At 41.4% G+C, this 350,516-nt stretch carries 354 protein-coding genes, 2 tRNA genes, 1 other RNA gene and 7 other annotated features (1 of these 364 only partly in view); of the genes, 55 read left to right on the top strand and 302 right to left on the bottom strand.

What is annotated here, in order from left to right:
• Together CSV63_RS16485 and CSV63_RS08135 are read right to left on the bottom strand one after the other, a co-directional pair.
• A partial coding sequence (locus CSV63_RS16485) for a hypothetical protein (RefSeq protein WP_158233935.1) occupies nt 1–345 on the bottom strand: 345 nt, incomplete at its 3' end.
• A gap of 410 nt (nt 346–755) precedes the next feature.
• Nucleotides 756–1,754: an EAL domain-containing protein gene (locus CSV63_RS08135; RefSeq protein ID WP_099695384.1), complete on the bottom strand. Its 999-nt coding sequence runs from the start codon at nt 1,752–1,754 to the stop codon at nt 756–758.
• 223 nt (nt 1,755–1,977) lie between these two features.
• Between CSV63_RS08135 and CSV63_RS08130 the strand changes: the two genes are divergently transcribed.
• Both CSV63_RS08130 and CSV63_RS08125 read left to right on the top strand, forming a co-directional pair.
• On the top strand, nt 1,978–2,391 hold the full coding sequence (locus CSV63_RS08130) for a DUF948 domain-containing protein (protein WP_233191996.1): 414 nt from the start codon (nt 1,978–1,980) through the stop codon (nt 2,389–2,391).
• A 5-nt stretch (nt 2,392–2,396) separates the two neighbouring features.
• Nucleotides 2,397–2,834 (top strand): DUF948 domain-containing protein, encoded by a 438-nt coding sequence (locus CSV63_RS08125; protein WP_099695382.1) that lies wholly within the window; start codon nt 2,397–2,399, stop codon nt 2,832–2,834.
• A gap of 153 nt (nt 2,835–2,987) precedes the next feature.
• Here the strand turns inward: CSV63_RS08125 and CSV63_RS08120 are convergent, their stop codons facing one another.
• From CSV63_RS08120 to yhfH, 4 genes are all read right to left on the bottom strand, one after another.
• The gene (locus CSV63_RS08120; RefSeq protein WP_099695381.1) at nt 2,988–3,200 is read right to left on the bottom strand and encodes a DUF5652 family protein; all 213 of its coding nucleotides are present in this window, start codon (nt 3,198–3,200) and stop codon (nt 2,988–2,990) included.
• Between the two features lie 347 nt (nt 3,201–3,547).
• Nucleotides 3,548–4,042: a DUF948 domain-containing protein gene (locus CSV63_RS08115; RefSeq protein WP_099695380.1), complete on the bottom strand. Its 495-nt coding sequence runs from the start codon at nt 4,040–4,042 to the stop codon at nt 3,548–3,550.
• A 19-nt stretch (nt 4,043–4,061) separates the two neighbouring features.
• Nucleotides 4,062–4,484 carry a DUF948 domain-containing protein gene (locus tag CSV63_RS08110; RefSeq protein WP_158233933.1) on the bottom strand — a complete coding sequence of 141 codons (423 nt, stop codon included), beginning with the start codon at nt 4,482–4,484 and terminating at the stop codon, nt 4,062–4,064.
• Between the two features lie 200 nt (nt 4,485–4,684).
• Complete coding sequence (gene yhfH, locus CSV63_RS08105; RefSeq protein WP_099636683.1) at nt 4,685–4,816, bottom strand: protein YhfH; 132 nt, start codon at nt 4,814–4,816, stop codon at nt 4,685–4,687.
• A gap of 833 nt (nt 4,817–5,649) precedes the next feature.
• Here yhfH and ilvA point away from each other — a divergent pair.
• Together ilvA and CSV63_RS08095 are read left to right on the top strand one after the other, a co-directional pair.
• A complete protein-coding gene (gene ilvA / locus CSV63_RS08100; protein WP_369823810.1) occupies nt 5,650–6,903 on the top strand; it encodes a threonine ammonia-lyase IlvA in 1,254 nt (417 codons plus the stop codon).
• A gap of 294 nt (nt 6,904–7,197) precedes the next feature.
• The gene (locus tag CSV63_RS08095; protein WP_158233932.1) at nt 7,198–7,740 is read left to right on the top strand and encodes a GDYXXLXY domain-containing protein; all 543 of its coding nucleotides are present in this window, start codon (nt 7,198–7,200) and stop codon (nt 7,738–7,740) included.
• 47 nt (nt 7,741–7,787) lie between these two features.
• Here CSV63_RS08095 and CSV63_RS08090 read toward each other — a convergent pair whose 3' ends face one another.
• The 13 genes from CSV63_RS08090 to CSV63_RS08035 all read right to left on the bottom strand — a co-directional run bounded on the left by CSV63_RS08090 (nt 7,788) and on the right by CSV63_RS08035 (nt 23,486).
• Nucleotides 7,788–9,206, bottom strand: coding sequence for an NAD-dependent succinate-semialdehyde dehydrogenase (locus CSV63_RS08090; RefSeq protein WP_099695376.1), 1,419 nt, complete (start codon nt 9,204–9,206; stop codon nt 7,788–7,790).
• A gap of 14 nt (nt 9,207–9,220) precedes the next feature.
• Nucleotides 9,221–9,988 (bottom strand): tRNA threonylcarbamoyladenosine dehydratase, encoded by a 768-nt coding sequence (locus CSV63_RS08085; protein ID WP_099695375.1) that lies wholly within the window; start codon nt 9,986–9,988, stop codon nt 9,221–9,223.
• A 133-nt stretch (nt 9,989–10,121) separates the two neighbouring features.
• Nucleotides 10,122–10,302, bottom strand: a non-coding RNA gene (ssrS, locus tag CSV63_RS08080) — 6S RNA.
• A 75-nt stretch (nt 10,303–10,377) separates the two neighbouring features.
• Entirely contained in the window at nt 10,378–12,147 is a 1,770-nt protein-coding gene (aspS, locus tag CSV63_RS08075; protein ID WP_099695374.1) for an aspartate--tRNA ligase, read from the bottom strand.
• A gap of 577 nt (nt 12,148–12,724) precedes the next feature.
• Complete coding sequence (hisS, locus tag CSV63_RS08070; RefSeq protein WP_099695373.1) at nt 12,725–13,987, bottom strand: histidine--tRNA ligase; 1,263 nt, start codon at nt 13,985–13,987, stop codon at nt 12,725–12,727.
• Between the two features lie 74 nt (nt 13,988–14,061).
• Nucleotides 14,062–14,280, bottom strand: a binding site (T-box leader).
• 237 nt (nt 14,281–14,517) lie between these two features.
• The gene (gene dtd, locus CSV63_RS08065; protein WP_099695372.1) at nt 14,518–14,958 is read right to left on the bottom strand and encodes a D-aminoacyl-tRNA deacylase; all 441 of its coding nucleotides are present in this window, start codon (nt 14,956–14,958) and stop codon (nt 14,518–14,520) included.
• 15 nt (nt 14,959–14,973) lie between these two features.
• Nucleotides 14,974–17,172, bottom strand: a complete 2,199-nt coding sequence (locus tag CSV63_RS08060) for a RelA/SpoT family protein (RefSeq protein WP_099695371.1) — start codon at nt 17,170–17,172, stop codon at nt 14,974–14,976.
• A 148-nt stretch (nt 17,173–17,320) separates the two neighbouring features.
• Entirely contained in the window at nt 17,321–17,833 is a 513-nt protein-coding gene (locus CSV63_RS08055; protein WP_099695370.1) for an adenine phosphoribosyltransferase, read from the bottom strand.
• Nucleotides 17,824–19,746: a single-stranded-DNA-specific exonuclease RecJ gene (gene recJ / locus CSV63_RS08050; protein WP_369823813.1), complete on the bottom strand. Its 1,923-nt coding sequence runs from the start codon at nt 19,744–19,746 to the stop codon at nt 17,824–17,826. The genes CSV63_RS08055 and recJ overlap by 10 nt, the downstream gene beginning before the upstream one ends.
• A complete protein-coding gene (locus CSV63_RS17000) occupies nt 19,683–20,168 on the bottom strand; it encodes a single-stranded-DNA-specific exonuclease RecJ family protein (protein WP_369823809.1) in 486 nt (161 codons plus the stop codon). Before CSV63_RS17000 ends, recJ begins: the two co-directional genes overlap by 64 nt.
• 179 nt (nt 20,169–20,347) lie before the next feature.
• A complete protein-coding gene (locus CSV63_RS08045; protein WP_099695369.1) occupies nt 20,348–20,704 on the bottom strand; it encodes a LapA family protein in 357 nt (118 codons plus the stop codon).
• Between the two features lie 72 nt (nt 20,705–20,776).
• The gene (secDF, locus tag CSV63_RS08040) at nt 20,777–23,044 is read right to left on the bottom strand and encodes a protein translocase subunit SecDF (RefSeq protein ID WP_099695368.1); all 2,268 of its coding nucleotides are present in this window, start codon (nt 23,042–23,044) and stop codon (nt 20,777–20,779) included.
• A gap of 130 nt (nt 23,045–23,174) precedes the next feature.
• Nucleotides 23,175–23,486 (bottom strand): post-transcriptional regulator, encoded by a 312-nt coding sequence (locus tag CSV63_RS08035; protein ID WP_158233931.1) that lies wholly within the window; start codon nt 23,484–23,486, stop codon nt 23,175–23,177.
• 131 nt (nt 23,487–23,617) lie between these two features.
• On the opposite strand from CSV63_RS08035, the gene CSV63_RS08030 reads away from it, so the two are divergent.
• A complete protein-coding gene (locus CSV63_RS08030) occupies nt 23,618–25,135 on the top strand; it encodes a putative polysaccharide biosynthesis protein (RefSeq protein ID WP_099695366.1) in 1,518 nt (505 codons plus the stop codon).
• Here the strand turns inward: CSV63_RS08030 and CSV63_RS08025 are convergent.
• From CSV63_RS08025 to CSV63_RS07995, 7 genes are all read right to left on the bottom strand, one after another.
• A complete protein-coding gene (locus CSV63_RS08025) occupies nt 25,132–25,767 on the bottom strand; it encodes a DUF421 domain-containing protein (RefSeq protein WP_099695365.1) in 636 nt (211 codons plus the stop codon). The genes CSV63_RS08030 and CSV63_RS08025 overlap by 4 nt on opposite strands.
• A 108-nt stretch (nt 25,768–25,875) precedes the next feature.
• A complete protein-coding gene (gene yajC / locus CSV63_RS08020; protein ID WP_099630010.1) occupies nt 25,876–26,139 on the bottom strand; it encodes a preprotein translocase subunit YajC in 264 nt (87 codons plus the stop codon).
• 50 nt (nt 26,140–26,189) lie between these two features.
• Complete coding sequence (gene tgt, locus CSV63_RS08015) at nt 26,190–27,329, bottom strand: tRNA guanosine(34) transglycosylase Tgt (RefSeq protein ID WP_099674591.1); 1,140 nt, start codon at nt 27,327–27,329, stop codon at nt 26,190–26,192.
• On the bottom strand, nt 27,330–28,382 hold the full coding sequence (gene queA / locus CSV63_RS08010; RefSeq protein WP_099695364.1) for a tRNA preQ1(34) S-adenosylmethionine ribosyltransferase-isomerase QueA: 1,053 nt from the start codon (nt 28,380–28,382) through the stop codon (nt 27,330–27,332).
• 18 nt (nt 28,383–28,400) lie between these two features.
• Entirely contained in the window at nt 28,401–29,399 is a 999-nt protein-coding gene (gene ruvB / locus CSV63_RS08005) for a Holliday junction branch migration DNA helicase RuvB (RefSeq protein WP_099695363.1), read from the bottom strand.
• Between the two features lie 19 nt (nt 29,400–29,418).
• A complete protein-coding gene (gene ruvA, locus CSV63_RS08000) occupies nt 29,419–30,024 on the bottom strand; it encodes a Holliday junction branch migration protein RuvA (RefSeq protein ID WP_099629830.1) in 606 nt (201 codons plus the stop codon).
• A gap of 690 nt (nt 30,025–30,714) precedes the next feature.
• A complete protein-coding gene (locus tag CSV63_RS07995; RefSeq protein ID WP_099695362.1) occupies nt 30,715–31,281 on the bottom strand; it encodes an NADPH-dependent FMN reductase in 567 nt (188 codons plus the stop codon).
• Nucleotides 31,282–31,437: 156 nt separating this feature from the next.
• On the opposite strand from CSV63_RS07995, the gene CSV63_RS07990 reads away from it, so the two are divergent.
• The 4 genes from CSV63_RS07990 (at nt 31,438) to CSV63_RS07975 (ending at nt 35,627) form a co-directional block, all read left to right on the top strand.
• Nucleotides 31,438–32,061, top strand: a complete 624-nt coding sequence (locus tag CSV63_RS07990; protein ID WP_099695361.1) for a hypothetical protein — start codon at nt 31,438–31,440, stop codon at nt 32,059–32,061.
• A gap of 682 nt (nt 32,062–32,743) precedes the next feature.
• Nucleotides 32,744–32,947 (top strand): twin-arginine translocase TatA/TatE family subunit, encoded by a 204-nt coding sequence (gene tatA / locus CSV63_RS07985; RefSeq protein WP_199203627.1) that lies wholly within the window; start codon nt 32,744–32,746, stop codon nt 32,945–32,947.
• Nucleotides 32,948–33,021: 74 nt separating this feature from the next.
• On the top strand, nt 33,022–33,861 hold the full coding sequence (locus tag CSV63_RS07980) for a gluconate 2-dehydrogenase subunit 3 family protein (protein ID WP_099695359.1): 840 nt from the start codon (nt 33,022–33,024) through the stop codon (nt 33,859–33,861).
• Nucleotides 33,862–33,878: 17 nt separating this feature from the next.
• Entirely contained in the window at nt 33,879–35,627 is a 1,749-nt protein-coding gene (locus tag CSV63_RS07975) for a GMC family oxidoreductase (protein ID WP_099695358.1), read from the top strand.
• 80 nt (nt 35,628–35,707) lie between these two features.
• On the opposite strand, the gene isdG is transcribed toward CSV63_RS07975, so the two are convergent.
• The 35 genes from isdG to CSV63_RS07800 form a co-directional block, all read right to left on the bottom strand.
• Entirely contained in the window at nt 35,708–36,028 is a 321-nt protein-coding gene (gene isdG, locus CSV63_RS07970; RefSeq protein WP_099695357.1) for a heme oxygenase, read from the bottom strand.
• A gap of 146 nt (nt 36,029–36,174) precedes the next feature.
• Nucleotides 36,175–36,900, bottom strand: coding sequence for a YebC/PmpR family DNA-binding transcriptional regulator (locus CSV63_RS07965; protein WP_099695356.1), 726 nt, complete (start codon nt 36,898–36,900; stop codon nt 36,175–36,177).
• Nucleotides 36,901–36,912: 12 nt separating this feature from the next.
• Nucleotides 36,913–37,782, bottom strand: a complete 870-nt coding sequence (locus tag CSV63_RS07960; RefSeq protein ID WP_099695355.1) for a phosphotransferase — start codon at nt 37,780–37,782, stop codon at nt 36,913–36,915.
• Between the two features lie 6 nt (nt 37,783–37,788).
• Entirely contained in the window at nt 37,789–38,868 is a 1,080-nt protein-coding gene (locus tag CSV63_RS07955; protein ID WP_158233930.1) for a LysM peptidoglycan-binding domain-containing protein, read from the bottom strand.
• A 412-nt stretch (nt 38,869–39,280) separates the two neighbouring features.
• Nucleotides 39,281–40,165 (bottom strand): prephenate dehydratase, encoded by an 885-nt coding sequence (gene pheA / locus CSV63_RS07950; protein WP_099695406.1) that lies wholly within the window; start codon nt 40,163–40,165, stop codon nt 39,281–39,283.
• Nucleotides 40,166–40,196: 31 nt separating this feature from the next.
• Nucleotides 40,197–40,652, bottom strand: a complete 456-nt coding sequence (locus CSV63_RS07945; RefSeq protein WP_029053700.1) for an ACT domain-containing protein — start codon at nt 40,650–40,652, stop codon at nt 40,197–40,199.
• 31 nt (nt 40,653–40,683) lie between these two features.
• Nucleotides 40,684–41,976: a GTPase ObgE gene (gene obgE, locus CSV63_RS07940; RefSeq protein WP_099695353.1), complete on the bottom strand. Its 1,293-nt coding sequence runs from the start codon at nt 41,974–41,976 to the stop codon at nt 40,684–40,686.
• A gap of 3 nt (nt 41,977–41,979) precedes the next feature.
• Nucleotides 41,980–42,513: a Spo0B domain-containing protein gene (locus CSV63_RS07935; protein WP_099695352.1), complete on the bottom strand. Its 534-nt coding sequence runs from the start codon at nt 42,511–42,513 to the stop codon at nt 41,980–41,982.
• A gap of 329 nt (nt 42,514–42,842) precedes the next feature.
• Nucleotides 42,843–43,136 (bottom strand): 50S ribosomal protein L27, encoded by a 294-nt coding sequence (gene rpmA / locus CSV63_RS07930; RefSeq protein ID WP_083031825.1) that lies wholly within the window; start codon nt 43,134–43,136, stop codon nt 42,843–42,845.
• Nucleotides 43,137–43,148: 12 nt separating this feature from the next.
• Entirely contained in the window at nt 43,149–43,475 is a 327-nt protein-coding gene (locus tag CSV63_RS07925; protein WP_099695351.1) for a ribosomal-processing cysteine protease Prp, read from the bottom strand.
• Nucleotides 43,476–43,481: 6 nt separating this feature from the next.
• Nucleotides 43,482–43,790 (bottom strand): 50S ribosomal protein L21, encoded by a 309-nt coding sequence (gene rplU, locus CSV63_RS07920; RefSeq protein ID WP_085131022.1) that lies wholly within the window; start codon nt 43,788–43,790, stop codon nt 43,482–43,484.
• 13 nt (nt 43,791–43,803) lie between these two features.
• Nucleotides 43,804–43,880 (bottom strand) — a sequence feature (ribosomal protein L21 leader region).
• Nucleotides 43,881–43,950: 70 nt separating this feature from the next.
• Nucleotides 43,951–44,568, bottom strand: a complete 618-nt coding sequence (locus tag CSV63_RS07915; protein ID WP_099695350.1) for a metalloprotease — start codon at nt 44,566–44,568, stop codon at nt 43,951–43,953.
• On the bottom strand, nt 44,565–45,107 hold the full coding sequence (locus CSV63_RS07910; RefSeq protein WP_099629819.1) for a peptidoglycan DD-metalloendopeptidase family protein: 543 nt from the start codon (nt 45,105–45,107) through the stop codon (nt 44,565–44,567). The genes CSV63_RS07915 and CSV63_RS07910 overlap by 4 nt, the downstream gene beginning before the upstream one ends.
• Nucleotides 45,108–45,206: 99 nt before the next feature.
• Nucleotides 45,207–46,007 (bottom strand): septum site-determining protein MinD, encoded by an 801-nt coding sequence (gene minD, locus CSV63_RS07905; protein ID WP_099695349.1) that lies wholly within the window; start codon nt 46,005–46,007, stop codon nt 45,207–45,209.
• 1 nt (nt 46,008) lies between these two features.
• Nucleotides 46,009–46,680 carry a septum site-determining protein MinC gene (minC, locus tag CSV63_RS07900; protein ID WP_099695348.1) on the bottom strand — a complete coding sequence of 224 codons (672 nt, stop codon included), beginning with the start codon at nt 46,678–46,680 and terminating at the stop codon, nt 46,009–46,011.
• Between the two features lie 19 nt (nt 46,681–46,699).
• The gene (gene mreD / locus CSV63_RS07895) at nt 46,700–47,221 is read right to left on the bottom strand and encodes a rod shape-determining protein MreD (protein ID WP_099695347.1); all 522 of its coding nucleotides are present in this window, start codon (nt 47,219–47,221) and stop codon (nt 46,700–46,702) included.
• On the bottom strand, nt 47,218–48,111 hold the full coding sequence (mreC, locus tag CSV63_RS07890; protein WP_099695346.1) for a rod shape-determining protein MreC: 894 nt from the start codon (nt 48,109–48,111) through the stop codon (nt 47,218–47,220). Before mreC ends, mreD begins: the two co-directional genes overlap by 4 nt.
• 24 nt (nt 48,112–48,135) lie before the next feature.
• Nucleotides 48,136–49,149, bottom strand: a complete 1,014-nt coding sequence (locus tag CSV63_RS07885; protein WP_099695345.1) for a rod shape-determining protein — start codon at nt 49,147–49,149, stop codon at nt 48,136–48,138.
• A 169-nt stretch (nt 49,150–49,318) separates the two neighbouring features.
• The gene (gene radC, locus CSV63_RS07880; protein ID WP_099695344.1) at nt 49,319–50,017 is read right to left on the bottom strand and encodes a RadC family protein; all 699 of its coding nucleotides are present in this window, start codon (nt 50,015–50,017) and stop codon (nt 49,319–49,321) included.
• On the bottom strand, nt 50,017–50,613 hold the full coding sequence (locus CSV63_RS07875) for a Maf family protein (RefSeq protein ID WP_099674572.1): 597 nt from the start codon (nt 50,611–50,613) through the stop codon (nt 50,017–50,019). The genes radC and CSV63_RS07875 overlap by 1 nt, the downstream gene beginning before the upstream one ends.
• Before the next feature lie 85 nt (nt 50,614–50,698).
• A complete protein-coding gene (locus tag CSV63_RS07870; RefSeq protein ID WP_099695343.1) occupies nt 50,699–51,325 on the bottom strand; it encodes a hypothetical protein in 627 nt (208 codons plus the stop codon).
• Nucleotides 51,326–51,416: 91 nt separating this feature from the next.
• A complete protein-coding gene (locus CSV63_RS07865) occupies nt 51,417–52,172 on the bottom strand; it encodes a prepilin peptidase (protein WP_099695342.1) in 756 nt (251 codons plus the stop codon).
• Nucleotides 52,173–52,183: 11 nt separating this feature from the next.
• Nucleotides 52,184–52,870 carry a pilus assembly protein PilO gene (locus tag CSV63_RS07860; RefSeq protein ID WP_099695341.1) on the bottom strand — a complete coding sequence of 229 codons (687 nt, stop codon included), beginning with the start codon at nt 52,868–52,870 and terminating at the stop codon, nt 52,184–52,186.
• Entirely contained in the window at nt 52,863–53,558 is a 696-nt protein-coding gene (locus CSV63_RS07855) for a PilN domain-containing protein (RefSeq protein WP_099695340.1), read from the bottom strand. Before CSV63_RS07855 ends, CSV63_RS07860 begins: the two co-directional genes overlap by 8 nt.
• A gap of 1 nt (nt 53,559) precedes the next feature.
• A complete protein-coding gene (pilM, locus tag CSV63_RS07850) occupies nt 53,560–54,552 on the bottom strand; it encodes a type IV pilus biogenesis protein PilM (protein WP_099695339.1) in 993 nt (330 codons plus the stop codon).
• 192 nt (nt 54,553–54,744) lie between these two features.
• Nucleotides 54,745–55,185, bottom strand: coding sequence for a type II secretion system protein (locus CSV63_RS07845; protein ID WP_099695338.1), 441 nt, complete (start codon nt 55,183–55,185; stop codon nt 54,745–54,747).
• 94 nt (nt 55,186–55,279) lie between these two features.
• Nucleotides 55,280–55,750 (bottom strand): type II secretion system protein, encoded by a 471-nt coding sequence (locus CSV63_RS07840; RefSeq protein WP_099695337.1) that lies wholly within the window; start codon nt 55,748–55,750, stop codon nt 55,280–55,282.
• 118 nt (nt 55,751–55,868) lie between these two features.
• Nucleotides 55,869–57,080 (bottom strand): type II secretion system F family protein, encoded by a 1,212-nt coding sequence (locus CSV63_RS07835; RefSeq protein WP_099695336.1) that lies wholly within the window; start codon nt 57,078–57,080, stop codon nt 55,869–55,871.
• A 2-nt stretch (nt 57,081–57,082) separates the two neighbouring features.
• Nucleotides 57,083–58,120: a type IV pilus twitching motility protein PilT gene (locus CSV63_RS07830; RefSeq protein WP_099695335.1), complete on the bottom strand. Its 1,038-nt coding sequence runs from the start codon at nt 58,118–58,120 to the stop codon at nt 57,083–57,085.
• Nucleotides 58,121–58,131: 11 nt separating this feature from the next.
• The gene (locus tag CSV63_RS07825; protein ID WP_099695334.1) at nt 58,132–59,796 is read right to left on the bottom strand and encodes a GspE/PulE family protein; all 1,665 of its coding nucleotides are present in this window, start codon (nt 59,794–59,796) and stop codon (nt 58,132–58,134) included.
• Nucleotides 59,797–59,811: 15 nt separating this feature from the next.
• Nucleotides 59,812–61,281 (bottom strand): VanW family protein, encoded by a 1,470-nt coding sequence (locus CSV63_RS07820; RefSeq protein WP_099695333.1) that lies wholly within the window; start codon nt 61,279–61,281, stop codon nt 59,812–59,814.
• Between the two features lie 20 nt (nt 61,282–61,301).
• Nucleotides 61,302–62,804 (bottom strand): pilus assembly PilX N-terminal domain-containing protein, encoded by a 1,503-nt coding sequence (locus tag CSV63_RS07815; RefSeq protein ID WP_099695332.1) that lies wholly within the window; start codon nt 62,802–62,804, stop codon nt 61,302–61,304.
• Nucleotides 62,805–62,821: 17 nt separating this feature from the next.
• Nucleotides 62,822–63,301 carry a hypothetical protein gene (locus CSV63_RS07810; protein ID WP_099695331.1) on the bottom strand — a complete coding sequence of 160 codons (480 nt, stop codon included), beginning with the start codon at nt 63,299–63,301 and terminating at the stop codon, nt 62,822–62,824.
• On the bottom strand, nt 63,298–63,738 hold the full coding sequence (locus tag CSV63_RS07805; protein WP_099695330.1) for a type II secretion system protein: 441 nt from the start codon (nt 63,736–63,738) through the stop codon (nt 63,298–63,300). Before CSV63_RS07805 ends, CSV63_RS07810 begins: the two co-directional genes overlap by 4 nt.
• 98 nt (nt 63,739–63,836) lie before the next feature.
• Entirely contained in the window at nt 63,837–65,048 is a 1,212-nt protein-coding gene (locus tag CSV63_RS07800) for a bifunctional folylpolyglutamate synthase/dihydrofolate synthase (protein ID WP_099695329.1), read from the bottom strand.
• Between the two features lie 59 nt (nt 65,049–65,107).
• Between CSV63_RS07800 and CSV63_RS07795 the strand changes: the two genes are divergently transcribed.
• The 3 genes from CSV63_RS07795 to CSV63_RS07785 are packed head-to-tail and all read left to right on the top strand — an operon-like array spanning nt 65,108 to nt 67,673.
• Complete coding sequence (locus tag CSV63_RS07795; RefSeq protein ID WP_099695328.1) at nt 65,108–65,974, top strand: ATP-grasp domain-containing protein; 867 nt, start codon at nt 65,108–65,110, stop codon at nt 65,972–65,974.
• On the top strand, nt 65,971–66,759 hold the full coding sequence (locus CSV63_RS07790; RefSeq protein WP_099695327.1) for an ATP-grasp domain-containing protein: 789 nt from the start codon (nt 65,971–65,973) through the stop codon (nt 66,757–66,759). The genes CSV63_RS07795 and CSV63_RS07790 overlap by 4 nt, the downstream gene beginning before the upstream one ends.
• A complete protein-coding gene (locus CSV63_RS07785; RefSeq protein ID WP_099695326.1) occupies nt 66,756–67,673 on the top strand; it encodes an MBL fold metallo-hydrolase in 918 nt (305 codons plus the stop codon). The genes CSV63_RS07790 and CSV63_RS07785 overlap by 4 nt, the downstream gene beginning before the upstream one ends.
• A gap of 74 nt (nt 67,674–67,747) precedes the next feature.
• Here CSV63_RS07785 and CSV63_RS16480 read toward each other — a convergent pair whose 3' ends face one another.
• Nucleotides 67,748–67,915 carry a hypothetical protein gene (locus tag CSV63_RS16480; protein WP_158233929.1) on the bottom strand — a complete coding sequence of 56 codons (168 nt, stop codon included), beginning with the start codon at nt 67,913–67,915 and terminating at the stop codon, nt 67,748–67,750.
• Between the two features lie 3 nt (nt 67,916–67,918).
• Complete coding sequence (locus tag CSV63_RS17055; RefSeq protein WP_099629796.1) at nt 67,919–68,125, bottom strand: DUF6980 family protein; 207 nt, start codon at nt 68,123–68,125, stop codon at nt 67,919–67,921.
• Between the two features lie 158 nt (nt 68,126–68,283).
• Between CSV63_RS17055 and CSV63_RS07775 the strand changes: the two genes are divergently transcribed.
• Nucleotides 68,284–68,868, top strand: coding sequence for a helix-turn-helix domain-containing protein (locus CSV63_RS07775; protein WP_099695325.1), 585 nt, complete (start codon nt 68,284–68,286; stop codon nt 68,866–68,868).
• Nucleotides 68,869–68,888: 20 nt separating this feature from the next.
• Here the strand turns inward: CSV63_RS07775 and CSV63_RS07770 are convergent, their stop codons facing one another.
• From CSV63_RS07770 to CSV63_RS07640, 26 genes are all read right to left on the bottom strand, one after another.
• A complete protein-coding gene (locus CSV63_RS07770) occupies nt 68,889–69,503 on the bottom strand; it encodes a dienelactone hydrolase family protein (protein ID WP_099695324.1) in 615 nt (204 codons plus the stop codon).
• 135 nt (nt 69,504–69,638) lie between these two features.
• Nucleotides 69,639–69,950 carry a hypothetical protein gene (locus CSV63_RS07765; RefSeq protein WP_099695323.1) on the bottom strand — a complete coding sequence of 104 codons (312 nt, stop codon included), beginning with the start codon at nt 69,948–69,950 and terminating at the stop codon, nt 69,639–69,641.
• Nucleotides 69,951–70,224: 274 nt separating this feature from the next.
• Entirely contained in the window at nt 70,225–70,770 is a 546-nt protein-coding gene (locus tag CSV63_RS07760) for a hypothetical protein (RefSeq protein WP_143565388.1), read from the bottom strand.
• Nucleotides 70,771–70,841: 71 nt separating this feature from the next.
• Nucleotides 70,842–71,873 (bottom strand): S66 family peptidase, encoded by a 1,032-nt coding sequence (locus tag CSV63_RS07755; protein WP_099695321.1) that lies wholly within the window; start codon nt 71,871–71,873, stop codon nt 70,842–70,844.
• Nucleotides 71,874–71,886: 13 nt separating this feature from the next.
• Entirely contained in the window at nt 71,887–72,141 is a 255-nt protein-coding gene (locus CSV63_RS07750; protein WP_099695320.1) for a hypothetical protein, read from the bottom strand.
• Nucleotides 72,142–72,161: 20 nt separating this feature from the next.
• Entirely contained in the window at nt 72,162–72,647 is a 486-nt protein-coding gene (locus CSV63_RS07745) for a GNAT family N-acetyltransferase (protein WP_099695319.1), read from the bottom strand.
• Nucleotides 72,648–72,884: 237 nt separating this feature from the next.
• The gene (locus CSV63_RS07740) at nt 72,885–75,530 is read right to left on the bottom strand and encodes a valine--tRNA ligase (protein ID WP_099695318.1); all 2,646 of its coding nucleotides are present in this window, start codon (nt 75,528–75,530) and stop codon (nt 72,885–72,887) included.
• A 54-nt stretch (nt 75,531–75,584) separates the two neighbouring features.
• Nucleotides 75,585–75,802 (bottom strand) — a binding site (T-box leader).
• Between the two features lie 227 nt (nt 75,803–76,029).
• The gene (locus CSV63_RS07730; protein WP_099695316.1) at nt 76,030–76,653 is read right to left on the bottom strand and encodes a hypothetical protein; all 624 of its coding nucleotides are present in this window, start codon (nt 76,651–76,653) and stop codon (nt 76,030–76,032) included.
• 363 nt (nt 76,654–77,016) lie between these two features.
• Nucleotides 77,017–78,312, bottom strand: a complete 1,296-nt coding sequence (gene hemL, locus CSV63_RS07725; RefSeq protein ID WP_099695315.1) for a glutamate-1-semialdehyde 2,1-aminomutase — start codon at nt 78,310–78,312, stop codon at nt 77,017–77,019.
• A 1-nt stretch (nt 78,313) separates the two neighbouring features.
• Entirely contained in the window at nt 78,314–79,294 is a 981-nt protein-coding gene (hemB, locus tag CSV63_RS07720) for a porphobilinogen synthase (RefSeq protein ID WP_099695314.1), read from the bottom strand.
• Nucleotides 79,275–80,057, bottom strand: coding sequence for a uroporphyrinogen-III synthase (locus CSV63_RS07715; RefSeq protein ID WP_099695313.1), 783 nt, complete (start codon nt 80,055–80,057; stop codon nt 79,275–79,277). The genes hemB and CSV63_RS07715 overlap by 20 nt, the downstream gene beginning before the upstream one ends.
• Nucleotides 80,050–80,979: a hydroxymethylbilane synthase gene (gene hemC / locus CSV63_RS07710; protein WP_099695312.1), complete on the bottom strand. Its 930-nt coding sequence runs from the start codon at nt 80,977–80,979 to the stop codon at nt 80,050–80,052. Before hemC ends, CSV63_RS07715 begins: the two co-directional genes overlap by 8 nt.
• 15 nt (nt 80,980–80,994) lie before the next feature.
• Nucleotides 80,995–81,825, bottom strand: coding sequence for a cytochrome c biogenesis protein CcsA (gene ccsA / locus CSV63_RS07705; protein WP_099695311.1), 831 nt, complete (start codon nt 81,823–81,825; stop codon nt 80,995–80,997).
• A gap of 221 nt (nt 81,826–82,046) precedes the next feature.
• Entirely contained in the window at nt 82,047–83,423 is a 1,377-nt protein-coding gene (gene hemA / locus CSV63_RS07700; RefSeq protein WP_099695310.1) for a glutamyl-tRNA reductase, read from the bottom strand.
• Between the two features lie 129 nt (nt 83,424–83,552).
• Nucleotides 83,553–84,134, bottom strand: coding sequence for a ribosome biogenesis GTP-binding protein YihA/YsxC (gene yihA / locus CSV63_RS07695; protein ID WP_099629782.1), 582 nt, complete (start codon nt 84,132–84,134; stop codon nt 83,553–83,555).
• Nucleotides 84,131–86,452, bottom strand: coding sequence for an endopeptidase La (lon, locus tag CSV63_RS07690; protein ID WP_099695309.1), 2,322 nt, complete (start codon nt 86,450–86,452; stop codon nt 84,131–84,133). The genes yihA and lon overlap by 4 nt, the downstream gene beginning before the upstream one ends.
• A gap of 136 nt (nt 86,453–86,588) precedes the next feature.
• Nucleotides 86,589–87,857, bottom strand: coding sequence for an ATP-dependent protease ATP-binding subunit ClpX (gene clpX, locus CSV63_RS07685; RefSeq protein WP_099695308.1), 1,269 nt, complete (start codon nt 87,855–87,857; stop codon nt 86,589–86,591).
• A gap of 210 nt (nt 87,858–88,067) precedes the next feature.
• Nucleotides 88,068–89,354, bottom strand: a complete 1,287-nt coding sequence (gene tig, locus CSV63_RS07680; RefSeq protein WP_099695307.1) for a trigger factor — start codon at nt 89,352–89,354, stop codon at nt 88,068–88,070.
• 244 nt (nt 89,355–89,598) lie between these two features.
• Nucleotides 89,599–90,564 (bottom strand): tetratricopeptide repeat protein, encoded by a 966-nt coding sequence (locus tag CSV63_RS07675; protein WP_099695306.1) that lies wholly within the window; start codon nt 90,562–90,564, stop codon nt 89,599–89,601.
• 78 nt (nt 90,565–90,642) lie between these two features.
• Entirely contained in the window at nt 90,643–91,569 is a 927-nt protein-coding gene (locus CSV63_RS07670) for a diacylglycerol/lipid kinase family protein (protein ID WP_099695305.1), read from the bottom strand.
• 69 nt (nt 91,570–91,638) lie between these two features.
• The gene (locus CSV63_RS07665; RefSeq protein WP_099695304.1) at nt 91,639–92,268 is read right to left on the bottom strand and encodes an SIMPL domain-containing protein; all 630 of its coding nucleotides are present in this window, start codon (nt 92,266–92,268) and stop codon (nt 91,639–91,641) included.
• 404 nt (nt 92,269–92,672) lie between these two features.
• Nucleotides 92,673–93,227: a helix-turn-helix domain-containing protein gene (locus CSV63_RS07660; RefSeq protein ID WP_099695405.1), complete on the bottom strand. Its 555-nt coding sequence runs from the start codon at nt 93,225–93,227 to the stop codon at nt 92,673–92,675.
• A gap of 123 nt (nt 93,228–93,350) precedes the next feature.
• Nucleotides 93,351–94,673, bottom strand: coding sequence for a TRAP transporter large permease (locus CSV63_RS07655; RefSeq protein WP_099695303.1), 1,323 nt, complete (start codon nt 94,671–94,673; stop codon nt 93,351–93,353).
• Nucleotides 94,657–95,166, bottom strand: a complete 510-nt coding sequence (locus CSV63_RS07650; protein WP_099695302.1) for a TRAP transporter small permease subunit — start codon at nt 95,164–95,166, stop codon at nt 94,657–94,659. The genes CSV63_RS07655 and CSV63_RS07650 overlap by 17 nt, the downstream gene beginning before the upstream one ends.
• 11 nt (nt 95,167–95,177) lie before the next feature.
• Nucleotides 95,178–96,263, bottom strand: coding sequence for a TRAP transporter substrate-binding protein DctP (gene dctP / locus CSV63_RS07645; RefSeq protein ID WP_099695301.1), 1,086 nt, complete (start codon nt 96,261–96,263; stop codon nt 95,178–95,180).
• Between the two features lie 273 nt (nt 96,264–96,536).
• Nucleotides 96,537–97,163, bottom strand: coding sequence for an HD domain-containing protein (locus tag CSV63_RS07640; protein ID WP_099695300.1), 627 nt, complete (start codon nt 97,161–97,163; stop codon nt 96,537–96,539).
• Between the two features lie 625 nt (nt 97,164–97,788).
• On the opposite strand from CSV63_RS07640, the gene CSV63_RS07635 reads away from it, so the two are divergent.
• Nucleotides 97,789–98,424: a DUF1232 domain-containing protein gene (locus CSV63_RS07635; RefSeq protein WP_099695299.1), complete on the top strand. Its 636-nt coding sequence runs from the start codon at nt 97,789–97,791 to the stop codon at nt 98,422–98,424.
• Between the two features lie 23 nt (nt 98,425–98,447).
• Nucleotides 98,448–99,524, top strand: a complete 1,077-nt coding sequence (locus CSV63_RS07630) for an LCP family protein (RefSeq protein ID WP_099695298.1) — start codon at nt 98,448–98,450, stop codon at nt 99,522–99,524.
• Between the two features lie 347 nt (nt 99,525–99,871).
• On the opposite strand, the gene CSV63_RS07625 is transcribed toward CSV63_RS07630, so the two are convergent.
• The 6 genes from CSV63_RS07625 to CSV63_RS07600 form a co-directional block, all read right to left on the bottom strand.
• Nucleotides 99,872–102,328 carry a penicillin acylase family protein gene (locus CSV63_RS07625; RefSeq protein WP_099695297.1) on the bottom strand — a complete coding sequence of 819 codons (2,457 nt, stop codon included), beginning with the start codon at nt 102,326–102,328 and terminating at the stop codon, nt 99,872–99,874.
• Between the two features lie 829 nt (nt 102,329–103,157).
• Nucleotides 103,158–103,231, bottom strand: a tRNA-Arg gene (locus CSV63_RS07620).
• Nucleotides 103,232–103,292: 61 nt separating this feature from the next.
• Nucleotides 103,293–103,691 (bottom strand): SET domain-containing protein, encoded by a 399-nt coding sequence (locus CSV63_RS07615; RefSeq protein ID WP_099695296.1) that lies wholly within the window; start codon nt 103,689–103,691, stop codon nt 103,293–103,295.
• A 116-nt stretch (nt 103,692–103,807) separates the two neighbouring features.
• On the bottom strand, nt 103,808–104,464 hold the full coding sequence (locus tag CSV63_RS07610; RefSeq protein ID WP_233191985.1) for a DUF3885 domain-containing protein: 657 nt from the start codon (nt 104,462–104,464) through the stop codon (nt 103,808–103,810).
• Nucleotides 104,465–104,489: 25 nt separating this feature from the next.
• Nucleotides 104,490–106,247, bottom strand: a complete 1,758-nt coding sequence (locus CSV63_RS07605; RefSeq protein ID WP_099695294.1) for a choline/carnitine O-acyltransferase — start codon at nt 106,245–106,247, stop codon at nt 104,490–104,492.
• A gap of 206 nt (nt 106,248–106,453) precedes the next feature.
• A complete protein-coding gene (locus CSV63_RS07600) occupies nt 106,454–107,212 on the bottom strand; it encodes a TerC family protein (RefSeq protein ID WP_099695293.1) in 759 nt (252 codons plus the stop codon).
• A gap of 392 nt (nt 107,213–107,604) precedes the next feature.
• On the opposite strand from CSV63_RS07600, the gene CSV63_RS07595 reads away from it, so the two are divergent.
• Complete coding sequence (locus CSV63_RS07595; RefSeq protein ID WP_099695292.1) at nt 107,605–108,459, top strand: Rv1352/Rv1906c domain-containing protein; 855 nt, start codon at nt 107,605–107,607, stop codon at nt 108,457–108,459.
• Between the two features lie 196 nt (nt 108,460–108,655).
• Here the strand turns inward: CSV63_RS07595 and CSV63_RS07590 are convergent, their stop codons facing one another.
• The 14 genes from CSV63_RS07590 to CSV63_RS07525 form a co-directional block, all read right to left on the bottom strand.
• Nucleotides 108,656–110,608 carry a hypothetical protein gene (locus tag CSV63_RS07590; RefSeq protein WP_099695291.1) on the bottom strand — a complete coding sequence of 651 codons (1,953 nt, stop codon included), beginning with the start codon at nt 110,606–110,608 and terminating at the stop codon, nt 108,656–108,658.
• Between the two features lie 283 nt (nt 110,609–110,891).
• Nucleotides 110,892–111,122 carry a helix-turn-helix domain-containing protein gene (locus CSV63_RS07585; protein WP_099695290.1) on the bottom strand — a complete coding sequence of 77 codons (231 nt, stop codon included), beginning with the start codon at nt 111,120–111,122 and terminating at the stop codon, nt 110,892–110,894.
• A 15-nt stretch (nt 111,123–111,137) separates the two neighbouring features.
• Nucleotides 111,138–111,629: a DUF2975 domain-containing protein gene (locus CSV63_RS07580; protein ID WP_099674523.1), complete on the bottom strand. Its 492-nt coding sequence runs from the start codon at nt 111,627–111,629 to the stop codon at nt 111,138–111,140.
• A 340-nt stretch (nt 111,630–111,969) separates the two neighbouring features.
• Complete coding sequence (locus CSV63_RS07575; RefSeq protein WP_099695289.1) at nt 111,970–112,368, bottom strand: VOC family protein; 399 nt, start codon at nt 112,366–112,368, stop codon at nt 111,970–111,972.
• Between the two features lie 70 nt (nt 112,369–112,438).
• Nucleotides 112,439–112,936 (bottom strand): SRPBCC family protein, encoded by a 498-nt coding sequence (locus CSV63_RS07570; protein WP_099695288.1) that lies wholly within the window; start codon nt 112,934–112,936, stop codon nt 112,439–112,441.
• 73 nt (nt 112,937–113,009) lie between these two features.
• Nucleotides 113,010–113,438: a VOC family protein gene (locus CSV63_RS07565; protein ID WP_099695287.1), complete on the bottom strand. Its 429-nt coding sequence runs from the start codon at nt 113,436–113,438 to the stop codon at nt 113,010–113,012.
• A 97-nt stretch (nt 113,439–113,535) separates the two neighbouring features.
• Nucleotides 113,536–113,931: a VOC family protein gene (locus CSV63_RS07560; RefSeq protein ID WP_099695286.1), complete on the bottom strand. Its 396-nt coding sequence runs from the start codon at nt 113,929–113,931 to the stop codon at nt 113,536–113,538.
• 443 nt (nt 113,932–114,374) lie between these two features.
• Nucleotides 114,375–115,919 carry an acyl-CoA carboxylase subunit beta gene (locus CSV63_RS07555; protein ID WP_099695285.1) on the bottom strand — a complete coding sequence of 515 codons (1,545 nt, stop codon included), beginning with the start codon at nt 115,917–115,919 and terminating at the stop codon, nt 114,375–114,377.
• 26 nt (nt 115,920–115,945) lie between these two features.
• A complete protein-coding gene (locus CSV63_RS07550; protein WP_099695284.1) occupies nt 115,946–116,728 on the bottom strand; it encodes an enoyl-CoA hydratase in 783 nt (260 codons plus the stop codon).
• Between the two features lie 13 nt (nt 116,729–116,741).
• A complete protein-coding gene (locus tag CSV63_RS07545; RefSeq protein ID WP_099695283.1) occupies nt 116,742–117,647 on the bottom strand; it encodes a hydroxymethylglutaryl-CoA lyase in 906 nt (301 codons plus the stop codon).
• 23 nt (nt 117,648–117,670) lie between these two features.
• Nucleotides 117,671–117,883, bottom strand: coding sequence for an acetyl-CoA carboxylase biotin carboxyl carrier protein subunit (locus tag CSV63_RS07540; RefSeq protein ID WP_099695282.1), 213 nt, complete (start codon nt 117,881–117,883; stop codon nt 117,671–117,673).
• A gap of 18 nt (nt 117,884–117,901) precedes the next feature.
• A complete protein-coding gene (locus tag CSV63_RS07535; protein ID WP_099695281.1) occupies nt 117,902–119,269 on the bottom strand; it encodes an acetyl-CoA carboxylase biotin carboxylase subunit in 1,368 nt (455 codons plus the stop codon).
• Nucleotides 119,270–119,367: 98 nt separating this feature from the next.
• A complete protein-coding gene (locus CSV63_RS07530; RefSeq protein WP_099695280.1) occupies nt 119,368–121,335 on the bottom strand; it encodes an acetate--CoA ligase in 1,968 nt (655 codons plus the stop codon).
• 40 nt (nt 121,336–121,375) lie between these two features.
• The gene (locus tag CSV63_RS07525) at nt 121,376–122,515 is read right to left on the bottom strand and encodes an acyl-CoA dehydrogenase (protein ID WP_099695279.1); all 1,140 of its coding nucleotides are present in this window, start codon (nt 122,513–122,515) and stop codon (nt 121,376–121,378) included.
• A 272-nt stretch (nt 122,516–122,787) separates the two neighbouring features.
• On the opposite strand from CSV63_RS07525, the gene CSV63_RS07520 reads away from it, so the two are divergent.
• The 5 genes from CSV63_RS07520 to CSV63_RS07500 all read left to right on the top strand — a co-directional run bounded on the left by CSV63_RS07520 (nt 122,788) and on the right by CSV63_RS07500 (nt 128,147).
• Nucleotides 122,788–124,596, top strand: a complete 1,809-nt coding sequence (locus CSV63_RS07520) for a helix-turn-helix domain-containing protein (RefSeq protein ID WP_099695278.1) — start codon at nt 122,788–122,790, stop codon at nt 124,594–124,596.
• A gap of 721 nt (nt 124,597–125,317) precedes the next feature.
• The gene (locus CSV63_RS07515; protein WP_099695277.1) at nt 125,318–125,512 is read left to right on the top strand and encodes a hypothetical protein; all 195 of its coding nucleotides are present in this window, start codon (nt 125,318–125,320) and stop codon (nt 125,510–125,512) included.
• A 222-nt stretch (nt 125,513–125,734) separates the two neighbouring features.
• Nucleotides 125,735–127,072, top strand: a complete 1,338-nt coding sequence (locus CSV63_RS07510; RefSeq protein ID WP_099695276.1) for an FtsK/SpoIIIE domain-containing protein — start codon at nt 125,735–125,737, stop codon at nt 127,070–127,072.
• Complete coding sequence (locus CSV63_RS07505; RefSeq protein WP_099695275.1) at nt 127,023–127,616, top strand: replication-relaxation family protein; 594 nt, start codon at nt 127,023–127,025, stop codon at nt 127,614–127,616. Before CSV63_RS07510 ends, CSV63_RS07505 begins: the two co-directional genes overlap by 50 nt.
• A gap of 15 nt (nt 127,617–127,631) precedes the next feature.
• Complete coding sequence (locus CSV63_RS07500) at nt 127,632–128,147, top strand: hypothetical protein (RefSeq protein WP_099695274.1); 516 nt, start codon at nt 127,632–127,634, stop codon at nt 128,145–128,147.
• Nucleotides 128,148–128,378: 231 nt separating this feature from the next.
• Here the strand turns inward: CSV63_RS07500 and CSV63_RS07495 are convergent, their stop codons facing one another.
• The 55 genes from CSV63_RS07495 to CSV63_RS07225 form a co-directional block, all read right to left on the bottom strand.
• Nucleotides 128,379–129,089, bottom strand: coding sequence for a M15 family metallopeptidase (locus CSV63_RS07495; RefSeq protein ID WP_099695273.1), 711 nt, complete (start codon nt 129,087–129,089; stop codon nt 128,379–128,381).
• Between the two features lies 1 nt (nt 129,090).
• Entirely contained in the window at nt 129,091–129,477 is a 387-nt protein-coding gene (locus CSV63_RS07490) for a phage holin family protein (protein WP_099695404.1), read from the bottom strand.
• A gap of 66 nt (nt 129,478–129,543) precedes the next feature.
• Nucleotides 129,544–129,762, bottom strand: coding sequence for a hypothetical protein (locus CSV63_RS07485; protein ID WP_099695272.1), 219 nt, complete (start codon nt 129,760–129,762; stop codon nt 129,544–129,546).
• Between the two features lie 107 nt (nt 129,763–129,869).
• Nucleotides 129,870–130,022, bottom strand: coding sequence for a hypothetical protein (locus CSV63_RS16475; protein WP_158233928.1), 153 nt, complete (start codon nt 130,020–130,022; stop codon nt 129,870–129,872).
• A 60-nt stretch (nt 130,023–130,082) separates the two neighbouring features.
• Nucleotides 130,083–130,898: a hypothetical protein gene (locus tag CSV63_RS07480; protein WP_099695271.1), complete on the bottom strand. Its 816-nt coding sequence runs from the start codon at nt 130,896–130,898 to the stop codon at nt 130,083–130,085.
• A 167-nt stretch (nt 130,899–131,065) separates the two neighbouring features.
• The gene (locus tag CSV63_RS07475) at nt 131,066–131,311 is read right to left on the bottom strand and encodes a hypothetical protein (RefSeq protein ID WP_099695270.1); all 246 of its coding nucleotides are present in this window, start codon (nt 131,309–131,311) and stop codon (nt 131,066–131,068) included.
• Nucleotides 131,312–132,481 (bottom strand): GLUG motif-containing protein, encoded by a 1,170-nt coding sequence (locus CSV63_RS07470; RefSeq protein ID WP_099695269.1) that lies wholly within the window; start codon nt 132,479–132,481, stop codon nt 131,312–131,314. It lies immediately after the preceding gene.
• Nucleotides 132,481–134,025 (bottom strand): phage tail protein, encoded by a 1,545-nt coding sequence (locus CSV63_RS07465; RefSeq protein WP_099695268.1) that lies wholly within the window; start codon nt 134,023–134,025, stop codon nt 132,481–132,483. Before CSV63_RS07465 ends, CSV63_RS07470 begins: the two co-directional genes overlap by 1 nt.
• 15 nt (nt 134,026–134,040) lie before the next feature.
• A complete protein-coding gene (locus CSV63_RS07460; RefSeq protein WP_099695267.1) occupies nt 134,041–134,412 on the bottom strand; it encodes a phage tail fiber protein in 372 nt (123 codons plus the stop codon).
• On the bottom strand, nt 134,413–134,802 hold the full coding sequence (locus CSV63_RS07455) for a distal tail protein Dit (RefSeq protein ID WP_099695266.1): 390 nt from the start codon (nt 134,800–134,802) through the stop codon (nt 134,413–134,415).
• Nucleotides 134,802–139,772: a phage tail tape measure protein gene (locus tag CSV63_RS07450; RefSeq protein WP_099695265.1), complete on the bottom strand. Its 4,971-nt coding sequence runs from the start codon at nt 139,770–139,772 to the stop codon at nt 134,802–134,804. Before CSV63_RS07450 ends, CSV63_RS07455 begins: the two co-directional genes overlap by 1 nt.
• A 185-nt stretch (nt 139,773–139,957) precedes the next feature.
• Nucleotides 139,958–140,434: a hypothetical protein gene (locus CSV63_RS07445; RefSeq protein ID WP_099695264.1), complete on the bottom strand. Its 477-nt coding sequence runs from the start codon at nt 140,432–140,434 to the stop codon at nt 139,958–139,960.
• Between the two features lie 73 nt (nt 140,435–140,507).
• Complete coding sequence (locus tag CSV63_RS07440; protein WP_099695263.1) at nt 140,508–141,092, bottom strand: phage tail protein; 585 nt, start codon at nt 141,090–141,092, stop codon at nt 140,508–140,510.
• Nucleotides 141,093–141,512, bottom strand: a complete 420-nt coding sequence (locus CSV63_RS07435) for a hypothetical protein (RefSeq protein WP_233191983.1) — start codon at nt 141,510–141,512, stop codon at nt 141,093–141,095.
• The gene (locus CSV63_RS07430; RefSeq protein WP_099695262.1) at nt 141,499–141,891 is read right to left on the bottom strand and encodes a hypothetical protein; all 393 of its coding nucleotides are present in this window, start codon (nt 141,889–141,891) and stop codon (nt 141,499–141,501) included. Before CSV63_RS07430 ends, CSV63_RS07435 begins: the two co-directional genes overlap by 14 nt.
• Complete coding sequence (locus CSV63_RS07425) at nt 141,888–142,223, bottom strand: head-tail adaptor protein (protein ID WP_099695261.1); 336 nt, start codon at nt 142,221–142,223, stop codon at nt 141,888–141,890. The genes CSV63_RS07430 and CSV63_RS07425 overlap by 4 nt, the downstream gene beginning before the upstream one ends.
• Complete coding sequence (locus tag CSV63_RS07420; protein WP_099695260.1) at nt 142,195–142,503, bottom strand: hypothetical protein; 309 nt, start codon at nt 142,501–142,503, stop codon at nt 142,195–142,197. Before CSV63_RS07420 ends, CSV63_RS07425 begins: the two co-directional genes overlap by 29 nt.
• Complete coding sequence (locus tag CSV63_RS07415; protein WP_099695259.1) at nt 142,500–142,685, bottom strand: hypothetical protein; 186 nt, start codon at nt 142,683–142,685, stop codon at nt 142,500–142,502. The genes CSV63_RS07420 and CSV63_RS07415 overlap by 4 nt, the downstream gene beginning before the upstream one ends.
• 15 nt (nt 142,686–142,700) lie before the next feature.
• Nucleotides 142,701–143,879 carry a phage major capsid protein gene (locus CSV63_RS07410; protein WP_099695258.1) on the bottom strand — a complete coding sequence of 393 codons (1,179 nt, stop codon included), beginning with the start codon at nt 143,877–143,879 and terminating at the stop codon, nt 142,701–142,703.
• 42 nt (nt 143,880–143,921) lie between these two features.
• On the bottom strand, nt 143,922–144,644 hold the full coding sequence (locus CSV63_RS07405) for a head maturation protease, ClpP-related (protein WP_099695257.1): 723 nt from the start codon (nt 144,642–144,644) through the stop codon (nt 143,922–143,924).
• Complete coding sequence (locus tag CSV63_RS07400; protein ID WP_199203626.1) at nt 144,641–145,816, bottom strand: phage portal protein; 1,176 nt, start codon at nt 145,814–145,816, stop codon at nt 144,641–144,643. The genes CSV63_RS07405 and CSV63_RS07400 overlap by 4 nt, the downstream gene beginning before the upstream one ends.
• An 11-nt stretch (nt 145,817–145,827) precedes the next feature.
• Nucleotides 145,828–147,468: a terminase large subunit domain-containing protein gene (locus CSV63_RS07395; RefSeq protein WP_099695256.1), complete on the bottom strand. Its 1,641-nt coding sequence runs from the start codon at nt 147,466–147,468 to the stop codon at nt 145,828–145,830.
• Entirely contained in the window at nt 147,455–147,769 is a 315-nt protein-coding gene (locus CSV63_RS07390; RefSeq protein ID WP_085430094.1) for a P27 family phage terminase small subunit, read from the bottom strand. The genes CSV63_RS07395 and CSV63_RS07390 overlap by 14 nt, the downstream gene beginning before the upstream one ends.
• A gap of 134 nt (nt 147,770–147,903) precedes the next feature.
• Entirely contained in the window at nt 147,904–148,074 is a 171-nt protein-coding gene (locus CSV63_RS16470; protein WP_158233927.1) for a hypothetical protein, read from the bottom strand.
• Between the two features lie 150 nt (nt 148,075–148,224).
• On the bottom strand, nt 148,225–148,545 hold the full coding sequence (locus CSV63_RS07385; RefSeq protein WP_233191982.1) for an HNH endonuclease: 321 nt from the start codon (nt 148,543–148,545) through the stop codon (nt 148,225–148,227).
• Nucleotides 148,546–148,793: 248 nt separating this feature from the next.
• Nucleotides 148,794–149,144 (bottom strand): hypothetical protein, encoded by a 351-nt coding sequence (locus tag CSV63_RS07380; RefSeq protein WP_099695255.1) that lies wholly within the window; start codon nt 149,142–149,144, stop codon nt 148,794–148,796.
• A gap of 67 nt (nt 149,145–149,211) precedes the next feature.
• A complete protein-coding gene (locus tag CSV63_RS07375; protein WP_099695254.1) occupies nt 149,212–149,691 on the bottom strand; it encodes a hypothetical protein in 480 nt (159 codons plus the stop codon).
• A gap of 212 nt (nt 149,692–149,903) precedes the next feature.
• On the bottom strand, nt 149,904–150,299 hold the full coding sequence (locus CSV63_RS07370; protein WP_099695253.1) for a sigma factor-like helix-turn-helix DNA-binding protein: 396 nt from the start codon (nt 150,297–150,299) through the stop codon (nt 149,904–149,906).
• A 22-nt stretch (nt 150,300–150,321) separates the two neighbouring features.
• Nucleotides 150,322–150,861 carry an ERCC4 domain-containing protein gene (locus CSV63_RS07365; protein ID WP_099695252.1) on the bottom strand — a complete coding sequence of 180 codons (540 nt, stop codon included), beginning with the start codon at nt 150,859–150,861 and terminating at the stop codon, nt 150,322–150,324.
• Complete coding sequence (locus CSV63_RS07360; protein ID WP_099695251.1) at nt 150,858–151,223, bottom strand: YopX family protein; 366 nt, start codon at nt 151,221–151,223, stop codon at nt 150,858–150,860. The genes CSV63_RS07365 and CSV63_RS07360 overlap by 4 nt, the downstream gene beginning before the upstream one ends.
• 108 nt (nt 151,224–151,331) lie before the next feature.
• A complete protein-coding gene (locus CSV63_RS07355; protein ID WP_099695250.1) occupies nt 151,332–151,763 on the bottom strand; it encodes a hypothetical protein in 432 nt (143 codons plus the stop codon).
• 556 nt (nt 151,764–152,319) lie between these two features.
• The gene (locus CSV63_RS07345) at nt 152,320–154,644 is read right to left on the bottom strand and encodes a phage/plasmid primase, P4 family (RefSeq protein ID WP_099695248.1); all 2,325 of its coding nucleotides are present in this window, start codon (nt 154,642–154,644) and stop codon (nt 152,320–152,322) included.
• Entirely contained in the window at nt 154,628–155,023 is a 396-nt protein-coding gene (locus CSV63_RS07340; protein ID WP_099695247.1) for a zinc-finger-containing protein, read from the bottom strand. The genes CSV63_RS07345 and CSV63_RS07340 overlap by 17 nt, the downstream gene beginning before the upstream one ends.
• Before the next feature lie 28 nt (nt 155,024–155,051).
• Entirely contained in the window at nt 155,052–155,357 is a 306-nt protein-coding gene (locus CSV63_RS07335; RefSeq protein WP_483315655.1) for a MazG-like family protein, read from the bottom strand.
• A gap of 201 nt (nt 155,358–155,558) precedes the next feature.
• On the bottom strand, nt 155,559–155,846 hold the full coding sequence (locus CSV63_RS07325) for a hypothetical protein (RefSeq protein ID WP_099695245.1): 288 nt from the start codon (nt 155,844–155,846) through the stop codon (nt 155,559–155,561).
• A gap of 4 nt (nt 155,847–155,850) precedes the next feature.
• Complete coding sequence (locus tag CSV63_RS07320; RefSeq protein WP_158233926.1) at nt 155,851–156,633, bottom strand: FAD-dependent thymidylate synthase; 783 nt, start codon at nt 156,631–156,633, stop codon at nt 155,851–155,853.
• Between the two features lie 163 nt (nt 156,634–156,796).
• Nucleotides 156,797–156,997 carry a hypothetical protein gene (locus tag CSV63_RS07315; protein ID WP_099695243.1) on the bottom strand — a complete coding sequence of 67 codons (201 nt, stop codon included), beginning with the start codon at nt 156,995–156,997 and terminating at the stop codon, nt 156,797–156,799.
• Entirely contained in the window at nt 156,987–157,256 is a 270-nt protein-coding gene (locus CSV63_RS07310; RefSeq protein WP_099695242.1) for a hypothetical protein, read from the bottom strand. Before CSV63_RS07310 ends, CSV63_RS07315 begins: the two co-directional genes overlap by 11 nt.
• Nucleotides 157,253–157,447, bottom strand: a complete 195-nt coding sequence (locus CSV63_RS07305) for a hypothetical protein (RefSeq protein WP_099695241.1) — start codon at nt 157,445–157,447, stop codon at nt 157,253–157,255. Before CSV63_RS07305 ends, CSV63_RS07310 begins: the two co-directional genes overlap by 4 nt.
• A 161-nt stretch (nt 157,448–157,608) precedes the next feature.
• Nucleotides 157,609–158,091 carry a DUF669 domain-containing protein gene (locus CSV63_RS07300; protein WP_099695240.1) on the bottom strand — a complete coding sequence of 161 codons (483 nt, stop codon included), beginning with the start codon at nt 158,089–158,091 and terminating at the stop codon, nt 157,609–157,611.
• Between the two features lie 2 nt (nt 158,092–158,093).
• Nucleotides 158,094–159,032, bottom strand: coding sequence for an AAA family ATPase (locus tag CSV63_RS07295; RefSeq protein WP_099695239.1), 939 nt, complete (start codon nt 159,030–159,032; stop codon nt 158,094–158,096).
• A gap of 18 nt (nt 159,033–159,050) precedes the next feature.
• The gene (locus CSV63_RS07290; protein ID WP_199203625.1) at nt 159,051–159,422 is read right to left on the bottom strand and encodes an organic solvent tolerance protein OstA; all 372 of its coding nucleotides are present in this window, start codon (nt 159,420–159,422) and stop codon (nt 159,051–159,053) included.
• A 14-nt stretch (nt 159,423–159,436) separates the two neighbouring features.
• Complete coding sequence (locus tag CSV63_RS07285; protein WP_158233925.1) at nt 159,437–159,916, bottom strand: siphovirus Gp157 family protein; 480 nt, start codon at nt 159,914–159,916, stop codon at nt 159,437–159,439.
• Nucleotides 159,888–160,157, bottom strand: coding sequence for a hypothetical protein (locus CSV63_RS07280; protein WP_099695237.1), 270 nt, complete (start codon nt 160,155–160,157; stop codon nt 159,888–159,890). The genes CSV63_RS07285 and CSV63_RS07280 overlap by 29 nt, the downstream gene beginning before the upstream one ends.
• A gap of 48 nt (nt 160,158–160,205) precedes the next feature.
• The gene (locus CSV63_RS07275) at nt 160,206–160,565 is read right to left on the bottom strand and encodes a helix-turn-helix domain-containing protein (RefSeq protein WP_099695236.1); all 360 of its coding nucleotides are present in this window, start codon (nt 160,563–160,565) and stop codon (nt 160,206–160,208) included.
• A gap of 15 nt (nt 160,566–160,580) precedes the next feature.
• Entirely contained in the window at nt 160,581–160,916 is a 336-nt protein-coding gene (locus tag CSV63_RS16735) for a MerR family transcriptional regulator (RefSeq protein ID WP_233191980.1), read from the bottom strand.
• A gap of 15 nt (nt 160,917–160,931) precedes the next feature.
• The gene (locus CSV63_RS07265) at nt 160,932–161,222 is read right to left on the bottom strand and encodes a hypothetical protein (RefSeq protein WP_099695235.1); all 291 of its coding nucleotides are present in this window, start codon (nt 161,220–161,222) and stop codon (nt 160,932–160,934) included.
• On the bottom strand, nt 161,219–161,404 hold the full coding sequence (locus tag CSV63_RS07260; protein ID WP_099695234.1) for a hypothetical protein: 186 nt from the start codon (nt 161,402–161,404) through the stop codon (nt 161,219–161,221). Before CSV63_RS07260 ends, CSV63_RS07265 begins: the two co-directional genes overlap by 4 nt.
• Nucleotides 161,405–161,722 carry a YopX family protein gene (locus tag CSV63_RS07255; RefSeq protein ID WP_099695233.1) on the bottom strand — a complete coding sequence of 106 codons (318 nt, stop codon included), beginning with the start codon at nt 161,720–161,722 and terminating at the stop codon, nt 161,405–161,407.
• Complete coding sequence (locus CSV63_RS07250; protein WP_099695232.1) at nt 161,723–161,929, bottom strand: hypothetical protein; 207 nt, start codon at nt 161,927–161,929, stop codon at nt 161,723–161,725.
• A 4-nt stretch (nt 161,930–161,933) separates the two neighbouring features.
• The gene (locus CSV63_RS07245) at nt 161,934–162,155 is read right to left on the bottom strand and encodes a hypothetical protein (protein WP_099695231.1); all 222 of its coding nucleotides are present in this window, start codon (nt 162,153–162,155) and stop codon (nt 161,934–161,936) included.
• Complete coding sequence (locus CSV63_RS07240; RefSeq protein ID WP_099695230.1) at nt 162,152–162,904, bottom strand: hypothetical protein; 753 nt, start codon at nt 162,902–162,904, stop codon at nt 162,152–162,154. Before CSV63_RS07240 ends, CSV63_RS07245 begins: the two co-directional genes overlap by 4 nt.
• A gap of 114 nt (nt 162,905–163,018) precedes the next feature.
• On the bottom strand, nt 163,019–163,354 hold the full coding sequence (locus CSV63_RS07235) for a hypothetical protein (protein WP_099695229.1): 336 nt from the start codon (nt 163,352–163,354) through the stop codon (nt 163,019–163,021).
• On the bottom strand, nt 163,351–163,680 hold the full coding sequence (locus CSV63_RS07230) for a DUF771 domain-containing protein (protein ID WP_099695228.1): 330 nt from the start codon (nt 163,678–163,680) through the stop codon (nt 163,351–163,353). Before CSV63_RS07230 ends, CSV63_RS07235 begins: the two co-directional genes overlap by 4 nt.
• Before the next feature lie 77 nt (nt 163,681–163,757).
• Nucleotides 163,758–164,003 carry a helix-turn-helix transcriptional regulator gene (locus CSV63_RS07225; protein ID WP_099695227.1) on the bottom strand — a complete coding sequence of 82 codons (246 nt, stop codon included), beginning with the start codon at nt 164,001–164,003 and terminating at the stop codon, nt 163,758–163,760.
• A gap of 144 nt (nt 164,004–164,147) precedes the next feature.
• On the opposite strand from CSV63_RS07225, the gene CSV63_RS07220 reads away from it, so the two are divergent.
• The 3 genes from CSV63_RS07220 (at nt 164,148) to CSV63_RS07210 (ending at nt 166,183) form a co-directional block, all read left to right on the top strand.
• On the top strand, nt 164,148–164,552 hold the full coding sequence (locus tag CSV63_RS07220; RefSeq protein ID WP_099695226.1) for a helix-turn-helix transcriptional regulator: 405 nt from the start codon (nt 164,148–164,150) through the stop codon (nt 164,550–164,552).
• A gap of 126 nt (nt 164,553–164,678) precedes the next feature.
• Nucleotides 164,679–164,903 (top strand): helix-turn-helix transcriptional regulator, encoded by a 225-nt coding sequence (locus CSV63_RS07215; protein WP_099695225.1) that lies wholly within the window; start codon nt 164,679–164,681, stop codon nt 164,901–164,903.
• A 167-nt stretch (nt 164,904–165,070) separates the two neighbouring features.
• Nucleotides 165,071–166,183: a site-specific integrase gene (locus CSV63_RS07210; RefSeq protein WP_099695224.1), complete on the top strand. Its 1,113-nt coding sequence runs from the start codon at nt 165,071–165,073 to the stop codon at nt 166,181–166,183.
• Between the two features lie 148 nt (nt 166,184–166,331).
• Here the strand turns inward: CSV63_RS07210 and CSV63_RS07205 are convergent.
• The 23 genes from CSV63_RS07205 to zapA all read right to left on the bottom strand — a co-directional run bounded on the left by CSV63_RS07205 (nt 166,332) and on the right by zapA (nt 188,152).
• Nucleotides 166,332–166,405: transfer RNA gene (locus CSV63_RS07205), tRNA-Arg, on the bottom strand.
• A 73-nt stretch (nt 166,406–166,478) separates the two neighbouring features.
• Complete coding sequence (locus CSV63_RS07200; protein WP_099695223.1) at nt 166,479–166,970, bottom strand: metallophosphoesterase; 492 nt, start codon at nt 166,968–166,970, stop codon at nt 166,479–166,481.
• Nucleotides 166,967–167,581 carry an XTP/dITP diphosphatase gene (locus CSV63_RS07195; RefSeq protein ID WP_099695222.1) on the bottom strand — a complete coding sequence of 205 codons (615 nt, stop codon included), beginning with the start codon at nt 167,579–167,581 and terminating at the stop codon, nt 166,967–166,969. The genes CSV63_RS07200 and CSV63_RS07195 overlap by 4 nt, the downstream gene beginning before the upstream one ends.
• A complete protein-coding gene (rph, locus tag CSV63_RS07190; protein ID WP_099695221.1) occupies nt 167,578–168,336 on the bottom strand; it encodes a ribonuclease PH in 759 nt (252 codons plus the stop codon). Before rph ends, CSV63_RS07195 begins: the two co-directional genes overlap by 4 nt.
• Before the next feature lie 127 nt (nt 168,337–168,463).
• The gene (gene racE / locus CSV63_RS07185; protein ID WP_099695220.1) at nt 168,464–169,252 is read right to left on the bottom strand and encodes a glutamate racemase; all 789 of its coding nucleotides are present in this window, start codon (nt 169,250–169,252) and stop codon (nt 168,464–168,466) included.
• Between the two features lie 9 nt (nt 169,253–169,261).
• Nucleotides 169,262–169,672, bottom strand: a complete 411-nt coding sequence (locus CSV63_RS07180) for a MarR family winged helix-turn-helix transcriptional regulator (protein ID WP_099695398.1) — start codon at nt 169,670–169,672, stop codon at nt 169,262–169,264.
• Nucleotides 169,673–169,860: 188 nt separating this feature from the next.
• Nucleotides 169,861–170,073: a helix-turn-helix domain-containing protein gene (locus CSV63_RS07175; protein WP_099695397.1), complete on the bottom strand. Its 213-nt coding sequence runs from the start codon at nt 170,071–170,073 to the stop codon at nt 169,861–169,863.
• A gap of 75 nt (nt 170,074–170,148) precedes the next feature.
• Complete coding sequence (locus tag CSV63_RS07170) at nt 170,149–170,598, bottom strand: acyl-CoA thioesterase (protein ID WP_099695219.1); 450 nt, start codon at nt 170,596–170,598, stop codon at nt 170,149–170,151.
• Between the two features lie 582 nt (nt 170,599–171,180).
• On the bottom strand, nt 171,181–171,966 hold the full coding sequence (sdhB, locus tag CSV63_RS07165; protein ID WP_099695218.1) for a succinate dehydrogenase iron-sulfur subunit: 786 nt from the start codon (nt 171,964–171,966) through the stop codon (nt 171,181–171,183).
• 5 nt (nt 171,967–171,971) lie between these two features.
• The gene (gene sdhA, locus CSV63_RS07160) at nt 171,972–173,726 is read right to left on the bottom strand and encodes a succinate dehydrogenase flavoprotein subunit (protein ID WP_099695217.1); all 1,755 of its coding nucleotides are present in this window, start codon (nt 173,724–173,726) and stop codon (nt 171,972–171,974) included.
• Between the two features lie 49 nt (nt 173,727–173,775).
• On the bottom strand, nt 173,776–174,384 hold the full coding sequence (locus tag CSV63_RS07155; RefSeq protein WP_099695216.1) for a succinate dehydrogenase cytochrome b558 subunit: 609 nt from the start codon (nt 174,382–174,384) through the stop codon (nt 173,776–173,778).
• 421 nt (nt 174,385–174,805) lie between these two features.
• Nucleotides 174,806–176,605: an excinuclease ABC subunit UvrC gene (gene uvrC, locus CSV63_RS07150; RefSeq protein ID WP_099695215.1), complete on the bottom strand. Its 1,800-nt coding sequence runs from the start codon at nt 176,603–176,605 to the stop codon at nt 174,806–174,808.
• Between the two features lie 51 nt (nt 176,606–176,656).
• Nucleotides 176,657–176,971 (bottom strand): thioredoxin, encoded by a 315-nt coding sequence (gene trxA, locus CSV63_RS07145; RefSeq protein WP_099629723.1) that lies wholly within the window; start codon nt 176,969–176,971, stop codon nt 176,657–176,659.
• An 85-nt stretch (nt 176,972–177,056) separates the two neighbouring features.
• Entirely contained in the window at nt 177,057–178,031 is a 975-nt protein-coding gene (locus CSV63_RS07140) for an electron transfer flavoprotein subunit alpha/FixB family protein (protein WP_099695214.1), read from the bottom strand.
• A gap of 36 nt (nt 178,032–178,067) precedes the next feature.
• A complete protein-coding gene (locus CSV63_RS07135) occupies nt 178,068–178,841 on the bottom strand; it encodes an electron transfer flavoprotein subunit beta/FixA family protein (RefSeq protein ID WP_099695213.1) in 774 nt (257 codons plus the stop codon).
• 23 nt (nt 178,842–178,864) lie between these two features.
• Nucleotides 178,865–179,638, bottom strand: a complete 774-nt coding sequence (locus CSV63_RS07130; RefSeq protein WP_099695212.1) for an enoyl-CoA hydratase — start codon at nt 179,636–179,638, stop codon at nt 178,865–178,867.
• 26 nt (nt 179,639–179,664) lie between these two features.
• Nucleotides 179,665–180,249 (bottom strand): fatty acid metabolism transcriptional regulator FadR, encoded by a 585-nt coding sequence (locus CSV63_RS07125; protein WP_099695211.1) that lies wholly within the window; start codon nt 180,247–180,249, stop codon nt 179,665–179,667.
• Between the two features lie 89 nt (nt 180,250–180,338).
• On the bottom strand, nt 180,339–182,042 hold the full coding sequence (locus CSV63_RS07120; RefSeq protein WP_099695210.1) for a long-chain-fatty-acid--CoA ligase: 1,704 nt from the start codon (nt 182,040–182,042) through the stop codon (nt 180,339–180,341).
• Nucleotides 182,043–182,698: 656 nt separating this feature from the next.
• A complete protein-coding gene (locus tag CSV63_RS07115) occupies nt 182,699–183,112 on the bottom strand; it encodes a DUF350 domain-containing protein (RefSeq protein ID WP_099695209.1) in 414 nt (137 codons plus the stop codon).
• Between the two features lie 63 nt (nt 183,113–183,175).
• Nucleotides 183,176–185,533: an endonuclease MutS2 gene (locus CSV63_RS07110; RefSeq protein WP_099695208.1), complete on the bottom strand. Its 2,358-nt coding sequence runs from the start codon at nt 185,531–185,533 to the stop codon at nt 183,176–183,178.
• Between the two features lie 16 nt (nt 185,534–185,549).
• Nucleotides 185,550–187,256 (bottom strand): DNA polymerase/3'-5' exonuclease PolX, encoded by a 1,707-nt coding sequence (polX, locus tag CSV63_RS07105; protein WP_099695207.1) that lies wholly within the window; start codon nt 187,254–187,256, stop codon nt 185,550–185,552.
• A gap of 85 nt (nt 187,257–187,341) precedes the next feature.
• Nucleotides 187,342–187,881 carry a CvpA family protein gene (locus tag CSV63_RS07100; protein WP_099695206.1) on the bottom strand — a complete coding sequence of 180 codons (540 nt, stop codon included), beginning with the start codon at nt 187,879–187,881 and terminating at the stop codon, nt 187,342–187,344.
• A gap of 10 nt (nt 187,882–187,891) precedes the next feature.
• On the bottom strand, nt 187,892–188,152 hold the full coding sequence (gene zapA, locus CSV63_RS07095; RefSeq protein ID WP_099695205.1) for a cell division protein ZapA: 261 nt from the start codon (nt 188,150–188,152) through the stop codon (nt 187,892–187,894).
• A gap of 173 nt (nt 188,153–188,325) precedes the next feature.
• Between zapA and rnhC the strand changes: the two genes are divergently transcribed.
• Nucleotides 188,326–189,246 carry a ribonuclease HIII gene (gene rnhC, locus CSV63_RS07090; RefSeq protein WP_099695204.1) on the top strand — a complete coding sequence of 307 codons (921 nt, stop codon included), beginning with the start codon at nt 188,326–188,328 and terminating at the stop codon, nt 189,244–189,246.
• A 63-nt stretch (nt 189,247–189,309) separates the two neighbouring features.
• Here rnhC and pheT read toward each other — a convergent pair whose 3' ends face one another.
• From pheT to CSV63_RS07075, 3 genes are all read right to left on the bottom strand, one after another.
• Nucleotides 189,310–191,721 carry a phenylalanine--tRNA ligase subunit beta gene (pheT, locus tag CSV63_RS07085; protein ID WP_099695203.1) on the bottom strand — a complete coding sequence of 804 codons (2,412 nt, stop codon included), beginning with the start codon at nt 191,719–191,721 and terminating at the stop codon, nt 189,310–189,312.
• A gap of 12 nt (nt 191,722–191,733) precedes the next feature.
• Entirely contained in the window at nt 191,734–192,771 is a 1,038-nt protein-coding gene (gene pheS / locus CSV63_RS07080) for a phenylalanine--tRNA ligase subunit alpha (protein WP_099695202.1), read from the bottom strand.
• A 75-nt stretch (nt 192,772–192,846) separates the two neighbouring features.
• Nucleotides 192,847–193,082: a binding site (T-box leader), on the bottom strand.
• A gap of 53 nt (nt 193,083–193,135) precedes the next feature.
• Nucleotides 193,136–193,906, bottom strand: a complete 771-nt coding sequence (locus CSV63_RS07075) for a TrmH family RNA methyltransferase (protein ID WP_099695201.1) — start codon at nt 193,904–193,906, stop codon at nt 193,136–193,138.
• Nucleotides 193,907–193,989: 83 nt separating this feature from the next.
• Between CSV63_RS07075 and sspI the strand changes: the two genes are divergently transcribed.
• The gene (gene sspI, locus CSV63_RS07070; protein WP_099695200.1) at nt 193,990–194,205 is read left to right on the top strand and encodes a small acid-soluble spore protein SspI; all 216 of its coding nucleotides are present in this window, start codon (nt 193,990–193,992) and stop codon (nt 194,203–194,205) included.
• Between the two features lie 186 nt (nt 194,206–194,391).
• Here the strand turns inward: sspI and CSV63_RS07065 are convergent, their stop codons facing one another.
• From CSV63_RS07065 to CSV63_RS07045, 5 genes are all read right to left on the bottom strand, one after another.
• Nucleotides 194,392–196,014, bottom strand: a complete 1,623-nt coding sequence (locus CSV63_RS07065) for a long-chain fatty acid--CoA ligase (protein WP_099695199.1) — start codon at nt 196,012–196,014, stop codon at nt 194,392–194,394.
• A gap of 223 nt (nt 196,015–196,237) precedes the next feature.
• Nucleotides 196,238–196,696 carry a small multi-drug export protein gene (locus tag CSV63_RS07060; protein WP_099695198.1) on the bottom strand — a complete coding sequence of 153 codons (459 nt, stop codon included), beginning with the start codon at nt 196,694–196,696 and terminating at the stop codon, nt 196,238–196,240.
• Between the two features lie 105 nt (nt 196,697–196,801).
• Complete coding sequence (gene argF / locus CSV63_RS07055) at nt 196,802–197,767, bottom strand: ornithine carbamoyltransferase (RefSeq protein ID WP_233191978.1); 966 nt, start codon at nt 197,765–197,767, stop codon at nt 196,802–196,804.
• Nucleotides 197,768–197,913: 146 nt separating this feature from the next.
• A complete protein-coding gene (locus CSV63_RS07050; RefSeq protein ID WP_099695196.1) occupies nt 197,914–198,999 on the bottom strand; it encodes a M42 family metallopeptidase in 1,086 nt (361 codons plus the stop codon).
• Nucleotides 199,000–199,047: 48 nt separating this feature from the next.
• A complete protein-coding gene (locus tag CSV63_RS07045) occupies nt 199,048–200,040 on the bottom strand; it encodes a diaminopimelate dehydrogenase (RefSeq protein WP_199203624.1) in 993 nt (330 codons plus the stop codon).
• A 150-nt stretch (nt 200,041–200,190) separates the two neighbouring features.
• Between CSV63_RS07045 and CSV63_RS07040 the strand changes: the two genes are divergently transcribed.
• Nucleotides 200,191–201,360 (top strand): MFS transporter, encoded by a 1,170-nt coding sequence (locus CSV63_RS07040; RefSeq protein WP_099695195.1) that lies wholly within the window; start codon nt 200,191–200,193, stop codon nt 201,358–201,360.
• A gap of 673 nt (nt 201,361–202,033) precedes the next feature.
• On the opposite strand, the gene recQ is transcribed toward CSV63_RS07040, so the two are convergent.
• The 3 genes from recQ to pssA all read right to left on the bottom strand — a co-directional run bounded on the left by recQ (nt 202,034) and on the right by pssA (nt 204,894).
• Entirely contained in the window at nt 202,034–203,806 is a 1,773-nt protein-coding gene (gene recQ / locus CSV63_RS07035) for a DNA helicase RecQ (protein ID WP_099695395.1), read from the bottom strand.
• A gap of 27 nt (nt 203,807–203,833) precedes the next feature.
• Nucleotides 203,834–204,253 (bottom strand): hemerythrin domain-containing protein, encoded by a 420-nt coding sequence (locus CSV63_RS07030; protein ID WP_099695194.1) that lies wholly within the window; start codon nt 204,251–204,253, stop codon nt 203,834–203,836.
• Between the two features lie 107 nt (nt 204,254–204,360).
• Entirely contained in the window at nt 204,361–204,894 is a 534-nt protein-coding gene (pssA, locus tag CSV63_RS07025) for a CDP-diacylglycerol--serine O-phosphatidyltransferase (RefSeq protein WP_099695193.1), read from the bottom strand.
• A gap of 56 nt (nt 204,895–204,950) precedes the next feature.
• Between pssA and asd the strand changes: the two genes are divergently transcribed.
• Together asd and CSV63_RS07015 are read left to right on the top strand one after the other, a co-directional pair.
• Nucleotides 204,951–205,730: an archaetidylserine decarboxylase gene (gene asd, locus CSV63_RS07020; RefSeq protein WP_099695192.1), complete on the top strand. Its 780-nt coding sequence runs from the start codon at nt 204,951–204,953 to the stop codon at nt 205,728–205,730.
• Nucleotides 205,731–205,747: 17 nt separating this feature from the next.
• Nucleotides 205,748–206,236: a DedA family protein gene (locus CSV63_RS07015; protein WP_099695191.1), complete on the top strand. Its 489-nt coding sequence runs from the start codon at nt 205,748–205,750 to the stop codon at nt 206,234–206,236.
• Between the two features lie 127 nt (nt 206,237–206,363).
• Here the strand turns inward: CSV63_RS07015 and cydC are convergent, their stop codons facing one another.
• The 5 genes from cydC to CSV63_RS06990 form a co-directional block, all read right to left on the bottom strand.
• Entirely contained in the window at nt 206,364–208,091 is a 1,728-nt protein-coding gene (gene cydC / locus CSV63_RS07010; protein ID WP_099695190.1) for a thiol reductant ABC exporter subunit CydC, read from the bottom strand.
• The gene (gene cydD, locus CSV63_RS07005) at nt 208,088–209,809 is read right to left on the bottom strand and encodes a thiol reductant ABC exporter subunit CydD (RefSeq protein WP_099695189.1); all 1,722 of its coding nucleotides are present in this window, start codon (nt 209,807–209,809) and stop codon (nt 208,088–208,090) included. The genes cydC and cydD overlap by 4 nt, the downstream gene beginning before the upstream one ends.
• Entirely contained in the window at nt 209,809–210,825 is a 1,017-nt protein-coding gene (gene cydB, locus CSV63_RS07000; RefSeq protein WP_099695188.1) for a cytochrome d ubiquinol oxidase subunit II, read from the bottom strand. The genes cydD and cydB overlap by 1 nt, the downstream gene beginning before the upstream one ends.
• On the bottom strand, nt 210,812–212,215 hold the full coding sequence (locus CSV63_RS06995; RefSeq protein ID WP_099695394.1) for a cytochrome ubiquinol oxidase subunit I: 1,404 nt from the start codon (nt 212,213–212,215) through the stop codon (nt 210,812–210,814). Before CSV63_RS06995 ends, cydB begins: the two co-directional genes overlap by 14 nt.
• 502 nt (nt 212,216–212,717) lie before the next feature.
• Complete coding sequence (locus CSV63_RS06990; protein ID WP_099695187.1) at nt 212,718–213,212, bottom strand: hypothetical protein; 495 nt, start codon at nt 213,210–213,212, stop codon at nt 212,718–212,720.
• 335 nt (nt 213,213–213,547) lie between these two features.
• Between CSV63_RS06990 and CSV63_RS06985 the strand changes: the two genes are divergently transcribed.
• The gene (locus tag CSV63_RS06985) at nt 213,548–214,972 is read left to right on the top strand and encodes a catalase (RefSeq protein ID WP_233191995.1); all 1,425 of its coding nucleotides are present in this window, start codon (nt 213,548–213,550) and stop codon (nt 214,970–214,972) included.
• A gap of 50 nt (nt 214,973–215,022) precedes the next feature.
• Here the strand turns inward: CSV63_RS06985 and CSV63_RS06980 are convergent, their stop codons facing one another.
• Both CSV63_RS06980 and CSV63_RS06975 read right to left on the bottom strand, forming a co-directional pair.
• Complete coding sequence (locus tag CSV63_RS06980; protein WP_099695185.1) at nt 215,023–215,838, bottom strand: DUF368 domain-containing protein; 816 nt, start codon at nt 215,836–215,838, stop codon at nt 215,023–215,025.
• A gap of 193 nt (nt 215,839–216,031) precedes the next feature.
• Nucleotides 216,032–217,408, bottom strand: a complete 1,377-nt coding sequence (locus tag CSV63_RS06975) for a polysaccharide deacetylase family protein (RefSeq protein ID WP_099695184.1) — start codon at nt 217,406–217,408, stop codon at nt 216,032–216,034.
• Nucleotides 217,409–217,810: 402 nt separating this feature from the next.
• Between CSV63_RS06975 and trhO the strand changes: the two genes are divergently transcribed.
• A complete protein-coding gene (gene trhO, locus CSV63_RS06970) occupies nt 217,811–218,785 on the top strand; it encodes an oxygen-dependent tRNA uridine(34) hydroxylase TrhO (protein WP_199203623.1) in 975 nt (324 codons plus the stop codon).
• Between the two features lie 92 nt (nt 218,786–218,877).
• On the opposite strand, the gene pstB (CSV63_RS06965) is transcribed toward trhO, so the two are convergent.
• The 6 genes from pstB (CSV63_RS06965) to CSV63_RS06940 all read right to left on the bottom strand — a co-directional run bounded on the left by pstB (CSV63_RS06965) (nt 218,878) and on the right by CSV63_RS06940 (nt 224,207).
• Nucleotides 218,878–219,660: a phosphate ABC transporter ATP-binding protein PstB gene (pstB, locus tag CSV63_RS06965; RefSeq protein WP_369823811.1), complete on the bottom strand. Its 783-nt coding sequence runs from the start codon at nt 219,658–219,660 to the stop codon at nt 218,878–218,880.
• Nucleotides 219,661–219,665: 5 nt separating this feature from the next.
• Nucleotides 219,666–220,466: a phosphate ABC transporter ATP-binding protein PstB gene (pstB, locus tag CSV63_RS06960; RefSeq protein ID WP_099695393.1), complete on the bottom strand. Its 801-nt coding sequence runs from the start codon at nt 220,464–220,466 to the stop codon at nt 219,666–219,668.
• Between the two features lie 42 nt (nt 220,467–220,508).
• Nucleotides 220,509–221,393: a phosphate ABC transporter permease PstA gene (pstA, locus tag CSV63_RS06955; RefSeq protein WP_099695181.1), complete on the bottom strand. Its 885-nt coding sequence runs from the start codon at nt 221,391–221,393 to the stop codon at nt 220,509–220,511.
• Complete coding sequence (gene pstC, locus CSV63_RS06950; RefSeq protein ID WP_099695180.1) at nt 221,393–222,322, bottom strand: phosphate ABC transporter permease subunit PstC; 930 nt, start codon at nt 222,320–222,322, stop codon at nt 221,393–221,395. Before pstC ends, pstA begins: the two co-directional genes overlap by 1 nt.
• A gap of 43 nt (nt 222,323–222,365) precedes the next feature.
• Entirely contained in the window at nt 222,366–223,262 is an 897-nt protein-coding gene (locus CSV63_RS06945) for a phosphate ABC transporter substrate-binding protein PstS family protein (protein ID WP_099695179.1), read from the bottom strand.
• Between the two features lie 240 nt (nt 223,263–223,502).
• On the bottom strand, nt 223,503–224,207 hold the full coding sequence (locus CSV63_RS06940) for a response regulator transcription factor (RefSeq protein ID WP_099695178.1): 705 nt from the start codon (nt 224,205–224,207) through the stop codon (nt 223,503–223,505).
• A 279-nt stretch (nt 224,208–224,486) separates the two neighbouring features.
• Between CSV63_RS06940 and CSV63_RS06935 the strand changes: the two genes are divergently transcribed.
• A complete protein-coding gene (locus CSV63_RS06935) occupies nt 224,487–225,515 on the top strand; it encodes an NADP-dependent oxidoreductase (RefSeq protein WP_233191977.1) in 1,029 nt (342 codons plus the stop codon).
• Between the two features lie 118 nt (nt 225,516–225,633).
• Here CSV63_RS06935 and CSV63_RS06930 read toward each other — a convergent pair whose 3' ends face one another.
• Nucleotides 225,634–226,617 carry an NAD(P)/FAD-dependent oxidoreductase gene (locus tag CSV63_RS06930; protein ID WP_099695177.1) on the bottom strand — a complete coding sequence of 328 codons (984 nt, stop codon included), beginning with the start codon at nt 226,615–226,617 and terminating at the stop codon, nt 225,634–225,636.
• A 110-nt stretch (nt 226,618–226,727) separates the two neighbouring features.
• Complete coding sequence (locus CSV63_RS06925; protein WP_099695176.1) at nt 226,728–227,015, bottom strand: DUF6509 family protein; 288 nt, start codon at nt 227,013–227,015, stop codon at nt 226,728–226,730.
• Between the two features lie 169 nt (nt 227,016–227,184).
• On the opposite strand from CSV63_RS06925, the gene CSV63_RS06920 reads away from it, so the two are divergent.
• On the top strand, nt 227,185–228,876 hold the full coding sequence (locus CSV63_RS06920) for a M3 family oligoendopeptidase (RefSeq protein WP_099695175.1): 1,692 nt from the start codon (nt 227,185–227,187) through the stop codon (nt 228,874–228,876).
• 181 nt (nt 228,877–229,057) lie between these two features.
• Here CSV63_RS06920 and CSV63_RS06915 read toward each other — a convergent pair whose 3' ends face one another.
• From CSV63_RS06915 to CSV63_RS06900, 4 genes are all read right to left on the bottom strand, one after another.
• Nucleotides 229,058–230,683 carry a formate--tetrahydrofolate ligase gene (locus tag CSV63_RS06915; protein WP_233191991.1) on the bottom strand — a complete coding sequence of 542 codons (1,626 nt, stop codon included), beginning with the start codon at nt 230,681–230,683 and terminating at the stop codon, nt 229,058–229,060.
• Nucleotides 230,684–230,771: 88 nt separating this feature from the next.
• Nucleotides 230,772–231,755, bottom strand: coding sequence for a zinc-binding dehydrogenase (locus CSV63_RS06910; protein WP_099695173.1), 984 nt, complete (start codon nt 231,753–231,755; stop codon nt 230,772–230,774).
• A 228-nt stretch (nt 231,756–231,983) separates the two neighbouring features.
• On the bottom strand, nt 231,984–232,472 hold the full coding sequence (locus CSV63_RS06905; protein WP_051210452.1) for a helix-turn-helix domain-containing protein: 489 nt from the start codon (nt 232,470–232,472) through the stop codon (nt 231,984–231,986).
• Nucleotides 232,473–232,594: 122 nt separating this feature from the next.
• Nucleotides 232,595–233,080 (bottom strand): dUTP diphosphatase, encoded by a 486-nt coding sequence (locus CSV63_RS06900; protein ID WP_099695172.1) that lies wholly within the window; start codon nt 233,078–233,080, stop codon nt 232,595–232,597.
• Between the two features lie 93 nt (nt 233,081–233,173).
• On the opposite strand from CSV63_RS06900, the gene CSV63_RS06895 reads away from it, so the two are divergent.
• Nucleotides 233,174–233,554: a sigma-w pathway protein ysdB gene (locus tag CSV63_RS06895; RefSeq protein WP_099695171.1), complete on the top strand. Its 381-nt coding sequence runs from the start codon at nt 233,174–233,176 to the stop codon at nt 233,552–233,554.
• A 42-nt stretch (nt 233,555–233,596) separates the two neighbouring features.
• On the opposite strand, the gene CSV63_RS06890 is transcribed toward CSV63_RS06895, so the two are convergent.
• The 20 genes from CSV63_RS06890 to citZ form a co-directional block, all read right to left on the bottom strand.
• A complete protein-coding gene (locus tag CSV63_RS06890; RefSeq protein WP_099695170.1) occupies nt 233,597–233,887 on the bottom strand; it encodes a DUF1294 domain-containing protein in 291 nt (96 codons plus the stop codon).
• A gap of 79 nt (nt 233,888–233,966) precedes the next feature.
• Nucleotides 233,967–234,326: a 50S ribosomal protein L20 gene (gene rplT / locus CSV63_RS06885; RefSeq protein WP_085131190.1), complete on the bottom strand. Its 360-nt coding sequence runs from the start codon at nt 234,324–234,326 to the stop codon at nt 233,967–233,969.
• A gap of 42 nt (nt 234,327–234,368) precedes the next feature.
• Nucleotides 234,369–234,569 (bottom strand): 50S ribosomal protein L35, encoded by a 201-nt coding sequence (rpmI, locus tag CSV63_RS06880; protein ID WP_099629674.1) that lies wholly within the window; start codon nt 234,567–234,569, stop codon nt 234,369–234,371.
• Between the two features lie 26 nt (nt 234,570–234,595).
• Nucleotides 234,596–235,102 (bottom strand): translation initiation factor IF-3, encoded by a 507-nt coding sequence (infC, locus tag CSV63_RS06875; protein ID WP_143565386.1) that lies wholly within the window; start codon nt 235,100–235,102, stop codon nt 234,596–234,598.
• Between the two features lie 101 nt (nt 235,103–235,203).
• Nucleotides 235,204–235,350 (bottom strand) — a sequence feature (ribosomal protein L20 leader region).
• Between the two features lie 429 nt (nt 235,351–235,779).
• A complete protein-coding gene (thrS, locus tag CSV63_RS06870) occupies nt 235,780–237,714 on the bottom strand; it encodes a threonine--tRNA ligase (protein WP_099695168.1) in 1,935 nt (644 codons plus the stop codon).
• A gap of 46 nt (nt 237,715–237,760) precedes the next feature.
• Nucleotides 237,761–237,991, bottom strand: a binding site (T-box leader).
• Between the two features lie 103 nt (nt 237,992–238,094).
• The gene (gene dnaI / locus CSV63_RS06865; RefSeq protein ID WP_099629671.1) at nt 238,095–239,036 is read right to left on the bottom strand and encodes a primosomal protein DnaI; all 942 of its coding nucleotides are present in this window, start codon (nt 239,034–239,036) and stop codon (nt 238,095–238,097) included.
• Nucleotide 239,037: 1 nt separating this feature from the next.
• A complete protein-coding gene (locus CSV63_RS06860) occupies nt 239,038–240,399 on the bottom strand; it encodes a replication initiation and membrane attachment family protein (RefSeq protein ID WP_099695167.1) in 1,362 nt (453 codons plus the stop codon).
• A gap of 32 nt (nt 240,400–240,431) precedes the next feature.
• The gene (nrdR, locus tag CSV63_RS06855) at nt 240,432–240,899 is read right to left on the bottom strand and encodes a transcriptional regulator NrdR (protein ID WP_099695166.1); all 468 of its coding nucleotides are present in this window, start codon (nt 240,897–240,899) and stop codon (nt 240,432–240,434) included.
• 116 nt (nt 240,900–241,015) lie between these two features.
• Nucleotides 241,016–242,038, bottom strand: a complete 1,023-nt coding sequence (locus tag CSV63_RS06850) for a glyceraldehyde-3-phosphate dehydrogenase (protein ID WP_099695165.1) — start codon at nt 242,036–242,038, stop codon at nt 241,016–241,018.
• Between the two features lie 122 nt (nt 242,039–242,160).
• Nucleotides 242,161–242,760 carry a dephospho-CoA kinase gene (gene coaE, locus CSV63_RS06845; protein ID WP_099695164.1) on the bottom strand — a complete coding sequence of 200 codons (600 nt, stop codon included), beginning with the start codon at nt 242,758–242,760 and terminating at the stop codon, nt 242,161–242,163.
• A 12-nt stretch (nt 242,761–242,772) separates the two neighbouring features.
• Complete coding sequence (gene mutM, locus CSV63_RS06840) at nt 242,773–243,645, bottom strand: bifunctional DNA-formamidopyrimidine glycosylase/DNA-(apurinic or apyrimidinic site) lyase (RefSeq protein WP_099695163.1); 873 nt, start codon at nt 243,643–243,645, stop codon at nt 242,773–242,775.
• Between the two features lie 9 nt (nt 243,646–243,654).
• A complete protein-coding gene (gene polA, locus CSV63_RS06835) occupies nt 243,655–246,279 on the bottom strand; it encodes a DNA polymerase I (RefSeq protein ID WP_099695162.1) in 2,625 nt (874 codons plus the stop codon).
• 97 nt (nt 246,280–246,376) lie between these two features.
• Nucleotides 246,377–247,396, bottom strand: coding sequence for a protease modulator HflC (gene hflC / locus CSV63_RS06830; protein WP_099695161.1), 1,020 nt, complete (start codon nt 247,394–247,396; stop codon nt 246,377–246,379).
• On the bottom strand, nt 247,393–248,370 hold the full coding sequence (hflK, locus tag CSV63_RS06825) for an FtsH protease activity modulator HflK (RefSeq protein ID WP_099695160.1): 978 nt from the start codon (nt 248,368–248,370) through the stop codon (nt 247,393–247,395). Before hflK ends, hflC begins: the two co-directional genes overlap by 4 nt.
• A gap of 69 nt (nt 248,371–248,439) precedes the next feature.
• Entirely contained in the window at nt 248,440–249,855 is a 1,416-nt protein-coding gene (pnpS, locus tag CSV63_RS06820; RefSeq protein ID WP_099695159.1) for a two-component system histidine kinase PnpS, read from the bottom strand.
• Nucleotides 249,856–250,557 carry a response regulator transcription factor gene (locus CSV63_RS06815; protein WP_099695158.1) on the bottom strand — a complete coding sequence of 234 codons (702 nt, stop codon included), beginning with the start codon at nt 250,555–250,557 and terminating at the stop codon, nt 249,856–249,858.
• Nucleotides 250,547–251,032, bottom strand: a complete 486-nt coding sequence (locus CSV63_RS06810) for a MaoC/PaaZ C-terminal domain-containing protein (RefSeq protein WP_099695157.1) — start codon at nt 251,030–251,032, stop codon at nt 250,547–250,549. Before CSV63_RS06810 ends, CSV63_RS06815 begins: the two co-directional genes overlap by 11 nt.
• A 151-nt stretch (nt 251,033–251,183) precedes the next feature.
• Entirely contained in the window at nt 251,184–252,122 is a 939-nt protein-coding gene (gene mdh / locus CSV63_RS06805; RefSeq protein ID WP_099695156.1) for a malate dehydrogenase, read from the bottom strand.
• Nucleotides 252,123–252,191: 69 nt separating this feature from the next.
• On the bottom strand, nt 252,192–253,460 hold the full coding sequence (icd, locus tag CSV63_RS06800) for an NADP-dependent isocitrate dehydrogenase (RefSeq protein WP_099695155.1): 1,269 nt from the start codon (nt 253,458–253,460) through the stop codon (nt 252,192–252,194).
• Between the two features lie 71 nt (nt 253,461–253,531).
• Nucleotides 253,532–254,647 carry a citrate synthase gene (citZ, locus tag CSV63_RS06795; protein ID WP_099629657.1) on the bottom strand — a complete coding sequence of 372 codons (1,116 nt, stop codon included), beginning with the start codon at nt 254,645–254,647 and terminating at the stop codon, nt 253,532–253,534.
• A 182-nt stretch (nt 254,648–254,829) separates the two neighbouring features.
• Between citZ and CSV63_RS06790 the strand changes: the two genes are divergently transcribed.
• Nucleotides 254,830–255,795, top strand: coding sequence for an AI-2E family transporter (locus CSV63_RS06790; RefSeq protein ID WP_099695154.1), 966 nt, complete (start codon nt 254,830–254,832; stop codon nt 255,793–255,795).
• On the opposite strand, the gene CSV63_RS06785 is transcribed toward CSV63_RS06790, so the two are convergent.
• The 8 genes from CSV63_RS06785 to CSV63_RS06750 all read right to left on the bottom strand — a co-directional run bounded on the left by CSV63_RS06785 (nt 255,788) and on the right by CSV63_RS06750 (nt 265,782).
• Nucleotides 255,788–256,171, bottom strand: coding sequence for an FxsA family protein (locus CSV63_RS06785; RefSeq protein ID WP_099695153.1), 384 nt, complete (start codon nt 256,169–256,171; stop codon nt 255,788–255,790). The genes CSV63_RS06790 and CSV63_RS06785 overlap by 8 nt on opposite strands.
• 54 nt (nt 256,172–256,225) lie before the next feature.
• Nucleotides 256,226–257,986 (bottom strand): pyruvate kinase, encoded by a 1,761-nt coding sequence (gene pyk / locus CSV63_RS06780; RefSeq protein WP_099695152.1) that lies wholly within the window; start codon nt 257,984–257,986, stop codon nt 256,226–256,228.
• A gap of 38 nt (nt 257,987–258,024) precedes the next feature.
• On the bottom strand, nt 258,025–258,984 hold the full coding sequence (gene pfkA, locus CSV63_RS06775; protein WP_099695151.1) for a 6-phosphofructokinase: 960 nt from the start codon (nt 258,982–258,984) through the stop codon (nt 258,025–258,027).
• 63 nt (nt 258,985–259,047) lie between these two features.
• Nucleotides 259,048–260,001, bottom strand: coding sequence for an acetyl-CoA carboxylase carboxyl transferase subunit alpha (accA, locus tag CSV63_RS06770; protein ID WP_099695150.1), 954 nt, complete (start codon nt 259,999–260,001; stop codon nt 259,048–259,050).
• Entirely contained in the window at nt 259,998–260,870 is an 873-nt protein-coding gene (gene accD, locus CSV63_RS06765; protein WP_099695149.1) for an acetyl-CoA carboxylase, carboxyltransferase subunit beta, read from the bottom strand. The genes accA and accD overlap by 4 nt, the downstream gene beginning before the upstream one ends.
• Complete coding sequence (locus CSV63_RS06760) at nt 260,867–261,529, bottom strand: FadR/GntR family transcriptional regulator (RefSeq protein ID WP_099695148.1); 663 nt, start codon at nt 261,527–261,529, stop codon at nt 260,867–260,869. The genes accD and CSV63_RS06760 overlap by 4 nt, the downstream gene beginning before the upstream one ends.
• Before the next feature lie 223 nt (nt 261,530–261,752).
• Nucleotides 261,753–264,821: a DNA polymerase III subunit alpha gene (locus tag CSV63_RS06755; RefSeq protein WP_099695147.1), complete on the bottom strand. Its 3,069-nt coding sequence runs from the start codon at nt 264,819–264,821 to the stop codon at nt 261,753–261,755.
• A gap of 19 nt (nt 264,822–264,840) precedes the next feature.
• Nucleotides 264,841–265,782, bottom strand: a complete 942-nt coding sequence (locus tag CSV63_RS06750; protein ID WP_099695146.1) for a DHH family phosphoesterase — start codon at nt 265,780–265,782, stop codon at nt 264,841–264,843.
• Nucleotides 265,783–265,901: 119 nt separating this feature from the next.
• Between CSV63_RS06750 and CSV63_RS06745 the strand changes: the two genes are divergently transcribed.
• On the top strand, nt 265,902–266,231 hold the full coding sequence (locus CSV63_RS06745) for a YtpI family protein (protein WP_099695145.1): 330 nt from the start codon (nt 265,902–265,904) through the stop codon (nt 266,229–266,231).
• Between the two features lie 11 nt (nt 266,232–266,242).
• Here CSV63_RS06745 and CSV63_RS06740 read toward each other — a convergent pair whose 3' ends face one another.
• Both CSV63_RS06740 and CSV63_RS06735 read right to left on the bottom strand, forming a co-directional pair.
• Nucleotides 266,243–267,550: a DRTGG domain-containing protein gene (locus CSV63_RS06740; RefSeq protein ID WP_099695144.1), complete on the bottom strand. Its 1,308-nt coding sequence runs from the start codon at nt 267,548–267,550 to the stop codon at nt 266,243–266,245.
• Between the two features lie 126 nt (nt 267,551–267,676).
• Nucleotides 267,677–268,354 (bottom strand): metal-dependent hydrolase, encoded by a 678-nt coding sequence (locus tag CSV63_RS06735; protein ID WP_099695143.1) that lies wholly within the window; start codon nt 268,352–268,354, stop codon nt 267,677–267,679.
• 107 nt (nt 268,355–268,461) lie between these two features.
• Between CSV63_RS06735 and CSV63_RS06730 the strand changes: the two genes are divergently transcribed.
• The gene (locus CSV63_RS06730; protein WP_099695391.1) at nt 268,462–269,559 is read left to right on the top strand and encodes a M24 family metallopeptidase; all 1,098 of its coding nucleotides are present in this window, start codon (nt 268,462–268,464) and stop codon (nt 269,557–269,559) included.
• Nucleotides 269,560–269,651: 92 nt separating this feature from the next.
• On the opposite strand, the gene ald is transcribed toward CSV63_RS06730, so the two are convergent.
• Nucleotides 269,652–270,773 carry an alanine dehydrogenase gene (ald, locus tag CSV63_RS06725; protein WP_099695142.1) on the bottom strand — a complete coding sequence of 374 codons (1,122 nt, stop codon included), beginning with the start codon at nt 270,771–270,773 and terminating at the stop codon, nt 269,652–269,654.
• Nucleotides 270,774–271,015: 242 nt separating this feature from the next.
• Here ald and CSV63_RS06720 point away from each other — a divergent pair, with 242 nt between their 5' ends.
• Complete coding sequence (locus tag CSV63_RS06720) at nt 271,016–271,471, top strand: universal stress protein (RefSeq protein WP_099629644.1); 456 nt, start codon at nt 271,016–271,018, stop codon at nt 271,469–271,471.
• A 266-nt stretch (nt 271,472–271,737) separates the two neighbouring features.
• Here CSV63_RS06720 and CSV63_RS06715 read toward each other — a convergent pair whose 3' ends face one another.
• From CSV63_RS06715 to sppA, 5 genes are all read right to left on the bottom strand, one after another.
• Complete coding sequence (locus CSV63_RS06715) at nt 271,738–272,964, bottom strand: acetate kinase (protein ID WP_099695141.1); 1,227 nt, start codon at nt 272,962–272,964, stop codon at nt 271,738–271,740.
• A 150-nt stretch (nt 272,965–273,114) separates the two neighbouring features.
• Nucleotides 273,115–274,029, bottom strand: a complete 915-nt coding sequence (locus CSV63_RS06710; protein ID WP_099695140.1) for a class I SAM-dependent methyltransferase — start codon at nt 274,027–274,029, stop codon at nt 273,115–273,117.
• 52 nt (nt 274,030–274,081) lie between these two features.
• Nucleotides 274,082–274,585, bottom strand: coding sequence for a thiol peroxidase (gene tpx / locus CSV63_RS06705; protein WP_099695139.1), 504 nt, complete (start codon nt 274,583–274,585; stop codon nt 274,082–274,084).
• Nucleotides 274,586–274,613: 28 nt separating this feature from the next.
• Nucleotides 274,614–275,159 (bottom strand): RDD family protein, encoded by a 546-nt coding sequence (locus CSV63_RS06700; RefSeq protein WP_233191976.1) that lies wholly within the window; start codon nt 275,157–275,159, stop codon nt 274,614–274,616.
• Nucleotides 275,160–275,176: 17 nt separating this feature from the next.
• Complete coding sequence (sppA, locus tag CSV63_RS06695; RefSeq protein WP_099695138.1) at nt 275,177–276,181, bottom strand: signal peptide peptidase SppA; 1,005 nt, start codon at nt 276,179–276,181, stop codon at nt 275,177–275,179.
• A gap of 104 nt (nt 276,182–276,285) precedes the next feature.
• On the opposite strand from sppA, the gene CSV63_RS06690 reads away from it, so the two are divergent.
• On the top strand, nt 276,286–277,086 hold the full coding sequence (locus CSV63_RS06690) for an NAD kinase (RefSeq protein WP_099695137.1): 801 nt from the start codon (nt 276,286–276,288) through the stop codon (nt 277,084–277,086).
• Between the two features lie 75 nt (nt 277,087–277,161).
• Here CSV63_RS06690 and mbcS read toward each other — a convergent pair whose 3' ends face one another.
• The 6 genes from mbcS to CSV63_RS06660 form a co-directional block, all read right to left on the bottom strand.
• The gene (gene mbcS / locus CSV63_RS06685; RefSeq protein ID WP_099695136.1) at nt 277,162–278,739 is read right to left on the bottom strand and encodes an acyl-CoA synthetase MbcS; all 1,578 of its coding nucleotides are present in this window, start codon (nt 278,737–278,739) and stop codon (nt 277,162–277,164) included.
• Nucleotides 278,740–279,191: 452 nt separating this feature from the next.
• A complete protein-coding gene (locus tag CSV63_RS06680) occupies nt 279,192–279,404 on the bottom strand; it encodes an alpha/beta-type small acid-soluble spore protein (protein WP_099695135.1) in 213 nt (70 codons plus the stop codon).
• 77 nt (nt 279,405–279,481) lie between these two features.
• Nucleotides 279,482–280,684 (bottom strand): tRNA uracil 4-sulfurtransferase ThiI, encoded by a 1,203-nt coding sequence (gene thiI, locus CSV63_RS06675; RefSeq protein WP_099695134.1) that lies wholly within the window; start codon nt 280,682–280,684, stop codon nt 279,482–279,484.
• Complete coding sequence (locus CSV63_RS06670; RefSeq protein WP_099695133.1) at nt 280,681–281,814, bottom strand: cysteine desulfurase family protein; 1,134 nt, start codon at nt 281,812–281,814, stop codon at nt 280,681–280,683. Before CSV63_RS06670 ends, thiI begins: the two co-directional genes overlap by 4 nt.
• A gap of 73 nt (nt 281,815–281,887) precedes the next feature.
• On the bottom strand, nt 281,888–283,579 hold the full coding sequence (gene ezrA / locus CSV63_RS06665; RefSeq protein ID WP_099695132.1) for a septation ring formation regulator EzrA: 1,692 nt from the start codon (nt 283,577–283,579) through the stop codon (nt 281,888–281,890).
• Nucleotides 283,580–283,784: 205 nt separating this feature from the next.
• A complete protein-coding gene (locus tag CSV63_RS06660) occupies nt 283,785–285,734 on the bottom strand; it encodes a flagellar assembly protein A (protein WP_158233924.1) in 1,950 nt (649 codons plus the stop codon).
• 180 nt (nt 285,735–285,914) lie between these two features.
• On the opposite strand from CSV63_RS06660, the gene CSV63_RS06655 reads away from it, so the two are divergent.
• Complete coding sequence (locus tag CSV63_RS06655; protein WP_099695130.1) at nt 285,915–286,721, top strand: S1C family serine protease; 807 nt, start codon at nt 285,915–285,917, stop codon at nt 286,719–286,721.
• A 95-nt stretch (nt 286,722–286,816) separates the two neighbouring features.
• On the opposite strand, the gene CSV63_RS06650 is transcribed toward CSV63_RS06655, so the two are convergent.
• Nucleotides 286,817–287,134 (bottom strand): YflT domain-containing protein, encoded by a 318-nt coding sequence (locus CSV63_RS06650; protein ID WP_099695129.1) that lies wholly within the window; start codon nt 287,132–287,134, stop codon nt 286,817–286,819.
• 215 nt (nt 287,135–287,349) lie between these two features.
• Between CSV63_RS06650 and CSV63_RS06645 the strand changes: the two genes are divergently transcribed.
• Nucleotides 287,350–287,730 carry a carboxymuconolactone decarboxylase family protein gene (locus CSV63_RS06645; protein ID WP_199173094.1) on the top strand — a complete coding sequence of 127 codons (381 nt, stop codon included), beginning with the start codon at nt 287,350–287,352 and terminating at the stop codon, nt 287,728–287,730.
• A gap of 45 nt (nt 287,731–287,775) precedes the next feature.
• Here the strand turns inward: CSV63_RS06645 and CSV63_RS06640 are convergent, their stop codons facing one another.
• Both CSV63_RS06640 and megL read right to left on the bottom strand, forming a co-directional pair.
• Nucleotides 287,776–288,924: a baeRF3 domain-containing protein gene (locus tag CSV63_RS06640; RefSeq protein ID WP_099695128.1), complete on the bottom strand. Its 1,149-nt coding sequence runs from the start codon at nt 288,922–288,924 to the stop codon at nt 287,776–287,778.
• Between the two features lie 422 nt (nt 288,925–289,346).
• The gene (gene megL, locus CSV63_RS06635) at nt 289,347–290,537 is read right to left on the bottom strand and encodes a methionine gamma-lyase (protein WP_099695127.1); all 1,191 of its coding nucleotides are present in this window, start codon (nt 290,535–290,537) and stop codon (nt 289,347–289,349) included.
• A gap of 368 nt (nt 290,538–290,905) precedes the next feature.
• On the opposite strand from megL, the gene rpsD reads away from it, so the two are divergent.
• A complete protein-coding gene (rpsD, locus tag CSV63_RS06630) occupies nt 290,906–291,508 on the top strand; it encodes a 30S ribosomal protein S4 (RefSeq protein ID WP_099695126.1) in 603 nt (200 codons plus the stop codon).
• 205 nt (nt 291,509–291,713) lie between these two features.
• On the opposite strand, the gene CSV63_RS06625 is transcribed toward rpsD, so the two are convergent.
• Both CSV63_RS06625 and CSV63_RS06620 read right to left on the bottom strand, forming a co-directional pair.
• Nucleotides 291,714–292,085, bottom strand: a complete 372-nt coding sequence (locus CSV63_RS06625; RefSeq protein ID WP_099695125.1) for a hypothetical protein — start codon at nt 292,083–292,085, stop codon at nt 291,714–291,716.
• A 370-nt stretch (nt 292,086–292,455) separates the two neighbouring features.
• Entirely contained in the window at nt 292,456–292,665 is a 210-nt protein-coding gene (locus CSV63_RS06620; protein ID WP_099695124.1) for a hypothetical protein, read from the bottom strand.
• A 167-nt stretch (nt 292,666–292,832) separates the two neighbouring features.
• Between CSV63_RS06620 and CSV63_RS06615 the strand changes: the two genes are divergently transcribed.
• Entirely contained in the window at nt 292,833–293,693 is an 861-nt protein-coding gene (locus CSV63_RS06615; RefSeq protein ID WP_099695123.1) for a manganese catalase family protein, read from the top strand.
• A gap of 49 nt (nt 293,694–293,742) precedes the next feature.
• Here CSV63_RS06615 and CSV63_RS06610 read toward each other — a convergent pair whose 3' ends face one another.
• The 5 genes from CSV63_RS06610 to CSV63_RS06595 form a co-directional block, all read right to left on the bottom strand.
• Nucleotides 293,743–293,907 carry a DUF3954 domain-containing protein gene (locus CSV63_RS06610; protein ID WP_099695122.1) on the bottom strand — a complete coding sequence of 55 codons (165 nt, stop codon included), beginning with the start codon at nt 293,905–293,907 and terminating at the stop codon, nt 293,743–293,745.
• Between the two features lie 78 nt (nt 293,908–293,985).
• A complete protein-coding gene (locus CSV63_RS06605; RefSeq protein WP_099695121.1) occupies nt 293,986–294,684 on the bottom strand; it encodes a DUF421 domain-containing protein in 699 nt (232 codons plus the stop codon).
• 286 nt (nt 294,685–294,970) lie between these two features.
• Entirely contained in the window at nt 294,971–295,147 is a 177-nt protein-coding gene (locus tag CSV63_RS16465; protein WP_158233923.1) for a hypothetical protein, read from the bottom strand.
• A gap of 165 nt (nt 295,148–295,312) precedes the next feature.
• Nucleotides 295,313–295,984 carry a hypothetical protein gene (locus tag CSV63_RS06600; RefSeq protein ID WP_099695120.1) on the bottom strand — a complete coding sequence of 224 codons (672 nt, stop codon included), beginning with the start codon at nt 295,982–295,984 and terminating at the stop codon, nt 295,313–295,315.
• Between the two features lie 419 nt (nt 295,985–296,403).
• On the bottom strand, nt 296,404–296,607 hold the full coding sequence (locus CSV63_RS06595) for a hypothetical protein (RefSeq protein ID WP_099695119.1): 204 nt from the start codon (nt 296,605–296,607) through the stop codon (nt 296,404–296,406).
• Between the two features lie 202 nt (nt 296,608–296,809).
• Between CSV63_RS06595 and CSV63_RS06590 the strand changes: the two genes are divergently transcribed.
• Nucleotides 296,810–297,100, top strand: a complete 291-nt coding sequence (locus CSV63_RS06590) for a hypothetical protein (RefSeq protein WP_099695118.1) — start codon at nt 296,810–296,812, stop codon at nt 297,098–297,100.
• A 262-nt stretch (nt 297,101–297,362) separates the two neighbouring features.
• Here the strand turns inward: CSV63_RS06590 and tyrS are convergent, their stop codons facing one another.
• Nucleotides 297,363–298,628, bottom strand: coding sequence for a tyrosine--tRNA ligase (gene tyrS, locus CSV63_RS06585; protein WP_099695117.1), 1,266 nt, complete (start codon nt 298,626–298,628; stop codon nt 297,363–297,365).
• Between the two features lie 369 nt (nt 298,629–298,997).
• Here tyrS and CSV63_RS06580 point away from each other — a divergent pair, with 369 nt between their 5' ends.
• The 4 genes from CSV63_RS06580 to CSV63_RS06565 all read left to right on the top strand — a co-directional run bounded on the left by CSV63_RS06580 (nt 298,998) and on the right by CSV63_RS06565 (nt 304,671).
• Nucleotides 298,998–301,958, top strand: a complete 2,961-nt coding sequence (locus tag CSV63_RS06580) for a transglycosylase domain-containing protein (protein WP_099695116.1) — start codon at nt 298,998–299,000, stop codon at nt 301,956–301,958.
• 269 nt (nt 301,959–302,227) lie between these two features.
• Nucleotides 302,228–302,860 (top strand): GNAT family N-acetyltransferase, encoded by a 633-nt coding sequence (locus tag CSV63_RS06575; protein ID WP_099695115.1) that lies wholly within the window; start codon nt 302,228–302,230, stop codon nt 302,858–302,860.
• Between the two features lie 15 nt (nt 302,861–302,875).
• Nucleotides 302,876–303,520 (top strand): acetoin utilization AcuB family protein, encoded by a 645-nt coding sequence (locus CSV63_RS06570; RefSeq protein WP_099695114.1) that lies wholly within the window; start codon nt 302,876–302,878, stop codon nt 303,518–303,520.
• Complete coding sequence (locus CSV63_RS06565) at nt 303,517–304,671, top strand: acetoin utilization protein AcuC (protein WP_099695113.1); 1,155 nt, start codon at nt 303,517–303,519, stop codon at nt 304,669–304,671. The genes CSV63_RS06570 and CSV63_RS06565 overlap by 4 nt, the downstream gene beginning before the upstream one ends.
• Before the next feature lie 112 nt (nt 304,672–304,783).
• On the opposite strand, the gene ccpA is transcribed toward CSV63_RS06565, so the two are convergent.
• Nucleotides 304,784–305,785, bottom strand: coding sequence for a catabolite control protein A (gene ccpA / locus CSV63_RS06560; protein ID WP_099695112.1), 1,002 nt, complete (start codon nt 305,783–305,785; stop codon nt 304,784–304,786).
• Nucleotides 305,786–305,919: 134 nt separating this feature from the next.
• Nucleotides 305,920–307,002, bottom strand: a complete 1,083-nt coding sequence (locus CSV63_RS06555) for a bifunctional 3-deoxy-7-phosphoheptulonate synthase/chorismate mutase (RefSeq protein ID WP_099695111.1) — start codon at nt 307,000–307,002, stop codon at nt 305,920–305,922.
• A gap of 166 nt (nt 307,003–307,168) precedes the next feature.
• Between CSV63_RS06555 and CSV63_RS06550 the strand changes: the two genes are divergently transcribed.
• Nucleotides 307,169–309,304, top strand: a complete 2,136-nt coding sequence (locus CSV63_RS06550) for a cell division protein FtsA (protein ID WP_369823802.1) — start codon at nt 307,169–307,171, stop codon at nt 309,302–309,304.
• A gap of 106 nt (nt 309,305–309,410) precedes the next feature.
• Here CSV63_RS06550 and CSV63_RS06545 read toward each other — a convergent pair whose 3' ends face one another.
• The 9 genes from CSV63_RS06545 to CSV63_RS06505 all read right to left on the bottom strand — a co-directional run bounded on the left by CSV63_RS06545 (nt 309,411) and on the right by CSV63_RS06505 (nt 319,171).
• Entirely contained in the window at nt 309,411–310,187 is a 777-nt protein-coding gene (locus CSV63_RS06545) for a YtxH domain-containing protein (protein WP_099695110.1), read from the bottom strand.
• A 56-nt stretch (nt 310,188–310,243) separates the two neighbouring features.
• Nucleotides 310,244–310,696: a DUF948 domain-containing protein gene (locus tag CSV63_RS06540; protein WP_099695109.1), complete on the bottom strand. Its 453-nt coding sequence runs from the start codon at nt 310,694–310,696 to the stop codon at nt 310,244–310,246.
• Nucleotides 310,697–310,857: 161 nt separating this feature from the next.
• Nucleotides 310,858–312,171: a UDP-N-acetylmuramate--L-alanine ligase gene (gene murC, locus CSV63_RS06535; RefSeq protein WP_099695108.1), complete on the bottom strand. Its 1,314-nt coding sequence runs from the start codon at nt 312,169–312,171 to the stop codon at nt 310,858–310,860.
• Nucleotides 312,172–312,301: 130 nt separating this feature from the next.
• Nucleotides 312,302–315,301 carry a DNA translocase FtsK gene (locus CSV63_RS06530; protein WP_233191975.1) on the bottom strand — a complete coding sequence of 1,000 codons (3,000 nt, stop codon included), beginning with the start codon at nt 315,299–315,301 and terminating at the stop codon, nt 312,302–312,304.
• A 198-nt stretch (nt 315,302–315,499) separates the two neighbouring features.
• Nucleotides 315,500–316,111 carry a YtpR family tRNA-binding protein gene (gene ytpR, locus CSV63_RS06525; RefSeq protein ID WP_099695106.1) on the bottom strand — a complete coding sequence of 204 codons (612 nt, stop codon included), beginning with the start codon at nt 316,109–316,111 and terminating at the stop codon, nt 315,500–315,502.
• Nucleotides 316,108–316,923: a DUF1444 domain-containing protein gene (locus tag CSV63_RS06520; RefSeq protein WP_099695105.1), complete on the bottom strand. Its 816-nt coding sequence runs from the start codon at nt 316,921–316,923 to the stop codon at nt 316,108–316,110. The genes ytpR and CSV63_RS06520 overlap by 4 nt, the downstream gene beginning before the upstream one ends.
• Nucleotides 316,924–316,956: 33 nt before the next feature.
• A complete protein-coding gene (locus CSV63_RS06515) occupies nt 316,957–317,475 on the bottom strand; it encodes a hypothetical protein (RefSeq protein WP_099695104.1) in 519 nt (172 codons plus the stop codon).
• 78 nt (nt 317,476–317,553) lie between these two features.
• On the bottom strand, nt 317,554–318,069 hold the full coding sequence (locus CSV63_RS06510) for a DUF84 family protein (RefSeq protein ID WP_099695103.1): 516 nt from the start codon (nt 318,067–318,069) through the stop codon (nt 317,554–317,556).
• Nucleotides 318,070–318,097: 28 nt separating this feature from the next.
• On the bottom strand, nt 318,098–319,171 hold the full coding sequence (locus CSV63_RS06505; protein ID WP_099695102.1) for a M42 family metallopeptidase: 1,074 nt from the start codon (nt 319,169–319,171) through the stop codon (nt 318,098–318,100).
• Between the two features lie 202 nt (nt 319,172–319,373).
• On the opposite strand from CSV63_RS06505, the gene CSV63_RS06500 reads away from it, so the two are divergent.
• Nucleotides 319,374–319,688 (top strand): peptidase M4, encoded by a 315-nt coding sequence (locus CSV63_RS06500; RefSeq protein WP_029052835.1) that lies wholly within the window; start codon nt 319,374–319,376, stop codon nt 319,686–319,688.
• A 489-nt stretch (nt 319,689–320,177) separates the two neighbouring features.
• On the opposite strand, the gene CSV63_RS06495 is transcribed toward CSV63_RS06500, so the two are convergent.
• The 4 genes from CSV63_RS06495 to dat form a co-directional block, all read right to left on the bottom strand.
• Complete coding sequence (locus tag CSV63_RS06495) at nt 320,178–321,023, bottom strand: YtnP family quorum-quenching lactonase (RefSeq protein WP_099695101.1); 846 nt, start codon at nt 321,021–321,023, stop codon at nt 320,178–320,180.
• 116 nt (nt 321,024–321,139) lie between these two features.
• Nucleotides 321,140–321,790, bottom strand: coding sequence for a tRNA (guanosine(46)-N7)-methyltransferase TrmB (gene trmB, locus CSV63_RS06490; protein ID WP_099695100.1), 651 nt, complete (start codon nt 321,788–321,790; stop codon nt 321,140–321,142).
• 36 nt (nt 321,791–321,826) lie between these two features.
• Nucleotides 321,827–322,798, bottom strand: coding sequence for a nuclease-related domain-containing protein (locus CSV63_RS06485; protein ID WP_099695099.1), 972 nt, complete (start codon nt 322,796–322,798; stop codon nt 321,827–321,829).
• Nucleotides 322,782–323,666 (bottom strand): D-amino-acid transaminase, encoded by an 885-nt coding sequence (gene dat / locus CSV63_RS06480; protein ID WP_099695098.1) that lies wholly within the window; start codon nt 323,664–323,666, stop codon nt 322,782–322,784. The genes CSV63_RS06485 and dat overlap by 17 nt, the downstream gene beginning before the upstream one ends.
• A 377-nt stretch (nt 323,667–324,043) precedes the next feature.
• Here dat and CSV63_RS06475 point away from each other — a divergent pair, with 377 nt between their 5' ends.
• Nucleotides 324,044–324,265 (top strand): DeoR family transcriptional regulator, encoded by a 222-nt coding sequence (locus CSV63_RS06475; protein ID WP_099629597.1) that lies wholly within the window; start codon nt 324,044–324,046, stop codon nt 324,263–324,265.
• Nucleotides 324,266–324,316: 51 nt separating this feature from the next.
• On the opposite strand, the gene CSV63_RS06470 is transcribed toward CSV63_RS06475, so the two are convergent.
• Nucleotides 324,317–325,048, bottom strand: a complete 732-nt coding sequence (locus CSV63_RS06470; protein ID WP_099695097.1) for a pseudouridine synthase — start codon at nt 325,046–325,048, stop codon at nt 324,317–324,319.
• A 3-nt stretch (nt 325,049–325,051) separates the two neighbouring features.
• Nucleotides 325,052–326,668, bottom strand: coding sequence for a putative polysaccharide biosynthesis protein (locus CSV63_RS06465; protein WP_099695096.1), 1,617 nt, complete (start codon nt 326,666–326,668; stop codon nt 325,052–325,054).
• A gap of 150 nt (nt 326,669–326,818) precedes the next feature.
• Here CSV63_RS06465 and CSV63_RS06460 point away from each other — a divergent pair, with 150 nt between their 5' ends.
• A complete protein-coding gene (locus CSV63_RS06460) occupies nt 326,819–328,084 on the top strand; it encodes a BaiN/RdsA family NAD(P)/FAD-dependent oxidoreductase (RefSeq protein WP_099695095.1) in 1,266 nt (421 codons plus the stop codon).
• A 458-nt stretch (nt 328,085–328,542) separates the two neighbouring features.
• Here the strand turns inward: CSV63_RS06460 and leuS are convergent, their stop codons facing one another.
• On the bottom strand, nt 328,543–330,957 hold the full coding sequence (gene leuS, locus CSV63_RS06450) for a leucine--tRNA ligase (RefSeq protein WP_099695093.1): 2,415 nt from the start codon (nt 330,955–330,957) through the stop codon (nt 328,543–328,545).
• A 79-nt stretch (nt 330,958–331,036) separates the two neighbouring features.
• Nucleotides 331,037–331,254 (bottom strand) — a binding site (T-box leader).
• A 146-nt stretch (nt 331,255–331,400) separates the two neighbouring features.
• Between leuS and mnmL the strand changes: the two genes are divergently transcribed.
• Nucleotides 331,401–332,354, top strand: a complete 954-nt coding sequence (mnmL, locus tag CSV63_RS06445; protein ID WP_099695092.1) for a tRNA modification radical SAM protein MnmL/YtqA — start codon at nt 331,401–331,403, stop codon at nt 332,352–332,354.
• 1 nt (nt 332,355) lies between these two features.
• Nucleotides 332,356–332,964, top strand: coding sequence for a tRNA 5-(aminomethyl)-2-thiouridylate-methyltransferase MnmM (gene mnmM / locus CSV63_RS06440; RefSeq protein ID WP_099695091.1), 609 nt, complete (start codon nt 332,356–332,358; stop codon nt 332,962–332,964).
• A 31-nt stretch (nt 332,965–332,995) separates the two neighbouring features.
• Here the strand turns inward: mnmM and CSV63_RS06435 are convergent, their stop codons facing one another.
• The 6 genes from CSV63_RS06435 to CSV63_RS06415 form a co-directional block, all read right to left on the bottom strand.
• On the bottom strand, nt 332,996–333,721 hold the full coding sequence (locus CSV63_RS06435; RefSeq protein ID WP_099695090.1) for an SDR family NAD(P)-dependent oxidoreductase: 726 nt from the start codon (nt 333,719–333,721) through the stop codon (nt 332,996–332,998).
• Nucleotides 333,722–333,738: 17 nt separating this feature from the next.
• The gene (locus CSV63_RS16460; protein ID WP_158233922.1) at nt 333,739–333,882 is read right to left on the bottom strand and encodes a hypothetical protein; all 144 of its coding nucleotides are present in this window, start codon (nt 333,880–333,882) and stop codon (nt 333,739–333,741) included.
• Between the two features lie 109 nt (nt 333,883–333,991).
• A complete protein-coding gene (locus tag CSV63_RS06430) occupies nt 333,992–334,657 on the bottom strand; it encodes a 3'-5' exonuclease (RefSeq protein ID WP_099695089.1) in 666 nt (221 codons plus the stop codon).
• A gap of 68 nt (nt 334,658–334,725) precedes the next feature.
• The gene (locus tag CSV63_RS06425; protein WP_099695088.1) at nt 334,726–336,654 is read right to left on the bottom strand and encodes a DUF294 nucleotidyltransferase-like domain-containing protein; all 1,929 of its coding nucleotides are present in this window, start codon (nt 336,652–336,654) and stop codon (nt 334,726–334,728) included.
• Nucleotides 336,655–336,883: 229 nt separating this feature from the next.
• The gene (locus CSV63_RS06420) at nt 336,884–338,431 is read right to left on the bottom strand and encodes a solute symporter family protein (protein ID WP_099695087.1); all 1,548 of its coding nucleotides are present in this window, start codon (nt 338,429–338,431) and stop codon (nt 336,884–336,886) included.
• A gap of 13 nt (nt 338,432–338,444) precedes the next feature.
• The gene (locus CSV63_RS06415; protein ID WP_099695086.1) at nt 338,445–338,771 is read right to left on the bottom strand and encodes a DUF485 domain-containing protein; all 327 of its coding nucleotides are present in this window, start codon (nt 338,769–338,771) and stop codon (nt 338,445–338,447) included.
• A gap of 445 nt (nt 338,772–339,216) precedes the next feature.
• Between CSV63_RS06415 and CSV63_RS06410 the strand changes: the two genes are divergently transcribed.
• On the top strand, nt 339,217–339,882 hold the full coding sequence (locus tag CSV63_RS06410) for a GntR family transcriptional regulator (RefSeq protein WP_099695388.1): 666 nt from the start codon (nt 339,217–339,219) through the stop codon (nt 339,880–339,882).
• Between the two features lie 50 nt (nt 339,883–339,932).
• Here the strand turns inward: CSV63_RS06410 and brnQ are convergent, their stop codons facing one another.
• The 8 genes from brnQ to cysK form a co-directional block, all read right to left on the bottom strand.
• Nucleotides 339,933–341,312 (bottom strand): branched-chain amino acid transport system II carrier protein, encoded by a 1,380-nt coding sequence (gene brnQ, locus CSV63_RS06405; RefSeq protein WP_099695085.1) that lies wholly within the window; start codon nt 341,310–341,312, stop codon nt 339,933–339,935.
• 300 nt (nt 341,313–341,612) lie between these two features.
• Nucleotides 341,613–344,687, bottom strand: coding sequence for an SbcC/MukB-like Walker B domain-containing protein (locus CSV63_RS06400; RefSeq protein ID WP_099695084.1), 3,075 nt, complete (start codon nt 344,685–344,687; stop codon nt 341,613–341,615).
• Nucleotides 344,684–345,838 carry an exonuclease SbcCD subunit D gene (locus CSV63_RS06395; RefSeq protein ID WP_099695083.1) on the bottom strand — a complete coding sequence of 385 codons (1,155 nt, stop codon included), beginning with the start codon at nt 345,836–345,838 and terminating at the stop codon, nt 344,684–344,686. The genes CSV63_RS06400 and CSV63_RS06395 overlap by 4 nt, the downstream gene beginning before the upstream one ends.
• A gap of 105 nt (nt 345,839–345,943) precedes the next feature.
• On the bottom strand, nt 345,944–346,663 hold the full coding sequence (locus tag CSV63_RS06390; RefSeq protein WP_099695082.1) for an NAD-dependent deacylase: 720 nt from the start codon (nt 346,661–346,663) through the stop codon (nt 345,944–345,946).
• Between the two features lie 126 nt (nt 346,664–346,789).
• A complete protein-coding gene (locus CSV63_RS06385; protein WP_099695081.1) occupies nt 346,790–347,794 on the bottom strand; it encodes an aliphatic sulfonate ABC transporter substrate-binding protein in 1,005 nt (334 codons plus the stop codon).
• A 27-nt stretch (nt 347,795–347,821) separates the two neighbouring features.
• Nucleotides 347,822–348,577, bottom strand: coding sequence for an ABC transporter permease (locus CSV63_RS06380; protein WP_099631493.1), 756 nt, complete (start codon nt 348,575–348,577; stop codon nt 347,822–347,824).
• A complete protein-coding gene (locus CSV63_RS06375) occupies nt 348,510–349,352 on the bottom strand; it encodes an ABC transporter ATP-binding protein (RefSeq protein ID WP_099695080.1) in 843 nt (280 codons plus the stop codon). Before CSV63_RS06375 ends, CSV63_RS06380 begins: the two co-directional genes overlap by 68 nt.
• A 245-nt stretch (nt 349,353–349,597) precedes the next feature.
• A protein-coding gene (gene cysK / locus CSV63_RS06370) for a cysteine synthase A (protein WP_099695079.1) crosses the window boundary here: on the bottom strand, nt 349,598–350,516 show its 3' portion. Its footprint extends 8 nt past the window's final position; only the last 919 of its 927 coding nucleotides appear in the window; the start codon falls outside the window, past its right edge; its stop codon occupies nt 349,598–349,600.

Here is a 350,516-nt window from a genome sequence, read left to right as displayed (position 1 = left end):
TACACCACACGCTACCCGCTCTATCTGCAGCTCCACCCGCTCATACTTCCACCACAACCGCTCTACACACGCTAACCGCCCTATCACTGGCCGCATGCGCTCATACTCCCGCCATGGGCGCTCTATAGCATGCGCTAGCCGCTCTATCAACGGCTGCACCCGATCATACTCCTGCCACGACCGCTCTATACCACACGCTAGCCGCTCTATCTGCAGCTCCACCCGCTCATACTTCCACCACAACCGCTCTACACACGCTAACCGCCCTATCACTGGCCGCATACGCTCATACTTCCGCCATGGGCGCTCTATAGCATGCGCTAGCCGCTCTATCAACGGCTGCACTCGCTCATACTCCCGCCACGACCGCTCTATACAACACGCTAGCCGCTCTATCTGCAGCTCCACCCGCTCATACTTCCACCACAACCGCTCTACACACGCTAACCGCCCTATCACTGGCCGCATGCGCTCATACTCCCGCCATGGGCGCTCTATAGCACTATCCGCTCTATCAACGGCTGCACCCAATCATACTCCTGCCACGACCGCTCTATACAACACGCTACCCGCTCTATCTGCAGCACCACCCGCTCATACTCCCGCCACGACCGCTCTATCACTAGCCCCACCCGCTCATACCCCCACCAACCAAAAAAGGCTACCAAAAAAAATCAGGATAGCCGTAATTGACATTTATTTTCACTTCAAACTAAACTCAGCGTAAACGAATTGTTCTCGACAACTCGCCTGCTCTAGATGGTAATTTCAACTTGCGGAACGGCTGATGGTTTACCAAATAAATAGCCTTGGAATAATTGATACCCTTTCGCTTTCAACCATTCAAAATCTTCTACCGTTTCGATCCCCTCTGCTAACGGAATCGAATCCACCGCCAGCGCTTTTTCAAGAAACTCCGCTGCTATAAGTTGCTTATCGGAATCAGTCGCGACACCTTGTACATACTTCATATCGAGCTTCATATAGTTCGGACGAAGGAAAGAGAGCACCTCAACCGTGTTATAGCCTTCTCCCACATCATCGAGCGCATACTCGAATCCTCTTGAGTGATAGTACTCCAAAATGGTTTTTAAATGGTCCATGTCTTCCACTTTTTCCGACTCCACTACTTCAAAAATCAGACGGTGTGGGTCAATTTCTAGATCGTTCGCTAAATTAATCGTCGATCGCAAGCAAAACTCCGGCGAATAGATGGATGTTGGAATGAAATTAATAAATGCTTTTTGCGTAATATGTTTTGCATAGCGAACTGCCGTCAGACGACATACTCTATCAAGAGCATATAATCTACCGCGTTCTTTAGCCGCGGTGAAAATTTCATTCGGATAAATCACTCTACCGTCTTTATGATAGAAGCGCGCGAGTAATTCATACGCATAAATTTCGAAGTCTGGTGTAACAATAGGCTGATAATGGCTCGTCAATTGTTGATCTGAAATGACTTGATCAATCCATTGCATTTCGACTACTTGCATGACTTCAGAGAGCGGCCGCCAGTCGGTTTGGTCGAGACGAAAACGAATAGAATCCATTTCTACTGCATGATCGACACAAAAGTCGTATAATTCTTTTATCCCTTGTTCTTTTACATGAAATGTTTGATCTTCCTGGTTCACTAGCATAAGGACTCGCTTCAAATGATCTTCTATTGAATCGAACAATGCTGTTTGCTTACACTTATCAAATGAAACTTCATACACAATATCCTGAATCACGCAACCTTTACAAGGCATTCATTTCACCCCTTTAGTGTTTGTTTTGAAGAGTATATCATATTTCAGGTGTTGTACTCCCATTTAGGTATAGAAATATAGTTTTTCTAGTTAATTAGCATACCAGTGTTTAGATTACTTTCATTTGTGGAATGACAAGGATATAGAACGTTTATCCGTTTCGACGGAAGTTAGGCGTTCAAGTTAGAAACGCACTTATTATGTGGAGGTGACTAGATTGAAGGTGCTCTTGTATATTAGTGCCGTAGTCGCCGTTGCGGCTTTAGTAGTTATCGCAATTGCTATTATTAAAACAGCCAAAGCGGTCAAAGAAGCAATGACAGATGTAAAAGAAACGATGAAACGTGTGGAACTGAAAGTGGGCGGTATTACGGATAAAGCCGATCAGCTCATGACTCAGACGAACCACATTGCGGATGATGCGAACGCAAAACTGCAATCAGTTGAAGGATTGGCAGCTTCAGCGAAAGAACTTCGCGAATCTACCCAGTATGTGCAGAACTCCATCGCTAAAATGGCGGATCAAGTATCAGCGCCCCCTGGCAAGTATGCCAAGTTGATGGAGCAAACGACCGCATTATCTGAAGCAGCGTCAAAAATGTACTATAAGATGAAACAGAATAACAGAGAGGGGTGAATTTGATGGATTGGGTACTAGGTATAGGCGTACTGCTTATCGGCATCGCGCTACTTATTGTCTCTATCGTGTTAATTAAACCACTTGGGAAATTGACCGAAGTATTGGAAAGTGTCAAGAAGACGACCGATACCCTGCCGTCAACGGTAGAGGAAGTGACGGGTCAGACCCAGCAAATTCTTCATACGACGAATGATACGATCAGTAATGTAAACAAGCAAATTTATGAAGTGACGCCGGTCTTTCAGATTGTTGGAGATGTCGGAGAAGCTTCACGTGAAGTGACGAATGCCGCACTCGATACGACGATTCGGTTTAAGGATCGTGTGGGGAATGCGAGTGAATTTGTCCGCGAGAAAGAGTATAAAGGGTTGTATGGAGTAGCTACGTTGGTGTTTTATTTGATGCAGCAACGTAAAGAGCTAAAAAAGATGCGCCCGTAAGTGGAAGACTTGTTCCGTCCACTCATATAAAACAGACCACTAATTCGCATATGAATTAGTGGTCTTTTATATGCCTATGCATCCATGTTTAAACGTAAATAAAGTAGGTATCGCTATAAAGCCAATTCTCAAATTTTATCTAGTAGATATAGCTTATCTATTTACTTTCTTCTCTTTCCTCAAGAAAATAAGATAAATAAGTTCTAAAAGTCCGATTGTATTGACGATCAGAAGAACAACAAACCAGGCTAACTGTTTATTACGAGCAGAATGCCAAAGGGCTATGCCTTTCCAAATAATTGACCAAATAATGATTACATAAAAAATCGGATTATTATAATGTAAAATCTGGGAAACAGTATCCATCCTTCCACCTCCCTTTTTTAATAAAACAGTGCGATTACTGAATGAGCATCAATACTTTATGCCAAAATCGTACCTATACACCCACCACTTACATCTGTCGGCTTGTTTATAACCTTTTTTCCATTTAAAATTCTGCACGTTACTGTATAAGCATAGTTCTACTAGTCATACGTTCACTACTTGTAAATAGTTTCATTTTGCGAAGGTCGCGAATTTAATCACCTATGCGGTGATGTTCTTATATCATTCTAGTAATTACTGTACAACAGATCTACGTAACCTCCCCCGAACTAAAAAAGACTGAAGAGCAATCCCAATCGGGCTTGACCTTCAGTCTTTGTCAGTACTTAGTAGGACGCATTTTTCGGTGCTGGTAACTTTTTTTGTGGGTCCGCCTGCTCTGCACGATCCTTCGCCGCACTCACAGATTGTTTACGCTTCTTAAAGATATAATAACCTAACATAGCGGAACCGTAGAGACCACCTAGTTTCTTGTTTTGCTCTGATATGTCTGTGTGATCTCCTTTTTGTTGAACAGACGAAGACACGTCCACTAATGAAGACGTTAGTTGGTGTGTAGATTCTCCAAGGTCACCGATTACTTGGAATAATGGAGTCAGATTCTCAATTTTTGTATTGATGTCTGCTAGTGAATCATTGCTGTTTTTAATTAGGTTTCCTGTTTCATCCAAGATACCGTCAAGTTGTTTCGGAAGCGCTCCTACTGTCTGATCGACGTCCTGTAGAATATTTCCAACTTGTTGTAATACTTTAGCGAAATAGATAGCTAAAATGACGAAGGCGATACCGATCAGTATGACGCCAATTCCAACGAGATCCATTCTCAACCCTCATTTCCTTTTACGTATTTTTTACACTCTTCTTGCCGCGTTGCCATGATTCGTAAACTTGGGCACCAAACTCTCCATATTGGATGGCTTGGACAAACTTTTCTGTCCCCGGAAGAGAACCGTCCTCTGCAAACTGCCTCGTCCGCTTGTTTACTTCTTCACTCAAGTACTGGCTTGATCGTCCAATATTTTCGATAGTAGAAAATAAAGGCGTCGTTGCAGCAAGTTTCACTTGAACATCTGTCGCCAGTTGTTCTGTTTCATTTAAGGTTCCATACAACTGCTCAATGCTTTTATCGAGCTCTGCCTCTACCCTTTTTACTGTTCCCATAACGGTTAGCAATAAGTTCGAAGACTTCGTCAGTAACAATGAAAGGTAAATGGCGACAATCAATACGGAGATTGCGATCAATAATAAACCAATGTACGCCATACACACATCCTCCTCTCCAACATACTTAATACATCTTATCATTCTATACCACTCTCAGTTTTTCTAAAACATTAATCATCTAAAGTTCTTTGATGTGAGAGGAGAAAATGGTTTTTTGCATAGCAAGGAAAGAGTACATGCTATTCATGCACAAACAAAAAAATTCTATGCCCCCATATGAGGAAGCATAGAATTTTTTATTAATGCTCATGTCGTCCGACACAACGCTCACATTCGTACATTACAGACTCTTGCTTTTCCTTGAACTGGTTCCCACATTCCGTGCAAACCTTTTCCACCATTTGTCTTTTCTGCTCTGTGTTCTTTTTCATTGTTCATTCCTCCATTCGTTTTTTGTAAACCTCTGTACTGATACAGTAACTTTTATTAATACTAATATATAACAGCATAGTCAGAATTGTCACTCTTTTCAGACGAGAAGCGTTATTTTGCGATAGAATCCAAAAGAGCGCGACGAATGAAGGAAATACAAAAAAAACGAAAGTAATAGAGGCTGGAACGTAACTTAAAAAAACAGTCTGTTTCCCTACACTACACTCTTGATTACTAACGAATTAAACGTTAGAAATACGTTTCAGTGAATTAAAAAAGGTATGAAGATGTCTTCTCCTTCATACCTTTTGAGGGTTTGTCCTAGCCTCCGTTTGCTTCTTTACATCATCACTCCATACACTATTACAGCCGCGATGATGACAAGAGTTATAACAAACACCGTCCATTGCATATTGTCTGGTTTTTCTGGTCTGCTATCCCATTTCTGCATGAATACACGCTTCCTTTCTGGCTTGTTAGTTCCTTATTCATTAGTTTTCCCTCCTGTTTGTAAATTAAACACTATATAGTTGTGTACGGTCTGAATAGAATCTGAATAAAGAATGAAAAAGTATTTTTTATGCTGTTGCAGGATATGAAAGTATTTCCTTTCTATATAAATAGAACAAAAATTGATCGATCCAAGTGATTGAAAGTCCTTTACAATCAAGTAATCGCTTACATTTCTAGATTCTTCTAAATAAAGTCACTATTCTTAAAATAAACGTAGAATCTAGCACTTTCATATGTTCATTCAGTTTTTTTCATGTTATTATGAGTAAACGTTGACTCAATAACGGAGGTTAAATGATAAGTTATGAAGGTGAAAAAAATGGAAACTCCAAGTATTCAAGTAGAAGATATCTTAATCGCTAATCAGCTACTGAAAGACGTCGTAGCTCATACGCCTTTACAGAAAAATGATCGTCTATCGGAAAAGTATGATTGTCATGTGTATATTAAACGGGAAGATTTGCAACATGTCCGTTCCTTTAAATTACGCGGTGCTTATTATAAGATGAAACGCATCGAAACAGAAGCACGTAAAAAAGGAATTGTCTGTGCGAGTGCAGGAAACCATGCACAAGGCGTAGCGTTTGCATGTGCAAAACTTGATATTGACGGCAAGATCTTCATGCCGCAAACTACTCCTAAACAAAAGATCAATATGGTGAAAATGTTCGGACGCGATCGCATTGAAATTATTTTAGTCGGAGATACCTTCGATGATTGTTTCGAAAGTGCGGTCGAATTGATGGAAAAAGAACAGCGTATTTTCATTCATCCATTCAATGACAAGGATATCATTGCAGGCCAAGGATCAGTAGCTGTTGAGATCATGAATGATATTGAAGAGCCAATTGATTACGTATTTGCAAGTATCGGTGGCGGTGGACTGATGTCAGGAATTAGCACGTACATCAAAAACTTGTCTCCGCATACGAAGATGATCGGTGCAGAGCCAGCAGGTGCAGCAAGCATGAAGGCTTCTATCGACGCACAAAAGATCGTACCTTTAGCAACGATTGATAAATTCGTCGATGGTGCAGCTGTCAAATGCGTAGGCAATCTGAATTACGACATTTGCAATACCTACCTTGAAAATATCGTCAGTGTCCCTGAAGGTAAAGTATGTACGGCAATTTTGGATCTATACAATGAACACGCGATCATCGCAGAGCCAGCAGGTGCTCTTCCCATTGCAGCACTCGATTTCTATAAAAATGAAATCAAAGGCAAGTGCGTCGTCTGTGTGATCAGCGGTGGAAATAACGATATCGGTAGAATGCAGGAAATTAAAGAGAAATCGATGATTTACGAAGGGTTGCTGTACTATTTTCTCGTTGATTTTCCACAACGCGCAGGTGCACTTCGCCAGTTTCTTGATGGTGTACTGGGACCGGATGATGATATTACCATGTTCGAGTATACGAAGAAGAATAATAAAGAAAGCGGTCCAGGACTTGTCGGAATTGAAATTAAACACAAAGAAGACTACAACGGCCTGATTGCCCGCATGGAAAAGAACGGTTTCCCTTACAAAGAAGTGAACAAAGATAGTACGTTATTTGGATTGTTGATTTAATAAAAAAACTGCCACAAAAGTCCATACGACTTGTTGTGGCAGTTTTTGTGTTAGAAAATAGTGAATAGAATAGGCGAGTTTAACTTGGACTACATATCTTACTAAAAAGCTATCAAAATCACACACCACTCCCCCTTACCCATTTCACTCCTATATATACATAACGATTGTGAAAGGTTTTCGAAATAAAAATACTGGGTAATTGATTACTAAAACACACATAATTTGCACATGCTATCTGTACATAAGAAGAACTCTTTTTATGAAAACTGCAGAATAGGCGGTGACTCCGAAATGGGACCCAAACATAGTAAATTCAGTATATCCATACTCTTCATAGTTCCCCTGCTACTATTAGCTAGTCTCACGATTCCTTACTTCACAACGATTCAAGACGGTACGGATATCTACCTTCAATCAGAAACCATTACCGAGCAAGATGCTAATGAAAATTATGTCTTGCTTCGCTACGACATCGAAAAAGTACCAAAGGAGCGCATGACTCCTAGCTTAGTGACCGCATTAAAAAAACCAGATGAACTCGGTCAGACTCGAGTATTTGGCGTATTGGAACAAAAAGACGGTGTCGCTGAATTGGTTTCATTAAGCGATAAGAAACCTGCTAAAGGTGTCTATTTAATGGGCTGGCTGGCGCAGACGACCGATCGAGAGTATCGCCAGAACGATCATTATATTGTGAATTTCGGTCTAGACCGCGTCTATATCCCCGATTTCGGCCATCGGGTTGCGGCAGAGAGTGTACAAAATCGCACGATGACAGCGCATTTCAAAGTACTTGACGGCAATAGCATTTTACGCGAATTCCAAACCAATTAAAAGAAGCAAAAAGGAAGAGTACCGTTCTCCCTTTTTGCTTCTTTTTATTATAAACCTAGTGAGATATATTTAACTTCTAAATATTCATCCATACCTTGATGTCCACCTTCACGTCCAAGACCACTTTGTTTAAAGCCGCCAAACGGTGCTTGTGGCGCAGATGGCAAGCCGTCATTCAGACCCACAATGCCATACTCCAACGCTTCACACAGCTGAATTCCCCGTGTAATATTTTCTGTAAAGACATATGCTGCAAGTCCAAAAACTGTATCATTCGCGCGTTCGATGACTTCCTCTTCTGTCTCAAACGTTGCAATCGGCAAGACTGGACCGAATGTTTCTTCTTCCATACACAGCATATCGTCAGTTACATCTTTCAAAACAGTCGGTTGGTAAAATAGACCTTTGATATGTTCACCACCGGTAACGACTGTTGCCCCTTTGGATTTCGCGTCTTTCACATGTTCGTCCACTTTATCGATCGCATCCTGGTCAATTAACGGACCTATTACGACACCTTCTTCTTTACCGTCGCCGACTTTCAATTTCTCCGCTTCTTCTGCAATGCGCTTTGTAAATTCCTCTGCGATCGAAGAATGAACATAAATACGGTTCGCACAGACGCAAGTTTGTCCCGCATTGCGGAATTTCGCCGCCATGACACCGGCTACTGCTTTATCAAGATCCGCATCTGCCATAATCATTGCAGGTGCTTGTCCACCAAGTTCCAATGAAATCTTCTTCATCGTATCGGCTGCACCTTTCATCAACGCCTTACCGATTTCAGTAGATCCTGTAAACGTCAGCTTGCGCACACGGCCGTCTTCCTGCCATGCTTCCGCAATTTCACTCGCACTGCCCGTTACGATGTTCAGCACACCGTCCGGAATACCTGCTTCTTGTGCTAGCTCTATTAAACGAATCGCAGTTAGCGGGGTTTGAGAAGCCGGTTTCATTACGACTGTACAGCCAGCTGCAAGAGCAGGCCCCACTTTACGCGCAATCATGGCGGCAGGAAAGTTCCATGGTGTGATCGATGCAATGACACCGACTGGTTGCTTTTGTACGAATAAACGCTTATTGGATTGCGTAGCGGGAATCGTCTCACCGTAGATCCGCTTACCTTCTTCTGCAAACCAGCTGATGAATCCGTTTGAATAACGTACTTCGCCAAGCGCTTCTGCTAAAGGCTTGCCTTGCTCAGTCGTCATCATTTCGGCTATACTTTGTTCATGTTTTTCAATCAACGCATGCCATTTCATTAAATACGCACTGCGCTCATACGCAGACAACGCTGCCCAGTCTGAAAAAGCCGCAGCAGCTGCATCTACAGCTTGCATCGCTTCCGCTTTTCCGCCTTTAGGTACGGCACCAATTGTCTCACCAGTTGAAGGATTCACTACTTCGATTTGCGGTAGATCCGCACCAATTCGCTTTCCGTTAATGATCATTTCGGTCGTTTCCATCGTTAACCTCTCCTTTATTTAGCATCATTGACACGTTCAACGGGAATATCCGCCACTATATCATTTAATACCCAACTAGCGAGAATTAAACCCGCCACTGATGGACAAAATGCGTTGGAAGCTGGAGGCATTTGTGCTTTTCGGATCGATGCATTGGCATTTCCCACCGTTTCAAGGACGTCTTCGCGCACAACAATCGGGCTTTCATCGGAGAAGACGACAGGTACGCCTTTAGGAATACCTAGCTTGCGCAAACGAAGACGTATTACTTTCGCTAATGGATCCGTATGGGTTTTTGAAATATCAGCAATGCGGAAACGCGTTGGATCAGTTTTATTGGCAGCACCCATGCTCGAAATCACTTTAATTCCGCGCTCGACACATTGCTGGATCAAATGAATCTTATAGCTGATCGTATCCGATGCGTCGATTACATAATCCGGCTCGTACGAGAAAAATTCTTCAGACGTTTCTTCTGTGTAGAACATATGTAGATCGATGACTTCACACTCCGCGTTGATATCCGCAATCCGTTCTTTCATAACAGCGGATTTCGAACGCCCTACCGTCGATAAATAAGCGACCAGTTGGCGATTTATATTGGTGACATCAATCGTATCTTTATCGACCAGAATAATACGTCCAACTCCAGTCCGCGCGCATGCTTCTGCTGCGAATGAACCTACTCCACCGACGCCTAAAATCGCAACGGTCTTTCCTTTCATTCTCTCTACGCCTTCTTTACCTATCGATAATTCATTTCTTGAAAATTGATGTAACATCTAGATCGCATCCTTTATCATAATTTGTATTCACTTTATACTAAAACAGTCACCTGCTCTTGCGCAACTACCTACATTTTAGACAATAAAAAACCTTCTCGCTTATGCAAGAAGGTGAATAGTTGGTAGAAAGTGAAATCCCGACTGTGCCGTCTTTGAATATCGCTTTGAACCCGCTAATAGCAGGTGGGTGTCCTGTATAACTCTTTTGAGGTCCCGATTAAAGGCATGTCATCCAAGCTATAACGTTGAACTCCCGACGATAAGATGTTGGGTCAAAACTAATTTACAAATGACGAACACTTCAGGATTTCTACTAACTTCATCTTATCACACGCTTTTTTATAATTCAATCAATTTGAACAAAGTCTTTAAAAATAGTTATTTACTCACTTTTTTACGGGTTCAGCGACCACTTTAATCCCAAGTTCTTTCAACTGCGCATCATCCACCGTACTTGGTGCTTCTGTCAATAGATCACTCGCACTAGCCGTTTTAGGGAATGCAATCGTGTCACGTAAGTTTGTAGATCCAGCAAGCAACATCACGATACGATCTAGACCGAACGCAATTCCGCCGTGTGGAGGTGTGCCGTATTCAAACGCATCCAACAAGAAGCCAAATTGCTCGCGCGCTTGCTCATCCGTAAAGCCAAGTGCTTTAAACATCGCTTCTTGCACATCACGTTGATAAATACGCAATGACCCGCCACCTAGCTCGTATCCGTTCAACACTAAGTCATAGGCTTGTGCCTTCACAGTTTCGGGGCTAGTTTTCAATTCTTCTACGTCAGCCGGCATGGTGAATGGGTGGTGCGCTGCGTAGTAACGGCCATCTTCCTCGTCGTATTCAAATAACGGCCAATCCGTTACCCATAGGAAATTATACTGAGACTGATCAATTAAATCTAGTTCTTTTCCAAGTTTCAAACGTAATGCGCCGAGTGAATCCGCTACAACAGATTTTTTATCTGCTCCGAATAAGAATAAATCTCCAGGTTTTCCGTCGCCAGCTGCTTTAAGTGCTTCACCGATTTCTCCGTCGAAGAATTTCGCAATCGGACCATTAAAGCCGTCTTCCGTCACTTTCAGCCACGCCATTCCTTTCGCGCCATACACTTTTGCAAACTCGCCAAGTGCATCAATGTCTTTACGTGAATACTTATCCGCTGCACCTTTAACGTTGATCAACTTCACCTGTCCGCCCGTTTCCACTGCACCAGCGAAGACTTTAAATGAAGAGTCTTTGACGATTTCCGATACATCCGTCAATTCCATTCCGAAACGAGTGTCCGGCTTATCTGAACCGAAACGTCCCATTGCTTCATCATATGGAATACGTGTAAACGGAGTTTCAACATCCACTTGTTTAACATCTTTCATTACTTTCTTGATTAAGCGTTCGTTAAGTTCCAAAATTTCTTCGATTGACATAAAACTCATTTCCATATCGATTTGCGTGAATTCTGGTTGACGGTCAGCACGTAAATCTTCATCACGGAAACAACGAGCGATTTGGTAGTAACGGTCGAAGCCGGATACCATCAATAACTGCTTAAACAACTGGGGTGACTGTGGCAAAGCGTAGAATTCACCTTCGTGAACACGGCTTGGCACTAAATAGTCACGTGCGCCTTCAGGAGTCGATTTCGTTAGAATCGGTGTTTCTACTTCCATGAATCCTTCGTCATCCAAGAAGTTACGTACAGTTTTCGTAATGTCTGAACGCATTTTAAACACTTTTGCAAGCTCAGGACGACGCAAGTCTAAGTAGCGATACTTCAGGCGTGTTTCTTCGCCTACATCCGTTTCGTCTTCGATTGTAAATGGCGGGTTTTTCGCTTCGTTGATGACTTTCACTTCTACCACTTGTACTTCGATTGCACCCGTTGCGATGTTTTTGTTCTTCGTACGCTCTTCGCGTTCGATGACGAGACCTGTTACTTCGATGACGTATTCGTTACGCAATGTTTCAGCGATTTCGAGAGCTTCTTTTGAGATGTCCGGATTGAAGACTGTCTGGACGATGCCTGCACGGTCGCGGACGTCGATGAAGATGAGTCCACCAAGGTCACGGCGCTTCTGCACCCAGCCTTTAAGCGTGACTTCTTCTCCGATTTGTAGTTCTGATAAGTTTCCACAATAATGTGTGCGTTGCATAGTGACTACACTACCCTTCTGATGTATGAGTTTTGTTTTTGTTAGTAAAATGGAAAGAGCACACTGGTGTCGCGCTCGGGATTTACGCTTCAGAGGGGACGCGTTCCGGAGGGCCCGCGTTGAGCCAACTAGGTCGCAAGTGCAAAGATATGCTCCTAACGCTTCGCTTTTACTCGCAAAAGCCGTTCTTCGTGACGGCTCTCGCTCCCTTTAGTTGTCTCACCTGTCGGGCTGATCCTCCCGGAGTCGCCCCTCTTACGCTCCAATCCTAAGTGGAGACTATGATTAGTTAGTGACTCCATTGAAATTCATAAGTGACTCAGCTTGTTGCTTCTTAAATCTTTTAAATTCAAATGCAAGAACAGAAACAAATTACGTCCCACTTATAAAGTAGGGATTGGAGTGCAGAGCGGCGACTCCCGCGGGAATAGCAATTACTTCTGCGATTATAAGCGAAGCGTTATGAGCATGAGCCTTGAGACCCCGCAGGAACGAAGTGACGAGGAGGCTCAAGCCATGCCCGCAGGAAAGCGTCCGCCCGGAACGGAAATCCCCATGCCCTATCCTAATTCAATCTTTACTTCTTCAATTCATCGATCAGTTCTTCAACCGGAACTTTCTTCTGCTCGCGGTCTGCCATGTTTTTCAGCTGGACGATGTTTTCGTTCACTTCGTCTTCGCCGATGACGATGACGTGGTTCGCTTTCAAGCGGTCAGCGGACTTCATTTGGGCCTTCATCTTGCGGTCCATGTAGTCCATCTCGCTGCGTAAGCCGTTCTCGCGTAGCTTGCCGAGAATCTCGAAGCCTTTTTCTCGTGCTGCGTCGCCTAGAGTGACGATGTAGACATCGAGTGAAGGTTCGTCTGTAAAGGACTTTTCTTCCGCTTCCAATGCTAGTAAAAGCCGTTCGATGCTGAGAGCGAAGCCGATACCTGGTGCTGCCGGGCCGCCGATTTCTTCAGCAAGTCCATTGTAACGTCCGCCTCCACAAAGTGTGGTGATCGCGCCGAAGCCTTTAGACGTACTCATGATTTCGAATGCGGTGTGGTTATAGTAATCCAGTCCTCGCACAAGATTCGGATCGTATTCGTACTCGATACCTGCAATGTCCAAGTAGTTCTTTACTTTTTCAAAGTACGCGCTTGACTCTTCATTGAGATAATCAGCAAGTGAAGGTGCTGTTTTCATCAATGGGTGTTCTCTATCTACTTTACAATCCAGAATTCGCAATGGATTCATCTCAAGACGGTTTTGGCAGTCCGAACAGAATTCCTCAATATTCGGGCTGAAGTGTGCAATCAACGCTTCGCGGTGTGCGTCGCGTGATTCTTTGTCACCAAGTGAATTCAATACGAGTTTAATATCTGAAAGACCCGTTTGCTTATAAATGTTCATTGCCAACTCGATTACTTCTGCATCGATCGCTGGATCATCACTGCCGATTGCCTCTACGCCGAACTGGACGAATTGACGGTAACGGCCGGCTTGTTGACGCTCATAGCGGAACATCGGCCCCGTGTAGTATAGCTTCACTGGCTGATCTGCGTAGCCAAACATTTTGTGTTCAACGAATGAACGCACGACAGGCGCTGTACCTTCTGGGCGCAATGTCATCGAGCGATCTCCTCGATCGGTGAATGTGTACATTTCTTTTTGCACGATATCTGTCGTGTCGCCGACTGTGCGCTGGAATAATTCCGTTTGTTCGAAAATGGGTGTGCGGATTTCCTTGTAATTGTAGACATCGCAAATTGAACGAGCAATCTTTTCAATGCGCTGCCACTTCCAGGAAACGTCAGGAAGAATATCCTGTGTACCGCGGGGAACTTTAAAATTCATTAATAAAACTCCTTTCGATGATCTGATAATGGGTGAACATTCCGAGAACACAAAAAAGCTCCCATCCCTAATAAAACAGGGACGAGAGCTTGTAGCTTCCGCGGTTCCACCCAAATTGACACACAAGTGCCCACTCGAATCCGGATAACGGCCGGTTCCGTCCACGCCTACTAATTTCAGCATGAATCCTCCGTGGTGTTGTTCGCTTTACGGTTCTGTCAGGGAATTTCAGCCAAGTTCCCCGTTCTCTTTCCAGCCTGTAGTAAAGGTACTTTCCACATCATTGGTGTATGAATTAATTCGATTACTATCTATGTTAGTCGTAACCGCTACTACTGTCAACTTCTTTGACGAATTATAAGCATTGGTTGGAACTGGAAAATGCTCATACAAAACGTGTATCCGCTCTATTGATATCCATAAGCGCTCTATGAAACGTCACGGACGCTCTATCGAACCTGTTATCCGCTCATATATCCGCGTCCAGTGCTCTATCAAACCCCACAACCGCTCATACACTCTACTATCACTTACCTAGACTCAATCATCAGCGTCACAGGCCCGTCATTCGTTAACTGCACGTCCATCATGGCACCAAACTGTCCTGTTTCAACGTGAAGTCCAAGTTCGCGCAACTGTTCATTGAAGTATTCCCACAAAGGTTCTGCTACATCAGTTTTCGCTGCCTCAATAAAGCTTGGACGACGCCCTTTTTGAACATTGCCATACAACGTAAACTGGGAAACAGACAGAATCGCGCCATCTACTTCTGTGATGGAACGATTCAACTTCCCTTCGTCGTCTTCATAAATACGCAAGCCGGCGATTTTATTGGCAAGATAGTTGGCGTCTTGTTCGGTATCGTCATGCGTAATGCCGACGAGCAACACATAGCCAGTTGAAATGGAGCCTGTAATGTCTCCGCCAACTGTTACGGAAGCGTCTTTCGCACGCTGTAATAAAACTCGCATGTTTACACCTCCTATTTAGTTCATGACCCGTTCTACGGAATAAACGTCTTTGATTTGTTTGATTTTATCAACGGTGCGTTGCAAATGCGCGATGTTTTGGATCTTAATCGACATATGGATATGCGCGATGTCATCCTTATCCGCTTTGCCACTCACTGCGATAATCGGCGTATTCATATCGGCAACGACCATCATCACTTCGTTGAGCAAACCTTGTCGATCGAATGCGGAGATTTCAATATCCACTTGGAATTCTTTGCGAACTTGATCGTCTGGCAATGCCCATTGGACCTCGATAATACGTTCCTGCTGTCCTATTTCAGACAATACGTTCGGACAATCGGTACGATGCACGGAAACGCCACGGCCACGTGTAATGAAACCGACAATTTCATCGCCTGGTACCGGGTTACAGCACTTCGAAATACGGATCAGCATATTGTCGATGTCTTTGACGATTACGCCTGATTCCGTCTGTTTCTCTGGTTTTGGCGTTTGAATGTCCGAAACGATTTTATCAATCGTCTCTTTTTGCACGCGTTCCTTGCGCATTCGCTCGGCTAGGCGATTGACTACTTGTTGCGCAGTAATGCCACCGGATCCGACTGCAGCATACAGGTCTTCTTCAGAAGTAAAACTGAATTTATCAATGGTACGCTGCATATTTTCTTTACTCAACGCTTCTTTGATATCATACTCTTCATCTTTCAGTTCCTTCTGAATCATTTCGCTACCTTTGTCGATGTTCTCGTCACGTAATTGCTTCTTAAAATATTGGCGAATTTTATTTTTCGCTTGCGATGTATGGGCCAATTTTAACCAGTCACGACTTGGACCAAACGACTGTTTAGAAGTCAGAATCTCAACAATATCACCTGTCGATAATGATGAATCGAGCGGTACGATTTTACCATTCACTTTCGCCCCGGTCGTCCGGTTTCCAATTTCGGAGTGCACGCGATAGGCAAAGTCAATCGGTACTGACCCTTGGGGCAATTCGACGACATCCCCGTCCGGTGTAAATACATACACCATGTCCGAGAATAAATCGAACTTCAATGACTCCATAAATTCTTGAGCATTGGACGATTCATTTTGAATTTCTAGAATTTCACGGAACCACGTCAATTTCGAATCAATATCACTCGAAAGTTTTGCCACTTGTTTGCCTTCTTTATACGCCCAGTGCGCTGCCACACCAAATTCTGAAATCCTATGCATCTCTTCCGTCCGAATTTGTACTTCGAGTGGATCTCCCGCGGGTCCCACAACCGTCGTATGGATGGATTGATACAAATTTTGCTTTGGCATGGCGATATAGTCCTTGAATCTTCCCGGCATTGGCTTCCATAGTGTATGGATGATTCCAAGCGCAGCGTAGCAGTCCTTAATGCTTTTCACGACAATACGTACCGCCAGTAGATCATAAATTTCATTGAACTCTTTTTTCTGGATAACCATCTTTTGATAAATAGAATACAAATGCTTCGGTCTTCCATGAATTTCTGCGGCGATCCCCATTTCATCTAGTTCGACGCGCATCTGATTCATGACGTCTTTCAAATACTTTTCGCGTTCCGTCCGCTTTTGCTTCATCAGATTCACAATACGATAATATTGTTGCGGATTGGAATAGCGCAATGCAATATCTTCGAGTTCCCATTTGATCGTGGAAATTCCGAGGCGATGTGCGAGTGGTGAGAAGATCTCCAATGTTTCTTCCGACACACGACGTTGTTTCGCTGCCGGAACATGCCTCAATGTCCGCATATTATGCAGACGGTCAGCAAGTTTAATCAAAATGACACGGATATCCTGTGCCATCGCGATAAACATTTTGCGATGATTTTCCGCTTGTTTTTCTTCATTGGACTTAAATTTTAACTTATCGAGCTTCGTTACACCGTCAACGAGCATCGCGACTTCATCACCGAATTCACGAATAATGTCTTCGCGGCTTATTTCCGTATCTTCTACCACATCATGCAAGAAGCCAGCCGCGACCGTTTCCGGATCCATTTGAAGACCCGCTAAAATTCCCGCGACTTGAATCGGATGGTTGATATACGGTTCACCTGAAGTCCTAAACTGTCCTTCATGTGACTTTTCAGCCATTGCATATGCCCGTCTAATGAAATTGACGTGTTCTTCGTTCATATATTTGGCGACCAGGTCGTATATATCTTGTTCTGTCAGGTCTTGATTTTTCGCCATTGACTTACCCCTTTCAACCTATTCCGTAAATATTTAGACAATATTTTTTGTAGTATATGTATAGTATCACCTATATGTAAAGCGAATCAATCCTAGTGCCTATTTTTATATAGCAAGAATCCTTCGCATTAAGCGAAGGATTCCTCTATCAGTACGTAATTAATGCCTTGATGTTTTCATTCGTCAACTTTTCCCGACCGTTCAAGTACGATAGTTCGATCAAGAATGCACAGCCGGCTACTACACCGCCAAGTTTCTCAATCAACTCGACTGTCGCACCGACCGTACCGCCAGTTGCAAGTAAATCGTCGACAATGAGTACACGTTGACCTGGTTTGATAGCATCTTTGTGAATCGTTAACTCATCTTGTCCATACTCTAAGTCATAAAAGACGGAGATGGTTTCGCGTGGTAATTTGCCAGGCTTACGAACCGGTGCAAAACCGATTTCAAGCGCATAGGCTACAGGACAGCCGATGATGAAACCCCGTGCTTCCGGTCCCACGATGATATCTACGTCCAATCCTTTCGCATACTCGACAATTTGGTCTGTCGCATACTTATATGCTTCTCCGTTATCCATGATCGTCGTGATGTCCTTAAAGCTCACACCCGGTTTCGGATAATCGTCTACAGTCGTTACAAACTTTTTTAAGTCCACAATTTTTCCTCCTCAACAGCTTCCGTCTCACGTAAAGAGTCGAATACGTTCTTTAAGTCCTGATACGGAGCATAAAGCAACAACTCTTCCAGTTTGATCTGCTGTTGGCGTTTTTTATAAGATGGCGCTTCTGCCAAATCACGTTTGCCAGCAGAAGTAAGCATCGTCACCTTACCATTCTCTAGTGTAACAAATTCTAGTTCATAAAACACTTTTGTCATAAACTTTATCACATCTTTTTTCCAACCTTTATGTTTGGAAAGCATATCGATTTGATTGTATATATCAAATGTCTCACGTTTCTTCAAAAAGCTGTAATACCAACCAAATTGTTGGCGATCTGGCATTTTTTCAAAGTACATGGAATCATGCACATGCAGATGAAGATACACTCGGTCGGCAAGCGTTGCGGCCATCACTTGCTTCAACTGTTCCTCTGCCTGAGGCATATCGAGCAATACGACAGCAGAAGCTGGATGAAGGGTATCGCGTCCAACTAAAGCAATCGAAATATCTTTTAAAAACGGAGTAAAATATTGGATGGCTTCTTCACTGAACGCGATAAATTGGGCTTGGTCCGGAATCATCGGTAACCATCTAGCAGGCTCTCGTATTCCGCGGTAATCGAATAACTGCCACTCGTCACACTTCACATCTTCGACAAGTAACTGTGCTTTCTTATTACCGTTCCATTCATTAATCTGTAAATCACCTGTTAAACTCAGCTTACTTTGCGGTGCCATTTCGTCAGCCAATGCCCCCGCACCGAAATATATTGCATCTAGCCGTTCATTGTGATCACCCATTTCAAGCTTTAAATGATCTTTCGCTGAACCGATTTTACGAACAGAGATCGTGTCAAGCTGTTCCAATAAGAAAACAGGTTTCGGGAATCCCATTCCGAACGGCCGGATTTTCTCCAGCGCTTCGATAGAGGCAATATCAATTTCATCCAATGCGAGCGGTACATCGATGGATAAAATAGGTTGCAAATCCTCTTTCGTCAATACTTTTTTCGCCTGCTCGTTCAAATTCGAACGCAATAGTTCGACGTCCTCTATTTTCAATGACATCCCAGCAGCCATCGCGTGACCTCCGAAGTGTGGCAAAACCGATGCATTCTTCGATAGTTCCTTATACAAATCAAAGCCCTCAATACTGCGAGCAGAACCTTTCGCCATTCCCGTTTCACGATCGAGCGACAAAATGATCGAAGGACGGTAGTATTTCTCCGTTAGTCTCGATGACACGATGCCGACGACACCTGGATTCCAGCCTTCACCTTCAATGATTAGCACGTGAGGCACATGATCGCCATAACGGACTTCCACTTGCTCTTGCGCTTCCTTTGCGATTTGTTTCACTAATTGTTGCCGTTCTTTATTCAAATCATTCAATTCTTCCGCAATTCCCAGTGCTTGCTGCTCATCTTCCGCCTTTAATAACTCAACCGCTGGATCAGCATCACCAAGTCTTCCCGGTGCATTTAGGCGGGGACCAATCGTAAAACCGATCGTTTCTTCCGATAAAGCATTCTGCTCATGACCGCTCACTTGCATCAACGCCTTAATACCAGGACGTTGTGTTCGGCGTAATCTGCGGATTCCTTCTTTCACCATATACCGATTTTCATCTTCTAACGGTACCAAGTCCGCGATCGTACCGATAGCTACGAATTCCAACAAGTCTAGCGGTGGCTCTCCAAGTAAGGCAGAAGCTAGTTTGAACGCCACACCTACACCAGCGAGTTCGCCGAATGGATACTTGCCTTCCGGATGACGCGGGTGAATAACCGCATCCGCATCAGGTAGGACGTCGCCCATTTCATGGTGGTCCGTCACGATAATCGTCATTCCAAGCGACTTTGCGAAGGCAACTTGCTCAATGCCTGAGATGCCGTTGTCGACTGTAATGAGGACTTCTGTGCCTTCTGTATGAGTTGTGCAAAGAAGTCGCTGTTCGGTCCGTAACCGTGTTCAAAACGGTTCGGGATGGCAAAGTTCACCTTTGCACCGAGACGTTCGAGCGCTGTCAAGAGCACCGTGACACTTGTTACGCCATCGCAGTCATAATCTCCATATATTGTAAGTTGCTGTTGTGTGTCGATTGCATATTGAATGCGATCGACGGCTTTTTGCATGTCATGTAATAAAAAAGGATCATGCAAGTTGGATTCATCCATATATAGGTACGCGTTTGCTTGTTCGCTTGTAGCAATTCCGCGTGCGACAAGTATTTTCGTTAGCATGGTAGAAAGTTTCAAGTCCTTTGCTAGCTGGTTGACAAGTTCTTCATCTGGCCGATCGATTTGCCATCTTTTTTTTGATTGTATCAATGCTTTCACATCCTCTGTTCTTATTATAGCTAATGTGGGGGGAGACTAAAAGGAAACGGGATGGAAAGAGTGGGATGGCATCGGGAGACTGCATACCAATGAGCGAAACGTAGAAATGAACGCAAAAAACCACCGCAACAAGTCGCTACATACGACTCACTGCAGTGGTCCACTTGCTACTAAACTTCTCTCGGTGGAACAATCGATGCCTCAACTAACGGTGGCTCCGTCAAGGCATCGATTCGCTCCTCCATCTCTTGCATCTGTCTTTGCTGCGCAGTCAATTCCCTCTCCTTCAATTGCAACTGCTTCTCCAATTCCTTCACACGTCGTCCACTTCGATAGGACTTATAAATAGCAAAGAACCCACTAATAATCGCACCAAGCAACGCTGACCCAAGAATAATTAATACAAGCGGAATCATCTCTGTACCAAAGAAATAATTAACCGGAACAGATTCTACATTAAAAACTGCAAATAATGCGATCAACACAGCAAATAACAAACCGACTAAAACCGTCCACTGAAATTTCATAGTGATCGTTCCTCCATTCAAAAAAGCAGGATATACCGAAGTATACCCTGCCTTGAATATGGTTCAAACGTATTACACAACCGGTTCGTCTGAGCCCCATTGTTTTTTCTCTTTTTCTACTTTTAATCCGCCACTCTTCAAAATTTGCTTTTTCTTTAAATCGAACCAAAGTTGCGCAGAGATGAAGATGGAAGAATACGTACCTGCAAGCAAACCGATCAATAATGCGATGGAGAACGGTCGAATCGATTCTGCACCGAGCGCCATTAATGCCACTACAACGAAGATTACTGTCAGAACGGTGTTAACCGAACGGCCAAGCGTCTGCCGCAATGATTTATTGACAATCGTTGCTAATTCTTTTTCTTCGCTAATATGTTTCGAACGGTTCAAGTTCTCACGTATTCTGTCAAAGGTGACGATCGTATCGTTAATGGAGTAACCGACAATCGTCAGTACCGCCGCAATGAATGTGATGTCTACTTCGAGCCGCAAAATACTAAAGACGGCAATCATGAAGAACGCGTCATGTAGTAAACCAATAATCGCTGCCAGACCCATGCGCCATTCAAAACGTAACGCTACATAGATGATAATCCCAATAGCCGCAAATCCAAGTGCATAAATCGCATTACGCACGAGCTCTTTACCTACCTTATTGGAAACTGTTGAAACGTTCGGCTCTGAACCAAATGTTTCAGATAACTCTTTTTTGATCTTATTGACTTCTTCTTGCGTGAAGTCTTCTTTATATCGTGCAACCGCAATGTTCTTTGCATCGCCTGAAATGACGACGTCAGACGTTGGGTGGCCGATGTCTTCAAGAAGATTCGTTACTTCCGTCTCATCTAGCTGTTGTTCAGCAAGTATTTCCACACGTGTACCACCAGCAAAGTCAATCCCCAAGTTGAGCTTGAAGACGCCAAGCATAATCGCACCGACAATCAATAGGATAATAGAGAGTGTATAGAAACGTTTTCTTGAATGAACGAAATCGAAACGGTCGAATTTGGTTGTGAGATCAAGTGTTTCATAGCCTTCATCTGCTGAATGAACATGTTTTTTGTTCAATCCGAACCAGCCAACTTTATTGTCAAGGTATCCACTGTGAACGAGTAGTCCGAGCAATAGACGAGATCCCCAAACGGCTGTCAGGAAACTGACCAAGATACTGATAATGAGCATCGTTGCGAACCCTTTAACCGAGCTTGTCCCGAAAATGAACAATACGACTGCCGCAAGAATTGTCGTGACGTTTGCATCGAGTATTGCGGCGAACGAAGATCTCGCTCCAGCTGTAAAGGACGTTTTAACTGATCGTCCGACACGTAACTCTTCTTTGATCCGCTCATAGGTTATAATATTGGCATCGACTGCCATACCGACCCCAAGCATTAATGCTGCGATACCAGGGAGCGTCAACACCCCATTGATCAATGTAAACACTAGCAAAATTAAGAAGATATAAACAGACAACGTGACAACTGCCACAATCCCTGGCAAACGGTAATAGAGTACCATAAAGATAAAGATTAAGCTGATCCCGACAATTCCAGCAAATATCGTTTTATCCAACGCTTGTTCACCGAACTGTGCACCGACAGAAGTCGAGTAAATTTCCTCTAAATGAACGGGTAATGCACCTGCGTTCAAAATACCAGCCAAGTTTTTCGTCTCTTCAATAGTGAAGTTTCCTGAAATTTCGACATTTGAAGAGTTGATTGTGCTAGCAACATACGGAGCCGAAATAAATGCGGGGTCCGGTTTTGCAGCTTCTTCAGCAAAGGAGTTTTCACCTTCAATGAAGTCCATCCAAATAACTAGCACGTTGTTTGGCTTCATGGCTGCAATTTCAGATGTTACTTCTCCAAATTTATTTGGATCTTTCATTTCTAATGTAACAACAGGATTGTTATTTTCATCGAAATTGGCTTTTGCTTTACCTGCTTTCAAATCATTACCGTCTAGCATCAATTCGTCATCCGCATTACGGAAGGAAAGATTGGCTTGAGTGGATAATAATTCGCGGGCAGTTTTCTGATCTTCTACCCCTGCAAGCTGTACTCGGATTCGGTTGTTTGATTCGATTTGAATGCTTGGTTCATTTACACCGAGCACGTCAATACGATTCGTCAATGCACGAGCGGTATCGGCAACCGTCGACTCCGTAATCTTTTGTCCTTCTTTCAATGGTTCCACTTGGTAAAGAACCTCGAAACCACCCTGCAAGTCAAGACCTAGCTTGACATCTTTTAAAATCGGACTCGTCGTGGAAAATATCGTTGATGCCAAAATGACGATAAGCAGCAAAAACGCGACGATCCTTCCTCTGTTTTTCATATTTCCTTTTCCCCCTCATATACTAGAGCGGCATAGCACCTGTTATGTACTTTCTTCTCTCATTGTACAACATACCAATTATGAAACAGTAGGTTGTCCGTGTCAAATACTTCATGATAAGAATTGCAAATCAATCCATTTTTTTGGGCGAAAATAACACAGACCATTCTTCTTTACTCAATTCCAACACGTCTTCACTGTTTCGTTGAGCTTCTGTTTGCGTATGGGTCATGAACTGTGCCGCAGTAATTGCCAAAACATCTGCAATCATTTCATACGAACGCATCGCAGAAATTTCTTTTTTCCGCCACTTCTTTTCCACTAAATATTTCAGTAAATCTTCTTCCGTAATCTCCGAGTAGCCATAAAACGTCAATTCTTGCTTTTTGCTTTCTAGTGCAGGGAGCAACTGTCTGTACAAATCTGTCCACTGTTGTTCCAATGCCACTTCCCCCCTCGTGAATAGTTCCGGAATAAACTTCATTATATCACATACACTTAACTATATTTGGGTTTTGCACAAGCATTCATAGTAAATCCGAAAACGTGGCAAATCAGAAGGAGTGGTGTAGGGTGTCATCATTTATTCGGGGGACGATCTTTTTGATGGCGGCCGTGTTTTTATCAAAATTACTCGGCTTCGTCTATCGAATTCAATTTATGCGGGTTGCAGGAGAAGAAACCGTCGGGATCTATATGACCGCATACCCGGCGTTCATCTTTTTCCTATCCTTAGTACAGCTTGGTGTACCTATTGCGATTGCGAAAGTCATAGCGGAAATAAAAGCGCAAGGTGGTACGGTACAGTTACGACAAGTTATGAGAACCGCCACATTTATCACCATTTTATCCGGTGCAGTCTTCATTCCCGCAAGTATTCTGTTTATTCCTTTCCTAGCTGGGACTTTACTCGGTAACAGCGCGACTGCCACTGCGTTGTATGTAGCCCTCGCCATCGTACCTATCGCTTCACTTGGTGGGTTAATCAGAGGATATTTCCAAGGGATTTCCCGTATTGAAGAAACTGCCTGGGCACAAGTCATCGAACAAATCTTCCGGATTTTATTGATCACATGGATGCTTCCGTACATTCTAGCTCCTGAAGATCCGATGATGAATGCAGCATATGCTATGGCGGTGACATTCCTCGCTGAAGTCGTATCGGTACTTTATCTTCTGTACAAATACCGTCAGCAGCAAAAGAAAGAACCGAAGCCACAAAAAAAACAACCGCGCTATCCGATGGAGCCCATTCTTGAAGTGGCACTTCCGTCGTCAGGCAGTCGTCTATTCGGGACGTTCACATGGTTCCTCGAGCCTATCATCTTTTTACGCGCCCTCTCTATGGCAGGCGTCGGAACAGTAGCCGCAACATCCTTGTATGGAGTCATTTCCGGGGTACTTATTCCGCTTTTATTGTTTCCCGCATTCATTCCGTATGCATTATCTGTCGTGCTCGTTCCAGCGGTCAGTGGCGCAGCCGCATCTAGCAACGTCAAAAAGTTGCAAGAACGTATTCATTTAGCATTGCGTTTATCCGCCTTAACGGGCGCATTTGCGGCTACTGTTTTCTATATGCACGGGCAAGCACTTGCTGAAAAACTGTTTCACATTGTAGATGGCGGCAGCTATATGACATTGCTTGCACCGATCTTCTTCTTTTATTATATTCAAAGTCCACTCTACTCGATTTTACAAGCGACGGGCGATGCGAAAGCTGGCATGATGAACTCGGTCTACGGAGGGATTGCAAAACTTGCGGTGATGTTCATCTTGGCGTCTCAACCAGGACTTCAAGAAACTGGCGCAGTTCTCGCAATCGGTTTCGGTGTACTTGTTACATCTTTCCTGCACATTGCCACACTCCGTCAAAACAAATCGACTGCCACTGGATTTTCGATGTTCGCGATGACCTATATCGTATTCTTGCTAACCGTCATCATCCGCCCGATTTTCATACCTATCGGTTCGCATCATTTATTTATCGAATGCGCCATTACGTCCGGCATACTGTTCGCTTTATTATTACTAACAAGACAAATCAAAACACAAGACTTTGTCATGCTACGGAATTTAGTTAAACGCTATTAATCAAGTTTCAATTGTACTCTTATTTGACCTTGTTCATATGAGCAATAGAAAACCCTACTCAAATCGGTGACGTTTTTTGCATGCAACTCTTGCAACAACCATTCTTCTGTCTTGCCGATCAACTCCAGATGATCGGGCTGAATTTCACCGTCGAGCACCAGTCCGACAATCGGCAAGTCCCCATCTTTTGTGAATACAGATAAATTCCCAGAAGATTCGAGATACGCAAACGTTACATTGTGAATCGACCCGACTTGATTTTCGCGTAATTGTTGAAACAAGTCATCGAGATTATAACGCTGTTTACGCATCTCTTCTTCTTGGATTACCCCATGCCGAATAATTAGCGAAGGATCTCCATCAACTAGATCTCGAAACTTTTTACTTTTTAAAGAAATCATAGACGAAATATATTGAATGATCAGCAATAGAAGTATAGGCAGGATCCCTTTGATAATGGGTTTATCGGGAGATTCTACAATCATCGCAGCTACTTCCGCCATAATTATGAAGACGACGATATCTATTACACCCAATTCACCGACTTCTCGTTTCCCCATTATACGCAATATTACAAGAAGAAAAATATATAAAAATACCGTACGCAATCCGATGATGAGTAACTCATGCACAGCCTATCTGCCTCCTTCACACTTAGTGTGCCGGCAGATCTTTTTTCTATACGTACACAAATAAAAAAGCGGCAATCTAAGGATATACCACTAGATAACCGCTTTTACTTATGATGCTGTTACAACTCTGCCTACTGCTTGCTTATCAAAACGCAAAACTGTAGTGTCAGATACACGCAAGAAAACAGACGTCTCATCTACTGCATCCACAGTTCCGTGAATACCACCGATTGTTACTACTTCGTCTCCACGCTTTAAACTAGTTTGCATCTCTTTCGCTGCCTTTTGTCTCTTTTGTGCAGGACGAATGAGTAAAAACCACATAATAGCTACCATGATTACTAGTGTAAAAATACCACCGTATTGCTCCATCATTCTATATTTTCCCCCTTCCTGATGCATCATTTTTTATTATACAAGATTTAAAAGTTTTTTGCATTCGGTTTGTTAAAGCCGTATTGCTCAAAAAACTCTTCACGGAAATCGCCGAGGCGATCTTCACGTATAGCCTGGCGTACTTGCTCCATTAAATTCAGCAAGAAGTGCAGGTTATGGTAGGACGTTAAACGTATGCCAAATGTTTCACCAGCGCGGATTAAATGACGAATATATGCCCGACTATAGTTTTTACACGCATAACAATCACAGTTCGGATCAAGCGGACCAAAATCTCTTTCGTACTTCGCATTTTTGACAACTACGCGACCTTCGCTTGTCATCAACGTACCGTTACGTGCAATACGCGTCGGCAAGACACAGTCAAACATATCGATTCCACGCATTGCACCGTCGATCAACGAGTCTGGTGATCCAACACCCATCAAATACCGAGGCTTATCTTGCGGAAGAAGAGGTGTCGTGAAATCCAGCACATTATTCATAATATCTTTTGGCTCTCCGACAGACAATCCACCGATTGCATAGCCTGGAAAATCCATGGATACTAGATCACGCGCACTTTGCTTACGTAGGTCTTCAAATTCTCCACCTTGTACGATACCGAATAATCCTTGATCATGAGGACGTCCGTGTGCTTCTAGGCAACGCTCTGCCCACCGTGACGTACGCTCGACACTTGCTTTCATATACTCATGCGTCGCGGGGAATGGAGGACATTCGTCAAACGCCATCATAATATCGGCTCCAAGATCATTTTGGATTTCCATCGCTTTTTCCGGACTTAAAAACAACTTATCTCCATTGATATGATTACGGAAATGAACGCCTTCTTCTTTAATATCACGGAATTTACTAAGTGAAAACACTTGGAAGCCACCGGAATCCGTCAAAATCGGACGATCCCAGTTCATGAACTTATGTAGTCCACCCGCTTCTTTGACGATTTCATTACCTGGACGTAGCCATAAATGATACGTGTTACTTAAAATAATGCCTGCACCCATTGCCTTCAATTCTTCCGGAGCCATCGTTTTGACCGTAGCTTGTGTTCCGACCGGCATAAAAGCAGGTGTTTCAAATGAACCGTGTGGCGTATGAACAATTCCAAGTCGCGCACCCGTTTGTTTACATGTTTTGATATGTTCGTACGTAATAGCTGCCAATTAACCTCGTTCCTTTCTTGTAGCAGGACGGATGAACATCGCGTCCCCAAAACTGAAAAAGCGATACTGCTCTTTCACTGCTTCTTCATATGCATTCATCACATGATCACGTCCGGCAAATGCCGACAACAGCATCAATAACGTAGATTTAGGTAAGTGGAAATTCGTCACCAACCCGTCAATCGCTTTAAACTCATACCCGGGATAAATAAAAATGGAAGTCCAGCCGCTTGCTGCGACTACTTCTCCATTGTTCTCTGAAGCAATTGTCTCAAGCGTCCGAGTAGACGTCGTACCCACCGCCACTACGCTGCCACCACTAGCTTTTGTCTTTCGAACCAGTGCTGCCGTTTCTTCCGTCATCACATAATATTCCGCATGCATCGTATGGTCTTCAATGGAATCTACACTAACGGGACGGAATGTACCCAGTCCGACGTGCAATGTAATGAAAGCGATTTGAACGCCTTTATCACGCAATGCATCCAAGATTTCATTCGTGAAATGCAAGCCTGCTGTTGGTGCTGCTGCAGAGCCGCGCTCTTTTGCGAAAACCGTTTGATAACGCGTCTGATCTTCCAGCGTCTCGGTAATATAAGGCGGCAACGGCATCTGTCCGAGCTGATCGAGCAACTCATAGAAAATACCGTCATAACTAAATTTAAACTCGCGCCCACCTTGTTCACCAAGTGCTGTACATTCCGCTTGCAACAAGCCGTCACCAAACGTCACGATCGTACCCACTTTTATACGTTTGGAAGGTTTGACCAACGTTTCCCAGCGGTCATCCCCTGTTTCTTTTAACAATAACACTTCAATCGTCGCACCGGTTTCTTCTTTTGTACCGATCAAGCGCGCCGGCAATACTTTTGTATCATTCAACACTAGCAAGTCTCCTGATTCTAGTTCATCCACTACATCACGGAAATGCTTATGTGTCACGCTACCGTCTTCACGTCCCATGACAAGTAAACGGCTCGCTGTGCGATCCAAAAGCGGGGTTTGGGCTATTAACTGTTCCGGTAAATCAAAATCAAAGTCTTCTACTTCCATCATGCTAACTCCTATCTGTCATTCAGGAAGCGGATAGCCGAAATGCTCGTAAGCCTTTTCCGTCGCCATCCGCCCCCTTGATGTACGTTGAATAAATCCCATTTGTAATAAATACGGCTCATAGACGTCTTCGATCGTTACGGACTCCTCGCCAATACTCGCTGCGAGCGTATCAATACCGACAGGACCGCCACGGAACCGTTCGATCATGCTATGGAGCAACTGATGATCGATTTGATCGAGTCCATGATGATCTACTTGAAGCATATTAAGTGCTTCCTGCGCAATGGAAAGCGTAATGATTCCGTTACCGCGGACTTGTGCGTAATCGCGCACTCTTCGCAGTAGACGATTCGCAATACGTGGCGTTCCACGAGAGCGTTTCGCTAGTTCTACAGCTGCTTGCGGATCGATGTCCACGTCAAACAAACTGGCACTACGAATCACGATCTCGGTCAATGATTCCACTTCATAATACTCTAGTCTAAGCGGTACACCGAAGCGGTCACGTAACGGTGCAGACAATGCCCCAGCACGCGTCGTCGCGCCAATTAATGTAAACGGCGGCAAATCCAGTCGCACAGAACGCGCTGTTGGACCTTTTCCAACCATGATGTCGAGACAGAAATCTTCCATCGCTGGATACAACACTTCTTCAATGGCGCGGTTCAGCCGATGGATTTCATCGATAAACAACACGTCACCCGGCTCCAATGAAGATACCACTGCCGCCAAGTCACCCGGACGTTCAATTGCAGGGCCACTCGTCATGCGGACATTGACACCCATTTCATTGCCGATGACCGTAGCGAGCGTTGTCTTTCCAAGCCCAGGAGGACCATACAGCAACACATGATCCAAACATTCTTCCCGTTTTTTTGCCGCTTCGATAAAGATGGATAAGTTATCTTTCGCCTGCTGCTGACCGATATATTGTTGCAATAATTGCGGGCGTAATGATTGTTCAAAACTTTCATCAAAATCCGTCGCTTCATTCGTCAGTATGCGTTCATCCATTGGAACCACCTCCATCGTATTAGCCTTGTTTCAATAATAATTTTAACGCCAGTCGCATATAGCCTTCCGTATCGAGTTCTTCTTTCTCGAGTTTCGGCTTCACTTTCTTCAGTTCACGATCAGAATAACCAAGTGCAGTCAACGCAAGCATCGCTTCATCGAGCTCATCACTTTCCGCAAGCGTTAGCAACGTGTCTTCTGAATCCGGCAAATCAATTTCCGTAAATAAATCATGCAGTTTGCCTTTTAAATCCAAAATCATCTGACGCGCTGTCTTCTTACCAACACCCGGAAACTGCACAAGGAATGCTTCATCTTCACGTTCAATTGCACTCACTACTTGAGAAGGCAAGCCGTTCGCAAGAATTGCGAGCGCGCCTTTAGGACCGATTCCCGAGACGGTAATCAGTTTACGGAACAGTTCACGCTGTTCCAGCGTCTTGAAGCCGATCAATAACTGCGTATCTTCACGCACATGCAAATACGTGAACACTTGCTGCACCTCGTCGGTTATGTGGAACGCAAATGGATTCGGTGTCATCACTTGCCAACCGATTCCCGATTGCTCCAGCACAACATATTCAGGTGTCACGCGTGTTACATGGCCTTTTATGTAATCGTACAAATTATTCTCCCCCTAAAGTATACCTGTTATTATAGCATACGAACGGGTTTTCTACTTGTTCAACCTCTAGAAATTTGCATAAATAAAATAGGTATGTATTTTAACTAATTTACGGTTAACAACGAATACTTTGGAGTGGTAAGGGAATTTGTGTGGGTGATGGGATGGAAGCTCCAGTTGGCGGACGCTTTCCCGAGGGCGTGGCTTGAGCTTCCTCGTGCGCTTCGCTTCTGCGGGATCTCAAGGCGCACGCTGATCCTCCGGGAAGAGCCGTCACGAAGAACGGCTTTTGCGAGTAAAAGCGAAGCGTTAGGAGCACATCTTTGCACTCGCCGCCAACTTCCGCTTCCATCCTACGTTGATTGTGGAGGTAGCTATATCACTTACTGGAGCTGATGTGTGAGCTGATGTGTGAACTGTTGTTGCTTTATGAATTATCTAAGTTCAAGTACACTAGTTCAATACCAATTACAACCCTAACTTCAATAGGCAACAAAAGTATCATCCGTACGCATTCCAAGGGATTGTCGCGGGCCTCCTAGGAAAGCGTCTCCTCCGAAGCACCAATCCCCTCCCCCAACACCTCTGCCAGCCTTTTGTTTTCTTATCACATACTATTTCACATAAAAAAGAGCTGTCACCAGTCGTCATGTAAAATACTGACGACTTGGACAACTCCATTCACCCTACTCATGCGTGAGCGATTGCTTGTTGTTTCTTATGGAATGCGATGAAATTCTGTACGACAGTATCGAGGAATGCGATCGTGGCTTCATCCGTGATATTTCCTTCTTCATCCATTTTTGTATGAACAGCACCGATATATACTTCATTACCTGGCAATAAGTTTGGCGCTAGTGCTGGGTTAGAAAGAATTTCGCGTAAGTGGATCTGCGCTCTCACTGAACCGAAAACTCCCATTGATGACCCGACAATAAAGCCTGTTTTACCGTGTAACGTAAAGTCGCCGCCACGTGACAACCAATCTAACGCGTTTTTCATTGCGCCTGGAATGGAGAAGTTATATTCCGGTGTCGCGAACATCACTGCGTCTGAATCTTTCACGTCATCTTTAAATGTTTGGACGGCTACAGTTGGTTCGTTTTCAATATCAACCGAGAACATTTCTAAGTCGTTGATGAGAACCGGTGTAATTTCCAATTCCTCTTTATAACGTTTGGCCATGAAATTCACTAACTTTAAATTGTATGAAGTGGAACTTGTGCTTCCGATTACCGCTTTTACTTTAATTGTCATGATGAAAAACTCCCTTATATTTAATGTCTATAGGCATTATCATAGCGCTTGTTTATTTTTATTTCTAATGATTTGCTTAGCTGTTGAAACCTTGATCACCATGTAAACGTATACATATAAAGAAGTGCCACGTCTCATCTTAAAGGAGAAAGCTCTATGCGCAAAACTATTTACGTAAGCTTTGCTCTGTCGCTGCTACTAGTCGGCTGCAATTCAGAAACAGAAAAACCTACTAAAGAAGTGAAACCGTCCGGTGAAAAGGCGATTGAAGAAATAGCCGAAGTTCCTACATCGTTGCCAGAACGCGAACCGACGAAGGATGTTGTACTATCTGTCGAAGGTGAAGACTCCACTATCACCATGAACCTCGTCGAAGGTAGCCGTGCCCTGTATTCGTTGTACATCGATCCCGAACGGTATACATTTGAGAACGGTGAGAATGAGGATAAACTCACCCCGATTGCCAAGACGCCTACTGATTATCCTGAGGTATATATGACATTTCTATACATCGAAAATCAAAATCCAGAAAGTGTAAAGGAAGAAATGAAACAGCAATACAAGATGTCGCTTGAAGAACAGACTATTTCCACACCGGTACACGCCCTTTCATTGCACGGGACTACAGGACAAAAATCCGATAGCGAAGTCGTGACGATCTATATAATGGAAGTAGAAAGAGGCACATTGCTTATTAAAGAAAACTATTTCCTTGAAGCACAAGAAGGCCATGGTGCACGATTCGAACAGATGTTGAAGACATTGGAAGTGCGTAACTAGCAAAAAGTAGGTAAAAGTATCTCTTCACCCCTTTAATTGATTAGTATACGCGCAAGCCACTACCTAAAAAGTTTTCATTCACCGTGGAATAAAGTCTTTTTAGGTAGTGTAGTTGACAGCAAAATGAATTATCTTGGATATATACTATTCATCAATCCAGACAACTTCGCAAACCGCTAAGACCTAATAGATCCAAATCCTCTGTCGCATAGACTATTCCCCTCTTTGAATTAGCTACGTTTTCTTCTTTTCTGTGTCCTAACGCCATTCTATATTTGTATTGAATCTAGTAAAAGCTTCAATTAAATGAAAGCAGTACTATTTTCTACGGCATCTATTCACCAACTACGCCACTTATCACTTTCCCACTATTTGGTTTTTTCATTAATATTTTTGTAACTTTCAATTAGGCAAGATGAGACATTAGCCAACTTCAAAGCCGCCGTTACTTCTACCTCCATTAGTATTTCAAGGTATTCCTAGTGAATTACTTAGGCAAACTATTTTATGTATTCATGCAATGAAGACGTGTAAAAAGCTTCGTAGAATTACTTTGCATTTTTTGTCGAATAACACTATCATATATGAGGGCCAGAATTCCATTTAAGAATTTAGCAAACTAGCTAGAGCTCTACCAATACATACTAAATATGTAAAACGACTATTAAAGGGAGGGAGTTTGATGAGTTTGGCGTCCATCGGTGTACCAGGATTAATAATTATATTAGTCATTATCTTAATTTTATTCGGACCGCGAAAATTGCCGGAAATTGGATCCGCTGTCGGGAAAACGTTGGCAGAATTTAAAAAGGCAACAAATGACATTTTAGAAGAAGACGACAAAGACAAGAAAACTGAATCAGAAAAGTCTGAGTCAATAAAGTAAGAAGACGGTGCGATTACACTTGCCTCGGCAAATGTCGCCACATTTCATGACAAATGTGAAGGAGGAACTAAACTATGACGAATAATAAAAATTCCAATCAAGATACTCAAGATTTAAGTCGAAGAAAGTTTTTGAAGAGTGGCGGTCTTGTCGCTGGTGGACTTTTAGGTGGCTCTCTCTTTGGTGGCTTGCTAACGAATCAGTTCCAAAAAGGAACGAAGGATGAAAAGACACCACAAGCAGACAAACCAGTCTCGTTTGATGCACGTACGTTTTTCAGTCGAAATGAAGACTTTGCGTTGCTATCTGCTGCAACTGAAAGAATTTATCCAGAGAATAAAAATGGAATGGGTGCAATTGAACTAGGAGTGCCGTACTTCATTGACCGACAATGTGCGAGCAATTGGGGAAGAAATGCGGATGATTATATGCACGGTCCTTTCCCAACGGTCATAAAAACTGACGGATACAAAGAAGAAAAACGACCAAATAACGAAGTCATCACATCTTCTTCCGTCGTGAAAGTACCTGCTGGAACGGCTAACTATCAAACTAAGATGACAAGAGGCACATTTTTCCTTGAAGGGCTTACCGCAATGGAGAAAACTTCACAAGATAAATTTGGTGACCGATTCGTTAATCTTGAACCTGAACAGCAAGATGAAATTTTAAAAATGTTTGAAAAAGGTGAAGTGAAGTTCAGTGGTGTAGATTCCTCAGACTTCTTTAACCTGTTACGTCAAACAACTATCGAAGGCGTCTATGCAGATCCTGTTTACGGTGGAAATCGTAATATGGAGGCTTGGAGAATGAAAGAATACCCTGGGCCAATCATGAGCTTTTTAGATAAAATCGAAGAAGAAGAGTTTATTGTAATGGAGCCTTCAAGTTTACGTAATTACCAAGGGCTTTAATTGAGGAGGACGCATAAATGGCTAAAAAATTAGAAAAAGTAGACGTTGTAGTCGTTGGTAGTGGTTGGGCTGGCGGTGTCGTTTCAGCTGAACTTTCCAAAGCAGGCTATCAAGTCGTAATGTTGGAACGTGGTAAAGATCAAACACGTTCAGATTTTATAGGTGTTAAAGATGAACTACGTTATTCAAATAGATATGAAATGATTGAAAAATTAACAGGCGATACGATTACATCTCGTGTTTCGATAGGTGATGCTGCATTACCTGTACGCTTGCAAAAAGACATGAATACGGGGACGGACCTCGGAGGCGGAAGTATGCACTGGGCAGGTTCCGTATACCGCTGGCGTTCTTATGACTTCGAAATTCGTTCAAAAACCATTGAACGTTATGGAGAAGATAAAATTCCAGAAGGGATGCAAATCCGTGACTGGGGAATTACGTATGACGAACTAGAGCCGTATTATGCTAAATGGGAACAAACGGCAGGGATTTCAGGAGAACCAGATCCACTTGGCGACAAGAGATCAAATGAGTATCCAAACCCACCCATGTTAGCTTCACCTGCAATTAAACTATTTAAAGAATCGGCAAAAGAACTCGGCCTACACCCTTATCAAATGGCTTCTGGAAACATGTCGCAAACTTATACGAATCCTGACGGTGAAACATTGAACCAATGTATGTTCTGTTCATTCTGTACGATGTACGGTTGTGACTTCGGTTCAAAATCGGATCCTCTTGCAACTGTTATCCCGACTGCTCGTAAAACAGGTAACTGTGAAATCAGAACCAATTCACTTGTCCGAAGAGTTATACATAAAGATGGTAAAGCGACGGGCGTTTTATACACGGATACAAGAACTGGTCAAGAATTCGAACAACCAGCTGATGTTGTCGTTCTTGCGGCATTCACATTCTCAAACAACCGCTTACTGATGTTATCAGATATCGGTGAAATCTATAACCCTGAGACTAGAAAAGGAACGATTGGCCGTAACTTTACGGGTCAATTCAACAGTACTTTCCTAGGGGCTACAGGATTCTTTAACGACAAAAAATTCAACTACTACATGGGTGCTGGTGGATTAGGTGGCGCTTTAAGTGATTATGACGCTGACCTATTTGACCACACTAATTTAGACTTCATTCATGGTGGCGGAATCGAACTTCGGCAATACGGAGATGCGGCAATTAAGAACAACTTTGTTCCTAAAGGTACACCAACATGGGGTGAAGAATTTAAAGAGAAATCACTCTTCTATGCTTTCCGCACATTAACGGTGTGGTACTCGGCAGCAGTTATGCCTTGGTGGCACAACTATATGGACTTAGACCCTACTTATAAAGATGAGTTCGGAGATCCTTTACTACGTATTACAAACAAACTAACAGATCAAGATAAGAACATCGCGAAATTCGGTATTGAAAAATGTGCTGAAATCGTTGAAGCAATGGGTGCGGATATTATTGATAAGGACGAATTACCAGACCAATTTGACCACACTTACTTCGGTATGCACTATATTGGCGGCGTAGCTATGGGTGAAGATCCAGAAACGTCTGCGGTAAATAACTACTTGCAAATGTGGGAAATGGAAAACTTATTCGTCGTTGGCGGATCTGCTCTACCTCACTTTGGTAGTCATCACCCTACACCAACAATCGGTGCGCTTGCATACCGTGCAGCTGAAGGTATTGATAAATACTTAAAAGAAAACGGCGGTCTCTTAACGCAACCAAAAGCATCTAGCGTCAAAGCATAATAGGTTTAACATCCCCCCCTCACTTCGCAGTATGAAAGTGAGGGGTTATTTTTTCTGAATCTCTTACATTCGTCTCGCGGTCATACCGCCACGATTGGATTACGTACTACCCTTACATCATAAAATGACACTTTATTGCTAATAACGTAGCCTGGCTGTCCATCGCGATGAGAATGTGCTTCCTTGAATGCATCGCTTTTCGTCCAAGCCTCAAAAGCTTCTTTCGATTCCCAACGGGTGCTAATTGTCACTTCGTCATAGTCTGGTAAATGATCAGTGAACAATACTTCCAGTCCTAAAAACCCTTCCATTTGCTCCACTTTTCCTACTTTATCAAAACGGTTAACCAATTCATCCCCACGGTCTTTTATAATCTTATTAGTGTTTGTTACGATAATCATATTTATTTCCCCCTTTTATTCTACTAAAGATAATACATTCTCCAGTAGCTAACCTAAATGATAATGAATCTCATTATCATTGTCAACTACTAAAAAGCCAGTTAACAACTTTACTTGCTTGAAAGTTGTTAACTGGCTAGTATTCATTACTCATCCGACGCATTAGAATAAACGTTTTGAACGTCGTCGTCATCTTCTAACGCATCGATCATCTGCATAAACTGTTCTTGCTGCTCTTCACTCAAATCCGCATAAACGGACGGAACCATATCTACTTCTGCTGAAATAAATACCAAATCTTCCGCTTCGAGCGCTTCTTTTACATTCAGGAATTCAGAGGGTTCCGTCAGAATTTCAAATCCGTCTTCTGTCGAAATAACATCTTCAGCCCCTGCCTCCAAAGCCGCCAGCATGACTGCGTCCTCGTCCGTTTCTTGCGTACGTTCGATGAACAGACGGCCTTTGCGTTCAAATAAATAGTTGACGGAGCCAGTTTCCCCTAAACTACCGCCATTTTTATTGAACGCCACGCGCATATTGGGTCCCGTACGATTGCGGTTTTCTGTCAAGGTATAGACGAGGACCGCAACACCACCTGGTCCGTACCCTTCATAGATTACTTCTTCATAGTTTTCATCCGCACCTGAACCTGTTGCTTTATCAATTGCCCGCTGAATCACATCATTCGGGACATTCGCACTCTTTGATTTATCGATTGCTAGACGTAAAGCTGGATTCGTGTCTGGATCATCTCCGCCAGACTTTGCTGCCACGTAAATTTCACGCGACATCTTCTGAAAGATCTTTCCTCGTTTTGCATCCTGTGCGCCTTTTCTATTTTGGATATTCTTCCACTTGGAATGGCCTGCCATGGATCAAACCTCCTACTTCATCATTCGCTCTATATCATACCATAATCTCGGCCAATGTGAGAGCGCGGTATCTGTGAAATGCAGAAGTTTGCTAGCCATCCGTTGCTGTTGCGCTAATGGCAACGACAACAGATGTAACCATTCGCGAAGTACTTCATTCGGATACAATAGCTTCGCAAGAGACTGGTTTGATAAAGTTTGCAGCGCCGGATGCTCCCCCATCAAAAAAGTCGGATTGTAGGAAATCTGTGGCAACACACGATGCATCCACAACACACGTTCATCCTCTTCCGTTCCAAGACACGCTAAATCAAAATCGATAAAGCGGATATTTCCGTTCGCGTCACGCAAAATATTATGATGTACGACATCACCATGTAGCAGCGTCAAGGAATGTACAGGAGGCGGTTCTTTCTTGGCTATCAGCAACGCATCCTGTCCGTACTTTAACAACTGGTCAATCGTTGTGGAAGCAAGAAACGCTCCACACATTCCCCGTAACTCTTCAAACCGCGCAAGACGGACTTCCCACTTTTCAATCATATGATAATGCGGTAGACAAGAAATCGATTGCCAATCAATCGTATATTTCGTATCATGTAACGCTTGCAGTGCACGGAACGAATCAATGCGATCTATTCTGCGCTTAAAGTTGACCGCTTTCGCATTTTCCAGCCACGGCTGCATGATCAACAGTGGATCCGATTTATCGACAATCGGCAAGATATACGGAAAATGTTGTGCACTAAGTAATTGATGAACTTGGCGAACTTTTACAGCTTGAGCAAGTGATGCATACTTTTTTACAGAATATATCGCTCCGCCTGATTCCATTTTCCAGACATTCTTTTTGATTTTGGTAAATCGTTGATTGTCTGCCATACGCGGTTACTGGTTTCGGTGCCAGTCCTCCTGTATTGGCATCGGTTGATATGGAGGTGTATTACATCCACAATCACCCTGATTACCTGGAGGTTGTTGCCACATCGGAGGCATCGGCATTGGCAATGGCATCATATGCGGATACGGCATCCACTGCATCGCCGGTATACATTCCGGTTGTGTCGACCATTGAGGTTGAACCGGCCAATTTGGTGAGCAATGTGGCTGATTTGACGGACACCATGATGGCGGTACATCTGCTTTAGGCGGCATCGTCGGTTGTTGCGGCATTGGCATCGGTGCAGGCTGTTGAGGCATTGGCTGCATCTCAGGCGACTTCGGTTGTGGCATTGGTTGAGGCATCGGTTTCATGTGTAATGAACTCGATTCGATCAATTGCCAGCCATCCGGCATAGGTGCGGGCACTGGTTTATGGTGATGAGGTGATTCTTCACACCACTCGGGTGACTCTTTTGGCGGCATCGGTTTGATTGGCGCCTGTATTGGCGGTGGCATCGGCTGCATCGGCTGTTGAGGCATATGTGGATGGCAGTCCGCATCAAAAATTGGCATCCATCCGCAAATCGGGAATACTGCTTGCCACATCGGTGGAGCCGGCATACTTGGCGGCATTGGCATTGGCATCGGCATCTGTGGCGCCGCCGGTGGAGTCTGTTGTTGCGGCATCGGCGGTGGTGGCGGTGCCGGCTGTTGTTGCATTGGCGGTACTTGCGGCAAAGGCTTCTGCTGCATCGGTGGCATCTGTGGCGCTTGTGGGAGCGGCGGCACGTGATGCTTCGGTGGTTTCGTTTGTGGAGGTGCCGGCTTTGAAGGCTTCTCCTGGTGTGGCGGTTTCATCGGTTTTTCATGATGTGGTTTCTCGTGTGGCTTCTCCTGCGGTTTCGTATGATCACCTTTATGATGAGGCTTTTTCTTATCCATTGGCAAGAATATTTTCATGCCGGGAACGATATAGTCAGGATTCGCCAGGTGCGCATTCACCCGTTTCAGTTCCTCGAACGGTATACCGTATTGTCTTGCGATCTTCCATAATGTATCACCCTTGACGACAATATGAACTTCCACTAACAATTCCCCCTTCCATCAATCCATCGTATGAACGGACGCCTACTTTCGTGACAATATGTGTAGGCCTCCTCTCTTGTTATGTATATTCATCAGGGACTTGTTTATTCCAAATAAAAAACCATCCTCCGTAATAGAGGATGGTTGCGAATTAAGTCCGTTCTGCTAGTAAGACAGGAAGATAGTGCATGGGATTTCCGCTCCAGCTGGGAGACGCTTCAATCCTACGTTTATAGTGAATGGACAGATATCTCTTATTTACAATAATGTATGAATTAGTAAAACCCTTAAACGTAGTTAAGTTTAAGGGCAATTCTAGTTCTATTTCAAGTGTAGTTAACCAATACTAGTCATCGTGCAATGAAAATGTTGATAGGTATTATTTACTCACATTGCATCGATCTATCTTATCTCAAGAAACAAACTCTCCAGATTCATAGACATAATACGTACCTAAAGAACGCGCTGTGCAGCCGAGTGCAGCCAGCTCTTCCATCGCACCTTTCATCATCGGATGCTCTTCTGATTCATTAATATCAATAATAAAGAAATAATGCCCGAGACCTGTCTTTAATGGTCGTGACTCGATCTTGCTCAAGTTCAACCGACGCCACGAGAACACTGACAGAATCTGATGTAGCATCCCTGGACGGTCGTCTTCAGGCAACTTTACCATCAATGTCGTCTTGGATGAAGAAGCATGCTTCGAATGCTCCATCTTCTCCTTACGCAACGACAACACGACGAAACGGGTATGGTTGAAGTGGAAGTCATGAATATTCTCTTCTGCTATATGTAAACCGTACGTTTCTGCCGCCAAACGGTTGCCAATTGCCGCAACACGCAGTTCTGGCTGTTCAGAAATAGATTTTGCTGCCGCTGCAGTAGACGTCGTTTGAATCAACGGAATCCTGCGGTAACGATATTGCAAAAACTTATGACATTGTGCCAACGCATGCGGATGAGACTGAATCGAATCCAATTGATCCAAATGATCCATTTGCGATTTATTCACTAACATATGCTGTTCAATCGGCATGGAAATTTCGGCTGTAATAAACAACTCTTCACTATTGAATAAATAATCGATCGTCAACGGTACGGAACCTTCGAGTGCATTCTCCAATGGAACGACTGCATACGCGACATGTCCTTCTGTCACTGCCTCTATACAATCTGGAATCGTCGGACGTGGTGTTAAGCCTTCCATGCCGAATAAATCGGACGCTGCAATATGGGTGAAGGATGCTTCTGGTCCCAAAAACGCAACGGAAGGTACATACTTCTTTTCGGTCATCATTCTTTCATCTCCCCACTGATTTAAGAGGTCAGAAAACCCCTGAACTAATTAAGTCAACGGAATCAATAAATCGAGGTGCTTTGAGTCGCTGTAAAAATGCTTCTACTTTAATTTCCATTTCCGTCACATCCAACGATAACGTAATATTGGCGCGCCCCTGGACAGGAATCGTCTGGTGGATCGTCAATACATTACATTTCGCCTCTGAGACGACTTCCAAAAGCACAGCTAAAGAACCCTTTAAATCTTCCAGTTGAATAAAAATCGTCAAAATCCGGTCCCGTGCAATCGATTCGAACGGGAACACGGCATCACGATATTTATAAAAAGCACTTCGTGACAAACCGACCCGTTTAGTTGCTTCTTGGATCGTTGTCACTTCGCCCCTTGCCATCATTCGTTTAGCTTCGAGCATTTTCTGCATCGACTCGGTCAATACATCTTCGCGCACTAAATAAAACTGGCCTTCCCCGATTTGTTCCATTTCGCTCCCCCCAAAACGAGCCATTTCGACCTTATTCCAAGAACTCGAATTCGTAATTCATGATGCGTACGATATCACCGTTTTTCGCACCACGTTCACGCAATGCTTCGTCGATTCCCATACCACGCATCTGACGAGAGAACTTGCGAACTGATTGATCGAAGTTGAAGTCGGTCATCTGGAACAAGCGCTCCAACGTATAACCAGACAACATAAACGCTCCATCATCGTCACGCGAAATAATGAAATCAGGTCCAGTTGATTCGTGTTTATACAATACGGAATTGCTTGTTTCCTCATCCGCATCTGTCAACATAGGGAATTCCGGTGTGGTTTCAAGTAGGTCTAAAATGGCATACAGCAATGGATCTAAACCTGTTCTTGTCAATGCGGAAATCGGGAACACTTGGATCTCTTCATCACCGAGTGCCTCTTTGAATGCCTCTAGATTTTCTTGTGCATCTGGCATATCCATTTTATTCGCCACAATGATCTGTGGACGTTCAGTCAATCGCATATTGTACTGTTCCAGTTCTTTATTGATCGTCTGATAGTCTTCGAACGGATCACGGCCTTCAAGTCCCGACATATCGATAACGTGTACGATAACACGTGTACGTTCGATGTGACGTAAGAACTGATGCCCAAGACCAACTCCTTCATACGCCCCCTCAATCAACCCTGGTAAATCCGCCATGACGAATGTACGCTGATCATCGGTTTCAATCATTCCGAGATTAGGAACTAGCGTGGTAAAGTGATAATCCGCGATTTTCGGCTTCGCTGATGAAACGACCGATAGTAACGTCGATTTCCCAACACTTGGGAATCCCACAAGACCCACGTCAGCGAGAACTTTTAATTCAAGGATGATATCCCTACTAACACCCGGTTCACCTTTTTCAGAAAGCTCTGGCGCTGTGTTCTGTGGCGTAACGAAACGGCTGTTTCCGCGTCCTCCACGCCCACCGCGCGCGATGACTGCTTGCTGGCCATGTTCAACCAAATCTGCAATAATCGTTTCGGTTTCCGCATCTTTGACGACTGTGCCAGGCGGAACTTTAACGATCATATGCTTACCGCTACGACCGTGCATATTTTTACTTTGACCGTGTTCTCCACGATCTGCTTTAAAGTGACGCTGATAACGGAAATCCATTAACGTACGCAGCCCTTCATCCACAACAAAGATGACGTCTGCGCCTTTCCCGCCATCCCCACCAGATGGTCCACCATTGGCTATATATTTTTCACGACGGAACGAAACCATACCATCGCCACCGTCGCCACCTTTTACAAATACTTTCACGTGATCCACAAACATAATTTATAATCCTCCTAATTGTCCACTGATGGTAAACGTCCATTGATTCGGTTCACCTAGGACTTCGACCGTAAGCTGTGATGAATGTTCTGGGATGTCTAGTTGCTTTGCGTACAGCTCGGTAAATGTCAGTTGCATACTCCAAGTTGCAGTTTCTGTCGTGACTTCAATCGTCACAGGACAATCTGCATAGCGCTGGATATGTGCTTCCACAGCCAGCACGACTTGTTCCAAGTAGTCGACCAACAAGTGGTCTATTTCACTTGAAGCAATTTTTTCCGTAATATCACAATACAGCTGTACCTGTAGAACAGGATATCGCCATCCAAGTGTCGTGATCCACTCCTCTGTAAGAGGCATGTCTAATCTCTGTAGCAATGCTTGTCGCTGCATGTCCGCTGTTTTCTCAAGTATACAGTTTCGCGCATCTGTATATTTCCCCATATCAATATTCATGAGGATCAACTGCAGATCATTCATGTGATCGTGTCGACTATGTCTCACTGCCTGCGACACATTTAGCTCATTCTTCCCCATATTTTCACCACCAGCTGTTTTCGTACTTCTTAGTATAGCATTTTCGCGCGCAAATCACTAAAAAAACCTTTATTGAGGGACAAATTGCGTGAAATGTATGTCCAATCATCATGTTAAATTGGTCAAGCGCTCATTTTTCCCCCGTAAGCGATCAATAAATCCTGTAGCCGCTCATAAACACGATCATGCGATCAAACATACTTGCTATCCGCTCTATCAACCAGGCTAAGCGCTCATACTTTCCTGCCATCCGCTCATACCGATAATCTTGACATAAGAAAAAGGACTGCAACAAGTGCAGTCCTTTTTCACATCGTCATGCTATCCAATTAAGCTTCTTGCGTTGCTGCTGGGTAGACACTGACTTTCTTTTTGTCGCGGCCAAGACGTTCAAAACGAACGACGCCATCGATTTTTGCGAATAGAGTATCATCTCCACCGCGTCCAACGTTTTCACCTGGGTGAATTTTAGTTCCACGCTGGCGATAAAGGATTGATCCACCGGAAACGATTTGTCCATCTGCGCGCTTAGCACCAAGACGTTTCGAATGTGAATCACGACCGTTCTTAGTAGAACCTACACCTTTTTTCGATGCGAAAAACTGAAGATCTAAACGTAACATAGCTGCCACCTCCTACTTTTCAAAGGATAATTTTATATAATCTGCATAGTCTAATTCAATCGTTTGTAAAGAAATAATCATTGCTTGCAGGAGTAGTTGAACTTGCGCATCTTGTTCCGTTTCCGGAAACGCCACACGTAAGTATCCACCATCCGCACCTTGATCCACATCGGGTTCAATCGAAGTCAACTGCATAATAGCATTTACCGCACCAAATGATACGGCAGAAGCACCAGCACAAACTAGATCTTGTCCGTGTTCAGCAAAGTTTGCATGACCATCCATCTCAAAAACTGAGATGCGCCCAGAAGGCTCTTTTATAATTCTGACATGTATCATGCCGAATTATAGATTGATTCCGTCAATAACGATTTTCGTGTATGGCTGACGGTGTCCTTGTTTTTTGCGATAGTTTTTCTTCGCCTTATATTTGAAAACAACAATTTTCTTTGCGCGGCCTTGCTTGACAACCTTACCTGTAACAGTTGCGCCTTCTACGAATGGAGCACCGACTTTAACGTCATCTCCGCCCACCATTAGCACCTTGTCAAAAGTTACCACTTCATCAGCTTCACCAGCAATCTTCTCGATGAAGATCTCTTGGCCTGCTTCAACTTTGATTTGTTTTCCACCAGTTTCAATAATTGCGTACATACTTGCACCTCCTCTAATTATACAGACTCGCCTTGACAGGTGATTCAACCTACGAATACTTGAACCTGTTTAGTGCGGTTGTAGCACGGGTGCTACAATCAATAACAGTAAAATATTATCACATAGAAAAGAGCAGGTCAAGCATTATTCCTAGAATCTTTTAAAAGAAGGAAGTTTCTCTTTTCGTGAGCTGTTCAAAGACTCTCTCATACCTTCTAAAACGATAGGAAATAATGTTTTGCACTGCTAAAAAAGAGGTGATCAGTACGAGTGGCAAACTATCGGGCAAGTACGCAATGAAAAATGCACAAAGCGATGCGGACATGACGATAGAGTACAGTAGGAAATTTGAGCGAGTGGTGTATTTCGTTGCTTCCGTCTCTAGCAAAATAGACACTACTTGTCCACCATCAAGTGGCAGAATGGGTAATAAGTTTACGCTTAGCAAGATCATCTGAATTCGTAAAAACTGTGTATCACCCGGGAAGGTCAAACACATGCCAAGTACTAATAAAACGGCTGTCGCGACAGGTCCACCTAGCGCCACGATCAGCCGTTGCCGTTTAGTTGCCAACTGCCGATTAACAAATTGCAATTCCCCTCCATACGGTAAGATGGTACAACTCCTAATTTTCATTCCGACGTGTCGTGCGGCCAAAACGTGTCCAAGTTCATGAAAAAGTAAAGAGAATAAGAGCATCGCATACAATGACACACCACCGACAATCATGAAAAATAAAAAGATCGGCAACAATACCGGATGAATACGATACTTCATTGCTGGCCGCCTGACATATACGTTGCCAGCACGGTAGGCTCCAGCGGTATCCCATTACGTTTAACGCGAATATATACCGCTTCCTCAGCCATTACCGCAATCTCATCTCCAAGCCTCACAGCTGTGTATGGAAGCGTTGAGAACGAGCCTACAAACCCATACGTTACTTCATCGCCGTTATCGTACTGAACAGTCACCGTCTTTCCTGACTGCCTCGTATAGCCTGTAAAGACGACTAGTCCGCTTCCCTGTGAAGTAATCGACATAGGTTGCGTATACGAGATAATAGCTCCGTCTTGATAGGGTTGGAACGATTCGTACGTCTTTAATGGATTAAATGCCGAATTCCCTGATACCGTGATGACTTCATCTTCTGATATCAAGGAAGAAACCCACTTCTTCATCACCACAAAATCTTTCCCTGTCGTCACATATTGTGTAATAGGTATATTGATTAGCTGACGTTCTTCCAGTTTTGATAAACCCACAACGGACACCAACAGCACAATGGCCATGATCCATTTTGTTTTCCACTTCATCACGTCCCCTCCCTTACCTGCAGTGTATGAAAAGAAGGAGAAATAAATGACGAATGAAAAAACTCAGCACCGTAAAAGGCACTGAGCTTTGAGTTTATATTATTTACTGAACATATTCTTGATTTTGCCGAAGAATCCTGCTTTGCTTTTCTCCATCGTCATCAATGGCACAGACTCACCTAAGATGCGTCGTGCAATATTGCGATAACCGATTGCGGCTGGGTTTGTCGGGTCCATCACGACAGGTTCGCCTTTATTTGAAGCAGAAATAACGTTTTGATCATCCATTACGATACCTAATAAATCAATCGATAAATGCGTCGTGATTTCATTGACATCCAACGTTTCGCCGCTTTCCATCATACCACTTCTAATGCGGTTGATAATCAATTTCGGCGGCTCAAGTTCTTCTTCTGCTTCAAGCAGTCCAATAATACGGTCTGCGTCACGTACAGCAGAAATCTCTGGCGTCGTCACGACAATTGCGCGGTCCGCACCAGAAATCGCATTTTTGAATCCTTGCTCAATTCCTGCCGGGCAGTCAATTAACACATAATCATAATCCTGTTTTAATTCTAAAATGAGCTTCTTCATTTGTTCCGGATTCACGGCACTCTTATCGGTAGTCTGTGCTGCTGGCAGCAAGAACAATCGATCCTCGAAGCGCTTATCTTTCACAAGGGCCTGATGTACTTTACAACGCTCTTCTACCACATCGACCAAATCATAAATGATCCGGTTTTCCAGGCCAAGAATTACGTCCAAGTTACGCAGACCGATATCTGTATCGATTAAACACACTTTTTTCCCTTGTAACGCAAGAGCGGTACCAAGATTGGCTGACGTTGTAGTCTTTCCAACGCCACCTTTACCAGAAGTAATGACAATTGCTTCTCCCAAATTATATACCTCCCTTAAATGTAGCAAGGTCCGGACGTAAATATCGGAGCTCCTGAAGACGGTCTATCGCAATCTGCCCATTCTTTTGAAGATACGCACATTCCATTTCAGGTTGCTCAGAAAGAATCGTCAATTCATCGGTCATGATTTCGATTTTATCCGCAATTTTCAGATGCGTCGCCTCCAACCAAGATGCAGCAATGACTGCGTCTTTATTGCCTTGTGCTCCCGCATGTGCAATGCCTTTGACACGACCCAGTACATAAATACTGCCGCCCGCAATGACTTGCGCACTCTGATTCACATCACCGATAACGACCAAATCGCCATCAGCCTTTACGACCTGACCCGATCGAACGATTCCTATATAGGTTTCGGACTGCTTCTCGATCAACTTTCTTTCACACTCTTTTAACGAAATGACGTCACTATGTACCTTCGAAACTCGTAAATGAGGGGAAGTATGAATGACCGATTGAATCTTGTTCATGTCTTTCTCGTCACAATAACGATGCCCCAGATGCAACTGTACTTCAGACACACCTTCAAGTACGCTGCTCTGCACTTTTTCTTTCAACTCACTTAGCAATTCGGTAAATGAGCAATGGTCATCCAATCGTAATACTAAGCCGTCTTTTGTTCCTTTTATCGTTATCAACTGTGATTTCGTCACCTACATCACCTCACAATACTTAAAAACCTGCTTGTTTTTGCAAAAATCTTTTCTCTGTAATCTGTTTGAACATATAGCCGAACATCACAATAAATAATGAATTCGCAATCATTGTCGGAACGAGTCGACTCGTAAAGAATTCGCCGAAATCAATGGACGTTAACGCAATCACACTAGCAAAAAAGTACGACAACAATTCCAGTAACACAATCATTACTACTGATAATACCATAACCGTCACGGTATGACGCTCAATTTGTCGAATTACTAACGCCGCAACATAACAAATCAGTGGATACATGAATGTGTATAATCCAATAATATCAATATGATACATATCATACAACAGTCCAAGGACAAATCCGTAAATAATCGCTCGCTTGCTAGTATAATACGTGGCAATGAAAATTAAATAGACAATTAGGAACCTAGGGACCGTGACATATAAATTACCGTTCATCTCAATCGGTGAAAACAGACTGAAAATAGGTTCTAGGAAAAATAATAAGATGGCAATTAAAGGAATGATGAAACGGATCATGACTCATCGTCTCCTTTAGTCGTTGCGGAGTTACCCCCGTCAGTCCCATCGACAACTGTCATGGAACGCTTTGCGATCATCACATGATCTAGTTGCGAGAAAGTTGCTGCCGGTTTTATATAGGCCAGTTTCGTCAGTCCGTAGTCGTCCGTGGAAACTTCGGTTACTTCCCCTATCAAAATGCCTTTAGGGAAGATTCCTCCAAGCCCTGAAGATATGACTTGCATTCCTTTTTTTACATTGAAACTCGAATCTAGCCTCTTCATGATCAATTGTCCCGAAGTCCGATCGTATCCTTCGATTAAACCAAACATTTCTTCTTGGCCAACTACCATAGCCGCCACACGGAAATCGCTATTTTCCGTTGAAATCAATTCGACTGTTGACGTGAATGGAGTCGACAAAATGACTTTACCAATCAGACCTTGCGCCGTCATGACCGCCATATTGACGTCCACTCCAGCTGTCGTCCCTTTGTCGATGATGATCTTCTCTTCCCATTGATCGGGATTGCGTGAGATCACCGTGGCTTGTATCGGCTCAAATGCGCGCAGATCTTCTTGCTTATCAATGATTCCACGTAACTTCACATTATTTGCTTTAACATCCACCAACTCCGCTTGCATAGCGGCATACGTTTCCAGACGCTTTTTTAATCGTTTGTTTTCTTCGTATGTATTAAGCATCGTATCAATATTTTCAATCAGTCCCGTCACAAAGTGGGCTGGTTTCGTAACGAGCGACTGCCCGAAACCTACGACATCCTTCACTGCTTGTTCCGGTACATTTGCATGATTTCGGTCGCGAAGTGAAAATGCAATTAATGCCACAAGGACGATTACTCCTACTAATAAAATGATTAATCGTTTATTGGAAAAAAAACGCGGCATTGCCTACATCTCCTCCAATTAATATTATGATTGAATTTTTTTAATGAGTTCTAAATTATCCAACGCTTTACCTGTTCCAATGACTACGCAGTCTAACGTATCTTCTGCTACAAATGCAGGCATTTTTGTTTCTTCAGAAATGGCTTTATCGAGATTACGAAGTAATGAACCGCCACCTGTTAAGACAATTCCACGTTCCATGACGTCTGACGCCAATTCAGGTGGTGTCTGTTCAAGCGTCTTTCTCATACCTTCAATAATTAAATCCATTGGCTCACGAAGTGCTTTTGTGATTTCTTGCGAATTAATTTCCATCGTTTTCGGTAAACCTGTCAATAAATCACGACCGTGGATGTCCATTTTCTCCGTCTTATCTAAATCAAACGCCGAACCAATTTGCATTTTAATATTTTCAGCTGTACGTTCACCGATCATCAATTTATATTCTTTACGGATATACGTTATGATAGCGGAATCCATAGAATCTCCACCTACACGGATCGAAGTACTCGTCACGATGCCGCCTAGAGAAATGATGGCCACTTCCGTCGTACCTCCGCCTATATCGACGACCATACTGCCCGTTGGTTCCCATACGGGCAAATCCGCACCGATTGCAGCCGCAAAAGGTTCTTCGATCGTATACGCTTCTTTCGCACCCGCTTGACGTGCAGCATCGGTCACTGCGCGTTGCTCAACAGATGTAATACCATATGGCACACAAACCATAACGGTAGGTTTCGTCCATGAATTCCCTGCTGATTTTAGCGCTTCTTTTAAATAATGACGAATCATGGCAGTTGTTGTTTCAAAATCTGCAATGACCCCTTCTCGCATCGGGCGAATTGCCACGACTGAACTCGGTGTACGTCCGATCATGGCATGGGCTTCACTGCCTACAGCAACGATCTCACCGGTCGTCGTATTTTTCGCTACGACAGAAGGTTCCCTTAGCACAATACCTTTATCCTTAATGAAAACTAGAGTATTGGCTGTTCCCAAGTCAATCCCTACGTTTCTTGATCTGAAACCAAACAAGTCAATTCTCCCTTTCTATAAAACCATCATCGGTATTCTTAAAAGCATACACCACATTATAACGGAAAGGTAACTTAATTTACAGTGTCACCCGGCCAGTTTGCAAAAAACATCGAAAAAGAGACTGATTTCCCAGTCTCTCCACTTTCGCGCGACAATTTTCACGCTTTTAGATGTACCCTTTGTCTTTTAAACTAATGAATTTCTGATCGCCGATAATGATATGATCGAGCACATCCACACCCATGATCTGACCCGCTTCCATCAGTCGTTTCGTCACTTCGATGTCTTCCCTTGAAGGTGTCGTGTCGCCACTCGGATGATTATGCGAAATAATCATCGATGCGGCCGACCGTTTAAAAGCTTCACGGAACACTTCACGCGGATGTACTATGGAAGAATTTAAACTGCCAATGAAAATCGTCTGCTTATGTAACACTTCATTTTTTACATTCAAAAATAACACCACGAAATGTTCCTGGTTCAACGATGACATATCCGTCATTAAATAATTCGCGGCATCTTCTGGTGAACGAATCTTATAGCGTTCGTGCGGGGCTGCCCGATATAATCGCTTGCCGAGTTCTGCTGCGGCTAACAACTGCACAGCCTTCGCTTCACCAATTCCTTTAATCTTCGTCATCTCATCCACTGTCAACTCTTTCAAATCTTGCAAACGATCAATCGTCGACAAGACGCGGTTGGCAAGTACCAAAACAGACTCTGAGCGTGAGCCAGAGCGCAACAGAATTGCCATCAGCTCTTGGTTGGATAAACTGTCCGCCCCTTCCCGTATCAAACGCTCCCGGGGCCTATCCGCGATATGTACATCACGGATCATCATTTGCGGGGCTAGATCAAGTGGCATTACGCACCACCTTCTAAAGTCAGCAACCCTTCTTGACGCATACGGTTGACTAGATCACTGATCGGCAACCCGACGATGTTTTGATAATCGCCTACCATATTTTCCACAAACAGCATCCCTTGCGTTTGGATGCCGTACGCACCTGCTTTATCTGAAGCATCTCCTGATTTCACATAGGCACGAACGAGTTCTTCATCCAGTTTCCTAAATTTCACTTGAGACAAACCAGCAAACTGTATCGTCTTCCCCTTCGCAAGGATCGTCACACCTGTAATCACTTCATGTAACTCTCCAGACAGCTCCATTAAGAAATCAATGGCTTGCGCGTCATCTTCTGGCTTTGGGAACACTTTGCCGTCTTTCACTACAATCGTATCTGCCGCAATGATAATTTCTTCCTCTGATTCAACTACCGCAAGCGCCTTTTGCTCAGACAGACGAACCGCATATTCATATGGCTCTTCTGGTGTAAACGGCAAATTCTCGTCTACATCGCTCGGTCTCACGATAAAATCAATTCCTGCAAGCTGTAATAGTTCTTTACGTCTCGGTGAAGAAGATGCCAGCACGATAGGTTTTACACTACTAAATTTCATTGGAACAACCCCCTTTTTCCTAGTGTACGCTATTTCACGCGATTTGAAAAAAGGGCAAAATTCAATTCTTCCCCCGTATATGGGATCAAAATTGAATTTTGAAGCATGGGTCTTGATTCGAATAATGCGCCAACAGATGTACTCTCGCGACAGAGGAATCCTTTGTAAATGCAGTAATGGCGGTCACTTTCTTCGCAAAGTCTCCACCTTTTTTCGCATCTTTTGCACCCTTAGACAATTCAATTTTCGATAAATCCTCAGCAAACAACGCTTTTTTCACCTCGCCGGCATCTGCAGACTTGCAAGTGCCCGGTGCGACTGTAATTCTCTTCTTGAATGCATCTTCGCCTTCCTTCAAAATGACATCACTCTCTTTTAGCCAAACCGCACCCCAGACATAGAACTGTCCCCCCGCTGGCACGATAGCCGTACTTGCAAGACTCGGATTGTCCGCCACAAAATCCGTCGCTGCCTCTTGACTGGAAAACACACCATGCTGCTTAACGAACATAGTATCTCCACCCTCAGCTGCTCCTTCCTGCTCGTCTGTCTTCGGTCCAGTCGTCGCTACCGTCTCATTCGCCTTATCCTTTTTCTCTCCCGTAGTCGATATCGTCAGCCCGATCACTAGTACTGCGATCAAGCCGATCGCTATCCCTTGCACTAACGCCCGAATCACAATGTTCTTTGAATACGTCCTGCGGAAATTCATTCCATCACTCCACTAGTTTTCTTCCACCTTATCAAAATGAACGTAAAAAAAGACGAGACTGTTGTCGTCTCGTCCATAAACATTTACCGATTCAGTTCAACAAACCTGTATACCAACTGACAAGCTGCGCACCATAGAAATACGCAATGAGTGCAGCGACCGCAATCGAAGGACCGAATGGCACAGGTGTTTTACGTCCTTGCTTCGTCTTTTTCAAGAAGATCATGCCAACAATCGCGCCTATCAATGAAGCGAGAAACAGCGTAATTAACGTCTGCATCGTCCCGAGCACCAAACCAATCACGAAAAACAACTTAATATCGCCACCGCCCATACCGCCGTTCGACACGATAGCAATCAACAGCAACAAACCGAACCCCACCGCAGCACCGAGCAAGCTATCCCACCAAGGCGTCAGCGGACTGACGAAGCGCAAGATGAAAATCGCGATACCAAACGGCAACAAGATTTTATTCGGAATCAACATATATTTTAGATCGGATACCGTTAAAATAACCAACATGGAGATAAATAACCATGCCACAACAAGTTCCCATTGAAATCCGAAGTGTACATACGCACAGACGAACAGTACACCCGTGATCAGCTCCATCACGGGATAGAGAGCACTGATCTTCTCCTTACATCCGCGGCACTTCCCACGCAAGAACACATAAGAGAAAACCGGCACGAGATCCACTGCGGTCAAATTACGATCACACGTCGTACAGCGAGATGGTGGTGACACGATGGATTCCTTTACCGGCAAGCGTATGCCGACTACGTTAAAAAAAGAGCCAAATGTAATGCCATAAAGGAAGATAAAACTACTATAGAGCCATTCCATGGATTGCCTCCTTACTCTGCTCTCTCAGTACCTGTCATTTTATTGATCGTCGTCGGATCGAATTTCATGGCAGGTGGCGGCGCATCTACTTTCGGCGCCTCATTTTGTAAATTGACAAGATCCGGACGGAAGTACGCATGGAATGAAATCACAACTTTCATTTCACCGATATCCGATTCCTCTTCCGTTTTCTCGGCAGTCGCTTCGAATTGAATCGTCTCTACATTTATTATTCGAATCATTTCTTCAATCTCGTAAATGAACGTATCGACTTGCTTATATGTATCTGCAGCGAGTGTTACTTCCATCAAAACCGTTTCAAGATTTTGTACATTTTCCGGCAGTAGTTCTATGTCGAATACTTCTTTCGAGAAATTAATTTCTTCTATTCGACTATCGGACTTTACTTCCGCGCTCTCCAGACGAATCAGCAATGCATCTTCTAACGGAATGACAGGCACAACTTTTTGAAGTGGTGCGGACGTTACAGTTTCATTTACATCTCGATTCGCTAATTGTTTTTGTAAGGAAAACAATACATCACGTTCTGAAGCAAACAGAGCCGCCGTCTGATCCTTGGTTTCTTTCGCTGGCAAGTAGACGTTCGTCACCGTGTAATAGACAAGTGCAATAAGGAAAATTGACGCCAATACGACCAAACCAATCTCCATCTGACGTTTAGACAAATATTTATTCAACCGTATCGCCTCCTTCCGTATTCGCATCTACAGGAGGTTGTTGTTCAGGGGCAGGTTCCTGTGGTTGATCCGATGTTTCTTCTTGCGGTTCTTGAATCACATCAGGATCCACGTCTGCATCTGCACCTGGCAATGCACGGTCATCAACAAACTGAATAAAATAGGTTGCAAAATATCTAGGCAAGACATTCTTCCGCTCATCGATATCCAGTTTTTCCGTTTCAATTCCTTCGAACGTCGCGTCGATCACTAACGACGAAGCTTTCACTCGGGTTAGATACAGCGCTGGCTCCATCAAGTCATCAAACTGTACTTTCAATGTCACTTCATTAGGGGCAGTGAACGTTAGCTCTTGGAAAAATCCTCGATCTGGCAAGGCTTTTGAAAGATCTTCTATAAGAGGTTGTGTTTTATATTGATACCCTTTCAGGAACTCGACCGTCGCTGCTAATTGTTCTTTTTCCTGACCGAATGCAGACAAACGCATTTGCGACGTTATGCCTTCTTGTTGTTTCTGTATTTCATACGTGGATTGTTGCAACTTCCCCGCTTCATCATCATATTTTTGTGCAATGAAATACAGCACAACCCAACTAAGGAAAGCGACGAAAAGAATCGCAATTGCTATCCAAAGAAAAGTAGCCTTCTCACGGATCTTTTCCGGCAGCAGATTTATATCGACTAACATATTACACCTCTTCCTTCAACGCGAGACCAATAACTCGGTGGAAATCCGCAGTAATTTCGGTTCCATCCACACAACTAATCGGCTCTTTCACTAAGGGAAGTGCTTCGATCGTTAAACGTTCTCGTACCATCTGCAATAATTCTTCTTGTTGTGTATATGTACCATTCCACACGAGATGGGTAATAGTGGAATCATTTTCCGCCAAATTAAAGCGATAGAAGTTCGCTAGCTTCTCGAGTTCCATGACGATCGTATCCGGCTCAACTTGTTGCTCTAGCTCTTCGCCTGTTGCCATGCTAAGCGGTACTTCCAGTTCCATCGAGCGAATGAACAAAGGATAATGAGAATAGAAAATAGACACAGTCAGGCTACGACCCCGCAAATCAGCAAGGAGAATATGTTCCGACCCCTCAAATTGGTGCACATGATGTGCCAGGCGATACAGAGAAAGCGGTGCAATATCCGCCACAACAGGCTCCACTTTTACGGACTTTAGCACTTCCTCATAGGTCTGCATAATACTTTCTTTAGACGCAATCAAAATCGCTTCATTCTGCGATTTATTGGCTGTATACGGAACGACATCAAACACCGGATCATCAAACGGTAAATAAATCGTCGATCCAATCTCGATAAAGAAATGACTTTTCAAATCCTCAAGATCCACCGTTTCAGGATACGGCACACGACGGATAATGACATATGTATCAGGCGCTAAAAACGCCACATCACGATTCGCAAGACTCCAATCTTTCACAACTTCCGTCAGAACTTCCAGTAACATGTCCTCATTGGCGATTCGGCCGTCCGTGATGACATGTTCCGGTAACAATATCTCTTTCGCTGTATCTAGAACGATCGGATTCAAGGACTTTATACGCACGTAACGAATTGCATCATCGTCGAGCGTTAACGAATGCACACGCTTTTTACGGCTGAATGTAGACATAGAAAGTTTGGAAAGTGGGCGTTTTAAATTAGATAAAATCGACATAAATGAACTCCTTCCAGATGAGCAAACGCGGGGTGTTTGGTGATTATTTCCTAGTGAACTAGTTATGGTTAGTATAGCAAATGTGTTGGAAGAAAGGAAGATTGCCAAGGAAAGAAAAGCAGATGAACAATAAAGATTCTAAGCAAAAAGTGTTCTGATCTCTTGCTAAACAAGAGACAGAACACAAAGGAGTTAAGAAGGCAAAGTCTGATTGTTTTCACCACATGTTTTGTTTCCTACATTAAGTTCGTTTCCTGAATTCACAATTTGCTCTGCTGTCGCATCGTAAAAAACTACTTTACTTTTTCCCATCGCGGAGGCGCAAATTCTAGCAGGTGTTACATTAGTGACGAACGAGGAACTATTTAAATATCCGCCGTCTTCCATATAACCTTCCTTAACCAAGTTAGGAATAGATGCTGTCTCCCATGCATATTGAATATTATTTTCAAGAAAATATAATTGTGCTGCATTTAAAGCTATGATTGCTTCACTTTTTACGGCTTTATTGTGACTGTTTTGGACTATCTTACCGATTGCGGGTACTGCGATTGCTGCGATAATTCCGAAAATGACAATTACAGCAAGAAGTTCGACTAGCGTAAGTCCTCTTTGGGATTTTAAAAACTTCATATCACTTATCAGTCCCCCTGATATAATTATAAATTAAAGGCGAAAGGCGATTATAGTAATCGCCTTTCGCCTTTAGCCTGATAACTACGCATTATTATTGTGTTGGTGGTGTTGCTGCCGGTGTTGCAGTAATTGTTTTATCGCCTTCTGCACTACCTTTTAGAGTGTCTGCATTAATTGATTCAACAGTAGCTGCTGTAAATATCACTTTTTTTACACCAGCATATTCTTCTGAGTTACCGCTAATTGATAATTTGTTTTTTTCTACAGCTTTATCAACACTTACTGTATCTAGTAATTTGCCCTTATTATCAAGATAACCGCGCTCAACAAGCTGTTCAATTGTAACTTTTGTTTCTTTCGGTTGTTCAGCATAGTATAGGTTTCCTGCACTCAAAGCATTCAACGCATCCGACTTCACCGCATTATACTTCGTGTTTTCAATAATATTCCCAATAGCCGGCACTGCAATCGCAGCAATAATACCCAAAATAACAATAACCGCCAATAGCTCGACAAGTGTTAGTCCCTTGTCATTCAATTTCTTCTGCATAAACTTTTTCATATAATTTCCTCCTTTTGTTTATCGTACTCTATGAGTATAGTATACCAAAGACACTAGTAAATTAACACTAGTTTAATTGAAAAAAACTTAAAATTATTAATAACTTTTGTTATTTCCATTACAAATTATCTATCTGCTCAAACATGCTAAACATCGGTAACATGATTGCCAAGACTATAGTCCCAACTACTGCAGCTAAAAAAACAATCATTAAAGGCTCTATCAAAGCTTTTAAGCGGTCTGTAGCTGCCTCTACTTCTTTCTCATAAAAATCCGCAACTTTAGCTAACATGGTGTCTAAAGACCCAGTCTCTTCTCCAATGGCAATCATATGAGGAATTAATGGTGGGAATGCCCAGTGATTTAACATAGGTTCCGTCAAAGATCCACCTCGTTCCATTGATACCCTAGACTCACCAATCACTTTTGAAATGACTTCATTCCCTACCACTCTTTCTGTCATAGACAGTGCCTGTAAAATTGGTACAGAGCTCGAAAACATAGAACTTAATGTGCGCGTCATCATTGCGAGGGAAGATTTTTGCGCAATGCTACCGAATATAGGTAATTTCAACAAGATGGTATCCAGAATGTATTTCCCTTTTGGGTTGCTTCTGAACAAGATATATCCAACGACTAGAATTGAAATTATAAGAATCAACAAGTACCAGTAGTTGGCAATCCATTCACTCGCTGCCATAACCGCTCGAGTTAGCCAAGGTAATTGTCCACCTATGCTGTCAAACATATCCACGAACATTGGTACGACGAACCATAGAAGAAAAATAACTACGGCGATTGCTATAATGCCTACTACTACTGGATAGGCCATCGCCGATGTGACTTTTTGTCTTGTACGGTACGCCTTCTCGAAATGCTCCGCTAATTGATCCAATGATTCATCCACCGTACCAGAAACTTCTCCTGCCGCCACCATGTTTAAAATCAACGGCTCAAAAACTTTAGGATGTTTTCCGAATGCTATAGATAACGCTGTGCCAGTGCGTAAATCTTCCTGAACCGCGGTCAAGATCTTTCGAAATGCCGCCTGCTCCACTTGCATAGATAGAATTCTCACCGCATCCACAATCGTAACCCCTGCTTGAAGAAGAGTAGAAAACTGTCGTAAGAACATAATCAATTGATCCCGCTTAACCGGACTACCAATCGTAATATCTTTCGTCAGCATCGTTTCTTTCTGCTCGACAAGACTGACCACACGAATCCCTTGATCTTTAAGCTTAATCGCTGCATCTCGCTTATTCGTAGCGGTCACCGTACCACGGCGAATCGCTTTTGCATCTCGCCCTTCATATGTAAAACGAGCCACTCTTACTCATCCCCTTGCAAAAACGGTAATGCCGCTTCATACGAAATGATTCTCTGTTCCATCAAATTCTTCACTGAGTGATCCATCATATGCATTCCAAGTGCACGGCTTGTCTGAATGACGTTCGGGATCTGGTGAATTTTCTCAGATCGTATCAAGTTCGACACAGCAGGATTATTAATCATAATCTCTGTCGCCGCACGTCTTCCTTGCTTATCCATCGTCTGGAATAAACGCTGAGAAACGACTGCTTTCAAAACACCTGCCAACTGCACGCGAATTTGTGCCTGTTGCCCATGAGGAAATACGTCTATAATTCTATCGATTGTCGAAGCGGCACTCCATGTGTGTAAAGTTGCCAGAACTAAGTGACCGGTTTCCGCAGCAGTGATAGCCGTAGAAATCGTCTCCAAGTCACGCATCTCACCTACTAATATCACATCGGGGTCTTGACGCAACGCAGCACGTAAGCCGTCCGCAAACGATACTGTATCAAAACCGACTTCCCGTTGATCGATAATAGAAGAGCCGTGCTCATGCATATACTCAATTGGATCTTCTAACGTAATAATATGCTTTCGCATCGTTTCATTCATATAACGAATCATTGCCGCAAGTGTTGTGGACTTACCTGAACCAGTGGGCCCTGTAACTAAAATTAATCCTTGTGCAGTGTCAGATAAACTCTTTAACGTTCCTGGCATATTCAACTCATCGATTGTAGGAATCTTTGTAGGAATCGTCCGAAATGCTAACGATATCGCACCGCGTTGTTGGAATGCGTTGACACGGAAACGAGAAACGCCAGCGATTTCATAAGAATAGTCAATCTGTCCAGCTTCTTTAAATGCAGGAATCATTTTTTCTGGAATCGTTTGATACGCAATTTCTTTTGTGTCTTCTTCCGTCATAACGGTTTCACCAAATCGTTTTAAATCACCATGCACTCGGAAAACTGGAGGCACGCCAACAGTTAAATGAATATCAGACGCTTTGATAGTAAAGGCTTCAGTTAATAATTGATCAATTCTTTCAGTCACCGCAAACACTCCTAATCTATCAAGGCCACCCTCAACACTTCTTCAGTAGTTGTAATGCCTTGTTTCACTTTTTCCAAACCATCATCTATCAGAAATATCGTTCCACTTCTCTCTGCGATTTCGCGGAATACAGTAGGCGATGCGCTATTATTGATCGCATTACGCATTTCAGCATTGATGATTAATACTTCATGAATCGCAATCCTTCCACGGTATCCTGTCATATTACATGCCGAGCAACCCGCACCTCGATGAATTGTTTCAATCGTTTTCCCACGTCTAGCGAAAATTTCTTTTTCACGATCAGTAGCTAGCTGTGTAGTACCGCAGTCTCGGCATACACGACGGATCAATCGTTGAGCTACAATGGCATTAAGAGAGGTAGTCAAAAGGAATGGCTCCACACCCATATCAAGTAGCCGTGATATAGATGCAACTGAATCATTCGTGTGGATCGTGCTCAAAACTAAATGTCCTGTCAATGAAGCACGTATCGCAATTTCTACCGTCTCTTTATCCCGAATTTCTCCTACCATGACCACATCTGGATCTTGACGCAATATAGAACGTAACCCTGCTGCAAACGTTAATCCGACATTCGTATTTACTTGAATCTGATTAATTCCTTCCAACTGATACTCCACGGGATCTTCAATCGTAATAATATTTACCTCTTCGCTATTCAACCGATTCAACGCTGCATATAACGTGGATGATTTACCCGAACCAGTGGGTCCAGAAATCAACACAATACCGTTCGGCTTTTCAATTTCTCCAAGAAAACGCTCTAGATTCGTTGAACCGAAACCAAGCTTTGTCATATCATTCAATGAACTACTCAAGTCCAAAATACGCATAACGACTTTTTCACCAAAAACTGTCGGTAAAGTCGATAACCGCAAGTCGATTGGACGGAAATCAATCATGACTTTGATACGCCCATCCTGTGGCATGCGTGATTCCGTAATGTTCAAATTTCCCATGATTTTGATTCGGGCTAGAAGCATAGCCTGCATATGCTTCGGCAAGACCCGTTCAGTCTGCAGTTTCCCATCAATTCTGAAGCGGATAATGACTTGGTGTTCTTGCGGATCAATATGAATATCACTCGACTTCATAGAAACCGCACTAGAAATAATCTGATTCACTAAACGTACAACAGGAGAATCATTATCTACGATATCATCTTGTTGCTCTGTCTGACTCGCAGTTGTTTCAGGTTCTTCAAACAGCAAGTCATCAAATAATTCATCATAATATCTAGTGATCGTTCGTGTAATATCGTCTTTTGATGCGATGGCAGTATCTATATGGAAACCAGTAGACAACCGTAAATCCTCAATCGTGTTATAATCCATCGGGTCCGCCATGGCGACGAATAATTTATCTCCATCTTTTTTCAACGGAACGATCATTTTTTGCTGCGCTAAACTTTTAGGTACAATATTAAACAACTTCGGATCAAACGGATAACGGAATAAGTTGACATGAGGAATGCCTAGCTGGAACTCCAACACTTCGATCAACTGTTGCTCCGTAATGTACCCACGTTGCAGTAACGCATCACCTAGTCGCTCATCGCGAGTCTTTTCTTTCAACGTACTCATTAACTGTTCGTCCGTCAGCAAGCCGGATTCTATCAATAAATCTCCAAGACGCTTTCTAGTTGTCGCCATCTCAATCCCCCTCTATCAATCGATTGGATTCCCATTCTTGTCGACCTTTATAAGATTGCCACCTTTATCGTAATCATAGTTCACATCACCTTTTCCAGTCGGGACATTTGTGTTACTTGAACCAGATCCCGATCCGCTGCTCCCCGTTCCATTACCTGAAGAAGAACTCGTATTGCCTGATCCTGAGCTTCCATCGCTACCTGATCCGCCACCATTTGAAGAAGTCGAACCTTTCCCATCAGATGAAGTAGACGGGTTATCTGTCGAGCCATTACCTGATGTGTTTCCATCGGTATTGCTAGAAGCACTATCCACATTACTTTCAGGAACTTTCTCTACTACCTTTTTTAAACTATGTCGTTCAATAATCGGTCTAGGCGCATAGAAATCAATTGACACATCTTCTATTTCTTCCAATGAACCATTCAATAGAATATTCCGTATAACCGCAACTTCCATGCCTTTCTTGCCTTTATCCACCACTTCAATCGCACCTGCATTTACAAAAGCGCTATAACGGATAACCGTTTTCGGATCATACGTTGTGATTTTCTCCACTTCGGTATCGTAACGATGCACAAACGGTAGACCTTCAATCGACAGTTCCAATTGAGCGCCTGTCCAAGCCGTACGAATCGTAAAGACGGTTTGGTTGGGATTCGTGAACTGGAAATCTAAATCGAGCTTACGATTGATCGCAGCTTCAAATCCTGGTTCAACGCCCGCAGGTAATTCAGAAGAAATATTGCGTTCATCTATTACCCAATTCGTCTGCAATGCGGATTTATATAGGAGAGAAGCCATAATAGTCATCTGTACATCTGTCGCACTAGCAGACACTTTACCATCCAAAAATTCACGGAATGAAAAGGTAGAATTCGGCTGAATATCTAAACCATTCAAATCGTCCATCAATAAACGCAAACCTTTTTCTAGCTCATCCACTTCATATGCGGCAGTAGCAATCACTTGTTTCTGCTCGTACAGCTCGGGTATAAAATTCGCTATATATACTTGTTGTGGCATAATACCGCTTCGTAGCTGAACTTCTAGTTGTGCGGCTATTTTTTCCACATCATCTTCACTAAATGAAAGCGAATGGAAATTTTGTTTCATCACCGTACGAAGCCCTTCTCGAGAGACATTCGCGATTAATGAATTATCTACTCCACTTTTTGCTACGTTTAGTGTTGCATCTGGATCAAAATGTACTATATCTGCTGGTATGTCTATTTGAAGATCTTGTACGATTAGTTGTACTGATAAAGTTTGTTCAAGCTCTAAAAAATCATTTACTAATTTTTCCTTCGCTTCTTTACGATTACGCTTTGAAATGTCAAACGGTCCTGCATATGTGTGTTTGCTAAACTTTTTAAAGTTTGAGAAGAAGCCGTCGCCAGCGTAAGCTTGTTGGGCGAAAATGGCGGAGATGGCTAGTAATAGTGCACTTATGACGAGGCTAATTTTGTATTGTTTTAGTTTCATAGTAAATCTCCTGACTTTGATTAATTATATGTAACTTCGATTTCAGGAGGCTCCCAATTAGGGTTATCTGAAATGCCAGAACTGCCGCTTCCGCTTCCACTTCCACTGCCAACACAGTTATCATATAACGCTTGTGGATTAGTTTTAAATACAGCTTCTTTCATCGGAATTAAGTTTGGGTATTTGCCAATAATACTTTGGGGTTTAGCTTTTTCCTCCACAAAATAAATTTTGCTATTTGAATCCATTGTTTTCAGATCTATATTATTAAAATCAATATTTCCACCGACGCAAACCTTTGAATTGTTTTTAATGGCAAGCGACTTCTCTACAACTAAATTTCCTTTAACAACTAAGTTGGAATTCTGTATAGAGCCTGCTTTCTTCATTGTGAGTTCTTTACCAACTACCATAATTGACTTGCTAGTTAGCACAAATTTCTCTCCAGTGTAGTTACCGCCGACAACTATTTTCATGTTTTTAAATTCGGTATTTTTTCCATCCATAGCTCCTACTGCATAAAGTATGGAATTTGAATAGCCTGAGCTAGCATTCTTAAATTCTATATTTCCAGTTGTATACAAATTTGCTTGATTTGCTCCATTTAAATTTTTCAGTTCAATATTCCCCTCAGCATACATGGTTATGTTATTCATAGTATTCATATTAGGCAGCTCGATGTTTCCTTTTGAATATATTTGTGTATTCTTAAAATCTATTCCGATATTACCATTTCCTTTTGTATAACCGAATGGAAAATACACAATGGAATTTATTGCAGTAAAATGAGTATCAATAGATTTCTGTCCCAAGCATTTTTCATTGTTAGGGTTAGTAGTACATGGTTTAGTTTGCTTATTGTTTTCAATTAAACTTGGAATGTTCACAACGGGAATTGTCAAAGAATCCTCTCCATTAATTGGTGGGTTGGAAGTACTGTCCTCAACTAGTAATGGAAAATCAAATAGTAGCTCAAAATCCAAATTTTTTGCTCGTTTGCTTCCTTTTCCATATTCCCCCAGAACTTTACCTTTGACTAGTAAACCAATATCCCTATCCGCGGAATCTTTTACTCTAGTATAGTTTACAGGTTCTAAAATACTATAATGTAAAGAATCGGTTGTATCTGGCTTCGTTTTTTCAAGATTAGCGAAGTGCAGGTTGAGAAGTTGATCAACCATTTGATTTTGCCGGTTTTTTGCCGCTTGCTTAAGCTCTTCTTGCTTTTTTTCAGGTGTTATATTTTTGTTATTTATCATGACCTTATCGCTTTCATAGGCCAGCTTCATGTTGCTCCAAATTTTACCTCTTTCTGCTTTGAATTTATTAATATACAGCCATTTGTAATAATCTACACCCATTTCAGCAGCAGTATATGCCAGATTGTTGTCATCTACAATACGTTGTTGTTTAGCATTGCTAATCGATCCCCTCATGAAAACAGCACTACCAATCATGATAAATATGATGACAAGCAAGACAATCACTAATGCATAGCCTTTTTCATTTTTAGGTAATTGCACACGACCGCTTCCTTTCTTCAAGGAGCTACCTTATATCTAGATAGTTCCAATGGGATGGATACTTTCAATTTATTGTTTTTTGGATCTACAACCCAAAACTTTGATATTTCTAAATTCTCTTTCTTTGCGTTTATATAGAATCTTTCTTCAGTAGTTTCTGATTTTTTTTGATCTGTATAATACATAAAATTCGTACTAAGAATAGAATCTTCTACAGTTTGAGATGACGTTCGGCAATTTTGAACACTCACTTTTTGAGGCATCACAACAAATTCATAACTTAAACACTTACGATGTAATCGTTGTGCTTCTGTCGCAATATAATTTGCCTCTTGCTGTAGGCGTAATTTTGCCGTCTCCGATGTATTCAGTCGGGTACTGATTGAGAATGTTGTCCAGATGATTACAGATACCAAGGAGACAAGTAGTAGCGTTGCTAATAGTTCAACAACTGACATTCCTTGCTGATTCTTTCTTATTGTCCACTTTACATTCATAGAGCTCCATCCTCCACATAACCAAACGTCTCACTAATTTCCTTGCCATTCTGGTAAATTGAAATTTGTACACGATGAAGTATAATAGATGTTTCGGTGAAAGGCTTCAAGTCCGACTGTACACGGTATTTCACACGGTATTCGTATTTGGGTTCATCCCGACGTGTGTATGTATAAAAAATAAATCCAGGTGACGATACACCATCTTTCTTGAGAACTGAAATCTTTTCATTATTTTCTAACGGCATCGGATTCTCTTTCCAAAAATTCAATTCTTTTTTAGCCAAATGGATCGTTTCGAGTTTAGATTCTGTACGAGTATTAAATAAGTTCATTTGAGAAAAAATCGTCATGAAACTAACGAATACAATACCCAAAATTGTCAAAGCCGCTAGAATTTCGACTAGTGTAAATCCTTTTTCTTTAGTAGTATTCATAACATGACACTCCTCCCGTTTACATTCGTCATATTCTCCTACTAAAACTAAATACCCTGTCGTAAACGTAATAGTCTATAAAACTAACTTTATTAAGCCTATTGTCTCATTAAACTACTTAATAAGTAAAGAGAGCCAACAACTACCTTTGTGTTTTTTTTCGAACATTTTACATCAACTTCTTCAAACGAAATCACACGACTCGCCTCTATCGGGCAAACCGCTTGCAACTCCTTCGCTTTCGCAGCCTGTGCATGCGGAAAATCCACAAACGTAAAACTGTTCGCAAGTGGTGCTAAAATCTCCAATGTAGCTTCATAATCTTTCGTATTCAACATCCCCACAACCCAGTCCACTTTCTTCCCTGGAAACTGCTCTTCAATCGTCCTCACCAACATACGTGCCGCAGCTGGATTATGCGCACCGTCGATATAGACATTCTCAGCAATCTTTTGAAATCTAAAAGGCAAAGCAACATTGGCTACAGCTTCAGCCACATGATCTTGCTTCAACGGCACCCCCGCCAATGATAATGCCTCTAGAGCAACAGCAAGATTAATCGCTTGATGTGGCCCTTTCATATTACGCACCGGAATTTTAAATGTAGACATACCGCAGAAGGTCTCCGTAGTTCCTGGCTTTAATGTGAATTCTTCGCCATACGCGCGTACTAAACTTTTATTCGACTTTGCCTCTGCCAAAACAATCGCTTTCGCCTCTGGTGGCAATTCCCCTACAATGACTGGAATATATGGCTTAATAATGCCGGCTTTATGTGTAGCAATCTTTTCAATTGTATTTCCTAGAAACCCTGTATGATCCAGGGCTATCGACGTGATGACAGACACTAAAGGCGTCACGACATTCGTGCTGTCGTATCTACCACCCATCCCTGTCTCAAGCAAGACGTAGTCCGGTCCTGCATTACGGAACGCTAAAAACGCTGCCACCGTCAGCAATTCAAAGTCCGTCAGCAAACCGCTCAATCCTGCTGCTTCCATTTCCTCAAACACATATTCCAATTCCTCTTGTGCAATCGGCTGTCCGTTGATCCGAATCTGATCATGTATATCCAATATGGCCGGTGAAGAAAACACACCAGTCTCAAATCCATGCGCTCGTAACACCGCTTCCATTACTGCAATCGTCGACCCTTTTCCGTTCGTACCCGCCACATGAATAATCCGTAAGTCTTTCTCGGGGTTCAATACACTCGCCAGTGCCTTTTCTATTGCATCTAATCCAGGTTTAATCTCGTCGTCACTCATTATGTCAAATTGTTTTTTATATTCATTAAGTTTTGGAATCAAAGAAATTCCTCCTGTGCTAAAATTAAGTTATATACAGTATAGCAAAGGTGGCGTGGGGATTGAAAAGTTGTTGGGTTATTTATAATGGTAGTTTAACGAGTGGTAAATTTGTTGATCAAGCGCGGCTTGTACAGGAAGCAGCAGAGCGTGCTGGTGTACGGGCGACAATCTTAAAAAATTATGAAGTACAGATGGATGTGCAAAATCAGATAAAAGAGGCTCCTGATTTCGTTGTCTTTCTCGATAAAGATACATTGCTTGGACAGTATTTAAAAAATGCAGGAATCCCCGTCTTCAATGATCCTGAAGTTATTGAGACATGTGATAATAAAGCCAAACAGTACCTTGAACTCGCGAAGCACGGTGTCGCAATGCCGAAAACGATCATCGCGCCGAAAGTTTATCCTAACTTCACAATTGCGGATAGCGGATATTACGAGAACGTCATTGAAACTCTCGGCTTGCCCATGATCATTAAAGAAGGTCATGGCTCATTTGGTATGAAAGTATATTTGATTGAAACAAAAGAGGCTTTCAATGAAAAAGTCGATGAGTTGCGTGGCGTCGATTATGTCTTTCAAGAGTTCATCGAGACAAGTAGAGGGCGGGACTTACGCGTCAATATAGTGGGCGACCAAATCATTGCAGCCATGTATCGCCACTCAGACACAGATTTCCGAGCGAACATTACGAACGGCGGCATAGCTGAAGTTGTGGAATTGACGTCCGCTCAAGAAACACTAGCTATGGAAGCTGCAAAAGCAGTCGGTGCAGAGTTCGCGGGAGTAGACTTGTTATTCGGTGCGGATGAACAGCCTCTGGTTTGTGAAGTGAACGGCGCAGCGCATATCCGCAACCTCTTAAATGTAACCGGTATTAACGTGGCGGATGCAATGATTGCGTATATATTGGAGAAGATTAAATGAAAGGCGCCATCTACTATAATGTTGAGGAAGCGAAGAGAAATCATGCGTTTATCGCCGATCTATTAAAAGAAGCGAAGGAACTGGATATGAATGTGGAGTTGATAACGGAGTCACCTGCTGAACCACTTGATTTCATTTTATTCCGCGATCGTGATCCTAAATTAGCTTTAGAATTGGAACAAGCAGGTTACCGTGTGTTCAATCGTGCGAGTATACAAAAAATAGCCAATGATAAACTACGCACATTTGAACTAGCTACTCTGCTCGGTATTCCCGCAGTTCCCACATTCAGAGCGGATCAGCTTCCTCCGATGCCTTTTATATTGAAAACTCGCAGAGGTCACGGTGGAAGCGAAGTATTTCTCTGTGAATCTGCACAGCAAACAGAAGACATTCTAAATCAATTCGATCCTACTAAACTAATTGCGCAGCCTTTCATCGAATCTGACGCGACGGACATACGCGTGTTTATGCTCGGCAATGAAGTACTAGGTGCAGTGAAACGGACTGGCGCGAAAGATTCATTCAAGTCCAATTACACATTAGGCGGCACCGTGGAAAAGTATACGTTGAACGACACTGAAATCAAACAAGTTCAAACGATTTCCCGGGCAATTTCTAGCGACTATATCGGCATTGATTTCATACTTCCCATTACAGGCGGCTGGTTACTGAATGAAATCGAAGATCCCGTCGGTGCCCGTTCTCTCTATCAAACACATGAGTTTTCAGTGGCGAAGAAATTATTGGAGTATGTCAAAAATCGGTTGAGTGATGAATCATGAGGAGAAAACGCTATACTAATTTGGATGTCGTAGATACGCGTAAAACACTGCGAGAGATGATTCGGTGGCAGAAAGAACGTAATGAGAAAAAGAAAGATTTACGTATCGTAATCGAGCAAGCGCCAGATAAAGAAATAGAAAAATTCGCTATTAATCGATCGAAAACATCCATTACGTGGATTGGACACTCTACATGTTTGATTCAAATCAACGGGCTCAATATAATTACGGATCCGGTCTGGGCAAAGAGAATGGGCTTTCAGAAACGATTGACCAAACCAGGAGTCGCACTCGTTGAATTGCCAGAGATTGACGTCGTAATTATTTCACACGGACATTATGATCATTTGGACTTTGGCACGATCAAACATCTTAAAGGCAATCCTAGCTATTTTGTTCCAGTTGGTCTACGCAGTAAGTTCCAGATAAGAGGATATAAAAAGGTCATTGAAGCGGAATGGTTTGACTCATTTGTGTTCGAAAACACGAAGTTCACTTTTGTTCCTGCGCAACATTGGACAAAAAGGACCATGACGGACACGAATACTTCCCACTGGGGCGGCTGGATTATCGAAAGTGCTGAGCAATCGATTTATTTCGTTGGGGATACAGGATATTTCCGAGGTTTTCAAGAGATTGCCAAGAAATTCACTGTGGATACAGTGCTTATGCCAATTGGAGCGTACGAGCCGGAATGGTTTATGAGGGAAAGTCACCTAACTCCCGAGGATGCAGTGAAAGGTTTTTTAGACCTAGCTGGAAAAACATTTATTCCGATACATTATGGAACGTATCATTTAGCCGATGATACAGGGCCCGAAGCTGTTGAAAGGCTAAATGCCGAGTGGAGAAAATTGCAGTTGGATGAAAATCGATTAAAGAAGTTGCTTATTGGGGAAACGTTGTGGTTATAACAAAAGGGGCTGTTACAGAAAGTCATTATGATTTTCTGTAACAGCCCCTTTATAAGTAGAGGGATGCACTCCATTTAATCTCTAGCGTTGACTTTAGCTAGGAAAGCCGTCATTAGCCATAATAGGATCGGTATGATACTCCAAAAGAAAAACTTCCAATTACTTGTTACTACTGAAAGAACGAAGAAAAAGACGACTACTAAAACCGCAATAACAACAGCGTATATTTGGAGTTTATTCATATTTTATCCCCTTTCCAATAATGTACTACCACACCATGGACAAAATGAAATCCCGATACTTGAAGTACCTCCATCATGAATTAACAATCCGTAATCTTGGTCTGTTTTATCAAAAAGAATCAATTGATCCGGGCAATCATACGGGTCTTTGTGTACGTCACATGTAAAAGTTGCATGATACGCCATGTCTTCGCAGCAATGCTGTTTCATTCCTACTCACCTTGCTTTCTACTATTTAGATACCACTCTTTTTATAGTATCTAATACATTAACCACGCCGGTATATATAAGTGTAACAAACTCCACGGAACGTTTGTTGATGCCTGTTGGATATTCACCTATGATAATAAAGAGCAGGAGGGAAATCGATGGATACAAGTAAAGTTGGAGAATTAATCTATACATTACGCAAAGAAAAAGGATTCACCCAGAAGCAATTAGCCGATCAAATGAATATTTCGGATCGAACGATTTCAAAGTGGGAGCGCGGTTATGGATGTCCGGATGTAACACTTTTATCCAGTTTATCTAAGCTACTTGATGTAAATATAGAAAATATTTTAGACGGTGAGTTACTGTCTAATGAGTTCATAGGAGGAAATATGAAAAAATCAAAATACTTCGTCTGTCCATCTTGTAATAATATTGTATTGGCAACGGGAAATATTACATTATCTTGCTGCGGCAGGAAGCTCGAAGCGCTAATAGCCAAGAAAGCGAGCGAAGAAGAAAAGCTTACGATTGAAGAAGTCGATAATGAACGTTTTATCTCAAGTGACCACCCGATGACAAAAGATCATTATATTTCCTTTATCGCATTCGCGACTGGCGATCAAGTCCAAATTATCAAACAGTATCCTGAATGGAGTTTTCAAACACGTCTTCCTAAGAGAAAACATGGCACACTGTTATGGTACGATACGCAGTTCGGTTTATATTATCAATATATCTAAACAACAAAGAGCACTTCAATTCATGAAGTGCTTCCCCCTATACAATTATTTCTAAAGAAGTCTATCGTTTGCTTAAAGGTAATATGAGCTAATTCTTCATTGTATGCAAATGCGTAAGGATCACTAAATCCATGCTGCCCATCGTACAGATATACCTCCACATTCGGCTTTTCTAATTTCACAACCATTTCATTCACATTAAATGACTTCTCGGTATTCGGAAAATACAACAATGTCGGACAAGCGGGATTCATTCCTGCATAATCTCGTATGCGTGAACCGTAGTATCCAACCATCCCATCCACGCACTTTTCCTCGCTACAGAGCCAAGCTATTGTTGCTCCCACACTGAATCCAAGTATAAATACTTTTGCATACTGATCCTTCATCTCCACCACTAACTCTTTTACCTTACGCGCGTTGTTTTCGAAACTATCATGTTGCATAAAGTTTTCATAAGCTACCTCTTCTTGCGAATAATCAAAAGGTGTTTCTTGAGTCAACAAATTTGGACAGATCACATCGAAATCTTTCTCAGACAACGAAACACATATGTCGTTCATAAATTGATTGATTCCGTATATTTCATGAAGAACTATGATACAAGTTTCGGAAGTAGATTTCGTTTGACTCATTCTATTTTCTCCTCACGTCATTCATAAAACATATTTACTAGAAGTTACTGACTTAACTATACATATAGCCACTAGCGTAGATACTACTTATTCATCCTACCGAATTCCTCTTGCCTAGATATGTAGCCTCTATCATTACATCTCATCTCTCTTACCATACCTCTCATACGCAAAATATCCACCTAACAAACCAAACGAAGCGCCTAAACTAAAGGCAAATCCTAACGAAATGGGAGAGATCATACTGATTAGCAAACCAAGTATACAACCAATCAACATTCCAAGTGGTATTAGACTGTCCAACAATGTCTGAGCGCCCTTAGATTTTTTCCTAGGCAATGAACCTTGCTTTGTTTTCCGATCCAGTCTCTTTATGACAAATACTACAATCAGTGCCGCTACTATAATAGGAAATACAATACACAGAGTTTCTATAATTGCTTGCATAGCCAAACTCCTTCCTGCTTATACCTATAATTATATTATGTAAACTATCTCGGTTATTGGAAGTGTTGAAAATACTACGATTCCTAATTTCACGAATATCCCCAACACCTTTCTATTTTTCAGTTATCCTTCTAAACATCACTCTTTTGTATCGTACCAACTTAACGCTTTTCGCTCCAATTCCTTCACAAACAGATTTTTCCCTTCTATATAGGATTTTAAGTCGTCAGGAAATACGCTATCTAGTTTCTCATATGCTTCCTCTCTACATTTATTAATCTTCCCAGTAAAAGATCGCATCCAAGACTAGATATTGTCGCTCATTCCGATAAACCGTCGGTATTTTTGTTTTAAACGATAGTGGCGTACTCATCTCATTCGCAGCTAATAATTTGTAATTAAACTCCTGCAAAGCTTTCTGTAATTCAGTCGCTAGTGTTTCCAATTCCTCACTAACAGCTAGCGAAGTAGGTGTATCAAGTATTGAACCATGTCCACCACTTACTTCTTCACCCGTCTCTATCCGAATTGTTCTCCACCTTACATCTTCACCCATTATAGCAACTGATGCTAGACGACTTATATCAAGTATAATACCTTTTATCTCTATCTCACGCATACCATTCTTTTCTTCCACGGTTATATAATCTTCTTTCCGATAACAAAAAAACTCTACAAAGGAAGCATAGCCACTGCCGAAATGATCCCATTCCGCTTCACAGACCACATTGTGAATACGACAGATTCTATAAAATAACCGATGTATATGTGCCAAGACTTCCTGTTCATCATCGCTATCATAAGGAAAAGTATCTCCCACAATTTCTCCTTCGATGAACATTTGTAACTGCCGATCCGTAAATATTATAAACACCCCATTTCTTTATTATTTTACTCCACGCCACTCTCTACAATAGAAAACGTCCTTCGCACACAATCTATTTTCGCCAATGCTCCATATGGTAAAATGCATTTAGGTTCCGTATGACCGAAATTCAAGTTATACAAAATAGGCAAATGCTCCAAATCATACTCTTTCATCACAGTAAGGATTTCCTCTTTATACTCATCAAAGTATTTCTCGTCTTGAGGCTTCGCGAAAATCATCCCATTCACATTCTGTAAAATTCCTTGTGCTGCATAATTTCTTAACCAGTATCGAATTAAACTAGGATCAGGCTTCTCTTCGGATGTTTCAAAGAATAGTATACTATCCTTCCAATATTTGTCTCCTGGCCAAATTACCGTTCCCTTCGTAAATTCTAATACTTCGATACATCCGCCAATCAATCGCCCTTGCACAGTACCTGAACCTTGAAGCAGTTCGTATCCAGTATTCTTATTCATCGTACGCCGCTTATTCTTATTAGACTCGATCCATTCCAACCGCTCGCTTGTCCATCTTTCAGCCGGCTGTATCTCACCAATGATTTCATTAGAAAAAAGAGTTCGATTCACCATCTCGACTGTGTAGGAATCCATTTCAACATTCTCGGCAAAATCGGTTAATATTGCGGGTCCGTAGAATGAAGAAATTCCCGCTTTATGACAAAATAAATGCGATATCGTAACATCAGAGTATCCCATGAAGACTTTTGGATTTTTTCGTATCACGTCAAAATCAATGTATGGAAGTAATCGGATACTGTCCTCCCCACCGATATTCGCAATGATTCCTTTAATATCGGGATCGCTAAATGCCGCCATTAGATCATCAGCACGAGCTTTCGGGTTTTCATAGAGAAAGTCGGCTCCTTTTAAACTGTTTGGCATTGGCACGATAGTTAGTCCAAATAGATCTTCCAATCTCTTTACGCCTTGTTCGTACCGCCACCTAATTTCCGGTTCTCCTGCACCTCCCCACGAAGGGCTCACTGTTGCGACCCGATCACCACGTTGCAATTTCTTTGGTTTAATTAACATGCGCTTCTCCCCTTTACATATTCGTAGCTGTAAAGTACAAATACAAGATAAATACTACTGGAATAAACGTGACCACAAATCCTAAAACCCAAATCCTTTTGCTTACCTGCAAAGCTAAGCCGACTGCCCACACTACGATTAAACCAAGTATGGCAATATTATGAGTAGAATCCTCACCCATACCGCTAATTCCATAGCCCACTATACTGTTAATTAGTACAAATATACCAGTCAAGATATTTACGGCAATGAACAGTATTCTATTCAAGCCCACCCCCCCTTTACTACTTAAAGATTCTTGATCAGTTGAATCGTTTTCAACGTATGACCATCAAAGTTCTCATCATATTCTTTAACTACCTCAAACCCTTTCGCTTCATAAAAATTTCGTCCTACTATATTTTCTTTTTCTACTTCAACCAAAATTTCTCTCATATCTTTCAGAACCTCAATTCCCTTTTGTATCAGAGCCGAACCCATCCCCTTACCTTGTTGATCAGGATAAAGATAAATAGCACGCAGTTCGGATTTGCCATCTTCATCTAGCGTTGAAAAATCAGCAAATCCCATCACTTTATGATCAACCTCTGCGACAAACAATTTAGAGGTCTGTAGACGCGTATTCATCATAGTAGTAGCATAAGCCGCATCCAAAAAGCGGTCTTGAATAGAACGAGGAATAATTCCCTCATATGTAGCATGCCAACTCTCCCTAGCAATATCTTGAACCTTCTCAATATCCTCACTTACCATCTCACGAACTAAAAAACTCATATAGACCTCTCCCAACATTCAAAATATTGTGATTCCGATTATACCATTAGACTGAATGATTACTATAATTAAAATATAAATTCATATTTGAAGCGAAGGACGGGCCCATAAGAATTTGTTAGTTGCTAAGCGTAAACCCTTACCACTCTACACTTCAACTTTACCAATTCCAAACTACAAAAAACCCACTCAACAGCATCACACTGTCAAATGGGCTTTAACTATCTTTACACCACGTTAAATCTCTTTCAGTTCAGCAATACGACGCTCAACTGCCGCATACTTCTCCAAATAATCCTTCTCTTTCGCACGCTCTTCCTCAACAACCGACTCAGGCGCTTTCGCAGTAAATCGTTCATTCGACAACTTGCCCTGAACCCGCTTCACTTCGCCTTGCCACTTGCCAAGCTCTTTTGTCAAACGAGCCAACTCTTCGTCAATATCAATCAATCCTTCAAGTGGCAAGTACAACTCAGCACCCGTCACGACTGCTGACATCGTTTTGCCTGGCGCATTGACCTTCACACCAATTGTTAACGTTTCAGGATTACAGAATCGCACAAGATAGTTACGGTTCTCTTCTAGTACCGCCACTGTCTTCTCGTCTTTCGCTGAAATATACAAATCGACTTTACGACTCATCGGTGTATTCACTTCTGCACGGATATTACGTACAGACTTGATGATATCCATCAACAATTTCATATCCGAAGCACGCGACTTGTCCATCATAGCCGTATCCACTTCAGGCCACTTCGCTACTGTGATCGACTCACCTTCATGGGGAAGGTTCTGCCAGATTTCTTCTGTAATGAAAGGCATCAATGGGTGCAATAAACGCATCGTTTGATCTAGAACATGCGCAAGAACCGAACGTGTCATTTTTTTCGCCGCTTCGTCTTCACCGTATAGCGGTAATTTAGCCATTTCGATATACCAGTCACAGAAATCATCCCAGATGAAGTTATATAGCGCGCGGCCCATTTCACCGAACTCATAACGGTCAGCCAAGCTAGTTACCGATTCAATCGTTTCATTCAAACGAGTTAAAATCCATGCATCTGCAACAGATTTCTCTCCTGATAAATCGATTTCTTCATACTTCATACCATCCATATTCATTAATGCGAAACGGGAAGCATTCCAAATTTTATTGGCAAAGTTCCAGATCGCTTCTACTTTTTCTGTAGAGTAACGTAGGTCTTGTCCTGGTGAAGAACCTGTTGCCAGGAAGAAACGCAATGCGTCTGCGCCATACTGCTCAATTACGTCCATTGGATCTACACCGTTACCGAGAGATTTAGACATTTTTCGCCCGTCTTCCGCGCGTACTAATCCGTGGATCAAGACATCCTTGAATGGACGCTCTTCCGTGAATTCAAGTGCTTGGAAGATCATGCGGGACACCCAAAAGAAGATAATATCATATCCTGTAACAAGGGCATCTGTTGGGTAATACTTTTTAAACGTTTCGCTATCAACATCTGGCCAGCCCATAGTCGAGAACGGCCATAGAGCAGATGAGAACCAAGTATCTAGTACATCATTGTCCTGTGTCCAATTTTCCTCATCGGCTGGTGCTTCTTGACTCACATAGACTTCACCTGTTGTGTTGTGATACCAAGCCGGAATTCGATGGCCCCACCATAGTTGACGGGAAATACACCAGTCGTGGACATTTTCCATCCAACCTAAGTAGGTTTTCTCGAAACGTTCAGGAACAAATGTCACTTTTTCTTCTTCATTTTTCTGCAGATTGATTGCTTGCTCAGCAAGTGGCTGCATATTGACGAACCATTGTGTAGATAAATACGGCTCCACTACTGCGCCACTTCGTTCCGAATGTCCGACGGAGTGCATATGGTCTTCAATTTCAAATAGCACATTCATCTCTTGTAAGTCTTTGACGATTTGCTTACGGCATTCGAAACGATCCATGCCTTCGTACTTGCCTGCTAATTTATTCATCGTGCCATCTTCATTCATGACGAGCACGCGTGGCAAGTTATGACGGTTACCGATCTCAAAGTCATTCGGGTCATGTGCTGGTGTAATTTTCACTGCACCGCTTCCGAAATCCATTTCTACGTAATCATCTGCTACGATCGGAATCTCGCGTCCTACGATTGGCAATTTAACCATCTTGCCGATCAAATGCTGGTAGCGTTCGTCATCCGGGTGAACTGCAACAGCTGTATCACCAAGCATCGTTTCAGGACGTGTTGTCGCTATTTCAATCGAGTCTGTGCCATCTGCCAATGGGTAGCGCATATGATAGAATGCACCTTGCACATCTTTATGAATCACTTCGATATCAGATATCGCGGTCTTCGTTGCAGGGTCCCAGTTGATGATATACTCTCCGCGATAGATCAGCTTTTTCTCATACAACTTAACGAATACTTCACGTACTGCTTTTGACAATCCTTCATCCAACGTAAAGCGCTCTTGTGAGTAATCAAGAGCCAGACCAAGCTTCGCCCATTGTGCACGGATATGACTCGCGTATTCTTCTTTCCATTTCCATGTTTCTTGTATGAAGTTTTCGCGTCCAAGATCATAACGCGTTTTACCATCAGCGCGAAGTTTTTCTTCTACTCTCGCCTGTGTCGCAATACCTGCGTGGTCCATTCCAGGCAACCATAGTGCGTCATACCCTTGCATACGCTTCATGCGGATGAGCATATCTTGTAAAGTCGTATCCCACGCGTGTCCTAAGTGAAGCTTTCCGGTGACGTTCGGCGGTGGAATTACAATTGTATACGGTTCTTTCTCGCTTTTTACATTCGATTCAAAATACTTACCTTCAAGCCACCATTCATAACGTCCTTTTTCCACTGTCTGCGGATCGTATTTGGTTGGCATCGTCAATTCGTCAGTCATTTCATTTCCTCCTTCAAATAAAAAGGGATACAAAAAAAGCCCCACTCATCCCGGTAAAAGGACGAAGGAGCTCGTGGTACCACCTTTATTTATGAACGCAAAAAGCATTACATCTTCATGATTTGGTAACGGTCTTCACCGGTTCCTGCTACTTATATTTCACAGAAACTGCTCATAGGGGACTTCCATATGCGGTTTCCAGGTACGTTCCACCAATCGTACCCTCTCTAAAGAAAACGGTTCACATGTACTTTCCTACTCTTCGCATTTATATTCATATACACATTATTATAAGCGAAACATGTAGAGTCCGTCAACTGAATAGTCGTCTATAAAGAAAGGATGGTGAACGATGCGAAAAGGTTATAATCCTTATCTGTTGCCGCCGTGGCTTCGGAAAACGAGATTTTACTGTAAAGGCTGTATCATCCCGATCACCGTGTTTCAATTGATTCGATTACTACTTATCCCGACCACTGGCGATTTTTTAGTATTTTGCTTACTCGCTGTTTTGTCCTTCTGCTTCTACAAAAACATTATTTGAATGGAAGATCTTTCTCGTTATATCGTCATCCATCTGGGCGATGTATAAGAGAAAGTCTTCCATTTCATTATTTACATGCTCAACCGCACGATCAGCATTTGCAAGAAATTCTAAATGAGATGTCGAGGCAGCAACGAACTGTGGTGCTGCAGGCTCTTCTTCGATTACAATCGGTTCTTGTACAGGCTCTTCCTGTTTCAACTGAACTGTCCACTCAAGTTTCAATCCCCCGTCTTCCTGCGATGAAGATGTAATGTCCTGCACTTCCAGTTGCAAGTCGCCATCGAGTTCTACTGGTAGATCAACATTCAAAGGCACAGCATATTCAAAATACCCTTTATTATTTTCTACTTCCACGTCATGAATAACTAATACGTCTTCAGTTTTCAATTCTACTTGCTTGTCTGCATCAAATACAACGTTTGCCGCGATATGATAGATCCCATGCAAACGGATTGCATCTTCCGTACGTTCTTCCGTAAACCCTGGCGTCACCTTTACCTCAGCCGATTTAGCAAACGCCCCGTACTCAACAGGGAAATAAAAAGACTCTTGCAATGTCCATTGATGCGTCGTCATTTTCGCTTCACTCCTTTTCTTAACTCAGGCTACTATATGAAAAAATAACTGAATTTAGAAGTGAAGTATAATGTGGAATGTGAATGGGAATGAAACGAACGCGACCGCGCTATTGAACCCGAACACCGCGCCATAACATCTGATAACCGCGCGAATCGTCGCCTATACCGCGCCAAAAGGACGACAGACCGCGCAAATACCAAGGTACACCGCGCTATTGAACCCGAACACCGCGCTATTGAGCCCGAACACCGCGCCATAACACCTGATAACCGCGCGAATCGTCGCCTATACCGCGCCATCATCATAAAAAAATAAACATAAAAAAGCGCCAAGCAATTAAATCTGCCTGACGCTTCGAGATTATCGTTTCAACTTCGCAAACACTGTATGGAATGCTGCCACAGTCTTCGCAATATGCTCTTCTGTGTGAGCTGCTGACAAGAACATTCCTTCAAATTGGGAAGGTGGTAAGAAAATACCTTCTTCTGCCATTAGACGGTAATACTCTGCGAACAGTTCCAAATCGGAAGTTTTCGCTTTATCGTAGTTATTGACGCGTTGATCTGTAAAGAAGAACCCGATCATCGAACCTGCACGGTTGACGGTATGCGGAATATTATTAGCTTTCGCCGCTGCGCGGAAACCTTCTTCCAACTGATCGCCCAGCTTGATGAAGTGTTCGTATGTTTTCGGCGTCAATTTCCTTAACGTTTCAATACCTGCCGTCATGGCTAACGGGTTACCAGACAATGTACCTGCCTGATAAATAGTTCCTGCCGGCGCTACATGTTCCATAATCTCGCGAGAACCGCCATACGCACCTACAGGCAGTCCGCCACCGATAACTTTACCAAGACATGTAAGGTCTGGTTTGACGTTGAAGTGACCTTGTGCACATTTATACCCTACACGGAATCCAGTCATGACTTCATCGAAAATTAATAACGAACCGTTTTCTTCTGTTAACTCACGTAAACCTTTAAGGAAGCCACTATCCGGTCCTACAACGCCCATATTGCCTGCAACAGGTTCTACAATAATTGCAGCTAGATCGTCTCCGTACTCTTTAATAGCCAATTTAACACTTTCCAGATCGTTATACGGAACCGTAATCGTGTTTTGTGCAATCGTTTCAGGTACTCCAGGGCTGTCAGGCAAACCTAATGTAGCAACACCCGAACCTGCCTTAATCAGTAAGGAATCCGCATGCCCGTGATAACAACCTTCGAATTTCAGGATCTTGTTGCGCTTCGTATAACCGCGTGCTAAACGAAGTGCACTCATTGTTGCTTCCGTACCAGAAGACACCATACGTACCATCTCGATGGATGGTACACGGTCGATTACAAGCTCTGCCAATTCATTTTCCAGAAGAGTAGGTGCTCCGAAACTAGTACCTGTTTCAGCTACTTTCTGCATGGCAGACACTACGTCAGGATGTGTGTGTCCTAGGATTAGAGGACCCCAAGATAGAACGTAGTCAATATATTCATTGCCATCGATATCCTTAATGATCGCACCTTTACCACATTCCATAAAGATCGGATCCATATTAACTGATTTGAAAGCACGCACTGGTGAGTTGACCCCACCTGGCATTAAATCAACTGCTATTTTGAACGCTTCTTCAGATTTCGTATATGTTTTTTGTCCCATATTACTTCTCCTCCAACCAGCGAGCTGCATCTTTTGCATGATATGTCATGATGATATCTGCACCTGCACGCTTCATACTTGTTAATGTTTCTAACACAATTTTCTTCTCGTCTACCCAGCCGTTTAATGCAGCCGCTTTGACCATTGCGTATTCCCCACTGACGTTATACGCAACGACAGGTAGTAGTACATGATTTTTTACGTCGCGAATGATATCGAGGTAAGACAATGCCGGCTTAACAATTAAGAAATCCGCGCCTTCAAGAATATCAGATTCCGCTTCACGCATTGCTTCCATACGATTTGCCGGGTCCATTTGATACGTTTTACGATCGCCAAATTGTGGTGTGGATTGCGCCGCTTCACGGAATGGACCGTAATAAGCAGACGCATATTTAACTGCATACGACATAATAGGAATGTTTTGGAATCCTGCATCATCTAGCGCTTGACGAATGACCGCTACAAAACCATCCATCATATTCGAAGGTGCAATAATATCCGCTCCTGCTTTTGCTTGACTGACTGCTGTCTTCGCTAGCAGAACGAGACTGGCATCGTTATCTACATCATTTTCGTGAATAACGCCACAGTGACCGTGGTCTGTATACTCGCATAAACAAGTATCCGCTACAACGACCAATTGCGGATGCCGCTCTTTCACTGCACGTGTTGCACGTTGAATGATTCCTTCGTCGTCATATGCTTCAGTACCCGTTGCATCTTTTTCCGAAGGTATACCGAATAAAATAATAGATGAAATACCTAATTCGACGACTTCATCCGTTTCTTTTAATAATAAATCAATAGAAAACTGATCTACTCCTGGCATAGAAGCGATTGGATTACGCACGTTCTCGCCTTCTGTAACAAAGATAGGATAAATGAAATCCGCTGCTTTAATTTCTGTCTCTCTAACCATCGCTCGAACGGTAGGATGTGTACGAAGTCTACGATGACGCTTAAATTCTATTGGACTCATTTGTGAACTCTCCCTTTCGTTTGGCCAGTTCATGGACTAGCTCGACTAATGTATACGTTTTGGGCTTGACGTGAACAGGCGCACCTACTTTTAACAATGCTCGTTCCGTAACATGACCGATCGCGCAAACCGTAAAGCCAAACCATGTTGTTTTCGGGGCAATACGTGAAGAGAACACTTCCACCGCCGACGGACTTGCGAACAGCACGGACACTTGATTTTTGTGAAGTATAAAACGACACAATTTATCTATTTCACTCGTTGCACTTTTGGTTTCATAGACTGTCCATTCTGAAACATGAAACGGCAACTCCTCACGAATCAAACTACCCGCAAGTGTACCTTTCAAAAAGACCACGTGTAATCGTTCCGACTCTTTCGGATTAAACTGTTTGACGAAAACATCTGCACTAAACACGCTTGGAATGAAAGATACGGCAAAGCCGAGTCGATCTAACGCTGCTGCTGTTCGAGTTCCGACTGCAGCCACTTTTCCGTTGAACGTATCTGCTGTTACATTGAACCGCGACATTTTTGCACGGAAAGCAGCAACTGCTGATTGGCTCGTAAAAATGAGCCAATCAGCTTTCATTGCTTGTTGCAACTTTTGCTGATCAGCCTTCTTTTGTACTTCTCCCACTTCAATTAGTGGAATTGAAACCGGAATGCCACCGTACTTTTTCACCAGTTCGGCAGCTTCCGTGGATTTTGGTGTTCCTGTGAAAATAACCGTTTCTCCTGCTAACGGTAAAGCGTTACGCATCCATTTCCGCCTTCACTTTCTCGATTACTTCAGCAGCACCTTGGTCACGTAAAATTTTACTTACTTCTTTACCCACTGCAACAGGATCTTTTCCTTTCACCGTTTCACGGAACACTTGAATTGCATCCGGAGACGCGATGAAACCAGTCATTTCCACTTCATTACCATCAAACTTTGCAAATCCTCCGATTGGTACTTGACAAGAACCATCCATTTCATTAAGGAACGTGCGCTCAGCCTGTAGCTCAATCCATGTGCTCTCATCTGTTAATTTCGCTAGTTCATTTAGTAATTCTGTATCGTCATCACGACATTCAATCGCTAATGCACCTTGTCCTACTGCTGGAATACAATCTTCAAGCGATAGGTGTTCTGTGACGATGCTGTCATCCCAGCCCATACGCTTAAGTCCTGCCGCAGCCAAGAGGATTGCATCGAATTCACCATCATGGAGCTTACGTAGACGTGTATCAATATTTCCACGAATCCACTTAATTTCAATATCTGGGCGCAACATCAATAATTGTGAGCTACGACGAAGACTGGATGTTCCGACAACCGCTCCTACTGGTAAATCCATGAAGCGAACATGGTCGTTTGCGATGTACGCATCACGTGGATCCACACGTTTAGGGATACAGCCGACTGTCAAACCATTTGGAATTACCGCAGGCATGTCTTTCATGCTATGTACGGCAAAATCAATTTCTTTATCAAATAATGCTTGCTGGATTTCTTTTACGAATAACCCTTTACCGCCCACTTTTGATAACATGACGTCTAAGATTTGATCACCTTTCGTCACAATCTCTTTTACTTCAAATTCAAATGGTGCACCTGCTTGCTTCATTTGTTCAATAAACCATTTCGTTTGAGTCAATGCCAGCTTACTTCTACGTGAACCTACAATAATTTTTCTCAAAAAACTCTTCCTTTCTTATATCCATAAATGAAATTGTGACAGCGTGCTGCCCAAAAAGAAATTCACAACCGTTAAAAGAAATGCAAATATCGTCATCCAAGCAAACTCCACTGATTGAAGCTTGCCCTTATAGTTGAAATAAATAACCGAAGAATAGATGAGTAATACTGCAAAGGATCCCATTATTTTCACATCAAATAGGGACCAATTCTCAAGCGCTACATACGCCCATTGAACACCGAATAATAAACTGACGAATAAAATCGGAATGCCGGTATAGATCGACATTTTCATTCCCATCATCGTCTGATGCAAATTCGGTAGACTGGAAAAGCGTTTTCCAAACTTTTTACTTTTTAGTACGTTATATACAATCAAATACAATACCGCAAAAACAAATGCTAACGCGAACACTGCATACGAGAGGATTGCTGACGTAATATGGACAAACAGTACTTCCGAAATAAGCGAATCACCAACAGTGAATGCTGTGTATTTCAAATTGGAAAAGACATGAATCATTAAAAATACAAATCCAATGATATTTGTGAAAAACACCATGAAGTTCACTTTATAAATCAACTGGAACACAATAGATAATGTGACCAGTAACCATACATAAAAATAAATTCCTTCAACTAGCGATAATACTGGAAAGCGCTTCATCTGAATAATGTAAAGAGATAAAATCGCGGTTTGTGTAACCCAAACGGTAACAATAAGCCAAAAGGCAGTACGATGAACAACTTTTGACTTCTTCAAGTAATCAATTAAGTAAAAAACAAGACCGAGGGCATAAAGAACAATCATGACTTCCTGAAGTCTTGCGACGGTTAAATCAACCATATGCTATTCTCTGCCTTTCAAGCGAAAACCTCTCTTTTGCTAGTAAGGAGTGTTCGTCTATATTGTCTCAAATGAGAGGGTGTTACTGCAAATAATTGCATCCATAATAAGCATCTTTCTACTAGTTTGCCGAATAGTTCTGCATGTATTTCCTACTTAACTGCAATAAAAAAGTGGTTCTGTATCATTCTTGTGAAAGACAGATACAGAACCACCTGGGATTAGTGTTGATAATGTAAGTTCGTCACATCCACAGCATCTGATTTTTGATCAGCGCGCTTTTGAAGACGTTCTTTTGCTTGTAATGCCAGCTGTTCCTTTTCTGTTACGACATCTTCAGAAATTCCAAAGATTTGTTCGAAAAGTGCGAGTTTCTCTGCTGCTTTTTTATCAGTAGATAATTCTTTAGCCTGTAAAATAGGTTCTTTTAACAATTGATTAATAATGGATTTTGTATGCTTGTTCAGCACTTTCTTTTCACGTTCGGTTAAATCGGGCATTTTATTTTCGATACTCTGCATTGTTTCGCTCTGAATACGACTTGCTTTCTTGCGTAATGCAGAAATCATTGGCACGACACCAAGCGTTGTTAACCAATCCTTAAAGGCCACTACTTCCTGTTCGATCATCAGACCGATCTCTTCAGCTGCACGCTTACGTTCAGCCAAATTGGCTTCGACAATGCCTTGTAGATCATCGATATCATACAAGAATACATTGCTTAGTTCACCGATTTTCGGATCGAGATCACGTGGCACAGCGATATCCACCATGAATAACGGCTTGCCTTTACGCAGTTTCTCTACAAAGTCCATCAATTCATAATCAATGACATATTCAGTAGCACCAGTAGAGCTGATTAAAACATCTGCTTCGAGTAATAAGCACTGCAACTCTTGCATAGATTTCGCTTCACCATTAAATTTCGCCGCTAGAATTTCTGCCTTAGAGAATGTTCGGTTGATTACAGTAATCTTCCCAACACCGCTTCCTTGCAAGTTCTTAACTGCTAATTCACCCATCGTACCTGCACCAAGAATCGCAATATGCTTATCCTTGAGTGAACCGAAAATCTTTCTTCCAAGTTCTACTGCTGCATAGGAAACTGACACGGCATTTTCACCAATTGCTGTGTCGGTATGTGCTCTCTTTGCTGTCGTAATCGCTTGCTTAAACAATTCGTTGAATACCGTACCGGTTGTACCAATATTTTGCGCAGCGAAAAAACTACTACGAACTTGTCCCAAAATTTGCGTTTCACCAAGTACCATGGAATCGATGCCTGCAGTTACACGTAATAAATGTTCCACTGCACCATCTTCTTCATGAATGATCAAGTGACTCGAAAAGTCCTCCATGGGAATAGAAAACCAATCGGCTAAAAATCTTTTTATATAATATCGTCCTGTATGAATCTGATCCACCACCGCATAGATTTCTGTGCGGTTACAAGTAGAAATAATGATGTTTTCCAAGATGCTCTTTTGCTGTTGCAATGTTTGCATCGCTTGTGGCAAATCAGCCTCGACGAATGATAGCTTCTCTCTAATTTCGACAGGGGCGGTTCGGTGGTTAACACCGACAACGACTGTATACATTAGGTGCTCACACCTTTCAGAATCATTTTCTTATACTCATTATAACATACATAGCGCTTTAGTCGGAATGCAAATTGTGAACATCGTTTGAAGCCATAATGTAACAATTCGATAAAATTAGACCGTTTCTTACATGCGACTCTCAATTTCATGCCATGCTTCATCCATCCCTATACCCTTTTCGGAGGAAAACAGAATGAGCGGCTCGTGTATCTCCATGTTAAACGTTGTACGAACGATTTTCTTATGCTTTTCCCATTTACCTTTAGGTATTTTATCTGCTTTTGTCGCTATGACAATCGTCGGGATATTGTAATGAGAAAGGAAATCATGCATCATGCAGTCATCTTTTGTCGGTGGGTGACGTAAATCAACAATCTGCACTACCGCACGCAATTCTTCTCGTGATGTAATGTACTGTTCGATCATACCGCCCCATTTTTCTTTTTCAGTTTTCGATACTTTGGCATAACCGTACCCCGGTACGTCAACGAAAAATAATTTTTCCTCAATTTTATAGAAATTGAGCGTTTGAGTCTTTCCTGGCTTTGAAGATGTACGCGCCAAACTTTTGCGCCCAATCATTTTATTAATAAAGGAAGATTTCCCTACATTCGAGCGGCCGGCCAACGCAAATTCAGGATAACCTTCTGTTGGATATTGTTCAGGACGAACCGCACTCATAATCATTTCAACGTTATGGACTTTCATTTCTTTTCCTCCAAAGCGATATCGAGTACTTCATGAGCATCCGACACGAGTTTAAATGTTAATTCTTTTCTTACACTATCTGGAATATCATCCAGATCACGTTCATTATCTGACGGGATGATAATTGTTCGCAATCCTGCACGATGCGCACTCAGCGTTTTTTGTTTTAGTCCACCAATTGGTAATACACGTCCACGCAGTGTCACTTCCCCTGTCATACCGACTTCACGGCGAATCGGGCGTTCCGTCAATGCGGATACTAGTGCCGTTACGATAGTTATACCGGCGGAAGGTCCATCTTTTGGCGTGGCGCCTTCAGGAACGTGAATATGAATATCCCATTTTTCATGGAAATCAGGATCTATTTGAAATGTCATGACTTTGGAACGCACATAGGATAAAGCAGTTTGTGCGGATTCCTTCATGACATCCCCAAGTTTACCTGTCAGTAATAATTTACCTTTACCTGGAGATAATGATACTTCAATTTGCAATGTATCTCCACCCACAGATGTATAGGCTAGCCCTGTAGCCATACCTACTTGATTGACTGTTTCTGCCTGTCCAAAGCGGAAACGCTTTTTGCCAAGTAAGGCTTCCAAAGTTTTCGGACTCACTGTTAGGCTTTTTTTATCACCTGCTAGGATTTGACGCGCTGCTTTTCGACAAATGCTGGCAATTTCACGCTCAAGTGAACGGACACCAGCTTCACGTGTATAGTAACGTACGATTTCGAGAACTGCTTCTTCCTGGAAACGAAGTTGGGACTTCTTGAGGCCGTGTTCTTTCATCTGTTTCGGAATCAAATGATTGATCGCAATCGATTGTTTTTCCTGTTCTGTATAACCGGGAATCGATATGACTTCCATACGGTCACGCAATGGACCGGGAATAGCACCCAGATCATTTGAAGTCGCAATGAATAAAACACTCGAAAGGTCATACGGCTCTTCTATATAATGATCACTAAAAGTACTGTTTTGTTCAGGATCCAGTACTTCCAGCATAGCAGACGATGGATCTCCTCGGAAATCATTGGACATTTTATCGATTTCATCGAGTAAGAAGACTGGGTTGACAGTGCCTGCTTTTTTCATACTTTGGATTATACGCCCAGGCATCGCGCCTACATACGTTCGACGATGACCACGGATTTCGGATTCATCACGGACACCACCTAAAGATAGGCGGACAAATTCACGTCCCAGTGACTCTGCAATAGAACGGGCCAATGAAGTTTTCCCCACTCCTGGTGGACCATCTAAGCAAAGTATCGGACCACGCAGAGAATTTGTCAGCTGACGCACCGCGAGATACTCTAAAATTCGCTCTTTAACGTTTTCCAACCCTTCATGATCACGATTCAAAATCTTTTCTGACCGAGACAAATCCAGTTGATCTTCTGTCGCATGAGTCCATGGCAACATAATGAGCCACTCAATATAATTACGAATAATGCCACTTTCAGCTGAAGCGGAAGGAATCTTTTCATAACGTTCTAACTCGCGCTCTGCTGTCTCTCTGACAGATTGCGGCATATTTGCTTCTTCAATTTTCTTTTTTAATTCGGACACTTCAAGACCTTTACCATCTTTATCGCCTAGCTCCGTTTGAATTGCCTTTAATTGTTCGCGCAAGTAAAACTCTTTTTGCGTGCGTTCCATTGCATCTTTCACACGTTCATTAATTTTTTGCTCCAGTTCCATGATTTCCTGTTCATTATACATTCGACTGATTAGCCATTCCAAACGTTCCGGCACATCCAATATTTCAAGCACTTCTTGTTTGGCTGTTAATTTTAAAGGCAAGTTGGATGCGATCATATCTGCCAACCTACCAGGTTCTTGAATGCTTTCAACCGTCTCCAATGTTTCGTCGGAAATTCTTTTGCTGTTCTTCGCATATCGTTTGAACTGTGCAACAAGTGAACGCATTAGCGCTTCTGCTTCTGCGTCTTTTTCTTCACTTTCTTTATAACATGTGACATTGACAACTGGATAAAGGTCAGCTTCTTGGTAACTGCTCCACGCTGCTCTATGTATGCCTTCGATTAATACACGATACGTACCATTTGGTAATTGAGTCATGGATTTAATAGTCGCCAGCGTACCTATTTCATATAAATCATCTATTTCCGGGTTTTCCAAACTCAAATCTTTCTGAGTTGCAAGGAAAATTTGTTTATCACCTGCCAATGCATGTTCAATAGCGAAAACTGAGCGTTCTCGGCCAACATCAATATGTAATAGCATCGTCGGATAAACAATCACTCCGCGAAGTGGCAATAATGGGATGTTCTGTTTTTGAATCGTCGGCATGAATAGCCACCTCCAAATAAGTTATGTATATGTATGTGTAATGTGTAATGCGTAAATAAAATCCTATGTAAGAAAAGGCCGACTGCCGAACGTATAAGATACGCATCGGTGGAGCCGGCCTTTTGCCTTTTCGGCGTTATGCGGTATTTTTTTCGTTATCTGATTCGTATACAGATCCGTCTTCTCGGTGCAAGATCGGAGTAGACTTACCAAGAACAGAGTCCTTCGTAATGATACATTTCTTCACTTCTTCAAGTGAAGGTAGTTCGTACATTACATCTAACATGATATTTTCAATAATCGAACGAAGTCCACGTGCACCCGTTTTCCGAGCAATCGCTTCTTTTGCGATTTCGATTAATGCATCATCTTCAAATTGAAGTTCTACATCATCCAATTCAACCATCTTCTGGTATTGTTTGACAATCGCATTTTTTGGCTCTGTTAGAATTTGATACAATGTATCTGCATCTAATGTATCGAGCGTCGCAATTACCGGCAAACGACCAATGAATTCTGGAATCAAACCGTATGATTGCAGATCCTCAGGAATCAATTTTGCCAATAGGCTTTCTTCTTCATTGAGTTCTTGCTTGGATTCAGAACCAAAGCCGATGACTTTACGTCCGATACGACGTTTAACGATATCTTCAATTCCATCAAATGCTCCACCTACAACGAATAAGATATTCGTTGTGTCGATTTGCAAGAACTCTTGATGAGGATGCTTACGGCCGCCTTGTGGTGGAACGCTCGCAACCGTTCCTTCAAGAATCTTCAGCAAGGCTTGTTGCACACCTTCACCAGATACATCACGAGTAATCGACGCGTTCTCGGATTTACGAGCTACCTTGTCGATTTCATCAATGTAAATAATACCTTTTTCAGCTTTATCGATATCGAAGTCTGCTGCTTGAATTAATTTCAAGAGAATATTCTCTACGTCTTCCCCAACGTAGCCTGCTTCAGTTAATGAAGTCGCATCTGCAATCGCAAATGGCACATCCAAAATACGAGCCAACGTTTGCGCCAATAATGTTTTACCGCTACCAGTTGGGCCGATTAAGACGATGTTCGATTTAGCTAGCTCGACATCATCAATTTTACTGCTTGAATTTACCCGTTTGTAATGATTGTACACTGCTACAGCGAGTGATTTCTTTGCGCGATCTTGCCCAATGATGTAGTCATCGAGAATACCTTGGATTTCTCTTGGTTTCGGAACATCTTTTAGCTCGAAGCCTTCTTCAAGACCTACTTCCTCTTCCACGATTTCCGCACAAAGTTCAACGCATTCATCACAAATATAAACACCTTGACCTGCTACTAATTTGCGGACTTGCTCTTGAGATTTCCCACAAAAAGAACAGCTAAGGTTATCGTTTTCATCATTAAATTTGAACATTATGCTCACCCCTATTCAAGTCAATATACTACAAGATTACCATGACTTAATCAACTATTTAGAACTTAATGACCGATTACAACTAGCCAGATATGTATGGTTATTTGTGTTCTAGCTTGCGGAGTTTCCGGAAGACTATACATGAAGTTCTTTTATTTAAGAAAAACAAGGTACGGACAACCCGTACCTTGTTGCATTCATATAGAAAGATTAGTCGATGATTTTTGCGTTGTCAACAAGTAGTTGTACTGTTTTATTGAAACGAAGATCGTTCTCCAGTACAGATGTGCCACCAAGAGTAGTCTTGATTTGCTCAACGTCCATACCGAATTGCTCAGACATTTTTTCAAGTTCAGCTTGTACTTCTTCTTCTGGCACTTCTACTTCTTCAGCTGCACCGATTGCTTCAAGCGTCAATGAAACGCGTACGCGGCTTAGTGCGTCGTCTTTCATCTGATCGCGAAGTGTTTGCTCGTCTTGGCCAGAGAACTGGAAGTAAAGATCCAAGTTCATGCCTTGCATTTGTAGACGTTGTTCGAAGTCCTGCATCATACGATCCGTTTCTGAATCGATCATCGCTTGTGGAATGTCCATTTCAGCGTTGCTTGCAGCTTGTTCTACTAAATCGTCACGAAGAGCTGTTTCGGAATCATTCTTTTTCAGTTCTTCAGCTTCTTCTTTCAACTTCGTGCGTAACTCTTCAACAGAAGATACACTCTCGTCGATTTCTTTTGCTAACTCATCATCAAGTTCAGGAACTTCTTTAGACTTGATTTCGTTCACTTTCACTTTGAATGTAGCAGGCTTTCCAGCTAATTCAGCAGCATGGTATTCTTCAGGGAAAGTGATTTCAATTTCTTTTTCTTCTCCTGTTTTCATGCCTACTACTTGCTCTTCAAATCCTGGAATAAATGAACCAGAACCTACTACAAGTTCGTAGTTTTCTGACTGTCCACCTTCAAAAGCTTCACCATCAGCGAATCCTTCGAAATCGATTGTAGCTGTATCGCCGTCTTCCACAACGCCATCTTCTTTGACTACCATTTCTGCTAGTGCTTCAGTACGTTGTTGAAGCTGTGCGTCTACCTCTTCGTCTGTTACTTCAACTGCTTGACGAGTTACTTCAAGACCTTTGTATTCTCCAAGCTTCACTTCTGGCTTAAGCGCTACGATTGCAGTGAAAACAACAGGCTCGCCTTTTTCTAGCTTTTCGATGTCGATTTCAGGAGCTGCGATTGGATCTACGTCCGCTTCGTCTACTGCAGCAGAATATGCTCCAGGTAGTACGATATCGATAGCATCGTTGTAAAGTGATTCCTCGCCGTACATTTTGTTGAACATTTTGCGTGGCATTTTTCCTTTACGGAAACCAGGTGCTTGTACTTTCTTTACTACTTTTTTGAACGCTTCATCCAATGCTTCGTTGAAACGATCTACAGAAACTTCAAACGTAAGTTTCCCTTCGCTACCTTCTAATTTTTCCCATTTAACTGTCATATGTATGACCTCCAAATCATTTGCAATACTTTTATTTTTATTTTAATCAATTATACCTTCGCATGATTGTATCTGAATTTTTTCTGTACATCCTAAAAAATCTTCGACACTCTTTGAAGGCTTTACCTGAATCGGCTCAATTTGTTCCGCCTGTAAGAAGCGACAACGTTGCTGAGGACAGGTAAGCAGTTGACAACCATTTTAGTATAACATAGTCTATTCATCTTTCAAGAATTAATCACTGTCAACGTTCCATTTCTTCATCCACCGAACGTATGAACGATAGTAATGAAGAATCCTCTATCTCCTTGCCATACAATAACTGCTTTGCATACGCAACGTACGCGCCCGCCACCTCTTCGGCTGTGTAAGGCCCCCAATGAAACGGGAACAGTAAGACACTGTACTTAAGGATCAGATTGACAACCAGTTCACTAGCTGTCGGATCTTTCTCAAATTGCGCTTTGGCAAGAAACTGCACTTCCTGAACGAATTGATCTTCTTCAGGTGAAACGAGTCTCGATGGATTAGCTTCTGTTTCAAAGTGGTATTTTCGAACAGCTAGTGACTCTTGATAGCCTATTTGTTGCAATAACATCAACGCATAGGTCTTCACAACAGGTAACGCTTCCTCTGTTTCAATTACATCTATTAACACCGGAATATACGGCTGTAATTTCTGATGTTGCAATGAAAGTAAGAATTCCTGTTGCTCCATCGGTCCCATTTGGTGAAATTGCTCGCTTGTAATAGAAGGCTCCTCAATAGAAGGTTCTTCATAACGATCAGCTAATCGACTATTCAATTCTCGCAAATATTGAAACTTCTGCAAGCTATTTTCTGGAATGATTTCTTTCTCCAACAAACCTTGTATCGTCAGCTCTACCTCATCGTATTGCTGTAATTGAATCGAAATCGAAAGATAAAGCTCGAGTAGTTCTATGTAATCGCCAGCTTGGTTTTGCATAGCAAGAAGTGCGAATTCTTTTGCTCGTTCATATTCTTTCATTTCATATAAAGAAATAGCCAAACCATCAAAAACTGTGTAATCTTCAGGATCAATTTCTAATACAGATTCGAAATTTCGTGCCGCTTCTTCATGAAGGTCACGTTCCAATGCTTGTCTACCTTCCCGATGAAGACGTTCGAGTGTTCCAGGAAAGACGACCACATTCCCTTTTTTAATGACTTTTCTGTGCTTTTTTTGCACCGTAATCACCTGCCTGCTTTGTTACTTTCACTATAGCACAGCATTCTAAACCGATTCCACCTTGACGCCATGACGCGTTTACACTATCGATTTATCTGCTATAAACCACTTACGCTGATCGACTTCGCAAATGACAGGCTGATCTGTAGTTGTCCCAATAAATTCCCCATCGGTATGGCAACCTACTACCCGATCCGTCTCCATGATGAATTTGTCATTCTTATACGTCGAAACTCCCTTTAACTTCGTATGACTTCCATTGAATACCGTTAAAAATACGGCAAGAAATTTCAGCACAGAAATAGAATGGATGACTGTCAGCTCAAACTCTCCATCATCATAAATAGAATGAGGAGAAATTTTCATACCGCCACCGTAGTATTTTTGATTACTGACGGTGATCATCCAGACATTCTCAAATATCCGTGTATCCGAGTCTATTTGGACGGTTGCGTTGAATGGTTTGAAGGCTAATAAACTGCGCGCTACGGTCAGTGCATACACTATGCTGCCAAGCTTCCATTTATTTAACGTCTTTTTAATAGTAGATTGACTGACCGCCAATGAAATATCCGCATCTAAGCCAAAACCACAGTTGCTTGCAAAACAACGTTGATCTGTGTTGCTCAATCGAACAGAACCAAAGTCGACAATTCTTCTCTTAACCGGTTCCCTTACGCTATAAGATTCCACTTCCTGCAAACTATTAAATGCAGGAAAAGTCCTTGCAAAATCATTGCCGGAGCCCGCTTTCATAATCCCGACCGTTACATGAGGATAACCTGCAACGCCATTTAGCACTTCATGGATTGTCCCATCCCCACCTATTACGACGAGCAATAACGACACATCCGTTTGTTCAGCAAGTTGCTGTGAAAGTTCTTTCGCATGGTTTCGTCGCTCGGTCAGATGAAATGGATAACTACTATTCTTTCGCAAGTTTGCCCATAACTTGGCTCCCTTACCATCGCCAGCTTGTTCGTTAATGATGAAATGTACATCCATACGGACCGCCTCTTTCGATAGCCTTTTTCATCATAGTAGCAGACTGCCAATTAACTTACTAGACTATTGTCAGACTATTTGATATTTCACTTGCAGGCTTGCACGGATCGTCATCGTACCCGATTCGATTGGTGTTTTGCCCGTATCTGCCATTGCCACTGCGCGGAATGCTACTGGTTGAGATGTATGTTGCTCTTCAATCTTCAATGGGATGGGTCGATTCTGTAGTTTCAATGAAGTCCCAATCGTAATCATTTTTGTCTCTGCGTCTTGCAAGGCCAGCACTAGCGCTCGCTGATAGTGTTTATCTGAATTCGGCATCGTGAATTCGATCGACCCGATTTGATTCGCACCGTTCTTGACCGCAAGATCGACGAATTCTCCTGTTCGTGAAAGTTCGTCACTTGTCATGCGGATAGAATTAATCACTTCATATCCTTGAAAACGTTGTTCTCCATTCACGTAATCATAGACTGGACGAATTTGGAAATCAGTCGTTTGAATGGATGCTTCTGCAACTCCCGCTTTTTGCAACGACTGGATTACTTGATTCATCCGTCTAGCGTTTTCTTGCTGGATCTCTCCTAATTCCGTTCCTCTGGATACTACAGACAATACAACGTGAACCGTACTAGGCGAGACTTTTACTGCCCCTTCACCAAATACAGTAATCATTCGTGTTTCTTGTTCTTTAAACATATAGAACACTCTCCCTTTTACAGTATTATCATTTCTATGCAGCACTCGAACCAATTTATACCCACTTTTTGTTTGCTCACGTACTTAAACGTATAAAAACACTTAATCGCAAACATAAGATAACTGGCTGAGAGGACCTTATGAGTGAACATGTAAAACAATTCTTCCAATCGAAACAAAAAGCTCTCGATCCATTATGACCGATGAGCTTTGAATATCCGTTTCAGTATTAAAATGTGAGGAATCCTTTTTGTACTGCGAATCCACCTAATGTAAACAAGGCGATGACAACGAGTGTAATGATGAATAATCGATTATTTCTGTCCAAGACGTCACCTTTTTCTCTATCGGATAGATTAATATTAGTTACTTCATTCTATCCTATCGAGTTCAGAATAGGCAATCTATTTTTCACTAGATGCAACATCTGCATTTGCACTTACAACAAGCAATGTGACGGGCTGGTTAGTCTCGTTAAACCATATATGCTCCTGCATGGAGTCAATATGGAAAGATTCATTCATATAAAATGTATCTGAGTAATCTTGCAATATCACTTTGAGTTCACCCTCCAGTATATAGACAAATTCTTGCCCCTGGTGTGAATATGGATGTGTATGTGATTCACCCGGCTTCAGTTCAATACGCGCAGGAAAAAATAACGGATTCTCCATATCACCTACTAAATTAGTAAAAGTGAAATTAGGCTGATCGGCAGTCTTTTTGATAGTCTGCTTATTGATCGAAGATTTTTCTACGGACTCTTCAAAGAACAGATTAATATGAACATCTAACGCCTCTGCAATCCTGCGCAATGAAGTAAAAGTAACCGAACTAATCCCACGTTCTACTTGGGACAAAAAGCTGACGGATAACCCACTTTTTTCACTAACATCTTTCAACGTCAATTTATTCATTTTACGAATTCGTTGAATTTCTCTTCCTAGCTCTACATCCATTCCCATCCATCCCTTATTAAAAATTACCCTCCTAGTATTCTAACATCAATACTAAAATAATTCCCTATATAATGAAGAAGACTCCCAATTTCATCAAGAGTCTTCTCCACTATTTATACTCGTCTATTTTGAACTCAATACGGCAGGAAGCCAAGTAGCTAACGTTGGGAACAAAATGAAAATAAGCGTTGCAATAAGTTGGATGATAATAAACGGAAAAGTTGCACGATAAATCTTCTCGATACTTACCTTATCGCCCACCGCACTCTTTAGATAGAAGATCGCAAATCCGAATGGCGGTGTCAAATATGCTAATTGAAGTACCACCATGAAGACAACACCCCACCAAAGGGGATCAAAACCAGCATTTGCGATAATCGGTGAAATTATCGGAGCTGCCAGCATAATCAATGCCATTGTCTCCAGAAACATTCCTAGTAAAATTATGAAAGCCAAAGAGAAAGCTAAGATGCCCCATTTACCTCCAGGGGCCAATTGAGCCATTTCGGAAACAAAACGATTTCCACCTACTCCAGAGAACACAGCGGAAAATGCTGCCGCGCCAATCAATATCCAGCCTACCATCCCCGTCATTTTAGTAGATTCTTTAAGCGCTAGATTGATCTTCACCAAATTTAAACGCTTGGTGAATAGACCAATAAGTAAAGTGCCCAGAACACCAACTGCCGCTCCTTCGGTAGGAGTCGCAATGCCTGTGAAAATTGAACCAAGTACTATCACGATTAAAATCATCGGTAAGATGACAGACTTCGTTGCCAGCAGTTTCTCGCGAGTTGTAGCACGATCCTCTTTTTCTAACGAAGGGGCCGTACTCTTGTTTTTATAAGCACGGAATAAAATATACGCTATAAACAATCCAATTAAAATGAATCCAGCACCTAAGCCTCCAGCAAATAAACTAGATACCGATACACCAGTAATAGCGCCATAGACGACCATGTTTAAACTTGGTGGAATAAGTTGTCCTAGTGTACCTCCTGCCATGATCGATCCTAAACTTAATGATTCATTATATTTATACTTCATCATCTGCGGTAATGCGATTAATCCTAGACCGATTACGCCCGCTGCAACTACCCCCGAAATCGCACCGATAATTGCACCTACTAAAATGGTCGCAATCGCTAGTCCACCGCGCAATGCACCTGACCACTTGTAGACAGCATCATATAATTCGGTGATGATATTGGATTTTTCCAATAAAACGGACATCAGAATGAATAAAGGAATTGCAATAAGTGTGAAATTGTTCATCACACCCCAAACAGCGCTAGTTAATAGACTAGTACTATCAATCCCCCACATCATTAACGCAAATACTACACCAACTGTAGATAATGCAAATGCTATTGGTACTCCTAAAAACAGAAGGAGCATCAATAAAACGAACATCGCAATTGGAGCATACTCAAATAGAAGAATCATCTGCGCTACCTCCAGTTGCGATTTTATAGATTTCGACCCAAGCTTGTAACCAAACTAACAAGCCACTGATTGGAATAAACCACTTGAACCACCATATCTGTGGGTTAAACGAACTCTGATGAGATGAATGCTCCATTATCATTGTCGATTCGATGGCCATAAGAGATCCACGGTAGATCAGGAACGAAGCCACTAAAATGACAAGTAACATTGCAAATATACCAAAGAACTTATTCCAACTAGGAGACAATAAACGCGGAATGATATCCACTGCGATATGGCCTTTCACTCTAAGCACTTCTGCTCCCGCTAGTAATATGGATACCCCATATATGAAAATCGGCACTTCAAAACCCCAATCTGGTGCATCATGCAAAAAGCGTCTCGTGATGATGGTATAGATGACTATTAGCGTTAGTGGAATCATTAGATAGCCTGCTATTCTTCCAGCGATAGACGACATTTTTTCTATTATAGTTGTTAAGAGAATCATGTAGCCACCGCCTATTCTTTATAACCTATTTTTTTTGCTTGTTCGATATAACCAAGTTCAGCTAATAGATCAGCATATTGTTCTACATATTCTTTACTTGCTTCACTTTTTTCTTTATAATCATTCAACATTTCGAATCCTTTTTCACGCATTTCCTCAATATCTTCTTCTGGCAATTGAATGAATTCAATGTCTGGATTGGTCATCCATTCAGTTTTTGCTTTTGAACTTTCTACGCCATATGCAATGGCAGATTGATAGCGCACTTTGTCTCTTGCTACCTGCACAATCGCCTTCAAATCATCAGGCAACTCTTCCCAAGATTTCGGATTCACGATTAGCTCTTTATCGGAACTCGGCCCAACATGTAAAGCAGGTTCGATAATGTATTCCGATATTTCATTTAACCCCATTTCCCCATTCACCAGATAATCATTAAATTCCGCTGCGTCTACTGTCCCTAGTTGTAGACCTGTATAGATTTCAGGTGCAGATAATGAAATAGCGGATGCACCAAGTTTTCCATAAAAAAGACTCGCCACACCAGCAGCACGAATGTTCTTTCCTTTGAAGTCATCAGCAGAACGAATCGGTACTTGCGACATCAAGATTTCTTCGGGAGCATAATCGAATGCACCCAAGCTATTGATTCCATGCTTTTCATAGGCTTTATCCATAATAGGCTGTAGCTTTTCCGAACGATAGAAATGTTCTTCAAAGCCTGAAATCGGATCGCCGGGAATCGTGCCTCCACCTAAAGCAAAAACAGGATCTTTACCTGTCCAGAAACCTGTATAGACAGCAGCTAGATCAACAACACCATTTTTCACCATATCAAATGTTTCATTTGTCGGGAATAAAATATTGGCACCAAACGGCTCAATCACTAAGCGGCCGCCTGACATTTCTTCTACTGCTTTGACAAATGGCAATATCGTTCCATCATACCGCGCAGTACCTGGTATTTGATGCGTGACCATACGCCACTTATAAACTCTTTGTTCTCCTTTAGGTATGGTTTGATTAAGTTGACAGCCAGATAAAATCATTAGAAAGATGAGTAGCAAACTAATAAACGATAAAGATTTATTCAACATATTACTCCTCCTTTTTTGAAATCGCTTACATTCTGATAATTACGTCTAATCGTCAGAATTAATTCATTATAATTACAGTGTGAGTGTAAAGTCAACAAGATTTTCTTTTTTACTGTAATTATATTGCTATGTTATTTTAATGGATTTCCAGTACTAAATACTTTTTTATATTACAAAAGTGAAAACAATAAAAAACAGTCTCTGAAAATCTGATTATCCAGACTTCCAAGACTGTGTGTACTATAATTTAAATTCATTCTAACATAGGCTATATTATTCAATTTCTACCTTCAATTGATTTAGGAACTGGACCATGAATTCATGCCGCTCTTGTGCCAAACGCGTACCTTCCTTCGTGACCATCAATTCGCTAAGTAATAATAACTTCTCGTGAAAATGTGTGACAGTAGCCGTTTCTTTTATACGGTATTCTGACTCAGACATATCCATTCGCGCTACTTCTTGTTGATCGTACAGTTTCCTGCCGCGTGCCCCGCCAAATGCAAATGCTCGCGCAATGCCGACAGCGCCAATGGCATCCAAACGGTCAGCATCTCTGACAATTGCGCCTTCAATGGATGTAATATCTTTTGCATTGCCACCACTGAATGAAACACTTTCAATCGCGGACATCACATTGTCTGCAATCTGTTGTGACGCACCTATTTTTTCAAGCAACTCTATCGTAGTAACTTCATGCATCTCTTCATATTTTGCATCTTCTACATCATGCAACAGAACTGCCAAACGGACGACTAGTTCATCAGCACTGGGTTCTGTCGCTAAAATTTTCTCTGCATTTTTCATTACACGATCAATATGATCAAGATCATGACTCGCATCAAATTTATTATAAATACCTATAACTTCCATTTTACATTTTGCTATCATTTCTTGCATTGAATCCCTTCCCCCTTTTTCCATTAGTTATATGCGATTACAGCCCAGATAATCAGTTCTTTTTTCCTGACGAATGAAATTCATTTCGTTGAATTACTGAGACAAATCGTTATAGTCCTTCCATTTTTAAAGCAGAATTTACTGGGGCACCGTATTCTTCACCGTAATAAAGTTTAACATGCATCCCGATGTTGTGAATACTTATTACAGCCTTGTCGTACTATAAGCTGTTTAGGCAACCCTATCAATCCATTTTCCGTGTCTTGAATCATTAATACACATTACTCCATTCAGGAACAGCAAGGATTCTAAACATAGTTCGACTTGTAAGAATACGGATAACATGCAGATTGGATTCAGCAATAAAATTGGAAGATCACGCATCAAAAATGTAGTCGCCTATCATTCGACACATTCGCTTCCTATTTATATACCTATTAGAAAATAACGATAGGAGCAAGCCTATGGATTGTGATTCAGTCAAACTTTACTATAATCAACGGCAGACGTTTTTCGACAAAAAAAGATCCTTGCTTATAACTGTTGACAATTTGCCAACAACCATTTATTATTTTGAGAGAAGTAGATATTTTTACCGGTGTAGTAGAATTGGAGGGGGAGTGTCATGTCAGAAAGTAGTCTTGGTCTGTCTGTCGGGCAGTTGTTGCGTGAGGTTTTAGAAGATCGTTCATTGTCCATGCGCAAACTAAGCGAGCTTACAGATATTGACACTTCAACCATCTCCAGAATCATTAATGAAAAACGTAAAGCAACACTGGATCATCTAGAAAAATTCGCAATAATTTTAGAAATTCCATTAGCCAAGTTACTTCACGCGGCAGGCTATCCGGTTGATCATAAAGATGTGATTCATTCTACATACGATGAAACGATTCAACAACTGGTCGAAACTTCAGAACTTCTATCTGCGGATATCTCTATTGAAAAAGTCGAACATCAACTTGCAAGTTACGAAGCATATGTTCAAAGCACTGATGGAAGAGAAAGAATTTTACATGACTTCGATAACAAGTTAAAACTGGCGGGCGGAGTAGGTCCATTCGTCGATCAAATGAAAGAATTATTTACACGGTTTAAAATGCAAGATGTTGCAAAACGTGATCTAGCCATTATCGGCAGCGCATTATTATACTTTATCATTCCTGTAGATGTCATCCCGGACTACATTTTTGCGGTCGGATATCTAGATGATGCGATCGCGGTCCAAATTGCTTCAAGCGTTCTAACAAAGAATTCATAATTAAACGAGTAGGTGTGACATTAATGGAAAACAGAGAGACTGGAAAGCGTCGTAAGAAAAAACTTAAAAGAAAATATAAACGATTAATATTCATGATATTCACTTTGCTACTGTTAGCGGGTGGCGGATACGTCACTGCACAATATTCAAACGGCTTATCGTTTGCTAGCGGCGGCAAAACAAATGAAATACATACAGAACTTAGCGACAGCAGTAATACTTTTTCTACTAGCGATTCCGCTTTTGACGACTTTGAAGGCGGCGAATCACAATTTGGAGAAATTAACGTATTGTTGATCGGTGATGATGCAAGAGGCGACGAAGATGACACACGTTCAGACGCTTTGATGATCGGTCACTACGATCAAACAACAAACAAAGTGAAGTTAATCTCGTTGATGCGTGATATATACGTCGATATTCCAGGACACGGTATGGAAAAGATCAATGCCGCTTATGCACTTGGAGGACCTGAATTAGTACGACAAACGATCAAGCAAAATTTCGATGTAGATGTACAATATTATGCGATTGTTAACTTCGAAGGTTTCTCAAAAATCGTCGATGTAATCGCTCCTGACGGTATTGAAGTCGATATTCCATATGAGATGTCACACGGTCTAGGTTTAACTCTCTATCCCGGCCAACAAAAATTGAACGGGGATCAATTACTCGGTTATGTACGATTCCGCCATGACATCCACAGTGATTACGGTCGCGTGCAACGTCAACAAGAGGCATTAGGGAAACTGAAAGATGAAGCGATGAGTTTACAGACACTCGTCAATATCCCGAAATTAATGGGCGTTATTGGCCCATATATTGATACGAACATCGACAGTAAAACGATCTTTACAATTGCTAAAGGTATGTTAACTGGTGGAAAAGATAACGAAATGGAATCACTACGTATTCCGGTAGAAGGATCATTTGGAGACTTGCGCACAGATGTTGGTGCTGTTCTCGAGATTAACCTAGAACAAAACAAACAAGCATTACGCGAGTTTTTATCAGTAGAGGATGAATCAGTAAACGACGAAAGTGAACAATACGGAGAATATGCAACAGATCCTGAAGATAGTCAAAATCAACAATACTAAAAACGATATAGTCTCACAGAAAAATAAGCTGTTCCAGTCATTCAACCGACCGGAACAGCTTATTTTTACGTCGTCAATACTATTTCCCCATCGTCTTTCTCCCTTGCAATCGCTGCTGTGCTTCTGCTACCACTTCCAAATCAAATGTACTACCTATTATTAGTCGGAAATCTCCAATTTGTACATATTCTATTATGCGGAACCTCGATTAGAAAGTGTAGGGACTATTCACATCATACTTAAAACTGATCCATACTCGTTTCATATGAAAAAACTGAGAAGAAACAAACACTTTTTTCTTCTCAGTTCCTCCTTACTGTTCTTTCATAGCAAATACTTCACTCACCTTATGACTCTTCTTCAAAATCAATCTCAAATGTCTCAACAGAATGATCTAGAACGTCCTCTTTTTCAAAAAGCATGTGTTTATACTCAAAGTTTTTAAACATTTCAATCTGATCTTTATAATGTTGAGAATACTCACCGTCTTGTCTAATGAAACCGATCTGGCCAGGTGGTGTAACATTCATGCCTACAGGGCCGTTCTCTGTCATTTCAACAAAATGATTCTCACTTCCGCGATTCATTAAAATAATGGGTTGCTGATCTCCTAGTCCATGCGGCACCCCTATAAGGGATTCAGCGCCGAATGTCATCGTCTCAATCGGCATGATCCAATCTTTCATGGATGCGCCATATTCTTTTTCCAGATCCACTACAACTTGATCAAAACTTTCACGTGCAATTTCTTCAAGGTTACGTCCCTTTAACCAATCATTTTCTACTTGTAACGCTGCTTTATCTCCTTGAATGAGGTGGGACAATAAGCCTGATCCACCTGATCGATGATCTACGAACGGTCTCATCTTTTCGTAAAACTTACCAATGTCTTCTTCTGTAACGTTCACAAAGAACTGATCCCACCAAGCCTTCATAATTGTTGCGCCAGGTGAATCATAGTAGCCATCATTGTTTTTATCTTCATTTAAATTATTCCAATCTTCCAGAATGGAGATAGCTGTCTCATATTTACGGTGGTTATCTACTTTTGTTGAAAGAGCATCTAGCAAAAATGGCTTGAACCAACGTGTCTTTAAATTGACAAAGCTCGTTTCATAGTTGACTTCATTTACATCTTCAATCGATAATTTTTTTCGTGCACTAATTCTATCAATAAATTGATGATTCCGGTGATCTGTTCCCCACATATAGTTTTGTTCATTCGTATTCCAGTTTGGCGCAGGTTTGTTATTCCAATTCGCTACAAAACCACGTTCAGGATTGACTTCGTGTGGATTATCCGCTGTGTCTAGAAAACCTTTCCACTCATATTCACCTGTTCCTGGTGTGGGGAAACGCCAATCTACTCGTTCATCCCGCTCAGGTATTTGACCGACATGATAGTAAGCAATTTCACCTTTTTTATCAGCATAAAACCAATTCAATGACATGGTATACTCTCTTGCAGCTTTCGCAAATTCTTCTTGATTCGTTGCATAGTTCATCTTTACATAAGCTGCCCAACTGTCTGCTTCAGTTCCTCGAAAAGCCCATTTTTTACTGTAAGCAATATGATTGTCATCATCTTTAAAAATAACGGGACCATGAACACTATCGTGAAATTCCCGAGTAACAGTTTCAATCTCCCCATTATCTTTTTTCACATCAATACTTTCAGTTCTTTTTTCAAAGTCCACCCATTCCCTATTGTACTTATACTCATTTGGATTATTGGGATTTACCTCTTCTTCAAAAATATCCGATACATCGCCATAGCCAGCGGTTGCTGTAAAGGCAAAGTCATTCGTCGCACCAAACATAATGAATGGATATCCAATAAATGACGAACCTTGAATATTAAGATCTGGACCGTGAAGTCCGACTTCATAAATAAAGCCCGGTGCTGTAAAACCTACTTGTGGTCCACCAAACATGATGGGATTACCAGATTTAGATTTTGAAGCGCCAATAATCGCGGCATTACTACCTACTTTTAGTGGCACCCCTAGCTCTTGCCTTTTCCCAATAAAATCTTCTCGCATCGAGGACACGGTCTCGCCCGCGAACGCGACTTGCTCTAGCGTCTTAGTATTTGCAAATGGCGTTCCTTTACCAATCGAAGCATCGCTATCCGAACTTGTTGGTGCGTCCGGATCGTTTATCCAAACCATATCATTAAAAATTGCTTGCGCCTTTTCTTCATCGTATTCATCTAACAATTTGGCATAAATAGTAGCATTTTCAAGCTCTTGCTCTTGATCCATGAAGGCCGTCATAGAAGCCATGTACAAGCGAAGAACATCTACACTTGTCCAATTTGCTGGTTTCAAATCATACTCAGAAAATTCCTTTGATAATTTAGTTTCGGGATCCTCAAGGGCCTCTTTGACATAGCGATCAATCCCACTTGAAAAGTTTTCAATGATTTCCTTCGCAAAAGGATCCATTGTATCGATCATTTTTTGAATCGCCTCATCAGTGTGTCCATCACGTCGTATCTTTTCATCATGCGCTAGATACTCTTCCCCAAATACCTCTGCAGCAGTACCTTCATTTGCTCGTTTAAACATCTCTAGCTGAAATAGTCGATCTTGTGCCATCACATAACCATAAGCTTTGTATAAGTCTTCCATCGAGTCAGCATAAATATGTGGAACCCCAAATTCATCGCGATGGACTTTAACAGCTTTGGAAACACTTTGCACTTTTTCACCTAATAATACATCCTCTTTTGAGCAGGCAGATAAGAAAATCAGAACTAAAATTAGTGTCATATGCATAAGTAATTTCATTGAACGCTTCATTACATAACCACCTTATCAATTATTATGCTTCAAATTCATTCAAACAGCGTGTGTTCCTACTAGTGTAAATCACTACATTCTAATACCAATACTTCAAAAAAATTTCCGCCTAGTGATAGCGCTATCATTTTTAAAGAGCTTCATATCGCAAAATCCTACATCCCCTTCCCATTCTCCATTTAATCACCAATCTACCGAAGTGGACTAAATATCCAATTCGTATAACAGTTTTCAAACGGCAACTGTGTTTTACATTATAGACATCCACTTTTGTATGTCAACAATATTAAAAATATTCAAACATTAAATAATTAATCTTCCCAACAAAAATAGGTACAAAAGAGTACTTATCATCACTTTCGACTGCTCCCTATACATTGGTTATACGCTTTAAAATTAAATAGACGTAAAGTAAAACTTTTTCATGTAAACTTTTAAGTAAAAGACTGATGTTATATCATTTTTCGAAAACAGTAAAACTTCCTACCTCATTAAAATCCTTTATAAAAACTACTATGTCCGAAAACTCCTCGACCAATTTTGTATTATTTCCCATTACTACAGGTGGTACTTTATACTCCTTTTCCCTTTATTAAACTCCAACTGTAAAGATCTCAAAAAAATATCGTTCTGACTCGCAAGGCCAAGAAACGAAAGAAGATAACACATTACCCATTGCTGCTCGGATTAACATAGGGACTCGCGTATGGTTTCATCTCCTGAACTTTTATATTGCCTTCTCTATCAACAAAAAGCGCCACACATGTTGTTTGGACAACATGTGTGGCGCTTTTTAAATTTCTAACCTTCTCCTAAACTGTCTTGATAATGTCCTAGAAGGGATTCGAACCCCCGACCTACGCCTTAGGAGGGCGTTGCTCTATCCAGCTGAGCTACTAGGACATGATAGAAATGAGAATCACTTTAATCCATATGCTGATTCAAAGTGTTCTCATGCTTATGATTAATCGTTAGCTGTACCATCATAATCGTCATTAAACCATAATTGCTCTTCATCATCCACATCGCCATTATAGTTGATCAAAATCTCTTCTCCAGCTTTAATATCTTTGTAAGCAGAGAAATCAAATGTATGATGATCAAAATTAATATCATAGGTCGCATTGGGCTCATAGGAATGATTAAATAACATTCCGTAGCCAAGCAGGACTGCCGAATGGTTTTCTCCATATTCGAAAGCATAGTCAGATAGAACGGTTTTTTCAATATGTTGATGTTGCTCATTTGGATAGGGAATAACTGGTGCCTCGTGTAACAGCTGTCCTTTTTTAATATCGCATGTTGCGAATACACCCCTATTGAACTCTCCTTCGCCAATTGGAGAAAGTTTTATCTCTATCATATCTTTCACCCACTCGCTTGTAAATTATACTTTGCAAGTATACCATTAATCAAACCAGATTGCTGATTTCTTTTCTTAGACTTAAAGCGAAAAATCTATCTTTTGAGGAATCGAGTTTAGCTATAATTGTTCAACGAAAAGACTTGATCCACTTCCGCCTTATCATATTCAAGAATCCAGTCAGTATATTGTTCATAAAGAAATCGAATGGATTCTTTGTCAGACGCTATGATATCACACCCGCGATCATCATATAGGTGATAAATGATATTCTTCGATTGATTAATAAAGAAAATATCATAACCACTTTCAGGATTATGTTTTAAAATCGTTGTCGGATCAGCGAAATCTTCATAACAAATCGCTTTCAGCAATTGCTTATACCGAACATCCTGTTTCTTACAAGATAGCGAAAAGCGATGCGTTACAAGTTCTTCCTCATCGCCATAGAGATTAGGAACCGTCGAAAACCGCAATTTATATAACAAATCTTTTCGTTTTACATATTTGGAATAGACATGTAACGGTTTTGCACGTAGGAAATGATTGTTTGTATGAACATCAGTGACTAGTATGATGTCATCCTCGTCTCTAAATACCGCCTCGAATAAAGTAATGGAGCGGTAGAATGCTTGTTTTAAAAAATCCGGTTCATCATATGCAATAGACTCTGAAATTTCAAAGCGTATGGCTTTATTCGTTTCATAAAATAGGGCGGGTGCCAGTTCAATTCCATAGAAGTAATTCGTTAAATATAATTCTACAGCTTTCATTATTTCACTCTCCATTATACATGCACTACTTGACAGCTAATGCGATATCTCTCAGTTCAATTAGCGCATCATCAAGATTTTTCACAAGAAGCTTCGCATCCTGTTCATTCCGGCTAAAACTAGAATAGTTTATTATCAATCGATTTTTCAGTAGGACATAAAAAATTCCATAGCCGTCTTCTACTACTGGTCCAAACATACAACTTTTGACTTCGGGATGTGTCATATTGCTAGTGGAAATAAAATCATGACGCATTTTTAAATAGCCGGGATCGGAAAATAGTGCAGGTGATTTTTCTATCCCCAGCTCATCTTTAAACAGTGAAAGTATTTCTTGTAATCCAAAGAGATGTCTTTCCACGCCAAACCCCATTCGTGCTTCTTCTAAACGAGCGGAATGTGCAGTACTTGCATGTTGCATTAATCGATATACTATCGCGGGTTCTAGTGGATCCTCTACTATCGCTTTAACCAATGCCAAATTTTCTGTGCTTGAAGGACGTATGCATTCCGTTCTTCCTTCTTTGAATAAGCGCATCGACACCGCTTCATATGTGCTGCGCATTGTAGCGAATGTTTTATATTGGGCAACTTGCAGCGCCATATGGAAAAATGCATCTGGACTGAATCCAAGTTGTTTTATTTCATCAGTACCAAACGCCTCAAAATTTTGCACATGAATAAAATAATTTTGAACGGTTTTTTCATTTTCTATTTCCAATTTATGAAACTCTTCTAGTAATTCAGCCGATAAAATCCACTCCAACTTTTCTGCTCCAGGCCGCCCTTTCTTTTCGATGCTTTCTGTATCCGTTGAATTAAGCTGGTCTTGTATATATTGTATTACCGCGAAACTCGTAGTTCCATCCACTGCCGTATGTTCCACACTATACCCAACCTCGCCCGCTTTAGTAATGACGATTTGCAATGTCTTATCAAAGTATTTATTTTTGCCGCCCAGTAGTAAATTTTGTATCGCTTCATCGGAATTTGTACTTTCTTCATCTATCGATAGAACGACTAGAGAATCCGCTATGCTTTGTAGATTTTCGGCATTGATTGTAGTTACTGAAAGTTGTTGATAAATATTCGCTGCTTTATTTCTATTTGTTGTAGTAAAAATCCCTACATTTTTTCCAGCTGGCTCTTTCAATGAAATAATCGATTCAATGACACTCGACAATGCCTCACTGGAATAAATTATACCGCGTTGATTAGTGACAGGAATGGAGAAGATATTACCATTAGTCATCAGGCTAATATGATTTTCCACTTTCGAGTATTCCGTGACGTAATGACCATCCCGGTGAATTTTAGGAATTCGGACAGATCGGAAGAAGTTAGGATACTGACTCATGTCGAGCGGCATTCCCCGCGAAATTTCAGGGGCAGCTTTTTCATCCATGATCGCATGATAAAACTCCGCTACGGATCGACTCACTTTACCTGCTAACTCTGCAATTGTCCGTAGTGGATATTGCTGATTGTCGAGTAAAACATTAAAATTACTGCTTGTATGTAACGAATTGCGGGATGTGAGATAGACATTATCCCAAAATGGTTTTAGCCAACTGCCTGCAGTATCTTCTTGCCAAATCTGAAGCTTTTCCTGCAGCATTTGCGCTTCTCCGCTTTCTTCAAAAAATTGTTGAACAACTTTCTTTGTCTCTTCGAATTCTTCTTTGCCAATTAATGGTTCAATCGCCTCCAGCAGTTTCCTTTTCGTATCTTCCAGCTCAGGAATTGGTACGGAGGGTAAATGTTTTTGGAATTTGAATGTCATCAATAGTAAGAGGAACCCCCTTTCGATTATACTGTCTACACTTTTCTGTACATACTGTTAATAGTTTCATGTTAATTAATATATAAACTCTCTAATAAATAATATCATATAAAAAAATCTCCCACCTATTTTAATGGGAGATTCTTGTCTTATTCGCGAAATCGCTTATTTAGTGTTGGTACGTAATCAATTATTAGAACTAGACATTATACTTTCTGAGCTCGTTTTTCCTTAATACTTATTAAAGCACCTATCACTACAATCGCCACTAAAACTCCCCAAAAAATCAATTTCCATTCAGTGGAGTGTGGAAAATCTAGTGGTAAGAATCCTAATTTTTCATGCGCTAACGTTAGGACAGTCAACTTGACTCCTACCCATCCGACAATAACGAAAGCCGTTGTCTCTAATTGCGGATAGTTCGCTAGCAACTGGACGAATTTATGAGCAGCGAATCGCATAATGACGAGCCCGACTAAACCACCGGCTAGCATGACGCTAAACTGGCCTCCGTTAATTCCACCTATCACTATATCTCCTAATGGAGGCAATGTGATGGCCAATGCCACTGCAGCGAGCATTGAATCCACCGCAAAAGCAATATCCGCTAATTCTACTTTCAATACAGTCATCCAAAAACCAGAACCCTTAGTCGCTTCAGGTTCTATAGAATGCTCTTTCCCCTTTTTCTGATCGTAAATATGTTTGATTGCGATAAACAGTAAGTACGCCGCCCCAAGCGCTTGGATCTGCCATACATTAACCAACATTGTGATCATGAACAGCGCTGCAAACCGGAATACAAATGCTCCGATTAATCCATAGAACAACGCTTTCTTTTGTTGCATTCTTGGCAAGTGTTTAACCATTACTGCCATAACTACTGCATTATCTGCAGCTAATAATCCTTCCAACGCGATCAATACTAATAAAACCCATGCGTACTCCAATAAAATTGCTTCCATTCATCGTCCTCCTCAAATTTTTTACAACAAAAAAGACCCTTGCCTAATAAAAGGCAAAGGTCTCGCTAAGCAAAATTTTGCTATCACAACCGATGGTAGTAAACCATGTACTGACGATTGTGAAATAGGTTTCCCTATAGCTACTCCCCTTTGACATAAAGTCAAAGTCTATTGAGTTGTATTTGTAGTTTAGCACGTGAATAGCCATTTGCAAAGTAATATACTACTTAAAGGAAATAAAATTTATTAAAAGCAACTGTACACTTTATGATGTTTAGCTCAACTGGTAAACAATCAAATTTCCTATATAACAGGAAAGCTAATAGGTAGATTCTGTAAAGTACTATCATGTATCATATACATATAATGAAAAAAGTGAGGTTACATACTATATGAACAAAAAACAATTGCGGTGGACCGTAGCTAGTGCAGCCATATTGCTGATAGCGCTAATTATTGCCATTGCGAGCAACAAAGAAACAACCGAAACTACAACAAACAAGCCAGCATCATCAGAAAGTTTGATACAAAATACAACAACGGAACAATCTACTAAAACACCACTCACAGAACAGCCCGAGAAAGAACAGCCTAAAATGAATGAGATCAAAAAAGATGTAAGGGAACCGGAAAAACCAATAGAAGAACCGTCATCGAAACCGGCTACAGAACAATCTGACACCGTTTCAGATGCACCTTCGACACAGCCATCAACAACCGTACACAAACCAGCTAAACCAGAAAAACAAACGGCTCCGTCTACTTCGGCTTCCATACTTGATGGTACATATCTGGTGGGAACTGACATCGAACCGGGTGAATATTTAGTTTTCTCCAACGGACTTACACTTCTGGAAAATACAAAAGATCAATCAGGAAATCCTGACAGTATTGTATTTAATGTTGCACTGGATGGACGTTCCCACACATATGTCACATTACGCGAAGGAGAAAACTTTACATTAAAAGGTGGGGAAATGTATCCTGTAGCTTCCGCACCTAGTATAAAACCCGCTAATGGAATATATAAGGATGGCCAATACAAAGTAGGTACAGATCTCCCAGCTGGTTCCTATACATTGTTTGTAGATGATCAAAGCGATATAGGATTTTATGAAATTAGCAAAAATAGCCGGCAAGATATGATGGATCTTCTCATAAGTGACGTAGTAGAAAGTGAAATGTCTATCAATATATCGAATGGTCAATATTTGACGATCCGAAATGCCTATTTAGAAGTACAATAAAAAGCACACACAAAACCAATGAGGTTTTGTGTGTGCTTTCATTTTTAAATCTTTTGCATTTCACTACCCACCCATTACAACAATCTTCATCTCGCCACTCTCTTATCTAATAGCCTAGGTTAAATAAACTAGATGACTCTCAAGCTATATAGAAACTAACTCTATTTAGGTTTCTCATTTAATTACAGCTTGATAATTAATCCGCAAAGTCTGTGACCAAACGTCTTAGTAAGACTAGTGTTTCTCTTCGTAAAACTTGTGCTGTTTCGATTTCCAACTCATCCTTTTGATCAAACGAAGATGTACGAATACTGTTCACCCAATGTGTGAGGTACTTTACAACCTTTACTTTATCTACATTTCTTTTCAGTAGACTAGTACCATTTGCGCTAAGATAATGATAGAAACTACCAAGCGTGGCGTAGTGATAATACTCTTCACTGCCAATTTCAACAGAAGTGAGTCCAGATTCCGGTATCGCCACATCTATTAAAGGCATCGTCTGTTTGGTTACTTTTTTACTAACTAACATATGACTGAGGTACTCCTCCACTGCCTTTACATAGTCTGCTATAATAAACGCGGCTTTTTGACTGGATAGTTGACTTTCTGGCTTATAGGCATCTTCTAATTCACGCCATTTTACTTCAGCAAACGTTAAGAGTCGTTTCACTTCACTAGATTTCAACAAGCGAGATAATTGTTTAGCCGACTTTTCAAAGCGTTCTTTTTCTTCCTCACCGAAAATTAGCGCACTATGATGATGAAGTGAAGTAAAGGTCTCTTCCAGCAGCGTTAACGCCTGTTTAGGATCGATTGGTTCTAGATCATATTGCTCAGACAATTGTATTCTTGCTTCTACGTTTGGTGATAGATCATGCAAGTAGAACTCTGTCAGATATTCATCTAATTGAATCAATGCATCGGAAGTCATGATTTCGCGGTATTCGATTCCTATATCAGGTACCAAAGAGAGAACACGGTTTCTCAACTTCATACCTTCATTACCTAATTCCCAACCTATCAATAAATTCAATGCTGGTTCTTTTACCTTGCCTTCTTCTGATGTTAACGTTTTATCCGCTTTATAAAAACAGATCATTGCGTTAAGTAAATTTCTTAAGATAGCATCTTGATCTTCAAACGGTAACTCCGTGAAATTAGCTGTACACATTTCTTCAATTCCACATTCATAAAAGAAAAAGTTGAAATCAGCTTGTATAAAGGAGTCTTCATGAATTTTTCCACCATGTTGCTCTTCAATAACATTCTTCATTCGTAATATGTACTCGGAAATTTTCGTTAACTGCGAAACGATATCCCCTTTATATTTCTCGATGCGATATTGAATTGCTTGAATATCCCCATGCAGTACATGCACTGCATGATAATCATATGCATACTTAGATAGATTTACCAAGCTAATGACAGTGGGAATATTATTCAAATCGAATAGATCATTGAATGTAATATAGAATTCCAGACCAACACTGTGCATCTCTTTATATTTCATCATATGAATCAAGCGTTCACAAAAACTTCGCTTCGTTGCAAAGTCGATCAGTGTATCATTATGAGCCACTTGTAAAAAAAGATCATACAGATTCATAATGGTCTTTTTCGTCACGCTCTCCAAAATATCCGGATCGCGCGTTTTATCCATTAGTACACTTAGTTCATTAAAGTACCTAGCAAGCGTCTGCATATGATCGGCACGCGCGTTATTTAACGTTGCACATAGCGGATAAATTTTAGTGTTGAATAGTTGCCAGGAATCTGCCACATGTCCTTCGTTATTAAAGAAATAGAACCAAAGATGGTATCGCCAATCCCCATTGGCTCTAATATCCTGATCCAGCTCAAACGGATCGAAGTCTTCACCATAAGCCAACGCTAGTAATGTTTCATTGTATTGACTCGCTAGTGTAATTTCACTCTCATACAAGTCTGACAGTTCTACTAGCAATGCGTACCGTTCATCATTCCTACATGCATTCATCACTTTTGTAAACGAAGGATGGTCGATGACGTGACAAACATCTAAATGACGTCCTTTAAGCAACCACTGACGCAACATATAATCTAAAAACTCTTCCGAATCTAAATAAGCCCCAAAATGTCGGGCTGAAAATTCCTGATAAATATCCAAACTATTTCCCCCTTAACATCTGACAACGCGTTGATCTGTACGGATAACAAACTTTATACTAAAAACAATAAAGTTTGAGCTATCCTTATCATATCGCGATTACTCTTTTTTCTCTACCTGGAATTATAGTTTCAAAAGAGGATCTTCAACGGCTTTATATATTCATTTTACTATAAACAAAAATATAGAGTATTCCTGGGTTTGAGGAAATACTCTATATCTTTAAACTTTTAGTATGATAACTTGTTGAATGAAATGCCTTACAGTTGCAATGACTCGTTCTCTACTCTGCTGGATTTCCAGTGTCTTCTTCCACTTGGTATTCTAATATATCCCCAGGCTGACACTCTAAAGCCTTACAAATCGCATCTAAAGTCGATAGTCGAATCGCCTTCGCCTTTCCATTTTTTAGTATAGAGATGTTTGCCATTGTAATCCCAACTCGCTCGGAAAGTTCGGTAACACTCATTTTCCTCTTGGCTAACATTACATCAATATTGATTATAATTACCATGTTATTCACCTCAGCTCAGACTATTAAATCATTTTCCTCTTTTATATCGATTGCTTCTCTTAACAGCCTTTGGAGAACAGCAGCAAAGACCGCAATCACCATGGAAGCAAAAATAGGAATCATTCCGACTATTACCAGACCCGGGGCGTCGTCTATCTCTGCCATGATAAAGACGAATGGAAGGGCTACTACATATAAGCCGCTAATTATAATCGCGCAGTATTTGATTTTCTTTAAAGCCCTAACAGATAACTCAGAGAACGCTTGATTTCCATCGATAAAGTTTAATAGGTTAAATGTTTGGTACAAGGCAAAATAAAATGGGATCACTGAAATATAGATGACTACTAAAATACTATATACTGCATAAGCAAAATCCCAACCTCTTTCAGTAGCTTCTTTTGCCTCAATAGCTAACTGCGGCAACAAAAATATGCACACAGCAAGAACTGGAATACCAATTAAAATGACAGCTATCTTTAAAAATAGAGTTGTTCCTCGTTTCATAAAAAGCACCTCGCATATCTTCTACATTGTACATTTCACTTTACCATTTAATTTATCGAGTTTCAATAAATATATATTGACTATGAACATATCATTACTGCAAAATATATATGAAAATCTTTCTGTGTCCTTTCATCATAGATGATAAATCACAAACCAGATATGTATTCATGCAGCTTTGACAACCTATCTATTCAAAAAAAAGCTGACCCCACTTATATTTAATAAATGGAGTCAGCTTTTTACTATTTAGTAGTATAACTATGAAAACAAGATAGAGCGCTCCTACTATCAGTTAGGCACCCGATGATGTTTTATCTTGAACAATATTTGCAAACAGTTACTCTGGTAAGTTCAACTGCCAAGAAATGCCGAATTGGTCATTCAGCCATCCGAATTTTTTACTGAATCCATAGTTATCTAAAGGCATGAGTGCTGTTCCATTTTGCATCATTTTATTATAAAGGCTGTCAATTTCCTCTTCAGTTTCACAAGTTAGATAAATAGAAAAGGAAGGAGTAAATGTAAACTCGTGATCAATATGGCTGTCGATACACATGAACTCTTGTCCCTTTAACGAAAATACCGCTTGTATCACTGTACCTTCTTCACCAGGTCCTTCCGCTCCGTAACGCGCTATGCTTTTAATTTCTGAGTCTTCGATGAGTGAAGTGTAGTATTTCATAGCTTCTTCTGCAGTTCCGCCCTGAAACATTAAAAATGGTTTTACGTCCTTCATATTGTATAATCCTTTCTTTTTTAAAACTTTATTTTCGCTTCCCTATTGCAACTAGCTACTTACACGTCATTTACCCTTTGTAGCTAACTCTACCTGTTTCCACTAATTCCTTGAGTCCCATAAACATATAATTCCAGCCAACTTCCGTGCCATCATGCATTTCTGTAAGTGCTTTTTCGATTTCAGACTCTGTCCAATTCACTTCTTTCGCAACATGGATTAATTGTGTGAATGTCATCTCGCAGCCTTGCTCGAGCTCTTTTAGTTCAACTGTTATTGTATCTTCTAAATCGCTCATTTCTGGCATCTTAAAAGTGAACATCACTTTTTTCGGACGATCAATTTCAAGATACTCCCCAATCGCTCGGTAATCTTGTCCTCCTCTATGGTCAATAATTTCCCAAGTACCGCCTACTTTAGGATTACTTCGCGTCACTTTATTCGTGCCTTCCAAAGTGAAAAACCACTTTTTCATCATTTCTGGGTTCAGCCATGCATCAAATACTTTTTCAGATGCTACATTAAAATTTCTTACCATTTTTAAAGTCGTAGATGAAACTTTACTCATACCTGCACCTCTTTTGATTATAGGTTCCGTGCCATCCGCCGATTCAAAACTTTACGACTCGGATTAGTTATTGTTAAGAAACTTCGTCTTCGTTAGTTAAACTCAATTGCCAAATTACATTGAATTTATCCGTGATCTGACCATAAAGTTTCGACCAGAAAGTCTCTTGAAGTTCCATTCCAACGGTTCCCTCTTTTTTTAGTTTTTCATAAACCATTTGTAACTTTTCTGCCTCTGCACATTGGTAAGCTAAGCTAATGTTGTTTCCAACTGTGAAAGGCGAACCAGGGAACGTATCAGAAAACATTACAGTGCTTCCTTCAATAGCTAATCGAGTATGCATAATTAAGTTTTTTGCCTCTTCCGGAAGAGGGTATTCTGGATTTGGAGGTTGTTCCCCGAAAGTCATAAAGTTAGGTTTTTCGGTTTCAAAAACTTCTGCATAAAACTCAACCGCTTCACGGCAATTTCCCTTAAATATTAAATAAACATCGATAGCCATTGTTCATCACTCCTTTAAAATAATTAAACCTAGTAAAATCATTACTAACCATTATATGTCTTCAGTTTAAGGTTATAATCCTCACAAAACAACCTTATTATTGTGCCTTTTTATCTGGTTGATGAAATCCAAAAATATTACCCTCGGTATCCAAATAATAGCCTTGCCAAGCCATTCCTGGCAACGCGTATTTGGGTATTGCAACGCTGCCTCCATGATCGAGAATTTTCACTTCGGTCGTATCATACTCATCGATTCCCATAGTACAAGCATAACCATTTAGTGGTTGGTTCGGTTCTGGTGGCGGACCTTGACGTTGCATTAAGGCTCCATCAATTCTAAAACCATGATCATCATCAGTCACTGCTCCATAGTAAGGGAGCCCCGCGTACTCACTCCAGTCTTGATAGGTCCATCCGAATACATCTCTGTAAAACTTTTGTGCCCTTTCCATGTCGTCTACGTGAATTTCAAAGTGAACAACTCTTCCCATCTTTACTCCTTCTCCTTTTAACTCCATTTTAATTTGTCAGTAGTAATGAGTATGTCTTCCTCGTGCGTCTTCTATCCCCCACAACTCTTAAAGGGCAACATTTCACAAAGTATATTACGAATAAATGTAGAAAAGGTTATAAGCTAAGAATTTGTATGGCTTTTGTATGAAATACTTTGGCATTTTATTGTTACTAGTTGAAGTCACATACAAATAGCACGGTATACATTGATTTAACAATGTTACCGTGCTTTTTAAATTCGTATCTAGATTTCACTTCATTGCGTCTCAAGAAGACATGAAAAAATGTACTAGTAGCAATTGTTTGCGCGCTGTGTGTATACGTTTTGTATATCCATTCTCGAAAATGGAAAATTGCTGATTCTGACACGTAAATAGTTAATTAAACGTCCCTATCGGTGACGCTGATCTGTCTGCTTCCATCACACCGGATAAACTGGATGCTTACGTTCCGTAAACTGGATATATTTCGTCGCATATGCTTCGTAGCGCGTAATCAGCTCATCGCGCAGTGAGTCTGCTGGGATGATGCCGTCAATAATCATTTCGGAAGCTAAATGGTAAATGTCGATATCTTCTCTGTATTCGTTGCGCTTTTCTTCTATATAAGCTGCGCGCTCTTCTTCGGGTAGCGCAGCAATTTTGTTTGCGTAGACTGCGTTGACAGCTGCGTCAGGCCCCATGACAGCGATGGAAGCGGATGGAAGTGCTAAACACACATCCGGTTCAAATGCCGGGCCTGCCATGGCGTACAAACCTGCGCCGTATGCCTTGCGGACAATGACGGAAATTTTTGGCACAGTCGCTTCTGACATCGCGGAAATCATTTTCGCACCATGGCGGATGATGCCTGCGCGTTCAACTTTTGTTCCGATCATGAATCCTGGCACGTCGACTAGGAACAGCAGCGGAATATGAAATGCATCGCAAAGGTTGATGAACTTTGCCGCTTTGTCAGCAGTGTCGTGGAATAGCACACCGCCTTTAACGCGCGGCTGGTTCGCGATAATACCGACCGCTTTTCCATCGATGCGCGCAAGGCCTGTAATGAGCTCGCCTGCAAATAGTTTCTTAATTTCGAAGAATGAACCTTCATCGATAATCCCTTTGATCAAGTCATGCATATTAAACGGAGCGTTTTCATTTTTCGGAATGATTTCCTCCAGTGCCTTATCCAACTGTTTTGGAGCCACTGCATCACGTACAGGTGGCTTTTCCGAGAAGTTTGCCGGGAAATACGATAAATATCTTCGCGCCGCTGCAATTGCGTCTTCTTCGTTTTTTGCGAGCACATCACCGCATCCTGAAGTTGAGCAGTGCATTCGTGCGCCGCCCATTTCTTCGAGTGTTACTTTTTCACCGATTACCATTTCCGCCATGCGTGGTGATCCAAGGTACATCGAAGCATTCTTGTCGACCATAATGACGATATCGCAAAACGCTGGGATATACGCACCGCCAGCAGCTGACGGACCGAACAAGACGCAGATTTGCGGAATACGACCGGATAATTTTACTTGATTGTAAAAAATTCTCCCTGCACCGCGGCGACCTGGGAACATTTCGACTTGATCCGTAATTCGTGCACCTGCTGAATCGACTAAGTAAACGAGCGGCACATTCAATTTTTCAGCAGTTTCTTGGATTCGGATAATTTTTTCCACTGTTCGCGCGCCCCATGAGCCTGCTTTGATTGTGGAATCATTCGCCATGACGCAAACAACTTGGCCGTTAATCTTCCCCATGCCCGTTACCACTCCGTCAGCAGGAAGATCGCCCGCCATGCAGTTCGCGAATTGACCGTCTTCGATTTCAAGATCCGAATCGAATAATAATCTTAAGCGGTCACGGACGAACATCTTCCCTTGTTCCGTATTCTTCTCATGGTATTTTTGCGCGCCACCTTTTTTAATCTGCTCTACTCTTTCATTCAATGCTTGCTGCAAAGATTTCGTATCGGTTGTCATAGTCCTGCCTCCCTTATGATCGTTCATCATTCGCCAGTATATACAGGCTTGCGTTTTTCCTTGAATGCCTGCAGTCCTTCGAGTCGGTCTTTGGAAGGAATCGTCACTTCATAGGCGTTTTGTTCGATTGCGAGCCCCGTCTGCAGTTCTACGTCATAGCCGTGGTCAATCGCGAACTTCGCCTGCGCGACAGCGAGCGGACCGTTGGCAGCGATTTGTCCCGCGACAGTAAGCGCTTGATCCATCAACTGAGCAGGCGCCACCATGTATTCAGCGAGGCCGATTTCTAATGCTTCTGTCGCTTCGACTCTGCGCGCTGTGAAAATAAGCTCTTTCGCACGTCCTTTGCCGATCAATCTCGGCAGACGTTGCGTACCGCCAGCACCTGGAATAATGCCGAGCGAAGTTTCCGTTAATCCAAACTTTGCCGTCTCCGCTATAATCCGAATGTCGCATGCCAGTGCCAGTTCTGTCCCACCGCCGAGCGCAACTCCGTTGACTGCAGCGATGACCGGCTGCGGCAATGATTCAATGCTGTTTATTGTCTGACGAATCAACGAAACCGTCTTGCGCACCTCGACTGGATTCATTCCTAGGCGTTCCTTTAAATCCGCGCCTGCACAAAAAGCTTTTTCACCAACGCCCGTTATAATAACAACGCGGATTTCCCGGTCGTAGCGGCATTCCTCCATTGCCTCATAAAGCTCGCCCAGCATGTCAACTGACAATGCATTCGCTGCTTGTGGACGATTCAATAAAATAATTGCAATTCCATCGCCGCGCTTTTCTACTACCACATTATTCCCCATCTACTCACGCCCTTCACTTATCATGCGCACCGGCAGCCTGCAAGTTCTTACTTGGAAGCGCGCGGCCGATTTTTTCTTGAATAAACGCGGACGCCGCTAAAATTTGCCTATCATTTACGCCGGTATGAATACCCATGCCATGCAGCATATACAACACATCTTCTGTCGCTGCATTGCCTGAAGCACCCGGTGCATACGGACAGCCACCGAGCCCGCCAACTGAACTGTCGAACACCGTAATGCCCATATCAAGTGACGCTAGGACATTCGCTAAAGCTGTCCCGCGTGTGTCATGGAAATGCATCGCCAATTTGTCTGCTGGAAAACGTTTCAGCAGTACGTCAAGTACTTCCTGGACTTGCCGAGGATTCGCAACACCGATCGTATCGCCAAGCGACAATTCGTCAATGCCCATGTCAAACAGCGACTCCGTCACGCGGACGACCGCTTCTATATCGACTACGCCTTCATATGGACAGCCGAACACTGTAGACACATAGCCCCTCGTTTTCTTGTCTGCCGCCTTCGCGTCTTGGACAATTTCTTTTAATACAGGTAGTGTATCGGTGATCGTTTTATTAATATTTTTCACATTATGCGTTTCGCTTGCCGACATGAACACCGCCGCTTCATCGATATCTGCCGCAAAAGCCCGTTCAAGCCCTTGACGATTCGGGACGAGCGCTGAATAAGAGACGCCTGGCTCCCGATTAATGCCCGCCATTACATCAGCTGCGTCCGCGAGTGCCGGAATCCATCTAGGATTGACGAAAGACGTCACTTCAATCGATGTCAGACCGCTTTTAGACAACTCATTAATCCAGGCGATTTTGTCCTTTGTCGGAATGAAGATTTTTTCGTTCTGCAGTCCGTCACGCGGTCCAACTTCTTTAATCGTAATTGTTTTAGGCCATTTCATCGTTTCATCTCCTTCTACAGGAATTATTCAATGACTGCGATGACGTCTCCTTCGTTGACGAATTCGCCTTCGTTCACTTTTACAACTTTTACAACACCGTCAAAATCAGTTGCAATCGGTATTTCCATTTTCATCGATTCCAAGATGACGATGTCTTGATCTTCTTCTACTTCGTCTCCTGCTTTTACGAGTACTTTCCAAACGCTTCCTGCCATGCTTGCAGTAATCTCTGTCATAGTAATCCCCCCAAAAAGTCATTTCGTTTGTTTTTGTTTTTTCTTTTTCTTCGTCAAATATTTTTCCACGAATTCCGTTGTCGTATCCCCAATACGGAATGCTTCATGTGCTGCTATTTCCTGAAGCATCGGAATATTCGTCTTGATGCCTTCGATATGGTAGTTCGAAAGCGCTTCCTGCAGGCGGTCGATCGCTTCGTCTCGGTCTTTACCTTTGACGACGAGTTTTGCAATCATCGGGTCATAAAATGGTGTGACGATCGACTCGCCGTGGACGGCCAATTCGTGGCGGATGCCCGGTCCTTCTGGCAACTTAAGTTTTGTGATGGTCCCCGGTGAAGGGAAAAATGTTTTCGGATCTTCAGCGTAAATACGTACTTCAATTGCATGTCCGTCGCGTTTGACGTCTTCCTGCGCAAATGTAAGTGTTTTTCCCGCTGCGATATCAAGCTGCTCTTTCACTAAGTCGAGCCCTGTAATTTCTTCCGTAATCGGGTGCTCAACTTGCAGCCGTGTATTCATTTCGAGAAAGTAGAAGTTTTGGTCTACGTCGACTAAAAATTCGATCGTGCCAGCATTTCTATAGCCAATAGACTTCGCTGCTTTAACCGCTGCTTCGCCCATTTTTCTTCTTGTCTCTTCTGAAATGAATGAAGACGGCGCCTCTTCTACGACTTTTTGGTGGCGACGCTGGATTGAGCACTCACGCTCCCATAAGTACACTGTATTTCCACTATTGTCCGCTAAGATCTGAATTTCGATATGGCGCGGATTCTCCACGAATTTTTCAATATACATCGCGCCGTCACCGAAGAAATCAGTCGCTCGTTTTTGATTGCCTTCGAACGCTTTGTGAATTTCGTCCGCGCGGTAGACGACTTGCATACCGATTCCACCGCCGCCTGCAGACGCCTTCAGCATAACGGGATAGCCGATAGTTTCTGCCGCTTCAATTGCTTCTTCCGCGTCTGCAAGCGCACGAGTGATACCCGGCACAACTGGGACACCGGCTTTTTCCATCGCCTTGCGCGCTGCAATTTTGCTGCCCATTTCAGAAATGACTTCAGGCGACGGCCCGATGAACACGAATCCCTCTTCTTCGCAGCGACGTGCAAATTCGGCGTTTTCAGAAAGTAGACCATACCCTGGGTGGATCGCTTCTGCTTTCGACTGATGCGCCGCTTCTAAAATTTTATCGATTTTCATATAACTTTCCGTTACGCGCGGTCCGCCGAGCAAATATGCTTCATCCGCATGCTTGACGTGGACAGCTTCCGCATCCGCTTCCGAATAGACACCAACTGTTTTAATACCGAGCGTTCTGCATGTGCGCATGACACGAGCAGCTATTTCCCCGCGGTTCGCAATCAAAATCTTATTAAACATAATATCCACCCTTTCAATTAATCATGTAATCAAGCATTCGTGCGCATCAATTTTGAAATAGAGGGGCCGGCTGTAAAAAGACCGGCTCCACTGTTCATTTATTTGTTCACAGTTTTCGCTTCTATGACGCTCTGAAGTTCCGCAACTGTCGACGGATCTTCAAGCCCCGTCACATCACCTGCGACACTGCCTGTCGTAACGATTTCTTTAATCAGGCGACGCATAATTTTTCCACTCACCGTTTTAGGTAGAGAGTCCGTTATAATGATTTCTTTCGGCTGGGCGATTTTTCCGATCTGGCGGATGATGTTTTCTTTAATCCGCTCTGCGACTTCCTCCCCGTCCGTTACATTTTCCGAAAGTCGGACGAAAACGATAGGCACTTCTCCTTTAATTTCATCTGGCACGCCAATGACCGCGCATTCCGCCACGCCTGCACATTCGAGCACAGCGCTTTCCATTTCCATCGTACTCAAACGGTGGCCTGCGACGTTGAACGCATCGTCGGAACGGCCAACTACCCAAATATAGCCGTCTTCGTCGATCAGTGCTAGATCGCTAGCATAGTAGCTACCGTCAACTTGGCTGTAGTATGAACCGTAGTAACGTTCCGGCTCTCTCCAAATCGTCCTGCATAGCATCGGGAATGGCTTTTTAATGATCAAGTTGCCAAGCTGCCCGGCTTTTACGGGTTCGCCGGCTTCATTGACGACATCGAATACTGCGCCTAAAAACTGCGTGCCCGAAGACCCGGGTTTCATCGGCGTCAGCCATGCTGCTCCTGCAATCGGCGAGCCGGCCGTTTCGGTCTGCCCCCACGTGTTGTTAATATAGACTTTTTTCTTGCCTAGCACTTCATACGTCCAGTGCCACGTCTCCGCATCGAATGGCTCGCCGACGAGTGCGATCACGTCAAGGCATGATAAGTCAAACTGCTCGATTGGCTCCTGACCCATGCTTTTCAACATGCGTAGCGCTGTCGGAGCGGTAAATAATTTATTGACACGGTATTTTTCAATGATTTGATAAAAACGTGTTTTCTCAGGATAATCGATCGCTCCTTCGCAAATGACTGTCGTAACGCCGTTTGCAAGGGCTCCGACGATACCCCAAATATGCATCGTCAGCCAGCCGATATCCGCCGTGCACCAAAATACGTCGTCATCGCGATGGTCGAGATGGTATTTCGCATAGACATAGTTCTGCACGACGAATGCCGTACCTGAATGCACGATCCCTTTCGGCTTTCCCGTCGTGCCGCTCGTATAGAAAACGATCCCACTTTCATTCGCTTCAAGGCGCTCCGGTTCGCAATGGATACTTGCTTTTTCCGTCAGCTCATGCCACCAGTAATCGCGACCTTCCTGCATGTCGATATCAATGCCCATGCGATTGACGACGATGACCGCTTCGACTGAAGAAGTAGACGGCGCGACTTGATCAACTTTTTCTTTCAAGCGAATTTCTTTGCCGCGGCGCATTGTCGCATCCGCTGTGACGATGACTTTCGGTTCAAAGCTTGTCAACCGATCGGACAAGGAACGCTCAGAATAGCCCGAGAAGACTGCGTTGTAAATTGCCCCGACACGGAAACACGCGAGCACTGCTATGACGGCTTCCGCCAAATTCGGAAGATAAATCGCGACACAATCGCCTTTTTTCACACCGAACGATCGAAGCACATTAGAAAAACGGTTCACTTCTGCAAGGAGCATCGAATACGTGTAAAACTTCGAATCGCCGTTTTCACCTTCCCAAATGAGCGCTGTCCGGTTACCGGCACCGTTATGTATATGCCGGTCTAGTAAGTTGATGCTAGGATTCGTAATGCCATCCACGAAAAACTTGAAATCAGGGAGTTTGCCACTGATCGTCTCTGTCCATGGTTCATACCATTCGAGCTCACGGGCTTGCTGATCCCAAAATGCAGCAGGATTTTCCTGAGACTGCCGGAGAAGTTCTTGGAAAGCTTCTGCGCTACCAATCGAAGTCGAGCGCGCCTTTTCTTCACTAGGATAAATAAGTTTACTATTCGCCGCTACTTGTAAAACTCGTTCAATATCCATTCAATCGCCCCTTTGTCAATTCACTAAAACCTTTTCAAAATCAGCAGCCGATTTGTTTTGCAATGACCATGCGCTGGACTTCAGAGGTACCTTCACCGATTTCTAAAAGTTTCGCATCGCGGAAGAAACGTTCGACTTGGTATTCTTTAATATAGCCGTAGCCACCATGAACTTGCACTGCTTGATCACAGACACGCATGCACATTTCAGAAGCGAATAATTTTGCAAACGCCGCTTCTTTTTTGAACGGGCGACCTTGATCTTTTAACCACGCTGCTTTATACACCATATTGCGTGCCAGCTCGATATTCATTGCCATATCTGCAAGTTTGAACTGAATTGCTTGGAAGTTCGAAATACTTCTGCCGAACTGCTTTCGCTCCTGGGCATAATTCAGCGCCTTCTCGTACGCTCCTTGCGCTAGGCCAACAGCCATTGCACCTATACCGATCCGTCCACCGTCAAGCGTCGCCAAAAACTGTTTGTAACCGTTTCCAATTTCGCCTAAAAGATTTTCTTTCGGCACACGGACGTTTTCCAAAATCAATTCCGTCGTGTTAGAAGAATGAAGTCCCATTTTTTCATAGTTTGCGATGACCGTAAATCCTGGTACATCGGTCGGCACGATAAATGCGCTAATGCCATTCATTCCTTTTGAGCGGTCTGTAATCGCCGTCACAGCAAGATGTTTCGCATAACTTGCATTCGTAATAAAACATTTCGAACCGTTAATGACCCATTCATCGCCTTCAAGAACAGCTGTCGTTTCTGTCCCGCCCGCATCCGACCCCGCATTTGGCTCCGTCAATCCGAATGCTCCGAACGATTCACCCGTACAAATCGGCATTAAATATTTCTTTTTCTGCTCCGGCGTGCCGAACAAATGAATCGGTGCTCCGCCAAGTGAAATATGCGCAGAATATGTGATGCCTGTCGATGCGCAGACTCGGCTTAATTCTTCTGTGACGATAGCAAAACTCGTCGTGTCTGCTCCGCCACCGCCGTACTCTTCCGGGAAAGGCAGCCCCATCAAACCGAGTTCCGAAAACTTTTCAAAAATCTCTTTCGGGAATTCCCCTGTCTGATCACGCTCATCCGCACCCGGCTCTACTTCCGCTTCCGCAAAATCTCGAACCAGCTTGCGCACCATTTGTTGTTCATCCGTCAAATCAAAATTCATATCCAATACCCTCCATTCTTCTTTTACAATCTGGCATTGCCGTAAATTATTGCGCCAACAATTAAATTGAAAACGCTTTCATTTATCCGTGCACGTTAATCCGACTCACTTTCATCTATCCGCGTACTTTTAACCGACCCGCTTTCATTTTATTTCCAATTCACCTATAATTATAAACAATACAAAAAATCTTTTCTATGTGTAATTTTCCGAAAGAATTTGTGTGTTTTACACAAAAAACACAAAATACTCTAGCGTTAGGATGATAGATAATGCAAGATACGTTAACTCACCGGCAGCTCAAATCTCTTGTACATGTTTCCACTGTCATTAACTCTTCATTAGATATCGAAACGATTTTTGATTTAATTATTGGTGAAGCAATTTCTGCAGTAGATGCAGCAGGAGGTGGTTCAATTTGGGTTTTCGACCTACAGAAACAGCGCCTAGTGGCCAAATCCGCGCACGGCTTGTTTTATCCGCAAATCTTTAAATCGATTGAATTAAGCAGCGGCGAATCGATGACGGGCATGACGTTTCAAGCGGAAAAAGGGCTTGTGTTTCATAATGAAGAAGAAATCAAACAAGCGCTCGATACGCTCACCCCTGGCAACCGGACGCTGCTCGACGAATCTATTTCGAATAATTTCCACTTCACTTCAGTCATTTCATCACCGATTTTATTGAAAGGAACTTGCATCGGTGTCATCACGCTTGATTCATTCGATAAATCGCTTCATTTCAAGAAAGAAGATATGCAGCTGTTAGAAGCGATCGCCCAGCAAGCCGCTATCGCGCTCGAAAAATCGAATATTTATCATCAAGAGAAAAAAACCGTCCAGCTGCTGTCCCGCTCAATTGAAACGCAGCGCAACATCTCCAATCTCGTCGTCAACGGGGAAGGAATCCAGTCCATTATTGACTATATTTACAAAACAATCGGTGAGCATGTTTTCTTATTTGATGAAATGGGCGAACTGACCGCTTCCGCCTGCCCTGCGCCTGTTTCAGTAGAGATGAACAGCAAACTGCTACGCTTTGTGAAACAGAATGATCAGTCGCTCAACAGCCCGTACAGCGTCTTTGAAATCACATTTGGCTTTGAAAACTATCAATTGATTGCGCTGCCGTTGCAATCGAAAATAAAGCCGCTCGGCACACTCATCATCATCTCAAACGATCCAATCGGAGAAGTCGGAATCAACGCGCTCGAGCACATCTGCACGGTCCTCACGCTCGTGCTCGTAAAAGAACAAGCTGTCCACGAAACACAGCAACGTCTGCGAAACGAATTCATGACGAAAATTTTATCCGGCCAGGTGATCGATGAAACATTGACGAAGCAGGCAAAAAATCTGCAATTTGACTTGAACCGCAACTACATCGCCGTCATCGTTAGTATAGAAAACAAAGACAAATTGCAGCGCGGAGCTATCAGCGAAAACGTCATCAACAATCTGCTCTATATGATGAATACTAACTTCCTAGGAAAAAACTTGCAAGGTGCCGCGCTGATCGACCAAAACAAGCTCGCCGCCTTATTCTCCTACCCTGCCAAACTGCAGGCAGTAAACCCGGCAGGCAGCATTAAAGAGCTCGCCTTGCATTTGCAGCAGGAAATCGATAAAACATATAGTGAACTCGACATTACCATCGGCATCGGCAGAATGAAACCAAACCTCGCCGCTGCCCACGAATCATTCAAAGAAGCTGAAAAATGCACCTCATTCATGAAAAACTACCATTTCGAAGAACGTGCCCTGTCCTACACAGACCTCGGCATCCAGCGCTTCATCCTGCGAAATTCAGAAGAAGAGCTGCTCGATTTCGTCCACGAAGTCATCGGCCCACTCATTCAATACGAACGAGCCCGAAAAGGAGAGTTGTTGCAAACATTACTTACCTATTTACGTCAAAACCAAAACATCAAACGAACCGCCGTCGTCCTTCACGTCCACACGAATACGTTAAATTATCGCCTGAAACGTATTGAAGAAATTCTTTCAACCGACCTGACAGATGGCCAGCAATTATTTAACATTCAGCTGGCGGGAACTATTTACCACTATATTAAACGATGACAAGGGGACCGAATCATTGTCATTGTTTTCATCCAAAATCTGAGTTGCATAAATTCCTGGTTCCTTCGCATAAGAGAATAGGCTGGATTGTCCCGCTGCTGCGTAATCCCATTGTCAAGGTTTTCGCGGCATAACCTCCACAATAAAAAGCGCTGTAAACGTCAACTTCCCACAGTTTACAGCGCTTTTTATTCTATTTCACCCTAATGATTTCTTTACGTCTCCCGAAGGATTCAAACTACCGACCGACTAGAATTTTATGTAAACGTTATATTTAAAGGTTATTCAATATTACAGTTCTCAAACTTTGACCTAGTCAAATATATTATTATCTATATTATCCTTATAGTGCATTATATTTTAAACATAAGAAAAAGCACATTCATCTACAATTCATTTATACAAAATCTCGATTGACCGAGTACTGTAAAATTGAATCATAAGCGAAAGTGCTTATTTCTCTAAATTTAACGTTATATAACTGTACGTCCCAGGAGGACGTTAGAAAAGTAGGACAAGCATTGATATGACAGTGTTTGTGGCTATCTTGTGTAGCATTTGTGTAGTATTGAGTAGTTTTCTAAAACAGCCGCCTTCTATATAGAGGGTTGGCTGTTTTTATTTTCTTCTAACCTTTTTCTAAACGGACAGGCATTTTTATGCTGACAACGCCATATGATACATCAGAACCGTTAGAAAAAGTTTAGAAAGGAGGAGGCTCATGATGACATTGAAAAATGAACCACTACCCCAAATAGCAGCCAAATTAAATGAGAAGAATCATGCCGATTTAATAAAAATAATTGAGTCAATCCCGCGTACAGATCGATCCGAAACATACCGTGAAGCCTTGAGATTTTATTACAAGTACAAAGAGATTATCGTCACTTTACAAACCTTGTTTAAGTCCAATTGATCGTCTTGGTTGATGTCCTAATGTTGCACTTTGATAACTCAATGTTGACCGAATTACTACGTCCTGATGCATGACTAGATTGATGACTACTTCATCCACACAACTGGACATTACAAAACCTTCAGTTGCAAGCCACAACCATTTTATTTAACGTCTCGATGACTGCAACTCTTACTATGTAAGATAACCCCGTGGCGTTTACTTCAAAGAAAGGATGACGGCATGTTGTTTGAAATTCTAACCACTTCTATTATGGGTGGGATTGCGTTAAAAGCTTACACAAAAAAACAAGGCGCTTCTTCCAATGAATCGGGTAAAATCCAGCGCATTATTTCTCTATCTGGCCTAAATGTAAAGGATGGAAAAGACACATTGACCACTCAACTAATTAGAAAGAAAAAATATGATTGGGGATGGGAATATAAATACCGAATTCCACTTGGCAGAAGTTTTGAAGATTACCAGAACAAGCAGCACATACTAGAAGACGGATTAAATAATAGGCGTCAGAAATTATCCCTGACGGATTTAAAAGACCTACAATTTGATTCCGGAATCATCGACAGCTTGAAATCATTGTGGACGAATAAATTAAGCGAAACGAAAGAGATTGAATTGTCATTTGACGGCTTGTTGATTATTCGAGTTTATGACAATCCCCTACCTAAGCAAGTTGAATTCCAAGCGGGTGAAGATTGGAAAGTTCCAGTAGGAATAGCACGTGACCAAAACGCATTTAGATATCATGATTTCGAACAAATCCCGCACATTGTTTTAGGTGGCGCGACTCGCTACGGTAAATCTAACTTTATTAACTGCGTGATTTCCTCTTTAGTTCATAGTGAACCAGACCACACCAACCTATTTCTAGTCGATCTAAAAGGCGGTGTAGAGATGTGCGACTATGAAAATATTAAACAGACGGTATCTATTGCATATGAGCCAGAGGAAGCTTTGCAGACACTACAGGCAGCTTACCACAAGATGAGGAGTATACAGTCACAACTGCGTTCAATGGGTAAGAAAAACGTACAGGAAGCCGGCATGAAAGACCGCTATTTTATCATTGTGGATGAAGTTGGGGAACTGAACCCTGCGGAAGCTGTAACGCGCGAAGAAAAACAAATGAAACTCGCCTGTCAAACGTTGATGAGCCAGATCGCCAGGCTTGGCGCTGGATTGGGATTCCGTCAAATACTGGCTACACAATATCCGACAGGTGATGTGATACCGCGTCAGTGTAAGCAGAACTCTGACGCAAAACTATCGTTCCGTGTACAGTCCGCTGTGGCTTCACGCGTGGTACTAGATAGCGAAGGCGCTGAATCTCTTCCACAGATTAAGGGAAGGGCTATCTATCAAACGGCCGATAAAAAAGAAATATTACAAACTCCCTTCATTAAATCAGAAGTAATCCAAAGTGTAATCGATTCGCACAAGAAAGAAACAATTGTGGACGACAATGAACCGTCCGTCCGATTCATTCCAGTTAAAAAAGGGGTGAAAAATCATGTTGAACGAGCGGGACGAAAGAATATTGTTACTTTTGAAGAAGTTTGATTTCATGACGCGGGATCAATTAAATGAATGTTTACGGCTTGGAACGGTACGACATACAAATAGAATCCTCCACAACCTATCAGACTACTTAATGAGTATTCGCGAAGGTTATCAAACTATCTACTATTTATCCAAACAAGGAAGGTCATATGTGGATTGTGAAAAGGTGAGAAAAAAAGGCGGTCATGTCCAACATATCGTTATGCGAAATGAAATGTGGTTATTTTCTAGTCAACCGAAAGATTGGAAAAATGAAGTGAAGGTGTCAGACGGACATTCAACTGTCATCACGGATGCTATGTTTTCAGATTCATGGGATCGGAAACATTTTCTCGAAGTGGATTCCACGCAAACAATGAAGGAAAATCGCAACAAGATTAAACGATATGTCGAGTTGCTGAACAATGGATTGGTGGAAGAAAAACTAGGACACTTTCCAACCTTGGTATGGCTTACCACCACCGAACACCGAAGGGATCAATTGAAGAAAGAATGCACTGGGTTGCAAGCTGTCATGGTATTCACTATGAACGATATTAAATAATGAGGAGGAAGATATATGTTTAAAAAGAAAAGTGTGATTGAAGTTGTACCGGAATCGGAATACACGGATTTTAGCCACCGATACAATATTAAAGACGCGGCATTAGTAGGCGCTACGGTAGGTGTTGCAAGCCTTGCTACTTATGTATGGACTATGCCTGAACCAATAGCCGCTGAACCCGTACAGGCGATAGAGCCGATACTAGAACCTGTAAACGTATTAATGAATCAACCATCCATACCTATGAATAGCGATCTCCTACCCGTGACTAGTGACGTTATTCAGACGGGTGTTATTGGAGATGCTTCACTAAATATGCTAGCAAATGTACTAGATCCATTAATACAGCTACTAGTCGCTATCAGCTTCCCAATTGCTAGTGTCATCATGGTAGGAGGATGTTTCTTCTTCATGATAGGACGTTCTGAAAAAGCCTGGGAAGTAATATTTAATTCCGGTCTAGGATATGTACTAGTGCAGATGAGTCCTATATTCCTGAACATCTTACGTGAAGTAGGCAAAGCTGTATGAGGGCAAATAAAAAAGGCACCCATAAAGAGCGCCTTCTTACTACCACCCCACGCGGTAGTGTTACTTCTCACGAAAGAAGTATTTTCATTATAGCATAAAAAAAGCGACTCCGTCCGATTATGGATAGAGTCGCTTTAATTATTTTTTTAACTTGTAATTGTCTTTTTAAAGCTAACAAAAGATATTGCAAACTGCATACCTACAACGTTTAGTAAGTTGCGTTTAACTTTCTTATCTCTTTTCGCGAACCATACCAAGCAACCCAAGTACCGCTTTATCACCAGGAGTCGCTTTTTCGTTTGTCAGCCATGTCTCGCTAAAGCCTTGATCCACTCCATGTTTAACCGCAATCTCCTGTTGCCCTTTAGATTCCATAAACTTTACAAACTCATTTTTTAATGTCGGACTTGAGAATTCTAACCACACACGATTCTCCCCCTCTTTTTTATTATCACTCGCCACTTGCTGTACATCATCTTTGTCTTCCACAATCAACTGTACCCGCAACTTGCTATTGGATGGGATAACTACTTGTCCTTCCAGTTTGTATCCTGTTGGAATTGTCCAAGTAGGCTTTATCTCAAAGTGTGGACGATCCGGTGTACCTTTCCAATCGCCGCCCCAGGTAATGCCTAGCTTTCGAGCAATAGCGCCAACTCTGGAAAGTGTGTTTATGTCATATAAATTTTTAGGCGGTGCTACGGCTATATCCCACGCTCTACGGCTTGCGTGATTACTGTTTAATGTCCAAGTTACCTTTTGCCCCGGCCTTGTCCGTCCTTGTGCGTATAGATATTTTTGTCGGGCCTGACTACGATATGTTTCTGTTACAAATACATCTGTGATTCCTGATTTATATAACTCTTGGAATAATAGTCTAATAGCGGTCTGTGCAACTGTCGATAGCTCGGAAACGTCACGGCATGTGGATGTTACACTCATATTACTTACCCCCTTTTTTAAACACCGTATTAATAAAATCAATAAACACATCGGTAGATTTATCGTCATCTGTCAGTTTCAGATGGTTCAAAATAGAATTAATCTCGCTTAATAAATAGCCAGCGTACAATACATACAATGCACTAATACCAATTGGTTCTGGCACTAATAAAGCAACTGGGATAAAGTATACGCATAAGATCAGTAGTAGCATCTTTCGCGCAATCCCGAAAATCGCACGACTTGAAGAAAAGTCTACTTGTTTATTAAACTTTGCATTGATCCAGCCAAGTGTAAAATCAATAATATTTGCCCCCATTATTAAAGCTAACAGGTAAATTAACTTTGTATTGTCCGTTTCTAAAAATCGGTTTAACCAATCAATCATCTGCATAAACGTCACCTTTCTTTATTTGATTTTCAGAAAATAAAAAGAACGCCCCGAAGGACGCTCTCACTTAAATCTTGTTTTAATGTCTATCACCTTGTCGTAATCCTCGAAATTTAGATTCATGTAATTAGCAGGGTGATTGATTTCAAAATTAATTACTTGGAGATCCAAGCCGTTCACTTCCCATCTTGCACCCTTTTTCATAGAATATTTTTCAGAAGTGATATTATTAACCGTTGTTTCTTTGATGATTTCATCTTTGTATATAATGTTTACTTTCATGGACTTACCCCCTTTATGTTTGATTAATTCGACATAAATAGTGGTTGTCCTTCTTTGCTCACAATAAAAGAATAAACGTGTGGACGTTCCTTTTTTTATCTGTTTGTTTAATTGATGTAGCCATCCCATGTTGCACCGCAACGATCGCACTTAAAACGTTTACCACCGTATGTGAAAATATCTTGTAAATGTCCATAAGCCGCACATTTTAAATTAAATCTCCCCTTTTTAAATCCTACCATTTTTCTATTCTTCGCCATTCTTCCACTACCTTTCATATTTAATAAAAAGAACGCCCTTTTTAGGCGTCCTGGTTTTTGTTATTGGTACAACGGCGGAACCGGACAAGGCCTATCATTCGGTATAGTTTCTATACCCACGGATATTTCTGACGCTGTCGGCTTGTCGCCCGATTTTGTGACTGTTCCACCTTGTGCGACAATCTGATTTTCCACGCCTGTCAAATCCGTTTCGATAGGTTCTAAATAATTGATAGGATAGAAGTCGTCACGTTCTCTGACAAGTTCCCTCGTCGTATGGTCAATAACAGGGACGTTTGAAAAAAGAATGTTTTCTTTTCTTACGCTAGTTAATATCATTTTCCCATAAACTTGAAAAAATTCCCACGCGCCGCTTTCTTTGGTATAATATTCCGCCGGACCTTCTTCGAACAAAATCCCTAATCCGTCAAGTGAACTTTCATCGGTTAGCGACACGTAACCTGAAAAAATAACTAACCTTTCTGCATAGTTTGCGCTCGGCCACTCTACTATAACAAAGTTAGGGTTATCGCTTTTGGGTAAAGGAAACATGAACCTGTACGCCGGATCAATAGGGTAAACCGTTCCCGGCCTCACTTCCGGAATAGTCGTGATCGCGGCCACTAAATCCAATGCCGTAATATCACCTTGTGCAACCGTTCCGCCCTTGTCGCGTATCGCTTGCGCTATCGGCTGCAAGTCTAGCGGTTCTACATAGTCCGGGATAGTCGCGACCGCTATAATGATTTCTTGTAAACTAGCACCGTCCGCAACCGTTCCGCCTTTATCCCTAACGCTTTGTATTAGTTCGGTATAATCCGCCGGTTCAGATCCGCCGCCGTTGCCGCCTGTATTGCTTATTTTAAAATATGGCACATCATAACCCCCTTATTAATTAATATACCGGTCCCACGTCGCGCCACACGTAAAGCACTTGAACCGCTTTCCGCCATACGTAAACAAATCTTGATCGTGTCCATACATCAAACAATGCAAACTAAATTTTCCCTTTTTGAATCCCGCTACTTTTCTTCGTCCCATTTTCATCCCATCCCATCAATTTGTACTGTTGTTTCTTCTGTTGCGAAAACGTGAACGTTCTGAACGTTCCACCCTAGCGATATAGTCCGTCCGAAACCTTCCGGGATCAATAGACTGTTCGCGGTTGCCGTGTCGTTAAAATTGATATACACGGCTCCAGGACCAAGATTAAAAACTGTTACCTTTTGCGAGTTATGCGGAATTATTTGTTCCGTGTTTGCTGTTAGCGTACCTCTATAAAAATTCATTTAATAACCTCCTAATAGTTTATTAATGTTGATACGATCGCATTTTGTACGAGATTTTGATTTAGGCGGGATAAAGTACGGGAAACTCTCTTCCTCTTTTATCCTCCACACTTCTTTGAAATCCCAACCGCGTTTTTCATAAGTTGCTTTAATCCTCGCATTTTTTTCTGTTACAATTTCCGCGTAACGGGAAATGGAACCCAAATTCCCCATACTCTCAATGACGTAACAACTTTCTATCATGCCACCGTTATATCCGGCAATGTCTCCAAAATCGTTTTCATAATCCGGTGGCCCTGTGTTACTGCGTAATGCGGTTACACTTTTATTTAACGCGTAACTGTTTCTAACAACTCCGCCTAAATCACCGACTATCCCACCGACTTCGTAAGATCCCATAATGCTGCCATCGGCATAACAATTCATTACAACCCCTTCAAGCGCTCCGACGATGCCACCAGCTGCATAACCGTTATTGGATATAACACTTGCAGAAGTGAAACAATTCATTATTAAAGGCTCGTCACCACCTGAAACGTAACCTACCAACCCACCAACATTCTCACTGCCGTTTATGCTTCCTTCAAAACTACATTTTTTCATTGCACCGTCGAACCAGCCAGCTACACCGCCAACATATGATGAATCGTCACCATCTTGATTCGCGCGTCCTATGATCACACCAGAAGCAATACAATCCTCTATTATTGTATGTCCATCCCAATTAGGGCTGAATCCTAATAGACCGCCAACGTAACCTGTGCCGTTTACAGATCCGGAAACTTTACAATTTCTTATTTCCCCGCCCGCGATTTGACTAATTAAAATGGCTGCATAGTCGCCACCGTAGACTTTCCCTTCTATAATTTCTATGTTTTCGAAAGTGGAGTTTTCTGCATAGCCGAACAATCCGGCACAATAAACATATTCCCCTAGCCATCTAACATTAAGATTTGTTATAGGATGATTATCACCGTCAAAAGAACCCGTGAAAGGCGAATCCCAATCTCCTATCGGTTCCCATTCAGCAAAGTTATAAAGATCAATTTTTTTACTTTGCTTAAAATTAGATCCTAGATTATATCTGATCGCGTCTAAATCTGCTGCATCCTCTACTAGATACGGATTATTCGCTGTACCATTACCCCCGCCAAATGATCCGTTCGCCATTACTCAACCACCTCCACGATCTTACACATAGCCTGTATACTGACCTCATATCCGGCTGTGTCAATCGCTGTCGTGTCACAAACACCTTTGATAGCGGTTATTTTATCACCTGTATAGACTGGGCTAGTCACAATGGTGATGGGATCAGTTATAGCCGCATCTCCATTAATGCCAGTAGTGACAGACCATATCTCGTCATAACCTTCTTCGTATTTGAATTCAAACGTCATAGTATCTGCCAGTGCCGCTTTACCAAATTCTAAAAAGTAGCCATCTTGACCACCGACCACATCGTCAACATCTACATGCAATCCGTAGCCTTTGACAATGGATGATGCAGATAACTCACCATCTGATATAAATACCTCTACGTCATTCGGAAAATCACCCTCCACAACCAACAACCCGTTTTTAAAATCCGTATTTCCGTAAGATCTGGTACCGACTTTGACCAAGACTGTATAGAAGTCCAATACCGCTTCTGACATACGAATAGTAACCGGCTCGTTAGGATCCTCCACAGTTGTTGAGGCATAGTCTGCTGATAGTCCGGCTTTAAACTGATCGGTAATATCCGCGCCAACAATATTTAATGCTTGCGTCGTACCGGCTAAAAAGTCAATTACAGCCGTCCCTCCGCTTGGAGCATCTTCAGGGGGTTCATTGTCAACCATGAAAAATCCGCCGCCTTTAAAGTGGATAGATGTATCCTCTTCTTCGGCTTCTTCGCTATCTTCCTGCTCCCGAAAATACTCCGTAATATCTCGAATGACATTTCCAATGCTGATTTTGGGTGTGATTTTTTGAAACGGATCACGGTCATAACTCACTACGCGCTGTACAATATCAATATTTAATACCGGATCATATACACGTACACTATCGCCTAAATGTACTTTTTTTAGTTCGTCATACACCGCTACATAATCAGGATGATGAGCAAGATCCAGTACATCCACTTCAAGCGCATACCGTGGCACACCTTCCGTTAAATCGGTTTCAAATGATAGACCTTCGATGTTTTCACCAAGTTTAAATTCAAGTCCGTTATCCGCACCTCTACGTTGCAGCAAATCCACTTCAAAGTTATCCCAACGCAACTCCCCGCCCACGAAATTTGCAAGCTCTATCAGGCACTCCCGCACGCTTTTTTCACCCGGCGCAAAATACACAACATCCGTAAAATCAATAATACCCGGACTAAATGCTGTACCTTGTAATAACCATCCAACAATCTGTGCAGGTGTACCCTCAAAGTCCTCGCTTGTGTTGATAATGCGATTAAGACGATAACTGATATGATCACATTCCACATCAATACTCGGGATGTTATCGCGTTTTTTGGTAATACGCGCAATGTCAAACTGTTGACCTTCCAAGCGGACGCGATTTACAAAACTGATAAACTGCGTCTTGTCATCCACAAATGCAGTAAAGCTAAACATATAACCCGCATTGATCTGCTCATTGATTAATGGATTTTCAAAGTTTTCCAAGTAGGCAACATGAGTAGCGTCCATTCCAATTAATTCGATTTTATCCATGTAGCGCTACCCCCTTTAGTCCTCGGACACTTTTAATTCTCCTGCTAAAAACTCAACCGCGGTTTTGTCATTTGTGGAACGGATCGCGCGCTTTAATTGTGCATAGTAAAGTAGATTACCGCCTGTTTCCGCATCACGTAATCCGACATGTGTAATTGTGCCGTACCCTCCCGATTTTGTTGGGAATGTGACAGTATTCGAATTCTCACACATCATCAAAGCTTTTTTGCGTGAAGGTGTAGTAAAGGTGACAGGCAAGCGAGTATAACCCGTCACCTCGTCACCCTCGTCATCATCACCTGGGCTGTTACGATAAAGCGCCAAGTACACGTTTGAACCTAATGCATCAGCAAGTGTTTTGTGCTGTAAATATGTGCTTTTTCCCATCTATATCACCTCATAAGGTAACGCCCTAAATGTCACGGTAAATGTACCGTATCGTGCTATACGTTCCATTGAGTCTACGCCCCCATCTACTTTTGCGGAATAGGTATAATTAGGATCATCATCAAAAATTAATGGCGCTCTACTCTTCGTGGCCAACCATGCCCCAACCGCACGACATGCATTAAAAAAGGACACACCACGTGGCGCATCCAATTCAAAATCAACTTCTATTAGAATATCAGTTGCCGTACTATCCGGGATTAAAATACTACCTGGCTTGTGCGGTATATCAATATAGGTATCTTTGGTTTCTGCCATGATAGGCCGACGAATGTCCAAGACATCCAAGCCGACTGTCTCACAGCGTAAGCCGTTAAATGATACGCCCATTATCGACCACGCCCCCTTTGCCCTCGTTGTTGTAACACATACAATTCTTGCGATACTTTTTTAATATCTGCTTCTTCGCGGATTGTTGCAACTACATCGTATTGATTGGTGATAGTATCACCTTGATAAACAGCCGGTGCCTGTGACTGCATACGCGACATAACAGCAGCATTACTTTCCGGCACAGCTAAAGATTGTCGTGTGGAAGACATGGCTTTAATCTGACTACCTGCTGTTGCTAGTGCGCCATTTATATCTACAAGCCCTAACGTATCGCGCAATGCATCGTTAACATTACGTGCGATTTGTGCGGCCTGTGAGACAAGTGCCGACTCCATTTCAACTAATCCAGCTAGTAAACTATTACCTGCATCTCGTCCGATTTGTTGCATGCCTTGTAACTCGTCTTCAGCGGCAGATGTGACTTTCTTTAATTCTGCTACCCAAGCAGATTCTAACCCGGCTAACTCTTTATTTGCCGTGTCTGTCATTGCCTGGACGCTTTCCTTTGTAGCATCTTTCATTCCGGCCAATTCGTCCGTCGCTTGTTTTGTGGCTAGTTCCGCTTTTTCCTTAAATAAATTGGAGTATTTATTTAACTCGGAACCTGTCAACTCATTGAGTGCCAATAATTCAGGCAATGCTTTCGGCCCCATCTGACGTAACTCTTCAATGAGTGTGTCATCCACACCTTTATATTCAAGCTTTTCCATCTCTTTTTGCCATTGCTTAAATCCATCAACTTGATTATTCAGATTGTTGAGTAGATCTTCTCCTGATCGTTCCATATTAACTTCGAACTCATCAAACAAACCGGCAAAATTCATGTACGACTCACGACGGCTTTTAAATTCGTTGTTGTACTTGTCATTTGCATCTTTTACATCTGCAACCAACTTGTCATTTATAGCCTTCATCTGATCGGCATACTTTTTGTTGGTGCTGACTACATTGTCATTAATTTGTTTAAGTGTACGTTGGTATTCCTTTTGGGCAGATATGCGCTCTTTTGTACCTTTTTTAAACTGACCAATAGCTTTCTTCCAATACTCAGCTTCATCTTTTAATGACAATTGATCCAATGACTTTAAGTCTTCCGCATTTTGTTTGATGGCATCAAACCGATTCTTGGACGCTTCTTCCAATTCTTTGTCGGCTTTTTTAAGGGCAGCAGCGTATTCATTTTGTGCTTTAATACGTTCCTTACTACCTTCTTTAAATTGATTAATTGCCTTTTTCCAAATGGCTGCTTCTTCTGCGGCTGATAGTCCACCATTCGCACGTTTCTCTGCAATCTCCGCATTAACCTTTTGCATAGCATTAACCTGTGCATCACGCTCTGCTTTTGCGGACGCTTGTGCTTGTTTCTTGGCATCAGATTCTTTTTTCTTTTTAGCGGCCAATGCATCGCGGTCAGCCTTTTTCTGTGCGGCAACCTTTTCTTTTTCCGTTTTCTTTTGTTGGGATGCGGTTTCGTTTTGCGACTTCTTCAAAGCGGCAGCATAACTATTTTCTGCTCTGATACGCTCTTTTGATCCCGCTTTAAACTGGCTGATATTCGCTTTCCAGATAGCCGCTTCTTCTTTCGCGGATAGTCCGCCATTCGCACGACGTTTAGCAATTTCCGCATTTACTTTTGTCATGGAATCAGAAACAGCTTTACTTTCACTTTTAGCAGATTCCGCTTGTAATTTCTTACGTTCAGCCGCTTGTTTCTTTTGCTGGGCTAGACGTTCTTTTTCTGCTTTATCGCGTGACTTGGCATATTCGTTTTCCGCCTTGATCCGCTCTTTACTGCCTGCTTTAAAGTTGCCAATGCTATCCTTCCAAATTGCCGCTTCATCAGCCGCGGATGACGTGCCAGCTGCGCGTTTACCCGATATCTGGCTATTGACTTCATTGAGTGCTTTTGTAACCGCATCACGTTCAGCTTTAGCGGCGGCAGTAGCTTTCTTTTTCGAATCAGCCGCATCTTTTTTAGCTTGCTTATCAGATTCTTTTTTACTCTTTTTGACCTCATCGCTTGCCGCTTTACTACCAGATTTCACAACATCTTTAGATGCTTTCTTGACATTCTTTTCACTGGACTTGATACCGCTTGCCATATCTTCGCCAAACCCTGCACCGATTGCTTTTGTTTCTCCGATACCTAATACTTTTTTGATAGTATCAGGGATGGCATCCACAAGTTTCTGTGCTGCTGCCATGACCGTTCTAAACATAGATAATAGACCGTCAATAAAGCTTTGGATTAATTCGACACCTTCACGGAATAAAGAAATGCCCATAAAGAAATCTTTAATCTTTTGCCAGACATCCACAATAAACTGCCAGGCATCATGCATTTTTTCATTGATAGAATCAGCCATTTCTCCAAACTTTTTACGAACAGTGCCGGCAATAGAACTTACAATGTTAGAAAAGAAGGTGGAAATAGCAGACCAAATTTTCACGATTAATTCCGCAATCCATGTGAACTTCGCGCGGGTTTCATCACTCAAATTTTCCCACCAATGCACGACAGCAGACACTATCGCTGTTACGATTCCTGATAAAAATGCACCGATCTTATTCCAAATCTCTTCTAAAAACTGACCAATAGATGTGAATATTTCAGAAGTAAATGCGCGTATCTCGTCCCAATGAGAAACAATAAACGCAACCGCCCAACCCATAGGACCGGATAAAATGACAAGTAATGTCAAGCCCCACTCGGAAAGAAAATCCATGATTGCATTAAATATAATCATCGTCTGCTCTTTGACTAATTCCCAGTTGTCCACAATATACGCAATTACCCAACCAATAGGACCAGACAAGATGATGAGTAAGGATAGCCCCCACTCGGATAAAAACTCGCCTATTGCAGTAAATACTGCGACTGTGACCTCTTTGATCTGGTCCCAATATTTAACGATTAAATACGCTACTCCGGCAACTGCCACAATTAATAAAGTGATAGGTAAATTAATACCTGCAATGGCTAGTTGAATTACTGTAAATGCTTTGGATGCCAGGGATAATATAGCGGGTACCTTTGTCATAACCGCAAGAACAGAATTTGCAGAACCCGCTAACATCCCGAATAGCAGTAACACCGGACCAACAGCGGCAGCCAACCCCGCAATCACAACCAAGACGGCTTGTATTGGACCTGGTAAAAAATTAAATACATCTACTAATATTTGTAGACTTCCTAGCAATACTTCGAGCGCGGGTTGTAAAGCTTCAAAGATAGATATAGCCGCTTCTTCGAGTGCCGATGTAAATTCATCCCAACGACCTTTTAGGTTATCTGTCATGATGTCGTACATCTTTTCAAGCGCGCCAGTAGAATCTTCAATTTTACCTTTCAAAGAGTCGTAATCTTCGCCAAGCCCATTCATTAAACCTTGGAAACTCTTCAAATGTTCTTTACCGGCAATCATGGATATATAGTGAGCGCGTTGCTCATCGGTCATGCCTTCGGTTTTTTCTTTAACTTGTAGTAATACATTTTCCAAACCAATAAAATTACCACTCGCATCAAATGCAGATACGCCGATCTCATCCATTGCCTTTGCGGAATTACCTAATCCACTTGTCAGATTGGTAAAGATCGCATTCATCGCTGTACCGGCTTCTGCGCCTTTAAAACCTTTATCTGCAAGAATTCCTAATAACGCTGTGGATTCTTCAAGAGGCACATTAAAGGATGACATGTTACCACCAGCAACCAGAAAGGCTTCCATTAATTGATCGACTTCTGTATTTGAGTTGGCAGATGCCTGTGCTACCTTATCAAGAAAGCCTGGCAATTCATCTACTTCCATCTGCATGGCAGACATTGAGTCCGTGACCAAATCAGATGTACGTGCCAAGTCGATATTACCGGCAGATGATAATTTTAGGATAGGCTCCAAGCCTTCCATCATCTGCTTGTTATCCCAACCCGCCAACGCCATGTACCCAAGCGCATCAGCAGAATCTTTTGCGCTCTTGTTTGTCGTGGCACCCATCTCACGTGCCTTGTCTTCCAAGTCTTGCAAATCCTTACCTGTCGCACCCGAAACAGCGGCAACTTGACTCATACTAGCTTCAAAGTTTGCCCCGATCAAAACGGCAGCAGTACCAGCTGCTACAATTGGAGCCGTGACTTTCATCGTCATATCTTTTCCGATTTCCGTCATTTTCTTGCCGGCTTCTTCGAGTTTTTGAGCAGTTTGTGCAAGCTTATCATTTTGCTGTTCAAGCGCTGTATTCGTGGTCTTGATTTCATTGGCAAGCTGTTGTTCAGCTGTTCGCGCTTCAAGTAATTTATTTTCATATACCTGAACTTCGGTGGAGCTTGCACCGTATTGTTGTTTCGCCTGTTCTAATTGTTGTTCATAGTTCGCAACTTTTTGACCAGCAATGTCATGAGCCTGATTTAAGTTATCCATCTGCGCGGATAGCTTTTGTGATTCCGTTGCATTATCACCTAATTGCGCTTTTTGCAATTCATATTCAGCGGTCAATTTCTCGCTTGATTGAGCGAGTTTTTCTTCACTGGCTTGCAATTCCCCAAGCTTTACAGCGGCATCAGAAGTAGCGGCCGCACGTTCAGCTTCAGCGGTTTTTGCTTTTTCCAGTAATTCGGTGGTACGAGTAATATCATTCGCAATTTGTTGTTCGGCAATCTGATTACTACGCAACTGTCGTTCAAATTTTTGAGCTTCAGTGGAGTTTTCGCCCCATTGTGATTTCACCTTTTCAAGCGCGGCAGCAGTAGCGGCAGTTTTTTCTTTTGCCAAATCATAACGTTGCTCAAGTCCTTGCATAACGGCAGATAGCTTGTCAGATTCAGACGCACTATTTTTCATTTGCTCTGATTGCAATTTCATCTCTTGTCGCAACTTTGCAGATTCTTGGTTCATGTCCTTCATCGCTTTGTTAAATTCTTGATTAAAAGCTTTAAAGGTTACTTTGATTTCGTTGTTATCTTTCGCCATGTCCTCACCTACCTTTCTTTGTTATTTAGGATTGTTGGACCAGCCATCATAGGCGAGTTTGTTTTGGTAGATCCGCTCCACGTCACCTATCGGAAAATGCCAAAAAACCTCATCGCTTATACCAGCAACAAGGCAATAGACTGTATATAGGTCCTCCACACTTTCATATTTGAGAGTGGGTGGTTTTACTTTTTTTTATCTTGTTTGGTTGAACCAATTAATCCGGCTGCAAAGTTGTTATCATTGGAAAATGATTCGGAAATCAAAGATACATATAGAGTGAGTGTTTCGGTAAAGTCCAAATGATACAGTTCCATAAATTCTTCAAAATCCATCTTCACACTTTTGTTTGCCCCGATAAATGCCAGATAGATTACATTAATCATCGGACCATCATCAATTTCAGATAGTTTTTCCAACTTGTCAAAGTCGTTTCCGCCACCCGCTAATTCAATGCCTTGCAACTCCTGAAACGCTCCCAGTTTCGCAAACTCCGCGATCAAACTATTTTCAATTAATCCTAAATCTCGACCGCGACGCATAGCAGCATTCGTTAAATAAACAGGGTATTTCTTGACGTTTACATAGCGTTGCTCAAATTCGCCTTCTACTTCCACAGCTTCTACTTCTTTCAATTCCAAAACATGAATTTTTTTACCCATCTTTTTCATTCCTCCCGATTTTGTTTTTTTCACCTAAAAAAATAACCCCACTGTTGCCAGTAGGGTGCGTTACTTATGGGATTGGCACAGCGTTAACTAGTTCTGGTGTAAAGGCTGTATGCCAATCTGTCTTAATTGCTTCATCTTCGACTTCAGCAGTCAATGCTTCGTAGTAGAATTTATCGTTTGAATCAACAAGTGCTGTTAATTCCATTTCAAGTAGTGCTACTTCATCCTGTCCATTTTCGATAGAAATCTGGAAACCAGAGTTATTTGATACGTTCGGGAACGCAATTAATTTCACTTCATCTTCAAACTCATCCACAACATCGGCCGTGAACACAAAACGCTTACCTTTGGATGTTGGGCCGTACGCGTATACTCCTTTTTTCAAGTCCTCGTTTGACAGACCAAAAATATCACGAGCGACCTGCACGGGAATGTGTGCGGAAACAGTCAGATTCATTTTTTGCGGAATGGTACGTTTCTTGACTTCGATACCTTCACAAATTTTAACGATTTCCTTTGATTCCGTTTCACCTTCAATTGAACCTACGCAACCAAACGGTGTACCCTCTTTTGCTACGTTGTTTTCATAAACTTGGATGCTGGCATTCTTAATTGCCACCGCATCAAATTCTGTAATTACATTTACCATCTATAAAACCTCCTGTATTGTGTCTGTAATTTTGTTATTCATTAACTTTAATAATTGTGGAACGGTTGCATCCATTGCGCGACCTGTAAAGTCTTGCTCATCTGGATTAGATCGCCCACGCCCTTCATCAGGGAAAATCAGATAGCCAAAACTACCTTTATTCTTTGCCGCCCCACCTTTGGTGACAACGGTAAAGCCCAAGTTTTCAGTTTCTGAACGGCTCCACTTGGAATACTTCGCGTGATTCTTCTGCACATTAGAAACAGGCATTAAATGCGTGATTTGTTTAGTCACTAATTCAATACCTTTCGTGTGGAGGACACCATTCATTGCTTGTTCAGCTTTACCTGGTATCTCCAATAATCGTTTTTCAAGTAATTTAATATCCTCGTAATCTACTTCAAATTTAGCATTTGCCATATGGGATCACCCTCGCAAACGTCAAAATAACACGGTCCACAAATTGATCCGTGTCTTTCTTTTGCAAACGTTGTTTTTGGGTTCTGATAAATTCTAATCGTGGCACGTTGTCCAACGCGTCCACAATGTCAATGGTGCGTTTATCTATGTCATCACGGTTTTCACAATAATAATAGACCGTCAAAACTTGAGAGACTGTTTTCATGTCTCGATTTTTGGACATGGGACCTGTTTCGTACACCAAGCAATGGTAGTCATCTAATAATGATTTTTCTTCATCTGGTGCAATTTCATCTTCATAAACCGGCAGACCGAATGTGGTCAATCCCTGATAAATTAGATGCAGTTGCTTATCCATAAAATCATGTGTCTTACTCACGATCCCACCTCCTGCAAGTACAGATACAGCTCATCATTTGAACGATCAGCATCTACTTTGATAACGTCAAACGTCACACCGGATACCTTTACACGTTTACGACTAAACGACCGATAATTAGGCGGTAGTGGTGTTTTAACCTTCATGTCCAGACTGCGCGACATAACATCTGCCATTTGATAATCTTGCTCACGACAAGACTGCTCACTATAAGCCAGGCGGCCTTCTTCCACAAACACGTTTCCTATTCGTTTTCCGGTTTCAGAACGTCCTGTTTCGGTTTGGCCATATTGCAGATAGCCATCATTGTACGTCTTGCGAATGGATTTCATCAGACATCACCTTCTTCTTTTTTAAGGCAGTCATTAGAATCAACCGCTTTAATTCAGGTGCATAATTAATTTCAAACTCATCACCCGCATTGTTACGAACATATCGACAACGCTCAAGCAATAGCTCAAGTTTGTCATCTTCCACAGTTAAATCAAAAACCGCCCCGGTCATACCTTCAAGGTACAACTTGGAGCGGTTCAATAATTTAGTTAGTTGATCGTCATCGTCTGTCCAGGTGATTTTCAGCTTGTCTTTCAAAGCTATCAATGCCGCGGTCATTTCGAATCGCTCGCTTTGATCTCCTCACCTAAAAACGGACGTTTGTACTTATTTTTATTCCCCTGCAATTCAGCAGCGCGTTTCTTCGTCACTTTAAAACCTTCGGCAGGGTAGACTTCACCTTTTGTGTATTTACGGTTTTCGTGATCTTTTTCGATAAACGTTTCTAAAACTTTATACATGCTTATCCCCTCCTATTAAGGTACTGGCACAGCTTCAACTGGAGTAAGTGACATATTGGCAATGTCAAACACTGTAAATGCTTCATTGTCGAGTGGACGGCCGTTAATTAATTGACGGACCAAGTATAGGCGTTGATCCTCAATCATGCGAAGCACATCCGTAGATTCTAGTTTCGCTTGTGACCCGACACCCATAAAGTAATCTGCCGGTTTACCTGCAACAACTTTACCGATTGGCACAGCAGGAGTACGAATAATCTCTAATCCTGGGACAGCAAAGTTATTAAACGTCCATGATCCATCATCTTTTTGTTTTGCGCCAATCGCGAAAAACTTAGATGCATAATCAAGTGGATTAATAATTAGCGTGATGCCTGTGTAATCCCGTGTACCGCCTTTTGTTGTCGGTGCAAGGATTAATTCACCGATTGATGCAGGGCTGAAATCAGGCAATGCTACCGGTGTTTTTTCTGGATATATGCCACCTGATACTGCACCATCTAAATCGCGCATCATACCAATAGGCTTTTTGTTACCATCACCGTTGACAGCCACTTTTTCAAGTTCAGTTGCCATGATTTCAGTTAGTAATGTACGAACGTAACGATCCAACCATTCAGGCCCCAACTCAAACATCGCTTTACATACAACCAAGAAACCGGAAAGTTTTTGCATGCCCATGTCAACCGTTTCAAAACCGTTGTCAACCATTTCTTTAATCTCGTCACATACATCGCCCCAGTAAGCAGTAGTTGCTCCTTCTTTGCGAGTAACCCACATTGTTGCGGCCCCTGTTGTCTGCATGTTAATTCGAGATAGCAAAGGATGCTCCGTTGCCAAATCTTCAAAGATGCGATCAAATACCGTAGGCGGTACGAGTGCAGCTACACCGTCAAATGATTCTACTTCAATTGCCGCATTGTAAAACTTCTTTTCGGCAGTCGTAAGAGTGCGAACACCACGGGCATTAAGTGTAGCCTGGTCCCAGCCTTCTTCTTGCGATCTTTTGGCTTCTGCGATCGTCTGATCCATCATTGCCTGATAATGCTGTTGATTAGCTTCGTAGTTTTCTACGATTCGTGCGGCTACTTCAGCAGAATCTCCATTTTCAAACGCCATTTTTAATGCTTTGATTTGCTCATCTTTATTGATAGCCGGAACTTGTTTGTCCGGGTTTTTAATTCCTGTTGTCATGTGTCATGACCTCCTGTTTTTGTGTATTAAAAAAAACGCCTATTATTCTTGGCGTTTGAATCGATCTAGCATATTTGTGGAAGTGGATGCGGTAGGTTTCAAAGGCTCCGCTTTCTTGAATCTTTCCAATAAGTTGTTTTTAAATCGTTCAGCTTGTTTGGCCACAACTGTTGGATCTTCCACTTCTATTTCTTCATCAGCAAATCCGAAAGTAATCGCTTCACTAGCGGTCATCCATGTTTCATTGGTGAGAAGTGTTTCTACTTCTTCGCGATCTCCTGCAAACCTTGTCATATATACATCAACAAGAGATGCATCTAAACCAGTTAGCGCTCCAAGTGTTTTGTTAATATCCGCTTTCGTTCCATAAGCAAATGTAGACGCTTCATGAATCATCAGCATAGATCCAGCGTTCATATAAACCTTGTCACCTGCCATTGCAATAATAGATGCAGCAGATGCCGCTAGACCGTCAATGTGGATGACAACTTCAGCAGTATGATTCTTTAGCTGATTATAAATAGCGATTCCGTCAAACGCATCACCGCCACCAGAATTCAAGTGAACATGAATAGTTTTTGATGTAACATCTTTTAGCGCTCTATCCACATCGGTAGCAGAAGTGGAATCCCACCAGTAGTCTCCAATCTCTCCATAAATGACAAGCTTAGTGGAATCTGTCTCTGCATTATACTGTGCTTTAAATTCATGTTGCACATCAGCCATATACGCTAAATCTTGGTTTTTAAATCGTTTACGTTTCATTCATTCTCACCCCCTTTCAAGTTTCTTTCTGTGACATCCACACGCTCATAGTTTTTGGTAACATACCGTTTATTTGCTATCTCATCATCAATAGGATCTTTGCCCAACTCCGCAAGTACATCATTAATCGTCATGCCACCGATAGAAAATAGTTTGTCTACTGCGACAGCTAATTGATTTATATCAACCGTCTTAATTTTGGATGTATCTAGCTTTAAATAAGTACGGTCCATATGGTCTTGACGAGTGTACAGCTTGCGGTTAAATTCATCTGCGATCATTTCAGCAGGTGTACTTAATGCGAACATGATAAAGTTGTCGGTTTGCTTTTCAATGTCAGCCAAATCGCCTTTAAGCAATCCACGTGGTACATGAAACGCCATGGCAACATAGTTAAATATGTCATCAACCAGATTGCCGATGTCGCGGCTGTCAGATAATCCTTGCGCGCCAGCTTTTGAGTCAGACATATCTTCCATCTCATAACCCTCTTGCAAATCAAACGTTGCACCAGACACATCAGGATCAAACCAGTTTTTCATTTGTGCATCTCGCATATCGTCAAGCGCTGTCTGTATCTCATCATCCTGTCTGCGTAAAAAGTCACCTTTAAACATTAAACGTTTAGTGTTTTTGCGCTTGTAGTACGCCATACTGGATGCAAGTAATTTACCGTAAGATTCGTATAAATCATCAATCAACTTGATAATGTTCGCATCTGTCAATTTAAGATAAAATACTTCTGCTTCAAAATAAACGCGGTTCATTTGCAAATCACCAATTGTGATATTTTTATAAATGTTTGGTTTAAATGCAAACTCCACACGTTCGAAGTCATCCGCAATAAAATATTTTTCTCCACCGTCATTAATAATCAAACATTCGCCATCGATAAAGAATTTACGGATTGCTTTATGAAAGAACAGTGTGGCGTTTTGATTTTGGTTTGGCTGTACATTTAGCAAGTAGTGCAAGTTTTGGCGTGTCGGTTTTCCATTTTTATATGTCTGAAATTCACACCTTGCTAACGCATTGGCGATTAAATCCACACAAGTTTCAATGGCAAGCCTTTTGTAATAAACCTCTGCTTGCAACATAAAATGACATTCATCTAAATTTAATGTCCTTGTACCTTTGTTGAAAAACGCTCTTGCCCAATCGAATACTCCCAATTTCTCACCTCCTAATATGTCCGTACTCGGAACGCTTTTGTGATATTTTCTTTTGTTAATGTCCGGCTTTCTTGAAGTTGTGCATCAAATTGTAATGCATGCAAAAAAGCCGCAAACCCATCAGTCTTACGGGTTTTCGGTTCTATTTTTTCATATGTGATATTGCCCTTACCGTCATATTTAACATAAGTATTATTGGTGTACCAACGCATCATCATATCGTCACCGTACACAAGATTTTCATAGGCAAATAATTCTTCTACAATCGGCTGCAACATGGTATGTGTTTTTGTACCACTACGAGCAATGTCTAATTTAAAACCGTACCCTTCAAACACTTCGCGTAGATGGTTAATCCGGTACATATCGCTCGTAATCATCTTAATATTGTGCTTTTTAGATTGTTCTAGGAACCAACCCGCGATAATGTCAGGGTTATTTGTTTCTTCTTTAATAATCGTTACATATCCCTGTTTAATCGCCAATTCTATGTCTACGCGATAGTTCGCCAATAACAATGATCGATGATTAATAAACGTGTGATGCTTCCAATATCGCTTACCGTCCTTTTTAAACAGCAAGCCACAACCGACAAAATCCCGTGTATCTGCATAGTCAATCCCACCGATACAGTCCGCACCTTTAAAATCAGGAAACTCTTGATTAGTAGCCGCGATCTTATCCCAGTCTGCCACTCCATCAGCAGATAGTTGAGAAGGAATATTCATTCGTTTGGTCATGAACTCCATACGAGCAGACGGACGTTCTTGCATTCGATCATATTCAATCGTCATTTCCAGTTTTAAATCCGGTAGATGTTGAATAGACGGATTGGCTTTTTCCCACATTCTTTCATCGTGGACTTCTTCTGGATCGTCCAAACGGCAAAGGAAAGGAAACATGCGAGAGTTCGGCAAATCACCATTTAACACGCGATCCGCTTCTTCCTTGATTTGATCCAAAAATCCATCCCGTACATTTCCATCAGTTGTCAAATAAATACGTCTAGCGCGTGGGACTTTACCTAGGCCGGATGTAAATACTTTAATATTATCTTCCGTTTCATAAGCATGAATTTCATCAAATACAACGACACCAGGACGGAAACCGTCTTTCGTTTTCGCGTTGTTCGTATAGTACGCAATTTCCGATTTCGTTTTATAATGCCGAATCACTTGCAACGTTTTCCGAAAATGTTTTTTGAACGTTTTCCAATGCTCATCCAATACATCGTGTAAGTCTTTAAATGATGTCATAGCTTGTTTTTCGGACGTTGCGACAATATCCACGTTATACCCGCGCACACCTTGTTTCCCCAACATGTGGAAGGAGAGTGCGGCCAAAAATGCGTTTTTCCCTGCACCGCGTCCCATGTACAGTAAAAATTCATTGAACACTAAAGATCCATCTTTATAAAATAGTCCAAACATGCAAGCAATCACGAATTTTTGCCATTTGAATAATTTGAACGGGAAATACTTTTCAATCGATTCAATAGCGTCTTCTACTTCGTCATTCCGGACTTCCACAGATGAAGAGGAGGACTTTTCTTTTACTAGTTTAATTAATTTTTTCACATCTTTGTTTACGACAATTTCGCCTGATTCAACTGCCGCAATATACTCTTCGATGTATGGATTAGTAATCTTCATCTGGATCAACTTCTGGTTCTTGTCTGACTGGCTTCAATCCCATTTCCGATAACAGGCGCAACATTTGATTATTCGTTTTCGTATATTCTGGAATGGATGGATTGATTTTAGAACCTGTACTCGTCATGACCTTCACACCATTATTATGAAAATCCACTTCAAGTGCTTGTGCCATATCCCACATGGTCAAATAATTGTCTACCATATCCATGTGGTGTTGTGCAGTCGTGCCGTTTTCCTTCAGTTGCGAGACAAGACCTTTTTTGATCTTCCCTCTTTTTTTCAATTGAGCTTCGTTCAATTTCCTCCCTCCTTTAAATTACATTTTTTTACTTTCCTTTATACATGAGTAAAGCCAAAAATATAAATAGTCGTGGCCCCTCCTCGTTGAATGGTTCCCCGAAAATTTTTCAAAAGTTTTGACCGGGGGGTGTATTATTTTAATTCACGGCGGAGTTCGTCGCGTTCGTTGAACAATTCTTCCCTGTATTGCACTAATCGTTTATCTTCTTCTCTGCAAGATTCAATTTGTGACTCCGTATGTCTTAGATCGTCGCTTAATCTTTCCAATCTCTTTTCGATTAATCGGTTTACGTATTCACTCATCATCTACACCTACCCTTTCGGTTGTTTGGATTGTATTTTGCCGAACCTTTTCGCTTTGTCTCCCATGGTGGTGACGGATTGACAAGGTCATCAATTTTATTTTGCATGGCTACCGCCCACCGACTCAAAACATATGATCTCCAATACATATCACCATCGCTCCTCATTAGTAAATTTAACTTCATGCTGTTCATCCAATCGTTCATGTACTTTGTTATGACAGGCAATGCATAGGCTTTGTAAGTTAGATAGACTCAATGATAGATGCGGATGAGTCTTTACTTCTTTGATGTGATGGACGTTCTCTACACGATGATACTTGCCCTCCGCCTTGCATAGCTGGCACTCATAGTTATCTCGTTGTCTTGCCTGCTCACGCTTAGCAAACCATTCTTTGCTCTTATAAAACTTCATGAGTTGACCGTCGTTGATCCAGTTGATTAACTCTTGCATGCGTTTGTTAGTTACCATGTCAATCACCAAGCAACCAATGAAGTAATGAAGCAATTACACAAGTGAGCATCATCCCTGTTATAAAAAAGAAAATGTTTAATTCTGTCATGACTGCTCACCCTTGTTTATATCCCATGGGTTATAAGTAAGTGTGACCTTGCGACCCTTGCCACAGCAACCAACCACGAATGGTATCTCTGACTTGTACCATCCACGACGGACTAACTCACGTAGTAGCTCATTGTCTTTGTAGTCTTTGATATCCATTAACGTCCACTCCCTCTCACTCCACGTTGTTGCATCTTGATTAGTTCCTGGGCGATTCTGTCAACGTCCACATGCTCTTTCACGTTGATGATTACGTTGTCTATGGTATAACCGGATTGCTTTTCTTTTTCCAATACTTCGATACGCTTTTCTAATTCCGCTATCTTTGTTTCTGGACGCTTGTCAGGTTTTTTATTAGCGCATGTATTTACCGTACCCCATCTGAATAGGTCTACATAGTTACCATCGCAAACAGGACAGAAGGCAACGACTTCATCGTTTGTGTATGTCACACCTTCATGCTTGCACCTGATACATTTTCTTCTCATACCTTTAATGTTTTCTTTCATAAGTTTCTCCCCCTCCATAAAATAAAAAGACACCCGATGAGATTCGGATGCCTTTCAATGTTATGGATTATTCAACTTCTTCTATGTCACCATCTGGATAGATGATATAACTTTTTAATAACATGCCAGAACCTATCGCCTTGGCATCGTGTTCTTCTTTGTCGACGTATTCTTTTACATCTGCATATAGTAATCCGCTCATCTTATTTACGATGGTAGTAGTGTTAGTAGTAAAGTTTATTATGTAATGAACCTCATCGTCTTTCATGTTCTTTTTTTCGTAAGATAACAAGTATTCCAACACATCTTCATTACCGGACATGACTAATTTCTTTGCTTTGCCAGTAGTATCATTCCTGACTTTACCCGGTTTCATTTTCTTTAATTTTGAAAAGTCTTTATCACTTACACCAACAATGCGATCATGGTCTTTCACGTCATCCCATGTGGATTCATTCGGGTTTCCTGTTGCTTCGGTTTTTGAATCGTCACTTCCACAGGCTGCTAGTAGCCCAACCATTAATAATAATACCCATAGTTTTTTCATTTCCATTCCCCCTTTTGGATATTGTAACCAAAACAGAAGAAAAAAAGAACCACCCAGTCGGAACAACTGGATGGAATCAAATTGGAGGAGGAACTATAAAGCTTAACAACTCGGCACCAACCAGGCCCCTGTTGTCAGTTCTTTATGTTCTTACTATATCGCGGATTTTCAATAGTATCAGCCTTTTGGAATGGTGCTCTTTCGTGACACTTTTATAATGCACTATATTCCTTCGCCACTTGCATCGCTCTCATTATTTCAGCATGACGTTTTTTAATATGACTAGAACTGTAACCGACATCTTCAGCTATCTGTTCAAGCGTCTTGCCTTCCACATACTTCAAGAAAAGGATTCTGCTTTCTAATCCCTTGAATGCTTTCATCATTTTTTGCATATCATAGAAATCATTCATATTATGAGCGAGTTCATATTCAATCACTTCGATTCGTTCTTCTAATTGAGCGCCATCTGACTCTGCTGTTAATTTGTATTTTGCAAGATCACCCGAAACCCATCTATGCAGTTCTTTACCGGAACGTTCAAGATTATATTCTAGGTACTCTATTTTCTGTTTAAGTTCTTGATAATCCTTTAGCCATTCGAACAATATAAGCACCCGCCTTTTTTAATTAAAACATCCCAGTCTTTAAAAAATGTCGTGCTTGATAATAAAAACGATGGAGAATATTATGCCCAATCATCTGCTTGCTCATTGGTACGATTTCAAAGTTATATTTCGCCTTTAAACTTTCCAGTCTGCCTTTTAATGCTTTTGGATCGTACTTTGAACGGTAATCACCTTTTGCGATCTTTTCATCAAAATCAGGTTCTTCCACAAACAGGACAAAGCGGCTACCTTGCGCTCTAATCAATTCATTGATAAAAGCATGTTGGGTATCTTTTTGTAGATTACCCGTAATTTCATCTACTCCATTTTTCCTTTCGATGAATGTATTCATGTATAAATCGCGTTGAATACCTAACTCTGGATTAGCCGGAATCATGCAACCATAATCACCATGATCTAGTTTCTGAATCTTTACCGGTATACTTTTTTGCTGTAAATATTTCAACACATGACCATTCACTTTTTCTCTTGTATCGATAACGATGGTCAACGTCTTTAATATTGCTTCGATTTCTTTATCGGTGTACTTGTAATGGATCAATTTTTATCACCTACTAACAGTTCAGGATTTTTGTAAATATTACTTTGCACGAAGGAAAGACTAGTCGCGGTTTCTTCAAACTCGTAATAATCAACAGCTTCACCTGAAGCGCCAACAGGATTGAAAAGAAACAATCCGTACTCATCCCAAATTACTTCATGAAGATTTTGATGAGGATATTCAATTAAAATATCACCTTCATAAATCTCATATCCCGCACCATCTTTTAAACCTGTATAATGTAGCCAGACCAAATCTTCGTGCTCGAAATCTTTCATTGTGAATTCTGCTTTTATTGTTTCCCAGTCATACATTTCATTATGTCGTTTATCCCAAGCGCGAAACTTAATTTCTCTATTCATTCTATTTCCCTCCCTTTACAACGTCGTAGCATTCGTTTCTAGGCTCTATAAATCTTTGCAAGAGTAAATGTTCACCTTTGACGTAATTCGCCAAGAAGCGACTGTTAGCTACTTATTCCGACTAGCCCATGAAACGGCACGTTTATAAAATTCCGTTTTCATCTCATTTGATTCATCATTTTCATATTGCCGATAATCATCGTATGGATCACGCCAACCATTACGAGCAAGTACAACGGTCCAATCATGCAATAAATTTAATGATTCATTATCCGACAATAGCCAGGTATTCATTTTTTCATTCTTTGTCCATCCACAATATAATTCCAACGCTTTTCGAATTGTAATATCGGGACCGGTTGCACCCTCCCAACTTTTAAACCAATCATCAATTTGATTAAAAATCGGTTCCGCTGATTTCAATACTTCTGGATGGATCAGGCTCGCATTGTTTAGTGCAAGCCTGCCGTCTTTTTCATCACGATAAATTTCAGCGCCGGATTTCCAGATGAGCGAGAGTATTTTTAGTGTGTTAGTCATAATACTTCCGCATCCAGAAAATAAATTTTTCCATTAATTTTAGTTTTCTCGTATTTCTTTTCGAGGGTTTTATACAGTTTGTTTTTTGGATAAGGTAAAGTGTTCGACTTTCTACACCAATCTTTATAAGTATTATAAATATCCATGCCCAAGCATTTAAACCCATCGCGTTTTAATACTTTGACACTCGTGAATTTTGATATTTGATGTTTTACATATGGTTTTGCGTAAATTTCCAAATTAAACGCCTCCTAGTTATCAGGATTTTTTAAAAACCTCTTAAAGTAACTGAAACGTCCGTTAAATAACCCTTTTTTCGTTCAGTAACTGACGCTCAACCCTACAGACGCAACGCTTCAAGTTGTTTTGAGTTATTATGAGTATCAGGAAATCCGGTTTACTGAATACTAATACTCTTATATATATATTTTATTTTTATTTTTTAAAGTTATAGAAAAACCAATAATTATAATAACTCATTAAAAAATAACCCTGTTAAACCATTGGTGCTATTGACTTGTTAAAAAACGCCTTGAGTTACTGAACGATTTAAGTGTTATTGAGTGACCTTGAAAAAGCTACTTTCTTCATTTTCGGTAACTCCTCCAGTAACTGGCGCGCGTTCTTTTATGGTTATTCCTGTCAAAAATGTCTTATTTCCAGTTCCTTTTGTTTTTCCGAACCCTTTAGTTTCCAACATTCGATAAAACGAACGATTTCCAAGAGATCGTTCACCCGAACCAAAACACCACTTGTCATAGACGTTATATAATTCCTTTGCTTCAATCTGAATTGCTTCATTTTTAGGCTCATCTATATAACAAACTTCATTCAAAAATGGAGCGAGAATGTCCATATCGTCTTTATAGTTTCCGGTTGCATCCGTTACTACTCTCGGTTCTTTTACTCCCGACTGCTGCCACTTCAAGCAACCTTCAATGGCCCAGTTTAAAATCCCTGGCATTTCAAGCGACAACTTTTCTTCAAGTTTTTTATCGCGTTCATGCGGTTTTAAACTCAAAGTAAATGGGATGATCTTCACCCTGCGCCAAATACCGTCATCTACACCACCGATGATCGGCTTGTGATTCGTGGTGAAAAACACTTTAAATTCCGGAATGAACTCGAAAAACTCTTGACGCAAGAAGCGCGCTAGTATCGCTTCACCACCAGTAATAGTTTTTACAAGTGATTCTTGTAACTTTTCTCCTTCTTCGGATTCAACCGCTGATACAAAACGGGAACTAGCAAGCCTGGCAATGTCGTTGTTGGCACCATCGCTTTTACGCTTGATAAACGTTTCCGAATTTGTTTGTAGACCATAATCGCCTACTAGTTTTTTAATCGTATTGACAAAAGTAGATTTACCGTTAGATCCACCACCGACTAGAAAATACATAGATTGTTCGGAAGTATCACCAGTCAGCGAATACCCTACCAAACGTTGCATGTAATCAACCAGATCCGCGTCACCTTTAAATATTTGATCTAAAAACGTCAACCAAACGGGACACTTTGCCTTTTCGTCATATTCGACATTTGCTATTTTAGTTAAATTTAATTCGCGATCATGCTGCTGAATTTTCCCTGTTTTTAAGTCAATGATTCCGTTATCTACGTTAAATAAAAACTTGTGAAGATCGAAATCGTTACGTTCGCCAGGTACCAACGGCATTAAATCTTTTATGCTATTCATCCGGATATTACGACGTTCGCACATACGTGCCCACTTGGTTTCCATCTCATCATCCGACTTGTATAGACCGCGTAAAACTTTATTGGTAATGCGTTCGATTTCCTTTTTAGTGTCCACACGCCAACGTTTTCCATCCCATATAAGCCAACCCATATCCCCTACATATTTAATTGTGTGGCCATATTCATATGCGATCCGCTCGGCATTTCCTAATTCAGTCAAACGGAACTTCTTTTTCGGCTTGTCCTCCACATCCTCATTATTGTGGAAGTCAAAAGAGAATTCGTCGTATTGTTGTTGGTCTAATATTGTGGAAGGGGTAGAAGTAATGGCTTCCGCTATTGTCCGTTCACCATAAGTTTCTCCACTGGAATGATGGATCTTGTCCCATTTATCACGTATAAGACCTGATTCTCTCATCATGGCATCCATTCTTGTAGCGCTTTTGCCTGTCCAAAATGCAAGGTGATTACATAAAGCCAAGTCACTAGATGAATGGTCATCATTGATTAAATTTCCGTTATAAAGTGAACGGATCTCATCACCGCTTTTTGAACGAAACATTCTTTCCCAAAGCGCTTCATTGGACACTTTGATTTCATCATTTTCAAAATCTGCTAGATTTACACGGCCTTGAATATCGCTATCATCAAAATATTTTTCGAATACTTCTGCCAGCTCATCGGTTCGATCATACACATCATTAGAATTCTCACGATTGCCCGTAAAGGTGAAATAACGACCGTATGAATATATTTCTAGTCCATGCTGGGTGTTTTTCCGTCCAGTTCCCATAACATTCTGTGGAAGGCCGCCTTTGACAATGATATGCAGTCCTTTTCCACTTGGGGAGAATTCCGTGTAACTGTCCAATGAATCTATAATCTCTGAAGCAAATGTATTGGGTTTGCCGTCCACAACACAATTATCTATATCAATACCAATGTAATTTTCCTGGCGGCTGAAAACGAACCCTATACCGTCATATCCACCCGCTAAATAAAACTTGATAACCGTAGCAAATGTGGACCACGTACTGCGGTTATTAGTTTGCGCTGTTTCACCGTCAACTTGACAAGGAATTTTGGTATACCGCCCACCCTTCTTTTCAGATTTCCACAAGATCCATTGCGGAAGGGCTTTTAGTTCGGAAGGGATAGCATTAAAATCATAGTTTTCCTTCATTGTGATCCCACCATCTATCTTGAGTAATAATATCCAACGCCTGAAGACATCGATCACGTTGGAACATACCGAAATGACATTCATTGCTAGTTATTTTCAGCCTTCTTGCCAAGTCTTTATATAGTTGACTGCGACTAGCTAACTTTTCATAACGCCATAATTTATCGAAAATATCATGGCAAGCTTTCCGTAAAACCTGAACATCCTTAGTAGCCAATGTACCTAACGGTTTACCACTGTCGTGTGTACCTACACTTGCCTTACAATCATGGCAGTAATAACATTTTCCGTTCCCATACTCGCGACCATAAATAATAGAATTACTTTCTTTTTTTACATTTTCCGATCCGCAATTATGGCAATTTTTAATAGCACTCATGGTTGCCCTCCTAACGCATAACTGATTATCATTCCAAGTCTGCTTCTTTTACAAAAACACCATTGACCATTTTTCCTTTACGGTCTTTGATTTCTTGATACGCACTATCAACGCAACCTTCTAAGGAAAATCCTAGTTGCATAGAAAGAATAGTAAGGACAACGAATATATCACCGATTGCATCCGTTGTTTCCCATTCGTTATTTCTCGCTATGGCAGCAGACAATTCTCCTACCTCTTCCATGAGCTTGAGCATTTGTTTATTCGGATCCGCATCGTCCAGACCTCTCATAATTGCCCACGTTCTAATTTTTTCAGTTAAATCTTGCATCATTTATAATTCCCCCTGGTTATTGTATTTCGAATTTTTTCGATCGACTTTTCTTTATCCTTAGTGCTTTGTTGGCACATATAATGCATATATTGTCTCTATGGCATACGCTTCCTACTTGCGTCTGTTGCTCATCTCCGCATATCTTACAGTTGATAGTTTTGATGGGTAGTGTGCGTGTGATTCCGTTTGCGTTGGTTCGTTTCATCCTCCACCCTCCAATCTTCGTTGTAATACTTCATTCTCTTTTTCCAAGCGTTCGATTTCTTTTCTCATTTCCCTCATTCTGATTCTCATGCCAGAAACATATTCTTGCCCATCATGAAATTCCATCATGGCATGTTCGGCTAGTTCGTCATCCGTCCAACTACTAGGCGTGAATAATTCAGGGTATTTCTGTGAACCTTTAATGCGTTGTTTATCACTGACTTCTTTCCTGAACAGATCGCTTTCAATGTACGGCTGATGTTTGTTGATTTCTTGGATTTTCATATCATCACCACATGCTTTTCTGTTCGCCATATAATTCGACGAGTACATCTTCTAGTAATATATTTCCGTCTATGTTTCCGGCTTGTTCTACAAAATCCGCAAGTGTGATATTTTTCTTCTTAATTTTCCGTCTGACCTCTACCCAATCAGTAGCCGGTTTGCCATACCACTCATAAAACGTCGTCCACAGTTGAGCATCCATAAATTCAACCAACTCATACATGGCTTGTACTACTTTTTCCGTATTGCCTTGTGCGCCTTTTTCCCAAATTCGTTGCTTAAATACCGATTGTCCAAGCGTTAGAAAATTAAACTGAAAGACAAACGTATTTAGTTTTGCGTTGACCGGCATAGCAGATCTGGCAACCTGTGGAGTTTCACCACTATCTAGCAAATCGTAATAGTTGCCCATAGAGTCGCCTATTGCAAGATTTACTGCATTTTCGTCCTTAACCTTGTCGGATGGTAATACATAGCCTTCACTTCTTAGCGCCCTGTTACCACCTGCCACACGCATATTAGCGGTACTGTAGGTTGCTAGATGGTCATAGACTTCCTTCGATACGTCCGTAAATTCGAACTCTGCCATTTCTCCGCGGAATATAGCAGGTACATGTCCCATGCGAATTATGGATAACGGTCTGCGTGTATTCGCAATGTCTGGCTTACCTAAATATCGTGCCGCATTACGTGCCGCGTTCAGACGGGCTGGATCACTGTATCGTACGAGCTTGATAGTAAATGTATCTCCGTAATAAACGGGCATGCTGTTTTTTATTTTAATCATTATTGCGATTCCCCTTTTTATGTTTAATCGGTCTATTGTCTTGTACAAACCGGTAGCCCTCATATTCGAGGACTGTGGGTTTACCGTTTTTACGTTTGGTTACTGTGACGGTGGGTGTCGGGTTGATGATGATGGCTCCATGTTTGCCTGGGATCATTCTGAATCACCCTCCATACCCTAAAAAGTCGTTAAATTGCTTTTGAGTCTTTTCAGTCTTAACAACCGCACCTTTTGATGCCGCACTCTTGACTAACACTCGGATTGCTTCTAAATCATCCTTACGCATAGCGACAAGGTGCATGTTGCCGTCGATAGTGAGTAGAATATTTACATCTGCATCTTCTATATTTACATTAGTCGTCATTCTTATTCACCGCTTTCTGAAAATCTTCTCTTTCCATTTGGATAATAGCGCTTCTGTATTTTTCATACTTTTCATTCACTTCGTTATTAAAGGTATATGAGTGATACAATTCCAAAAAACTAAACTGTTCAGACGTTGATCCGTAAGCGTAATTGTAGCCATAACAACATACTTCGCATTCACCACTTTGTTCTGACATGAAGCCACCATCATGATATGCCGTAGTCTTAAATTCGTTTTCACACACTGGACATTTCATTCCGACCCCTCCCGATAATTCCGATTACTTTCCACGCCATAAAGCAATTCCCACATTCTGCGATTGTCCGATTCGAGTTGTAGACGGTTAGCACGTTCAACTTTTAATTGCTGATTCCGTTCTTTTATCTGATCTTGTAACATACTGATAAATACTTTTTGTTCCTCAATATAGTTGTCTCTCCAAGTCATTACAGATCCCTCCCTCTCACATATCCAAGTCCATAAGCCAGTAAAAATATTGCGGATGCAGCTAGATAAAACATCAATTTACGTTCACTTCCATTGTTATTTTCGATTTTTGGATATAAAAAAGAGAAGTCCTGAAAATGGACCTCTCTATTTAATTTTATTTAGAACGGAAGTTCATCATCTGTCACTTCAATTAGTCCCCCACCTGGACGGAATGGATCGTTTCCTACTTGACTTGGGGCATCCACATTAGAGGGATTGTAATATGATGCTTTAGCGTACATACTGCCATTATTTCCTTCTTCGTGTTTCACCCCGATTTCCAAATTACGATTTATTAGTAGGTTTGCCATTTCTTCACATGACGAGAATTGATAATTTTCTGGTACACCGGCAGCCTTGCAAAGTGACTTTACAATTCCTTGGGCAATCGGATGTTCAAAAGTGAAATTGTTGTAAAGAACTTTAGCGCCTTGTGAATCCTGTGGCACATCGGAACGGATTTCAAAGTCTACAACCATCATGTCTTTACCTGCATTTGTTTTCTTGGCAACTGCATTGATTACAACTGCTTCATACTTACCTGGCTTTGGTAACTGGAACCCTTTTACTTCTTCTACTTCATCCATTTTGAAAAATGACATAATTATTTATCCCCTTTTAGTCGCTCGATGGCGGTTTTTAGTAATACCTTTGAAAAGTTTTCTAGCTTTTGATTAGCCTTAAATTCGAAATTGGTTATCATTTTTTGTAAATCTGCATCAGCACTAATCATGGATTGAATCGTGTGGAGGAGTGCCAGCCTTTCTTCTTCTTCAGCCGCTCGTTTTTCTTCCTCTTCTGCTTTCACATCAACTCCTAATTCAACCCAACGATAAAGCTTGCTGCCATCTTCTTCAGTGATAATTTTTGATTCACCTTCAAATAATCGCGTGTTATCTTTTGACGTTTCAGAAACACCCTCCATATTGACAAGAAAATTAATCATGAATTCGTATTCAAATTCATCTTTCTGAACGGGTTTAGTACCGACTTTTCTTGGTGCCATTTTTCCATGTTCATTCAATTCAACAACATACTCGGTTTTAGTCCTCATCGTGCAGATCACATGAACATTATTTGTTGTGAGTGTTTCAATTAAACTAGTAGTTTCACTGGATAATTTACCCCAGTTTTGAAAACTGTTGCCTGTCATGTTGCTGTGCGTTTCGATTATTCCACCCTTTCCCTGCCAGTTGTGAGACAAAGAATCTACTATAATAACTTCACATCCACTTTTCTTTAATGCTTGCACAGCGCCATTGTAGCGATCCGTAGTGTAAGGTGGTTCAAAGTTAATATGCATAAACTCACCAATTCGCATATCTCCGAACGTTTCATTCCAGTACAATAATGACCGCTTATGCTCCGTATCAGCCACACCGATTTTTGACCATAATTCCTTTTCATCTACATCTGGATAGGCTTCTTTCATCATGCCGTAAGCCATCCGCAAGGCTGATACTGTTTTACCAGATCCCGATGGACCGATAAAACCAATTACAGCTTTTTGTTTTTCTCGCCTTGCCTTTTCCGGTTCAAACATTTCTTCCACACTCCTCTATTAAAATGGTACGTCCGGGTTTATCGCGTTTTCTGCAGCTTCTGCTTCTCGTTCTACTTCCACAACATCATCAATAGAAATCTGATTCGGATCAACATAGAATGAACCATCTCCATCTTGTGTAACTTTCACCCCATCATGCAAAATGTGGTTAGCTGCATCTTTAGCGGCTTCTGATTCCATGATTTCACGCGGCACATTAAAGCTGTATGTCAAATCAACCAGGAAGTACGTTCCGAGTTTATTATGCTTTTCAGTGATTTTGTGCATTGTTAGATAAATCGAATCTTTAGCAGCCAATACGATTTCTTCTGCCTTGTCACGATCACCTGCATAGTGCTGTTCTTTTTGGTTTAATTTTTCTTTTGTCATGTTATTTCCCCCTATTATCGAATCCGTAAAGATTCGCCTTGTGATATTTGTGCGCCTTCATACTCAAACCCATCTTTTATGGATTCCATCAATAACTTTTTATTCAAAGTAGGTTTTTGTTCATCGAAGAATATCTCCGGAATCAATGACTCGTCCACAACTTTTAACGATGGAGGATTTTTCTGAATGGTAAACGTGAATTTTTCACCCTTGATCTTCTTCTCGCCTGTGGAAGACATAGTTTCATGAATAGATGTTTTCATACGCTTAATTCCGTTTTCCATCACCTTGCGACGTTCAGCTAAACGCTTTTCTTCCGCCTTTAAACCCTCAACGTCAGATTCGATGTTACGAATAACCATTCCGTACGCTTCCAACTTTTCGTGTAATGGTCCTTGTAGAGATTCCAGCGTATCTTCTAGACCTTCAAATCCGTCCTCTATCATGCGTTGTACTTGCAGATAATCACCGGATAACTCGTACAGTGTTGCCACTCTCATCAACTCCTATCTGGTCAAAATACCCTTCAGAAAAAGCTTTGACTTCTTCCAGCATGTCAATCATTCCAAGCACACGTTGTTGCATATGCTTGTACTCTTTTTGAGCAGTGATTAGCGTTAACTCACCAAACGGAACATCCGATTCATATTCCATTGCATCAATCGCCATATCTATAAGCTTGGCATTTTCACTTGCCAGCATATCTTCAAGATGTTCAATCAATTTTTCATTCATGTATATTTCCTCCTGTTTCGTGGTATATTGATAGTGTTGATGGTTTGATTAAGCGTCCGATTGCAGTCGGGCGTTTTTTAATTCCATTATTCTTTCTTCTAATTCCTTAATTTCGGCTTCGGCACTGAATTGTTCCAGAACACCGAAATGGTCTAATAACGAATCATCATCGCCATAAATAAATAGTTCTATCGGCAAATCAAACGCTCGGCTTATTAGCAGTATAAATTTCAATCCAATGTTTCGGTTTTCGTTTTCTATTTGCGATAAATAGGGTCCGCTAATACCGGTTTTCTTGCTAAATTCCACTTTAGACATTCCATGAATTTCTCTAATCACTTTTATCCTTTTGCCTAAACGATTAGTAAAATATTCGATATCGGAAAAATTCTCGCACTCTTTTCCCACTTCTCTCACCTCCCTTCAATCTTCGTCATCATCCAACCTATCCACCGTAATAACATTTCTGACTTTACGCCTTTTCTTCAATTTATTTTGATAAGCCGGATAAGTGTAATATCTGATAGTGTTTTCTGAAACACCGTGTCTTTTTGCTAACTCTGAAATCGTTCCAGTGTAAAGAAACTCCTCACCTTTATACATTGCATATTCTGCATTGTTGTCTCTACGCGTGACTGGACGGGTAACAGCTTTTTGAATATCCCAACCTAAGTCTTTTAATCTGGATGTTAACATTTTCCGTGTAATGCCATTAGATTCAGCTATCTTCAATTGTTCAGGCGTGAATCTTTCACTCATTCCAACACCCTCCATTCAAATTTCAAAATCGTCAGGGACAAAGTAAAACCCGTCATGTAAAATCGTTCCGTGTTCGCTAATAGGAAAAGGATCTCCGTCTTCGTCCACTATTCGATAATCACAATGTCTCCACTTCGGGAAAGGATAAGGCAAGCCGGATTTCTGAACGTGACGCGGTATTGCTTCGATTACTTTACCGTAATGCCAACCGCCTTTTCTTCCTAAATAGATAACCCTTATCGCCGATCTGCCTACACTTCCGCTACGTAGTTTATCTTTCAGCTTCTTAACTTCTTCCTCGTTCACTCCAACACCCTCCTCTCAATATTGCTTTCTTTCAACATCTGATTGACCGCACATTCCGCATTGCAAAAGTAGTTGTATTCACTAGGGAACGCTAGGACTTCTTCACCTTCTGCTAATTCCTGACCGCAATATGTGCATTCATCGACTGTTACAGGTTCAGGTGGTTGTAAGTGTTTCTCCATCTATCTCACCTCCAATAGTTCAGGGTTTTCGTAGATGTTGCCGATGACTTCAACAGTTCTAAATTCACTTACAAGATAGTCCATAAGCCATTTACACAAGCCGTCATTATAGTTAGTTCTAAAACCTGAATGTGAATATTCCACAACACCAACACCGATATGGTCATCGATTATGTCACCTTCATAAATCTTCACACCGTTCTTATCTTTCAATCCGGTATATTGCATATAAATCCCTGTATCAGCCGATAATGTAGTTACGTCATGAAACATCATTTCGATTGCTACATCCCAAGCTCGAAACTTAATCTCTCGCATCTATCTCACCTCATTTCCTAGACTAATAAACTCGTCGTAGACTGATAGAACAGTAAACGGAATAATATACGTATGCCGCTTGTGGAGTTCCTTAAACTCACCGCTACGCTTACTAAACTTTTCGATGGTAACTGTACGGATCGAGTGTCGACTGCCTGTGTGACGTACTATTACACGCCATGCACCGCCCTCGCTTGTCCACTTCATACGCTCACCTCTTTCGCATGATTGCCGCGTATATTTTACTGCTAGCCGTACCGCTAAACTTGACCTTGGCATTGCTGTATCGATTGCCTACACCGTCATATACCTTGCCGTGTTTTTCGTCTTCGATATACTTCACCACGTAATATCCTTTATCCAGTAAATCCTGTACGCGTTGCTCACGTTCAGCGGGTGATCCGGCTTTGATGGTTACGGTAAAGTTACTCATCGGTCTGTACCATATTGAGCGTTTGTATCGTCAATGATCGTAGACAACCTAACGAAATCAGAATCAATTGCACTTAATCGCCCACCTCTTGGATACTGACCTGGTTTTGATACTACGGACGTATAGCTTTCATCCACATCAGGGTGTATAAACTTCCCAACAACCATTCCTAAAACCACCTCATCCGGCTGTACTGCATTCATAAACTCTTTCGGAATATCAATCTCCAACGCTCTTGCTAGTGCGATAGCTTTGCCGATCCATTCGTTGAATACTTCGCCAGTGATGCATTGCGAACGTCCCACATGACGAACTACGCTTTGAACTTCTGTGCCATGGCTCATCCATCTAACTAGAGCAGTAATCTTATTTTCTTTTCTGACAAATTCAGTTTTGTAAAAATGGAGTTGCGCGGTAGCATTTCCGATGTGGAAGTTTAAATCTCCTGTTTCCACACTTTCATACTTTTGAACAAACTCCCTAGCCCGCTGAATCAATTCCGCACGTTGTTCGTTCGCTGATTTAATCGGAACATGAGGACATAACTCGTCAATCGCCATCATTAAATCTGACAATCCTTCAGGTGTATATTTATCCCACAACGATTTTGCCATATCTTCCACATCCGGTGTCTCATCCTTTGCCGCGTCATACCCTGCATTAAATCCACTTTTATATACACGAGCTGTTAATGCATCCGTCATTTCCTGCCAGTCTTGCATATCCTTACGACCTAGTTTGTTTTCCATTGGATAAATCCTCCTCATTTTTAAGTTCCTGTCCCGCGTGTTCCCACAGACTCCCAAGCATGAAACCGATCATTGATATTCCGATTATCAGAATGAACATGTATTCGCTCGGTGTCATATCAGCACCGCCTGTGCAATGTATTCATAGTGTTCGGGGTGTGACTCTTCCAAACCGGCAAACTCTTGGTGACAAAACATAGTAAAGAACTTCACACCTTCCACATCAATAGATAGGTGATACGGAAACTCTTCAAACGTTTCCATTTTTGCATCGTAATTTTTTACTGGGAAACTTTTTAAGAATTCCGGTGTGTCCATCTGGACTTGATTACCTAAATCATTATCAATCGTTATGCGTAAGATGCCCGCATACCCTTGTTCTTCTCGGTTGTCTTCCACAATAGATGCTAGGCGATTTATTAGATCTGTTGTTTCATCTACTAGATTCATGATTTTCTCCCTCCGAATATTAAACAAAAGTTTTTGTCCAGAAACTTTGCCATTTCACTAGCCTGAAAACTCCACTTTTCACCCGACTTACTAGGGTAATAAACAAATCCACCATTCTTCACATCTAACGACTCTTTGAACTTTGGTACATAGAGTAGATTCTCTTTCAGCCATACTTGTTTTTTGCTTGTCCGAACTTCTAAGTCTTTCATTGTCCAGTAGGTTCCTAGTAGTTGTTCTTTTTGCAAATCTTCCAATTCGATTTTTGAAATTAATACGTAATCCGTTGGAATATCAATAGAAAGATTGACATTAAGTTGTTGCATTGTTGCACCCCCAGTTCCTTAATTTACTGAAATTTTCTAGTCCATATTTTCAGTGCAACCTTTGATGGTTGTTTTGTTCAAAGTGAACAATGACTTTCAGGCGGTCCACAAACTTCGTTATTACCGAAGTTCCTAGGTAAAAAAATATCTTCAATTGGTACAAGAAAGAAATGACTGATTGAAAACATTTCATCCATCCGGAACTGATGCTGACCGCGTTCCTTCAAACCGTATGATTCAACCGTTATATCCAACAGCTTTGCCATGTCTTTCTGCTTTAAACCTCTTTCGTTGCGTAAGCGAATCAAGTTCCACTGTTTCATGTTTTTTCCTCCTCTCTGTTTGCTATGAATCTACTATATTCGTTATTACCGAAGTTGTCAACGATTTATTTCGTTTTTAAGGAATAAATCTCTTTAAACAGCATAATACTATGGTATAATTAATTCTGGAAGGAGGATGTACTAATGAAGGAAGATGATTTAGCGAAGTTTGTAGGCGGTAAAATAAAACACTACCGAAAAAAGAAAAAACTTACTCAAAACGATCTCGGGGAGTTGATAGGCAAAAAAAATAACACCATATCGAATTATGAAACAGGCACAATCTCACCTGAACAAGATGCTTTATTTGCTATTGCAAAAGCGTTGGATATTAGAGTGGATGATTTATTTCCTGAAACGAATGTGGAAGATCAGAACGATAATTTCCAACGTGCGTTACAAATGGCTGACGGATTAGAATTAAACGAAATGAATTTTCTAAAAGATTTAATAGAAAAAACCCTCTCCATGCAGGGAGAGGATCGAGAAAAGTTTTTGGAAAGCATACGCTTTACTGTGGAGTATTACGAGAAGATGAATCAGGATTAATTTTTGAACTTTGGCTAGGCGGTTTACATTTCTTATTTTTAAGAAGTTGGACGAAACTCACCAGTGTTTGTAACGCATCGTTGTTCATAACAGCGCCGCCTTTAATATTTTTTGTGGGGTGTCTATTTGGCTTACAAAGTCGGAAGATGCTTGCTTCGAGAAATCCTAGAAAGTAAAGGTATGAATCAGAATGATTTGGCAATTAAGTTAAGTGTGACCAAGCAACAGGTAAATAAATATGTAACAAACAAGCAAGGGATGTCATTGGAAGTCGCCAAAAACATCGCGGTTATTTTAGATTGCCAGATCGAAGATTTATACCAATGGAACGAAGTGAGCAATAACGAGTAGATCTAAGGTCTGCTCGTATCCGACTGTCAGCCGAATAGCTTACTTTAATTATACCCTACTTTCACCCAAAAATATGTATATTTTTAAATTTTGACATTTTAGGTAATGCTAATATATCATAAGTAGAACGAATGTTCCAATCATTTAGTAGGAAAGGAGAAACTAATATGGCTACATTTCAGCAACGTGGGAAGACCTGGCAATATACAATAAGCAGTTATACGGAAGGTAAATATACCCCTATACGCAAAGGTGGATTCCGCACAAAAGGAGAAGCGAAGAAAGCTGCTGACATAATAGAAGGAGAACTGGCCCAAGGTGTCTCCCCAGTCCTCAATAAAGATGTTTTTGCGGATTATTTCGAAGTGTGGGTAAAAGATTTAAAATCTGCAAAGGCCGAAGTCACTTATAATCGCTACCTGAACACCCATAAAACGATTGTAGAAGAATTAGGCGGGATTACCTTACAAGATATGACTAAGCGGAAATATCAACGTTTCCTGAATGAATACGGTGAGACTCGCGCCTATGCGACGATACGCAAATTAAACACGCATATTCGCGCTTGTGTGAAAGATGCTGTGGATGAAGGAAGAATACGTGTAGATTTCACACGCGGTGTGGAATTTAATAGTAAAGTGGAATCCAAAACATCTGAAGAACGACATTTGAATTACGAGGAAAGTGTTTTACTGATTGCGGAGTTGAAGAAACGGCTGGATAAAAGTTTAGGCTATTACATTTTATTACTGGCGGCAGCAACCGGAATGCGATTCGCTGAATTAATTGGATTGAAACGATCTGATTTTGATTTTAAAAAGGGTGTCATTCACGTTCGGCAAGCCTGGGATTACAAAAAAGGCACGGGGTTCGCTCCACTTAAAAATACGCAATCCAAACGAGATATTGCAGTGGATAAAGTGACAATGGATATATTTAAAAACCTTTTTCAAAAGTTACCTTCCAATTTACACGGTGCGGTATTTTTCAATCCACAATCCAGCAAAGGCACATTGTCCAATGAAGCGATTAATAAATTATTACGAAACACACTGAAAAGTTTAAAGATCGACCCTATCACTATTCACGGATTACGACATACTCATATTTCTGTTTTACTATATAAAGGTGTATCGGTTCAATTTGTTTCTGAACGTGCAGGCCATAAAGATGTGGAAACAACGCTCAAATATTACTCACATGTTTTAAAAGAAATGAGAAAAGAAGAAGAAGAAAAATCTGTGCGGATCATAACGGAAATGCAATCAAATGTGGTGTAGCAATGTGTAGCGTTTGTGTTGTAAATTTATATATTCATGTGTATTCAATGCTACACTTCACATAAAAGAAAAACCCTTCAAACATTGTAATGTCAACGTTTAAAGGGTTTCCTTAATACTTTTATGTTGTGTAAAAATGTGCATATTACGTCCCAGGAGGGATTCGAACCCCCGACCGATGCCTTAGAAGGGCATTACTCTATCCAGCTGAGCTACTGAGACAAACACCTGCAACCACAGGCACAAGAACTATTATATGCATAACCTAAACAAAAGTCAACACTATTTCTTAAAACTATTTATTTAAAATGATTTGGTCTAGTAAGTCGTGATTCATACTATGAAAACTCACAGTATAAGCATCGGCTATTTCGATGACTGCGTAGGAAGCTTTCCTACCGCCACGTGGTTGCGTCGTGCTTCCCGGATTAACAAAAAGTACATCGTTGATCATTTCCGCCCCATACAAATGGGAATGGCCAAATAACACAATGGTGGCTTGCTGTTCAGCTGCTGCGTAGGAAAGAGCCAGCATAGAGCACTTCACGTCGTGTTCATGGCCATGGACGACAAATACAGTCTCATCGTCCACTTTCTGAACAATGGACGCTGGAAATTGATCATCGCCGTCACAGTTACCACGAACAATATGGATTCCATTGAGCAATGGATCTTTTGCCAATAATTCACTGTCGCCACAATGGAATATTGCGTCTGCTTGCAATGATGTAATTTGCTTCACTGTATGCACGTCGCCATGTGAATCACTCAAAACAATTAGTTTCATTTTATCTCCCCCATCCGCGTAATAAATTCTGGTAGCTGCTCTTTTAACTCAGCTAAAGCTGCCCCTCGATGAGAGATTGCACTTTTCTCTTCTGCAGATAATTCTGCCATTGTTTTTTCTTTACAAGGTACATAAAATATCGGATCATAGCCGAACCCATTCGTTCCTTGTCGTTGTTCTGTAATGACCCCTTCACAGCTACCAGAATAGGTAGTTGTCTCGACACTTGGTCCTGCAATTGCCAGAACGCATCGAAAACGTGCCTGACGTGCTGTTTTAGGTACTCCTGAAAGTTTAGCTAGCAACTTATCGATATTCGCTTCATCGTCCGAAGGCTCGCCTGCATAGCGTGCAGAGTAGACACCTGGCTCGCCATTTAATGCATCCACTTCCAGCCCACTGTCATCTGCAATTACTATTTTCCCCAGTAAATTCGCAACCGTCTCGGCTTTCAGTATGGCATTGTCAACGAAAGTGGTACCGGTTTCTTCTACATCAATTGATTCTTCGATATCTTGCAACGTCAGCACGGTAATACCTAAAGGACGAAAGAGCACTTCAAAGTCTTTTGCCTTCCCTTTATTATTCGTTGCGATTAACACTTCTTTCATTGTGCTTCGCCTGCCTGTTGTCCAATCTTATCTGCTAACTCACCTAATACTTCTCTTTGAATGGCAATCAGTTGTTCAATACCGGACTCAGCTAATGTTAATAAATCATTCATTTCCGCACGAGAAAAAGTAGCTTCTTCGCCTGTGCCTTGGAGTTCTACGAATTGACCTTGCCCAGTCATCACAACATTCATATCCACAGCTGCCGAAGAATCTTCTACATAATCGAGATCTGTGATCAAATGACCGTCAGCCAATTTCCCCACACTTGTAGCAGCTAGGAAATCGCGAACTGGGAAAACAGGTAGGTTCTTTTCGATTTGCAATTTATTCGCAGCGATGACCAACGCAACGAATGCACCTGTAATGGAAGACGTTCGCGTTCCACCGTCTGCTTGAATGACATCACAGTCAATCCAAATCGTACGTTCTCCAATGGCATCCAAATCAACGACTGCACGCAAAGCTCGTCCGATCAAACGTTGAATTTCCATTGTACGACCGCCTACTTTACCACGGGATGATTCACGGATTGTCCGTTGTCCAGTGGCGCGTGGCAACATAGAGTACTCAGCGGATATCCACCCTTTTCCACTGTTACGCATAAACGGCGGTACTCGATCTTCAATCGTCGCTGTACAAATCACTTTAGTATTGCCGACTGAAATCAGTACGGAACCCTCTGGATGTATCAAATAATCTTTCTCGATCGTTACGGTACGAATATCTTCTATTGCTCTTCCATCATGTCGCATACAATTTCCTCCATTTTGACTCATCTATTTGGTGTGACTTGCTCATCAAGTCTACAATCAATCCATCTTACCATATTCACAACAAAAAACCCGAAAACAATGTACAGTTTTCGGGCACTACTCTATACTAAAAAGTCAACTTGCGTACGTCTGGCTGCGGAATGGCAAGCCAATCTTCAACGATGGCCTGAAATTTTTCTGTTGAGCCGGTTGTATAAAATACTGGCTCTATAGGATTAACAGACTGTAATTGCTTAGCCTTAAGAATCCGTTCAACGTCAATCACAGTCTCGGCCGCCGAAGAAATAACATTCTTTTGATTGGAGAAATGCGCTTCAATATGTTCTTGCAATAATGGATAATGCGTACAGCCAAGTATTACAGAATCAAACGAGTAGTTATGCAAAGGCTGTAATGTCTTATCGACTATATCCCTGGCCGCTTGTGCGCGATATTCACCACTTTCAACGATCGGCACGAAATCCGGACACGCAAGTGAATAGACTTTCGCTTCCTTTTTTAGAGCTTGTATTGCTTGATCATATGCTTTACTGTTCACAGTGCCTTCTGTACCAAGCACGGCAATTTCGCCTGTTTGCGACGCGTTGACAGCTGCTCGGGCCCCTGGCTTAATCACACCGACAATAGGAAAATCAAATTTCTTCCGTACGTCTTCTAGCGCTATGGCAGTCGCAGTGTTACACGCAATCACCAGTAATTTAATACCCATTTGTGCCAGACTGTTGACCATATCCATCGTAAATTGCAACACTTCTTCCGCAGGTCGAGGACCATACGGACAACGTGCATCATCGCCAATATAAATAATAGGTTCATTCGGCAAGTGGTGACGTAACTCTCTGACAACTGTTAGTCCACCGACCCCCGAATCAATTACTCCAATAGGTGCATTCAATGTAATCCCTCAATCTCTTGTCATCTGTTCATGTAGTGTAGCCAGCATTTCTGAAAAACGCTGAATTTCTTGCTCATTTGAATCGGCAAGAACGTCTTGTAAATACTCTTGTCTCTTTTGTATGACCTCTTCAATAATTCGTATCCCTTCAGGTAATAAATGGACACGGACAACCCGACGATCCTTTTCATCCCGCACCCGCTTCACTAGTTGACTATTCTCCATTCGGTCTACTAAATCCGTCGTGGTGCTGAAAGCTAGGAACATTCTATTGGATAGATCACCGATGGTCATATCTCCATATTCCAACAACCATTGAAGAGCGCTAAATTGAGGAGGTGTAATAGTAGAGTTCTTTAATATTTTTCGACCCTGTTCTTTAATGATGGACGCAATGTATCGCAAGTCTTTTTCCATCATTACGATATCAGTTGGTACGTTTTTCTGTTCATTCAACAAAAAATCAGCTCCCTGAAATGAGTCCTATCTTTTCATTGTACCGTTTTCATTGATGAACGCAACATTTTTTCCTTCGGTTGTAGGCTAGAGATGAAGTAATTGACACCGATTGCACAAAATTAATCTACTATCATAAGAAAGCTATCATTTTAGTGTAGCTGTAATTCTCCCAATCGCAGTAATTCAACGATAGCTTGTGCTCTGCCTGATACGCCCAGTTTTTGAATCGTATTCGAAATATGATTTCGTACGGTTTTTTCACTAATGGTCAGCTGTCCAGCAATTTCTTTTGTTGTAAAATCGTCTACCAGCAAAGTGAAAATTTGTCGTTCCCGATTTGTTAATAAAGAACGGTTTTGCATTTCATCCAAGATGCGCCCCTCCTCTTTACGCTTTCCCCTTAGGATATGTAAGGATAGGGGCGGCTGTGTAGGCTTTTACGAGTTTTTGAGAAACATCTGTTTTTCTTCTTCTGTCCATGCAACAGGCATTCCATCACCTTTTCCAATTTGAACGATAGCACCTCTACCTGTCAAGACGATTTCATTGCGTTCATTCTTAGCCATATAATGCAAATCAACTGAACTCGTGCCCATGGAATTAGCCTTTACATAGATCTGTAGCTTTTCGTCAAAGTACACTTGCTTCGCAAAATCGCATTGTAAATCCGCTACTATTGGAATTGTTTTGCCCTTTGGATCAACCCATTTGGCCATATGGTTTAGATGTTTTAAAAATTCAATTCTAGCATACTCAAAATATGCAAATACTTTTGTGTTGTTTAAATGTCCATACATATCGGTCTCAGAAAAACGGACTGTAACTTCCGCATGAAAATGAAATCCTTCTATCCATTCCTCTAAATTATCAATATAACTCTCTCTCATTTACATGCACCCCTTCATAATGAATGATTATTCATTTCTTCAGTATATCAAAATATAAATTTACGTCAAATAACATAACTAACATTACTGGCAATGAAGGGTTAGCTAGTGAGCACAAAGGGATTGCAGCTCCAGCTGGCGGACGCTTCACTCCTACTTTTTATAGTGGTAGGACTTAGAACACTCACTGACAATTATGTCTATATTATTGTTGAGTTTGAACTTTGTTAAGATCAAGTACAAACCTAACTACATTAATCAACAAAAATAATACCCACTCGCAATGCAAGGATACACGCGTAGGAGGGGCAACTCCCGCGGGATAAGCATGAGCCTTGAGATCCCGCAGGTAGCGAGAGCCGTAACAAAGAACGGCTTTTGCGAGTACTAGCAGAGCGTTAGAAGCACGTCTTTGCATGTAGAGGACGAGGAAGCTCAAGCCATGCCTGCAGGAAAGCGTCCCCCCCGAAGCGCAAATCCGCACGCCAGCACCATTTCTTACTCTACTAATTTTAACGTCAAAAAAAACTGCCACAGAAAGTCGTAGAGTTACGACTTTCTGGACAGCTTTACTTATAGAAATTAATCTACTTGGTGGTCACTTCCGAAGAAGTTTTTGAACATTTGGATCGTCGTTGCTCTACCAATTGCACCAATAGAAGTCGTCAATGGAATTCCTTTAGGGCAGGCAACTACACAGTTTTGTGAGTTACCGCACTCAGTGATTCCTCCGTCTCCCATAACAGTAGCCAAACGCTCATCTTTGTTCATAGCACCCGTCGGATGGGCATTGAATAGACGTACTTGTGACATTAATGCAGGACCCATGAAGTTTGTCTTGTCGTTTACGTTCGGACAAGCTTCTAGACATACCCCGCACGTCATACATTTAGACAATTCATATGCCCATTGACGTTTACGCTCAGGCATACGAGGACCTTCACCAAGATCGTACGTACCGTCGATCGGAACCCATGCTTTAATGCGCTTTAACGAATCGAACATGAATTCACGGTCAACAACTAAGTCACGAACGACTGGGAATGTACGCATAGGCTCAAGTTTAATAGGTTGTGTTAACTGATCAACCAGCGCAGTACATGACTGACGAGGGCGACCATTTATAACCATTGAACATGCACCACAGACTTCTTCCAAACAGTTCATATCCCAGTTAATAGGCGTCGTTTTTTCACCTTTGGCATTTACTGGGTTACGTCTGATTTCCATTAGGGCCGAAATTACGTTCATATTCGGGCGATATGGAACTTCAAATCTTTCCACATATGGGCTTGAAGTGGCAGTATCTTGACGCTGAATGTCAAACACGACAGTTTTTGTAGCAGTTGCTGTTTGTTGTTCGCTCACTTTTGTTAATCTCCTTTCTTCGCTGAGTAATCGCGGATACGTGGAGGAATGAGAGATGTATCTACATCTTCATATGAAATAATTGGTGCAGAGACTCCATCGAATTCCGCAATTGTTGTTTTCAAGAAGTTCTCATCGTCACGATTCGGGAAGTCCGGCTTATAGTGCGCGCCACGACTTTCATCACGATTCAATGCACCTAAAGTGATTACACGTGCTAGATATAGCATGTTTTTCAACTGACGTGTGAAAATAGCTCCTTGGTTAGACCATTGCTGTGTATCCGTAATATTAATATTTTCATAACGCTCAAGTAACTCGACAATTTTGTCGTCTGTCTGCTTCAATTTATCATTGAAACGAACAACCGTTACGTTGTCAGTCATCCATTCGCCAAGCTCTCTGTGAAGAATGTACGCGTTCTCCGTACCATCCATCTTCAGAGTGTCTTCCCATTTTTGCTGCTCTTCTTTCACTGCATCTTCGAAGATCGTTGCAGGAAGTTCATCAGCTGTACGCTTTAGATGTTTCATATAATCGATTGCGTTTGGTCCTGCGACCATTCCGCCGTAGATAGCAGATAGCAAAGAGTTAGCACCTAGACGGTTTGCACCGTGCTGTGAGTAATCACATTCGCCTGCTGCGAATAAGCCTGGGATGCTTGTTTGCTGATGATCGTCAACCCATAGTCCACCCATTGAGTAGTGAACAGCCGGGAAAATTTTCATCGGCAATTTACGTGGATCGTCTCCCGTGAACTTTTCATAAATCTCGATGATTCCACCAAGTTTAATGTCAAGTTCTTTCGGGTCCTTATGGGATAGATCCAAGTACACCATGTTTTCACCGTTGATACCTAGTTTTTGGTTTACACATACGTCAAAGATTTCACGTGTCGCGATATCCCGTGGAACTAGGTTACCATAGTCCGGATATTTCTCTTCCAAGAAGTACCATGGCTTTCCGTCTTTATACGTCCAAACTCGTCCACCTTCACCACGTGCAGATTCACTCATTAGACGAAGCTTGTCGTCTCCCGGAATCGCTGTTGGGTGAATTTGAATAAATTCTCCGTTTGCATATTTTGCACCTTGTTGGTATACGATGGAAGCTGCAGAACCTGTATTGATCACAGAGTTTGTGGACTTACCAAAAATAATACCAGGGCCGCCTGTTGCCATGATGACAGCATCCGCTTTGAACGCTTGAATTTCCATCGTCTTCAAGTTTTGGGCTTTGATCCCACGGCACGTACCTTCTTCATCTTTAATAATTCCAAGGAATTCCCAGTGCTCGTATTTTTGTACAAGTCCTGATACCTCGTGCGAACGCACTTGTTCATCAAGAGCATAAAGTAACTGTTGTCCAGTTGTTGCACCTGCATACGCTGTACGGTGGTGAAGTGTACCACCGAAACGACGGAAATCCAATAGGCCTTCAGGTGTGCGGTTAAACATAACACCCATACGGTCCAATAAGTGGATGATTCCAGGAGCTGCTGCCGTCATTGCTTGTACTGGTTTTTGATTCGCTAGGAAGTCCCCACCGTAAACTGTATCATCAAAGTGAATGTCGACGGAGTCGCCTTCACCTTTCGTATTTACAGCACCGTTAATGCCGCCTTGGGCACATACGGAGTGGGAACGTTTTACTGGTACTAGCGAGAACAAGTCAACCGGTACACCAGCTTCCGCTGATTTGATGGTAGCCATTAGTCCAGCTAGACCTCCACCGACGACAATCAATCTGCCTTTTGCCATTATTGTGTCACTCCTCAATTATACATAATTTCATTAGTTAGTTAGTTTTTTACACAAAAGCTAGAAGTGCTTGAATTCCAATTACAGAAAGTATTAAGAATATAACGATTGTGATGTAAGACACGATTTTTTGTGATGATGGTGATTGTGCAATTCCCCATGTAACACAGAAAGACCAAAGTCCGTTTGCTAAATGGAAAGTAGCAGATACAACACCTAGGATATAGAATACAAGCATAAGTGGATTCGACAAAATATCGACCATCATGTTGAAGTCTACTTCAGCTCCAAGGGCTTTTTGAATACGAGTTTCGTATACATGCCATGCAATGAAGATGACAAGGAATACGCCCGTGAATCGTTGGAGCGTGAACATCCAGTTACGGAAAGTACTGTAATGGCCCACATTGTATTTCGCTGAGAAAGCTATGTACACTCCGTAAAATGCGTGGAACATGAGTGGAATGTAAATAATAAACCATTCCAGGAAAAATACAAACGGCAAGTTCCCCATAAAATTAGATGCTGTGTTGAATGCTTCCTCACCGCGCGTTGCAAAATGGTTAATTACTAAGTGTTGGGCAACAAAAAGTCCAACTGGAATTACACCAAGCAACGAATGTAGACGGCGTAAGAAAAAATCTGTTTCTTTCGACAAGTCTTTTACCCTCCCTTATTTCTGAGATTATACTGTAGTGATGCGTTTCTCTATCTAGTTCACATTCACCAGTACCTCTCTTCATGGTACAATATGATAACATGTATATTGTACTCCTCTGTATTGGACAGGTCAAGACGCTGTGAACTTTTCATAGTAGATTATGATTTTTCTAAAAACGTCGAATAACCCTTCACTTTTCCCTATGATCTGACAACGCTTGACATTGTATGAACCTTACGAGAGTTTGGGTTTGAGAGTTTTTCCTATCATTCGTCTCCGTTACACAACTCATTTATTTATGCATTTTCCGTCTACGCAAAAAATACTGACTATTCGGATAAATTGTGGCGAAAATCAAACGTCTAACCGTAATCTGATAACTTAACACTACATGCTAATTAAAGCCCCTTGACTTTATTCAGTCAGGGGCTTTTTCAGACTCCTCAGGTTGTTGGAAATGAGCGAGCAACTCTTCTGCTACTTTCTTTGGTATCCCTGCTTCTTTTAATTGTTCGGGTGTTGCCTCGCGTATGGCTTTCACTGTTTTAAAATGTTTCAGTAATTGCTGTTTACGTTTTGGTCCAACACCTTCAATTCCATCAAGTGATGAAGTCAGTGAAGATGCCCCCCGTCTCTGTCTATGGAACGTAATAGCAAATCGGTGGACTTCGTCTTGGACGCGTTGAAGCAAGTAAAAAGCTTCACTTGTTTTCTTCAACGGGACAATCTGCGGTGGATGACCGTACAGCAACTGTGCTGTATTATGTTTATCATCTTTTGCCAGTCCGGCTATCGGGATGGAAAGTCCGAGTTCATCTTCTAGCACTTCACGTGCGATTTCCATCTGTCCTTTCCCACCGTCAATGACAATTAAGTCGGGTAAAGGCAACTGATCTTTTAAAACACGTGTATAGCGTCGCCTAACCACTTCACGCATCGCACCATAGTCATCATGCGCTGCAGCAGTTTTAGTTTTATACTTTCTGTAATCTTTTCGATTAGGTCTTCCATCTACAAATGATATCATCGCGGATACTGGTTCCACGCCATGTGTATGCGAGTTATCGAAAGCTTCGATGCGAAGAGGAGTACTGATGTTCATCGCTTCTCCAAGTTCTTCACAAGCACCAATTGTACGTTCTTCTTGGCGTTCAATAATTTGGAATTTAGCATTCAATGCAATAGACGCATTCTTGACGGCCAGTTTGACAAGTTCTTTTTTCTTTCCACGTTGCGGTATCAACACATTCGTATCAAGTAGTTGATCTGCTAATGCAAAATCAACGCTTTCCGGCAGAAGTACTTCTTTTGGCAATAAATGTTGAGCTTCTCCATAGAAACGACCCAGATATGTTAGTAATTCCTCTTCCGGATCCCGATAGGCAGGAAATATAGAGACATCCCGTTCTATCATCTTACCTTGTCTAACGAAGAACACCTGCACACACATCCAACCTTTATCCACTGCATAGCCAAAAATATCACGATCTGTAAAATCATTCGCATTCATATTCTGCTTTTCCATGACGGTTTCAATATTGGTAATTTGATCACGATATTCCTTCGCACGTTCAAATTCTAATTCTTCCGCAGCTTTATTCATTTTTTGCTGCAGCTCCTTTTTGACTTCTTTATAGCCGCCATTAAGGAATCGTGTAATGTCTGCAATCATTTCAGTATACGCATCTGCAGGTACCTCTTTTATGCAAGGCGCAAGACATTGCCCGATATGATAATACAAACACGCGCGTGTAGGAATACTTTGACATTTACGGTACGGATATAAGCGATCCAGTAATTTCTTTGTTTCATGGGCTGCGCTAGCGTTTGGATAGGGTCCAAAATATTTACCTGATTTTTTATTGACTTTTCGCGTAATGATCAATTTCGGATGACGTTCGTTCGTGATTTTCAAGTACGGATATGTTTTGTCATCTTTTAGCATGATATTATATTTTGGATCGTATTTCTTTATCATGTTCAATTCCAAAATTAATGCTTCAATTTCAGAATTGGTAACAATATATTCAAAATCCTCTATTTCGCCGACCAATCGTTGTGTCTTGCCATCATGGGAACCCGTGAAATAGCTACGCACACGGTTTTTCAATACTTTTGCTTTCCCTACATAAATGACTGTACCTTGACGATCCTTCATTAAATAGCAACCCGGCAATTCGGGGAGGATCGAAAGTTTATGTTCAATGATTTCATTCATTATTTTCACCTACTAAAAAACCGGGCTGCTCTGCGGCCCGGTCTCTTGTATTTATGCGTGTTTTTCAACTAGTTGTGCAAGTGCTTCTTTCGGTTGGAAGCCTACTACCTTCTCAGCTACTTCCCCGTCTTTAAAGAGGAGAAGTGTTGGGATCGACATGATACCGAACTGGCTAGCCGTTTCTTGGTTATCGTCCACGTTTACTTTTACAATGTTCGCTTTTCCTTCTAGTTCACCTGATAGTTCTTCTAGTACAGGAGCGATCATTTTACAAGGACCACACCAAGGTGCCCAAAAGTCCACTAGTACTACGCCTTCTTTTACGTTTTCAGCAAAGTTCGAATCAGTTGCATTAATAATTGCCATTCTTATTTCCTCCTTAGTCTTTAACTATATTCGTATTATATCATGGAGGTATAGAAGGGGCTAAAAAAATGCCTGTACTCATTCATTAGCTTGCTTTAATCTGTTTAATTTCTTCGATCATGATGGGGATAATCTCGAAAATGTCGCCTACGATACCGTAGTCTGCGATTTTAAAGATGTTCGCTTCTGGATCTTTATTGATTGCCACAATGACTTTCGAGTTGGACATACCTGCTACGTGCTGGATCGCTCCAGAAATTCCAGCTGCAATATACAAGTCCGGTGTAACGACTTTACCCGTTTGACCAATCTGTAATGAATAATCGCAGTAATCTGCGTCACATGCTCCACGTGAAGCACCGACTGCACCGCCTAGAAGATTTGCCAATTCTTTTAAAGGCTCAAATCCTTCAGGTCCTTTAACGCCACGGCCGCCTGCTACGATTACTTTCGCTTCAGATAAATCCAAGCCTTCTGTTGATTTACGTACTACGTCTTTGATGACAGAGCGAAGATTCGTAATTTCCACACTTTTCGCTGTTACGTCACCTGAGCGGCTTGCATCATGCGTTAATGGCTCGATGTTGTTCGGACGGATTGTGATAAATTGCAACCCTTCTTTAATTTCTACTCGTTCAAATGCTTTACCAGAATAAATTGGGCGGATGAACTCTGCGTCATCGCCTTCTCCTTCAATTTTTGTAACATCTGAAATTAATCCAGTTCCAAGCTTACTTGCAATTTTTGGTGATAAGTCTTTCCCCATAGCTGTATGTCCAAATATGACACCGTCTGGGGATTCTTCTTCGTACACTGCAAGGAACGCTTGGCCAAAGCCATCTGGTGTATAGTGCTTCAAATGCGGATGTTCAACCGTTACTACACGGTCTGCTCCATAATGAATCATTTCTTCGCCAAGTGACTGAACTTGATCCCCTATAAGAACAGCGACAACTTCTCCGCCGCCTGAAATTTTCTTTGCTGCTGCAATTGTTTCAAATGATACGTTACGTAGTTCTCCATCACGTGCTTCACCTAAAACCAACATTTTCTTTGACATAATATAGTCCCTCCTAATTACGGTTCTCTGTATGAATTAAATTACTTTCGCTTCGTTACGCAATAATTTAATGAGTTCAGCTGCTTGATCGGCTGGCTCTCCTTCAAGTACACGCCCAGCTGATTTCGCGGGTGGTAAAAAGACTTCTTTTGTTTCTGTCTTCGCTTCCACGTCATCTTCCTCTAGGTCCAGATCATCGAACTCTAGGTCTTCAAGAGGTTTTTTCTTCGCTTTCATAATACCTGGCAATGAAGGATAGCGTGGTTCGTTTAGACCTTGTTGTGCTGTTACGAGAATCGGTAAGGATGTTTCAATAGTTTCTGAATCCCCTTCTACGTCTCGTACAACTGTTGCGTTCGTTCCATCTATCGTTAATTCAGTAATTGTCGTGACATAGTTAATGCCTAGTAATTCTGCAACGCGTGGTCCTACTTGTCCTGAACCGCCATCAATTGCTACATTACCTGCCAGAATTATATCAGCATCTTTATCTTTTAAGTAATCCGCAATGACTCTCGCGGAAGTGTATTCGTCAATATCATCAATGTCGTCCTCAATATTGATGAGTACTGCTTTATCTGCACCCATTGCCAATGCAGTACGCAATTGTTTCTCGGAATCTTCGTTACCGATTGATAGTACAGTTACTTCCCCACCGTGTTCGTCACGTAGTTTAATAGCTTCTTCCACTGCATACTCATCGTATGGATTTATGATGAATTCTGCGCCATCTTCAGCAATGGCACCGTTTGAAATTGAAATTTTTTCCTCCGTATCAAATGTTCTTTTTACTAATGCATAAATGTTCATTAATAGAACCTCCTTTTTGATAATTACTTCCCAGTAAATGTAGGTTGACGTTTTTCAATAAATGCTTGGATACCTTCTTTTGCATCTTCAGAGACGAATACTGTGCCAAATGACTTAGCTTCTTCTTCCACTCCTTCATAGAATGAAGGATCTTTTGAGTAGGAAAGCATGCGTAATGCATGTTTCACTGCAATTGGGCTCTTCTTTGAAATCTTCTTCGCAATCTTTAATGTCTCAGCCGAAAGTTCTTCTTCTGAATATGCATGATTTGCAAGACCCCACTGTACTGCTTCTTCTCCTGTGATCGGATCACTTGTCAACATAATTTCTGCTGCTTTAGCTACACCGACCAAACGTGGCAAACGTTGCGTTCCTGCAAATCCAGGAATGAGACCTAATTGCAATTCAGGCAAGCCCAGTTTTGCACTTTTCGTGACTAAACGGATATGGCAAGCCATAGCAAGCTCTAAACCGCCCCCCAGTGCGGCTCCATGAATGGAAGCGATTACAGGTTTAGGGAAATTTTCAAGACGCTCGAAGACTTCTTGTCCTTTACTAGAAAGCTCCGAGAACGCTGCTCCAGTGTCGATTGTTGTGAATTCCTTTATGTCTGCGCCTGCTGAGAAGAATCGGCCTTCACCGTATAAAACCACAACACGAACATCGTTGTCGTGCTCTACGCTAGTCAACAACTGATCCACTTCCTCAATCAATTTCGAAGATAAAGCATTCGCTGGGGGATGATCAATTTTTGCTAATGCGACATGTCCATCCATTTCCAAGTTAATCAATGTCATCTACAATCTCTCCTTTTATACAATGCTTACTGTTGTTCGTAGCCATGCAATAGCATATTGCTAACTTTAGGTGCTAGGCTGACTAAATTAAACTTCTGATCGTTCATCACCCAAGAGGTAATCGTTTCGTCCATAGTGCCAAATAGCATCTGCCTTGCTAGTCTAAGGTCTAGATTGGGAGATAATTCTCCATTCTTTACCCCTTCTTCAAGCAAAGTATCCAACAAAACCATATATTCTTTCAACACATTATTGATTTGGAATCGCAGTTCTTTATTTGACTGTCTGAGTTCCAATTGTGTGACGATCGCTAAATGAGGATCTTCTTGCAATACTTTGAAATGATTTTCCACAACTAATTCCAGTTTTTCTGCGATTGGAAGATCTGTTTTTAATATTTCTTTAATATTTTCTACGAAAATTGCCATTTTTTCTCTGAATACAGATATTAGGATGTCCTCTTTATTTTTAAAGTACAAATAAATGGTCCCATCCGCAACTCCAGCTTCTTTAGCTATTTTTGAGACTTGTGCTTGATGGTAACCGTTCTCTGCAATAACAATTACAGCAGCGTCTACTATTTGTTTATATTTAGGTTTAGTTCGCTTCATTAATGATTCACCACCAAAAAGAAAATATGAATGACTATTCATTCATATTTTCATGTTAATATTCTTTTGGTTTATAGTCAAGCATTTTGTTACGAACTTTTTAAGGAATTCTGAACTTCCGTTAATTTCTTTCGTTCTTCTTCCACTAATGTTCTGCGCAGTATTTTACCTACTGCTGTTTTTGGTAGATCTTCGCGGAAATCATAATGCTTTGGAACTTTAAATGCAGCAAGCTGTTTTCTGCAATACGTATCTAATTCTGCTTCCGTTATAGAATATCCTTCTTTTAAAACAATATACGCTTTAACAGTTTCACCACGATATGGATCTGGCACACCTGCTACGATACATTCTTGAATAGCGGGATGTTCATATAGGACTTCTTCAACCTCGCGTGGATAAACATTGAACCCACTTGCGATAATCATATCTTTTTTACGATCGACCACATAGAAGTATCCGTCCTCATCCATATACCCTAAGTCTCCTGTCAAAAACCAACCATCCCGGAATGATTCCTGTGTGTCTTCAGGTCTATTCCAATAACCTTTCATTACTTGTGGCCCTTTTACCGCAATCTCACCAATTTCCCCTACTGGTAATGGTTCTGATGAGCCAGGACCAAGCACGCATCCATCCGTATCAGGCCACGGAACGCCAACCGAGCCACGCTTTTCCAATCCATCCCAAATAAAGTTAGCCATAGCGACTGGAGACGTCTCTGTTAAGCCATATCCTTCCACAAGTTTTCCACCGGTTACCGCTTCGAACTTTTCTTTCACTTCAATTGGTAATGCAGCAGATCCACTGATACAAGCTTTTATAGAGGATAGATCATATTTGTCCAAATCGGGATGATTCAACAGACCAATATAGATCGTGGGTGCCCCAGGAAATATGGTTGGTTTTTGTTTGTCAATATCTTTCAATGCGGTCTTGAAATCAAATTTAGGTATCAACACCATTTTATGACCTTTCATTACAGCGAAAATCAAAACGGTCGTCATACCATACACATGGAAAAATGGTAGAATGCCCATAATCGTTTCTTCGCCATCAGTCGTTTTGTATAACCACGCACTACACATTTCCGTATTGCTTATTAAATTGGAATGGGTCAATTCGACACCTTTTGGCGGACCTGTAGTTCCTCCGGTATACTGCAATAATGCAATATCACCGTTCTCGTACGCTACATGAATCGGATCGGGTTTTGTTGTTTTCATGATTTCGGTATATACATGATGCATACCACGATGCTCTACTTTTACCATCAACTTATGCTCTTTTTTCTGAATGAATGGATAGATAAGATTTTTTGGGAACGGGAGATAATCTTTGATTCCCGTAATAATAATATTTTCAAGCGCAGTTCCGTTCATAGCTTTCGTGACACGAGGGAATAAAATATCAAGCGATATAATCACTTTTGCACCCGAATCAGAAAGTTGGTAGTGCAATTCGCGCTCTGTATACAGTGGATTTGTCTGAACCACAATGGCTCCTGCATACAGAATTCCGTAGTAAGCGATTGCGCCTTGCGGACAGTTTGGCAACATAATGGCCACGCGATCGCCTTTTACGACTCCTAATTTTTGCAAATAGGAAGCAAATTTTAGAGCGGACTCATGAAATTCTTTGAACGTGATGTCTTTCCCCATAAAATGCATCGCGGTGTTAGTTGAATGTTTTTTACTGGATCTGGTTAGATAGTCTTGCAATGGAATATTTTCATAGGCTAAAGTAGTCGGAATTTCTTTTGGATATACAGAAAGCCAAGGTTTTTTCGTCATCTTTACAACTCCTTTATCGTAATATAATTGTTTGAATATTCCTTGTTCATTAGTATATCGATAAACTAATTAGTTTACAAGATAAATATGTAAGCGCTTTATCTATCTATATACATGCCTCTAAGTCTATGTGCGTGTGATGACTATTATACATTTTCAGAAGATGGAGAGGCTGGGCATGGGATACGAGAGGGGATTTACGCTTCGGAGGGGACGCTTTCCTGCGGGCATGGCTTGAACCTCCTCGCTTCGCTGTGGGGTCTCAAGACTTATGCTCATAACGCTCCGCTTATAATCGCAGAAGTAATTGCTATTCCCGCGGTAGTCGCCCCTCCTACGCTCCAATCCCTGCAATGTAAACGAAGAACAACTTTTGCGAGTAATAGCGAAGCGTTAGAAGCACATCTTTACACTTAGCGAACGAAGAGGCTCAAGATTGCTTCCTCGAAGGCATCCCCAGCTAGAGCATCAATTCCCTCGTAAACACTACTTAACTATCCTCCGTTTGGTCTTGCTCTTCTACATTTCAACTATAAAAAACACACCAAGACCAAGGTCAGGGTGTGTTGGTGACGAGCCAGTATACTCCGATAAGGACGAAGAGTACACAGACTACTAATAATATTTTAATTAATCTTTCCATAATATGCGATCTCCTATGAAATACTGGCGCCGATGACGAATGACAGACCGACAGAAATGCAGAGCGAGATGAAGCCGACACTGCGGTTGTCCGCTTGGATCTCCTCGTCTACTTTAAACTTCGGTGTCAGGAATTCGAACAGCAAATAGGCAAAGACAAGAAGCAGGAAGCCGAATAAGCCCCAGCCCATCATCTGCGATAGACTATTGTGCTGCTCGATAGAATAGCGGAAAATATTTGCGACACCAAATATCTTTCCGCCTGTTGCCATCGCCACTGACAAGTTTCCTTTACGAATTTCTTCCCAGTTTTTATATTTTGTTACAATTTCAAATAGCACCATTGATACAATCAAGCACAGTGTAACGACACTGAAATACCCCGCCGTCTCAACTAATGGATGACTCCAAAATCCCGTATGATCCACAACGCTACACCTTCTTTATGTTCTTTTGCTAGTCATACGATTCAAACAGCTGAAAGGTTTCATTTATTTTAATTCTACTACAGTGACGCCACTCCCGCCTTCGCCCGCTTCGCCAAAGCGATAGGATTTCACGCGTGAATGTTTTTTTAAGTATTGTTGAACCCCTTGTCGAAGTGCCCCTGTTCCTTTACCATGAATAATATTCACTTGATGGTAGTTGGACAATAATGCATCATCAATATACTTCTCTGTGCGCGCAAGAGCATCTTCATATCGTTCACCACGTAAATCGAGCTCCATTTTCACATGCTCAGAACGACCTTTTACTGCTGACACTGTGACATGTTTCTTTTCTTTTTCAGGTTTCGTATATTGCAATCCAGACTCAGGTAATTTCATCTTCAAAATACCAATTTGAACAATCCACTCATTATCTGATACTTTTTCAACAAGAGTCCCTTTTTGTCCATACGCGAGTACCTTTACTTCGTCCCCTTGTTGTAACGGACGAGGTCCTGCTTGTGCTTTAATGACTTTCTTTTTCTTTTCTTCAGGCCTAGCGCCTTCCAATCGTTTTCGAGCTTCAATTAACTCATGTTCCTTAACACTAGCCCCTGCATTCAACCGTAGAGCACGTAAGTCTGAAATAACCGCTTCGGATTCCGTTTTGGCTTGATCCACGATTTTTTTCGCTTTCTCTTTGGCCGCTTCTGTTAAACGGTCTTTTTGCTCTTCAAATTCTTGGAGTTTATCGTGTAATTCTTTTTTCAACTTCTCTGTTTCCAAAAGTACATCATGTGTACGTTCAGCATCTTTTTCGGATTGTACACGGCTTGTTTCAAGAGAGGCGATCATCGAATCTACTTCTCCACGATTTTCTCCTGTGAAACTCTTTGCACGATCTATTACATGATGTTGTAAACCTAATCGTTTGGAAATTTCAAACGCATTACTTCGTCCCGGTACACCGATCAGTAAACGATATGTCGGACTCAACGTATCAATGTCGAATTCAACACTCGCATTGGCAACACCTGGCCGGTTAAAACTATACGCTTTTAATTCCGGATAATGAGTGGTCGCCATTACACGTGCGCCAGTACCATGTACTTCATCGAGAATGGATATAGCAAGAGCAGCACCTTCTTGAGGATCCGTCCCCGAGCCTAATTCATCGAATAACAATAGAGAACGATCATCGAACTTCTTTAATATATTCACGATGTTGACCATATGAGAAGAAAATGTACTCAAACTCTGTTCAATCGATTGCTCATCCCCGATATCCGCATAAATCGAATCAAAGACGGCAATTTCAGAACCATCAAGAACAGGAATTGGCAGACCTGATTGCGCCATCAACGTGCAAAGCCCCACTGTTTTCAGCGTAACTGTCTTACCCCCTGTATTCGGACCGGTGATCACAATCGTTGTTATGTCGTTGCCAAATTCAATCGTATTCGCTACCGCTTCGCTGATTGGTAGAAGAGGATGACGCGCTTTAGAGAGGCGTATATAGCCATCTGCGTTAACTGCCGGTTTCGTGCATTTATTGGCAGTACCGTACTTAGCTTTCGCTAAAATAACATCCACTTCTGCCAATAGCTGCACTAATGTGAATAACTCATGAGCGATTTCTTGAACACTAGCCGATAAGGCAAGTAAAATCTTTTCGATTTCTTCCCGCTCTTTAATTTTCAGTTCACGAATCTCGTTATTTGCCTGAACGACTGCATCTGGCTCGATGAATAGTGTTTGACCAGATGATGACATATCGTGAATTACACCGCCATAATGGGATCGATATTCTGCTTTAACGGGAATACAGTAACGATCATTACGCATCGTAACGATTGCGTCAGATAGCATTTTCGATGCGTTCTTCCCTCTTGTATAACTTTCAAGACGTTCACGCACGCGACTTTCTTGGATACGTAAGCCTTGACGAGTCGAACGTAACGCGGATGACGCACTGTCCATCACTCGACCATTATCATCGATTGCTGCATTGATTTCATGTTCAATCGCTGTCAAGATCGGCATCGCTTCTTTACGCGCGATTAAATGCGGAATAGAGATCTCACCTTCAGTCGCAACAGCTTCTAAAAACTGACGAAGAATTCTGCTGGCACGGATCGTATCTGCAATTTCCACTAGCTCCATTGCGCTTAACATTCCACCAATTTGCGCGCGTTTAGCATGGGATCGAATATCATGGATTCCACCCATTGGGACATTCCCACGGATACGTAAAAGTGCCAAGCCTTCATCTGTTTCCTCAAGTAACCGAGTGACATCTTCGAGATTTTTTGAAGGCACCAATTGCTCTATATGTGCACGGCCTGCAATGGACGTACATTGTGCCGCTACTTGTTGTATAATTTTATCAAATTCAAGTGTTTTTAAGACACGCTTTTCCAATGTCTTACACTCCCTTTCATTTACGAATCACTTTCTCAATAAATGTTTCAAGCGGCCATGTGTTAACTACCTGCTCAGCAGGAAGCCAAGCTTTTTGTGCATATTCTACGCCAATCGGCATAATATCAAGTTGTTCTGTCGCGTGCGCATCTGTATTAATTGCAATATTGACGCCCGCTTCCATCGCTTGGATTACGTGTTCTGTGCGCAAATCTAAACGATATGGACTTGCGTTCACTTCAAGAATTTTACCGTATTCGCTCGCCCACTTGATGAGCTGCTCGATATCTGGATTATATCCTTCACGTTGACCAATAATACGACCTGTTGGATGGGCAATCATGTGCACGTGTGGATTTTTACATGCAGTATGCAGACGCTCCATAATCTGCTCCTGCGGTTGATTGAAACTAGAGTGAATAGACGCAATGACAAAGTCCAGTTGCTTTAGAATCTCATCTTCAAAATCCAATGTCCCGTCCGGAAGAATATCCATCTCAGTTCCGCAGAATACTTCAATGTCATCATACAACGCATTCACTTCACGAATTTCCTCAATTTGCTTCAATAAACGCTCAGGTGTTAAACCATTTGCCACTTTTAAATAATGCGAATGATCGGTAATGACCAGATGTGAATAGCCTTTTGCACGGCAGGCCTCCACCATCTCTTCTATTGAATGTCCACCATCTGACCAAGTGGTGTGCATATGAAGATCGGAACGGATTAGTTCAGGTGTGACAAGTGTGGAAATCTCCTTTACACGATCAAGCTCCGTTCCGTCCTTGCGAATACTTGGCGGAATGAATGGCAAATCAAAATGAGCGAAAAATTCTTTTTCATTAGCAAACGTCTGCACATGTCCTGCTTCATCTTCCACGCCGTACTCACTGATTTTCTCTTTACGGTTTTTAGCCAACTGGCGCATCCGTATATTATGCGCGGCAGAGCCGGTAAAGTGATGTAGTGACGTCGCAAATTGATCTTCAGTTACAAAGCGGAAATCCGCATCGATTGGACTTACTGTATCAAGCGAAATTGACAGTTTAGCATCGCCCGCTGCAATCACTTTTTCGATCGGTAACGCAGCCAATATTTTTTCACGAACGATTTGTGGTTCTTCAGTTACAAGAATCCAGTCTACATCTGAACTTTCTTCTTCGCGCCTACGATAACTCCCAGCTACTTGATACTTCTGAATTTCCTCAATCAACTGTAATTCAGCCTGAACGATATCAACGATTTTTGTCACTTGCCAAATGGGTGTCTTGCCAGAACGACTTGCAAGTATTTCTATTTCACGCAATAAGTTCTCCTCTGTCTTTTTGCCGAATCCCGGAACTTTGCTTACCTCTTGTCTTTCGCAAGCTGCTTGAAGTGATTCGACCGAATCTATATTCAACGCTTCTCGTAGTTTGGCTATTTTCTTTCCACCCAATCCAGGAATATTCAAGAGAGGAATCAAACCTTTGGGAACCTTTTCTTCAAGCTCCATTAATACATCGGAAGTTCCTTTTTCCATCAAATCAGTTATGACCGAACCGGTTCCTTTGCCGATTCCTTTCAACGACAGGATATCATCCATCTCATCGAGACTTCTCGTGTCCAATTCCAGAATCGAAGCGGCTTTCCTGAATGCTGCCACCTTAAAATGGTTTTCTCCAAGTAACTCCATATATAATGCAATTTTTTCAAATGTACGAATTATAGTCTTTTTATTCAAGTCCGTATCCTCCCACTCTGTTAAAAAAGCTTCCACGCGTTCGGGAAGCTTTTGGTTCATATGTACAGTACATTATTTACGAGCATTAGCCTATATAAACGAACCACCAATTTTTTATTGCCGAGGAAATAATTGGCGTATGTTCGAATATCGCTTTTGCCAGCAATGAATGACCTACTGAGTTTTGAATGACTTCAACTGGAAGCATCGCAAGTAAAGATAATACAAAAAAGATGATTACGTAAAATTCAATGAAGCCCAGTCCTGCGCCAACTAGACGCGCACCGAAACCTAGAATCGGAATATGCTTGATGAAGTCCAACATGGAACCAATTAATTGCAAAACCAGCTTCATTCCGACAAAAATTAAAACAAATGCGATCAACCGATAAAACGTCATATCCATATCCAAGTTTTTGAACGTCCAGCTCAGCGTATCTGCTGCAGTCGCCCCCGGATAAGGTATCCATAATATTAATTTTTCTGCAAACGGCTTGTAGAACTTATACGCTACGATTACTGATACAATCAATCCTAACATATGGATGAGCTGTACGATGAACCCGCGTCTAAAGCCCGCAATTAAGCCCCCTATAAGCAGTAAAATAATGAGTAAATCTACCATATTTTGAACCTCAACCCTTCATTTTTTTCACTTCATCTTCTAATTCTTTTACTCTTTCTTGTAATTTTAGAAATTCATGCACATTATTTACCGCCGTCAGGACAGCAATCCTTTTACTGTCGAGATGTCGATTATGCTTACTAATTTCGCGCATTTTTTCGTCAACGAGCGAGGCTACATAACGCACATGTGAAGAAGATTCCGTACCAACAACCGTATATGTTTGTCCGTAGATTTCAACAGTCACTCTTGCTTTTTTATTGTCCGCCATTTTATGCCCTCCCCCTAAAAACCCTCACATAATCATACCATGAAAATCAATTACTTGTGAATCAATTACGCCTCATATTGACACGAGGTTCGAAATTCAGACATGAACTTTCATTAGAGACTGTAATTTCAGGTATACTAAGGAATAGATTATTTCGAGAGGTGGATAAATAAATGAGTAATCAGGTCATTGTCCTGTCTGAAAAAGAATTACCGAAAGTACTTCGCTTCTATGAAACAAATAAAGTTACCCGTAATGCACCAGGTGTCATTTTTGCTGCTAAGATTGCCGATACGTCCATTACTGCTTACCGGTCCGGAAAAGTATTGTTTCAAGGTGCAGGGGCAGACAGAGAAGCTGCACGCTGGGGGACTGTAACGAAAGTCACACCATCTGGAGCAAAAGGAGATACATTACCTGCAAACTTTGCATCGCTATCCGTCCTCGGCTCAGATGAAACAGGTACAGGCGATTTCTTCGGACCGGTTACTGTAGCCGCATGTTTTGTTAGTAGTGACCAAATTGAATTGGTAAAAGAACTAGGTGTAAAAGATTCCAAACAACTTACAGATGCGTATATGCAGCACATCGCAGAGGATCTGAAACGAGTTGTAACTTACTCCGTGCTGACGCTCGATACTATCAAATACAATGAAATCCAAAGTAGAGGATGGTCGCAAGGTAAGATCAAAGCTATCCTTCATAACCAAGCACTTCAGCAAGTACTGGATCAGATGCATCCTGTTTTACCTGAACATATTCTTATTGATCAGTTCGCGGAACGACGTGTTTACTATAATTATTTAAAAGATGAATCTTCTATTATTCAAGACAAAGTATTTTTCTCGACAAAAGCTGAAAATCTCCACGTCTCAGTAGCCATTGCCTCTATATTGGCACGAGTTGCATTCCTTGAAGCAATGGATCAATTAAGTACAAAAGCTGGTGTCACATTACCTAAAGGAGCAGGACCCAAAGTGGATCAAATAGCTTGTCAAATCATCCGTAAAAAAGGAGAACCATTCCTACATAGCATCACGAAAGTACATTTCGCCAATACACAAAAGGCATTAAATCTCGCATATAAAAAATAAAAAGATTGTAGTGAAATAAAGCAGGCTACCTGTCAGAAAACTGATAGGTAGCCTGCTTATTTATTATGATCGAAGTTGTGCGTTTGCTTGTACAGTTAACGCATCCAGTACTTTACTGTGCGCCTTGACGACGTCTTCATCCGTCAACGTACGTTCAGGATCGAAGTATGTCAGAGAGAACGCCACGGATTTTGTTCCTCCTTCTACGTTCTTCCCTTCATATAAGTCAAACAGCTGAACCTTTTTCAGTAATTTCCCGCCTGCTTGCTTGATTATTTTCTCCAAGTTCGCTGCAGTTGTGTCACGATCGACAACTAAGGCAATATCACGGGAGATGGAAGGATAGCGTGGAACAGCTTCATACAACAGCTCTTCTATCGCGGTTTGCATAATAGCCTGCAAGTTCATTTCCATGACATACGTTTCTTGCAAGTCACGTTGTTTTTGAACGGTTGGGTGTACTTGCCCGATGATGCCCACTGACTGGTCGTCCAACCATACTGTCGCTGTACGACCTGGGTGCATTTGATCCACTGTCGCTTTTGTAAACTGCAGTCGGTCGAGCAAACCTAACTGCTCAAACAACCCTTCTACAATTCCCTTCATAACGAAGAAGTCGACTTTTTTCGATTCGCCTTGCCATGCATGATGAACCCATTTGCCAGTCAAGACTGCTGCGACATGTTCTACCTCTTTCGGTAAACCATCCTCTTCGATACCGAGAAAAACAGATCCTGTTTCGTAAAGTGCAATGGATTCATTTCGACGAGCCACGTTATATGTTGTTGCATCAAGAAGGTGTGGAATGATGCTTTGGCGAAGAATGCTACGCTCTTCACTCATTGGCATAAGCAATTTCGTTACAGGAGCAGTCTCTAACGCGAAAGCTTGTGCATCTTTCGGTGAAGCCAATGAATACGTTAAAGCTTGCGATAGACCTGCTGCTTCAAGGTATCGGCGAACAATGCGACGCTTCGCCTGATACGGTGTCAATCCGCCTGGTGTACTTTCCACGATAGGTAATGTTTTCGGAATTTCATCATACCCATATAGGCGAGCGATTTCTTCAATCATATCTTCTTTGATTTTCAAATCTTGACGTCGTGTCGGAATATCCATCACAAGTTGACCATTGATTAAGTCCGTCGGGATCTGCAAACGATCCATAATCGTTTTCATTTCATCCATAGCAATCTTCATACCTAGACGATTATTCACATAGTCCGGCGAAAGAATGATTTTCTGAGGTGTTTTGTCAAGTTCGTCGAAGGTAACGGATCCATCCAGAACTTCTCCACCAGCAAGTTCAGCCATCAATTGTGCCGCTCGCTCTGCTGCTTCTGCTACACGATTCGGGTCAACGCCTTTTTCAAAACGTGTGCTTGCATCACTGCGCAAGCCCACTTCTTTGGATGTTTGTCGAACGGAACTTGGTGCAAAATAAGCGGATTCGATAACAACCATTGTGGTACCTTCGTGCACTTCTGAATTCGCACCGCCCATTACACCTGCAAGCGCAACGGGCTCTATCCCATTCGTTATTACCAGTTGCTGGTCATTCAACGTACGTTCTACTTGATCAAGTGTCACCATTTTTTCACCTTCACGAGCATGACGCACGACGATCTCTTTCGTTTCGAGACGGTCATAGTCAAATGCGTGAAGAGGCTGTCCGTATTCCATCAATACATAGTTCGTGATATCGACCACGTTATTATGCGGTCGAATACCCGCAGACATTAACGTGTTTTGCAACCACTGAGGTGATTCTGCAACTTTCACGTTCTTCACTACTTTTGCTACGTACATGGGATTGTCTTCAGTTGCTTCTACGGATAGCTTCAAAACGTCTTGAGCTTTTTCTGCAGACGCTGAATAAGAAATTTCCGGCAGTTTAATATCTTTAGATAAAATCGCCCCTACTTCATACGCAACACCAAGCATACTCAATGCATCAGAACGGTTTGGGGTTAAATCGAACTCCAAAATACGATCGTACAAACCAAGATGCGTCAATGCACTATCTCCAGCACGGACATCATTTGGTAACACATAGATTCCTTCAGCATACGCTTTTGGAACTAATTTTCCTTCTATACCGAGTTCTTGCAGGGAGCAGATCATACCGTTAGATTCTTCACCACGAAGTTTCGCTTTTTTGATTTTCATTCCGCCAGGCAAGATAGCCCCTGGACGTGCGACAATGACATGTTGCCCTTCTGCGATATTTGGAGCTCCACAAATAATTTGTGAAATTTCTCCACCTACATCAACTTGACATATATGTAATTTATCCGCTTCAGGATGCTTTACACAGTTATTCACGTAGCCAATGACGATATTATCCATACCGAATGAACGATCTATGATGCCGTCTACTTCAATACCAGCACGAGTAATTTTTTCTGCAAGTTCTTCTACAGACAGTTCGTTCCAATCTACATAATTACTTAACCAATTTGTTGATACTAACATCAATATTCCTCCTTATGCCTCTGAACGGTGGAATTGTGAAATAAACCGAATGTCATTTGTATAGAAATGACGAATATCTTCCACTCCGTATTTTAACATCGCAATTCTTTCCGGACCCATGCCGAATGCAAATCCTGTAACTTCTTCAGGGTTATAACCAGCCATTTCTAAAACGTTTGGATGAACCATTCCTGCTCCTAAAATTTCAATCCAGCCTGTTTTCTTACAAACGTTACAGCCTGTTCCACCACACTTAAAACAAGAAATATCCATTTCAACTGAAGGCTCAGTGAATGGGAAGAAGCTTGGACGCAAACGAATTTCACGCTCAGCACCAAATAATTTCTTGGCCAATAAATCAAGCGTGCCTTTCAAGTCGCTCATGCGGATGTTTTCACCTACAACAAGTCCTTCAATCTGTGTGAATTGATGAGAGTGCGTCGCATCATCTGAGTCTCGGCGGTATACTTTACCTGGACAAATAATTTTGATTGAAGCCCCATCTTTCGCTTCCATCGTACGAGCTTGAACAGGAGAAGTGTGTGTGCGCAATAAAATGTCCTCTGTAATATAGAATGAATCTTGCATATCACGGGCTGGGTGGCCTTTCGGCAAATTTAGCGCTTCAAAGTTGTAATAATCTTTTTCCACTTCGGGACCTTCTGCGATTTCATAGCCCATACTAATGAAAAAGTCTTCAATTTCTTCTACTACCCGCGTTAATGGGTGATGATTACCTAGTTCTACTGGACGGCCTGGTAATGTAACATCAATCGATTCATTTTCCAATTGCTCCTGGATCGCTTGCTGTTCAAGGGTTTCTTTCCGTTCCTCAAGAATTTCCGTAACACTCTCACGAATTTCGTTGACGAGCGCACCCATCTTTGGACGTTCTTCAGCAGGCAGTTTACCCATCCCTTTTAACAGGTCGGTAATCGGTCCTTTTTTCCCTAGATACGCTACGCGCACATCATTCAAATCTTTGACAGTATTGGATTCTTTAATTTTCAGCATTACTTGTTCTTTCAGTTCATGCAACTGTTCTTTCATGTGTACTTGCTCCTCTCTCTATTTCGGTAGTATTGCTTAGCTACACTTCCCGGAAAACAAAAAACTCGCCCCTATAAAAGGGACGAGGTCTATTTCGCGGTACCACCCTGATTAGTTTGCATCAAAAAAACGATGCAAAATCACTTGAATTGGAATAACGGTCCTATGCCGGCACGCCTTTACATGTCTGGTCCAAGCGCGCAGCTCGCGGGGTGAACTTCAATGGTGCATCGTTTTTCACACTTTCAGTCAAGGTGTGAAATCCCTGATAACGCATCTATCCATTTACTTTTCCCGGTCATTGCTATTTTCTTTGATTCGCCTTCTAGTATACCGTAAATCGATTACGCCTTCAATAGAGATGTCATGGCTGACGAAGCGTGTACAACAAGATACCTGTTGCAACTGCCACATTCAGTGATTCAGCTTGTCCGTATAACGGAATTTTCACTACATGATCGGCCTGAGATAGTAATTCGATATCCACGCCACTTCCTTCATTTCCTACAAGTAGTGCAAATGAGGTGTGGGTTTGCAGTTCATTAGGGGAAACCGCTTGCTGCAAACCTGTACCGATAATCGGGACATGATGGCTTTTCAAACGATCGATCCAAACGGACAACTCTTCGCGTACTACAGGAATATGGAAATGAGAACCTTGCGCAGAACGAACCGTTTTCGGATTGAATGGATCTGCACATCCTTTACCTAAAATGACTGCATCCAAACCTGCCGCGTCTGCAGTACGAATCATTGTGCCGATATTTCCTGGATCTTGTACAGCATCAATTAACAACACCCGCTTCCACTGATGTTGATCTGTTTCTTCATATTGAGGCTGTCTACAATAGGCAAAAACGCCTTGTGTCTGCTCTGTTTCGGAAATCTCCTTAGCAACTGCAGCTGTCAGTTCAATAATTGGCGCTGTCCAATGTGCCGGAATTTCAATATCCTCGCGTACCAGTAATTGAAGAACTAAATCTGGCTGTTTAATGGCTTCTTCGACAAGATGGACACCTTCCACGAGGAACTCTTTCGTCTGATCTCGTTCCTTTCTAGTCGTAACTAGTTTCTTCCAATGTTTTACTAATGAGTTCTGGGTTGATTCAATTCGTTTATTCAAGAGGCTGAACATCCTTTTTTTCTTTTTAGTGTATCAAACCAGCGTATATTTAGCGACTTTTGTGGAAAAGATGAGAATAAAGGAGGCTGAAGAATATGAATTTCCAAATTCGCGATGCAATTTCAGCAAACATGACAAACAATAGCGCCACTGACGTACGAAGCGTGATCGACGATGCTATACAACGAGGCGAAGAACATCTATTGCCAGGATTAGGTGTGTTTTTTGAGCAACTATGGAAACGTTCTGATGAAAAAGAAAAAACAGAAATCACCAATGAACTATCTCAAGCATTCGCCCAAGCACAATAAAAGATCATTAAAACAAAGACAAACCCTTTACACTGATTGAGCGTGAAGGGTTTGTCTTTCGAACTTTTTTATCTCGGCATACTGGTTAGTAGAAAACCCTAGTGTACTGGAGTGCAAGGCGACTCGGGGGGTCACTTCAAACGCGTCCGCCTGGAACGCAAGGAAACGATGCACATCCACGTCTTTTTACCTCTTCGTATAGTGCTCTTTCAACTGATCACGTAAAGCGGCCTTCAAAAATTTCCCGACAGACGTCTTAGGAATCTCTTTGACAAACAAAATCTCATCCGGAATCCACCAACTTGCAAACTGTCCCTTTAGTGAATCCTTCAACTCTTGCACTTTCGCGTCATCCTCCACCACATTCTCATTCAACACTACACAAGCTAGCGGACATTCCATCCACTTTTCATGCGGAACCGCAATCACTGCAGCCTCATACACATCATTATGTGACATCAATGCATTCTCCAAATCAACAGAAGAAATCCATTCTCCGCCACTCTTGATCAGATCCTTCGTACGATCCGTCAACTTCAAATATCCGTCCTCCGTCATCACTGCAATATCTCCCGTATACAGCCAACCATCTTTAAACGCTTCTTCGGTACGCTCATCTTTATAATATTCACTTGCAATCCATGGACCTCTGACGGTCAACTCGCCCATCGTCTGGCCGTCCCACGGTACTTCTCCGTCTTCATTGACTACACGAATATCTAGCCCCGGCATGACCAAGCCTTGCAAGGATCGAATATCAATTCTCTCATCTACTGTTAAATTATCCATAGATGAAGTTAGCACAGATAAACTGACAAGCGGTGAGGTTTCCGTCATACCATAGCCGATGACAAATGGGATTTTGTATTTTTCTTCAAATGTCTTAATTAAGCCTTTAGGAGACGCAGATCCACCACACACGATGACACGCAACGATGAAATATCACGTGGTTTTTGCTCAAGCTCTCTTAGTACAGCTAGCCAAATCGTCGGAACACCGGCCGTAATGGTCACTTTTTCACTTTCAATCAAGTCGAGTAGGACTGTCGGATTGAATCCTGGTCCCGGTAAAACTTGGGTTGTCCCAAAGAAAACTCCAGCAAACGGTAGTCCCCATGCATTAACATGGAACATCGGCACAACAGACATGGCAATATCGCGTTCACACAGTGCCATAGAATCCGCCAGTCCGAGTGCGTAGCTATGCAACACCAATCCACGATGTGTATAAATAACTCCTTTCGGTTGCCCCGTGGTAGCAGATGTATAGCATAAGCCTGCTGGAGTATTCTCATCTAAATCTTCCGGATATTCATATTCATCTGAGGCGTTTTCCACTAACGCTTCGTAAGAATGGACATTTTCTAACGTAGTCTCGGGAATATCTTTACTATCGCCCATGACGACAAAATGTTTTACCGTCTTCAGCATGGGTGCCATTTTTTCAAGATGAGGGAAAAATTCTGCATCCACTAGCAAAATTTCGTCTTCCGCGTGATTGATAATATACATAATATGCTCAGGAGATAGTCGTATATTAATCATATGCAAGATTGCACCCGTACAAGGCACTGCGAAATACGCTTCTAGATGACGGTGATGGTTCCAAGCGAACGTACCGACTTTTGTTCCATGCTCCATTCCTAACTGTGTCAGTGCATTTGACAGTTTACGTGTTCTCTTTGCCCATTCACGATACGTAAAACGCTGTATACTCTGTTCACCAGTTCGTGAAATAATCATTTTGTTTGGAAAAAATCGCTCTGCTCGTGTAATAAATGTAGATAGAATCAATGGTGTTTGCATCATATTCATCCGCTCCTCTTTCGTTAGAAATCAAGTTATCGATCCGTCTTGCACGATCCAAAGCATGTACTATCATTTCAATGAAATCGATGCGCAGATGGAATGATTCTCAGGATGTACTCTACGCGCAAACAACTAACTCTATGAATAGTAACTCCTGTTACTTTCTAAATATAGCATATACGTTAACTGACTATTCTGTCTATATAATTTAGTAGTATGTAGTTCACACCAATTTTTGACGCGTCCAAAAGAATGCATCCACACCAAGAACGGTTAATGTGCCGAATACGATTGACCATAAAGCTAGGCTAATTAGAAGCCAACTAGCAGTCTTTGATTTGGAAGAGCCTAGAGCAAGTGCCAAGAACGCAGCCAAATGAGAGCCAATCAGAATTGGACCAAGTAATGCTAGACCTGGAACACCATAGCTCTGCCAAATTTTCTCTGCACGAGCTGTACGCTTTGACGGAGGTTTTACATCGGTTTTCTTTTTGCTATCCCACCAGTTTTTTAATTTCTGAAAAACCAAAATTTCAAGCACTATAGTTAAAGCATTTCCTGCAAAACCAATCACAACAGCAGCCGGCAGAGACATACCACGTAAAATCCCCAAAGGAACCGCCACTAATACTTCAAACCCCGGTGTTGCACCCGCAAGAAATACAAGTAAATATGTAATCAACTAGTTTCCTCCCCCGTTCCGATTCCATTCAGTATATCAAATGAAAGAGTGCAAAACATAAAAAAACTGCTTTCCGAATTCACAGGAAAGCAGTTGAATGATTTGTTATAATAAAGATGCAAGGATCGCTTTTTGTGCATGCAGACGATTTCCTGCTTGCTGGAATACGTACGAGTTAGTACCATCGATTACGGAAGTCGATACCTCTTCTTCACGGTGTGCTGGTAGACAATGCAAGAACACATAATCTTTTTTCGCATGGCTAACCAATTGATCATTGATTTGGAAATCTTTGAAATCGACTAAACGCTTCGCCGCTTCTTCTTCCTGCCCCATACTGGTCCAAACATCCGTATAAATTGCATCTGCATCTGTGGAGGATTCAATCGGATCGTACGTCGACGTCACGCTTCCACCATTTGACTCAGCAATTTTTTTCGCTTTTTCAAGTAAACCTGAATGATATTCATAACCTTTAGGTGTCGCCACAGAAACATGCATTCCCATATGCGCACCCGCAATCACTAATGAATGCGCAACATTGTTGCCGTCTCCAATATAGGAAAGTTTTAAGCCTGTCAAATCGCCTTTTACTTCTTTGATAGTCAGTAAATCCGCCATTGCTTGGCACGGGTGAAATAGATCGGTTAATCCGTTAATGACCGGAACTGAAGTATGTTCTGCCAATTCCTCGACCATTTTATGAGATTTCGCACGAATCATCACACCATCTAAAAACTCGGATAATACTTTACCTGTATCCGAAACAGATTCTCCACGTCCAATCTGTAAATCCCGTGCATTCATGAATAGACCATGTCCACCCAATTGAATCATGCCTACTTCGAATGAAATACGTGTACGAGTGGAGTTCTTCTCAAAAATCATACCTAGTGTTTTACCTGCTAAAATGTCCGGTGTTTTACCAGCCAATGTATCTTGCTTCATGTCATATGCCAGTTGTATGAGATATGCGATTTCCTCACTAGAATAATCGAGTAGTGTTAAAAAGTCGCGCCCTTTTAAGCTATCCTTATCTATGCCTGTAGTTGTTTGATTTGTTTTTACCATTTGTCGATCCCCTACCATCCATTTGAAGTATGTATAAACTAGTATACAATTGTATATTTATGAAGTCAAATGAATCTTTATAAATTTTCATAGTATTTCATTAAAAACAGCGATGCTTTTTGGGCACCGCTGTTTGAGTGTATAAATTATTCAAATGTGATGTTTTTTACTGTATTTGCATCAAGGCGTTTAACAATTTCCACTAACAGTTTAACTGTATTCTCAAAATCGTTACGGTGAAGCATGGCCGCATGACTATGGATGTAACGAGTCGGAATACAGATAGCCAATGTAGGGATTCCTGTTCCGCTTAAGTGGATGGATCCACCATCTGTTCCACCACCGGCCATCGTTGCAAATTGATACGGAATATTCAGCTCTTCTGCTGTATCGACTACGAAATTGCGTAATCCTCTATGGGAAACCATCGAAGCGTCATACAACAAGATCTGCGGACCTTCACCCATTGTACCAACAGATTCTTTTGCTGTAATACCTGGTGTATCTCCAGCAATTCCTACGTCTACTGCGAAACCGATATCCGGTTGAATTTTATTCGTCGCTGTTTTCGCTCCACGCAAACCAACTTCTTCTTGAATAGCACCTACACTATACAAACGATTCGGGTGCTTTTCATCTTTTAGCTGCTTCATCACCTCAATAGCGATGGCACAGCCGATACGATTATCCCATGCTTTTGCAAGTAAGTAATTTTCGTTTTTCATGACAGTGAATTCGAAGTACGGCACAATCATGTCGCCTGGAAGAACGCCCCATGATAGAACTTCGTCTTTTGACTCTGCGCCTACATCAATGAACATGTCTTTAATATCAACAGGTTTCTTGCGGGCTTCGGGTGGCAAAATATGTGGCGGCTTTGAACCAATCACGCCTGTAATCGTCTCGCCAGAACGTGTAACGATGGAAACACGTTGTGCCAACATAACTTGTGACCACCAGCCACCTACTGTCTGAAAGTAAATGAAGCCTTTATCATCGATTCGCGTCAACATAAAGCCTACTTCATCCAAGTGTCCCGCGATCATAATCTTCGGTCCGTTTGCATCGCCTTCTTTGCTAGCGATCAGTGAACCTAGTCCGTCATGATCGATTTCATCTGCATAAGGTTTGATGTGTTTCGTCATGACGTCACGCGCTTCGCGTTCATTGCCAGGGATTCCTCGTGCATCCGTTAAATCTTTTAGCATCTCTAACGTCTCATCTAGTTTCATAAAATATTCTGCCTCCTCTTTCTATTTCCAAACGTACGTGTTCCGGTCTTACAACAGTTCTTTACGAATAGTTGCAGGTGATTTAGGTGATAACAATCCTGGTGCGATGTCATAGACTGTCTTCGCCCCAGTCTCGCCTTTTTGCTGCAATTTATAAGCTGCTCTTGCATACGCGACTAAAACACTTGATGTAAATTCGGGATTGCTGTCTAGTTTAAGTGAAAACTCTATGACTTGATCCGTGTGTTTACCTGTATTGCCGCTTCGAATGACGAAACCACCATGCGGCATCTTCGCATGATCCATACGTAGTTCTTCTTCCGTTATAAAATGAACCATTGTATCGTAGTCTGCAAAGTAGTCAGGCATTGTGACAATCGTTTCACGAACTTGATCTTCACTTGCTCCTTCTTCAAGAACGACATAACATTCACGTGTATGTTTATCTTTAGTTGAAAGCTCAGGATGCTCACCGTTACGCACACGATTTATAGCATCCTCCGCGGGTAAAGTGTACTGAACGCCTGCTTTGACACCATCAACACGGCGCACTGCATCGGAGTGACCTTGGCTTAACCCTTTACCCCAGAATGTATAGGTTTCCCCTTCAGGCAAAATGGATTCTCCCATTAAGCGATTGATTGAAAATAAACCCGGGTCCCATCCAACAGAAATAATTGCTGTCGTACCTGCTTCTTTTGCTGCTTCATCAACAGCCGCGAAGTACTCGGGAATTTTTGCATGCGTGTCAAAGCTATCTACTGTTGTAAAGTGTTTCGCAAGTGCTGGTCCTTGTTCAGGCAAGTCATTTTTAGATCCACCGCATAAAATCAATACATCAATATCTTCTTTAAAAGATTCAATTTCATCCAGCTTATAGACCGCTACTTGCTCTGAAAGTAATTGTACGTCTTTCGGCTCTCTGCGTGTGAATACACCAACTAATGTCATATCTTTATTTTGACTAATAGCTGACTCTACTCCACGCCCCAAATTACCGTAACCAGCGATTCCTACTCGAATTTCTTTCGTCAAGATCATTCATCCCCTTTTCTTTCTGTTTACGTTTCTCATTTTACCGTTAAGGATGATAGATTGCGAATATTTATCTTTTGAGCAGTTCGGTTCAATTCGAAATGTTTCATGGTAAAATAGATAGTAGGTGAATTCTTTGTAAAGTGAGGATCTTTTATGCGTTTTTTTGTCTATCTAATTGTGTTCTTCTCGTTTTTTGATTTATTTTCACAGTTGCCGGTCATTAGTCCGTTTGCTACAGGTCTTGGCGTTTCCGCTTTCATCGTCGGATTATCTGTTGGTATTTACTCGTTTGCGAATGTTTTCGGTAATATCATTTCAGGTATTTTGACAGATCGCAGAGGACCATTTTATATTTTATTACTTGGTTTGTTCACGTCGGCTTTGTCGTTGTTCTCCTATGGATTGATTTCTGGTTCTGTTTCACTAATTGGCATTCGATTTTTACACGGCTTGACGGAAGGCTTGATCATTCCTGCTGCTTTCACGTTTCTCGCTAATGGCTCCGAACGTTCTAAACGTGGGAGAAATGCTGCAATCTCGGGTGCATTTGTCGGGCTCGCAGCCATTTTCGGACCTGCATATAGTGGAATTGTTTCCGTTAAGACAAGCGTCGCGACCATTATGGCCATCAATGGCGCCTTTATGATTCTACTGACAATCGGTGCTATACTATTTTTACGTTCCTTTACATATGTAAGAAAAGTGAAGGCGGCGAAACAAAAAGTGGTGAAGCCGTTAGCTTTTTTCCGCCACCCGGGTATCATCCGTGCATTCCTTGGCGCATTCTTCTTAATGTTCTCACAAGGTGTGTTGGCATTGGTGCTTCCACTAAAAGTAGAACATCTTCAGTTTGATGCGAAAATGACCGGAATGCTGTTGAGTGTGTTCGGTCTAGTTGCTGTGTTGATTTTCGTTTTGCCGATCAACCGTATTTTTGATATTGCCCGTCCGATGGTCACATTGGCAATTGGCTTGCTATTGATGAGTGGCAGTATGTTGTTCTTATCGCAAGTTGATGAACTATCGTGGATGATGTTGGCAATGGTTGTCTATGGAATTGGGTTCGCATTCCTGTTTCCTTCTATCAACTCGTTGCTAATTGATTCCACAGAACCTGAAACAAGAGGGAAAGCGTACGGTTTTTTCTACGCATTCTTCTCCTTTGGCGTTGTAGTGGGGTCTGGTACTATCGGTATATTGGATTTAGATTTCCATCATGCCTTTATGCTTGCAAGTGCAATTTTGTTGATCGCAGCCATTTTTACCTTCATCGGTCTGCGAAAAGATACTCGCCCAGTCGAGCGTCAACGCTCTGCACAGTAAATAGTATGAGATAGGTATGTCCGTTGAAGTCATGTGACTTTAATGGGCATACCTATTTGTATGGAGAATGTCGATTAATAGATGATTTATAAACTCGTTAAGTTCAAAAGCAAGTGCTTGGGAAAAGTGAGTTACTTAGTGAGTACTAGGGGATGGAAGCTCCAGTTGACGGACGCTTTCCTATGGGCCTGCGGTGAGCCAACCAGTTCGCTTTGCTCTCTTTGGTTGTCTCACCTGATCAGGCTGATCCATCAGGAGTCGCCGCCAACTTCCGCTTCCATCCTACATTGATAGTGGAGATACTTGTACCCCTCAATGGAGGTAGCGTGTGAATTATTATTTTGTTTTAACTTATCTAAATTCAAATGTAGAAGTTCAAAATTTATTACAACACTTATTTCAATATGCAATAAAAAGTATTATCTTCTTACACTGCAAGGGATTGGCGCTACGGAGGGGCGACTCCCGCGGGAATAGCATGAGCCTTGAGACCCCACAGGTAGCGAAGCGGACGAGGAGGCTCAAGCCATGCCCGCAGGAAAGCGTCCCCTCCGTAGCGCCAATCCCCAACCCAACACCACTACTAGCCTTTTTACCTCATTATCAAAATCTTAAAATTAAAAAAGACATCACAGGAAGTCGTTGCTTTACGACTTCCTGTGATGTCACCTATTTATGCTTGCTGTGTAGAGAACGAATGGATAATCTCAAGGAACACTTCCCCATAACGTTCAAGCTTCGTTTCGCCCACCCCTTGTACAGTCAATAACTCTTCATTTGTGGCAGGCATTTTAGTTACCATATCCCGTAATGTCTTGTCCGAGAAAATAACGAAAGGCGGGACACCAGCTTCTTGTGCTAGTTTTAAGCGCATCGCCCGTAGTTCATTGAATAACGGATCATCTGTAGCGACGACAGTTGTTACCATCTCGCCTTTACGCCAGACTTTTACTTTTCCTAACAACACATCTTTTCCGTCTTCGCTGACGAAAATAGTCGGATAGGGTCCACTTTCCACTTGTAAATAATTCTTTGAAATCAAAAATTCAATGAAGTCGGCTACGTCTTTGGCATTGCGCCCTTTCATCAATCCATATGTCGATAGCTCATCGAAGTTTAATTCTTTCAACTTTTTGTTTCTCGATCCTGTTAATACTTGCGCAACCATCGTCTTCCCGAAACGTTGCCCCATACGAATAACACAGGAAAGTACTTTTTGTGTATCGACTGTTACATCAAACTGTTCACGCGTGTCAGTGCAGTTACCGCAACGACCACAATCTTCGACATCCTCTTCGCCAAAATACTTGATAATGTGTTTTTGCAGACAGCCTTCCGTATGGCAGTAATCAACCATTACTTGCATCTTTTTGATTTCATTTGATACACGGGAAGGATCTGGAGATTGTTCGATGAGAAAGCGTTGCGTTAAGACATCTTGCGAAGAGAATAACAAATAACAATCGCTGTCGAGCCCATCCCGCCCCGCTCTCCCAGCTTCCTGATAATAACTTTCCATATTCTTCGGCATTTGATAATGAATGACGTAGCGTATATTCGATTTATCAATCCCCATACCAAACGCGTTCGTCGCGACCATCACGCGTGCGTCTTCCATGATGAAACGATCTTGTTGATGTTGACGTTCATAGTCGGGTAATCCTGCATGATATTTAGCAACCGGAATACCACTTTTCTCAAGCAACAAATATACTTGCTCGACCGCTTTTCTCGTTGCAGCATAAATGATACCTGATTCATTTTTATTTTTCTGTGTGTACTCTTTGACGAATTGATCCCGATTTTGACCTTTTACTACCGAAAATAATAAATTACTCCGCTCAAAACCAGTTACAACACGGCTGACAGGAGGTATATGTAATTGCTGGCATATATCATCCTGTACTTCAGGCGTAGCTGTTGCAGTCAATGCAAGAGTAATCGGTCGGTTACGTAAATAATCAAAGACTCGGTGGATATTACGGTAGCTTGGACGGAAATCATGTCCCCATTGTGAAATACAATGGGCTTCATCTATCGCAATCAGCGGAATCGTCATTTTTTGCAATTGATTGAGAAAAGATTCGGAGTCCAACCGCTCAGGTGCTACATACAACAGCTTATACTTTCCCTCGAGTGCGTTATCCATCGTGCCAAAGTATTCCTCTGACGATAACGTACTGTTAATATATGCCGCTGGTATACCCAACTGATGCAATGCATCGACTTGGTCCTTCATCAAGGAGATCAACGGTGAAATGACAAGAACCGTTCCTTCCATTGCCAATGCCGGTACTTGATAGCAGACAGACTTACCACCACCAGTCGGCATTACGCAAAGTGAGTCATCACCTTGTAATACTTGTTCAATCACTCGTTGTTGCCCTTCTCGAAATGCTGAATAACCAAAATACTTATCCAATATATCTAACGGATTTTGAATGATCGCTACCACCTCCCTCGTTATTAGTTTTTATGAATGAAACAATAAGCGCTCTTCTTCTCGACTATGTAGCTCATTCACTACGATTAAGCCGTTAAATTTTTGAAGGATTTCAGGCGTCACAGTGGGATCTTCCTCACGTAACGACTCGATGTCAGCAACGAGAATTCGCATCAAATTATGGTCGCGTGTAAGCTGGATAATATCTCGCTCCAGTTCGGGCTTCTCTTCCATTACTTGTTTATAAAAACCTTCTTCTTCGGCATCTGCATGACTGATGACACGCGTCTTCCAATAATCCAGTAAATGATCACAGGCTTGCTGAACCATTTCTGTTTCACCTTGTTCTACATATTCTATTAATTCGTCTGTTTTCATTATGGCACCAGATAGGCCACCTTCATGAATCGCTTTATGTGAATGAAGCTGTCTTAATGCAGGTCCTGACATGCTGACCACTCCTTCTAGTTTTTCTTAAGCATAACAGAATTTCTAGGTCAGTGATAGCTTCCTACAATGAAAAGAGCCTTACAGAAAAATTCTCTGCAAGACACTTTTTACACTTTCGCTATACGAATACGACTGACCATCAGCCATGCGAGGATGCACATATAAATCACAAAGTAAGGTGCAATCAAATATGGGACAGCAAAGTAACTCAATGTAAGTAAAACACCGGCTACTGTTATAGGCAAGCCATAATAGGAACCATCAAACTCTTCTACGTTATAACGAGCTAAACGGACAGCGCCTGCTAAAATATAAAAAATCACTGCGGACAAACCAATCCACATCGTATCAGTCAACGCTACATCATAGAGTAGAATAGCAGGTGCTACGCCAAATGAAACTAAATCGCTGAGCGAATCGAGTTCTTTCCCAAACGCCGACTCTGCATGATAATGCCTAGCTACCATACCGTCGAACCGATCAAATAATGCAGCGAAGAATATGAACATTAGACTCATATGTGCATGACCTTGAAGCACAAGTAATATCGCTATAATCCCTAAACTCAAATTAAAAAGTGTGATGATATTCGCCAATTGTGATTTTAGTTTAGTATAATCAAAATATCTGAATGAAAACAAGTTACGACCTCCTCGTATACTTCTTTAGTATATGCTTTTAATGAAAGGAAGAAAAGATGAAAACACGTATTTTTAAATCATTTGTAGAACTAACAGGTTCACCGGTTAGTTCGGCGCTACTAAAAAAATTGACAACTTCTCGAATTAGCAAGCCGTTAATTATGCCCTTTGCATCATTCTACCATATTCAAGTAGACGAAGCAGAATACCCAATAGAGCAATACACTAGTCTCAATGACTTTTTCACTCGCTCATTACAGGCGGGCAAAAGACCGATCGATAGCCATCCAATGAACGTAATCTCACCAGTTGACGGTGTACTAAGCGATTCAGGCAATATCGATCCACACCAACAATTTCGTGTAAAAGATAAAACATACAGTCTACATGCATTGCTTGGCGATTCGGAAAAAGCCGCACGCTATACGAATGGCTATTATTATCTATTCTATCTTTCACCGAGACATTACCATCATTTCCATTATCCTATTTCTGGAACACTTGTGAATCGCTATGCATTAGGTTCTACTTCGTATCCTGTGAATGATCTAGGAATTCGCATGCGTGACGATGTATTTTCATCCAACCATAGAGTTATTTCGGAACTCTCGACCGATTTCGGACATATCGCAATCGTCAAGGTGGGCGCCTTAAATGTAAATAGTATCCGCATTGCCAATTCTGAAACTACTTGTGTAAAAGGGCAAAACTTTGGTCATTTTGCATTTGGGTCCACTGTGATTTTATTTATCGAACACCATGATGCCTTCCGGCCAGAAGAAATGCCTTTTACAGAAGTTCAAGTTGGTGATAGGATCGGAGAGTGGCAATATTAAGTAGATGAGGTTTTCTGATGGAATATCTTCAAGAATATGTAGTGCAGTATGGCTATCTGTCGGTATTTTTCTTTTTGTCTCTTGGTATTTTCGGACTTCCTGTGCCCGATGAACTGCTTGTAGCATTCGCTGGTTATTTAACTTCAGCGGGAACATTCCAATTTGTATTCACCATAATTTTTACACTATCCGGTGTAATGGTCGGATCACTGTTCACATATTTGATTGGTAGAAAACTTGGTAAACCGTTGATTCAACGTTTTGGAAAACATTTATTCCTTACACCACATCGTATGCACAAGATTGAGCGATGGTTTATGACCTACGGCTCCTGGACGGTGACATTCGGATACTTTGTTCCAGGCATGCGTCATTTTATCTGCTATATTTCAGGCATGAGTGGTATGAGTATTCACCGCTATGTATTGTTTGCCATACCCGGTGTAATTGTCTCGACAACAGTTTGCTTGTTACTCGGCTATTTCATTCACTTACCTTTTTTCTAAATGACCAGGAGATGAAAACACAAAACATAGTTTCTAGTCGTAGTGCCACATACGCACTACGTCTAGAAACTAAAACGACGATGTCATTTCGGCTAAGAAATGATATCGTCGTTTTTCATGCAATTCTTTATAGACCTTGATCCAACACGTATAGCTGACGATACCTTTCATTCGTAGCCAATAATTCTTGATGCGTCCCATTCATGATGATTTCACCATTATCCATGAAAATAATACGATCCATTTTCTCCATGCCTATTAAATGATGTGTGATCCATACAACCGTTTTATGTTCTAATGACTGATGAAGTGTTTCTACAAGGGAATGTTCCGTTAAGGGATCCAAACTAACCGTAGGCTCATCTAAGATGACGATAGGCGTTTGTTTCAATAAAATCCGCGCCAGTGCAATTCGTTGACGTTCACCGCCCGAGAAACGTTGTCCCGTTTCTTCCATTTGGGTTTTCAGGCCTTCAGGAAGTGTTTGTAAATACTCGTATAAACCGACTTGTTCAGCCACCCGCTGTACATCTTCTAACGTAGCGGATGCATCTCCAAGTTTTATATTGTTTTGAACTGTGGTGGCGAAAAGATATGGCTTCTGATTTAAGACGCTCATGATTTCATATATGGAATCTCCATAGAGTGAAGAAGATTGTCCATTGACATGTACGTGTCCAGTTGTCGGCTGAACGGTACCTAGTAATAACTGAATAAGCGTAGACTTGCCGGCGCCGCTTTTACCAAGTACCGCAACTTTTTCTCCTGGTTGAATCGTGAGTGTAATATTTTGTACTGCATTTTCTTTTTGGCTTTCATAACGATAACTCACATTGTCGAGGACTATAGACACTTGATCTACATTACCTAGCTCCATTGGAATTGGTTCCTCTAAAGTATTTTGCTGATGTATAGTGTCGACTCTTTGCAATGAAGCTTCATAAGCTGGTAAACGCTCAATCGCAAATGACACGGGAATCAACCCTTCTAAAATAGGCAACGTAACCAATGTAAATGCAGCAATATACGTGGGTGCCAACGAACCGGCTGCCGCTTGTTGTCCTGCCCAAATACCAACGATTAAGACCAGTAAACCTGAGAAAATTTGCAATTGCATTGTACGCGATTGTTGCCAATAGACTAATTGTTTATCAATAGCATGACTTGCATGACTTTCTTCTTTAAACGAAGCAAGAAATTGTTCTTTCCTACCGCTGATGATCCAATCACGCAAACCAAAAATACCTTCTGTCATGGTGTTATATAATTGACTATGAAGTTTTTTTGACTGCAGCTGATTTTTCTTCATCATATACAGTGAAAGCATAGGATAAACGAACGTCACGATAGCTAGTAAAACAGCCATAATGAGCGCAAATTTCCAATCATAAATAGCTAGTACAATCACCGAGAAACTGAATAGGAATAATCCGATGACGGTAGGAAATAACGTACGGATATACACATCCTGTAAATGTTCAATATCATCCGCTAGCGCACCGAGTAGATCGCCTGTTTGAAAACGCGAACGAATAAATAATGCTTGCGGCTCCAGAACGTGATATAACTGCACGCGCATATCGGCAATAATTTTTAATACGGCATTGTGTCCGAGCAGACGCTCTACATATCGTAAGGCCGCACGCGAAATACCGAATGTGCGGACTGCTACTATCGGAATATACACAAGTAAGATCGTTTCAGGTCTTTCCGATGTACGAGATATTAAATATCCTGATGTGAAAGTCAACATCGCGGCTGAAAGAATAGTCAGTGTACCGAGCAGTATAGTAGACAGTATCGTTTTATTATATTTACGGGCGTATGGAAGTATATGTTGTCGGTACAAGTTCATATAGCATATCCCCTTCCACGCGCTTCAAGTAAACGACAGTAGGCTCCGTCTTGTTTTATTAATTGTTCATGTGAACCTGACTCCACCACTTTACCGCTTTCAAGGACTACAATGGTATCCATTTCCTTCATCCAATGAATCCGATGGGTAGCAAACACTACGAGTTTATTTTCAAGAAGCGGTAAAATCATTTTCTTTAATTCATGTTCTGTTTCAATATCTAAATGCGCGGTTGGCTCATCGAATAATAAAACTTGACGACGTTGTAGTAACGAACGAGCGAGCGCAATCCGCTGCTCTTCCCCACCGCTCAGCACTCTCCCGCCCGCTCCAATCTGTTCTTCATAACCCGCAGGAAATGTTGCGATTAACCGATCTAGACCTACACGTTCCGCTGCATCTTGTACTTCCTGCAATGTAGCATCCGGTTCATAAAAGCGAATATTTCCGATTACAGTATCCGGAAAAATCGTAGGATGTTGTGGAATATAGGCAATTTGTTTTTGCCAATCCAATGTTGCTAGATGCGGTAACTCTTGTCCGTCCAGTATGCAACTTCCGTCAGTAGGTAGCGTGAAACCCGACAAGACATCAATAAGTGTCGACTTCCCTGCTCCCGAATGGCCAATGACGCCTACTTTTGTGAATCCTTTTAAAATAAAATCCAAACCTTCAAAAATAATTTGTTCATCGATTTTAACTTCGACATTGCATAATTCCAACTTCGACTCATCGTTCCAAGTAGCAATCGGCGAATCTATGACGGGTGGCAGAACTGTTCTCTCTTCTAAAATACCGTGTATTTGTAAGCTTGCGTCCTTGCCGTCGGCTGTCGCGTGAAAGTCATTTCCTAATTCTCTAACAGGCGAGAAAAATTCCGGCGCCAGAATCAAAATAATAAGTGACGGTTCAAGAAGAATTTGTCCATTAATCAAGCGAAGTCCAAGTTCAACCGCCACAATTGCAACTGAAAGACTGGCAAAGAAATCCAATGAAAACGAAGACAGAAACGCATAGCGCAAAGATCGATTCGTTGCAATACGATATTTGTTACTAACAATAGCAATGGATTGCTCATGCGCTCGGCTACGCCCCAAATACTTCAGTGTTACAATTCCCCGTAACGAATCGACAAAGTGCCGAGATAGTAAACGGTACGTATCCATCTGTTCATCAATTTTCTTCTTAGAAACGAGTCCGATAAGAATGAGAAATATGATAAGTATCGGCAACACTATAATGAGCGTCACAGCGGACATAATATCGAGAGTAAAGATATAGACTACAATGACAAACGGAACGATAGCCATCGCCAACGTTCGTGGTATAAGCAATTCTAAATACTTTCTGAACTTCGGGACACCTTCCAAACCGAGTGTCACCAAATGTCCCGAACCATATTTCCCAACTACTTGAGGGCCGAGATCAAAGATTTTCTTCAATAATTGTTGCTCATAATTCTTTGCTGTCCTATCAGCAAATCGATACGAAATGCGTTCTTTTGTCCATTGAATCACATGACGTAAACTGTTGGCTACGACAAAAATCACAAATGACCGAAGCGCTTCACTCCAGTCTGCACCTTGGAACAATTGTGTGATGGCTTTTGCTAAATAAATCGCTTGAACAACAATGGCGATGGACTGAACTACAGTAAGTAGTCCAATCCATGCCATTACTTGTTTACTTCCTTTGTATTGAAGCAAGTATTTATCCATTAGTATTCTAGATGCTCCTTATCACCTGTCAACCGTTTACGGAACACATAATAACTCCAGATTGTATAAGCCAAAACGATTGGCACCATAGTAAACGCTACGAATGTCATGATTTTCAATGAATAGTCTCCTGAAGCCGCATCTGCAATCGACATATTAAATGCAGGATCCGTTGAACTGATCATCACATTCGGGAATAGCGCGATGAAAAAGCTTGCCATGATAATAATCAATACTAAACCAGTCATCGTAAAGCTTAGTCCTTCCCGTTTCATTTTCAAGAAGAAGAACAGTAATCCGTATAATACGATGGCCAGACTATACAGCGGGATTAAAATAGCCCCATGATCTGTAATAGCATCTGTGTCCAAATACGTAAAGATCATAAACAGGACTAGAAATAGACCAGTTAATGCATACACTTTACGCGCTACTGTATTTGCACGCTCACGTAAATCGCCTACCGTTTTCAAACCGATGAACAGCAATCCATGCAGATACGATAACAAAACAAATGTCACGCCGCCAATCACTGTGTAGACATTTACGAAATCTGTAAAGCCCGCATACATGTTCATGTCACCATCAATTGGTAATCCACGAATTAAACTTGTGAAGAAAACTCCAAATAGGAAAGGTGGTAAGATACTACCGATGAATACCGCCCAGTCCCACGTCTTGACCCAAGCTTTCGAATCGACTTTATTACGAAACTCGAATGCTACTCCTCGTATGATGAAGGCTAGCAATAAAACAACGAATGGTAAATAGAATCCACTAAAAGCGGTTGCATACCAGTGTGGGAATGCAGCGAACATCGCACCACCCGCAGTAATGAGCCATACTTCATTAGCATCCCAAACGGGTCCGATTGTATTCATGACGACCCGTTTTTCCAAATCATTACGCGCGAGGAACTTTGTACTCATTCCCACACCGAAATCGAATCCTTCTAGGAAGATAAATCCTATGAATAAGACTGCGATCAATACAAACCAAATATCACTTAATGGCATGTCCTGCACCTCCTGTTTCAAACGGATCTGTTGCCGATACATCCTCTTCCGGTTGTTCATCAGGACCTCGCTGGATGAACTTCACGAACAATATGACCATGATGATTCCGAGGATCGTATAGATGGTAGAAAAGGAAATAAGTGAAAACAGAATCTGGCCTGCTGAAACATTGGGTGATATGCCGTCAGCCGTTTTCATCAAACCGTTTACTACCCAAGGTTGTCGTCCCATTTCAGACATAATCCAACCAAATGAATTCCCAATAAACGGTAAGAAGATCCCGACTATTAGAAGTCGTAGGAACCAAACGGATTCTACAATTTTCTTTCGGAACATCAGGAACAAACCAAGTGCTCCTAATCCAAGTAATGTACCACCTGTGACAACCATTATACGGAAGCTCCAGAATGTCGTTTTTACAGGTGGAAGATATTCCCCTTCCCCATGCTTATCGATCATTTGTTGTTCAAGTGCGTTCATACCTTGCACTTTCCCTTTAAATTCACTGTATGTTAAATAACTCAACATATAAGGTATATCAATACGTTTAGTTGTCTCTCGATTTTCCACATCAATCTTTGCAAGTAATGTCCATGCAGCCGGATCACCACTGTCTTCCCATAGCGCTTCAGCAGCAGCCATCTTCATTGGTTGTGCATGCATCAAGTACTGCGCTTGTGAGTGACCCGTAAATGCAATTCCAAGTCCTGATAACATACCGATGACGAGTGAAATTGCTAAAGACTTTTTAAAGAAGTCCACATTACGTTTCTTGATCAAATACCATGCGCTGACACCTACTACGAAGAATGCACCTGTAGCAAAACTTCCGAAAATCGTATGCGGGAACGCGACCCATAACTTCTCATTAGTCAGCAAAGCTACCACATCATTCATTTCCGCACGGCCATTTTGTAATACATAGCCTGTAGGATTTTGCATGAACGAGTTGGCTGCCAATATCCAGAATGCAGACATGACCGTCCCGATAGAAACTAACCAAATACAAGCTAAATGTAATTTCTTCGGAAGTTTATTCCAACCGAAAATCCAAATTCCAATAAATGTAGATTCTAAGAAAAATGCTAATAGAGCTTCAACAGCAAGTGGAGCACCAAAAATATCTCCAACAAATCTAGAATAGGCGGACCAGTTCATTCCAAATTGAAACTCTTGAATGATTCCAGTCACTACGCCGATCGCGAAGTTGATTAGAAAGAAAACACTCCAGAACTTCGTCATTTTTAAGTAGATTTCATCTTTCTTCACTACATACATCGTTTGCATGATCGCGATAATCAGCGCCAGGCCGATGGATAAAGGGACGAAAATGAAATGGAACAATGTAGTAGATGCGAATTGGATTCTCGCTAATAAGACTTCTTCCATCATTTTTGTTAATCTCCTTTCGAACTGCGGTTCTATTACCTAGAATAACGCAGAACAAAAAATAGTTCGTGAACAATGTACGATATTCCTGTTACAAATCTGCAAACTTATGACCAAATTGTCTATAAGTTATGGCGGCTTTGTAACAACGTATAAAAGAGTCTGGTACGAGTGAGTTTCAGTGGTATTTCTAACTAGATTTACTAGTAGCGGACTGGGATTTCTGTTGCAAAGGGGGCTTTCATGCAATTGCAGTTCATAATCGGGGAAATAACTGTATAGAGCGGTTAAAGCGTATGATAGAGCGGGTGCGAAGTAGGTATGAGCGGTTGTAACGTGTTTTTAATCGGTTGTAGAGGAACTATGAGCGGGTGACGACATTTATGAGCGGTTAAGCCGCTACTATGATCGATTGTGCAATCTACGTCTCCTCACACAATATGGCAGTCTTCGAAGATAAAAAACGACTCACTCCCCATTAGCAGGAAGCGAGTCGTTTTAATTACATGTTATTTAGTACTTTCATAATCTCATCATACTCAGGATGTCCTTTGTGAAGATATATAATGAAGTGACCTACCTTTTTTACGGCCAACTGCTCTGTCTTGCTGCCGATATAGACAGGAAGATTACCTGTATCTTCGACTATTTCAAGACGTTTGTCAGACGGATCTAGTTTATAGAGATGCAATGGAAGTAAAGCATCCCCATTGATCGTTAGGATCATGCCACTTTCCGCTTTGAACATATCAATCGCAGCTTCGGCGGGTTCGCCTACAGTGAAGCCTGCATGTTCCAGCTGATTTACGACATTCCGATATAACTCTTCATCTTCCACAGCTGCCACAATCACTTCCTCTTGTTCTAGAATTACAGGAGATAGTTCAGGTGTTTTTTCTGGCGGTGCGCTTTGTTTTTTCGTGCTGCATGCGCCTAACACTATTGATAAACAGCTTAGTACTATAGCAAAAATAAACCACTTTTTCATAGTGCTCATATATTGATATCCTTTCTACGTGAAACCTTTTCTATTAAGATTATACATCATTCTACTAAAATACTTAATCTAAATCGTATTTCTAGACAAATAGTTGGCAACAAATTATGATGAATATACAGTACATAATAACCTGTACCTGTTAATAATATTTATCAATTAATAATAATTATAAATAAAGGTTTATTTTTGGATGAGGTTTTGATACAATCATATTCATAGATTACAAAACAATAACTGAGGAGGAATGTATTTTGAATAACAATGATAATAATTCTCAAAAAAGAAAATTGACAACGGCTGCGGGGGCACCAGTAGTTGATAATCAAAACTCGATGTCCGCTGGTCCAAGAGGTCCCCTTCTATTACAAGATGTATGGTTACTTGAAAAATTAGCACATTTTGATCGCGAAGTTATTCCTGAGCGTCGTATGCATGCAAAAGGATCTGGAGCATACGGCACCTTCACTGTGACGCATGATATTACAAAGTATACGAAAGCAAAGTTATTTTCCGAGATTGGCAAACAGACGGAGATGTTCGCACGCTTCTCTACAGTTGCAGGCGAACGTGGTGCAGCCGATGCAGAGCGCGATATCCGCGGTTTTTCTTTGAAGTTCTATACTGAAGAAGGAAACTGGGACATGGTCGGAAATAATACACCTGTATTCTTCTTCCGCGATCCTTTGCAATTCCCAGACTTGAATCACGCAGTCAAACGTGATCCACGTACAAACATGCGTAGCGCAACAAACAACTGGGATTTCTGGACTGGACTTCCTGAAGCACTCCACCAGATCACGATCTTAATGAGCGACAGAGGTATTCCTCGTTCATACCGCGAAATGCATGGATTTAGTAGCCATACATTCAGTATGATCAATGAAAACAATGAACGTCACTGGGTTAAGTTCCATTTCCGTTCCCAGCAAGGTATCGAAAATATGACAGATGAAGAAGCTGCAGCGACTGTTGCAACGGATCGTGAAAGTTCACAACGCGATTTGCTGAGTAACATTGACAATGGCAATTTCCCTAAGTGGAAAATGTACATTCAAGTGATGACAGAAGAAGAGGCAATGGAAATGCCGTATAATCCATTCGATTTAACAAAAGTTTGGTATAAAAAGGACTTCCCTTTAATTGAAGTCGGTGAATTCGAATTGAACCGTAACCCTGAAAACTACTTTGCTGAAGTAGAGCAAGCTGCGTTTACACCAGCTGCGGTCGTTCCAGGCATTGGGTTCTCACCTGATAAAATGCTGCAAGCTCGTTTATTCTCTTATGGCGATGCGCAACGTTATCGTTTAGGTGTCAATCATCATCAGATTCCCGTTAACGCACCAAAATGTCCGTTCCACAGCTTCCACCGTGATGGAGCAATGCGTGTTGATGGTAATAAGGGCTCTACTCTTCATTATGAACCAAACAGCCATGGTGAATGGCAAGAGCAGCCAGACTTTAAAGAGCCGCCACTAAAAATTCATGGCGACGCAGACCACTGGGATTTCCGTGAAGATGACGATGACTACTTTACACAGCCTGGTAAGTTATTCAATATTTTGAACCTAGAAGAGCAGCAGCGCCTTTTCGAGAATACTGCACGAAATATGGGTGACGCACCGAAAGAGATCAAAATCAAGCATATCCGTCACTGCTACTTAGCAGATCCGAAATACGGTGAAGGTGTAGCAAAAGCATTGGATATTCCCATGGCAGATGTAGATATCGAAAATACAACAATGATAGTAGGAAAATAACACCATATGAAAAGCCGCTTGGAGAATTTTCCCCAAGCGGCTTTTGCATTCTACGCGTTATCGCCTACACCGTTTAATATATTAGCAATCAAAAGTCCAAGAACAACTGCAATAACACTCATGACAAATGGCGTACCACTTTCAGGCATGCCTGGATAAATCACAAAGACCGACCCGATGATTAATCCTATGATTACGGCAAACATTCCGGTATGGAAATTAGAGAGCAGGTAGCGTATTAGTTTACTGCTGATTATAAACCCAACAATGATCCCACAACCTGTCGCGATTATAATCGGTATATTAAAGTCTGAAATAGCCGTAATAACTGTCGCATAAACGCCTAGCAATAGTAAAATGAAAGACCCACTAATACCTGGCAACAGCATAGCCATACTACCTGCCCATCCCGATAAGAAAAGAATGATCGTATTTTTCACTGTTAGATGGGTAATAGATATTGGGTCAATAGGATTCATAAAAGCAGTAGAAGCTAATGCAGCTGCCACTATTACCATCAAAACAATATGACGGAATTTAAAGTTCGTTTTCAGTTCCGCTTGCTTTGAAACAAACGGAATAACACCAACAATTAACCCTAAAAATAAGTATTGAGTAGGTTCGTGATAATGCTTTAGTAAATATGAAATAACTTTACTGAATAGAATGATTGTCGCACCCATCCCGATACCAAGCGGAATGAGGAAACCAATATGCTTCTTCCAGTCCTTACTAAAAAAACCACTTATTGAAATAAGCAACTGATCATAGATGCCTAATATAAATGCAATCGTCCCGCCACTTACTCCGGGAATCAAATCACTGATGCCCATCAAAAATCCGCGGTATAAATTTCTCCATTCCATGCTCGTTGTTCCTCCAATGATTTCATTCCGTATAGTATATCATGCTGTGCTGCACTAATTATAGTTCATCATTATTTATTTTCCCTATATGTTACAGCTATTTGGACAGAATATAAATTTCTACCTATCAATAGGACTGTACAAAACAAAAGTTGTTCCATTGTTAGACAAAAAACAATGGAACAACTTCACATCAATATTCATCCATTTCAGATATTGTCACGAATTTAAAGCCTTGAGACTGTAGATTTTCAAGTACCGCTTCCAGTCCATCAGCAGTCGATTTATGAATATCATGCATTAAAATTATACTGCCTGCACGGGCATCTTGTGCAACATGTTCTAATATCAGTTCGGGGTCGTGATGCTCCCAGTCCAATGTATCCACATTCCATAAAACGACAGGTAATTTCGTGCTTTCCCGTACGCGATCATCTACAGCACCATATGGGGGTCTAAAAACAGTGGCTGGGTGTCCGATGATCGCTTCAATGATATCGGATGTCCCTTTCACTTCACTTTGAAGTGCTACGTCACTAAGCCCTGTCAAGGTAGGATGATTCCAGGAGTGGTTACCTATCTCATGCCCAGCTTCAGCCACTTTCTTAGCAATTGCAGGGTATGAATGAACTCTATTGCCGAGCATAAAAAAGGTAGCTTTTGCGTTATATTTCTCAAGTGTCTCCAAAATTCTTAGTGTATAAATTGGATCGGGACCATCATCAAACGTCAAAGCAATAGTCTTTTCCTTTTTAGTGTCATCAGATGCAACTTGAAATTCCTTTGCTAGGAATGGATTCAATTTTTGTAGTGGGATTTCCACAGTTGCCGGTCCAGCTTGCCTTTTTGTAAATTCACCTGTCCCAAAGTATAGAAATAATGAGTCATCTGTTAAGGCATAGTTACGATAGTTTACCCACATAGGTTCAGTAGGTTGCCATACACTTTCCTTAATCACATTCTCTTCTAAAAGTGGACTATGATGGATTTCATGACGCACTACACTCGCCATTCGTTTTAGCTTTTCCAAATTATGATCCACAATATCTTCAATCTTGAGTTCTTCTCCTGTTTCAGGATTGATATGGAATGTTTTTATCTTCATTTGACTATCTTGATCAGCAAAGTACGTAACAGCACGCATAACAAAAGAATAGTTTCCCGAAAGGTGCTGAAGCGTTTCAAAAGATACATCTAACTTAGACACCCTGTTTTCCTTTTGTTGTTCATTGGCATAGGCTGTTTTCAATTGATCTACATAGTCCAACACTTGCTTATTAAAGCCGTCGTATTCTGTTTGAGGATATCGAATGATAAAAGGATGCTTGGAGTCCTTAGGTTTCTCCGTAAATATTTTTATCCCTGGATACGGCGATATAATCGACTCAACCGAAACTTCCTGTTTCGGTGCGGGTATAATTTCATGTGTTACGTGTTTACTTGCACTGGTATCTTTAGTTTTCATTACATTCACTATTAATAGTAGCGTAATAGATAGTAAAGTGATGATCGTGATGATCAATGCACTATCGATCCATGATGATCGACGTCTTTTATTTGTATGTTTCATGAAAGGACTCCTTTACTACACACTCGCCAGCTTTGATGATAAATTACAGTTTACTAGCAATAGGATTACTATACCCTTACGTTCCAAAAGTATTCTGTATTCCATCTGAATATTTTACAATCCGCTACTCTTAATTTCAATTGAATTAAATGAAGGTTTTTCCATCTCCTAGTATACAATAAATCCATGATGATACAAAGTTGTTTGTAGTGGTGTGTTGCCTTTTAAAAAAGATTTTTATGTAAAATAGCTTATTGAATACTTTTCTCGAAAATGAAATTATGCTATACTATTCTGGGCTCGATTCTTGCAAATTCGGGTTCAAGGGACACAGTATCCCTTTGTACACACCGATCTCGGCTGTTGTCTATTGCAAAGATCAAACAGAAGGCGGTAATTTACATGGAAAAGAAAGACTATCGAGTATTATTGTTTTATAAGTATGTAACAATCGAGGAGCCTGAAGAGTTTGCGGCTTCACATTTGGAATTCTGTAAAGAAACTGGATTAAAAGGACGTATTCTTGTCGGTGCAGAAGGCATCAACGGTACTTGTTCAGGAACAATCGAACAAACGGATGCGTATATGGAGCATATGAAAGCTGATCCACGTTTTGCTGATGTGTGGTTTAAAATTGATGAAACAGACGGTCACGCATTCAAAAAAATGCACGTTCGCTTCCGTCCAGAGATTGTCAATCTCAGCTTACCTGAAGATGTCAATCCTTTAGAACTTACAGGTGAATATTTGGAGCCTGAAGAGTTCTTAAAACAAATGCAAGATGAGAACACTGTTGTTTTGGATGCTCGTAATGATTATGAGTTTGACCTAGGTCATTTCCGTGGTGCAATACGCCCGGATATCGAAAACTTCCGTGACCTTCCTGAATGGGTAATGGAAAACAAAGAACAGCTTGAAGGTAAGAAAATTCTTGCATATTGTACGGGCGGTATTCGTTGTGAGAAGTTCACTGGCTGGTTGAAACGTGAAGGATTCGAAGATGTAGCACATTTGCACGGTGGTATCGTTTCTTACGGTAAAGACCCTAAAGCAAAAGGACAGTTATGGGACGGTCAATGCTACGTATTCGATGAGCGTATCGCAGTTCCGATCAACCAAGTAGAGCACGTCATCGTAGGACGCGACCATTTTGACGGCACACCTTGTGAACGCTATGTAAACTGTGCAAATCCTGAGTGTAATGCAAAAATTCTATGCTCAGAAGAGAATGAACATTTCTATATGCGCAGTTGTTCAGACGACTGCCGCACACACCCTCGTAACCGTTATTTTGTAGAACACGATATGACAGTGGATGAATACGACGCACGAATGGCCAAAATTACAGCATCACGTGCTCATGAAACCATTTCTTAATACACGAACAGCCAGCATCCTTTTATAGGAAGCTGGCTGTTTGCTTTATTATGTAACAAGTTACCTACTTTTCATGTATTTTCTTCCTGAATTCAACCAAACTTTCCTGCTATATAATCTTTCGTTTCGGAAAATAATGGGTTGGTAAATAGTGTGGCTGTCTGTCCATACTCTTTTACTTCTCCATTTAGAAAGAAAGCTGTGAAATCGGATATTCGCGCTGCTTGTTGCATATTATGCGTTACGATAATGATCGTATAGCGCTCTTTTAATGTTCGGATCAAGTCTTCTACTTTGGCGGTAGAGATCGGATCAAGAGCTGAAGTAGGTTCATCCATTAATAAAATCTCTGGCTTGGTCGCTAATGTTCGTGCAATCGTTAACCGTTGCTGTTGTCCGCCCGAAAGACCTGTAGCGGGATGATCCAAGTGATCTTTTACTTCATCCCATAAAGCAGCGGCGCGCAGATTCTCTTCTACGATCTCATCCAATACTTTTTTATTTCTTTCTCCATGAGTACGGGGTCCATATGCAATGTTTTCATAAATTGAGAACGGAAAGACCGACGCATGTTGAAATACCATTCCTACTTTTTTTCGCAATTCCACTGGATCAATAGACGGCTCGGTTATATTTTCATTACCGATCCAAATTGCCCCTTCTGTCCTCACTCCGGGAATCAGATCATTCATACGGTTCATTGTCCGCAAAAAAGTTGATTTTCCACAACCCGATGGGCCTATAAGTGCCGTAATTTTCTTTTCTTCAAACTTCAAATTGATATTTTTTAATGCATGGTGGGTATTATAATAGAATTGTAAATCTTCCGTTTGAATGACGGATCGTTCGATGGATTCCACTACATTCATTTCAATCTCCCCTATCCAATGCGTCCATTAATATAATGTGCTGTTTGTTCATGATGTGGATGATTAAATATTTGTTCTGTAGGTCCATGCTCAATGACACGCCCCATATAAAAATACGCTACCTCATCCGAAACACGTGCCGCTTGTTGCATATTATGTGTGACGATCACGATCGTATAATCTTTTTTTAATTGGGATATCAGTTCCTCGATTTTTGCGGTCGACACGGGATCAAGGGCAGACGCAGGTTCATCTAGTAATAAAACGCTCGGTTGCATGGCAAGTGCTCTGGCAATACAAAGTCGTTGTTGTTGCCCACCTGAAAGGCGTAAAGCGGATGTATGTAGTTGATCTTTCACTTCTTCCCACAGTGCTGCTTTTTTTAAATTTTCTTCTACAATTCCTAGTAATTCTCGCTTGTCCTTCACTCCGTAGCGCATAGGTCCAGCTGCAACATTCTTAAAAATAGATTTGGCAAACGGAACAGGTCTTTGAAATACCATTCCAATCTGTTTGCGTATTTCATGTACATTCACATTGAGTGAATGCAAGTCAACTCCTTCATAATAAATTTTTCCTTCCGTACGACATGAGTCTATGTCATCATTCATGCGATTAATAGAACGCAGGAAAGTTGATTTCCCACATCCCGACGGACCAATCAATGCCGTAACGGATTGTTTTGGGAATGATAAACTGACTTCATTAACAGCACAATGTTCACCATAATATACTGATAAATCGGTAGTTTGCAACACTGAACTGCGTGGAAAATCAGGACTATCCACTACTTTAATTCTATTCGTTTTCATTTTGACAGGCTGTAAAGCGACCGATTGCATATATATCCTCCTTTAATTGGCACCCATTTTTTTAAACATCCAGTTCCCGATAAAGCGTGATGTGAAATTAAAGAATAAAATCGAGATGATCAATAATGCCGCTGCTCCGTCAGAGATTGCTGCTGCGTCTGGCATAATACCTTCACCGTTAATTTTCCAAATGTGAACAGCCAATGTTTCAGCCGGCCTAAATGGATTTAAAGGAGATGTGGGGGACAACGGATTCCAATTGGTGAAATCTATAATCGGTGTGCTCATTCCTGCTGTGTAAATCAAAGCAGCCGCCTCACCGAATACTCTCCCCGATGCGAGTATGACACCCGTCACGATGCCAGGAAGTGCTGCTGGAAGTATGATGGTCGTAATCGTTTCCCATTTTGAAAAACCAAGTGCCCATCCTGCTTCGCGTTGTGATTTCGGTATGTTACAAATAGATTGTTCTACAACTCGTACGAGTAAAGGTAGATTGAATAGTGAAAGTGCGAAGGCACCGGATAAAATTGAAAAACCCCAGCCCATATACAAAACGAAAAAGAGGAATCCGAATAATCCTACTACTATAGAAGGTAATGAAGATAGCACTTCAATCAGTACGCGAATACAGCGAATGATCCAGTGATCCCTCGCATACTCAGCTAAATAAATCCCTGCACCAATCGCAATCGGCACTGCAATCATCAGTGTCAAAACGAGTAAATAAAAGGAGTTAAATAATTGAGGTCCCACTCCGCCACCTTCTTTGAAAATCTGAGGGGGTGTCGTGATGAATTGCCAGCTTAGCTGAGGAATACCTTTTACAAAGACAAATCCAAGCAAGCCTGCCAAAACCGTAATGATGATGCCTACAATGACATATAGCCCAGCCGTAGCGAGCCGATCTTTAGTTTTAGCTGACATTACGCACTTTTCCCCTTTCCAATCATTCGTACTATAATCGTGAAGAATAGCGACATCAGTAAAAGTATAAGCGCGAGTGACCAGAGCGCATTATTTTCAACTTGTCCCATCACCGTATATCCCATGCCCATTGTTAAAATACTAGTAATCGTGGAGGCCGGTTCAAATAACGAATGCGGAATGACTGATGCATTCCCAATAACCATCTGAACTGCTAGAGCTTCACCAAATGCTCGCGCCATTCCGAAAATGATAGCCATCAGAAGGCCAGGTTTCGCAGTTTTCAATACAACTTTACAAATCATTTGCCATCTGGTTGAACCTAGCGCCAGCGATGCTTCACGCAATGAACGTGGAACTGACTGAATTGCGTCTAGTGCTAAACTCGTGACTGTCGGTAAGATCATGACAGATAACACGATAGTCCCCGCTGCAATACCAAATCCGCTACCTGGAAATAGATCGCGTAAAAAAGGTACGACGACACTTAATCCAATAAATCCATAAACAACTGAAGGAATACCTACTAACAACTCGATCACAGGCTGCATGATTCTCTTACCCGCATTTGGTGCAATCTCGCTCATGAAAATGGCTGCGCCAATCGCAAGTGGTCCGGCAATTAGAGCAGATATTCCTGTAATCGCCAATGACCCTACTATAAATGGCAAGGCCCCGATAATAGGTTTGCCTAGGGAATTTACTTCCGCTGGGTTCCACGTCGTACCTGTAAAAAAGTCTTTAACACTACCATCATTCATAATGAACGTAGATAAACCTTTTGAAAAAACTAGAAAAAGAATGGCAGCAGTGATGGCTGCAGTCAAGACTACTGCGAGGAAAGTAAGCGATTTTCCGAATCGCTCTGTACGCATTTTACTATTTTTTCTGTACAATGTATGTTCTATCTCTTTGATCGTCTTCGCCATCATGTACGCTCCTTTCGAGATAGGAGGAATTCACAAGTTTCTATCATTTTTTCGTAACAGTTCCTTCCGCATCTCGCTCTACTTGCATCCCCGTTACCGGTAAGTAGTCCATTTCGGGAAGTATAGTTTCCTGTACATCATCGGAAAGTATATAATCGATCAAGTCTTTTGCGAGACCCTTTGCTTCTCCATTTGTATACATATGCTGGTAAGCCCAAATTTCCCATTTATTTGACTCAACATTTTCTTGGTTTGGCGTCACGCCATTAACCCGTAGAGCTGTAGTCGTTTCATCGAAGTAAGAAAATGCTAAGTAGCTGATTGCTCCCGGCGTTTCACTGACAATTTTTCGTACCGTACCCGAAGAATCTTGTTCTTGTGCCTCGAGTGGTTGTTTTCCTTGCAATACTAATGCTTCAAAAGTAGCGCGTGTTCCGGATCCTTTTGCACGGTTGATCACCATTATTTCTTGATCCACCCCGCCAAGCTCTTTCCAGTTTGTGATTTCTCCTGTAAAGATTCCAATCAATTCTTCAGTCGTCACATCTTCTACACCTGTTTCCGGATGACTTACTGGACCCATTCCAACCACCGCAACTTTATGGTCGACTAAGCTACCCGCGTCCACGCCTTCTTTTTCTTCCGCGAATATATCCGAGTTTCCAATATCTACTGCCCCTTCGCTAATTTTACTTAACCCAGTACCGCTTCCTCCACCTTGGACATTTATAACCGAGCCTGGATTTTTTAACGCAAACTGCTGTGCTGCAGCTTCAACTAAAGGTTGTAGTGCACTAGACCCTACTGCTGTGATGGGTTCAGTTTGTTGTTTGGCTTCTTCCTTTTCACTAGTACTTGCTTTCGGACTACTACAAGCTGCGATCACCCACGTACAGAGTAAAACAAATGCCAATACGGTTATTCGATTACGTTTCCTCATCACTGCGCCCCCTAAGATATTTCATTTTAGTAGTGATTTTCTACTGCTTCTTTACTATAAGCAATGAATATTAAAGGCTGATGGATGAAACGTAAAGGTTGTGTAAAGGTTGTGTGTAGAAAGATCAATCTCTGGATCTCCGTCATATAAAAAGGGATGCTTATGCTAAAGCGATAATAAAAGGCCAAAGACACAACCCTGTATGGATTCGTCTTCAGCCTTCGTATGTATCTAATATATTCAGTTTATCTCTTCTTCAAATTTATAACCAAATCCTCTGACAGTCTTAATATAGACCGGACTTTTTGTATCCCGTTCAATTTTTTCCCTCAGGTGACTAATATGAACATCTACGATACGAGAGTCTCCAGTGTAGTCATAATTCCATATCGCATTTAGCAACTGCTCACGGTGTAGTACCTTACCTGAATGTCGCATTAAGTATAAAAGTAGTTCAAATTCTTTTGGAGTCAATTCTAAAGGGCTACCATCCAAAAAGGCTTCAATTCGATCTGGATAAACTAGTAAACGTCCATGACTTAGTTCCGTTTCCAGTTCTTTTTCTTGTGTAGAATTCTGTAACTCCATTCTGCGCAAGATGGCTTTCACACGCGCAAGCACCTCTCGTGGACTAAATGGTTTTGTTAGGTAGTCATCTGCTCCAAGTTCGAGCCCAAGCACTTTATCAAATTCATCGCCTTTCGCTGTCAACATTAAAATAGGTGTATGAATTTTTTCCTGACGAAGTTTCTTGCATACGTCCATGCCATCCATGCCAGGTAGCATAATATCGAGCAACAATAAATCTGGTTCTTCGGAAAGCGTCATAGAAATTGCTGTATTGCCATCTCGTGCTATGCAAACGGTGTATCCTGCCTGCTCCAAGTTGTATTGCAAAAGAGTAGCTATCGATTGTTCATCTTCCACAACCAAAACCTTTTTCATCTGGTTAGCTCCTTTACGACTAGTTCATTAATTTTTCAGAAAGTCTACGTCTCTACTCTACTTTGACGTCAAGAAAATGTCCACTCAAATCGATAGTTGTTCTATATAGTTGGTGATATATTCAAATAAAAAAACTTGATCTGTTGCTATATAGAAAGTTGAAATTTTCTTCTCAGTTCAATTGATTGACATCCGTACCGCATCCTAGTACCCTTGAAATTAAGCTTACTTTTAGTTAGTTTAACAGTTGAAATATACATGAAAACAGGAGGAATTACTATGACACTAGAGATGCAAAGAGAAATTCATTTAGCTAACAGACCAAAAGGCTTGCCTACTATGGACACTTTCAATTTTGTGAAAAAGCCTGTGCCTCAACTAAAAGATCATGAAGTTCTGGTTCGTACGCTATATGTATCAGTTGACCCATACATGCGAGGAAGAATGGTAGATGCGAAATCCTATATCCCCCCATTTAAACTGAATGAAGTGATTGCCGGTGGTGTCGTTGGCGAAGTCACGCAATCTACTTCTGATTCATTTAAAGCTGGAGATGTTGTTGTGGGTAACTTAAATTGGGCAGAATATACCGCGGCTTCCGAGAAAGCAGTTCGTAAAATTGATCCCACTATTGCTCCCATTACTACACATTTAGGTATTCTCGGTATGACAGGCCTCACTGCATACTTCGGATTACTTGATATCGGTAAACCACAACCAGGTGAAACGGTCGTCGTTTCTGGCGCTGCTGGAGCAGTAGGTTCCGTTGTGGGCCAAATTGCCAAAATGAAAGGTGCCAAAGTAATCGGAATTGCAGGTTCACAAGAAAAGATTGAGTACTTAAAAAATGAGCACGGCTTTGATGAGGCAGTCAATTATAAACTGGACAGCTTTAAAGAAGACTTGGCCAAAGCTACAGCTGACGGTGTGGATGTCTATTTTGACAATGTCGGTGGCGATGTAACAGATGCAGTCTTTACATTACTTAATAAACATGCGCGAATTGCACTATGCGGTGCTATTTCATCTTACAATAAAGAACAACAAGACATCGGTCCGCGTCTTCAAACTACGATGATCAAAACAAGCGCTTTGATGAAAGGCTTTACCGTGGGAGATTATGCAGCAGACTTCGCTACTGCATCAGCTGATTTAGGTAAATGGCTATCAGAAGGCAAATTGAAGTATGAGGAAACCATCGTTGAAGGCTTCGATAATATTCCAAATGCGTTTCTAGGTTTATTCGATGGGACCAATGTAGGTAAACAACTAGTCAAAGTCACTGATTTTGAAATAACGAAGCACTAACTAGGTCGCAATAAAAAAAGGCTATCCCGAGAAATTCTCAGGATAGCCTTTTATATTACTGGCATAAAAAACACCTTGTATGGTAGAAAACTCTCCATACAAGGCGCGTACTATTCTATTAACCGAATACGCTTGTACTGTGCAACGGTTGTACTTTTGCTTTTGGATCTAGGAATGCTTTCGCGTGGCTGATCGCAACCGGTGCTTCGCCCATACCCACTGCAATCAATTTTACTTTGCCGTCATATGTTGTTACATCACCAGCTGCATAAATGCCTTCGATATTCGTCTCCATGCGAGAGTTCACTTTAATAGAATTACGATCCATTTCTAAACCCCAGTCTTTCAATGGGCCGAGTGAGGAAATATTGCCGTAATTGACTACAATATGATCGAATGTGAGTTCTTTCACGCTGCCGTCTTTTTCCTTTAGAATGACTTTATCCAATGTGTCGCCATCGCCATGTAACTCACTTATAGCGTGTGATGTTAAAACATTCACACTAGATTCGCGTAGTTGATTGACACTTGTTTCATGCGCAGTAAAACGTTCTCGACGGTGAACAAGTGTTACCTCACTTGCGATATCTTCCAGCATCAATGCCCAGTCCAGTGCAGAGTCTCCCCCGCCGCACACACAGATATTTTGATCTTTAAACATAGACAAGTCCTTAATACCATAATGCAATGTTTTCCCTTCGAATGTTGGTTCTTCTTTTAAACCGATTTTACGTGGTTGGAAAGCACCAATTCCTGCGGTCAATAAAATGGTACGTGTCAAATGTTGTCCTTTGTCTGTCGTTAAAACAAAGTGATCATCCTTCTTTTCGAAGGACAATGCCGCTTCCCCTAAACAAATTTCAGGTTTTGCATAATGCGCTTGCGTCACTAAGTTTGCCACTAAATCCTTTGCTAACACTTTAGGGAATCCGCCAACATCATAAATGTATTTATCAGGATATAGCTCGATCAACTGGCCGCCAAGCTGTGGTAAACTATCGATAATTTTGACAGACATCTCACGCATACCCGCGTAGAACGAAGAAAACAATCCAGTTGGACCAGCGCCGATAATCGTAATATCCACTATTTCATGATTCATTTAAAACACTCCTATAATTAATTCTTTAATGACAAGCTATTAGGGTGTACCACTTATATTTCTCTAGTCTATTATCCCTTATTCTAAAGAGAATAACATCTAATTTGTATTCAGATTTCCGGAAAATGTTCATTACAGTATTGCTCTGCTGATGCTTGTTCTTCTTCGTCCCATTCCACGTCAAATGGACTTTCCGTTGCCAATTCATAAAATTGGTATGTAAGCATCTTTCGCTCGCCATCCTTTACAGAATATAGCATACGTAAACCAGTACCCTCTTCATTGAACAGTTCATCTTCTTCATCTAACGTAACTGTCAATAAAAATTCGTAGCGCTGACCATCGAGTATACCCGTTGGATCTACCAGTTCTTGTACCTCACCTTTTACTATTTGCATTCAATTTCTCCTTCTTCCCGCTCACTTAGAGTTTACTCTCTCTATCCTACATCATCTCATAAGATTGTGGCAATTCATGGACTCATTTTCGATAAATAGTTTGCTTTTCCTTACTCGTTGCTAGAAAATGAAGGGATAGTCACATTATATACGAATTAGGAGGAGTGCAATGCTTACTTTTGAAGAGTATGAGTATACACGCCCGGATATCGAAAAACTACAAACGGAATTCAAGACTGCACTTGAACAGTTTAAGCAAGCGAACACGTTCGTGGAACAAGCCGAAATAATGGAGCATATAAACAGGTTGACGAGTGATTTTAGTACGGCGGAAAATATCATGTATATCCGTTCTTCGATTGATACGAATGATAGCTTTTATCAAGATGAACGGGAGTATTTTGATGTAATTGGGCCTCAATTTCAAGCCTTACAAAGCGATTATTACCAAGCCGTAATCTCTACGCCTTTCCGAGCACAATTAGAAGATAAATGGGGACCACAGCTATTTAAGCTTGCAGAGAATGCCATTCATTCGTATTCAGATGAAGTCTTGCCTCTTTTACAACAAGAAAACCAATTAGTTTCTGAGTACTCGAACCTCGTAGCTTCAGCACAAATCGAGTTTCACGGCAAAACGCTGACATTGGCACAACTTGGACCATTTAAAGAGTCACTTGATCGCTCGGTAAGAAAAGATGCTATGAATGCCACTGCTGATTTCTATGCGTCAAATGAAGATCATTTCGATAGAATTTTTGATCGTCTCGTTGCCGTACGTCATGAAATCGCTACGACACTCGGATTTAAAAATTTTACAGAACTGGGATATGTACGTATGAATCGGATTGGCTATGATGCACATATGATGAAACACTTCCGAGATCAGATTCGAACATATGTAGTACCATTGGCTGAAAAGATTCGTGGTATGCAAAGTCGGAGAATCGGGATCTCTCAAATGAAGTTTTATGATGAACCTTTGCATTACCCTGAGGGAAACCCTCAACCTAAAGGTTCTCCTGAATGGATTTTAGAAAATGGACAAAAAATGTATCAGGAGTTATCGCGTGAAACCGGACGCTTTTTTGATTATATGAAACGGAAAAACTTATTGGATTTGGTAGCGAAAAAAGGCAAAGAAGCTGGCGGCTATTGTACATTTATAGATAATTATGATTCCCCGTTCATCTTCTCTAATTTTAATGGAACTTCAAGTGATATTGACGTTTTGACACATGAAGCAGGCCATGCATTCCAAGTCTATTCGAGTCGTTCGATTGGCATCCCCGAATACATTTGGCCAACGACTGAAGCAGCAGAAATTCATTCCATGAGTATGGAGTTTTTCACTTGGTACTGGATGGATCAGTTTTTTGGAAACGATGCAGATCGTTATCGTTATGCACACTTACTGGAAAGTGTATTGTTTTTACCTTATGGCGTTGCGGTGGATGAGTTTCAGCAACGCATCTATGACAATCCTGACATGACACCAAGTGAACGTAAAGCGGTATGGAAAGACATTGAAACGATTTATTTACCTAATCGGGATTATGATGGACAGCCCTATTTAGAACAAGGCGGTTTTTGGCAAAGACAAGGTCATGTCTATGAAGCGCCGTTTTATTATATTGATTATGCTTTGGCACAAATTTGTGCGCTTCAATTTTGGCAACGATCTTTACATGATTTCGACGAAGCATGGACAGATTATTTGGCACTGTGTCAATTGGGCGGAAGTAAATCATTCTTAGAACTCGTTACAACGGCTCACTTAAGATCACCATTCGAAGATGGGACAGTTGAATCGTTAATGGATTTCATTGGTGAATGGCTTGTTGATCACCAGATTTCTTGATTTTATAGGAACACAAAAGGATGTACAGAATGTCCTGTTGACGACTTTCTGTACATCCTATTTATGATTCAACCGAGTGGTATTAAGAATATTGATCTTTTCTTTTACTGACCTACTTTTACTAAAAAGCAAAAAAGCCGAACTTGCTCTTTGCTTATCATTTCACTACTATAGTAAGGTATTACATTAACCCTTTGGCATTACCGGCCGAATCGACATCCATATTGAGCGCTGCTGGATTTTTTGGTAAGCCAGGCATAGTCATAATGTCGCCGGTCAGACAAACTAAGAAACCTGCTCCAAGTTTCGGTAAGATATTGCGAATTGTGATCAAAAAGTCTGTTGGACGTCCTAACTTTTTTGGATCATCGGAAAATGAGTACTGGGTCTTCGCCATACAAACCGGTAACAAATCCCAGCCATTCTTTTTGATTTCGGCTAAATCTTTCTTTGCCTGATCGGTAAATATAATGCCTGCGCCACCATATACTTTTTGAACAATCGCTGTGAGTTTTTCTTCTACGGTTTGCTCTACTTCATAAATCGGCGCGAAATTATTAGGCTCTTCCATCACTTTCAGAACTTCTCTCGCCAATGCTTCACCGCCCGCTCCGCCATCTTGCCACACATCAGTCAAAGCGACTTTTATATTATGATCCTGACACCATTTTAGTACTACTTGTAGTTCACTATTGGAGTCGCCAACAAAATGATTGAGTGCAACAATAGGTTCCACCCCGAACGACAGAATCGTTTCGACATGCTTTTCCAAGTTAACTACACCATTTTCTACTGCTTGACTATTCTCTACTTTTAAATCCTGTTTCGCCACTCCGCCGTGCATTTTGAGCGCACGAATTGTTGTGACAAGAACGACTGCATCCGGTTGGAATTTACCGATGCGCGCTTTAATATCCATAAATTTCTCCGCACCTAAATCTGATCCAAATCCTGCTTCTGTCACGACATAGTCAGCCAGATTACGCGCTGTATTCGTTGCAATTAAGGAGTTACACCCATGGGCAATATTTGCAAACGGTCCACCGTGAATGAAAGCTGGTGTGCCTTCGATCGTCTGAACGAGGTTAGGTTTGAATGCATCTTTTAGCAGAAGTGTCAACGCACCTTCTACACCTAAATCACGCACAGTCACGGCTTCTTTTTCATACGTATAGCCGATGACCATTTCGGACAAGCGCTCTTTTAAGTCTTGTAAGCTAGTCGCCAGACAGAATACGGCCATGATTTCGGATGCTACTGTAATATCAAAACCATCTTCACGTGGTACGCCTTGTGCTGGTCCACCCAAACCAATTGTCACATGGCGTAGCGCACGGTCATTCATATCCATGACGCGTTTCCATGTAATACGACGAGGATCAATCTCTAACGTATTGCCCTGATGCAAATGGTTATCAATCATAGCGCTCAACGCGTTATTAACCGTTGTAATGGCATGTAGATCTCCCGTAAAGTGCAAATTGATATCTTCCATAGGCAGAACTTGAGAGAAGCCGCCACCCGTTGCTCCACCTTTGATACCCATTACGGGTCCTAATGACGGTTCGCGCAATGCAATCATCGTTTTCTTACCTAAACGAGAAAGCGCATCACCAAGACCTACTGTTACTGTCGATTTTCCTTCTCCAGCCGGTGTTGGACTAGTTGCTGTTACGAGGACGATCTTCGCTTGTGAAGTTTTTTTTGGAATACGGTCTACATTGATTTTCGCTTTGTATTTACCATATAGCTCCAATGCATCAGAGGGAATTCCTGCTTTGTCTGCTATGACTTCAATTGGTTGCATAATTGCCTTTGAAGCGATTTCCAAGTCTGTCAGTGTCTTTACTTCTTTCGTCACTACTTCCACTGCCTTTCTATACCGGGTGTATGGTTTATTTTGAAATGGCTAAAACGATTTTACCGAATTGTACACTGTCATCCAGCCTAGTAAATGCCTCACTTGCTTTTTCAAGAGGAATCACTGAATCAATAACAGGATGGATTTGATGCTCTTCAACGAACGCTAACATATCGCGTAATTCTTCACGACTGCCCATCGTAGTGCCAAGTAACGAATACTGACCGTAAAAGAAATCACGTAAGTTCAGTTCGACGGTATCTTCTGTCGTTGCACCAAATACTACGATCCGACCACCTTTTTTTAGAATTTCGAGAGAACGATTGAATGTTGCCCTTCCTACACTCTCAATCACAAGATCCACACGTTCATCTTGTAGTTCTGTTGGCCAATCGCTATTCGTATCAATCGCCATATCCGCACCGATTTTCATTGCGTGATTTCTTTTTTCTTCACTTCTTGAGGACACGATGACACGCGCTCCCATTTTCTTTGCAAATTGAATCATATAGGTCGCGACTCCACTTCCTGCTCCAGGAATAAAGACGGTTTGCCCTTCTTCTATACGACCTCTCGTCACTAGTGCACGATAACCTGTAAGTCCAGCTAGCGCGATAACTGCAGATTCATTCCACGTGAGATGTGATGGCTTTTTCTCTAGCTGTTCTGAAGATATGCAAATCTTCTCTGCAAATGTGCCATGATCCGGCATACCTAAAATATCAAACTCCTCTGGAGGTGCATCGCTTTCTTCGAACCATCGAAGGGATGGATTAATAATGACTTCGTCTCCTACGTTCCAACCGGTTACACCTTCTCCGATTGATTCAATCGTGCCTGCGCCGTCTGATCCCATTACCAATGGTTCTTTAGCGTCACCACGTCGTTTGGGTATAGCAGTATCACGTCGATTAAGCCCTGCTGTTTTCAATGCAACAATTACTTCACCATTTCCAGCCGTGGGATCGGCGATATCTGTATAGTGCAGCTCACCATTTTCATGAACGAATGCTTTCAATTAACTCATCCTCCTTGGGTTTATCTACGCTTCTATCATAACGTATTTCATTCTATTTTCCTACATTTCACGCTATTTGATTATTCATTCTTTTGTAATATAGGAAATGGCTGACATAGAATCAGGTAGTGGATTTCTGTTTCGATTGGACGCTTCCATTTCCTCTTCCTGCTTATCTTATAAAAAAACGATGTCCCTCGAAGTATAGTTACTTTGAGGGACATCGTTCTATAGTGTGCGTCTTTTATATTTAGCTAGCTCGAGCAATTCTAGTACATCTTTCTTAGGAAGACGGATAGCCAACTCCATTAACTCTTTCTCAGCCGATCGACGTCCTTTCCCGCTTCGGTACTTCTCTTTATTCACTGCATCAATTTCTGCATATAGCTCATCAATTTCTGTTGGCCATTTACCAGAGGATTCGACATTCATCGTTTCACGAAGACGATCATAAAGTGATTCTACTGTATTACCTGTCGCTTTGAAATACGGAGTAAATGTTACCTCACCCATAATCAATTCATCGGTAGAAACAGAAAAACGCTCTGAAATTTTAGCGATCCATGCAGCGGATGGTGCGTTCTTACCGCGCTCCCAATCTTTAATTCGACTAGCTGATGTGCCAATTGCCGCTCCAAATGCCATCATCGATAGTCCTCGACGTTCTCTCAGTGCCTTTAAACGCAGTCCAAAATCATCCTTACTCCATTCGTTCAACGAAATACCCCCTGTATGACCTATAGTATAGTAATTTTATTATCAAAACAGTCTTTTTGTCAATTTATTTATTTATGAAACTTTTACTATAGCTAAAATGTCAGTGAAGCTAATGATACCGCTCAGTAGCCACTTCTTTGACGTGCGTAGTTTTCTCCATTTTTATCTATATATGCTTGAATAATTTGTTCTTCAGTAAAACCGAGCGTATTCGCAAGCGCTCCGTAGTTCACCCAGATTTTTTTATAATCTTCAAATGTTAATGAATCCAAGAATACATAAATCGATTGACCTGTTTGAATAAACTGCTGAGTCAAACTTTGATCTTTCGTATCACTTGCCGGCCATTCTGCTAATCCGTCAAAGTTTTTTTCAATTCCTAAAGATAATAAGAAATGAATAGAATCCACATACTCTTCTAAAATAACGCTATCGGCTGAAGGACCTTTCGTACTCCAGAATTTAAAACAACGCGTTTCGTTAGCCAACTCAGAAAGTTCGACTACTAATGCCAAACCTCTTTCAGTAAATGTTTCATTCGTTTGATGATTTTTTTGAATATATGTATCGAGCGCTCTTTGCATTTCAAATAGTTGATGTAATTTCAATTAAATTTCCTCCACCATTTTGCTAGTAAATGAAACCTTTTCCCATACTCATCCGTATAGTACAGTACTATATCGTTTGCAGGAGCTGATTTCATGATTGTATTGATCCGCGTCTTCATTATAGCATTGGTTATTTATTTGTTTTATGCCGGCATTCGCTATTTGACAGATGCTAAGCGAAAGCTGGATGAAGCGTATGAAAAAGAACAATATTATTTTTATGACGATGTGAAAAATATCCGTAAAAATTTCTTTATTACGTATAAAGGTGCGATGTTTGAAGGTGAGAAATATCTGGGCACCACGACTGATTCATTTGATGTAGTTTCCATTTTCATTTGGGTAAAAAATGAAGCGAAATTGCAAGGTATGACAAAAGAGGATTTTTATTTTCTCGAATCCGAAGTACGGACGAATTATCCCCATGCTGAGATCAATTGGAAGAACCCAATTGAACAATTAATGAAATCTTGATTGGATGGAAATAGCTAAGAAAAGCTATTTCCTTTTTTTATATCAAAATATAACGGTCGTTGGGAATTTCACACCATATATCGCTAGTAGCAACACGATGTCGATCATCATCAGAAGTAGAAATCCAATACGGAAATGGGTCTTTCTCGTTTTATGATGAAAGAATTGCATGCCAACGTACGCACCTACTCCACCACCAAGCAGTGCCAATAACCATAGATTACGTTCTGGCACCCGTTGCTTTTTCTTTTTAGCTTGCCTTTTATCGTACCCCATCGCCAAAAACGCCCAGAGTGACAGGATGACCATATAAATCAATAGAGTTTGTGCCATTTCAGCCATTCCTCCATACGAAAAAAATCCACCTTCATTTCCATATAAGAATGAAAACGAAAGTGGATTTTGGTTCATCTTATTTTGCTACAGATTTTTTTGCTGTCTCTGCAAGTTGTGCAAATGCTGATGCATCTGTCACTGCAAGTTCTGCAAGCATCTTACGGTTAACATCGATGCCAGCTACTTTCAAGCCGTGCATTAATGTGCTGTATGAAATACCATTCACACGAGCAGCCGCGTTGATACGTGTAATCCATAGTCTACGGAAATCACGTTTTTTGTTACGACGGTCACGGTAAGCATAGTTATAAGATTTCATTACCTGTTGGTTTGCTACCTTATAAAGTCTATGTTTTGAACCAAAATAACCTTTTGCTAATTTCAATACCTTTTTATGACGCTTGCGCGTTACTGTTCCACCTTTTACGCGTGGCATAGTGCATTACCTCCTGCTTATCCTTTAAGTGTGTGTTCGGTCTTACTTCATGTATGTGAGCATTTCGCGAATACGCTTGTAATCGCCTGAAGAAACTAGTGAAGACTTACGTAAGTGACGCTTAGCCTTCGTAGATTTGTTAGCAAATAGGTGACTTGTGTAAGCACGGCCACGTTTTAATTTACCAGTTCCAGTTCTTTTGAAACGTTTCGCGGAACCGCGGTGAGTTTTCATTTTTGGCATGTTCTGTTCCTCCTAAATTGTTCGTGTTACTGTTTTTCGGCAAGCGGGGCAAGTATTAAGAACATGCTCCGACCTTCCATTTTTGGTTTAACTTCAACAGTTGCAACATCTTTGCAAGATTCTGCAAAGCGATCAAGAACTCGTTGGCCAATTTCTTTGTGCGTAATTGCACGGCCGCGGAAACGAATCGAAGCTTTTACCTTATCCCCATTTTCCAGGAACTTGATTCCGTTACGAAGTTTCGTTTGGAAATCATGCTCATCGATTGTAGGGCTAAGTCGAACTTCTTTCACGTTGATGATCTTTTGATTCTTACGTACTTCACGCTCTTTCTTTTGCTGTTCGAACTTGAACTTTCCATGGTCCATAACACGAGCTACTGGGGGCTTCGCTTGTGGAGCAACAAGAACTAGGTCCAGGTTTGCTTGAGCAGCAATTTCTAAAGCTTCATTACGTGTTTTGATACCGAGTTGTTCGCCGTTGTGATCGATTAATCGCAACTCACGTGCTCTGATACCATCATTTACGTACATGTCTTTGCTAATAGTAATCCACCTCCGAATATTGTCTCGTGAATACATGTTTTGGTATATCGGAAACTCCGATTTCAAAGTCCCATAGGTCTATTCATTTTACAAAATAAAAAAAGTAGACAAATATGATTTGTCTACCCGCGTAAGTATACTATGTTAGTACACATAGATATAAACTTATTGTGCTAACCTGGCAACAACTTCATTGCGTCGAACAGGTGAGAAGCGGGTAGCCTCTTCTTATACCACAAACTGTATTCAGTTAACCTTAGTAATAATATCATCTTTAGTATCTAGTGTCAACAACTCTGCATATCCCATTATCGGTTGCACAAGTTATGTTTGAATTAATTCAACTTTTTAAGTATAGCGCGTTATGGAAACTTTTGCAACTACTATTTTTACTATTTTAGAAAAGTTGAAAGACAAATAACTTAACATCCACTTCGGTGTCTGCGGCTGGCTCTTGTATGTATTGCCAACCGCTTGTCAGACACCTTCGTTTAGTTAGTGGGAATACTGAACGTAATTAGTTACAGTTCAATAAAGTCGTTGATCGAACAGAACGCGTAAACTTTCGACCGATTTGTTTAGCACGTGCTCAAGAAAAACGTCTAATCGAAACAACAATCTGCAATGCCTTGTCTTTATTCAATCTATCGACTTCATCTTGATCCTTAATCCTTCTTCACATCTTCTTTGAGTAACGCAAGGAACGCGTCGAATGACATGCTTTCAGATTTCTGTTCGCCATATTTACGAACATTCACTTCGCCAGCTTCCATTTCACGGTCACCTAGTACAAGCATGTACGGAACCTTTTGTACTTGTGCTTCACGGATTTTATAACCAATCTTTTCGTCACGGCTGTCCACGTCTACTCGGAACCCTGCCAATGCTAATTTCTCTTTGATTTCCTCTGCATAATCAAAGTGAACGTCAGGTGACACCGGAATAAGTTCTACTTGAATCGGTGCTAACCACGTCGGGAAAGCTCCTTTGTATTCTTCAATTAAGAAGGCAACAAAACGTTCCATCGTTGACACAACACCTCTGTGAATGACAACTGGGCGATGTTGCTTACCATCTTCACCGATATACGTTAGGTCGAAGCGCTCAGGTAATAGGAAGTCAAGTTGTGCAGTGGAAAGAGTTTCTTCCATTCCAATTGCTGTTTTTACTTGTACATCCAATTTTGGACCGTAGAATGCTGCCTCGCCTTCTTCTTCTGTATACGGAAGCTCCATCTCATCCATCGCTTCTTTTAACATAGTTTGTGCACGTTCCCACATTTCATCGTCATCAAAGTATTTCGTTGTATCTTCAGGATCACGATATGATAAACGGAATGAATAATCTTTAATATTAAAGTCTTTATATACTTCAATGATCAACTTAACGACACGTTTAAACTCTTCTTTAATCTGATCAGGACGCACGAAGATATGGGCATCATTCAATGTCATTCCACGAACACGTTGAAGTCCTGAAAGTGCACCGGACATTTCATAACGGTGCATCGTGCCGAGTTCTGCCAAACGAAGTGGCAAGTTACGATACGAATGAATGCCATTTTTATAAATCATCATGTGGTGAGGACAGTTCATTGGACGTAAAACGAGATCTTCGTTGTCCATGCTCATCGTTGGGAACATGCCATCTTGATAGTGATCCCAGTGCCCTGAAGTTTTATAGAGTTCTACACTTCCAAGTACCGGAGTATACACGTGCTGATAGCCTAGTCTTTCTTCTTTATCAACAATATAACGTTCTACTACGCGGCGAATTGTAGCGCCTTTAGGCAACCATAGTGGAAGACCTTGTCCAACTTTTTGTGAATTCGTGAAGAGATTCAATTCTTTACCGATTTTACGGTGATCCCGTTCTTTTGCTTCTTCAAGCATGCGCAAGTGTTCTTTTAGCTCATCTTTTTTGAAGAAAGCTGTTCCGTATATACGTTGAAGCATTTTGTTATCAGAGTTCCCTCTCCAATAAGCGCCTGCAATGCTTAACAATTTAAATTCTTTTAGTTTACCTGTAGATGGGACGTGGATACCACGACATAAGTCGAAAAATTCACCTTGTTCATAGATGGATACTTGTTGATCTTCAGGAATCGCTTCAAGAAGTTCCAATTTGTATTCATCGTCAATTTCTTTGAAACGTTTTTCGGCTTCAGCACGGGATACATCGTGACGAATGATCGGCAAGTTTTCGCCAATAATGCGTTTCATTTCCTTTTCCAATTCAGGTAAATCCTCTGCTGTGATCGGTGTAGGCGAATCGATATCATAATAGAAGCCATTTTCGATAGTAGGTCCAATTCCTAGTTTCGCATCCGGGAATTTGCGTTTGACGGCTTGTGCCAAAAGGTGAGCCGTACTATGGCGCAGAATTTCCAATGCTTCATCTGACGTTGGAGTAATGATACTAATATCTCCATCCGTATGAATTGGTGATTTCAAATCGATTAGCTGATCCCCAATTTTCCCCGCCAATGCGCTCTTACGCAATCCGGGACTGATGGAGCCCGCAATTTCTTCTGTTGTTACGCCATCCTCAAATTCTTTTACTGCACCATCTGGAAATGTTAAATGAATATTTTCTGGCATGTGTATGACTCCCTTTCTTTTTTTGAACGCAAAAAAGCCTCATCCCTAAAGGGACGAGGCTTGAGCTCGTGGTTCCACCCTTCTTCCTTCTATTCGCAAAAACGCGAAAAGACCGAAGCTTTCGATCGGCTAACGGGCCGTTACCGTCACCAGCTACTACATTTCACTGATGCTGCTCTGAGGTGGTAAATTTATCTTCTGCCTACAAGGGTTTCAGCCATGCCCCTGTTCTCTGGAAAGGTGAATAATAAATCATTGTCCTCTTCGATGCATTTTAACATGTTATGAATGTTGAACTGTGTAATAGTATAGAAAAGTTTGAGCATAATTGCAAGTGTAATTTATTCATTCTTGCAACAAAGCAAGATTATGAAGAAAGATTAATCCCGCCAGTTTTCCCCACCCAGTTTGAATGGTTGGCTAACCATACGGATCCTCTCCATAATTCGTGCAGCTTTAATAGGTTCTTTTTCCCCGCGCTGACTCGTTGTAAGGTGATGTTCCAATTCATTATAATCAAAATTGGATGTGAAGAATACAGGTAGTTTTTCCGCCATACGGTACTGTAGAATCGTGCCTAGCACTTCATCGCGTGTCCACGTTGACATTGTTTCTGCCCCAATATCATCCAGCATCAAGACAGGAGCCCTTTTTACAAACTCTATTTTTTCGTCTAATGTTTGGTTTTGGATAGATTGCTTCATTTCACGCAGGAACTCTGGTACATATACGACAACGGTCTGTATACGTCTAGTTGCCAATTCATTCGCCAACGCGCCTAAAATAAATGATTTTCCAATACCGAAGTTACCGAATAAATAGAAGCCTCTTTCGGGGACCTTACCAGTAGACTCAATTTGATTCAGGAAGTCTTTAGCCGCGCGCATTACGATCACGCGACTGTCTTCTGAGAGGAAGTTCACATCAGATAGGCGTGCTTCCATCACTTCTTTAGGCATGTACATACTGTTTACCATTTTCGAGATGTTTCTACGTTCATCTGCCAATTGCTTAGTAGGACAGACTACGTAATCAATATCAATCAGGCGCTGTGCGATGACTAGTTTCGGCTCAAAGCCTTTCATGACATTGATACACCCTTCAAGATTCGGACAGCGCTCACATGCGTGTGAAGCCGATGTAAATTCATATAACTTACCAAGACTGCGGTTGACCACTTCTGTATTGACTTCATCGGAATGATCGCTAATAAATTTTTGTACAGCCGGGTCTTCCATCACTTCTGTTCGAAGCTCGTCGTATTTCTGGGCTAACGAAGGAGCATTTACTACGCGTTTCATCGCATCTCCAATTCGTTCCATATTATTTCACCTCTGATTCTTGAATCCCCAATTCTTTCAATAACTTCTGGCGTTCTTCCTCTACATTGAAGTCATCAGGTTTTTCGGATTTCTTGTTCTTTTTATCGCGCTTTGAAAACCATTCTGGAACTTTTTCTTCCCTGGTTGGCTTTCGGCTTCTAGGCGTCGATTGCTTACCTTCTTTAAGCCATTTCATGTATTGATCATGTTCTTCTCTTGATAACTTCAAAGCCGTTTTCGCATCATTTACTTGTTTATTCGCCCAATGGGAAGCAATGCGTTCCACAAAACTACTAGTGATTTTTCCATCATTACGTAGCATTACATATTGTAGCAAGACATTGACGACACCTACCGGGAATTTATGCAGATTGATTAATCGTTCAGCTAATTGAATATCTACAAGAAATGGTTCTTTTTTGCTTACTTTACGTAACATCTCTTTTGGTGGTGTATGTTCCAAATAGAATAGTAATTCTTCGTCACGGCTCATATTCTCTTTTGGTACTTCATCGATGATCGGTTGTGTAAACACCGACTGTAATTTTGGTGGTTGCTTGGACGTATTCATCTTATAAAACTCCGCAGCCGCCTTTCGGACTTTTTCTTCTGTCAGCTGGTGATTTTCATCCATTGCAATCATTACGACCTTTTGCATATCAAGTGGACTGAGTGAATACAAGAAAGCCAGCATCGCAATCATTTCCTGAGAAATAGTGCGCAACGAAGCTTTAGGGATCATTTGATCGGATAGTCCGTTATAAAATAAATCGAAATTAAAATTCAAAACGTAAAACGGTATACCAGGCGGTTCACTTTTTCCTTGAAATTCCATGCCGGCAGTCAATTCCATCGCTTGATCGCCTCTTGCAGGTGTATAGACATCTAAAAATGTCCGTGATATATCCTGATACTCCTCTTTCGCAATAGGCTCCTCTAAAAACCGACTACGCAACTGACGATAAGGTTGCTCTCCGATTTTACTGAACAAAAACGTTGATAGAAGCGGATCATTGAAGAAAGAAGGTGCATCGAGCGGCGGTAATAGTTCGTAGAGGAAAGACCGCTTATCTATTTCTTGTTTTTTCTTATACGTACGTAATAAACCAATAGCTTCTAATGAAATTCTCGCTTCAAAAATGGTTTGAAGTGGGAAAGAAGACATATTCATCAAATAATAGTGGCTATGTTCTTGTGGTTCTCTGCTTTCCGCATCTGTCCACAGTGTCATAAACAGACTGACCGCTTCGGGACCGATCAGTGGCTGATAAAATAGCGTTAGCATCTGCCGATCATATGCAGAAAAAGGATGTGCTAACTTTACTTCGAAGGAATCGACAGGCTGCAACTCTGTATAAAGCATATTAACAATCGCCTCCCCTTCTAGATTACAACTTACTCTTGTTCATCTTTCCTGTTTTGCAATTGTTGCAACTCGTCTATGAAGATTGTGATGTCTTTGTAGTGGCGGTAGACAGATGCAAATCGTACATAGGCAACTTCATCCACATCCACTAATCGTTCCATCACCATTTCTCCTACCTGTTCGGAATCTATTTCGACATTTCCTGAGCTTCTTAGTTCTTTTTCGATAGATGCCACGATATCTTTTAATTTCTCGATTGGTACCGCGCGTTTTTCACAAGCGCGAATTAATCCTCTCAGCAACTTTTCACTGCTGAATTCTTCTCGCGTCTTATCTTTCTTTACGACAACTAACGGAGAATGCTCCACTTTTTCAAATGTCGTGAAACGAAAACTGCATTTTTCGCATTCACGTCTTCGTCGAATGGAGCGATTTTCTTCCGCGGGCCGTGAATCAATTACACGTGTTCCATTGTAGTGACAAGCTGGACATAACATAGTTAGTTCCTCCGCATATTCATTAGTACTTTTCATTATAACAGAAACTATCCATACAACAACAAACGGACATAGAAAAGCACTTCATCCTATAAGATGAAGTGCCGATTCATTCATTAAGAAGTTACTTTGTCAGTTAATGCAGAAGCGACTTTTTTCGCCAATTGCACAACACGTGCTGAATAACCCCATTCATTATCATACCATGCAAGCACTTTGATTTTACGATCGCCCATGACGATAGTAGAAAGTCCATCAAGTGTTGCAGATTCTGTTGTCGTATTGAAGTCGATCGATACAAGTGGTTCTGTAGTAAAGCGAAGAATGCCTTTCATCGGGCCTTCTGCAGCTTTACGGAACGCATTGTTCACTTCTTCAACCGTCACATCTTTTTCTACATCCACCACCAAGTCCACAAGGGATACGTTTGGTGTTGGGATACGCAATGCTAGACCATGAATCTTCCCTTCAAGTTCAGGGAGTACAAGTGATAAAGCTTTTGCAGCACCTGTTGAAGTAGGAATGATGGACTCTCCGCAAGAACGCGCGCGACGCAAATCTTTATGTGGGTTGTCTAGGTTCTTCTGATCATTCGTATAGGCATGTACTGTTGTCATTAAGCCGTTTACAATACCGAATTCATCATTCAATACTTTTGCAACAGGCGCTAAACAATTTGTTGTACAACTAGCATTAGAAATTACACTGTGTTGGTTGACGTCTAATTTGTCGTCATTTACTCCGATTACGACTGTTACGTCTTCATTTGTACCTGGAGCTGTTAAAATTACTTTCTTTGCTCCGGATTCCAAATGAAGTGCTGCTTTCTCACGGGAGTTAAATACGCCTGTTGATTCTATAACAATATCTACACCTAGTTCTTTCCAAGGTAATTTCGAAGGGTCACGCTCAGAGATTAATTGTACACGTTTGCCATCGACAATTATTGCGTTTTCTTCTGCTACGATTTCACCATCGAAAACTCCGTGTGTTGAGTCATATTTCAAGAGATGTGCAATTGTTTCAGCGGGATATGTCGCATTGACAGCAACAAGATTAACATCGTCTTCTTTGATAATCTGACGGAATACCATCCGTCCAATACGGCCAAGTCCGTTAATTGCAATATTTGTAGTCATTAAAAGGATCCTCCTGCATGTATGTTATACTTTATATCTTTTATCGTTCATTAGTATAACATATTTTATCCTTATGCCAACACTATTACACATTAAATTCACAAATTAATTCCCAACAGCCATTATCTTGGCACAGCTTGCCAATTTTCGAGGATTGCATCCAACTGTTTTTCGGTTTCATCTAGTGTCTCGTTATTGTAAATAACTGCGTCAGCACCTTGTTCTTTGCTATCCATATCCAACTGTGATGCGATTCTGGCATCCGATTCTGCTTCTGTCCATTCGTTGCGAGCCATCAGTCTCTGCTTTTGAATTTGCTTCGTGACCGAAACGACGATAATCTTTTCTACATAATCCTGAAGGTTACTTTCAAAAAGTAACGGGATGTCCATAATGACGGTTTGATAGCCTTGAGTTAAATAGTCTTCTTTCTGATTGATCATTCGCCCCCTGATTGCAGGATGCATTAATTCATTTAACTGTTGCCGTTTCACTTGATCACCAAAAATTATAGCCCCGAGCTGTTCACGATTTAATGTGCCATCTTCGCGTAACACTTCTTTACCGAAAGTCTGTTGAATTTTATCCAGCAATGGGCTACCTGGCTCAACTACTTCTCTCGCGATGACATCCGCATCGACAATAGGGTAACCTTTTTCACGCAACATATTGGCTACAGTACTTTTCCCGCTTGCAATACTTCCCGTCAATCCGATAATCACGTTCTTCACTCCTTATTTTTGGCATGCTGGACAATAGACAGAGGTTCTGCCCGCAATCTGTTTACTTTTTGTCGGTGTGTCGCATGCTACACATGTTTTTTTACCGTACATATGCAGTCGATCTTGCATCGTTCCCGCATTGCCGTTAACTGAACGATAATCGGATATGGTACTGCCCCCCGCGTCGATACTTTCTTGTAAAACGCGTACAATCTCTTCAAACAATAGGATTTTACGCTTCCTGCTAATCCGTTCCGCTGTACGACCCGGATGAATTTTCATATGAAACAGTGCTTCTGTAGCGTAAATATTGCCGCATCCCGAAATCACTTTTCCATCCATGATTACTTCTTTAATCGGTTTTCTTTTATATTTCGGAGTTTCTGCCATCGATAAAAAATGGTCCAGCGCTTCTTCTGAAAAAGGTTCAGGTGCCATCTCTAACAAAGGAGGGAAATCTTCTTCCGTCTGCAGTAGACGCATTTCGCCGAATCTTCGTATATCCGAGTAGACTAGTAATCCACCATCTTCCATTTCCAAAAAGACATGTGCATGTTTCCGAAATTTGTCTTCTGTAATTTCATCAAGAGCGTTCACGACAAACCATGCACCCGTCATGCCAAGATGGCTGACGAGCAAGTATGGTTGGTTTTCCTTCACTAAATGAAAATAAATATATTTACTGCGACGCACAATTTTCTCAATTTGCATGTGCTCCATGCCGTAAAGAAAGTCGTCTACAGATTTACCTTTTATAATCGTTTCTTTTCCAGCTGTTTTAGAAATGACTACGGTATCCGATACAGAAAGTCGCTTAACCTTCCGCCCTTCCACGAGCGGTGCGAGATCGCGCACCACTCCTTCTACTTCCGGTAGTTCTGGCATGTATATCACTCACTTTGTTTCGTACCAAGACTTGCCATAATTCCAATCGACCTTCAACGGAACGTCGAGTTGAATGGTTTGTTCCATCACTTCCGGTACGATTTCTTTTAATTTCTCTAGCTCTTCCAGCGGCGCTTCAAATATCAATTCATCATGCACTTGCAGTAACATACGCGCTTGCATATTTTCTTTTTCAAGTCTAGCATCCATATCGATCATCGCTTGTTTAATGATGTCTGCTGCCGTTCCTTGAATTGGTGTATTCATCGCTGTACGCTCCGCAAAACCTCGCAAGTTGAAATTCGAACTCGTGATATCCGGTAAATAACGTCTACGTTTCAATAGTGTTGTCACATAGCCTTTTAACTTAGCGTCGGTAATACTATCATCCATATACTGTTTGACGCCTGGGAAGCTTGCTAAATACGTATCGATGAATGTGCCTGCTTCTTTACGGGTAATATTTAAACTTTGTGATAATCCATAATCACTGATGCCATAGACGATACCAAAGTTGACAGCTTTTGCTGCGCGACGCATATTGCTATCGACGTCCTCTTCTTTCACACCAAAAACGTCCATTGCAGTTTTCGTATGAATATCTGCGCCTTCGCGGAACGCTTCAATTAATTTTTCATCTTGTGAAATATGTGCAAGCACACGCAATTCAATTTGTGAATAGTCAGCCGCAAACATAATCCAATCTGTTTCAGATGGAATGAAAGCTGCACGTATTTTGCGCCCTTCTTCCAAACGAATCGGGATATTTTGCAAGTTCGGATTGATCGAGCTCAATCTCCCTGTCTGTGTTAAGGCCTGCTGGAATCGTGTATGAATCTTTCCATCTTCGTGAATTTCTTTTGTGAGGCCTTCAATATAAGTTGAATTTAATTTACCAAGCTGCCTGTATAGTAAAATATGTTGAATGATTTCATGTTCACTTTCGAGCTTCTCTAGCACGTCCGCAGCTGTCGAGTAACCCGTCTTCGTTTTTTTGATCGGAGTCAATCCGATTTTTTCAAATAAAATGACACCGAGCTGTTTAGGCGAATTAATATTGAATTTCTCGCCAGCCATTTCATAAATCGTCTTTTCAATTACCGCTAGACGTTCCGATAACTGCTCACCAATCATCTTCAGCACATCTACGTCTGTTTTCACACCGGTTACTTCCATTTTCCCAAGTATTTTTGCTAACGGTAATTCGAGGTCATGGAACAAGTCTTGCTGTTCATTGTCTTCCAACTGTTTTGTGACAACTGGATACAGTTCCCACACCGCATGTGCTTTTCTCGCGGTATGGTTGGCAAGTTGTTCAGATGCCGGTACAGTTCGTTTGGCCCCTTTCCCGTAGACGACTTCATCATTTTCTACACCATGGTAGCCGAATGAACGTGCGATTTCGGAGACTTCATTCGTTGAGAATGAAGGATTGACAATGTATGCCGCTAGCATGAGATCGAATTCTGCGCCGTTCAGCTCCATGCCAAGGCGCGCAATCGCTGCATAGGCTGATTTAGAATCGGAAACGAATTTACGTGTTGTCTGGTCTGCAATCCAGTTTTTAAAGAGATCCGATGTAGTCGCTAATTCAGTAGAAATGAAATACGCATCAGTGTTATTCGAAAGTCCGATACCTAAAATATCTTGAGATAAATAATTATCACCGTCAATCTCGACATGCAGAGACATCGTATCCGTCAGCATTTCTGAAGTAATCTCTTCCACCATGCGGACATTGATTTCTTCTAGTGGTTGCACCTCGATAGATACATCCATCTTTTCAAGCAATGATTTAAATTGCAATTCTTTATATAGTTGTATAACTTCTTCTTCGTTTCGTCCGACAAAGTCCATATCATTTAATGACACAGTAATCGGTGCGTGTACGTCAATCGTCGCAAGTTCTTTACTCATGAACGCTTGATCTTTATTATTCACGAGGTTTTCTTTCATTTTCTTTGCGGTAATTTGCTCTATCGATTCATAGACTTTTTCTACAGAACCGTATTCCTTCAATAATTTGATGGCAGTTTTTTCACCGATCCCAGGTACGCCTGGGATATTGTCGGACGCATCGCCCATCAATCCTTTCATATCGATGATCTGCAATGGCGCAAGACCATATTTTTCTTCGATATGTGCAGGCGTGTATTTTTCAAGATCGGTAATGCCTTTTCTTGTAATGCATACCGTCGTCTGATCATTCGCCAGTTGCGTTAAATCTTTATCTCCAGAAATGATGACGACTTCCGCTTCTGCATCACTGCATTCTCTGCTCAATGTTCCGATAATGTCGTCCGCTTCATATAGATCAAGTTCATACTGCATGATGCCGAATGCTTCAATTAGTTTACGGATATACGGGAACTGTTCTGAAAGCTCTGGTGGTGTTTTTTGCCGTCCGCCTTTGTATTCTGTAAACGTACTGTGACGGAATGTAGTTTTCCCTGCATCCCACGCAACGATCACATGCGTCGGTTTTTCATTCGCTAAGATGGTCTCTAACATCATAGTAAAACCATATACCGCGTTTGTATGAAACCCTTTTTCATTCGTTAATAACGGTAAAGCGAAAAACGCACGATAGGCTAAGCTGTTTCCATCCAATAAGACGACTTTCTTTTTCGTCAAAATCCATCCCACTCCTTTATAATCGTTATATAAAAAAACGTCATTTTCATTTAGTTTACCACGTTTGGCAACTTGAATGAAAATGACGCACTTATAATTACTCGATATTGCCGCTTAATAGCTTGGCATATGGAGAATCCGCTGGCAGGATGATCATCGTTTCGTCATCCACGACTTTCGTATAAGACTGAAGTGTTCTATACAGTTTGTAGAATTCTGGGTCTTTTGCATACGCCTCGTTATAAATTCTAGCCGCTTCCGCTTCACCTTGCGCAGTGACGATCGCTGCTTCTTTTTTCGCTTTGGCTAACATTTCCTGAACTACACGATCTGTTTCTGCTTCAATCTTCTGCTTCGCTGCATCCCCTTCAGAAAGGTAGGATTGTGCAGTCGAATCACGCTCTGAAATCATTCGTGTGTAGATAGACTGTTCGTTTTCTTCAGGTAAATCAATGCGCTTCATGCGAACATCCACTACTTTAATGCCATAATTCCCATCGTCCAAAAACTTATTTACTTTGGCCGTCACATCGTCATTCAAGCTTCCGCGTGAAGAGTCTTCATCATTGACCACATTGACATAATCTAGACGTCCCATTTCATTACGGACTACAGAATAAATGAATTCTTCCATTCTAGCTTCGGCATTGACAATATTCCGTGCATTGGAAATCATTTTAGCTGGATCTGTAATATGCCATATTGCATAATTATCAATGATGATCCGTTTCTTGTCTTTTGTATTAATTTCTGCTTCTGATACGTTAGAAGTCATTCGATTTTTCGGCAACGTACTCACACTTTGAATAAATGGTATTTTCATATGCATTCCGGGCTTTTCAATAATTCGCGTTATTTCACCGAACTGACGGACGACCCGGTATTCATTTTCTTTAACGATAAATAAGTTGGATAACAGAATCACAAGAATCGCAAAAACGACTGTTAACGAGATAATGAGTTTTGTATATTTTTTCATATCAAACGCTTTTTTCGGTCGCATTTGCGTAACTTTGGGATCCGCATCTGGTTTCTGAGAATTTCTTTTTTGGTCGGTTTCCCCCATCTTCTTCAGGGCATCTTCTATCTTCTTGAAAGGGTTTTGTTCGTTACTCATGAAGCTTTCCCTCCTTTTTCAGCCGACTTATCCTTTTCTTCCGTTACAGGCGGCTGATCTTTTTGCAGCTGTTGGAGTGGTAAATACTTCATCGTTTCTCCGCTGTCGTTCATAATATACAGATTGGCTTTAGGTAACACTTGCTCAAGCGTCTCAATGATCAAACGCTCACGGGTGATATCTTTACTTTTCGCATATTCATTATATAAATCACTGAATACCGCTACGTCACCACGTGCCTGTTCGATACGTGCTGTCTTTTTCCCTTGCGCTTGGGATTTAATTGCGTCACGTTCACCAATTGCTTCTTTCGTTCTTTGGTTCTCATACTTTTTCGCTTCGTTAATCTTCGTGTTTTTCGTTTCGCGCGCATCGGTTACAGCCGTAAATGCTGCACGTACTTCTGCATTGGGTAATTCAACGTCTTGCAACTTCACGCCTTGTACCGCTATACCAATATCATATTTTTCTACCAAACTAGTCAATAACTCACGAGTCTTTGCTTCAATTTCTGCTTTCCCATCCGTTAGCGCCGCATCAATTGTGGAACTACCGATGACAGAACGTATCGAAGCGGATGCCGCATCCCTCAAGATTTCAATCGGGTCTTCTGCATTGAATAAATACTTCTTCGGATCGACTATACGCCACTGCACTGTCAGATCAGTCAGCACGATGTATTCGTCCCCAGTTATCATCTTTGTTTCCTTATCAACGATTTCACCTGACTTATCTTGTTTGTAACCGAAATGAATACTGTACGTTTCTTTTGATAAGATTTCTGTTTTCTGAATCGGCCAAGGTAATTTAAAATGTAGACCAGAGTCCGTCACAGGTGCGCCAGCTTGACCGAATGAAATGACAACAGCTTGTTCAGATTCGTCTACGGTGTACCACGTAGTAAAGACGATCAATAAAAGTAATAAGCCGGTGACAAACAAGCCTAGTGTCACCAAGATCCTCTTTGAGCTCATATCTGTTCCCCCTTTTCTATGTATGACTACTGTACGGAACAGTAGACGAGTAAGTTTCATTTTTCTATACTACATTTGTTCATCAATAGGTAAATAAATACGAAAAACAGTGCCGACACCCACTTCACTGTCCACTGTGACAGTGCCTTGATGCGCTTCAGCAATGTGTTTTACAATCGCTAGACCCAATCCAGTACCCCCCGATTCCCTGCTTCTCGCACGATCTACGCGGTAAAAACGTTCAAATAAACGCGGTAACTCTGAAGACATGATGCCAATCCCTTGATCGCGAACCATGATTTCCACGTTTCCTTCTATTTCTTCTACAGAGACCGTCACAATCGTTTTCTCTTGTGAGTACGAAATAGCATTATTCAATAAGTTCACCATGACTTGCACTAAACGATCATGATCTGCAGGTATGATTAATTGATCTGGCATATGCAAATCGATCCGCATATCTTTTTCCTGCACTCTTGCCTGAACGATTTTGATGGATTGCTCGACTACTTCAATAATATCTACAGGCTCTCGTGTAATTTCAAAGCTTTCACGTTCCATGCTGGATAATCGCAATAAATCTTCAATTAATAATTGCAGGCGATTACTTTCTTTATACATAATCTCTAGAAAATCTTTCTTCACCACAGGATCTTCCACCACACCGTCAAGCAACATTTCTGAAAAACCTTTAATCGACGTAACAGGTGTTTTTAATTCATGAGACACATTCGCCACGAAATCTTTACGTATTTGTTCAAGGCGGACCAACTCTGTAATATCATGCATAATAATAACGATTCCGAGCCAGTTGCCGTTTTCACCTATAACAGGCGCGCCGTATACTTCTAAATGACAGATGCCTTCTTTAAGTACTACTTGAGATTGGAATGAACGTACTTCCTCTGTTAAAAATATGTTTTCAATTTCTCTTTCAATATCTGCTGGCAAACCGATATCTTTAAACGTTTTTCCCATTAGCTCTTCTCCATCGCGATGGAAGGTTTCTTCAAACACGCGATTGACCAAGTTGATTGCACCTTGCCTGCCAAACATCAATAGACTGCTACCAATGCTACTGACCAATGTCTTTAAGCGCTCTTGTTCCATAGCGCGAAGTGCAGAGTTTCCTTGTAATTTCTGCGCGACTTCATTGAGGGAATTCGTCAGTTGATGATTGATTTCCGAGTCTTCATTATGCGCTCGCGCCTGATAATTGCCTCGAGCCAATTGATGAATAACATCTGTGAAGTGATCAATCGGCTGAACATACTGCTGAAGGATTTTTGCCATAACAAACATCGTGACAACAAATACTAAAACGAGTGTAAATAATAAGTAGACCCAATAGGTTTGTTGTATTGTCGCGTCCACATTTTCTCCAAATAAATGAAAAAATTGTCCTAAGATAATTCCTAGCACAATTAATAGAATGGATAAAATGATGGCGGATGCAGTTAAGATTCGTTTGTAATAGTACTTCATCTAGTTTTGCTCCCCGAACTTGTAACCGACGCCTCTCATCGTTTTAATATAGCGCGGCTTCCTCGTATTTTCTTCGATTTTATCGCGCAGATGGCTCACGTGCACATCCACAATTCTAGAATCTCCTGCAAATTCGTAATTCCAGACTGCCTGTAGCAACTGATCACGAGAGAACACGCGATTTGGATGCTTCATGAAATAAACAAGCAATTCAAATTCTTTAGGCGTAAATTCCAACGGCTTTTCGTCCAAGTATACTTCCAAGCGTTCGGGATACACTGTCAGCTGTCCTGCAACCAATTTCTTTTCCTGCACATGGTTGCGCTCTCCTGTACGCCTAAGAACAGCACGAACTCTAGCTGCCACTTCACGGGGACTAAAAGGCTTGGTCATATAATCATCGGCACCCATTTCTAAACCAACGATTTTATCCATCTCTTCCCCTTTAGCAGTTAACATAATAATAGGCGTTTCAATATTCTCTTTTCTCAGCATACGACAGACTTCTAATCCGTCTATTTTCGGCAACATTAAATCTAGAATAATCAAATCAGGTTGTTCGTCTAATACTTTTTCCACGGCTTCTTCGCCGTCATTTGCAAGTACTGTCTTATAGTCCGCTTGCTGCAATGTGAATTCAAGCAGTTTTCGTATAGATTGTTCATCTTCCACAATTAAAATCTTTTGCTGTTTAATTCCCATCCGACGATTCCTTTGTTTGTGTCAGTTTGACAGTAAGCTTTTGTGGAGCGATCACTACTACTTCCCCGCTCATAATTCGTTCGCCTTCCTGATCGGTTGCATCTACTTGGATCGTTACTTGGTTTGACTGGACATCAAGCTTCGTCACTTCCAGAACGAATTCAACTATCGAGTAATGATAGACCGGTTTAGGAAAATGCAGTTGCTGATTGATTATATGTGCGCCTGGTCCCGGCATATGTTTCGAGATGGCGGCTGTCACGATACCCGTCAACATAATGGGTGGGACGATCGGCTGTCCATATATCGTCTCCGCTGCATAATCATGTTGCAAATAAAGCGGATTGGCATCATTCGTCAATCCTAGGTATAGCATCAAATCTTTATCTTCTATTTTCTCGGTCAAGTGTAACCTTTCACCGATTTCTAACTCTGTGATATCTTTCCCTATCAATTTCCGTCTACTTTTCAACAAACAAACCCCTCCTATATTTCTAAAGTCATCTTTGAAAAAAAGCTGAAAATTACTTCAATAATTAAATTATAACAATCCACCTAAGAAAAATCGAGCTAACGAGAAAAAAGATCGGACGGCTAGACAGCTGTCCGATCCCCAACCTATAATTTTACGATAGAACACTCATTACTGTACGTACAGAATCAGCGGACTTTTGAAGACCCATTTTCTCATCGTCAGTCAATTCGAGCTCTATAATCTTTTCAATACCGTTCGCACCTAATACAGTCGGAACGCCTAAATAAATACCATTCATACCATATTCGCCCTCTAGAAACGCAATTGAAGGTAATACACGTTTTTGGTCTTTCAAAATAGCTTCCGTCATTTCAACTAAAGCAGCAGCTGGCGCATAATATGCAGAACCATTGCCTAATAGATTGACGATTTCAGCTCCACCTTTACGTGTACGTTCTACAATCTCTTCCAGACGACCAGCAGAGATCAAGCTTTCAAGAGGCACACCGCCAGCAGTCGAATAACGCACTAAAGGCACCATATCGTCTCCATGGCCACCTAAAACGAATCCTGTTACATCTTTCACGGATAGATTCAATTCTTGCGCGACAAACGTTCGGAAACGAGCTGTATCCAGTACACCCGACTGACCAATCACACGTTCTTTAGGGAATCCGGATTCTTTATATACAGTATACGTCATGGCATCCACTGGATTCGTTAGAACGATAATCTTCGTATCAGGAGAATACTTTACAATTTCAGCTGTTACGGACTTCATGACTTTTTGATTTGTCTGTACTAAGTCGTCACGGCTCATTCCAGGTTTACGCGCAATACCCGCAGTAATGACCACTACATCCGAATCTTTTGTGTCTTCGTAATTGGATGTACCGATGATGTTGGCATCAAACCCCTGAACCGGACTAGCTTCCAACATGTCCAATGCTTTGCCTTTCGTCGGATTTTCCATTGATGGAATATCCACGATGACGACATCGCATAATTCTTTTTGAGCTAAAAGGAATGCAGTTGTTGCTCCAGTAAAACCAGATCCGATAACCGATACTTTTTTACGCTTCAATGACATGTAAAACTCTCCTTTTTCAGAACAAGATAGTAGAAAGAGGGGGATTCTCATCCCCCTCCTGCGTCATGCTTATAGGTTTTTGATTAGTTCGTCTGCAAATCCAGAAGTGCTTACTTCTTCCGCATTGTCCATTAGACGTGCGAAATCGTATGTCACTACTTTAGATGCAATAGATTTTTCGATAGAAGCTGTGATTAGATCAGCCGCTTCGTTCCAACCAAGATGTTGAAGCATCATAACACCTGATAGCAATACGGATGAAGGGTTAACTTTATCCAATCCTGCATATTTCGGTGCTGTACCGTGAGTTGCTTCAAAGATCGCATGTCCAGACTCGTAGTTAATGTTCGCTCCCGGTGCGATTCCGATTCCGCCTACTTGTGCAGCAAGCGCATCAGAAACATAGTCACCGTTCAAGTTCATTGTAGCTACTACGTCAAATTCTTTTGGACGAGTCAGGATTTGTTGCAAGAAGATATCTGCGATTGCATCTTTTACGATGATTTTGCCTGCAGCTTCTGCATCAGATTGTGCTTTATTCGCAGCATCTGTTCCTTCAGCGTCTTTAATACGATCATATTCTCTCCATGTGAAGACTTTGTCGCCGAATTCTTCTTCAGCCAACTCGTATGCCCAGTTCGCGAATGCGCCTTCTGTGAACTTCATGATGTTTCCTTTGTGTACAATCGTCAAAGACTTACGACCTTCTTCAATCGTATAGTTCAATGCTGCACGAACGAGGCGCTTTGTGCCTTCTTCGGAAATTGGTTTGATTCCAAGTCCTGAAGTTTCAGGGAAACGAATGTTTTTAACACCTAACTCGGTTTGAAGGAAGTTAATTAACTTCTTCACTTCGTCAGAACCTTCTTGGTACTCGATTCCAGCATAGATATCTTCAGTGTTTTCACGGAAAATAACCATGTCACAATCCTCAGGACGTTTTACAGGTGAAGGTACTCCTTCAAAATAACGAACCGGACGCAAGCAAGTATAAAGATCTAGTTCTTGACGTAGTGCTACGTTCAATGAACGGAAACCTCCACCGATCGGCGTAGTAAGTGGTCCTTTAATCGCAATTAGATATTCTTTAATTGTGTCAAGAGTTTCTTGTGGAAGCCAGTCACCAGTTTCGTTGAATGCCTTTTCTCCTGCAAGAACTTCTAACCAATTAATCTTCTTTTTTCCGTCATAAGCTTTTTCAACAGCTGCTTCGATTACGCGTGAAGCTGCATGCCAAATATCCGGACCTGTGCCATCGCCTATAATGAAAGGAATCGTTGCATGATCTGGGACGTTTAAAACACCGTTAGTTACTGTAATCTTTCCTTCGTTAGCCATTATTGATATCCTCCTGAGTTCAAAATCAGTGGGCCGGTATACGAGATACCGCCCCACGAATTTACTATTTTTTATCGTTCATTGATTGGAACATACTTTTGCATGCCTGGTCCAACATACTCTGCACGTGGGCGGATCAAGCGGTTGTTTTCGTATTGCTCCAGGATATGTGCAATCCATCCTGAAAAACGTGAAACAGCAAAAATAGGTGTGAAAATATCATGATCGATGTCTAATGAATGATATACCGAAGCGGAGTAGAAATCAACATTTGGAGGCAATTTCTTTTCTCCAGTGACAATTGCTTCGATCTTTTCAGACATATTGTACCACTTTTCTTCACCACGAAGAGCAGTCAATCGCTTAGACATTTCACGTAAGTGCTTCGCACGTGGATCACCTTGACGGTATACTCGGTGTCCGAAGCCCATGATTTTTTCTTTATTAGCCAGTTTTTCACGAATATACGACTCGACCTTATCTTCGTCGCCGATCTCCATTAGCATATTCATAACCGCTTCGTTTGCACCGCCATGTAAGGGGCCTTTAAGAGCGCCAATCGCAGCAGTAACGCCAGAATACATATCAGATAGAGTTGCCACACAAACGCGTGCTGTGAACGTAGATGCGTTCAATTCATGGTCTGCGTGTAGTACAAGTGCTTTATTGAATGCTTCTTCAGCGATATCAGCAGGCTCTTCCCCAGAAAGCATGTAAAGGAAGTTTGCCGCATAGCTTAAACCTTTTTTAGGTGCTACTGGCTCTTGTCCTTTTCTGATACGCGCGAATGCAGTAACTACAGTGGCAACTTTAGCTTGAAGCTTAACTGCTTTATTGTAGTTTTCTTCTGGTGACATATCTTCCGCTTTTTCATCGTATAATCCCAGAAGCGAGATTGCTGTACGAAGTGCCGCCATCGGATGCACTTTGTCGATTGGATACGTTTTAAAGTGGTCAAGAACCCCTTGTGGAATTGCTGCGTTATCTTCTAGCTGCTGTTTCAATTCAGCTAGTTCCTTTTCGTTTGGCAAACGTTTATGCCAAAGTAGATAAACTACTTCTTCGAAACTAGCATTTTCTGCTAAATCATCGATACCATATCCTACGTATGTAAGAGTGTCATCGATAATGGAACTGATTTGAGTTTGTGCTGCCACGATACCTTCCAAACCTTTTGTTGCTGTCATGATATTCGCTCCTTCTTCCCAGTTTGGTCATCTCCCTGAAGCGGAGTGCAGAAACGATGACCATCTGCTAATTATATTTTATCTAAAACGCTTACAATGTCCATTATAAGCAACTTAAACGGTTTTGTGAATGGTAAAGATGTTTTTATTTATTATTTTACGAAAGGAATGGACAAATTCGCATGATATCCATCGACTCCAAAAACTTCCAAACCTATGCCCGTCAATGGTTACCGGCTCTATTAATCATAATTTCTCTCATTGTGATTCCACCTGTTGGATTTGCGATAGTTTTCGCTTTCTTCACTGCTCCGCTCATGAATTCTTTAATAGCCCTTACAAAAATGCCGGCTTTTTTAGCTGCTTTACTCATAATGGGGATGCTTGCCTCTTTAGTATACACCTTCCTCTTCCTATCAATCAATGGATTGATTTCTGTCATTTGGACAATGGAAGATCAATTAGGTGTAATTATTGAAATGATGGATAGTCAAGGATGGAACTTACACGCGGCTGCAGAACAATTTATCCAACTAAGTCATGAAGCGATGGAGGGGGTCATTAGTTTACTACAAAAGACTTTCCAGCAGATTTTTAGCACATTTTTATTTATTACTGCGTACTTTTTCGCTTTACGAGAAAGTGCTACCAATCGTTTTTGGTTTTTAGTGTACTTTCCTAAAAACTTCAGACAGGTAGCACGCAGGATTTTTGAAAGGTCAAGCCGTTTGATGGGACATTTCTTCTCCGTTCAAATTCGACTATTTATCATGACGTTTATTCTAATGGCCGCCGGTTTTTGGCTTCTCGATTTCGAGTCATTTGTAACTAAAGCATTTTTGATTTCATTAGTCGATAGTATTCCGTTTCTTGGAATCGGTCTCGTGTTTTTGCCGATGATTGCCTTTTCCTTCTATATTGATGACATGCATTCGGCTATTGGCTTAGTCGTTTTGTATATCGTGTTACTTGTATGCAGGCAGATGGTTGAATCCATTTTGTGGGCACACACCTTTAAATTACGCACTGTACATTCATTTGTTATTACTGCTTGCGCTGTTTATTTATTCGGATTATACGGCATCATGTTTTTACCATTCTTCCTCTTTATTGCGTTAAAAGTTAAGGAATATCCTACGTTTACATAACTCGGATTTGACCGTTACGTATTTTATTGTAAATCCACTTGACGATAAATGGGTACAATATTTTACGTGGGCCACTAAACAACAATAATAATCCCATAATGTCTGTAATGAAACCAGGTATTAGCAATAATAAACCACCTAGTAAAATACACACGCTATCTACTAATGCTTTACCAGGAGTTTCTCTATTGGCCATACGGACCTGTAAATCACGCCATGCACGAAGCCCTTGTTTCTTCGCAAGATACGCGCCACCAATTCCTGTTATGATAATAATCAAAATCGTAGGCATGATACCGAGCGTTTTGCCTGAGACCATTAATAAAGCCAGTTCAGTAGTCGGTACAATAACAAATAATGCTACTAACCATTTCATATAGTGACCTCCAAAAAGACCGCTTTCTCTTTACGAGAAGCGGTCTGTATGTTTTTACAATACTTTTGCGTGACCGTTGTAGATCACACCACTCGCTGCGTCCATTGTAATATCACTGCCATTTTTAATAACCGATGTGATATTTTCCACTCCTACGATAACAGGTATACCAAGACTCAAACCAACCACTGCGGCGTGACTAGTCAAACCGCCCGTTTCAGTAATGATACCTGCGCAGCGTTCGAGCGCTGCAAACATATCACGGTCTGTAGAATGCGTAACAATAATGTCGCCTTCTTTAATTTGTGTCAATGCTTCTTGTGAATTCTTGATGACTTTCGCTTTACCGAAAGCAACGTTTTTGCCGATGCCTTGTCCACGACCGATTAAATCACCGATTACATGTAATTTCATCAAGTTCGTCGTACCCGCTTCACCAACTGGTACCCCCGCTGTAATGATGACTACATCTCCATGTGTTACATATTGATGTTTTACACTCTCTTCGACTGATTCCTGAAGGATCCCGTCGATGTCGAGCGCTTTCTTTCCAACGATTGGATACACTCCCCAAACTAGCGTCAGCTTATTGGAAACCACTTCAGAACGTGTAACCGCAATAATTGGAACACCTGGACGGTATTTTGCGATCATCGTCGCTGTTTGACCACTTTCAGTTGGTGCTAAAATTGCTTTTACATTCAAGTTTAGTGCTGTATAAGATGCTGCTTGTCCGATTGCCTCTGTAAGATTTCCTTCTTTTTCTCTCGTTCTTGTGGAAACGACAGAATGGAAGTCCATAGATTCTTCAGTAGAGAGTGCGATCTTGCACATAATTTTTACGGATTCGACCGGATATAAACCAGCCGCCGTCTCACCCGACAGCATGACAGCATCTGAACCATCCAAAATCGCATTGGCGACATCGCTTGATTCCGCACGTGTAGGACGTGGGTTTCTCTGCATAGAATCCAACATTTGAGTGGCTGTAATAACTGGTTTACCGTATTGGTTACATTTACGAATCATCATTTTTTGTACTAAAGGAACTTCTTCAGCTGGAATTTCTACTCCTAGATCTCCACGAGCAACCATCAGACCATCAGATAATTGAAGGATTGCATCGAGATTGTCGACACCTTCCTGATTTTCAATCTTCGGTACGATATGGATATGTCCACCATTATTATTTTCCAATAGTTCACGGATTTGAATGACGTCAGATGCACGACGTACAAAAGAAGCCGCGATAAAATCGACACCTTGTTCAATACCGAACAAAATATCTTCTTTGTCTTTATCCGTAATTCCCGGCAATTGAACGGAAACATTCGGAACGTTAACACCTTTATTATCTTTTAATGGACCTGCGTTGATCACTTTCGTGTGAATCAAACCTTTTTCTGTATCTTTACCTGTTACTTCAAGTTCGATTAACCCATCATCAAGCAGGACAAATGAACCACGGTCCACGTCATGAATTAACTTTTCGTAGGTAACTGAAAATGTTTCAGCAGTGCCGAGTACTTCTTGCATCGAAATATCTACTGCTTGTCCACGCACCAATTCGATTTGACCGTCTTTCATTTTATGCGTCCGTATTTCAGGACCTTTCGTGTCAAGTAGAATTCCTACTACTTTTCCTTTTTCTGCTGCTGCTTTGCGGATTCTTTCAATACGTACTTTATGCTCTTCTTGGGTGCCATGGGAGAAGTTTAGACGTGCAACGTTCATCCCTGCGTCAATCAGCTTTAGTAGTCCTTCATATGATTCACTTGCTGGGCCGATTGTACACACAATTTTTGTCTTTCTCACTACTTATCGCTCCTCTGTGTCATGTCGATTCTGACTAATTAGATAGATAATGTTTCTGCTAAATCTACTAATGACAAATCCAACTTTTCTCGTTTGATAAAGACTTCCTCTAAGTTATAGTCTACCACTTTATGATTTCTCATACCAACAGCAGAACTTTTCTTTCCGGACAATAATGTTTCAACAGCTCTTGCACCGTATTGACTGGCAATTACCCGATCGCGTGCAGATGGCGAGCCGCCTCGCTGCATATGTCCTAAAATGGATACACGGGTTTCAATACCCGCTTCTTTTTTTAGGAGTTCTGCCAGTTGCGTGGCAGACATCATACCTTCCGCTAATACAATAATACTGTGCTTTTTCCCACGGCTCGTACTGCTCTTAAGACGTTCAACAATAGCGTGTATGTTAAATGGCTTCTCAGGTATTATAATGGATTCAGCACCGCCACCAAGACCCGCCCATAACGCGAGATCACCCGCGTCACGACCCATTACTTCAATAATGAAAGAACGTTCATGAGATGTTGCAGTGTCTCGGATTTTATCGATTACTTGGACTACGGTATTCAATGCAGTATCAAAACCGATCGTAAATTCTGTCCCGGTAATATCGTTATCAATCGTAGCAGGTACACAAGCACAAGGAACACCCAATTTCACAAGTTCATTGGCTCCTTTGAACGAGCCATCTCCACCAATGACGACCAATCCTTCAATTGCATGAAGCTTGATTTGCTCCATTGCTTTGGCACGGCCTTCTTCGGTCATGAACTCCGGACATCTTGCAGATCGCAATATCGTACCGCCACGCTGAATGATATCCCCGACTGAACCAAGCTGGAATTGCTCAATTTTACCGTCAATCAATCCTTGATACCCATTGAACACACCGGAAACTTCCACCCCTTCAAAGAGCGCTTTCCTGACTACGGAACGAATGGCCGCATTCATTCCCGGCGCATCGCCACCACTTGTTAAGACCGCAATTTTTTTCATGTCGATCCCATCCTTTAATTATGTCTTGTATGTACGAGCAAAAGATGCGGTTGCCCGCATCTTTTATTCCGAAAAGACGCCAATACTCCGGAATTTATTATATCGATTATCGATCAATTCATCTGATGTCAATTCGCCTAATGTTTTCAGTGATCTTCGTAGTGTGCTACGGATTTCCAACGACTGTTTATTAGCATCGCGATGCGCTCCGCCAAGTACTTCAGGAATGATTTCATCAATAATATTCATTTCTTTCAAATCGGGTGCAGTGATTTTCATCGCTTCTGCTGCTTGTTTAGCCAGTGATGAATCTTTCCACAAAATAGACGCTGCACCTTCCGGGGAGATAACGGAGTACGTAGAGTTTTCAAGCATATGAATATGGTTTGCCACACCCAGAGCCAGCGCACCTCCACTTCCCCCTTCTCCAATAACGATGGAGATAACAGGGACTTTCAAACCTGCCATTTCAACTAGATTCCGTGCAATTGCCTCACTTTGTCCTCGTTCCTCTGCCGCTTTACCTGGATACGCACCTTTTGTATCGATGAAACAAATAATAGGACGATGGAACTTTTCCGCTTGCTTCATTAGGCGAAGCGCTTTACGATATCCTTCGGGGTGCGGCATACCAAAGTTTCTTTTAACATTTTCTTTCGTGTCTTTTCCACGCTGATGGCCAATGATTGTAATAGGCATTTCTTCAAATGAGGCGATTCCACCGATTATCGCTTCATCATCTCCAAAGTTGCGATCTCCATGAAATTCGATGAAGTTTTCGAACAAACGAGTAATATAATCCATCGTCGTCGGTCTTTCAGGGTGTCGGGCAACTTGCACACGATCCCAAGGCTCCATACTTTCATAGATTTCTGTTTCCAACTTAACTAGCCGATTTTTTAAATTGACGATTTCAGATGAAAGGTCTACGTCATTGACTGCGGTATACTCTTCTAGTTCATTAATTTTTTCACGCAGTTTTACGATAGGTTCTTCAAATGCAAGTGTTTTACTCATACGAGTACAGCCCCCTTTCGTGCGTGAAGCTTCAAGATTTTATTCATTTCTTCTGGCATATCATTGCGATGAACTACCGCGTCCAATTGTCCATGATTCAATAAGAACTCCGCTGTCTGGAAATCTTCAGGCAGCTTTTCACGTACGGTTTGTTCAATTACCCGACGCCCTGCAAACCCGATCAAAGCTTTTGGCTCTGCTAGATTAATATCGCCAACTGAGGCAAAACTCGCAGACACGCCACCTGTAGTTGGGTAGGTCATGATGGAAATGTACAACAACCCTTTATTGGCATGTCTTTCAAGAGCAACACTCACTTTAGCCATCTGCATCAGACTAATTACACCTTCTTGCATACGGGCACCACCACTTGCGGAAAAAATTAACATAGGAATACCTAATTCCGTAGCTTTCTCTACAGCTCTGGTAATTTTTTCGCCAACTACTGAACCCATAGACCCCATTCGGAAATGTGCATCCATGACTGCAACGGCTACTTGTGATCCTTGAATATTTCCGACCCCAGTCAGTACAGCCTCATTTAAACCTGTTGCTTGTGCATCAGCTTCTACTTTTTCTGTATAAGAAGGGAAATCTAGCGGATTCTCTGTTTTCAAATGATCATCCAGTGATTCAAAGCTACCCTCATCAAATAAGTGATCGATTCGCTCTTGTGCTGTCATCTTATAATGATGCTGGCAAGAAGGGCAAACCTTACCATTCTTCAACAAGTCCTTCGTCAATATTACATGCTTGCACTCCGGACATTTCGTCATAATTCCTTCTGGCACATCTGCTTTACTTTTGGCAGAAGGCATTGTATGTTGGTCTACTTTTGATTTCTTTTTAAATAATTGTTTGATACTCATTTTGTTTCCCTTCTTTCTCCCTCAACTTGATCCATCCATTTTTCATAACAAATTAAGGCTTTTTCCTTATTACCTGCCATCATTTCATCCAGCAGATCATGCACTATAGCTATTTCCTCATCAGCCTCAATGGCTATATCAAAAGAAACACCGCTATACTGTTTTAGTAAAAACCAAATTTTTAAGGAGAGTCGATTTTCAGTAGCGACAATGGTTTCGCGCACCATATCTTCACGTGAAAACACTGAATCTCCTTCTCTCAACCTACTTTGCATGCCTACCCAAACAGGAAGCTTGCGCAATTCTTCATTTTCTGTGACTGTTGTAATTGCAGCCCGCTCATGGATCATCCTTGTATCCACTACATCTTGGATTGAACGTGCTTGCTGCATAATAAACGTCGAGAGAACTTCCACTAATTGATGTTTTTTGAAATCGGATAGGAATGTCCCTTCGCCTCGCCTCGTCTCAATGAGGCCTAGCAATTCCATACTTCGCAACGCTTCGCGTACTGCGGTTCTACTCACTTGTAGCTTTTCTGCTAGGTGACGTTCAGATGGTAACCTATCGCCGTATTCGATTTTTTGTTCGCTAATCAGTGATTGTAGTTCTCCGATAATATCCAAAAAACGCTTGGATGATGATTGTGAATTTTGCATGAGGAGAACTCCTTTTTCATACCTTCAGCAGAGTGGTCTGACCACCCTGCATACAAGCATACAAAAAAGTCGGCACCACGTAAAGCAATATCGTGAAATTACAAGTGTTTTTATTTCGTCATTTTTCTTACCGACTGAACGCTCACTTACTAAAAAGTCGAAGTATGGTCAACCGTGACGTGAATTGCGTCATGATTGACCAGAGAGACTATACTTGTATGTTTTATTCCGCCGAAAAATGGAGCGGCAACAACTCTTCTACTATCAGTTGAACAGATTGATTTCGAAAATCTATGCTTCCTGAAATTTGAACAAACGCTCCATCATGTAAGTGGACGCTGATCTGTGCGTATTGTTTCGGAAACAACGTACAGGAAACTTCACCAGTCTCATCTTGTAACGTAAGAAATGCCATCGCTTCGCCTTTTTTGGTACGAATCCGCCTGATCGACAAAATAATTCCCAAACAGTGTACGTTAGTTCCTTGACGTAAAGAAACTAGAGATGTAATAGTCACTAGTTGACTGGATGCATTTCGCTTCAATTGTTCAACAGGATGCTCGGACAAATAAAACCCTAATGTATCATGTTCAAAACCAAGCTTTGTCATCTGATCCATTGTGCCGCCCGGTGTATATTTAGGTTGCGAATTAAATTGAAACTGATCGCTTAAAATATCGTCGCCTATGAACAACGCATGGGAATGAGCGGCATCTATTGAAGCAAGAAGTACAGAACGCTGTTGATTAAAATCGTCAAGCGCACCTGCTTTAATTAATGGAATGACAGCTTTTTCTGTGAAGTGATCGGCTCCGAGTGCAATTGCCATGTCAAACATAGAAGACCACTTCCCCTTTTCACGCGCTGCAGCCAATTGCTGATAGAAGGCGAAAGTAACCCCCTTTATAGCGCCTAGACCTAGTCGAACCGCATGCCCTTCGACTGTATGTGAATAGCGGCTTTTCGTAACTGATGGAGGTAATATCGGAATACCTTTTGCCTTCATTTCACGAATTACTTCCGTCATCTTCTCTTTACTTCCTGTTAAAGAAGATAAAAATGCTGCGTAAAAATATGTCGGTTCATTTGCTTTAAAGAATGCCAGTCGATAGGAAATCAGGGAATAGGCTACAGCATGACTTTTCGGAAATCCATAGTCCGCAAATTTCACGATCAGATTATAGACGTCGTTTGCCTTCACTTGATCGAACCCTTTTTTACGTGCGCCGGCAATAAAGTGCTGTCGCTCTTCTTCCAATACTTGCTGATTCTTCTTGCTAATCGCTCGTCTAAGGAGATCGGCTTCCGCCATAGTAAAGCCTGCAATATTCACCGCGATTTTCATGATCTGTTCTTGATAAATTATAATGCCGTACGTTTCAGCTAGAATGGGTTCGAGCTCGGGTATGTCATATACCGTCGGCTCTTGTCCATTTTTCCGACGACTATAAAGGGGGATAAACTCCATAGGACCCGGACGGTACAAGGCGTTGACTGAGTAAATATCTTTAAAGTTATCGGGCTGTATCGTTCGGAGAGCGCGACGCATACCAGGTGATTCAAATTGGAAGATTCCCGTTGTATCTCCTGCTTTAAATAGTGCGTATGTTGCTTGATCAGTGAGTGGTATCTGTCCGAAGTCGATGACTTGCTTTTTATTGTATTGAATCATGGCACGGATTCTATCGAGTAGTGTGAGGTTTCGCAACCCGAGAAAGTCCATTTTCAACAAACCGACTTCTTCTACATCTTTCATCGCCCATTGAGTCAAGAAGACTTCATCGGATCCAATCTGCAATGGGACATAATGAACGAGCGGTTTCGCAGCAAGCACGACACCTGCAGCATGGGTTGATGCATTTCTCGGTAAATCTTCTAAACGTTCTGCCGCTTGTTGCCATATTTTTCTTCGGGGCTCCACTTGAATCCAGTCACGTAATTTCTTGGACTGCATGATCGTTTCTTTAAACGACTGTCTACTATTCAATTCATTGGACATGAAGCGTACCTCTTCTGGTGTGAAATCCACCACTCTGGCAACATTCCGAGCAACGGCTTTCGTTGAAAGTGTACCGAATGTAATAATCTGTGCGACATATTGTTTGCCGTATGTTTCCGCCACATAATTGACAACTTCCGTTCTGCGATGATCCGCGAAATCGATATCTATATCGGGCATGGTCACTCGTTCAGGATTTAAGAAGCGCTCAAATAACAATCCGTATATAATAGGATCCACTTCTGTGATACCAAGTGCAAATGCTACTAAAGAACCTGCTGAAGAGCCACGTCCTGGACCTACCAAAATTCCTTCCGTTTTTGCGTAACATACATAGTCTTCTACTATTAAGAAATAATCTGTGAAGCCCATCTGTTCAATAATCGATAATTCATAGCGTAGTCGCTCTTCATACTCTGGCGATAGTGTTGGGAAGCGTTGTTGCAATCCGGTCCGACACTGTTCTTCCAGCATCTCAATGGACTTTTTGCCATCCACTACAGGAAACTTGGGAAGTAAAAAATCTTCTTTCTGGATGGTCACATTACAGGAATTCATAATGTTTTCCGTTGTCTGCAACCATTCCGGATACTCTTTGAACCAATTTGTAAGTTCTTGTTTTTCAGGCAAAAACGCTTGTCGATAACGATTAGGCGGTTTTTTTGAATCATTTAATTTATAGCCTTTCCGAATGGCTGTTGCGACTTCATAAGCTGGAAAGTCTTCTTTATGAAGAAAGCGTGTTTCGTGACAAGCCGCTATGGATAATTGACTTTCCTCACTCAACTGCATGATGGCAGCTTCGTCAGTATGTGCCCCTCCACCCGGCCGGCTGATTCCAATAAATATTGAAGCGTTGGAAACGTTCTCTGTAAGTAACTGCAATACATGTAGAGTGCGCGCATTCGCCCAGGATGAATCAGTCATCGCACATATCATAACGCACCCTTCTCTATAGGCATGGAGCCAATTCAGTGGTAGGTTTTCTTCTTGACGTGTCGAAATAGCACTGCTCATTTTCATTAGATTGGAGAAGCCTGTTTCGTTTTGTGCATATATATATACAAGCACCTCATGATCTTCGACTTCTAACATAACCGACAATCCAATTATGGGGCGGATGCCGTATTTACTCAGCATTTTACTAAATGATCGCACGCCATATAATGTACTATTGACGATAGCAGCAGAAGAAGCCCCTCTTTTTTGCAAAAGAGGAGCCAGTTCATCTAACTTTACGATTCCACGCAATAGATCTGCGCCTGTTATAATTTGCGGATACATCAGGTTCATTTCAATCCCTCAGCTCTGCTTAATAGTTTCTGCAAAGTTCTTGCAGTTTACCGATGATTTCATCTACTTCTGTCCATGAATACGCGGAAGCACCCGACGCTAGTGGATGACCGCCACCATTGTGCTGCATCGCCAATGTATTGATAATAGGACCTTTTGAACGTAAGCGGACACGGATTTGGTTCTGCTCTTCAATAAAGATGACCCACGCACAAATTCCTTTAACCTCTCCAAGTGACCCTACGAGTTGAGACGTCTCCGAAACGGTTACATCGAATTGCTCCAAAATTTCTTTTGTTAATTTAATATAAGCTGCACCATTTTCATCGATCGTAAAGTTTTGGTAGATATATCCTTGCAAATGCAAGATTTTACGATCCATCTCATACATTCCTGCGAATAATTTCGTTCGATCAAACGGTTGCTTGATTAACGAGCTAGCTACTTCAAATGTCTTTTCTGTTGTGCTCGGGAACATAAAACGACCCGTATCCCCAACAATTCCTGCGAATAAAAAACGTGCGGCTTCTGGGGACATTTCCCAATTGTATGAAGCTTGACCTTCTTCATATATTGTATAGATCATTTCCGAGCAAGAACTCGCGTCTGTATTTACCCATCGCTCATCACCGTATGGATCTTCGTTCGGGTGATGATCGATTTTCAATAAAAATGCACCTTTGTCGTAAAATGATCCATCAATACGGCCCGTGTTCGCCGTATCGGTAACGATGACCAAGGCACCTTCATAATCTGATTCAGTCACCGTGTTCGGTTCACCCAAAAAACTTAACAGTTCATCATGCGTTCCAGCTGCGAGTACTTGCTTTTCCGGATAGTTCTTTTCAATAAGTGCTTTCAACCCCATTTGTGACCCGTATGCATCTGGATCAGGCCGGACGTGACGATGAATAATAATTTTTTCGTATTTCTCAATTGTGTCAATGATTTGTCGTTTCATCTATATTCCCCCAGGTTTCTGTACAAGTATTCGCATTTCCTATTAAAAGCCGCTACAATATATAATGAACCTCAACGCTTAGGTAGCAGGTTATTTTGTATGTAATGGGGGCTTTTTTAATGGAAATGGTTAACTTTATTTTTGTTTTTGGTATCGTCGCTTGCGGCGTATTCTATTTTGTTTTCAAAACACGACAATTCCGCACGAGCCATATGTTTCCCATCCGTAAAAAGATGTATGCGAGTTTGGCAGGCACAGCACTTGGCGCCCTATTGATCTTCTTCGGCATCAATCAATTGCTAATTTTCGATGGTCTGCTAACCTATATCGTGTCAGCTATATTCATTTTATTCGGTGGATATGTTGCTATATTTAACTTTAACGCTCAGAAACATTATAAGCAGTTTGTAGCGGAAGAAAGTAAACTAAACCAAGCTGATGTCAATTGACGTCAGTTTTTTTATTTCTCGAAAAGCTGGAAAGTTCCCATAGCTTTAGCAACTATTCCATCGTTCGATATCAATTCGATTTCCAGTTTGATGAATCGGCGACTTGAGTGAATAATCTTTGGTTCCACTGTTACCGATGCACCAAGCTGAACTTGTTTGATGAAATAAATCGTTACGTTCTCCGGCACACTTTCGCCACGTTTTTGAAGCTTAATCGTACGACTACCCGCTTCTGTCAGGATCGTTAGCATCGCTCCGTAAGATAATGAACCAAATTGATTGGTCATCTGTGGCACAACGGAAAACTCGATCTTTTCAGGCGAATTGGCTATAGCTTTCATTTGATTCTTGACAATGTCGTCAATTGTTTCTCCTTGTTGCGGTTGACGTTGAGTCATTTGTAATGCTTTTAGAACATCTTGACGACTGATGATTCCTTCTAGAATGCCCGCATCATTCACGACAGGCATTAGATCAATGCCTTCCCAAATCATACTGTGTCCCGCTGATGCAACACTCACTTTTCCGTTCACCGTAATGGGACCTGGCGTCATGACTTTTCCAACAGTTTCTACATCCGGATTGCTGACGACATCTCGGGACGTAATAATCCCTACCAATGTACCGTCAGATTTTACAACAGGGTAGGCTGAATGCGATGTTTGATGATTCACTTCGTAAAATTGATCGACGGAATCTTCAGGAGATAATGTCACAGTACTGGCAAGCGGTGTCAAAATATCCTCTACCAATAAAATCTCTTTTTCAATCAACTGATCATAAATCGCTCGGTTCAGCATAGTCGCTACTGTGAAGGTATCATAGCTTGTTGATATAACCGGCAAATTCATTTCGTCTGCTAGCTGCTTCACTTCATCAGTTGCATCGAAGCCACCCGTCACGAGGACGGCTGCCCCTGCTTTAATGGCAATTTCATGCGCTTTCAAACGATTTCCTACGATCAGCAAACTGCCGGCATCGATATATCGGATCATATCCTCGAGCTGCATGGCGCCTACTACAAATTTCGTTAATGTTTTATGTAATCCATCACGACCACCTAGTACGACGCCGTCTACAATGTTGATGACTTCTGCAAATGTTAGACGTTCAATATTTTCTTTTTTCTTTTTTTCAATTCGGATTGTACCGACACGTTCAATTGTATTTACCAACTTCTGATTTTCCGCTTCCTTTATCGCACGGTAAGCAGTTCCATCACTGACTTCCAATACTTTCGCGACTTGGCGGACGGAGATCTTTTCCCCCACTGCCAAACTTTCAATATAACGCAAAATCTGCTCGTGTTTAGTTGACATGATTTCACCTTTTTCTTCGACCCGGTTTAAGGTTTCGTCTTTTTGATAATCATACCATAAATTTATCAAAAAAACGGTCTACGACACGAACAATGCGCCGTAGACCGTAATTATTTAGTTTACATTTTACAGTTCGATGATTTCTCCTGGTTTCATTATCTTCACTTCGTGATTCTGTACGAGTGATTTAAAGTCTTCAGGATCTACTTCAATTGGTGGGAATGTATTGAAGTGGATTGGAACGGTTAACGTGGGGTTCAACAATTCAACTGCTTTTGCGGCATCTTTAGGACCCATGGTGAAATTATCGCCAATCGGTAAGAACGCCACATCAATGCCCTCTTCACCATACAGTTTCATATCACTAAATAGCGAAGTATCTCCTGCATGATAAATCACTTTATCTTCAATCGTCAATAGTAAACCAGCGGGCATACCTGTATAAATAATTTCATTATCTGCCGTTGTATAAGATGAACTATGGAATGCCTGTGTATATTTCACGGTACCGAAATCAAACTCGTTTGCTCCACCAATGTTCATTCCATGTGTAGTCAATCCCTGGAATCCAAGGTATACAGCCAATTCATTCGGAGCAACAACTAAGATATCTTCTCTTTTAGCAATATCCATCGTGTCGCCCACATGGTCATTATGTCCATGTGTTAGTAAAATCACATCAGGCTTCTCATCGTCCGCCTGTAGATCCGTTAATTTATTACCTGTAATGAAAGGATCGATTAAAATCGTCTTGCCTTTCGTCTCAATTTTTACAATCGAATGACCATGATATGAGATTTTCACAACGATCACACTCCTCTTTTAAATACCTACTCTATTCTATACCTTCTACAAAATAGCTTAAACCCCTCTTTTTTTGTTATACTAACCATAACAGAGGAGGTAATATGTTGACGAACATTCAAAAAGTACAAAATTTCTTAGCGAAACATGATATTGATGCAGCACTCATAACCAATCCAGACAATATATTTTATCTGACTAATTTCCGTAGTGATCCCCATGAGCGATTACTAGGTGTAGTCGTTTTCAAAGAAGCGGATCCATTTGTCATTTGTCCCGCTATGGAAGTTCCAGATGTAAAAGCAATCGGTTGGAAATATGACGCGATCGGCTATAAGGATACAGATAATGCGTTCGAATTTTTAGATCAAGCAATCACTGAACGGACTTCTACCTTCTTATTACTCGCAATCGAAAAAGAACATGTAACAGTTGATCGTTACGAAATCTTGCAAGAGCGTTTTCCCACTCTACAGTTTGCGAAGTTAGATGATGAACTAGCCAACCAGCGTCTGATCAAAGATGATGTGGAACTTGAGCACTTGCGTAAAGCAGCTGAATTAGCAGACTATGCGATAGAAGTAGGTTGTAATGAAATCGCGGAAGGTAAAACCGAACTAGAAATAGTCCAAGCTGTAGAACAAGCGGTGAAACAAAAAGGCGCAGAGAAGATGTCATTTGATACCATTATCGTTTCCGGTAAGAAAACCGCTTCTCCCCATGGAATTCCGGGTGAAAAACGCATTGAAATAGGGGATTTCGTCTTATTTGATCTTGGGGTTGTGTATAAAGGATACTGTTCTGACATCACGCGTACGATAGCATTCGGTGAGCCTACAGAGGAAAAACGTAAGATTTATGAGACAGTCAAGAAGGCACAGCAAGCAGCAATTGACGTAGTACGTCCAGGTACTTTGGCTAGAGAAGTGGATCTTGCCGCTCGGTCCATTATTGATGAAGCGGGTTATGGAGAGTTATTCCCGCATCGGATTGGCCATGGCCTTGGTATTTCTGTTCATGAATTCCCTTCTCTGACAGCTACCAATGATATGCCACTTCAAGAAGGTATGGTATTTACAATTGAACCGGGCATTTATGACCCAACTATCACAGGCGTACGGATTGAAGATGATCTGTATGTGACGAAAGATGGCGTCGAGGTGTTAACGAAGTTCTCTAAGGATTTGATCGTTGTCGGAGAGTAACAAGAGAGTAAAAAAACTGAAGACAGACTCTAGGTAAGAAGTTTGTCTTCAGTCTCAGACCGCTACTTTATGTAGCGGTCTTTTGCATTCGTTTAAATCGTTTCTAGCACTTCATCCACGTTTACGTATTCTAGTTCTTGTGCTTCTGCTACTGCTCGGTACGTAATATGCCCAGCTAGTGTGTTGATTCCTTTGCGCAACGCTTCGTTATCTGCACATGCCTTTTTGACGCCTTTGTTAGCGATTTGAAGAGCGTAAGGAATGGTTACATTCGTTAGCGCCATGGTAGATGTTTGTGGAACTGCTCCCGGCATGTTCGCTACCGCATAATGAATAACTCCATGTTTTGTGTATGTCGGGTCATCGTGTGTTGTGACACGGTCAGATGTTTCAAAAATTCCACCTTGGTCAATGGCAATGTCAATCACTACAGAACCAGGGCTCATAGATTTCACCATTTCTTCTGTTACGAGAGTTGGCGCTTTTGCACCTGGAATCAGAACGCACCCGATTACCAAATCTGCATCTTTTACAGCTTTTGCAATGTTATATGGATTGGATACTAATGTTTGAATATGCTCTCCGAAGATTTCGTCCAGCTGACGTACACGCTCAACCGATAAATCCAAGATGGTTACGTGTGCACCGATTCCGATTGCCACACGCGCAGCATTCGTACCTGCCTGTCCGCCACCGATGATCGTGATTTTCCCACGTGATACACCTGGCACTCCAGCAAGCAAAATCCCTTTGCCGCCTTTTGTCTTTTCTAAATACTGTGCACCGATTTGCGTTGCCATACGGCCTGCTACTTCACTCATAGGCGCTAGTAGAGGTAATCCGCCATTCGGTAATTGAACTGTTTCATAAGCTATTGCTGTTACTTTTTTGTCGAGCAATGCTTGTGTTAATTTCAGCTCTGGCGCTAAATGAAGATACGTAAATAGAATTAACCCTTCACGGAAATACTGATATTCAGATTCTGCAGGTTCTTTAACTTTCAGTACCATGTCCGCTTCCCATACTTCAGCGGCTGAGTCCACAATGATCGCGCCTGCTTCTTGATATTCTTCATCCTGAAAACTCGAACCGATTCCAGCACCTTTTTCAATTAAAACTTCATGACCAGCTGTTTTTAAAGTTAGAACACTTGCAGGGGCTATTGCCACTCGGTTTTCATTATTTTTAATCTCTTTTGGAACACCTATACGCATGCAAAATCCTCCTAGAATTGTAATTTCTCTTAATTACTTTTTTCATTTTCTCTTTGTCGATTAATAACTATTTAATCTTATCAGAAAATAGGTGGTTTTTCCTCTCTTTTTCAACGTTTTTCCATATAAACTTCATTTTTTAGGTTTTGATAAAACATTTCGACAAAAAAGAAGGACTCTCATAATCTATGAAGAATAAGAATACTGTAGAGAGATTTTAATTTTAAGGATGGAGTGGTAAAATGGCACTTACTTACAAAGACATCATCGTAGCCGTGGATGGTTCAGATGAGGCAAAATGGGCTTTTAAGAAGGCGATCGCAATTGCAGATCGTAACGATGCAACTCTTCACTTGATCAATATTATTGATACGCGTTCTTACGCGGCAGTTGAAGCATACGATCGTTCCATCGCAGAGCGTGCACAGAAATATGCTGAAGAGTTGTTAACTGACTATCGTACAGAAGCGGTTGCAGCCGGTGTAGCGAATGTGGAAATCCACGTAGAGTATGGTTCTCCTAAGACGTTGATCCCACGTGATATTGCTAAGAAGCTTAATGCAGATTTAATTATCTGTGGGGCTACAGGTTTAAACCGTGTCGAACGTTTCTTAATCGGAAGTGTTTCTGAAAATATCGTTCGTTCTGCAAAGTGTGATGTACTGGTTGTACGTACTCCGGAACATCTACAAGGCTAATAAGTAACTAAGGACTGTCCAAGAAATCGTTCATTCGATTTCTTGTGGCAGTTTTTGTTCTGGCGTATATTGTTAGAGATATAGTACGAGGGGCGGGCACCGTTGACCGACATTCCAGGCGGTCGCTTTCCCATGCAGACTCTTGACTTATGTAGAAGCACATGCACCTAACACTTCGCAAAAGCCGTAGTGAATGACTTGTAGTGTTGCTATGAATAATAAAAGTCCCGACGATCAGCGTTCTGACGGTCGGGACTTTGCTTTATTTATTCAGCAGCTACTTTCTCCGCTTCTTCTGGTACTGGAATTCCAGCGATTCGCACTGTATCACGAGCTAGCATGATTTCTTCGTTTGTCGGGATGATGAGTACTTTGACTGGTGAGTGTGGGAAGCTGATGTACGCTTCTTCACCGCGAATATTGTTTAGGCTTGGATCAAAGTAGACACCCATAAATTCTAATCCGTTCATTACTTTTTCACGAACGATTGCACTGTTCTCTCCAATTCCTGCTGTGAAGATAATGGCATCCACTCCGCCCATTCCAGCCGCGTATTGCCCGATGTGCTGGTGGATCCGGTCTGTGAAGACATCGAGTGCCAATTGCGCACGGTGATTGCCTTGTTCTGCAGCTTCCGTAATATCGCGCAAGTCGCTTGAAAACCCACTGATTCCAAGTAGTCCTGACTTTTTGTTTAATGTGTTGACTACTTCTTCAGCTGACTCGTTCGTATGTTCCATCATATATGGAATAAGAGCCGGGTCAATATTACCTGAACGCGTACCCATAATTACGCCTGCTAACGGAGTGAAGCCCATGGATGTGTCAACTGACTTACCACCTTTAACAGCTGCAATACTCGCACCGTTACCTAAGTGACAAGAGATGAGACGTGTGTCTTCAAGAGGTCTATTCAAGATCTTGGCAGCACGCTCCGTTACGTATTTATGGCTCGTCCCATGGAAACCGTACTTACGAATTCCATACTTTTCATAGTATTCATATGGTAAGGCATACAAAAACGCTTTCTCGGGCATTGTCTGGTGGAATGCTGTATCAAAGATTGCAACAGCTGGTGTATTTGGCAAAGCTTTCTCAAACGCTTTAATCCCTACAATATTTGCTGGATTATGCAAAGGCGCGAAACTTGAAATCTCTTCAAGCTTCTCAACTACTTCGTCAGTAATTAATACCGAATCACTGTATAGCTCTCCCCCGTGCACTACACGGTGACCGATTCCGTCAATCTCATCATATGACGAAACGACTCCCTCACTCAATAAATGTTCCAAAAGCATTTCAACAGCCATCGAGTGATTCGTAATATCCATTACTTTCTCGATTTTTTTTTCGTCAGTCGCCATTGTAAATACAGAGTTTTCCAAACCAATTCGTTCGAATAACCCCTTAGTAATTTCTTCTTCGTTCGTCATTTCAATCAATTGAAACTTCAATGAAGAACTTCCAGCATTGATCGACAAGATCTTCGGCACAAATATCCACCCCTTATAATAATTACGTCGTAGAACGTTTGAGTTTATTATAGTATCTACCTATTCTAAAAGCAATTGAATTCATGGGTTGTGCGTGATCTTTCTACGAATGTTGTAATTATAAAAAAGAAGAGGTAAAGCGACTATTCGTCACTCTACCTCTTCTTGCATCCATGCACTTAATTTATTGAAGAATTGTTGCATAGCAGTAGCATCCCCAAGTTCAGGTATTTTCGCTAACAACACATCCGGTAAGATAAATTTGTCATTTGGTGGTTGTTGTAACAATAAAATACTTTTAGCAAAGCGTTGATCAACAAATAACGAAGAAGGCAGTTCGAGCAAGCCCCTCAATAATTTATGTTCTTTGACAAATTGTAAAATAGGTTCTGCCCCTTCAGCAGTTAATAACTTGGAAGGTACGATGAATAATCCGTAACCACCAGGCTTTACATAGCGCATAGATTGTTCAATATATAAATAATGAGAGAACGCATGACCTTCTTTTGCCATTAGTTCATAATCCATAGCCACTTCATCGTCAGGGTAATAGCCTACAGGTAAATCACTTACTACCGCATCGACTACATCAATAGGTAACGGACGAAGCGCATCTTGTAGATAAAAAGATATTGGCAGCTCCAATAAATTGGCTGTTGCTGCAGCGATTTGAATCAACACATCATCGATTTCGACTGCACTAGCTGAAGCGGAACCTTTGTATTGATTTAATACGGTAAATAATAGATTCCCCGTTCCTGCTGCAGGATCGAGAAATGTTACGGGTTGTGTAGAATCCAATAGTTTATTGACTAGATAACCCATTAAAAAGCCAATCGTATCAGGAGTCATTTGGTGATGAGCTTGTGTAGACTGCTTCAATCCTTTTAATAAGGCTAGCTGAATACCTTTACGAATTTCTTCCTTTTCAGGATTTTGTAAGTCTACTGCAGATGGTTGATCTAGCCACTTTTCACTAGCTTCGAGTACAGCATCCAAATACAAACCATCCGTAGCCGCCGCATGATTATCGTAATACGTAAAAACTTTTTCCGTGTTGTTCATGTGAAATTCCTCCAAGAAGAAACCCACCTCTCGTTTCAGGTGGGTTTTTTAATTAATTCAATTCTTTTACTGCTTTAATCGCTGCATCATAGTCCGGGTGGTCAGTCGCTTCACTTACATACTCTACGTATGTGACTTTGTCGTCACGATCGACAACGAAGATTGAACGGGTCAACAAACGTAACTCTTCAATCGCTGTACCGAATGCTGTACCAAATGAAAGATCGCGATGATCAGAGTATAAGTGTAAATTTTCCACTTTCTCATTTTCTTTCCAACGCCCTTGCGCAAACGGAAGATCGCAAGAAATTGTCATGACTTCTACGTCGTCACCGAGAGCTGCTGCTTCGTCGTTGAAACGCTTTGTCTGGATGGAACATACACCTGTATCAACAGAAGGCACCACACTGATCAAACGTACTTTACCTTTCGAATCTTCAAGTGTAACAGGATTCAAATCATTAGCAAGCACTGTGAAGCTTGGTGCCTGATCTCCAACTTTCACTTCTGAACCTAACAGATGAATCGGATTATCTTTGAATGTAACTTGTACCATACCTAACCACTCCTTTTAATCTAGTGTACTAAACCGTAGGGTCTTCATGCAACTGATGGTGTTCAGGATGAATGATTTTCTGCACTTCTTTTCTCTCGAATGTTCGTTCATGCACGACAATTGTATCGGCAAAGACATCATGAAGGGCTTTCTTTTGAGGTAAGAACAAAACAAGTAAATACAGAATCCATAGCATTTGTGAAATGAAACGACCGAAACCTTCTCTAAAAATAACGGATCCCCAACTTACTTTCTCACCGTTTGATTTCATCACACGAATTCCCATGATCATTTTCCCGATGGTTTGCCCTGCTATTTTCGTCATCAAGATAAAATACAACAATAACAAGACAAGTGCAGTCACTTTATACGGACTGAATAAAAAGGCAGAAGGCTTGGTGATCGCAATATCAAGTACGCGGAACACCGGCTTGACAAAGATGCCGCTAATTGCCGAAATGATCAGCATATCGATTAAAAATGCCCACAGCCTGATCCAGAAACCTGCATATTTTGGCACGAGCGTCTGTTCAAGTCGCACAGTCGGTTGCGTATCCAGCAGTTCATTCGTCATTATCGTTTCCCTCCTTCTCATTCACCGTATAAATACATCATGCGTGGTGCTGTATTTTCAGTCAGTAATTTCTTCATAATTTGTGATTCGACATCTCCATTGAATACATCATGTGCTTTGATGGATAGAATGGCTTTTAAATTAGTAGGCATGCCATATTCGAATACTTCTGCCTTTTCTAAGTGATAATCTTCTTTCATAGCAGCAATGACTGCCGGTAACTTACCATAATCATCCGCAAGTCCCGCTTCAATTGCTTGGCGGCCATTCATGACACGTCCATCCGCTACTTTACGGACAGCCGCTTCTGACATACCACGTCCATCTACAATAATATCAACGAAACGCTTATATGAGTCGTCAATCATTTCCTGTAGCATTGCACGTTCTTCAGGCTTCATCTCTCGAGTCGGGCTCATCATGTCTTTATATTGACCTGACTTGATCGTCGGGAATTCCACACCGTATTTTTCGGCCAACTTTCCGTAGTTAACCGATTGCATGATTACACCGATTGAACCAGTCAATGTTTCAGGATGTACATAAATTTTATCTGCAGGAGCTGAAATATAATAACCTCCTGAAGCCGCCATGCCACCCATCGCAACATAGACCGGAATTTCTTTCGTTTCCTGAATTTCTGTAATGGCATCATAAATATCAGATGATTCCAATACACCGCCACCTGGTGTATTAACAGACAGCACAATTCCTTTCACCGAGTCGTCATTCGCTACTTCTTTCAATTGCGTCATAAATTGTTTATGGTTGTATTCCGCTCCACTAAAAAGTGTCGCTTCACCAACGTCTTGTATGACGCCATCTACTGTTAATACTGCAATTCGCTCATTGACGCTTCCTTCTTCTACTACTGTTTCTTGTACTTGCGTCTCCATCAAATTGATTTCGTTGACGAAACTGTTCCAGTCCCTCGTGAAGACCCATGACATCGCATTAATACCAACCGACACAATAATCAATGTGGCGGCTACTGCTACAGCAATCCATCTTTTTGCATTCATAGTATATTTCCTCCTTTGTTCACATCTACTTATACGTTCCTAATCGTCCAAATGTTTCATTCGTGCTACAATTACTTTATTATCTGAAAAAGGAGACGATTCAAATGAATTCTCTACATACCATTTTTCTCTTTAGCCGTTTGGACGAAGATACCGTCCATAAAAAACATGTGATTACACAACGACTTAAAAAAGAAGGTTTCAAACTAACAGAAGATCATACGAAAGCCAATGTAGTCATCAGTATCGGCAGTGACGGCACATTCCTACAGGCTGTTCGTAAAACCGATTTCCGCCAGGATGTTCTATATCTTGGAGCATCTGTAAAAGGAGCACACGGCGTCTATTGTGATTTCAAATATGATGACATTAGTTCCCTTATACAGACACTACAACAAGCAACGATCGAAGAACGTCATTATCCGCTCCTTGAAGTGTCGATTAACGAGCAGAATCCGTTCTTATGCCTGAATGAATTCAGTATACGTTCTACTATTATCCGAACATTTGTCATGGATATTTACATTGACGACTTATTATTCGAAACATTTCTTGGCGATGGTATGATCATCTCCACGCCAACAGGTAGTACAGCATATAATAAATCTGTTAAAGGTGCTGTAATTGATCCGCGGCTACCTTCTTTCCAAGTGACAGAGCTCGCATCAGTTAATAATAATCGGTACCGTACACTCGGCACGTCGATCATCCTAAGCAATGAACGAACATTGACGCTCAATATCCAACAAGAAGGCAATGAATTTCCTTCTATTGCAGCAGACAATGAAGCGCTCGGTATCAAACAAGTAGGGAAAGTAGAAGCACGACTAAGCCATAAAGTCATTCGTACCGCAAAACTTCCAGACAACTCATTCTTTGAAAAAGTCCAACGTACGTTCTTCTGAAATGAACCGAAAAAGACTGTCAATAGTCAGAATAAAGCGACTCTTGACAGTCCTTTTTAACCCCTCACGATCACATCAATTTTGATTTTGCTCTTTTTTGCGCAACTCAATACGCATGATTTTTCCTGAAGATGTTTTCGGCAACTCTTCTAAAAACTCAATCTTACGAGGATATTTATAAGGGGCCGTCAGTTCTTTGACATGATTTTGTAACTCTTTTACGAGTTTCTCAGTTGATTCTACTGTATCATTGCGCAAGACGACAAATGCTTTCACGACGTTTCCACGTTCTGGATCAGGGCTTGCTACTACCGCACACTCCCGAACCGCAGGATGCTTGATCAAGGCATCTTCCACTTCGAACGGACCAATCGTATAACCCGAGCTCACAATGATATCATCGCCTCGCCCTTCAAACCAGAAATAGCCGTCTTCATCCTTTTTCGCACGGTCCCCGGTAATATAATACTCTCCTCTAAATTGCATCTTCGTTCGTTCAGGGTCATTTAAATACTCTTGAAACAGTGCAGGTGTTGATTTATGAACGGCAATATCACCAACGACACCCACGTCTGCCGGTTTACCTTCCTCATTAATGACCTCTACGATATTTCCCGGTGTAGGTTTCCCCATTGATCCAGGACGCGCTTCCATTCCAATCATCGTACCGACAAGCAACGTATTTTCTGTTTGTCCATATCCATCACGAACAGAAAGCGAAAACTGCTTTTCGAAAGTATCAATGACACCACGATTTAATGGTTCTCCTGCTGAGACAGCACTTTTCAAAGAGGCTAGTGAAAACGCATCTAAATTTTTAGCTTTTGCTATAAATCGGTATTCAGTCGGCGTACAACAAAGAACATTGACTTGGTATTCATCCAGGAACTGCAAGTATTTATCTACATCGAATTTACCGCTATAGACAAAACCTACCGCACCGCTTCCTAGTACAGATAAGAACGGTGTCCAAATCCACTTCTGCCATCCTGGTGCCGCTGTCGCCCATACAATATCATGTTCCTCTATACCTAACCAGTTTGGAGCAGTCGTTCGTAAGTGTGCATATCCCCAGCCATGTGTATGTACTACACCTTTTGGCTTGCCTGTCGTACCAGATGTATACGACAGAAACGCCATATCGTCACTAGCAGTATCACAAGCGGTAAATTCTGACGAAGCATTCTTTTCTTGTGCAGTCAGGGAGACTTCCCCTTCTTTTGCTTCACCGATAATATAGACTGTCACTTTTTCAAGATTTTCTACGTGTTCTAGTTGATCAGTAAAAGCGTCAAATGCAATAATCGCTTTTGCGTTACTGTGTTCAATTCGATATTCAATTTCGGAGGAACGTAGCATTTCAGAACTAGGGATTACAACAAGTCCTGCCTTTAGCGCACCAATGTATGTCACATACGCTTCAATCATGCGCGGCACCATGACCAGCACTACATCCCCTTTTTTCAAGCCGTTCGATGTCAACACGTTCGCTGTACGGTTAGCCGCTTGGATGAGTTCGTCATACGTTACTTGCTGTTCTTGATTTTGCGTATCTACATAAATTAATGCTTTTCTTCCATCACCTGTTGCGTATTTTTCGAATTCCGAAACAATGTTGTAGCGAGCGGGCGCAAGTAGTTCTTCTCGGTTCATTTCCATTCCCCCTTTTTGCGTAATACTACAAGTATACAAAAAGAATAGTGAAAGTTCAAAACTTTATATAGTTTTCTTCATTATACTGGTACGAAACGTATAGTATACCAGGTTATTCGGTATGCTAGTTGGAATGAATGATAAAGCTTGCACTGTTGTTTGGGTGGGATTTGCACTTCGGAGGGGAAGCTTTCCTGCGGAAGTCGCCCCTCCTACGCACAAATCCCTGCAATGAAAATGAGGTTAACTTATTGTTGTTCATTGAAGTAAGAATTATGGTTATTTGAATTTGAACTTAAATAAGTTTATAATCGAACTCTTTTTCACACACTAACCATTGCTTTACTTATCCTATTCCATTTAGCACTTGAACTCACTCCTTTAACTTAAACCAATTAAAAAAGATGCCCCAAGAAGCACTACAGCTTCTAGGGGCATCCCATGTCTAACGATTACTGATTAGAATTGTTCATTTGTGACTGAGCCTGACGCACTAATCGCTTTGTAATTTCTCCGCCGACGGATCCGTTGGCACGCGATGAAGCATCTGGTCCAAGTTGTACTCCAAATTCAGAAGCAATTTCTTCTTTCATTTGGTTAAGTGCTTGTTGCGCTCCGGGAACTAACAATTGGTTTGAGTTGTTGTTGTTGTTGCTATTTGGCATGTCGTTCACCTCCTTGTGACATTAGAATGGTCACTTTTCAAAATATCATGCAAGGAAGATGATAGGTAATTTTTTCTTTACAACAAGTCTTCGAAGTCTTCTTCTGTCTGCTTGCTCGGAATCGTCGTAACACGTTGGCTTGCGACTTCTGCCACCATGTCATCAAACTCCTGGAAGCTTTCGTAATACGCCACTTTTTCAACTTGCGGCTTCGTTTTATTGCTCGGTGGTGTAAATACGGTACAGCAATCATCATATGGACGGATAGAAATATCGTACGTGCCAATTTTTTCAGCAATCTGGATGATTTCTAATTTGTCCATTGCGATGAGCGGACGCAAGATGGGTGTATTCGTGACTTCGTTAATAGCCGTCAAACTTTCAAGCGTCTGGCTTGCTACCTGCCCTAGACTGTCACCTGTGATTAAGCCAAGTGAATTCGTGTCTTTCCGTACTTGTTCAGCAACTTTCATCATCATTCGTCTTGTAGTCGTCATCGACAAATTGCTTGGTACTTGTTTAACAATCGCTTGTTGCAACTCCGTAAACGGAATAACGTGCAAGCGAATGACTGCGCCGAATTTCGTTAGTTGCCTGACAATGTCTTCCACTTTTTCTAACGCCAAATCGCTCGTAAACGGCGGACTAGCGAAGTGAATGGCATCAAATGACACGCCGCGCTTCATCATCATATAGCCTGCTACTGGACTGTCGATTCCTCCCGACAATAAGAGCAATGAATGACCATTGGAGCCAACCGGCATGCCACCTGCGCCTTTATAGGTGTGGGAAGAGATATATGCTGCTTCTTGCTGGATCTCTACATATAATAAAATTTCGGGTTTCTTCATTTGAACGATCAAATCAGGGAATGCCCTCAATACATGACCACCCAATTCTTGTTGCAATTCTCCGGTATTGAGTGGGAAGCGTTTGTCTGTACGTTTGACATCTACTTTAAATGTCTTGCCAGCAGTTTCCGTTTTACCTAGAACTTTTACTGAAGTTTCTTTAATATCTTCCACTGTAGGTTCGCAAATTACAATTGGACTGAAGGATTGTATGCCAAAAATCGACGGCAATATTTCAATAGCACGATCTAGTTCTTCAGGTTTTTCTGCATAAATGAACATCCGGTCACGTTCTGCACGCATCGTAACAGTTCCCAAATCGGACAAAGCGGCTTTTATATTCGCCTTTAGTTTACGTATAAATTTACTTTTATTCTTGCCTTTTAGCGACATTTCACCATATCGAATTAAAATGGTATTCCAGTTCATTTCCCCACTCCTTTTCTAATTAGCTCGACTAATTGACGAACCGCTACTTTCAATTGTTCAATATCTTCATTTGTTTGATTTTTACCTAAACTAATTCTAATGACTCCTTTTTCCAACGCTCGAGGTACATGAATCGCTTCAATTACGTGGCTTACATCCGAATTCTTGGATGAACAAGCACTTGAAGTCGAGACGGTTATTCCCCGTTGTTGGAGGAAGTTAATCGCTATCTCCCCTGTTATCTGTGCAAATGCCACGGATAGTATATAAGGTGCACTTGCGTTTGGTGCCAATACTTTGCATTCGTCTATTTCCGAGAAAAACGCAACCAGTTCATTGCGCCATTGCTGGAACTGCTGCATATTTCTTTCTTCTACAAGTAAACGGGCCGCTTTCGCGAGTGCCGCCGCATGTGGCACCGATACGGTTCCGCTACGCAATTTATATTCTTGTCCACCACCAAAAACCATGGGTTGCAGTCGTATAGTGTGACGATACGCTAGAAATCCACTATTTTTTATTCCATAAATTTTATGGGCCGATAATGAAACAAGATCAGGACCATCCGTAAAATCAGTAAGCGAGAGTTTCCCAAAGCTTTGCACACAATCGGAATGGAACATTGCACGTGAAGATGAATGAATGATTTTTGCGCATTCCTCAATCGGCTGGATGGTACCAATTTCATTGTTAACATGCATGATACTAACTAAAATTGTATCTTTTTGCAACTTCGCTTGAAGTTCGTCCAATGAAATTCTTCCTTCTTCATCCACCGTTAAATAATCCACAGTGAAGTGTTGTTTTTCCAATTCCTTGAAAACATTCAATACAGAAGGATGTTCGATACAAGTCGTAACTAGATGACGACCTTTATGTTGGTTGGCGTATACATAACCTAGTATGGCAAGATTATTGGATTCTGTTCCGCCTGAAGTAAAGATTCCTTCTGTCAATCCTAGTCCGATCGTTCCAAGCAGTTGTGTTCGCGCACGTTCCAGTAATTTTTCTGTACGTTTTCCTTCCGCATGTAGCGATGCAGGATTGGCAAAATACGTTTCGGAAGCATCCATAAACGTGCGGAGAACTCTTTCATCCGGCTTGGTTGTGGCGCTATGATCAAAATACATTTGTACTCTCTCCTTTCTATATGAATGAGCGAAACAAAGCCACCGGAAAACCGGTGGCTTTGTCGGAATATAATTATACTTTAACTTGAATCATACTTTGAATCTTTTTCAAGGCGCCTGGTTCAACTTCTTCCACCGCAGTACCTGCTTCTTCCAATGCTCTCAAGTAGCGACATTGCATGAAGGACTCTTCAGCTTTCAACAATTTAGTGTGAACGTCGGGATGAGATGCACGGTAACGATTACCGTATTGGATGATTCGTTCTACAAGCAATGCATTTTCAATCATATCTGCAGCTTTCGCGCAAACATCAGTGACTACTGTATCTGCTTTTTCAACATATGATTCAACCAACGCCATATTAAGTGGCACTTCTTCCAAACTTTGTTTCACAATGAAGATTTGTTCATCTGCTTCTTCAAGTTGTACTTCCATATCATCGGGAATTCCCGGGATATTGGCACGGTGTAAATTACGATCCGCAATTTGAAGTTGCTGTGCAAGAGTCACAATGCGGGAACGTACGAGATTTTCGTCAATCCGAAGATTCTTAATACGATTACTGAACTTGGAATGCGCATCAGAAATGGCATCCAATTCTTCCACTAGCTCTTGCAACTCAATTTGTTGAGCGGAATATGCCAAGTTTTTCGCATCTTGACGTTCGATGAATATTTCAATTCGTTTCGCCAATGCGTTCAATTTTTGCAATGCCATTTGTGGAATAATGACTTCATTTTCATCAAGTCGGTAACTTTGTTGAACGAATTTCACTTCTTCAATCGTGTCTGGAATCGCATATTGGAGTTCTTCAAACAGATCCAACATTTGATCCAAATGCTCATCTACGTAATGACGGGAACTAACTTCCTCTTCCAATACATCATAGAATGATTCGATTTCGTCATGAATTTCATTCACTTCCGCTGCTACTTCTTCCACATCCAAGCGTGCTAATAACTGGCGAAGATCTGCAATTTGTTGTTCGATTTTTTCAAAACGAGAAGGCATTTTCAGGTGTCCTAAATAATACTCCTGACCTTCCATTTCGATAATTCCTTTACGCAATTCTCGCAAAGCCGCAGGTATTTTCGTCTGCAACTCATTAAGTAATGCAGGAATCTCATCCAGTAAAAACGAAAAGCGTTCTTCTTTTGCGCCTAGTACAATCACAATTTCACGCGCTTGTAAGTAGTTGCCGTTGTCGATAAGTGCGTCATATTCTTCAAATCGTGGATTGAAGGATTCCCACTCTTTCTCTAAAGACTCCACTGCCGGTCCAAATGCGTACTGATGAGCTAAGATCTTTTTGCGCGCGGCACGGTGGTGTTCTTTTACCGTTTCTATTTCGAACCGATTTCTTTCTTCGCTGCCGATCAGTTCGTTTAGCTCCTGCAAGATCGTTCGCATCTCTTTTTCACATTCGTTCAAGATTTCGCGGATCTGTTTTTCTGTTTCCGTTGCTTTCTTAAAGCGGAAACGATCCACTTGCCCTTCAGCATCCAGTAAAAGCATATCTACATTATGAAGGCGATCATCTACTACTTCTGTCCAATTATTGCGCCATCTCTCGAACATTTCTTCTGTTTCGCCAGTCATGTTCAACTGCTTTACTTTCGTCATTTCTTCAAATATTGGCTCGTTTTGAATTTGTAATTTTTCTTGTTCCATTTCACTGATTTCTTGTATATGCTTTCGCCTAGACAGAAATGCCATCACTGTCAGAACAATGATGATGACTAATGGAATGATGACGTATATCATCTCACTATGATCCCCCTATCCCACACTTCGCGCATAAAGTGACTACTTTAGATATTATCGTATATCGTAACATGTTTAAAGCATTTTCGTCTTCTATTCACATCTTTTTTAAAAAACTACGAACTTTTTATCAGATCTTAGGATATTTCAAGTTGAATTCCCGTATTCCCACATTTTCTTTTTGTAAATTTGACGAATTAATCCTTTACATAATAGATAAAAGGCCATCCTCATTTAATTTTGCTGTTATATGCTGGCGAATATGCAAGATTTCATGGCGTTGCGAACCAATTTGAATCCATGTCCCGGGATATGCCTTTCCAATTTGTATAATTCCTCCCGCATTTGTCTGAATACATGTCTTCACACCTGCAGGCGATCCCGTTTCATCCAATTCCATATGTCTCCCTGCAATGACTTCCCCGCCACGACATACGCCTTTAATAGTAATATCTTGAAGCGCTGTAAGAGAACAATTATAGACTCCTTTTGAGCGGATATGGATATCTCCGTTACTGTACAAAATACTATTTAATGCGAAGTCCGCTTGTAAAACAGATTCTGGACGAATTTCTTCACCGTACATTTCAATTAAATGATTCGCTTTCTCGATCAACTTTCGTAAATATAGAACATTCGTATGTTCCTCTCTAAGTGGGTCCACAAATAACTGATATAAACGCTCAGCTAGACCTAGCCATTCTTGATCCAATCTTCTCGTATGATTTTTCACTACTTGTATAAAGTGTCGATTCATGTCTGTGAACGCCGCGTATTTTTGCTCCAATAATAACTGAATGACTTGCTTCAATATAAATGGCGGCACCTCTTCAGGATTCTCACCACGTAATGCAAAAATTTGAACGAGCGCTGAGTCGATATTGCGTAAGTAGTTGAGAATTTCCTTCAAATCATTGATCATGATCGTAATAACCTTTTCCTGAATACCTACTGTGACAGTGGATGAGAAAATACTGCCTTGAATGAATACAGACTTCGTTCCGCGAATGGAGGCCTTTGTGCAATTCCTCATAATCGTGATGAAGCCTGAAGCCGCAATGAACATGGAAGGATGCACACTCCCGCCAATCCATACATCTCCTTCAAAATGAATATTGCCGCTTTCCAAGCTGACATCTGCAGCGTGCCGATATTCTCGATTCACATAAATCTTTGCGAGTTTACTGCGCCACTCAATAACAGGCCTTCCATCAATTTTCGCATAGAGCTTATGCAGTATACTATCTACAGTAGGACCTGGACGGACGATCACGTCTTTAGGTGGTTTCACTTTATACGTTACGCCTAGTACATTTATGCCGTTGACCCCTTGTACCGCTGGGATATACGTAGCAATCAACTGACCCGCTTTCACTGTCGGAATAAAGTTGTGCTCGCGGAAATCAATAGGGGCTTCATCATCTTCTTCTGGCTTTTTTAAATCCAAATGAATTTCCAAACGTGCATCCTGACTTTCAATAGGAAGAATTCCTCGGGCGACGACAAATTCTGCAAACTCAAGCGTCTTTACAGCTTGCTGAATACCATTCATGGACATATAGGAAGGATCAATCCCCACGCGATGCAGTTCGTCCATTAGCGAATCTATCGTCAACTCGTTGAATACATGTACTTTTTCAATTGCTTGGATTTTGAGAACTTGTTTCCAAGGCGTATTCTGCAATGTACGCGTGATTCTTTTCCCAGGCGTCACTAGAGCAGTCGCAATCATCTGTTCATCACTCAACTGAATGATGAGTTGAGTATTCACTTCTTCGTCAATTGCCTCACACTCTACACGATCTGTCGGTTCTAAGATTGTCCGTCCTGTACATTCGATTCCGTTGATCAGCAGTTCAACGCCAGGCGTCGGCACAATAATCGGATAGGCTTGCTCATTGAATCGAACTTCCAATCGTCCATCATGAATACGGACACCCGCAGAAATTTCTTCTAGTTCTTCTTGTATGCCATTCGTTTTTTCTCTTTCAGTGATGGTTACTTCTGCTAACACTCTTTTGAGTCCGAACATTGAAGTACCCGCAGGTCTATTTACATGGATGTGAACGTCATCTATCGTCAATTGCAGAATTTCAAGCGCGTCTTTGATTGCCTCTCCTACCGTTTCAGCTTGTATTGTAATGGATCTGGTCATATTTCCACCTCCATCTATATAGCCCTTTATCTTCATATATAGTATAGCATAGAACAGATTCCTTTTAACTATCCTCTGAGACTATTCGGAATTTTCCAATGACCTCTTATTTCGAAATCTCCGTTCGCTTCTTTTGCTTTCATTATCTGATAAACTATGTACGAGAAAGAGGTGGTACTAGTGGATAGCAAAGATCCGTATCAAGAAGATTTGGACGATGATGAGCTGCAAGATCTCGTACTCGAAGCACAACGGGAAGCTTTAGAGAAAGCAGCAGCCGAAAAAAATGTCCGCCCCACGTATCGTCCTTTTCCTAAGTGGATGTTTTGGGTCATGGCCACTACTTTAGCACTTAGTACGTTCGCCATCGTTTTTCAGATATACTCCATTCCAGCATTGGAGTTTCTAAAAGCGTCTTCAGAGTTATCTTCGGATCCGCAAATAGCAGAATATAAAGAATCGGTAGTGGTCGTAGCCACAGAAAATACGAAAGGTACAGGTTTTTCCATTAATGAACAAGGTACCATTCTAACGAATTATCATGTAGTAGAAGGGAATGAATCGATGATCGTCTCTTTCCCAGAAGGCGACCGACTTACCGCAGATGTCACACACGTGTTTCCAGACATCGATCTTGCAGTACTTGAGGTCAACGGAACGGATCTCCCTCACTTAACTCTAGCGGAGAAAACGACTTTTTACGATCATGAGCCCATTACGTTTATCGGAAATCCATTGAGTTTTTCAGGAATAGCGAATAAAGGTCACACAATTGACTACATACAGCTAACAGATTGGGACATTCCTGTTGTAATGATCAAGGCTCCTGTTTATAGAGGAAATAGTGGCAGTCCTGTTATTAATGAAGAAGGCAAAGTGATTGGCATTGTCTTTGCTACATTGGATGAGGAAACGCATGGTAAGGTAGGGTTGTTCATTCCTGTAGATGCTTATTATGAGGCAATGGCTAAGGAAAAAAGTACGTGACAGAGAAACGGCTCGGGATTTACACCTTACTAATCTGTAGGCATACAAAAAACCGGTTAAAGGAGTCAACTCCTTCAACCGGTTTATTTACCGTCTTACTTTTTAGCAACTAGCAATAATTTACCTTTGTCTAGTTCACTTTCGCCTTCTTCAGCTTCTGTTTTCGAAAGGCCGATCGCTTGCATCTGTGCACGCAATGTATCGCCGCGAGAAGTGAACATGTTCTTCATTGCATTGAGGAAGCCCATCTCTGCCATACCTACTTGTTCTGAATCCAGTGCGTCAGAAATTTTGTCTTCACGTTCTTCACTATGTGCGAAAACATAAATCTCATCATGCGTGTAGCCTTGCCCTACCAATTCTTCAATTTTCTTTTTAGCTTGTACTGCATTCTCTAGGAAAAACTTATCCATTTATCATGACCTCCATTATATATTGGTTTTCTGCTCTATTCATCTATACCTATTCTTAGCTATCGTTAAACAATAATGCCGAATTTCACATCCTTCGAACCATTAGCCTGTTTTAAACTGATAGAAATTACGTAATTCCTTACTTGAAAAGCGAAGCAATAGTCAGAATATGCTATACTTTCTTTATAATATAGTTAAAACAGGGGGTTATTTCATTGTCAACAGAACGCATTGAAGCAGGTTTAGAGAAGATTAAGGAGTATGTAAGTGAAGAAGAAGCCGAACGCTTGATGACGGCCGACGCATTAAAAGAGTTGGCACCAGATTTACGGAAATACATAGTGGAGTTCGCATATGGTGAGATTTATTCGCGACCAGGGCTTGATAGTAAACAAAGACAATTAGTGACACTCTCTTCACTTGTCACGCAAGGAGCGACTACTCAAATAAAAACGCATATAAAGCGTGCAGTAACAGTTGGTTTTACTAAAACGGAAATTGTGGAGAGCATGATGCAACTCATCCCATACGTTGGATTTCCGCGTGTACAAACCGCGTTGACGGTAGCTAAAGAAGTATTCGAACAAGAAAAATAACAGTAAAAACCGGCCAAGAGATTTTTCTTGGCCGGTTTTTACTGTTTACCATCTAAAGATCGCAGCTGCTCCTGTTTCAACAGGCATTCGTTCTTTCGGAAGAACGACTACCTCTCCTCCAGTTTTAAAGACGATTTCTGCTAAGTCATCTAGCACATCGTCCATTGCAGATTCTTCCAGATTTTCGGACTGAATTTCTCCGGTATTTAGGTTAATTTTACCTGGATACAGATAATCGTCTTCCAATATGAGTCGTCTGATTCGGTCTTCACTTGCTGCCTTAGCAATTTCTTCAATGTTTTCGGAAGCTTGGTCGCTCGCTTTAGCATTTTCAAAATTCTCCACTAAGTCTTTTGTTTTCTGTAAATACGTGGGTTCTACTAATTCCCACGCCATTTTACGTAACTGCTCAAGACTTAAGGCATCAAAGTCGGACTTAATTCCATCGGCTTGCAAGTATGGATTATGACTTAACTCTTTGAACTGCGTCTGGTATTCCGAAAGCGTGACTAAATATAGAGGGATCTCCATCGGCTTGGAGTAATTCTCTGCAATCGTTCGATCTACGTATCGGAAATAACGCTCAATATCGATGTCAATTTCATCTTTTTTACCACCATGTCCATGCAACATCGATGTTCCAGCAGCGCCACCCGTGTTGCCAGCGCCTAAATGCGATTCGGTCACTTGATCTCCAATCGCTTCATCTTTCGTTTTCGCCAATTCTTCAGGGATTTCTACTTCCTCTACACCATATCGATTCCCTTCAAACAGTTTGAATTCTTGTCTGTTGACGCCAAGTAGATGATAACGATCAGCAGATTGAAATACGCGAATAAGCGGTTTAATATGGAAACTGTCCGACACAATCGCCAATTCAGGTACAGGACGTTGCAGACGATAGGCAATGATGCGATCTTTCGTTGCGAACAATGCAAGTCCATCTCCTGCATGTGCCCAGAAAGGACGCTCACCTTCAAGTTTTTCAAGTGGAGCCAATAGACTCTTCACTTCATTCGCCGCATGTTTTTTCGACAACTCTTGATTCACTTTCTGTAATAAGTTTTTAAATCTGATCGGGTCTTGTTGATTTTCAGGTCGATACCGGTGGGTCGGTTGATAAATGGAGATGCATGTCTCCGCTTGCACCTTCAAAAACTCATGAGGAAATTCGTTTACAATCTCTACGTTCATCCTAATCCCTCCAATAAAAATTTTCCTGCATACAACAGGCTCTATTCAACTTGTTCCCTATTCACTTATTTATAAACTATACGATACCGATAGTGTAGAAGCTTCTTGACAAACTACTTCAACTCATGTATAGTTATTGATTGGGATTGATAATAGATCTGACATAAAAATGGCGTTCTGCAGATGTTTATTCGGAACACTTATTCATCACTGGCGCGACTATAGGGTCGCAAGGACGCAAAAGTAGGTAGGGTTTGCGTTGCTTAAGGGAAACAACCAGTAGAACACTGACCGCGGCAAAAGAGGTCCAATCAGAATCTACATGCTATATAAATCAACACATATAATCGTTGTCAAACGTAACATTTATTATCCTATATAAAAAGCGAGCTCCCCAACAGGGGACGCTCGCTTTTTTCAATTTAGATCGCTTCAAATGCTTGATCTAAGTCTGCCATGATATCATCCATATGCTCAAGTCCTACAGATAAGCGCAGTAACGCATCAGACACACCCATCTTCTGACGATCTTCTTTCGGCACGGCAGAGTGTGTCATCGTCGCTGGGTGCTGCATTAGCGTCTCTGCATCTCCTAAACTCACTGCCAACTTGACGAGCGATAAATGATTCAGCAACTTCTGCGCCTCTTCTTTTCCGCCTTTAATTGTAAAGGAAATCAATCCGCCACCCATTTTCATCTGCTTCTTCGCAATCTCATACTGCGGATGCTGATCGTCAAATGGATAGAATACTTCTTCTACTTTCGGATGCTTCTGTAAATACTCAAAAATAATTTTGGCATTGGCTGAATGACGATCCATACGAATAGGTAATGTCTTAATCCCGCGTAACAATAGCCAGGCATCGAATGGTGAAATGATCCCACCGAAATCTTTTAACACAGTCCCACGAAGTTTTGCCATCTCGTCTGCATCTTTACCGACGAGCAACCCCGCGATCACATCACCGTGTCCATTAATGTATTTTGTTGCGCTATGAAGTACATAATCTACACCGAATGTTATAGGTGTCTGTATAGAAGGAGAGCAGAAAGTGTTATCCACTACGACCTTCAAGTTATGGCGCTTCGCTACATTGACTACTGCTTCAAGATCAACTAGCTCCATCGTCGGATTAATTGGCGACTCTATATATATACATGTAGTTTCTGGCTTCACAGCTTTTTCGATTTCTTGTTCTGTTTTCATGGAGATTAAATCATGCGTGATATTATACTTCTCTTCTAATATTTTTAAGAATCCGAATGTGCAACCATAAATCCCGCGCGAGCAAATCACATGATCATTTGCTTTCGTCAAATGAACGAGCACCGCACTTACCGCGGCCATACCAGAAGCAAATGCAAGTCCTGCTGCGCCCTCTTCCATCTTGGCAATACGTTCTTCCAGCACAGCGACCGTCGGATTTCCTAAACGAGAATAAATATTTCCCGCTTCTTCACCAGCAAAACGCCGCTCTCCTTGTTCAGCCGAATCAAATACATAGGTTGAGGTTTGATACAGCGGCACAGATAAACTTCCCTGATGACCTTTACTGTCATATCCTTCATGAATCACGGCTGTCTCTTTGTGCCAGTTGTTAGTGTTCTTCATGGTGATTCCTCCTTGTTATAGCTTATTCATATTATGATGAAAACGCTTTAGTCTAGTGTACATCGATTGTTTGCAAAACGAAAGTGCAATTACTTTTACCTGTTTTAAAAGTTCAAGTGAAGTACTTTTGCTTTACTTCCAAAAATGAAATGCTTGACCAATAGTCAATAACTTGGTATGCTATGCTTTGTGTAAAATATTCGCAGCAGTTATGTGTTCTGTTTTGTCCAGTCTATTCCTTTTTTAAGGTGCACCACGTAACCTCGAGGCTGCAGAGGCGAAGTTGCAAGATTATAGAATGGCAGATGGATTGAACATATCTGGTCTTATTTTACAACAAAATAAAACCAACAGAGGAGGAGTCTCTCATGGCTCGATATACAGGTCCATCTTGGAAATTGTCACGCCGTTTAGGTATCTCACTAACAGGCACTGGTAAAGAAATTGAAAAGCGTCCATACGCACCAGGACAACACGGTCCAAACCAACGTAAAAAACTTTCCGAATACGGAATGCAATTACAGGAAAAACAAAAACTACGCTTTATGTACGGAGTGAACGAACGTCAATTCCGCACACTTTTCAACAAAGCTGGTAAAATGCAAGGTATTCACGGTGAAAACTTCATGATTCTTCTTGAAACTCGCTTGGATAACGTTGTATACCGCATGGGTCTTGCACGCACTCGTCGTGCAGCTCGTCAGCTAGTCAACCACGGTCACATCTTGGTAGACGGCAAGCGCGTTGACATCCCTTCATTCGCAGTGAAACCTGGTTCTGAAATCTCTCTTCGTGAGAAATCTCAAAACTTGGCTGCTATCGAAGAAGCACTAGAAGTGAATAACTTCGTTCCAGACTTCGTAACTTTCGATAAAGATACGAAAAAAGGTACATTCGTACGCCTTCCAGAGCGCGGCGAATTAGCTGCTGAAATCAACGAAGCATTGATCGTTGAATTCTACTCTCGTTAATATGTTTGCATTATTAAAAGCCTTAGAAACCTTGTTAAGTCAGGGTTTCGGGCTTTTTTCAAATTATTCATGTAAGTATTATAATGCACGTTAAAGTAAATAGTTGGGACTAGTTTGGGGCTAAGTTAGGGCTAATAAAAAACAGCTTAGGCGGCTAATATACCGATTATTTATGGACCACTCTATTTTTGAGTGGTCTATTTATTTACCATAATAACCAATCCTCAATTAATGGTTTAGTCTTAATAGAATGAACACAATTTCCCTCACGCTCAATCAACCAATTATAGAACGGTACTGGCTTTACTTTTGGCGCATCGTCTTCCACAGTTGAAGATTTATATGACGTCTTTTCCAGTCGCTCATTTGCCTTCTGATGCGCTCCCACAAACACGGCACGTAACGTGCTGGATACTGTAAGCACTCCACTGTTAATATCCCTTATGATATTAAACAAAACATCCTTAGCACGAACAAAATCTTTCACATTATTTATTTCAGTTGCCAATACAACTTTATGCAGCTGATCCTTCAACTCATCTTTCAATGGTAGTGAATGGAATAAGTCGTACAACATTACTTGCCACTCATTCATGAATGCTTTTTTGTTTTCAGATTCTAATGCTAATTGCTCGCCAACGCTTATAATATTATTTGCTTGTTTAGAACTTAAAAGATTAAAAGAATTAAAAGATTGAGTTTCAGATTGTGGAAGACTAACAGCGTCGTTATTGACTTCATCGTCTGTCCCTCGTTAAGACACTTCCGATGGGACATAGGGGAGTATTTTCTAAATGCTGGCACCTTTTATCCCGTTAAGTTTCGTGCCTGGCACCTTTTCGATGATACCTAATTCAGCCAACTTCTTAACGCTGCGATAGACTGTCTTCGTGCTGATCTCCGCTGTACGAGCCCTTTTTCAATGAGCTGTTCTTGTATGTTTTTATTCATTCGTCATCCCTCCAACCGTGAAGGAAGGCGAGAAACGTTGCGCAAATCGCCGCTACTACGTGTCCGTAAATAATTGTGTATTTAACGCCGAATTCCGTGAGTACAACAGTTGACAACCTAAACGCAATAGCCACTTTCGCAATCCAAAACCCGATAAAGTTATAAGTCGCAACAATAGCAAGTGTTCGCATGATATTTTTCACCATTTTCAATCTCTCCTTTTTTAAAATAAAAAAAGAGGACAACAAATGACGCTGCGCAATGCTGCCATCAAATGTTGTCCCGGTTGTTCCAGTAGACTTATTAATATTAAGAATAAATTTTTTCTTTTGTTCAATACTACATAATACTAAAACTAAATGAGGTGCTAATTTTGTATTACTACAAAGAAGAATTGATTAATCCCATCACCCCTCCCGATAGACCAGATCCAGCAGCAGCTAAAGTCCTGCAAGAAATTTTAGGTGGCCACTATGGAGAAATGCGAACCATGATGCAGTACTTCTTCCAAAGTTCTAATTTTCGCGGAAAAGACACACAATATCGAGATTTACTTCGCGGTATATTTTTGGAAGAAATTGCTCATGTCGAACTCGTGCAAAATACAATCAACCAATTGCTAAATGGCTCTGGCGATACTGATTTACCAGGGAATAGTGGGAGTAATCATGCGCCGCTTGAAGATGCAGTAAGACATGCAAACCCTCATCATTTCATCATAGGCGCTCAAGCCTCTCTTCCCGTTGATGCCGCAGGAAATCCTTGGAATGGTTCTTGGGTTTATAGCCACGGCAATCTAATTGGTGATTTGCTGGATAACCTAGTATTGGAATCGACAGGCGTCTTACAAAAAACACGCATTTATGAAATGAGCTCCAATATAACATTCCGTGAAACCTTAGCGTTTCTCATAGTTAGAGACAATGCACATCAAAATGCATTCGCGAAAGCGTTAGAAACGCTAGGTGTAGATTGGGGAAAACTTTTCCCAGTCCCTAACTATGATATAAATAAATATCCTGAGTGCAGAAAATACGTGGAATTAGGATATCACAATGCTCAATTCAATTTCCGTTTAGATCCAACTAGAATCGCCGAAATTTATCAAGGACAATCACCAAGTAGAAATGAAGGTGAACTTAAAGTTACTCCTCCACCTGCAGGCTTCCCGGTTCCTTTGATGCCTGATATGCCTAATGAACATAGTCCCGGTATAAGTGATATGAATCGTTAATCATCTGACCCCAAGTCGTATACTTGGGGTTATTTTTTTCTTCAACTTCTTATCTTTTCGTATAGCTCACTTCGTAAAATAAAGGCTTATCATCTTGCCAAGTAATAACTTGCTTTCCAAATCCGTTGCCTGGCTTGTCCACCTTCTCCAATTGACCATCTTTCACTCGATACACTGCATTCTCTTCTAAATTCACCACTGCTGTTTTTCCCACAGGACCCCTCCTTGTGTTAACATAATGTCAGCTATAACGGGGAGAAATCTCTGTCTTTTTTATTTACAAATACCTTCATCAATAAAAATAAAATCTTAATTGTTCTTGATTATCCAAAGTTGCCAATAAAATATCTTTTTCACTAACATTAGAAATTGACATTTTATGTTCTAACCAAGTAACGTCTTTACCTATCTGGCTTAATTCAGCGAGATCTATTTTCCCTTCCTTGATAATCGTCTTCGGAATAGAAAAAGGATCTTTTACTAATTGAATATCTTTCGGAGTTAATGCCTGAAGTTGCGGCGATAAGAAAAAAGAAATGGTTCCATCGGGTTCCCACATTGCAAGGGCGACTTGATTAATTTCTGCAACTTTTGCTTTTCTAGCTTCTGATAATAAATGGTCTATTGTGATCCTTGCTTTACCCAATTCTTTATACAGAATTTCTCCATTTTTTATTAAAGGGAAAGGAGATGGTTCTAACCATTTTCCAAATCCTCTCGACTTCAAAGAAACAAATACACTTAGCAAGTAAAGAGCAATTAGCACCCCTGTCGTAATAATTGAACCTTTTAATCCTAACTGCTCGTCTGATAAAGGGTGTGCAAGTATATTTCCAAGTATTAAGGCTATAGTAAAATCAAGAAGCCTTAACTGTGCAATTGAGCGGCGTCCCAATAATTTGGTTGCCAAAAGTAAAACGGAAAATGAAACTATTGCACGTAATATCCATTGAATACTTGAAAGATTTTCTTGACCATAAAAAAACTCCACTTATATTTCCACTCCGTTTCTCTTTCAACATTTCAAATTATTGTTGCCATAAAATTTAAAAACATGCGTGTTTCCCATAGGATACCTCTTTGTGTATTACAATGTTGTCAGCCATGACGGGAGAGGTCCTGTCTTTTTTTGTTTCTCTAACATATTAATTGCAGTTGACCGTTCGGATCTTCTGCTACTTCTTCGCAAGCGTAATGTCCACTAAGTATCAATTCAAATATTGATTCCAGTACTTGCACCACTATGCTATTTCCTGCCTGATGATAAAGTGTGCGATTCATAACGAGCAATGCGAAGCTTCATCTATTCGTTTTGAATTCCTTAGCCAAGTCATTAATTGACACACCGTCATTCCACATTTCCCAGAATGAAGTAACTCACTTTCTTTCAATGTCCACTTGATTTCAATATCATCCAGAATTAAGATTGTCGGTTCATTTTTCGCGCTGACCATTTGACTCCCTCCTTCCCCATTCTCTGTGTATACCGCAACTGCTGAACATGTACGGATTATCATAGTTACCGTCAGAAAATAGCCAGCCCGCTATGCTTTAGTGTAAGTATTGAACTACCGATTAGCCGGTAGAATGTATATAAAAACAAATGAGGTTCTAACATGTCAGAAAACATACTCCTGCATCTCAACCTCAAATATGTCTTTAACCTCTTGAGAAGCCACCCCGCCATAATTAATATAACCCGTCTCCGACCAATATACTGATCTAGTCATCGTCCCATCTACTAGTTCAATTCCAAAAAACACACGCTTTCCTTCAGTCGCACGTCTTTCTGGTTCATAGGGCATTACCAGCAACTCTTCAATCAGTTTCTCTACATGCTCATCCGTAAACTCCCCAATGAACGATAAATCTTGCTCACTTTGCAAAATGACACGCTGTACTTTCCCTTTTATATCTAAAAAATCTCCTACCGTTTCAGCCTTATCAGATTCAGTTACTTCGTATACTTTCCCGTCCGCTATGATTCGGAATGCCGGATCATAGCCTTTCATCGCATATAATTTTGTGCCTTTTTGCAAATAAGCTGCATCTCCATTTTTCGTTTGATGATTCGTTCCAGCTTGGCCATCCAACATATACTTCACTTCTCCTACTTCACCAGCAGTTTCCCAGTCCTTTTTAAGCTCGTTCATTTCATAGTTCGCCCCATACGTTGCATCATTCCATTTCACAAAATCTACCCAGTCAATAACCGTGTGCTGCGGGGATGGATTGAAAGAGCAAGCTGTCAGCAACAATAAAACGAGAAGTAGTAGTATCCGTTTTCGCATAATTCTCCACTCCTTTTGAACGTAGACGTTGATTTTGGGTTCAAGTTACAAAATACCAACAGGTTAGCTTTGCACACTATATAGAGCTGTGAAGCAAAAAGGATACTAGGTGTGAAAACTTTTCTTCGCAAATAATGACCAATGAAATATTCATCGTCGAGATGCTTCTCGACAATATCTTTATTCTTTAATTCTTAAGTTCTTTGGTTATAGGCCATACCAATATGATACGGTGTGTCGTTTCATATTGGTACGCTCCTTCGTTTCAATGTGATACGTCCGTTGTACCACTTAGAGACGTGCAATCAACTATATTTCACAGTTTTTTATTACAAAATATTAGGAGGCAAGGCTTCATTATGATAAGTAAATAAATCAAATAAAAAGAGCGCCCCTCAAAAGGACGCTCTGAATGACAATTATGCTTTATCTTCCGTGACTGAAACATATTTTACATCTCTATAAAAGAAACAATATAACGTTCCTTTACTATCCGTAAAAACAATATCATTGCTTCGGGAATTGGTTGCGATCCCTAATGCCTCTTCTTGATCTGCTGCTTCTACTGTTCTTAAAATGCTTTCAGCGCCTGCAAAGTGGTATTGTACTCTGTACTTTTTCAAACTTCTCACTTCCCTCTATCTACAGTATTCGACATAGAGAAAGAAAACCCTTTTTTGCGAGGATATGAGCACTAAGTTTTCGTGTTTTCTTAAACATTCACAGCTGTCGTTTCCTAAATAACTTCTTTAGAAAGAAAAACAAGAATATATGTTCTATACAAGTCATTTAAAACATGGTAAGATAAAAAATAGGAGGGTTTTTATGACAGATCGTGAACTGCTTGAACTCTTGATCGACAAAGTTAGCAATATAGAGCGAAATATTTCTACACTAAAGACCGATATTTCTATTATCAAAGAGGAACAAAAGTTTATGAAACAGGCAATTTCAGAACTAGATATAAGCCCCATTGTCCCCAATCAGAAAGCCGATGCGTTATCTGAACAAATCTTTTACAACAAAGCAAAATCAGATGATATGCGTAAAACTCAGCGCTTACTAAACGACCACGACACAGATATACGCATTATCAAAAAGTTGTTAACTAAATAAAAACGTATAATTTTACAGTGCTTATGTATCCAACTTCTTTGTTCGTTCAAACGAATATGACTGTTTTACATAGGCACTTTTAATGATTCCCGCTATCAATTATGCATGTTATTTCAAATACAAAAAGACACCTCCGAAGAGATGCCTTTTCATCCATTATGAATTACGCAACTTATTATATACTCGATCCTTGATACTGAACAGGAAACCTTAATGTCATAGCGTACAGCATATACTCTTTTTTCAATTCACTAACTCCAAGTTAAACAAACTTCACCATACTATATTTCTTTTTCCCACGTCTCACAATGGTAAAAGCGTCTTCCAAACGTTGCTCTGCCCCTACTGTGAACGCTGTATCTGTAATGCGTTCTCCGTTGAAGGAAATCGCACCGTTCGTTACGTCTTCACGAGCTTGGCGTTTGGATGGAGATACACCTGCTTGCACAATGAAATCTACAATATTTTGATCGACTTTTTCCATTTCGACAGTCGGCACATCTTTAAACGCATCTTTCATTTCAGTAGCCGTCAATGCTTTTAAATCTCCGCTAAATAGTGCTGCTGAAATGCGTAATGCTTGACCAAGTGCATCTTGACCATGAATTAGCCGAGTCATTTCTTCTGCTAACGTCTTCTGCGCTTTACGTAAATGCGGCTCTTCTTGTACGGATACTTCAAGTGCCTCAATTTCTTCACGGCTTAGGAAGGTAAAGATTTTCAAATACTTCACAACGTCAGCGTCTGCTGCATTGATCCAGAATTGGTAGAACTCATATGGAGAAGTTTTCTTCGCATCGAGCCATACCGCACCGCCAGCGGATTTGCCGAATTTCGTGCCATCTGCTTTTGTTACCAATGGAATCGTAAATCCGTATGCTTGTACTTCTTCGTCATGCTTTTTGCGAATAACTTCTAGGCCTGTCGTGATATTCCCCCACTGATCTGATCCACCGATTTGCACGCGGCAATTATAGTTATCATATAAGTGGTTGAAGTCTGCACCTTGCATCAACATATATGAGAATTCCGTGAAGGAAATTCCTTGATCTAAACGAGACGCCACATTGTCTTTTGCAAGCATGTAATTGACACTTAGCAATTTTCCATAGTCACGCAAAAATTCGATCAATGACATGGAACCGATCCAGTCATTATTGTTTACAAGTTTCGCGCCATTTTCTGTTTGGAAATCAAAGATCATCTCAAGTTGTTTTTTGATTCCACGAACATTCGCATCCACTTGCTCTGTCGTCTGTAATTGGCGTTCTTCAGAGCGTCCAGATGGATCCCCGATCATTCCAGTAGCGCCACCAATTAATAGGATCGGCTGGTGTCCGTGTAACTGGAAGCGACGCAGTGTCAGCATCGGTACGATATGGCCAATGTGCATACTATCCGCGGTTGGATCTACTCCGCAGTATAGTGAAATCTTCTCGTCTGTTAGAAGCTTCTCAAGACCTTCTTCATTCGTCTGTTGGTATAACAAGCCTCTCCAACGTAAATCGTCCATTAATTCATTCGACATGTTCTATATCCCCCTATTTTCAACGTAAAAAGTCCCCACACGATCAAAAAATGATCATGCAGGGACGTTAGTTGATGATTTATAACGCGGTACCACCCGGCTTGAGAGTAAATACTCTCCGGCTTTGAGGCGCTAGTAACGTTGCGCAAAACGTACACTCCAAAACTGTAATTCATGTATAGTGCACCGAACAGCTTCCACCAACCGCTGTCTCTCTTAAACGGAACTCACTATCATTACTTCGGTTTTTTCGACATGTAATTTCGTATGAGTTCAATTTTACCCAACTTCCAATGAAAGTCAACATTTATTGCATATTTCCTTCTGATTCTGTGATATAATGAGTAAGATTTTTGGGGGGAGAAAACTTTGAACAACGAAAAGAATAATAGAATTAAGCAACTTGAAGATAGGTTTGAACAAGCAAAAAAAGAGCCTTGGGCCAAAAAACTTCGCATTGGAACCGGTGTACTTTGGAACTTGTTTTTATTACTCATTATCTTCGCCGTCATCGGGGCCGTATTTGCGAGTTCAGTTGGTGCAGGATATTTCGCTTCTCTTGTTGCGAAAGAACCGTTACGTACTAAGGAAGAACTTCGGGATCAGGTGTTTAATTATGAAGAGACTTCTGAAATGTACTTTGCAGACAGTATCTATCTAGGCAAGATCAACTCGGACATTGAGCGCCGACAAATTACGCTGGATAAAGTTTCACAGTATGCACTGGACGCCGTGTTAGCTACTGAAGATGAATACTTCGAAGAGCATAAGGGCATCGTGCCAAAAGCGATATTCCGCGGAGTGTTCCAAGATGTTACGAACTCAGACAGTCAAACGGGCGGATCGACACTCACTCAGCAGTTAGTGAAAAACCAGATCTTGACGAACGAAGTTTCTTATGAACGTAAAGCTAAAGAAATCTTGCTAGCTATGCGCCTGGAACACTTCATGACGAAGGATGAGATTCTAGAAGCCTATTTGAATATCATTCCTTATGGTCGGGATGTTTCGGGGCAGAATATCGCAGGCATCGAAACAGCCGCTCGCGGAATCTTTGGTATAAAAGCTAAGGATTTAAGTTTACCTCAAGCTGCATATATTGCGGGTATTCCACAAGCACCGTATACATACACGCCTTTCTACAGTAAGAACCAAGGCATTAAGGAACGCGAGAAGCTGATGTATGGTGTAAACCGGATGAAGACCGTATTGTTCCGTATGCGCGATGCAGGCTATATTTCAGAAGCCGAATATCAGGAAGCTCTTGCGTATGACGTAACGAAAGACTTTAGACAGCCTTCACGTCGTGCTACTGAACGTTATCCGTATGTCACACAAGAAATTCAAAATCGCACAATCGAAATTTTAGCTAAAGTTTTGGCTGAAAAAGATGGCATTGACGCGGATCGTTTTGAAGGAGACTCCAAGATTAAGGAAAAATACGAAATTATGGCAGACCGTTCTATGCGAACAGACGGCTATCGTATCTACTCTACTATCAACAAAGAGCTGTATGACAAGATGAATGAAGTCGCTGACAGCTTTCAGTACTACGGCTATACGTATACTACGGAAACACTGGATGAAGAGTCAGGTAAAATGATTACGAAAGAAAATCCTGTTCAAGTCGGTGCGTCGATGATCGAGAACCATACAGGGAAAGTACTTTCATTCGTGGGTGGACGTGATTACGAACTGGAAGCATTGAATCATTCTACTCAAGCTTACCGACAAAACGGATCTTCCATGAAACCATTACTGGTTTATGCACCTGCCATTGAATATGGTGTAATTGGTGCAGGTAGTCCACTAGTGGATGTGAAGTTTAGAAGAGGCAGTTACGCACCCGGTAACTATTTCGACCGTGAGTTCGGTGTATTACCAGCCCGTGAATCACTGGCACGTTCTCAAAACTTATCTACTATCCGTCTATACGACCAAATAATAGATAGAAATCCTATTGATTTTCTTAAGAAAATGAAATTTGCAAATGCTACCGATAAGGCAGGCATGGGTCTTTCTGCATCATTAGGTACTATGGATGTCACTGTAGAAGAAAACACAAATGCTTACGCTACATTCGCTAATGGTGGTCAATTCATCGAGTCGTATATGATCGAACGAATTGAAGACATGAAAGGTAACATAGTATTTGAACACAAAGCAAAACCTGTTGAAGTGTTTAGTCCAGAAACTTCTTATATCATCACTGATATGATGCGTGATGTACTAAAAGGTAACGGTACAGCTGCACGTTTACCTGGCTTAATGAATTTCCGTCCCGATTTAGCTGCGAAGACAGGGACATCCCAGCATTACGGGGATGCTTGGCTAGTCGGCTATAATCCAAATGTATCGCTTGGTGTTTGGATGGGTTATAAAAATCGCAATACACCGTTATATCACGGCTACAACAGCGGTCAAATGCACCCATCAGAACGGACAGCACGATTGTACGGACAATTGATGAATGTAGCCAATACGGTCATACCGGAAACGATTAAAGCAAGAGATACATTTAAACGCCCGAATGGCGTCGTAACACGTTCATTCTGTGGCATTTCGGGACTAGCTCCTTCTACTGCTTGTTCAGCAGCAGGACTTGTTCGATCAGATTTATTTAATTCGAAAAAGATGGTTCCTACGAAAGTAGATGACAGTATCGTTTCATCTGCAGCTGTTCGAGTGAATGGCAAACTATATCAGGCATTAGCTTCTACTCCTCGTGAATTTGTCACGTCCGGCGGTATTGGTGTAACTTCTGAATATGGTAAGCGGATGCTTGGACGCTTAGGTGGAGATGCTTCCAAACTTCTTGCAGGTCGTGGCGGATATGCAAGCACCGTCGCAGGATCTACATTCCCTGCAGACAACGTACCACCTGCAGCCGTATCAACAGGACAAAATGGATCTGTTCTTACATGGACTGCTTCGTCTTCTAATGATGTAATCGGTTATTACATTTATCAGAACGGTGTCAAAATCGGTACGGTTCATGATGGTGCTTCTAGATCGTATAAAGTCGGATATGGTTCATACTACGTACGCGCAGTTGATATTACTGGCTTACTCTCGGGACCTTCCAACACTGTAACCAATTCGGCACCTGCACCAAAAGCACAGCCGAAATCAGATACGAATACTGGAGCTAAACCAAGTACGACATCTCCAGAAACGAAGTCGGATGCAAAGTCGGACACAAAACCGGATACCCATTCTGAATCAAAGCCGGAAGCTAAACCAGAGACTACACCAGAACCTACACCTGAAACAAAGCCTGAAGCGACACCGGAACCAAAGCCGGATGCAGCTCCAGCAGCAAAAGAATAACTAACAAGCCGGATGACCATTCTAAATTGTCATCCGGTTTTTTACGAAAATTTTCACCAAATCGCATGACAACCACTCCTCTCCTTCTTCCTTCAAACTTCACCATTTTTTACTTCGCATAGATAATTACCGACAATTCAGTGATTTTAGGATAATTATATACTTTTTCTCACTATAAATTGTATACTTAACACAGAGCAGCACGTACCGAACTTACAGCGAGTAGTTGAGCGTACAAAGGGTAGATATATTAGGAAGAGGTGAACTATTTGAAACATGAAAAGACCTACTTTTCCAGAACATTTCCGCATAACGAAGATGAACTGGTCATAGAAGGACCTGTTTCATCAGAACGACTGGCATCGTTTGAATTTCACGAAGGACTGAAAGCATTCCGCCCATCTACACAACAACAAGAAGCATTGGTGAAAATTGCAGCGTTTCCTGAAGGCCGGATCAATATAGCGAGAATCGATAATATGATTGTTGGGTATGTTACGTTTCTTTATCCTGATCCACTCGAACGCTGGTATGAAGCAGAATTAGCCAATTTAATAGAACTAGGCGCCATCGAAGTAGTTGCGGATTATCGCGGCGCACGTATCGGTAAATCCTTACTAGAATTATCGATGTTGGATGATGCGATGGAAGATTATATTATTATTACGACTGAATATTATTGGCACTGGGATTTAAAAGGGACTGGTTTGACAGTATGGGATTATCGTAAAATGATGGAGAAAATGATGCGTGCAGGTGGCATGGAATTCTTCTCCACTGATGATCCTGAAATTTGTTCCCACCCTGCCAATGCATTAATGGCGAGAATTGGAAAAAGAGTTGATCAAGAATCCATCGAACGCTTTGACCGTGTACGTTTCAAAAATCGAGTTAATTATTGAAAGTGAGGAATAATCATGCTAATACAAGACATTATGAAGACAGACGTGATTACGCTTAATTCTACACATACGATTGCAGATGCAGTGCAACTGATGAAAGAAAAACGAATTCGCCACATCCCCATCGTGAAAGATGGACAGATCGAAGGACTCGTTACAGACCGTGACGTCAAAGAAGCTTCTCCTTCAAGTATTTCGCAAAGATTGGAACCTTCACTTTATGAAACCACGCTTGATAAAATTATGAAAACTGACCTTTTGATCGGCCATCCACGGGACTTTGCGGAGGAAGCTGCGTTAATGTTTTATACGTATGAAATTGGTTGCTTACCCATCGTTTCCAATTATCAGCTGGTCGGTATTCTAACGAAAACAGATTTACTTTATAACTATATTGAGTTAACAGGTGCCAATCAGCCCAGTTCACACATTCAGATCCGCGTGCCGAACACGCCCGGTATTTTATATGAGGCATCTAAAGTATTTCACGAACACAATACGAACGTGCTTAGTGTACTTGTCTATCCTTATCAAGATAACGAAGAGTACAAAATTCTCGCTATCCGCATTAAACGAATGAATCCCCTTCCGATCATTGAAGGATTAAAAAAACAAGGATTTGAAGTTCTATGGCCAAGTGAACCGGAGATGGGCGTATGAAAAAACAAGCGAGTTTTATCTTTTCTCCTGACCAACTAAACTATGAATTTTCGGATACCCATCCTTTTAATCAAAAGCGAATCATTTTGACAAAAGATTTACTAGATGAAATGAATACGATCAAGCCTAATGAAATCGTCATTCCGCGCACAGCCACAGACGAAGAATTGCTTCTCGCTCATGACGCAAAGTATATCGAAATCGTTAAAAAGGCGAGTTCGGGAAATATCAGCGAAAATATCGGTAGTATTTACGGTATCGGTACGGAAGATACTCCTTTCTTCACTGGCATGCATGAAGCGAGTGCATTGCTCGTAGGCGGTACACTTACAGCGATTGAAGAAGTAATGGAAGGTCGTTCAAGATATGCGTTGAACCTTGGCGGCGGCTTGCATCACGGCTTCCAAGGGAAAGCATCTGGCTTCTGTATTTATAATGATAGTTCTGTAGCTATTAAATACTTACAGCAAAAATATGGAGCCCGCGTATTATATGTGGATACCGACGCGCACCACGGTGATGGCGTGCAATGGACGTTTTATGATGATCCAAATGTTTGTACATTCTCTATCCATGAAACAGGTCGCTACTTGTTTCCCGGGACAGGAAATGTGACGGAACGAGGAAATGGAGCGGGTTACGGTACCTCATTCAACTTCCCTATCGACGCTTTTACGGAAGATGAATCGTTCCTACATATCTATAAAACTGCCTTGCGTGAAGTGGCAGAACACTTCAAGCCCGACGTCATTCTTACACAAAACGGAGCAGATGCACACTACTTCGATCCACTCACGCATCTATATGGCACCATGAAGATCTACGAAGAAATTCCAAAACTTGCAAAAGATATAGCGGAAGAATTTTGTGATGGAAGATGGATTGCAATCGGCGGTGGCGGATACGACATCTGGCGCGTAGTACCACGTGCGTGGTCGCACTTATGGCTTACGATGAAAGACATCCCCACACCGACTGGAAGACTTCCAGAAGCCTGGTTAAATAAATGGCAACCCGAGTCACCTGTTTCACTAATTGAGACGTGGGAAGACCCTGAAGATCTATACGAACCAGTTCCTCGTAAATATGACATCAATGAAAAAAACGAGCAAATGCTAACAAGAGCTTTGCACATCATCCGAAAATCATAATAAAAAGCAACTTATCGCTCAGATAAGTTGCTCTTCTCATTTCTACCTATTAAAAAACAACGTATGAGTGTTGTAGATTCAAAACACGCATTACATAGGCAACGACTCCGACCTATTTTTTAACCGATTGCCGCTCTTCTAAATAATACGGTAGAATAACTTCTGTCTCTTCTACTTCTTCTTTGTTCATTAACTTCGTTAACAAACGCATCGATACGGCACCTAAATCATACAAAGGCACCACAATCGCGGTCAACTGTGGACGGACAATACGCGCAAGAATAGAGTGTTGGAAACAAATAATCTCCACATCCTCAGGAATTCTAAGATTCTCATCACGCACACCATTCATAATACCTACGGCAACTTCGTCACTGCTCGTCATGACAGCCGTCGGAGGATCAGCTAGCTTACCTAGTACATTCCAGCTCTCGTAAGCCTCATCATACGTATTGTCAGTTTCCACGATCAATGACTCATCGATCGTCATCCCTGCTTCTTCTAACGCACGAATATACCCAACACGTTTGCACACACGATTAATATCACGCGTAAAAGGTCCCGAAACAAATGCAATACGCTTATGGCCATTGTCGATCAACCTTTTTGTTACTTCAAATGCGGCCTGTTCATGATCAATATTGACGGATGGTACATTGGTTTCAAAATCCAATGTTCCTGCCAAGACGATCGGAACGTTCGCTGTCTTCATTTCTTTTCGTACTTCAGGTGAAATAGAGTCACTCATGAAGATCAGTCCATCTACTTGCTTGCCCAAATGATCTTCAAACAACTCCACTTCTCGAGAGGTACTCTTGTCTGAATTGGAAATAATGATATTGTACTCATACATCGTGGCAACGTCTGCAATCCCCCTGGATAGCTCTGCATAGTAACTCTTGGACATATCGGGGACAATTACTCCAATCGTCGTCGTACGCTTGCTAGCTAGTCCACGAGCGACGGCATTTGGCCGGTACCCCAATCGTTCAATACAGTCCAATACTTTTTTGCGAGTCGCCGGCTTCACGTTTTGATTGCCGTTCACTACGCGTGAAACCGTTGCCATCGATACGTTTGCTTCTCTTGCTACATCGTAAATAGTGATAGCCATTTTTGCTCCTCCTGTCTTTATTCCTTACTAGTATACCGTGTTCTACTGGTTTTTTGTGTTTTTCTGTGTAGAAATCTGTCATTTTATACAGAAAAACACCGACCTTTATTAATAAAGGGTCGGTGTTGGATGTTTTAGATCGTTTGGTGTGTGTTCAGGAAGCGAGTCATCTCTTCGTAGAACTTGTCAAACTGTTCAATATCCATTTGCTGTGCTGAATCCGATAATGCTACGGCTGGATCCGGATGAACCTCTGCCATAACGCCGTCTGCTCCTACTGCAATTGCCGCTTTCGCTGTTGGAAGCAATAAGTCTTTACGGCCAGTGGAATGTGTAACGTCCACGAATACCGGTAAATGTGTTTCTTGCTTCAAGATTGGAACAGCAGAGATGTCCAGCGTGTTTCGAGTAGCCGTCTCATATGTACGAATTCCTCGCTCACATAGCATAATCTCCGTATTACCTTTAGAAATAATATATTCAGCTGCATTGACGAACTCAGAAATCGTTGCAGACATTCCGCGCTTTAGAAGGACTGGCTTATTGACCATTCCAGCTTCTTTTAACAGTTCAAAGTTCTGCATGTTACGCGCACCGATTTGAATCACATCGACGTATTCGAGTGCTTCCTCTAAGTGCGATGGTGTAATGATTTCTGTGACGATAGAAAGTCCAGTTTCATCTGCAACTCGCTTTAGAATTTTTAAGCCTTCAAGCCCTAAACCTTGGAAATCATATGGAGATGTACGTGGTTTGTAAGCTCCCCCACGAATCATCGTTAATCCTTTTGCTTTGATGGACTTGGCTACCGCCAAAACCTGTTCGTAAGATTCTACTGCACAAGGTCCAAATACGAAAGATGGATGTCCGTCTCCGATTTTATGGCCGTTTACGTCAACAATCGTGTCTTCAGGTTTTTTAGTACGGGATACGAGCAATGCATTCTTCTGCTCATCTTGCTGTACTTCAAGTGCCGACATGAAAATAGATTTAAATACCTGCTCAAGGATACCGTCTGGTAAAGGGCCATGGTTTGACTTCTTTAAGACGTTGAGCATCTCGCGTTCACGAATCGGATCATATCTATTTACACCTTGCTTTTCTTTTAACTTACCAATTTCTTGGATAACGCCTGTGCGTTCATTGATCAATCGTAGAATATCTAAGTTCAACTGATCGATAATACCTCTCAACTCACCTAAATCTTGCTTGCTCATAATACCTGTCTCCTCCCCGTACATATCTTCCTTTTCTAACACCGGAATCTATGGTACATTTTTATATAATAGACCTAGTATAATGAATACTCTTAGAAAAGTCACGCAATTTCATCAAATAATTATATATTCATTATTTTCACATAGAAAAAAACTTGAAAAGAGGTTGGAAATCCTGGCTACTAAGTTATTCGCTCTCGACATCGGAACGCGCACCGTTGTAGGGATTGTACTAGAAGAACAAAATGATTCATTCCATATTGTGGACTTGATTTCTAAAGAACATAAAGAGCGATCGATGATTGATGGACAAATACATAATATTTTAAGCGTGGCGTCTATAATTCAAGAAATAAAAGAAGAATTGGAACTGATTCATGGTCCTCTACATCGCGTCAGTGTTGCGGCAGCGGGTCGTTCATTGAAGACAGCAGAGGGAACTGTGACGGTAGATATTTCAGATCGCACATTAATGTCCAATGAAGACATTAATCGATTGGAATTAGCAGCTGTACAACATGCACAGGAAAAATTACTATCCGCTCATCAATCACAAGAGGATGATCACTATTATTGCGTAGGTTATTCTGTTTTATACTACAAATTGCAAGACGAAAAGATCGGTAGTCTCATTGATCAAAAAGGGAAGTCAGCGACCGTAGAAGTCATTGCTACATTTTTACCACGAGTCGTTGTAGAATCCTTACTTGCCGCGTTAAAGCGTGCCGATTTGGAAATGGAGGCTTTAACACTCGAGCCAATCGCTGCTATTCATGTGCTCGTTCCCCCTTCCATGAGACGATTGAATATCGCATTGGTCGATATTGGTGCTGGCACATCTGACATTGCCATTGTCAGGGATAACACCGTCACAGCATATGGAATGGTACCCGTTGCAGGAGACGAAATGACTGAAGCGCTAAGTGCACATTACTTGCTCGATTTTCCTATTGCTGAACAAATGAAACGTCAAATCCAGAGTCAAGACATATTGACATTTCAAGACATTTTAGGATTTGAACAAAAAATCCCTTCAGAAGAAGTGATTGATGTAATTAGACCTTCAGTGAAACATGTAGCACTGTCGATCGCAAATGAAATCAAACGATTGAATCTCAACTCTTCTCCACAAGCCGTCATGATTGTGGGAGGTGGTGGATTAACACCTACTCTGACGAAAGAAGTGAGTATGCAACTCGATCTTCCTGAAAATCGTGTGGCGATTCGAAGTCTTGAAGCACTCTCCGGAGTTACACTTTCAGACCAAATCGAAGCTTCTCCTGCACTCGTAACGCCAATCGGTATTGCGATTGCAGCACAAAGGTCTCCCATTCATTACATTACCTTAACAGTCAATGACCAAGCTGTTCGATTATTTGAACTTAAAGAGCTCACAGTGGGCGATACACTCCTAGCCGCCCGTGTTACTGCACGTCAGTTATACGGTAGACCCGGACTCGCACTAACTGTAAAAGTAAACGGGCGTTGGAGAACACTTCCTGGCGAGCACGGCTCATCTACAACCATCCTATTAAACGGTACTGAAGCCAGCACTAAGGACCCTGTTCACAATCATGACTGTATCGAGCTATTGTTTGGTAAAGACGGCACTGACGCCACAGCGACAGTCAGAGACTTGGTAGATGCGCCTGAAACAATATGTTTTGAGCTCGACGGAGTAACGCAGACGATTACGGGTGAAATTTTGCTTAACGGAAAGGCGGTCGCAATTGATACCGAGATTGCGGATCGAGATGAACTAACTGTGAATCCAGCGAATCGAATACAAGACGTACTAACGTCTCCTATACATTCTGGTACAGATTCCTTCATTGTGACATGGAACGGAACTCCCCACCGCCTAAAGAAACGCGAAACCCTCTATATCGCAAACGGACAAGAAGTGTCTGCTGACTATCAAATTCACGCAAACGATATCATTGAAATGCGCCAACATGCCTCCCTTTCCTTAAAGGAAATAGCAAGGGATTTAGATATTGTGCTAGAAGAGCGTGCCGATGTAACATTTAATGATGAACCTGTGACGATCAAAAAACCACGAACCGCTGTGTATGTAAATGGACAACTGGCTAGTCTGGACTACCAAGTACAAGCTAATGACCATGTGGAGTTTAAATCGTTGCCCACTTCTCCTATACTATTCAGTGATGTATTTTCATTCACTGATTTTTCCTTACCGTCCCAATCCACCACTTCCTATCAATTACTGCGTAATGGCGAATCCATTCGCTTTGATGAATTGATATTCGGTGGAGATCAACTACGTATTCTATTTGTGTAACAGCTACGCTGTGCGGAAGTAACGCATGGCGTAGCTTTTTCTTTATGGCTGCTCTGACTAATCGTATCCATAGAAAAAACCTTCCCGTAAAGGAAGGTTTTCGTTATTATTTAGAATGAATTTTGTTGTTGTTGTTTGAAGATGAGTTGTTAGCTTTAGATTGATTTGTATTCTTTTTAGCGGAAGCATTTGCATTAGGAGATTTAGTATCATTGTTTTGGTTAGCAGATTTGTCGGCTTTAACTTGGTCTGCATTTTTATTTGTTGTTTCTTTTACTTTTGAAAGTTCCCCTGACTTTTCATTGTTTTCTTTTGAACTTTTATAATCAGTTGCCTCTTCGCCTTCAGATGATACAGTACCATCGTCCATTGGAACATTTGTTTTTGATTTAGCAGACTTCACTTTGTCAACTAGCTGTTCTGACTGTTCTTGCAAGTTTTGAGACAACTCAGAAGTCTTCTCTTTTGCAGCTGTAGTAAACGCTGCAGTTTTTTCTTTTGCCGTGTCCGTCAAGTCAGCTGTGTAATCTTTTGCTGCACTTGAAAATTCCACTGCTTTATCTTTTGCTGTGCTTGAAAACTCTACCGCTTTATCTTTTGCTGTTGAGCTCAATTCAATACTCTTGTCTTTTAATTGTGAAGCTTGTGTAGTGAAATCTTCACGCATTTCACGGCCTGTCTTCGGTGCTAAGAACAATGCAGTCGCAGCGCCGATTACCCCACCGATGATTGCGCCAGCAATGAAACTACCTGTACCATTACTATCCTCATCATACAGATCATGAGTTGAACGATATGTGTAGTTCGCTGGATATTGTGGTTGGCCATACGTATTTGAGTAGTTACCTTGGTTGTCGTTATAGTTCGGTTTGTTTTCTGTCATTTTTCTTCCTCCTGTGAATTAACTATTTTTGTATGTTTTAAAGGAAAATGCTTGTACTAGGAGCGCGATTTGTATACTGTCCAACCAGCGGACGTTTTAGGTTGCCGTTCTTTTACTTGATCATATAGATTAACTGCAACGGTTCCCCACTGTACGACTTGCGCGATTTTGTCACTGTTTTGTTCAGCGTTTGTAGTTACTGAGTTTGAGATCCGATGAACTGATTGATTGAGAGTGTTCACTGAGTCACCTACTCCTTTTACTGCATCCACCACAGTGTTCAGCTTGTCCGCTTTTCCTTGTAAATCTTCGGCTAGCTGATTGGTCTTTTGAAGAAGTTGTGTACTTTCTGTAGTCACTCCCTCTAATTGCTTTGATAAGTCACCTACTGTATGCGAGACACTCTGTAAAGATGTCTTTAACGACCCCAGTGTCATAGCCAGACTTACACAAAGAATAAGAAATGCGATTGCGGCAATCACTGCTGCAACGTAAAGTAAATTGATCACTTACGTTATCCTCCTAGAGCATATTCTTACGAAAACTTTACCCCTCTTTGAGAGTTTCTAAACTTTTCGTCCTATACTCCTGTTCGACATAACTGGGTGATATCCTTTATCGAAACCAAAAAACCTAAAAAAAAAGAGAGAAACAGCCCTCTCATAAAAGATTAGGCTGTTTCTTCTTTCGTAATATCAGAAGTGAATTGTTTTAAATATAATTGGATATCTCCAGCTCCCATAAAAAGAATGACAGAATTTTCATGTGCTGCTAAATCTGACATATCTTCTATCTTCAAATGTTGGGAGTTGGGGATTTTATCTATCAAATCGTGAATCGTTAAGCTACCGACTTTCTCCCGTGCAGAACCGAAGATGTCACATAAGTATACATGATCTGCTTCAGACAGACTTTCTGCAAATTGATCTAACATCGCTGCTGTTCTGCTGAATGTATGCGGTTGGAATACCGCAATCACTTCACGGTTCGGATATTTTTGACGTGCAGAATCCAATGTTGCACGGATTTCGGTAGGATGATGTGCATAATCATCTACAATGATACGGTCATCTACTTCCATGACAGAAAAACGTCTTTTTACGCCTGTAAACGTCGCAAAGCGTTCATTCACAATGTCAGCTGGAATATCTTCATAATGACATAGTGTAATTACACTCAACGCATTTCTAATAGCATGATCGCCTGTTAATACAATGGTGAAACGGTGATAGAATTCATTTCGAATGAACACATCAAACGAACAACCATTTTCATCTTTTTCAATATTTGCTGCGTAAAAGTCATTGGATGAATCCAAGCCATAATAGACAATCGGAACTTGACATTGAAGTTTTTGAAGATTGTCGTCGTCACCACAAGCGATTAATGCCTTCTTCACTTGGCTCGCCATCTGGCCGAAAGCGCTCAAAATATCGTCCAGACTTGTGAAATAATCCGGATGATCGAAATCAATATTCGTCATGATGGCATAGTCTGGATGGTAGGCCAAAAAGTGTCGTTTGTATTCACACGCTTCAAATACAAAGTTCTTCGCATTCTCGATACCTTTACCTGTACCATCCCCTATTAAGTACGATGTTGGCGCAAAGCCACCCAATACATGCGCAAGCAAACCCGTTGTAGACGTTTTGCCATGCGTACCCGTTACACCTATGGAAGTAAATTGTTCCATATAGTCGCCTAAGAAATCATGGTAACGAATAACTTCTATACCAAGTTCTGCTGCTCGTAGTAATTCAGGATGATCATCTTTAAATGCGTTTCCTGCAATCACTTTCATGCCCGGCTGAATATTATTTTCGTCAAATGGCAGTACTTTTATATTTCGTTCATGCAAGGGATCTTCGGTGAAAAAGTATTTTTCCACATCAGACCCTTGAACTTCATACGAAGAGTCATGTAGCAACTGGGCAAGGGAACTCATTCCCGATCCTTTGATACCAGTAAAATGTAACAATGTCATATTGAAACCTCCCGGGAGTTCTTTCATCCCACTTTTTATCTTCCATTGTCCAATAATGGATGAGAAGATTATTTCTTGTCATAGTATACCATGCGTTCGATCAAACCTTTAGATTGGAACGATGCATTCGTTATTTCATGAAACTTTCAAATGCTTGCTCAGTCAAAAAGACGTCGCGTGGTCTGCTCCCTCTTTGCTCAGATATAAATTGATTAGCTTCCATTCGGTCGATTAACTTTGCCGCCCGGTTATAACCGATGCTGAAATGGCGCTGTAATGCCGAGGTGGATGCACTCCCCTGCTCCATGACAAAGTTGCAGGCTTGCTCAAATAATGGATCCGATTCCTCTTCTCGGACAGCGGCTGCCAGCAAATCCTCTTGGCCGAATAAGTAATTCGGTTCTGCTTCATTACGAACATGTTCTATTATACGCTCGATTTCATCATCCGTGACAAATGTCCCCTGAAGACGGACAGGAGCCGATTGGCCATTACCTAAATACAGCATATCTCCCTTACCAAGTAAACGATCTGCCCCTATTGAATCTAAGATGGTTCTTGAATCTACTTGGGAAGACACAGCGAATGCTATACGAGTCGGGATATTAGCTTTAATCGTTCCGGTAATGACATCAACAGAAGGTCGCTGAGTTGCGATGATTAGATGAATACCACATGCCCTAGCTTTCTGAGTGATTCGGCTGATCGACACTTCTACGTCCGCAGGTGCCATCATCATTAAATCTGCTAACTCATCAATCACTACTAGAATATAAGGCATCTTTAAAGAGAAACGTCGTGATGCCATGACCATTTCGTTATAGCGTTCAATATTACGTACACTGGAATGCGCAAACAGTTCATAGCGTCTTTCCATCTCATTAACTGCCCATTTCAATGCCGCAGTCGCTGCTTTTACATCTGTAATAACCGGACTTAACAAGTGTGGAATGCCGTTGTATGGTGCCAATTCCACCATTTTCGGATCAATGAGCAATAGTTTCAGATCATGATGTGAAGCCTTATACAGCAAACTGATCAGTATAGAGTTGATACAAACGGATTTTCCGGAGCCTGTAGCACCCGCAATCATTCCGTGTGGCATCTTCCGTAGATCAATGGTTTGCGGCTCCCCTGTCAAACTAAGCCCTAATACTGCTTCTAGGGGCGAGTCTGATGTCTTAAATGAATCGCTGTCAATAACCTCTGAAATTCGAACCGCACGTGTTTTACGATTCGGAATTTCAATACCAATCATACTTGTACCTGGAATCGGCGCTTGGATACGAATATCTCTAGCTGCCAACGCCAATTTTAAGTCGTCGGTAAGATTTCGAATTTTACTTACTTTCGTCCCTTGCATCACCGTTAACTCAAACATTGTCACGGCAGGACCTTGTACAGCTTGTTCAACTGTTGCCTGCACAGCGAAGTACGAAAGAGTTTCTTCTAACGTAGCGGACTGCGCCGCAAGCCACTCCTCATCAACGATTTCTTCTTCCGGAGGTGCCAAGTATTGCATCGTCGGGAATCCATAATGTGGTGGTTCTTCTTCGATGATTTCCTCTTCAGGCTCTTCTACAATCGTTTCAGAAGTTGTAGCGACCATTTCGGTTACTTCAACGTGAGATTCTACTGTAATAGATTCTGGTTTTTCAATAGAACCCAGTTCTTCCACGTTCAGTTCTACACTATTCTCCTGTTGTTCAAGCTGTACCGATTGTGCATCTTCCGGCGATTCTGTTTGTCCCGCAACAGGGTGATCTGCTTCGTTTTCGACTGACGCTTCCTCAACTAATTCTTTCTTTGCTGCATTAGCTGCAATGAGCTCTTCTACTCTTGCCGCTAATTTTTCTTTATCAGATTTAAGCATCAAGACATTAAAAGGCACAACTTTTTCTTTCTTAGCTGGTTGTACTGGCTCCTCTTGATCATCCATTTCGAATTCTACTTCATTCGATTCTAATTCATTCGTTTCTACTTCTTCTTCTTCTTCTTCTTCTTCTTCTTCTTCTATTGTAACGGTTACAAGCGCTTCCGAATCTACTACAATTTCTTCTGTTTCAGTTGCAACATCGTCATACGTTTTTACTTCTGTTTCTACTTCTATATTTGCTTGCGCAGTATCTTCCGTTTGTGCAAAGACTTCTTGCGATTCTTCTGGCGCCACAATCGTTACTTGAGCTTCTTCGATTTCATCATGCTTATCGTCGTGTGCAGCTACTTCTAGTGACTCTTCTTCCACTTGTGTTTCTTCAGTCTGTTCCACTAGTTCCGTAGGATTTTCTGATACTTTTAATTTGGGTTCTTCTACTTTTTGAGTATGTTCTTCCGCTGAGGTCATCTCCGACTGTCTTTTTTCTGATGAACTAGCAAACAATGGTGCTTTATTTGGTTGTTGGTTAGAAATCAACGACAATGGCAATTCTCCGTCGTGGTCTTCAAATTGTTCATGTAACTCTTGATCTTTCATATCTTTCTTCTCTATGACCGATTCCATAGCCTCACTGATTGGAGAACTAGTGTTCAATCCGTAGATAGGTGAAGGCACGTGCGAAGGCGAAAATGGCCTTCTAAATATCTTTGGCCTCTCTACTTTCACAGGTTCCTCTTGATGACGAGATGGTACTTCTGGTTCAGGGCGTCGCGACTCATAGGGCTCAATACGTTGCGGCTCCGAGTGCATGGTACGTTCTTGCTTTCTTCCGGTAAACGGTAGAGGCAATGGATTCGATGTCGGTGGAATGATATGAGAAAAATCACGTTTTGCTTCTGCACGGTAGACATTTCCACTTCGCTCATAACGACCTGGCCAACGTTCATTCTGTTCTAAAGGAAGTATTTCATACGGCTCTTCTTCTGTTATTTCATCTTTTTGTAAATAATCTTTCGTATATTCATCATGATGGGTCTGTGGTTCCCATCCATAAATTTCGTAGTCAGAAACTATCGGAAACCGAAAGTTTGTTTTTTTATCTTCATCAAGATCTTCGTTTTGGTTTTGTTTTTGATTTAGGTTTTTATTTTGGTTTAGATTATTTTTATCATGAGTATTTTCAGTAGTTGGTTGTTCAAATAATGGGTTGTTTTTTTCAGTGCCTTCTTGCATTTGCTGAAGGCGTCTTTTCATATTCCGTAGCCAGCTCAAATATATCACTCTTTTCATATCAATCATTTCATTTTAACAGGTTACCTAGGAGGAAATCAAACAGTTCTATGTTCTTTCTGTATAAAATGATGATTTGTAACCCTTTGTAACAATAATACAAAAAAGCTTTTGCTACAAGCCTAATGAGGCTTATGCAAAAGCTTTTTCCTATGGATATATTTACAATTTACCTTCGAAAGCTTCTCCGACTTTCTTATCGTCTTCTAATACGAGGATTCCTTTTGCGTCGGGCGCATCTTGCAGATTGAGTTCTTTAGCAGAACAAATCATACCAGACGAAGCGACACCACGAAGTTCCGCATCACGAATGACCATACCTGAAGGCATTACAGCGCCTACTTTTGCTACGACTACTTTCTGTCCGGCTTCCACATTAGAGGCTCCACAAACGATTTGCAATGTTTCATCGCCTACATCTACCTGGCAAATGTTCAATTTATCTGCATTTGGATGCTTTTCCTTTTCAGCAACATAGCCTATAACGAATTTTGGAATGAAGTCCAATTCCAATTCTAACGCAATGTCATTTTTCTCTAAAGCTTCTTGTATTTGTTCGCCAAGCTCTTCTGTCAGTTCTACTTGACCTACTGTTGAAACAGTGAAATAACTGGATGCATCAAATAAATTGAACGCGACTACAGTTTCTGTCTCTTCATTTTTAATCAACGCGACATTATTTTTTCTTTCCACAGTAATTGCTGCAGGTCTTTCCGTTGTAAGTTGAACGAACAATACGTCGCCAACACCTTCTGGATTATAAAATATATTCATTTTTTCTGATCCCTTCTTGCCAATCTATTTTTCGCCATAATGAAAATCGGTTCAAGCTTACCATCTTCATAAATGAAAGACAATGATGTAACTGGTACGGCACCTGTTGTGAAAAACTGCATCGCGATCTGCGCCACGACGTCATAGCCTGTTTCATTCCGTATATCTCCAATGATTAACACATCTTGGTGAGGAACAGAAACGACCATATGCCCTTGTATTTTTTGTTCCATTTCTCTCATGAATGGCTGATTCAATATTCTGCTCGCATCATATCCATCGTTATTGTTGATGAAGTAGAATATATTATCAGATACGACATCTTGCTTATACGTTGTCGGTAACGACTTCACTTTAAACATTGCGACTTCCTGTATTTCCTGTTCTGTCATCTGCAGATCGGACAGCATCCCTTGATCAATCAAGCGATACGTGTTCCCTAAATCCAGCGCATAGAAAATTCGTGTTTCTGCTGTATGCTCTTTCGTTAAGAAAGCTTGTCCTGCGGAACTTTCAGTTGGGAATGAAGTCGAACGGATGACAGGATAAATCGTATTTTCTCCCGCAAAGCCTTTTGCCTGTTCTTGCTCCATAGCGCGAAACGTCTCTTGGACGGTATACACCACTTCATCGATTGCGCGTTCGTTTTTCTGTTCATACTTGGATAGAATTTCAGGTAATGAAATATCCATGCCTTTATGAAGAGTATGGTGGACAATCCGCAATTTATCTGCCCGACGATCAAATTGCCAATCGAAGTTCTCTTTAGGTAAGCGTTTCTTTAGTTCTTCTACCAAATCTTCAGCTTCCATTCGTTAACCCTCTCCTTCAATACTCATAATTACTTACTCGTCGTCATGTTGAACCGAACGAGCAATTTCCATCATCATTTCTACATATGCTTTGGTATTTTCTTCATCTGTCACAGTTTCAACTTTCGCCCCGCCTACGTTGGCGATTAACTCTACTTGTTTCTCACCTTTTTGTATGACCGCAACAAAGCCAAATGCTTCATCTTTAGAAAATGTTTGTGCACCTACTAAATCATCCGGTTCATCCGTTAATAGTACGTCATAATAGACTTGACTATTTTTCTTTTCATTCGGATTAACTGTTAGATAAAATGAATCATTTCGTTTAGTTAAAACAATCTGTTGGGAAGTTGATTCTTTATCCATTCGTAGAGTTGGCGGTTTATAGAATTCAATATCGCCCACCGTTTGATTTGGTTTTTTGCTATTTAGTTCGAATGCTTTTTTTGCTGAAACAAATGCATCGTCAGTACGAACTTCCACTTTTTGATTACATCCTACCAACACGACAGCTAGTAGCAACAGCAAGAAAACCTTTCCACTTCGCAACATTCAGGTTCCCCCCTTCTCTACCTTCGTTCAAATTTCTATCAGTCCTATTCTAATCGCACCCCGACGCTATTGCAATCGTCAGCTCTGTATCGACATGCTATACAAGAGCTGGCCAATCAATAATTGCATGATATGTTCAAATAACGCATCCCTTGGTACAAGTTGTGCCGTTAACATCCCCATAGCCCCTTCTGACATGCGAACATTTTGCTTTTTAAAATAGGCATCCACCGCATCACCGAGTTCATTGCCACGGCGAATTTCGTCGGCCAATTCTTCTGGTAAAGGGATTTGTGCTCCCGCAGCAGTAAACGTTTTGCCGTCCGGTGTGGTGAGGGCGCCCCAATTGCAGAGATACATCGTGCCAAAAAGCATATGAACTCCGCCTTCTAAACCTATTCCATAAGCATTCTTTGCTACAGTGACTGAACGATTGATTGCGCCTTGCCGTGTTTCTTCCTCACTCATCGGCTGTGCGCTGACGCCTGACGGAACGGACGCAAAGGAAATCATACTGTTCTCCACGTAACGTTCAACGACCCGAACTACCGCACGCTTTTTCGCCTGATTTTCAGAGCCAAGAACAAATTCCATTCCACATCCTCATTTCATTTCTAGTCGTTTAGCCATTTTGTTTAATAGTTTCCACAGTTGTTTTATCACATGCTTTTACTAGTTTTGTAATTAATTCTTTCGCTGCTGCATAATCATCTGTGTGGATAATGGAAGCCGCAGTATGGATGTAACGAGAACAAATACCGATGACAGCACTTGGCACGCCGTTATTGGCTACATGTACTTGCCCTGCATCCGTACCGCCTTGGGATACAAAGTATTGATACGGTATATTGTGAGTTTCAGCAGTATCTAAAATGAATTCGCGCATACCACGGTGTGTGATCATCGAGCGGTCCATAATACGTAACAACGTTCCTTGACCCAATTGTCCAAATTCTTTTTTATCGCCACTTGCATCATTTGCAGGACTTGCATCGAGTGCGAAGAATAGATCAGGATCTATCATACGTGCTGCCGTTTGCGCGCCACGTAAGCCGACTTCTTCCATAACGGTTGCCCCTGAATACAATGTATTCGGCAACGTTTCGTCTTTCACTTCTTGCAACAGTTCTATAGCAAGACCGCAACCATAGCGGTTATCCCATGCTTTGGCCATAATCTTTTTGGGATTAGCCATCGGTGTGAACGGACAAATCGGCAAGATTTGCTGACCGGGACGAATACCAAAACGCTCAGCATCGGCTTTGTCGTCAGCGCCAACATCAATCAGCATATTTTTGATGTCCATTGGTTTTCTGCGCTCTGCGTCACTCAACAAGTGCGGTGGGATAGAACCGATCACACCGGGAATTTCTGCATCTTCCGTGATGATCTGGACTCGCTGAGCCAATAACACTTGGTTCCACCAGCCTCCCAACGGCTGAAAACGAAGCATTCCGTTATCTGTAATACCTGTTACCATGAAGCCGACTTCATCCATATGTCCAGCAACCATAATTTTCGGCTCGTCTTCTTTTCCGTGACGAACACCAAACACGCCACCGAGACCATCTTGAATAATTTCATCCGAGTTCTGTGCCAACTGCTCGCGCATAAAAGCCCGGACACGGTATTCATTACCTGGTGCGCCCGGAAGTTCAGTCAATGTACGAAATAACGCCAATGTTTCTTTTTTCATCTAAATCCCTCACTTTTTAATTGTCTATGTGTAGTATATCCACATAGTAAACAGATGAATACTAATTAGGTTACAAATGTACTTTACACAAAAATGCCATATTCTGCCGATTAGTATAATCGGAAACGCTTTTGAATCGCCATGTACTTTTAAACTATGTTACACTATAAGAAAAGATTTGCGAAGGAGGCTGCAATTAGCCATGAGAGTAAAAGACTTTTTAGCTGGAATTTTAACTGGTGTTGCTGCAGGCGTAGTAGTGAATGAGGCATTTAATCGTTACAATGAAGAAGTACCTGCTGATAACGTATTGAAAAAAGTAAAAGATGCATTTAAAGAAGAAGGTCCAATCGACGGTTCGTGGATCGTTATGAAACCAGAACCTTACACAAATCACGTGATTTCTATGGATGTTTACCGTGGTGGCGTTTCACGCATGAAAGACGGCAAACTGGAGCAATTTGAATTCGCAGCCGATGCGAAAACAGGCACTGTCGTAGAGCTAGTTCGTCAGTAATCAGTAATTAAATAGACGTAAAGAGGCTATCCGAGAAGTATCTACTTCTTGCGATGGCCCCTTTTTTGATTGGGTGAATTTTAAGTGCGAGGTGTATGCAGAAAGATTTGAAGAACGGCCCTATCTTCACTTTAACGCGTAGTCCAGCTTAAGATGTTATGTACTATCTTTTAAAATGTACTTCTCCATACAGAAAAAGACAAACCCCTCGTAAAACGGATTTGCCTTTAGCACTTAATGTTTAACATTGCATAAGGTTTCCAGCTCAAGAACACAACACCAGTTGATCGTAAGTGGAAGGCGGCGAGTGCAAAAGCCGTTCTTCGTAACAGCTCTTCCCGGAGGATCAGCGTGCGCCTTGAGATCCCGCAGAAGCGAAGCGCACAAGGAAGCTCAAGCCACGCCTTCGGGAAAGCGTCCGCCTGGAACGTCGATCAACTGCGCACTCCCACTCCCCTCACTAAATCACTTGAATTTGCACTTAACCCCTCACCGAGTACGAGGCAAGCTATCTACAATCGTCTTTCCATCTTCACTAAACTTCGCCATGCGATACACCGCATCATGATAGAAAATAAACCCATACTCGTTTGGAAGCGCTTCCTTCATTAAGCGCTCTTTTGCAAAAATCGAGTCCATTGGATAATCATCATACGCAAGTACCCACAAAGGATTCGTATGTGCATGCGTCGGCATAATATCCGCCATATGAATTAACGTCTCGCCGCCTTGCTCAAGCTTAATTACACAATGGCCGTCACTATGACCGCCCGTATGAATCATCTTAATACCTGGTGCTACTTCAATCTCCCCTTCAAACGTCTCAACTTGACTTTGAATTGGCTCCCAGTTTTCCTTCCAATACGTATTGCGTGAGCGAATATTCGGTTCTCTCATTTCATCCCACTCTACTTGTGAAGTATAGATCTTGGCATTTTTAAATACGGACACCAGCTGATCACCTTCCCACTGTGTCAAACCTGCCGCGTGATCATTATGAAGATGGGACATTAACACAACATCAATATCGTCAGGCGTCATGCCAAGCTCTTCCAAACTTTCCTCTACACGCGTTTCGGCACGTACACCCAAGTTACGCTTTTGCTTGTCGTTCAACTTGCCTTTTCCGATCCCGGAATCAATTAAATAATTTTTATCTTGATATTGAATGAGAATGGGGTCTGTTCGTAGTTCAATTAAATTGTTTTCATCTGTTTCATAGCGTCTTGACCATAGAGCCTTCGGAACGACTCCGAACATCGCACCCCCGTCTAAAAAGTTTACGCCTCCGTCTAACCACGTTAGTTTCATATCATGAAAAGTTAGTTGATCCAAAATAATTCCTCCCTACATTCCTTTAGTAACTGTTGTATAGACATTGTACTTTTCCACTGAGCCCTAGAGCTTCAGCAGAAAAGTACAATGTCCAACAGCTTTTACTCTCTTGTCGATTAGAATTTGCTTTGATATTGTGCTTCCAGACGATAAATCGGCTGACCTTTACTCGAAAACTTTTCTTCGTACTCGGTTAACACATTGTCTTCAGGCATGTTTGCATGTAAATCGAGTGAAACGGAAAGTAATTTCATCCCATAGTCCGTCATGGAAACAAGAGAATATTCAAACAGCGAACGATTATCTGTCTTAAAGTGAATTTCTGCATTCGTTTTCAAAACACCTTCATATTTCGCTAAAAAGTTTGGATGTGTCAATCGACGCTTTTCATGACGACCTTTAGGCCATGGATCAGAAAAGTTTAAATAGACACGATGAATTTCCGAATCTGCGAAAATGGATTCCAACTCTTCCCCATTAGCACGCATCAAACGTAGATTCGAAGGTTTTTCCGCTTCAATCGCTTTCTCTAAGGCGGATACAATGACATTATCGAAATGTTCGATGCCAATGTAGTTAATTTCTGGATTAGCTAATGCCATTCCAATGATAAATTGACCTTTACCTGTACCCACTTCAATATGGATTGGCGCATCGTTTCCGAATTCTTCAGTCCAACGATTCTTTTTGCCTTCCGGATCCAAAATCAATACATCCGGATGCTCTGCCATGAAACCTTTAGCCCACGGCTTATTTCGTAAACGCATAATCAGTACACTCTCTCTTTTTCAGTAAATTCTTTTCTATTGCTCTTCAATGATTTCTTCCGCATCAAACAACCGACTCATCGCTGTAGTTTGTGCATGATCCAATATTGCTTGTGCGGCTTTAAATTGCGTATGTTTCATAGGACTCGGATTACTGCATAACTTTGTCAGCCATTGTTCATATGTTTTGCGATCAATGGTTGTCACCTCAAACGGAGTGCCAGGATAGTCAATATAGCCATTTCTCGATACAATCAGCTTCTTGATCGGGATTTCCACTTTCGCCGCTCTGAAAAATGATGTAACCACTTTCTCCATTCTACTAAGCGCTATTGTTGGATTCAGCACCTTCGCTTCCTCTTCACCGAACTTCTTCAGCCAAAACCTTTCGCCACTACCTATGTATGCAGCCATTCTTTCATCTTCTAGCACTGTGATGCAATAGCATGTAGTAGGAGCTAATAAGATGATATCCAACTCGACAGGTGCCTTATTGACTTTAACGATTGGATAATAAAGCAACAAGAAGCTATCAGGTAAACGCAGTGTCAGTTGCTTCAACAATGGATCAGAAAAATACTTTGGATCTACACGGGATCGGTCATACAGAGTAGAGCTAGCCCACTTTAATTGGAATTGAAACAATTGATCCCGATAAGCACTTTTTAACTGTTCCACATTCGAAGGTTGACTTGAAATAGAAGCTTGAAAATCCCAATCATTCTCTTGATCTTCTACCGCTTGTTCAGAAATAGCGGACGCTTGTGTCAATTCCACGTCTGGTTGTTTACGCCATTTTTTGAATAATACCGTATACCATTTCGAAGGCACTTCTACATCCTTAGAAAAAGTAGCCGCTTGCTCCGCATATATATCCACCCCGTGCTCCCATTGTTTTTTAATACGTTTCCATTGGTAGCGCTTCAGACGGATAAATTGTGTCGGATAACGAGTTAAATCATTCTCGTAGCGTGAAATATAATCCGCAAGTTTAATTAGCTGGGCCATTTGATTCTCTTTCCTTATGATGGCCAGCCGCCACTAACTTCGGAATTTGTGCCTCAAATGCTTCTTGTAACTTTCTTGTCAACGGCCCCGGAACTCCTTGTCCTATAGGTTGCATATCTATAGTAATAACCGGTGTGATTTCAGCATTCGTAGACGTATAGAAAAATTCATCCATTTCTAACGCTTGTGGCAATGTGAATTCTTCTTCTTTAACTGGAATCGCTAACTTCTCTGCTATCTGCAACACGACACGACGTGTAATTCCGTTAAGAATGAAATGATTGGCAGGATGTGTATACAGGGTACCATCCTTAATTCCAAATGCATTGGAAGATGAGCCTTCACGCACTAACCCATCCCGTACAAACAATGCTTCTTGACATCCATGATCAAACGCCTCTTGTTTCGCCATGACATTGCCAAGCAAATTTAAACTTTTTATATCACAACGAAGCCAACGCATATCTTCAACAGACTTCATCGCAGCGCCTTGTTGAAGAAATTGCAAAGGACGAGCATTTTCCACGGCATAGCCAATCATGACAGGCACACTGTTTTCTGGGAAATGATGCGCACGTGGCGCCACACCGCGAGTGACTTGTATATAAATATGTCCAACAGTTATTTGATTATCCGACTGTAGCTTTTGTACGATTTCAAGTAACTCATCGAGTGTATACGTCAGGTTCACACGAATTTTTTCTGCACTCTCGAGTAATCTCTCCAAATGTTCTTTCGCTGTGTACAAGGCACCATCATATACTTTAATTACTTCATAGACTCCATCACCAAAAACATACCCACGATCATTCACCGAAACGTTCAATTTATCTTCCGTTAGGTATTCCCCATCTTTGAAATAGATCACACAACCGCCACCCTTCCTATATGAAACCTTAAGCCATATTACCGCCAGTTTCCTCTTTTTCTATTTTCACATGTTTATGGCATAAAATCAATTAGACCTTATTAGAGTGAGAGCCATTTTTTCTATTCATCTCTTAAGAACAGCTAACTCGGTAACTAGTAAACTATTTATTCTAATTCTTTCAAAAGTATAAGCGAAAACATGTGCGCTTTCACATAAAATACGTTATACTACTATTGTCAGAATCATTCACTTATTATTCTGGCATAGCGTAGAAAGAAGGAGCGAATCAGGAAAGGTAATATCAAAGAATACCCCAACATAATTCTTTTGATATGTTGGCATGAAAATATGAAGATGAAGGAGTGGTTTCTTAAATGAACCCAGCTACCGATCGCATGTTAATTCGTATCAAAGATGTCTATCTGTTCATTCGGGATAACGGAAAAGTAACAACGGAGGCCGTAGCGGAGGAATTCAATATTTCACCCCGCACTGCACAACGTGACTTAAATGTTCTGGAGTACAATGAATTGATTAAGAGCTCAGTCCGCGGCGAATGGACGACGACGTCCAAGAAAGTGAAATTATCTTCCTGATGTAGCTTCCTATATACAAATGTACAACGCAAAAAGGCTGATGCTTTTGCATCAGCCTTTTTGCCTGGAACGATCAACTTCTTTTAGTTGCAGCAATTCCGCTTCTGTTAGCTCACGGTATTCCCCTAGTTCCAATTCTGGATCCAATTCAAGCGGTCCCATTGTTAACCGCTTCAAATACACCACTTTTTTCCCTACCGCTTCAAACATCCGCTTCACTTGATGAAACTTGCCTTCTGTAATCGTCAGTTCAATCTCCGACTCTTCAGCAGAATGCAATATGTGTAGAATACCAGGCTTCGTTTCATAGCCATCGTCTAAAATCACCCCACGCGCAAAAGCTTCGGTGTCTTCTTCCGTTACCATTCCAGCCACTCTCGCATAATACGTTTTTGGCACTTCTTTCTTCGGCGACAATAAATTATGTGCAAGCTTCCCATCATTGGTCAGCAGCAATAACCCTTCTGTGTCTTTATCCAAACGACCTACCGGAAACGGTTCGAAATGCCGATCTTCGCTTGCAAGCAAATCAACGACTGTTTGATCACGATGATCTTCCGTCGCAGACAAGACACCAGGCGGTTTATGCATCATTAGGTAGATGAATTCTTTATACAGCACTTCTTCACCTAACAATGAAATCGCATCGGAATGCGGGTCCACGTGCTGAGCAGGATCTTTCATCACTGCCCCATTGACCCGAATCATTCCTTTTTTCAACAGTTGTCGAACTTCTTTACGTGAACCATAGCCTGTATTTGATAATAATTTATCCAGTCTCATTGATTATCCTCCAAGTCCAAAGCGTCTCATCATACGTGTTAGACGATCTCCGAATAATTGTTGTGCTAGTCCTGATTTGATAGCCAAGAATCCATAAATCACCATTCCGACACCTGATCCAATCATGACATACAACAAAGCTTGCCAACGTCCCACTGGAATGTGCGCCATATTCAAGCCTTTATTCGTCAGCCAAACGCCAGCAAACATCACTGCGTTGAAAGCCAATATTAAAAACAAGCGTCTGATGACCATTTGAGATTTATAATTCACTGCTTTTTTAATGACATACAAATTGATACACACTGCTACCGAGTAGCCAATGGCAGTGGCGATAATTGCACCGTTCACTTCAAACAATTTAATCAGCGGAATGTTGATGAGCATTTTCACTAGCAACCCGAGCAATGAAGTGAAGACGATCCATTTATGATGATCAATTCCTTGCAAGATGGCAGCCGTTACGGTGAACAGTGCAAATAGTATCGCTACCGGTGCATAGGAAGCCAAGACACTCGCTCCCGCTACATCGTACTCATATAAGAATTGATAAACTTCATTGTTCAAAACAATTAACCCAATTACCATTGGAATCGTCAAGAACAGCATGATCTGGTACGTTTGATCGAGCGATCGTGTGACACCCTTTTGATTATTAGACGTATAATCCTTTGTGATAATGGAGATGAGCGCCATAGAAAATCCAGTTGCGACCATCACGGGAATCATCACGATCTTATGTGTTAAAAAGTTCAGTTTTGTTAAATATAAATCAGATACACTTGAAAGTCCGATTGATTTCATAGCGCCATTAAATGTAATCATGTCGACGAATTGATAAATTGGATTAATTGTTCCGACCAATACAAACGGTAATACGTACGCGAGGACTTCGGTATAGATTTGTTTCAACGACACCGAACTCGCTGGCGGACTATTCGATAACAAATAATTAAATTCATCCTGATATTTTTTCCAGTAATAGTAGAGACTCCATAGACCAGCGAGCGCTCCGATAAATGCAGCAAACACGGCAAACTGGACAGCAATTTTTGGTGACAAATCCAGTACATTGACGACCACAAAAGCTCCGACGAGCACCACAACGATCCGTACAATCTGTTCAATTAATTGGGAAACAGATGTCGGTTCGAACTTTTGATAACCTTGCAAAAATCCACGGGCTATACTAAGTAACGGTACTGCCAGCAAAGCAAAACTGACCCAACGAATGACCGTTGCGATATCTTGAACCGTGAAAATTTGTTCTTCATCTTTGATGACAAGTTCCGCAATCGGAGTCGCCAGGAAGAACAACGCGAGAAATGATAGAAAACCTGTTAAAGACATGACAAGCATGCCTGATTTCATCAATTTCCGTCCGGTCGCATAATCGCCTAACGCATTGTATTTAGAGACAAACTTTGAAATGGCGAGCGGAGCCCCGGATACTGCAACCGCGAGCGCTAGATTGTAAGGTATGTATGCATATTGATAGAGACCGACACTCTTTTCTCCAACGATTGCATAAAACGGAATTACATACAGTAAGCCGAGTGCCTTCGATAAAAATAAGCCAATCGTTAAAATGGCCGTGCCTTTCAATAAATTGGATGCCATAATTGATTCCTTCCATTCCTAAAGAGATTCTTGTATAGTTTACCCCTCGACACGCTTTTGCACAATCTTTATCTCAAGTCCAAATCAAAAAGCAACGATGCCCATATGGTGTATAATGAAGACAAAATGAAATGAAAGAGTGGTTCTACAATGTATGATGTAATCGTAATTGGTGGCGGACCTTCAGGTTTAATGGCCTCCATTGCAGCAGCCGAACAAAAAAAGCGGGTTTTATTGATTGAAAAAGGACGTAAACTCGGCAATAAACTAGCCATTTCAGGCGGTGGTCGCTGTAACGTCACAAATCGACTGTCACAAGAAGAAATCATTAAACATATTCCGGGAAATGGCAAGTTTTTATATGGACCGTTCTCTGTCTTTAACAACCAGGATATCATCCACTACTTCGAAGGCCTTGGCGTACCGTTAAAAGAAGAAGATCATGGACGGATGTTTCCCGTTTCAAATAAGTCTAAAGATGTCATCAACGCCCTATTAAATCAGATGGATGAACTAGGCGTGGATATACGATTGGAAAGCCGAGTACAGAAATTATTAATGGATGATGTAAAGGTTCTCGGCGTTCGGCTTGAAGACGGTGAAGAAGTACGCGCGCATGCGGTAGTCGTTGCAGTTGGCGGCAAAGCCGTTCCACAAACAGGCAGCACGGGAGACGGATACCCTTGGGCAGAACGGGCAGGCCATACCATAACGACATTGTATCCAACAGAAGTTCCATTGCTGTCACGCGAACCATTTATTGTCTCGAAAGATTTACAAGGTCTAGCGTTACGTGACGTCAAAGTATCTGTATTGAATAAAAAAGGGAAAACGCTTGTTACCCATCAAATGGATATGCTCTTCACCCATTTCGGACTAAGTGGTCCTGCGATTTTACGCTGTAGCCAATATGTCGTCAAAGAGCAGATGAAGAATGGCAAACAGCCCGTGCTGCTGCAAATTGATTCAATACCTGATCAACATGAAGAACAATTGACACAAACCATCGCAAAAATTTTAAAAGATGAACCAAAAAAACAGGTGAAAACTTCATTGAAAGGTCTCGTGCCTGAACGTTGGCTGCTATTTTTATTGAAGAAAGCAGAAATCGAGGAAACCGAAATCGGCATAGATATTAAGCGTGAAGCCATACGTACACTCGCAAAGCTTCTTAAGACGTTCCCGGTACATATTACAGGCACGCAACCGATCGAGAAGGCATTCGTTACGGGTGGCGGTGTTTCAGTAAAAGAAGTAGAACCAAAGACGATGGCTTCACGTAAAAAAATCGGATTGTTCTTCTGTGGAGAGATTTTGGATATTCACGGCTATACGGGTGGCTATAATATTACCGCCGCACTTGTGACAGGGCGTTTGGCGGGAATGAATGCTGGATTATTGGGTCAAACGCAATAATAGTATGGGCGATAGGACGTCTGCTTAGAGCGTTTTACGTTTCACATTGAGCGTCTACCCCGTCCGATTGAGCGGGGGACGTTTCACATAGAGCGCTTACCCCGTCCGATTGAGCGGGGGACGTTACGGATAGAGCGTCTACTCCGTCCGATTGAGCGGGGGACGTTACGCATAGAACGTCTACTCCGTCCGATTGAGCGGGGGACGTTACGCATAGAGCGCTTACCCCATCCGATTGAGCGGGTGACGTTACGCATTGAGCGTCTACCCCGTCCGATTGAGCGGCTGACGTTTCACATAGAGCGCTTACCCCATCCGATTGAGCGGCTAATTCGTCCAATAGAGCACTTCATCAACAAAATAAAGGACATCGTCCATAAATAGGATAATCAAAAAACCCATTATACAAAAAGAAAAAGCCGGTTGGAGAAAATCTCCAACCGGCTTTCTACATTTCATTAACCCGCTACAATATTTACAAGGCGTCCAGGAATCGCAATGATCTTCTTCAATTCCTTACCTTCCATCCATTGCTTCACGTCTTCGTTTTCTAATGCCACTTGCTCTAACTCTTCTTTCGAGCTATCTTTGGCTACAGTAATTTTCGCACGAATCTTACCGTTGATCTGTACCGCTACTTCCACTGTGTCATCCGATAATTTTGTTTCATCAAATGTCGGCCACTGCGCATAGGCAATCGTGTCCGTGTGACCTAGTTTTGACCACAGTTCTTCAGCCAAGTGTGGCGTGATAGGTGAAATTAACAGAAGGAATCCTTCAATATAGGCTTTTGGCAGCTTTTCTGCTTTATAACTTTCATTGATGAATACCATCAATTGAGAAATCGCTGTGTTATTGCGCATGGCTTCAAAATCTTCCGTAACTTTTTTGACTGTCTGATTATAAACTTTCTCTAGAGGTCCGCCAGTTTCATCCGTCAATTTATCTGTCAATGTATCGTCTTCATTGACGAGCAAACGCCAAATGCGATCAAGGAAACGACGAGATCCGTCTAGACCATTTGTTGACCATTCTTTCGATGCATCCAATGGTCCCATGAACATTTCATAAATACGCAATGTGTCTGCACCGTGTGAATGAACGATGTCATCGGGATTGATGACGTTACCTAGCGATTTAGACATTTTCACATGTCCTTCACCCAAGATCATCCCTTGGTTGAAGAGTTTTTGGAACGGCTCTTTCGTTTGTACTACACCAATATCGTACAATACTTTATGCCAGAAACGAGCATACAATAAATGCAGAACTGCGTGCTCCGCTCCCCCTACGTAGATATCAACCGGCAACCAACGCTCAGCCAATTTCGGATCAATTATCATGTCATCATTATTCGGATCGATATAACGCAAGTAATACCAGCAGCTTCCTGCCCATTGTGGCATCGTGTTCGTTTCACGACGACCTTTCATACCTGTTTCTGGATCGACGACATTGACCCACTCCGTAATATTTGCAAGTGGTGATTCACCTGTTCCGCTTGGCTTAATATTGTCTGTTACCGGCAACATTAATGGCAATTCAGATTCATCGACTGTAGTCATCGTGCCGTCTTCCCAGTGAATGACAGGAATTGGCTCGCCCCAATAACGCTGACGAGAGAATAACCAGTCGCGCAGACGATATGTAATTTTACGTTCGCCTGTACCATTCTCTTCGAACCATTCAATCGACTTTGCAATAGCTTCTTCTTTTCCTAATCCATTTAGGAAGTCCGAATTCACGTGCTCGCCTTCTCCTGCATACGCTTCTTCTTCAATATTTCCGCCTGCAACAACTTCCACAATCGGTAAATCGAATTTTTTCGCGAACTCATAGTCACGCTCATCATGTGCAGGAACTGCCATGATTGCACCTGTACCATACGTTGCCAGTACGTAATCTGCAATCCAAATCGGCATTTTTGCACCGCTTGCTGGGTTGATTGCATATGCCCCGGTAAATACGCCTGATTTGTCTTTTGCCAAATCCGTGCGCTCAAGATCACTTTTTGATTTTACGGATTCAATATATTTTTCTACTGCTTCACGCTGTGCATCGGTAGTGATGGCACCCACTAATTTATGTTCAGGAGCCAACACTGCATATGTCGCACCGAAAATCGTATCCGGGCGTGTAGTAAATGCTTCGAATGAATGCTCAGTGTCCGCAATTTCAAACGTTAATTGTGCGCCTTCCGAACGACCGATCCAGTTGCGTTGCATATCTTTAAGGCTTTCAGGCCAGTCCAACTCATCCAAGTCTTCAAGCAGTCGATCCGCGTATTCCGTAATCCGCAATACCCATTGGCGCATTGGGCGTCTTTCTACTGGGTGATTTCCACGCTCAGATAAACCGTCGATCACTTCTTCATTCGCCAGTACCGTTCCTAATGCCGGGCACCAGTTGACCGCTACTTCATCAATATACGCTAGACCACGTTTATAAAGTTGTATGAAAATCCACTGCGTCCATTTATAGTAGCTTGGATCCGTTGTATTGATTTCACGAGACCAATCATAAGAAAATCCTAGATCTTGCATTTGGCGTTTAAATGTTGCAATATTTTTCGCTGTGAATTCAGCTGGATCATTTCCTGTATCAATCGCATACTGCTCAGCAGGCAATCCGAACGCATCCCATCCCATAGGGTGCAATACGTTGTATCCTTGCTTACGTTTAAATGCACTTAAAATATCTGTCGCAATGTATCCAAGCGGATGTCCAACGTGCAGACCCGCGCCTGACGGATAGGGGAACATATCCAATGCATAAAATTTAGGCTTGGATGGATCGTCAACCATTTTGTATGTATCGTGATCTTTCCAATACTTTTGCCACTTCTCTTCAATTTGCGTGTGCTTATAACTCATGTCAAAAACTCCTCCAATATGATTCGATTTCTATTCTTGCATTGGTGCGTACAGATAAAAAAAGACTCCCGTCCCTCTATAAAGGGACGAGAGTCTATATAGTTTCCCGCGGTACCACCCAAATTGACGGACTACGCCGTCCAACTTGATTCCTTAACGCGGAGTACGGTATTAGTTACAAGTATTCACCAATACAGGCTCAAAGGCGAGTTCGTTCCCCACTCATACAGACTTGCACTAGCCGTCTGCTCTCTAAAAAGTAGTGTAAGAAGTACTATTCCTCATCATTGCCTTCATTATTTTATTCAGTTTACCCGAAACACACGCTGAATACAAGCCTTCTCTGTTGCTTTTTGTCGTATACTAAATCATTCCTGTAATTTGTTATGTGATATCACTGTATATTCCATGGTACAATGTCTGATGTAAAGGAGCTGTACAGAATGAATGAAATCAATCTTCCGTTTCCAAGTGAAGGGAAACGATACCATACATGGTCAAGACATTTGAAGGATACATTCGGTTGCAAAATTGCGAAAGTAGCGCTTGACGCAGGGTTTGACTGCCCCAATCGTGACGGTACTGTTGCACATGGTGGCTGTACGTTTTGTAGCGTGGCAGGATCAGGTGACTTCGCTGGAGATCGCGTAGATACCATTGACGTTCAATTCGCTGAAATCAAAGAACGTTCCCAGCGTAAATGGAAAGATGCGAAATACATGGCCTATTTCCAAGCCTATACGAATACACACGCCCCTCTTCCCGTCCTAAAAGAAAAGTTTGAAGCGGCGTTGGCACAAGAAGGCGTTGTGGCATTATCAATCGCTACGCGTCCCGATTGTCTGCCTGACGACGTTGTAGAATATTTAGCCGAACTAAATGAACGCACTTATCTATGGGTAGAACTTGGCTTGCAGACCGTACATGAATCGACTGCAAAACTAGTCAACCGTGCGCATGATTTCGAATGCTATAAAGAAGGTGTCGATAAGTTACGGAAACATAATATTAATATTTGCAGCCATATCATCAATGGTTTGCCTGGTGAAACTGAAGAAATGATGATGGAAACAGCTCAAGCAGTTGCTGAACTGGATGTACAAGGGATCAAAATTCATTTACTACATTTATTAAAAGGAACACCTATGGTAAAACAATATGAAAAAGGCAAACTTGAATTTTTAACAAAAGAAGCGTACATCAATTTAGTAGTTGATCAACTCGAAATCATGCCTCCCGAAATGATCGTGCATCGCATCACAGGTGACGGCCCAATCGATTTATTAATTGGACCGATGTGGAGCGTCACGAAATGGGAAGTTCTGAATGGAATTGATGAAGAACTAGAAAGACGTAATAGTTGGCAAGGGAAAAAACATCTGCAAGAGGTGAAATAATGTGACAAACATATTACTGCACCGCGTACTGCCGATTGCAAAACGGCTTATTACTGAACGCGTGCAGCCTGGAGATACAGTCGTCGATGCGACCGCTGGCAATGGCAATGACACCCTTTTCTTGGCGAACTTAGTTGGGGACAAAGGACGTGTTTTCGCATTTGATATTCAGCAGCAAGCACTTGAGACAACGGAGCGACACCTTGGTGAGCTAGCGAATCGCGCTGCACTCATACATGACAGCCATGCGAATGTCCGCCAATACGTGCAAGGTGAGATTAGCGGCGCTATGTTCAACTTAGGATATTTACCATACAGTGAAGATCTTAGTATCATCACGACGCCATCTTCCACGATTGCGGCAATCGATGCGTTACTATGTTTGCTGAAAAAGTCTGGAATCATTACAATTACTGTCTATGATGGACATGAAGGTGGCATTGAAGAACGTGATGCACTGCTTGACTATGTTTCGACACTGCACCAAGGTGATGTGCATGCGATCCGCTATGAATTGCTAAATCAGAGAAGAAACCCTCCGTTTTTACTCGCACTCGAGAAAATGAAAGATTTTACGGAAGTGCGGAAGTTAGAAGCCGGAGAATCATAAAAACCCGTCGCCACAAGTGGCGCGGGTTTTATCAATCAAATTGACGAATATCTGCAATAGGGTCGATTTCCAGGAAGTCCACTTCGTTCACAAATCGCACAAGTTTTTCTGCCGTTTCAGATGCTGAACTTAACTGGCCTTCCCTCTTATATGCCTCGAACCTTTTCAAGTGTGGAAATTGTTGTTCAGATGAGGAACGAATCGTCTCCTGCATACCCGTATCGATAATTCCTGGCGCGATGGAAACAATTCCTGTCGGATAGTCTGCCATCTTTTGCTCCAATGCAATGACACGTGAAAACTGATCGAGTCCAGCTTTCGTCGTACAATAAATTCCCCATCCTTCATACGCACTGCGGCCTGCTCCGGAAGAGATATTCATGATCTTTTTCGTTCCCTTGAAATCTTTCAATGAATCGATAAATGCATTCATTAATTGAATCGGTGCTGTTAAATTCACTTTAATAGCTTGCTCCACTTTTTGAGTGTCCAATGAACCTACCAAACTAATCGGATCCACAATACCGGCATTGTTGATCAGCGTGAAAGTACTAGCATCTTCTAGATGTTGACTCACGATGCCCCCAAGTATGGCAGTCGCCTTTTCACAGTCCATGAGATCTACTTCATACATCGTGTGTAGCTGATCTGGATTCGTCCGTGCCAAACCATAGACGGTTGCCCCTGTTTCTGTAAATTGGCTGAGTAATTGTTGACCAATTCCTTTTGATGCACCTGTAATGATGATAATATCCAAAAGTATCTACTCCCTTTCTATACAATGTAGCTAATTAAAGACCCTATGTATGTCGTTGCGTCTTCCATAGTCTTATTCGGTAATTCAACAAACAATATCCAGCAATACACTGCAATAGCCAATATAATGACGATCAATAAAATCGCTTGACGTTTATTCATAACTCCACGTCCTCTACCCATTGTGCAACTCTGTAATTTCTACTATACCACAACAACGAAATAAGCCCGCCACTCACGTTTCATTGAATGGCGAACCCGATAACTGAATTTACGTTTGAGAAACAAACTTTTGTGCTCCACCATTTTTAATTCGTAGTAAATCCGCCAAAGTCTTCACGCCTTGACGATCAAGTTTTCTTAGAAGTGCCGTGAATACATATGCCGTTGTCAACGCATCGCCTAATGCACGATGTCGTTCGAACACTTCTGTGCCGAATAGACGGGCATAATCTTCCAAGTCCTGTTGCTCACCTGTAGGATCCAAATAATTAATCAAATGCATCGTATCAAATGATGTAGGGGTTTGAAATGTACATTTCTGACGACTTAATTCTTTCTTAATCACCATTTCATCAAAACTGACATGATGTCCAACCCAGCCCGCACTTTTATGCTTTTCTATAAAGGCAAAATATTCTTCAATAGCTGGAAGAGGCATAGGAGCATTGTCCACTTGTGACTGCTGTATAGTGGTCAGCTTGCTGATGATGGGAGGAATATCTCTTGACGGATTCACAAATGTTTGAAATACATGATCCGTGACCTCAAATCCTTCAACTTGTACGGCACCTATCTCAATCATTCGATCGTCTGCACCAATTGCAAAACCGGTAGTTTCTGTATCAAATACTGTGAAATTCATATCTTGCAGCGGCGTATTTAGCTGAAGCGATTGTTGTAATTCATACGTTAATTTTTTCTTCTTCCAAAACATGATATCGCCCCCTACTTATATAGTACAATATGCACAAATTTTGTACAGGGAACTTTATCTATACTTTCTTAAAGTTTTGATAATAAATGTGATTGAAGCGCTCTGACTGTATCTAGCGTTGTACGCAATTCGTTTAATTCCCATCTTCTTAGTTTACGCAAGTCAATTTCTGTAGAAATTTTTTCATCTCGTAAGTGTTTCTCCCACGACATGGAAATTCTCATACTCAATGATATTTCATATGCATGGCGAATTTCCTCCGCAAAGTCTTTCGTGATTTTTCTCTTTTTCTGCAAAGCAGAGATAATCTCGAGAGGTGTTGCGTTGATGATCCCATTGTTGACTCCTAAAATTTGCAAACAATGATGAAGCGGGAAGAGAGCATGTTTCTTAATATCAATCACATCTGATTTACTGCGTCCCCTGAAAATAGTCAAAAAGTTTTGTTGCAATTGTGGTATTGGTTTCTCTTTTTCCTGTTGTGCCATATAGTAAATAAATGTAGCTGATTTTCTCAACAAATCTTGAACCATTAAGATAAAGCGATCATTGACAGTCGTTTCACCGTAGAGAAAACGGAATGACAGGAAGTTGTAGCCGAGCAAGATCTGTTCAGGTGTAGACCGTAGTGCCCACTGGCGAATGCGTTCGTGCCAAATTGCCATCGTGCCACGCCACTGCGATTCACTCGCCATCATGAATCCAATACATCTAGTATAGCCTGCTTGCTCAAGGTGAACGACAATTTCGTTGCCAAGAAGTTCAAAATAGTTCTCTACTTGCTCGGATTCCTCTCTCGATACATCTTCATAGACAAGGAAGTGATCCTGATCGGTCAGCATAAACTGCTCTCCTCGTGCACCACTGCCCATCTGGTACCAAGCAAATGCTACAGGCGGTGTTCCTTTCCCTTGATCTTCAAGTGATTGTACGGCCAACATAACGCAATGCTTCGCTAAACGATCATAGAACTTTGTAATGATTTCCAGTGTGTGGATGGTTGAAATTTCATCCTGAATTAAATTGGATAGCACATCGTAAATCGCCGCTTTAACGACAGGCAAATTTTCAAAGGAAGCTTCTTCTATTGTTTTTAAGATATTCATGGAATTACGATCGCGTTTCGTCATCAATGTAGCAAATGTCACAATACCTACAGGCTTTCCTGCTTGGACTACTGGCAAATGCTTAATTCCATATTTATAAAATTTAGTCAAGGCCTCGTAATAATAATCAGTTACCTTGACTGTATGCGGTTTTTTCGTCATGATATCTTTCGCCTTTAATCCGATTGCGGAACCACCACCCGCTATCACTCGTTCAACCAGATCTTTTTCCGTCACGATTCCAAGCAATTTGCCTGACTGATCTGTAACAATTATAGAGCTAATCGAGTGTTTAATCATCAACACAGCTACTTCTTTTGTTTCTGCCTCCGCATGAATGGTCACGACTGGACTGCTCATGAAATCCTGTACACGACGGACATACGGTTCACTCTCACCATATTCATCAGCCAAACGTACTTGTTCGCCTAATGAGGTATAAACATTCGCCAAACGAATCGACATTTTACGTAAGACATAATCCCGCACATGTTGATCGTCCATCCGATGCTTTATCACTTCATACGGAACTTGTAGACAAACGGAGCCCTCGGCCACGACCATATCAATATGATGTTTATCAAGCGGTCTGGCCATTTCTCCTAAGTAGTAAGCAAAATTGGAAAAGCCAATGACTTCATTTTCTTGAATAAATTCTAGTGTTACCGAGCTGCCATCTTGTCCCTCTATTTGAACCTCGGCGGACCCTTTCAACACGACGAGTAAACCTTCCTGAGGTGTTTTGAAATAGTTAGATCTCTCTGCTTCTTCATACATTTTGAGTTTACATTCAAGCAATAGCTGATCAAATTCCTTTTCTGACGTGTTCATAAACAATGGATTTCTATGAATTTTATCATACCATTCCTGATCTTTTACCATCTTCGGCATTTCAAAACCTCCTATTCATATTGACCATCACGAAATCTCACTTCATATTATTCAAATCCAAATGTCATCAGTACCTAAATACTTACATCCAATAGTCTTTACGCAAGAACTGTCAACATTAGATCAATACCTTATCTACCTACACAATGTATCCGTTAAATAAAAAATGATTCCCTCTTCTGTCGTGCTGGTAGAAGAGGGAACCATTGGTTGAATATCAAGCTAATTACTACAGATCAAGCTCTTTGTAGCCAGTTTCCGCTTTGAAACGAACTTCTGCATAAGAAACTTCATCTTTCTCATGGCGCTTAGAGCTAACAAGTGTACCAATCCAAGCAGCAAGGAAACCTGCTGGTACGGAAACGATAGCCGGGTTAGCGTATGGGAAGATTGGATTACCAGTAATAAGAGTAGCTCCCTCAACTGGGTTCATAACTGATGGACTGATCGCAACAAGAACTAGTGCAACGATTAGACCTGTCAACATAGATGCAACAGCACCTGTTGTATTGAACTTTTTCCAATAAATTGTCAATAGAATAGTTGGTACGTTTGCGGATGCAGCAACACAGAATGCCAGTGACACTAAGAACGCAACGTTCAACTTTTCAGAACCAAGTGCAAGAAGGATGGAAGCAACACCAATTGCAATAGAAGCCCAACGAGCAGCTGCAACTTGTTGTTTCTCGGTTACATTACCACTTTTGAAGATTTGTCCATAAATATCGTGAGCGATTGCAGAAGCACCAGATAGTACAAGACCTGCAACAACTGCTAGGATTGTCGCAAATGCAACAGCTGCAACGAAGGATTCAAGTGCGTCTCCTCCAAGGACTCCAGCCAACATTGGTGCTGCCATGTTCCCTGCCGCGTTTTCTGCGATGATTGCATCCGCTCCAACGAATTTAGCTGCACCAAATCCAAGGAAGATTGTCAATACATAGAAGATACCGATAATCCATACAGAATAAATAACGGAAGAACGTGCTGTTTTCGCATCTTTAACTGTGAAGAAACGCATTAAAATGTGTGGAAGACCAGCTGTACCTAAAACCAATGCGATTAATACTGAAATAAGTCCAATTGTATCTGTATACACAACCCCTGAGTGAAGGAACGCTTCACCATGTGGAGTAGCCGTTTTCATGACTTCAAACATACTAATAAAGTTAAAGTTAAACTTCATAAGTACCAAGAACGAGATAATGATTGTACCCAACATCAAAAGAACTGCCTTGATAATTTGTACCCAGCTTGTCGCAGTCATTCCACCGAATAGAACGTAGATTAACATCATTGTTCCAACGATTAGAACTGCCATCCAATACTCGATACCGAATAATAATTTAATAAGCGCGCCTGCACCAACTAATTGTGCAAGCATGTAGAACATTACGATTGTGATTGTGTTCAATGCTGCTGCTCCACGCACTTTCTTAGCGCCGAAACGAGCACCGATCATATCCGCCATCGTAAACTTCCCTAAGTTACGTAGTGGTTCAGCAATTAAGAATAAAACAACGAGATAAGCCGTTAACCAACCAATACTATAGTAGAAACCGTCAAATCCGTTAAGTGAAATTGCACCTGCGATACCTAGGAATGATGCTGCGGATAAGTAGTCACCAGCAATCGCCATACCATTTTGCCAACCTGTTAATGAACCACCGGCAGTATAAAAGTCACTTGCTGTAGTCGTTTGCTTTGCCGCCCAATATGTAATGTAGAGTGTCAGCGCGATTACAGCGAAGAATATTACGTATGAAATCCAACTCATGAACACAACCCCCTTATTTTAAAACGTTTTTCTCTATAATCTTGTCCACTTCATCATCAAAATATTTTGCCTTATTCATGTATATGGACGTGAATACCCATACCATTACGAACATGGAGAATGCATAAACCCAAGTCCACGTCATTGCGCCAATTGCTGGTGATTCTAAAACTTTTGTATAACCAGTTAATAGTGGAAGAATAAAGTACGCTGCGAAGAAGAAAATAACAAAAGGTGTAGCGAAGTTCTTTTTCCGTTTTACAAGACCCTTAAAGTCTTCTGTTTGAACAAGTTTTTCATAATCCATCGTGGATTTCCCACGTGCCACTTGATTAGTCATTAGTTAATCCCCTTTCTATTTTAAATAGCGTAGTAAATTAGTTCCTATTCCCCCCATCTGACTGAAACCGCTTTCATCATCACGTTAAAATGATAATATGTCACAGCGTATTCGGATATAGATTTGTTATAGTACACATGTAAACGATACCAAACATTCACTAGATTTGCAATGACATTTTTAAAGATTCATAAAATTAAATCTACTGAGAAAGCAAATCATGTATAGACATTAATCTATCAAATATAAGCAGAAACCACAAGAACTTTTTGCATTAATCATACACTTTTTAAAATCCGAATCTTATGGCAATTCCTAATTATTTCACTGTATTGTGCAAAATACTGTTAAACAACAGGAAAAAGTTGTAGTATACTGTATATTGGTTATTAGTGAAATAAACATGGTGGGAAGACTACTTATTGGAGAAAGATGGTGTGAAAAATTGCCTATACCAACTAACCACGCACAACCCATACGAAAGACCGCTAAAGAAAGTGCATTTAGTCAACTGCAGAAATGGATTATCGATGGAACCTTACAGCCTGGCGAAAAACTAAATGACGTTGAATTAGCAGAAGCACTCGGAGTGAGTCGCACGCCTATACGTGAGTCACTACAATTATTAGAAGTTCAAGGATTTGTTCAAATGTTTCCAGGTAAAGCAACGCAAGTGACAGACGTAGATCGTGAATCTATTTCGGACTTACTCCCGCCACTCGCTGCGCTGCAAGCATTATCAGCTGAACTTTCTATACCAAACCTAACAGAAAGTATTATTAGGAAATTGCGAGAAACAAATAAGAAATTCGCGCTAGCAGTTGAAAGGGAAGATTATTTTCAAGCTTTGAAAACCGATGAAAAATTTCACCAAATCATTGTGGACACAGCTAATAATCCATATATTTCTTCAATGCTTGTCTCATTACAAGCTCATGTGCGTAGACTTTTCTTTCATAATTCCATTATACTAACGGAAAAATCGATTGAAGAACATGACCAGATCATAGATTTAATGAGTAAGCGTAATGGTGAGCAAGTAACTAAAGTTATGAGGGAAAATTGGTTGCGCGCGATCGAGGAGTTTCGTTCGATTGAAAAAGTTGATTGATAAATAGAGTAGAAAACAGGATCCGACCTAAATCGGATCCTGTTTTAATTTTATGCTTTTTCTTTAGTAAAGATATTTTGGGCACCTTGCCCTTTATTTTGTACCACCGCCACAACAGCTGTTACGACGGTCACAATCAATACAGGAACTAACCAGCCGACACCTTCTGTATAATATGGAATGTACGCTGTATATGCCTCCTCTACAGTCACGAGCCAATTCGGCATGTTCTTCTCTACTAGTGAGTAGAACTTCACAAGCGCTTCAACGAAACTGACGAGAAAAGCTGTTATAGTCGCTGTTCGATATACCAAGCTGGATTGATGGAATAAAGGGCCCGTGAATGTTAGCAGGATTAATACCATGGCCAGTGGATACAGTAGAACTAGTACGGGAATGGAGTAATTGATAATATTCGCTAGACCGAAATTCGCTACAACCAAACAGAATAGTGAAAAGAATACTACAAAAATTTTATAGCTAACTTTTGGGATGATTGCATGGAAATACTCACCACATGCAGTTAAAAGCCCAATAGCCGTTGTTAGACAGGCAAGCATAATTACAACTCCGAGTAACAATAGTCCTGTCGTACCGAATAAATAAGAAGAAGTTTCGCTTAACACAGAACCCCCGCCATCCAGATAGCCAAATAAATCAACCGATGTGGCACCTAGATACGCAATACCTATATATATAATGGCTAAAAATCCGGCTGCCACACATCCTGTCTTAGCCGTAGAAGACAATATTTGTTTTTTACTAGTAATGCCCATAGCACGCAACGCGTTGATGACAATGATTCCAAAAACTAGCGAGGCTAATGCATCCATCGTATTGTATCCCTTAAGAAAACCTGTAAAGAATGGTGTTTCATTATAAGGAGCTTGCGAAACTTGCGCACTTCCCATTGGATTAAGAAGCGTCATACCGATTAAGCCAATCAATATAATAATAATAAGTGGTGACAAATATTTACCGACACGATCAACGATCTTTGCAGGGTTCAATGACAGCCACATGCTAATACCAAAGAACACGAGTGTAAATAAAAAACGGGCGATATCAATAGGGAAGCCATGTAAAAATGGAGCAACACCAATATCAAATGCCACAGCTCCTGTTCGTGGTGCTGCAAAAAACGGGCCAATCGTCAAGTAAAGTATTGCTGTAAATAGAACAGCGTAGACTGGGTGAATTCGACTCGCCAAGTCTTGTAAATCTTTCTTGCCAGAAAAACCAATTGCCAAAATACCTAAAAAAGGTAAACCTACTCCAGTAAATAAAAAGCCAGCCATAGCTTTCCACGTTTGATCTCCAGCCAGCTGTCCAAGCTCGGCGGGAAAAATTAAATTACCTGCACCAAAAAATAATGCAAATAGCATAACCCCAATAACAAGACTCGATGAAAATGATAGTTTGTTCTCCATATGTATAAAAATCCTCCCAAAGTCAACAGCTTTAATTTGTATGCAATATATTGCGTTCCCTTATATTACTCTTCTCAATTTAGAAAATCAACAGCCAGTCAAATCATTTAACTTTTGCCTATATTGTCAACTTACAGACTATTATTCAATATCTACAATAGATGTTTAAAAAATAGAAAAAACTGACCTCCGCAGAGATCAGTTTGGATTGATAAATTGATTAATTGAAAAGATGTATATTGGATAGTTAGTGATTTCCATTTCAAAGTCGATTAGCTACGCTTTACTCCCCTGAGCTAATTAACTCAGTACAAATTTTGTTTTGCTGTACCCTTCTCTCCATTTGGTTACTTGCAATGTAGCAGGAATAGCCTCTTTCATTTCATCAATATGGGAAATGACCCCGATCATTCTCCCTGACTGCTGAAGAGCGATGAGTGTATCTATAGCTTTCGCAATAGCCTCTTCATCCAATGCTCCGAATCCTTCATCAATAAACATCGTCTCCATACGAACAGCGCCTTGGAAGCTTTGAATGACATCCGCCATACCCAGTGCCAAACATAAGGAGGCATTAAATTTTTCACCGCCTGATAGCGTCTTAACGTCTCGTGTCTGCCCTGTATATGCGTCATGAACGTCTATACCTAAGCCACTCTGTTTCCCTCTAGTTTCCTGACGGTCACTACGGACGAGTTCATATTGTCCATTTGAAAGATCACGCAGGCGAATATTCGCAGCTTGAATGATGCGCTCCAAATACTCGATTTGAATATAGCGCTCAAAGGAAATTTTTAAATGGTTTTGACCACGGATTAGATCGTAGAGATTCGCAATCTTTCCATACGTCTTTTCTAGCTCTGCTTCCCTAGATTTGCTAGTTTTTAATTCATTGTATAGATCCTGCGCTGCTTGTTCCCGTGCTTTTGATTGATTGCACAGAGCAAACGCCTCTTCATATTGTGTTTTCATTATTTCAACCTCGTGCTCCATGACTTTCATATCCGTTCGCTGTTTGCCACCTACAGACTTCTTGAGTTCTTCTACGGATGATTGTATCGTATGAAGCGTTTGAGCGAACACTTGAAGTTGTTGCTGAATAGCCTGACGTTTGGAAGTCGGCAGTTTCACTCGCCTATAATCTTCCTCCGAGGTAAATCCTTCTTCTGTCAGCCGTTTTGTAAAGGAAGCTGAACTATGGTCTACTTTTTCTTTCATATCTGCTAAGGATTTCTTCTCCAAAATCTCCCGCGATTCCCACTTTGTTTTCTCAGTTGAGGCGTCTTGTAATTTCTGTTGAATCGTTTTCCAAGCACTTTCAAGTTGTTGACTTGTTGTTTCTTTAGTTGTAATTTGTTGTTGCAATGTGGATAGTTCCTGTAGATTTTCAGGAACCTTCGTTAGTGCATAGTTATAGAGAGCTCGTTTCGTTTCAAGCTCTGCTTTTAATTCGTTGCGCTGCTGTTCCAATGTATTCAGTTCTTTAGTGAGTTCATCCATGGCCTTCTGCGCTCGGTTTTGTTGCTCTTTCTTTTGTTTCACTAACTCTCGCTTATTTCTAAGGACAGCTACTTTTTCCGTCAGATTTGCTTGTTCTTTTTGATAATCACGATTCAAATCTACTTGTTGCTCATCCAATTCAGTTTTACTTACTTCAATACGTTGCTTGAGTTGTTGCAATTCCGCCTGCTTAGTATGGAAAGTCTGTACTTTATTCGTTAACTCTAGCTTGGCTGTGTCTAATTGTTGCTTCGATACGTGCTCAGCTTCTGCCACTTCGGCTTTAGCTGGATGGTCGATACTACCGCAAACCGGGCAAGACTCTCCGTCATGAAGTGAAGCAGCAAGGGCTACTGCCTGATTACTAATCCAACGATTCTCAAGAGCTTGATAGACATCTGTATACTGCTCTACTTGTTGCTTAGCGGTTGTAAAATGTGTCTCCAGTTCGTGTTGTTGTGTTAGCTGTTGCTTGTATAAAGTCACTTGCTTTGCGACGGCTTTGCAAGTTGAAAGTTGATCCAACAACTGTTCGTAGTCTTCTAATGACGTTTCCAATTCACTAATTTCATTTTTCTGCACGGTCATGGCTTCTGTTTGTTGCTTTGCTGCTTGCTGATTTCCTAGCAAGGATTTCTCTACTTGGTCTACCTCTTTCGTCAGTTCCTCTAACACTTGACGTTGCGCCGTGAGTCCGGATACGGTTGGAAGTAAATTTTTTAGCGTAAGTACCTGTTCTTTCACTTCATTTCGCTCAGATTCTTTAGCTAGTTCCTGTTCATAAGAAGCCTTTGCCGTCACTAGCTTTCTCTCCGCATCAGCGAGAAACGTGACAGCCTCGGAATAACTTCGATCTTTTTTCTGCCATTCCATTACAGTAGACTTCACTTGTTGTTCTAAATCTTCTAATCTCGCGGCCCGTTCTGCTTGCTGCAATTGCTGTTCGAGACTTTTCATCTCTGGTTGTTTCGCCAGCAATCCATCTAATTCTTTTTGGCGTTGCAGCAGCTTGGCAAATTGTTCATTAATTGAACGAGCCTCATGTAATTCTCGTTGTTTTTCGTTATGAACTTTATAGAGTCTGGTATATTCTTTATGTGTTTCTTTAGATTGTATCTCATGATAGGCATGTTCTTGTTGAAGACCTACTATGAGCTGATGGTAGTTAGGGTATTCTGATTGTAATTCTGCAAATAATAAAGAGTCACGTACAGGTAACTTCGCCGGAATTTGATGAAGAATCGTGTCACCCAACTGGTTTTCGCGAAGATATTCCGCATTCGCTTCTTCTTTTTTCACTTTTAACTGTTCTACAATCTTCTGGTACGGTTCAGTTTTAAAGATTTTCCGCATGATGGCTTCCTTATTACCCGTATCGGATGTTAAAAATTTGCGAAATTCCCCCTGAGGCAACATCATGATTTGACTAAACTGTGCGTGCGTAAAGCCTAGCAACTGTTCGATCTTTTCATTTACCTCCGTAACAATTTGGCGATCTACCGCTGGAACAAACTGCTCGTCTTTTTCTTCAAATAATTCGCAGCGTCCTAATGTATCCGATTTATTGCCTTTTTTTCTGTAAGGAATCTGACGCACGACACGAAATCTACGCTTATGGATATCAAACGTTAATTCTACAGTCGTCTGCATGTCATCATGCGCAAACTGACTGCGCAACGCTTTTGTGTCAGTGCGATCCTCTCCACTTGCCTGTCCATATAATGCGAAACAAATACCGTCAAAGATTGTGGTTTTGCCAGCACCCGTTTTTCCAGAAATGACAAATAAACGATGATCTTTCAAATCACGAAAATCAATAACTTCCTTATCTTTATACGGTCCAAACGCTGTCATCGTTAATATAATGGGTTTCATGCACGTTCTTCCTCCTTCATAACGTCCCACAAAACTTCAGCGAATAATTCTTTCGTTTCTTCATCTACTTCTTCACCTTGAAGTTCTTTAAAGAAGGAAGCAAACATTGCTTGGTCGTCTTCTTTTTTCTCAACATTCACTGTTCCACCAAGACTGTCTGTAGAAGAAGCAAAAAGTTTACGTTCAACATGCATGGCATTCGGAAAGACAGAACGGATTTTCTCCATCGGTTGCATGACTGGTACCGTATCAAGCAGCTTGACGAACACATAGTCTTCATTGTGAGACATCATCAATAGATCTTCCATCGTTCCTTCAACCGTTCTCACATCATGAAGAGGAGTGAGTAACCTTTTCTCAATTTCCACTTTTCCATTTCCTCCAAGCTCCACAATGAGATACCCTTTTTGATGATTCTCTTCCGATATTGAATACTTTAATGGTGAACCTGCGTAACGAATCGTTTCATTGCCTACAAAATGCGCCTGATGTAAGTGACCAAGCGCCGTATAATGAAACGGCTCAAACAAATCTGCAGAAACATATTCAGCCCCACCAATCGATAATGGCCGTTCTGCGTCACTTGTATTCTCCTCTTTCTCACCATGCGTAGTGATGAATGCGTGACCAACGAAAACATGTCGAGCATCTTGATCCATAGACTTCTTTATACGCTCAATGATTTTCTTCATTGCTTGTTGATGACTGGAAATCGACTCATCTTCAAGCAAGTGACTAACAACTGAAGGGTCCGCGTATGGTATTAAATGGAAATAGACATCACCATGCGAGTCTTGAAGCTTGACTGGTGACAAGTGCGGGGATAATTCTCCTGTTATGTATAAACCTTGGTCTTTCATAAACGTACTTCCAAAATGAAGGCGGCTAGGGCTATCGTGATTTCCTGCAATAGCAATGACAGGTATTTTCAAATCGATAACAATCTCCTGTAGAACTTCATTCAACAAACCTACCGCTTCAGTTGGCGGAATTGCCCGATCATACAGATCTCCGGCTATAATGACTGCGTCCGGTTGTTCTCTCTTTATCTCTTCTATAAAAGCTTGCAATATATAACGCTGATCTTCTGTCATATAGATTCCTTGGACGAGCTTGCCGAGATGCCAGTCTGCGGTATGAAAAAATTTCAAATTGATTCCCCTCTTCTCATCTATAAAAATGTAGACAAGAAGAACAGCGTAACAAAAAGTGGGATATGAAAACCCCGTTCACTACGCTCATTCCTCTATCTCAAATTACTTACTATCTACTTTTTGATCCGCCTCATTCAGTATTTCTCCGATTTTGCGTTCATTGATAACGAGATCGGCAAAGTGATCCATTTCTGTAGGCTCCATATTGATAATGACTAACTTCGCGCCTTGCTCTTTCGCAATCAGCGGAAATTGATTCGCAGGTGTAACGGTTAATGATGAACCTAGGACAATGAAGAGATCAGCTTTCTCACTTTCGAATATCGCTTGAATAAATGCTTCTTCCGGTAGCATTTCTCCAAATAAGACAACGGATGGACGCAACTTACCGCCACAATCACAGTAAAATTCTTCTTGTTCGTAGCGTTCGTTACCGTATTCTTCACCACACGTTTGACAATGGACATGACGAAGTGTCCCATGAAGTTCCATGACGTTTTTTGACCCTGCCATCGTATGGAAACCATCGACGTTTTGCGTAATAATTCCATCGATCAAACCATCTTTTTCCCACTTAGCTAAAATATCATGTCCTTTATGCGGTCCTGTTTCTTTTGCCGCTATGACGCGTTGTTTATAAAACTGAAAAAACTGTTCTACTTGTTGATTGAGAGCAGTTACGCTCGCCACTTTAGCAGGATCTTCTGTTTCCCACATGCCCGTTTTAGCAGAACGAAAATCTGGTAGGCCGCTTTCTGTCGACATTCCTGCTCCAGTATAGACAATAGTACGTTTCGATTCCTTCAATAAATCTGCCAGCACTGTCCTCATCCTTTCAACTAGCGAAATTATGTTCTACCTACATTCTAGCATATCCTGTTTTATTGCTATTTATCAAACGATACGGAAAAAGAAAAACGAGCATCCACAATGGATACTCGTTTAGTATTAGTTTGCTGTAATTTTTTTAATAGCTTCCAGATCAATCAATCCATCGATTTCATTCGTTTGGATATAATCTGCTTCTTGACTGATATCAGCCATCTCTTGCAATACGTCCTCATTTACATCTGTTGTAACTTCAATCCGTGTGAATGCTGCTTCCAATTCATCACTGGCTATTTCTTTACCAGTCAGATCTTTGATATGCTTCACTACTAGTTCTTGTGCTTTTTCCGGCTCATCACGAATGAATTGAACTGCTTTTGCGTGAGCTGTCAAATAAGCAGTTGATAGTTTTTCGTTTTTCAAAAATGCATCGCTTGTTGCTACAACTGTGTTCGTTGATTCTTTACCCCAAGCAAAGTCTTCCCAGTCAAGAATCAGTTTACCATTCGCCTGATTTTGTAAAATATACCCCCATGGTTCTTGTGTTGCTGCGCCGTCAACAGAATCTTGAATGAATAATGTCGCTGTATCCGCTGGTGCAGATGCGAAAAACTCAACTGTTCCTCCGTTAGCTTTTGCTTTTAAGTCCACGTCTTTCAACGCTTTACGTAACATTACATCTTGCGTACTGCCGATTACAGGAATTGCAATTCTCTTACCGTCTAGATCAGCTAATTCATTAATCCCACTTTTACCGTTGGCTACTAATACCGCACCGCCATTTACTGCTCCAGAAACAATATGATACTTTGGATCTTTTACATAATAGTTGATTACAGGTCCAGGTCCAACTGTTCCGATGTCTATCGAATTAGAAGCCATTGCCTCCATGAATAACCCACCGTTACTAACTGTCTTCGTCGTAATCTTAATGTCTTCACCGAACTCTTCCGCAAAATAATTATTTTCAAGTCCAACGATTGTTGCGATATGTGTTAAGTTCGGGAAATATCCAATCTTTACTTCTTTTTTATCCGCGCTGTCTACTTCCGTTTTTCCACATCCCGACAAAATCCCCACAATTGCTAATACAGAAAGCAATACACCTAATAGTTTCTTATTCATATAATAATCCCCTTTTCTTAGAGCGTGTCACGCCCGAATTCCCCATTTTCTTTCAACACTGCGTTCCAAACGCAAAAATAATACATTATCCATAATCGTTCCAATAACACCGATGATAATCATGACAGAAATAACTAAATCCATTTGACCAAGTGCGCGTCCTGATTCTAGTAGTTGACCGAGACCGACGCCGGCACCTAGTAATTCCCCTGCCATGAGTGCACGCCATGAGAATGCCCACGCGATGCGTAATCCAGAAATTAATTGTGGTACGGACGCTGGCAAGATCACGGTCCGCAAAAAGTGAAAACCGCTAGATCCTAGTGATTTGGCAACACGCTGATATAATACCGGTACGTTTTTAAAGCCGCTTGTTGCGTTAACGATCATCGTCCAAGTAGCCCCTAATGTAACGATAAATAGAATAGCAAAATCATTGAGACCGAACCAGATGATCGCAAGTGGAAACCAGACAATACTTGGAATAGACTGTAAAGCTGTCACTAGAAAACCAAGTGTGTCTTCCACTATTTTATATCGCCAAATCAAATAACCAAGTACCAGTCCAAGTACAGAAGCAATCGTGAATCCAATTAACAATCTGCTAAGGCTTGCACCGATTGCAATGAGGATTTGACCGGAGATGAGTCCAGAAATCAAAGTCGACATGACTTGTGTGAAACTCGGAAACATAAAATCGGGTAAATCCGATAGCCTAGATGTGACTTCCCATATCGCCACTAGTATCCCGAGAAACACTATTCGTCTTAAAGCTGTAGTCATCGCCCATCTCCTCCTTCAACACTTTCTCTATTTCTTCTTGAAGTTCAGCCAAAATCTGCTTTTCGAGTTGCAACGTCACGTCATTCGGCATGACGCCATCTTTTGTATCATTAGATTTGAAGGTCGCCTTAATTTTCCCAGGACGTGTCGCAAACACGACAATCTTTTGCGAAAGTAATACCGCTTCGCGAATATTATGTGTAATGAAGAGGACAGTTACTTTCGTTTTTCTCCAAATATCCAATAACTCTTTATGAAGTACCATACGCGTTTGTTCATCCAATGCCGCGAATGGTTCATCCATTAATAGGATATCCGGCTCCATGACAAGCGCACGCGCGATGGATACGCGTTGCTTCATTCCCCCTGACAATTCATGCGGATAGGAATCAATGTAATTCCCCAAGTGGACCATTTTCAACATTTCAATCGCTTTTTGTTCCGCTTCTTTCTTCGACATCTTCTTCAATAGTAAACCGTATGTAACGTTATCGAGTACTGTCAGCCAGGGAAATAACCCCGCTTCTTGGAAAACGACCACTCGATCTGATCCCGACCCTTTTACTTCTTTTCCGTTAATACTAATTTTCCCTTGTTCAGCTTTTTCGAGTCCTGCAATCAAATACAACATAGTGGACTTTCCGCAACCTGACGGACCTACTATAGAAACAAACTGTCCTTTTTCTATATCAAGGTTGATGTGATCTAGTACTTTGACCGTTCCCTTTTCTTTGTGGGGAAAGCTCTTTTCAATGCCTTCAATTTTCAAATACATGTTGATTCCCCCTCATAAATACTTTTTTGTCACTTCGGTTTTAATTCCTACTAACTTTATATGTTTTGTATATATATAATCTACCATTTACGTAGGTTTTGTCAATAGGATTTCTGATTATTTTTTCAATCTATTTAAGAACATGAGATTACATGCTATAGGTAATAGCTTTCTATCATTTTTATTCCGAAATTCTACGCTAAAAAACCTCTACCCAACGTGGGAAGAGGTTTTGCTTGTCAGTATTATTGAAATAAATCACTTGATAAATATCTTTCACCAGAATCAGGCGCAATACAAACGACTGTATCTTCAGGAGTTAAACGTTTCGCCACTTGCAATGCTGCATACAGTGATGCGCCACCTGACGGCCCGAGCAAAACTCCTTCTTGTCTTGCGAATTGCCTGACGGTTGTGTATGCGTCGTCATCTTCAATACGGAAAATCTCATCGTAGACATGGGTATTTAAAACAGTTGGAATAAATCCAGGACTGGTCCCTACCAGTTTATGTTTGCCTGGTTTGCCACCTGATAATACCGGTGACCCTGCTGGTTCAACCACATGAACTGTAATAGCTGGGTCATGCTCTTTTAATGATTCACCTGTTCCTGTTACCGTACCACCTGTTCCTGAAGTACAGACAAATGCAGTTAATTTACGATTGATGGATTGAATGGCTTCTATAATTTCAACAGCCGTCGTATGGCGATGACTATCAGGGTTCGCTTCATTTTCAAACTGCATCGGAATAAAGCTATTCTCAATGGACTCTGAAATTTCATTTGCTTTAGAGATCGCACCTGGCATACGCTCTGAGCTAGGTGTCAATACAACCTTCGCTCCATAGGCTTTCATTAAGTTAATACGTTCAATCGTAGAGTTATCCGGCATAACAAAAATCGCTGGGTATCCTTTTGCTGCAGCATTCATTGCCAAGCCAATTCCCGTGTTTCCTGACGTCGGCTCAATAATCGTGGCACCGGGTTTCAGTACCCCCGTTTTCTCGGCTTCTACAAGCATTTGATAAGCCGCGCGATCTTTTACACTACGGCTTGGATTGAAATACTCCAATTTCACATACACCTCAGCGCCAGTAGTTTCGCCGAGCGTTCGTACTTTTACAAGCGGAGTCTCTCCGATTAATTCCGCCATATTATTGACT

The sequence above is a fragment of the Sporosarcina sp. P34 genome (genome assembly GCF_002743375.1).
Taxonomy (GTDB): Bacteria; Bacillota; Bacilli; order Bacillales_A; family Planococcaceae; genus Sporosarcina.
The sequence above is the reverse complement of the archived record's forward strand: the minus strand, read 5'-3'. Positions and strand labels throughout refer to the sequence as shown.

Coding starts and splice junctions, on each gene's coding strand:
- CSV63_RS07550 (WP_099695284.1), bottom strand. CDS start 116,728: ATGGGGAATAATGTGGTAGTAGAAAAGCGCGGCGATGGAATTGCAATT.
- CSV63_RS06975 (WP_099695184.1), bottom strand. CDS start 217,408: ATGAAACATACAAATAAAAGACGTCGATCATCATGGATCGATAGTGCA.
- CSV63_RS07670 (WP_099695305.1), bottom strand. CDS start 91,569: ATGGATGTACATTTCATCATTAACGAACAAGCTGGCGATGGTAAGGGA.
- CSV63_RS07495 (WP_099695273.1), bottom strand. CDS start 129,089: ATGAGTGTAACATCCACATGCCGTGACGTTTCCGAGCTATCGACAGTT.
- CSV63_RS07120 (WP_099695210.1), bottom strand. CDS start 182,042: ATGACGAAAAAACCTTGGCTTTCTGTATATCCAAAAGAAATTCCGACT.
- CSV63_RS07625 (WP_099695297.1), bottom strand. CDS start 102,328: ATGAAGCGTTCAATGAAATTACTTATGCATATGACACTAATTTTAGTT.
- CSV63_RS08125 (WP_099695382.1), top strand. CDS start 2,397: ATGGATTGGGTACTAGGTATAGGCGTACTGCTTATCGGCATCGCGCTA.
- CSV63_RS07995 (WP_099695362.1), bottom strand. CDS start 31,281: ATGACAATTAAAGTAAAAGCGGTAATCGGAAGCACAAGTTCCACTTCA.
- CSV63_RS06430 (WP_099695089.1), bottom strand. CDS start 334,657: ATGTTTTGGAAGAAGAAAAAATTAACGTATGAATTACAACAATCGCTT.
- CSV63_RS07395 (WP_099695256.1), bottom strand. CDS start 147,468: ATGAAGATTACTAATCCATACATCGAAGAGTATATTGCGGCAGTTGAA.
- dctP (WP_099695301.1), bottom strand. CDS start 96,263: ATGTTGAATAAATCTTTATCGTTTATTAGTTTGCTACTCATCTTTCTA.
- pstC (WP_099695180.1), bottom strand. CDS start 222,322: ATGGCGAAGACGATCAAAGAGATAGAACATACATTGTACAGAAAAAAT.
- CSV63_RS06620 (WP_099695124.1), bottom strand. CDS start 292,665: ATGGTGAAAAATATCATGCGAACACTTGCTATTGTTGCGACTTATAAC.
- CSV63_RS07315 (WP_099695243.1), bottom strand. CDS start 156,997: ATGACGACTAATGTAAATATAGAAGATGCAGATGTAAATATTCTACTC.
- CSV63_RS07580 (WP_099674523.1), bottom strand. CDS start 111,629: ATGAAACGAGGAACAACTCTATTTTTAAAGATAGCTGTCATTTTAATT.
- CSV63_RS07195 (WP_099695222.1), bottom strand. CDS start 167,581: ATGAAAGAAGTGTTAATCGCAACGAATAATAAAGGGAAGGCAAAAGAC.
- CSV63_RS07355 (WP_099695250.1), bottom strand. CDS start 151,763: ATGACTAACACACTAAAAATACTCTCGCTCATCTGGAAATCCGGCGCT.
- CSV63_RS07865 (WP_099695342.1), bottom strand. CDS start 52,172: ATGGAATGGCTCTATAGTAGTTTTATCTTCCTTTATGGCATTACATTT.
- CSV63_RS07965 (WP_099695356.1), bottom strand. CDS start 36,900: ATGGCAGGCCATTCCAAGTGGAAGAATATCCAAAATAGAAAAGGCGCA.
- CSV63_RS06680 (WP_099695135.1), bottom strand. CDS start 279,404: ATGCCAAATAGCAACAACAACAACAACTCAAACCAATTGTTAGTTCCC.
- CSV63_RS07505 (WP_099695275.1), top strand. CDS start 127,023: ATGTTGAACGAGCGGGACGAAAGAATATTGTTACTTTTGAAGAAGTTT.
- CSV63_RS07050 (WP_099695196.1), bottom strand. CDS start 198,999: ATGAAACTAGATGAGACGTTAGAGATGCTAAAAGATTTAACGGATGCA.
- ezrA (WP_099695132.1), bottom strand. CDS start 283,579: ATGATATACGTCATCATTCCATTAGTCATCATCATTGTTCTGACAGTG.
- CSV63_RS08045 (WP_099695369.1), bottom strand. CDS start 20,704: ATGAAATTTCAGTGGACGGTTTTAGTCGGTTTGTTATTTGCTGTGTTG.
- CSV63_RS07100 (WP_099695206.1), bottom strand. CDS start 187,881: ATGGTAGATTTACTCATTATTTTACTGCTTATAGGGGGCTTAATTGCG.
- CSV63_RS07790 (WP_099695327.1), top strand. CDS start 65,971: ATGAAAGGCGCCATCTACTATAATGTTGAGGAAGCGAAGAGAAATCAT.
- lon (WP_099695309.1), bottom strand. CDS start 86,452: ATGCCGACGATTCAAAAACAGAACATCCCATTATTGCCACTTCGCGGA.
- leuS (WP_099695093.1), bottom strand. CDS start 330,957: ATGAGTTATAAGCACACGCAAATTGAAGAGAAGTGGCAAAAGTATTGG.
- CSV63_RS06920 (WP_099695175.1), top strand. CDS start 227,185: ATGCTTACTTTTGAAGAGTATGAGTATACACGCCCGGATATCGAAAAA.
- rplT (WP_085131190.1), bottom strand. CDS start 234,326: ATGCCACGCGTAAAAGGTGGAACAGTAACGCGCAAGCGTCATAAAAAG.
- CSV63_RS07240 (WP_099695230.1), bottom strand. CDS start 162,904: ATGGAAAACAAACTAGGTCGTAAGGATATGCAAGACTGGCAGGAAATG.
- CSV63_RS06785 (WP_099695153.1), bottom strand. CDS start 256,171: ATGAAATGGTTAGTAGCATTATTTGTTATTGTACCGACTACTGAACTG.
- CSV63_RS07655 (WP_099695303.1), bottom strand. CDS start 94,673: ATGATTCTTCTATTTGAGTATGCTCCAATTGCGATGTTCGTTTTATTG.
- tatA (WP_199203627.1), top strand. CDS start 32,744: ATGAGTTTGGCGTCCATCGGTGTACCAGGATTAATAATTATATTAGTC.
- cydB (WP_099695188.1), bottom strand. CDS start 210,825: ATGCCATTAAGTGATATTTGGTTTGTATTGATCGCAGTCTTATTCATA.
- CSV63_RS07375 (WP_099695254.1), bottom strand. CDS start 149,691: ATGAAAAAACTATGGGTATTATTATTAATGGTTGGGCTACTAGCAGCC.
- CSV63_RS06815 (WP_099695158.1), bottom strand. CDS start 250,557: ATGGGAATTAAACAGCAAAAGATTTTAATTGTGGAAGATGAACAATCT.
- CSV63_RS07925 (WP_099695351.1), bottom strand. CDS start 43,475: ATGATACATGTCAGAATTATAAAAGAGCCTTCTGGGCGCATCTCAGTT.
- CSV63_RS07615 (WP_099695296.1), bottom strand. CDS start 103,691: ATGATAGAGATAAAACTTTCTCCAATTGGCGAAGGAGAGTTCAATAGG.
- CSV63_RS07300 (WP_099695240.1), bottom strand. CDS start 158,091: ATGTCATTTTTCAAAATGGATGAAGTAGAAGAAGTAAAAGGGTTCCAG.
- CSV63_RS07640 (WP_099695300.1), bottom strand. CDS start 97,163: ATGCAAGAAATGATAGCAAAATGTAAAATGGAAGTTATAGGTATTTAT.
- CSV63_RS07540 (WP_099695282.1), bottom strand. CDS start 117,883: ATGACAGAGATTACTGCAAGCATGGCAGGAAGCGTTTGGAAAGTACTC.
- yajC (WP_099630010.1), bottom strand. CDS start 26,139: ATGGAGCAATACGGTGGTATTTTTACACTAGTAATCATGGTAGCTATT.
- CSV63_RS06980 (WP_099695185.1), bottom strand. CDS start 215,838: ATGGAATGGAGAAATTTATACCGCGGATTTTTGATGGGCATCAGTGAT.
- pnpS (WP_099695159.1), bottom strand. CDS start 249,855: ATGAAGTACTATTACAAACGAATCTTAACTGCATCCGCCATCATTTTA.
- cydC (WP_099695190.1), bottom strand. CDS start 208,091: ATGAACTTGTACCGACAACATATACTTCCATACGCCCGTAAATATAAT.
- rnhC (WP_099695204.1), top strand. CDS start 188,326: ATGAGTAATCAGGTCATTGTCCTGTCTGAAAAAGAATTACCGAAAGTA.
- dnaI (WP_099629671.1), bottom strand. CDS start 239,036: ATGGAACGAATTGGAGATGCGATGAAACGCGTAGTAAATGCTCCTTCG.
- yihA (WP_099629782.1), bottom strand. CDS start 84,134: ATGAAAGTCCATAACGTTGAAATGATTATGAGTGCGGTTCGTCCTGAA.
- CSV63_RS07740 (WP_099695318.1), bottom strand. CDS start 75,530: ATGACTGACGAATTGACGATGCCAACCAAATACGATCCGCAGACAGTG.
- CSV63_RS07420 (WP_099695260.1), bottom strand. CDS start 142,503: ATGACCGCGGCATTGATAGCTTTGAAAGACAAGCTGAAAATCACCTGG.
- CSV63_RS16735 (WP_233191980.1), bottom strand. CDS start 160,916: ATGAGTGAAAGATTCACGCCTGAACAATTGAAGATAGCTGAATCTAAT.
- tpx (WP_099695139.1), bottom strand. CDS start 274,585: ATGGTACAAGTTACATTCAAAGATAATCCGATTCATCTGTTAGGTTCA.
- CSV63_RS07630 (WP_099695298.1), top strand. CDS start 98,448: ATGGAAAACAGAGAGACTGGAAAGCGTCGTAAGAAAAAACTTAAAAGA.
- CSV63_RS07410 (WP_099695258.1), bottom strand. CDS start 143,879: ATGACAACAGGAATTAAAAACCCGGACAAACAAGTTCCGGCTATCAAT.
- rph (WP_099695221.1), bottom strand. CDS start 168,336: ATGCGACATGATGGAAGAGCAATAGAAGATATTCGTACCGTAACGATC.
- queA (WP_099695364.1), bottom strand. CDS start 28,382: ATGGAAGTAGAAGACTTTGATTTTGATTTACCGGAACAGTTAATAGCC.
- obgE (WP_099695353.1), bottom strand. CDS start 41,976: ATGTTTGTGGATCACGTGAAAGTATTTGTAAAAGGTGGCGACGGTGGC.
- CSV63_RS06475 (WP_099629597.1), top strand. CDS start 324,044: ATGAACCCAGCTACCGATCGCATGTTAATTCGTATCAAAGATGTCTAT.
- CSV63_RS06555 (WP_099695111.1), bottom strand. CDS start 307,002: ATGAGCAAGCAAGATTTAGGTGAGTTGAGAGGTATTATCGATCAGTTG.
- CSV63_RS07140 (WP_099695214.1), bottom strand. CDS start 178,031: ATGTCAAAGAAAATGTTGGTTTTAGGTGAAGCACGTGATGGAGAACTA.
- CSV63_RS06720 (WP_099629644.1), top strand. CDS start 271,016: ATGGCACTTACTTACAAAGACATCATCGTAGCCGTGGATGGTTCAGAT.
- CSV63_RS07445 (WP_099695264.1), bottom strand. CDS start 140,434: ATGGGTAAAAAAATTCATGTTTTGGAATTGAAAGAAGTAGAAGCTGTG.
- isdG (WP_099695357.1), bottom strand. CDS start 36,028: ATGATTATCGTAACAAACACTAATAAGATTATAAAAGACCGTGGGGAT.
- zapA (WP_099695205.1), bottom strand. CDS start 188,152: ATGGCGGACAATAAAAAAGCAAGAGTGACTGTTGAAATCTACGGACAA.
- CSV63_RS07130 (WP_099695212.1), bottom strand. CDS start 179,638: ATGACATTGATTAACTTGGAAATGGATGGACATGTCGCATTAGCAAAA.
- CSV63_RS06515 (WP_099695104.1), bottom strand. CDS start 317,475: ATGTTGCGAAGTGGAAAGGTTTTCTTGCTGTTGCTACTAGCTGTCGTG.
- brnQ (WP_099695085.1), bottom strand. CDS start 341,312: ATGGAGAACAAACTATCATTTTCATCGAGTCTTGTTATTGGGGTTATG.
- CSV63_RS08090 (WP_099695376.1), bottom strand. CDS start 9,206: ATGGAAACGACCGAAATGATCATTAACGGAAAGCGAATTGGTGCGGAT.
- nrdR (WP_099695166.1), bottom strand. CDS start 240,899: ATGTTATGTCCAGCTTGTCACTACAATGGAACACGTGTAATTGATTCA.
- rpmI (WP_099629674.1), bottom strand. CDS start 234,569: ATGCCAAAAATGAAAACTCACCGCGGTTCCGCGAAACGTTTCAAAAGA.
- CSV63_RS06545 (WP_099695110.1), bottom strand. CDS start 310,187: ATGACAGAAAACAAACCGAACTATAACGACAACCAAGGTAACTACTCA.
- CSV63_RS16480 (WP_158233929.1), bottom strand. CDS start 67,915: ATGAATAAACTCCAAATATACGCTGTTGTTATTGCGGTTTTAGTAGTC.
- CSV63_RS06650 (WP_099695129.1), bottom strand. CDS start 287,134: ATGGATAAGTTTTTCCTAGAGAATGCAGTACAAGCTAAAAAGAAAATT.
- CSV63_RS07825 (WP_099695334.1), bottom strand. CDS start 59,796: ATGGCGACAACTAGAAAGCGTCTTGGAGATTTATTGATAGAATCCGGC.
- hflC (WP_099695161.1), bottom strand. CDS start 247,396: ATGAGTAACGAACAAAACCCTTTCAAGAAGATAGAAGATGCCCTGAAG.
- CSV63_RS06375 (WP_099695080.1), bottom strand. CDS start 349,352: ATGTATTTGAAAATTGAAGGCATTGAAAAGAGCTTTCCCCACAAAGAA.
- CSV63_RS07870 (WP_099695343.1), bottom strand. CDS start 51,325: ATGAATTTCCGCAGGACGTATTCAAAGAACATTGTGATTCGGGCGTTA.
- CSV63_RS06470 (WP_099695097.1), bottom strand. CDS start 325,048: ATGAGACTGGATAAATTATTATCAAATACAGGCTATGGTTCACGTAAA.
- CSV63_RS07040 (WP_099695195.1), top strand. CDS start 200,191: ATGCGTTTTTTTGTCTATCTAATTGTGTTCTTCTCGTTTTTTGATTTA.
- CSV63_RS07515 (WP_099695277.1), top strand. CDS start 125,318: ATGATGACATTGAAAAATGAACCACTACCCCAAATAGCAGCCAAATTA.
- CSV63_RS07500 (WP_099695274.1), top strand. CDS start 127,632: ATGTTTAAAAAGAAAAGTGTGATTGAAGTTGTACCGGAATCGGAATAC.
- rpsD (WP_099695126.1), top strand. CDS start 290,906: ATGGCTCGATATACAGGTCCATCTTGGAAATTGTCACGCCGTTTAGGT.
- CSV63_RS06625 (WP_099695125.1), bottom strand. CDS start 292,085: ATGTTGTACGACTTATTCCATTCACTACCATTGAAAGATGAGTTGAAG.
- CSV63_RS07960 (WP_099695355.1), bottom strand. CDS start 37,782: ATGGCAGACAATCAACGATTTACCAAAATCAAAAAGAATGTCTGGAAA.
- CSV63_RS07405 (WP_099695257.1), bottom strand. CDS start 144,644: ATGAAACGTAAACGATTTAAAAACCAAGATTTAGCGTATATGGCTGAT.
- hflK (WP_099695160.1), bottom strand. CDS start 248,370: ATGAGCTCAAAGAGGATCTTGGTGACACTAGGCTTGTTTGTCACCGGC.
- CSV63_RS07610 (WP_233191985.1), bottom strand. CDS start 104,464: ATGAAAGCTGTAGAATTATATTTAACGAATTACTTCTATGGAATTGAA.
- pheA (WP_099695406.1), bottom strand. CDS start 40,165: ATGACCGAAAAGAAGTATGTACCTTCCGTTGCGTTTTTGGGACCAGAA.
- CSV63_RS07530 (WP_099695280.1), bottom strand. CDS start 121,335: ATGGATATTGAACGAGTTTTACAAGTAGCGGCGAATAGTAAACTTATT.
- cydD (WP_099695189.1), bottom strand. CDS start 209,809: ATGGATAAATACTTGCTTCAATACAAAGGAAGTAAACAAGTAATGGCA.
- ccpA (WP_099695112.1), bottom strand. CDS start 305,785: ATGGCTATCACTATTTACGATGTAGCAAGAGAAGCAAACGTATCGATG.
- CSV63_RS07465 (WP_099695268.1), bottom strand. CDS start 134,025: ATGGATAAAATCGAATTAATTGGAATGGACGCTACTCATGTTGCCTAC.
- CSV63_RS17055 (WP_099629796.1), bottom strand. CDS start 68,125: ATGAAACAGCATTGCTGCGAAGACATGGCGTATCATGCAACTTTTACA.
- CSV63_RS07555 (WP_099695285.1), bottom strand. CDS start 115,919: ATGACAACCGATACGAAATCTTTGCAGCAAGCATTGAATGAAAGAGTA.
- CSV63_RS07875 (WP_099674572.1), bottom strand. CDS start 50,613: ATGAAATTTAGTAGTGTAAAACCTATCGTGCTGGCATCTTCTTCACCG.
- rplU (WP_085131022.1), bottom strand. CDS start 43,790: ATGTACGCAATTATTGAAACTGGTGGAAAACAAATCAAAGTTGAAGCA.
- CSV63_RS07260 (WP_099695234.1), bottom strand. CDS start 161,404: ATGGAGAAACACTTACAACCACCTGAACCTGTAACAGTCGATGAATGC.
- hemB (WP_099695314.1), bottom strand. CDS start 79,294: ATGAGTCCAATAGAATTTAAGCGTCATCGTAGACTTCGTACACATCCT.
- CSV63_RS07230 (WP_099695228.1), bottom strand. CDS start 163,680: ATGCAACAACTTAATGTCAATCTTTCTATTGATATTCCAACGGATTAC.
- CSV63_RS07810 (WP_099695331.1), bottom strand. CDS start 63,301: ATGAATGTAAAGTGGACAATAAGAAAGAATCAGCAAGGAATGTCAGTT.
- CSV63_RS06425 (WP_099695088.1), bottom strand. CDS start 336,654: ATGCCGAAGATGGTAAAAGATCAGGAATGGTATGATAAAATTCATAGA.
- CSV63_RS07600 (WP_099695293.1), bottom strand. CDS start 107,212: ATGGAAGCAATTTTATTGGAGTACGCATGGGTTTTATTAGTATTGATC.
- CSV63_RS07460 (WP_099695267.1), bottom strand. CDS start 134,412: ATGGGAAAAAGCACATATTTACAGCACAAAACACTTGCTGATGCATTA.
- mreD (WP_099695347.1), bottom strand. CDS start 47,221: ATGATCCGTTTCATCATTCCTTTAATTGCCATCTTATTATTTTTCCTA.
- CSV63_RS07345 (WP_099695248.1), bottom strand. CDS start 154,644: ATGAAGGAAAACTATGATTTTAATGCTATCCCTTCCGAACTAAAAGCC.
- CSV63_RS07310 (WP_099695242.1), bottom strand. CDS start 157,256: ATGAAATGTCCAGTGTGTGAAAACGAATTTAAGACTACGGCATATCAT.
- CSV63_RS07250 (WP_099695232.1), bottom strand. CDS start 161,929: ATGAAGTGGACAAGCGAGGGCGGTGCATGGCGTGTAATAGTACGTCAC.
- hemA (WP_099695310.1), bottom strand. CDS start 83,423: ATGTATACAGTCGTTGTCGGTGTTAACCACCGAACCGCCCCTGTCGAA.
- CSV63_RS07125 (WP_099695211.1), bottom strand. CDS start 180,249: ATGAAGCGAACTAAACCTAAATATAAACAAATAGTAGACGCTGCTGTA.
- CSV63_RS07910 (WP_099629819.1), bottom strand. CDS start 45,107: ATGAAGTGGAAAACAAAATGGATCATGGCCATTGTGCTGTTGGTGTCC.
- mreC (WP_099695346.1), bottom strand. CDS start 48,111: ATGCCGCGTTTTTTTTCCAATAAACGATTAATCATTTTATTAGTAGGA.
- aspS (WP_099695374.1), bottom strand. CDS start 12,147: ATGCAACGCACACATTATTGTGGAAACTTATCAGAACTACAAATCGGA.
- rpmA (WP_083031825.1), bottom strand. CDS start 43,136: ATGTTACGTTTAGATCTTCAGTTTTTCGCATCGAAAAAAGGTGTAGGT.
- CSV63_RS08085 (WP_099695375.1), bottom strand. CDS start 9,988: ATGTTACATCAATTTTCAAGAAATGAATTATCGATAGGTAAAGAAGGC.
- CSV63_RS07730 (WP_099695316.1), bottom strand. CDS start 76,653: ATGACGACGCATCAATGGACATTGCAAGAGTCTTTTTATTTCCCTGTT.
- CSV63_RS06895 (WP_099695171.1), top strand. CDS start 233,174: ATGATTGTATTGATCCGCGTCTTCATTATAGCATTGGTTATTTATTTG.
- ccsA (WP_099695311.1), bottom strand. CDS start 81,825: ATGGTTGATTTAACCGTCGCAAGACTTCAGGAAGTCATGATTGTTCTT.
- hemL (WP_099695315.1), bottom strand. CDS start 78,312: ATGGGACAAAAAACATATACGAAATCTGAAGAAGCGTTCAAAATAGCA.
- CSV63_RS07855 (WP_099695340.1), bottom strand. CDS start 53,558: ATGTTAGTCGATATAAATCTGCTGCCGGAAAAGATCCGTGAGAAGGCT.
- pheS (WP_099695202.1), bottom strand. CDS start 192,771: ATGAAAGAACAGTTGCATGAACTGAAAGAACAAGTAATGCTGAAAATT.
- CSV63_RS07335 (WP_483315655.1), bottom strand. CDS start 155,357: ATGATGCAAGATTTAACTGAAAAAATTAGAACGTGGGCAATTATGAGA.
- CSV63_RS07210 (WP_099695224.1), top strand. CDS start 165,071: ATGGCTACATTTCAGCAACGTGGGAAGACCTGGCAATATACAATAAGC.
- CSV63_RS07440 (WP_099695263.1), bottom strand. CDS start 141,092: ATGGTAAATGTAATTACAGAATTTGATGCGGTGGCAATTAAGAATGCC.
- CSV63_RS07785 (WP_099695326.1), top strand. CDS start 66,756: ATGAGGAGAAAACGCTATACTAATTTGGATGTCGTAGATACGCGTAAA.
- CSV63_RS07570 (WP_099695288.1), bottom strand. CDS start 112,936: ATGAGTAAAGTTTCATCTACGACTTTAAAAATGGTAAGAAATTTTAAT.
- CSV63_RS06710 (WP_099695140.1), bottom strand. CDS start 274,029: ATGAACAACACGGAAAAAGTTTTTACGTATTACGATAATCATGCGGCG.
- CSV63_RS07135 (WP_099695213.1), bottom strand. CDS start 178,841: ATGAACATTTATGCATTAGTAAAAAGAACATTTGATACGGAGGAAAAA.
- CSV63_RS06380 (WP_099631493.1), bottom strand. CDS start 348,577: ATGACTACAGCTTTAAGACGAATAGTGTTTCTCGGGATACTAGTGGCG.
- clpX (WP_099695308.1), bottom strand. CDS start 87,857: ATGTTCAAATTTAATGATGAAAACGATAACCTTAGCTGTTCTTTTTGT.
- CSV63_RS07525 (WP_099695279.1), bottom strand. CDS start 122,515: ATGAATTTTGATTTGACGGATGAACAACAAATGGTGCGCAAGCTGGTT.
- CSV63_RS06520 (WP_099695105.1), bottom strand. CDS start 316,923: ATGGAAGCTGAAGATTTGGTAGAAGAACTAAAGAAACGCTTACCTAAA.
- CSV63_RS06565 (WP_099695113.1), top strand. CDS start 303,517: ATGAAAAAACAAGCGAGTTTTATCTTTTCTCCTGACCAACTAAACTAT.
- CSV63_RS07545 (WP_099695283.1), bottom strand. CDS start 117,647: ATGAAATGGCCTAAAACAATTACGATTAAAGAAGTTGGACCGCGTGAC.
- CSV63_RS07075 (WP_099695201.1), bottom strand. CDS start 193,906: ATGTTCAGCCTCTTGAATAAACGAATTGAATCAACCCAGAACTCATTA.
- sspI (WP_099695200.1), top strand. CDS start 193,990: ATGAATTTCCAAATTCGCGATGCAATTTCAGCAAACATGACAAACAAT.
- sdhA (WP_099695217.1), bottom strand. CDS start 173,726: ATGGCAAAAGGCAGATTGATTGTCGTCGGTGGAGGTCTAGCTGGACTA.
- CSV63_RS06600 (WP_099695120.1), bottom strand. CDS start 295,984: ATGCGAAAACGGATACTACTACTTCTCGTTTTATTGTTGCTGACAGCT.
- CSV63_RS08120 (WP_099695381.1), bottom strand. CDS start 3,200: ATGGATACTGTTTCCCAGATTTTACATTATAATAATCCGATTTTTTAT.
- CSV63_RS06990 (WP_099695187.1), bottom strand. CDS start 213,212: ATGAGCACTATGAAAAAGTGGTTTATTTTTGCTATAGTACTAAGCTGT.
- CSV63_RS07805 (WP_099695330.1), bottom strand. CDS start 63,738: ATGAATACTACTAAAGAAAAAGGATTTACACTAGTCGAAATTCTAGCG.
- CSV63_RS06500 (WP_029052835.1), top strand. CDS start 319,374: ATGAGAGTAAAAGACTTTTTAGCTGGAATTTTAACTGGTGTTGCTGCA.
- CSV63_RS07595 (WP_099695292.1), top strand. CDS start 107,605: ATGAACAAAAAACAATTGCGGTGGACCGTAGCTAGTGCAGCCATATTG.
- CSV63_RS07915 (WP_099695350.1), bottom strand. CDS start 44,568: ATGAAGTATCGTATTCATCCGGTATTGTTGCCGATCTTTTTATTTTTC.
- CSV63_RS06935 (WP_233191977.1), top strand. CDS start 224,487: ATGACACTAGAGATGCAAAGAGAAATTCATTTAGCTAACAGACCAAAA.
- CSV63_RS07280 (WP_099695237.1), bottom strand. CDS start 160,157: ATGAATGAAAAATTGATTGAACATCTTGAAGATATGCTGGCAAGTGAA.
- trmB (WP_099695100.1), bottom strand. CDS start 321,790: ATGCGTTTACGAAATAAGCCGTGGGCTAAAGGTTTCATGGCAGAGCAT.
- CSV63_RS07245 (WP_099695231.1), bottom strand. CDS start 162,155: ATGAGTAACTTTACCGTAACCATCAAAGCCGGATCACCCGCTGAACGT.
- CSV63_RS07665 (WP_099695304.1), bottom strand. CDS start 92,268: ATGTTTAAAGAACAAGAAACACGAATGATTACTGTATTTGGTGAAGGG.
- CSV63_RS07340 (WP_099695247.1), bottom strand. CDS start 155,023: ATGAGTGCTATTAAAAATTGCCATAATTGCGGATCGGAAAATGTAAAA.
- CSV63_RS07065 (WP_099695199.1), bottom strand. CDS start 196,014: ATGATGCAAACACCATTGATTCTATCTACATTTATTACACGAGCAGAG.
- CSV63_RS07745 (WP_099695319.1), bottom strand. CDS start 72,647: ATGAGTTTTTTAGTTCGTGAGATGGTAAGTGAGGATATTGAGAAGGTT.
- CSV63_RS06915 (WP_233191991.1), bottom strand. CDS start 230,683: ATGCAACCAATTGAAGTCATAGCAGACAAAGCAGGAATTCCCTCTGAT.
- CSV63_RS07715 (WP_099695313.1), bottom strand. CDS start 80,057: ATGCGTAACGCTTTACCGTTAGCAGGAGAAACGGTTATTTTCACAGGA.
- CSV63_RS06755 (WP_099695147.1), bottom strand. CDS start 264,821: ATGAACCTGATGTATCCGCAAATTATAACAGGCGCAGATCTATTGCGT.
- CSV63_RS07295 (WP_099695239.1), bottom strand. CDS start 159,032: ATGTTTGAACCGGAAAAGGCAAGGCGAGAAAAACAAAAAGCTGTAATT.
- accD (WP_099695149.1), bottom strand. CDS start 260,870: ATGAGTATCAAACAATTATTTAAAAAGAAATCAAAAGTAGACCAACAT.
- CSV63_RS07030 (WP_099695194.1), bottom strand. CDS start 204,253: ATGTCAGGACCTGCATTAAGACAGCTTCATTCACATAAAGCGATTCAT.
- thiI (WP_099695134.1), bottom strand. CDS start 280,684: ATGAACTGGAATACCATTTTAATTCGATATGGTGAAATGTCGCTAAAA.
- CSV63_RS07775 (WP_099695325.1), top strand. CDS start 68,284: ATGGATACAAGTAAAGTTGGAGAATTAATCTATACATTACGCAAAGAA.
- CSV63_RS06925 (WP_099695176.1), bottom strand. CDS start 227,015: ATGCAAATAGTAAAAGGTGAGGTACAAGAACTGGTAGATCCAACGGGT.
- pfkA (WP_099695151.1), bottom strand. CDS start 258,984: ATGAAAAAAATTGCGGTCTTAACAAGTGGTGGCGATGCGCCGGGAATG.
- CSV63_RS06660 (WP_158233924.1), bottom strand. CDS start 285,734: ATGACCAGATCCATTACAATACAAGCTGAAACGGTAGGAGAGGCAATC.
- asd (WP_099695192.1), top strand. CDS start 204,951: ATGAAAACACGTATTTTTAAATCATTTGTAGAACTAACAGGTTCACCG.
- CSV63_RS07435 (WP_233191983.1), bottom strand. CDS start 141,512: ATGGCAAATGCTAAATTTGAAGTAGATTACGAGGATATTAAATTACTT.
- CSV63_RS07935 (WP_099695352.1), bottom strand. CDS start 42,513: ATGGGGAAGAATGAGCTAAATGTGTCGCAGGCAGTGAGACATAGTCGA.
- CSV63_RS06570 (WP_099695114.1), top strand. CDS start 302,876: ATGCTAATACAAGACATTATGAAGACAGACGTGATTACGCTTAATTCT.
- CSV63_RS07220 (WP_099695226.1), top strand. CDS start 164,148: ATGAAGGAAGATGATTTAGCGAAGTTTGTAGGCGGTAAAATAAAACAC.
- sppA (WP_099695138.1), bottom strand. CDS start 276,181: ATGAATGCAAAAAGATGGATTGCTGTAGCAGTAGCCGCCACATTGATT.
- CSV63_RS06945 (WP_099695179.1), bottom strand. CDS start 223,262: ATGAGGAAACGTAATCGAATAACCGTATTGGCATTTGTTTTACTCTGT.
- CSV63_RS07305 (WP_099695241.1), bottom strand. CDS start 157,447: ATGACTTGGAGAGACAACTATATTGAGGAACAAAAAGTATTTATCAGT.
- pstB (WP_099695393.1), bottom strand. CDS start 220,466: ATGAAAACGAATAGAATTAAAGTAGTGGATAGTCCTGATTTTCCACGC.
- CSV63_RS07975 (WP_099695358.1), top strand. CDS start 33,879: ATGGCTAAAAAATTAGAAAAAGTAGACGTTGTAGTCGTTGGTAGTGGT.
- CSV63_RS07450 (WP_099695265.1), bottom strand. CDS start 139,772: ATGGCGAAAGATAACAACGAAATCAAAGTAACCTTTAAAGCTTTTAAT.
- CSV63_RS07415 (WP_099695259.1), bottom strand. CDS start 142,685: ATGTATAAAGTTTTAGAAACGTTTATCGAAAAAGATCACGAAAACCGT.
- CSV63_RS07945 (WP_029053700.1), bottom strand. CDS start 40,652: ATGGAACAAATCGGGGAAGGCCAGTTTTATTTAGTGCGCGAAGATGTA.
- CSV63_RS07845 (WP_099695338.1), bottom strand. CDS start 55,185: ATGAAGTTTTTAAAATCCCAAAGAGGACTTACGCTAGTCGAACTTCTT.
- uvrC (WP_099695215.1), bottom strand. CDS start 176,605: ATGAATGAAATCATTGAACATAAACTTTCGATCCTCCCCGAATTGCCG.
- CSV63_RS06745 (WP_099695145.1), top strand. CDS start 265,902: ATGGAAATGGTTAACTTTATTTTTGTTTTTGGTATCGTCGCTTGCGGC.
- megL (WP_099695127.1), bottom strand. CDS start 290,537: ATGAAGAACACTAACAACTGGCACAAAGAGACAGCCGTGATTCATGAA.
- CSV63_RS07175 (WP_099695397.1), bottom strand. CDS start 170,073: ATGCAAAACCGTTCTTTATTAACAAATCGGGAACGACAAATTTTCACT.
- accA (WP_099695150.1), bottom strand. CDS start 260,001: ATGAGTAAAACACTTGCATTTGAAGAACCTATCGTAAAACTGCGTGAA.
- CSV63_RS06690 (WP_099695137.1), top strand. CDS start 276,286: ATGAATTCTCTACATACCATTTTTCTCTTTAGCCGTTTGGACGAAGAT.
- ytpR (WP_099695106.1), bottom strand. CDS start 316,111: ATGAATATATTTTATAATCCAGAAGGTGTTGGCGACGTATTGTTCGTT.
- CSV63_RS07635 (WP_099695299.1), top strand. CDS start 97,789: ATGTCAGAAAGTAGTCTTGGTCTGTCTGTCGGGCAGTTGTTGCGTGAG.
- CSV63_RS07755 (WP_099695321.1), bottom strand. CDS start 71,873: ATGTTAATTAAACCAAAGAAATTGCAACGTGGTGATCGGGTCGCAACA.
- tig (WP_099695307.1), bottom strand. CDS start 89,354: ATGACAGTTAAATGGGAAAAATTAGAAGGTAGCGAAGGGAAACTTACG.
- CSV63_RS07425 (WP_099695261.1), bottom strand. CDS start 142,223: ATGAAATCCATTCGCAAGACGTACAATGATGGCTATCTGCAATATGGC.
- CSV63_RS07235 (WP_099695229.1), bottom strand. CDS start 163,354: ATGAATCTAGTAGATGAAACAACAGATCTAATAAATCGCCTAGCATCT.
- CSV63_RS06460 (WP_099695095.1), top strand. CDS start 326,819: ATGTATGATGTAATCGTAATTGGTGGCGGACCTTCAGGTTTAATGGCC.
- CSV63_RS07585 (WP_099695290.1), bottom strand. CDS start 111,122: ATGGTAATTATAATCAATATTGATGTAATGTTAGCCAAGAGGAAAATG.
- CSV63_RS06850 (WP_099695165.1), bottom strand. CDS start 242,038: ATGACTACAAATATTGCAATTAACGGACTTGGCCGTATTGGACGGATG.
- argF (WP_233191978.1), bottom strand. CDS start 197,767: ATGGTAAAAACAAATCAAACAACTACAGGCATAGATAAGGATAGCTTA.
- CSV63_RS07980 (WP_099695359.1), top strand. CDS start 33,022: ATGACGAATAATAAAAATTCCAATCAAGATACTCAAGATTTAAGTCGA.
- pheT (WP_099695203.1), bottom strand. CDS start 191,721: ATGTTAGTATCAACAAATTGGTTAAGTAATTATGTAGATTGGAACGAA.
- CSV63_RS06670 (WP_099695133.1), bottom strand. CDS start 281,814: ATGTATTTTGATCATAGCGCCACAACCAAGCCGGATGAAAGAGTTCTC.
- CSV63_RS06530 (WP_233191975.1), bottom strand. CDS start 315,301: ATGAAAAGACGCCTTCAGCAAATGCAAGAAGGCACTGAAAAAAACAAC.
- CSV63_RS07770 (WP_099695324.1), bottom strand. CDS start 69,503: ATGAGTCAAACGAAATCTACTTCCGAAACTTGTATCATAGTTCTTCAT.
- CSV63_RS07575 (WP_099695289.1), bottom strand. CDS start 112,368: ATGAAGGACGTAAAACCATTTTTAATGTTTCAGGGCGGAACTGCAGAA.
- CSV63_RS07015 (WP_099695191.1), top strand. CDS start 205,748: ATGGAATATCTTCAAGAATATGTAGTGCAGTATGGCTATCTGTCGGTA.
- CSV63_RS06700 (WP_233191976.1), bottom strand. CDS start 275,159: ATGACGAATGAACTGCTGGATACGCAACCGACTGTGCGACTTGAACAG.
- CSV63_RS08060 (WP_099695371.1), bottom strand. CDS start 17,172: ATGGCGAAAAATCAAGACCTGACAGAACAAGATATATACGACCTGGTC.
- CSV63_RS07510 (WP_099695276.1), top strand. CDS start 125,735: ATGTTGTTTGAAATTCTAACCACTTCTATTATGGGTGGGATTGCGTTA.
- CSV63_RS07535 (WP_099695281.1), bottom strand. CDS start 119,269: ATGTTTAATAAGATTTTGATTGCGAACCGCGGGGAAATAGCTGCTCGT.
- CSV63_RS06940 (WP_099695178.1), bottom strand. CDS start 224,207: ATGAAAAAGGTTTTGGTTGTGGAAGATGAACAATCGATAGCTACTCTT.
- CSV63_RS07990 (WP_099695361.1), top strand. CDS start 31,438: ATGCGCAAAACTATTTACGTAAGCTTTGCTCTGTCGCTGCTACTAGTC.
- CSV63_RS08115 (WP_099695380.1), bottom strand. CDS start 4,042: ATGGATCTCGTTGGAATTGGCGTCATACTGATCGGTATCGCCTTCGTC.
- mbcS (WP_099695136.1), bottom strand. CDS start 278,739: ATGAACCGAGAAGAACTACTTGCGCCCGCTCGCTACAACATTGTTTCG.
- mnmL (WP_099695092.1), top strand. CDS start 331,401: ATGAATGAAATCAATCTTCCGTTTCCAAGTGAAGGGAAACGATACCAT.
- CSV63_RS07180 (WP_099695398.1), bottom strand. CDS start 169,672: ATGATGGAAAAAGACTTGCGATACATTGCGTCCATCATTAAAGAACAG.
- CSV63_RS07660 (WP_099695405.1), bottom strand. CDS start 93,227: ATGGATGTAGAGCTAGGAAGAGAAATTCAACGAATTCGTAAAATGAAT.
- murC (WP_099695108.1), bottom strand. CDS start 312,171: ATGACATTGTTACATTTTACTGGTATCAAAGGATCGGGAATGAGTTCC.
- CSV63_RS07380 (WP_099695255.1), bottom strand. CDS start 149,144: ATGAAAGAAAACATTAAAGGTATGAGAAGAAAATGTATCAGGTGCAAG.
- CSV63_RS08110 (WP_158233933.1), bottom strand. CDS start 4,484: ATGGCGTACATTGGTTTATTATTGATCGCAATCTCCGTATTGATTGTC.
- secDF (WP_099695368.1), bottom strand. CDS start 23,044: ATGAAAAACAGAGGAAGGATCGTCGCGTTTTTGCTGCTTATCGTCATT.
- CSV63_RS07470 (WP_099695269.1), bottom strand. CDS start 132,481: ATGGCGAACGGATCATTTGGCGGGGGTAATGGTACAGCGAATAATCCG.
- CSV63_RS07820 (WP_099695333.1), bottom strand. CDS start 61,281: ATGAAACTAAAACAATACAAAATTAGCCTCGTCATAAGTGCACTATTA.
- ilvA (WP_369823810.1), top strand. CDS start 5,650: ATGGAAACTCCAAGTATTCAAGTAGAAGATATCTTAATCGCTAATCAG.
- CSV63_RS07650 (WP_099695302.1), bottom strand. CDS start 95,166: ATGATTCTCTTAACAACTATAATAGAAAAAATGTCGTCTATCGCTGGA.
- CSV63_RS06995 (WP_099695394.1), bottom strand. CDS start 212,215: ATGGAAGAAGTCTTATTAGCGAGAATCCAATTCGCATCTACTACATTG.
- yhfH (WP_099636683.1), bottom strand. CDS start 4,816: ATGAAAAAGAACACAGAGCAGAAAAGACAAATGGTGGAAAAGGTTTGC.
- CSV63_RS07765 (WP_099695323.1), bottom strand. CDS start 69,950: ATGCAAGCAATTATAGAAACTCTGTGTATTGTATTTCCTATTATAGTA.
- ald (WP_099695142.1), bottom strand. CDS start 270,773: ATGCGTATAGGTGTTCCAAAAGAGATTAAAAATAATGAAAACCGAGTG.
- CSV63_RS07605 (WP_099695294.1), bottom strand. CDS start 106,247: ATGACATTCAAATTCCAAAAACATTTACCCTCCGTACCAATTCCTGAG.
- CSV63_RS07225 (WP_099695227.1), bottom strand. CDS start 164,003: ATGAAACAGTGGAACTTGATTCGCTTACGCAACGAAAGAGGTTTAAAG.
- dtd (WP_099695372.1), bottom strand. CDS start 14,958: ATGCGAGTTTTATTACAGCGTGCGAAAGACGCTTCCGTAACAGTTGGC.
- CSV63_RS06890 (WP_099695170.1), bottom strand. CDS start 233,887: ATGGCACAAACTCTATTGATTTATATGGTCATCCTGTCACTCTGGGCG.
- CSV63_RS07520 (WP_099695278.1), top strand. CDS start 122,788: ATGCAAGATACGTTAACTCACCGGCAGCTCAAATCTCTTGTACATGTT.
- CSV63_RS07840 (WP_099695337.1), bottom strand. CDS start 55,750: ATGAAAAAGTTTATGCAGAAGAAATTGAATGACAAGGGACTAACACTT.
- CSV63_RS06790 (WP_099695154.1), top strand. CDS start 254,830: ATGATATCCATCGACTCCAAAAACTTCCAAACCTATGCCCGTCAATGG.
- mutM (WP_099695163.1), bottom strand. CDS start 243,645: ATGCCAGAACTACCGGAAGTAGAAGGAGTGGTGCGCGATCTCGCACCG.
- trxA (WP_099629723.1), bottom strand. CDS start 176,971: ATGGCAATTATTAATGCAACTGATTCGAACTTTGCTGAAAACGTAAAA.
- CSV63_RS06985 (WP_233191995.1), top strand. CDS start 213,548: ATGTCCGCTGGTCCAAGAGGTCCCCTTCTATTACAAGATGTATGGTTA.
- infC (WP_143565386.1), bottom strand. CDS start 235,102: ATGTACGTAAATGATGGTATCAGAGCACGTGAGTTGCGATTAATCGAT.
- CSV63_RS07255 (WP_099695233.1), bottom strand. CDS start 161,722: ATGCGAGAGATTAAGTTTCGAGCTTGGGATGTAGCAATCGAAATGATG.
- CSV63_RS08095 (WP_158233932.1), top strand. CDS start 7,198: ATGGGACCCAAACATAGTAAATTCAGTATATCCATACTCTTCATAGTT.
- ruvB (WP_099695363.1), bottom strand. CDS start 29,399: ATGGATGAACGCATACTGACGAATGAAGCGACGGATTTTGATGAAAGT.
- CSV63_RS06930 (WP_099695177.1), bottom strand. CDS start 226,617: ATGAATCATGAAATAGTGGATATTACGATTATCGGCGCTGGTCCAACT.
- CSV63_RS07490 (WP_099695404.1), bottom strand. CDS start 129,477: ATGATTGATTGGTTAAACCGATTTTTAGAAACGGACAATACAAAGTTA.
- icd (WP_099695155.1), bottom strand. CDS start 253,460: ATGGCTAACGAAGGAAAGATTACAGTAACTAACGGTGTTTTAAACGTC.
- hisS (WP_099695373.1), bottom strand. CDS start 13,987: ATGAATTTTAAAGTTCCCCGCGGTACACAGGATATTCTTCCTGACGTT.
- tyrS (WP_099695117.1), bottom strand. CDS start 298,628: ATGTCGAATGAATTAATGGACGATTTACGTTGGAGAGGCTTGTTATAC.
- pstA (WP_099695181.1), bottom strand. CDS start 221,393: ATGTCAGCTAAAACTAAAGATCGGCTCGCTACGGCTGGGCTATATGTC.
- CSV63_RS16460 (WP_158233922.1), bottom strand. CDS start 333,882: ATGAATAAACGTCAAGCGATTTTATTGATCGTCATTATATTGGCTATT.
- CSV63_RS07320 (WP_158233926.1), bottom strand. CDS start 156,633: ATGATTAAAATAAAAAACAGCATGCCCGTTTATTACGGAGATACATTT.
- mdh (WP_099695156.1), bottom strand. CDS start 252,122: ATGTCATTGAAGCGTAAAAAAGTATCGGTTATCGGATCTGGTTTTACT.
- CSV63_RS08135 (WP_099695384.1), bottom strand. CDS start 1,754: ATGCCTTGTAAAGGTTGCGTGATTCAGGATATTGTGTATGAAGTTTCA.
- CSV63_RS07455 (WP_099695266.1), bottom strand. CDS start 134,802: ATGGGCGTATCATTTAACGGCTTACGCTGTGAGACAGTCGGCTTGGAT.
- CSV63_RS06590 (WP_099695118.1), top strand. CDS start 296,810: ATGACAGATCGTGAACTGCTTGAACTCTTGATCGACAAAGTTAGCAAT.
- CSV63_RS07170 (WP_099695219.1), bottom strand. CDS start 170,598: ATGAGAGAGAGTTATATTGATAATTTAGAGGAATGGATAGAAGGATTT.
- CSV63_RS06485 (WP_099695099.1), bottom strand. CDS start 322,798: ATGGCCCAGCTAATTAAACTTGCGGATTATATTTCACGCTACGAGAAT.
- CSV63_RS06400 (WP_099695084.1), bottom strand. CDS start 344,687: ATGAAACCCATTATATTAACGATGACAGCGTTTGGACCGTATAAAGAT.
- CSV63_RS06750 (WP_099695146.1), bottom strand. CDS start 265,782: ATGAAACGACAAATCATTGACACAATTGAGAAATACGAAAAAATTATT.
- CSV63_RS06505 (WP_099695102.1), bottom strand. CDS start 319,171: ATGAAAAAAGAAACATTGGCGTTATTTCGTACATTGACTGAACTTCCG.
- CSV63_RS07475 (WP_099695270.1), bottom strand. CDS start 131,311: ATGAATTTTTATAGAGGTACGCTAACAGCAAACACGGAACAAATAATT.
- CSV63_RS07325 (WP_099695245.1), bottom strand. CDS start 155,846: ATGAAAATCCAAGAAATCAACAAACATCAGCCGTACATTGAAAGCGAT.
- CSV63_RS07360 (WP_099695251.1), bottom strand. CDS start 151,223: ATGAATAGAGAAATTAAGTTTCGCGCTTGGGATAAACGACATAATGAA.
- CSV63_RS06465 (WP_099695096.1), bottom strand. CDS start 326,668: ATGGCATCCAATTTATTGAAAGGCACGGCCATTTTAACGATTGGCTTA.
- CSV63_RS06510 (WP_099695103.1), bottom strand. CDS start 318,069: ATGGAATTTGTTCTTGGCTCTGAAAATCAGGCGAAAAAGCGTGCGGTA.
- CSV63_RS07385 (WP_233191982.1), bottom strand. CDS start 148,545: ATGGTAACTAACAAACGCATGCAAGAGTTAATCAACTGGATCAACGAC.
- CSV63_RS06385 (WP_099695081.1), bottom strand. CDS start 347,794: ATGAATAAGAAACTATTAGGTGTATTGCTTTCTGTATTAGCAATTGTG.
- CSV63_RS07565 (WP_099695287.1), bottom strand. CDS start 113,438: ATGGCTATCGATGTTTATTTAATATTTAAGGGAAATTGCCGTGAAGCG.
- CSV63_RS07485 (WP_099695272.1), bottom strand. CDS start 129,762: ATGAAAGTAAACATTATATACAAAGATGAAATCATCAAAGAAACAACG.
- thrS (WP_099695168.1), bottom strand. CDS start 237,714: ATGCCAGAAAATATTCATTTAACATTTCCAGATGGTGCAGTAAAAGAA.
- CSV63_RS07045 (WP_199203624.1), bottom strand. CDS start 200,040: ATGATCTTGACGAAAGAAATTCGAGTAGGAATCGCTGGTTACGGTAAT.
- CSV63_RS16465 (WP_158233923.1), bottom strand. CDS start 295,147: ATGGTCAGCGCGAAAAATGAACCGACAATCTTAATTCTGGATGATATT.
- CSV63_RS16470 (WP_158233927.1), bottom strand. CDS start 148,074: ATGAGTGAATACGTAAACCGATTAATCGAAAAGAGATTGGAAAGATTA.
- CSV63_RS06860 (WP_099695167.1), bottom strand. CDS start 240,399: ATGCTTTATACAGAGTTGCAGCCTGTCGATTCCTTCGAAGTAAAGTTA.
- CSV63_RS06760 (WP_099695148.1), bottom strand. CDS start 261,529: ATGCAAAATTCACAATCATCATCCAAGCGTTTTTTGGATATTATCGGA.
- citZ (WP_099629657.1), bottom strand. CDS start 254,647: ATGACAGCAACAAAAGGTTTGGAAGGTATCGTGGCAGCACAAACTCAA.
- CSV63_RS06415 (WP_099695086.1), bottom strand. CDS start 338,771: ATGACTAATCAAGTGGCACGTGGGAAATCCACGATGGATTATGAAAAA.
- pilM (WP_099695339.1), bottom strand. CDS start 54,552: ATGTCGATTTTATCTAATTTAAAACGCCCACTTTCCAAACTTTCTATG.
- radC (WP_099695344.1), bottom strand. CDS start 50,017: ATGCCACTTGATCTAGCCCCGCAAATGATGATCCGTGATGTACATATC.
- CSV63_RS06640 (WP_099695128.1), bottom strand. CDS start 288,924: ATGAACGTAGAGATTGTAAACGAATTTCCTCATGAGTTTTTGAAGGTG.
- CSV63_RS06420 (WP_099695087.1), bottom strand. CDS start 338,431: ATGAGTTGGATTTCATACGTAATATTCTTCGCTGTAATCGCGCTGACA.
- CSV63_RS16475 (WP_158233928.1), bottom strand. CDS start 130,022: ATGGCGAAGAATAGAAAAATGGTAGGATTTAAAAAGGGGAGATTTAAT.
- CSV63_RS07290 (WP_199203625.1), bottom strand. CDS start 159,422: ATGACAAAAGAAAAATTAAACCAAAAAGAACAGCACTATGCAGGTGAT.
- trhO (WP_199203623.1), top strand. CDS start 217,811: ATGGAAAAGAAAGACTATCGAGTATTATTGTTTTATAAGTATGTAACA.
- CSV63_RS06740 (WP_099695144.1), bottom strand. CDS start 267,550: ATGTCAACTAAACACGAGCAGATTTTGCGTTATATTGAAAGTTTGGCA.
- CSV63_RS07200 (WP_099695223.1), bottom strand. CDS start 166,970: ATGAAACTAATTGTTTTGAGTGATTCACATGGCGACGTGCATACAGTG.
- CSV63_RS07560 (WP_099695286.1), bottom strand. CDS start 113,931: ATGGGAAGAGTTGTTCACTTTGAAATTCACGTAGACGACATGGAAAGG.